Source organism: Demequina activiva (assembly GCF_016862815.1).
Lineage (GTDB): Bacteria > Actinomycetota > Actinomycetes > Actinomycetales > Demequinaceae > Demequina > Demequina activiva.
Genome location: NZ_BONR01000001.1, coordinates 222,379 through 671,934, shown reverse-complemented (window position 1 = coordinate 671,934; position 449,556 = coordinate 222,379). Strand labels below are relative to the sequence as shown.

The 449,556-nt window shown below is 70.3% G+C and carries 425 protein-coding genes, 7 tRNA genes, 1 other RNA gene, 2 pseudogenes and 1 riboswitch (2 of these 436 cut by a window edge); of the genes and pseudogenes, 258 read left to right on the top strand and 177 right to left on the bottom strand.

The window, feature by feature from the left end:
• Nucleotides 1-76, bottom strand: the 5' end (the start) of a protein-coding gene (locus Dac01nite_RS03225) for a hypothetical protein (RefSeq protein WP_203653333.1). Its footprint begins 119 nt before the window's first position; the window shows 76 of its 195 coding nt (coding positions 1-76); its start codon is at nt 74-76; its stop codon lies off the left edge, out of view.
• Between the two features lie 10 nt (nt 77-86).
• A complete protein-coding gene (locus Dac01nite_RS03220) occupies nt 87-1,082 on the bottom strand; it encodes a helix-turn-helix transcriptional regulator (protein ID WP_203653331.1) in 996 nt (331 codons plus the stop codon).
• A gap of 119 nt (nt 1,083-1,201) precedes the next feature.
• Here Dac01nite_RS03220 and Dac01nite_RS03215 point away from each other — a divergent pair, with 119 nt between their 5' ends.
• The gene (locus Dac01nite_RS03215; protein ID WP_203653330.1) at nt 1,202-2,140 is read left to right on the top strand and encodes an alpha/beta fold hydrolase; all 939 of its coding nucleotides are present in this window, start codon (nt 1,202-1,204) and stop codon (nt 2,138-2,140) included.
• A gap of 81 nt (nt 2,141-2,221) precedes the next feature.
• On the opposite strand, the gene Dac01nite_RS03210 is transcribed toward Dac01nite_RS03215, so the two are convergent.
• Nucleotides 2,222-2,920, bottom strand: coding sequence for a fasciclin domain-containing protein (locus Dac01nite_RS03210; protein ID WP_203653328.1), 699 nt, complete (start codon nt 2,918-2,920; stop codon nt 2,222-2,224).
• A gap of 325 nt (nt 2,921-3,245) precedes the next feature.
• Between Dac01nite_RS03210 and Dac01nite_RS03205 the strand changes: the two genes are divergently transcribed.
• Nucleotides 3,246-5,033 (top strand): cytochrome c biogenesis protein DipZ, encoded by a 1,788-nt coding sequence (locus Dac01nite_RS03205; protein WP_203653326.1) that lies wholly within the window; start codon nt 3,246-3,248, stop codon nt 5,031-5,033.
• Nucleotides 5,034-5,090: 57 nt separating this feature from the next.
• Entirely contained in the window at nt 5,091-5,270 is a 180-nt protein-coding gene (locus Dac01nite_RS03200) for a hypothetical protein (RefSeq protein WP_203653324.1), read from the top strand.
• Here the strand turns inward: Dac01nite_RS03200 and Dac01nite_RS03195 are convergent.
• Nucleotides 5,267-6,223: a helix-turn-helix transcriptional regulator gene (locus Dac01nite_RS03195; RefSeq protein WP_203653322.1), complete on the bottom strand. Its 957-nt coding sequence runs from the start codon at nt 6,221-6,223 to the stop codon at nt 5,267-5,269. The two genes, Dac01nite_RS03200 and Dac01nite_RS03195, sit on opposite strands and share 4 nt — an antisense overlap.
• Before the next feature lie 104 nt (nt 6,224-6,327).
• On the opposite strand from Dac01nite_RS03195, the gene Dac01nite_RS03190 reads away from it, so the two are divergent.
• On the top strand, nt 6,328-6,750 hold the full coding sequence (locus Dac01nite_RS03190) for a VOC family protein (RefSeq protein ID WP_203653321.1): 423 nt from the start codon (nt 6,328-6,330) through the stop codon (nt 6,748-6,750).
• A gap of 24 nt (nt 6,751-6,774) precedes the next feature.
• On the opposite strand, the gene Dac01nite_RS03185 is transcribed toward Dac01nite_RS03190, so the two are convergent.
• From Dac01nite_RS03185 to Dac01nite_RS03160, 7 genes are all read right to left on the bottom strand, one after another.
• Nucleotides 6,775-7,311 carry a VanZ family protein gene (locus Dac01nite_RS03185; RefSeq protein ID WP_203653320.1) on the bottom strand — a complete coding sequence of 179 codons (537 nt, stop codon included), beginning with the start codon at nt 7,309-7,311 and terminating at the stop codon, nt 6,775-6,777.
• 60 nt (nt 7,312-7,371) lie between these two features.
• A complete protein-coding gene (locus Dac01nite_RS12175) occupies nt 7,372-7,506 on the bottom strand; it encodes a hypothetical protein (RefSeq protein ID WP_275404506.1) in 135 nt (44 codons plus the stop codon).
• 47 nt (nt 7,507-7,553) lie between these two features.
• A complete protein-coding gene (locus Dac01nite_RS03180; RefSeq protein ID WP_203653319.1) occupies nt 7,554-7,892 on the bottom strand; it encodes a DUF6054 family protein in 339 nt (112 codons plus the stop codon).
• Between the two features lie 31 nt (nt 7,893-7,923).
• Nucleotides 7,924-7,996: transfer RNA gene (locus Dac01nite_RS03175), tRNA-Lys, on the bottom strand.
• 66 nt (nt 7,997-8,062) lie between these two features.
• Entirely contained in the window at nt 8,063-8,395 is a 333-nt protein-coding gene (locus Dac01nite_RS03170) for a DUF202 domain-containing protein (protein WP_203653318.1), read from the bottom strand.
• Nucleotides 8,392-8,751 carry a YidH family protein gene (locus Dac01nite_RS03165; RefSeq protein WP_203653317.1) on the bottom strand — a complete coding sequence of 120 codons (360 nt, stop codon included), beginning with the start codon at nt 8,749-8,751 and terminating at the stop codon, nt 8,392-8,394. The genes Dac01nite_RS03170 and Dac01nite_RS03165 overlap by 4 nt, the downstream gene beginning before the upstream one ends.
• Nucleotides 8,748-9,692, bottom strand: a complete 945-nt coding sequence (locus Dac01nite_RS03160; protein ID WP_203653316.1) for a phosphotransferase — start codon at nt 9,690-9,692, stop codon at nt 8,748-8,750. The genes Dac01nite_RS03165 and Dac01nite_RS03160 overlap by 4 nt, the downstream gene beginning before the upstream one ends.
• A gap of 121 nt (nt 9,693-9,813) precedes the next feature.
• Between Dac01nite_RS03160 and Dac01nite_RS03155 the strand changes: the two genes are divergently transcribed.
• The gene (locus Dac01nite_RS03155; RefSeq protein WP_203653315.1) at nt 9,814-10,095 is read left to right on the top strand and encodes a hypothetical protein; all 282 of its coding nucleotides are present in this window, start codon (nt 9,814-9,816) and stop codon (nt 10,093-10,095) included.
• Here Dac01nite_RS03155 and Dac01nite_RS03150 read toward each other — a convergent pair.
• The gene (locus Dac01nite_RS03150; protein ID WP_203653313.1) at nt 10,092-11,324 is read right to left on the bottom strand and encodes an RNA polymerase sigma factor; all 1,233 of its coding nucleotides are present in this window, start codon (nt 11,322-11,324) and stop codon (nt 10,092-10,094) included. The two genes, Dac01nite_RS03155 and Dac01nite_RS03150, sit on opposite strands and share 4 nt — an antisense overlap.
• 129 nt (nt 11,325-11,453) lie before the next feature.
• Complete coding sequence (locus tag Dac01nite_RS03145) at nt 11,454-11,804, bottom strand: YciI family protein (RefSeq protein WP_203653311.1); 351 nt, start codon at nt 11,802-11,804, stop codon at nt 11,454-11,456.
• A 116-nt stretch (nt 11,805-11,920) separates the two neighbouring features.
• Between Dac01nite_RS03145 and Dac01nite_RS03140 the strand changes: the two genes are divergently transcribed.
• On the top strand, nt 11,921-12,502 hold the full coding sequence (locus Dac01nite_RS03140) for a DUF1349 domain-containing protein (protein WP_203653309.1): 582 nt from the start codon (nt 11,921-11,923) through the stop codon (nt 12,500-12,502).
• Nucleotides 12,503-12,521: 19 nt separating this feature from the next.
• Here Dac01nite_RS03140 and Dac01nite_RS03135 read toward each other — a convergent pair whose 3' ends face one another.
• The 9 genes from Dac01nite_RS03135 to Dac01nite_RS03095 form a co-directional block, all read right to left on the bottom strand.
• Nucleotides 12,522-13,202, bottom strand: coding sequence for an NAD(P)H-dependent oxidoreductase (locus Dac01nite_RS03135; RefSeq protein ID WP_203653308.1), 681 nt, complete (start codon nt 13,200-13,202; stop codon nt 12,522-12,524).
• Nucleotides 13,199-13,639, bottom strand: a complete 441-nt coding sequence (locus Dac01nite_RS03130) for a MarR family winged helix-turn-helix transcriptional regulator (protein WP_203653306.1) — start codon at nt 13,637-13,639, stop codon at nt 13,199-13,201. The genes Dac01nite_RS03135 and Dac01nite_RS03130 overlap by 4 nt, the downstream gene beginning before the upstream one ends.
• Before the next feature lie 85 nt (nt 13,640-13,724).
• Nucleotides 13,725-14,042, bottom strand: coding sequence for an AzlD domain-containing protein (locus Dac01nite_RS03125; RefSeq protein WP_203653304.1), 318 nt, complete (start codon nt 14,040-14,042; stop codon nt 13,725-13,727).
• Nucleotides 14,039-14,806, bottom strand: a complete 768-nt coding sequence (locus Dac01nite_RS03120) for an AzlC family ABC transporter permease (RefSeq protein WP_203653302.1) — start codon at nt 14,804-14,806, stop codon at nt 14,039-14,041. The genes Dac01nite_RS03125 and Dac01nite_RS03120 overlap by 4 nt, the downstream gene beginning before the upstream one ends.
• Nucleotides 14,807-14,877: 71 nt before the next feature.
• Complete coding sequence (locus tag Dac01nite_RS03115) at nt 14,878-15,168, bottom strand: DUF1540 domain-containing protein (RefSeq protein WP_203653301.1); 291 nt, start codon at nt 15,166-15,168, stop codon at nt 14,878-14,880.
• A 258-nt stretch (nt 15,169-15,426) separates the two neighbouring features.
• The gene (locus Dac01nite_RS03110) at nt 15,427-16,185 is read right to left on the bottom strand and encodes an iron ABC transporter ATP-binding protein (protein ID WP_203653300.1); all 759 of its coding nucleotides are present in this window, start codon (nt 16,183-16,185) and stop codon (nt 15,427-15,429) included.
• Nucleotides 16,182-17,249, bottom strand: a complete 1,068-nt coding sequence (locus Dac01nite_RS03105) for an iron chelate uptake ABC transporter family permease subunit (RefSeq protein WP_239066473.1) — start codon at nt 17,247-17,249, stop codon at nt 16,182-16,184. Before Dac01nite_RS03105 ends, Dac01nite_RS03110 begins: the two co-directional genes overlap by 4 nt.
• On the bottom strand, nt 17,236-18,222 hold the full coding sequence (locus Dac01nite_RS03100; RefSeq protein WP_203653299.1) for an ABC transporter permease: 987 nt from the start codon (nt 18,220-18,222) through the stop codon (nt 17,236-17,238). Before Dac01nite_RS03100 ends, Dac01nite_RS03105 begins: the two co-directional genes overlap by 14 nt.
• A gap of 15 nt (nt 18,223-18,237) precedes the next feature.
• Nucleotides 18,238-19,254 (bottom strand): siderophore ABC transporter substrate-binding protein, encoded by a 1,017-nt coding sequence (locus Dac01nite_RS03095; protein ID WP_203653298.1) that lies wholly within the window; start codon nt 19,252-19,254, stop codon nt 18,238-18,240.
• 474 nt (nt 19,255-19,728) lie between these two features.
• Between Dac01nite_RS03095 and msrB the strand changes: the two genes are divergently transcribed.
• Together msrB and Dac01nite_RS03085 are read left to right on the top strand one after the other, a co-directional pair.
• Entirely contained in the window at nt 19,729-20,184 is a 456-nt protein-coding gene (gene msrB, locus Dac01nite_RS03090; protein ID WP_203653297.1) for a peptide-methionine (R)-S-oxide reductase MsrB, read from the top strand.
• A 7-nt stretch (nt 20,185-20,191) separates the two neighbouring features.
• Nucleotides 20,192-20,815 carry a hypothetical protein gene (locus tag Dac01nite_RS03085; protein ID WP_308438274.1) on the top strand — a complete coding sequence of 208 codons (624 nt, stop codon included), beginning with the start codon at nt 20,192-20,194 and terminating at the stop codon, nt 20,813-20,815.
• 490 nt (nt 20,816-21,305) lie between these two features.
• Here Dac01nite_RS03085 and Dac01nite_RS03080 read toward each other — a convergent pair whose 3' ends face one another.
• Nucleotides 21,306-22,274: an NUDIX hydrolase gene (locus tag Dac01nite_RS03080; protein ID WP_203653296.1), complete on the bottom strand. Its 969-nt coding sequence runs from the start codon at nt 22,272-22,274 to the stop codon at nt 21,306-21,308.
• Complete coding sequence (locus Dac01nite_RS03075; RefSeq protein ID WP_203653295.1) at nt 22,271-24,550, bottom strand: RNA degradosome polyphosphate kinase; 2,280 nt, start codon at nt 24,548-24,550, stop codon at nt 22,271-22,273. The genes Dac01nite_RS03080 and Dac01nite_RS03075 overlap by 4 nt, the downstream gene beginning before the upstream one ends.
• 101 nt (nt 24,551-24,651) lie before the next feature.
• On the opposite strand from Dac01nite_RS03075, the gene Dac01nite_RS03070 reads away from it, so the two are divergent.
• From Dac01nite_RS03070 to Dac01nite_RS03055, 4 genes are read left to right on the top strand one after another with little or no spacing between them, the layout of a single operon-like run.
• The gene (locus Dac01nite_RS03070; RefSeq protein ID WP_203653294.1) at nt 24,652-25,122 is read left to right on the top strand and encodes a GbsR/MarR family transcriptional regulator; all 471 of its coding nucleotides are present in this window, start codon (nt 24,652-24,654) and stop codon (nt 25,120-25,122) included.
• Nucleotides 25,119-26,084 (top strand): ABC transporter ATP-binding protein, encoded by a 966-nt coding sequence (locus tag Dac01nite_RS03065; protein ID WP_203653293.1) that lies wholly within the window; start codon nt 25,119-25,121, stop codon nt 26,082-26,084. The genes Dac01nite_RS03070 and Dac01nite_RS03065 overlap by 4 nt, the downstream gene beginning before the upstream one ends.
• Nucleotides 26,084-27,739, top strand: coding sequence for an efflux permease Rv1217c-related protein (locus tag Dac01nite_RS03060; RefSeq protein WP_239066514.1), 1,656 nt, complete (start codon nt 26,084-26,086; stop codon nt 27,737-27,739). The genes Dac01nite_RS03065 and Dac01nite_RS03060 overlap by 1 nt, the downstream gene beginning before the upstream one ends.
• A gap of 37 nt (nt 27,740-27,776) precedes the next feature.
• Complete coding sequence (locus tag Dac01nite_RS03055; RefSeq protein WP_203653291.1) at nt 27,777-28,505, top strand: phosphatase PAP2 family protein; 729 nt, start codon at nt 27,777-27,779, stop codon at nt 28,503-28,505.
• Here Dac01nite_RS03055 and Dac01nite_RS03050 read toward each other — a convergent pair.
• The gene (locus Dac01nite_RS03050; protein ID WP_203653290.1) at nt 28,458-29,888 is read right to left on the bottom strand and encodes a GNAT family N-acetyltransferase; all 1,431 of its coding nucleotides are present in this window, start codon (nt 29,886-29,888) and stop codon (nt 28,458-28,460) included. The two genes, Dac01nite_RS03055 and Dac01nite_RS03050, sit on opposite strands and share 48 nt — an antisense overlap.
• Before the next feature lie 20 nt (nt 29,889-29,908).
• On the bottom strand, nt 29,909-30,316 hold the full coding sequence (locus tag Dac01nite_RS03045; RefSeq protein WP_203653289.1) for a plastocyanin/azurin family copper-binding protein: 408 nt from the start codon (nt 30,314-30,316) through the stop codon (nt 29,909-29,911).
• Nucleotides 30,317-30,414: 98 nt separating this feature from the next.
• Between Dac01nite_RS03045 and Dac01nite_RS03040 the strand changes: the two genes are divergently transcribed.
• A complete protein-coding gene (locus Dac01nite_RS03040) occupies nt 30,415-30,699 on the top strand; it encodes a hypothetical protein (protein WP_203653288.1) in 285 nt (94 codons plus the stop codon).
• A gap of 300 nt (nt 30,700-30,999) precedes the next feature.
• Here the strand turns inward: Dac01nite_RS03040 and Dac01nite_RS03035 are convergent, their stop codons facing one another.
• The 4 genes from Dac01nite_RS03035 to Dac01nite_RS03020 form a co-directional block, all read right to left on the bottom strand.
• The gene (locus Dac01nite_RS03035) at nt 31,000-33,330 is read right to left on the bottom strand and encodes an ABC transporter permease (RefSeq protein ID WP_203653287.1); all 2,331 of its coding nucleotides are present in this window, start codon (nt 33,328-33,330) and stop codon (nt 31,000-31,002) included.
• Between the two features lie 5 nt (nt 33,331-33,335).
• Nucleotides 33,336-34,064 (bottom strand): ABC transporter ATP-binding protein, encoded by a 729-nt coding sequence (locus Dac01nite_RS03030; RefSeq protein ID WP_203653286.1) that lies wholly within the window; start codon nt 34,062-34,064, stop codon nt 33,336-33,338.
• Entirely contained in the window at nt 34,061-34,675 is a 615-nt protein-coding gene (locus tag Dac01nite_RS03025; protein WP_203653285.1) for a TetR/AcrR family transcriptional regulator, read from the bottom strand. The genes Dac01nite_RS03030 and Dac01nite_RS03025 overlap by 4 nt, the downstream gene beginning before the upstream one ends.
• A 71-nt stretch (nt 34,676-34,746) precedes the next feature.
• Nucleotides 34,747-36,138 carry an FAD-dependent oxidoreductase gene (locus tag Dac01nite_RS03020; RefSeq protein WP_203653284.1) on the bottom strand — a complete coding sequence of 464 codons (1,392 nt, stop codon included), beginning with the start codon at nt 36,136-36,138 and terminating at the stop codon, nt 34,747-34,749.
• Between the two features lie 177 nt (nt 36,139-36,315).
• On the opposite strand from Dac01nite_RS03020, the gene Dac01nite_RS03015 reads away from it, so the two are divergent.
• Genes Dac01nite_RS03015 through Dac01nite_RS03005 form a run of 3 tightly spaced genes read left to right on the top strand, consistent with a single transcriptional unit; the run spans nt 36,316 to nt 40,037 of the window.
• Nucleotides 36,316-37,368 carry an extracellular solute-binding protein gene (locus tag Dac01nite_RS03015; RefSeq protein WP_203653283.1) on the top strand — a complete coding sequence of 351 codons (1,053 nt, stop codon included), beginning with the start codon at nt 36,316-36,318 and terminating at the stop codon, nt 37,366-37,368.
• 9 nt (nt 37,369-37,377) lie between these two features.
• On the top strand, nt 37,378-38,970 hold the full coding sequence (locus tag Dac01nite_RS03010; protein ID WP_203653282.1) for an ABC transporter permease: 1,593 nt from the start codon (nt 37,378-37,380) through the stop codon (nt 38,968-38,970).
• The gene (locus Dac01nite_RS03005; RefSeq protein WP_203653281.1) at nt 38,967-40,037 is read left to right on the top strand and encodes an ABC transporter ATP-binding protein; all 1,071 of its coding nucleotides are present in this window, start codon (nt 38,967-38,969) and stop codon (nt 40,035-40,037) included. The genes Dac01nite_RS03010 and Dac01nite_RS03005 overlap by 4 nt, the downstream gene beginning before the upstream one ends.
• On the opposite strand, the gene acs is transcribed toward Dac01nite_RS03005, so the two are convergent.
• The 11 genes from acs to Dac01nite_RS02950 form a co-directional block, all read right to left on the bottom strand.
• A complete protein-coding gene (gene acs, locus Dac01nite_RS03000) occupies nt 40,034-42,010 on the bottom strand; it encodes an acetate--CoA ligase (RefSeq protein ID WP_239066472.1) in 1,977 nt (658 codons plus the stop codon). The two genes, Dac01nite_RS03005 and acs, sit on opposite strands and share 4 nt — an antisense overlap.
• A gap of 141 nt (nt 42,011-42,151) precedes the next feature.
• Nucleotides 42,152-42,526 (bottom strand): hypothetical protein, encoded by a 375-nt coding sequence (locus tag Dac01nite_RS02995; protein ID WP_203653279.1) that lies wholly within the window; start codon nt 42,524-42,526, stop codon nt 42,152-42,154.
• A gap of 1 nt (nt 42,527) precedes the next feature.
• On the bottom strand, nt 42,528-42,749 hold the full coding sequence (locus tag Dac01nite_RS02990) for a hypothetical protein (RefSeq protein ID WP_203653278.1): 222 nt from the start codon (nt 42,747-42,749) through the stop codon (nt 42,528-42,530).
• Nucleotides 42,746-45,409: a hypothetical protein gene (locus tag Dac01nite_RS02985; protein WP_203653277.1), complete on the bottom strand. Its 2,664-nt coding sequence runs from the start codon at nt 45,407-45,409 to the stop codon at nt 42,746-42,748. The genes Dac01nite_RS02990 and Dac01nite_RS02985 overlap by 4 nt, the downstream gene beginning before the upstream one ends.
• Before the next feature lie 9 nt (nt 45,410-45,418).
• Nucleotides 45,419-45,709: a WXG100 family type VII secretion target gene (locus tag Dac01nite_RS02980; RefSeq protein WP_203653276.1), complete on the bottom strand. Its 291-nt coding sequence runs from the start codon at nt 45,707-45,709 to the stop codon at nt 45,419-45,421.
• A 1-nt stretch (nt 45,710) separates the two neighbouring features.
• Nucleotides 45,711-46,073 carry a WXG100 family type VII secretion target gene (locus Dac01nite_RS02975; RefSeq protein ID WP_203653275.1) on the bottom strand — a complete coding sequence of 121 codons (363 nt, stop codon included), beginning with the start codon at nt 46,071-46,073 and terminating at the stop codon, nt 45,711-45,713.
• A gap of 52 nt (nt 46,074-46,125) precedes the next feature.
• On the bottom strand, nt 46,126-46,419 hold the full coding sequence (locus Dac01nite_RS02970; protein ID WP_084038767.1) for a WXG100 family type VII secretion target: 294 nt from the start codon (nt 46,417-46,419) through the stop codon (nt 46,126-46,128).
• Nucleotides 46,420-46,542: 123 nt separating this feature from the next.
• Nucleotides 46,543-47,496 carry a hypothetical protein gene (locus Dac01nite_RS02965; protein WP_203653274.1) on the bottom strand — a complete coding sequence of 318 codons (954 nt, stop codon included), beginning with the start codon at nt 47,494-47,496 and terminating at the stop codon, nt 46,543-46,545.
• A 150-nt stretch (nt 47,497-47,646) separates the two neighbouring features.
• Nucleotides 47,647-48,273: a hypothetical protein gene (locus tag Dac01nite_RS02960; RefSeq protein WP_203653273.1), complete on the bottom strand. Its 627-nt coding sequence runs from the start codon at nt 48,271-48,273 to the stop codon at nt 47,647-47,649.
• Nucleotides 48,274-48,435: 162 nt separating this feature from the next.
• Entirely contained in the window at nt 48,436-48,906 is a 471-nt protein-coding gene (locus tag Dac01nite_RS02955) for an anthrone oxygenase family protein (RefSeq protein ID WP_203653272.1), read from the bottom strand.
• A complete protein-coding gene (locus Dac01nite_RS02950) occupies nt 48,903-49,772 on the bottom strand; it encodes a Rossmann-fold NAD(P)-binding domain-containing protein (RefSeq protein ID WP_203653271.1) in 870 nt (289 codons plus the stop codon). The genes Dac01nite_RS02955 and Dac01nite_RS02950 overlap by 4 nt, the downstream gene beginning before the upstream one ends.
• A 130-nt stretch (nt 49,773-49,902) precedes the next feature.
• Here Dac01nite_RS02950 and Dac01nite_RS02945 point away from each other — a divergent pair, with 130 nt between their 5' ends.
• From Dac01nite_RS02945 to Dac01nite_RS02935, 3 genes are all read left to right on the top strand, one after another.
• Nucleotides 49,903-50,838 (top strand): AraC family transcriptional regulator, encoded by a 936-nt coding sequence (locus tag Dac01nite_RS02945; RefSeq protein WP_203653270.1) that lies wholly within the window; start codon nt 49,903-49,905, stop codon nt 50,836-50,838.
• A gap of 107 nt (nt 50,839-50,945) precedes the next feature.
• Nucleotides 50,946-51,104 carry a hypothetical protein gene (locus Dac01nite_RS02940; protein WP_203653269.1) on the top strand — a complete coding sequence of 53 codons (159 nt, stop codon included), beginning with the start codon at nt 50,946-50,948 and terminating at the stop codon, nt 51,102-51,104.
• A 48-nt stretch (nt 51,105-51,152) separates the two neighbouring features.
• On the top strand, nt 51,153-51,425 hold the full coding sequence (locus tag Dac01nite_RS02935; RefSeq protein WP_203653268.1) for a hypothetical protein: 273 nt from the start codon (nt 51,153-51,155) through the stop codon (nt 51,423-51,425).
• A 60-nt stretch (nt 51,426-51,485) separates the two neighbouring features.
• On the opposite strand, the gene Dac01nite_RS02930 is transcribed toward Dac01nite_RS02935, so the two are convergent.
• The 8 genes from Dac01nite_RS02930 to Dac01nite_RS02895 all read right to left on the bottom strand — a co-directional run bounded on the left by Dac01nite_RS02930 (nt 51,486) and on the right by Dac01nite_RS02895 (nt 58,036).
• Nucleotides 51,486-52,430 carry a hypothetical protein gene (locus Dac01nite_RS02930; protein WP_203653267.1) on the bottom strand — a complete coding sequence of 315 codons (945 nt, stop codon included), beginning with the start codon at nt 52,428-52,430 and terminating at the stop codon, nt 51,486-51,488.
• 151 nt (nt 52,431-52,581) lie between these two features.
• Complete coding sequence (locus Dac01nite_RS02925; protein ID WP_203653266.1) at nt 52,582-52,728, bottom strand: hypothetical protein; 147 nt, start codon at nt 52,726-52,728, stop codon at nt 52,582-52,584.
• Nucleotides 52,729-52,805: 77 nt separating this feature from the next.
• The gene (locus tag Dac01nite_RS02920) at nt 52,806-54,305 is read right to left on the bottom strand and encodes a hypothetical protein (RefSeq protein WP_203653265.1); all 1,500 of its coding nucleotides are present in this window, start codon (nt 54,303-54,305) and stop codon (nt 52,806-52,808) included.
• A complete protein-coding gene (locus Dac01nite_RS02915; protein ID WP_203653264.1) occupies nt 54,298-54,921 on the bottom strand; it encodes a sigma factor-like helix-turn-helix DNA-binding protein in 624 nt (207 codons plus the stop codon). Before Dac01nite_RS02915 ends, Dac01nite_RS02920 begins: the two co-directional genes overlap by 8 nt.
• 108 nt (nt 54,922-55,029) lie before the next feature.
• Nucleotides 55,030-55,989 carry a hypothetical protein gene (locus Dac01nite_RS02910; RefSeq protein ID WP_203653263.1) on the bottom strand — a complete coding sequence of 320 codons (960 nt, stop codon included), beginning with the start codon at nt 55,987-55,989 and terminating at the stop codon, nt 55,030-55,032.
• On the bottom strand, nt 55,907-56,560 hold the full coding sequence (locus Dac01nite_RS02905; RefSeq protein ID WP_203653262.1) for a hypothetical protein: 654 nt from the start codon (nt 56,558-56,560) through the stop codon (nt 55,907-55,909). Before Dac01nite_RS02905 ends, Dac01nite_RS02910 begins: the two co-directional genes overlap by 83 nt.
• On the bottom strand, nt 56,557-57,207 hold the full coding sequence (locus Dac01nite_RS02900; RefSeq protein WP_203653261.1) for an RNA polymerase sigma factor: 651 nt from the start codon (nt 57,205-57,207) through the stop codon (nt 56,557-56,559). Before Dac01nite_RS02900 ends, Dac01nite_RS02905 begins: the two co-directional genes overlap by 4 nt.
• Before the next feature lie 28 nt (nt 57,208-57,235).
• Entirely contained in the window at nt 57,236-58,036 is an 801-nt protein-coding gene (locus Dac01nite_RS02895; protein ID WP_203653260.1) for an HAD family hydrolase, read from the bottom strand.
• A 147-nt stretch (nt 58,037-58,183) separates the two neighbouring features.
• On the opposite strand from Dac01nite_RS02895, the gene Dac01nite_RS02890 reads away from it, so the two are divergent.
• From Dac01nite_RS02890 to Dac01nite_RS02875, 4 genes are all read left to right on the top strand, one after another.
• Nucleotides 58,184-59,185 carry a TadA family conjugal transfer-associated ATPase gene (locus Dac01nite_RS02890; protein ID WP_239066471.1) on the top strand — a complete coding sequence of 334 codons (1,002 nt, stop codon included), beginning with the start codon at nt 58,184-58,186 and terminating at the stop codon, nt 59,183-59,185.
• Entirely contained in the window at nt 59,173-60,168 is a 996-nt protein-coding gene (locus Dac01nite_RS02885; RefSeq protein WP_203653258.1) for a type II secretion system F family protein, read from the top strand. Before Dac01nite_RS02890 ends, Dac01nite_RS02885 begins: the two co-directional genes overlap by 13 nt.
• A gap of 134 nt (nt 60,169-60,302) precedes the next feature.
• Nucleotides 60,303-60,473, top strand: a complete 171-nt coding sequence (locus Dac01nite_RS02880) for a DUF4244 domain-containing protein (protein ID WP_203653257.1) — start codon at nt 60,303-60,305, stop codon at nt 60,471-60,473.
• Nucleotides 60,470-60,805, top strand: a complete 336-nt coding sequence (locus Dac01nite_RS02875) for a pilus assembly protein TadE (protein WP_203653256.1) — start codon at nt 60,470-60,472, stop codon at nt 60,803-60,805. Before Dac01nite_RS02880 ends, Dac01nite_RS02875 begins: the two co-directional genes overlap by 4 nt.
• A gap of 17 nt (nt 60,806-60,822) precedes the next feature.
• On the opposite strand, the gene Dac01nite_RS02870 is transcribed toward Dac01nite_RS02875, so the two are convergent.
• Nucleotides 60,823-62,154, bottom strand: a complete 1,332-nt coding sequence (locus Dac01nite_RS02870) for a hypothetical protein (protein ID WP_203653255.1) — start codon at nt 62,152-62,154, stop codon at nt 60,823-60,825.
• Between the two features lie 89 nt (nt 62,155-62,243).
• Between Dac01nite_RS02870 and Dac01nite_RS02865 the strand changes: the two genes are divergently transcribed.
• Nucleotides 62,244-62,642 carry a hypothetical protein gene (locus Dac01nite_RS02865; protein ID WP_203653254.1) on the top strand — a complete coding sequence of 133 codons (399 nt, stop codon included), beginning with the start codon at nt 62,244-62,246 and terminating at the stop codon, nt 62,640-62,642.
• A gap of 206 nt (nt 62,643-62,848) precedes the next feature.
• On the opposite strand, the gene Dac01nite_RS02860 is transcribed toward Dac01nite_RS02865, so the two are convergent.
• Entirely contained in the window at nt 62,849-64,735 is a 1,887-nt protein-coding gene (locus Dac01nite_RS02860) for a hypothetical protein (protein WP_203653253.1), read from the bottom strand.
• Nucleotides 64,732-65,292 carry a sigma-70 family RNA polymerase sigma factor gene (locus tag Dac01nite_RS02855; protein ID WP_203653252.1) on the bottom strand — a complete coding sequence of 187 codons (561 nt, stop codon included), beginning with the start codon at nt 65,290-65,292 and terminating at the stop codon, nt 64,732-64,734. The genes Dac01nite_RS02860 and Dac01nite_RS02855 overlap by 4 nt, the downstream gene beginning before the upstream one ends.
• 181 nt (nt 65,293-65,473) lie before the next feature.
• On the opposite strand from Dac01nite_RS02855, the gene Dac01nite_RS02850 reads away from it, so the two are divergent.
• From Dac01nite_RS02850 to Dac01nite_RS02830, 5 genes are all read left to right on the top strand, one after another.
• Nucleotides 65,474-67,810, top strand: a complete 2,337-nt coding sequence (locus Dac01nite_RS02850) for a sodium-translocating pyrophosphatase (RefSeq protein ID WP_203653251.1) — start codon at nt 65,474-65,476, stop codon at nt 67,808-67,810.
• Nucleotides 67,811-67,880: 70 nt separating this feature from the next.
• Nucleotides 67,881-69,434 carry an MFS transporter gene (locus Dac01nite_RS02845; protein ID WP_203653250.1) on the top strand — a complete coding sequence of 518 codons (1,554 nt, stop codon included), beginning with the start codon at nt 67,881-67,883 and terminating at the stop codon, nt 69,432-69,434.
• Nucleotides 69,431-70,840: a M20/M25/M40 family metallo-hydrolase gene (locus Dac01nite_RS02840; protein WP_203653249.1), complete on the top strand. Its 1,410-nt coding sequence runs from the start codon at nt 69,431-69,433 to the stop codon at nt 70,838-70,840. Before Dac01nite_RS02845 ends, Dac01nite_RS02840 begins: the two co-directional genes overlap by 4 nt.
• 10 nt (nt 70,841-70,850) lie before the next feature.
• Entirely contained in the window at nt 70,851-72,440 is a 1,590-nt protein-coding gene (locus Dac01nite_RS02835; protein WP_203653248.1) for a DUF7059 domain-containing protein, read from the top strand.
• A gap of 211 nt (nt 72,441-72,651) precedes the next feature.
• A complete protein-coding gene (locus Dac01nite_RS02830; RefSeq protein WP_203653247.1) occupies nt 72,652-73,356 on the top strand; it encodes a hypothetical protein in 705 nt (234 codons plus the stop codon).
• An 81-nt stretch (nt 73,357-73,437) separates the two neighbouring features.
• On the opposite strand, the gene Dac01nite_RS02825 is transcribed toward Dac01nite_RS02830, so the two are convergent.
• A complete protein-coding gene (locus tag Dac01nite_RS02825) occupies nt 73,438-74,271 on the bottom strand; it encodes an inositol monophosphatase family protein (RefSeq protein WP_203653246.1) in 834 nt (277 codons plus the stop codon).
• A gap of 211 nt (nt 74,272-74,482) precedes the next feature.
• Here Dac01nite_RS02825 and topA point away from each other — a divergent pair, with 211 nt between their 5' ends.
• The 7 genes from topA to Dac01nite_RS02790 all read left to right on the top strand — a co-directional run bounded on the left by topA (nt 74,483) and on the right by Dac01nite_RS02790 (nt 83,149).
• The gene (gene topA, locus Dac01nite_RS02820) at nt 74,483-77,137 is read left to right on the top strand and encodes a type I DNA topoisomerase (protein WP_203653245.1); all 2,655 of its coding nucleotides are present in this window, start codon (nt 74,483-74,485) and stop codon (nt 77,135-77,137) included.
• A 46-nt stretch (nt 77,138-77,183) separates the two neighbouring features.
• On the top strand, nt 77,184-77,672 hold the full coding sequence (locus tag Dac01nite_RS02815; protein WP_203653244.1) for a sigma-70 RNA polymerase sigma factor region 4 domain-containing protein: 489 nt from the start codon (nt 77,184-77,186) through the stop codon (nt 77,670-77,672).
• Nucleotides 77,669-79,153, top strand: coding sequence for a hypothetical protein (locus Dac01nite_RS02810; protein ID WP_203653243.1), 1,485 nt, complete (start codon nt 77,669-77,671; stop codon nt 79,151-79,153). The genes Dac01nite_RS02815 and Dac01nite_RS02810 overlap by 4 nt, the downstream gene beginning before the upstream one ends.
• Before the next feature lie 71 nt (nt 79,154-79,224).
• Complete coding sequence (locus Dac01nite_RS02805; RefSeq protein ID WP_203653242.1) at nt 79,225-79,758, top strand: sigma-70 family RNA polymerase sigma factor; 534 nt, start codon at nt 79,225-79,227, stop codon at nt 79,756-79,758.
• A complete protein-coding gene (locus tag Dac01nite_RS02800; RefSeq protein ID WP_203653241.1) occupies nt 79,755-81,119 on the top strand; it encodes a hypothetical protein in 1,365 nt (454 codons plus the stop codon). The genes Dac01nite_RS02805 and Dac01nite_RS02800 overlap by 4 nt, the downstream gene beginning before the upstream one ends.
• Before the next feature lie 90 nt (nt 81,120-81,209).
• Entirely contained in the window at nt 81,210-81,746 is a 537-nt protein-coding gene (locus Dac01nite_RS02795; protein WP_203653240.1) for a sigma-70 family RNA polymerase sigma factor, read from the top strand.
• Nucleotides 81,743-83,149 carry a hypothetical protein gene (locus Dac01nite_RS02790; RefSeq protein ID WP_203653239.1) on the top strand — a complete coding sequence of 469 codons (1,407 nt, stop codon included), beginning with the start codon at nt 81,743-81,745 and terminating at the stop codon, nt 83,147-83,149. Before Dac01nite_RS02795 ends, Dac01nite_RS02790 begins: the two co-directional genes overlap by 4 nt.
• On the opposite strand, the gene Dac01nite_RS02785 is transcribed toward Dac01nite_RS02790, so the two are convergent.
• Nucleotides 83,137-83,814 carry a DUF998 domain-containing protein gene (locus Dac01nite_RS02785; protein ID WP_203653238.1) on the bottom strand — a complete coding sequence of 226 codons (678 nt, stop codon included), beginning with the start codon at nt 83,812-83,814 and terminating at the stop codon, nt 83,137-83,139. The genes Dac01nite_RS02790 and Dac01nite_RS02785 overlap by 13 nt on opposite strands.
• A gap of 36 nt (nt 83,815-83,850) precedes the next feature.
• A complete protein-coding gene (locus Dac01nite_RS02780) occupies nt 83,851-84,492 on the bottom strand; it encodes a DUF998 domain-containing protein (protein ID WP_203653237.1) in 642 nt (213 codons plus the stop codon).
• A gap of 114 nt (nt 84,493-84,606) precedes the next feature.
• Here Dac01nite_RS02780 and Dac01nite_RS02775 point away from each other — a divergent pair, with 114 nt between their 5' ends.
• From Dac01nite_RS02775 to Dac01nite_RS02760, 4 genes are all read left to right on the top strand, one after another.
• Nucleotides 84,607-85,146: an RNA polymerase sigma factor gene (locus Dac01nite_RS02775; RefSeq protein ID WP_203653236.1), complete on the top strand. Its 540-nt coding sequence runs from the start codon at nt 84,607-84,609 to the stop codon at nt 85,144-85,146.
• Nucleotides 85,146-86,057: a hypothetical protein gene (locus Dac01nite_RS02770; protein ID WP_203653235.1), complete on the top strand. Its 912-nt coding sequence runs from the start codon at nt 85,146-85,148 to the stop codon at nt 86,055-86,057. Before Dac01nite_RS02775 ends, Dac01nite_RS02770 begins: the two co-directional genes overlap by 1 nt.
• On the top strand, nt 86,054-87,115 hold the full coding sequence (locus tag Dac01nite_RS02765; RefSeq protein WP_239066470.1) for a Gfo/Idh/MocA family protein: 1,062 nt from the start codon (nt 86,054-86,056) through the stop codon (nt 87,113-87,115). The genes Dac01nite_RS02770 and Dac01nite_RS02765 overlap by 4 nt, the downstream gene beginning before the upstream one ends.
• A 119-nt stretch (nt 87,116-87,234) precedes the next feature.
• Nucleotides 87,235-88,230 carry a Gfo/Idh/MocA family protein gene (locus tag Dac01nite_RS02760; RefSeq protein WP_203653233.1) on the top strand — a complete coding sequence of 332 codons (996 nt, stop codon included), beginning with the start codon at nt 87,235-87,237 and terminating at the stop codon, nt 88,228-88,230.
• Nucleotides 88,231-88,252: 22 nt separating this feature from the next.
• Here the strand turns inward: Dac01nite_RS02760 and Dac01nite_RS02755 are convergent, their stop codons facing one another.
• Nucleotides 88,253-88,879, bottom strand: coding sequence for an SGNH/GDSL hydrolase family protein (locus tag Dac01nite_RS02755; RefSeq protein WP_203653232.1), 627 nt, complete (start codon nt 88,877-88,879; stop codon nt 88,253-88,255).
• Nucleotides 88,880-89,005: 126 nt separating this feature from the next.
• Between Dac01nite_RS02755 and tmk the strand changes: the two genes are divergently transcribed.
• The 4 genes from tmk to Dac01nite_RS02735 all read left to right on the top strand — a co-directional run bounded on the left by tmk (nt 89,006) and on the right by Dac01nite_RS02735 (nt 92,521).
• Nucleotides 89,006-89,701 (top strand): dTMP kinase, encoded by a 696-nt coding sequence (gene tmk / locus Dac01nite_RS02750; RefSeq protein WP_203653231.1) that lies wholly within the window; start codon nt 89,006-89,008, stop codon nt 89,699-89,701.
• Nucleotides 89,698-90,840 (top strand): DNA polymerase III subunit delta', encoded by a 1,143-nt coding sequence (locus Dac01nite_RS02745; RefSeq protein ID WP_203653230.1) that lies wholly within the window; start codon nt 89,698-89,700, stop codon nt 90,838-90,840. Before tmk ends, Dac01nite_RS02745 begins: the two co-directional genes overlap by 4 nt.
• A gap of 9 nt (nt 90,841-90,849) precedes the next feature.
• Nucleotides 90,850-92,406, top strand: coding sequence for an alpha/beta hydrolase (locus tag Dac01nite_RS02740; protein WP_203653229.1), 1,557 nt, complete (start codon nt 90,850-90,852; stop codon nt 92,404-92,406).
• A 39-nt stretch (nt 92,407-92,445) separates the two neighbouring features.
• Nucleotides 92,446-92,521 (top strand) — tRNA-Thr (locus tag Dac01nite_RS02735).
• 135 nt (nt 92,522-92,656) lie between these two features.
• Here the strand turns inward: Dac01nite_RS02735 and Dac01nite_RS02730 are convergent.
• Nucleotides 92,657-94,120: an NAD-dependent succinate-semialdehyde dehydrogenase gene (locus Dac01nite_RS02730; RefSeq protein ID WP_203653228.1), complete on the bottom strand. Its 1,464-nt coding sequence runs from the start codon at nt 94,118-94,120 to the stop codon at nt 92,657-92,659.
• Nucleotides 94,121-94,261: 141 nt separating this feature from the next.
• On the opposite strand from Dac01nite_RS02730, the gene Dac01nite_RS02725 reads away from it, so the two are divergent.
• Nucleotides 94,262-95,110, top strand: a complete 849-nt coding sequence (locus Dac01nite_RS02725; protein ID WP_203653227.1) for a L,D-transpeptidase — start codon at nt 94,262-94,264, stop codon at nt 95,108-95,110.
• Nucleotides 95,111-95,271: 161 nt separating this feature from the next.
• Here the strand turns inward: Dac01nite_RS02725 and Dac01nite_RS02720 are convergent, their stop codons facing one another.
• Entirely contained in the window at nt 95,272-97,836 is a 2,565-nt protein-coding gene (locus tag Dac01nite_RS02720) for a hypothetical protein (protein ID WP_203653226.1), read from the bottom strand.
• A 351-nt stretch (nt 97,837-98,187) separates the two neighbouring features.
• On the opposite strand from Dac01nite_RS02720, the gene Dac01nite_RS02715 reads away from it, so the two are divergent.
• From Dac01nite_RS02715 to Dac01nite_RS02695, 5 genes are all read left to right on the top strand, one after another.
• On the top strand, nt 98,188-98,856 hold the full coding sequence (locus Dac01nite_RS02715) for an arsenate reductase/protein-tyrosine-phosphatase family protein (protein WP_239066469.1): 669 nt from the start codon (nt 98,188-98,190) through the stop codon (nt 98,854-98,856).
• Nucleotides 98,853-99,539 (top strand): arsenate reductase ArsC, encoded by a 687-nt coding sequence (locus tag Dac01nite_RS02710; protein ID WP_203653224.1) that lies wholly within the window; start codon nt 98,853-98,855, stop codon nt 99,537-99,539. The genes Dac01nite_RS02715 and Dac01nite_RS02710 overlap by 4 nt, the downstream gene beginning before the upstream one ends.
• A gap of 99 nt (nt 99,540-99,638) precedes the next feature.
• Nucleotides 99,639-102,518, top strand: coding sequence for an FAD-binding and (Fe-S)-binding domain-containing protein (locus Dac01nite_RS02705; RefSeq protein WP_203653223.1), 2,880 nt, complete (start codon nt 99,639-99,641; stop codon nt 102,516-102,518).
• A 5-nt stretch (nt 102,519-102,523) separates the two neighbouring features.
• Nucleotides 102,524-103,075 (top strand): ElyC/SanA/YdcF family protein, encoded by a 552-nt coding sequence (locus Dac01nite_RS02700; RefSeq protein WP_203653222.1) that lies wholly within the window; start codon nt 102,524-102,526, stop codon nt 103,073-103,075.
• Nucleotides 103,076-103,095: 20 nt separating this feature from the next.
• On the top strand, nt 103,096-103,821 hold the full coding sequence (locus Dac01nite_RS02695) for a CAP domain-containing protein (RefSeq protein ID WP_203653221.1): 726 nt from the start codon (nt 103,096-103,098) through the stop codon (nt 103,819-103,821).
• 128 nt (nt 103,822-103,949) lie between these two features.
• On the opposite strand, the gene Dac01nite_RS02690 is transcribed toward Dac01nite_RS02695, so the two are convergent.
• Both Dac01nite_RS02690 and Dac01nite_RS02685 read right to left on the bottom strand, forming a co-directional pair.
• Nucleotides 103,950-105,122 (bottom strand): polysaccharide pyruvyl transferase family protein, encoded by a 1,173-nt coding sequence (locus tag Dac01nite_RS02690; RefSeq protein ID WP_203653220.1) that lies wholly within the window; start codon nt 105,120-105,122, stop codon nt 103,950-103,952.
• A 104-nt stretch (nt 105,123-105,226) separates the two neighbouring features.
• Nucleotides 105,227-106,738: an HNH endonuclease signature motif containing protein gene (locus Dac01nite_RS02685; RefSeq protein WP_203653219.1), complete on the bottom strand. Its 1,512-nt coding sequence runs from the start codon at nt 106,736-106,738 to the stop codon at nt 105,227-105,229.
• Between the two features lie 140 nt (nt 106,739-106,878).
• Here Dac01nite_RS02685 and Dac01nite_RS02680 point away from each other — a divergent pair, with 140 nt between their 5' ends.
• Both Dac01nite_RS02680 and Dac01nite_RS02675 read left to right on the top strand, forming a co-directional pair.
• Nucleotides 106,879-107,385, top strand: a complete 507-nt coding sequence (locus tag Dac01nite_RS02680) for a CAP domain-containing protein (RefSeq protein ID WP_203653218.1) — start codon at nt 106,879-106,881, stop codon at nt 107,383-107,385.
• Nucleotides 107,382-107,909: a CAP domain-containing protein gene (locus Dac01nite_RS02675; RefSeq protein ID WP_203653217.1), complete on the top strand. Its 528-nt coding sequence runs from the start codon at nt 107,382-107,384 to the stop codon at nt 107,907-107,909. The genes Dac01nite_RS02680 and Dac01nite_RS02675 overlap by 4 nt, the downstream gene beginning before the upstream one ends.
• Before the next feature lie 13 nt (nt 107,910-107,922).
• Here Dac01nite_RS02675 and Dac01nite_RS02670 read toward each other — a convergent pair whose 3' ends face one another.
• A complete protein-coding gene (locus tag Dac01nite_RS02670; RefSeq protein WP_203653216.1) occupies nt 107,923-108,465 on the bottom strand; it encodes an arsenate reductase/protein-tyrosine-phosphatase family protein in 543 nt (180 codons plus the stop codon).
• 55 nt (nt 108,466-108,520) lie between these two features.
• On the opposite strand from Dac01nite_RS02670, the gene Dac01nite_RS02665 reads away from it, so the two are divergent.
• From Dac01nite_RS02665 to Dac01nite_RS02655, 3 genes are all read left to right on the top strand, one after another.
• Nucleotides 108,521-110,287 (top strand): DUF4012 domain-containing protein, encoded by a 1,767-nt coding sequence (locus Dac01nite_RS02665; RefSeq protein WP_203653215.1) that lies wholly within the window; start codon nt 108,521-108,523, stop codon nt 110,285-110,287.
• Between the two features lie 80 nt (nt 110,288-110,367).
• Nucleotides 110,368-110,853 (top strand): hypothetical protein, encoded by a 486-nt coding sequence (locus Dac01nite_RS02660; protein WP_203653214.1) that lies wholly within the window; start codon nt 110,368-110,370, stop codon nt 110,851-110,853.
• A gap of 42 nt (nt 110,854-110,895) precedes the next feature.
• A complete protein-coding gene (locus tag Dac01nite_RS02655; protein WP_203653213.1) occupies nt 110,896-112,383 on the top strand; it encodes a sugar transferase in 1,488 nt (495 codons plus the stop codon).
• A gap of 56 nt (nt 112,384-112,439) precedes the next feature.
• Here Dac01nite_RS02655 and Dac01nite_RS02650 read toward each other — a convergent pair whose 3' ends face one another.
• From Dac01nite_RS02650 to Dac01nite_RS02640, 3 genes are all read right to left on the bottom strand, one after another.
• Nucleotides 112,440-113,324, bottom strand: coding sequence for a beta-1,6-N-acetylglucosaminyltransferase (locus tag Dac01nite_RS02650; RefSeq protein ID WP_203653212.1), 885 nt, complete (start codon nt 113,322-113,324; stop codon nt 112,440-112,442).
• Nucleotides 113,321-113,737, bottom strand: coding sequence for an acyltransferase (locus Dac01nite_RS12210; protein ID WP_373307233.1), 417 nt, complete (start codon nt 113,735-113,737; stop codon nt 113,321-113,323). Before Dac01nite_RS12210 ends, Dac01nite_RS02650 begins: the two co-directional genes overlap by 4 nt.
• An 83-nt stretch (nt 113,738-113,820) precedes the next feature.
• A complete protein-coding gene (locus Dac01nite_RS02640) occupies nt 113,821-115,059 on the bottom strand; it encodes a glycosyltransferase family 4 protein (protein ID WP_203653210.1) in 1,239 nt (412 codons plus the stop codon).
• 41 nt (nt 115,060-115,100) lie between these two features.
• Between Dac01nite_RS02640 and Dac01nite_RS02635 the strand changes: the two genes are divergently transcribed.
• From Dac01nite_RS02635 to Dac01nite_RS02615, 5 genes are read left to right on the top strand one after another with little or no spacing between them, the layout of a single operon-like run.
• Nucleotides 115,101-115,691, top strand: a complete 591-nt coding sequence (locus Dac01nite_RS02635) for an LbetaH domain-containing protein (RefSeq protein WP_203653209.1) — start codon at nt 115,101-115,103, stop codon at nt 115,689-115,691.
• Nucleotides 115,688-116,524 carry a glycosyltransferase family 2 protein gene (locus Dac01nite_RS02630; RefSeq protein WP_203653208.1) on the top strand — a complete coding sequence of 279 codons (837 nt, stop codon included), beginning with the start codon at nt 115,688-115,690 and terminating at the stop codon, nt 116,522-116,524. The genes Dac01nite_RS02635 and Dac01nite_RS02630 overlap by 4 nt, the downstream gene beginning before the upstream one ends.
• A gap of 2 nt (nt 116,525-116,526) precedes the next feature.
• The gene (locus Dac01nite_RS02625) at nt 116,527-117,642 is read left to right on the top strand and encodes a glycosyltransferase (RefSeq protein ID WP_203653207.1); all 1,116 of its coding nucleotides are present in this window, start codon (nt 116,527-116,529) and stop codon (nt 117,640-117,642) included.
• On the top strand, nt 117,639-118,718 hold the full coding sequence (locus Dac01nite_RS02620) for a glycosyltransferase family 4 protein (protein WP_203653206.1): 1,080 nt from the start codon (nt 117,639-117,641) through the stop codon (nt 118,716-118,718). Before Dac01nite_RS02625 ends, Dac01nite_RS02620 begins: the two co-directional genes overlap by 4 nt.
• Entirely contained in the window at nt 118,715-120,190 is a 1,476-nt protein-coding gene (locus Dac01nite_RS02615) for an O-antigen ligase family protein (protein ID WP_203653205.1), read from the top strand. The genes Dac01nite_RS02620 and Dac01nite_RS02615 overlap by 4 nt, the downstream gene beginning before the upstream one ends.
• Before the next feature lie 693 nt (nt 120,191-120,883).
• On the opposite strand, the gene Dac01nite_RS02610 is transcribed toward Dac01nite_RS02615, so the two are convergent.
• Nucleotides 120,884-122,122, bottom strand: coding sequence for a lipopolysaccharide biosynthesis protein (locus tag Dac01nite_RS02610; RefSeq protein ID WP_203653204.1), 1,239 nt, complete (start codon nt 122,120-122,122; stop codon nt 120,884-120,886).
• Nucleotides 122,123-122,209: 87 nt separating this feature from the next.
• Here Dac01nite_RS02610 and Dac01nite_RS02605 point away from each other — a divergent pair, with 87 nt between their 5' ends.
• Entirely contained in the window at nt 122,210-123,145 is a 936-nt protein-coding gene (locus tag Dac01nite_RS02605; protein ID WP_203653203.1) for a nucleotidyltransferase family protein, read from the top strand.
• Between the two features lie 72 nt (nt 123,146-123,217).
• Here Dac01nite_RS02605 and cysC read toward each other — a convergent pair whose 3' ends face one another.
• Genes cysC through Dac01nite_RS02580 form a run of 5 tightly spaced genes read right to left on the bottom strand, consistent with a single transcriptional unit; the run spans nt 123,218 to nt 128,195 of the window.
• Complete coding sequence (gene cysC, locus Dac01nite_RS02600; RefSeq protein ID WP_203653202.1) at nt 123,218-124,333, bottom strand: adenylyl-sulfate kinase; 1,116 nt, start codon at nt 124,331-124,333, stop codon at nt 123,218-123,220.
• Entirely contained in the window at nt 124,330-125,265 is a 936-nt protein-coding gene (locus Dac01nite_RS02595; protein ID WP_203653201.1) for a sulfite exporter TauE/SafE family protein, read from the bottom strand. Before Dac01nite_RS02595 ends, cysC begins: the two co-directional genes overlap by 4 nt.
• Nucleotides 125,266-125,281: 16 nt before the next feature.
• Nucleotides 125,282-126,529 carry a sulfate adenylyltransferase subunit 1 gene (locus tag Dac01nite_RS02590; RefSeq protein ID WP_203653200.1) on the bottom strand — a complete coding sequence of 416 codons (1,248 nt, stop codon included), beginning with the start codon at nt 126,527-126,529 and terminating at the stop codon, nt 125,282-125,284.
• Entirely contained in the window at nt 126,529-127,437 is a 909-nt protein-coding gene (cysD, locus tag Dac01nite_RS02585) for a sulfate adenylyltransferase subunit CysD (protein WP_203653199.1), read from the bottom strand. Before cysD ends, Dac01nite_RS02590 begins: the two co-directional genes overlap by 1 nt.
• A complete protein-coding gene (locus Dac01nite_RS02580) occupies nt 127,434-128,195 on the bottom strand; it encodes a 3'(2'),5'-bisphosphate nucleotidase CysQ (RefSeq protein WP_203653198.1) in 762 nt (253 codons plus the stop codon). The genes cysD and Dac01nite_RS02580 overlap by 4 nt, the downstream gene beginning before the upstream one ends.
• Before the next feature lie 96 nt (nt 128,196-128,291).
• On the opposite strand from Dac01nite_RS02580, the gene Dac01nite_RS02575 reads away from it, so the two are divergent.
• The 4 genes from Dac01nite_RS02575 to Dac01nite_RS02560 all read left to right on the top strand — a co-directional run bounded on the left by Dac01nite_RS02575 (nt 128,292) and on the right by Dac01nite_RS02560 (nt 131,376).
• Nucleotides 128,292-128,984: a hypothetical protein gene (locus Dac01nite_RS02575; RefSeq protein WP_203653197.1), complete on the top strand. Its 693-nt coding sequence runs from the start codon at nt 128,292-128,294 to the stop codon at nt 128,982-128,984.
• Nucleotides 128,981-129,271, top strand: a complete 291-nt coding sequence (locus tag Dac01nite_RS02570) for a PqqD family protein (RefSeq protein ID WP_203653196.1) — start codon at nt 128,981-128,983, stop codon at nt 129,269-129,271. Before Dac01nite_RS02575 ends, Dac01nite_RS02570 begins: the two co-directional genes overlap by 4 nt.
• Nucleotides 129,272-129,355: 84 nt before the next feature.
• Nucleotides 129,356-130,381, top strand: a complete 1,026-nt coding sequence (gene gmd / locus Dac01nite_RS02565) for a GDP-mannose 4,6-dehydratase (protein ID WP_203653195.1) — start codon at nt 129,356-129,358, stop codon at nt 130,379-130,381.
• Nucleotides 130,378-131,376: a GDP-L-fucose synthase family protein gene (locus Dac01nite_RS02560; RefSeq protein WP_275404503.1), complete on the top strand. Its 999-nt coding sequence runs from the start codon at nt 130,378-130,380 to the stop codon at nt 131,374-131,376. The genes gmd and Dac01nite_RS02560 overlap by 4 nt, the downstream gene beginning before the upstream one ends.
• A gap of 10 nt (nt 131,377-131,386) precedes the next feature.
• On the opposite strand, the gene Dac01nite_RS02555 is transcribed toward Dac01nite_RS02560, so the two are convergent.
• Nucleotides 131,387-132,043: a hypothetical protein gene (locus tag Dac01nite_RS02555; protein ID WP_203653194.1), complete on the bottom strand. Its 657-nt coding sequence runs from the start codon at nt 132,041-132,043 to the stop codon at nt 131,387-131,389.
• A gap of 142 nt (nt 132,044-132,185) precedes the next feature.
• Between Dac01nite_RS02555 and Dac01nite_RS02550 the strand changes: the two genes are divergently transcribed.
• From Dac01nite_RS02550 to Dac01nite_RS02520, 7 genes are all read left to right on the top strand, one after another.
• A complete protein-coding gene (locus tag Dac01nite_RS02550; RefSeq protein ID WP_203653193.1) occupies nt 132,186-133,625 on the top strand; it encodes a tyrosine-protein kinase domain-containing protein in 1,440 nt (479 codons plus the stop codon).
• Nucleotides 133,626-133,627: 2 nt separating this feature from the next.
• Nucleotides 133,628-135,082, top strand: coding sequence for an arsenate reductase/protein-tyrosine-phosphatase family protein (locus tag Dac01nite_RS02545; RefSeq protein ID WP_203653192.1), 1,455 nt, complete (start codon nt 133,628-133,630; stop codon nt 135,080-135,082).
• Nucleotides 135,079-135,402, top strand: coding sequence for a hypothetical protein (locus tag Dac01nite_RS02540; RefSeq protein ID WP_203653191.1), 324 nt, complete (start codon nt 135,079-135,081; stop codon nt 135,400-135,402). The genes Dac01nite_RS02545 and Dac01nite_RS02540 overlap by 4 nt, the downstream gene beginning before the upstream one ends.
• Before the next feature lie 383 nt (nt 135,403-135,785).
• A complete protein-coding gene (locus tag Dac01nite_RS02535; protein ID WP_203653190.1) occupies nt 135,786-136,052 on the top strand; it encodes a hypothetical protein in 267 nt (88 codons plus the stop codon).
• Between the two features lie 198 nt (nt 136,053-136,250).
• Nucleotides 136,251-136,808, top strand: coding sequence for a hypothetical protein (locus tag Dac01nite_RS02530; protein WP_203653189.1), 558 nt, complete (start codon nt 136,251-136,253; stop codon nt 136,806-136,808).
• A 144-nt stretch (nt 136,809-136,952) separates the two neighbouring features.
• Entirely contained in the window at nt 136,953-137,396 is a 444-nt protein-coding gene (locus tag Dac01nite_RS02525) for a hypothetical protein (RefSeq protein ID WP_203653188.1), read from the top strand.
• A 61-nt stretch (nt 137,397-137,457) separates the two neighbouring features.
• Nucleotides 137,458-138,024, top strand: coding sequence for a hypothetical protein (locus Dac01nite_RS02520; RefSeq protein ID WP_203653187.1), 567 nt, complete (start codon nt 137,458-137,460; stop codon nt 138,022-138,024).
• A gap of 37 nt (nt 138,025-138,061) precedes the next feature.
• On the opposite strand, the gene metX is transcribed toward Dac01nite_RS02520, so the two are convergent.
• A complete protein-coding gene (metX, locus tag Dac01nite_RS02515) occupies nt 138,062-139,258 on the bottom strand; it encodes a homoserine O-acetyltransferase MetX (RefSeq protein WP_203653186.1) in 1,197 nt (398 codons plus the stop codon).
• A gap of 160 nt (nt 139,259-139,418) precedes the next feature.
• Here metX and Dac01nite_RS02510 point away from each other — a divergent pair, with 160 nt between their 5' ends.
• The 3 genes from Dac01nite_RS02510 (at nt 139,419) to Dac01nite_RS02500 (ending at nt 146,695) form a co-directional block, all read left to right on the top strand.
• Entirely contained in the window at nt 139,419-140,918 is a 1,500-nt protein-coding gene (locus tag Dac01nite_RS02510) for a C40 family peptidase (RefSeq protein WP_203653185.1), read from the top strand.
• Between the two features lie 304 nt (nt 140,919-141,222).
• Nucleotides 141,223-141,774 (top strand): hypothetical protein, encoded by a 552-nt coding sequence (locus tag Dac01nite_RS02505; RefSeq protein ID WP_203653184.1) that lies wholly within the window; start codon nt 141,223-141,225, stop codon nt 141,772-141,774.
• A gap of 241 nt (nt 141,775-142,015) precedes the next feature.
• Complete coding sequence (locus Dac01nite_RS02500; protein ID WP_203653183.1) at nt 142,016-146,695, top strand: S-layer homology domain-containing protein; 4,680 nt, start codon at nt 142,016-142,018, stop codon at nt 146,693-146,695.
• 94 nt (nt 146,696-146,789) lie between these two features.
• On the opposite strand, the gene Dac01nite_RS02495 is transcribed toward Dac01nite_RS02500, so the two are convergent.
• Nucleotides 146,790-147,314: an inorganic diphosphatase gene (locus Dac01nite_RS02495; RefSeq protein WP_203653182.1), complete on the bottom strand. Its 525-nt coding sequence runs from the start codon at nt 147,312-147,314 to the stop codon at nt 146,790-146,792.
• Between the two features lie 63 nt (nt 147,315-147,377).
• Here Dac01nite_RS02495 and Dac01nite_RS02490 point away from each other — a divergent pair, with 63 nt between their 5' ends.
• The 16 genes and pseudogenes from Dac01nite_RS02490 to Dac01nite_RS02420 all read left to right on the top strand — a co-directional run bounded on the left by Dac01nite_RS02490 (nt 147,378) and on the right by Dac01nite_RS02420 (nt 163,739).
• Complete coding sequence (locus tag Dac01nite_RS02490) at nt 147,378-148,793, top strand: D-alanyl-D-alanine carboxypeptidase/D-alanyl-D-alanine-endopeptidase (protein ID WP_203653181.1); 1,416 nt, start codon at nt 147,378-147,380, stop codon at nt 148,791-148,793.
• A 51-nt stretch (nt 148,794-148,844) separates the two neighbouring features.
• Complete coding sequence (gene tilS / locus Dac01nite_RS02485) at nt 148,845-149,846, top strand: tRNA lysidine(34) synthetase TilS (protein WP_203653180.1); 1,002 nt, start codon at nt 148,845-148,847, stop codon at nt 149,844-149,846.
• Between the two features lie 27 nt (nt 149,847-149,873).
• Nucleotides 149,874-150,410, top strand: a complete 537-nt coding sequence (gene hpt / locus Dac01nite_RS02480; RefSeq protein ID WP_203653749.1) for a hypoxanthine phosphoribosyltransferase — start codon at nt 149,874-149,876, stop codon at nt 150,408-150,410.
• Between the two features lie 81 nt (nt 150,411-150,491).
• Nucleotides 150,492-150,803: pseudogene (locus tag Dac01nite_RS12205) on the top strand (type IV toxin-antitoxin system AbiEi family antitoxin domain-containing protein); the annotation flags it as partial.
• Nucleotides 150,804-150,818: 15 nt separating this feature from the next.
• A complete protein-coding gene (locus Dac01nite_RS02475) occupies nt 150,819-151,559 on the top strand; it encodes a DUF559 domain-containing protein (RefSeq protein WP_239066467.1) in 741 nt (246 codons plus the stop codon).
• A 112-nt stretch (nt 151,560-151,671) separates the two neighbouring features.
• Nucleotides 151,672-153,747, top strand: a complete 2,076-nt coding sequence (gene ftsH, locus Dac01nite_RS02470; RefSeq protein ID WP_203653178.1) for an ATP-dependent zinc metalloprotease FtsH — start codon at nt 151,672-151,674, stop codon at nt 153,745-153,747.
• 10 nt (nt 153,748-153,757) lie between these two features.
• Complete coding sequence (gene folE, locus Dac01nite_RS02465; protein WP_203653177.1) at nt 153,758-154,402, top strand: GTP cyclohydrolase I FolE; 645 nt, start codon at nt 153,758-153,760, stop codon at nt 154,400-154,402.
• Between the two features lie 2 nt (nt 154,403-154,404).
• Nucleotides 154,405-155,223, top strand: a complete 819-nt coding sequence (gene folP, locus Dac01nite_RS02460; protein WP_203653176.1) for a dihydropteroate synthase — start codon at nt 154,405-154,407, stop codon at nt 155,221-155,223.
• Between the two features lie 4 nt (nt 155,224-155,227).
• Nucleotides 155,228-156,877, top strand: a complete 1,650-nt coding sequence (folK, locus tag Dac01nite_RS02455; RefSeq protein ID WP_203653175.1) for a 2-amino-4-hydroxy-6-hydroxymethyldihydropteridine diphosphokinase — start codon at nt 155,228-155,230, stop codon at nt 156,875-156,877.
• 9 nt (nt 156,878-156,886) lie between these two features.
• Complete coding sequence (locus Dac01nite_RS02450; RefSeq protein ID WP_203653174.1) at nt 156,887-157,363, top strand: DUF3180 domain-containing protein; 477 nt, start codon at nt 156,887-156,889, stop codon at nt 157,361-157,363.
• Nucleotides 157,364-157,529: 166 nt separating this feature from the next.
• Nucleotides 157,530-158,009 (top strand): PH domain-containing protein, encoded by a 480-nt coding sequence (locus Dac01nite_RS02445; protein ID WP_203653173.1) that lies wholly within the window; start codon nt 157,530-157,532, stop codon nt 158,007-158,009.
• The gene (locus Dac01nite_RS02440; protein ID WP_239066466.1) at nt 158,006-159,673 is read left to right on the top strand and encodes a PH domain-containing protein; all 1,668 of its coding nucleotides are present in this window, start codon (nt 158,006-158,008) and stop codon (nt 159,671-159,673) included. The genes Dac01nite_RS02445 and Dac01nite_RS02440 overlap by 4 nt, the downstream gene beginning before the upstream one ends.
• Nucleotides 159,666-160,550, top strand: coding sequence for a Rossmann-like and DUF2520 domain-containing protein (locus tag Dac01nite_RS02435; protein ID WP_203653172.1), 885 nt, complete (start codon nt 159,666-159,668; stop codon nt 160,548-160,550). The genes Dac01nite_RS02440 and Dac01nite_RS02435 overlap by 8 nt, the downstream gene beginning before the upstream one ends.
• On the top strand, nt 160,547-161,404 hold the full coding sequence (gene panC, locus Dac01nite_RS02430; protein ID WP_373307225.1) for a pantoate--beta-alanine ligase: 858 nt from the start codon (nt 160,547-160,549) through the stop codon (nt 161,402-161,404). The genes Dac01nite_RS02435 and panC overlap by 4 nt, the downstream gene beginning before the upstream one ends.
• 3 nt (nt 161,405-161,407) lie before the next feature.
• Complete coding sequence (gene panD / locus Dac01nite_RS02425) at nt 161,408-161,869, top strand: aspartate 1-decarboxylase (RefSeq protein ID WP_239066465.1); 462 nt, start codon at nt 161,408-161,410, stop codon at nt 161,867-161,869.
• Between the two features lie 175 nt (nt 161,870-162,044).
• On the top strand, nt 162,045-163,739 hold the full coding sequence (locus Dac01nite_RS02420; RefSeq protein WP_203653171.1) for an L-aspartate oxidase: 1,695 nt from the start codon (nt 162,045-162,047) through the stop codon (nt 163,737-163,739).
• A 75-nt stretch (nt 163,740-163,814) separates the two neighbouring features.
• Here Dac01nite_RS02420 and Dac01nite_RS02415 read toward each other — a convergent pair whose 3' ends face one another.
• Nucleotides 163,815-164,255 carry a hypothetical protein gene (locus Dac01nite_RS02415; RefSeq protein WP_203653170.1) on the bottom strand — a complete coding sequence of 147 codons (441 nt, stop codon included), beginning with the start codon at nt 164,253-164,255 and terminating at the stop codon, nt 163,815-163,817.
• 98 nt (nt 164,256-164,353) lie between these two features.
• On the opposite strand from Dac01nite_RS02415, the gene nadC reads away from it, so the two are divergent.
• From nadC to Dac01nite_RS02385, 6 genes are all read left to right on the top strand, one after another.
• Nucleotides 164,354-165,253, top strand: coding sequence for a carboxylating nicotinate-nucleotide diphosphorylase (nadC, locus tag Dac01nite_RS02410; RefSeq protein ID WP_203653745.1), 900 nt, complete (start codon nt 164,354-164,356; stop codon nt 165,251-165,253).
• 207 nt (nt 165,254-165,460) lie between these two features.
• Nucleotides 165,461-166,924: a lysine--tRNA ligase gene (gene lysS / locus Dac01nite_RS02405; protein ID WP_203653744.1), complete on the top strand. Its 1,464-nt coding sequence runs from the start codon at nt 165,461-165,463 to the stop codon at nt 166,922-166,924.
• Between the two features lies 1 nt (nt 166,925).
• Entirely contained in the window at nt 166,926-167,159 is a 234-nt protein-coding gene (locus Dac01nite_RS02400) for a hypothetical protein (RefSeq protein ID WP_203653169.1), read from the top strand.
• 125 nt (nt 167,160-167,284) lie between these two features.
• A complete protein-coding gene (locus Dac01nite_RS02395) occupies nt 167,285-167,599 on the top strand; it encodes a histone-like nucleoid-structuring protein Lsr2 (RefSeq protein WP_203653168.1) in 315 nt (104 codons plus the stop codon).
• Nucleotides 167,600-167,661: 62 nt separating this feature from the next.
• On the top strand, nt 167,662-168,771 hold the full coding sequence (locus tag Dac01nite_RS02390; protein WP_203653167.1) for a lactonase family protein: 1,110 nt from the start codon (nt 167,662-167,664) through the stop codon (nt 168,769-168,771).
• Between the two features lie 52 nt (nt 168,772-168,823).
• Complete coding sequence (locus Dac01nite_RS02385; RefSeq protein WP_203653166.1) at nt 168,824-169,567, top strand: phosphoglyceromutase; 744 nt, start codon at nt 168,824-168,826, stop codon at nt 169,565-169,567.
• A gap of 98 nt (nt 169,568-169,665) precedes the next feature.
• Here the strand turns inward: Dac01nite_RS02385 and Dac01nite_RS02380 are convergent, their stop codons facing one another.
• Both Dac01nite_RS02380 and phoU read right to left on the bottom strand, forming a co-directional pair.
• Nucleotides 169,666-170,559 (bottom strand): SDR family oxidoreductase, encoded by an 894-nt coding sequence (locus tag Dac01nite_RS02380; protein WP_203653165.1) that lies wholly within the window; start codon nt 170,557-170,559, stop codon nt 169,666-169,668.
• 176 nt (nt 170,560-170,735) lie between these two features.
• Entirely contained in the window at nt 170,736-171,395 is a 660-nt protein-coding gene (gene phoU, locus Dac01nite_RS02375; RefSeq protein ID WP_203653164.1) for a phosphate signaling complex protein PhoU, read from the bottom strand.
• Between the two features lie 143 nt (nt 171,396-171,538).
• Between phoU and Dac01nite_RS02370 the strand changes: the two genes are divergently transcribed.
• From Dac01nite_RS02370 to pstB, 6 genes are all read left to right on the top strand, one after another.
• Complete coding sequence (locus Dac01nite_RS02370) at nt 171,539-172,696, top strand: sensor histidine kinase (protein WP_203653163.1); 1,158 nt, start codon at nt 171,539-171,541, stop codon at nt 172,694-172,696.
• On the top strand, nt 172,693-173,388 hold the full coding sequence (locus Dac01nite_RS02365) for a response regulator transcription factor (RefSeq protein ID WP_203653162.1): 696 nt from the start codon (nt 172,693-172,695) through the stop codon (nt 173,386-173,388). Before Dac01nite_RS02370 ends, Dac01nite_RS02365 begins: the two co-directional genes overlap by 4 nt.
• A gap of 156 nt (nt 173,389-173,544) precedes the next feature.
• The gene (locus Dac01nite_RS02360) at nt 173,545-174,675 is read left to right on the top strand and encodes a phosphate ABC transporter substrate-binding protein PstS (RefSeq protein ID WP_203653161.1); all 1,131 of its coding nucleotides are present in this window, start codon (nt 173,545-173,547) and stop codon (nt 174,673-174,675) included.
• Nucleotides 174,676-174,756: 81 nt separating this feature from the next.
• Nucleotides 174,757-175,761 carry a phosphate ABC transporter permease subunit PstC gene (gene pstC, locus Dac01nite_RS02355; protein WP_239066464.1) on the top strand — a complete coding sequence of 335 codons (1,005 nt, stop codon included), beginning with the start codon at nt 174,757-174,759 and terminating at the stop codon, nt 175,759-175,761.
• Nucleotides 175,761-176,726, top strand: coding sequence for a phosphate ABC transporter permease PstA (gene pstA, locus Dac01nite_RS02350; RefSeq protein WP_203653159.1), 966 nt, complete (start codon nt 175,761-175,763; stop codon nt 176,724-176,726). The genes pstC and pstA overlap by 1 nt, the downstream gene beginning before the upstream one ends.
• Nucleotides 176,727-176,748: 22 nt before the next feature.
• Complete coding sequence (gene pstB / locus Dac01nite_RS02345; RefSeq protein ID WP_203653158.1) at nt 176,749-177,528, top strand: phosphate ABC transporter ATP-binding protein PstB; 780 nt, start codon at nt 176,749-176,751, stop codon at nt 177,526-177,528.
• A 237-nt stretch (nt 177,529-177,765) separates the two neighbouring features.
• On the opposite strand, the gene Dac01nite_RS02340 is transcribed toward pstB, so the two are convergent.
• On the bottom strand, nt 177,766-178,233 hold the full coding sequence (locus Dac01nite_RS02340; RefSeq protein WP_203653157.1) for a hypothetical protein: 468 nt from the start codon (nt 178,231-178,233) through the stop codon (nt 177,766-177,768).
• A 162-nt stretch (nt 178,234-178,395) separates the two neighbouring features.
• Here Dac01nite_RS02340 and Dac01nite_RS02335 point away from each other — a divergent pair, with 162 nt between their 5' ends.
• From Dac01nite_RS02335 to rlmB, 5 genes are all read left to right on the top strand, one after another.
• Nucleotides 178,396-178,878: a CarD family transcriptional regulator gene (locus Dac01nite_RS02335; RefSeq protein WP_203653156.1), complete on the top strand. Its 483-nt coding sequence runs from the start codon at nt 178,396-178,398 to the stop codon at nt 178,876-178,878.
• Complete coding sequence (gene ispD, locus Dac01nite_RS02330; protein WP_239066463.1) at nt 178,875-179,546, top strand: 2-C-methyl-D-erythritol 4-phosphate cytidylyltransferase; 672 nt, start codon at nt 178,875-178,877, stop codon at nt 179,544-179,546. The genes Dac01nite_RS02335 and ispD overlap by 4 nt, the downstream gene beginning before the upstream one ends.
• Nucleotides 179,543-180,028, top strand: a complete 486-nt coding sequence (gene ispF, locus Dac01nite_RS02325; protein WP_203653154.1) for a 2-C-methyl-D-erythritol 2,4-cyclodiphosphate synthase — start codon at nt 179,543-179,545, stop codon at nt 180,026-180,028. Before ispD ends, ispF begins: the two co-directional genes overlap by 4 nt.
• 10 nt (nt 180,029-180,038) lie before the next feature.
• Complete coding sequence (gene cysS / locus Dac01nite_RS02320) at nt 180,039-181,460, top strand: cysteine--tRNA ligase (protein ID WP_203653153.1); 1,422 nt, start codon at nt 180,039-180,041, stop codon at nt 181,458-181,460.
• 203 nt (nt 181,461-181,663) lie between these two features.
• On the top strand, nt 181,664-182,638 hold the full coding sequence (gene rlmB, locus Dac01nite_RS02315) for a 23S rRNA (guanosine(2251)-2'-O)-methyltransferase RlmB (RefSeq protein WP_203653152.1): 975 nt from the start codon (nt 181,664-181,666) through the stop codon (nt 182,636-182,638).
• A 6-nt stretch (nt 182,639-182,644) separates the two neighbouring features.
• Here the strand turns inward: rlmB and Dac01nite_RS02310 are convergent, their stop codons facing one another.
• Both Dac01nite_RS02310 and Dac01nite_RS02305 read right to left on the bottom strand, forming a co-directional pair.
• On the bottom strand, nt 182,645-184,105 hold the full coding sequence (locus Dac01nite_RS02310; protein ID WP_203653151.1) for a DUF4032 domain-containing protein: 1,461 nt from the start codon (nt 184,103-184,105) through the stop codon (nt 182,645-182,647).
• A gap of 169 nt (nt 184,106-184,274) precedes the next feature.
• Entirely contained in the window at nt 184,275-185,432 is a 1,158-nt protein-coding gene (locus tag Dac01nite_RS02305; RefSeq protein WP_203653150.1) for an ABC transporter ATP-binding protein, read from the bottom strand.
• 161 nt (nt 185,433-185,593) lie between these two features.
• On the opposite strand from Dac01nite_RS02305, the gene Dac01nite_RS02300 reads away from it, so the two are divergent.
• From Dac01nite_RS02300 to Dac01nite_RS02285, 4 genes are all read left to right on the top strand, one after another.
• Nucleotides 185,594-187,222 carry a serine/threonine-protein kinase gene (locus Dac01nite_RS02300; protein WP_203653149.1) on the top strand — a complete coding sequence of 543 codons (1,629 nt, stop codon included), beginning with the start codon at nt 185,594-185,596 and terminating at the stop codon, nt 187,220-187,222.
• A gap of 153 nt (nt 187,223-187,375) precedes the next feature.
• Complete coding sequence (locus Dac01nite_RS02295; protein ID WP_203653148.1) at nt 187,376-187,888, top strand: MauE/DoxX family redox-associated membrane protein; 513 nt, start codon at nt 187,376-187,378, stop codon at nt 187,886-187,888.
• A gap of 4 nt (nt 187,889-187,892) precedes the next feature.
• Complete coding sequence (locus Dac01nite_RS02290; RefSeq protein WP_203653147.1) at nt 187,893-188,684, top strand: DsbA family protein; 792 nt, start codon at nt 187,893-187,895, stop codon at nt 188,682-188,684.
• Between the two features lie 89 nt (nt 188,685-188,773).
• A tRNA-Thr gene (locus tag Dac01nite_RS02285) sits at nt 188,774-188,846 on the top strand.
• A gap of 52 nt (nt 188,847-188,898) precedes the next feature.
• Here Dac01nite_RS02285 and Dac01nite_RS02280 read toward each other — a convergent pair.
• On the bottom strand, nt 188,899-189,570 hold the full coding sequence (locus tag Dac01nite_RS02280; protein WP_203653146.1) for a uracil-DNA glycosylase: 672 nt from the start codon (nt 189,568-189,570) through the stop codon (nt 188,899-188,901).
• Between the two features lie 175 nt (nt 189,571-189,745).
• Between Dac01nite_RS02280 and Dac01nite_RS02275 the strand changes: the two genes are divergently transcribed.
• The 3 genes from Dac01nite_RS02275 to groL all read left to right on the top strand — a co-directional run bounded on the left by Dac01nite_RS02275 (nt 189,746) and on the right by groL (nt 192,550).
• Nucleotides 189,746-190,042: a DUF3263 domain-containing protein gene (locus Dac01nite_RS02275; RefSeq protein ID WP_203653145.1), complete on the top strand. Its 297-nt coding sequence runs from the start codon at nt 189,746-189,748 to the stop codon at nt 190,040-190,042.
• Nucleotides 190,043-190,052: 10 nt separating this feature from the next.
• Nucleotides 190,053-190,676, top strand: a complete 624-nt coding sequence (locus Dac01nite_RS02270; RefSeq protein WP_203653144.1) for a LytR C-terminal domain-containing protein — start codon at nt 190,053-190,055, stop codon at nt 190,674-190,676.
• A gap of 248 nt (nt 190,677-190,924) precedes the next feature.
• A complete protein-coding gene (gene groL, locus Dac01nite_RS02265) occupies nt 190,925-192,550 on the top strand; it encodes a chaperonin GroEL (RefSeq protein WP_203653143.1) in 1,626 nt (541 codons plus the stop codon).
• A gap of 148 nt (nt 192,551-192,698) precedes the next feature.
• Here the strand turns inward: groL and Dac01nite_RS02260 are convergent, their stop codons facing one another.
• From Dac01nite_RS02260 to Dac01nite_RS02250, 3 genes are all read right to left on the bottom strand, one after another.
• Nucleotides 192,699-192,974, bottom strand: a complete 276-nt coding sequence (locus tag Dac01nite_RS02260) for a DUF4031 domain-containing protein (RefSeq protein WP_203653142.1) — start codon at nt 192,972-192,974, stop codon at nt 192,699-192,701.
• Nucleotides 192,975-193,026: 52 nt separating this feature from the next.
• A complete protein-coding gene (locus tag Dac01nite_RS02255; RefSeq protein ID WP_203653141.1) occupies nt 193,027-193,320 on the bottom strand; it encodes a WXG100 family type VII secretion target in 294 nt (97 codons plus the stop codon).
• 97 nt (nt 193,321-193,417) lie between these two features.
• Nucleotides 193,418-194,131 carry an HD domain-containing protein gene (locus tag Dac01nite_RS02250; RefSeq protein WP_203653140.1) on the bottom strand — a complete coding sequence of 238 codons (714 nt, stop codon included), beginning with the start codon at nt 194,129-194,131 and terminating at the stop codon, nt 193,418-193,420.
• Between the two features lie 182 nt (nt 194,132-194,313).
• Between Dac01nite_RS02250 and Dac01nite_RS02245 the strand changes: the two genes are divergently transcribed.
• Nucleotides 194,314-194,697, top strand: coding sequence for a cold-shock protein (locus Dac01nite_RS02245; protein WP_203653139.1), 384 nt, complete (start codon nt 194,314-194,316; stop codon nt 194,695-194,697).
• 6 nt (nt 194,698-194,703) lie between these two features.
• Complete coding sequence (locus Dac01nite_RS02240) at nt 194,704-195,705, top strand: DUF3027 domain-containing protein (RefSeq protein ID WP_203653138.1); 1,002 nt, start codon at nt 194,704-194,706, stop codon at nt 195,703-195,705.
• Nucleotides 195,706-195,767: 62 nt separating this feature from the next.
• Here Dac01nite_RS02240 and Dac01nite_RS02235 read toward each other — a convergent pair whose 3' ends face one another.
• Both Dac01nite_RS02235 and serC read right to left on the bottom strand, forming a co-directional pair.
• A complete protein-coding gene (locus Dac01nite_RS02235) occupies nt 195,768-196,652 on the bottom strand; it encodes a CAP domain-containing protein (RefSeq protein WP_203653137.1) in 885 nt (294 codons plus the stop codon).
• A complete protein-coding gene (gene serC, locus Dac01nite_RS02230) occupies nt 196,649-197,773 on the bottom strand; it encodes a phosphoserine transaminase (protein WP_203653136.1) in 1,125 nt (374 codons plus the stop codon). Before serC ends, Dac01nite_RS02235 begins: the two co-directional genes overlap by 4 nt.
• A gap of 41 nt (nt 197,774-197,814) precedes the next feature.
• Here serC and manA point away from each other — a divergent pair, with 41 nt between their 5' ends.
• From manA to Dac01nite_RS02195, 7 genes are all read left to right on the top strand, one after another.
• A complete protein-coding gene (gene manA / locus Dac01nite_RS02225) occupies nt 197,815-198,963 on the top strand; it encodes a mannose-6-phosphate isomerase, class I (protein WP_203653135.1) in 1,149 nt (382 codons plus the stop codon).
• A 29-nt stretch (nt 198,964-198,992) separates the two neighbouring features.
• The gene (locus Dac01nite_RS02220; RefSeq protein WP_203653134.1) at nt 198,993-200,327 is read left to right on the top strand and encodes a UDP-glucose dehydrogenase family protein; all 1,335 of its coding nucleotides are present in this window, start codon (nt 198,993-198,995) and stop codon (nt 200,325-200,327) included.
• The gene (locus Dac01nite_RS12170; protein ID WP_203653133.1) at nt 200,324-201,043 is read left to right on the top strand and encodes a metal-dependent transcriptional regulator; all 720 of its coding nucleotides are present in this window, start codon (nt 200,324-200,326) and stop codon (nt 201,041-201,043) included. Before Dac01nite_RS02220 ends, Dac01nite_RS12170 begins: the two co-directional genes overlap by 4 nt.
• 133 nt (nt 201,044-201,176) lie before the next feature.
• The gene (locus Dac01nite_RS12165) at nt 201,177-201,908 is read left to right on the top strand and encodes a C40 family peptidase (RefSeq protein ID WP_203653132.1); all 732 of its coding nucleotides are present in this window, start codon (nt 201,177-201,179) and stop codon (nt 201,906-201,908) included.
• A 135-nt stretch (nt 201,909-202,043) separates the two neighbouring features.
• Entirely contained in the window at nt 202,044-203,024 is a 981-nt protein-coding gene (locus Dac01nite_RS02205) for an aldo/keto reductase (RefSeq protein WP_203653131.1), read from the top strand.
• Between the two features lie 65 nt (nt 203,025-203,089).
• Nucleotides 203,090-203,162 (top strand) — tRNA-Arg (locus tag Dac01nite_RS02200).
• A gap of 171 nt (nt 203,163-203,333) precedes the next feature.
• Nucleotides 203,334-207,410 carry a PDDEXK-like endonuclease domain-containing protein gene (locus tag Dac01nite_RS02195; protein WP_203653130.1) on the top strand — a complete coding sequence of 1,359 codons (4,077 nt, stop codon included), beginning with the start codon at nt 203,334-203,336 and terminating at the stop codon, nt 207,408-207,410.
• 29 nt (nt 207,411-207,439) lie between these two features.
• Here Dac01nite_RS02195 and Dac01nite_RS02190 read toward each other — a convergent pair.
• Both Dac01nite_RS02190 and Dac01nite_RS02185 read right to left on the bottom strand, forming a co-directional pair.
• Nucleotides 207,440-207,628: pseudogene (locus tag Dac01nite_RS02190) on the bottom strand (FmdB family zinc ribbon protein); the annotation flags it as partial.
• A 9-nt stretch (nt 207,629-207,637) separates the two neighbouring features.
• Entirely contained in the window at nt 207,638-208,264 is a 627-nt protein-coding gene (locus Dac01nite_RS02185) for a 5-formyltetrahydrofolate cyclo-ligase (protein WP_203653128.1), read from the bottom strand.
• Between the two features lie 100 nt (nt 208,265-208,364).
• Between Dac01nite_RS02185 and Dac01nite_RS02180 the strand changes: the two genes are divergently transcribed.
• Genes Dac01nite_RS02180 through Dac01nite_RS02170 form a run of 3 tightly spaced genes read left to right on the top strand, consistent with a single transcriptional unit; the run spans nt 208,365 to nt 211,225 of the window.
• Nucleotides 208,365-209,591, top strand: coding sequence for a molybdopterin molybdotransferase MoeA (locus tag Dac01nite_RS02180; protein WP_203653127.1), 1,227 nt, complete (start codon nt 208,365-208,367; stop codon nt 209,589-209,591).
• Between the two features lie 4 nt (nt 209,592-209,595).
• Nucleotides 209,596-210,171 (top strand): GNAT family N-acetyltransferase, encoded by a 576-nt coding sequence (locus tag Dac01nite_RS02175; RefSeq protein ID WP_239066462.1) that lies wholly within the window; start codon nt 209,596-209,598, stop codon nt 210,169-210,171.
• 52 nt (nt 210,172-210,223) lie between these two features.
• On the top strand, nt 210,224-211,225 hold the full coding sequence (locus Dac01nite_RS02170; protein WP_203653125.1) for a hypothetical protein: 1,002 nt from the start codon (nt 210,224-210,226) through the stop codon (nt 211,223-211,225).
• 33 nt (nt 211,226-211,258) lie between these two features.
• Here Dac01nite_RS02170 and Dac01nite_RS02165 read toward each other — a convergent pair whose 3' ends face one another.
• The 4 genes from Dac01nite_RS02165 to Dac01nite_RS02150 form a co-directional block, all read right to left on the bottom strand.
• Nucleotides 211,259-212,566 carry a glycosyltransferase gene (locus Dac01nite_RS02165; protein WP_203653124.1) on the bottom strand — a complete coding sequence of 436 codons (1,308 nt, stop codon included), beginning with the start codon at nt 212,564-212,566 and terminating at the stop codon, nt 211,259-211,261.
• Nucleotides 212,563-214,875, bottom strand: coding sequence for a glycoside hydrolase domain-containing protein (locus tag Dac01nite_RS02160; protein ID WP_203653123.1), 2,313 nt, complete (start codon nt 214,873-214,875; stop codon nt 212,563-212,565). The genes Dac01nite_RS02165 and Dac01nite_RS02160 overlap by 4 nt, the downstream gene beginning before the upstream one ends.
• Before the next feature lie 178 nt (nt 214,876-215,053).
• The gene (locus Dac01nite_RS02155) at nt 215,054-215,935 is read right to left on the bottom strand and encodes a TolB family protein (RefSeq protein WP_203653122.1); all 882 of its coding nucleotides are present in this window, start codon (nt 215,933-215,935) and stop codon (nt 215,054-215,056) included.
• A 1-nt stretch (nt 215,936) separates the two neighbouring features.
• Nucleotides 215,937-216,563 (bottom strand): HdeD family acid-resistance protein, encoded by a 627-nt coding sequence (locus Dac01nite_RS02150; protein ID WP_203653121.1) that lies wholly within the window; start codon nt 216,561-216,563, stop codon nt 215,937-215,939.
• 106 nt (nt 216,564-216,669) lie between these two features.
• Here Dac01nite_RS02150 and Dac01nite_RS02145 point away from each other — a divergent pair.
• Both Dac01nite_RS02145 and Dac01nite_RS02140 read left to right on the top strand, forming a co-directional pair.
• Nucleotides 216,670-216,745: transfer RNA gene (locus tag Dac01nite_RS02145), tRNA-Ala, on the top strand.
• Nucleotides 216,746-216,845: 100 nt separating this feature from the next.
• Nucleotides 216,846-217,181, top strand: a complete 336-nt coding sequence (locus tag Dac01nite_RS02140) for a hypothetical protein (RefSeq protein ID WP_203653120.1) — start codon at nt 216,846-216,848, stop codon at nt 217,179-217,181.
• 5 nt (nt 217,182-217,186) lie between these two features.
• Here the strand turns inward: Dac01nite_RS02140 and Dac01nite_RS02135 are convergent, their stop codons facing one another.
• The gene (locus Dac01nite_RS02135; RefSeq protein ID WP_239066511.1) at nt 217,187-218,278 is read right to left on the bottom strand and encodes a UDP-N-acetylglucosamine 2-epimerase; all 1,092 of its coding nucleotides are present in this window, start codon (nt 218,276-218,278) and stop codon (nt 217,187-217,189) included.
• A complete protein-coding gene (locus tag Dac01nite_RS02130; protein ID WP_203653118.1) occupies nt 218,275-219,201 on the bottom strand; it encodes a sulfotransferase in 927 nt (308 codons plus the stop codon). The genes Dac01nite_RS02135 and Dac01nite_RS02130 overlap by 4 nt, the downstream gene beginning before the upstream one ends.
• A gap of 23 nt (nt 219,202-219,224) precedes the next feature.
• Here Dac01nite_RS02130 and Dac01nite_RS02125 point away from each other — a divergent pair, with 23 nt between their 5' ends.
• On the top strand, nt 219,225-220,223 hold the full coding sequence (locus Dac01nite_RS02125) for a lysylphosphatidylglycerol synthase domain-containing protein (RefSeq protein WP_203653117.1): 999 nt from the start codon (nt 219,225-219,227) through the stop codon (nt 220,221-220,223).
• A 154-nt stretch (nt 220,224-220,377) separates the two neighbouring features.
• Here Dac01nite_RS02125 and ocd read toward each other — a convergent pair whose 3' ends face one another.
• Nucleotides 220,378-221,409 carry an ornithine cyclodeaminase gene (gene ocd, locus Dac01nite_RS02120; protein WP_203653116.1) on the bottom strand — a complete coding sequence of 344 codons (1,032 nt, stop codon included), beginning with the start codon at nt 221,407-221,409 and terminating at the stop codon, nt 220,378-220,380.
• Between the two features lie 162 nt (nt 221,410-221,571).
• Between ocd and Dac01nite_RS02115 the strand changes: the two genes are divergently transcribed.
• Nucleotides 221,572-222,018, top strand: a complete 447-nt coding sequence (locus tag Dac01nite_RS02115; RefSeq protein ID WP_203653115.1) for an Lrp/AsnC family transcriptional regulator — start codon at nt 221,572-221,574, stop codon at nt 222,016-222,018.
• 147 nt (nt 222,019-222,165) lie between these two features.
• Nucleotides 222,166-223,176: an FKBP-type peptidyl-prolyl cis-trans isomerase gene (locus Dac01nite_RS02110; protein ID WP_203653114.1), complete on the top strand. Its 1,011-nt coding sequence runs from the start codon at nt 222,166-222,168 to the stop codon at nt 223,174-223,176.
• A 125-nt stretch (nt 223,177-223,301) separates the two neighbouring features.
• On the opposite strand, the gene Dac01nite_RS02105 is transcribed toward Dac01nite_RS02110, so the two are convergent.
• Nucleotides 223,302-224,519 carry an AI-2E family transporter gene (locus Dac01nite_RS02105; RefSeq protein ID WP_203653113.1) on the bottom strand — a complete coding sequence of 406 codons (1,218 nt, stop codon included), beginning with the start codon at nt 224,517-224,519 and terminating at the stop codon, nt 223,302-223,304.
• Nucleotides 224,520-224,616: 97 nt separating this feature from the next.
• Between Dac01nite_RS02105 and Dac01nite_RS02100 the strand changes: the two genes are divergently transcribed.
• A complete protein-coding gene (locus Dac01nite_RS02100) occupies nt 224,617-225,408 on the top strand; it encodes a transglutaminase-like domain-containing protein (protein WP_203653112.1) in 792 nt (263 codons plus the stop codon).
• A 24-nt stretch (nt 225,409-225,432) separates the two neighbouring features.
• Here the strand turns inward: Dac01nite_RS02100 and Dac01nite_RS02095 are convergent, their stop codons facing one another.
• Together Dac01nite_RS02095 and ddaH are read right to left on the bottom strand one after the other, a co-directional pair.
• Nucleotides 225,433-226,947 (bottom strand): dolichyl-phosphate-mannose--protein mannosyltransferase, encoded by a 1,515-nt coding sequence (locus Dac01nite_RS02095; RefSeq protein WP_203653111.1) that lies wholly within the window; start codon nt 226,945-226,947, stop codon nt 225,433-225,435.
• Between the two features lie 122 nt (nt 226,948-227,069).
• Nucleotides 227,070-227,930, bottom strand: a complete 861-nt coding sequence (gene ddaH, locus Dac01nite_RS02090; RefSeq protein ID WP_203653110.1) for a dimethylargininase — start codon at nt 227,928-227,930, stop codon at nt 227,070-227,072.
• Nucleotides 227,931-228,103: 173 nt separating this feature from the next.
• Here ddaH and rsmI point away from each other — a divergent pair, with 173 nt between their 5' ends.
• The 7 genes from rsmI to Dac01nite_RS02055 all read left to right on the top strand — a co-directional run bounded on the left by rsmI (nt 228,104) and on the right by Dac01nite_RS02055 (nt 235,209).
• Complete coding sequence (gene rsmI, locus Dac01nite_RS02085) at nt 228,104-228,982, top strand: 16S rRNA (cytidine(1402)-2'-O)-methyltransferase (protein WP_203653109.1); 879 nt, start codon at nt 228,104-228,106, stop codon at nt 228,980-228,982.
• Entirely contained in the window at nt 228,975-229,799 is an 825-nt protein-coding gene (locus Dac01nite_RS02080; RefSeq protein ID WP_203653108.1) for a M15 family metallopeptidase, read from the top strand. Before rsmI ends, Dac01nite_RS02080 begins: the two co-directional genes overlap by 8 nt.
• Nucleotides 229,800-229,852: 53 nt before the next feature.
• Nucleotides 229,853-231,649, top strand: coding sequence for a methionine--tRNA ligase (metG, locus tag Dac01nite_RS02075; protein ID WP_203653107.1), 1,797 nt, complete (start codon nt 229,853-229,855; stop codon nt 231,647-231,649).
• Nucleotides 231,646-232,482, top strand: coding sequence for a TatD family hydrolase (locus Dac01nite_RS02070; RefSeq protein WP_203653106.1), 837 nt, complete (start codon nt 231,646-231,648; stop codon nt 232,480-232,482). Before metG ends, Dac01nite_RS02070 begins: the two co-directional genes overlap by 4 nt.
• A gap of 124 nt (nt 232,483-232,606) precedes the next feature.
• Nucleotides 232,607-233,404: a G5 domain-containing protein gene (locus Dac01nite_RS02065; protein ID WP_203653105.1), complete on the top strand. Its 798-nt coding sequence runs from the start codon at nt 232,607-232,609 to the stop codon at nt 233,402-233,404.
• Nucleotides 233,405-233,410: 6 nt separating this feature from the next.
• Nucleotides 233,411-234,283, top strand: a complete 873-nt coding sequence (gene rsmA / locus Dac01nite_RS02060; RefSeq protein ID WP_203653104.1) for a 16S rRNA (adenine(1518)-N(6)/adenine(1519)-N(6))-dimethyltransferase RsmA — start codon at nt 233,411-233,413, stop codon at nt 234,281-234,283.
• A complete protein-coding gene (locus Dac01nite_RS02055; RefSeq protein ID WP_203653103.1) occupies nt 234,280-235,209 on the top strand; it encodes a 4-(cytidine 5'-diphospho)-2-C-methyl-D-erythritol kinase in 930 nt (309 codons plus the stop codon). The genes rsmA and Dac01nite_RS02055 overlap by 4 nt, the downstream gene beginning before the upstream one ends.
• A gap of 2 nt (nt 235,210-235,211) precedes the next feature.
• Here the strand turns inward: Dac01nite_RS02055 and mscL are convergent, their stop codons facing one another.
• A complete protein-coding gene (mscL, locus tag Dac01nite_RS02050) occupies nt 235,212-235,607 on the bottom strand; it encodes a large conductance mechanosensitive channel protein MscL (protein WP_203653102.1) in 396 nt (131 codons plus the stop codon).
• Between the two features lie 81 nt (nt 235,608-235,688).
• A complete protein-coding gene (locus Dac01nite_RS02045; RefSeq protein WP_203653743.1) occupies nt 235,689-236,309 on the bottom strand; it encodes a TetR/AcrR family transcriptional regulator in 621 nt (206 codons plus the stop codon).
• A gap of 95 nt (nt 236,310-236,404) precedes the next feature.
• On the opposite strand from Dac01nite_RS02045, the gene Dac01nite_RS02040 reads away from it, so the two are divergent.
• Nucleotides 236,405-236,476 (top strand) — tRNA-Gln (locus tag Dac01nite_RS02040).
• A gap of 18 nt (nt 236,477-236,494) precedes the next feature.
• Here Dac01nite_RS02040 and Dac01nite_RS02035 read toward each other — a convergent pair.
• Nucleotides 236,495-237,724: an S-layer homology domain-containing protein gene (locus Dac01nite_RS02035; RefSeq protein WP_203653101.1), complete on the bottom strand. Its 1,230-nt coding sequence runs from the start codon at nt 237,722-237,724 to the stop codon at nt 236,495-236,497.
• A 200-nt stretch (nt 237,725-237,924) separates the two neighbouring features.
• On the opposite strand from Dac01nite_RS02035, the gene glmU reads away from it, so the two are divergent.
• Both glmU and Dac01nite_RS02025 read left to right on the top strand, forming a co-directional pair.
• A complete protein-coding gene (gene glmU / locus Dac01nite_RS02030) occupies nt 237,925-239,487 on the top strand; it encodes a bifunctional UDP-N-acetylglucosamine diphosphorylase/glucosamine-1-phosphate N-acetyltransferase GlmU (protein WP_203653100.1) in 1,563 nt (520 codons plus the stop codon).
• Nucleotides 239,484-240,464, top strand: coding sequence for a ribose-phosphate diphosphokinase (locus Dac01nite_RS02025; RefSeq protein WP_203653099.1), 981 nt, complete (start codon nt 239,484-239,486; stop codon nt 240,462-240,464). Before glmU ends, Dac01nite_RS02025 begins: the two co-directional genes overlap by 4 nt.
• A 3-nt stretch (nt 240,465-240,467) precedes the next feature.
• Here the strand turns inward: Dac01nite_RS02025 and Dac01nite_RS02020 are convergent, their stop codons facing one another.
• Nucleotides 240,468-241,160 (bottom strand): phosphatase PAP2 family protein, encoded by a 693-nt coding sequence (locus tag Dac01nite_RS02020; protein WP_239066461.1) that lies wholly within the window; start codon nt 241,158-241,160, stop codon nt 240,468-240,470.
• A 61-nt stretch (nt 241,161-241,221) separates the two neighbouring features.
• Nucleotides 241,222-241,992: a DUF1206 domain-containing protein gene (locus Dac01nite_RS02015; protein ID WP_203653097.1), complete on the bottom strand. Its 771-nt coding sequence runs from the start codon at nt 241,990-241,992 to the stop codon at nt 241,222-241,224.
• 247 nt (nt 241,993-242,239) lie between these two features.
• On the opposite strand from Dac01nite_RS02015, the gene Dac01nite_RS02010 reads away from it, so the two are divergent.
• The 4 genes from Dac01nite_RS02010 to Dac01nite_RS01995 all read left to right on the top strand — a co-directional run bounded on the left by Dac01nite_RS02010 (nt 242,240) and on the right by Dac01nite_RS01995 (nt 246,979).
• A complete protein-coding gene (locus Dac01nite_RS02010; RefSeq protein WP_203653096.1) occupies nt 242,240-242,866 on the top strand; it encodes a 50S ribosomal protein L25/general stress protein Ctc in 627 nt (208 codons plus the stop codon).
• A gap of 81 nt (nt 242,867-242,947) precedes the next feature.
• Nucleotides 242,948-243,520: an aminoacyl-tRNA hydrolase gene (gene pth / locus Dac01nite_RS02005; protein ID WP_203653742.1), complete on the top strand. Its 573-nt coding sequence runs from the start codon at nt 242,948-242,950 to the stop codon at nt 243,518-243,520.
• Between the two features lie 148 nt (nt 243,521-243,668).
• Complete coding sequence (locus tag Dac01nite_RS02000) at nt 243,669-244,421, top strand: HAD family hydrolase (protein ID WP_275404502.1); 753 nt, start codon at nt 243,669-243,671, stop codon at nt 244,419-244,421.
• Entirely contained in the window at nt 244,418-246,979 is a 2,562-nt protein-coding gene (locus Dac01nite_RS01995; protein ID WP_203653095.1) for a glycoside hydrolase family 65 protein, read from the top strand. The genes Dac01nite_RS02000 and Dac01nite_RS01995 overlap by 4 nt, the downstream gene beginning before the upstream one ends.
• Before the next feature lie 59 nt (nt 246,980-247,038).
• Here the strand turns inward: Dac01nite_RS01995 and Dac01nite_RS01990 are convergent, their stop codons facing one another.
• The 6 genes from Dac01nite_RS01990 to Dac01nite_RS01965 all read right to left on the bottom strand — a co-directional run bounded on the left by Dac01nite_RS01990 (nt 247,039) and on the right by Dac01nite_RS01965 (nt 252,849).
• Nucleotides 247,039-247,773, bottom strand: a complete 735-nt coding sequence (locus tag Dac01nite_RS01990; RefSeq protein ID WP_203653094.1) for an amino acid ABC transporter ATP-binding protein — start codon at nt 247,771-247,773, stop codon at nt 247,039-247,041.
• Nucleotides 247,770-248,630: an amino acid ABC transporter permease gene (locus Dac01nite_RS01985; protein WP_239066460.1), complete on the bottom strand. Its 861-nt coding sequence runs from the start codon at nt 248,628-248,630 to the stop codon at nt 247,770-247,772. Before Dac01nite_RS01985 ends, Dac01nite_RS01990 begins: the two co-directional genes overlap by 4 nt.
• A gap of 68 nt (nt 248,631-248,698) precedes the next feature.
• Complete coding sequence (locus tag Dac01nite_RS01980; RefSeq protein ID WP_203653092.1) at nt 248,699-249,571, bottom strand: ABC transporter substrate-binding protein; 873 nt, start codon at nt 249,569-249,571, stop codon at nt 248,699-248,701.
• 64 nt (nt 249,572-249,635) lie between these two features.
• Entirely contained in the window at nt 249,636-250,079 is a 444-nt protein-coding gene (locus Dac01nite_RS01975; protein ID WP_203653091.1) for a cupin domain-containing protein, read from the bottom strand.
• Entirely contained in the window at nt 250,076-251,389 is a 1,314-nt protein-coding gene (locus Dac01nite_RS01970; RefSeq protein ID WP_203653090.1) for an amidohydrolase family protein, read from the bottom strand. The genes Dac01nite_RS01975 and Dac01nite_RS01970 overlap by 4 nt, the downstream gene beginning before the upstream one ends.
• The gene (locus Dac01nite_RS01965) at nt 251,386-252,849 is read right to left on the bottom strand and encodes an adenosylhomocysteinase (protein WP_203653089.1); all 1,464 of its coding nucleotides are present in this window, start codon (nt 252,847-252,849) and stop codon (nt 251,386-251,388) included. Before Dac01nite_RS01965 ends, Dac01nite_RS01970 begins: the two co-directional genes overlap by 4 nt.
• A 119-nt stretch (nt 252,850-252,968) precedes the next feature.
• On the opposite strand from Dac01nite_RS01965, the gene Dac01nite_RS12160 reads away from it, so the two are divergent.
• The 13 genes from Dac01nite_RS12160 to Dac01nite_RS01900 all read left to right on the top strand — a co-directional run bounded on the left by Dac01nite_RS12160 (nt 252,969) and on the right by Dac01nite_RS01900 (nt 266,575).
• A complete protein-coding gene (locus tag Dac01nite_RS12160; protein ID WP_203653088.1) occupies nt 252,969-253,568 on the top strand; it encodes a sugar O-acetyltransferase in 600 nt (199 codons plus the stop codon).
• 86 nt (nt 253,569-253,654) lie between these two features.
• On the top strand, nt 253,655-257,134 hold the full coding sequence (gene mfd, locus Dac01nite_RS01955) for a transcription-repair coupling factor (RefSeq protein ID WP_239066459.1): 3,480 nt from the start codon (nt 253,655-253,657) through the stop codon (nt 257,132-257,134).
• Nucleotides 257,135-257,139: 5 nt separating this feature from the next.
• Nucleotides 257,140-257,760, top strand: a complete 621-nt coding sequence (locus Dac01nite_RS01950) for a hypothetical protein (protein WP_203653087.1) — start codon at nt 257,140-257,142, stop codon at nt 257,758-257,760.
• The gene (locus Dac01nite_RS01945) at nt 257,753-258,406 is read left to right on the top strand and encodes a nucleoside triphosphate pyrophosphohydrolase (protein WP_239066458.1); all 654 of its coding nucleotides are present in this window, start codon (nt 257,753-257,755) and stop codon (nt 258,404-258,406) included. Before Dac01nite_RS01950 ends, Dac01nite_RS01945 begins: the two co-directional genes overlap by 8 nt.
• Before the next feature lie 70 nt (nt 258,407-258,476).
• On the top strand, nt 258,477-259,757 hold the full coding sequence (gene eno / locus Dac01nite_RS01940; RefSeq protein WP_203653086.1) for a phosphopyruvate hydratase: 1,281 nt from the start codon (nt 258,477-258,479) through the stop codon (nt 259,755-259,757).
• Between the two features lie 307 nt (nt 259,758-260,064).
• Nucleotides 260,065-260,769: an FtsB family cell division protein gene (locus Dac01nite_RS01935; protein ID WP_239066457.1), complete on the top strand. Its 705-nt coding sequence runs from the start codon at nt 260,065-260,067 to the stop codon at nt 260,767-260,769.
• A complete protein-coding gene (locus tag Dac01nite_RS01930; protein WP_203653085.1) occupies nt 260,766-261,326 on the top strand; it encodes a DUF501 domain-containing protein in 561 nt (186 codons plus the stop codon). The genes Dac01nite_RS01935 and Dac01nite_RS01930 overlap by 4 nt, the downstream gene beginning before the upstream one ends.
• Nucleotides 261,326-262,282: a Ppx/GppA phosphatase family protein gene (locus Dac01nite_RS01925; RefSeq protein WP_203653084.1), complete on the top strand. Its 957-nt coding sequence runs from the start codon at nt 261,326-261,328 to the stop codon at nt 262,280-262,282. The genes Dac01nite_RS01930 and Dac01nite_RS01925 overlap by 1 nt, the downstream gene beginning before the upstream one ends.
• A 133-nt stretch (nt 262,283-262,415) precedes the next feature.
• Nucleotides 262,416-262,489: transfer RNA gene (locus Dac01nite_RS01920), tRNA-Leu, on the top strand.
• Between the two features lie 47 nt (nt 262,490-262,536).
• A complete protein-coding gene (locus tag Dac01nite_RS01915) occupies nt 262,537-263,979 on the top strand; it encodes an MDR family MFS transporter (protein ID WP_239066456.1) in 1,443 nt (480 codons plus the stop codon).
• Between the two features lie 193 nt (nt 263,980-264,172).
• Nucleotides 264,173-264,967, top strand: a complete 795-nt coding sequence (locus tag Dac01nite_RS01910; protein WP_203653083.1) for a Bax inhibitor-1/YccA family protein — start codon at nt 264,173-264,175, stop codon at nt 264,965-264,967.
• 5 nt (nt 264,968-264,972) lie between these two features.
• Nucleotides 264,973-265,578 carry a hypothetical protein gene (locus tag Dac01nite_RS01905; RefSeq protein WP_203653082.1) on the top strand — a complete coding sequence of 202 codons (606 nt, stop codon included), beginning with the start codon at nt 264,973-264,975 and terminating at the stop codon, nt 265,576-265,578.
• Between the two features lie 4 nt (nt 265,579-265,582).
• Nucleotides 265,583-266,575, top strand: coding sequence for an acetylxylan esterase (locus Dac01nite_RS01900; RefSeq protein WP_203653081.1), 993 nt, complete (start codon nt 265,583-265,585; stop codon nt 266,573-266,575).
• Between the two features lie 72 nt (nt 266,576-266,647).
• Here the strand turns inward: Dac01nite_RS01900 and msrA are convergent, their stop codons facing one another.
• Entirely contained in the window at nt 266,648-267,298 is a 651-nt protein-coding gene (gene msrA / locus Dac01nite_RS01895; protein ID WP_203653080.1) for a peptide-methionine (S)-S-oxide reductase MsrA, read from the bottom strand.
• 94 nt (nt 267,299-267,392) lie between these two features.
• On the opposite strand from msrA, the gene Dac01nite_RS01890 reads away from it, so the two are divergent.
• On the top strand, nt 267,393-268,754 hold the full coding sequence (locus Dac01nite_RS01890) for an AI-2E family transporter (protein ID WP_203653079.1): 1,362 nt from the start codon (nt 267,393-267,395) through the stop codon (nt 268,752-268,754).
• 8 nt (nt 268,755-268,762) lie between these two features.
• Nucleotides 268,763-269,908 carry a 23S rRNA (uracil(747)-C(5))-methyltransferase RlmC gene (gene rlmC / locus Dac01nite_RS01885; protein ID WP_203653078.1) on the top strand — a complete coding sequence of 382 codons (1,146 nt, stop codon included), beginning with the start codon at nt 268,763-268,765 and terminating at the stop codon, nt 269,906-269,908.
• Here rlmC and greA read toward each other — a convergent pair.
• Entirely contained in the window at nt 269,905-270,387 is a 483-nt protein-coding gene (gene greA, locus Dac01nite_RS01880; RefSeq protein WP_239066455.1) for a transcription elongation factor GreA, read from the bottom strand. The two genes, rlmC and greA, sit on opposite strands and share 4 nt — an antisense overlap.
• A 118-nt stretch (nt 270,388-270,505) precedes the next feature.
• Entirely contained in the window at nt 270,506-270,904 is a 399-nt protein-coding gene (locus Dac01nite_RS01875) for a DUF4307 domain-containing protein (protein WP_203653076.1), read from the bottom strand.
• A 39-nt stretch (nt 270,905-270,943) separates the two neighbouring features.
• On the opposite strand from Dac01nite_RS01875, the gene Dac01nite_RS01870 reads away from it, so the two are divergent.
• Complete coding sequence (locus tag Dac01nite_RS01870; RefSeq protein ID WP_203653075.1) at nt 270,944-271,195, top strand: hypothetical protein; 252 nt, start codon at nt 270,944-270,946, stop codon at nt 271,193-271,195.
• Nucleotides 271,196-271,220: 25 nt separating this feature from the next.
• On the opposite strand, the gene trhA is transcribed toward Dac01nite_RS01870, so the two are convergent.
• Nucleotides 271,221-271,880 (bottom strand): PAQR family membrane homeostasis protein TrhA, encoded by a 660-nt coding sequence (trhA, locus tag Dac01nite_RS01865; RefSeq protein WP_203653074.1) that lies wholly within the window; start codon nt 271,878-271,880, stop codon nt 271,221-271,223.
• A gap of 73 nt (nt 271,881-271,953) precedes the next feature.
• Between trhA and Dac01nite_RS01860 the strand changes: the two genes are divergently transcribed.
• Complete coding sequence (locus tag Dac01nite_RS01860; RefSeq protein ID WP_203653073.1) at nt 271,954-272,718, top strand: isoprenyl transferase; 765 nt, start codon at nt 271,954-271,956, stop codon at nt 272,716-272,718.
• 247 nt (nt 272,719-272,965) lie between these two features.
• Nucleotides 272,966-274,324 carry an RNA 5'-3' helicase PhoH2 gene (phoH2, locus tag Dac01nite_RS01855; RefSeq protein ID WP_203653736.1) on the top strand — a complete coding sequence of 453 codons (1,359 nt, stop codon included), beginning with the start codon at nt 272,966-272,968 and terminating at the stop codon, nt 274,322-274,324.
• A gap of 84 nt (nt 274,325-274,408) precedes the next feature.
• On the opposite strand, the gene Dac01nite_RS01850 is transcribed toward phoH2, so the two are convergent.
• The 9 genes from Dac01nite_RS01850 to Dac01nite_RS01810 form a co-directional block, all read right to left on the bottom strand.
• Nucleotides 274,409-274,630 (bottom strand): hypothetical protein, encoded by a 222-nt coding sequence (locus tag Dac01nite_RS01850; protein WP_203653072.1) that lies wholly within the window; start codon nt 274,628-274,630, stop codon nt 274,409-274,411.
• Nucleotides 274,624-275,436 (bottom strand): hypothetical protein, encoded by an 813-nt coding sequence (locus tag Dac01nite_RS01845; RefSeq protein ID WP_203653071.1) that lies wholly within the window; start codon nt 275,434-275,436, stop codon nt 274,624-274,626. The genes Dac01nite_RS01850 and Dac01nite_RS01845 overlap by 7 nt, the downstream gene beginning before the upstream one ends.
• A 598-nt stretch (nt 275,437-276,034) precedes the next feature.
• Nucleotides 276,035-276,874 (bottom strand): siderophore-interacting protein, encoded by an 840-nt coding sequence (locus Dac01nite_RS01840; RefSeq protein WP_203653070.1) that lies wholly within the window; start codon nt 276,872-276,874, stop codon nt 276,035-276,037.
• A gap of 87 nt (nt 276,875-276,961) precedes the next feature.
• A complete protein-coding gene (locus Dac01nite_RS01835) occupies nt 276,962-278,065 on the bottom strand; it encodes an ABC transporter substrate-binding protein (protein WP_203653069.1) in 1,104 nt (367 codons plus the stop codon).
• Nucleotides 278,066-278,108: 43 nt separating this feature from the next.
• Nucleotides 278,109-278,681: a hypothetical protein gene (locus tag Dac01nite_RS01830; RefSeq protein WP_203653068.1), complete on the bottom strand. Its 573-nt coding sequence runs from the start codon at nt 278,679-278,681 to the stop codon at nt 278,109-278,111.
• Nucleotides 278,678-279,472, bottom strand: coding sequence for an ABC transporter ATP-binding protein (locus Dac01nite_RS01825; RefSeq protein ID WP_203653067.1), 795 nt, complete (start codon nt 279,470-279,472; stop codon nt 278,678-278,680). The genes Dac01nite_RS01830 and Dac01nite_RS01825 overlap by 4 nt, the downstream gene beginning before the upstream one ends.
• Nucleotides 279,469-280,500, bottom strand: coding sequence for a FecCD family ABC transporter permease (locus Dac01nite_RS01820; RefSeq protein ID WP_203653066.1), 1,032 nt, complete (start codon nt 280,498-280,500; stop codon nt 279,469-279,471). The genes Dac01nite_RS01825 and Dac01nite_RS01820 overlap by 4 nt, the downstream gene beginning before the upstream one ends.
• Nucleotides 280,497-281,492 (bottom strand): FecCD family ABC transporter permease, encoded by a 996-nt coding sequence (locus Dac01nite_RS01815; protein WP_203653065.1) that lies wholly within the window; start codon nt 281,490-281,492, stop codon nt 280,497-280,499. The genes Dac01nite_RS01820 and Dac01nite_RS01815 overlap by 4 nt, the downstream gene beginning before the upstream one ends.
• A gap of 407 nt (nt 281,493-281,899) precedes the next feature.
• Nucleotides 281,900-283,222: a glutamyl-tRNA reductase gene (locus tag Dac01nite_RS01810; protein ID WP_239066509.1), complete on the bottom strand. Its 1,323-nt coding sequence runs from the start codon at nt 283,220-283,222 to the stop codon at nt 281,900-281,902.
• A gap of 52 nt (nt 283,223-283,274) precedes the next feature.
• On the opposite strand from Dac01nite_RS01810, the gene hemE reads away from it, so the two are divergent.
• Together hemE and Dac01nite_RS01800 are read left to right on the top strand one after the other, a co-directional pair.
• Nucleotides 283,275-284,366: a uroporphyrinogen decarboxylase gene (gene hemE, locus Dac01nite_RS01805; RefSeq protein ID WP_203653063.1), complete on the top strand. Its 1,092-nt coding sequence runs from the start codon at nt 283,275-283,277 to the stop codon at nt 284,364-284,366.
• Nucleotides 284,359-285,663 (top strand): protoporphyrinogen/coproporphyrinogen oxidase, encoded by a 1,305-nt coding sequence (locus Dac01nite_RS01800; protein WP_239066454.1) that lies wholly within the window; start codon nt 284,359-284,361, stop codon nt 285,661-285,663. Before hemE ends, Dac01nite_RS01800 begins: the two co-directional genes overlap by 8 nt.
• Before the next feature lie 125 nt (nt 285,664-285,788).
• Here the strand turns inward: Dac01nite_RS01800 and Dac01nite_RS01795 are convergent, their stop codons facing one another.
• Nucleotides 285,789-286,178 carry a nuclear transport factor 2 family protein gene (locus tag Dac01nite_RS01795; protein WP_203653061.1) on the bottom strand — a complete coding sequence of 130 codons (390 nt, stop codon included), beginning with the start codon at nt 286,176-286,178 and terminating at the stop codon, nt 285,789-285,791.
• Between the two features lie 116 nt (nt 286,179-286,294).
• Between Dac01nite_RS01795 and hemQ the strand changes: the two genes are divergently transcribed.
• Together hemQ and Dac01nite_RS01785 are read left to right on the top strand one after the other, a co-directional pair.
• Nucleotides 286,295-286,969, top strand: coding sequence for a hydrogen peroxide-dependent heme synthase (hemQ, locus tag Dac01nite_RS01790; RefSeq protein ID WP_203653060.1), 675 nt, complete (start codon nt 286,295-286,297; stop codon nt 286,967-286,969).
• Nucleotides 286,966-288,150: a ferrochelatase gene (locus Dac01nite_RS01785; protein ID WP_239066453.1), complete on the top strand. Its 1,185-nt coding sequence runs from the start codon at nt 286,966-286,968 to the stop codon at nt 288,148-288,150. Before hemQ ends, Dac01nite_RS01785 begins: the two co-directional genes overlap by 4 nt.
• Nucleotides 288,151-288,249: 99 nt before the next feature.
• On the opposite strand, the gene Dac01nite_RS01780 is transcribed toward Dac01nite_RS01785, so the two are convergent.
• Nucleotides 288,250-289,920, bottom strand: coding sequence for an FAD-dependent oxidoreductase (locus tag Dac01nite_RS01780; RefSeq protein WP_203653059.1), 1,671 nt, complete (start codon nt 289,918-289,920; stop codon nt 288,250-288,252).
• Nucleotides 289,921-290,031: 111 nt separating this feature from the next.
• Between Dac01nite_RS01780 and Dac01nite_RS01775 the strand changes: the two genes are divergently transcribed.
• The 3 genes from Dac01nite_RS01775 (at nt 290,032) to Dac01nite_RS01765 (ending at nt 291,059) form a co-directional block, all read left to right on the top strand.
• Nucleotides 290,032-290,190: a DUF8730 family Cys-rich protein gene (locus tag Dac01nite_RS01775; RefSeq protein ID WP_203653058.1), complete on the top strand. Its 159-nt coding sequence runs from the start codon at nt 290,032-290,034 to the stop codon at nt 290,188-290,190.
• Between the two features lie 5 nt (nt 290,191-290,195).
• A complete protein-coding gene (locus tag Dac01nite_RS01770) occupies nt 290,196-290,483 on the top strand; it encodes a metal-sensitive transcriptional regulator (RefSeq protein ID WP_373307232.1) in 288 nt (95 codons plus the stop codon).
• Nucleotides 290,484-290,573: 90 nt separating this feature from the next.
• Nucleotides 290,574-291,059, top strand: a complete 486-nt coding sequence (locus tag Dac01nite_RS01765; RefSeq protein WP_203653057.1) for a hypothetical protein — start codon at nt 290,574-290,576, stop codon at nt 291,057-291,059.
• Between the two features lie 21 nt (nt 291,060-291,080).
• Here Dac01nite_RS01765 and Dac01nite_RS01760 read toward each other — a convergent pair whose 3' ends face one another.
• Nucleotides 291,081-292,391: an NAD(P)/FAD-dependent oxidoreductase gene (locus Dac01nite_RS01760; RefSeq protein WP_203653056.1), complete on the bottom strand. Its 1,311-nt coding sequence runs from the start codon at nt 292,389-292,391 to the stop codon at nt 291,081-291,083.
• Between the two features lie 231 nt (nt 292,392-292,622).
• Between Dac01nite_RS01760 and Dac01nite_RS01755 the strand changes: the two genes are divergently transcribed.
• Entirely contained in the window at nt 292,623-301,424 is an 8,802-nt protein-coding gene (locus Dac01nite_RS01755) for a family 43 glycosylhydrolase (protein WP_203653055.1), read from the top strand.
• A gap of 123 nt (nt 301,425-301,547) precedes the next feature.
• Here Dac01nite_RS01755 and Dac01nite_RS01750 read toward each other — a convergent pair whose 3' ends face one another.
• Complete coding sequence (locus Dac01nite_RS01750) at nt 301,548-302,960, bottom strand: class II fumarate hydratase (RefSeq protein ID WP_203653054.1); 1,413 nt, start codon at nt 302,958-302,960, stop codon at nt 301,548-301,550.
• Nucleotides 302,961-303,091: 131 nt separating this feature from the next.
• On the opposite strand from Dac01nite_RS01750, the gene Dac01nite_RS01745 reads away from it, so the two are divergent.
• Nucleotides 303,092-303,442, top strand: a complete 351-nt coding sequence (locus Dac01nite_RS01745; protein ID WP_203653053.1) for a hypothetical protein — start codon at nt 303,092-303,094, stop codon at nt 303,440-303,442.
• A gap of 55 nt (nt 303,443-303,497) precedes the next feature.
• Here the strand turns inward: Dac01nite_RS01745 and Dac01nite_RS01740 are convergent, their stop codons facing one another.
• Both Dac01nite_RS01740 and Dac01nite_RS01735 read right to left on the bottom strand, forming a co-directional pair.
• Nucleotides 303,498-304,421: a carbohydrate kinase family protein gene (locus Dac01nite_RS01740; protein WP_203653052.1), complete on the bottom strand. Its 924-nt coding sequence runs from the start codon at nt 304,419-304,421 to the stop codon at nt 303,498-303,500.
• On the bottom strand, nt 304,418-304,699 hold the full coding sequence (locus Dac01nite_RS01735) for an exodeoxyribonuclease VII small subunit (protein ID WP_203653051.1): 282 nt from the start codon (nt 304,697-304,699) through the stop codon (nt 304,418-304,420). The genes Dac01nite_RS01740 and Dac01nite_RS01735 overlap by 4 nt, the downstream gene beginning before the upstream one ends.
• Nucleotides 304,700-304,789: 90 nt before the next feature.
• Here Dac01nite_RS01735 and Dac01nite_RS01730 point away from each other — a divergent pair, with 90 nt between their 5' ends.
• Nucleotides 304,790-305,230 carry a hypothetical protein gene (locus Dac01nite_RS01730; RefSeq protein ID WP_203653050.1) on the top strand — a complete coding sequence of 147 codons (441 nt, stop codon included), beginning with the start codon at nt 304,790-304,792 and terminating at the stop codon, nt 305,228-305,230.
• Nucleotides 305,231-305,339: 109 nt separating this feature from the next.
• On the opposite strand, the gene xseA is transcribed toward Dac01nite_RS01730, so the two are convergent.
• Complete coding sequence (xseA, locus tag Dac01nite_RS01725; protein WP_239066452.1) at nt 305,340-306,647, bottom strand: exodeoxyribonuclease VII large subunit; 1,308 nt, start codon at nt 306,645-306,647, stop codon at nt 305,340-305,342.
• Nucleotides 306,648-306,669: 22 nt separating this feature from the next.
• On the opposite strand from xseA, the gene Dac01nite_RS01720 reads away from it, so the two are divergent.
• Nucleotides 306,670-307,647 carry a 4-hydroxy-3-methylbut-2-enyl diphosphate reductase gene (locus Dac01nite_RS01720; protein WP_203653048.1) on the top strand — a complete coding sequence of 326 codons (978 nt, stop codon included), beginning with the start codon at nt 306,670-306,672 and terminating at the stop codon, nt 307,645-307,647.
• Between the two features lie 73 nt (nt 307,648-307,720).
• On the opposite strand, the gene Dac01nite_RS01715 is transcribed toward Dac01nite_RS01720, so the two are convergent.
• Entirely contained in the window at nt 307,721-309,040 is a 1,320-nt protein-coding gene (locus tag Dac01nite_RS01715; RefSeq protein WP_203653047.1) for a DNA recombination protein RmuC, read from the bottom strand.
• Nucleotides 309,041-309,322: 282 nt separating this feature from the next.
• Between Dac01nite_RS01715 and Dac01nite_RS01710 the strand changes: the two genes are divergently transcribed.
• The 4 genes from Dac01nite_RS01710 (at nt 309,323) to Dac01nite_RS01695 (ending at nt 314,805) form a co-directional block, all read left to right on the top strand.
• Nucleotides 309,323-310,969 (top strand): peptide ABC transporter substrate-binding protein, encoded by a 1,647-nt coding sequence (locus tag Dac01nite_RS01710; protein WP_203653046.1) that lies wholly within the window; start codon nt 309,323-309,325, stop codon nt 310,967-310,969.
• A gap of 224 nt (nt 310,970-311,193) precedes the next feature.
• Entirely contained in the window at nt 311,194-312,120 is a 927-nt protein-coding gene (locus Dac01nite_RS01705) for an ABC transporter permease (protein ID WP_203653045.1), read from the top strand.
• Complete coding sequence (locus Dac01nite_RS01700; protein ID WP_203653044.1) at nt 312,113-313,060, top strand: ABC transporter permease; 948 nt, start codon at nt 312,113-312,115, stop codon at nt 313,058-313,060. The genes Dac01nite_RS01705 and Dac01nite_RS01700 overlap by 8 nt, the downstream gene beginning before the upstream one ends.
• Nucleotides 313,057-314,805, top strand: a complete 1,749-nt coding sequence (locus Dac01nite_RS01695) for an ABC transporter ATP-binding protein (protein WP_203653043.1) — start codon at nt 313,057-313,059, stop codon at nt 314,803-314,805. Before Dac01nite_RS01700 ends, Dac01nite_RS01695 begins: the two co-directional genes overlap by 4 nt.
• An 84-nt stretch (nt 314,806-314,889) precedes the next feature.
• Here Dac01nite_RS01695 and Dac01nite_RS01690 read toward each other — a convergent pair whose 3' ends face one another.
• Nucleotides 314,890-315,138: a hypothetical protein gene (locus Dac01nite_RS01690; protein WP_203653042.1), complete on the bottom strand. Its 249-nt coding sequence runs from the start codon at nt 315,136-315,138 to the stop codon at nt 314,890-314,892.
• A 208-nt stretch (nt 315,139-315,346) separates the two neighbouring features.
• On the opposite strand from Dac01nite_RS01690, the gene ychF reads away from it, so the two are divergent.
• Nucleotides 315,347-316,432, top strand: a complete 1,086-nt coding sequence (ychF, locus tag Dac01nite_RS01685; protein WP_203653041.1) for a redox-regulated ATPase YchF — start codon at nt 315,347-315,349, stop codon at nt 316,430-316,432.
• A gap of 160 nt (nt 316,433-316,592) precedes the next feature.
• Nucleotides 316,593-317,459 (top strand): AraC family transcriptional regulator, encoded by an 867-nt coding sequence (locus tag Dac01nite_RS01680; protein ID WP_203653733.1) that lies wholly within the window; start codon nt 316,593-316,595, stop codon nt 317,457-317,459.
• 1,275 nt (nt 317,460-318,734) lie between these two features.
• Here Dac01nite_RS01680 and Dac01nite_RS01675 read toward each other — a convergent pair.
• The 5 genes from Dac01nite_RS01675 to Dac01nite_RS01655 all read right to left on the bottom strand — a co-directional run bounded on the left by Dac01nite_RS01675 (nt 318,735) and on the right by Dac01nite_RS01655 (nt 324,794).
• Nucleotides 318,735-319,571: a trimeric intracellular cation channel family protein gene (locus Dac01nite_RS01675; protein WP_203653040.1), complete on the bottom strand. Its 837-nt coding sequence runs from the start codon at nt 319,569-319,571 to the stop codon at nt 318,735-318,737.
• A gap of 73 nt (nt 319,572-319,644) precedes the next feature.
• The gene (locus tag Dac01nite_RS01670) at nt 319,645-320,385 is read right to left on the bottom strand and encodes an alpha/beta fold hydrolase (RefSeq protein WP_203653039.1); all 741 of its coding nucleotides are present in this window, start codon (nt 320,383-320,385) and stop codon (nt 319,645-319,647) included.
• An 88-nt stretch (nt 320,386-320,473) separates the two neighbouring features.
• Nucleotides 320,474-320,824 carry a nuclear transport factor 2 family protein gene (locus tag Dac01nite_RS01665; protein WP_203653038.1) on the bottom strand — a complete coding sequence of 117 codons (351 nt, stop codon included), beginning with the start codon at nt 320,822-320,824 and terminating at the stop codon, nt 320,474-320,476.
• Nucleotides 320,825-320,907: 83 nt separating this feature from the next.
• Complete coding sequence (locus Dac01nite_RS01660) at nt 320,908-321,732, bottom strand: alpha/beta fold hydrolase (protein ID WP_203653732.1); 825 nt, start codon at nt 321,730-321,732, stop codon at nt 320,908-320,910.
• A 284-nt stretch (nt 321,733-322,016) separates the two neighbouring features.
• Nucleotides 322,017-324,794, bottom strand: a complete 2,778-nt coding sequence (locus tag Dac01nite_RS01655; RefSeq protein ID WP_203653037.1) for an AAA family ATPase — start codon at nt 324,792-324,794, stop codon at nt 322,017-322,019.
• Nucleotides 324,795-324,970: 176 nt separating this feature from the next.
• Here Dac01nite_RS01655 and Dac01nite_RS12155 point away from each other — a divergent pair, with 176 nt between their 5' ends.
• Nucleotides 324,971-325,093 (top strand): hypothetical protein, encoded by a 123-nt coding sequence (locus Dac01nite_RS12155; protein WP_275404501.1) that lies wholly within the window; start codon nt 324,971-324,973, stop codon nt 325,091-325,093.
• Nucleotides 325,094-325,293: 200 nt separating this feature from the next.
• Here Dac01nite_RS12155 and Dac01nite_RS01650 read toward each other — a convergent pair whose 3' ends face one another.
• Nucleotides 325,294-326,214 (bottom strand): pseudouridine synthase, encoded by a 921-nt coding sequence (locus Dac01nite_RS01650; RefSeq protein WP_203653036.1) that lies wholly within the window; start codon nt 326,212-326,214, stop codon nt 325,294-325,296.
• A 148-nt stretch (nt 326,215-326,362) separates the two neighbouring features.
• On the opposite strand from Dac01nite_RS01650, the gene Dac01nite_RS01645 reads away from it, so the two are divergent.
• Both Dac01nite_RS01645 and Dac01nite_RS01640 read left to right on the top strand, forming a co-directional pair.
• Entirely contained in the window at nt 326,363-326,821 is a 459-nt protein-coding gene (locus Dac01nite_RS01645; protein WP_239066451.1) for an SRPBCC family protein, read from the top strand.
• Between the two features lie 105 nt (nt 326,822-326,926).
• Nucleotides 326,927-328,012 carry a magnesium and cobalt transport protein CorA gene (locus Dac01nite_RS01640; protein ID WP_203653731.1) on the top strand — a complete coding sequence of 362 codons (1,086 nt, stop codon included), beginning with the start codon at nt 326,927-326,929 and terminating at the stop codon, nt 328,010-328,012.
• A gap of 19 nt (nt 328,013-328,031) precedes the next feature.
• Here Dac01nite_RS01640 and Dac01nite_RS01635 read toward each other — a convergent pair whose 3' ends face one another.
• The 4 genes from Dac01nite_RS01635 to Dac01nite_RS01620 are packed head-to-tail and all read right to left on the bottom strand — an operon-like array spanning nt 328,032 to nt 329,630.
• A complete protein-coding gene (locus tag Dac01nite_RS01635) occupies nt 328,032-328,253 on the bottom strand; it encodes an SCO4848 family membrane protein (RefSeq protein ID WP_203653034.1) in 222 nt (73 codons plus the stop codon).
• A 9-nt stretch (nt 328,254-328,262) separates the two neighbouring features.
• Entirely contained in the window at nt 328,263-328,688 is a 426-nt protein-coding gene (locus tag Dac01nite_RS01630) for an iron chaperone (RefSeq protein WP_203653033.1), read from the bottom strand.
• A gap of 55 nt (nt 328,689-328,743) precedes the next feature.
• On the bottom strand, nt 328,744-329,094 hold the full coding sequence (locus Dac01nite_RS01625) for a DUF952 domain-containing protein (RefSeq protein ID WP_203653032.1): 351 nt from the start codon (nt 329,092-329,094) through the stop codon (nt 328,744-328,746).
• Entirely contained in the window at nt 329,091-329,630 is a 540-nt protein-coding gene (locus tag Dac01nite_RS01620; protein ID WP_203653031.1) for a CGNR zinc finger domain-containing protein, read from the bottom strand. The genes Dac01nite_RS01625 and Dac01nite_RS01620 overlap by 4 nt, the downstream gene beginning before the upstream one ends.
• 38 nt (nt 329,631-329,668) lie before the next feature.
• Between Dac01nite_RS01620 and Dac01nite_RS01615 the strand changes: the two genes are divergently transcribed.
• Nucleotides 329,669-330,700: an EamA family transporter gene (locus tag Dac01nite_RS01615; protein ID WP_203653030.1), complete on the top strand. Its 1,032-nt coding sequence runs from the start codon at nt 329,669-329,671 to the stop codon at nt 330,698-330,700.
• Nucleotides 330,701-330,876: 176 nt separating this feature from the next.
• Here the strand turns inward: Dac01nite_RS01615 and Dac01nite_RS01610 are convergent, their stop codons facing one another.
• Nucleotides 330,877-331,374: an SRPBCC family protein gene (locus tag Dac01nite_RS01610; protein ID WP_203653029.1), complete on the bottom strand. Its 498-nt coding sequence runs from the start codon at nt 331,372-331,374 to the stop codon at nt 330,877-330,879.
• A gap of 526 nt (nt 331,375-331,900) precedes the next feature.
• Here Dac01nite_RS01610 and Dac01nite_RS01605 point away from each other — a divergent pair.
• A complete protein-coding gene (locus tag Dac01nite_RS01605; protein WP_203653028.1) occupies nt 331,901-340,249 on the top strand; it encodes a CshA/CshB family fibrillar adhesin-related protein in 8,349 nt (2,782 codons plus the stop codon).
• A gap of 30 nt (nt 340,250-340,279) precedes the next feature.
• Here the strand turns inward: Dac01nite_RS01605 and Dac01nite_RS01600 are convergent, their stop codons facing one another.
• Nucleotides 340,280-340,813, bottom strand: a complete 534-nt coding sequence (locus Dac01nite_RS01600) for a hypothetical protein (protein WP_203653027.1) — start codon at nt 340,811-340,813, stop codon at nt 340,280-340,282.
• A 123-nt stretch (nt 340,814-340,936) separates the two neighbouring features.
• Here Dac01nite_RS01600 and typA point away from each other — a divergent pair, with 123 nt between their 5' ends.
• The 7 genes from typA (at nt 340,937) to Dac01nite_RS01565 (ending at nt 349,102) form a co-directional block, all read left to right on the top strand.
• Nucleotides 340,937-342,838, top strand: coding sequence for a translational GTPase TypA (typA, locus tag Dac01nite_RS01595; RefSeq protein ID WP_203653026.1), 1,902 nt, complete (start codon nt 340,937-340,939; stop codon nt 342,836-342,838).
• A 118-nt stretch (nt 342,839-342,956) separates the two neighbouring features.
• Nucleotides 342,957-343,307, top strand: a complete 351-nt coding sequence (locus Dac01nite_RS01590; RefSeq protein WP_203653025.1) for a hypothetical protein — start codon at nt 342,957-342,959, stop codon at nt 343,305-343,307.
• Nucleotides 343,294-345,729, top strand: a complete 2,436-nt coding sequence (locus Dac01nite_RS12150) for a VanW family protein (protein ID WP_203653024.1) — start codon at nt 343,294-343,296, stop codon at nt 345,727-345,729. The genes Dac01nite_RS01590 and Dac01nite_RS12150 overlap by 14 nt, the downstream gene beginning before the upstream one ends.
• 79 nt (nt 345,730-345,808) lie before the next feature.
• Entirely contained in the window at nt 345,809-346,126 is a 318-nt protein-coding gene (gene fdxA / locus Dac01nite_RS01580) for a ferredoxin (protein ID WP_203653023.1), read from the top strand.
• 18 nt (nt 346,127-346,144) lie between these two features.
• Nucleotides 346,145-347,266, top strand: coding sequence for a succinyldiaminopimelate transaminase (gene dapC, locus Dac01nite_RS01575; protein WP_203653022.1), 1,122 nt, complete (start codon nt 346,145-346,147; stop codon nt 347,264-347,266).
• 55 nt (nt 347,267-347,321) lie between these two features.
• The gene (locus Dac01nite_RS01570; RefSeq protein ID WP_203653021.1) at nt 347,322-348,611 is read left to right on the top strand and encodes a citrate synthase; all 1,290 of its coding nucleotides are present in this window, start codon (nt 347,322-347,324) and stop codon (nt 348,609-348,611) included.
• A complete protein-coding gene (locus tag Dac01nite_RS01565) occupies nt 348,608-349,102 on the top strand; it encodes a hypothetical protein (protein WP_203653020.1) in 495 nt (164 codons plus the stop codon). The genes Dac01nite_RS01570 and Dac01nite_RS01565 overlap by 4 nt, the downstream gene beginning before the upstream one ends.
• A gap of 239 nt (nt 349,103-349,341) precedes the next feature.
• Here Dac01nite_RS01565 and Dac01nite_RS01560 read toward each other — a convergent pair whose 3' ends face one another.
• The gene (locus Dac01nite_RS01560; protein ID WP_203653019.1) at nt 349,342-350,193 is read right to left on the bottom strand and encodes a hypothetical protein; all 852 of its coding nucleotides are present in this window, start codon (nt 350,191-350,193) and stop codon (nt 349,342-349,344) included.
• A 2-nt stretch (nt 350,194-350,195) separates the two neighbouring features.
• Nucleotides 350,196-351,143 carry a 2,3,4,5-tetrahydropyridine-2,6-dicarboxylate N-succinyltransferase gene (gene dapD / locus Dac01nite_RS01555; RefSeq protein WP_203653018.1) on the bottom strand — a complete coding sequence of 316 codons (948 nt, stop codon included), beginning with the start codon at nt 351,141-351,143 and terminating at the stop codon, nt 350,196-350,198.
• 89 nt (nt 351,144-351,232) lie between these two features.
• Between dapD and dapE the strand changes: the two genes are divergently transcribed.
• The 3 genes from dapE (at nt 351,233) to Dac01nite_RS01540 (ending at nt 353,418) form a co-directional block, all read left to right on the top strand.
• Nucleotides 351,233-352,327, top strand: coding sequence for a succinyl-diaminopimelate desuccinylase (dapE, locus tag Dac01nite_RS01550; RefSeq protein WP_203653017.1), 1,095 nt, complete (start codon nt 351,233-351,235; stop codon nt 352,325-352,327).
• A 52-nt stretch (nt 352,328-352,379) separates the two neighbouring features.
• Complete coding sequence (locus Dac01nite_RS01545) at nt 352,380-353,156, top strand: LOG family protein (RefSeq protein WP_203653016.1); 777 nt, start codon at nt 352,380-352,382, stop codon at nt 353,154-353,156.
• Nucleotides 353,157-353,250: 94 nt separating this feature from the next.
• Entirely contained in the window at nt 353,251-353,418 is a 168-nt protein-coding gene (locus tag Dac01nite_RS01540) for a DUF3117 domain-containing protein (RefSeq protein ID WP_203653015.1), read from the top strand.
• A gap of 39 nt (nt 353,419-353,457) precedes the next feature.
• Here the strand turns inward: Dac01nite_RS01540 and Dac01nite_RS01535 are convergent, their stop codons facing one another.
• A complete protein-coding gene (locus tag Dac01nite_RS01535; protein WP_203653014.1) occupies nt 353,458-354,090 on the bottom strand; it encodes an O-methyltransferase in 633 nt (210 codons plus the stop codon).
• 125 nt (nt 354,091-354,215) lie between these two features.
• Here Dac01nite_RS01535 and sigE point away from each other — a divergent pair, with 125 nt between their 5' ends.
• From sigE to Dac01nite_RS01500, 7 genes are all read left to right on the top strand, one after another.
• Nucleotides 354,216-354,818, top strand: a complete 603-nt coding sequence (gene sigE / locus Dac01nite_RS01530; protein ID WP_203653013.1) for an RNA polymerase sigma factor SigE — start codon at nt 354,216-354,218, stop codon at nt 354,816-354,818.
• On the top strand, nt 354,815-355,654 hold the full coding sequence (locus tag Dac01nite_RS01525; RefSeq protein ID WP_203653012.1) for an anti-sigma factor: 840 nt from the start codon (nt 354,815-354,817) through the stop codon (nt 355,652-355,654). The genes sigE and Dac01nite_RS01525 overlap by 4 nt, the downstream gene beginning before the upstream one ends.
• A gap of 19 nt (nt 355,655-355,673) precedes the next feature.
• Nucleotides 355,674-357,059 (top strand): S1C family serine protease, encoded by a 1,386-nt coding sequence (locus tag Dac01nite_RS01520; protein ID WP_203653011.1) that lies wholly within the window; start codon nt 355,674-355,676, stop codon nt 357,057-357,059.
• Between the two features lie 5 nt (nt 357,060-357,064).
• Nucleotides 357,065-357,391 carry a twin-arginine translocase TatA/TatE family subunit gene (locus Dac01nite_RS01515; protein WP_203653010.1) on the top strand — a complete coding sequence of 109 codons (327 nt, stop codon included), beginning with the start codon at nt 357,065-357,067 and terminating at the stop codon, nt 357,389-357,391.
• A gap of 86 nt (nt 357,392-357,477) precedes the next feature.
• The gene (gene trpS, locus Dac01nite_RS01510; RefSeq protein ID WP_373307223.1) at nt 357,478-358,491 is read left to right on the top strand and encodes a tryptophan--tRNA ligase; all 1,014 of its coding nucleotides are present in this window, start codon (nt 357,478-357,480) and stop codon (nt 358,489-358,491) included.
• A 5-nt stretch (nt 358,492-358,496) separates the two neighbouring features.
• Entirely contained in the window at nt 358,497-359,963 is a 1,467-nt protein-coding gene (locus Dac01nite_RS01505) for a YihY/virulence factor BrkB family protein (protein ID WP_203653008.1), read from the top strand.
• A 142-nt stretch (nt 359,964-360,105) separates the two neighbouring features.
• Nucleotides 360,106-360,822: a DUF4190 domain-containing protein gene (locus Dac01nite_RS01500; RefSeq protein WP_203653007.1), complete on the top strand. Its 717-nt coding sequence runs from the start codon at nt 360,106-360,108 to the stop codon at nt 360,820-360,822.
• A gap of 40 nt (nt 360,823-360,862) precedes the next feature.
• Here the strand turns inward: Dac01nite_RS01500 and Dac01nite_RS01495 are convergent, their stop codons facing one another.
• From Dac01nite_RS01495 to sdhC, 4 genes are read right to left on the bottom strand one after another with little or no spacing between them, the layout of a single operon-like run.
• The gene (locus Dac01nite_RS01495; protein ID WP_203653006.1) at nt 360,863-361,630 is read right to left on the bottom strand and encodes a succinate dehydrogenase iron-sulfur subunit; all 768 of its coding nucleotides are present in this window, start codon (nt 361,628-361,630) and stop codon (nt 360,863-360,865) included.
• A 14-nt stretch (nt 361,631-361,644) separates the two neighbouring features.
• Entirely contained in the window at nt 361,645-363,414 is a 1,770-nt protein-coding gene (gene sdhA, locus Dac01nite_RS01490; RefSeq protein WP_203653005.1) for a succinate dehydrogenase flavoprotein subunit, read from the bottom strand.
• Nucleotides 363,411-363,869, bottom strand: a complete 459-nt coding sequence (gene sdhD, locus Dac01nite_RS01485; RefSeq protein ID WP_203653004.1) for a succinate dehydrogenase, hydrophobic membrane anchor protein — start codon at nt 363,867-363,869, stop codon at nt 363,411-363,413. Before sdhD ends, sdhA begins: the two co-directional genes overlap by 4 nt.
• Entirely contained in the window at nt 363,869-364,243 is a 375-nt protein-coding gene (sdhC, locus tag Dac01nite_RS01480; protein ID WP_275404500.1) for a succinate dehydrogenase, cytochrome b556 subunit, read from the bottom strand. The genes sdhD and sdhC overlap by 1 nt, the downstream gene beginning before the upstream one ends.
• A gap of 53 nt (nt 364,244-364,296) precedes the next feature.
• Between sdhC and Dac01nite_RS01475 the strand changes: the two genes are divergently transcribed.
• The 9 genes from Dac01nite_RS01475 (at nt 364,297) to Dac01nite_RS01435 (ending at nt 374,711) form a co-directional block, all read left to right on the top strand.
• The gene (locus Dac01nite_RS01475; protein ID WP_308438265.1) at nt 364,297-365,382 is read left to right on the top strand and encodes a mannose-1-phosphate guanylyltransferase; all 1,086 of its coding nucleotides are present in this window, start codon (nt 364,297-364,299) and stop codon (nt 365,380-365,382) included.
• Nucleotides 365,383-365,555: 173 nt separating this feature from the next.
• Nucleotides 365,556-366,632 carry a BMP family lipoprotein gene (locus tag Dac01nite_RS01470; RefSeq protein WP_203653003.1) on the top strand — a complete coding sequence of 359 codons (1,077 nt, stop codon included), beginning with the start codon at nt 365,556-365,558 and terminating at the stop codon, nt 366,630-366,632.
• A 128-nt stretch (nt 366,633-366,760) separates the two neighbouring features.
• Complete coding sequence (locus Dac01nite_RS01465; RefSeq protein ID WP_203653002.1) at nt 366,761-368,284, top strand: ABC transporter ATP-binding protein; 1,524 nt, start codon at nt 366,761-366,763, stop codon at nt 368,282-368,284.
• The gene (locus Dac01nite_RS01460; protein WP_239066449.1) at nt 368,281-369,546 is read left to right on the top strand and encodes an ABC transporter permease; all 1,266 of its coding nucleotides are present in this window, start codon (nt 368,281-368,283) and stop codon (nt 369,544-369,546) included. The genes Dac01nite_RS01465 and Dac01nite_RS01460 overlap by 4 nt, the downstream gene beginning before the upstream one ends.
• Complete coding sequence (locus Dac01nite_RS01455; RefSeq protein ID WP_203653001.1) at nt 369,543-370,838, top strand: ABC transporter permease; 1,296 nt, start codon at nt 369,543-369,545, stop codon at nt 370,836-370,838. The genes Dac01nite_RS01460 and Dac01nite_RS01455 overlap by 4 nt, the downstream gene beginning before the upstream one ends.
• A 10-nt stretch (nt 370,839-370,848) precedes the next feature.
• On the top strand, nt 370,849-371,250 hold the full coding sequence (locus tag Dac01nite_RS01450; protein WP_203653000.1) for a cytidine deaminase: 402 nt from the start codon (nt 370,849-370,851) through the stop codon (nt 371,248-371,250).
• Nucleotides 371,247-372,554: a thymidine phosphorylase gene (locus tag Dac01nite_RS01445; protein ID WP_203652999.1), complete on the top strand. Its 1,308-nt coding sequence runs from the start codon at nt 371,247-371,249 to the stop codon at nt 372,552-372,554. The genes Dac01nite_RS01450 and Dac01nite_RS01445 overlap by 4 nt, the downstream gene beginning before the upstream one ends.
• A 13-nt stretch (nt 372,555-372,567) precedes the next feature.
• Complete coding sequence (locus tag Dac01nite_RS01440) at nt 372,568-373,587, top strand: hypothetical protein (protein WP_203652998.1); 1,020 nt, start codon at nt 372,568-372,570, stop codon at nt 373,585-373,587.
• A gap of 56 nt (nt 373,588-373,643) precedes the next feature.
• A complete protein-coding gene (locus Dac01nite_RS01435) occupies nt 373,644-374,711 on the top strand; it encodes an adenosine deaminase (protein WP_203652997.1) in 1,068 nt (355 codons plus the stop codon).
• 33 nt (nt 374,712-374,744) lie between these two features.
• On the opposite strand, the gene Dac01nite_RS01430 is transcribed toward Dac01nite_RS01435, so the two are convergent.
• Nucleotides 374,745-375,059, bottom strand: a complete 315-nt coding sequence (locus Dac01nite_RS01430; RefSeq protein ID WP_203652996.1) for a DMT family transporter — start codon at nt 375,057-375,059, stop codon at nt 374,745-374,747.
• Between the two features lie 11 nt (nt 375,060-375,070).
• A riboswitch (guanidine-III (ykkC-III) riboswitch) is annotated at nt 375,071-375,133 on the bottom strand.
• A 100-nt stretch (nt 375,134-375,233) separates the two neighbouring features.
• Here Dac01nite_RS01430 and deoC point away from each other — a divergent pair.
• From deoC to Dac01nite_RS01400, 6 genes are all read left to right on the top strand, one after another.
• The gene (gene deoC / locus Dac01nite_RS01425; RefSeq protein ID WP_203652995.1) at nt 375,234-375,905 is read left to right on the top strand and encodes a deoxyribose-phosphate aldolase; all 672 of its coding nucleotides are present in this window, start codon (nt 375,234-375,236) and stop codon (nt 375,903-375,905) included.
• Between the two features lie 129 nt (nt 375,906-376,034).
• Nucleotides 376,035-376,664, top strand: a complete 630-nt coding sequence (locus Dac01nite_RS01420) for a hypothetical protein (protein ID WP_203652994.1) — start codon at nt 376,035-376,037, stop codon at nt 376,662-376,664.
• A complete protein-coding gene (locus tag Dac01nite_RS01415; RefSeq protein ID WP_239066448.1) occupies nt 376,661-377,179 on the top strand; it encodes an RNA polymerase sigma factor in 519 nt (172 codons plus the stop codon). Before Dac01nite_RS01420 ends, Dac01nite_RS01415 begins: the two co-directional genes overlap by 4 nt.
• A gap of 4 nt (nt 377,180-377,183) precedes the next feature.
• The gene (locus Dac01nite_RS01410) at nt 377,184-377,639 is read left to right on the top strand and encodes a helix-turn-helix transcriptional regulator (RefSeq protein WP_203652993.1); all 456 of its coding nucleotides are present in this window, start codon (nt 377,184-377,186) and stop codon (nt 377,637-377,639) included.
• Between the two features lie 10 nt (nt 377,640-377,649).
• Entirely contained in the window at nt 377,650-378,054 is a 405-nt protein-coding gene (locus tag Dac01nite_RS01405; protein WP_203652992.1) for a VOC family protein, read from the top strand.
• Between the two features lie 70 nt (nt 378,055-378,124).
• Entirely contained in the window at nt 378,125-380,482 is a 2,358-nt protein-coding gene (locus tag Dac01nite_RS01400; RefSeq protein WP_203652991.1) for an ATP-binding cassette domain-containing protein, read from the top strand.
• 84 nt (nt 380,483-380,566) lie between these two features.
• Here Dac01nite_RS01400 and Dac01nite_RS01395 read toward each other — a convergent pair whose 3' ends face one another.
• Nucleotides 380,567-382,282, bottom strand: a complete 1,716-nt coding sequence (locus Dac01nite_RS01395; protein WP_203652990.1) for a phospho-sugar mutase — start codon at nt 382,280-382,282, stop codon at nt 380,567-380,569.
• Nucleotides 382,279-383,079 (bottom strand): purine-nucleoside phosphorylase, encoded by an 801-nt coding sequence (locus Dac01nite_RS01390; RefSeq protein ID WP_203652989.1) that lies wholly within the window; start codon nt 383,077-383,079, stop codon nt 382,279-382,281. The genes Dac01nite_RS01395 and Dac01nite_RS01390 overlap by 4 nt, the downstream gene beginning before the upstream one ends.
• A 112-nt stretch (nt 383,080-383,191) precedes the next feature.
• Here Dac01nite_RS01390 and Dac01nite_RS01385 point away from each other — a divergent pair, with 112 nt between their 5' ends.
• Nucleotides 383,192-384,592 (top strand): NAD(P)H-quinone dehydrogenase, encoded by a 1,401-nt coding sequence (locus tag Dac01nite_RS01385; RefSeq protein ID WP_203652988.1) that lies wholly within the window; start codon nt 383,192-383,194, stop codon nt 384,590-384,592.
• A gap of 3 nt (nt 384,593-384,595) precedes the next feature.
• On the opposite strand, the gene Dac01nite_RS01380 is transcribed toward Dac01nite_RS01385, so the two are convergent.
• The 4 genes from Dac01nite_RS01380 to Dac01nite_RS01365 form a co-directional block, all read right to left on the bottom strand.
• Entirely contained in the window at nt 384,596-386,644 is a 2,049-nt protein-coding gene (locus Dac01nite_RS01380) for an endonuclease/exonuclease/phosphatase family protein (RefSeq protein WP_203652987.1), read from the bottom strand.
• A gap of 20 nt (nt 386,645-386,664) precedes the next feature.
• A complete protein-coding gene (locus Dac01nite_RS01375) occupies nt 386,665-388,452 on the bottom strand; it encodes an acetyl/propionyl/methylcrotonyl-CoA carboxylase subunit alpha (RefSeq protein WP_203652986.1) in 1,788 nt (595 codons plus the stop codon).
• Between the two features lie 180 nt (nt 388,453-388,632).
• Nucleotides 388,633-389,301 (bottom strand): Maf family protein, encoded by a 669-nt coding sequence (locus Dac01nite_RS01370; RefSeq protein WP_203652985.1) that lies wholly within the window; start codon nt 389,299-389,301, stop codon nt 388,633-388,635.
• 126 nt (nt 389,302-389,427) lie between these two features.
• Nucleotides 389,428-389,943, bottom strand: a complete 516-nt coding sequence (locus Dac01nite_RS01365; protein ID WP_203652984.1) for a MarR family winged helix-turn-helix transcriptional regulator — start codon at nt 389,941-389,943, stop codon at nt 389,428-389,430.
• A gap of 91 nt (nt 389,944-390,034) precedes the next feature.
• Between Dac01nite_RS01365 and Dac01nite_RS01360 the strand changes: the two genes are divergently transcribed.
• Nucleotides 390,035-390,397 (top strand): DoxX family protein, encoded by a 363-nt coding sequence (locus Dac01nite_RS01360; protein ID WP_203652983.1) that lies wholly within the window; start codon nt 390,035-390,037, stop codon nt 390,395-390,397.
• A gap of 95 nt (nt 390,398-390,492) precedes the next feature.
• A complete protein-coding gene (locus tag Dac01nite_RS01355) occupies nt 390,493-392,127 on the top strand; it encodes a GH39 family glycosyl hydrolase (protein ID WP_203652982.1) in 1,635 nt (544 codons plus the stop codon).
• On the opposite strand, the gene Dac01nite_RS01350 is transcribed toward Dac01nite_RS01355, so the two are convergent.
• Genes Dac01nite_RS01350 through Dac01nite_RS01340 form a run of 3 tightly spaced genes read right to left on the bottom strand, consistent with a single transcriptional unit; the run spans nt 392,124 to nt 394,535 of the window.
• On the bottom strand, nt 392,124-392,705 hold the full coding sequence (locus Dac01nite_RS01350) for a SanA/YdcF family protein (protein WP_203652981.1): 582 nt from the start codon (nt 392,703-392,705) through the stop codon (nt 392,124-392,126). The two genes, Dac01nite_RS01355 and Dac01nite_RS01350, sit on opposite strands and share 4 nt — an antisense overlap.
• Nucleotides 392,702-392,941, bottom strand: coding sequence for an acyl-CoA carboxylase epsilon subunit (locus Dac01nite_RS01345; protein ID WP_239066447.1), 240 nt, complete (start codon nt 392,939-392,941; stop codon nt 392,702-392,704). Before Dac01nite_RS01345 ends, Dac01nite_RS01350 begins: the two co-directional genes overlap by 4 nt.
• Nucleotides 392,942-392,954: 13 nt before the next feature.
• Nucleotides 392,955-394,535: an acyl-CoA carboxylase subunit beta gene (locus tag Dac01nite_RS01340; protein WP_373307230.1), complete on the bottom strand. Its 1,581-nt coding sequence runs from the start codon at nt 394,533-394,535 to the stop codon at nt 392,955-392,957.
• Nucleotides 394,536-394,582: 47 nt separating this feature from the next.
• Between Dac01nite_RS01340 and Dac01nite_RS01335 the strand changes: the two genes are divergently transcribed.
• Nucleotides 394,583-395,440 (top strand): biotin--[acetyl-CoA-carboxylase] ligase, encoded by an 858-nt coding sequence (locus Dac01nite_RS01335; protein ID WP_239066446.1) that lies wholly within the window; start codon nt 394,583-394,585, stop codon nt 395,438-395,440.
• Between the two features lie 15 nt (nt 395,441-395,455).
• On the opposite strand, the gene ptsP is transcribed toward Dac01nite_RS01335, so the two are convergent.
• From ptsP to Dac01nite_RS01300, 9 genes are all read right to left on the bottom strand, one after another.
• Nucleotides 395,456-397,120: a phosphoenolpyruvate--protein phosphotransferase gene (ptsP, locus tag Dac01nite_RS01330; RefSeq protein ID WP_203652979.1), complete on the bottom strand. Its 1,665-nt coding sequence runs from the start codon at nt 397,118-397,120 to the stop codon at nt 395,456-395,458.
• Nucleotides 397,117-397,395, bottom strand: a complete 279-nt coding sequence (locus Dac01nite_RS01325; protein ID WP_203652978.1) for an HPr family phosphocarrier protein — start codon at nt 397,393-397,395, stop codon at nt 397,117-397,119. Before Dac01nite_RS01325 ends, ptsP begins: the two co-directional genes overlap by 4 nt.
• 34 nt (nt 397,396-397,429) lie before the next feature.
• Nucleotides 397,430-398,380 carry a 1-phosphofructokinase gene (gene pfkB, locus Dac01nite_RS01320; protein WP_203652977.1) on the bottom strand — a complete coding sequence of 317 codons (951 nt, stop codon included), beginning with the start codon at nt 398,378-398,380 and terminating at the stop codon, nt 397,430-397,432.
• Nucleotides 398,377-399,138 (bottom strand): DeoR/GlpR family DNA-binding transcription regulator, encoded by a 762-nt coding sequence (locus Dac01nite_RS01315; protein ID WP_203652976.1) that lies wholly within the window; start codon nt 399,136-399,138, stop codon nt 398,377-398,379. Before Dac01nite_RS01315 ends, pfkB begins: the two co-directional genes overlap by 4 nt.
• Before the next feature lie 43 nt (nt 399,139-399,181).
• Nucleotides 399,182-400,222, bottom strand: coding sequence for a zinc-dependent dehydrogenase (locus tag Dac01nite_RS01310; protein ID WP_203652975.1), 1,041 nt, complete (start codon nt 400,220-400,222; stop codon nt 399,182-399,184).
• 6 nt (nt 400,223-400,228) lie between these two features.
• Complete coding sequence (locus Dac01nite_RS12030; protein ID WP_239066445.1) at nt 400,229-400,678, bottom strand: PTS mannitol transporter subunit IIA; 450 nt, start codon at nt 400,676-400,678, stop codon at nt 400,229-400,231.
• Nucleotides 400,668-400,967, bottom strand: a complete 300-nt coding sequence (locus Dac01nite_RS12025) for a PTS lactose transporter subunit IIB (RefSeq protein ID WP_239066444.1) — start codon at nt 400,965-400,967, stop codon at nt 400,668-400,670. The genes Dac01nite_RS12030 and Dac01nite_RS12025 overlap by 11 nt, the downstream gene beginning before the upstream one ends.
• Nucleotides 400,968-401,018: 51 nt before the next feature.
• Nucleotides 401,019-402,218 carry a PTS transporter subunit EIIC gene (locus Dac01nite_RS12020; RefSeq protein ID WP_239066443.1) on the bottom strand — a complete coding sequence of 400 codons (1,200 nt, stop codon included), beginning with the start codon at nt 402,216-402,218 and terminating at the stop codon, nt 401,019-401,021.
• Between the two features lie 170 nt (nt 402,219-402,388).
• Entirely contained in the window at nt 402,389-403,084 is a 696-nt protein-coding gene (locus tag Dac01nite_RS01300; protein ID WP_203652974.1) for an SOS response-associated peptidase, read from the bottom strand.
• A 104-nt stretch (nt 403,085-403,188) separates the two neighbouring features.
• Between Dac01nite_RS01300 and Dac01nite_RS01295 the strand changes: the two genes are divergently transcribed.
• The 7 genes from Dac01nite_RS01295 to Dac01nite_RS01265 are packed head-to-tail and all read left to right on the top strand — an operon-like array spanning nt 403,189 to nt 407,754.
• Nucleotides 403,189-404,433: a TadA family conjugal transfer-associated ATPase gene (locus tag Dac01nite_RS01295; protein ID WP_203652973.1), complete on the top strand. Its 1,245-nt coding sequence runs from the start codon at nt 403,189-403,191 to the stop codon at nt 404,431-404,433.
• A gap of 1 nt (nt 404,434) precedes the next feature.
• The gene (locus Dac01nite_RS01290) at nt 404,435-405,295 is read left to right on the top strand and encodes a type II secretion system F family protein (protein ID WP_203652972.1); all 861 of its coding nucleotides are present in this window, start codon (nt 404,435-404,437) and stop codon (nt 405,293-405,295) included.
• Entirely contained in the window at nt 405,292-406,212 is a 921-nt protein-coding gene (locus Dac01nite_RS01285) for a type II secretion system F family protein (protein ID WP_203652971.1), read from the top strand. Before Dac01nite_RS01290 ends, Dac01nite_RS01285 begins: the two co-directional genes overlap by 4 nt.
• Nucleotides 406,213-406,258: 46 nt before the next feature.
• Nucleotides 406,259-406,444, top strand: coding sequence for a hypothetical protein (locus Dac01nite_RS01280; RefSeq protein ID WP_203652970.1), 186 nt, complete (start codon nt 406,259-406,261; stop codon nt 406,442-406,444).
• A gap of 25 nt (nt 406,445-406,469) precedes the next feature.
• Nucleotides 406,470-406,814: a TadE/TadG family type IV pilus assembly protein gene (locus tag Dac01nite_RS01275; RefSeq protein ID WP_239066442.1), complete on the top strand. Its 345-nt coding sequence runs from the start codon at nt 406,470-406,472 to the stop codon at nt 406,812-406,814.
• The gene (locus tag Dac01nite_RS01270; protein WP_203652968.1) at nt 406,811-407,311 is read left to right on the top strand and encodes a pilus assembly protein; all 501 of its coding nucleotides are present in this window, start codon (nt 406,811-406,813) and stop codon (nt 407,309-407,311) included. The genes Dac01nite_RS01275 and Dac01nite_RS01270 overlap by 4 nt, the downstream gene beginning before the upstream one ends.
• The gene (locus Dac01nite_RS01265; RefSeq protein ID WP_203652967.1) at nt 407,308-407,754 is read left to right on the top strand and encodes a pilus assembly protein TadG-related protein; all 447 of its coding nucleotides are present in this window, start codon (nt 407,308-407,310) and stop codon (nt 407,752-407,754) included. Before Dac01nite_RS01270 ends, Dac01nite_RS01265 begins: the two co-directional genes overlap by 4 nt.
• Nucleotides 407,755-408,046: 292 nt before the next feature.
• Here Dac01nite_RS01265 and Dac01nite_RS01260 read toward each other — a convergent pair whose 3' ends face one another.
• The 4 genes from Dac01nite_RS01260 to Dac01nite_RS01245 all read right to left on the bottom strand — a co-directional run bounded on the left by Dac01nite_RS01260 (nt 408,047) and on the right by Dac01nite_RS01245 (nt 414,234).
• Complete coding sequence (locus Dac01nite_RS01260) at nt 408,047-408,988, bottom strand: carbohydrate ABC transporter permease (RefSeq protein WP_203652966.1); 942 nt, start codon at nt 408,986-408,988, stop codon at nt 408,047-408,049.
• Nucleotides 408,985-410,043, bottom strand: a complete 1,059-nt coding sequence (locus Dac01nite_RS01255) for a carbohydrate ABC transporter permease (RefSeq protein WP_203652965.1) — start codon at nt 410,041-410,043, stop codon at nt 408,985-408,987. Before Dac01nite_RS01255 ends, Dac01nite_RS01260 begins: the two co-directional genes overlap by 4 nt.
• 114 nt (nt 410,044-410,157) lie before the next feature.
• Nucleotides 410,158-411,513, bottom strand: a complete 1,356-nt coding sequence (locus tag Dac01nite_RS01250; RefSeq protein ID WP_203652964.1) for an ABC transporter substrate-binding protein — start codon at nt 411,511-411,513, stop codon at nt 410,158-410,160.
• Nucleotides 411,514-411,729: 216 nt separating this feature from the next.
• A complete protein-coding gene (locus Dac01nite_RS01245; RefSeq protein WP_203652963.1) occupies nt 411,730-414,234 on the bottom strand; it encodes a glycoside hydrolase family 2 protein in 2,505 nt (834 codons plus the stop codon).
• A 180-nt stretch (nt 414,235-414,414) separates the two neighbouring features.
• On the opposite strand from Dac01nite_RS01245, the gene pflB reads away from it, so the two are divergent.
• The 6 genes from pflB to Dac01nite_RS01220 all read left to right on the top strand — a co-directional run bounded on the left by pflB (nt 414,415) and on the right by Dac01nite_RS01220 (nt 422,673).
• Nucleotides 414,415-416,700: a formate C-acetyltransferase gene (pflB, locus tag Dac01nite_RS01240; RefSeq protein ID WP_203652962.1), complete on the top strand. Its 2,286-nt coding sequence runs from the start codon at nt 414,415-414,417 to the stop codon at nt 416,698-416,700.
• Between the two features lie 12 nt (nt 416,701-416,712).
• The gene (pflA, locus tag Dac01nite_RS01235; protein ID WP_203652961.1) at nt 416,713-417,528 is read left to right on the top strand and encodes a pyruvate formate-lyase-activating protein; all 816 of its coding nucleotides are present in this window, start codon (nt 416,713-416,715) and stop codon (nt 417,526-417,528) included.
• 354 nt (nt 417,529-417,882) lie between these two features.
• Entirely contained in the window at nt 417,883-419,265 is a 1,383-nt protein-coding gene (locus Dac01nite_RS01230; RefSeq protein ID WP_203652960.1) for an L-lactate MFS transporter, read from the top strand.
• Nucleotides 419,266-419,270: 5 nt separating this feature from the next.
• Complete coding sequence (locus Dac01nite_RS12145) at nt 419,271-419,399, top strand: MFS transporter small subunit (RefSeq protein WP_275404499.1); 129 nt, start codon at nt 419,271-419,273, stop codon at nt 419,397-419,399.
• Between the two features lie 122 nt (nt 419,400-419,521).
• Entirely contained in the window at nt 419,522-422,245 is a 2,724-nt protein-coding gene (gene adhE / locus Dac01nite_RS01225) for a bifunctional acetaldehyde-CoA/alcohol dehydrogenase (RefSeq protein ID WP_203652959.1), read from the top strand.
• Nucleotides 422,246-422,460: 215 nt separating this feature from the next.
• Nucleotides 422,461-422,673 (top strand): hypothetical protein, encoded by a 213-nt coding sequence (locus Dac01nite_RS01220; protein WP_203652958.1) that lies wholly within the window; start codon nt 422,461-422,463, stop codon nt 422,671-422,673.
• Here the strand turns inward: Dac01nite_RS01220 and Dac01nite_RS01215 are convergent, their stop codons facing one another.
• Nucleotides 422,674-424,041, bottom strand: a complete 1,368-nt coding sequence (locus Dac01nite_RS01215) for an ion channel protein (RefSeq protein WP_239066441.1) — start codon at nt 424,039-424,041, stop codon at nt 422,674-422,676.
• Nucleotides 424,042-424,119: 78 nt separating this feature from the next.
• Here Dac01nite_RS01215 and prfB point away from each other — a divergent pair, with 78 nt between their 5' ends.
• The 5 genes from prfB to smpB all read left to right on the top strand — a co-directional run bounded on the left by prfB (nt 424,120) and on the right by smpB (nt 429,018).
• A complete protein-coding gene (gene prfB, locus Dac01nite_RS01210) occupies nt 424,120-425,235 on the top strand; it encodes a peptide chain release factor 2 (protein ID WP_203652957.1) in 1,116 nt (371 codons plus the stop codon).
• Between the two features lie 267 nt (nt 425,236-425,502).
• Entirely contained in the window at nt 425,503-426,195 is a 693-nt protein-coding gene (gene ftsE / locus Dac01nite_RS01205) for a cell division ATP-binding protein FtsE (RefSeq protein WP_203652956.1), read from the top strand.
• Nucleotides 426,195-427,106: a permease-like cell division protein FtsX gene (gene ftsX / locus Dac01nite_RS01200; protein WP_203652955.1), complete on the top strand. Its 912-nt coding sequence runs from the start codon at nt 426,195-426,197 to the stop codon at nt 427,104-427,106. Before ftsE ends, ftsX begins: the two co-directional genes overlap by 1 nt.
• Complete coding sequence (locus Dac01nite_RS01195; RefSeq protein ID WP_203652954.1) at nt 427,103-428,485, top strand: M23 family metallopeptidase; 1,383 nt, start codon at nt 427,103-427,105, stop codon at nt 428,483-428,485. The genes ftsX and Dac01nite_RS01195 overlap by 4 nt, the downstream gene beginning before the upstream one ends.
• A gap of 71 nt (nt 428,486-428,556) precedes the next feature.
• Nucleotides 428,557-429,018 (top strand): SsrA-binding protein SmpB, encoded by a 462-nt coding sequence (gene smpB / locus Dac01nite_RS01190; protein ID WP_203652953.1) that lies wholly within the window; start codon nt 428,557-428,559, stop codon nt 429,016-429,018.
• Between the two features lie 59 nt (nt 429,019-429,077).
• Here smpB and Dac01nite_RS01185 read toward each other — a convergent pair whose 3' ends face one another.
• The 3 genes from Dac01nite_RS01185 to Dac01nite_RS01175 form a co-directional block, all read right to left on the bottom strand.
• On the bottom strand, nt 429,078-430,733 hold the full coding sequence (locus Dac01nite_RS01185; RefSeq protein WP_239066506.1) for an HNH endonuclease: 1,656 nt from the start codon (nt 430,731-430,733) through the stop codon (nt 429,078-429,080).
• A gap of 231 nt (nt 430,734-430,964) precedes the next feature.
• A complete protein-coding gene (locus Dac01nite_RS01180; protein ID WP_203652951.1) occupies nt 430,965-431,927 on the bottom strand; it encodes a serine hydrolase domain-containing protein in 963 nt (320 codons plus the stop codon).
• Between the two features lie 22 nt (nt 431,928-431,949).
• Complete coding sequence (locus Dac01nite_RS01175) at nt 431,950-434,532, bottom strand: MMPL family transporter (RefSeq protein WP_203652950.1); 2,583 nt, start codon at nt 434,530-434,532, stop codon at nt 431,950-431,952.
• 135 nt (nt 434,533-434,667) lie between these two features.
• Between Dac01nite_RS01175 and Dac01nite_RS01170 the strand changes: the two genes are divergently transcribed.
• From Dac01nite_RS01170 to Dac01nite_RS01145, 6 genes are all read left to right on the top strand, one after another.
• On the top strand, nt 434,668-435,219 hold the full coding sequence (locus Dac01nite_RS01170) for a TetR/AcrR family transcriptional regulator (protein ID WP_203652949.1): 552 nt from the start codon (nt 434,668-434,670) through the stop codon (nt 435,217-435,219).
• 23 nt (nt 435,220-435,242) lie between these two features.
• Nucleotides 435,243-435,821 carry an NADPH-dependent FMN reductase gene (locus Dac01nite_RS01165; protein WP_203652948.1) on the top strand — a complete coding sequence of 193 codons (579 nt, stop codon included), beginning with the start codon at nt 435,243-435,245 and terminating at the stop codon, nt 435,819-435,821.
• A 128-nt stretch (nt 435,822-435,949) separates the two neighbouring features.
• Nucleotides 435,950-436,723, top strand: coding sequence for a nucleoside phosphorylase (locus tag Dac01nite_RS01160; protein WP_203652947.1), 774 nt, complete (start codon nt 435,950-435,952; stop codon nt 436,721-436,723).
• A gap of 78 nt (nt 436,724-436,801) precedes the next feature.
• Nucleotides 436,802-437,169: a transfer-messenger RNA gene (ssrA, locus tag Dac01nite_RS01155) on the top strand.
• Between the two features lie 309 nt (nt 437,170-437,478).
• Nucleotides 437,479-439,308 (top strand): bifunctional metallophosphatase/5'-nucleotidase, encoded by a 1,830-nt coding sequence (locus Dac01nite_RS01150; protein ID WP_203652946.1) that lies wholly within the window; start codon nt 437,479-437,481, stop codon nt 439,306-439,308.
• A gap of 127 nt (nt 439,309-439,435) precedes the next feature.
• Entirely contained in the window at nt 439,436-440,392 is a 957-nt protein-coding gene (locus tag Dac01nite_RS01145; RefSeq protein ID WP_308438263.1) for an aldo/keto reductase, read from the top strand.
• A 9-nt stretch (nt 440,393-440,401) separates the two neighbouring features.
• Here the strand turns inward: Dac01nite_RS01145 and Dac01nite_RS01140 are convergent, their stop codons facing one another.
• Nucleotides 440,402-441,475 (bottom strand): fatty acid desaturase family protein, encoded by a 1,074-nt coding sequence (locus Dac01nite_RS01140; protein WP_203652944.1) that lies wholly within the window; start codon nt 441,473-441,475, stop codon nt 440,402-440,404.
• A gap of 253 nt (nt 441,476-441,728) precedes the next feature.
• On the opposite strand from Dac01nite_RS01140, the gene Dac01nite_RS01135 reads away from it, so the two are divergent.
• The 11 genes from Dac01nite_RS01135 to Dac01nite_RS01085 all read left to right on the top strand — a co-directional run.
• Nucleotides 441,729-442,694, top strand: a complete 966-nt coding sequence (locus Dac01nite_RS01135; protein WP_203652943.1) for a calcium/sodium antiporter — start codon at nt 441,729-441,731, stop codon at nt 442,692-442,694.
• Between the two features lie 81 nt (nt 442,695-442,775).
• On the top strand, nt 442,776-443,552 hold the full coding sequence (locus tag Dac01nite_RS01130) for an ABC transporter ATP-binding protein (RefSeq protein ID WP_203652942.1): 777 nt from the start codon (nt 442,776-442,778) through the stop codon (nt 443,550-443,552).
• A complete protein-coding gene (locus Dac01nite_RS01125; protein ID WP_203652941.1) occupies nt 443,534-445,135 on the top strand; it encodes a hypothetical protein in 1,602 nt (533 codons plus the stop codon). The genes Dac01nite_RS01130 and Dac01nite_RS01125 overlap by 19 nt, the downstream gene beginning before the upstream one ends.
• Before the next feature lie 105 nt (nt 445,136-445,240).
• Nucleotides 445,241-445,531, top strand: coding sequence for a DUF3039 domain-containing protein (locus tag Dac01nite_RS01120; RefSeq protein WP_203652940.1), 291 nt, complete (start codon nt 445,241-445,243; stop codon nt 445,529-445,531).
• Between the two features lie 50 nt (nt 445,532-445,581).
• Nucleotides 445,582-445,866, top strand: coding sequence for an ATP-dependent Clp protease adapter ClpS (clpS, locus tag Dac01nite_RS01115; protein ID WP_239066440.1), 285 nt, complete (start codon nt 445,582-445,584; stop codon nt 445,864-445,866).
• Nucleotides 445,863-446,513 carry a DUF2017 family protein gene (locus Dac01nite_RS01110; protein ID WP_203652939.1) on the top strand — a complete coding sequence of 217 codons (651 nt, stop codon included), beginning with the start codon at nt 445,863-445,865 and terminating at the stop codon, nt 446,511-446,513. The genes clpS and Dac01nite_RS01110 overlap by 4 nt, the downstream gene beginning before the upstream one ends.
• A complete protein-coding gene (gene murI / locus Dac01nite_RS01105; RefSeq protein ID WP_203652938.1) occupies nt 446,506-447,306 on the top strand; it encodes a glutamate racemase in 801 nt (266 codons plus the stop codon). Before Dac01nite_RS01110 ends, murI begins: the two co-directional genes overlap by 8 nt.
• A gap of 2 nt (nt 447,307-447,308) precedes the next feature.
• The gene (locus tag Dac01nite_RS01100; RefSeq protein WP_239066505.1) at nt 447,309-448,079 is read left to right on the top strand and encodes an MBL fold metallo-hydrolase; all 771 of its coding nucleotides are present in this window, start codon (nt 447,309-447,311) and stop codon (nt 448,077-448,079) included.
• A gap of 49 nt (nt 448,080-448,128) precedes the next feature.
• On the top strand, nt 448,129-448,863 hold the full coding sequence (rph, locus tag Dac01nite_RS01095; protein WP_203652936.1) for a ribonuclease PH: 735 nt from the start codon (nt 448,129-448,131) through the stop codon (nt 448,861-448,863).
• Entirely contained in the window at nt 448,860-449,486 is a 627-nt protein-coding gene (rdgB, locus tag Dac01nite_RS01090) for an RdgB/HAM1 family non-canonical purine NTP pyrophosphatase (protein WP_203653722.1), read from the top strand. Before rph ends, rdgB begins: the two co-directional genes overlap by 4 nt.
• A gap of 31 nt (nt 449,487-449,517) precedes the next feature.
• Nucleotides 449,518-449,556: the 5' end (the start) of a mismatch-specific DNA-glycosylase gene (locus tag Dac01nite_RS01085; RefSeq protein ID WP_203652935.1), read on the top strand. It continues 486 nt past the right edge of the window; only the first 39 of its 525 coding nucleotides appear in the window; the start codon lies at nt 449,518-449,520; its stop codon lies beyond the right edge, outside the window.

Sequence of the window (449,556 nt, the reverse complement as noted above, 5' to 3'; positions counted from 1 at the left end):
CCATGAGCACGCTGAACTCGATCTCCTCGCGGGGGTCGCTCCACTCGAGGGTGGTCGCCGTCTGCTCGCTGGGCATGCCTCTCACTCTAGTTCTGACGTGCGGTGGCCGCACGCGGCGGTGGGGGTCCCGCGAGGCGTGCGCCGAGCTCGCGGACGGCGTCGTGCAGCTCGACGGGACTCTCGACCGTGACCGGGGCGACGAGCGCGATCCGCGCGACCACCCACGTCAGCCAGGGGAGATCGTCTCCCCGAATCTCGACGCGACAGCCGCTCGCGCCAGGCTCCAGCACGGTGTGGTCCGCCCAGCGCAGCGCGTCGGCGAGGGCCTCGGGCGATGCGGCGATGGAGAGGATGCCTGCGTGTGGCCGTGGCATCGAGGCCAGCGCGCCGGCGACGAACGCGCCGGCATCTCCGCCGGGAATCTCGCGAGGTGCGAAGCGGCCGCCTACTGGGCGGGGTGCGCGGATGCGGTCCAGGCGGAACGTGCGCCAGTCGGCGCGCTGCTGGTCCCACGCCACCAGGTACCAGCGGCCATCCGTGGAGACCAGCTGGTGAGGGTCGACCAGGCGCCGCGAGTCCATCCCGTCGCCGCGGCGGTAGTCGAACCGGATGCTCTCGCCGTCACGACATGCGGCGGCGAGGACGCTCAGCGTGCCGGGATCCACCGCACCGGCGGCCGACACGGCGTCCAGGATCGCAACGTGGGCGTGCACAGCGGAGACGCGGCGCCGCAAGCGGTGCGGGAGCAGTCGCTCGATCGTGGCGAGAGCGCGCAGCGAGGTCTCCTCCATGCCGCTGATCGCGGCCTTGGTCGCGAGGCTGAGCCCGATGGCGACGGCGACGGCCTCGTCATCGTCGAGCACGAGCGGGGGCAGGTGCGCTCCCGCCTGGAGACGGTAGCCGCCGTGCTTGCCCGAGGTGGCGTCCACGGGATATCCCAGCTCTCTGAGCCTGTCCACGTCACGACGCACGGTCCGTTCGGTGGTGTCCAGCCGGTCGGCGAGCTCGGTGCTGCTCCAGAGCCTGTGGGTCTGCAGCAGTGACAGAAGCGCCAGCGCGCGAGCGGTGGGATCCTTGCGCATCTTCCGACTCTGCCATGACTTGCGGACAGATTCTGTCCGCAAAGGTCCCTAACGTCGCCGTGGCCGAACGTCGAGGACCCGCGATCGGTCGATTCAGAAGGGTCCGCAAAGGAGTCACCATGACCAATCAGAGCGAGTTCTCTCAGCCGTCCAGGATCGCCGTCAACGGCGTCGAGCTCGAGGTGTTCGAGGCCGGACGCGAGAACGCCGGCAACCCCATGGTCCTGTGCCACGGCTGGCCGGACCATGCCTTGACCTGGCGTCGTCAGGTGCCAGCACTGGTGGAGGCCGGATACCACGTGATCGCTCCCAACCAGCGAGGATTCGGAGGCTCGTCGCGGCCCACGGAGGTCGAGGCCTATGACGTCGAGCACCTCACCGGAGACCTCGCCGCGCTCCTCGATCACTTCGGCTACGAGAGCGCCGCGTTCGTGGGGCACGACTGGGGCGCGACGGTGAGCTGGTGGCTGACCGCGCTGCGGCCCGAGCGCGTGAGCAGGGTCATCGCCCTCAGCGTCCCCTACCTGGCTCGGGGCGACATGCCCTGGGTGCCGTTCCTCGAGGCGATCCTGGGCGCGGACTACTACATGGTCCACTTCAACCGGCAGCCCGGCGTCGCGGACGCTGTGCTCGACCAGCACACCCGGCAGTTCCTGCGCAATCTCTATCGCATGAACCTGCCGGCTCCCACGCCCGCGCCCGGCAACGCGATGATCAACCTCGCGCTGGCGCAGGAGGCGCTGGGCGATCCGATCCTCAGCGACGGCGAGCTCGACGAGCTGGTCGCGGCCTTCGAGGAATCGGGCTTCGCGCCCGGCATCAACTGGTATCGCAACCTGGATCGCAACTGGGAGCTGCTGGGAGAGGTGGACCCCGTGATCCACCAGCCCGCTCTGATGATCTACGGCGACCGGGATCCGGTCGCACGCGCGGAGGGCCTGCAGGAGCTCGTCCCGAACGTGGAGGAGGTCAGCCTCGACTGCGGTCACTGGATCCAGCAGGAGCGGCCCGAGGAGACCACGCAGCTCATCGTCGACTGGCTCGCCCGGGGGCGGTGAGCCGAGAGCACGACGACGGCCGCCGACCCGTGGGGGAGAGGGTCGACGGCCGTCGTGGCTGTGCTGGGCCGAGCGCGCTGCTTACTCGGCGGCCGGGGGCATCAGCACCGTGTCGATCAGGTACACGGTCGCATTGGCGGTCTGGACTCCACCGCACAGGACCATGGACTCGCCGTTGACGGTGAGGTCGTCGCCGGAGCCGGTGACCTCGAGGTCCGCGCCGTTGACGGTGGTCCAGGTGCCAGCGATCTCCGCAGGCTCCACCTGGCCGGGGACCACGTGGTAGGTGAGGATCGAGGACAGCAGGTCCGCGTCGTCCTGCAGGGTCGCGATGGTGTTCTCGTCGATCTTCGCGAAGGCGTCGTCCACGGGAGCGAACACCGTGAACTCGTCACCGTTGAGGGTGTCGACCAGGTTGACGCTGGGGTTCAGCTCGCCGCTCACGGCGGAGACGAGGGTGGTGAGCATGGGGTTGTTGGACGCGGCGACCGCGACCGGGTCCTGGGACATGCCCTGGATCGAGCCCGCGCCGTCCGGGACGGCGGCGTCGTAGTCCATGCAGGCAGGGCCCACGAGGTTGGCGTAGGCGTCCATCTCCATGGCGTCCTCCTCCATGGCGTCCTCCGTCATGGCCGGGTCTGCCTCCTCGGTCATCTCCGGGGTGTCGGACATCGCCGGGTCCTCCATGTCGCCGTCCGAGGCGCTGCAGGCGGACAGGGCGAACGTGCCGGCGACGGCCAGTGCGAGCCCGGTCGAGAACTTCGTCTTCTTGGTAAGCATGGCTTCCTCCGTATGTCTGGGTCCGGGGGTACGGGCCCACTGTGCTGCGCTGAGTGTCAGCGCCCGCCGCGACTGCAGCGACACCACCGGTTCGCCCGGTCGCGAGGGGCGGATTGGTGAGACTTCTCGGCGTCGACTCCGACCGCTCAGCACACGGGTGAGGCGGTAGTGACGCCAGGGGCCCGAGCGACGTCACACCCGGCTCTCGTCTCCCACCAGTCACGCCTGTGTGGTGAGCGGTCGGCGACCGGTGCATCGGCCGTGCGCGCCAATCCGCGCCACGCCGCCACCCGAACCTGCCGCAACACCTACGGAGGCAACGGACATGGAACTCGTCATCATCGGGCTGCTGGGCGGGCTCATCACAGGGATATCGCCGTGCATCCTGCCGGTGCTTCCGGTCATCTTCCTCACGGGCGGCGTCCAGTCCTCCCGGATCCAGCAGTTCGACGCGCTCGGCACGGGCACGGTGGGCAACGTGGGCGGCGGTGCGGCCGTGGCGACCAAGACGGCCGATGCCCCAGTCGCCACCGTCTCGAAGTGGCGCCCGTACCTGGTGATCGCCGGCCTGGTCACCAGCTTCACGCTGGTCACCCTGGTGGGCTCGATCGCGCTGACGGCGCTCAACCTGCCGCAGGACGTGATCCGGTGGGTCGCGATGGCGGTGCTGGTCTCGATCGGCATCGGCCTCATCGTGCCGCGCTTCGAGCACCTCCTGGAGCGCGCCTTCGCCTGGGTGCCCACCCGCAAGGTCGACAACAACAAGAACGGGTTCGGAGTGGGGCTCGCGCTGGGCGCCGTGTTCGTTCCATGCGCCGGGCCGGTGCTGGCGGCGATCATCGTGGCCGGCTCCACGGGTCAGATCGGCTGGGACACGGTCCTGCTCACGGTTGCCTTCGCGGTCGGTGTCGCAGTGCCGCTGCTGTTCTTCGCGCTCGCGGGACGCGGGCTGTCCGAGCGCGTCAAGGCCTTCCGCAAGCGCGAGCGCGGCCTTCGCATCACGGCCGGCGTCGCGATGATCGCGCTCGCGATCGGACTCGCGTTCAACCTGCCGCAGGTGCTCCAGCGCGCGCTGCCGGACTACACCGCCGGCATTCAGGAGGACCTCACGGACAACGAGGCCGCACGCGAGGCGCTCGCGCTCGGCGGGCTGGTCAACGACGAGAACAAGGACCTCGACCAGTGCAGCAACGGCGCCACGGAGCTCGAGAGCTGCGGCACGGCGCCGTCCATCAAGGGCATCGAGGCCTGGTTCAACACCCCCGACGAGCAGCCCATCGAGCTCGCGGACCTGCGCGGCGAGGTGGTGCTCATCGACTTCTGGGCCTACTCCTGCATCAACTGCCAGCGCTCGATCCCTCACTCGGTCGCCTGGGATGAGACGTACGGCGACCTGGGCCTGAACGTGATCGGCATCCACTCGCCCGAGTACGCGTTCGAGAAGGACGAGGGCAACGTGCGCGCCGGCGCTGAGGACTTTGGCATCACCTACCCGGTGGCGCTCGACAACAACCTCGCGACCTGGACCAACTACCGCAATCGCTACTGGCCCGCGCACTACCTGATCGATGCCGAGGGCACTGTGCGCCACATCTCGTTCGGCGAGGGCAACTACGAGGCCACCGAGGAGATGATCCGCGAGCTCCTGAAGGACGCGGACCCGTCCGTCGAGCTGCCCGGCGAGACCGACGTGGACGACGTCACCCCGGACGTGGGCTCGACCACGCAGGAGACCTTCCTCGGCACCTCGAAGGACGTGAACTTTGGCGGCGGCGTTCGCTACGCGCCCGGCGAGGGAACGTACGAGTTCCCCGAGGATCAGGCCGCTGACTCGTTCGCGCTGGACGGCGACTGGCAGCTGGAGACGCAGTACGCGACTCCCGCGGGGGCCGATGCGCGGATGAGGCTGGGCTTCCACGCCACCGAGGTGCGGATGGTCCTGGCAGGCTCCGGCACCGTCACCGTGAGGCTGGACGGGGGCGAGTCGCGGACCATCGAGGTGGACGGCACGCCGCGGTCGTATCAGCTCGCCGACGGCGTCGGCGAAGGCCAGCACGTGATCGATGTCGAGGTCAGTCAGGGCGTGGAGGCGTACTCGTTCACCTTCGGATGAGCGGGCCGCAGCGGCCGCTGTGCGGAATAGCAGGGACCTTCGGAGTGTCTACTGGGCATGAAGATCTTCCTGATCATCCTGCTCATCGCCGCCGTCGCGCTCGGAGTCCTCGGCTTCATCATCGAGGCGCTGTTCTGGCTGGCCGTCATCGGTTTGGTGCTGTTCCTCGTGACGGCGGGCTACTGGTGGTTCAAGTTCCGCTCGTCCCGCAGCAAGGACGTCGACACCGCGCGCTAGACCGCTCCGGCTGCTGCCGACGCCGTCCGTCCTAGGCGCGCGAACGCCTCCCGGAGCGGCGCAGGCTCCACATCGGTGAGGGCCGCGTCGAAGCGCAGCAGCAGTGCAGCGAGACCCGCCCACGACCACGAGCCCAGCGTCACCCGCGTGAGTCCAGCCCCCGCATCGGCCGCATGCCCATCGCCCACGAAGGGGGCGACCTCGCGGAGCGCGAGCGCCACGGTCGCCGCGCCGGTGCATGGCCAGGCCGTCCCGCTGTCCGCGCCGCGGAAGCGCGCGGCAAGGAACGCCTCCACATCGTCACCCGGAAGATCACGCCTGGTGAAGCGCCTGCCGGTGGCCATCATCGGCGTGAGCCTGTCCAGGCGGAACACGCGCCAATCCTCGCGGTCCAGGTCCCAGGCGACCAGGTACCAACGCCCGGAGACGAGCGCGACATGGTGCGGCTCCGCGCGGCGAGGAGGCGTGGGTGCGCCGTCGTCGTGGCCATAGCGGAAGCGCAGGACCTCGCTGGCGTGCACGGCTGCCGTCACCGCCAGCAGAGCGTCTGGCGCGACTGTTGCTGCCGCAGGGGCGACGGTCACGCCCAGCGCATCGACGCGATGCCGCAAGCGCGCGGGCAGCACCTGTCGCACCGTGGTGAGGGCTTGGGCAGAGGCCTCCGCCACGTCGACACCGGAGGCGGCCAATGCCCGCAGGGCGACCGCGAGCGCGATGGCTTGGGCGTCGTCGAACAGCAGCGGTGGCAGCTCCGCGCCGGCCTCCAGGCGGTATCCGCCGTCAGGGCCCTTGACGGCCCGGATGGTGTAGCCCATCTCGCGCAGCCGTTCCACATCGCGACGCACGGTGCGCGGGGTGATGTCCAGGCGCTCAGCCAGCACTCTCCCGGGCCAGTCACGGCGCGACTGCAGCAGCGACAGCAGTCGCAGCAGGCGCGTGGTCGGCGTGGCCATGCGTCGACCCTAGGCCCTATAGCGGACCGATTCTGACCTCTACCGGTGACAGCGTGGCGCCTGAGCTCGCCACCGTGGCGGGCCGTCCCACACAGGAGAACCCCATGAGCATCGCCACCACCACCCACCTCAACTTCCGCGGCACCGCGCGCGCCGCGCTCGAGCACTACCAGTCCGTGTTCGGCGGTGACCTCGCCGTCGTGACCTACGAGCAGGCGGGTGCGCTCACGGACGGCGCCGAGCCGGAGCAGATTATGTGGGGCCAGGTCGCCTCGCCCGAGGGCTTCCGCGTGATGGCCTACGACGTTCCCGCGGAGCGCCCGTGGGAGCCTGGCGTGGCACCGTTCTTCGTGTCGGTGCGAGGCGCCACCTTCGAGGAGGTCGAGGCGTACTGGACACGACTTGCGGAAGGTGCGACGGTCCTGGTGCCCTTCGCGGCATCCGCGTGGAGCCCGGGCTACGGGATGCTCGTCGATCCTTTCGGAGTGACCTGGGTGCTCGACGTCGCGGTGGCGTACGAGGGTTGACCCGTCGCGCGCGGCGGCGGAACCCTACTGGGGACGCCGTCGCGCGCGCAGGACCACGACGGAGATCAGCGCACCGAGCACACCGCCGGCCAGTGCGCCAGTCGTGTTGAGGATGATGTCGTCGATGTCCGCCACACGGCCCAGCGAGTACTGAGCCGCCTCGATCCCGGTGGAGAGCAGCCCGCCCACGAGCATCGCGATGCACGTCCTCGCCCAGAAGCCGCCGCGCGCAAGGCAAGCGACCGCGAAGCCCAGTGGGACGAACATCGCGACGTTGCCCACCACGTTGAGCCACGAGGCCGTCCCGCGATTGTTGAAGCCGCGGTCGATCTCCGTGAACGGCTCCAGGTTGACGCCCTGAGCACCGGTGAAGCCGCTGTCCAGGGCTGAGCCCAGGGTGAGCGCGCCGATGGCCGCGAGGCTCAGCAGCAGGCAGGTCCACAGCGCGGGCCGCACGCCACGTCCCAGCACCAGTGCGAGGGACACGACGACGATCGCGAGGACCGCGAAGCCCAGCAGGGGCACGGCGACAGGCACGCCGCTGACGGCGATGTTCGGCATGGTCCCTCCTGGCTCAACTCTCCCGAGCAACGGCTGAGCCGATGCGTGGGTTCCTCGACGTCAGGAGTCCTCTCCCTCGCGTGCGTCCCTGATGCCGTCACGCACCGCGATGCGGATGACGTAATAGAGCACGTACAGGAACGTCGCCCCGAACAGAATCCCGAGGATGAGGAAGAGCGGGGGGATGGTGTCCATGCGGGCCATTGTGGCCGTGGGACGCGGCTCCCGGCAACGGCCGCAGCTCAGCCCCCGTGGAACCCGTCGATCGCCTCGATCGCCTTGTCCATGAAAGCAGCCTCGCCGAAGGTGTTGATCTTGAAGAACAGCGCCTCGCTGCCGCCCGAGGTCGTCAGCGACACCTCCATCTGCGCTCCCACCGCGAGAATGCTCAACGAGAGCGTGACACGGTTGCTGCCGGTCATGCTGTACCGCTCGTAGGTCCGCAGGATCATGCGCGCCTCGCCGAGGGACAGCGTGTCCTGGTGCTCGAGCGTCGCGGAGGCGCTGCCGCGAGTGATGGCAGCGTCCATGTGCTGGGCGAGGGCGGTGGCCGAGCCCGTCAGAGACCTCGTCTCGTGCATCGATTCCCCCTCCACTTCTCGCGATCCGACGTGGGCCCCGTGGGGCTCGAACCCACGACCTACGGATTAAAAGTCCGCTGCTCTACCAACTGAGCTAGAGGCCCGCCACAGAATCCTACGCGGCACGCACCCGCGCCAGGTCGAGCAGGACAGGAGGCGCGCATCGGCCGTCAGTAGGCCGCGACCACGAACGCCAGACCTCCTGCGCCCAGCAGCAGGCACGCCCCCGCGAGGGCGGCCACTGGCACTCCAGGGGAGGGCGCGAGGCCTGACCCATGGACCATCTCCACCACGGCCCGTCCATACGCCCGATGCGCCACCAGGTACGCCACCAGTGCCACCGCCACGACCGCCAGCCCTATCGCGTAGGACACCGGCCCCACCTGATCGGACAGCACTCGTGCACCCACGGCGCCGCCGCCGGCGATCGCCAACGCCGTGCGACGCCAGGACAGCAGCGTGCGCTCGGGCTGGAGCCCGTCGTCGTACCGGGGGACGCTCACACCAGCCACCCGATGAGCAGCAGCAGGGCAGCGGTGAACACGCCCGCCACGATCACCGCGCCCAGGCCAGGCCCCGGCATCGGCCTGTGCAGCCGCATGGCCTTCTCCGTGCGCCACCAGCCCAGCCAGGCCTGTGCGGCCGCGAGCAGGCCCAGCACAGCGAACACCGTCGCCGCCGCCGCTCGCAGACCCGGCTGCACGGGGAGCTCGAGTGCCTCGACCGCGACGCCGGCGGCGATCAGTGCCAGTGCCGTGCGCACCCACGCCAGGAACGTCCGCTCATTGGCCATCGAGAAGCGCGGGTCCGGCTCCTCGCCCACGCCGTAGACGGCACGGGGAAACCGACGGTCAGTCATGAGTCCTCCCGAGGGTCGATGACGCTTAGCTCGTGCAGCCCTCGCCACGCCATCGCGAGGTTGAGCGGCCGGTCCAGGGTGGCCCACAGCACGCACTTCGACAGCCCGATTCCAGTGAGGCGGTCCTCGAGCCCGGGATCCTCGACACCGGTGGCCTCGCGATAGGCGGCGACCGCCGCCATGACGCCGGCGTGCGGCATCACCGTGTACAGGAAGCCCAGGTCCACCGCGCGATCACAGCCGGCCATCTTGCCCCAGTCGATGATTCCCGCGAAGGCTCCATTCGCGGAGAGCACATTCGAGCCGTGCAGGTCCGCATGGGACCACACCACGTCTCGACCGGCGGGCGCGTCCAGTGCCGCCTTCCACAGCGCGTCGATGCGCTGTACGTCCAGGCGCTCACCCGCCGGTCCACGTGCGTCGGCCAGCTGGTCCAGCGCCCAGGCGAGGTCCGCGCCCCGCGCCGCCATGGGGAGGGACTGCTCGGGGTTGTAGGGGGCGTCCGCATCGGCGCGGCAGTGGATCTGCGCGATCGCCCGTCCCATGCTCGGGCCAGCGGCCGCCGTGAGAGGCACCTTGTCCGCGGTCGCCGATGGCACCCAGCTGACGATCGCCCACGGCCACGGGTAGCCGTGACCGGGCAGACCGCTGCGGACCACGCGAGGGAACGGGAAGTCCCACGCATCGGACAGTCGCGGCACGAACCTGGTCTCCGCGATGAGCGAGTCCACGGCGGCCTCGACACGGGGCAGGCGCACCGCCAGGTCATCGCCCAGCCGGTACATCGCCATGTCCCAGCCATCGAAGCGCTCGCCCAGCTCGAGCTCGTGGAAGTCGGGGTCCTGGTCATCGACCAGCCCGCGGACGGTCTCCGGCGTGATCGATGGATGAGCGCGAGGCGGCCCGGTGTCGAGGGGCGTATGCGCATCTCGCTGGGTCATGGTCGCGACGCTAGCACCGGCGGTGCCGCGGCGCGGCCCGCGGGTGCGCGTGGTGCGCATGGATGGATCCGAGGGCGGCTGGCGTTGACCCGAGGGAAGGAACTCGAGGAGAGGAAAGATCATGACCGACCACGAGAACCACCCGAAGGACAAGCCCCGCGACCCGGCGAGCGAGACGGACCAGGACAAGCCGATCGCGGTCGACAACGCAGCGAGCCACCGTCCGGAGGCCGCTGACGGGCCCAACTTCCAGTCGCCGTCGAAGGACCCGGTGTCCGCGGAGGGCCGCGTCGCCAAGGGCGGCAATCAGAACCCGGACGTGAAGCAGCCGCCGGACTCTCAGATGCACAAGCAGCAGCGCAGCCAGGGCATGAACCACTCCGGCTGGGAGGGCAAGGGCTAGGCGCCCGCCTTCCCCCGGAGGAAGGTTCGCTCCGCCGGGTTCTCTGTCAGCTCGGCGGCCGTCGCGAAGGCGGCGCGCGCCTCCTCCAGGCGGCCCAGCCGCTCCAGGAATGTCGCCCTGGTGGCGTGCCACAGGTGATAGCGCTCGAGCGGCAGCCCGTCCACCAGCGCGAGGGCGGCGGCCGGACCGCGCACCTCGGCGAGCGCGACGGCTCGGTTGAGCTCGACCACCGCCGTGGGTGTGAAGGCGAACAGCTGGTCGTACAGCGCGAGGATCTGCGGCCAGTCCGTGTCCTCGAAGCGCCGCGCGTCGCCGTGCACTGCCGCGATGGCCGCCTGCACCTGATACGGCCCTGGCTGGCCTGCCTCGATGCAGTCGAGCACCAGCCGCTGGCCCTGCTCGATCAACGCTCGGTCCCACAGCGACCGGTTCTGATCGGCGAGCAGCACCACATCGCCGCTGGCGTTGAAGCGGGCGGGCCGGCGTGACTCCGTCAGCAGCATCAGTGCGAGCAGACCGGTGGTCTCCGGGTGGTCCGGCAGCAACGCGCGCACCTCGCGCGTGAGTCGGATCGCCTCGCGCGCCAGGTCCGGCCGGGTCGCGTCGGTGGTGCCGCTGTAGCCCTCGTTGAACACCAGGTACAGCACGGCGAGCACCGCGCCCATGCGCTCCGGCAGCTCCTCGCGTGACGGCACGCGGTAAGGAATCCGAGCGGCGGCGATCTTGCGCTTGGCGCGCGTGATGCGCTGCGCCATCGTGCTCTCCGGCACCAGGAAGGCGCGCGCGATGTCCCGCGTCTCGAGGCCCCCGATGAGGCGCAGCGTCAGCGCGACCCTGGCCTCCATGCCCAGCGCCGGGTGGCAGCAGGTGAACATCAGCCGCAGCTGATCGTCCCGCACCGGCTCGTCGAGCGCGTCCGCGATGGCCTGTGCTGGATCCGCTTGCGTGCCGTCCTCGCCCTCCATGACGGCGCGGCCGCGGTAGCGGTCCTCGCGGGTGCGCTCGCGCCGCACCACGTCGATCGCGCGATGCTTGGCGGTGGTGACGATCCATGCCGCGGGGCTCGGCGGGACGCCGTCGCGCGGCCACACCTCGAGCGCTCGCACGAAGGCGTCCTGCACGGCCTCCTGCGCGGAGTCGATGTCGCCCAGCATGCGCACCAGGGTCGCGACGGCCTTGCCTGACTCATGCCGGAACACCGCCGCGACCTCGGCAGAGGCATCGGCCATGGTCAGGCCCCGGCGGCGAGGTGTTCCGCATGCAGCGCCCCCACGCGCCGCCCGAACTCCTCCATCCGCTCCGGTGTGGGCGGCGGCGAGTCGAGCCCGTCATGGACGCTCAGCATGTACCGCGCCACGTCACTCTCCCTGGAAGGGGCGCACCTCGACGGGGCTCTGGCATGCGGCGGAGGCCTTCGCCGCCCACGTCAGTGCCGTGTCCAGGTCGGGCAGCTCCAGCACCCAGAATCCGCCGATGCGCTCGCGGGCCTCCGCGAAGGGGCCGTCCGTGGTGAGGGTCTCGCCCTCGCGCACGTGGACGGTGGTGGCGGTGTCGGGGGCCTCGAGGCCGCCGGCGAACACGTAGATCCCCGCTGCCTGAGCCTCGTCGTTGAAGGCTGCGGTGTCACGGAACATCGCCTCGACGTCCGCGTCATCGTCGAACAGCGGCTTCGAGTAGTCGTGGTGGACGCTGAACAGGTACTCGGTCATGGTGCTCTCCTTGTCTGGCCGGGCCACGCGCCCCGCCTCACCCACTCCACGAATGGGCCATGCCGGTTTCGACACTAGGTCCCCGGCCGCCCTGCTGCACGCCCTAGCCTGGGGTCATGTCGCTGGAGGAGCTGTTGCGCGATGGCGCCTGGACCACCGAGCCCGTGCGGGCGGCCATCGATGACGGCGTGCTCCGCGTCGAGGCTCGCGAGGGCTCCGATGCCTGGCGCGTCACGTCCTATGACTTCATCCATGACGACGCGCATGCGTTGCTGGCGCCGCTCGCCGCTCGCGAGGCTGTCGAGGTGTCCTTCCTGCTCGACTACTCCGAGCAGTTCGACCAGGCAGGAGTCATGATCCGGGTCGACGAGCGCACCTGGATCAAGGCCGGCGTCGAGGTCTCCGACGGCGCGCCTCAGGTAGGCGCGGTGGTGACGCGCGGAGTGTCCGACTGGTCCGTGGCGCCTGTGCCCGAGTGGGTGGGGCGCGAGGTCACCGTGCGGGCCTCGAGAGCCGGCGATGCGGTCACCGTTCGCGCTCGGGTCGAGGACGAGCCGTGGCGGCTGGTCCGTGTGGCGCCCCTGGACCCCACGGCCGATGCGCGGGCCGGGCTGTTCTGCTGCGCGCCCTCCCGGTCGGGGCTGACGGTCACCTTCACCGATCACCGGCGCGGCGAGGCGGACGGCTCGCTTCACTGACGCGGCGCGGCCCGTCCCGTCAGGCCGATGCGCGGGCCGGCTCCCGCCTTCCGGCGGCCGTGTCGCGCGGGGTGCGGAGTGCATCGGCCGTGCCGTGCTTGGCGGCGCGCGCGATGGCTCGCTCGAGCCTCGCGGTGGACGCGTGCCGCACCTCGGGGACGCGGGTGACACCCACCGTCCTGATGCCGCAGTACCAGAGCGTCGAGTTCTTGAGGGCGATGGGTGCGGCGTCGCGGTAGAACCAGCGGTTCCACCACGCGGGGGAGTCCATGGTCATCACGAGTCGCGCCGTGCGCCCGGCGAGGTGCTTGTCCCAGCCCCGGCCCTGGGCTCGGTAGCTGAAGGCGGTGCCGGACAGCAGCACGCGATCGATCCACGCTTTGAGCGCAGCGGGATAGGTGCCCCACCACTGGGGGAACAGCATCACGAGGTGGTCCGCGGCGTCGACGAGCTCGATGTATCGGGCGACGTCGGGGTCGAGGGGAAGGTCGTCATCGTGGTCCTCGCGGGGCGCGCGCAGGTGGCCGCGGGCGCGAGGGTGATCCGGGATGGGGTCGCGGGCGAGGTCGATCACGTCGACACGGGCGCCGGCGGCGCGTGCGGCGTCCACGTACGCGCCGGCAAGGGCGTGGTTGAGGCTGTCCGCGAGCGGCGTGCCGATGACGACGAGGATGCCGGGTGGGCGAGTGAGGGTGGTCATGCGCGGGGTCCCTTCTGACGGAAGATCGCGGTGAGGGTGTTGAGGTGATCGTTGAGAGCGCTCAGGTCGATCCCGCTCGCGTCCGGGTGGTCCACGAGCGCCGCGAACTGCTCGTCGAGGTCCCGTCCGGCGCGCTCGACGAGGTCGCGCGCGCTGTCCGTGAGCTCGAGCAGCACGCGCCTGCCCTGGCCCGGCGGGTGGGTGGTCGTCACCCACCCGGCCTTGACGAGGCTCGGGACGCGCTTGCTCACCGCGGCCTTGGTCACGCCCAGGCAGCGGGCGAGGTCGGTGATGTCCGTGGGCTCCACGTCCGCGAGTGTGGCGAGCGCGATGAACTGGCTGCCGGTGATGCCGTGACGGGCCTTGAGGAGCTCGTCGGCCTGTGCGTCGAGCTCGGAGACGAGCTCGTGGAGAGTGAAGGTGATCTTGTCGGACATGACATCGAGTCAACCAGTTGACTCGATGTGTGTCAACAGGTTGACTTCGATATCGTGCGAGGAGACCGCGGGCGCGGACGGTGGGCTACAGGCCCGCCAGCAGCAGCGCCGCGAAGGCCACCACGCCCGCCAGCAGCGTCCAGCCCATCGAGCGCTTCCACAGGGCGACGAGCGCGGCCACCAGCGCTGCCAGGTGCCAGGCGCCGAACCCGCGCCACTGCCCCTGGTCCAGGAACAGCGCATTCGCGATGATCGCCGCCATCGCGGCCGGCGCCACCAGCGACAGCATCTTCCGCACGCGCGGCGGGAGCTCGCGATCGCCGCCCAGCAGCAGGATCCCGGAGATGCGGATCAGGTACGTGCCGATCGCGGCGATGGTGAAGACGACGAAGGCGGTGATCACTGCGCCTCCTCGAGCGGCTCGACATCCCGGGGCTGCCGTCGTGACGGCACCAGCGCACCCAGGCCGATTCCGGCCAGCGCGCCCACGAGCACGTTCAGCCCGTACGGCAGGTCCTTGAGGATCAGCACCACCGCCGTGGAGATCGCGGCTGCGGCCACTGCGGGCCATGTGGTCAGAGCAGGAACCATCACCGCGATGAACATCAGCGGCACGATGAACCCGATCTGCCACGCGTCGGGGATCACGGGCCCCAGCACCACGCCGGCCGCGGTGCCGAGGATCCACACCAGCACGAACGGACCGGAGACGCCCAGGATGAACCAGCGTCGTCGCACGGGGTCGGGCCACTGATCGGCGCGCAGCACGGACACGGCCGCGGACTGGTCCGTCATCAGGTACGCCAACCCCAGCTGCCAGCGCCGCGGGAACGCGGAGAACACCGGAGCGAGAGCCGCGGAGTACAGGGCCAGACGCGCGTTGATCACCAGCGCCGTGAGGATCGCGATCACCGCCGGAGCGTCCTGGCGCAGCGCCTCGACGATCGCGATCTGGCTCGCCCCGGCGGTGACGGTGGCGCTCGCGTACGGCGCGAGCCAGGCGGGCAGGCCCACCACGTCGACGAGCGCTCCGAAGGCCAGGCCGAACAGCACCGAGCCCGGCATGAGCGGCGCGATCGACGCCGTGCCCTTCCAGAAGTCCCGCCACTGCTGAGGACCGATGCGCAGGAACGCTCCGCGCGCGGGCGGCGGCGGGGCGGGGGTCACCGCGCCAGTCTCGCACGGCGTCACGGGGCCAGTGCGGCAGCGGCTGGCCCGCGGCTGCCGTCCGAGTGCGGCTAGGCGCGAGCCTCGTAGGTGAGGCAGTCGGCGGTGTCGAAGGAGGCGCCTACCTCGATGGCCTCAGCGGTGCAGGCCATGTCCGCGTTGTAGGTGCAGTCGGTGCGGGTGCACGCGCCTACCCCCGCGTGGTCCGAGTGGCCGCCCTTGGCGTCCGAGTCGACGAAGGTCGCGCAATGCGCGTGGTCGCCGGAGACGTTGATGGCGCCGGCGCGGCAGCCGTCGTGGTTGAAGCCGCACGCCTCGACCGAGCAGGACGAGACGATGGGAAGGCTGATCATCGTGGCCATGGTTCCTCCTTGGTTGGTCCGATGCCGCCAAGAATACGCTGTAAATGCCCTGCCGTCGCGTTTTGAAATAAAGATACAAAGCGATCATCAAAACAATATTGAAACGCCATTGTTTCTGAAAGGGCGATCTTAGTTCGCTTCTACCAGGGAGGATGTACGGGGCGCGGGCACGCGTCAGGATTCCTGCGCGTCGGCATCAGGGCGGCGCGCTGCCGCGATCGAGGATCTCTCGCGACCATGAGCCAGTGGACGTGCCGATCAGCGGAAGTAGGCGGCCATCCGGTCGCCGTCGAGCTCATGCACGTGGAATGCCATGCCGTAGACCGACTCGAGCGCTTCGGGCGTCATCACCCTCGCCGGCGGGCCGTCCTGCACCACTGCCCCATCGCGCATCGCGATGATGCGGTCGGAGTACACCGACGCGTAGTTGATGTCGTGCAGCACCAGCACCACGGACTTGCCGTGCGTGTCCGCGAGACCACGCAGCAGCCGCATCAGGCCGGTGGCGTGGACCATGTCGAGGTTGTTCAGCGGCTCGTCCAGCAGCACATAGCGGGTGTCCTGCGCGAGCACCATCGCGACGTACGCGCGTTGGCGCTGGCCACCGGAGAGCTGGTGGATGGGTCTTTCGGTGAGATCACCCAGGTCGCAGTAGTCGATGGCCGATGCGACGGCGGCGCGGCATTCGGGCGTGAGCCGACCGTGGGAGTGCGGATAGCGGCCGAACTCCACGAGCTCGCCCACGGTGATCCGCGCAGAGGTGTGCTGGTCCTGACGCAGGATCGACAGCTTCTTCGCCACGTCCTTCGAGGGCGAGCGGAACACGTCCAGACCCTCGACTGCGACCGTTCCTGCATCGGCTCCCAGGATTCTGGACACGATCGACAGCAGCGTCGACTTGCCCGCCCCGTTAGGGCCGATGATCGAGGTCACCCCCGCGTCGGGCAGATTCAGGAAGACGCCGTCCACCACGGTGGCCTCGCCGTAGGACTTGGTGATGTCCTGGATGGTGATCATGCGCGAGCCTCCTTGAGCAGCAGGGCGATGAAGTACACGCCGCCCACGACGTTGATGATCGAGCTGAGCGTGCCCTGGAAGTGCAGCACGTGGGCGAGCAGGGCCTGGCCCAGCACCAGCGCCACGATCGCGAGCAGCCCGGCCGCGGTCAGGTTGACGACGTGGCGGTGCGTGCGGGTGAGCTGATACGCGAGGTTGGCGACCAGCAGCCCCAGGAAGGTGATGGGGCCCACGAGCGCCGTGGACACCGACACGAGCCCCGCGACTGCGAGCAGCAGCGCCGTCACCGTGCGGTCGTAGTCCAGTCCCAGCGTGATCGCGCGCTCGCGGCCCAGCGTCAGCACGTCCAGGCGCGGCGCCATCCGGTAGGCGACCAGGATCCCAGCGCCCAGCAGCACCGCGGAGATGCCCAACAGCTCTGTGTCGATCGCGTTGAAGGACGCGAACAGCTGGTCCATCAGGCGATCGAACTCGTTGGGATCCATCACCCGGAACATGAACGACGTGAGCGAGCCAAAGAACGTGCCGGCGATCACTCCCACCAGCACCATCGTGTATAGCCCGCGGGTGCCGTCGCCCAGGACCGCCTTGAACAGCAGCGTCGCGGCTCCCATCATCAGCCCGGCGTTGACGCCGAACATGAGCAGCGGGTCGATCGACTCGGCCACCGTGGACCCCAGCACGAAGACCAGCGTGGTCGCCAGCAGCACGTACAGCGCATCGAAGCCCATGATCGACGGCGTCAGGATGCGGTTCTGGGTGAGGGTCTGGAAGATGACGGTCGACACCGCGATCGCGACGCCGACGATCGCCAGCGCCGCCACCTGCTCCAGGCGTCGCGGCAGCGCGAAGTCCCAGTGGCCGTCGACGCCCCAGGTGAGGTAGAGCGCCAGAGAGCCAGTCAGGAGCGCCCCGAGTGACACGAACACGAGCACCAGTCGCCGCTCGAGCGGGCGCCCGGCCGATGCGCGGGCAGGCTCTGCCTGGTCCGTCACCTGGGCGACGGACGCGCCCGGCGTGACGGGTGCATCGGCGATGCGTGCGGCGGCCTTAGGCGGTCGCATAGCGATTGCTCCTTCGCAGGACCAGCACCAGGAAGATCGCGGAGCCGACCACACCCACGATGGTGCCCACCGCGATCTCGTACGGGTGGATGAGCCAGCGGCCCAGGATGTCGCACAGCACCACGAGCGCCGCACCGGCGAGCGCCGTGGTGGGGAGCACCCGGCGCAGGTTGTCGCCCAGCATGAGGGTAACGATGTTGGGCACGATCAGTCCCAGGAAGGGAATCGCGCCCACGGTCACGACCACGACGGCGGTCACCATCGCGGCGATGGTGAGGCCGGCGCTCATCCACAGGCGGTAGTCGACGCCGATGTTCGTTGCGAATTCCCGTCCCATGCCGGCTGCGGTGAAGCGGTTCGCGAAGAGGTAGGCCACCAGCACGACGGCGCCAGCGAGCCAGAGGGTCTCGTAGCGGCCTTGGATCACGCCGGAGAAGTCGCCGTTCATCCACACGCTCATGGTCTGGGTGAGGTTGTGGCGGTACGCGAAGAACTCGGCGATCGCGCTGAACACGCCGCCCAGCAGCAGCCCCACCAGCGGCACCAGGATCACGTCCTTGAACTGGATGCGCTGAATGATGCCGATGAACAGCGCAGTGCCGGCGAGCGCGAACACCATCGCGATGGTGATCTTGGTCATGATCGAGGCGCCGGCGAACAGCACTGTCGCGGTCAGCAGCCCCAGGCCGGCGGCGTCGATGGTCCCGGCCGTGGTCGGTGCCACGAAGCGGTTGCGGGCGAGGTGTTGCATGATCAAACCCGCGACGGCGAGCGCGGAGCCCGCGAGCAGCAGCGCCGCGGTGCGCGGCACCCGGCTGAGCGCGAACACCTCGCGCGCCTCGGGGTCGGTGAGCAGAGACCCGAGGTTCACGTCCGCGACTCCGACGAACAGCGACACCACGGCGAGCACGAGCACGGCAGCGGCCGCCACCCAGGGGGCGGCGGCCGCTACGGTGCTGCGGGGAGTGCTCATGGACTCAGAGGCAGGTCAGGAGACCAGCGAGCCGACCTCGTCGAGGATGGTGTTGACGGAAGTGAGCCCGCCGAAGGACAGGTACCACTTCTCGGTGTCGACATAGAGGACGTTATCGTTCGCCACGGCGGTGGTGCTGTTGACGAGCTCGTTGTCGAGCACGGCCTGGGCGGCCTCGCCCTCCTCGCCGATGGCGGCGTCGCGGTCGAGCACGATCAGCAGCGACGGGTCCACCTCGGCGATGAACTCGAACGAGATCGCGTCGCCGTGATCGTCGATCGCGACCTGGTCGATCGCCGGTTCGACGCCCAGCAGGTTGTAGACGAAGTCGAAGCGGCCCTCCTCGGACGGCCCGTACGCGGAGACCTCGCCGGCGCTGGTCATGAGCACCAGGCCTGGGCCCTCGTCCGCGGCGTCGGCGGCGACGGCCTGAGCGCCTGCGGTGACCTCGGCGAGTGCTGCGGCGGCCTCGTCCTCGGCGCCGAAGATCTGGCCCAACGCGGTGGTGTTGGTCTCGAAGGTGGTCATGAACGCCTCGGAGCCCCAGCCGAAGGACAGGTCGATGGTGGGCGCGATGGCCTCCATCGCCGGCAGCGTCGCGGCCGAACGCCCGCCCACGATGATGAGGTCCGGCTCCGCGGCGTTGATGGCCTCGTAGTCGGGCTCGAACAGAGTGCCGGTGTTCTCGGTGGACGTGGTGTAGTCCGCGAGGTAGCTGGGGACGGCGTGGTGGGGGATGCCCACCACGGATTCGCCCGCGCCCAGGTAGTCGATGGTGTCGAGGATGCCGTGCTCGACCACGATCACGCGCTGGGGCCGGAACGGCACGGTGGCCTCGCCCTGCGCGGTGGTGATGGTGACCTCGGTGGGGGTCTCCTCGGCGGGCTCGGTGGTCTCCTCGACCGCCGCGTCGACGTCCTGGCCAGCGGGATCCGCGCTGTCGTCGGGGTCAGAGTCGGTGGCGCACGCGGCGAGAGCGAGAGCAGCGGCCGCGAGCATGGCGGGCATGCGCACGGAAGTGGCGACAGGCATGGTTTCTCCGTTGTCAGATGGTGGATTCATGGACGTCGACGTCGCGTGCGGTTCGCCCTTGGCTGAACCGGCGGGAATTACGCTAGCGGTAAGTTGCGAAAAAGCCAACCCTTCGGAGCAATATCGTCCGATGTGCTGCTCTACCTGCCCCAATGGTCCGTCACTCGCGCCCCAGCGTCCCGCCTCGCCCACGCATCGGCCGCCTCCGCGATTCCCTCGAATGGGCGTCTCTGAGTGCTGAGGCGCCGCGCAGCGGTCGGATGCTCCGATACACCTGCGGGGCAGGCGTGCGCCGGCGACGGAGCGGGAACAAATCCGGGCCCGCCCGCGTCTGACTCTATGAACCTGTCACGGCGAGATGCCGCTCAGGCTCTCCCCGTGAGAGCACGTGGCGCCCGGTCCATCCCCCCTCAGCGGACCGGGCGTCACGTGCGCTCGGGACGCGTAGTCTGAAGGCTGACGGAAGGAGCCGCGATGATCCCCCGCATCGAGAAGACCGATGAGCAGTGGCGAGCCGAGCTGAGCCCCGACGAGTTCCACGTGCTGCGCGAGGCAGGCACCGAGCGCCCCTGGACCGGCGAGCTGCTCGACAACAAGCGCGATGGCGTCTACCGCTGCCGCGCGTGCGGAGCCGAGCTGTTCCGCTCCGACACCAAGTTCGACAGCCACTGCGGCTGGCCGTCCTTCTTCACCGCCGAGAACGACGCTGTCACCCTGAGCGAGGACATGTCGCTGGGCATGATCCGCACCGAGGTGCGTTGCGCCACGTGCGACTCTCACCTGGGCCACGTGTTCCCCGACGCCCCGCAGACGCCCACGGGCGACCGCTTCTGCATCAACTCCGTCTCCCTGACCTTCGAAGAAGGCGCCACCCCGGCCGATGCGCGCACCACCTTGGGCGCGGGGGCCGAGACGTCCGAGGACGCCTGAGTTGGCAGTGCCCCGCTTCCGGCGTCCAGCCATGCTCGACATGGAGGAGGCCGAGCAGATCGAGGGGGACATCGACCCCGCCGATCGCGGACTGATCGCTCACGAGACCGCCCTCGCGCTGGTCTCCCAGGCTCGCGCGTCTCACGACCCCGAGCTCACCGAGCGCCTGGTGAGGCTCGTGGACGAGGAGGGCATCGACACCGTCGCGATGATGTGGTCCAAGGCTGGCGCGCACACCCTGCCCGGAGCCTTGTGGCGCATCTACATGCTGCGCGAGTGGGTCAAGTTCGACTCGGTGGCGGTCGCGCGGTCGTATCACCACGGGGTCCACGCGGCGCACGTGCGTCATGCGATCGCAGGAGTGGAGGACCCCCCGGGGCCTGCTGAGGTGCGCTCGCTCGCGGACTCGGTGCTGTCCGGCGTGTTCTCCGGCGACCTGGCCGTGGCGCTCGAGCGGGCCGGGGCGTTCTGCCGGGTGGTCGCGACCGGCGCGGCCTTCGAAGCCGAGTCCGACGACGGTCACAACGACCGTCGCGCCCACCAGACCTCGCTCAGGGCCGCCCAGCTCTTGCGCACCGGCGAGGACCTCGAGCGCTGCGCCGCGATGTGGCGCGAGGACCGTCTGGATTGAGCCGGCGCATCGGCCGCCTTCCAGTCAGCCCCAGCTCTCCCAGAATTTGGCACCACTTTCATCGCCCAAGGGCGTTGGTGAGGAAGATACCTCCACGCTGGGTGCGGGATCCCGCCGATGCGCACCTGATCCCACGGACGCCGGTCGGGTCACCGTGTGGTGACCCGCGCATCGGCCCCTCCCACTCGGGTGGAGGCGTCTTCCTCGTCGGACGGCCAAGGCGAGGAAAGTGGTGCCAAATTCCGGGAGGGGAGAGGCGCGAGGTACGGGGGTGTTGAGTCCCCGCGCGAGGGGCGTACAGTGGTGAGTGACATCGGACTGCGGCAGCCCCGGGCTCCAACACCAGCCGCCACGAGCGGCCTTCGCGCCGACTGGCGCTCCCAGTCCGATGTCGCTTCATGTGCTCCGCCGCCGCGAGCCGTCCGAGATGGGCGGTGAGCCCTTCTTCTGCGAGTGTCACTGGGGTAGAAGCGCCCACCTCGCGGTTTCTCTACGGATGCACCTGCAGCAGGTGCGTCTCGATCGCGGTCACCCGCGCCCCGGAGTCCGTGTCCAGCACATGCGCCACCAGCACCCCACCCGCGGGCAGGTACGGGTTCTTGCGCGGCAGCGCCCCGCGAGTGAACCAGCGGGTGGAGGCGCGGATCATCTCGACGATGGTTGGCAGCGTGGGACGGTGGGCGCACACGACCCGCCCTGATGGCTTCTCCAGCAGCTTCACGAAGGTGTTGGCCGTTGCGAGCGGCTTGGAGGCGTGGCCGGGCTCGGTGAGCGATCGGTGAGTGTTGACCTTCAACCCTGCGGCGTCCGCGTACGGCTCCACCGTGGAGACACAGCGGCGCGCGGGCGATGACTCGACGTGCCTGGCTCCAAAGGCCGCGAACAGCGGCACCAGCTGGCGTGCCCTCTCCGCGCCGGCCTTGGTGATGGGCCGGTCCATGTCCTCGCCGGACCACGCCTTGCGGCGCTTGGCACGTGCGTGGCGGACCAGGACGAACGCGCGTGTGTCGAGACGGTCGTTCTCGTACGCGTCCACCAGCACCTCGAGAGGCCTGAGGTCGTCGCGAAAGGTGATGCGCTTGCGCGCCTCCTCCACGGTGAGCCAGCGGGTCTTGTCGATCTCGTGCTTGGAGGCATCCTTCACCGGCGGGCGAGCCTTGACGGTGGAGCCGCCGCTCACCACCTGCGCGGCCCAGTACTTGACCACCTTGGTCTTGCCGCCGGTGGGATAGCGCAGCGTGGGCAGGGGCTGCCCGAGCACCACCTGCTTGCCGGTCTCCTCGGCGACCTCACGGATCGCGCAGGCCGGCAGCGTCTCGCCCACGTTGAGCTTGCCCTTGGGCCACGACCAGTCGTCGTATCTGGGGCGGTGAACCGCGAGCACCTGCAGCTGGTCGTTCTTCACGCGCCACACGAGCGCGCCGGCCGCGATCACCGTGCCGGGCGGGTAGCGCCTCACTTGCGCTTGGCCCTCCGCTTGGGCTGGCGCTTGATGTAGGTGGCCTGGACGTCCTTGAGGCGGGTGCCGTCGACGGCCTCGTCCTGACGCACCCACGCGCCATCGGAGCCCAGCTCCCACGCGATGAAGTCGTCGGACATGATCATCGCGATGTTGTCCAGCAGGAACTCCTTCTGCTGGTCCGCGACGATGGTGATGAGCGCCTCGATGCGGCGGTCCAGGTTGCGGTGCATGAGGTCTGCCGAGCCGATGAACACCTCCGGATCGCCGTCGTTCGCGAACGCGAACACGCGGGAGTGCTCGAGGAACCGGCCCAGCACGGAGCGCACCCGGATGTTCTCCGAGAGCCCAGGCACGCCTGGCCGCAGCGCGCAGATGCCGCGCACCACCAGGTCCACGTCCACGCCGGCCTGCGAGGCGCGGTAGAGAGCATCGATGGTCTTCTCGTCGACGATCGAGTTGACCTTGATGCGGACCCACGCCTCCTTGCCGTCGCGGGCGCGCGCCGCCTCCTTCTCGATGCGGTCGATGAGGCCCAGTCGCACGCCCGTGGGCGCGACGATGAGGCGACGGAACTTGGCCTTGGGGGCGTATCCGGACAGCTGGTTGAACAGCTTGGTGAGATCCGCGCCCACCTCGGAGTCGCGCGTGAGCAGGCCGTAGTCCTCGTAGAGCCGCGCAGTCTTGGGGTGGTAGTTGCCGGTGCCCACGTGGCAGTAGCGCACCAGGCCCTCGTCCTCCTGGCGCACCACGAGGGACAGCTTGCAGTGGGTCTTGAGCCCCACCAGCCCGTACACGACGTGAACGCCGGCCTTCTCGAGCTTGCGGGCCCAGCCGATGTTCTGCTGCTCATCGAACCGTGCCTTGATCTCCACCAGCGCCAGTACCTGCTTGCCGTTTCGCGCTGCTTCGATGAGGGCGTCGACGATGGGGCTGTCGCCGGAGGTGCGGTAGAGCGTCTGCTTGATGGCGAGCACCTTGGGATCCGTCGCGGCCTGCGCGAGGAAGGCCTGCACGGACGTCGAGAACGAGTCGTACGGGTGATGCAGCAGGATGTCGCCGCGGCGGATCGCGTCGAACACGTTCTGCTCGTCCGCGGTCTCCACGGGTGCCAGCTGGTGGTGCGTGGTGGGCCTGAAGGCGGGGAACTGGAGCTTGGGACGGTCGAGGTCCGCGATGACGTTCAGGCCGGTGAGGTCCAGGGGCGCGGGCAGGTGGAACACGTCGTGCTCGGTGATGCCCAGCTCGCGCACCAGCAGGTCGCGGATGTGGGGCGGCAGGTCCTGAGCGACCTCGAGCCGGACGGCGGGGCCGAACCGTCGACGCAGCAGCTCGCGCTCCATCGCCTTGAGGAGGTTCTCCGCGTCGTCCTCCTCGACCTCGACGTCCTCGTTGCGGGTCACGCGGAACGTGAAGCTCGAGATCACGTCCATGCCGGGGAACAGGTAGTCGAGGTGCTCGGCGATGACGTCCTCGAGTGGCACGAAGCTGCGGGGCTCATCGGACAGCGCGGAGGCATCGGTCACCTGGGCGGCCTGGCCCGCCGAGTCGACGCTGAGGAACCGCGGCAGGGTCTCCGGCACCTTCACGCGGGCGAAGAACTGCTTGCCCGAGTCCGGATCCTTGAGCTCGACAGCGAGGTTGAGGGACAGGCCGGAGATGTAGGGGAAGGGGTGCGCGGGGTCCACGGCCAGCGGCGTCAGCACCGGGAAGATGTCCGAGCGGAACAGCTTGCGCAGCCGCTCGCGCTCCGCCTCCTCGAGGGTCTCGATGTGGACCAGGTGGATGCCCTGCTCCTGGAGCTGCGGCAGCACCCGGTCCTCGAACACGTCAGCGTGACGGTCCATGAGCTGATGCGCGCGCTCGGTGAGGGCCTCGACCAGGCGGGTGGGGCTCATGCCGGTCGCGGACGGCACGGCGAAGCCGGCGGCGATGCGGCGCTTGAGGCCCGCGACCCGCACCATGAAGAACTCGTCGAGGTTGGACGCGAAGATCGCGAGGAAGCGGGCACGCTCCAGCAGCGGCGTGTCCTCGTCCTCGGCGAGCTCCAGCACCCGCTCGTTGAACGCCAGCCAGGAGAGCTCGCGGTCCAGGTAGCGGTCCGCGGGCAGCTCCGCGTCGGGGTCGATCTCCTCGCGTTGCGGCTCGGGGTCCGCAGGAGTCTGCGCGGTCAGCTCCTCGACCGCGGGGCTGGCCTCGGAGGGCAGGGGCGCGGGCTCCGAGCGGTCGAGACCGTCGGTCGCCGTCGCGCTCGGGGAGGGGGTGCCGTCGTGCATGTGCCCATCGTGGCACGCCCGCGCGTGCGCGACCACCCCCGGAGGGCCCGGTTGCCTGCCGTTCACTTGCGTGTTTCATTGAGTTCAGATACAACTGAAACATGAGCGAGGGGACAGCCGATGCGCGTGCCGAGTACGTACGCCGCGTTGCCGCGTACTGGGAGAACGGCGGCCTCACCCACGCCGCCGGACTCATCCTGGGCCACCTGATGGTGTGCGAGCCAGCGGAGCAGACTCAGGCGGAGCTGGCAGACGCCCTGGACCTGTCCATGGGCTCCGTGTCCACGCAGCTGCGCACGCTCACCGCGGCCGGCATGGTCGAGCGCACGCGCCAGCCCGGCTCCCGCGCCGCCGTCTACCAGGTCCCGCAGGACATGTGGATCCGCATCCTCGGCACCGAGACCACCCGCATCGCGGGCCTGCGCGCGCTTGCCGACGCCGGACTGGCCGTCGCGCCCCCTAGCCGACGCGACCGCATCGGCTCCCTGGACCAGATGGTGCGGTTCTTCGAGCACGAATGGCCGCTGCTCGAGCAGCGGCTCGACGAGTTCCTCAGAAAGGAGGGGTCATGACCGAGACCCCCGTCATCGAGGTCGATCGCCTCACCAAGAGGTACGGCTCCTTCACCGCGGTCGAGGACGTGAGCTTCGAGATCCATCGCGGCGAGATCTTCGGGTTCCTGGGGCCCAACGGCGCAGGCAAGTCCACCACCATCAGGTCGATCCTGGACCTGATCCGCCCCACCTCCGGGCACTGCCGGGTGCTGGGCCTGGACTCGCGGCGAGACGCCGTCGAGATCCATCGGCGCATCGGCTTCCTGCCGTCCGACCTCGCTCTCTACCCGAACCTCACCGGCCGCCAGACGCTCGAGTACCTGGGCAACCTGCGCGGCGGAGTGGACTGGACGCGCGTCGACGAGCTCACCGAGCGGCTGGCCGCGGACCTGTCGAAGAAGGTGCGGGAGTACTCCTCCGGCAACCGCCAGAAGCTGGGCATCATCCAGGCGTTGATGCACCGGCCCGAGGCCGTGATCCTCGACGAGCCCATCACCGGGCTGGACCCGCTGGTGCAGCTCGAGTTCCACAGCATGCTCCGCGAGATGGCCGATGCGGGCGGCACCGTGTTCCTGTCCTCTCACACGATCTCGGAGGTCGAGCGCGTCGCGGACCGGGTGGCGTTCATCAGGCGAGGGCACCTCATCGCGGTGGAGCGCATGAGCGAGCTGCAGGACAAGGCGCTGCGCCGGATCAAGCTCGAGTTTGCGGCGCCGGTGCCGGCGTCCGCCTTCGACGGGGTGGATGGGGTGCACGAGGTGAGCGTCGACGGCCCCACCGTCACGGCGCAGTTCGAGGGTTCCATGGCGCCGCTGCTGACCATCGCGACGGCGCACGACGTGCTGTCGGTGTCCTCGGCGAGCGTCGACCTCGACGAGATCTTCCTCGAGTTCTACCGCGACGAGGTGGTCGCCGCGGGCGACGACCCCGACGAGCCGGGCGAGCGCGGCGCGCGCGCCGGCGCCCCGGAGACCGCGTGATGCTGCGCACCGTCTATCTCAAGTCGCTGCGGGACCGGTGGCTGGGCGCGAGCATCGGGGTCGCGTCGCTGTTCGCGATCGCATGGATGGGGATGTGGGCCTACGCCGGCATGGGTGACGAGGCCACCGACTTCATCGCCTCGATGCCGGAGGCGTACCTGTCGCTGCTGGGCATCACCCCGGACGGCGGGGTGGCGGGACTGATGCTGAGCAACATGTTCAACTTCCTGGGTCCGTTCGTGATCGCCGGAATCGGCGTCTCGATCGCCGCGGCCGCGATCGCCGGCGAGGAGGCCAACGGCACCATGAACGTGCTGGGCGCCATGCCGCGCTCGCGGTCACGGCTGCTGGGGTCGAAGACCCTCGCGCTGGCGACCGTTCTGGTGGGCGCTGGCGCGCTGGGATCGCTGTCCTACGTCGCGGCGGCCTCTCTGGCAGGAACGCCGCTGGGGTCGCTCGACCTTGCCGCGGCCACCGTGCACATGCTCGCGGTGTGCCTCGTGTTCGCGGCTGTCGCGCTCGCTCTTGGCGCGTGGACGGGCAACCGCGGTCTCGCCTCCGGTGCCGCGGTGGCGCTGATCGTCGTCTCATTCCTGATGTCCGGCCTGCTGCCGCTGTTCGAGGGTCTGGAGGACTGGGCGAAGGCCTCCCCCTGGTACTGGATCTCCGGGCCTCAGCCCATGGTGAATGGCGTGGACTGGCCAGCCGTGGCGGTGCTCCTCCTCGTGACGCTCGCGCTCGGCACCCTCGCGTGGTGGGGCCTGAACAGGCGCGACCTTGGCTCTGGCGCGGTGCGGACCCCGCTCGTGGAGCGCCTCAAGGGCGACCCGCGCATCGGCCGGGCGGTGTCGCTTCTCGCCGGCAGGGGCTCCACGCGCGGCATCGCCGCGAAGGCGCTCTCTGACCTGAGGCCCGTGCTCCTCATCGCGGCCGGCTTCCTCGCATTCCAGGCGACGGTGCTGGGACCGATGTTCAGCGCGATCTCCGGGGACATCGGCGGCGTCGTAGACGCCATGCCGGAGGCGATCCTCGCGATGGTGGGCTTCGCGGACTTCTCGACGCCGGAGGGCTGGTACTACGGCGAGGTGATGTCGATCGTGGGCCCGGTGGCGGTGGCCGTGGTGGCGATCAACGCGGGCGCCGCGCTGGCGCGCGAGGAGAGGTCGCGGACGGCCAGCGTGCTGCTGACGCTGCCGGTGTCGCGCACGGCGGTCGCACTGCGCATGTCCGTCGCGATCGTGGCGGGATCCTTGATCGTGGGGGTCGCGCTGGTCGCCGGGATCGCAGCCGGCAACGCGATCGCGGGCCTGGGCATGGACGTGGGCCACATCGCGGCGGCGGCGCTGCTGCTGGCGGGGCTCGGGACGCTGCTCGGCGCCGTCGCGTTCGTGGCAGGCGGGCTCACCGGCCGTCACGACGTCGCGGTGGGCGCCGGCACCGGCGTGGCGATCCTGGGGTGGGGCATCAATAGCTTCGTGCCGGTGAACCCCGACCTCGCGGACTGGGCGCGCGTCTCGCCCTTCTACTACTACTCGACCCCCAACCCCCTCGTCGACGGCATGACGTGGTGGCACCTGGGCCTGCTGGTGGGTGTGGGTGCGCTGCTCGTGGCGGTGGGCGTCGTGGCGTACCGGGCACGCGACCTGCGCGGATAGGTCGGGGCGCCGTGTGCGCGCGATCTAGCATGGATGGATGATTCGTGACGCATGGATGAGACTCCCGGGCATGGTGCGCGTGCTGCTCCCGGGCCTGCTCGTGAGCGGGCTCGCGCTCTGGGCCTTCGCCGAGATCCTCGAGGAGGTGCTCGAGCGCGAGGCGTTCGAGGGCATCGACGAACCGCTCATCGCATGGTTCGCGGAGAACCGCTCCGAGGGCGTCACCACCGCGATGGAGTGGATCACCCATGCGTTCGGGCCTGTGGTGCTGCCCATCATCATCGCGATCGGCTGCGGGATCTGGGGCTGGCGCACCAAGTCCTGGCGCGACCCCGTGATGGTGGTCAGCGCGATGATCTTCTCCACGGTGACCTCGATGGTCGTCAAGATGATCGTCGAGCGGCCACGCCCCGCTGACGAGCTCCAGGTCATCCCCGGGTTCGAGACGTCCTTCTCCTTCCCGTCAGGCCACACCACTGGAGCCGCGACCCTGGTGCTCGTCACGGGCTACCTGCTGTGGCGCCATGAGCGGCGCACGCGGGTGCTCGTGGTGTGGTTCCTGTCCTCGTTGGCGATCATCGCCCTGGTGGCCACCACGCGGATGTATCTCGGCTACCACTTCCTGTCCGACGTGATCGCGGGCGCCTGCCTGGGCTTGTTCACGCTGGGGCTGGTCATCTGCGCGGACAGGTGGCTGGACCGTCGCGCGACCTTGCCCTCAGACCAGGCCTGGGGTGATGTGACGGAGCCAGTCGACCGCGGGTAGCGCCCGGGCTCGCTGGAACAGGCGCAATCCCGGAAGGGCCGGTAGCTCGGGCTGGGCACTCGACACGGTGAGGTACCCGGCGATCCCGGCCACCACGGACCGCTCCGCCTCCGGCGACACGGACGTGGCGAGAGGGTGCGCGCGGAACATGGTGTGCGCGGGCCCGGCGCCGGTCATCGCCATCGACGGCATGAGCGCCGCCAGGTCGAACCACGGGGCACCCACGCACGCGTACGGCCAGTCCACGAGCCACACGCGGTCAGCGCTCACCAGGACGTTGTCGGCGCGCAGGTCCCCGTGGACCAGACGGTCGCCGGCGGTGTGCTCGAGCGCTGGTTCCTCGAGCGCGACCAAGCTGTCGAGATGGCGCTCGACCCATGCGCGGAGCGACCCCAGGCCCGCGAGCACTCTCTCGCGCTCTGGCGTGACCAGCTCCGCGAGCGACCTCCACGAGCGCAGCATGTCGCCGGCGCTGTCGGCGAAGGTGGGCAGGGAGGTACCCGTGCCGGGTCGAACCGCGGCCAGCTCCAGGAGGGCGTCGAACACGGCGCTGCGGTCCACGGGCGAATCCGCGAGGTTCGGCTGGCGACCGTCGATGGCGCGAAAGGCCAGGACCGCCCAGTCGCCGTCGTCCATCGACCACTGCAGGGGTGGCGCAGGGACCCCGTCAGGCAACGAGCGAACCCGGGTGGCCTCGTTGCGCACCAGGTCGACTGACCACGGGTCGCGGCGCGCGCTGATCGCCTTGAGGAACAGCCGCTCGCCTGACTCGAACGTTGCGCGCCCAGCGAAGCCGGGGCTGAAGCCCGCGGGCGCGGCCACGACGGACACAACGCGCGCTCGCACGCGGTCCTCGATCCGTGCCACCACGTCGGCCGAGACGTCCGTCCACGACATGCGGGCCGGGTTGCCTGGCTGGGGCGAGACCACGGGGCGGGCATAGAACCGGGAGTGAGGGTCCGGCACGTAGCCGCCGAAGGGTGGGCACTCGTGAAAGCCGTGCCGTTCATAGAGCCGATGCGCGGGTGCGAAGGGCTCCTGGGATCCCGTCTCGAGGCTCACCCTGACGTAGCCACGCGCGCTTGCCTCGCCCAGCAGATGCGTGAGGATCGCCGCACCGATGCCGCGGCCGCGCTCGCGCTCGACGGTGCGCATCGACTTGAGCTCACCGTGGGTGGGGTCGAGCTCGGCCAGTGCGCCGATGCCCAGCAGCCGGCCATCCTCCTCGCGTGCGGTCCACGCGCGCACGCGCGGAGCGCGCAAGGATTCGAGGGGGAGAGCGTGCACCGAGCAGGCGGGGGACGTCGCACGCATCTGAGCGAGGTGCTCATCGAGCAGCCTGTGCACGTCGGCAGCATCCAGGTCTGCCGGCTCGATGCGCATGCAGCGATTGTGCCAGCCGCCTACTCCACCGTGAAGGTGACCTCCATGCCCTGCGAGCGATGGCCCGCGACGGAGCAGTACAGCGTGTACTCGCCTGGCTCGAGCGTCACCGTGAAGCTGTCCGTGTCGCCAGGGGCGATCACGGCGGTGGAGCCCGAGGCTTCGCCGCCCTCGATCACGAGGTCGTGCTGCATGGCGCCATCGTTCGTCAGCTCGAACGTGTAAGTGCCCGCCGCGGTGGGAGCGTCGAGGTCATAGCCGAACTCGAAGCCGGACACCGCGACAGGGGTCCCCGAGTCCGCGCCGTCGCCTCCGGAGTCGGGGGACGGCTCGTCGCCGCCGCTCGAGCTGCAGGCGCTGAGCGCGAGCGAGAGCAGGAGAGCGGCGACGGCGGCGGTGAATCTACGCACAAGGGTCGAATCGGACATGTCTCGATGCTAGGGGTGTTCCGATGATCGCGCGCGCTGTGGAACGGCGTTCGGAGAGGTGCCGACGCCAGCGGCCCCACTGCAGTAGCGTCCGTGGAATGAGGGCAGCAGGTTTGACCGTGATCGGAGCGGGGTCGCTGGTCGGATTCGCCGTGATCGCCTACGCGTTCCTGGGCGCGGAGTTCGTGGACGGCCCAGAGTCGAGCGCGATCGGCGATCACGTGCGCATGGTGCTCGTGGGCGTCGCGATCATCGCGGTGGGGCTGACGCTGGGCCTCGCCCTGCGCCATGGCCACCGGTGGGCCACGTATGTGTTCCTGCTGCTGGGCGCGCTGCTGGCGCTGGCCGCGATCTGGTGGGCGGCCAAGGAGCTCCTGGGCTGATCACCGCCTCTCAGAATTTGGCACCATTTTCACCGCCTAAGGCCCGGCGCGATTAAGAATGCTCCACTCTGAGGCACACCACGACGCTCGGCGGACCGGGCGGCGGCCGGGCTTGGCTGCTCCGGCGCTCCGGCTGGCAACAGGCCTTTCACTCCCCCGGCGCCCCGCGCATCGGCCGCAGTCCGCCGCCGCCGTGGACGTTTCTTCCTCAAAGACGCCGTGAGGCGATGAAAATGGTGCCAGATTCTAGGGCGGGGGTCGGGGGACGGGGACCGCGAGAAGGGAGAGGGGCGCCCGGGGTCAGGCGGCTCGCTCCCTGACCACCGTGGCGATGTCGACCGTGCGGATCTGCCGCGACGCGGGCCATTGGGAAACCAGCGCCGCGAGCAGCACGCCCAGCGCCGCGGCAGGCAGCGTCCACCAGGCCCACCGCAGCTCGAGGGTGAACAGATCGTCGTTGAACGTCTGCAGGAACGCCGCCGCGGACCACACGCCCAGGAGCAGTCCGAGCGGGATCGCCGCCAGCGTTGCCAGCATGTTCTCCGTCGCGATCGCGCCCGCCACGCGTCGCAGCGGCACCCCGGCGGCGCGCAGGGTCGCCAGCTCTCCCGTGCGCTCCACGACGTTGACAGCCATGGTCACGTACATGACTGCGAGCGCGAGCACGGTGCCGAGGACGATCATCACGCCGATGAACACCCAGAACAGGCCCAGGTAGTCGTCGACGGTCGCGATGATCGCTCGCGAGTCCTGGTACGCGACTACGCCGTCGATCTGGGTGACCGTCTGGCGCAGCTCGTCCCGATCGGCACCGTCCTGAAACGCGAGGGCGAAGGACTCCGTGTCGCCGCCGGGCAGCAAGGACGCAGCGACCTCGTTGCTCGCATAGACAGACGTGCCGATGGGCTCATCGAGGAACGCCTCGATCACCACCGCCGAGTCGCCGGCGTCGGTGTGCAGCGTGATCGTGTCGCCCTCGACCACGTCCAGCAGCTCACTGATGCTGTGGCCCGCCAGCACTCCGCCCGACGGCAGCGCGACCGCTTCGCCGTCCCTGCCCACGAACCCGTGCATCTGCGTGTCCGGCTGGAAGCCGTGCAGCGCCGTCACGTACGAATCGTCATCACCCACGACGGTGACCTGTCCCAGGTGCGTCGTCTCCACAGCGGCGACGCCGTCCACCGCAGCCAGCGCATCGGCCGTCACCGTGCCGGCCTGCGTGACCACCGTGCCGTCCTCGAGGTTGATGTCCTCGTACTGGATCGAGATGGCCTGCATGATCGAGGTCATCATGCCCACGGAGGTGAGGATCATCACGAGCGCCAGCACTGTGCCCACCATGGTCGCGAAGGTGCGCCGCTTGGAGCGGACCAGGTCACGCAGCGCCATGCGGGCGCTCACCGGCAGCCAGGACTGGCGCGCCACGAAGCGGCTCCATGCACCAGGCGCCGATGCGCCGGCCTGTGTCCGCATGGCGGCCGCGGGTGACGTACGGCTCGCAGTCACGGCAGGGCCCAGCGCGCCGAGCACGCCCACCACGGCGCCGAAGGCGAGCCCCGCGACGAGCATCCACGGGTAGTTCATGATCACGGTGTCGGGCACCCCGATGAACCCGGTGTACGCCGTGGTGATCGCGCTGTTCGCGACCACGCCCAGGCCCACGCCGAGCACCGAGCCGATCGTGCCGATCCACAGGCCCTGCCTCAAGTAGTGCCGCAGCACCCGGCCGCGACGCGCGCCCGCCGCCATCAGCGTCCCGATCACGGGCTTCTCCTGCAGGATCCGGCGCGTGAGCAGCACCCACGCGGCGACGCCGGCGGCGATGAGGAACAGTGCGGGGAACGCCACCGACATCTGGTCGAAGCCCTGGAGGTCCTCGGACAGGGTCGCGTTGGACGGCTGGTCCTCCTGCGTCATGACGGAGGATGCTCCGGCCGCTGTCATCGCGTCGGTGACGTCGTCCTCCAACGCCGCGCTCGCATCGGCCGGCAGCAGGGCGAGCGTCTGGTTGGGCGGGACATCGAACCATCGCGCCACCGCATCCTCCTGCGCGAACACCACAGCGAACGAGTACGGATCGCTCAGGATGTCCTGCCGGGACCGCGCGGGCCACAGGTACTCGGGTGAGTCCACGACGCCGGCCACGGTGACCTCCACCCAGCCCTGGGCACCGAAGACCTGGAGCGTGTCGCCCGGACCCAGCCCGAACGTGTCGGCGGCGTGGCTCTCGAGCAGGACGTCGCCGGAAGCGTCCGCGGCCGGGTAGGACCCGTCCGTGACGTCGACATCGTCGATGGTGGGGTGCTCGCCAGCCGGGATCGAGATCACGCGGCCCAGCAGCTTGGTGTCCTCGATGAGCAGCGGCGGATCCACCTGGGTGCGGGTGGTGGCGGAGCTCGCGCCCGCCTCCACTGCGGCCCGCGCGACGTCGTCGACATCGCCGCCGGTGGCGACCAGGTCCGCGAAGGCGAGCCGTTCGTAGGTGGCGTCGTAGGAGGCGTTGAGGTTCTGGAAAGCGCCCGCCGTCGCGATGTACATCGCGACGCCCAAGGCGATCGTGATGGCGACGGCGATCACCTGCGACCGCTGGCGCAGCAGGTCGCGGGCGGTCTTGCGGCTGGAGACGCGCACGGGCCTCACCATGTCACGTCTGCGGCGCGTGCCGGCGCCTCGTTGGTGACCGATGACTCGACGCGGCCGTCGACGATGGTCACCACGCGGTGCGCGATCTGAGCGACGGAGGCGTTGTGCGTGACGATGATGACGGTGCGACCCTGCGCGTTGAGGTCCTGCAGCAGCTCCAGGATCTGCCGCCCCGTGGGGAGGTCGAGCGCGCCCGTCGGCTCGTCCGCGAACAGGATGTCCGGGTCCGTGGCGAGCGCGCGGGCCACGGCGACGCGCTGCTGCTGTCCACCGCTCAGCTGCGCCGGGAAGTTGTCCATGCGGTCGCCCAGGCCCACAGCCTCGAGCAGCTCAGCGATGCGGCCCTTGTCTCCGCGACCGGTCATCTCCACGATCATCTCGACGTTCTCGCGTGCCGTGAGGGTGGGGATGAGGTTAAAGAACTGGAAGATGAACCCCACGTGGTCGCGCCGGAAGTCGCTCAGGCGCCCAGGGGCCTCACGGGAGATGTCGACGCCTGCGACCTCGACCGTTCCCGCCGTGGCGCCGTCGATGCCGCCGATGATGTTGCACAGCGTGGTCTTGCCGGATCCGGACGGACCCAGGATCACGACGAGCTCACCCGACGCGATGTCGAGGTCGATCCCCTTGAGGGCCTCGACGGCCCCCTCGCCTTCGCCGAAGACCTTGGTCAGGCCGCTGGTGCGTACGGAGCGCTCGGTGTCGATCGCGGTGGGTGTCATGGTGTCTCCTCGGTGGGGATGAAGATGCCGTGGGTGTAGGCGTCGACGGCGCCCGCGGCCCAGCGCGCCGCGCCGTCGGGCTCGAGCGGGTCCGTGCCGATCGCGCTCGCGATGTGCTCATGGAGCAGGATCATCGCGAGGTCATTGACCATCAGGAACGCCGCCCTGGCCTCGGGATCGGCCGATGCGCGGGCGGCTCCGGCTGCCGTCATGCCCTCGAGCAGGGACGTGCTGAGCGTGTACCACCGCTGGAAGAGAGCACGGCCGGCGGGGTCGCCTGACAGCAGCAGGCGTCGCAGGTACGCGGGGATGGGGGAGCCTGGCGGCAACTGTTGGAGCAGCATCCCGGCGAAGCCATCGGCGACGTGTGCGGCGGGTCCGCTGGTGGCCGCGAGGGCGGGGTCGGTCATGCCGTCGAACAACCCGATCACCTGGGCGTCGACCTCGCGACGCAGCCCGTCCTTGGAGCCGAAGTGGTGAGCGATCAGCCCCACGGACACGTTCGCCGCCGCAGCGATGTCTCGGACGGACACGGCGTCGTGACCTCGCTCGGCGAACAGGCGCAGCGCGGCGTCGACGATGCGTTCTCTCCCCGCTGGCGTCGTGGACATGCGACCACCATACTGAACAATCGTTCAGTATGCGAGACGGCGTGGAGCACGCCAGGCGTGCGCCGTCAGCGTCACGGACGGGAGTCTGGCTCGGCGACGCCGTAGATGGTGGGCAGGAACTCGGCGACCGTGGGGTGGATGGCCAGCCATGTTCCAAGTGCCGATGCAGGCCCGTCCACGTGCATGAGCATGGACAGGGCGTGGACCACCTCGTCGCCGTGGAGGCCGAGCACCGCCGCGCCCACCAGGCGGTCCCGGTCCGCGTCGATGACGAGGCGCACCCTGCCGGGGGTCACCCCGTCGAGTGCCGCGCGAGTGACGCTGGCCATCTCGTAGTCGGCCACCGACAGGTTCAGGCCCGCCTCGCGCGCCTGGCCAAGCGTCATGCCCACGCGGCCCAGTGGCGGGTCCGTGAACACCGCGTAGGTGGGGATGCGGTCAGCGGCGGACCGGGCGCCTCCCGCGAGGTGGTCTGCCAGAATCTCGTGATCCTGGTAGCTGGTGTGCGTGAACGCACCGCGACCATTGACGTCGCCGAGCGCGTAGATGCCGGGCGCCGACGTGAGGAAGTGCTCATCCGTCTCGATGTAGCCGCGCGCGTTCGTCGTCACTCCCACGGTGTCGAGTCCCAGGTCATCGCTGTTGGGGATGCGGCCGGCGGCGACGAGCACGCGGTCGCCCTCGATGCGCTCGCCGTCCGCGAGCGTGAGCAGCGCGCCCGTCCCCGCGGGCTCAGCACGCGTGATCGTCACCCCGGTGCGCACCTCGATGCCCTCGTCGCGCAGGAACTGCGCGGCCGCATCGGCGATGTCCGGGTCCTCGCGCGGCATGACGTGCTCGCCGGACTGCAGGATGGTCACCTCCGATCCGAACCGGGACCAGATCTGTCCGAGCTCCAGGCCGATGTAGCTGCCGCCGATCACCAGCAGCCGCTCGGGCGCCTCCTTGAGGTCGAGCAAGGTGTGGTGATCGAGGAAGTCGACCCGCTCCAGGCCGTCGATCGCAGGCGGGACGGAGCGCGCCCCGGGGTTGAGCACGATGCGCGGCGCCGTCACCACTCGGCCATCGAACTCGACTCGGTAGAGGTCGCCGTCCTTGCCGGCGAGGCGGGCGCGGGCGTTGACGTAGCTGATGGACTCGTGGCCCTCGTAGTACTCGGAGCCGCTCTGGCGCCAGCCGTCGATGAGACGGTCCTTGCGCTCCACCGCCTGGGCGACGTTCACGGTGACGCCCTCGACGTGGACGCCGTACGCATCGGCCGTCCGGGCCGCACGAGCGGCGTGCGCCGAGGCGCGCAGCGCCTTGGTGGGGCGGCACCCGTCGTTGAGGCAGGTGCCCCCGAACGCGCTCTGCTGGAACACGGCGACCCTCTCGCCGCGCGCGTCCAGCTTCGAGGCGAGACCGGGACCGGCCTGGCCGCCGCCGATGATGATGGTGTCGAACTGCTCGTGGTGAAGGGCCATGGCTCATTGTGACCCGCGAGTCGACCAGCGCGCAGGGTAAGGCGACTGGACTCAGGTGGGTATGATTTGGCAACGTAATCATTGCGTAAATGGCGCCTTGGCCGCTACGCTCGCCACCAGCCCCGCGGTGCGCTGGGCGTTCCCGCCGGCACCGCAGCCCATCACCGAAAGGTCACCATGCGTTCCACCACCGTGCTCACCGGAATCGTCGTCGCGTCCCTGTCCCTCGCCGCCTGCACCTCGAGCGGTGAAGCCGACGCGGAGCCCACCGCCACGGCCGCAGCCGAGCCCGTCTCGGACGGCGAGCTGGTGGTCTACTCAGGCCGCAGCGAGGATCTGGTCCAGCCGCTCATCGACGACTTCCAGGAGGCCTCGGGCGTCGCGGTCGAGGTGCGCTATGCGGACACCACGGAGCTGGCCGCGCTGCTGCAGGAGGAGGGCGACGCCACCCCGGCGGACGTCTACTTCGCACAGGACGCCGGCGCGCTGGGCGCCGTCGCGAAGGCCGGACTGGTCGCCACCCTGCCGGAGGACATCTCCAGCGCGGTCGACGCAGGCCACACCTCCACCGACGGCTCGTGGGTGGGCGTCACCGGGCGCGCCCGCGTGTTCGTGATCGACTCCGAGCAGGTGGACCAGGCCTCCGCCCCGACCACCGCCGCCGAGCTCACCGACCCCGAGTGGTCCGGCCAGGTGGGCATCGCGCCCACCAACGCCTCGTTCCAGTCCTTCGTGACGGCGCTCAGGGTGCTCGAGGGCGAGGACGCCGCACGCGCGTGGCTCGAGGACATGGTCGCCAATGACGTGCAGATCTACTCCAACAACACCGCCATCCTCGAGGCGGCGCAGGCTGGCGAGATCCAGGTGGGCCTCATCAACCACTACTACTGGTACCGCCTCGAGTCCGAGCTGGGTACGGACGCGATGCGCGCGCAGCTGGTGTTCCCGGAGTCGGGCGATGCCGCCGGAATCGTCAACGTCGCCGGCGCGGCGCTCATGGCAGGCGCGGCCGAGGACGCCGATGCGATCGCGTTCCTCGAGTACTTGGTGTCCGAGGACGGCCAGCAGTACTTCGTCGAGGCCACCTACGAGTACCCGCTGGTGTCGGGAGTCGAGGCGCCCGACGGCTTGCCCGAGATCGGTTCCCTGACCAACACGGATCTCGATCTGTCCGACCTCGACAGCCTGTCCGAGACCACGGCGCTGCTCGCTGAGGTGGGCCTGCTCTAGAGTCGCCCCATGCGTGCGCCCCGCCTCCTGGATCCGGTGGCGGCGAGCGCGCGTCCGCGGAGGTTCGCCTGGGGTCGCGCGACCCTGGCGGCCTCGGCCGTCGTGGCCGCCGCGCTGGCCTCGATACCGCTGGTGTACCTGGTGGTCCGCGTCGCGGGGGCCGAGTCGGGTGCCGTCGCTGAGACGCTGCTGCGTCCGCGCACCGCTCAGCTCGCCGCCAACACCGTGGGACTCGTGGCGGCGGTGTCGGTGGCGTGCCTGGTGCTCGGAGTCGCCACCGCGTGGGTGCTCGCGCGCACGGACCTGCCGCTGCGGCGGACGTGGACCGTGCTGGCAGCGCTGCCGCTGGCGATCCCGTCCTACGTCGCGGCCTTCGGCTGGGTGGCGTTGACGCCGGTGCGCGGGTTCTGGGGATCGCTGATCGTCCTGACGCTGTGCAACGTCCCGCTGGTGACCCTGCCGACGCTGGCGGCGCTGCGCCAGGCGGACCGCGCGCAGGAGGACGTCGCTCGCACCCTCGGTCGCTCCCGCACGCGCGCGTTCGCGGAGGTCACGTGGCCGCAGGTGAGGCCGGCGGCGCTCGCGGGGGTGCTACTGGTGGCTCTCTACGTCCTCAGCGACTTCGGCGCAGTCGCGCTCATGCGCTTCCAGGCGTTCACCTGGGCGATCCATGCGGCCTACACCTCGAGCTTCGACCCCACGCTGGCTGCCGTGATGGCCACCGTTCTCGCCGCCATGGGAGTCGCTCTCGTGGTCGCGGAGCGCGCGATGCGTGGCCGCCAGACGCGGTTCGGCTCCACGGTGGCTGCCCGCGGAACGGTGCAGCCGGTCGTGCTCGGACCCTGGAGAGTTCCCGTGCAGGTGGCGCTGGCGGCCATCGCGGCGCTGTCGCTCGGCGTGCCGCTGGGCGCGCTCCTGCGCTACCTGGGCTCGCAGCCCTCGAGCGGCACCGTCGTGTCCGCAGGCGACGTGGCCGCCGATGCGCTGACCACCGTGGGCCTCGCGGCCGCCGGTGCGCTCATCGCCCTCGCGCTCGCGCTGCCGATCGGCATCCTCGCGGCCCGGCATCCGTCGCGGCTGGCCACGGGCGCCGAGTCCGCGAGCTACGTGGGCCTGGCGCTGCCGGGGATCGTCGTGGGCCTGTCTCTGGTCTACTTCTCGCTGCAGGTCGTCCCCGCCCTCTACCAGTCGGTGTGGATCCTCGCCTTCGCGTACGGGGTGCTGTTCCTGCCCAAGGCGGTGGGCGCCGTGCGCTCCAGCATCGAACGCGTCGAGCCGGGCCTCGAGGACGTGGCGCGCACGCTGGGCTCCGGGGTCGCCGGGACCTGGATGCGAGTGACCGCGAGGATCGCTGCGCCGGGCATCGGCGCCGGTGCGCTGCTGGTGGCCCTCACGGCGATGAAGGAGCTGCCCGCGACGCTGCTGCTGCGCCCCACCACGACGGATACCCTGGCCACGTCGCTGTGGAGGCTGACGGACATCTCGGCCTATGCGGCGGCCGCTCCGTATGCCCTCGCCCTCGTGGTGGTCGCCGCCGTCCCGGTGGTGCTGCTGACGCGTGAGGCCGTGGCCGGTGCGACCCGAGTCGAGGAGTTCGAGTGAGCGAGCTGCAGGTGCGCAAGATCGTGGCGGCCTACGACGGCTCGCCCGTCCTCCATGGAGTGAGCTTCGTGGTCCCCAGCGGCGCGTTCGCTGCCGTGCTCGGACCGTCCGGCTCGGGCAAGTCCACGCTGCTGCGAGTGATCGCCGGGCTGCATCGGCCGCTCGAGGGCGCGATCGTGGCGGCCGGCCGCGTGCTCGCGGGACCCCGCGTCGACGTGCCGCCGCAGCGCAGGCGCATCGGCTTGGTGCCGCAGGACGCCGCTCTGTTCCCGCATCTGGACGTGCGCGCCAACATCGCCTACGGGCTGCCACGGCGCGAACGCGACTCTGCCCGCGTGAGCGAGCTGCTGGACCTCGTGGGGCTGAGGGGGCTGGAGCATCGCATGCCGGGAGAGCTCTCCGGTGGCCAGCGCCACCGCGTCGCCCTGGGCCGGGCGCTCGCCCCCGAGCCGAATCTGGTGCTGCTGGACGAGCCGTTCTCCGCTCTCGATGCCTCGCTGCGCGGCGAGGTGCGCGCGCAGGTCAGTCAGGTGCTGCGCAGCACTCGCACCACAGCAGTGCTCGTGACGCACGATCAGGACGAGGCGCTGTCGATGGCGGACCGTGTGATCGTGCTCGCGGACGGGCGCCTGGAGCAGGACGGCAGCCCCTCCGAGGTGTACTCACAGCCGCGCTCCCCCTGGGTGGCACGGTTCGTGGGAGGAGCCGTGACCCTGCACGGGACGTGGCGCGACGGCGTCGCGGAGTGCGCGCTCGGCACCATCGCGGCGCGCATGGCCGTGGGTCACAGCGCCCGCAACGGTGACGCGGTGGAGCTGGTGGTGCGTCCCGAGCACCTCGAGCTGGGAGGTCCGCACGGGACGCCGGCGCTGGTGCGGCGGGTCCAGTACTTCGGGCACGATGCCGTGGTGACGCTCGACCTGCCGGGCCTCGAGGCGCCCATCGACGCCCGCGTGATCGGCGGCGCGGACGTGCGACCGGACGCAGAGGTGGCGGTGCGCCCCCGCCAGCCGGCGCTCGCGTTCAGCCGGTCGCCCGGGCCCGCGAGCGAGGCCCCGCGGGACTAGTCCGTGTCCGCCTTGCCGGACTCCAGCCCCTGCGAGATCGCGTCCATCACCGACGAGTCCGCGAGCGTGGTCACGTCGCCCACGTGACGGTGCTCGGCGACGTCGCGCAGCAGTCGCCTCATGATCTTGCCCGATCGCGTCTTGGGCACCTCGGAGACCACCAGGATGGTCCGCGGCTTGGCGAGCGCGCCGATCTCCTTGCGGACCTGCTCGCGCAGCGCGACCGCGACCTCGTGTCCTGAGGCGACCGCGCCCGCGCCGTCGGACTTCACCACGACGAACGCCACGACCGCCTGGCCGGTGGTCTCGTCCGCGGCACCCACGACGGCGGCCTCGGCGACCCACGGATGCGACACCAGCGCGTTCTCGATCTCGGTGGTCGACAGCCGGTGGCCGGAGACGTTCATGACGTCGTCCACGCGCCCCAGCAGCCAGATGTCGCCGTCCGCGTCGCGCTTGGCGCCATCACCCGCGAAGTACTTGCCGGGGAAGCGATCCCAGTACGTCTCCTGGTAGCGCTCGGGGTCGCCCCAGATGCCGCGCAGCATGGACGGCCACGGCTCGGATGCCACCAGGTAGCCGCCCTCCTCGACGCCCACGGGCTGGCCCTCGTCGTCCACGACCTCGATCGACACGCCGGGCAGCGGCACCTGAGTGGAGCCGGGCTTGGTCTCCGTGACGCCCGGCAGCGGCGACATCATGATCGAGCCCGTCTCCGTCTGCCACCACGTGTCCACGATGGGGCAGCGGTCGCTGCCGATCACGCGGCGGTACCAGAGCCACGCGGCGGGGTTGATGGGCTCGCCGACGGAGCCCAGCAAGCGCAGCGAGCTCAGATCGAACTTCGCCGGGATCGCCTCGCCCCACTTCATGAACGTGCGGATCGCGGTGGGAGCGGTGTAGAAGATCGTCACCTTGTACTTCTCGATGATCTCCCACCAGCGGCCCTCGTGCGGGGCGTTCGGGACTCCCTCGTAGAGCACCTGCGTAGCGCCGTTGATCATGGGCCCGTACACGATGTAGCTGTGACCGGTGATCCAGCCCACGTCCGCGGAGCACCAGTAGACGTCCGTCTCCGGCTTGATGTCGAACACCACGCGGTGCGAGTACGACGCGCCCGTGAGGTAGCCGCCGGTGGTGTGGAACAGGCCCTTGGGCTTGCCGGTGGTGCCTGAGGTGTAGAGGATGAACAGCGGGTGCTCGGCCTCCACCATCACGGGCTGGTGCTGCTCCGATGCAGGATCGACCACGTCGTGCCACCAGACGTCGCGGCCCTCCTCCCATGCGGTGTCCTGGCCGGTGCGCTTGACGGTCAGCACGTGCTCGACGGACCCGGCCGGCGTGGGGTTGGCGTCCGACGGCGCCAGTGCGGCGTCCACGAGCGGCTTGAGCGCCAGGTGCGCGCCGCGCCGGTTGCCGCCGTCCGCCGTGATGACCAGCTTGGCCCGGGCGTCGTCGATGCGCTGGCGCAGGCTCTCCGCGCTGAAGCCGCCGAACACCACCGAGTGGACGGCGCCGACGCGCGCGCAGGCGAGCATCGCGACCACGGCCTCGGGGATCTGGGGCAGGTAGATCGCGACGCGGTCGCCCTTGGTGATGCCGAGCGACTCGAGCCCGTTGGCGGCCTTGGACACCTCGCGCTGCATGTCTGCGTAGGTGACGGTGCGGGTGTCGCCGGGCTCGCCCTCGAAGTGGAAGGCGACGCGGTCGCCTCGACCCTCGCGCACGTGGCGGTCGACGGCGTTGTCACAGGCGTTGAGCGTGCCGTCTGCGAACCAGCGTGCGACAGGCGCTCCGGACCAGTCGAGCGTCTCGGTGAAGGGGGTGTCCCAGTCCAGGCGGCGGGCTTGCTCGGCCCAGAACTCGAGCCGGTCCTCCGAAGCCTGTGAGTAGAGATCTGCCTGGGCATTCGCCTGGGCGGCGAAGTCCTCGGTCGGGGGGAAGGTGGACTGGGTGAGGGCGTCTTCGACCATGGGCGCCAGACTAGGTGGAAACGGGCGCATCGCCAACCATTTGTAAGGCTGCCTGGTAGACAGCCGATGCGCGGGTGGAGCGAGGTCCGCGTGCCTCCGCAGCCTCGGTGGACAGGCTCGGTGTGCTGGCCCCAGGGGATGTCACTCGGGCGTCGACTCGGCGCGCAGTGCGGCGAGTCGCTGAGGCGAGAAGGCGCAGGAGGCGCGGCCGGTATCAGCCACGATGCCCCATCCGGGCGCGATCATGCCGATGGCCCCAGCGCCGGTGGTCTCGATGGCGAACGACGCGATCTTGCCGGCGGACTCCAGCGCCGCGCTCGACGTGGCGACCATGACGTGCGGTACGCCATCGAGCTCCGTGGTCAGGGGCGTCATGCCCTCGGGGCCGCTGGGATCGGTGCTGCTGGGAACCGCGACGGTGAGGCGAGCGAACAGCCGCCCCAGTGCCTCAGCGACGCCCGGATCGTCCACGGGCTCGTTCACCAGCGAGTTGAACACATCGTTGTCAGTGGGCACGTCACGCCTCCTTCTCGATCTGCGCGAGCAACGCCTGTGCATCGTCGTTCTCGAGCACGAACAGCCGGTCGCTGAGGTCCCACTTGAACCACGTCCCGCACGTGTCGCACTGGTAGATGCGTATCGCCATCGGCACGGACTCTGCCACGAGCGCGATGTGAGTGAGAGGCCGCGTGTAGAGGTCCAGGCGGCACACCTCGCAGCCCCAGTCGACTGCTGTCACCGAATGATCCCTACGTACGTCCAGCCATTGTCCGTCAGCTGCATGATCATGGTCCCCGGAGGCATGGGGCTGCCGCCGGTCACCACGAACTCCTGGATGTCCATGATGGTCGTGGTGCCGGAAGCGGGATCGACATTGGCGGTGTATCCGCCCTCGAGGAAGTGAGGGTTGGTGCCAGCGGACGCAGCAGTGGGCACCGTCGGATCGAGATGGTCGATCGGTGTGAAGAGCGCCACCAGCGGTTCACCGCTCGCCGCCGCAGTGGCGACAGACTCTGCTTGGCCGGTGGCGAGGGCCGCGTCGTCCAGCGAGGTGATCTTCATCGCATCAGAAGGGCTCATGAGCCAGGCCTGGCCTCCAGGAGGGCCAAGGGTGGCGTGAGGATTGCCTGCGATGAACGCGTCGAAGGATGACTGGCTCATGAACGTGACGCCGTAGTCACCCGCACCCAGGTCGGTGCGTGCGCTCCCCGGCTCCCGGTAGAGGCCTTCATTGTGCAGGTACTCGACAGCACGATCGGACTCGACGGTCGCCATTCCCAGCGGAGAGGTGTTCGCCTCGGTGGGGATCTCCGGATCCCGCGGCGGGGGAGTGGCGCCCGCCACGAGGTGGTCCGCGTTCTCCGCTGAGGGTGTCGCGACGGGGCCGTCAGGTGAGGCAGCCTCCGATGTGTCAGGCGCAGCATCCGTCGTCTCGACTGGGACATCGACGCCGCCATCGACAGGCGCTTCTGCATCCAGACCGCCGTCGCCAGCGGGCTGGGACGGTCCGTCAAGGGGGGTGCCAGGCAGTGCTTGCGTGCCGTCGACGGCGGGGGCTTCGCCAAAGTCGAGCGGCGTGGAGTCTGCCGACGTCGACGTCGACGTCGGCACCGGCTCCGGGGCCGGAGCGTCGTTCACGGGAGTCGGAGCAGCAGACGGCTCAGGCGTGGCGGTGTCTCCGACGGGCGCGCTCGGCGCATCAGACGTCGCGACAGGCCCATCGGTCACACTGACCTCGGGCGCGCTGACGTCAGGAGCACTGCCCTGGGGTGCCGCAGGCCCGGCGTCGCCGCCGGTCGCAACGGGAGCGTCGCCCTGGGGGACCGGTGTTCCGCCTCCGGTGGGCGCCGCCGGTGCCGCGTCGGACGCGCCCACGGTGGGGGCGTCCCCGGACTCGATGTGCACGGGAGCGTCCGCACCTGCGGCAGAGCCCGGATCCGAGGCCCCTGTCTGGGGGCCGTCGAAGTCAGGTCGCGGACCGGAAGGACCACCGACCGCCGGGGTCGAGGCCGCAGGTCCGCTCACCGTGGGCACCGTGGTGCTGGCGGGTGTGGTGGGGCCCGATGCCGAGGTGTCGGTCGAACTGTTCTGGTTGACGCCCAGGCGGTCGTCGACCTTGCGCGTCATGCCTCCTGCCACGCCGCCGGCGGCGCTGCTGAGGGCCACCGACTGCACGAACCCGTTCCAGGTGAGCTGGTCGCCCTCCATGAGCGACTCCAGCGGGTACGCGAGGCTGCCCCCGATCGCGCCCTTGAGGAGATGCTCACTGCGTCCGACTCCCGGCACGAACTTCGCGACATCGCTGAAGGCTCCACCGACACCGCCCGCCACGAAGGAGGTGAACAGGGCAGGCGGCGCCTGCCCGCCCTCCAGGCCGGTCGCGGTGCGGAACCCGTGCGCCAGTTGGACGGCGGCGACCTCCTGAAGGCCCTCGGCGCCCACGCGCACGGAGATGGCGGTGATGCGGCTGAGAGCACGGCTCGCCGTGACCATACGCTGCATCGCCTGGGCGAACTGGATCGCCTTGGTCACCAGTGCTCCGATGCGGGGCGCGATGCGCGCGACGACCACGGCGATGCGGGTGGCGATGACCGCGGCGCCGCCGGCGGCCCCGATGCCGAAGGTGACCACGCTGAGCGCGGCGCTGACGGCGATGGTGGCGGCGATCTCGATCACGAGGTCGCGCAGGAGGATGAGAGCCTCTTCGCGCACCTCGTCGACCTGGTCGGCATAGGCGCGGCAGGCATGCGCCAGCGAGTCGTCACCGCCGGAGGCGATCCCGGCCAGCGTCTCGATGTCGGTGGCGAGATCGGCGAGCTGGGTCTCGATGGTCCTGCGCTCGGGAGAGTCGACGCCCGCGAGCATGCCTGCGAGGGCACGAACCCGCGACGCGCTCGCCTCCAGGTCGCCGGAGAGGCCGTCCCAGCCTCCGGCGGCGTCGCGCAGGAGGCCCGTCTGCGCGTTGGGCCACGCGTAGCCCAGAGTGTCGATGATGAGGTCGAGACCCGGCACCGAGGAGGGATCACCGCCGGAGGCGCTCGGCGGGCGGCTCTGCATGCACCCCTGTGGCCCCGGGGGGAGCTCGAGCCCAGTGGCGGGGCCGCTCAAGCCTCGTACGGAGCGGTCGGCAGCGGAGTGGATCTGGGCGATCGCCATCAAGGCGCCGGACCACTGATCCACGGCGTCGGCCACGCCGTAGGACTGGGTGACGACGGCCTCGGCGGCGTCGTCATAGGCTGCCGCGAAGCTCTCGCCGCCGTTGTCGGTGCCGGCCATGTTGAAGCAGCGGCTCAGCACGGAGAAGCTCTGGCCTACGCCGCGGCGCAGTGTGTCCGCATCGCGACCGGCGGTGTCGGATGCGCGTGCGTAGTCGAGGGGCTCTACGGTGACAGCGACCATGATGTCCGGCTAGGAGCCGACCACCCCCTTGGCTTGCTCGACAGCGGTGTCGTAGGTGGCCTCGGCTCCATGCGCCCACTCGGCCAGGACGCTCGCTCGCTGCTGAAGAGCGGTCGCGCCGGCCGCCCAGACGGCGACCTCCGCGATGAACTCCTGGGAGGCTCGACCGGACCACGAGCTGAGGAGTGCCTGGCCGTGGCTGTTCGTCTGGCTCTGGAAGCGCTCGAGGAACGCGGCGAGGTCGTCGAGCTCACGGGCGAGCGAGCGAAGCTCTGCAGTGTCAAAGGCGTGTTCAGCCACGTCAGCGAGCCTCCGCTGTGGCGGCGCCACCTCGGTTGGCCGAGGAGCCACCCGAGCGCATCGCGGCGGCACCCGACTGTGCGGCCGAGGTGTTGGACGCTTCGGTGCTCTCATAGGTGGCCTCCGCGCCGCCCATGCGCTGGACGATCGACGCGAGTGCCGCGCGGGTCGCGGCGGCGTCGATCAGGAACGAGCTCCAGCTCTCACCGAACGTATCGGAGGCGGCGCCGTTCCAGGACGCTCCCACGACACCGGTCACGGCACCGTTGGCCGCGTCGACGTGCTGGTCGAACTCCGCGAGCAGTCCGCTCAACGCTGCCGCGCTGCCCGCGATCGACCCTGTCGAGACAGAGAAATGTGCCACGAGGACTCCTCACCTCAGGCGCTCCCGCAGTGCGGGGGCGAGGGGACGAGGGTCAGCCGCGGAACGAGTTCGCGATGTTGCTCTCGGACTCCTCGTACGCCAGCGCCGTCTTCGACAGCTGGTCCGAGATGCCCACCAGGGACTCCTTGAGCTGGATGCCGGCAGTGTCCCACTGCTCGAACAGATCCAGGAAGCTCTGGGAGGCGGCACCGCCCCAGTCGCCGGCCACGAGGCCGTTCACGAGCGACTTCAGGTTCGCCAGCTGGGACTCGATCTGGGTGGCCCCAGACGACAGCTGGTTCGCGACGCTCGACAGTGATTCCGAAGTGACCTTGATCTCGGCCATTACCCCTCCTAGGACGTGTGCGGTGCCATCGCGGGGCCTACGCTACCGCACGCGCCCACGACCCGTCACTAGCCAGCCCTGTGGCGTTGCTCACGAGCGCGAGCTGCATGCCGCCGGCGCCTCTCAGCGGCGCCCTCGGGACCCGTCGGCGGCCTGCTGGATGCGCGCGAGGGAGATCTCCGTCTCCTCCGCACCGCTGTACGGCTGGACGTCACCGATCCGCTTGCGCAGGTGCTCGAACACGTCCTCGGCGATCCTCAGGCGCACGCCCTGGTGCGGCGCGGACGCCTGAAGGAGGTCCTGGCCGATTCGAATGAAGTCTGCCCTGCCGCCGGGCAGTGCGACGTCGTAGGCGCCCAGGTAGGTGCTGGGAATCTGCTGGTCCTCACGCCCCGGCTTGAACGCAGCGACCCGCACGTGGTTGACGCCGAACAGCGCCTTCGCCAGCAGGCCCGAGATCGGAGGGTAGCGGCCCTCGCGTCCGTCGATCAGGATGAGGTCGATGCGGTCCCACGGAAGCAGCTCGGAGCCATCGAGTCGCAGGCCGGACTGCGAGATCTCGATGGCCGCCCCGCGGCGCAGCCGGGCACGCACTGCGAAGCCACGCCAGACGAATACCACCACAGGGAAGAGGAGGACCGCCAGGAGGGCGATGGTCCACCATTGGAGGAAGCGGTCGTTCGCGATCGACACCGACACCATCCACGCGGCGAATGCCAGCATCACAGCCGCCGTCACGAAGCAGGCTGCCGCGAGTCGTCCAGCCGCGCTCGGGTCGTAGTCGTAGACGATCGCATCGCCGCGCACCGTGCGGCTGCCTCCAGCCTCAGGAGCGGCAGCACCGCTCGCGGCCTTGGAGAGGTCGATGACGAGCCGGACCACGAGACCCACGAGCCCGACGATCGCGAACACCAAGGGGATGCCGATCAGTCGTGTGCGCATGGTGGAGGGCTCAGAGCTGAAGAACCAGATCAGGAGGCCCACGACCACCACGACGGCGATGCCCAGCTCGATCAGGCGGCGCCGCAGCACCGGTCCCCACCCTTGCCGCGGGGTGCTCTCAGGTGCGTCGCTCATGCGTGCCTCTCTCTCAGTCGCGGCCGGCGTGCATCCTCCACCTTGCCGGGCTCAGGCATGCGCCGGTAGCCCTGCCACAGAAGGTACATTCTGCCCACCCCGCGGGGGCAAGCCTTCCATAGGCGCGCGTCCGGCACCTCTCCGCCACCATCAGATCTGCTGGGCGGCGGGGATGCCGAGCTCCTCGGCGACCCACGGCCGGCCGGCGGCCAGCACCGTCATGGGGATGCCGCGCTCGCTCGCGGCAGCGTGAACCAGTCGCGCGATCTCGTAGAACTCCTTGTCGCGGCCCTCCAGGTCGCTCTCGAAGGCCATCGCCACCGAGCGTGCCATCTCCACCTGAGGCGCCTGCGCATCGTCCTTGCGGGTGAGCACCACGCGCAGATCGCGGTCCTTGCTCATGGCGCCGCCGACCACGGACCGCCAGCTGGCGCTGCGGTCGCCGGAGAACACCTGGATCTTCTCGACGCTCTCCCACGGTGTGAGGCCCACGCCGGGCGCGCGAACGCCCTGGCGGGACACGGCGACGGCGAGCTTGCCCTCGTCGGTGGTCATCCCGATCCCCGTGGTCAGCATGCCCAGGCCCTTGAACAGCGGGATGGCCATGATGAGCGCGAAGATCACGCGACCCACCACGGGAAGGTCGTCCGACCAGAAGATCATGATGGCGATCACGCCCAGTCCGAGCGCCGCCATCACGACGCCCTTCAGGATGGTGCGCGCCGCAGCGCTGCGGCTGTTCCAGTACTGAACCTCGTCGTCAGGAAGTGCTGTCACCGGTGTCTCCAGTCGTGGGGTGAGGCCGTGGTGCTCCGTGATCCAAGCGTGCCACCGCGCCGAACGTCACACCCGTCATGAGCGCCGCGGCGACGATCGCACCGGTGGTCAGCACCATCCCTCCAGCGCCAGCTTGACGATCACCGACCCCGATTCCCCGCGCTACCCGCCGGAGGCGTGCAGCGCGATCGCGAACAGTCCGCACGCGAGCGCGCCCGCCGCCGTCCGGAGGTGGTTCCACGCGAGCCATGGCCGCACGAACCGACCCCACATCTCGACTGGCTCCGCCGCACGAGCGAGCCTCTCGTTCAACGGCACGTTGCCCACGGCCGTCACGCCCAGCACGCCGGCCACGGTGACGGCGGCCCCTGCGACAGCCCAGCCGCGCCCGGGCTCGACGCCAACCACGGCGGCGAGGGCGGTAGCCGCTGGGACGGCCAGGGTCGCCAGGAGGAGGAGGCCTAGACGCCAGCGCTGTGCATGACGGTTGATGGCCTGCATGGTCGCTGCAGCCGCGGATGCTGGCTGCTCGCTGATGCCCGCCATGACGAACGCGGAGAACGCGTAGAGCACGCCGGCCGCCATGCCGGTCACCACGATCGCGGCCACCACCAGGGCCTGGTACGCACTCATGCCTGCGGCTCCACGCGCCAGGCACCTGCCGCGCGGTCGACGTAGTCGTGGAAGTCCGTCGCCTCGCGGCCCAACGCTCGGCGCACCCCATCGGAGGGGGTCGCGTTGCGCCCGTCGAGCACCTCGGTGAAGAGGTACTCGAGCAGCCCCACCTCGGCGTCGTCCATGCCAGAGGCGCGCAGCCCATCGGCGAACTGCCCCATGGTGAGCGGGACGTACTGAATCGAGCGATCCGCGGCCGCGCCGATGGCCGCGACAGCCTTCGCGAACGTCAGTGCCCGGGGGCCGGTGAGCTCGTAGACCTGGCCAGCGTGCGCATCGGACGTGAGGGCCGCGACGGCGACCTCGGCGACGTCCTCGAGGTCCACGAACGGCTCGGTGACGTCACTGACCGGCAACGCCAGCGTGCCCTCGAGCAACGGCTGCAGCAGGAAGCTCTCGTCGAAGTTCTGGGCGAAGAACGCGCACCGCACGACGGTGCGGGCGGGGAACGCCTCGGCGACCATCGCCTCCGCGCGCTGCGCCTCCACCTCCCCGCGGCCGGACAGCAGCACGAGTCGCGTGACGCCCAGGTGAGAGGCGAGCGTGGCGAGCCGGGTCACCCTGTCCGGGGCGCCGGGGATGGCCAAGTCCGGCACGTACGCGACGTAGGCAGCGGTGGCGCCGTCGAGCACCGGCGCCCACGTGGACTCGTCTCCCCAGTCGAAGCGGGGGGTGGAGCCGCGGGATGCGCGCCGCACGGGAACGCCGAGCGCGTCGAGTCTGGCGGCGACCCTCCGGCCCGTCTTGCCGGTGGCGCCCAGCACGACGGTGGGCCCACCGGGATCGATGGCGGGCGTGGACGTGGCGAGCGACTGCTGGGACATGGTTGCCTCCTCAGGGTGATGGGTGAACGCCTCTGAGTCTCGTCGCGGTGGGTGAGACGATCCATGGCCGATGCGCTCGCTTCCATATGCATGCGTCTCACCGAGCGGCATTCGCGCCTACGCTCAGACCATGGACGTGGTCACCGGCCTGCTCGACGGCCCTCGTGCGCGGGGGGCCTTCCTGCTGCGCAGCCACCTGCGTGCGCCGTGGGGCATGCGCATCGAGGACGAGGCGCCGCTGACCGTGGTCCCGGTCCTGCGTGGACGAGCGTGGGTGGGTCCGGCGACGAACGACGGCGATCCCGGGGAGTTCCTGGAGACCGGCGACGTGGTGCTGTTGCGCGGTCCCGAGCACTACGTGGTCGCGGACCGCCCGCAGACCGCGCCCACGGTGGTCGTGGGTCCCACCGATCAGTGCCGCGCCATCGACGGCGGTCCGTCCCCCATGCAGGTGTTCGGCGTGCGTTCCTGGGGCAACGACCTCGAGGGCGAGACGGTCATCATCACCGGCACCTACCCTCTGGATGGAGCGGTGGGCAGGCGGATCCTGCGCGCTCTGCCGCACCGGCTGGTGCTGCGACGCGGCGACGTCGACGCCACCCTGGTCGAGCTGCTGGCCCGGGAGGTGGTCCACGACCTCCCTGGTCAGGAGGCGGTGCTCGACCGGTTGCTGGACCTGCTGCTCATCACGTGCCTGCGAGCCTGGCTCGACCGCGCCGACGCGCCCGGCTGGTACCGCGCGGACGCGGACCCGGCAGTGGGAGCCGCGCTGCGACTCATCCACCACGACCCTGCCCGCGGGTGGACCGTGGAGATGCTCGCACGGGAGGCCGGTCTGTCCCGTGCCGCGTTCGCGCGCCGCTTCACCGCCCTGGTGGGGGACGCGCCCATGGCGTATCTGACCGGCTGGCGATTGGATCTGGCCGCGGACATGCTGCTGGCGGATGATGCGACCATCGCGTCCGTCGCACGCGCCGTGGGGTACTCGTCGCCGTTCGCGCTGAGCGCGGCGTTCAAGCGGGTGCGCGGCGTGAGCCCGGCCGAGCATCGACGACGCGTCGCCTGAGGAGGGGACGCAGCTCCCGCCAGCTCACGCATCGTCTGCATCATTCCCGTGTCCGCGACCCGCGAAATCTACTCGCCAGCGGCCCCCTCGGGTGCGACCATGAACTCATGAGCACCGACAAGCGCGACGTCACCAAGCCCTCGAGCGGCACCACCGAGCCCGAGGACACCCATCCCGCGCAGAAGGAGGCCTCGGTGCGGCCCACGCCGCATGGCGATGGCGAGCCGCGCGAGAAGGATGGCGAGGAGTCGCCCAGCGAGGACTGACGGAGCGCCCAACGCGCGCATCCGCGGCAAAGGTGTGACGATGGCACCATGTCTGGAGCCGAAGGTTTCGATTACCGCACCCGCACCAACGGAGAGGTCGCGATCTTCCATCACGGGAAGATGGCGAAGATGATGCGCGACCAGGAGGCTCAGGACTTCCTCGCCGCGATCAAGGACGGTGACAGGCAGGAGGTCATGTCCCGCTTCGTGGGCAATGACGGCCAGATGTCCCGCCCGGGCGTGCAGGCGACCGCGAGCACCGGCCTGCACGGCAACGGCGAGGCGCACGCCGTGAAGGACTTCCGCCGCAAGACCGGCTGAGCTCGGCGGCCTCGTTCGCGAGACGGCCGATGCGCGGGTGCTTCCGCGCCGGATCCGCGCCTACTCGATGGTGAAGGTCGCGGCCTCGGAGATGGCCACGGCGGGCGTCGCCTCGATCACGTAGTGCTCGGGCACGTCGCGCTGCAGCAGCGTCGCCAGCACGTCCTGCGGGACGTCGCACAGCAGCTCGGTCGAGCCGTCAGGGGTCGGCGACTCCTCGCAGTACTGCTCGATCTCCGCAGAGTCGGCCAGCGGCGAGTATCCGGCCGTGTACTGCAGGTACGCGAGGTCGGTGAAGCCCTCCTCGATCAGCGCGCGAGCGGCGGCAGCGGAGTTGCCGAGGATCACGGGCGTCCACGCGTAGACCTTGTACTCGCCTGCGGGAAGGTCGCGGTTGTCGTTCTCGAACGCCTCGGCCTGAGCCTGTCGCGCGGCGATCTCCTCGTCGGTCGCGTTCTCCCAGTCGAAGTCATCCCACATCGCGGACAGCTCGGCGGCCACGTCGCACAGCGATGCCCCGGAGAACTCGATCGTGGACGAGCTCGTCGAGGGCCCTTCGGGGGATGCGACGCGGTACTCGGGGACGAACTCGCTGCCCCAGTCCGGGGTCACGACCACGCCATCGCGGGTGACGATGATCTGGCCCTCCTGAGCCAGGAATGCGAGGGCCTGCTCCTCGGTGGTCACGAAGCTGACGTTCGCGGTCGCCCCGGTGGCGTCGTTGGTCACCGAGACCTCGGGCACCACGCCGTTGGCGGGCTGCGCCGGGGAGGACCACTCCTCGCCGCATGCCGGCGGGGTGAACAGACCGGCGGCCTCGGACTCGATGTGCTGCGCGTCGAAGGTGACGGGGATGGTGGCCGCGGCGTCCTCGGTGGGGGTGACGGCGGGCTCCGCGCCGGCCTGCGCATCGGGCTCGACCAGCAGCTTGACGCCGTACCACCCGATCGCCGCGGAGGCTCCTGCGATGGCCAGTGCGCCCACGGCCATGAGCCCCTTGTTCATTGCGACGTCGTGTCCCTCCGGCGCACGCTCGCGCCACGGTAGATCCGGCTTGTTGAGGCTCAAGCGTACGTCCTCGAATGGGACGAATCGATAGTCCTGCGGTATGACATTGCACCGTGCCTGGTCAGGGGCATCCCCTGTGGGAAATGCCTCACGAACCGACGCTCTCGACGGGCGTCCGCGCGCCCAGGTCCGCAGCGCCGGACGAGGGCTGCCACTGCTGCGCCGTCCACCCCACTCCGATGCCCAGCAGCAGGGCGATCAGCCCCGCCCCGGCGGTGATCGCGATGCGTGCCATGTCTTCCCCCGAAGTCTGCGGCGGTGCGGTGGTCTCAGTAGTTCAACGCACGGCGGGGGGCGAAACGTTGTGTGCGGTCAGTCGATCCGCACCAGCTCGAACGTGCGCGCCTCGTCGTCGAGCTCGACGGTGTGCGGTGCGAGGATCGAGTACGTCAGCGCCGCCGCGCTCACCGAGGGCGGGCCGTCGCACCACTGAACGGCGCTCACGTCGATGGTGACGGAGGTGGGGCCCTCGTAGCGGTCGATCGCGATGCGCTCCGGGAGCGTGACCTCGACCCGGCCCACGACCTCGTGGAGCGTGTACCCGTAGGAGCCGCCATCGTTGAGCGCGGCACGCCGCTGCTCGCGCTGCGTGATCCACAGGGGTGCGGTCGCCGGGAGCGTCACCGCCGCCTGGGTCCAGTCGAAGCCCTGCACCCACGCCTCGACCTCCGTGGTCGACCCGAACTCGAGATCGTCGAACGGAACCGTGAGGCTCAACCGCAGGTCGCTGCCGTCGAGGGCGCCGTAGCTGTCGCCGCACTGCATGGGCTCTCCAGGCTCGTGCGGGGGATTCTGCGCCTCGATGACGTCGCGTGGGTCCGACGGCGCCGGCGCGATCGTGAGCGGCACGGTCTGCGAGACGAGCGTCACGTCCACCTCGCGGCCCAGCGCGTCCTCGTCATACGGGAACGTCACCCTGCCCGCGTCGAGATCGATCTCCGTGCCCGGCACCGCGCCGGGATCGCACGTGATGGGCACGGTGCCGCTCCAGCCCTGGAGGCGCTCGCACTCGTAGGACCCCTCGCGGTATGCCGCGAGCACCGCGGTGGGCGGGATGGCGAACCCTCGCTGGGCCAGGTCCGCCTTGGCGTTCGCGGTCTCGCTCGAGTGCACGCGCGTCATCCATGCGACCTCGTAGTCCCCGGGCTCGAGCTGCGTGGCCGGCTGGTCGGGAGACTGGCGGCATGCGATCGCGATGCCACCCAGGCCGTCCCATGTCTGGGTGGACGGGTAGCCGCGCACGAAGATGTTGACGCCCCGCTGGGCGCTGGGCGGCAGCCAGCCCACCACCAGTCCGTCCCGTCCCACCAGTCCGGTCATGGGATCGACGATCACCGGGAACTCGTCGTAGCGCCCGTAGCGGATGGTCACGCTCGCCTCCACGATGGTGCGATACGCATCCCGCTGCATCGTGACCGCCGTCGGGATCTCGTGCGTGGCGCTGAAGCCGTCACGGGCCGCGAGCGACTGCGGCATCGGGGTGCCGCACTGCGGAGGACCCGCCGAAGCGGGGTCGTCGAGCCAGTCCGTCGCCTCGTCGAAGCTCACGGTCGCATCCACGTACACCGGCGGGTCGATCGCGGGCAGCGCTGCGGTGGCCGCCGGATCGGGTTCGTCCTGAGCCAGCAGCGCGGGCAGCGCGGAGGCGGCGATCGCCACGATGCCCACGGCCGCGGCGGCGGACCACAGCCCTGCCCGCGTGCGGCGCGAGCGCGCGATGTCCCGTCGCAGGCTCGGTGGTGGCGTCGAGGCTGCGTGCTCGGACCGCAGGCCCTCACGCAGCGCCCGAAGCTCGGGCCCGAGGTCAGCCACGGGTGCGCCTGCGCTCGGGCTCAGTGGTGACCGTCAGCTCGATGCCCGCGAGAGCATCGTCGTGGGTGGCTTGAGCGACCGTCACGCCCGCTCGGGTGCTCAGCTCCGATCCCGCAGCGGCGAGTCGCGCGCTGATCTCGTCCTCCCGCATCCCCGTCAGCTCCGCGATTCGCCGTACCGCATGGCCGTCGTGGTGGTGCAGGATCACGACGGCGCGACTGCGGGGGTCGAGGGCCGCGAGCGCGTCCCGCAGCGGCTCGGCCCCGGGAGGCTCGTCGTGGGAGGGCTCACTCGGCTCGCTGGCATCCGTCGAGCCGGGCGCCGTCGGCGGCACGAACGCTGATGGATCCGGCTCGGTCTGCTGCTCGGTGACGGACGCGGGAGGTGCGGTGCGGGGCGCAGCGTCGATGACCGCGCGGACCATCTCTGTCCGTACCCGCGTCTCGACCTCATCGATGCTGGTGAAGTCGCGCCCCCGCAGCACCACCGACAGCAGCGCCTGCTGCACTCGGGACTCGGCGACCTCCACGTCGTCCTCGAACAGCAAGGCGTAGGAGATCAGGTCGGGATAGCGCTCGCCGGTGAGCGCGTCGTAGGTGTCCTGCCAGCGCGGCACGTGTCCCTCTCCCTCGTCTGCTCTGAGACTACGTCCGCGCATGCGCTGCGCAGGCGCGGTCTCGATGGGTGTTCGACCGGCCAGGGGCGCCGGATGGCTCGAGCGCGTTCACCACGGCTGGTCCGACCAGACCTGCATGGCCTCGACGACCTCGCGGGCGGTGCCCGACCCGTCGGACTCCTGGTGCGGGTCGACGATCACGCCGTACGGCGGGCGCTCGCGCGCGGGGGGCGACCCACCGCACCATTCGACTGCGCCGAGCGCGATGTCGAGCTCGGTGGGGCCGTCATAGCGGACCATCTCGATCTGCGCCGGCAGGTCGACGTCCACCCACCCCGCGATCGTGTCGACGGAGGTGCCCACCTGACTGCCGTCCTCCATCTCATAGAACACGTCCTCGCTGGTGAGGAGCCAGATCCGGGTGCTTTCGGGAAAGGACACGCTCACGGTGGACCAGTCCGGCATCCAGCGCCACGCGGATCCGGCGACGACGGAGCCCGAGACGAGCTGGTCCCAGGTGACATCCCAGGCGAGCATGACGCCGTCGCTCGAGGCCCTGATCTGGTCACCGCAGGCCAGTGGCGTGCCCGGCTCGTAGGGAGGGTGGCTCTCCTCGAACTGGGTCCACCAGTCCATGCCCGTGTCACCCTCGAGGGTCATGGTCTGCGGCTGGGACACGAACGTCGCATCCACGTCGCGCTCGTACGCGCTCGCGCGGTACGGGAACGTCACCGTGCCCGCCTCGAGGTCGATCTCCGTGCCGAACAGCGCACCGGGGTCGCACGTGAGTGGCACGGCGCTGTCGTAGCTCATCATCTGCATGCAGTCGTAGGAGCCTTCGCGAAAGAGCTCCAGCGTCGAGGAGTGGGGCACCGAGTAGCCCTCGTTCGCGAGAGCGACCTGCGCGTTCGCCTCCTGCGAGGCGTGCACCCTCAGCGTCCACGCCACCTGGTACTCGCCGGACTCCAAGGCGTGGTCCGCGATGTCACCGTCGACGGGGCACGCCGCGGCCCACGAGTGCGAGTCCCAGGTGTGGCGGACGGACCCGCCTGGGTGCCAGGTGCGCATGCCCCCGACGTCGTAGCTGGTGCTGTAGCCCACGACCACGCCATCGCGCGCGAAGAGCGCCATCATCAGCGTCGCTGATCGCAGGCAGGTCCTCGGACCCGCCGTAGGCCACCTCGACCGTGGCGACCGAGAGCTGCTCCGATGCATCGAGCGCGATCGTGTCCCGGTCCGGCAGTGCGAAGGTGGCCGCGAACTCGCCCGAGGAGGCCTCCGGGCCCGGCAGCGGACCTCCGCAGGCCTCCGCACCGGTGACCTCCGTGGGAGCGAGCCAGTCCTCGCCGGTGGAGTCCTCGAAGGCGACGGTCGCGTGGTCCACCACCGTGTCAGTGACGGACAGGGTGGGCGCCGGCTCGGGAGCTGCATCCGACGCGAAGGCGTCCATCACGGACGGAGCGGCTGCTGCGCCCACGAGACCGAGGCCCGCGACCGCTCCCGCGGCCCAGAGGCCGCCTCGCACGGATCGCCGGCGTCGCACCGCCGCGGCTGTCGACGGCGCGGCCTCGAGCCCTTCGCGCGCTCGCGCGCCCTCGTGCGCGAGATCCCGCAGCCCGTTGCCCAGATCGCCCGTCACGTGCGCCCCGCAGGGGAGACGGTCACCGCGATCTCGATGTGGTCGCCCTCGGCGTACGCCGCAGGTCGCGTGGTGAGTCCCGTCTCGCGACCCATCTCGAGATCGGCGGCGGCCAGCCGCGTCCGCACCTCCTCCGCGTCGTGGCCCAGGGTCCGGGCGATGCTCGCAGGTGACAGGCGCTCGACATGATGAAGGAGCACGATCGCTCGCTCGAGCGCTGGAAGCGACGCGAGCGACTCACCGATGGCGACGGGCTGGGTGCGCGGAGGTGGCTCCTGCGCCGGGGCCTGCTCAGGGTCACCGCTCACCGGCTCCAAGGCACGTGGTCCCGGCGGGGCGAACGCCGAGGGATGCGGCTCGGGCTCAGCGACGGGCGCGGGCACCTCCATGCGGTGCTCCCTCGACCGAACCCCCGGGGCGCGCTCACCGTCGCGGCGCACGAACTCGCGGGCGACGCGCGCACGCACCGCCTCCTCGACCTCGGAGGAGCGGACGCGGCCGCGGATCCGGGACAGCTCGGCGACCAGCGCCTCATCCACCAGCGCGCGGGCGGCCGCATCGTCGCCGGTGAGAAGAGCCGCGAAGGAGACCAGGTGCGGGTAGCGCTCGCGAGCGAGCGCGTCGTGAGCGTCTCGCCACCGCGCCATCGCCCCCTGCTCCCTCGACTGCGCTGCGCTAGTCGTCCTCGGCCCGGCCGGCCCGTGCGAGCAGGATGATGCCGGCGACCACGGCTGCGGCCACGAGCACCGTCGCCACGGTGGACCGCGTCGACGGCCCGGAATGCAGGCCCACCGGCTTCTTGAAGCGCAGTGCGCCCCAGCCGTGGTGCGCGGCCGCGGCGCGCAGCTGCCGGTCAGGATTGATCACGAAGCCGTGGCCCACCGCGTCCAGCATGGGAGTGTCGGTGATCGAGTCGGAGTAGGCGAAGGAGCGGCTCAGGTCGTAGCCCTTGTCCTCGGCGAGGGCTCGCACCGCGTCCGCCTTCGCCTCGCCGTACGCGTAGAACGTGATCTCGCCGGTGTAGAAGCCCTTCTTCACCTCGAGCTCGGACGCCACCACGGCATCGGCCCCCAGCAGTTGGGCGATGGGCTCGACCACGTCTCGCGCGGAGGCGGACACGATGACCACGTCACGGCCGTTCTGCTGGTGGCGGCGGATCAGCGCGAGCGCCTCGTCGTACACCACCGGGTCGATGTGCTCATGCACGGTCTCCTGCACGATCTGCCTGACCTTGGCGACCTCCCAACCCTTGATGAGGTCGCTGAGAGAGTCGCGCAGACGCGTGGTCTGGCGCTCGTCCGCGCCGCCCACGAGGAACAGGAACTGCGCGTAGGCCGTGCGCAGCGCGTGCGAGCGCGTGATGAGACCGCCGTCGTAGAAGGGGCGCGAGAAGGCCATCGACGAGCTGGTCGCGATGATGGTCTTGTCCAGGTCGAAGAACGCGGCCGAGCGGCCGCCGCGGTTGCGGATGGGCATGGGCACCTCCCTTACGGCGCCACCCTAGTCGTCCAAGGTGACATGGCGCATCGGCCCACCGTCCACAGCACGCAGCGATGCTCGAGTGTCCACAGAACGCCAGGTTCGCGGGTGCGCATTCCGGCCGATGCGCGCCACGGTCTCCCCGTGACGGACGGTGATCGGGAGACCTGGGCGGGACCGCTCGCGCCGTGGCTCGGCGCCCCCGGCGTGACGGATGTGCTGGTGCACGCGCCAGGCGAGGCATGGATCGACCGCGGCGGCCGGCTCGAGCGCGTGGTGGTGGCCCTGGACACGGCCGACGCGGTGCGCGCGCTCGCCGTCCGCCTCGCCTCCGCAGGAGGCCGCCGGCTCGACGACGCGAGCCCTGTCGCGGACGCGCGCCTCCCCGACGGCACGCGCATGCATGCGGTGCTGCCGCCCGTCGTGCCCGACTGCGCCGCGATCTCGCTGCGGATGGTGCGCGAGCAGGCGCTCACCCTCGACGATCTGTCCGCCTCCGGGGCCATCGACAGCCTGTCCCGCCGCGTGCTCGAGGGCCTCGTGCGTGCGCGCGCGTCGCTGCTCGTGACGGGCTCCACCGGCAGCGGCAAGACCACCCTCGTGGCGGCGCTGCTGTCGTTGGTGGATCCGCACGAGCGCATCGTGGTCATCGAGGAGGCGGGGGAGATCGCCCCGTCGCATCCCCATCTGGTCCGCCTGGTCGAGCGCCGCCCCAACGTCGAGGGCGCGGGCGCCGTGAGCCTCGCGCAGCTCGTGAGGGAGGCACTGCGCATGCGACCGGACCGGGTGGTGCTGGGGGAGTGCCGCGGCGTCGAGATCCGCGACGTGCTGTCCGCGTTCAACACGGGTCATCCAGGCTCGATGACCACGCTTCACGCGAACTCGAGCGCTGATGTGCCCACCCGGCTGTCGACGCTGGGTGCGCTCGCGGGCATCCCCGAGCCCGCCGTCGCAGCGCAGGCCGCCGCGGCATTCGACGCCGTGCTGCACGTCGAGCGGACCGGCGCCGGCCGCAGGCTCGCGGAGGTGGCCGTGCCCGCGATGCGCGGGGGCTCGCTGGCGATGGCGCCGGCGTTGTCCCGCGGCAGCTCCGGCCGGTTCGTTCCGGGGCCTGCGGCGGATGCCTTGGCGCGGTGGACAGCATGACGGGCGACGCCTCCGCGGTGCTGGCGGACGTCACCGCCTTGCTGCACGCAGGGCTGTCGCCCGATCGCGCGTGGCTCACCGCTGGCGTGCCGGTCGACCAGGAGGGACTGCCGGACCCGAGTCCGCAGGGCTTCGCGGGCGACGCGACCGCAGCACGGTGCGCACGCGCCGCCGCCATCCTTGCGCGCGACACGGGCGCGCCGCTGGTCCGTGTGCTGGACGCGATCGACGAGGCGCTTGCGCGCGTGCGCGACGCGCGGGACGCGACGGAGGCTGCTCTGGCAGGCCCGCGCATGAGCGCGCGCATCCTGCGGTGGCTGCCGCTCGTCGGGATGGGTCTGGCGGCCATGGTGGACCCCGGCGCGCTCTCCATGCTGGTGACCGAGCCCGCCGGGTGGGCGCTGCTCGCGACGGCGCTGGCGCTGACGTGGGCGGGAACGCGCTGGATGACGCGCATGGTGGCCGCAGCGCAGGGGCCGCCGCGCAGGCACAGCCGGCCTCGAGCGCGACGCGTCGCTGACAGGGCGGGCCCGCTCCCCGTCCCGGTGGTGCTCGCGCTCGTGGATGCCGCGCTCGCCTCCGGTCTGCCTGTCGCGACCGCGTGCCACCGCGTCGCCCGGGTGGCCGACCGCGAGACGGCCGAAGCGCTGGGCGCGCTCGCCCGTGCGTGCGAGACGGGACAGTGGGACGTGGGCTCGCACGCAGTCGCTCAGGCCCTCGCCCGGCCGCTCGCGCTCGCGGTGGCGTCCGGGGCGCCCCCGCGATACGGCATCCGCTCCGCCATGGTGCGGCTGGATCGCGACGAGCGGCGCCACGCGCTCCGGGCCGCTGGAGAGCTCGGCGTGCGCCTCACGCTGCCGTTGGCCGCATGCCTGCTGCCAGCCTTCGCGCTGGCAGGCGTGCTCCCGCTCGTGATAGCGGTCGTGGCCGGGGCTGGGATCGGCGGTGCGGGCGACGTGCTCGGCGATGTGAGCGCGCCGTGACGTCCGTCCACAGCCCAGGGCCGTGCATCGGCCGTCCCCAGACCTCGCCGTCCGCGCGTGCGGCCGTCGCGATCCGCGACGCAGTCTGGCTGCGCTCCTCGGCGACAGGCGCCGGGAAGTGGAGAGGAGACACCATGACCCAGTTCCGGCGGTGGGACCTGCGGGAGGACGACGGCATGGCGACCACCGAGTACGCGCTCGTGACGGTGGCCGCGGCGGCGTTCGCAGGCGTGCTCATCGCGCTGATCCGCTCGGACGAGGTGCGCGGGATGCTCACGGACATCCTGCACTCGGCGTTCGGATGAGCCGGGCGCGACGCGACCGCGGGTCGGTGACCGTCGAGCTCGCGGCGGCACTGCCCGCGGTCGTGCTCGTGCTCGGCATGGTGCTGTCCGCCGTCGCCTGGGCGCGCGCCGGGGTGGTCGCGGCCGATGCGGCCGCGATGGGCGCTCGCATCGCGGCGGTAGAAGGGGCTGACGCTGCGGTGCTCGCGGTCCTCGCGGTGGCACCGGACGCGACGGTGACCGTGGACCACGGCCAGCAGGGCGGCGCGACGGTCAGCGTCGGCATCGCGGCCGCAGTCTGGCTCCCAGTCGCCTCCGCCACCTCGACCTCGCTCGCGGGCGCAGGGTGGTGAGCGCCGTGGGCGCGCGGTCAGGAATCGGCGAGGCGTGCCGTCAGCGTCGCTGCGGTCGGGCTGCCGCGCTCCGCGAGCCGCTCGATGGGCGCCACGAACTCCTCCAGGAGCCGCCACGTCCCGAACCGCAGCGCCAGCGTCGACTCGAGATCCCCCATGTCCTCGGGGTAGGTCGCCGCGTGCGCGCGAGCCAGGACGGCCTCGGCGTCGACGTCCCGTCCCAGTCGTTCGAGCAGCGATGCCTGGACGATCGGGTACAGGGGATTGTCCGGATCGGCCGCGGCCGCGGCCTCGATTCTGGGCAGGCTCGCGTGCGGCGACGCGGTGTCCCGCGTCACGTAGTACCCGTAGAAGTGTGCGTAGGCCACGGCGAGCGGCGGCCACGCGTCAGGGTCGACCCGATCGCAGACGGCGGCCTGCTCGTCCGGCGGGAGCAGATCCTCCGGGCGGGTGAGAGGTGTGCCGCTCAGCGCGGTCGCCATCCGCGCGAACACGCTGTCGGACGCGACGATGCGCGGCATGCGCGACATGAGGACCATCTCGGCCAGCGCGAGCGGAAGACCCTGGAGCTCCCCCGGCAGCAGGTCGAGCGCTACCTGGCCGCCGTGGCGACGGGCCAGCGTCTCGAGCACGTCCCGCTCCTGGCCGAACAGCAGGGGCGTGAGCCCCTCAGCGCGCAGCTGCTGCGCGAGCGCATCGACCACCGGGTAGGGCACCGCCTTGCGGGTGTGGATGAAGTGCCGGCGGTTGCGGCCAAAGACGATGTCGCCCCCACGGACGTGCAGCGCCGACCACGTGGGCTCCACATCGATCGCATCGGCCGCGGCGACCGCAGTGGCGAAGGCGGGCGCGAACTCGACCTCGTCGAACTCGCGCCGGAAGGGTCCCGCAGCCTCCCGGTCCGTCACCCAGGTGTCCAGCAGGGCGAGCGGCATGGCCCATGCCTCACGCGCATCGAGCCTGCTGCGCAGGTCCTTCAGGCTCACTTCCTCAGCCGGGAGGCGGCGCGTGCGACGACCGTCGTGCGGAGCGTCGGCGTGCTCCGCGAGGAACCGCGGGGAGAACACCTGCTCCGCCGGTGGGATCGTCATCCCGAATCCGAGCCCGTGATCGGCGGGCCAGATCAAGCGCAGCGGGACGCCGAGCAGCCGTGCCAGGCGCATCCCGTTGAGCAGCGCGGCAAGCCTCCCGCCCACACCGTCCGAGCGCGAGGCGAGGAGGATCACGCGGTGAGAGGCGTCGGGATCGAGGGATGGCTCCGACGTGCTGCGTGCCTGATCTCGAGATTCCTGCGGTGGCTCGTCGACGCCGGTGTCGCGCCGCCGCCAGCGTGCGCGCCATCCGGTCATGGGGCGATGCTAGTCGACGCTCTGCCGTGTGGCTCAGGCCGGCGCGGCTGCCGGGAGCGGCAGCGCGGCAGGGGTCGACAGACGGCTCCGTGCCGGGACCCACGGAGGGCATGGTGAGCGCCGTGCGCGACCGTGGGGCCGCCAGCGCGATCGCCCTGGCGCTCGTGCTCGCGACGGTGCTGCTGGGCGTCGCGGTGGTCGCGGGAGCCGGTCACGCGCGCTCACGCATCGAGGCCCAGCACGGTGCGGATGCCGCCGCGCTCGCTGGCGCATACGCGGCGAGGGCCGCTGCGGCACAGGGGCACGATGGTCACCGTGCGGGCTGCCAGAGCGCACGCGAGGCAGCAGCGCTGGTCGGAGTGCGCGTGTCGCTCTGCGCCGTCCAGGGATCGGTGGTGTCCGTGGCGGTGACGTGGGGCCGCGACGCACAGATCGCGGTGGCGGTGGCAGGGCCTGCGCACGCCGTGCCGAGCGGTAGGGGGAGGTGAACCCGGAGGCGGCGCGGCTGAGGGGGTCACGCCGCCCCCGGGAGCTGGCGAGCCGAGGTCTGTGCGAATGCCACCCCGCTCTTGGCGACATCCTGCCACAGACGGGGGCCGTGCGGAATGGACAACGCCAAACTCGCACCGCACGGACGCTGTGGTCCGCGCACAGCGGCAGCGTCCGTGCGGGCCTCAGCCCGCCACTGCACCGGTCAGCGAACGCTGATGGTGCCCAGCGACGTGTAGACCTGCAGCTCCAGCCAGTCGTACTCCATGTCGGGAGCCGGAGCGATCGCCGGCTCCACCATGTCTGCGGAGCCGCTCGCCGAGCCAGACCCGAAGCCGGACTCCTCAGCACCGGACTCCGGCACGTCGATGGCTGGTTCGGGGAGCAGGATGCCGGGCTCCGCGCCGCCGCCGATGCTGCCCTCGTCCCCCTCGCTGTACATGACCACCTGTCCCTCGTTGCTCAGGCTGATGGACTGCGCCGCCAGGACCGTGTAGGAGCCCGCAGCGATCTGCCCGCCCGTGCCGCAGGCGGTCACGTCCCGCCACAGGTAGCGGCCGCTCAGCTGGGCGCCAGGTGCGAGCGTGCCGCCCGTCTCCGGCGCGATCGTCAGTGCCATGTCATCCGCGTCGTCCACGACGGCGCGGTCGCGAGCGATGGCCGCCATCTGGTCGTCGAGACCGAGGGGGTAGGCCTCCGCCACCACCACGCCATCGCGGACCAGGAACAGCTGCGGGCTGGGCCCGCTCCAGAACCCGGGGATCGTGTACTCCGAGGCGTTCCTGACAGTCGAGTTCATCAGCGGATTGCCGTCCACCACGAATCCGTAGCTCACCGAGATGCTCGACGGCACCGAGACGGACACGTCGAGCAGGTCGAGCTCCGCGGATCGCTCCGGGAAGCCGCCGTCCACCGAGTCGTCCCAGACGCAGCCGTAGAAGTTCGCCTGCCAGTCGCCATCCGGGTTGTCCGAACGAGAGTCGCTGACCTTGACCACCCGCTGGGTGCCAGCGGCCATCTCCCACGAGCCGTCGACGCGGTTCGCCTCGAACAGCTCCCGCGCGATGTCCGGCGTGAGGTAGCCGTCGGGAAGCGGCTGCGGCTCGATGGGCTCTGGGAGCGGCACCGGCTCGCCCGGCTGGTCCCCGCCCAGGTACGCGCCGAACGGATCGTCGACGGGCTCGCCGTCGATCGTCAGCGTCACGGGGCCGGCCGCGACGCGGAACCACAGCGCTGCGTCCTCGGCGCCGGGAAGTGCGGCCGCGTCGGCGCCCTCCTCGACGGGCATGTCCGTGACGTCGGGCGACGCGGCCGGCGACGGCTCGGTCGGGGCCTCGCCCGACTCGCCCCCGGGCGCGGTGTCCGCGGCGTACGCCAGCGTCCACGCGGAGTGCACCTCGTAGTCTCCGGCCGGCAGCGGCGAGCCATCCCAGCAGTTCACCGCGTCGAGCGTGACCCACTGCTCGAGCTGGGGGAAGTCGGACTCGGGGTCGAGCCGCTCGTAGGGTCCGTCCTGCGGCGCCAGCATCTCGTCGGCCGGACCGTAGACCACCGGATCCGGCGAGATCATGCGGCCCACGACGATCCCGTCCCACACCACGACGTAGTCCGGCGAGCCCACCAGGTCCACCGGGCGCAGCGCGGTGAGCGTCTGCGGCAGAGACCACGTCTGGCCGTCCTGCTCGGGGGCTCGTGCCTCGAACTCCACCCCGCTCGTGTCGCCCCACGACCACCCGCTGGTCTCGGGGTCGAAGGTCGAGCCGCACATCCACGGCTCGGCGAGCCGGGTGTCGCCTGCGGAGGAGTCCTCCTCGGCCATCGCGGGAGCGCCCATCTCGCCGTCCATGGCGGACTCGACGTTCGCGTCACCGCCCGCGAGGCTGTCCTGCGCGTCGTCGCCGGACAGCGGGCCCAGCTGCCCGATCGCGCCGAACGCGAGCACCGCGACGGCGCCGGCACCCACCAGGCCCGTCGATCCAGCGCGCACGGCGCGGCGACGGCGCACGCGACCGGTCGCGGCGTCGACGGAGATGGTCGCATCATCCACCGGAGCGCGGTCGGCCGCGCCCCTCAGAGCGTCCGAGAGCTTCATGATCCGTTCCTTCCCTGTGAGCGAGGCGAGTCCACCCGGACCTCGTCCTCACCTGCAACACCTGCGTCCTCGAGCGGCCCCAACGCCAGCTCCAGCTGCCCCAGCCCGTCGCTGAGGTAGCGCTTGACGGTGCCCTCGGCGATGCCGAGGGTCCGCGCGATCTGCGGAACCGTGAGGTCGTCGAAGTACCTCAGCACCACGCACGCCCGCACCCGAGGCGGCAACGTGGCCAGCGCATCGGCCACATCCGATCCCGCCTCGACCTGACCCATCCGGTCCGGAGCGATCGCCTCCGACTGGAACAGGTGCTGGACTCGCTGCCACCGCTGGCGGCGGCGGTACAGATCGACATAGGAGGTGGTGATGGCGCGCCTCACGTAGCCCTCGGCCTTGACCGAGGTGAGACCCTTGCGCTCCCTCGAGAAGGTGCGCACCAGGGCGTCCTGGACCAGGTCCTGAGCCTGGACCGGGTCGCCGCACACCAGGTAGGCGTAGGAGAGCAGTGCGCGCTCGCGCGTCCGCACCAGCTGCTCCATCGTGTCCTGCCAGCGAGCCATGTCCCCTCCGGTCGTCGGTGATCGGGTGCTGCGTTGTGGTTCCTGTCGCAGTGTCGACGCACAGGTGGAGCGAAACGTTGGGTCGCGTGTCGCTCCGGTCCTCATCGTCCCCTAGAGTGACCCGCATAGCCGTGAGCGCGACAAGGACGTCGTGCCAGGAGCGTCTCGTCAAGGAGGACGAATGACATCCGCAGTCACGACCAGCATCGAGGTGGGCGGTTCGAGCCTCACGATCGTCGCCGTCATCGGCGCCATCGCGGCCGCCGCCCTGATCTTCTCCTTCATCCTTCGTCAGCAGGTGCTCAAGGCCGCGGACGGCACCCCCAAGATGCAGGAGATCGCGGGAGCGGTGCAGGAGGGCGCATCGGCGTACCTCAACCGCCAGTTCCGCACCCTCGTGCTGTTCGCCGTGATCGTGTTCGCGCTGCTGTTCCTGCTGCCGGGCGACGCCGGCGTGCGGGTGGGGCGCTCAATCTTCTTCCTCCTGGGCGCCGGCTTCTCCGCGGCGATCGGCTACATGGGCATGTGGCTCGCGGTGCGCGCCAACGTTCGCGTCGCCTACGCGTCCACGCAGAAGGACGGCCGCGCCACGGGCGCGCGCATCGCGTTCCGCACCGGCGGCGCGGTGGGCATGTCGGTGGTGGGCCTGGGCCTGCTGGGAGCAGCCGCGGTGGTGTTCCTGTACCGCGGCGACGCCGCCGCCGTCCTCGAGGGATTCGGGTTCGGCGCGGCGCTGCTCGCGATGTTCATGCGCGTCGGAGGAGGAATCTTCACCAAGGCGGCCGATGTGGGGGCGGACCTGGTGGGCAAGGTCGAGCAGCACATCCCGGAGGACGACCCCCGCAACGCCGCGACCATCGCGGACAACGTGGGCGACAACGTGGGCGACTGCGCCGGCATGGCCGCGGACCTGTTCGAGTCCTACGCCGTGACGCTGGTCGCTGCGCTGATCCTGGGCAAGGCGGCGATGGGTGAGCAGGGACTCGTGTTCCCGCTGATCGTCACCGCCATCGGCGCAGTGGTGGCGGCCGTGGGCGTCTTCATCACGCGAGTCCGCGGCGCGGAGTCCGGCCTGGCCGCCATCAATCGCGGGTTCTACGTCTCCGCGGCCATCGGCGCCGTGCTGGCGGCGATCGCGGCGTTCGTCTACCTGCCCAGCTCGTTCGCGGACATCGGCACCGAGCGCATCGCGGACGCCTCCGGCGACCCGCGCATCATGGCCACCGTCGCGGTGTTCGTGGGCATCGGGCTCGCGGGCCTGATCCTGTGGCTCACCGGCTACTTCACCGATGTGGGCTCCAAGCCCACCAAGCGCGTCGCGCAGACGTCGCGCACGGGCGCGGCCACGGTGGTGCTGTCCGGCATCGGCGTGGGCCTCGAGTCCGCCGTCTACACCGCGACCGTGATCGCGGGCGCCGTCGTGGTGCTGTACTTCGTGGCGGGTGGCTCGATCGCCCTGGCGCTGTTCCTGGTGGCGCTCGCAGGCTGCGGGCTCCTCACCACGGTGGGCGTGATCGTGGCGATGGACACGTTCGGACCCGTCTCCGACAACGCCCAGGGCATCGCCGAGATGTCCGGTGAGGTCGATGAGGAGGCGGCGCAGATCCTCACCGACCTCGACGCGGTGGGAAACACCACCAAGGCCGTCACCAAGGGCATCGCGATCGCGACGGCCGTGCTGGCCGCGGCCGCGCTGTTCGGCTCGTACTCGGACGCGGTGATCACCGCGATCGACGAGGCATCGGCCTCGCTCGACGACTTCTCCTACGAGATCATCAACCCGCTCACGCTGGTGGGCGTGATCATCGGCGGCGCGACCGTCTTCCTGTTCTCCGGTCTCCTGATCGACGCGGTCACCCGTGCCGCCGGCGCCATCGTCTTCGAGGTGCGACGCCAGTTCCGTGACAACCCCGGCATCATGACCGGCGAGGTGCGTCCCCAGTACGGCCGCGTGGTGGACATCTGCACTCGTGACTCGCTGCGCGAGCTCGCCACCCCCGGGCTGCTGGCCGCGATGGCACCCATCTTCGTGGGCTTCGCGCTGGGCGTGGGCGCGCTCGCCGGATTCCTCGCCGGAGCGATCGGCACGGGCGTGCTGATGGCCGTGTTCCTCGCCAACTCGGGCGGCTCGTGGGACAACGCGAAGAAGATCGTCGAGGACGGCCACCATGGCGGCAAGAACTCGCCGGCGCACGAGGCGACCATCATCGGCGACACCGTGGGCGACCCGTTCAAGGACACGGCCGGCCCCGCGATCAACCCGCTCCTCAAGGTGATGAACCTCGTGGCACTGCTGATCGCGCCGGCCGTGGTGATGCTCAGCTACGGCGACGACGCGAACCCCGCCGTGCGGTGGACCATCGCCGGCATCGCCGCGCTGATCGCCATCCTGGCCGTGGCAGGCGCGTCGCGGCGCTCCCACGCCCCGGGCGTCGAGGACGCCGCGGACGAGGCCGTGGTCAGCGAGGCCGAGGCGGACCCGTCCCCCGGCGACGAGGTGGACGCCAGCCGTCCGTGATCGACGAGCGGCACCCTCGCGCGCATCGGCCCGTCACGATCCCGGCACCCCGGGGTGAAAGGATGCGCCCATGGTGAACCGCAAGCGCACGGCCCTGGCCGGCGGCGTCGTGGGCGCGCTGGTCGTGGTCGAGGGCACGTCCGGCGTGCTGCAGGGCTACTACACGCCGCTGTTCACGGACATCGCCCGTAACCTCGGCATCACGGACGCGGACATCAACTGGTTCGAGGCGGCACAGCTGCTGCTCAGCTCGATCGTGGTGCCGGTGCTCGCGCGCCTGGGCGACATGTTCGGCCACCGCCGCATCCTGATCGCCTCGCTGATCGTCACCATGATCGCGAGCTTCGGCATCGCGTTCGCGCCCACCTTTCCGTGGTTCGTGGCCGCGTGGGCGCTGCAGGGCTTCTACGTGGTGTGGCTGCCGCTGAACGTGGCGATCATCTTCTCGCGGGCTCGGAACGAGCCCGACGGCGCTGCGCTCACCCGTAAGGGTGCCGGCGTCATCGTGGTGGCGCTGCAGGCGGGCGCGATCGCAGGTGCGCTCGCGGGCGGGCAGCTGGGCGGCATGCTGCCGCTGTGGCTCACGCTGTGCGTGCCGGCGGCGCTGGTGACGATCGCGCTGATCGTGGTGCTGCTCAAGGTCCCGGACCCGGGCGTGCGCGGTGGCGGCACCATCGACACCCGCGGCACGAGCCTGCTGACCATCGCCCTGCTGGCGATCATGGGCGGACTGTCGCTGGTGCGCGTCGATGGCATCACGGTGTGGGTGGTGGGCATGGTGATGATCGGCGTCGCGCTGCTGTGGGCCTTCGTGAAGGTCGAGGAGCGCACCGAGCACCCGCTCGTGGACATCGGCATGCTGCGCAGTCCGGCGCTGTGGCCGGTGATCGCCACCGCCGCGCTGTTCGGCGTCAGCGTGCTGGGCGCCCAGGGGCCGCTGTCGACGTTCGCCCGCACGGATCCCGACGAGGTGGGCTACGGGCTGGGTCTGACCTCCGCCACCGCGTCCTACGTGATCGGCGCGTACGTGATGTCGCTGCTCGTGGGAGCCGGCGTGTTCTCCAAGGTGTCCGCGATGCTCACGCCGCGGCTGGTGCTGATCGGTGCCTCGGCGCTGGTGGCGCTGGGCTATCTGGCGCTCATCCCGTTCCATGGCGACGTGGTGCAGGTGGTCGCGTGCATGGTGGTCGCCGGCCTGGGCTCCGGCGCGCTGGTGGCGGCGCTGCCGGCTGCCGCGGCCGCCGCCGCCCCGCCGGAGCACACGGGCGTCGCGACCGGGCTGACCAACACCACCAAGACCATCGGCGGCGCGTTCGCCTCCGCCGCCTTCGCGATCGCCCTGGCCTCCGGCGCGACCGCAGCGCTCGACGGCGGCGAGACGGACGCGGGATCGCTGTCCGGCTACATCACCGTGTGGGCGATCTGCGGCGGCACGGCACTGGTGGCGATGGTCTTCCTGTTCGCCGTCCCCAAGGTCGCCTTCACGTCGAGCGCCGATGCGCTGGTGGCCGAGGCGGGCGTCCCCGGCTCTGGCGTCCCGATCCCGGGCGCTCTGGTGGACGAGGCTCCTCCGATGGGCGACGGCACGCCAGGCGACCCCGTGCCCGAGGAGGGCGAGCGATGAGACTGCGGCGCGCATCGGCCGGTCGCGACGGCGGCCCCTCGCCGGACCCCGTGGCGCTCGCCGCCGCCGAGCACCTCTCCCAGGCTGTTCGGATCGCCACCGTGACCCCGCCGCCGGGGCCGTTGAGCGACGGCGATGCCGCCACCTTCGGGCTGCTGCGCACCTTCCTGGAGCAGACGTACCCGTGCACGTTCGGCGCGGCCGAGCTCGACGTGGTGGGCCGCGCCGGCCTCCTGCTGCGCATCCCGGGCGCGTCCGCCGTGCGGCCGGTGCTGCTGATGGCGCATCAGGACGTGGTGCCCGTGCCCGCGGACTGGGAGGCCGAGGGCTGGGAGCACCCGCCCTTCGACGGAGTGATCGCGGACGGTCGCGTCCACGGGCGAGGGACGCTGGACGACAAGGGCGCGCTGATCGTGCTGCTCGAGGCGCTCGAGGCTCTGCTGCGCGAGGGCTGGACGCCGGCGCGCGACCTGTACCTGCTGTTCGGCGCGGACGAGGAGTCCCACGGGCCGTCCGCCCTCGCGGCCGTCGAGCTGCTCGAGACGCGCGGCATCGAGCCGTGGCTCGTGGTGGACGAGGGCGGGGCGGTCGCGACCGGGGCCTTCCCGGGGCTGTCGACGCCGATGGCGGCGATCGGCGCCTCGGAGAAGGGCATCGTGACGCTCGAGCTCACGGTCGAGTCCCTGGGCGGGCATGCGTCGACGCCCCCGCGCCGTTCGGCGCCCGGACTGCTGGCGAAGGCGCTGGTGGCGCTCGAGGACAGCCCGTTCCCCACCTCGCTGCACGACGTGTCCGTCGAGATGTTCGAAGGCGTGGCGCCGCATCTGACCGGACCGATGCGTGCCGTGCTGGGCCGGGCGGGTTCGCTGCGCGGCCCGCTCGCGCGGCTGCTGCCGCGGCTGGGACCGGAGCTCGCGGCCATGGTGCGCACCACGGCCGCGGTGACGATGCTCGAGGGCAGCCCGGCTCAGAACGTGCTCGCGACGCGAGCGACGGCGACGGTGAACCTGCGCGTCGCGGTGGGGTCGACCGTGCAGGACACGCTCGATCACGTGCGGCGCGCGGTGGGCGAGAGCGTCGAGCTGACCGTGGTGGAGGCGTCCGAGCCTTCTCCGGTGTCGCCCACGGGCGACGATGAGCGCTGGCGCGCGCTGGTGTCCGCCGTGAGGACGTCCTACCCCGATGCCGTGACGGTCCCCTACGTGATGATGGCCGCATCCGACGCGCGGCACGTGGCCCGGATCGCTCCGGCCGTGTACCGCTTCAGCCCGCTCGCGATGGACAAGGCGCAGCGCGAAGCCATCCACGGGCCCGGCGAGAACGTCGAGATCGCCGCCCTGGGGGCCGGCGTGGCGTTCTATCGAGCGCTGCTGACGGGGACCGCCCTGGGTCCGGCCGCGCGCTAGCCTGCGGAGTGTGAGCCCCGCCCTCGACGCCCCTTCGGCCGCAGCCCTGCGAGCCGACCTCGACGGCTGGACCGTCGACGCCGTTCACGACCTCCTGGGTGAGCGCGCCGCGGCGGCGCTCGGCCGCGAGCAGGTCATCCCGGGCCGGGTGGTGACACGCGCGAGCGACGAGCCCGCGGCGACCCTCACCCGGCTGTTCACGCTCGGAAACGAGCTGCCGCGCGCGGCCGTCGATGCGGCGATGCCTCGCCTCGGAGCCTCGGGAGCGGTGCGCGCCGGGCTGGTCGAGGCCGCGGGCGAGGCGCCGGATGACACGGTCAGATCGCGCGTGGACATGCGGCCGTACGCCGCCACCACCGACGCCGGTCAGGTCGACTGGTGGATCGCGTCGGACCAGGGCGAGTCCGTCACCGGCCGCGCCGTGGGGGAGCAGCACGTGCTGGGAGTGGGCGGGGCATCGAGCATGCTGGCCTCCGTCACCATGCGGGGCCCGCGCCGGCGCGTGCTCGACCTGGGCACCGGATGCGGGATCCAGGCTCTGCACGCCTCGCTGCACGCGGACCAGGTGGTCGCCACGGACATCTCTGCCCGCGCCCTGCGCTACGCGCGCTTCAACGAGCTCCTGAACGCTCCGGCGCTCGGCGCTGAGGCCGCCGATGCGGAAAGCCCCGCCGCCGCGCACCGGCCGTGGGAGCTGCGGGAGGGGTCGATGCTGGAGCCGGTGGCGGGCGAGACCTTCGACCTCATCGTCTCCAATCCGCCGTTCGTGATCACGCCTCCTGGGGCACCGGCCTTCGAGTACCGCGACGGCGGCATCGAGCGCGACGGCGTGGTCCGCACCCTCATCTCCGGTGTGGGGGCCGCGCTCGAGCCGGGCGGAGCAGCGCAGTTCCTGGGCAACTGGGAGATCCACGGCGACTGGCGCGACCGCCTCGAGCAGTGGCTGGACGCCGCGGAGATCCCCCTCGATGCGTGGATCGTGCAGCGTGACGCTCTGGATGCCGCGGAGTATGCGGAGACCTGGCTGCGGGACGCCGGGATCACTGCGGATCGCGATCCGAGCGGCTACCGGAGCGCGTACGAGGCCTACCTGCGGGCGTTCGACGCCGCCGGTGCGGACGCGATCGGCTTCGGGATCGTGACGCTGCGGCGTCCGCTGTCCGGCGCTCCCACGCTGCGCCGCCTGGAGGCGCACGAGGGCGCACTGCAGTCCCCGCTGGGCCCGCACCTCGCCCACACGCTCGCGGCGCACGACTGGCTCGCGGCCACCACTGACGCAGCGCTGCTCGATACCCCCTTGACGGTCGCCCCCGACGTCACCAAGGAGACGTACGGCCCTCCCGTGCAGCACGACCCCGAGCACATCCTGATTCGCCAGGGCGGCGGGTTCGGGCGGTCCATCAAGGCGGACACCGCGCTCGCGGGCCTGGTGGGCGCATGCGACGGCGAGCTCACGGTGGGGCAGATCGCCCATGCGCTCGCTGCTCTGCTGGAGGTGCCGTCCGGCGCGATGATCGGCGGCCTGGTGCCTGCGGTGCGCGACCTGGTGCGAGACGGTCTTCTCCTCCGCCCCTCGGCGCAGTCCGTGGAATATCCCTGAGAAATGTCCAGGACCTAGGTCCTGACATTGGCTGTTCAATGCCGATGGGCCGTCCCCCTCGGCCACGGATCTGATCGTATTCGTCGCGCATCATCCCTGTTCAGAGGCCACTGAGGCGCGGGCTAGGCCTATGGTCCCGAGGTCCTTCTCCCGCAGTCCGCAAGGCTGGGGTCAGCCGGAAAGCCAAACCCCGGAGTGGAAGGAAAAGATCATGAACGCACGTGTCAAGGTGCTGGGAATCGTCCTGGCAGTCATCGGTCTCGGTTTCATCGGCGTGGGCGCCTTCGCGTACACCCAGGTGGCCGCCGGCCAGAACTCGCTTCAGAAGTTCTCGGAGGCACAGAACGTCGAACTGTCCTACAACGAGGACGGCGTGCTCGTGGACCGCGGCGAGGTCGCCGGTGCCGAGGGCATCGTGTCCCTGGTCGAGGACGACTGGGGCTACCAGCTCAAGGCCTCCGAGATGGACCCCAACGACCCGCTGGTGAACACCGGCTCCGAGTACATGTACCAGATGGGCCTCATTGCGTACCACACGCTGAACGGCACCACCACGGTGGTCCTGGACGAGGACGTCGAGTACAACGGCGAGACCTTCGAGGCCGGCACCTATGAGGTCGCGACCGACGGACGCTACTGGGCCGACTTCGACCGCATGCACCCGCTCGAGGGTCCGGCTCGCGCCGAGGCCTGGACCGGCGTCGCTCACGCCCTCATGGGCGAGCTGGGCGTCGGCTCGGTCACCGCGAACGTGCTGACCATGGGCCTGGGTGTCGCGGCGATCGCCACCGGACTGGGCTTCACCCTCATCCTCGCCGGCCTGGGCATCATCTGGGCCGCCGCGGGCGACAAGAAGGACGGGGCGCTCAAGCAGGCCCCGGCCATCGAGACGATCGACGAGCCCGTCAAGGCCTGATCGCTTCTCACGGAAGGGCCCCTCGCTGGCGAGGGGCCCTTCTGGCGTTCCCGTGATGGGCGCCGCGCGTGCCCGGACCGCCTAGAGCGCGTCGCCCGCTCGAGCGCGGATCGCCTCCGCCAACGCGTCCCACTCCTGCGCTCGAGCCGCGAGGAAGGGCCGGCCGGGATCTCCGGGACGGTACTCGGCGCCGTCGAGGTGACGCACCGCGAACCCGGCCGCCCTGAGGATGGCCGCACCAGGAGCGTGGTCCCACGGCTTGGCTCGGAAGTACATCACGAAGTCCAGATGACCACTCAGCACGTCCCAGTAGTCCCACCCAGCGCACATGCGCGGCGGCGTGATCTCCGCGACGTCCTCGGTCATGCCAGCCAGGCACTCCGCGACGGGTCCAGGCGCGAAGGTGAGCGTCATCATGCCGCGCAGCTGCGACAGCGGCCGTGCCGGCGCATCGGCCACCGAGGCGACCGCACGCACGTCTCCCGCCGCCGTGCGCACGGTGGCGGGCGCGTCGGTCGCGCCGTGGAGGAGGTCGCCGGTCTCGGGGTGAAGGATCCATCCGGCCTGCGCGGCGCCGTCCTGCACCCTCGCCACCATGACGGCGTACTCGACGGAGCCGTGGGCGAAGTTCCAGGTGCCGTCCACCGGATCGACGGTCCACGCGGCCTGCGCGGTGCCCAGCACCTCTGGCAGCGTCGGGTCCTGCTCCGTCGCCTCCTCTCCCACCACCGGGATGTCCTCGATCGCCGCCAGCAGGGGTGTGAGCACTCGCTCCGCCTCGACGTCCGCGACGGTCACGAGGTCGTTCGGGCCGCTCTTGGCGGTGATGTCCCCGTCCTTGAGGGCACGGAAGCGGGGGCGGATCTCGCGGTCCGCGACGTCCCGCATGGCCTGGTCTACTGCATCGATGTTCACGGCTCCATGGTGACAGGTGCGCATGGCGGCCCGGTGAACGGCTGGCTCCGCGCATGAGCGGCCAGCATCCCTCGTACACGCCGCCACAGCGGCCACCCGCCCTACGGGCGTCCCCAGGGCCCGTTCGACAGCGCGGCGCGCCTATGTATTCTGTGAGCGTCTCGCCCCCCGGAACCTGAGCCGAGACGCCACCCATCGAAAGCAGGAATCCATGTCGCGCAAGCTCGTGATCGTCGAGTCCCCCACCAAGGCTGGGACCATCGGCGGCTACCTCGGCGACGACTACGAGGTGGTGTCGAGCGTGGGTCACATCCGCGACATCCCGGAGCCCAAGGAGATGCCGGCCGAGGTCAAGAAGGGTCCGTTCGGCAAGTACGGCGTGGACATCGACGGCGGCTTCGAGCCGTACTACCAGGTGTCCGTGCGCTCCAAGAAGATCGTGACCGAGATCAAGCGTCGTCTCAAGGAGGCGGACGAGCTCTACCTCGCCACTGATGAGGACCGCGAGGGAGAGGCCATCGCGTGGCACCTGCTGGAGGTGCTCAAGCCCAAGGTCCCCGTCAAGCGCCTGGCGTTCCACGAGATCACCCGTGAGGGCATCGAGCGGGCGCTCGCCGCTCCCCGCGAGATCGACATGGAGCTCGTGGAGGCGCAGGAGACGCGCCGCATCCTCGACCGCCTGTATGGCTGGGACATGTCCGACGTGATGCGTCGCAAGGTGGGGCAGGGGTCCTCCGCCGGCCGCGTGCAGTCCGTCGCGCTGCGACTGGTGGTGGACCGCGAGCGCGAGCGCATGGCGTTCCAGGCGGCCGAGTACTGGGACCTCACCGCCGCCTTCGCCGCCAAGCAGGGGCCCGATGCGGGCGTGTCCTTCACCGCGCGCCTCACCAAGGTGGACGGCAAGCGCGTCGCCTCCGGCAAGGACTTCGACGACCGCGGCCAGCTGGTGGGGGACAAGGCCCACCACGTGACCGCCGGCGAGGCCGCGTCGCTCGTGTCCGGACTGGCGCACGCGGACTTCTCCGTGGTGGACGTCAGTTCGCGGCCCTACAAGAAGCGTCCCGCCGCCCCCTTCATCACCTCCTCGCTCATCCAGGAGGCCAGCCGCAAGCTGGGCCTGGGCGCGCGCCAGGCGATGGGCGTGGCGCAGGGCCTGTACCAGCAGGGCTACATCACCTACATGCGGTCCGATTCGCCGTCGTTGTCCGGGGAGGCCATCCGCGCCGCTCGCAAGCAGGCCATCGACCTGTTCGGACCCGATGCCGTCCCGAGCTCGCCGCGCGTCTACGCCTCCGCGGACACGAACGCGCAGGAGGCCCACGAGGCGATCCGCCCCGCCGGCGACACCTTCCGCACCCCGGACTCGCTGCGCACCCGACTGCGCGGCGACGAGTTCCGCATGTACGAGATGATCTGGAAGCGCACCCTGGCCTCGCAGATGGCCGATGCTGTGGGCACCACCTCGACCATCACCGTGGGCGCGACGACGGCCGGCGGGCACGCGGTGGAGTTCGCCAAGTCCGGCACCATCTTGACGGCTCCCGGCTTCCGCGCCCTGTACATCGAGTCCAAGGAGGCGGCGCGCTACGAGGACGAGGACGGCAAGCAGCCCAGCGATGACGAGTCGCGCCTGCCGCAGGTGTCCGAGGGCGACCCCATGGACGCATCGGCCCTCGAGCCGCTGACGCACTCCACGAACCCGCCGCCGCGCTACACGCAGGGCGCGATGATCAAGGAGCTCGAGGACCGCAAGCTGGGCCGCCCGTCCACCTACGCCTCGACCGTCGACGTGATCATCAACCGCGACTACGTGCGGGTCGACAAGAAGGCGCTGGTGCCCAACTGGATCGCCTTCTCCATCGTGGGCCTGCTCGAGGAGCACTTCCCGTCGCTGGTGGACTACGGCTTCACCGCGGAGATGGAGGCCGGCCTGGACCGCATCGCCTCCGGTGAGCGCTCGATGAAGGACTGGCTGCAGGAGTTCTACTTCGGCGGCGAGGCCGCCGCGCAGGAGGGCCTGCGCGAGCTCCTGGACAACCTGCCGGAGATCGACGCCAGGGCCGTCAACACCTTCCCGATCGGTGCAGATATCTACGCGCGCAACGGCCGCTACGGGCCATACATCGAGCGGGACAAGGACGGCGAGCAGCAGCGTGCCTCCATCCCGGAGGATCTCGCGCCGGACGAGCTGACCGTCGCGAAGGCAGAGGAGCTGTTCGAGAACCAGGGCGGCGACGAGCGCGTGCTGGGCGAGCACCCGGAGACCGGCAACCAGGTGGTCGCCAAGGGCGGCCGCTACGGCCCCTACGTCACCGAGGTGCTGCCGGAGGACTCGAAGGCCAAGCCCAAGACGGCGTCGCTGTTCAAGGACATGTCGCTCGAGACCGTGACGCTGGCCGACGCGCTGACGCTCATGAGCCTGCCGCGCGTGGTGGGCGAGGACCCGGAGTCCGGCGAGGCGATCACGGCGCAGAACGGCCGCTACGGCCCGTACCTGAAGAAGGGCACGGACTCGCGGTCGCTGGAGTCCGAGTCGCAGCTGCTGACCATCACGCTCGAGGAGGCGCTGGCGGTCTACGCGCAGCCCAAGCGTGGACGCGGCCGCCAGGCGGCGCCGCCGCTCAAGGAGCTGGGGGTGGATCCCGTCTCCGAGAAGCCCATCGTCATCAAGGCCGGCCGCTTTGGCGAGTACATCACCGATGGCGAGACCAACGTCACCATCCCCCGCGGCGAGACCGTGGACGAGATGACGCCGGAGCGAGCCGTCGAGCTGCTGGCGGACAAGCGCGCGAAGGGCCCGGCCAAGAAGAAGCCGGCCGCGCGCAAGGCCCCTGCCAAGAAGAAGGCGGCGCCCAAGAAGAAGTAGGGCGCGGCTTCCGCGACGCCGGGAGCGGGACGTCGAGGGAGACGCCATGGCGAGCATCGAGCACACGGCAGGCGCGCTGTACGGCGACCGTGCCCTGGCCGCGTACGGCTTCGTGCTCTCCGGCTCCGTCGAGGGCGGTGAGGCGCTGGTGCGGTCCGCCGTCGCCCACGTGCTCGCCCGCCGCTGGCGTCGCGGCCGGCTCGCGGACCGGGTGCGCGAGCGCATGCTCGCCGCGCAGTGCGCGGCGCTTCGCAGCGAGTCCGGGAGCACCGCCAGTGCGGCCGATGCGCGGGTCGAGGCAGGCGCGCTGGACGACGTGGACCTGGCGGTCGCCCAGCTGGACCCGTGGGTGCGCGTCGCGATGGTGCTGCGCTACCGGGACGAGCGCGATGTCGCCGATGTCGCCGCGGCACTGCGTCTGAGGCCCGCAGAGGTCGAGGCGCTGCTCGCCGCAGGCCGCGAGCATCTCGCGACGCGGCTGGGGGTGTCTGCGGCGCCGGTGACCCGCATGGCCGTCGTGGGCGGCGGACGGTGAAGGACGCCTTCGACGTGATGGGCGCGGCGGGTGCCAGCGCCGCCCCGCCGGTGGTCGAGCGGCTCGCGGACAGCGACGCGATCGCGGCGGACGCCGCCCGGGTGCGGGCCGCCCGACGGCGCAGGCTCGGGGCGGGAGTCGGGGCGGGAGTCGGGGCGGTGCTCGTGGGCGTGGGCGTGACCTGGGTGGCGTGGCCCTCGGACGCCGCCGCAGTGGATGTCGCCTCCGCTCGCGTCGCACAGGTGCCCGTCTTCGACGCCCGCGCGGACCGCAGCAGCTGCGTGCCCAGCACCACCCCGGAGCCCTACCTGCCGTGGGCGCAGCCGGGCGTGACGGTCGCGGCGGCGCCGGTGCGCGACAGCACGATCGACGTGCAGGCCATCGCGCTCGTGAACGAGGATGCCGGTGGCACGCTCCGGCGCGTCGACCCTGGCGCTGCGGTGGACGTCCCCGGCTCGCCGTCCGAGGGTGGCGCGCTCACCGTGGACTTCGATGTGACGTGGGCAGGGGACGCCCTGTACACCGTGGAGGCCGCCGCGTTCCTGGTGGCGAGCGGCCGCGTCCTCAGCCCGGCGGTGGGCTGGTACGGGGACGCCGAGGATCGCGAGGTGTCCGGCGGCGGCTCAGCGGTGCCGCTCTACGACCCGGACGCGGACACGAGCTCGATCAGCATCGTGTCTCCCGTCCAGCCCACCTGCCTGGCCGCGACGCAGTCGAGCTCGTGGTCGTTCGGCGCGCCCGTGGAGGCCGCCGAGCTGCACACCGTGGTCCAGGTGCGCGACGAATCGGGCGCGCCGCTGGCGACCTTCGTCGACGGTGCCGGCCTGGACGGGACCACGGTCGCGTACCCGGGCTTCCTCGCCGCCGGCGCGATCGGCGCGACCACGACCCAGCCCACGCCCACCGAGGTGGCCGCGGTGCGGGCCGCACGGCAGCAGGGGGAGGCGGCCACCCCGTCTCCCGCCGCGCTCGTGCGCGACGCCGTCGCGCAGGAGGGAGTGCCGTTGTCTCAGGCGGGAGCGGGCATCGCCATGTCAGGCAGATGCGACGTGCTCGAGGCGCAGGTGGAGCGCGACGGCCTGGAGCTGCCGGTGGTGGCTGTCCAGGATGATCGTCTGCAGGACTTCCCTGACCAGCTGCCTGCGGAGACCCTGCGCGGCTCGCGGTCCGTCGACATCCCGCACAACCCTGGCATCAACCCGCTGCGTGGGGACTACACGTTGCTGCTGCTCGACATCGACGACGGAGCGGTGGAGGCGTCCATCCCGCTCAGGCTGTTCAGCGAGGTGAGCGGCGGTCCCGCCACCGCGCTCGCGGGTGCGAGCACGTCCTGCACGGACCGGGAGGCGGCTCCTGGCCGCTACCAGGCGGTCATGCTGGACGCGGACGATCGCTCGGACGAGGCCCTCGATCTCGCGGAGGCGCTCCAGCCCGTCACGGCTCGGTGGTATGACCTCGGGCTCGTGACGGTGCTGCCGTGACCAACCCCGTGCTCGTCCCCCACAACCTCCGGCGGGCCTGAGCCGTTCATGTGTCGACGAGAGGGGCACACGTGACCGACGATGACCTGCTGGGCGAGCTGCTGGGACGCGCATCGACGCGGCTGGCCGCCTACGGGTACCTGCTGACCGGCTCGCAGCACGCCGGCGAGGACCTGGTCCAAGACGCCATCGTCAAGGTCTTCGTGCGCAAGCGACGCATCCCCAATGCCGCGGCGGCCGAGGGCTACGTGCGGGCCGCCATGCGGTCGCTCCACGTGGACCGGATGCGTCGCGAGACGGTGTGGCGTCGCCTCGCTCCCGGGCAGGTCGTTCGCGACGAGGTGCCGGACCAGACCGAGCGCATCGCGACGGCCGATGCGGTGGGCAGGGCGCTCGCCACGCTCAGCCCGCGCCAGCGCACCGCAGTGGTGCTGCGCTACTACGACGACCTCACGGTCGCGGACGTCGCGCACCAGATGCGGCTGGCGACCGGCACGGTCAAGCGCTACCTCTCGGATGCCCTCGACCGGCTCGCGGTCGAGGTGGGCGCAGACGTGTTCGATGCCGAGCGCATCGCGGTGGTGGAAACGGAGGGCCGGTCATGAATCTTCACGACGAGCTGGGACGGCATGGAGCCGATGCGGCGGCGGAGTCCGCGCGATCGCTCGGGTCCGTCGACGTGCGGGATGCGTTGGGGGCGCGCGTGCGCCGGGGACGTCGCCGCCGCGCTGCTGGTGGCGCTGGGGTGGTGGCCGCCGTCGCGCTGGTGGCGGTGGGCGTGTGGTCGGTGCTGCCCGGGGTGCCGATGGATGCGCATCCGGTGGCGACGCCCTCGGCTTCAACGCCCCCGGACCCTCGCAGCGCGGATGGGGCCGGTCTGGTCATCGACGAGGAGACGGCGATCAGTGACGACGCTGCGCTCGATGTCACGGCTCTGCGATGTGGAGACGCCACGGGTCTTGTCAGCGGGGTCACGGCTCATGACGAGCGTGCCGTGGGACTCCAGGCGACTGCGCAACTCGGGAAGAGGGCCGATGACGGCACCATCGTCGAGCGTCCTGACTCAGTGTGGGCCGGCTACGAGGTGCTGTACTTCGATACGACCCTGACGTGGGGCGCTGACGAGGATCTCACCGTGACGCTGGTGCCCTTGCTGCTAGACCAGGACGACGTGGTCGCAGTGGGCGAGCCGGTTGACGCCCGCTCGCCCTTCTCCTGGGACCGCATCCACATGCCGCTGCCGGGGGACTGTGCCACGGGCGCCGCGGCGGCCGGGGACGGGGAGTACATCGCGGCGCTCGCCGTCGCTACGGACCTTCCGAATGGCGATCCAGCGGCGAGGTTCGTCTTCAGCGCCGGTCCCGTGGAGTACACGGGTTTGGACGTGACAGTGGGTGAGCCGGAGCCGATCGACCCTGCCAACCCGCCGGAGCTCGGCTCGAGCGGCTACCTCGCGGCCACGGCCGTGACCCAGCTGACCGGCGACCTCAGCTGCACGGGGAGTCTCGCGGCCGCCGAGGTGCCCGAGCCCGACTACTCCGGCGAGGCATCGAACCCCGTGCCCGTGCCCCTGCCGCGCTGGATCGAGACCGGTCGCCTCTACGGCTACGGTGACGACGCGCTGATCGGTGGCTACCCGATTCCACTCGGCACGGATGCGGCGGCGCTGGTCGATCAGTACGGCAAGGGCCCGGCTCGCCTGGTGCTGAGCTCGGATGCGGGCGACGCCTGGGTGTTCGACGTCTCGTGGTCGGAGCGCGACGACCTCCCGCACGATGCTCCGGGCTGGTTCGTCGAGCTGAACCAGGTGTGGGACTGCGGTGGTGCGGGCATCATCGAGCCTGGTGACTACCAGGCACGGTTGGTGCACTCGGATGTGGAACCCGGCCAGCCAGGAACCGCCGTCCTGACGCCCGTCACGATCGTCTCCGGAGTGCCGTCGATCCCCGAGCTCGACGAGGGGTGACCGCACCGCTCCAGCCGGCTTGCGCATCGGCCGTCTGAACCCGCACCCCACCCTCGAGGCGCCCCCAACCGTCTCTACAGTGTGGGAGGGATGAGTGTGCCGGACGTCGAGCAGGTGATCGCGGAGGTCTACCGCGAGGCCGGGTCGCGCCTGGCCGCGTACGGGTACGTCCTCACAGGCTCGCGGCACGGGGCCGAGGAGCTGGTGCAGGCTGCCGTGGTGAAGACCTTCGTCAAGCGTCGCCGGCTGCACGATGCGCGCTCGGCCGAGGGCTACATTCGCGCGACGATGCGCACGCTTCACGTGGACGCGATCCGGCGCGACCGCATATGGGCGCGCCTGGTGCCCAGAGTCGCCCCACGCACCCACGCCGAGCACGCGGGGGACGTCGAGGATCACGACGAGATCAGCCGCGCGCTCGCGGCCCTGCCACCTCGCGTGCGCACCGCCGTCGCGCTGCGCTTCTACGACGACCTCACGGTCGCGGACATCGCCCACGTGATGCGGCTGAGCGACGGCACCGTCAAGAAGTACCTGCAGGAGGGCCGGGAACGGCTCGCGCCGCTGCTGGGCGTCAGCGTCACCGAGCCCGAGCGCCTGCCCGTGGTCGAGAGGAGACAGCGATGAGCGACTTCCACGATGCGCTGCACCGCGCGGCACAGCCTCACGGCGAGGCCGTGGGCAAGGACCTGACGGCCGATGCGGTGGTGGCGTCGAGCGTTCGGAGCGTGAGCGAGGGCCGGCGGAGGAGGGCTGCCATGCAGGCCGTCGCGAGTGTGGCTGCCGTGGGAGCGGTCGTCGCGGGCGCATGGCTGGTGCTGCCGCTGGGCGCCGGTGATCAGGAGCCGGCAGGCGCCGATCCCGTGCATGCAGGGCCGTTCCGCTACGAGGTCGGTGACGATCCCGATGCGGTCCCCGTCGAGGAGCCCGCCCTGCTGCTGCGTGGCGAGGATGCGGTGATGTGCGGTGACGAGCTGTCGCTCGAGCCCGGCGTCTCCGTGCACAGCGACGAGGCGTTCGGCCGGGGGCTGTCGCTGGCCGCCGAGCTGAAGACCTTGGGCGACATCATGGAGGGGACGCCTCCGGCGACGCCGCAGCCTCTCTTCTCCGACATGCCCGACGGACCCACCGACGGGTGGGACCCCGCCTCCCCGCAGTGGGAGGTGGTGGCGAGCGGCGCGCTCCGCACCCACACCGTGTCGACACTGCTCCTGGACGGCTCGACAGTGGTCGGGCTGCAAGAGTCCCTGAGCGGGTCGGGACAAGAGGAAGGCATCGCGCACTACGGCGGCGGCTCCGGCATCCCGGCCGAGGGCCAGTGCGGCGACGTCGAGACCCGCGAGGACCTGGTCGAGCTCTGGGATCGGGGACCGGGGGACCCGTTCACGTCGGTGCTGGTCGCGCAGTTCTGGGGCGGAGACGCGGCTGGTTCCACACTGCTGGCGACCATCGTCATCGATCCGAACGAGCCCGCGAACACCGATCAGGAGCCCACTGCGGTGTTCGACCAGCCAGCGCCCGCGGAGCTCGAGGCGCCGGACGGCGCGATGCATCAGTCGTTCATCGTGCCCAGGCCCATCGCCGGCTGCGCGCCGCTCGCCGAGCTCCGTGAGGGTGGGACGCCCACCGTCGACATGGAGGGCCCGCCGGTCGAGGTGCCGGGAGCGATGGGGGACCTGTCCGGTGAGCTGTGGGGCGCCGAGCCGGTGCTGACGGTGCCTGCCGGGGACGAGCCGTGGTTCGTGGAGCGGGACGCGTGGCTGGTCGCGGACATCGTCAGCGCCGGGATCGAGGACCCGCACCTGGACTGGACGTCGCTGAGCAGCGCGCAGGCCTGGGCGCTGGCGCTCGGAGGAGAGGACCCCCTGCGCGACCCGGAGTGCGTGTATGCGCTGCCCATCCCCGAGGTGTTCGGAGCGGTCTTCCTGGTGGTCGACGGCGTCGCGCCGGAGGTCGAGGCGAACTGGGGCGATGCCACCGTGCTGCCGGAGGAGATGCAGACCTGGATCTACCTGGGTCAGGCGGAGTAGGTCCTGGCGGTGCGCTCCAGGCGCCACCCGAGCAGCGCCAGCCATGCAGGCATCAGCACCATGGTGAGCGCCCGCTGCCACCAGCCGAAGCCGTCGCCGATGGTCTCTACCCAGATCGAGAAGGTCAGCACGAGAGCGAGCGTCGCCAAGCCCAGCATCAGGTGGGGGACGGCGAGCGACTTCCAGTCAGGCGAGCGGCGCATCGCGCTGGCGGCCACGAGCCCGTAGACGATGAGCCCACCGAAGGCCAGGAGGCTTCCCACGGTGTGGACCACGTGCTCTGCGGAGGGGCCATCGGTGCCACCCAGGTCATCCGTGCGGAACATGCCGGACAGCAGCAGTCCCAGCCCGGCGACCAGGAGCGCACCGCGCATCAGCGCCGCACCGCGCACGCCATGCAGCGCCCGCGCCACCGCGATCCCCGCCGCCATCCACCCGAAGCCGAACACCACGAACGCGGCCTGCATGAGCCACTCGTAGTCGCCGCGCGCGTAGTTGCTGACGGAGGAGCAGCACGGGTCCAGGTCCGAACGGATCCAGTGGAAGGCCAGGGAGACCAGCACCCAGAAGCCCGCCGCCATCATCGCGGCGAAGCCCAGAGCGCCAGCGGACAGCGGTGTGCGCCCGGTGAGTCGCGGCTGCGGTGTCGCGCTGGTCTCGGTCATGACTGCCCCCTCGAGAGGTGCCCTCATCCCTGCTTCTCACCGTACTCCTGGCCCGGATCCCCTGCCTGAGACGAGGCCGGTGCCCACGGCCGCCAGCGCACCCGGAATCGTGGCCCACGCGAGCGCTCGCTGCCACCACCCGAAGCCGTCATCGGCCACCACTGGCCACGCGACATAGGTGATGAGCAGCGTCGCCGCGACCACCCCGTACGCGAGCGACGGCACCGCCCAGCCGCGCCACGCATCGGCCGTGCGCGCAGCGCGCCACCCGGCGAAGCCGGCCAGCGTGAGCGTGACGAACGCGACGGCCGCCGCGCGCCCATGGATGGTCGCCTCGAGCGAGTGCGTGGCGCTGCCCAGCGGGTCCGCACGGAAGGCGCCGGCGACGATGATCGCCGCACCGCCGGTCACGGTCAGCGCCGTGAGCCACGAGCGTGCGCGCGTCGCGGGCAGTGCGCGCCGCAGGCCCAGCCCCGCCGCGATCCAGCCGGCGCCGTTGACCGCGAACGCGAGCCGCATCACCCACGCCCAGTCGCCGCGCGCATAGTTGCTGATGTACGCGTTGCCGGGATCGAGGTCGGGGCGGATCGCGTGGAAGGCCGCGATGGTGATCACCCAGACTGCGGCGCCGGTGAGCGCCACGACGCCGAGCACGCGGGTCAGACGGGGGGAGGCCATGGTCGAGGTTCGCACGCCGCGGCCCTGCGGTTGGGCCACCGTCACCAACTACCCTGGAACCTCATCACAACGTTTCGTGTGAGCACGGCGTTCTCAGGTCGACAAGGGGGTGGCATGAGCGAGCTGCATGCGGTGCTCGAGCGCGTGATGCGCCACGCCGGCAGCCGCCTCGCCGCCTATGGGTTCGTCCTGACTGGCTCGCAGTCGGACGCCGAGGAGCTGGTGCAGGAGGCGATCGTGAAGACCTTCGTGCGCCGCCCCCGCCTCCTGGATCCCGCGAGCGCGGAGCAGTACGTCCGCCTCGCGATGAAGACGCTCACCATCGACCGGGCGCGCAAGGACGCACGCTTCCGGCGAGAGGCGCCCGCGCAGGCGGCCGGGCCAGCGCTGCCCGACATCGTCCACGCCATCTCCACCCGCGTCGCAGTGCAGGAGGCGCTCCAGCAGCTCACGGCCCAGCAGCGCGTGGCCGTCGCACTGCGCTACTGGGACGACCTCACCGTGCCCGAGATCGCGAACCAGATGAAGGTGCGGCCCGGCACCGTCAAGCGCTACCTGTACGACGCATCGGCCGCTCTGCGCCCCCTGCTGGGGGAGCACGACGACGACGGCGACGAGGGCCTGCGCGTGATCACCGCGAGCGGGGGTGCGTGATGAGTCGCATGCTCGACGGGCTCGGCGACGCCGCTCGCGCCGCCGGCGACAGCGCCGCTGACACCCTCACCGCCACCGTCACCATCGATGCGCTCGAGAGCCGCGTACGGCGTGGCGTGCGCAGGCGGCGTCAGCGCCTGGGCGCGCTCGCAGCGGTCGCGCTGGTCGTGGTGGGTGCGGGCGCCGTGGTCGCCCCGCGCCTGCTGACCGATGCGCCCCTGCCCTCCGGCCCCATCGAGCCCGCCGGCCCGGAGCTGGTGCGCAGCGACGGCGCTCTCACGGTGTACGCGGACGGCACCATGTCCGTGCTCACCGACAGCGGGCGTATCGTCGACCTGCCCGCGCCGGGCCCTGACGCACCTCCCTACGTCGCGCCTACCTCGGAGACGCTGTGCGCGGTCGACACCGCGGCGCTCGAGCCCGGCTGGGTCTACGCCAGCGGCGAGGCGCAGCAGCTCCTGGGCCATGGCCGCCCGCAGTACATCGACGACGCCTACTCGCGTCAGACGCTCGTCCAGGGTCAGCAGCTCGCTCCTGACCGCTCCAACGGCTTCCAGCCGCTGGCCTTCGAGCTCGAGGCGGAGCCTGCTCTGGCGAGCAACATCGCGTTCCGCGCGGCCACGGTCGCGACCTGGGAGGGCCTGGCCGTGGGCGTCCTGTCGCAGCTCGACGCCGGCCCCGCGACCTGGACTGCCGGTGAGGGCACCGCGCAGGAGACGGCGGTCATCCAGATGCGGGCCCTGGCCGAGCACAGCTACAGCCACTGCGCAGACGCAGCGCACCTGACCGACAAGCACGGCCAGTACCTCCAGCGCTACCTCATCGTCGACGTGTTCGCGATCGATCACTCCGGCAGCTCCACGCTGCTGGCCACTCACACCTCATGGACCGGAACGGAGTTCGCCCAGTGACCGTCACCGCACAGGCACCTGCTGCAGCCACCTCTCATCGACTCGCCGCTCCCGACACCGCGCCGGGCCTGCGCTGGGGCGTGCTGGGCGCCGGCTGGATCGCGGACGTGTTCGCGCGCTCCACGCTGGGACACACCCGCTCGATCCTCCAGTCCGTCGCGAGCCGCGACTCCCACCGCGGCAACCTGTACGCCAAGAAGTACGGCGTCGACACGGTGCGGTCCGGCGACGGCGCGTACCAGCGTCTGGTCGAGGACCCCGAGGTGGATGCGATCTACATCGCCACTCCGCACGCGCTGCACCGCGACCATGCCCTGCTCGCGATCGCCGCCGGCAAGCCGGTGCTGGTGGAGAAGGCCTTCACGCGCAACGCCAGCGAGGCGCGCGAGGTCATCGACGCCGCCCGCGCTGCCGGGGTGTTCGTCATGGAGGCCATGTGGACGCGGTTCCTTCCCCACATGGCCGAGGCGCGGCGGCTGGTCGCGGACGGCGCCATCGGCCGGGTGGTGCACGTCAGCGCCGACTTCGGCGGAAGCCCCGAGTACGACCCGCAGCACCGCAACTTCAACCCGGACCTCGCCGGCGGCGCGCTGCTGGACCTGGGCGTCTACCCGGTCAACATGGTTCACGACTTCCTGGGAGCGCCGGAGGCGGTGCGGGCGATCGGCGCCCTCGCCCCCACCGGGGTGGACCTGCGCGAGACCGTGATCATGGACTACCCCACGCGTCGCGCGCAGGGCACCGCGCTGTCGACCTTCGAGGTGGACACGGCGCGCCTGGCGAGCATCTCCGGCACCGAGGGACGCATCGACTTTGGCCGCGAGTACTACGCGCCCACCACGTTCACCCTCACCCGCGCGGGACGGCGTCAGCTGGACTTCACGGCCGATGTCCCGCTGGGCTGGCAGTACCAGGTCGCCGAGGTCGCGCGGTGCGTGCGCGCCGGCGCCACCGAGTCCGCGATCATGCCGCACGCCGCGACGCTCGAGGTGATGGACGTCCTCGACGAGGCCCGCCGACAGCTGGGCGTGACCTACCCCGGCGAAGAGGCCGCCTGAGCCCCCATCTTCCTGACCCAGCAGCGCCCCGGCAGCCGTTCCCCTTCGGCGACCGGGGCGCTGCACTGTCTGCAGGCGCAGGTGACAGGCACCGATCCGCCTCCTACTAGGCTGAAAGCATGACGACTCCAGAGCCGAAGTCCGCGCCCGCCATCCGCTGGGGAATCCTCGGCGCCGGCGGCATCGCCCACAAGATGGCGGACGCCATCATCCACCACACCGCCGGGGAGCTCGTCGCCGTCGGTTCGCGCACGCCCGGCAAGGCGGAGACGTTCGTGGCCGAGGTGGGCGCCGGCACGCCGTATGGCTCCTACGAGGAGGTCGTCAACGACCCGAGCGTGGATGCCGTCTATGTCGCGACCACGCACAACGACCACCATGAGCCCGCGCTGCTGGCGATCGAGGCCGGCAAGCACGTGCTCGTGGAGAAGGCCTTCACGCAGAACGTCGCGCAGGCCGAGCGGGTCATCGCCGCGGCGCGCGCCAAGGGTGTGTACGTGCAGGAGGCCATGTGGTCGCGCTTCCTCCCGCACCAGGCGGAGATCCGCGCGATCATCGAGCGCGGCGACATCGGCCAGGTCATCTCCGTGCAGGCGGACCACGGCCAGCACCTCACGCATGTGGAGCGCATGGTGCGCCCCGAGCTCGCGGGCGGCGCGCTACTGGACCTGGGCGTGTACCCCATCGCGTTCGCGCACGACATCCTCGGCGTGCCCGAGTCCATCACCGCCGTGGGCCAGCTGCGCGACACCGGCGTCGATGGCCAGGTGTCGATGGTGTTCCAGTACGACGGCGCCCAGGCGACGCTGCACACCACCATGGAGGCCGTCACCGGCGTCACGGCGGTGATCGCCGGAACCGAGGGCCGCATCGAGATCGACTCGATGTTCTACACGCCCACCACGTTCACCGTGAAGCGCAACGACGGCACGTCCTGGACCTACGACGGCCGCGTCCCCAACGGCTTCCAGTACGAGGCGGCCGAGCTCGCCCGCAACGTGGCCGCTGGGCGCACCGAGTCCGAGATCCTGCCGCTCGACCAGACCCTCGAGATCATGCGTCTCATGGACGAGGTCCGCGACCAGATCGGCCTGGTCTACCCCAACGAGAAGTAGCGCCGATGCGCGCGCCGGGCTGCTACGTGCCGTCGATGACGTGCGAGGTCAGCTCGGCGATCACCGCGTGGCCCTCGGCATTGGGGCTGCCGTCGACGGCGAGCAGCTCGGGACGACCGGCGAGCGGGTCGCCCAGGTCCACGTAGATCGCATCCACCTTGGCCGACTGCGTCTCGACGATGCGGTTGAGGTCCGCGACCGAGTGCACGCTGCGGCGGTCCGTGCCCACCGCGCCTACGGCGTAGATGGTGGCGTCGGGAAAGGTGTCGCGCAGGGTCACGAACGTCGCCTGCACGGCGGCCTCGATCTGGCCCAGATCCGCCCCCAGGTCGCTGACGCCCCCGGAGACCACGATCACGTCGGGGTCCTCCTCGAGCAGCCGGTCCACGCGCTCGCGGTAGGTGGTCGAGCAGCCGGGGCCCATCTGGGTGTAGCCCGAGCCATCGCAGCCGGCGTTGACCTCGCGCCAGCCGAAGTGCTGGGACACGAGGGTGGGCCAGCGGCTCTCGATCTGGTCGACGGGGAGAGCGACGCCCGCGGTGTCCGAGTCGCCCAGGAAGATGGCCGTGGGTGGGGCATCGGGCGCGCAGGCCATCAGCGGTGCGGTCAGAACCGCCACCGCCGCCATCAGACCCCAGCGCACCCTCATGCTTGCTCCCTCGGGCTTAGGTCTACTCCTGCGGCGTGCCCGAATCCAGCCCTGTGTGGCGTGTTGCACGTCTCGGGCACGCACTTGGGCGCCAGAGGTGTCCGCCGCCGCCGGTAGGTTGGTGCCATGACCGGATTCTTCGTGGTGGTCGAGGGCGGCGACGGCGTGGGCAAGACCACCCAGATCGACCTCCTGGCGGGGCTGCTGCGCGCGCCCGCAGGGGGTGGATTCGAGGTCGTCACCACGCGCGAGCCGGGCGGCACGCCCTTGGGTCAGGAGCTGCGCCAGGCGGTCATGCACGGCGATCACGTGGCGCCCCGCGCGGAGGCCCTGCTGTACGCCGCGGACCGCGCCCACCACATCCACACCAAGGTGCGGCCCGCCCTCGAGCGCGGCGCCGTGGTGCTGCAGGACCGCTACGTGGACTCCTCGATCGTCTACCAGGGAGGCGCCCGCGGGCTGGGCGAGGAGGTCGAGCGCATCTCGCGCTGGGCCACGGAGGGTCTGCTGCCGGACCTGACCATCGTGCTGGACATGGAGCCGGGCCCGGGGCGGCTGGACCGCGAGCTCGACCGGGTCGAGCGCGAGACCGCCGAGTACGCCGCGCTGATCCGCCAGGCCTTCCTGGACCTCGCGGCGCGTGAACCCGAGCGCTACGCCGTCATCGACGCCGCGCGCTCCGTCGAGGAGGTCGCGGAGGACGTCGCCAAGGCCACGGCCGATGCGATGGCGAGGGCCGGCGTGGGACCGGCCGATGCGCGGACTGCGCACGGCGGCTCTGCCTCCGGTGGCCTGGAGACCGAGCCGTGGGGCACCCCGTGAGCGTGTGGGACCAGGTCGTGGGCCAGGAGGCCGCGATCGCGCCGCTGCAGGCGGCGGTGGCTCAGCCAGCGGCGATGACGCATGCGTGGATCATCACCGGGCCGCCCGGTTCCGGACGCTCGCATGCGGCGCGTGCCTTCGCGGCGGCGCTGCAATGCCTCGAGGGAGGGTGCGGCACCTGCCGGGCCTGCACCACGGCGATCAGCGGCGCCCACGCGGACGTGACGGTGCTGGCCACGGAGAAGGTGACCATCTCGATCGACGAGGTGCGCGACCTGATCTCGACCGCGCAGAGCTCGCCCAGCGAGGGGCGGTGGCGCGTCATCATCGTCGAGGACGCGGACCGCATGACCGAACGCACGTCCAACGTGCTGCTCAAGTCCATCGAGGAGCCGCCTCCGCGCACCGTGTGGGTGCTGTGCGCGCCCTCCGGCGAGGACATCGCGGTGACCATCCGGTCGCGCTCGCGCAAGGTCAGCCTGCGCATGCCGGACCCGGAGGTGGTGGCACGGCTGCTGATCGAGCGCGACGGCGTGGAGCCAGAGCTCGCGCGTCAGTGCGCCTACGCAGCGCAGAGCCACATCGGCGTCGCACGGCGGTTGGCGCGCGATCCCGCCGCGCGGGCACGGAGGGACCAGGTGCTGGCGCTCGCGACGGACATCCGCGGCGTCGGGGACGCCGTGCTCGCCGCCGCAGACCTGGTGGCGGTCGCGGAGGAGGACGCCAAGGCCGCGACCGAGGAGCGCGACGTCGAGGAGCGCAACGCGCTGCTGCGCACCCTGGGCGCAGACGACGGCGGGCGCCTGCCCCCCGCGCTGCGCAGCCAGGTCAAGCAGCTCGAGGACGACCAGAAGCGCCGCGCCACCCGGCACAAGCGCGATGTGATGGACCGCGCGATCGTGGACCTCATGTCGCTGTACCGCGACGTCGCAGCGGTGCACGTGGGTGCGGCGCAGCCGCTCATCAACGAGTCCCATCGCGGCCACATCGAGGCGCTCGCGGCACGCACCGAGCTCGCGGACACCATGAGGTGCCTCGACGCGCTGTCGACCACGCGCGACAGGCTCGCCTCCAACGTGGCCCCGCTGCTCGCTCTCGAGGCGATGGCGCTTGCGCTGCGGCCCCGAGTGGCCGCGTAGGGTTTTCCCATGACGCCTCGCCTTGGCCGGTCCCTCGCTGTCGCCGCAGTCGCCGCGCTGCTCGTCGCCGGGTGCACCCCGGACAAGACGCAGATCTCGCCGGAGGACGGCGGCGAGGCCCAGCCCGGCCCCAGCCAGAGCGACGGCGGCGCGCCCGGCGACCCCAACGCATCGGCCGTCTACGACCAGGACGTCGACTGGAGCAGCTGCGGCGAGGACCTCGAGTGCGCGACGATCCAGGTCCCGCTGGACTGGTCCGAGCCGGACGGCGAGACCATCGACCTCGCGATCAATCGGGCACCCGCGCAGGACCCGGACGCGCGCATCGGCTCGCTACTCATCAACCCTGGTGGGCCGGGTGGCTCCGGCCTTGACTTCACCGAGTCCTTCGTCGTGTCCGCGGGCGAGGACCTGCTTGATGCGTACGACGTGGTGGGCTTCGACCCGCGCGGCGTGGGCGAGTCGACGCCGGTGATGTGCGGCAGCGACGAGGAGGTCGACGCCTACTACATCCCTGACCGCCCCATCCGTTCGCAGGCCGACGTCGACGAGTGGAACGAGCTCAACGCGAGCTTCGCGGCGCTGTGCCAGGCGGACTCGGGCGCGGTGGCCGCCAACGTCGACACCGTGAGCGTGGCGCGCGACATGGATGTGATCCGTGCCGTCCTGGGAGACGAGAAGCTGCAGTACCTGGGCTTCTCCTACGGCACGCAGCTGGGCGCGACCTACGCCGAGATCTACCCGGAGAACGTGGGGCGACTCGTGCTCGACGGCGCCGTGGACTTCCTGCTGCCGGAGGAGGAGATCGGGGCCGGCCAGGCGGAGGGCTTCGAGAACGCGCTCACCAACTTCCTGCGCTGGTGCACCAGCCGCGACGAATGCGCGCTGGGCGATGACGTCGACGAGGCGCGCGACGCCATCCAGGACCTCCTGGCCCAGGCGCTCGCGGACCCGCTTCCCACCGGCACCAAGTGGGACCTCAACGGCAACCTCATGGTCTACGGGATCGTGGTGACGCTCTACGACGAGGCGTCCTGGCAGTACCTGGACCTGGGGCTGGACGAGGCCGTGAACAGCGGCACCGGTTCCGTGCTCTACCAGCTGGCGAACTTCTACCTCGACCGCGACGGCGATTCCGGGGAGTACCTCGCGAACTCCACCTGGGCGTTCACGGCCATCAACTGCCTGGACGCCCTCCCGGACGAGCCGTGGACCTTCGAGGACATCGAGGAGTACCGCGCGCTCATGGAGGAGGCGTCGCCCACGTTCGGCTGGTGGTTCGCGTCCTCGACGGGCTGCGACAACTGGCCGTGGACCGCGGACGAGCACATCGAGTCGCTCGAGGCGGCGGCGACCGCCGAGCAGATGCTGGTGATCGGCACCACCAACGATCCGGCGACGCCGTACGCATGGTCGGTGTCGCTCGCGGAGCGCCTCGGCGCCGAGGTGCTGACCTACGACGGCGAGGGTCACACCGCCTACGGACGGTCCAACCAGTGCATCGTCGACGCGGTGGACGGCTTCCTCGTGGACGGTGAGATGCCGGATTCGGGAACTGAGTGCTGACCCGCTACTATGGTTCCTCGCACCGCGTATGCGATGCACGCCGCCTTAGCTCAGTCGGCAGAGCGATTCACTCGTAATGAATAGGTCAAGGGTTCGATTCCCTTAGGCGGCTCCACGAGGCCCGGTCCCCAGCGTTGGGGGCCGGGCCTTTCCCGTGGGTGCGCCACTGAGTGACCGATAGGGCGCAGCGAGGCGGCGGAACCGACACTCACGGACCGATGGGGCGCTCAGTTGGGGAGGGGGCGGCAGGCTAGGCCGGGGTCATCGTGTACTTGGTCTGCAGGTACTCATGGATGCCCTCCGCGCCGCCCTCGCGGCCCAGGCCGGACATCTTGACGCCGCCGAACGGCGCGGACGCATTCGAGATCACGCCCATGTTCAGTCCCAGCATCCCGGTCTCGAGCGCGTCGATCATGCGCTGTCCGCGCGCGAGCGACTCCGTGTAGGCGTAGGCCACCAGCCCGAACTGCGTGTCGTTGGCCATCGCCACCGCCTCCTCCTCGCTCGTGAAGGTCTGGATGGCCAGCACGGGGCCAAAGATCTCCTCCTCGAGTAGGTCGGCGTCGTCTGGCACGTCCGTGAGCACCGTGGGCGCATAGAACGCGCCGTCGCCGTCCACCGCGGCGCCGCCCGCGAGCAGCGTCGCCCCCTTGGCCACCGCATCGTCCACGAGGCGCGAGACCTTCTCCAGCGCATCGGCGTCGATGAGGGGGCCGATCTCCACGTCCTGCTCGGTGCCGCGGCCCACCTGCATGCTGGCCACGCGTTCGGTGACGCGGCGCGCGAAGTCGTCGGCCACGTCGCGGTGCACGATGAACCGGTTCGCGGCGGTGCACGCCTGGCCGATGTTGCGGAACTTGGCCTGGATGGCGCCGTCCACCGCCGCGTCGAGGTCCGCGTCCTCGAACACGACGAAGGGTGCGTTGCCACCCAGCTCCATCGACGTGCGCAGGATGCCAGGCGCGGACTGCTCGAGCAGCGAGGCGCCCACCGCAGTGGAACCAGTGAAGGACAGCTTGCGCAACCGTGGGTCGCGAACGATGGGCTCGGACACCTCGCTCGAGTGGGCCGAGGGGATCACGTTCACCACCCCGGCGGGCACTCCGGCCTCCTCCAGGAGCGACGCGACCATCATCGTGGTGAGCGGGGTCGAGGACGCAGGCTTCACCACCACGGTGCAGCCCGCCGCCAGTGCGGGCGCGATCTTGCGGGTGGCCATCGCGAGCGGGAAGTTCCACGGGGTGATGAGGAAGCACGGTCCCACGGGGTGCTGGGACACGATGGTGCGGCCGGTGCCCTCCGGGTTGGCCCCGTAGCGGCCGCTGATGCGCGCCGCCTCCTCGCTGAACCACCGCAGGAACTCGGCGCCGTAGGTGACCTCGCCCTGCGAGCCGGACAGCGGCTTTCCCATCTCCAGCGTCATGAGGAGCGCGAGATCATCGGCGCGCTCGGTGACGAGGTCGAAGGCCCGCCGCAGGATCTCGCCGCGGTCGCGCGCCGGCGTCGCGGCCCAGGCGGGGAACGCCTCGTGCGCGGCGTCGAGAGCGGCGATGCCGTCCGCCGCACCGGCCGAGGCGATGGTCCGCAGGGTGTCGCCGGTGGCCGGGTCCGTGACGTCGAGGGTGGCGCCGTCCGAGGCGGAGCGCCATTGCCCTCCGATGAACAGCCCCTCGGGCACGGCCTTCAGCACTGCATTCTCGTGATCGGCGGTCATGGTGGCTCCTTCGCGTAGGTTCACGAGGGTCAACGCGGCTCATCGATGGATCCATCCACGCCGCGCGGGCGCGCGAAGCGGCGTGTGCGCCGCGTGGGCGCCGGTCTAGAATCGGCATGCGTCCAAGGCTGGGGAGGGCCGATGCGTCACGGAGTTCACGGCGGTGCCGCTCGAGCGGCGGCGCGCGCCATCGCGGCCGCGGCCGCGGGCGCCCTCGTCCTCGTCCTCGCGGGATGCAGCGGGGGAGGCGAGGAGCCCACCGAGATCATCGCGAGCGGCACCCCCGTCCCCGAGGTGAGCGCGCCGGACCCCTCGGGCTCGCCCGACGGCGCGCGCGTGCCGTCCGTGGGCAATCCGCTCACCGCGATGATCGCGACGGCCAGCAGCGCAAGCGTGGACGTCTACGACGCCCCGGACGGCGCGCTGCAGCAGACCGTCGATGCGGAGGATGTGCTGACGGTCCCTGACCAGACGCCGTTGACGTTCCTGGTCGACTCCCAGCAGGGCGACTGGGTCAAGGTGCATCTGCCGGTGCGTCCCAACGGGATGATGGGCTGGATCCGCGCCGAGGACGTCGATCTCATCTCCACGGACATGCGCGTCGAGATCGCTCTGGATCGCTTCGAGCTGACGGTGTTCAAGGGCGCTGAGGAGGTGCTGACGTCCGCGATCGGAGTGGGACGCGCGGACCGCCCCACTCCCGGCGGCACCTACTACATCAGGGAGCTGCTGCAGCAGCCGGATCCGGGCGGCGTCTACGGGCCGTACGCCTACGGACTGTCCGGGTACTCCCCGGTGCTGGAGAGCTTCAACGGCGGCGACGCGGTGATCGGCATCCACGGCACCAACGAGCCGGACTCGATCGGCACGCTCGCCTCGAGCGGCTGCATTCGACTCCCCAATGAAGTGATCTCGCAGCTGGTGACGGAGGTGGGGCTGCCGCTGGGCGCCCCGGTCTACATCAGCGACGCGGACGCCGTCGCCACGTAGGCGACCCGGGCTCCACCACCTGAGCGTCCCATCGGTCCCTGAGGGTCGACGAGGGCTCCGGCGCGCGTCCTGGCGGTCACTCAGGGAAGCCCCCTGCCCAGCACAACGCCCGCCCCACCAGGAAGGTGGGACGGGCGCTGCGTGGACGCGAACTGAGGGGGTCAGCCCGCGTACGAGGCGACTGCCTGGACCGGCACTGCGGGCCGGGCCTCGGGCAGCGGCGGAGCGCCGGCGACCACGGTGAACTCGTCCGGCGGCACGGCCGCGCACTCAGGCGTGGCAGGCGGGTAGTTCACCGTGACGGTGGTCTCCGGGTTGACCTCCACGAGGATCTGGACGCCGTTGCGGGTCCAGCCGAAGTCCTCCTGCGGGTCGGTGACCTCGAGCCACTCGCCCAGCTCGTTCTGGACCCAGCCGGGCCAGTCGGTGGGCACGAAGGTGGCGGCGTCGAACGGGTCGATGTCCGCCTCCGTCAGGCCCTCGGCGGGAGCGACGGCGGCTCCGGGCCACAGGATGCGACCGGTGCCGAGTGGGTACGTGTCCGGCAGCGTGTAGTTGTCGCCGTCCGGGTTCACGAAGGTGATGGTGGCCATGGGCTCCTCACCCTCCTCGACGCCCTCGAGCGGGAGGCCATCGGGGTTGTTGACCACGATGCTGTAGTCCAGCCAGGGAGCGTCCGCGAGGCAGGTGCCGCCGATGAAGGATCCGGTGAGCGTGGGCTCGGCCGGCTCCTCGCAGCCACCGTTGAACTCCGCCTCCGCGTTCCAGAGCTTGTCGACCTCCGGGTTGAAGGTGGCCTCCATGATCTCCAGCGGCTGCCAGCCCTCCTGACCCTCGAAGCAGATCTCGATGGGCGTGCACTCGAGGCCGTTGACCCACACGATCGACCCGTCGGGAGCGATCCCGTGGTACGTCACGGGCTGCGGGCCCTGGTCGCCGTACTCGCAGTAGTGGTCGGAGGGCGGCTCGCAGTCACCGCTGGCGGTCGGGTAGGTCACGCCGGTGATGGTGGTCTCCGGGTTCAGCTCGATCGTGATGGTCGCCCCATCGCGAGTCCAGCCGTAGTTGTCGTTGCCCACGTTCTGGAGCACGCCGTCGATGTACTCCCAGCCGGGCCATGAGACCGGCACGCCGGAGCCGTCCTCGACGTAGCCGGGCCAGTCAGCGGTCCCGGTCCACAGCGGATAGTCGTTGGGGTCGATCGGGATGGTCCTGACCCACGGCGTGAACCCGTCCTTCGAGAACGTGATGGTGATCTCGGTGAGATCGTTCAGCTCGTCGGGGAGCTTGCCGTTGGGGTCGTTGAGATCCACGGTCCAGTCGAAGACGGGCACGCCGTCCACGCACTGGGCGACCACCTCGGACTCGTCGATGTCGTAGCAGTCCTCGCCCACGAGCTTGATGAAGCCGTGCGCCTTGTACAGCGGGCCGTCGTCGGGGCCGCCGCGCTGCGGGACCCACACGATGCCGTCGACGCGCAGGCGCTCGATCAGGTCATCGTCGAGGTAGCTGTCGACCTGGTAGCGGTCGATCTGGATCCACACCTCCTCCTCGCATGGAGGGACGTAGCCGCAGTCGTTCGCGGCGAGCTCCTCCCAGGAGTCGGCGGTGCCCAGGTGCGTCTGCGGGAAGGCGTTGGGTCCGGTCTGCGGGACCAGCGGGTAGTCGTCGCCGGTGCTGAACTGGGTGGACAGCACCTTTGCGCCGGTGGTCACGTCCGTGGGCACCAGCCAGCAGTCGTAGACGATGTAGTAGCAGTCGCCGTTCTCCTTGACGCTCCAGCCCTCAGGCACGGCGGTCAGGGGCGCGCCCTGCGCGTCCACACCGCCCAGGTTGGGGCAGAACTCCTCGACAGGACCGCAGTCGATGCCGTCGTACCACTCGGGCTCGTTCGCGTTGCCCTCAGTCTTGACGACCTTGTCCGAGGTCTGGGTCTGCTCGTTCCACACGCACACGTACTCCTTGGGCTGCCCGCAGTCCGTGTTCGGGTAGATGTCGGTCTCCGCGGCCTGCACGAAGATGATGCGGAAGTGCGTCCAGCCCAGCCAGTTCGGGTGCGACGCGAAGGTCTCGGTGTGGACCAGGTCGCCGTAGTCGGGGTGGTTGGTGTCGTAGTGCCAGCTCAGCTCGAGCGTGTCGCCGAACGGCTCGCCGTCGTCGTCCAGCTGCTTGAAGTGGATGTTGATGTGGTGGCCGTCGTAGAGGAACGGGTACTTCGCGGTCACCGACTCACAGGTGGGCTGGATCACGGGGTCGCCGCAGCTCGACGGGTCGAACTCCGGGTACTGGCCGATGCGGGGGTCTCCTGCCGGCACCTCGACCTGCGTGCCGTCGATGCACAGCGCGACCGGCTCGGGCGTGGCGCCCTTGCAGACGATCCAGTGGGAGATGGCCTTGTTCTCCGGAGCGGTGTAGGCGGTGCCCGCCGTGGGAAGCTCGTAAACCTTGTGAGGATCGGCAACGGAGGACAGGGAGCCGGCCTTCACGATGAGCACCTCCCAGCGGTCACCTGGCCAGTTCGCGTTGTACGGCTTAAGGGTCACGGTCTTCTTGTCCGCGCTGACCTTGCCGTGCGCGTTGTTGGCGGTGTCGCCGTACTTGTAGCAGGCAACAGCGTTCTCGTACTGAGCCTCCCAGTACTCGACCTTGTTCTTGTCACTGTCGCTCTGATCGGCGACGGCGGCCGGTACGGCCCAACCCACCAAGGCGAGCGCAGTGGCGCTCACCGTCGCAGCAATTCTTGTCCTCAGCTTCATCGCAGCCTCCCCAGCCTGTGGGGGCAGGTTGCCTACTTGGCCACCCCTCAGCGCCCCCTTCAGCCTCACGTTAGTGAGATTTCTCACACTGTCAACGTGGACGTGTTGCAGGAGTGACGCATGTGACACGGGTAGTGGCGTGTGACAAAACTCACACCGTTATCGGCGCAGCGCAGGGACGCTCCCAGAGCTGGGAGCGCCACGGCCTCGATGCTAGCGACCGTCGCCCCAGCGTCAGGCGCAATTCGGGCATACCGGGCGTGTCACCCACCGGCGGCGACGAGGGCAGTATCTCAATCAGAATTGAGGTACTATCACAGCGTGACGGATCGCCTCACCCTCCTGTCCGCCCTCGCGGATCCGCAGCGCCTGCGCATCGTCGACGCGCTCGCGCTGGGGGACACCTCGCCCACCGCGCTGAGCCGGGACCTCGACCTGCCGTCGAACCTCCTCGCCCACCACATCGGCGTGCTCACGGAGGCCGGCGTGGTGCGCCGCCGCCGCTCGGACGGCGACGGGAGACGCTCCTACCTGGCGCTCGACTGGGAGACGCCGCTGGTCGCCGCCACGGTGACGGGCTCGCCAGCCCTGGGCGCCTGCCGCGTGGTCTTCGTCTGCACCGCGAACGCTGCGCGATCGCAGTTCGCCGCCAGCCTCTTCGCGCGGCAGAGCGACGTGCCCGTCGCATCGGCCGGGACCCACCCCGCGGACCAGATCAACCCGTACGCCCTCGCCGAGCTCGACCGTCACGGACTCGGCCCCCTGGACTCGCGCCCGCGCGCGCTCGAGGACGCCGCCCGCGAGGGCGACCTCATCGTCGCCGTGTGCGACAACGCCTACGAGGATCTGGAGGGCCGCGCCCAATTGCACTGGTCCGTCCCCGACCCCGCCGCGACGGACGCCCCCGAGGCGTTCGCCGACTCCTTCGCCCAGATCGAGCCCCGCGTGCAGCGTCTCGCTGCCGCCCTCACCCCAGGAGCATCGTCATGACCGACCCCCTGCACCGCTTCCGCAGCCTCAGCATCGACCAGTCCTACGCCCTCGAGATCGCCGCCAAGCAGCTCGAGTCCGAGTTCGTGGGCACCTTCAACCGGGAGACCATCGAGCAGTTCCTGCGCAGCTCGTATGACGAGTTCGCCTCCCGCGCGACCGTGCCGAACTACCTGCCGCTGCTGGCCGAGCGCTTCGCCCGTCAGCGCCTGCACGCGCTCAGCCGCGTCGAGGCCGAGCACCACGACGGCACCCCCGTGGTGCTGTTCCTGTGCGTCCACAATGCAGGCAAGTCGCAGATGGCGCTGGGCTTCTTCGAGGCGATGGCGGGCACGCGCGCCATCGGCTGGTCCGGCGGCTCCGAGCCCGGCACGGCGCTGAACGAGCACTCGGTGGCGGCCATGCGCGAGGTCGGCATCGACATCTCCGGGGAGTTCCCCAAGCCCTGGACGGAGGAGACGCTCAAGGCGGCCGATGTGGTGGTCACCATGGGCTGTGGCGACGCCTGCCCCGTGTACCCGGGCAAGCGCTACCTCGACTGGGAGTTCGATGCGCTGCCCGGCACCTCGATCGAGAACGTGCGCCCGGTGCGCGACGAGATCGAGCGTCGGGTGGCGGCGCTGCTGGCCGAGCTGGGCGTGGAGCCGGCGGCGCTGCCGGGACGGGACCGCGCATCGGCGTGACGCGCTCGCCGGCGTTCCCGCGCGGCCCCTGAGCACACGGGCGTGACGGGCGTCGCCGGTGCGCAGCGATGCGGAACCAGCCAGGCGGCGCGTGGAACAATGACGCTCGTGACCACCACCGCCCCCGCGCCCCGCACCAGCGACGTCGCGGCGGCCCTGCGCGAGGCCATGGACGGTGAGGTCGACGCGGGCGCCCGCCGCCGCGCCGAATACTCCACGGACGCCTCCAACTACCGTGTGCCGCCCGCCGTGGTGGTGTTCCCACGGGACGCGAGCGACCTGATGGCGGCCTTGGACGCGGCGCGCGAGAGCGGTGCGAGCGTCACCATGCGCGGTGGCGGCACCTCGGTGGCCGGCAACTCCATCGGCCCCGGCGTGGTGATCGACACCAGCCGTCATATGAACCGCATCCTCGAGGTCGACCCGCAGGCGCGCACCGCTCGTGTGCAGCCCGGCGTCGTGCTGTCCGAGCTCCAGAAGGTCGCCGCACCGCATCAGCTGCGCTTTGGCCCGGACCCGTCGACCACCAACCGCGCGACGCTGGGCGGGATGATCGGCAACAACGCCTGCGGCCCTCACGCCGTCGCCCACGGCAAGACCGCCCAGAACGTGCACAGCCTGGACGTGGTCACCGGCGCCGGACAGCGCGTGACGGCGGGACCCGGCACGGCCGATGCCGTGGCGGGCCTGGCGGAGCTGGTGCGCGCGAACCTGGCGCTGGTGCGCACGGAGTTCGGCCGGTTCGACCGCCAGGTCAGCGGCTACTCGCTCGAGCATCTGCTGCCGGAGAGCGGCGCTGACCTCGCACGCTTCCTGGTGGGCACGGAGGGCACGCTGGCCACCACGCTCGAGGCGACCGTGCGGCTGGTGCCCATCGCTCCGGTGCGCATCACCCTCGCCCTGGGGTACGCGGACATGCCGGCGGCGGCCGATGCGGTGGTGCCGATCATGGCGCACGGCCCCCACGCGGTCGAGGGGCTGGACGCGCGGCTCGTGGAGCGCATCCGGCTCGCCAAGGGTGCGGATGCGATCCCGGACCTGCCTCCCGGGGCCGGGTGGCTGTTCGTCGAGGTGGGCGCGGACACCGAGGACGAGGCGCGGGACATCCTGGCGCGCGTCACCCGGGACGCGGGCACGCAGAGCGTGCGCGTGCTCGAGGATCCGCGCGAGGCCGCACGGCTGTGGGCCATCCGCGCGGACGGCGCGGGACTGGCCGGCCGCAGCTCGGAGAACAAGGAGTGCTGGCCCGGCTGGGAGGACGCCGCCGTCCCGCCGGAGCGCCTGGGTCAGTACCTGCGGGACTTCGACGACCTCATGGACAGCCATGGGGTGACGGGCCAGCCGTTCGGTCACTTCGGGGACGGCTGCATCCACGTGCGCCTGGACATCCCGTTGACCGAGTCCGGCCGCCCCCTGCGCGCGTTCATGGAGGACGCGGCCGCGCTGGTGGCGAGCCACGGCGGGTCGCTGTCCGGCGAGCACGGCGACGGTCGCGCTCGCGGCGAGCTGCTGAGCGCGATGTACTCGCCGGAGGCGGTCGCACTGTTCGGGCAGGTCAAGGCGCTGTTCGACCCGGCCGGTTCGCTCAACCCGGGTGTGATCGTGGACCCCGCGCCGCTGGACGCAGACCTGCGCCGGCCGGCCGCGCCGCGCACGCCGCGCAGCAGCGGGCTCGCGTTCGCGCACGATCACGGCGACCTCACCGAGGCCGTCCACCGGTGCACGGGCGTGGGCAAGTGCCGGGCCGATGCGATCGGCAGCGGGAGCGGCTTCATGTGCCCCTCGTACGCGGCCACGGGGGATGAGAAGGACGTGACGCGCGGGCGCGCCCGCGTGCTGCAGGACGCGATCAACGGCACGCTCGTGGGGGGCCTGACCGCGCCCGAGGTGCGGGAGAGCCTGGACCTGTGCCTGAGCTGCAAGGCGTGCAGCTCGGACTGCCCTTCCGGCGTGGACATGGCGGCGTACAAGGCCGAGGTGCTGCACCGGACCTACAAGAACAAAGCCAGGCCCCTGACTCACTACAGCATCGGGTGGCTGCCGCGGTGGCTCCGCGTGGTGGGAGTCGCCCCTCGCCTGGTCAACGCCCTGCTGCGCCCCGCGTGGATCCAGCGCGTCGCGGTGGGCGCCGCCGGGATGGACACGCGCCGCCGGCTGCCGGAGTTCGCCGCCACGCCCTTCAGGCGCAGCCAGGAGGCCAAGGCGAGGCGGGCATCGGCCGGGCGCGGTGGCCGCTCGACGCCCGTGCAGAGGACCCGGCGCCGCGTGGTGCTGTGGACGGACAGCTTCACGGACGGGCTGGACCCGGAGATCTCGCAGGCGTTCCTCACGGTGCTGGAGGACGCCGGCTTCGAGGTGATCGTGCCGGATGCCCAGGCGTGCTGCGGCGTCACCTGGATCTCCACGGGCCAGCTCGACGCGGCGCGGCGCCGGCTGCAGGACCTGCTGCAGATCCTGGGCCCCTACGCGATCAACGGCATCCCGATCATCGGCGTGGAGCCCTCCTGCACCGCGACGCTGCGCAGCGACCTGACGGAGCTGCTGCCCGAGGACCCGCGCGCTGCCGCCGTCGCCACGGGCACCTACACGCTGGCGGAGGTTCTGACGGGTCGCGCCCCGGTGCAGCCGCGCCGCGACTGGCAGCCGCCGCGGCTCGACGGCGTCGATCTGGTGGTCCAGCCTCACTGCCACCAGTACAGCGTCACCGGGTTTGGCGCGGACCGTGAGCTGCTGGCCAGCCTGGGCGCGACGGTCACCGAGACCTCCGGCTGCTGCGGGCTGGCCGGAAACTGGGGCACCGAGAAGGGCCACTACGACGTCTCCGTGCAGGTCGCGGAGAACTCGTTGCTGCCGGCGCTGCGCGAGGCGCCGCAGCACTCGGTCTACCTGGCGGACGGCGTCAGCTGCCGCACGCAGGCGGATGAGCTTGCCGGCGTCCAGGGCCGCCACCTCGCCCAGCTGCTGGCGGAGCGGCTCTGAGTCCCGTGCGCCGCTGGCTGGTGGGCGCGGGCGTCGCTGCGGTGGCGATCGCCCTGGCCGGCATCCCGGTGTATGTGCTGCCCGCCACCGACGAGCCCGGCCTCGTAGACGTGATCTTCGTGATTGGACCCCCTACGGACGCGCGCATGGACGTCGCTCTCGGAATGGCCGAGCAGGGCCACTCGGATGCGCTGATGGTGAGCCTCGACCCTGCGGAGAGCGACGAGTACCCGCAGGCGGCGCGCGTGTGCGCGGGGGACTGGGGCGACGCTCTGCCGGCGGACGCCACGGTGCTGTGCATGAAGCCAGACCCCTTCACCACGCGGGGTGAGGCACGCGACCTGGACGCGGCGATGGCGGCACAGGGCTGGGAAAGCGCGGCCGTCGTCACGCTCACCCCGCACGTGAGCCGGGCCCGCATGATCATGGAGCGCTGTGACACCGGCGAGGTGTCGATGATCGACTCCGGGGAGGCGCTCGCGCCGTGGTACTGGGTGTACCACTACGCGTACCAGAGCGCCGGCTACGCGAAGGCATTCGTTCTGCAGGGTTGCTGATCCAATGCGACAGTAGGTGGATGCGCGCAGTCAGAGGTGACGGGCCGCGTGGGGGCGCGGCGAGGATGTCGCGCGCCCTCGTGATCGCCGGCGCGACCGCCGTGCTGGTGGCCGGCTGCGCGTCCACCGAGGCTGGAGTCGACGCGACCGGCAGCCCTCTGCCCACGGGTACCACGCTGCCGGAGAAGCAGGTTCCCCTGGTCGCGCCGTCCGGCGAGGCGACGGCCGATGCGCAGGAGGGGTCGAGCGTGCAGGCGAACCCGTCCGCGTCCCCCGAGGTGGCGGGGGTGCAGGACGGTGCGGACGCGGGCGCCGCGGAGGAGAACCAGGACGAGCGCAGCCTGGACGAGCGGGCGGAGGCCATCGCGCGCGACATCTTCGACCTGGCGAACGCGGCTCGCGCCACCGAGGACGAGGCCGCTCTCGAGTGGACGGACTGCGCGGCGGACCAAGCCGTGGAGCGGGCGGAGGAGGCCTTGACCAAGGATGAGCTCGAGCACGAGAAGCTCGAGTTCGACTGCACTGCGAGCGTGGTGGGCGAGAACCTGGTGCGCGGCGACGGCCCGGCGCGGGCTCTGCACCAGCTGTGGATCGACTCCGAGAGCCACCGCGAGAACATCATGAATGACGACTTCGAGAAGCTGGGGGTGGGCTGCGTCGCTCACGCGGTGGGCGACCGCACCGAGCCGGCCGCCGATGCCGCGAGCATCGGCGGCTGGGTCTGCTCCCAGATGTTCTACGGATAGACGCGCGGCGCCTGTGGCGCCGCACGAGCCGGGGGAGGCGGCTTCGGTTCCCCTTCGTGGGCAGGGCCCACGCGGGGAGCTGGAGCCGTCCCGGCCCGGGCGCGCAGGGGGCCATGCCGCGCCGGCGGCTACAGCGACAGCGACTCGCGCAGGAACGCGATGGAGCCTGCGCGTGCTGCGTCCACCTCGCGCCCCACCGCATCCCAGTCGATGGGCTGGGACAGGCGGGACTCGAGGAACTCCGCACCGCCCTCCGCGACCTGGTCGAGCTCCACGAAGTGCGGCGCGAGCGAGGGCAGCTGCGCGAGCGACGCGAAGCGGTCCGCGCCGCGGGACCAGTTGACGATCGCCACGAATGGCCGGCGATGCACCAGCGACAGCACCGTGCCGTGGAAGGAGTCCGTGACCACGCGCCGGCCGTGCGCGAAGCCTCGCAGCCAGTCCGTCACGTGCGCCACCGAGTACGCGGCCGGGTCCCGGCGGTACTCCTCCACGCTGCGGGGCGCGGGCAGCGGCAGTCGCACGCTAGGGACGGACGATGCCGCGGCCAGGCCGTCCAACGCCTGAGCGATCGCGGGCGAGCCGTCCAGCACGTATGCGTAGTCGAACACGGCGGCGCCTTCGCGCTGGCGCTCGAGCTCGGGATGCTCGAACGCACGCCCGGGGGCGAGCGCTGCGTAGTCCGCCGGGTCGAGCAGCATCACGGGGTCGAGGTTGTGGGCCGCCTCGAGACCCCAGGTTGCGGCGATCTGCTCCACGGCGGCGGTCTCGCGCACGCCGATGGCGTCGAACAGTCGCAGCTGCCTGCCGGCCAGCGCGAGGTCCGCGGCCGAGTACTCGGCGCGGGGATCCGTGCCGAAGGAGGCGGCATACGCGACTCGGGGACGGGCATCGGCCGCGTCGAGGAAGTCGAGGTAGAAGGAGCCCAGCTGGCTGTACGGCTTGCGCCACACCTGGTCGCTGCCCACCACGAACGCCTGCGCGTCCTCGATCACGGAGCGGCGCGGGCGGGACAGCCCGTCGTACAGCGACACCAGGTCCACGTGCTCGTTCAGGAAGCGCGAGACCACGGGGCGGTAGCGGGCGCGGCTGACCTCGACCATCATCTGCGGGCGCGGCTGGAGGCGGCTCTTGACGCGGCGCGCGTGGTGCTTGGCGAGCTGCTGGGGCGTGCGCCAGCATGTCGCGTCGGTCCGTGGACTCGCCCCCAGCTGCTTCATCACAGTCTGGAGCGCGAATGCTTGCAGCATGCCCCCGTAGTTTCCGCGGTCCAGCGGCAGGGTCCTGATGAGAACGCGCATCGTCGCTCCCCCCGGTTCGACCATCGATGCGTCGCGCTCAGAGTAGAGGCCGATTTGTCCGTTTCGCTAGGGCGTGGCGCCGCGACGCCGGTTTCTTGCGTGGGCTACGTGATGCTTGCGGCTGCCGCGGACATTCTCTCCGCACCGACGTCGGGCCGCTCGCCAGGCGCCGGTCCTGGTCGCGCGAGCATCTCGCGTTCGTTCGCGGTGAGCCCGAATCGTGCGCGACCGCCCTGCCGTGGTTGCCGTTGGGGATCGACGCTCGCGGGCGGCACGAACCACACCTCGGTGGCGCTCGCGCGTATCTCCCACGCTGCCCCGTGCACCGTGTGGTGGCATGCCACGCACAGCATCACGCCGTTGCTGAGGTCGGAACGTCCCGCGTCCCGGTTCCACCAGCGAATGTGGTGCGCCTCGCAGTGGCTGGGCGGCGCGCCGCACATCGCGCAGCCGCCGTCGCGCTCGACGAGTGCGACGCGCTGTGCGGGCGTGAACTGGCGCTTGGCGCGGCCCACGTCGAGTGACTCGCTCGCGCCTCCCAGCACCACCGGCAGGTACTGCGCGTCCACCGCGAGCTGGCGCAGCTCGCCTGCGGACAGCACGCCGCCGGCGCCGTCGATCTCTGCCGCTCCTGCGCCGCGTCGCAGGTCCTCGAGTCCCATGCGCACCACGACGGTGGTGGTCGCGTGAGCGATGGGGGCGGCGTCGCACCCCAGGAAGTGCCGTGCCATGGTGGCGAGGGCATCGGCCCTCATCTGCCCTGCCGTCCGCGTGTCCACGGCGAGCGCGTTTCCGTCACGCTGCTGGCGGAAGCCCTCCTTCACGAGCGCGTCGAGCACAGTCCGTAGGGGCGCAGCGCTGCGCGGATCGAGCTTCGCGCGAATCTCGACCATGCCCTGGGCATCCTCCGTCACCGTCACGTAGCGCTCCTGCGCCATGCGCTGCTGGCGTGCCTGCGCCGCCTCCGCCCGCAGCCAGCTGAGATGGCGGCGCACCACGTCCTGGAAGCGCTCGGCGGACAGGCCGGGGGCCTTGCTCACCAGCAGTCGCTCGACCTCCGCCAGGCGGTCGCGAGCGTACAGAGCGCTGACCGAGTCGAGCATCCGGGTGATGGTGCTCGCCGCATCGACCCCGATGCTTCCCCGTGCGAGGGCGGCGGCGACGGCGGGGTAGACGGGATCGGGTGCCTGGGGGGCAGGGCGGCCCTGCGCGGCGGCCTCCCGCTCGCGCCTGGCCTGCTCGTTCGCCTCGGCCATCGCCCGGCCCGCCTCGATGAGCGTGCGCGCCTCGCGCCGTGACCCGCCGGTCTCCTGCGCGATCATCGCGGCCGGGTCCCGGAAGCCGTTCTGGCGCGACAGGCCACCCACGCCGTCCTGGGGCCGCGACCGGCGCCCGATCTCCCCGCTTGCGGCCGCACGCACGAGGTTGAGGGCGGTCTGCGATCGAGTGAGCGAGCGCTGGACCTCCATGAGCGCACCGTCGCCCAGTCCTTGGAGCGTCCCCTTCGCCACGGGCTCCCGCAGCCGTTCGAGCAGCGCGCACACGTGCTCGAGCGCATCGCGCAGCTCAAGCGACCCGCTCTCAGCGGGCCGCTCGACGAGGGTGGGGCTGCTCATGAATCCACCCAACCAGAGCCCTCTGACATTCCATCGTGCCTGGCAGATATCTGTGGACAAGCATTGCTGAGCCGCGTCCTGTGGACAACCACCGGCCCGGGCGAGAACCCATCGCCACCCCGCCTCGTTACCCTGGACCGGTGACGCACCTGACCCGTACCGCCGCCCTGCTCGCCGCATCGGCGGTCCTCGCCCTCGTCACGGCGGGCTGCGCGATGCGCGAGCCTGTGGACCTGCCCGCCCCGGCGGAGTTCGAGGAGCAGCTGCTGGACCAGATCAACGCGCTGCGGATCGAGGAGGGCGTCGAGCGTGTGGTGGCGAGCAGCTGCATGGCGGATCACGCGCGCGAGCGGGCTGCGCGCCTGCCCGGGGCGGAGGAGGTGCCGCGCGACGAGCTGCCGGCGGACTGCGGCGACTTCGACTACGCCGGTGAGAACGTGTCGCGATCCGACCAGCCGGCGCACGAGGTGGTCACCACGTGGGCTGAGGACGAGCTGCAGTATCCGAACCTCGTGGACCCGCTGTTCGTGGAGGCGGGCGTGGGTTGCGTGGGCGTCGCGTTCGACGACACCAACCGCCCCGCGGAGGGCGACGAGGAGATCGCTGGCATGGCGTGCTCGGTGATCTTCCAGGGCTACGCGGAATGACGGCCGATGCTCGGGTGCGGCGCCGCACGGCGGCGGCGCTCGCGCTGGCGGTCGCCGCGTTCGCGGGGTGCTCGAGCCCGGCCGATGCGCCCGTCGCCTTGCCGGACGCCGTCGAGTATGCGCAGGAGGTGTTCGAGGGCACCAATGCGGAGCGCGCGCAGGCGGGCCTGGAGCCGCTCGAGTGGTCCGAGTGCCTGTTGCCGGTGGCCCAGGAGCGGGTCCACGTGGTGGCGGTGACGGGCGAGCTGCAGCACGCACCGCTGGCCGCGACGTGCAACGACGGCGCCACCGCGGGCGAGAACCTGTCCCGCGCCGCCGAGCAGCCGCAGCAGATCGTGGACCGGTGGATGGCATCGCCGGGTCACGAGGCGAACGTCCTCAACCCGGCGTTCCGGACCGTGGCCGTGGCGTGTGTCGCGTCCGACGATGAAGGCGGGCCCATGACGTGCTCGTGGGTGGCCGAGGGGCTCCCTCCGGACCACCCTGACTACGAGGAGTACGACGACGGACCTGTGGTGGGGTAGAGGTCGCGCCTCTTCATGCGCGGATCCAGCTCCTGAGATCCTCGATCGACGACGCGATGGCCTCGAACACTTCCTCGTACAGAGCGGAGGAGCCGCCATAGGGGTCCGGGATGTCGCGGACGTCTCGCACAGCGAGCTGCGGGCGGAAGCGTTGGATCGCGTGCGGAACGTCGGCAAGACGAGCCCGCGGAGTCTCCCCGGCGAGCTCCATCTGTGCGCGTGCGGCGAGCGCGAGCTCGTCGAGCAGGAACGTGCGCCGCAGCACCCCCGGGGTCTGGCGGACGATGTCGATGCGCTGCGGGGCGGTCATGGCGATCACGATGTCGTGCTCGCGGGCGATGGCGGGTGTGAGCATCTGCGCGACGTGATGGCTGCCGTCGATGCCGGCACCCGCGAGGCACTCGCGCATGGACGTGGGTATCCCGTGCCCCACAAGCGCGTGGGTGCCGGCGCTCGCGGTCGTGACCAGCTCCCCCAGGTAGTGTTCCAGGAGCAAGGCGGCGGCTGGGGAGCGGCAGATGTTGCCGGTGCACACCGTCAGGACTCGTGTCACCATTCGCCCCAGTCGTTCGTTGCCTTCGTGCCCCGAGACCGGATGAGGAGCCTCGCAGATGCCCACCGTACCGCCGCAGCGACCGCGCGCGCCGCGCCGACGGATCGCGCGCTGGATCCTGCTGGGCTTCGTCGTGCTGGTGGCGATGTTCGGTGCGGCGTTGGCGTGGGACCTGTGGAGCCTCAGGAGCGCCGCCAGCGACCTCACCCAGCATGCGCGCTCCGCCCAAGCGGCGGTGACGGCGCGCGACGCTGACGCGCTCGCGTCGGAGGTGGTGCTCCTGCAGGACGCGGCGGACCAGTTCTCATCGCATTCCTCCGGCCCGCATTGGACCGTGGCGTCGTGGCTGCCGTGGCTGCAGAACCAGACAGTGCCTCTTCAGCAGGCGGGAGCCTCCGTGCACGCCGTCGCGCACGACGCACTCGAACCGCTTGCGGAGGGGGGCAGCCTGAGTGCCCTCGAGTCGCCCCCCATCGCGGACGGCCGCATCGACCCGTCCGTGCTCGAACCGTTTCGCGCTCGCCTGGAGCAAGCGGCGAGAGTTCTCAGCGAGCAATCAAGGGCGCTGTCCACCGTCGACCTCAGCGGATCGATGTCCTTGGTGCAGGACAACTACGGCGATCTCGAATCGCAGGTGGGCGAGCTGCGAGCGCTTGTTCAGGGGGCGCACGTCGCGGCTGAGCTCTTGCCACCGATGCTCGGCGCGGAAGGCCCACGCACCTATCTCGTGATGGTCCAGAACAACGCCGAGCCCCGCACCACCGGGGGAATCCCCGGAGCAGTGCTCGAGGTCGAGGTCCAGGACGGCCGTTTCGCGCTCGTCGGCTACTCCGCTGCGGGCGCGATGGCGAATCCCTCCGGCGTGGACGTGGACCTGACCGACGACGAGCATCGTCTGTTCACCGAGCGCATGGCCATCTATCCCCAGGACGTCAACTTCACGCCGGAGTACCCTCGCAGCGCCGAGTTGATGGCGGCCTTCTGGCGCGAGACCTACGGCGACGACGTCGACGGCGTGCTCTCCCTGGACCCGGTCGCGCTGGGGTTCATGCTGGAGGGGATGCCCGCCACGGAGATCGCCGGCGTCACCGTCACCAGCGACAACCTCGCCGAGGTGATGATGCGTGACTCGTACGTGCTCTTTCCCGAGCCCGAGCAGTCTGACGCGTTCTTCGCTCGTGCTGCGCACTCGCTGTTCGGCGTCCTCCTCTCGGGCACGACCAACACGGTTGCCGGCGTCGAGCGATCCATCGAGGCCGGTCGCTTCGCGCTGTGGTCCGCCGACGAGTCGGAGCAGGAGCTCTTGGCCACGACCGACGTCTCCGGCGCGTTCCTCCAGCACACGGACGCGCTCGGGATCTTCATCAACGACGGTTCCGGCTCCAAGATCGGCTACTACATCGACACCCGGGTATCCGTCGCGGACCACGCGTGCGGTGCCTCCGCCTTGGGCGGCCAGACGGTCACCGTTACACTGGCCCACACCTACGACGGCGCGGTGAGCGATCTGCCGGAGTACGTCGCGGGCGGGTGGTTGGAGCCTGCAGGCGAGTTCCACGCGAACGTGCTGCTCTACCCGGCCGTCGGCACCGGTGTGCAGGGGGCCAGCCTCGAAGGCGCGCCGGCACAGATGTTCACGTCGACGCACGACGGCCGGCCCTTCACCAGCGTACGCGTGGCCCTGTCGCCGGGAGACGAGGTCATCCTCGAGTACGATCTCGCAGCCAATGCCGCCGGGGTCGACCCACCGACCACCATCATCACCCCTGGACCACGCGATGGTGACGTTGATCACATTCGTGGAGTCGCGTGGTCCAACTGCTAGAGTTGCAGCCACACTTACGGACGCGCATCCGCGCGGGTGGCCCGGGAGGAACACACATGATTCGCCGTCTTGCTACAGCTGTGGCCACAGCAGCTCTCGTGATTGCTGCGGGAGCGGGCCAGGCGATGGCTGCTCCGCCCTATCCCGCCAGTGACTACAGCGTCACCTGCTCCACCCAGCAGGTTCCGGTCACCAACTCCTTCGAGTGCGAGGTCCGTGGCCCCGACGGCGCGCAGGCGCAGCTGCAGACCACCTTTGCTGGCGAGGACGCGGACATCGTCGCGGGCACCGTGACCTCGAGCGCGAAGGAGATCGCCGGTGGCCTCGCGCAGTTCACCGTGCTCGCCCCCAGCGTTGAGGGACCCATCGACATCGTCGGCATCGTCGACGGCGAGGTCGTTCCGGGCGGCGAGATCGTCGTGCTCGCTGTGGACACCCTCGCTACCACCGGATTCGACAGCTGGAACCTGGTGATCGTCGCCGCCAGCCTCGTGGTGGTCGGCGGAGCCGTCGTGATCATCGCGGTGCGACGGCGCGAGTCCAAGAACGTCGAACAGCACGCGTAGAGCTCGGGCGCTTCCCGTGCGTGTCGGGGACGTCGCGGATTCGTGAGCGACGACGGCTTCGTCCCCGACAGCAGCGTCTCCTCTGGGCGACGGATGTACGGCTCACGCGGGTGGGCACGCCAGCTCGAGATCCGACTCTTCTTCTCTGACGCAGTCACGGTCGCATTGGTGATGGTGACCGCGCACGCAGTGCGCTTTGGCTGGGACCCCCTGAGCAGAGTCGCAGGCTCTTCGACTCCCGCCTACTGGTTCGTCACTGTCGCCATCAGTGCGCTGTGGCTGCTGCAACTCTCGTGGTCTCGGTCACGGGAGGCGCGCATTCTCGGGCACGGCACGCAGGAGTTCCAACGGGTCCTCACTGCGAGCTGGAGGACGTTCGCCGTGATCGCGATCGTGGGCTTCCTGACTCAGTGGCAGATCAGCCGCGGCTATCTGCTGTTCGCGCTCCCGGTGGGCACTATCGCACTGATGGGCACGCGCGCACTATGGCGCCAGTGGATGCATCGCCAGCGGGACCGCGGCGCCCTCCAGGCGCAGGTGATCGTCGCGGGTCCGTTCCGTACGAGCGTGGAGACCATGCGCCGTCTGGATCGAGCGAAGCGCGCAGGCTTCCGAGTCGTGGGCGTCTGTCTCCCACCCTCCAGCAGCGGAGAGCTGCCCGCAGACATCGCGCATGTTCCGGTTCTCGGATCGATTCACGACGCTGCACACCACGCGACGCGCATCGGCGCCGAGTTCGTCCTCATCTCGGGGACTGACGAGATGTCTCTCGCCGAGTCTCGTCACATCTCCTGGGCTCTCGAAGGCACCGGTGTGGGCCTGATCGTCGCTCCGTCGCTCGTCGACGTTGCCGGTCCTCGCGTGTCGATGAGTCCGGTGGAGGGCCTTCCACTGCTCCATGTGGAAGGGCCGCGCTTCGAGGGCGCGAAGTATGCGTTGAAGAGTGCAGTCGACCGCGCCACCGCTGCAGTGATGCTGGTGGTGCTCGCGCTGCCTCTCGCCGTCATCGCGCTCGCCGTGAGGGTGTCGAGCCCGGGCCCGGTCATCTTCAGGCAGGTGCGAGTCGGGCTGGATCACCGACTGTTCTCGATGCTCAAGTTCCGGTCGATGTATGAGGACGCGGACGAGCGCCTGGAGGCCTTGCAGGAGAGCGCCGAAGGCAACGGCGTGCTCTTCAAGATGAAGAGGGATCCGCGGGTGACGAGGGTCGGTCGCACGATCCGGCGCTGGTCGCTCGACGAGCTGCCGCAGCTCTGGAACGTGCTGGTGGGTGACATGGCGCTCGTGGGGCCGCGGCCGCCACTGCCCAGCGAGGTCGAGATGTGGAATCCGGACGAGGGCATGGCACGGCGCCAGATGGTGAAGCCCGGCATCACGGGGTTGTGGCAGGTGAGCGGTCGATCCGACCTGTCATGGGATGAGAGCGTGCGGCTCGATCTGTACTACACGGAGAACTGGAGTCTGGGCGGCGATGCCGTGATCATCCTCAGGACGCTGATGGCCATCATCACCCGGCGTGGAGCCTATTGACACGAAGCCCACGCTCCTGCGTCCGGGAGGGGTGCGGGTGTGCGCACGGCGGGTCGTCACGGAGCGCGGGGTGAACCCGCTTCCCGATCGAGCGCGGTGAGCAGTTCGCCGCTGTCAGCCGTGGTGATCTTGCGAGCGAAGAACTTCCGCGAGCCCAGGATGAGAGGGAGATCACTGAGGACCAGCGGCCGCAGGCCCGGATCGACGTAGTGAAAGTTGGTGTAGCGAAAGTTCCCCGGTCCCTCGAATGTGACCGGGCTGCCGTCGAAGATCTCCTCGGCGAACGGCCCAGCGGGCACCAGGGAATGAAAGACCTTCTCGTCCGGCGCGAAGGAGCGGCGGAAGTACCGTGCGGTCGCCTCGTCCAGGCGCTCGTAGGCCTCGAGCGCGCACTCTCGAGTCATCACCCAATGCGTCTGCCCGTGGCAGACGTCGAGCCCTGGCGGCGGTGGTGGCGCCGGGTGCGCAGCGACGAGCAGCAGCATGCGGTAGAGCAGTGCCCGCGCCGTGCGGGGGAGCTGTGGCGGCAAGTCCAGGAAATGCCGTCGCGATACCTGGCGTCGGTACTTGTCGCCGCCATCGGCCACCTTGAAGCTGCGGATGAACTGTGTACGGGGGTGCTGGTGGAGAAAGTCGACGAACTCTGGCACCGGGCGCACGGGATAGTCCTGACCGGACAGCACCGCGAGGTGCTCGTGAGGGTCGCCATCTCGCGCGTGGTCGAGGAGCACCCCCATGGCCTCCACTTGCGAGTAGTCCGCCCAGTACACCGGCACCCGTGTCGATGTGAACTCGACGTGCGCGGGGGCGCTGTCAAGGAAGGGCTCGAGGCGCGACTTCGCGTCGATATGAGCAATCACGCGGTGTGGCGCGAGCCTTCGGACAAGACGACCGAACATCTCAGGGTCGGTGTGCGCGTAGATCAGGAACGTGACGCTCACGGAGACTCCGTAGGCAGGTCTCGAATCCGACGCGCCGGAACCCCCGCGTAGAGACCGTCGTCGGCAGTGGGTTCGGTCACCACTGCGCCAGCCGCCACCACACAGCCAGTGGCGATGTCTGCACCCGGGAGCACCGTGGCGCCAGATCCGATCCAGGCCCCGTGACCGATGGTCAGCGGCGCCGCCGTGAGCGGCCCAGCTCGTTGTTCCCGGTCGCCAGGGCGGTGCGTCGATGTCAACAGCCTCACGTGATCCGCGATGCGCACGCGTTCCCCGATGGTGACCGATGCCTGGGAGTCAACGTAGACGCCCTCGTTGATGAAGGCGCCGACGCCGATCCGCACCTGTCGCGCATCTGAGATGCGGATCCCCGCGCGAAGGTGCGCTCCGGCTCCGACCTGGGCGCCAGCCATGCGCAGCACGCGTGGACGGATCCGATGCGGCGTCACGGTCGCTGCGGCGAGAGCCAACAGCATGTCGGAGCCGTATCGGCGCATCACAGGCGGTCACCACCTGGTCTGGCAGCCTCGCGCAACAGCCGGGCCCATTCCTCGAGCGACGCCCCGGGCGACATGGCCGCTGCCCAATGGGAGATCGCGGCCCCTGCGAGTCGTTCTCGCGCCGCTTCGTCCATGCGAAGTCGCTCCACCGCCTGAGCCAGATCGAGAGGGCGCGCCGAGGGCACGATGATGCCGGCGGACGCTTGGTCGACGATGGACGCGACGATGCCATCAGGGTCGACGGCCGCGATCACCGGGCGTCCTGCGGCGAAGTAGCTGGTCATCTTGCTTGGCACGGCCATCTCGCTCACGCCGGCAAGCTCGTTGACCAGAAGGACGTCCGCGGCGGCAAGAGCTGTGCTGAAGTCCGCGCGGCCGACCGGGTCGAGAAAGCGGATGCACTCCATTCCCAGCGACGACTCTTCGAGGCGCGCTCGCTCGGAGCCGTCGCCCATCAAGACGAAGCGGGTGGGCGTATCGCGACCCTCGAGCGCACCCGCTGCCTCCACGACGTTCTCCAGGCCTTGCTTGCGGCCCATGTTCCCCGCGTGGAGGACCACGAACTCGTCACGGCTCCACCCCAGTGCCGTCCGAGCCTCGTCACGGGTGAGAGGCGACGCTGTGAGATGCGACCAGTTCGCGATCACGCTGACGCGACCTGCAGGGACACGGAGGTCCGTCACGATGCGAGCAGCCATGGCGGCGTGGATCGCGACCACCCTCGAGGCCCGGCGCAAGGTCCACCCCTCGATCGCGGCACTCGCGCGCCGGGCCAATCGACCACCCTCGCCGGTCTCTGCCATGCCCTGGGAGTACAGGTCCTGTACCCACACGACTCGCGGGGTTCGCAGGAGCACCGCACGCGCCATCGCCATTGCGGTCGCGAACAGGGCGGGGGAGACCAGGACGATCGCATCGGGACTGCGCCATCCAGCGGTGACGCCACGCAGCCCGAAGGTGATCTCCGAGACCAACCTCCGCCAGCCTCGTGGTGGCCGCGGTATGAGGTGGGAGACGCGATGAACGTCGACGTCGGCGTCCCGTTCCCAGCTTGACCATCCTCCGTAGCCCTCGAACCGTCGCCAAGCCGGGTAGTGCGGGTGCGCCGTCACCACCGTCACGCTGTCGCCTTGCTGTGCAAGGTACTCGGCCAGACCAGCGGTGTAGAGCGCTATGCCTGTCGGCTCGGGCGAGTAGTTCAGCCCTAGGATGGTGACTCGTAGACCGGCTAGCACGGTATGAGCCTACCGATGCGAGGCAATCGGGAAAGGTGATCATGCGTGGCGAGAGCGGAGAACGCGGCGACGTCCCGGTGGTGCCGCTCGCAGCGGCTCCGGGCGAGCGCGAGTCATGGGGACGCCCCGCAGCGGTGGTGTATCTGTGGGGCGTCGTCGAGTGGCTCGTGGTCACCAATCCACTGCAGATCTCGTCACGACTCCGAGTGAAAGCGCTGAGGTGCTTCGGCGCGACCATCGGCGAGGGTGTCATCTTCCGTCCGCGCACGCGCGTGCGATTCCCGTGGAAGCTGTCCATCGGCGACAACTGCTGGATTGGCGAGGGCGTCTGGATCCACAACCAGGCCCCGGTGACCCTGGGTCACGACGTCGTCGTCTCTCAAGGCACGATGGTCACGACCGGAAGCCACGCTCATCGCCGCGACATGGCGCTGGTGACACGCGCCGTGCACATCGAGAGCGGCGCCTGGGTGACTGCACGCTGCATGGTCCTCGGAGGATCCGTGGTGGGTCGCTCAGCTCTGGTGGCGCCCTTGAGCGTGGTCCACGGCGACATTCCTCCGGGGGCCGTCGCCCGCGGAAACCCGGCGGTGGTGGTCGGCGAACGATTCGCACCGGGGAACGAGTCGTGAGCGGGCAGCTCCCGATCTCCGCGATCGTGCTCACCAAGGACGAGGCTCCCGGCATCGTGCGATGCGTGGAGCGCCTCGCTGACTTCGACGATGTCATCGTGGTCGACTCGTTGAGCACGGACGGCACGCCGCAGTTGGCCGAGGCCGCAGGAGCGCGGGTCGTCGACTTCGTCTGGAACGGCGCCTACCCCAAGAAGAAGCAATGGTCTCTTGACCATGCCGGGGCCCGTCACGACTGGGTGCTGCTGTTGGATGCGGACGAGGCACCGACGGCGGCTCTCGTGACGGAGCTTCGCACGTTGCTGCCGGAGCTCCGCGCACGGTCACGAGGCGCGTATGACATCAGGCTCCGCTACAAGTTCGCCGGGCGCTTCCTGGATCACGGACACACGGTGGTCAAGCGTTCCCTCGTGGACCGGACCGCGGCCCGGTTCCCCGAGATCGATGATCTCGATGCGCCTGGAATCCGGGAGGTCGAGGGGCACTATCAGCCCCAGACGGAGCGAGGCATCGGCCGCGTGAAGGGGCGAATCGAGCACGATGATGTCGACCCCATCGCGTCGTGGTTCGAGCGCCACAACCGGTACTCGGGCTGGGAGGCGCATCTGCGCGCCCGGGGGGACGCTCGGCGTGAGGTGGCCAGTCGGCGGTCAGCGAAGGGGCGCCTCTTTGATCGCGTGCCCTTCAAGCCGCTGAGCTTCTTCGCCTACAGCTACCTCCTGAAGGCCGGCTTCCTCGACGGTCGTGCCGGTTTCGACTACGCCGTCGCGCTGTCCACCTACTACTGGCAGATCGGCGTCAAGTACCGCGAGCTGCGCCGTCAGGAGCGGTGACCATGCGTGTGGTGCATGTCGCGCCCAGTTACTGTCGTCGCGATGGCGGGCCCTCCGAGGTGCTGCGTGGTCTGCTGCCCCAGCTTGAGGCGAAGGGCCTCGATGTCGCGCTCGTCACCACGGACAAGGGCCTCAGCGAGACCGAGCGCGCCGACCCGCCTGTGCGTGCGACCGTGGTTCGCCCGCATCGAGGGCCGTACTCCCTGTCGTATGCGCGCGGCTTGCGACGAGCGGTCAGAACCGCTGTCGAGGGAGCGGACGTGGTTCACGTCCACGGCGTCGACAACTACGCGAGCGTCGTGGGGATGCGCGAGGCTGCGCGAGCCGGCGTGCCGTTCGTGCTCCAGCCGCACGGCGCGTGGAACGCCTATCACCGCGCGCAAGGACGCGCGAAGAAGTGGCTGTGGGGCCGGATCTGGCAGGACCGCGCCGTGACACGTGCCGCTGCCGTCATCGTGAGCTCGTCCATCGAGCAGCGAGATGCGCGAGCCGTCGTGGGCCCGGGGCACGTGCTCGTCACCGCTCCGCTCGGCGTGGACGAGGAGCTCTTCGCCATCGACACGCCGTGGGACGAGCGGGACGGCTTGCTGTTCCTCGGGCGTGTCGCTCAGAAGAAGCGGCTAGACACGGTGCTTCTCGCGCTCCAGGTGGCGCGTGAGAGCCGCGGTCTTCGATCGACCTTGACGGTGGCCGGCCCCGTGGACACGGACCTCGGCTATGACCCTGGCGCTCTGGTGGGGATGCACGGTCTCACAGGTGCCGTGCGCTTCGTGGGCCACGTGGGCCGAGAAGACCGGCGGCGGCTCCTGGCCTCGCACCGGTGCTTCGTCCTGATGAGCGATGACGAGAGCTTTGGCATGGCGGCTGCGGAAGCAGCCGCAGCCGGGCTCGCGGTCGTCGCGAGTCCTGGAGTCGGGGCGATCGCCGACGCACAGGCGGACGGCGTCGGACACGTGGTGGAGGGGGATGCAGACCAACTCGCCGTCGCGTTGGGCGCAGCGACCGTGGATGCGGCGCCAGGCTCCGTCGCGGCACTGCGCGAGTACGCTCGCGCGCACTGGACGTGGGATGCCTCGAGCTCCCGCGTGCTCGATGCGTACCTGGGGGCCGTGTCATGAAGGTCGTCGTGACGCAGCCATATGTGCCCGAGTATCGTCAGCCGCTGTTCGCACGCATCGCGGAGCTCATGCGCACGAGCGGCCATGACTTCACCGTGCTGGCCGGACGCCCGTCGGCCGAGCAGGCCGCTCGCGGTGACGGCGTCGACGCGCCGTGGCTCACGCGTGTCCACTCGACCACCGTCGCGCCCGGTGGTGTCGAGTGGACGCGCCGAGCGCTCCCCGAGGCGGCACGGGGCGCGGACGTGCTCGTGACGGAGCTCGACGTGAAGAACGCACTCGCATGGACGCGAGGCATTCATGGGGCGCGCAGAGTAGTCCTGTGGGGCCATGGGATGCCCTACGTCACACGCCGTCGCGCGGTGGTCGAGAGCGCGAAACGCCGCCTCATCGCGCGTGCCGATCACGTGATGACCTACACCGACGGAGGCCGTGCCTACCTCGTTCACGATCTACGCTGCCGGCCGGATGCGGTCACGGCGATCGGCAACTCCACTGACACTGCCCCGCTGGTGGCGGCGCGGGACGCCGCCGCGGCCACCGGGCGGGCCCGTGAACTCATCGCCGAGCACGGTGGCGGTCCGCACGCGTTGTACGTGGGCGGCCTCGACTCGTCCAAGGGGATCCCGTTTCTTCTCGATGCCGCACGTGCCCTGCACGGCGCGCACCCCAACTCTGTGCTGCTGGTCTGCGGCGACGGGTCCGAGCGCAGAGCTGTCGAGCACGCCCAGGTCTCATCGGGTGCCGTCCGCTCCCTCGGGCGGGTGGACCGCGCGCGACTCGGGGAGCTCTCGGCGGCGTCGGCAGCGATATGGATGCCGGGTCGAGTGGGCCTCGTTGCAGTCGACGCTCTCGCCGTGGGCTTGCCGGTGCTCACCACCGCTCGTCACAGGAACGCGCCTGAAGCGGAGTATCTCTCTGCCGAGGGCCTCCGCGAACTTCCGCCGCGACCAGCCGCCTTTGCGGAGGCGGCGTTCGCCATCATGAGCGACCCTCCCGCGCGTGATCTCCTGGGCAACGCGCCCTCCCTCGACCAGGTCGCGGCGCGATTCGTCGACGTGGTGCTCTCGGCATGAGCAGTTCGCGGGAGGTCATTCGTGAGGACGCGGCGGCACCGCGCGGGTTCGACGCCCTGACCGTCCTGGTCACCCTGGGGATCGTCGCCTCACCGTGGACAGGGGTGAAGGTGATCGGCCTGCCGGCCTCTGATGTCGCATTCGTCCTCGCCGCAGTGGTGCTGTTCGTGAAGGTGATGACGGGCGATCGAGCCGTCTCGCTCCGGCTCTGGAGCTTCGCCCCAGTCATCGCGTCGTTCGTGATCGTCGCCATCGACGTCTTCAGCAACCGAGCAGCGCTCTCGACATCGTTCGGTGCGACGGGGAACATCGAAGGCGATGCGGTGTTCCTGGGCCAGGGCGGCGCGGTGCTGTTCCTGCTGCGCACCGCCATCGCGACCACCCTGGTGTTCATGCTGGTGGACGCCGAGACGCGCCGCTGGGGTCGTGTGGCGCCCGTACGAGCCCTCACCGCCTTCGTGGTCGGCACGCTCGTCAGCGTCGCCGTCGCGGGGGCCCGCGACCTGACAGGTCTCACGATCCTCGAGCAGTCCGTCACGACGGTGGGAGATCGATCCGCGGGGCTGGCGTTCCACCCTAACTCTCTGGGCCAGTCGGTCGCCCTGGCCATCCCTGCGCTCGCGCTCGCGGCAAGTCAGCACCGCGCCCGTCCTGTCCGGACCCTGGCCGTGGCGGGGGCGTATGTACTCCTGACCTGGGGCCTTCTGCTCGCTGACTCGCGGGGCGCGCTCATCGTGAGCGGTCTCGTCGGGATCATGGTGGTCCTGGCCGCGCTGTCGAGATGGCGGCAGGGTAGGTGGGTGGTTCCGGCGGGCATCGCCGTGGGACTCGTGTCCATGTACGCCGTTCCTGCGCTCATCTCGGGGACTCGCTTGGCTGCTGGTGGCCCCTTGGGCATCGCGGACGAGGATGTGGGCCGCGAGCAGCTGCTGGCGCAGGCGTGGGACGCCTTCTCCTCTAGCCCGTTCGTCGGCGTGGGCCTCGATGCGGGCTCAGGCGTGATGGTCGCCGCGTTTCTGGCTTCGTCGGGCGGCATCGTGCTGCTCGCAGGCTTCACGATCTTCGTGGCGCGCGCATTCGCGCTCCAATGGACCCGCGAGTCGCCCCTCCCACGGAGCTACGGCAGCATCGCCATTCTGGCGCTCGTGCTCATGGGTCTGCCCAACAACAGCGTCAACGAGCGATTCGACTACATCGCTGTTGCCGCCGTCGCTGCATGTGCACTGAACCTGGGGGCCGCACGTGACAGGCGCACCAGGCGGTCGCGATTCTCGTCGCGACGACGCCGCGAGCCTCCGGCGTTCGCATCGCCGGCGTTCCTGGCACCGTTCGCCGCTAGCGGCGCAGGCGCTGAGCGAACTCCTCGAACCGCTCGGGCGACGACTCGAACACCGCTGCGTGCGGACGGTACGGATCTCCCCCCGGCTGAACAAGCATCGGGGCACCGTCGAAGAAGGCGCCCCACGCGCTGAAGGTCGAGCGGCTCCCGAGGATTCCCGCGGACCACGCCAAGACCATCATGTCGTCGAGCGCGTTGCGCGCCGGGGCCCGGAAGGTTCGATCGAGCCTGAGGAGCGGAGCGAGCTCGGCGTCCGTTCCGTCCGAGCAGATGACGACATCCAACTCGGGTGCGACGGCGCGGACCGCGCTCGTCCACCTCACGAACCACTCGAGCGGAGTGCTCGTATTGTTGCTCTCCAGCCTCTCCGACGGCGTCGCCGGTTGAAAGTCGCCCAGACGGACGTGCGCCGCGAGGTACGGGCGCTCGCGGCGAGCAGAGATCACGCCTGGACGCACGGAGGAGCGCACGAAGCCGGCGTGCCACTCAGGATCGAGCTCGAAGCTCGCGAAGTAGTCGCGCATCCCCCTGACCGGCAGCACCTCACCAGCAAAGTCCCGCCACGACTCCGGCTCCTCAATGCCACGCGCCGCGCGAAGCGCGCGCCGTCTCTGCCACATCGTCCCGGCACTGGCTCGGGCGAACAGGCGCCCGTAGTTGCGCTTGTCAGGCTCTCGACGGAGGTAGGGGCCTACCCGAACACGCTGCCACTGCGGTGGCAGGAGCTCACGGCCGGACAGGTGTGCGATCTCCGCAGAACGGAGCCATGGAAAGAGGTAGTTGCCCAGGCCCGCCCTGTTCAGATCGGCTACGACGACTCCTGCACTCATTGGCGTGGCTCCGCGCGTCTGGCAGTGCGCGTGATCCCTCGGCGGGTGAGGAAGAAGAAGAGCAGGTCGCGGCCCAGAGCGCCCAGCGCCGCCCCCACGGCTCCGAAGGCGAACGCGAGAATCACCATGAGCGTCACGCTGGCCACGGCTGTCGTCAGCCAGATGCGCGTGATCTCGCGCGCTTCGCCGAGCCCCGTCAGGTGCTGCATCTGCACCCCGCCGATGACGGAGAACACTCCAGCCGCCAAGCAGATGCGGAGGGGTGTCACATCATCAAGGGTGACTCTGAACAGCACCTCGACAAGTGGCGAGGGGAACAGCATGAAGGGGAGCGCGATGGCGCCGTAGAGGGCCAGGGTGACAGTGGCAGTGGTCGAGAAGACAGAGTCCGCTTGGCGAGACCTGCCGGCGCGCGCGACATGGACGAGCAGCGCGCCAGCCGGGATCATCGCGACGGTGGTCAGGGCGTTCTGCGTCTGGCTCGCGACGGCGTAGACCCCGAGTCCTGTCGCGGTCAGGCCCCAGGCGAGCACCACGGTGTCGGAGCGGTTCATGATCGTGTTCGCCACTGCGCCTATCCCGTAGCGCCAGGTGTTGCGGGGCCACAGGACACGGGGGCTCTGTGCGAGCTCACGGGAGTCGCGGGCAACGGCGTACTGCACGCCGGCAATCACCAGTTCCCCGACGGCGAGCACTACGATGAGCGCGTACCCGGACCATCCGGCGAGGGCGGCGGCGACGAGCATCGGCACGGTGGACAACCGAATGACAGCGTTGACGACGGCCGTCGCACGGAATCTGAACTGCCCATAGGCGAGCCCAGTCATGGAGGAAGCCAGGTGGTACGCCACGCCGTAGATGACCTGGGCCAGCAGCCATGGAACCGGATCCTCGGGTGCCGCTCCCCACCACACGAACAGGCAGAAGGCCGCGCTCTGCGCCGGTACGTGGATAGCGACGCGCCACGCCAGGGGCCGGACCACCGCCGATCGTCCGGCGATCTCCCCACGCGCTGCGAGGCGCCCGATCTGCGGGGTGAGGCCGGCATCGATGATCGAAGAGATGAGAAGTGCAGTGGAGGTCACCAGGACGACGAGGCCGGTACCTTCGATCCCACCGACCGCACCGGCCGCGCCCAGGAGCACAAGCGCCTGGATCTTGCCTCCGGCGGATGCTGCCGCGGTCCAGATGCCATCGAGCACCCCCGCCTCGCGCAACCGTGCAATAGCTCTCACGCGGTCTGACTCTAGCGCGCTGTCACTTCGCTCCAGCCGCGCGAGTGGTCGTAGCGTCATCGACGATCACGCGGGAGACTTGACGCTGTGACGACCGATGACCCGCAGCCGGCTTCCCGAGGCCTGCTCCAGGTTCATGCCACGGAGCTGGCGATGACGGTGGTCGCAACGCGCGCGCGCCGCTTGGGGGTGCGCGCGCTCGTCATCAAAGGGGCCGTCGCGGATCACCATCGCCTGCGTCCGGAGCGGGTGAGCGCTGACGTGGACGTCCTCGTCGAGCCGCTCGAGGCGGGCGAGTTCGTCCACTCTCTGGAAGGGGCTGGCTGGTCAGGCAGGCCCGAGACCAGCATCGCGACAGAGGCGTCTGCTCATTCGGTCACGATGGTGCACCCCCATTGGCCGTGTGACATCGATGTGCATCACGAGTTTCCGGGCATGCTGGCGGGGCCGCACGACGCCTTCGACGCCTTGTGGGACGAGCGGTCGGGCATGAGCGCGGCTGGCATCGATGTGGACGTGGCCGGCCCGCTCGGTTCCATCCTGATCTCCGCGCTGCACTCGCTACGTCATGACACGACGGTGGCCCGCTACGCGGCAGAGTTGGTGTCGACGTCCATCGCCGTACGCGAGCTTGCGCCACGCGACAGGGACGCACTCGGCGCGCTCGCTGTCGCGACCGGAGCGGCGGGGCCCCTCCGAGAGTGGCTGAGGGCAGAGGGCATCGATGTCGCCGTGGCCTCTACCCCGTCTCTCGTGGACTGGGAGACGCGCCGCCACAGCGGCGATACGTTCGCCGGACAGTTCGTGGCGACCTTCGCTCGGGCGCCGTGGCGGGAACGCCCGCGTCTGCTGGTGGAGGGGATATGGCCTGATGCCGCCGAGATGCGAGCGACGCACCCCGAGATCGGACCTCACCGTCGTGACCTGCTGCGAGCACGGCTCTCGCGTGTAGGTCGAGGTCTCAGAGACGCCCCGAGGGCCCTGCGGTCGCTCGCTACCGCCCGCTCGAGATCGCGCCGCTGAGCGATACCCGCGAGGGCCCGCAGCACCCGCGCTGGGCCGGCGACGGTGCCAGCACAGAGGCTGTGGCGTGCTTCAGATCATGTAGGCCGCGTCCGCGGCGCCCGTCACATGCGCGACCACGGCGTCAGCGGCCGATGCGGCGTCCTGGCCGTCCGCGCCCACCACCACGTCCGCATCGAGCGGCTCGTCGTAGGGGTCGGAGATCCCGGTGAACTCCGTGATCTCCCCGGCGCGCGCCTTGGCGTACAGGCCCTTGCGATCGCGGGCCTCGCACTCCTCGAGCGGAGTCGCCACGTGGACCAGCACGAAGCGGCCCACGCGTTCGGCCATCTCGCGAACCTCCGCCCGTATGGAGGCGTACGGCGCGATGGGCGCGCAGATGGCGATGCCGCCGTTGGCGCTGATCTGCGCCGCGACCCAGCCGATGCGCCTCACGTTCAGCTCGCGGTCGGCGCGCGAGAAGCCCAGGCCGCTGGACAGCATCGCCCGTACTTCGTCGCCGTCCAGCAGCGTGACGCGCTGGCTCGACTCCGCGCGCAGCCGTCGCGTGACCTGGCGGGCGATGGTGGACTTGCCGGACCCGGACAGTCCGGTGAACAGCACCACCACGCCGTCGCCGGGCGCCTTCTGCTCCCCTCTGATCACCGTGACGGTGGACGCGACCACCACGGAGGCCAGGCGCTCCAGGAGCTCGCTGCGCCCGGCGGCTGGCACGTGGGCCGCTGCGGGCTCCGGGAGCACGCGGACGGAGAGCCCATCCGTGCGCAGGCCGCGCACGGTCTGGGCGAGCGCGTGCGCGTCCCCGCCGTCCACCACGATGACCGTGCCGTCGAGGCTCCCGCTGCGACGCCCCAGCAGCAGCGTCGCGTCGCTCACCGGTTCCGGCAGCGCCGCGGGCCGCAGCTCCGCGAACGCCGGTGCAGAAGGCTCCCGCAGCACCTCCACCAGTCCGCCTACCCAGGTGCCCCGCGCATCGGCCGTCGTCTCCAGGACGCGTACTCGCGCCACGGGCGTCGCCTCGGTGTCCAGCAGCGTCACGGAGCGGCCGGGAACCGCGGTGGTCAGCAGCAGCGACGCGTGGTGGCCGCCCTTGGACGGCAGCTCGTAGCGCAGCGCGTGCCCGTAGGCGCCTGCGCGCATGAGCTCCAGCTCGTTGAGCTGCAGGGCTGAGAGGCGGAACTCCGTCATGATGCCTCCATCCTCTCAGCGCGCCGCTCCTGGAACGTGAAGAAGTGGAATCCCATGGAGTGTCGGATCCAGCCCCACGCGACGGTGCTGACGACGATGAGCACCCCCAGCGAGATGAACACCCACTGGCCGGACACTCCCAGCAGCGCGAGGCCGGCGACGAACAGGATGATGCCGAGCGCGCGCCGCACCAGCCCGCCGCCGATGCGCGAGGACAGCTGCGCACCCAGGTATGCCCCGGGCACCGAGCCCAGGATGATGGGGATGGCCACGGACCAGTCCACGTCCCCGAACATCAGGTGCGCGATGGCAGCGGCGATCACCAGAGGAACGGCCTGCACCAGGTCCGTGCCCACCAGCTGCGAGGCCTTGAGCGCTGGGTACAACGCCATGAGCGCGATGATGATGAGCGAGCCGGAGCCCACGGACGTGAGCCCCACCATGAGCCCGCCCAGGACGCCCACGATGATGGTGGGCACCGGGCGTGCCACCACCTCGGGGCGATCGCGAGGCAAGGGCGCGGCGCGGCCGTCACGGGCCATGGCGCGCTCACGCAGGCGCAGGTACGCGCGCACGCCCAGGCCGAGGGACGCGATGATCAGCACCACGCCCAGCGCGTGCTTGACAAAGGACTGCACCTCCGGGCCAGGCCCCATCCAATGCGCCACCAGAACGCCGCCGAACGCCGCCGGCACCGAGCCGTAGACCAGCAGCCGCACCAGCTTCCAGTTCACGGTGCCGTTGCGCATGTGGACCCAGGAGCCGGCCGGCTTCATGGCGGCGGACGCGACAACGTCGCTGGACACGGCCGTGAGCGGGGGGACGCCGAAGAACAGCACGAGCGTGGGCGTCATCAACGCACCGCCACCCATGCCGGTGAGGCCCACGACCACGCCGATTCCCACGGCGACGGCCAGGAGCCCCAGGTCCATCAGAACCGCGCGATCGTCACGAGCCGCGGACCACGCCCGCGCCGACGGTGCGGTTGGTGGCCTCGTCGATGAGGATGAAGGATCCGGTGGTGCGGTTGTCGTCGTAGTCGTCCACCAGCAGGGGAGTCGTGACGCGCAGCTTGACGCGACCGATGGAGTTCAGGTTCAGCTGGTTGTTGTCCGTGTCCCGATGGAGCGTGTTGACGTTGAGCTCGTACGGAATGTCCTTGACCACCGCGCGAGCCATCCTTGTGGTGTGGAGGATGCCCAGCTTGCGGCCAATGGTCAGGGCGTCCTGATCCATCCAGCACACCATGGCCTCGACGTCCTGGGTGGGCGCGGGGTGGTTGCCCGTGCGGCACAGCATGTCACCGCGCGCGATGTCGATCTCGTCCTCGAGCCGGACGGTCACGGACATGGGAGGGTACGCCTCGGTGAGCGGGCCGCCGGGCCCGTCGATCGCGGCCACCGTGGTGGTCAGGCCGCTGTGCAGGGCCATGACCTCGTCGCCCACCTTGAGGATGCCTGAGGCGATGGTGCCGGCGAAGCCGCGGTAGTCGCGAGCGTTGGACTGCTGGGGGCGAATCACGTACTGCACCGGGAAGCGCACGTCCTGCAGGTTGCGGTCACTCGCGATGTGCACGTGCTCCAGGTGGTGCAGCAGGCTCGTGCCGCCGTACCAGGGCATGTTGGCGGAGCGCTCGACCACGTTGTCGCCCAGCAGCGCGCTGACGGGGATGGCGGTCAGGTCCGGGATGTCGAGCTTGGCGGAGAAGGCGGAGAACTCCTGGTAGATCTCCTCGAAGCGCTCCTCTGACCAGTCCACCAGGTCCATCTTGTTCACGGCCAGCACCACGTGCGGGACGCGCAGCAGTGAGGAGATGGTGGCGTGGCGGCGCGACTGCTCGGTGAGGCCCTTGCGAGCGTCGACCAGGATGATCGCCAGGTCCGCCGTGGAGGCGCCGGTCACCATGTTCCGGGTGTACTGCTGATGGCCCGGGGTGTCCGCGATGATGAACTTGCGGCGCGGCGTGGCGAAGTACCGGTACGCGACGTCGATGGTGATGCCCTGCTCGCGTTCGGCACGCAGGCCGTCCGTGAGCAGCGACAGGTCCGTGTACTCGTTGCCGCGGTTCCTGGACGCGGTCTCCACGGACTCGAGCTGGTCCTCGAAGATGGACTTCGAGTCGAACAGCAGGCGTCCGATGAGCGTGGACTTGCCGTCGTCCACTGATCCCGCGGTGGCGAATCGCAGAAGGTCCATTAGAAGTACCCCTCCTTCTTCCGGTCCTCCATGGCGGCCTCGCTCACGCGGTCGTCGCCACGAGTGGCGCCGCGCTCGGTGAGGCGCGTCGCGGCGGTCTCCTCGATGATCTTGTCGATGGTGTCGGCGTCGGACTCGACGGCCGCGGTGAGCGTCGCGTCGCCCACGGTGCGGTAGCGCACCTTCTTGGTCACCACCTCGTCCCCGTCGCCGGGCACCGCGAACTCGTTGGCGGCCATCCACATGCCGTCGCGCAGGAACACCTCGCGCTCGTGCGCGTAGTAGATCGAGGGCACCTCGACCTCGCGGGAGCGGATGTAGTCCCAGATGTCGAGCTCGGTCCAGTTGGACAGCGGGAACACGCGGATGGACTCGCCGGGGTGCACCTTGCCGTTGTACAGGCTCCACAGCTCGGGACGCTGGTTGCGCGGATCCCACTGACCAAAGTCGTCGCGGAAGGAGAACACGCGCTCCTTCGCGCGGGCCTTCTCCTCATCGCGCCGGGCGCCGCCCATGCACGCGTCGAACCTGTTCTTCTCGATGGTGTCCAGCAGCACGGGCGTCTGGATGCGGTTGCGCGAGCCGTTGGGCTCCTCGCGCACCGTGCCGGCGTCGATGGCGTCCTGCACGGAGCCCACCACCAGGTTGAGGCCGTAGCGCTCGACGATCATGTCCCTGAACGCGATCACCTCGGGGAAGTTCTGCCCGGTGTCGATGTGGACCACGGGCATGGGGACGGCCGCGGGCGCGAAGGCCTTGATCGCGACGTGCAGCAGGCAGATCGAGTCCTTGCCGCCGGAGAACAGCAGTGCGGGACGCTCCATCTGGGCCACCACCTCGCGCACGATGTGGATGGCCTCGGCCTCGAGCGCGTCGAGCTGGCTCAGCGCAGTTCCTGGTTGAGTCATGAAGTCTCTCCGTGGTCCGTGGCGTGGGCGATCAGGTCGAGGAGCCTCGACGCGAGCTCTGGGCGGCACACCACCAGATCGGGCAGGTACGGGTCCGCGCCATTGTAGAGGAGGGGCGAGCCGTCGATCCTCGAGGCATGCAGGCCGGCGGCGCGCGCTACGGCGACCGGTGCAGCGGAGTCCCACTGGTACTGACCCCCGGCGTGCACGTAGGCGTCCACCTGGCCACGCACCACGGCCGCGATCTTGACGCCGGCGGAGCCCATGGGCACCAGCTCCGCGCCCAGGCCGGCCCGGACGGGCTCGGTGATCGCCGGAGGGCGCGAGCGGCTCACGGCGAGTCTGACCGGGGACACGGCCGATGCGGGGGCCGGGGTGACGGACGAGGTGTCCAGCACGAGTCCCTCACCCGGGATGGCGACCGCAGCAGCAGTCAGGTCGCCGCGCTCCCACAGTGCCACGTGCACCGCCCAATCGGCGCGTCCCTCCGAGTACTCGCGCGTCCCATCGAGGGGATCGATGATCCATACGCGATCCGCGCTGAGGCGGGCATCGGTGTCCGTCGCCTCCTCGCTCAGCACGTCGTCGCCGGGGAAGCGCTCGGCCAGCAGCTGCGCGATGCGGGCCTGGGCCGCGGCGTCGCCACGCTTGCCGCGCTCCTGCGGTTCGACGTCCACGGCGAAGGCTGCACGCACGGCGAGCAGCACCTCACCGGCCTCGCGCGCGATGCTCGCGGCCGCGTGCGCGTCCTGGCTCATGGATCTCCCCTTGGTGTCTCCCAGCGCCGCGAGCGTAGCAGTTGCATATGTCACGCCCATGTCCGCTTTGTGCGCTCCAGGGGCTACCGTGGCCCCGTGACTCCCTCGCGTCCGCTCGCACTTCTCGACGCGGTCGAACTCTCCTACGCGCTGGCGGCCACTGTCGCGGCCGAGCAACGCGTGCGTGCCCTGGCGACCGCGGGTCCTGTCCACGCCCACCATGGTCTCCTGCCGCAGTGCGTGAGCACGGACGTGGACCTCTGGGTGGAGACTGGCTCGATTGACGCCTACCTCGCCGCGCTGCGTACCGCGGGCTGGGATGAGCGCGCCGCGTCTGAGAGCTTCCGCGAACGGGGCCAGCCCTCGACCACCGTCATCCACCAGCATTGGCCGTGCGAGGTCGAGGTGCATCGCAGTCTCCCAGGTTTCCTGGCTTCCGAGCGGGAGGTGTTCGATGTGCTGTGGGAGCGTCGAGAGAGCCTGGTGATCGCGGGAGTGAAGGTGCCCATCGTCGACCGCGTGGCAGCGATCCTCATCGCAGTGGTGCGCGCGCTGCGCAGTTCGGTCCGAGTCGGCCAGCACACCGAGGAGATCACCCGCCTGGCGACGGAGGTGCTGCCTGCACTGGACGGCGCGCAGGCGCGAGAGCTGCGCGATCTCGCGACGGCGACCGGCGCGATCGACACGGTCAGGCCGCTGATGGAGCACAGAGGTCGGGGATCAGGGACTGCGACCGGCTGGCCGCGTGGCATCACGGACGATTCAATGCTGCGAGGTGACGACTCATGAACCGGCGCCTGACACGCACGCCCGGACTCGCGGAGGTGGTGCGCGAGGACCGTGCAGTGGTGCTGAACCTGCCCCAGCTCGAGGAGCAGCAGTCCCCCTACGTGTTCGAAGGCCCGGCGTTCGAGATCTGGCGTCGCATCGACGGCTCCCGGTCGCAGAGGCTCATCGTGTCCGAGCTGGCGGCCGCCTTCGAGGTGGACGAGGACGTGATGGAGCAGGATGTGCGCGGCTTCGTTGCAACGATCGCCGAATTGGGACTGATCGACTACGGCCAACCCGACGCCTGATCGGCGCCCTCGGAAGTCCGTGCTCCAGTGGTACTTTCGTGGGGTCCTGGGCGCCGCGCGCGCTCCCTTCCGGCGAGGAGAAGCATGACCAAGAAGGCCTTCATCACCGGGATCACGGGCCAGGACGGCTCGTACCTCGCGGAGCTGCTGCTGCGGAAGGGCTACGAGGTCCACGGCCTCATTCGACGCGCGTCGACGTTCAACACCTCACGCATCGACCACCTGTATGTGGACTCCCACAACCCTGACGCGCGGCTGTTCCTGCACTACGGCGACCTGAGCGACGGCGCGCGACTGGTGTCGCTGCTGGCCGGGATCAGGCCTGACGAGGTCTACAACCTCGCGGCGCAGTCCCACGTGCGTGTGAGCTTCGACGAGCCCGAGCACACCGGCGACACCACGGGCGTGGGATCGATCCGCATGCTCGAAGCCGTGCGCATGGCGGGCGTGGACTGCCGCTTCTACCAGGCGTCGAGCTCCGAGATGTTCGGCGCCACCCCTCCTCCCCAGGACGAGGAGACGCCGTTCTACCCTCGCAGCCCTTACGGGGCCGCGAAGGTCTACTCGTACTGGGTGACCAAGAACTACCGCGAGGCGTACGGGATGTTCGCCGTCAACGGCATCCTCTTCAACCACGAGTCCCCTCGCCGTGGCGAGACGTTCGTGACGCGCAAGATCACTCGTGCAGTCGCAGCGATCAAGGCCGGCGTGCAGGACGACCTGTGGCTGGGCAACCTCGATGCCGTCCGCGACTGGGGCTACGCAGCGGAGTACGTCGAGGGCATGTGGCGCATGCTGCAGGCGGATGAGCCGGACGACTACGTGCTCGCCACCGGCACCGGCATCTCCGTGCGGGACTTCCTGGAGGCGTCCTTCGAGCACGTGGGCCTGAACTGGCAGGACCACGTCAAGTTCGACGAGCGCTACCTGCGACCCACCGAGGTGGATGCGCTGATCGGCGACGCCTCCAAGGCCAAGCGCCATCTGGACTGGGAGGCGACGGTGGACGGTACGGCCCTGGCGCGCCTGATGGTCGATGCCGACGTCCAGGCGCTCACTCACGCGGGACGGCCGTGGATCGACGCTGTGTCCTTGGAGTCCTGGTCGTGACGGAGACGGACGGTCCCCGCGTCACAGACGAGGTCGACTACACGCCTGGGCCGCTGAACCGCGATGCTCGGGTGTATGTGGCCGGCCACCGCGGTCTGGTGGGATCCGCGATCTGGCGCAAGCTCGAAGGCGAGGGCTTCAGGGATCTTCTTGGCCGCACCTCGAGCGAGCTGGACCTGACGGACCGCGAGGCCGTGTTCGCGTTCTTCCGCGAGACCAGGCCGCAGCACGTGGTGCTCGCCGCCGCCAAGGTGGGCGGCATCATGGCGAACAACACCTACCCGGTGGAGTTCCTCTCGGAGAACGTGCGGATCCAGACCAACGTGATCGACGCGGCGCTCGAGACGGACGTGGAGCGCCTCCTGTTCCTGGGCTCGAGCTGCATCTACCCCAAGATGGCGCCGCAGCCCATCACCGAGGACGCCCTCCACACCGGCTACCTGGAGCACACCAACGACGCGTACGCGATCGCCAAGATCGCCGGCATCATGCACATCCAGGCTGCGCGCCGCGAGTACGGCAAGGCATGGATCTCCGCGATGCCCACCAACCTCTACGGCCCTGGAGACAACTTCTCGCCCACCGGCAGCCATGTGCTGCCCGCGCTCATCCGCCGCTATCACGAGGCAGTGCAGGACGGCGCGACCACGGTCACGAACTGGGGCACCGGCACGCCGCGCCGCGAGTTCCTGCACGTCGACGACATGGCCGACGCGTGCCTGCACCTGCTCGAGCACTACGACGGGCCGCAGCAGGTCAACGTGGGCACCGGCTCAGACGTGACCATCCGCGACATCGCCCACGCCATCGCCACCGTCACCGGCTACGAGGGCGCCACCGAGTGGGACACCTCGAAGCCCGACGGCACTCCTCAGAAGCTCCTCGACGTCTCCAAGCTCGCGCACGCTGGCTGGACCGCGCGCATCGGACTGGAGGAGGGGCTGCGCAGCACCTACGCCTGGTTCCTCGACCACGCGGACTCCGTGCGGCAGTAGGCGGACCACCCTAGGGGCGCACCTGCCAGTCTGGCAGCGACGCCACCAGCTCGCGCATCGGCGCATACGTCTCGAGCAGCGCCGGCGGAGCCTGGTCCACGCTCGTCGAGCGCTCACGCCTCTGCGGCAGCGTGACCGGCAGTCCCGCGAAGTCGCTGATGCGATCGGCGTGTTCCCACAATGCCTCGTACCGCACGAAGGCGATGGGACCGAGCTCGCCGTCGAGCCACGAGCGCAGGTGCTCCTCGATGCGGAGGGCGTCCCGACCGATCAGGTCCTCGGGCGCGCATCGCGGCACGCCCAGGTGCTCGCAGTGCAGCGCCATCCACTCCGCAGAGTCGCTGCCGCGCTTGATGACTGACAGCGTGGACGCCACCGGGTCCCCGAACACGTAGAGCATGCGCGCACCGCGAGGCATCCGCGTGGGCGGGCGGTCATGCGACTTGTAGACCCGGCCCGAGCCCACCCGCAGGCCCTCGAGGCGCCATGCCTGGGCGCCGTAGTCCCTGCTGGGCGGCGCGACTCTCAGCACCGGCTTCGAGGCGCTGTTGCGGATCGCCATGAACAGCACCGTGGAGCCGCTGCGGCCGTAGCTGTTCACGATCACGGGACGGCCGATGCGCGAGGTGGCCTTCACGGCGACGGTGCGCAGGGCTTGGGGGACCATCGACTCGGCTCCTTCATCGCGGAATCGCCACGAGCCTACGCGAAGGACGTCGAGCGCGACGCGACCGCAGTGACCCGCCGGTGTCGGACCCGTCTCTGCCGTGAAGTAGCCTGAGTCCAGGCTGAGCAGTAGGAGACCCACGATGGAGCTGCAGGACTACGCGAAGGTGCTGCGCGCGCACTGGATCGCGATCGTGGCCTTCACGCTCGCCGGCGCTGTGCTCGCCTTCGCCTGGACGCTGACGCAGCCCAGGGTCTACACGGCGAACTCCTCGGCCATCATCACCACCGGCGTGAGCCAGGACCTGGGCCAGGCCCTCGTGGGCGACAACTACGCCAAGTCGCGAGTGAAGTCCTACGAGGACATCGCCACGTCCCGTCGCGTCGCGGAGTTCGCGGCCGAGGACCTGGGCCTGGAAGCCTCACCGCAGTCGCTCGTCTCCCGAGTCTCGGTGACCAACCCGCTCGACACCGCAGTGCTGCGCATCAGCGCCGATGCGTCCACGCCTGAGGAGGCCAAGGATCTGGCCGAGTCGTGGATCGAGGGCATGGTGGTCGCGGTCCAATTGCTCGAGAACAATGCCGACTCCGTCGAGCAGCTCCCTGACGAGGCGACGTCAGTGGTCGAGCTGCAGACCCTCGACTCCGCGGTTCTGCCCGGCGCCCCCTCCTCGCCGAATGTGCGCCTCGCGGTCGCGCTGGGCTTGATGGTGGGGCTCGCGTTGGGTGTCGCCTACGCCCTCGTTCGCGGAGCTGTGGACCGCCGCCTGCGCACCCCGGCGGACATCGAGAAGGAGTTCGACCTGCCGGTGCTGGGCGCACTCCCGTTCGACAAGCAGATCTCAGACACGGGTGCCGCCGCGCGCTCGACCGACTTCGCGACCACGGAGTCGGTGCGTGAGCTGCGCACCAACCTCCAGTTCATGGACGTGGACAATCCTCCGCGCATCATCGTGGTGACCTCCTCGCTGCCCGGCGACGGCAAGTCCACGGTGACGATCAAACTTGCGGAGGCCATCGCGGAGTCCGGCCAGCCCGTGGTGCTGGTCGACGCGGACCTCCGGCGCCCCCGGATCGCCGAGTACCTGGGCCTGGTGCCCGGGGCAGGGCTCACGGACGTGCTGGTGGGTCGTGCAACGTTGGATGAGGTGCTCCAGGAATACGGCCCCACCGGGCGGTTCCACGTGCTCGGGGCGGGCACCGTCCCTCCCAACCCTTCCGAGCTGCTGGGCAGCTCGACCATGCGCGAGACGCTGGACGCTCTCGACAGCAGCGCGCTCGTGCTGATCGACACCCCGCCCCTCATCCCGGTCACGGACGCCGCGATCCTCACCGCTCGCACGGATGGCGCCCTCATCGTGGTGCGCTCCGGCAAGACCACCATCGACCTCCTGGACCGCGCGCTGGTGAGCCTGGACAAGGTCAAGGGACGGGCGCTGGGGGTCATCGTCGACGGCATGGCGCGCAAGGGTCCCGACAGCCACTACTACGGCTACGCCTACGAGTACAGCGAGCGCGGTAAGGAATCGCCGACGACGCACCGGCGCCATCGCAGTGCCCCGATGGGTGGAGGCGGGAACTAGCAATGTCCACGATGCCCCCGGAGCCTTTCCGCGTGCTGATCGTGGACGTCGAGGGGGTGGGCCGTGCCCCCGCAGGCGAGAGGCTCCTCCGGCACGAACTCGCCTCGCGAGGGATCGGAGAGCACCTGATCCAGGTCGGCTCCGCAGGGTTGGACGCCGCTGACGGCGAGCCCATGCACCCTCGCACCGCGAAGGCGATCGAGGACCGCGGTGTGGACGCGTCCGGATACGTGCAGCGCACCCTCACTCCTGCCATGGTCGCGGACGCGGACATGATCATCTGCGGCCGCGGCGAGGACCGTGACGAGGTGGTGCGGCGCATCCCGCGAGCCAGGCGCAAGGCGTTCTCGCTCTCCGAGATCTTCTACCTGTACGAGCTGGTGGTGGCGATCGCGCCGCTTCGGGAGCACCCTGCCCTGCTGAGCTCGCGGGTGGCGGACGCGAACCTGTCCAACGACTTCGACCTTCCACCGTTGACGGACGATCCGGACGCCTCCGAGGCGCGCGTGGAGATGCTCGCGGACCACATCCAACGTGCCGCCTTCTGGATGGCAACCATCTGGGAGTCCATGCTTCCGGAGAACATCGCCTCCAGGCCATCGCCCTCGGCCGGCGACATGTTCGTGGACATCGATGCGCTGGGCGTGAAGGTCCGCGTGGTGTGCCATGGCGACGCGCCCTTCACGTTCTCGACGCTCGTGGAGCGCACCTGGCTATGGCTGCTCGCCCCGACCGCGCACGAGGAGCCCGACGTGACCATCTCCGTCGCCGTGTTCGAGGAGGAGTCGCGCCGGCTCGAGGCCCGGTCCCAGGGCTGGCTCACGTATCACTCCCTGGACCAGGCCATGCACTTCCTGTCCTCAACCGTCACGGTGCGGGCGATCGACGCACGTGCCGGCGAACTGGTGATGCTGCATGCCGCAGGCATCGCGACAGACACTGGCGAGGTGGTGGGCTTCATCGCCCCGTCCGGCACCGGCAAGACCACGCTGGCGCGCACGTTGGGCCGGCACTACGGGTATGTGACGGACGAGAGTCTCGCCGTGACATTCGACGGCACGGTGCTGCCGTATCCCAAGCCGTTGTCCGTGATCACGGATCGAGTGGCCCGGCTCAAGGAGCAGATGCCCGCCCATGATCTGGGCCTGCTGCCGGCACCGGAGAACCTCCGGCTCGCACGGGTGGTGCTGCTGGACAGACGGGACGATGCGCCGGAACAGCCCACCCTCGAACCCGTCTCGCTCTTGCTTGGCATGGCGGAGATCGCCGAGCAGACCAGCTACCTGCCGCGCCTGCCCGCACAGCTGCATACCCTCGCCCACGTGATCGAGGACGCCGGCGGAATCTGGCGGCTGTCCTATCGAGAGTGCGAGCAGCTGGTGCCGCTGCTTCCTGCACTCGCGAGCGGTCAGGACCTTGGCGCTCATCCAGAGGTAGTCGAAGGCGGAGCCGCGTGAGCCTGCCTGGGTTCCCGGACCCCGTCGATGCGAAGGACACTGACCGCGTGATCGCTCACGTGGACAGTGTGCTCGAACGCGACGGAGAGATGCTGGTGCTGCGGGGGAGCGACCTCACCCTCCTGTCGCCGCTGGCCTCGGCGCTGGTGGCGACAGTGCGAGCACGCGAGTACTCCGTCGGTCAGCTTGCCGCGCGCCTCTCTGCGCAGTTCGGGCGTCCCGAGGGCATGGACCCCGGGGTTGCGGTCCGCCAGGTCCTCGGAGCGCTCCAGGAACGCGGCCTCATCGAGGTGCGACCGCCGCGCGAGCGCCCCAAATGACCACTCTCGTCCCCTTTGCCTGGCACCGTGTCGAAAAGTTTCGTGTGACACACGTCATAGAGCGTGTCTTGGCCTGTCCCATCCCTTAGCATGACCGTGCGCGCATGTGGGGGCGGAACCCCATGGCGCAATGCAGTGAGAGGGACACATCGATGGCATCGAATGTTGTAGACCAAACTGCGCCGGGCGAGATGTCGCGCCGGCGTGTGCTGATCGGGACAGCGTGGGCGACGCCCGCCGTGGTGGTAGGGCTCGCCGCACCGCCGGCAGCAGCTTCAGGGGGGACTCCGCCAGCGGATCCCCTGTCGGACACCACCGTGACGCTCCTGTCCAGCAATGGACAGGCCGACGTCCTGCGGGCGAGTATCGTGCTTCCAGCCGGTGTGACGCTCTCGGGCGTCACGGTACTGGTGACGTGGACCAAGTCCACGGCGAATGGGCCTAACCCGTACGTGTGGATCCCGGCCTGGAGCACCCCCCAGCGCTCGACTGGCTCCGACTCCTTCACGCGCGCCTCGCTCGCCACAGGAGACTTGTTCGACATTGAGTTCTTCAAGGCCGCGCCAAACTCCGGCTACACGGTGACCATCACGGGCACCACGTCGGGTGGCCAGCAGGTCTCGCGCGCGTTCCCGGGGATTCTTCCCTAGGCGAGCGGGAACACTGCTCGGCCCCTCTTCGTTCTCAGTACTGAGAAGGATGAAGCACGTCACACTGCGTGTCGTCGGCCCTCTCATTCATTAGCATGCGAGTACGGCAATCCGCTCCCGCCCGAGGCGCGAACTCGGAACACGGTGTCCGCAAGGACATCTGGGCGAGTTGCCAAGACAAGTTGAGTAGGTAGGACGATGGCACAGAAGGAAGCAGCGCCCGCGCGCGTCAAACACGACGTTTCGAGGCGCCGCATCATCGCCGGCGCGGCGTGGGCAACCCCCGCGATCATCGTGGGCCTGTCCGCGCCACCGGCGGCTGCGTCAGTGAGCGAACCCAGTCCCAACGATGGGACCGTCACCATCGGCGCCGGAGTCACACAGATCGGTAGCAACAGTGGTCAGCCGATCTATGACATCCAGTACCGACCCCTCAGCTTCGCGGGCAGCGCGGGCGTCTACCCCGTGGCTCTCGAAGTGCGGGCGAGCTTCCCCGCATCCGCCGTCGCGTCCCCGATCGTGATCGGAAACCTCCCCGGGCCCTACGGCTGGCTGATCTCCGCGCAGACCACTGGATCCAACGTCGATCTTGTCTTCACGAAGGATCCGCAGGTGAGCTTCCAATACTCGATCCCCGGCCTGCAGGGCTGGATCCGAGCCAAGTCACCCGCCGTGAGCCTGTCCACCATGGTCGTGGTCTCGGGTGCGACCAACGCTGGCGGCACCGTCACCGGATCATCCGTCTTCACGTTCTAGCGCGACCGTCTCAAGCGCCGGCGGGGCTGGCGGCAGGAGCCCTTGGCGGTACGCTGGTTCGAGCATCAGCAGACCGGTGGCGAGGGAGGCTCTTCGATGGTCCGTGGTGACGGTCCCCACGTCCCCCTCTCGCGGCGGCGGATCATGGTCGGCACAGCGTGGGCCACGCCGGCCATCATCCTGGGCGTCGCAGTGCCGCGGGCCGCCGCGTCCACCACTGCGGGCATCATCGACATCGTGGTAACCCCGAGCGGCAACGAGGACGAGATCGATGCGACGGTGGTCATACCGGACGGTGAGTCGATCACGGACATCCTCGTGACCGTCACGTGGAGCAGCCAGCCTGCGGGTTCCGGGGTCAGCGTTGGCCCTGACTTGGGATGGCAGCCGTCGGCGACATCCGACGAGGTGCCGGTCGCGACCTTCTCGAGCAACGCCGTCGTCGACAGCAGCGGCGTTCTGGTCATCTCGATCGTGAAGGGTCAGTCGGTTGCCGGCGACGACAATGACTTCACCATCAGGATCGACGCGACGCACGTCCAGACCGGAACTCGAGTGTTCTCCGAGGCATCCGGGGACTACACGTAGCGCGCAGTTGTCTGATTCTGTGACGGACCTTTACCCTGGCCGTAGACCCGGAGGAGGAGCTGTGACCGATCGCCGACGTCGCCCTGAACTCTCCCGCCGCCGCATTCTGACAGGCGCCGCCTGGTCCGCTCCGGCCGTGGTGATCGCAACCTCCGTGCCCGCGCGGGCCTCGTCCACTGCGGTGACGGCGACGGGAAGCTGGCTGGTGGTGACGAGCGCCACGCTGACGCCGCAGTCGAGTGGCTTCCTTGTCGAGGCGCGGTTCGACGCCGCATTCAACATCTACAACGACACGGGCGCGTTCGTGGGCACCAGCACGTCCCCCGAGCAGGCACTGCAGGACGTGGACTTCTTGAGTTGGCCCGTGGCCTGGGTGGCAACGCTCCGTGATGCTGGAGGCAATGCCGTCGATGCGGCATCGGGCACCGGAGTCATTGCAGTGGACCCGGCCTCCGGGGGAAGCGTCCAGGTCGGGTTCGGACCTGTGATCGTCGACGCGGGAGGCCCCGGCAGCTTTGTGCTCGACGTCGTACTGTCTTCCTCGCAGGTCGCCACAGTAGACGCCACAGGTGACTCGTTCGGCGTCGCCGATGCCGAGCGGTTCAGTCCGCCCGCGACACTCCCCTGAGGCGAGTACCTCGCCGTCGACGGACGATCCACCTCCGCTACAGTCCGGCCTCGAACTCCGCCATGAAGGCGTTGAGCTGGCCGGACTCCACCAGGAACCCGTCGTGACCCACAGGGGAGTGGACCACCTTCACACCGGCGGATCCTGAGAGCGCGGCGTCGAGGCGCTGCGAGTTCTTGAGCGGGTAGAGCCGGTCCGAGTCCACCGCCACCACCAGCGCGGGGTCGGTGTAGCGGGCGAGTGCCGTCTCGACGCCTCCGCGACCCCTGCCCACGTCGTGACTCTGGATCGCTTGCGCGAGGCGGAGGTACGTGTTCGCGTCGAAGCGCCGCGCGAGCTTGCGGGCGTGATGCTGCAGGTAGGACTGGATGGCGAACATGCCGCCCTTGCCCAGCGGGTCACCGCCGCCCTGATACGTGCGCCCAAAGCGCTCCGCGAGCTCGCCCTCGGAGCGGTACGTGGTGTGCGCGATCATGCGCGCGATGCCTAGGCCCGTGTGGGGTCCCTCGCCGTCGGCAGCGTCGTAGTAGTCGCCGCCGCGGAAGTTCGGGTCGGCCTGGATCGCCGCGAGCTGCGTGGTCGACCACGCGATCTGGTCCGCGGTGACGGCGGCCGTCGAGCCCACGGGAGCGATCGCGCCTACGCGCCCCGGCGCCATGACCGTCCACTCGATCGCTCGCATGCCGCCCATGGACGGCCCGGCGATGAGCCGCCAACGCTCGATGCCCAGAGCATCGGCCAGGCGGATCTCTGCGCTCACCATGTCGCGCATGGTCACGTAGGGGAAGCGCGAGCCCCACGGCTTGCCGTCCTCGGGATGAGCGCTGGCTGGGCCGGTGGTGCCTTGGCAGCCGCCCACGACGTTCGCCGAGACGATGAAGTGGCGAGCGGGATCGATGGGCTTGCCCGGTCCCACCATCGCGTTCCACCACCCGCCGGTGTGGTGGCCGGGCTCGGCGGGGCCCCACACGTGCATGTCGCCCGTGAGCGCGTGCGCGATGTACACGGCGTTGTCCTTGGCGGCGTTGAGCTCGCCCCAGGTCTCGTATGCCAGCGTGACGTCGGGCAGGGTGCCGAGCGGGTCCGCCTCGAGCGGGAGGTCGCCGATGGGCATGAAGACACGGCGCCCTGGGTGGTCGCCCTCTCGCCATGCGGCCGATGCGGGGATGGGCGCTCCTGCGCCCGGACCCTCGTCGGCGGCCCAGGCGTCCGTCTCGATGCCGTCGTCGTCCATGCCGCCACCCTAGGGCACGCGCGCAGGGGGGCGGTCGTGTCCTGTTTGCCACCGAGGGGTAGCCGATCCGCGCGTTTGCGTTTACTATCTGACAGGTGAGTCGCATGTGACAGATGTGACAACAGTGACGACAGTGACGAGAGAATCGGCGAGGGGCACGATGGCGCAGCGACTGCTGGATGGCCGCATGTCCGTGCGCGTCCTGGTGCTGGGTCTGGTGGGCGCGCTCACCTTCACCGGCCTGGTGGCGTTCCCCGTCGCGCCCGCCGCTGCCGCCGACTACCCCGGCCAGGATGAGATCGCCGCCGCGCGAGCTGCCGCGGCGGACGCCGCCGCCGGAGTGTCCCAGCTGGACGCCGCGATCGCGCAGCTCGAGGACGCCCTGCACGAGGCAGACGTGGCCGCCCGCCTCGCGGACGTGGACTACCACGAGGCCCAGGAGGCCAACGTGGCCGCCCAGCGCAGCCTCTACGCCGCCAACGCCCAAGCCGAGGAGGCCGAGCAGGCCCTCGCGCAGGCCAAGACCGGGCTCGCGAGCGTGGCCATGGCCGCCTACCGCAACGCCGGCAGCTTCGACGAGTTCGAGGCCCTGGTGAAGTCCGATGGCTTCGACGAGGTGATCCAGCGATCGGAGTCGCTCGACCGCGCCTCCGCGGATGCCGATGCGACGGTCCAGGAGGTGCGCGCCGCGGAGATCGTCGCGGAGACCACTCGCGAGTACGCAGAGGAGGCCGCGGTGACCGCCGATGCCGCTGCCGCCGCCGCCGAGGACGCTCTCGCCACCGCCCAGTCCGCACGCGAGGGCGCGCAGCAGGCCGTGTCCGATGCCGCATCCGCCCGCGACGCCGCCATCGCCCGCGCTGCCGCGCTGCGCGGTGTGAGCGCCGAGCTCGAGCGCGAGCGCCAGGACGGCCTCGCCGCCGAGCGTCAGGCCCGTCAGCAGGCCCAGTTCCAGGAGGAGCAGAAGCGCCTCGAGGAGGCCGCTGCGGCCGAGCAGGAGCGAGAGAACGCTTCCTCCGGTGGATCGAGCTCCGGCTCCGGCGGCTCGCAGACCGGTAACAACACGGGTGGATCGAACTCGGGTGGATCGAACTCGGGTGGGTCCGGCTCGGGTGGTTCCAGCTCCGGTGGGTCCAACTCTGGTGGTTCCAGCTCGGGTGGATCGAGCGGCGGCGGTTCGACCCCCGCTCCTCAGCCGACCGAGACCAATCAGCCCGAACCCGTCGAGACCACCCCGCCGCCCGCACCGGAGCCAGAGCCCGAGCCGAGCAACAGCTGGCGCTCGAGCGCGAGCCAAGGCGCGACCGCTGCCGCGCATTCGCTGACGCTCCAGGGAGCGCCGTACGCCTACGGCGGCAACGGCCCGGCGTACGACTGCTCCGGGCTCACCTCCGCCTCGTGGCGCCAGGCCGGCATCTCGATCCCGCGATCCTCGCGCACGCAGTACGCAGGAGTGTCGCTGCTGCCCTACAGCCAGCTGCGCAAGGGAGACCTGGTGTTCTGGGGCTCCGGCAAGAACGCATCGGCCATCTACCACGTCGCCATCTACGTGGGCGGCGGCCAGGTCATGGAGGCCACCACGCCCGGCAACACCGCCAAGGTGCGCAACATGTACAACTGGGCCGTGGGCGACATGATGCCGTACATCGGCCGCCCGTAGCCCCGCGCCCGTAGCCCTCGCGTCCGTCGCCCCGCAGGCCCCGCCGTTCCTGCCGCTCCCGCCGTCCATCACACGGACGTGGCGCGTGAGGTGGATGCGGCGCGTGTGAATACTCGTGCGTCTCAGGTCTCGCTCCCGTCACAGATGTGTGTTGGCGGGCCGGCGAATCCCACGCTGCCCCCACGCGACACGCCGGTTCGTTTAGATATGGCGATGATCACAGATCTGCGGATTGCCGTCATTGGCAGGGCTGATACCGGTCCCATAGTGCGACCGTTCCGCTGTCCCTGAGGAGCACCGCACCATGCACTCGACCACAGGCGCCCAGCCCTACGAGCCCGTCGGAGCCGCATGGCGCCAGCAAGCACTCCGTGTGGTGCATCGCGCACCTGAGGCCGCGCTGTCCACCCTCCCCACGGGCCACGCGGCCCTGCTGCCGGGCCGCACCTTTGCGCAGCATGGACTCCTGGGCGAGCCGGACGCCCTGGTGGTCGCGTTCGCCGTCGAGAACCGTGGCCGCGGCGTCGCTCCCCTCGCGGAGCTGTCCGTGTCCTTCTCGGTGCCCGGCGTGCTGTTCGCGGAGGACGGCTCGGTGCAGGCGGGGTGGCAGGAAGGCGAGGAAGGGTGGTCCGCCACTGCCGGGCGCATCGGTGACGAGGCGCAGGTGGGTCTGTCCCATCGCGGGACCGTGCTCGACGGTGCGACCGTGGGGGGCGCGTTCCGGATTCTGCTGCGACCCGACGCGGATCTGTCGCGCACCCGGATCGAGGTGACCGCCACGGGCTTCGCGCAGATCCCCGAGCGACCCGTGATGCCGTCCGCGCTCGCCGTTGCCGTGGATCGGCTCGAATTCTAAAGGCCGCTTCGGAGGCTCTTTACTGAACATTTGGTGACGGCAGGACTGCGCCCCACGTTCGTTTCGCGACTCGCGCTGTGCGTTGCTGTGCGTGGAGCGCGCGGCGGCACCTCGTGCTTTCTTTCACCCCTGGAAAACTGTCCGTTTTGCACTCTGGACAGCACCGTCCGGTTCCCGTATGTTCTCGTCAACAGCAATGCCGTACGTCTGCGTCATTGTGGTGTATTCCGTAGGGGGAATAGTGACGATCGTGCTCTCGCGCGCCTGGAAGTCCAGCATTGCCACAGCGACCATGGCGGCGTGGACCGCGGGCGCGATCACTGCAACGGCGGGAGCCGCCGCTGCCGTCGAGACCGGGAGCATCTCCGGCACCGTCACGTTGCCGGCGGGCGCGCCCGCCGAGTGGCTCGCTGGAGTCGCCGTCGAGATCACGTCGGTGGACGGCGCGTACTACGACATGGTCTCCGTCGAGCCCGACGGATCGTATGCGTTCGATAGCTCGGCCGATCACGACTACTTTGTACGGGCGCAGGTCGATTCGTATTGGGATGGTGCCTGGGAAGAGTTGGTGCAGCCCAATCTCCTGAGCGAGTACCACGACGGCACATGGTTCGAGTCGGAGGCATCCACCGTCACCGTTGCGGGCGCGGCCGTCGACAATGTCGACTTCGAGCTCGACATGGGACAGGTGCTCTCAGGCACCGTGAGTGTCGCGGAAGGGGCGTCAGCAGAGGTGCTCGCTGGCGAAGTGCGCATCGCGGCGGAGCTCGATCACTGGACGGGATGGCACATCAGTTCGACCTACGTCTCGCTCGAGGACGGTGCCTACGAATTGGTCGGGATGTACCCGTTGAATTACACGGTGTACTTCTCCGGTTCAGGGTTTGGAGAGACTCACACCAATGTGGTCGCCGAGTACTACGACGACGCGACGGACTGGGACAGTGCAGATCGCGTCAACCTGGCTGGCGGTGACGTCTCCGGCGTCGACGCTGTCCTTGAGGAAGGGCGTTCGCTCTCCGGCATTGTCTCGCTTCCGGAAGGCGCGCCACTGGAGTGGCTGCGAGGTGTGCGAGTAGAGGTCCTCGATGCGTCTGGAAACTACGTCACGTACGCGGATGTCGACTCTGAGACCGGGGCCTACGCTGCGGTAGGCCTTCCAGCGCAAGAACTTGCGGTTCAGGTGAGCGCCGGGTGGTACTGGAACGATGAAGACGAGCAGGTGGTCCCCAACCTTCTCTCGGAGTACTACCTGGACGCCTACGACCTCGACGACGCCACGCTGGTGGACCTGACCGCGGGCGCTGCGGACCAGATCAACGTCACTCTCGACTACGGCCGCTCCATCAGTGGCACCGTCTCGCTCGAGACAGGAGCCGAGACTTCGCTGGCGGAGCAGCAGGTATCTGTGTCCGCAAGCTTCTACTACGGCGACGACCTTGGCTGGGATCAAGCCGGCGAGCCTGTGTATGTGGATGCTGAGACCGGCCACTACGAGATCACCGGTCTTGAGCCGGGCAACTACCGCCTCACCTTCGGGTCCAGCCCGGCGCCGGAGGTGGCGGTCGCTGCGATGCGCGAGCACTATGACGATGCGTCGATCTTCGACCAGGCAACGGATGTCGACGTCTCCGCCGAGTCCGCGACTGGCATCGACGCCGAGCTTTCGATGGGCAGCACGCTGTCTGGGCAGCTCACTCTTCCCGACGGCGTGGCCGCATGGTGGATGGAGTACGTCAACGTGTTTCTGGAGGGCGACGGCAACGATGTGTACCTCGACGCCTATCCCGCGGCTGACGGAACCTGGTCAGTGCGCGGCGTGCCTGACGGCGACTACCGCCTTCTCTTCATGGTCGGGGATGTGAACTGGGAGTCGAGCGGCATTTTGAGCGAGTACTACGACAACGCGCTCTCCTACGACGACGCCCAGATCATCACGGTCAGCGGCTCGCACATCACGGGCCTCGACGCCTCTCTCGAGCTGGGCAACAGCATCACCGGCGCCGTGACCATCCCCGAGTCGGTTCCTGACGCCGCACTGCGTGAGATCGCCGTCTCCGTCGAGGGCCTGGGCGAGGACTACTTCTGGGGCAGCACCTACGTGCGTGCAGATGGCACGTACGAGGTCGCCGGCCTGCCCGACGGCGACTACAACGTGTACTTCGAGCCCAACGACTACTGGGACGAGGACACCGAGGACTACATCAACCCCGGCCTGCTGGGCGAGTACTACGACAACACGTACTCGTGGGACGAGGCAGCGGTGCTGACCGTCGACGGCACGGACGTCACGGGCATCGATGCCCACCTCGACCTTGGCACCAGCATCTCCGGCACGGTGACTCTCGCGGAGGGTGCGGACCCGTCGCTGCTCGAGCAGGGTGTGATCGCCCAGGCTGAGAGCGCCGACTGGGACAGCGCCATCTGGGACTCGGGCTATGCCGAGGTGGACCCGGAGACCGGCGACTTCACCATCGCCGGGCTTCTCCCGGACCAGTACGTTGTTCAGTTCGTCGGGATGGAGACGTGGGACGAGGAGAGCGACACCTACTCCACCACCAACATCTCGCCTGAGTACTTCGACGACGTCACCGGCCGTGACGACGCCACGTGGGTGGATGTGCGGGACGAGGCCGCGACGGGGATCGACGCCGAGCTCGAGGAGGGCGGCTCCATCTCCGGAACCGTCACTCTCGACGCGGGCGCTGACCCCACGCTCATCGCGCAGGGCATCGACGTGGCCGTCGAGACCCTGCAGGGCACCTTCTACGCCGACTCCCGGGTCGACCCGGACACGGGAACGTACACGGTGAGCGGGCTGCCGCACTCGGACTACACCGTGTACTTCTCCGGCGGCTGGAACTGGGAGACGGAGACCGAGACCCGCACCAACGTGGTCAGCGAGTTCTACGACAACGCGTACACCTGGGAGGACGCCACACCGGTGACCGTCGACGGCGCCGCGTCGGGCATCGACATCTCGCTCGCCGAGGGGCGCACGATCTCCGGCACCGTCTCCGTCGACTCTGAGGGTGATCCGGCGGCGCTGGCGGGCGTGTGGGTGTACGTGGAGGACATGGAGACGGGAGCCTCTGAGGGAGCCTCCGTCAACCCCGAGACAGGGGCCTACAGCATCGCGGGCCTGGGGTCGGGTTCATACATCGTCGCCTTCCAGGCAGACGGGTACTGGGACAGCGAGACCGACGAGTACATCAACTCCAACCTGCGTTCGGAGTACTACGACGACGCGTTCAGCCGTGAGGATGCCGATGCCGTGGTGGTCGGAGCCTCCGACATCAGCGGCATCGACGCCGAGCTGTCGAGCTTCCAGACCGGTTCGCTCGAGGTCGACCTCTCGTACCCTGGCGACGCTCCTTATGGAGGCACGATGTGCCTGCAGGTGGAGACAGCGAGCACGGGCGAATGGCTCGACTCGCAGTGCATCGACACCACGATCGATCTGCCGCTCACCTTTGAGGGCCTGCCCACGGACAAAGCGGTTGTGGTCAGCGCGATGGACGATGAGGGCTCGTGGCTGGCTTCGCAGTACCTGGGCGGCAGCAACCTCCCCGGTACGGGCACCGAGATCGCGCTCGTCGCCGACGACACTGTGTCGGTGACGCTGGCGGTGCAGCCCGTTGGCACGATCTCCGGAACGGTCGTGTACGAGGACCTGGCCGAGGTGGTTGGCGACGGCTACGCGGACGTCCTCATCTACACCGAGCGCGCGCTCGGCGAGTGGGTGCAGGTGGCGTGCTCCGAGTGTGGAGGCGACGTCGACCCGCTCGCTTCCACGGTGACGGACGAGGCGGGCGCGTTCACGGCGGTCGGTCTCGTGGCGGGGGACTACAAGGTGGGCTTCCGTCCTGACGCCGCCGAGAGCGCCTACATCGACGGCGAGATCGGTGCACCTACGGTGTTCTACGGCGGCGAGGACCTCGCATCTGCCACGGTGGTGACGCTGACCGCGGGTGGCGCCCGCACCGGCATCGACGCGGTGCTGCCGCTCGCGGACGGCTCGGATCCTGATCCGACGTTTGCGGTGTCGGGGTCGGTGTCGTTGCCGTCGGGTGCGAGCTCGGCGTTGCTGGGTTCGGTGCAGGTCAAGCTGTACTCGGGTGCGTCGGTGGTGGCGTCCACGAGCGTGTCGGGTGCTGGCTCGTGGAGCATCGGTGGAGTGGCCGCTGGCGACTACAAGGTGAAGTTCGACTACACCGGCAGCGATGGTGCGTTGATCGACGAGTTCTATGACGACGCGTCCACGCTGGCGGGAGCCAGCGTGGTGTCGGTGACCGATGAGAATGTGACGGGCATCGACGCGCTGCTGGCGGTCAAGGCGGTGGACCCCAAGCCTGAGCCGGAGCCGACGTATGGTTCGTCGTTCCCGGATGTGCCGAAGTCGAACTCGTTCTACAAGCACGTGTCGTGGTTGTCGGAGTCGGGGATCACGTCGGGCTATTCGAACGGGTCGTTTGGGCCGACGGATCCGGTGACGCGTGGTCAGATGGCGGCGTTCCTGTACAAGCTGGCGGGGTCGCCGGCGTATACGCCGCCCAAGGTGTCGCCGTTTGCGGATGTGTCGACGTCGAACGTGTTCTACAAGCACATCACGTGGTTGGCGGATGAGGGCATCACGTCTGGTGTGGGTGATGGTTCGAAGTTCGCGCCGTCGTCCGAGGTGACGCGTGGTCAGATGGCGGCGTTCTTGTACAAGCTGGCTGACTCGCCCAGCTTCAAGGCTCCGTCGAAGGCGTCCTTCCCTGATGTGCCCACGTCCCACACGTTCTTCAAGCATGTGGAGTGGCTGGCGGACACGGGGATCACATCCGGGTATGGGTCGGGCAAGTTCGGGCCTGGTGACGACGTGACCCGCGGCCAGATGGCCGTGTTCCTCTACAAGTACGACCGCCTCGACTTCTGACGAGACCCGGCCCGCGCATCGGCCGGGCTGGCCGTGGGCAGACGAAAGGCCCGGACGCTCTCCAGCGTCCGGGCCTCTCGCGTACGTGTGCGACCTAGTGACCCGGCGGCGGGATCAGCGGGTTCATGTGCTCGAACGGCGTGCCCTTGGCCCGCTCGAACGAACGGCGGATCTCCTCCTCGGCCCGCTCGCGCCCCTCCCAGTGGGCACCCTCGACGGACTTGCCGGGCTCGAGGTCCTTGTAGACCTCGAAGAAGTGCTGCACCTCGAGACGGTGGAAGTCGGAGATGTCCGTCAGCTCCTGGCGCCACGCCTGACGCTGGTCGCCCATGGGCACGCACAGCACCTTGTCGTCGCCGCCGGCCTCGTCGCGCATGCGGAACATGCCCAGCGCGCGGCAGCGGATCTGGCAGCCGGGGAACGTGGGCTCCTCCAGCAGCACCAGCGCGTCCAGCGGGTCGCCGTCCTCGCCCAGCGTGCCGTCGATGAAGCCGTAGTCGTCCGGGTAGCGGGTCGACGTGAACAGCATGCGGTCCAGCTTGATGCGGCCGGTCTCGTGATCCACCTCGTACTTGTTGCGCGAGCCCTTGGGGATCTCGATGGTCACGTCGAATTCCATGACAGTCCTTGTGTCGGTGAACGGTTGCTGGGTACTAGTGTGGCCTAAGTCCGGAGGTGGCGCGTGCGCGGCAAGGTGCTGGCGGGAATTCTTGTCCCCGCAGTGGTGATCGTGGGCGCAGGAGGCTACGCGTGGGCGGACGCCCAGGACATCGTGCCCGGCTGGATCACCGCCGCACCCGTACCCGTCGCCCCTGCTCCGTTCCTCACCGCGGTGCCCGTCGAGCCGTCCCCCGCCCCCGCATCGGCTGTATCCCTGGTGACGGCCGATGCGCCCGTGCCGTCCGCGTCCGTGGTGCAGTCGCTCGCGGCGGAGGTTCGCGCGGACGAGCGCACCGGCGAGTCCACCAACGTGTCCGTGGTGGACGCCCTGACGGGTGAGGTCTACGCGGACGTCGACGCCGCTGAGGTCCAGGTGCCCGCGTCGACCACGAAGGTGCTGACCGCCGTGGGTGCCGTCGCGGACCTGGGCCCCGATCACCGCATGACCACCGCCGTCACCTGGGATCCCAGCGGGCGAGTCCTCACCCTCGTCGCCGGTGGCGACATGCTGCTGGCGGCCGATGCCGGACACGGCGGGGCGGGCGAGGACGCCAACGGCTGGGCCGGGATGGGCGACCTCGCGCGCGACGTCGTGGAGACGCTGGGCGATGGCGTCTCCGGCGAGGTCGAGCTGCGCGTGGACGACTCGGCCTTCGCGGGGCCGGCCGTCAACCCGGACTGGCCGCAGTACGCGCTCGACCTGGGATACGTGGCGCCCGCCTCCGGCCTGGCGGTGAACATCGCACGCATGACGGACGAGCACTACGCCCAGCGCTTCGACGACCCCTCCCTGGCGGCGGGCGACGTGCTCGCGTCCCGGCTCTCGGAGGCGGGCCTCAGCGTGGGCGAACCCGAGCGCGGCGTCTCCCCGGCATCGGCCGTCGAGGTGGCCGCTGTCCAGGGCGCGCCGCTGTCCGAGGTCGCGTACCTGCTGCTGCGTGACTCGGACAACACCATCGCGGAGATCGTGGGACGCGTGCACGCCCTCGAGACGGGCCGCGCCACCACTCCCACAGGCGCCGCCGCGGCGACCATCGCGGGACTGGCGTCCATCGGGGCGCCGGTGGACGGACTGGTGCTCAACGACGGTGCCGGGTTCTCCGAGGACAACCGCATCGCGCCCGCGCACCTCACCGGAGCGATCGTCGCGGGCCTGGCCGCAGAGCCCACCGAGGATCTGCTGGACTGGCTTCCCGTGGGCGGGCTCGAGGGCACCGTGGCGAGCCGCTACGCGGACACCGACGCGGCGGGCGCGCTGAGGGCGAAGACCGGCTCGCTCACCGGAGTCACCGCGCTCGCCGGAACGGTGCAGACGGCCGATGGACGGCTGCTCGCGTTCGCCGTTCTCGCGGATGGCATGCCCTACGGACAGGAGCGACCTCGCGCCGCGATGGACGAGCTCGTGCTGGCTTTGGCAGGATGTGGCTGTGAGGGTTAGCCGAGTGCTCGGGCGCGGCCGCAGCTGCATCGCGGGGATCGCGGTGACCACGTGACGGGCCCGCACCCCTCCGTCGCCGCGGTTCGCAACGCCGTCCGGGAGGCGCTCGACGGCTGCGACATCGGCACCCGCGTCTGGGTCGCATGCTCCGGCGGGCCGGACTCGTTGGCGCTGGCGGCCGCCACCGGGTACGTCGGTCGCAAGGAGGGCTACCTCACCGGTGCGATCATCGTCGACCACGGCCTGCAGGCGGACTCCGGGGTGGTGGCCGAGCGCGCCGCCGCCGAGGTGCGCCGCGCAGGCATCCACACCGTCTTCATCGAGAAGGTGGTCGTGGGACGCGAGGGCGGCCTCGAGGCGGCCGCGCGCAACGCCCGATACATGGCCCTCAACAACCGCATCGACGCGGAGGGCGGGCTCAACCCGCACCTCCTCACCGGCCACACCATGGACGATCAGGCGGAGACGGTGCTTCTGGCGCTCGCGCGCGGCTCCGGTGCTCGCGCCCTGTCCGGCATCCCCGCCAGGCGCGGGCGCATCGTCCGTCCCCTGCTGTCTCTGCGGCGCAAGGACACCGTGGCGGCTTGCCAGGCTCTCGGACTGAACCCGTGGCACGACCCCACCAACCTTCACCCCGACGGCCCCAAGCGCTCACAGCTGCGCACCAAGGTGATGCCCGCGCTCGTGGACGTCCTGGGCCCCGGCGTCGTGTCCGGGCTCGCGCGCTCCGCCGCACTCCTGCAGGCCGATGCGGACGAGCTGGAGCGCCAGGCGCGCTCCGCGATGAGCACCTCCGCCTCCGCGGTGCGCGGCGAGGAGTGGCGCTGCGACATGCTGGCCGCGCTTCCGGATGCCATCCGCTCGCGCATGATCAAGATGCTCGCGGAGAACAAGGGCGCCGGGCCTCTGACAGCGGCCCACGTGACGGCGATCGACCAGCTCATCACCGACTTCCGCGGCCAGGGCGCAGTGTCCCTGCCAGGGGGCTTCGAGGCCCGCAGGGAGTATGGAAGGCTGGTCATCATCGATCCCCACAAGAAACCGTCCCCCTAGGAGCAGCGCGTGGATCCCCAGTTCGACATGGACGACTTCACCAAGGTGATCGTCAGCGAGAACGACATCGCCCGGAAGCTGGACGCGCTGTCCGAGCAGATCCGTGCGGACTACGAGGGCAAGGACCTGCTGCTCGTGGGAGTGCTCAAGGGCGCCGTGATGGTGATGGCGGACCTCGCGCGCCGCATGCCGCCCACCGTGCAGATGGACTGGATGGCGGTGTCGTCCTACGGCTCCGGCACCAAGTCCAGCGGCGTGGTGCGCATCCTCAAGGACCTCGACGCGGACCTCTCCGGCCGGCACGTGCTGATCGTCGAGGACATCATCGACACCGGCATCACGCTCCACTGGCTGCTGGGCAACCTGCGCTCGCGCGGCGCCGCCTCCGTCGAGGTGGCCGCGCTGCTGCGCAAGCCGGACGCCGTGCAGGTCGAGGTGCCGGTGCGCTACCTCGGGTTCGACATCCCCAACGAGTTCGTGGTGGGCTACGGCCTCGACTACGCAGAGTCCTACCGGACGCTGCCCTTCGTGGCGATCCTCAAGCCCAGCGTCTACGGCGAGTAGGGGCCTCCGGGTCGAGCGGCCCCCGGCACCCGGGACCTGCTGAGGCCCCAGCTGCCGACAGTTCGAACCAATCCGGGCGGCGTGCACTGCGTGTCGGAACCTCCGGGGGCGACCTCAGCGGTGTGTCGGTGCCTTCGAGGTTCACTCTGTCGGCGAGCCGGGCCACTCACTCTCCACACGCGCTGGACAGAGCGCACCTCTCCACAGTTCGGACGCGATCCAGGTGCCGCCATCGCTGCGGCGATCCAGGGTCGCCATGTGGACCCCATTACGGCGCTTCGACTCCATCGTGGCGTCGCGCGGTGGACGGAGCTGCAACGTGCCGGGGTCGCTCGCTCCACTCTTCTCGAGGCCTGCGGCAACGGTCAGATCACGCGGCCGCACCGGGGCGTCTTTGCTCTGCCGCGAGTGCCACGCGATGAGGTGCTGGCTCACGTCTTCCGGGCGCAACTGACCTGTGTCAGCTGGTGCGCGCGGGCCGACCTTCCGGTCTACCCGACGCCTGGAGCCACGCACCTCTCGGTGCCGCAGAGCCGCGGCATGGGGCTCCCGCGCGCTCGGCCGGTGGATGAGGTGCTCGTCCACCGTGTACGAGACTCGCCACGGTCGGCTGCCGACCATGTGGACCTGGCCTGTCTGTGTATCCCTCCCCGCGAGCAGCTCGCCGTCGTGGATGCGGCAATGCGGCGGGGCCTGCTGTCTCGCGAGCAGCTGGAAGCGTTCTCGCAGGGTTCGTCTGCTCGTCGGCGTTGGCTGGACCAGATGGCCGATGCGCGCAGCGAGTCGCTCTCGGAGACGTGTGCGCGAATCGAGCTCATCGAGGCTGGGCTCAGCGTGGAGCCGCAGTGCGAGCTTCCCGCCGTTGGTCGCGTCGACTTCCTCGTCGAAGGCGCCGTGGTGGTCGAGATCGACTCCGAGGCGCACCACGCGGGCGAGAAGGCGCGTGCTCGCGATGGGAGGCGCGACCGCGCGGCCATCACCCAGGGCTTCTCGCCACTGCGCTACATGTTCCACGACGCGCTTGAACGACCGGGCGAGATCGTCGCCGACGTCGTCGCGACGTTGATGCGGATGGGGCGCCTGACCCCGACAGTTCGAACCAAACTGGATCAGGCAGCGCGCGTGTCGGGTTGGCGAAGCCTCCGGTAGTCGGGGTGTCGGGGAAGAATTGGTTCAAACTGTCTCGCCGGGCGGGACGGACCCACGCCGTCAGCGAAACCATTCCGGCGCGCACCCGCACTCGCGTAGGCTCTAGACCACCATGAAGAAGGTCCTCAACTTCCGCTTCCTGATCCTCCTCGTCCTGGCAGCGGTGCTGATCGGGTGGCTCGTGCCCAGCCTGTTCTCGCCGCGCGTCGAGCGGATCGACACGTCCACGGGCTTGGAGATCCTCGACACGGGGCTGGTCGACAGCGCGAAGATCGTCGACATCGACCAGCGAGTCGAGCTCGGCCTGACCGAGGACTGGGCCGCCGACCTGCCCGAGGACGCGCCCGAGGACTGGGCCGAGTACCCGGGCAAGGTCGAGTTCCTCTACGTCGCGCCGCAGGGCGAGCAGATCGTGGACGCGATCGTCGCCGCGGACCTGCCCCAGGGCTACGACTCGGATGTGAACCGAGGCTCCGTGTGGAGCACGCTGCTGTTCACCTTCCTGCCCATCCTGCTGCTCGTGGGCCTGTTCTGGTTCCTGATGTCGAGCATGCAGGGCGGCGGCGGGCGCCTCATGAGCTTCGGCAAGTCCAAGGCCTCGCTGGTCACTCCTGACACCCCCACCGTGAAGTTCGACGACGTGGCCGGTGTGGAGGAGGCGGTCGAGGAGCTCAAGGAGATCGAGGAGTTCCTCGAGAACCCCGCCAAGTTCCAGGCGGTGGGCGCCAAGATCCCCAAGGGTGTGCTGCTCTACGGCCCTCCTGGGACGGGAAAGACCCTGCTGGCACGCGCCGTCGCTGGTGAGGCTGGCGTGCCGTTCTTCCACATCTCCGGCTCCGACTTCGTCGAGATGTTCGTGGGCGTGGGCGCGAGCCGCGTGCGCGACCTGTTCGATCAGGCCAAGAAGAACGCCCCGGCGATCATCTTCGTGGACGAGATCGATGCGGTGGGACGTCACCGCGGCGCCGGCATGGGTGGCGGGCATGACGAGCGCGAGCAGACCCTCAACCAGATGCTGGTCGAGATGGACGGCTTCGACATCAACACCAACGTGATCATGATCGCGGCGACCAACCGTCCCGACATCCTCGACCCCGCGCTGCTGCGCCCGGGCCGCTTCGACCGCCAGGTGGGCGTCGAGGCCCCCGACCTCAAGGGCCGGCAGAAGGTGCTCGAGGTGCACGCGAAGGGCAAGCCCATCTCGCCCGAGGTGGACCTGGACGCGATGGCACGCCGCACGCCCGGCTTCACGGGCGCGGACCTGGCGAACGTCCTCAACGAGGCCGCACTGCTCACGGCTCGTCGCGACCAGCAGCTGATCGGACCCCACGAGCTCGACGAGGCCATCGACCGCGTGATCGCCGGCCCGCAGAAGCGCACCCGCATCATGAACGAGCATGACCGCTCGGTGACCGCGTATCACGAGGGCGGACACGCACTGGTGGCCGCGGCGATGAACCACACGGACCCCGTCACGAAGGTGACGATCCTGCCGCGCGGTCGCGCCCTGGGCTACACGATGGTGATGCCGCAGGAGGACCGCTACTCCAAGACCCGCAACCAGCTGCTCGACAACCTGGCGTACGCCATGGGTGGGCGCATGGCGGAGGAGATCGTGTTCGGCGACCCGTCCACGGGCGCGAGCAACGACATCTCGCAGGCCACCGAGATCGCCAAGCAGATGGTCACGGAGTTCGGCATGTCCGCGGACGTGGGCTCGGTGCGCCTCGCCGGCAGCTCGGGCGAGGTGTTCCTGGGCCGCGACATGGGCCACGGCCGCGACTACTCCGAGGACCTCGCGGCGACGGTGGACCGTGAGGTCCGCGCCCTCATGGACAGCGCGATGGAGGAGGCGGCCAAGGCGCTGCAGTCCAACCGCGCGCTGCTGGACTCCCTCGCCGAGCAGCTGCTCGAGAAGGAGACCCTCAACGAGACCGAGCTCGCGGAGATCTTCGCCAAGGTGAAGAAGGCGCCGCGCCGCAAGCACTGGGTGAGCGGCGACTGGGCGCCCAAGTCCGCCCCTCGCAAGAAGCCCGTGACTGCGCCGCCGCCTCCCAAGGAGGAGCCCTCGGACACCCTCCCCACGGAGCCCACGGACGTGGGCACGGGCGGGACGGGCACGGCCGATGCGCGCGCTGAGCAGGCGGACGGCTCCAGCGATCCTGGCACCAGGTCCGACGCCGAGTAGCGTGGGTCGCATGAGCGAGGACACCACGCAGGGGCACGTCCCGGGCCCCGTGGATGCCGAGCCCGCGCGGCCGGCGGCCGGCGCATCGGCCGGCATCGATCAGCGCCGAGCCCAGGCTGCGGTGCGCGAGCTGCTGCTCGCCATGGGAGAGGACCCCGACCGTGACGGGCTGAAGGACACCCCGGCCCGTGTCGCCCGTGCCTACGAGGAGTTCTTCTCCGGCCTGGCCCAGAGCCCCGAGGATGTGCTGAGCGCGGTCTTCGAGCTGGGGCACGAGGAGATGATCCTGGTCAAGGACATCGAGCTGTACTCGATGTGCGAGCACCACCTGGTCCCGTTCCATGGCGTCGCGCACGTGGCCTACATCCCGGGCGAGGACGGCCGCATCACCGGACTGAGCAAGTTGGCTCGCTTGGTCGAGGTCTACGCTCGCCGCCCGCAGGTGCAGGAGCGCCTCACTACGCAGGTCGCGGACGCGCTCGTCGAGCACCTGGGCGCCCGCGGCGTGATCGTGGTGGTCGAGGCCGAGCACCTGTGCATGTCGATGCGCGGAGTGCGCAAGCCCGGCTCGCGCACGGTCACCAGCGCGGTGCGGGGAGTGATGCGCGACGGCGCCACCCGCGCGGAGGCCATGAGCCTCATCCTGGGGAAGTAGCCATGACGCTCGTCATGGGCATCCTCAACGTCACCCCGGACAGCTTCAGCGACGGCGGGAGGTTCCTGACGGCCGATGCCGCGATCGCCCAGGGCCTCGAGCTCGCCCGGCAGGGCGCGGACATCATCGACGTGGGCGGCGAGTCCACGCGCCCCGGCGCTGAGCGCGTCGAGCCCGGCGAGGAGGTCGAGCGCGTGCTGCCGGTGGTCGAGGCCCTCGCGGCCGAGGGGTTGACGGTCAGCATCGACACGATGCGGGCCCGCACGGCCCGGGCGGCCGTGGACGCGGGCGCGCGGCTCGTCAACGACGTCTCGGGTGGGCTGGCTGACCCTGACATGGCCCGCATCGTCGGGGAGCTGGAGTGCGAGTACGTCGCGATGCACTGGCGCGCCCACAGCCCCCAGATGGATGCGACGGATGCCTACCGCGATGTGGTCGCCGAGGTCCGCGACGAGCTCGCCGCCCGCGTGGACGCCCTGGTGAGCGCCGGCGTCAGGCCCGAGCGCATCGTCCTGGATCCGGGGCTGGGCTTCTCCAAGGTGACGGACTCCAACTGGCCGCTGCTGGCGCGCATGCGCGACTGGGCCGGCGACCACCGCGTCCTGGTGGGAGCCTCGCGCAAGCGGTTCCTCGGGGCAGCGATCGCGCGTGACGGCGTGGATGCGGCGGACCCCGCGGCTCGCGAGCATGCCACGACGGCGATCACCGCCCTGTGTGCGGACCGCGACGTCTGGGCGGTGCGCGTCCACGATGCTCGCGCGGCCAGGGACGCCGTCCAGGTCGTGTCCGCTTGGCAGAACGCCCTCGACCCGGAACTATGAGGCTATGACCATCACTGCGCGTCCCTATGTCAAAGACGGCATCGAGCTCGACCAGATCGCGGTCGAGGGGATCCGCGTCAGCGGGTACCACGGTGTCAATGCGAACGAGCGGGAGGACGGCCAGCTGTTCCTCGCGGACGTGGTGGCCCACGTCAACACGCGTGCGGCAGGCGGCGGCGACGACCTGTCCAAGACGGTGAACTACTCGGACCTGGCGGACAAGGCCGCAGAGGTGCTCGCCGGCAGCCCCTTCAAGCTCATCGAGGCGGTCGCGGACCACATCGCCCGCGAGCTGCTCGACTTCGAGGGCATCCAGTGCGTGGACGTCACGGTGCACAAGCCCCAGGCGCCGCTGCACGTCGAGTTCAAGGACGTCACCGTCACGATTCGTCGCGACCTGCGCGACGGCGGGCTCTGGGCCGCGAAGCGCATCGGCTCGTCTGCGGGCTTCTCCGACGACCCCAACTCGCCTGAGGGCAGCCACGCCCCGCGCGACATCATGGACGAGCGCCCCGCGCAGCCGGTGGGCGCGATCATCGCGATGGGCGGCAACCTGGGCGAGGTCGAGCCCACGTTCCGCGAGGCGCTGTCCGAGCTGCACCGTGTCAACGGCGTGACCGTCGTGAACGTCTCGCCGCTCGTGCGCTCCACGCCCGAGGGCGGCGCGCAGCAGCCCGACTACCTCAACGCCGTGGCCCGCATCGAGACGTCGCTGGCGCCGCGGGAGCTGCTGGCAGCGCTCCACGGCATCGAGATGGTGCACGGTCGCGACCGCACCGTCGCAGGAGCCGCGCGCACCCTCGACCTCGACATCGTCACGGTGGACGGCGTCGTCGGCGAGACCGAGGACCTCACGCTGCCGCACCCGCGCGCCCACCAGCGCGGGTTCGTGGTGCTGCCGTGGGTGGCCATGGAGCGCGATGCCGTGCTCGAGCCGCACGGATCCGTCGCTGACCTGGCGCGCCAGGCGCAGTTCGACGGCGTGACCCTCGTGAGCGCCGAGTGGCCCCGCGTGCCGGCACCGGAGGCGTCGCCCCAGACCGCGGAGACGCCTCGGGTCGCCCCGGCAGACGAGGCACCGGCCGATGCGCCGGCCGACGCGCAGGCCGAGCCGCCGGCCGATGCCCCCGCCGCGTTCAGCGCGCCCGTCGAGGACGCCTCGGCGCAGTCCGCTCCGCAGCCGCAGTCCGTGCAGGACGCGCCCGTGACGCCGTACTCCGCGCCCAGCGCCCAGCCCTCCGCGCCCGAGGCGCCCCAGCAGCCCAGTGCGCCCCCGGCCCAGCCGAGCGTTCCCACCTTCCAGCCGTCCGCATCGGCGCCCTCGGCGCCCGCGCCGGCGCCCAGCGCTCCCAGCTACCAGCCGCCGGCGACGTTCACGCCGGCTCCCGCATCGGCCCCCGAGCCGAGCGTGCCGTCGTTCGACTCCGCGATCGTGGGCGACGATCAGCCCGTGTCGCCCTACGACGCACCGTCGGTGCCGGCGGGCCAGTGGGCGCCGGTGAGCGAGGAGTCCGCACCTGCCGAGCCGTCGGCGCCGCAGGCCCCCAGCGCTCCGCAGCCGCCCACCACGGGGACGGTGCCCACGCGCCAGTCGTTCGGCGTGGCGCGTCAGAGCCCGCCGCCCGCGGAGGGCAGCGCCGACGGCAACTCGTAGGACGCCACGGTGCAGCATCTGACCTGGCGCCCGCTGACGACGGTAGGTCTGGCGTCCGCCGTGCTCGCCTGGCTGCTCACCGGGCTGATGGTGCGTGGCGGCGCGACGCCCCTGATGGTGCCGTGGAGCTTCGATGTGATGTGCGTGGCGGCGGGCGCGGCGACCCTGGGATTCGGATGGCAGGTGCGCCAGTACCTGCACGGCAACCGGCCCAGCCTGGACGGCCTGCGCGCGGCCCGCATCGCCGTGCTGGCGCAGGCGACCGCGTACGTGGGCGTCATCATCATGGGCGCCAGCCTGGGCTACGGCCTGGGGCTTGTCGATGACTGGGGTCACGGTCCGCGACGCGACGTGATCATCAGCGCCCTCGTCGCGGCCGGTGCGGCTCTCATCATGACCATCGCCGGCATCGTCGCGGAGCGCTGGTGCCGCCACGGCGGTGGTGCGGACGATGCGCCGGAGGGCTCCGCCGCCGAGCCGGCTTGAGCTCGCGCCGGCAGCCTGGACCCGGCCGCTCACCACACGGCTGTGGCCACGGTGACTCGTGGGGCGCGGGAGCAGGCGCAGCAGTCTCACCAGCCCCATCGGTCACACCCGTGTGGTGAGAGGCGAGCGGCCAGCCACGCGTCGCGCTGCCTGGCACACTGGAGCCATGACCTGGTTCGAACCTGACGAAGCCTCGTGGCAGTACGTCTCGCGCAAGCTCATCCCCGCCCGGCTGATCCCGCTGTGGATCACCCTGGTGCTGATCATGGCGGGCCTCGTGGTGCTGGGCGCGCTCACCAGCGCGTGGGTGTGGATCGCCCCGGCCGTGCTGATGCTCGTGGGCCTGTGGCTCACCTGGATCATCGTCCGTCAGGTCACTGCGCACGCGTGGAGCGAGCGTGAGGACGACCTGGTGGTGAAGAAGGGCCGCATGTGGCGCTCGGTCACGGTGGTCCCGTACGGCCGCATGCAGTACGTCGAGGTCGAGGCTGGTCCGCTCGCGCGCGCCCTGGGCATCGCCCGCGTCCAGCTCCACACGGCCTCCCCGGGCACGGACGCGAACATCGCCGGCGTTCCGGAGGCGGAGGCGGCACGGCTGCGTGACCGCCTGTCCTCCCGTGGCGAGGCGCAGCTGGCGGGGCTGTGAACGACCCCATCCCGAGCCTGCCCGCCCGCGGTCCGATGGTCGTCTACCGGGCGCCGCGCGAGTGGACGCGCCTGCACCCGATCTCCCCGCTGCTGGGAGGGTGGGCCGTCATCGGTGTCGCGATCTCGATCGCGCTGTACAACGTCGCGCCGTCATGGACGGGACCCGACGAGGACATCCAGGAGCTCGCGCACCTCGTGACGCAGTCCATCCTGTGGTTCGCCATCGGCGTGGTCGTGATCCTCGCGCTCACCATCGGGCTGGGCTACCTGCAGTGGCGCTTCAACGAGTACCGGCTGGGCGACGAGGCCATCCACCACCGCAAGGGCGTGCTGTTCAAGCAGCAGCGGCAGGCGCGGCTGGACCGCCTCCAGGCCGTGGACGTGGTGCAGCCGCTGCTGGCTCGGATCTTCGGGTTCGCCTCGCTGAGGATCGAGGTCGCCGGCGGCGAGAACTCCGGCATCGCGCTCGAGTACATGCGCCTGGGCGACGCGGAGGCGATGCGCAACGAGCTCCTGACGATCGCCGCCGGAGTGAAGAGGGCGAAGGAGACGGGGGCCGATGCGTCGGTGGACGCGGTCGCTCAGGCTCTCGCCACCGGCGGCGAGGCACCGGCCGATGCGGGTGCCGGCACAGGCGCCGACGGCGCGGTGGCCGCGGAACCGGCGGCCGGTTCCGCCCCGCACTCCGGGAGCGGATCGCTGCGCGATGTGACGGCGATGCCCGCCGGCGTTCCGGAGACCCCGGCCGCCGAGGAGCGCCTGGTGTACAAGGTGCCGCTGGGAAGGCTGCTCCTGTCCATCGTGCTGTCCGGCCCGTTCGTGTGGATCGTCTCGGTCGCGGTCGCCTTCGGTGTCGCCGTGCTGGTGTCGAGCATCGACCTGGGCCGTGTCTTCGCGACGGTGTTCGGGGCGAGCCTGTTCACGATGCTGCCCGCCCTCCTGGGTCTGCTCGGCTTCTTCTGGGCGCGGCTCAGCGGGGGCTTCGGCTTCGCGGCCGGCCTCGCCGAGGACGGCATCCGGCTGCGCCACGGCCTCACCGAGACGCGCCGCCAGACGGTCCCTCCCGGCCGTGTCCAGGCGGCGCGGCTCGAGCAGAGCCTGCTGTGGCGCCACCAGGACTGGTGGCGGGTCACCATCAACGTCGCGGGCTATCAGGACGATCAGGCCGCGGTGTCGACGCTGCTGCCCGTGGGCACTCGCCAGGAGGCCTTGACCGCCCTGTGGCTGGTGCTCCCCGACCTGGGCGATCCCGACCCTGCCGGGACGGTCTCGCTCGCGATGTCGGGCACCGGCGCGGAGGGCGGCTTCACGCCCGCCAGCAAGCGCGCTCGACTGTTCGACCCCTTCCAGTGGCGGCACCGCGGCGTGCGCGCGACGGACCGGGCGCTGATGATCCGGCGCGGCCGGCTGGACCGTGAGGTCTTCGTGGTGCCGCACGAGCGCACGCAGTCGCTGGGCCTCACGCAGGGCCCGCTGCAGCGACGCCGTGGCGTGGCGAACTTCACGGTGCACTCGACCAACGGGCCCGTCAAGCCTGTGGCGGCTCACCTGGACCTCGAGGACGCGCTGGCGCTCCTCGAATCGCAGGCTCAGCGCGCCAAGGAGGGCCGCGCGCGACAGACCCCCGAACAGTGGATGAGCGCGGTGGGCATTCGTGACTAGGCCCGGCCGTCTGAGCGTTGGCGTCGTCGGCGCCGGGCGCGTGGGTGCGGTGCTCGGGGCCGCGCTCGCGCGCGCTGGACACGACGTGGTCGCGGCCTCAGGGATCTCCGAGGCCTCGCGCACCCGCATCGAGGCGCTGCTGCCGGACGCTCGCCACGTCGAGCCCGAGGAGGTGGTGCGCTCCGCGGACCTGATCCTGCTCACGGTGCCGGATGACTCGATCCACGCCGTCGCCGCCGGGCTTGCCTCGCTGGGCGCGTGGCGTCCCGGGCAGATCGCCGTGCACGCCTCCGGGCGGTACGGGACCGAGGCGCTCGCGGACGCCGCGGCAGCCGGGGCGCTCCCGCTGGCGATCCACCCGGCGATGACGTTCTCCGGCACGTCGATCGATCTGGACCGGCTCACGGATGCGACGTTCGCGGTCTCCGCGCCGGCCGGCGTGCTGCCCATCGCGCAGGCCCTCGCCGTCGAGATGGGCGGCGAGCCCATCGTGCTGGAGGATGCGGACCGGCCGGCGTATCACGCCGCGCTGGTGCACGGCGCGAACCACGTGGTGACCGCGGTGACGCAGGCGGCCGCGGCGCTCTCGCGCATCGGCGTCGAGGAGCCCGGGCGGCTGCTGCGCCCCTTGGTGCATGCCTCGGTCGACGGCGCGCTGGCGGATGCTCCGGGAGCGGTGGCGACCCTGACGGGTCCCGTAGTGCGTGGCGACGCCGGCACCATCGCCGCGCACCTGGCCTCGCTCCAGGACCAGCCGGAGACGCTGCACGCGTACCGGGCGATGGCGCGTGCCACGGCGGACCTGGCGCTGTCCGGCGGGCGCATCGGCCCGGCAGCATACGCGGACATCATCGCGACCCTGGGGGTGGATCCGTGATCCTCGCCTCGACGGCCGCGGAGCTCGCGGCGCACGCCCCGGCTGCGGGCCAGCGCCGCGCCGTCGTCATGACCATGGGCGCCCTCCACGAGGGCCACCTGTCGCTGGTCCGCCGCGCGCGCGAGCTCGCGGACCAGGTGGTCGTGACCATCTTCGTCAACCCCCTCCAGTTCACCGATGCCGCCGATCTCGAGCGCTACCCGCGCACGCTCGACGCGGACAGCGCGCTCCTCGAGGCCGAGGGCGCGGACGTGGTCTTCGCGCCGTCCGTCGAGGAGATGTATCCGGGCGGGGACCCCATCGTCACCGTCAGCGCGGGCGACATCGGCGAGGTCTTCGAGGGCGAGCACCGGCCCGGCCACTTCGACGGCGTGCTCACGGTCGTGCTCAAGCTGCTGCACCTCACCCGGCCCGACGTCGCGCTGTTCGGCGCCAAGGACGCGCAGCAGGTGATCGCCATCCGTCGCATGGTGCACGACCTCGCGGTGCCGGTGGAGATCGAGGCGGTGCCCACCGTGCGCGACGCGGACGGGCTCGCGCTCAGCTCGCGCAACGTGCACCTCAGTGCGAGCGAGCGGGAGACCTCTCTCGCCTTGTCCCGTGCCCTGTTCGCCGCGCGCGACGCGGCACGGAATGGCGCCTCGGCCGCTGCTGTTGTCGACAGTGGGCGGGCCGTCCTGGACTCGGCGACTCGCGCATCGGCCGTGCTGTCGGTGGACTACCTGGCGGCGCTCGACCCCTCGTCCTCGCAGCCCGTCCCGGACGACTACCGTGGAGACGCGGTGATAGCCGTCGCCGCCCGCGTGGGCGCGACCCGGCTGATCGACAACGTGACCGTGAGGATCGGTGAATAGACCATGAGCAGCCTGCAGCGACCCATGATGATCGCGAAGATCCACCGGGCCACCGTGACCCAGGCGGACCTGCACTACGTGGGCTCGATCACCATCGACGCGCACCTCATGGAGCACGCGGACATCCTGCCCGGCCAGCAGGTGGACATCGTGGACGTCACCAACGGGGCGCGGCTCACCACCTACGCGATCCCCGGCGAGCCCGGCAGCGGCCAGATCTGCATCAACGGCGCCGCCGCGCACCTGGTCAACCCCGGCGACCTCGTGATCGTGATCGCGTACGGGATGCTCGCGGATGACGAGGCGCGCACGTTCGAGCCCAAGGTGGTGTTCGTGGACGGCGACAACCGCATCCTCCAGGAGTGCGACGACCCCGGCTCCGTGCCGGACGGCTACGGCCTCGAGCGCTCCGGCGTGCCCGTGCACGAGTTCCACGAGCGCGGCTGGGACGCCTTCAAGAGTTGAGGCCGCTGCCCTGGGCGCCGCGACAGCTCGAACCACCGCGGGCTCGACACGCCGGTGCGCGCGGCCGATGCGCCCGCACGGCTCAGCGCGTCGCGTCGGGAGTGGTTCGAACTGTCGGGGGGTTCGAGCGGGCTCAGGTGGAAGCGAGGCTCGACAGCGCAGGTAGGTTGAGGCCATGACCCGTTTCGCGCGCTCTCTGGCAGCGCCCGCGCCCGGCTGGACCATCCATGCCGACGTCATCGTGGTGGGCTCCGGCATCGCCGGCCTCACCGCCGCCCTTGAACTGCGCTCCAAGGTGGACCGCGTGCTCGTGGTGACCAAGGGCCAGCTCAGCAGTGGCAGCACCGTGTGGGCTCAGGGCGGCATCGCGGCCGCCCTCCATCCCGAGGACACGCCCGAGGAGCACCTCCAGGACACTCTCGTGGCCGGTGCCGGGCTGTGCTCGGAGCAGGCGGTGCGCGCGCTCGTCACCGAGGGCCCCGACCGCGTTCACGAGCTCGTGGCACGCGGCGCCAACTTCGACACCGGACCCGACGGTGACATCACGCTCACGCGCGAGGGCGGCCATCACCGCGACCGCATCGCCCACGCCGGCGGCGACGCGACGGGCGCGGAGATCTCCCGTGCTCTGGTGGCCCAGCTCGCCGCGATCCGCGACGATCCCGGGATCGAGGTCATCGAGAACGCCATGGTGGTGGACCTGCTGACGGCCGCTCCGAACGCGGACGGCGGCCCGGGGCCCGTGTGCGGTGTCACGCTCCACATCATCGGCGAGGGTTCGCGCGACGGGGTGGGCGCCGCTCTCGCGAAGTCCGTGATCATCGCCACCGGCGGGATCGGCCAGGTGTTCCGCTCCTCGACCAACCCGTCCTCCGCCACCGGCGACGGCCTCGCGGCGGCGCTTCGCGCGGGAGCGGCCATCGCGGACCTCGAGTTCGTGCAGTTCCATCCCACCGTGCTGTGGCAGGGCTCGGCGGCTCGCGGCCAGCAGCCGCTCATCTCCGAGGCGGTCCGCGGCGAAGGCGCCTACCTCCTCAACGCTGCCGGCGAGCGCTTCATGGTGGCCCGGCACGAGATGGCCGAGCTCGCGCCCCGCGACGTGGTGAGCAAGGGAATCGTCGCGATGATGGAGGAGGAGGACTCGGACAACGTGTTCCTCGACTGCCGTCACCTGGGCACGGCCTTCCTGCGCGAGCGCTTCCCGACGATCGGGGAGCGCCTCGCCGAGCGCGGGCTCGACATGGCGCGCGACCTGATCCCCGTCGCGCCCGCACAGCATTACCACTCGGGCGGCATCCTCACCGATCTGCGCGGACGCTCCACCGTCCAGGGCCTCTACGCGGTGGGCGAGGCGGCCTGCACAGGCGTTCATGGCGCGAACCGGCTGGCGTCCAACTCGCTGCTCGAGGGCCTGGTGTTCGCGAGCCGCGCCGCCGCCGACGCGGCCACCACCATCGCGGACGGCACGGTGCGACAGCTCGAGCCGGTCTCGCGTCCCGGCCCCACCGCGCTGGTGCCGGCCACGGCCCGCCCGCAGATCCAATCCGTGGCGCACCGCGGCGCCGGTCCCGTGCGCACGGAGTCCGGCCTGGTGCGAGCGGTGGACCGGCTGGGAAGCCTGCGAGCGCGCTTCCACCAGGACGTCCCCGCGCCTGCGATGCCGCAGACGGCCGAATGGGAGACCAGCAACGTGCTCACCACTGCATCGGTCCTCACCGCGGCCGCGCTCGAGCGCCAGGAGACGCGCGGCGGGCACCTGCGCGAGGACTTCCCGGAGCGGGACGATGAGCGCTGGCGCGTGCGCCTGGCGGCCGCTCTCGACGGCGACGGCGAGCTCGGGCTGCTGCGCGCACCGATCGAGCTCAGCTAGGGGTCGCCGCCCGGCCGATGCGCGGCCGGGCCAGGCGGTGTCGCGGGGAGGCCGTCGGTGCGGAGCGCTGGGCACTCAGTCGTCGAGGCCGAGCTCGCGACGCGCCCGGTCGATGCGCGCGATCTCGTCCTCGCGCTCGTGGGGCTCAAGGGTGCGCAGCCGTGCGGGATCGCCCGCCACGACGATGTCCGCGTGCGCCACCATGAGTGCCCAGGGGTTGGAGCGCACGCGACCGTAGTAGGACTCCTCCGACTCCTGCGGTGCGCGCTCCAGCGCCTCCAGGGTCTGGACCATGCGCTCGCCAGGACCGCCGCGGGTGAGATCCCCGACTCGGACCGCGCCGTGGCGCACGGCGGGCCACAGGATCGCGGCCCGGATCACCCCGTCGGGGCAGCTCGGATACAGCTCCTGGACGCAGTCCGCGACGCGGCGCTCGTCGTCGACGGCGCGCTGCGGCTTGGCGTCAGGACCCCACAGCGCGGCGCTGTCCGCCTCCTGCTGCCTGCTCTGGTCCATGGGATGAACCTACGCGACGGCTGTGACATTGGCCATGGCTGGGCCGTTCGGCGTGGCGGGCCCTTGGGGGCTTCCCACTACGCTGGTGCGTCGTGAGCATGCCAGAAGACCTTCCGCAGGACCGTCCGCTCCGAGCCTCGTGGCTCGCGTCAGCCATCGGCGAGGCGCTCGACGAGGACCTCGGCGGCGAGCCCGGCCGCGACGTCACCACGCAGGCGACCATCCCCGCATCGGCCACCGTCACCGGCGAGATCGTCATGCGCGAGGACGGCGTGATCGCGGGCATCCCCGTCATCGGCGAGGCGCTGGGCCAGGTCGCCGAGCGCCTGAGCCTGCCCATGCCCGTGATCGAGCTGCGAGCGAGCGACGGCGATCGCCTCGCCGCGGGAGCGCACGTCGCGGACCTCTCCGGTCCCGGCCACGTGGTGCTCATCGCCGAGCGCACCATCCTCAACTTCGTCTCCCGCGCATCGGGCGTCGCCACGCACACCCGGCGCTGGGCGGACGCGCTCGAGGGCACGGGCGCGCGCGTGCTCGACACCCGCAAGACCACGCCGGGCCTGCGCGAGCTCGAGAAGTACGCGGTGCGGGCCGGCGGGGGAGTGAACAAGAGGTTCGGGCTGCACGACTGCGCGATGGTCAAGGACAACCACATCCTCGCCGCCGGCTCCGTCACGGCCGCCATCGAGGCGATCGCTCAGAGGTTCCCCAGCGTGCCCGTGCAGGTGGAGGTCGAGCGCGAGGCGCAGGCCCTCGAGGCCATCGACGCGGGCGCGCGCTTCCTGATGCTCGACAACATGGGGCTCGAGGAGATGCGCGCCGTGGTGCAGACCATCCGCGCGCTCGAGCCGCAGGTGGGTCGCGTCCAGCTCGAGGCCACCGGCGGGCTCACGCTCGACAACGCTCGCGAGGTGGCCGCCACGGGCGTGGACTTCATGTCCGTGGGTGCCCTCACGCACTCGAGCCCCATCATCGATCTCGCGCTCGACCTGCACTGAGCGAGTCGCCGCCCATCGCACGCGCGTGACTGCTGTGACGGGGGAGGCGTACGGGACGGCACAGCGGCCCTACCCGTCACGTGAGCATCAGCCGTGTGGTGACGGGCTGCGTCGTCGCGGGGGAGGAGAGGCCCGGCACGGCGCGCCGGTACCCTAGAGGGCGTGACTGAAGCGCCTGACACCACCGAGATCGACGTCCCTGAGCAGATGCGCGTGCGCCGCGCCAAGCGCGACCGCATCATCGCCGAGGGCGGCCAGGCGTACCCGGTGTCGGTGCCACGCACCCACGAGATCGCGGACATCAAGCGCGAGTACGACCACCTCGAGACCGGCGAGGAGACGCAGGACGTGGTGGGCGTGGCCGGGCGCGTGGTGTTCGTGCGCAACACCGGCAAGCTGTGCTTCGCCGCCATCCAGGACGGCGCGGGGGAGCGCCTGCAGATCATGCTGAGCCTCGCCGAGGTGGGCGAGGACTCGCTCGCGGCCTTCAAGGCGGACGTGGACCTGGGCGACCACCTGTACGCGCACGGTCGCGTCATCAAGTCCCGCCGCGGAGAGGTCTCCGTGTTCGCGGACGACTGGGCGATCGCCGCCAAGGCGCTGCGGCCCCTGCCCGTGCTGCACAAGGACCTCGCGGAGGACACCCGGGTGCGCCAGCGCTACGTGGATCTCATCGCGCGCCCGCTCGCGCGCGACACCGTCCGTAACCGCGCCCACGTCATGCGCAGCCTGCGCGAGAGCCTGCATGGCCGGGGGTTCATCGAGATCGAGACCCCCATGCTCCAGACGCAGCATGGCGGCGCGGCCGCACGGCCTTTCCAGACGCACATGAATGCCTTCGACATTGACCTCTACCTGCGCATCGCCCCGGAGCTGTTCCTCAAGCGCGCGGTCGTGGGCGGGATCGACAAGGTTTTCGAGATCAATCGCAATTTCAGGAATGAGGGTGCGGATTCCTCGCACTCGCCCGAGTTCTCGATGCTCGAGGCCTATGAGGCCTACGGCGACTACGACACCATGGCCACCCTCACCCGCGAGCTCATCCAGGGCGCCGCGCGGGACGTGTTCGGCACGGAGGTCGTGACCCTGGCCAGCGGCGAGGAGTACGACCTGTCCGGCGACTGGGCGGACCTCACGATGTACGGCTCGCTGTCCGAGGCGCTGGGCGAGGAGATCACGCCCGCGACCTCGGTCGAGCGCCTGCTCGAGCTGTGCGACACGGCTGACCTGTCCGTGGACCCCCAGCGCATCAACCACGGCAAGCTGGTCGAGGAGCTGTGGGAGCACCACGTGGGCGACACGCTCAGCGCGCCCACGTTCGTGCGCGACTTCCCGGTGGAGACGAGCCCGCTGACGCGCGATCACCGCACGCAGCACGGCATCGTCGAGAAGTGGGACCTGTACGTGCGGGGATTCGAGCTCGCGACGGCGTACTCCGAGCTCGTGGATCCGGTCATCCAGCGCGAGCGCTTCGAGCAGCAGGCGCGCATGGCCGCGCTGGGAGACGACGAGGCGATGAAGCTCGACGAGGACTTCCTCACCGCGATGGAGTTCGCGATGCCCCCGGCCGGCGGCATGGGCATGGGCATGGACCGCCTGCTCATGGCGCTCACGGGCCTGGGCATCCGCGAGACCATCACGTTCCCGCTCGTCAAGCCCACGGAGGATTGACGTGGAGACCTGGCAGGCGGTGCTCATCGGCCTCATCCCCAGCATCGGCGTGGGGCTGCTCTTCTGGTTCGTGATGCGCAGCGTGATGCGCGCGGACCGCAGGGAGCGCGAGGCGCTCGCCCAGATCGATCGCGAGGAGGCTCAGGCTCGCGCCGCGGCGGCTCAGGCGTCCCCGCGCGACACGCCTGACCAGGACGAGCGGGCCACCGCGCCAGGAACTCCCGGCAGCTCCTGAGGCGGTGACGGACGTCCGTTTCTTTAAGCGGCATTTCCGCATCGATTTCCACCATGCAAGGGCCTCATATTGACGTGCTTGTTGCATTGTGTGACGCTGAGCCTGCTCTGAGAAAAGGAGAACCGATGGCACAGAAGGTTCAGGTGGTCCTGGTGGACGACCTCGATGGTGGCGAAGCAACGGAGACGATCAGCTTCTCGGTCGACAATGTCGCGTACGAGATCGATCTTTCCGCGGACAACGCCGCGAAGCTGCGCTCCGAGCTGGCCGAGTGGACCAGCAAGGCGCGTCGCGTCACGTCCTCGAAGCGCGGGTCCTCGCGACCCCGCCGCGCGGACTCGGGCAAGGTCCGCGCCTGGGCGAAGGAGAACGGGTACGACATCTCCGAGCGCGGGCGCATCTCGACGCAGATCCGTGAGGCCTACGCCGCCGCCCATTGAGCAGACAGTCATCGCGGCCCCGCCTCACGGCGGGGCCGCGATGGCGTTCAAGGAGACTTCCCATGACTGACACCCTCTGGTGGGGCACCTACCCCGAGGACGGCCTGGGTGCCCCCACCGGCACCGGCGAGGGCCTGTGGAGGCAGACCACGGCCGATGCGCACCTCGCTCTCGAGCTGCCGGCACCCTCGTTCGTGGTCGCGCACCCGTCGCTGCCGGTGCTGTACGCGATCTGCGAGACCGGTGACACCGCGGTCCAGGTGATCGACATCAGCGCGGTGGACGCCCCCACGGTGGCTGCGACGGTGGCAACGGGCGGAGACTCCGGGTGCCACCTGCTGCTGGCGGCGGACGCCAGGACCCTCTACGCCAGCCACTACATGAGCGGCGAGCTCGCGGTGATCCGCCTGGGCGAGGACGGGCTGCCGCTGTCCGATGGTCCGGATCAGGTGTTCGCCCACGAGGGCTCCGGGCCGCGCGAGGACCGCCAGGAGGGGCCGCATGCGCACTTCGCTGGCTACGCGCCGGGCGGGCGCCACGTGCTGGTGTGCGACCTGGGAACGGACCAGCTGCGTCGCTACGCGGTGGGCGAGCACGGACTGCTCGAGGCCGATGGCATCGCGGCCGCGCTGCCCGCCGGTTCCGGGCCGCGTCACTTCGCCGTGCGAGGCGACCGCATCTATGTGGCATGCGAGCTCGACCACCAGCTGCGGACGCTGCGGTGGGATGCCGCCTCCGCGACCGCGGAGGTGATCGACGAGCAGGCCTCGACCACGGCGCCGCTGCGCAGCTCGGACGTCGCGTTCGAGTCGCACGTGCTGCTCGTCGATGACGGGGTGCAGGAGCAGCTGCTGCTCGTGGGCGTGCGCGGCGCGGACGTGATCGCGATCTTCGATCTGTCTCCCGAAGGCGACCCGCGCTACCGGACGTCGTTCGACGCGGGCTCGTGGCCGCGCCACTTCGCGATCGCGCAGGACCGCCTGCACGTGGGCGCGGAGAAGGGGCACGAGGTGCGCACCTACGCACTTGCGGACGTGCTGGCCCTGCCTGCCGAGACCGAGGTGGGCGGGATCGCGCAGGTGCCGTACGCATCGGCGGCGCTGCCCAGCCCTGCGTGCGCGTGCCCGCAGCCCGACCACGCCCCCGTGATGGAGCGCTCGGGGCTCGGTTGAGCCCGGGACCACGTCCTGCAGGACGGGAGCGACCGGGCGCTAGGCTGAAACCATGACCTACACACTGATCCTGCTCCGCCACGGCGAGAGCGAATGGAACGCCAAGAACCTGTTCACCGGCTGGGTGGACGTCGAGCTCAACGAGAAGGGCTGGGGCGAGGCCGTGCGCGGCGGCGAGCTCCTCAAGGCGGAGGGCTATCTTCCCGACGTGGTGCACACGTCGCTGCTGCGCCGCGCGATCATGACCGCGAACCTCGCGCTCGACGCCGCGGACCGCCACTGGATCCCGGTCAAGCGCAACTGGCGCCTCAACGAGCGCCACTACGGCGACCTGCAGGGCAAGAACAAGGCGGAGACCCTCGAGCAGTTCGGCGAGGAGCAGTTCATGACCTGGCGCCGCAGCTACGACGTGCCGCCGCCGGAGATCAGCGCCGACAACCAGTACAGCCAGGAGGGCGACCCGCGCTACGCCGGCGAGCCCACCCCTGCGACGGAGTGCCTCAAGGACGTCCTCGAGCGCGCTCTCCCGTACTGGGAGTCCGGCGTGGTCCCTGACCTCAAGGCTGGCAAGACGGTGCTGGTCGCCGCGCACGGCAACTCGTTGCGCGCCATCATCAAGCACCTCGACGGCATCGCGGACGACGACATCGTGGGCGTCAACGTCCCCACCGGCATCCCGCTGGTCTACGAGCTGGACGAGGAGACCCTCGCGCCCGTGAAGGCCGGCGGCACCTACCTCGATGCGGACGCCGCCGCGGCCGCGATCCAGGCGGTCGCCAACCAGGGCAAGAAGTAAGGCGGTCGGTCACCCTCTCATCGCGTGGCCGAACACGACGGGGCCCCTGCCGCACCTGGCAGGGGCCCCGTCCTGTGTCCGCTGGGCGCGGGCACCCGTCACGGCACGTTCGCGCCGCCGTTGACGTTGATGACCTCGCCCACGATGAAGCTCGACTCGGGCGAGGCGAGGAACACGTACGCGGGCGCCTGCTCCACGGGCTGGCTGGTGCGACCCAGCCACGAGCTCTCGCCGAACCCGTCGAGCTTCTCCGACGGCTGTCCATCGGTCACCTGCAGCGGCGTCCACACCGGTCCGGGCGCGACGGCGTTGACCCGGATGCCGCGCGGCGCGAGATCGTGCGCGAGCGCCTTCGTGAAGCCGTTGATCGCGAACTTGGTCGATGCGTAGTTGATGATCATGGGCGACGGGTTGTAGCCCTGCACCGACGTCGAGTTGATGATGGTCGAGCCCGGCCCCAGGTGCGGCAGCGCGTCGCGGGTGATCCAGTTCATCGCGTACAGGTTGGTCTTGAAGGTGCGGTCCAGGTCCTCCTCGTCGAGCTCGTCGAAGCTCTGGTGGTACACCTGGTGCGCGGCGTTGTTGACGAGGATGTCGAGGCCGCCCAGGCCCTCGACGGCCTCCGCGACGATGCGCCGGCACACCTCGCGCTCGCGGATGTCGCCTGGCAGCAGCACGGCGGTGCGGCCCTCGGCGCGCACCAGGGCCGCGATCGCGTCCGCGTCCACCTGCTCCTCGGGCAGGTAGCTGAGCGCCACGTCCGCGCCCTCACGCGCGAACGCGATCGCCACGGCCGCGCCGATGCCGGAGTCGCCGCCCGTGATCAGGGCCTTGCGCCCGGGCAGCCGTCCCAGTCCTCGGTAGGTCTCCTCGCCGTGGTCGGCGCGGGGGTCGAGCTCGGCGTCGAGGCCGGGCAGGGGCTGCCATGAGGCATGCGGCTTGATGTGAGCGTGGCGCTCCACGGGGTTGTCGAACGTGAGCTGATCGGGCATGAGGGTCTCCTGACGTCGGTGTCCGCCGACAACGATAGCGACGTGCTCGCCCGGCCGTCCGGCAGGCGACGGCAGAGGTCACGAAACTTTCGCATCGGCCGTGCGCGCGACGGCGGAGACGCCGAGGGCCCCGACCGTCCGGTCGGGGCCCTCGGCACGCGCGCACGTGCGGCGAGTCAGATCCGCGCGCGGTCTCCGGTGTGGTCGCCCGTCACCAAGTAGACGATGCGGCGGGAGACGGCCACGGCGTGGTCGCCGAACCGCTCGAAGTAGCGGGCCAGCAGCGAGATGTCGAGCGTCTCCTGCGTGCTGCCCGTGTACTCGGAGCCCAGCAGCGTCTTGTACGCACGGGCGTGCAGCTGGTCGAGGTCGTCGTCATCCGCGACGATGCCGGCGGCGACGTTGAGGTCGCGGGTCTCGAGCAGGTCCATGATCTCGGTGGCCGCCTTCTTCGCGGCCACCGTCATGCCCTCGACGATCTCGCGGTGATCGGCAGGGATCGCGGACTCGGGGTAGGCGCGGCGAGCGGCCTCCGCGATGTGCTGCGCGAGGTCGCCCATGCGCTCGAGCGACGCGGAGATGCGCAGCGACGCGATGATGGTGCGAAGGTCCAGGCCCACGGGCTGCTGCTGCGCGATGAGCAGCACGCAGCGCTCGTCCACCGTCTCCTCCAGGTCATCGAGCTTGGAGTCGTCGGCGATGACCGCCTGTGCGAGGTCCACGTTCTGGGTCAGCAGCGCCTCCGAGGCGCGCGAGATCGCGGACTCGACGTGGCGGCTCATGGCGACGAGGTCGCCCGCGAGCTCGGACATCTCAGCAGTGAAGAGGGTGCGCATGGTTCTCCTAAGCGGTGGTGCGTCCCCCCTAGTGTGGCATCGGTCCTGGGTGCGAGGCCGTGCGAGCACCCGCTCGATGGTGAACTTTCGGTGACCTGCTTGAACATTGGGTGAACTCGCGAGCGGATGGTTACTGTGACCCCATGACCCCCGCCGCCTGGCTGATCGTGGCCGCCGCGCTCGCCGTCGGCATCGGTATCGGCGCACTCCTGCACCGGCGCAACGTGGCCCGCACGGTCGTGGGGAGCACCCTCGTGCCGCACCGCACCCGGGAGGTCCTGTCCGTGCTGCAGTCCGGTGCCGTGGTGGTCCGTCGCGACCGCCGCAGCGCGTTCTCGAACACCACCGCATCGGCCCTCGCGGTGGCCCGTCCCGACGGTGCCCTCCACCCTGGCGTCGCCGACCTCGCCGAGCGCGCGTGGCGGGCCGATGCGCCGGTCGAGGAGGACGTCGAGATCAAGCGTGGCGTGCTGGGCTCCTCGAGCATCGTGCACGTGCGCGTCACCCCGCTCAACAGCGAGCTCGCGCTCGCGGTCGCGAACGACAACACCGAGCAGCGCGCCGCCGAGGCGACGCGCCGCGAGTTCGCGGTGAACGTCTCCCACGAGCTCAAGACGCCGGTGGGCGCGCTGTCGCTGCTCGCGGAGACCATCGAGGACAACGCGGAAGACACGGAGATGGTCCGCAGCTTCGCCAAGAAGATCCGCAAGGAGACCCGCCGCCTCACGAAGCTCATCCAGGAGATCATCGAGATCTCGAGGCTGCAGGGCGGCGAGTCCGTCATGGACTACGCGCCTGTCGATCTCGCGGGCGTGGTCGCGGAGGTGATCGACAGCGTGCGGATGTCCGCGGACGCGAAGGAGATCGCCCTGGTGCCCGAGTACGCGGCGGCCCCGGAGGTGATGGGCGACCACGACCTGCTGGTGATGGCGGTGCGCAACCTCGTGGACAACGCGATCAACTACTCGGAGCCCGGCAAGCGCGTCACGGTCTCGCTCGCACGCGAGGAGGGCGTGGCCAGGCTGGCCGTCATCGACCAGGGCCTGGGCATCGCGCTGGAGGACCAGGAGCGCATCTTCGAGCGCTTCTACCGCACGGACCCCGCCCGCTCCCGCGACACCGGCGGCACGGGACTGGGCCTGTCCATCGTCAAGCACGTGGTGCTGCAGCATTCCGGCACCGTCGATCTGTGGTCGCAGCCCTCGGTGGGCTCGACGTTCACCATCCGTCTCGCCTCCGATGGCGACACGGCCGATGCGGGGGTCGCCGACGCGGCACCTGCACCTGAGGAGGAGACATGACCGAGGCACGTGTGCTGGTGGTCGAGGACGAGGAGTCGTACCGCGACTCCCTCAAGTACCTGCTGTCGCGCGAGGGCTTCGAGGTGCTGCTGGCGGAGACGGGTCCGCAGGGCGTCGAGGCGTTCCAGCGCGACGGCGCGGACGTGATCCTGCTGGACCTGATGCTGCCGGGCATGTCCGGCCAGGAGGTGTTCCGGGCGATCCGTGAGCGCTCCGACGTGCCGGTCATCATGGTCACGGCCAAGGACGACCAGGTCGACAAGATCATTGGCCTCGAGCTCGGGGCGGACGACTACGTCACCAAGCCGTACTCCGGCCGCGAGCTGGTGGCCCGCATCCGCGGCGTCCTGCGGCGCCAGTCGATGTCCGCGAACGGCATCCCCGACGAGCCGGAGCGCCTGAGCGTGGGCGGGCTGACGCTCGACCCCGAGCGGCTGTCCGTCGCTCGTGGCGAGCAGACCATGTCCCTGCCGCCCAAGGAGTTCGCGCTGCTGCACCTGCTCGCGCAGAACGCCGGCCGGGTGCTGCCGCGCCAGGTGATCATCGACCGCGTGTGGGGCGCCGACTACTTCGGCGACACCAAGACCCTCGACGTCCACATCAAGCGCCTGCGCGGACGCATCGAGGTGGATCCCTCGGAGCCCACGCTGATCCAGACCGTTCGGGGTGTGGGCTACACGTTCGAGGCGTAACGTTCTGATCACGGCACGCGTGCGGCGGCGACGCGTTCACGGAACGTTCACCCAGAGTTCAGTCTGGGCCCTCGGGGACGTTACCTGGCCTCCCTAACTTTGAGAGCGTCCGGCAGGTTGCCGGGTCCCTGATCAACCAAGTGAGGAATCACGACTGTGAAGATTGCCACTCGCACCGGAGCCGTTCTCTCGGCTGCCGCGCTGACGTTCGCCCTCGCGGCCTGCTCGCCCTCGAACGAGGAGGAGCCCACCGACTCGTCCACCGCGGGCGGAACCGAGTCTGACGCCCCCGAGGCCATGGAGCTGTCCGGCTCGCTGGTCGGCGCCGGCGCCTCCTCGCAGGAGTCCGCCATGGAGGCCTGGCGTGCAGGCTTCCAGGGCATGCACCCTGAGGTCACCGTGAGCTACGACCCGGTCGGCTCGGGCGGTGGCCGCACGCAGTTCACCGACGGCGCCACCTCCTTCGCCGGCTCCGACGCCCTCATGGACGAGGAGGAGTACGCCGCAGCCGTCGAGGCCTGCGACGGCGACATGGGCGCCATCCACCTCCCGCTGTACATCTCACCGGTTGCCGTCATCTTCAACCTCGAGGGCATCGACTCGCTGAACATGGACGCGGACACCATCGCGGGCATCTTCAACGGCGAGATCACCTCGTGGGACGACGCCGCGATCGCCGAGCAGAACCCCGACGCGGAGCTTCCCAGCACGCCGATCACGATCGTGCACCGCGCGGACGAGTCCGGCACCACCGAGAACTTCCAGGACTACCTCGTCAAGGCTGCGAGCAACTGGCCCGCCGAGGAGACCTCGGGTGACTGGCAGGGTGCGTCCGGCGAGTCCGGCCCCGGCACCTCCGCCGTGGTCCAGATCGTTCAGGACAACACCGGCGCCATCGGCTACGCAGACGCCTCGCGTGCCGGCGAGCTCGGCACCGTCGCCCTGAAGGTGGGCGAGGAGTACGTGCCGTTCTCCGCGGAGGCCGCTGCGGCCGTCGTCGATGCGTCGCCGCTGTCCACCGGCGCCAACGGTGAGAACGACCTCGCATTCGAGCTGGACCGCACCACGACCGCCTCGGGCGCCTACCCGCTCGTGCTCGTGTCCTACACGATCGTGTGCCAGCAGTACGACGACGAGGCCGAGCGCAACCTCGTGACCGAGTTCGTCAAGTACGTGGCGTCGGAGGACGGTCAGAACCAGGCCGCCTCCGCCGCCGGATCGTCGCCCATCTCGGCGTCGCTGTCCGAGCGTGTGATCGGGATCCTCGACGGGATCGCGGCGGGCTGACCACTCAACTAGACCGGTGGTGGGTTCGTCCGACAGGATGAACCCACCACCGTCATGTTCACCAACCAACGGAGAGCGCGCGTGACGACCACCCAGGAACCGCCTGCCCCCCAGGCGGACGCCCAGGAGTACTCCACCCATCCAGGCGCAGCCGCCAACCGCCTCTTCGGCGGACTGTCCGCCGGCGCCGCGACGCTGATCCTCGTGACGCTCGCTGCGGTCGCGACCTTCCTCCTCATCGAGGCGTGGCCGGCAATGACGGCCTCGTCCGCCGAGCTCTCGGACAAGGTCCACTGGCTGGGCACCGAGTCCAACGAGACGCTGCTCGCGACCATCGGCTTCCTGGTCTACGGCACGGTGCTGATCTCCGCGATCGCCCTGCTCATCGCGACCCCGCTGTCGATCGGCATCGCGCTGTTCATCTCGCACTACGCCCCGCGCCGCCTCGCGCAGGGCCTGGGCTACCTCATCGACCTGCTCGCAGCGATCCCCTCCGTGGTCTACGGCCTCTGGGGCGCGATCGTGGTGATCCCGGTGCTGCAGCCCTTCTACGAGTTCCTCGAGCGCTACCTGGGGTGGATCCCGCTGTTCGCGGCCGCCGACGACGGCTCCGTGTCCGGCACGGGCCGCGTGGCGCTGTCCGCCGGCATCGTGCTCGCGATCATGATCATCCCCATCATCACCGCGGTCACCCGCGAGGTCTTCCTGCAGACTCCCACCCTCCACGAGGAGGCGGCGCTCGCCATGGGCGCGACGCGCTGGGAGATGATCAAGATGGCAGTGTTCCCGTTCGGGCGCTCCGGCATGATCGGCGCCACCATGCTGGGCCTGGGCCGCGCGCTCGGCGAGACCATGGCGGTCTACATGATCCTCTCGCCCGGGCTCACGTTCTCGCCCTACATCCTGCAGGCCGCGCAGCACAACACGATCGCCTCCTACATCGCCCTGCAGTTCCCCGAGGCGAACCAGGACGGCGTCTCCGCGCTCATCACGATGGGCCTCGCGCTGTTCGTGATCACCCTGCTCGTGAACATGCTCGCGCGCTGGATCGTGTCCCGCCGTGCCGACTTCGATGGAGCGAACTGATGACCGACATGACGACGGAGACCACGTCGCCCCTGGGTGCGCTCACCGGCCGGCGCAAGTTCCTCAACAATTGGATGACTGCCGTGGTCTACGGCGCGTTCATCCTCGCGCTCATCCCACTGGTGTGGTTGTCCTTCACGGTCATCGACCGTGGCCTCGATCGCTTCTTCGTGGACTCGAACGGCGAGAACAACTTCAACTGGGACTTCCTCACCCAGGACATGCGCAACATCTTCGGCGGCATGCCGGAGGGCGGCATCTTCCACGCCATCTGGGGCACCGTGATGATGACCCTCGCCGCGACGGTCATCTCCGTGCCCATCGGTCTGCTCACCTCCATCTACCTGGTCGAGTACGGTCGAGGATGGCTCAAGCGCTCGGTCACGTTCTTCGTGGACGTCATGACGGGCATCCCCTCCATCGTGGCCGGTCTGTTCGCGTACGCGGTGTTCGCGATCATCGTGGGGCCGGGCACCAAGCTCGGCATCGTGGGAGCCGTCGCGCTCTCGGTCCTGATGATCCCGGTGGTGGTGCGCTCCTCCGAGGAGATGCTGCGACTGGTCCCCAACGAGCTGCGCGAGGCCTCGTATGCCCTGGGCGTGCCCAAGTGGCTGACCGTCATGAAGGTCGTGGTCCGCACCGCGATCGCCGGCATCACCACCGGAGTGACGCTCGCCATCGCGCGCGTGATCGGCGAGACGGCACCACTGCTGATCGCGGTGGGCGTCGCCGACTCGCTCAACTACAACCTGTTCGACGGCCGCATGATGAGCCTGCCCGTCTACATCGTCTCGGAGTGGCGCAAGGGCGAGCAGCCCTGCAACAACCCCGACGTGGCGTGCGTGGCCAACATCACGGAAATGCGTGCCTGGGCCGCGGCCCTGGTGCTGATCCTCATCGTGATGTCCCTCAACCTCATCGCTCGCCTGATCGCCAAGTACTTCTCCCCCAAGACCGGCCGCTGAGCCAAAGGAACCGGAGCCTCTCGTGTCCAAGCGCATCGACATCAACAACCTGAACGTCTACTACAGCAGCTTCCTGGCCGTGGAGGACGTCTCGCTGTCGATCGAGCCCAAGTCCGTCACCGCCTTCATCGGCCCGTCGGGATGCGGCAAGTCCACCTTCCTGCGCACCCTGAACCGCATGCACGAGGTCATCCCCGGCGCCCGCGTCGAGGGCGAGGTCCTCATGGACGGCGTGGATCTCTACGGCGAGGACGTGGACCCCGTCACCGTCCGCCGCCACGTGGGCATGGTGTTCCAGCGCCCCAACCCATTCCCCACGATGTCCATCGCGGAGAACGTGCTCGCAGGCATGAAGCTCAACAACAAGCGCCTGTCGAAGTCGGATGCGGACGACATCGTCGAGTCCGCGCTCAAGGGCGCGAACCTGTGGGAGGAGGTCAAGGACCGCCTCGACAAGCCGGGCTCCTCGCTGTCCGGCGGTCAGCAGCAGCGCCTGTGCATCGCACGAGCGATCGCGATCAAGCCGGACGTGATGCTCATGGACGAGCCATGCTCGGCCCTGGACCCCATCTCGACGCTCGCGATCGAGGACCTCATCGCGGATCTCAAGGACCAGTACACGATCGTGATCGTGACGCACAACATGCAGCAGGCGGCGCGGGTCTCGGACAAGACCGCGTTCTTCAACATCGCCGGCACCGGCAAGCCCGGCAAGCTCATCGAGATGAACGACACGCCCACGATGTTCTCCACCCCGTCGGAGAAGGCCACCGAGGACTACATCTCGGGTCGCTTCGGCTGAGCCCACGCCAGCCTCGCAGCGGCGCCGTTCCCCAGTGGGGCGGCGCCGCAGCGCTGTCCGGGCCCACGCATCGGCCGGGGTGCCCGCGGTGGCCCGTCACCACACGGGCGTGACACGTGGGGATGGAGCGGCGGAAGGGACGGCACGTGTCACCCGTGTGCCCCAGGAGTCACAGCCGTGTGGTGAGGTGCAGGTCAGTGGCGTCTGCAGCCGCCACGAGACCGAACGCCCGCAGCGTCAGCCGATCTCCTCGAGGACGTCCTCGTACTCGGCCAGGGTGCCATCCATGACGGGCACGGCGACCGTGAAGGTCCCGTCCACCTGCGAGGTGAACGTGACCTCGGTGAGGAGGCCGGGGAGCACCTCCGTGGTTCCCGGCACCTCCGTCGCGTCGTCGCCGGGCCCCATCTGCTGGTTCATGCCAGCGGGAACGGTCACCGTGGTGGCCGTCTCGCCGTCGAACGTCACCTGCACGTCGATGTCCTCGTCCGCACTGTTGTGGAGCGTGCCGATGAGCGTTCCCGGCTCGCCCGCGCCAGGCGAGACCACGATCAGGTTCAGCGCCTCGACCTCACCGATCTGCAGCTGCGTGCCGTCGGATGCGGCGTAGTTCTCCTGCGTCGTGATGGGGTTCACGTAGGAGCAGCCGGCCAGAGCGACAGCGGCGAGGGCGACGGCGGCACCTGCGGCGACGGGGGACTTCACGGCGACGGTTTCCTTTCGAAGGGCGAACTGCGTCAAGGATACTGGTGCCAGGCACGTGGGCTCCACCGGCGCGTCGGTGCTGGACAAGAAACGGCCGCCCTGTTAAGGGGTCCGATCGCGGTGGTAGAATGGCACTCCGCGAAGAAGGGGCTCACCTCCATCATGAATTTCGTCGTCGGCGAGACCGTCGTCTACCCGCACCACGGTGCGGCGAAGATCCAGGACATCAAGAAGCGCACCATCAAGGGCGAGGAGAAGACCTACCTCAAGCTCAAGGTGGCGCAGGGAGACCTCACCATCGAGGTCCCGGCAGAGAACGTCGACCTCGTGGGAGTCCGCGACGTCGTGGACGAGGCCGGCCTCGAGAAGGTGTTCGGCGTCCTGCGCGAGCCCTACATCGAGGAGCCCACCAACTGGTCGCGTCGCTACAAGGCTAACGTCGAGAAGCTCGCCTCCGGTGACGTGATCCGCGTCGCCGAGGTGGTGCGCGACCTGTCCCGCCGCGACACCGACAAGGGTCTGTCGGCGGGCGAGAAGCGCATGCTCCACAAGGCTCGCCAGATCCTCGTGAGCGAGCTCGCGCTGGCCGAGAAGTGCGACGAGCCCACCGCCGAGGCACGGCTGGACGAGGTCCTCGCCTCGTGACCGTCGCGGCGGTCGTCACGGCCGCCGGCTCCGGAACCCGCCTCGGGGCCGATGTGCCCAAGGCGCTGCTTCCGATCGAGGGCCGCGCGCTCGTCGCGTGGGCCCTCGACGGCGTCTGTGAGACGGCCGATGCGGTGGTCGTCACCGCCCCGGCCGCTCACCTCGACGCCTTCCGCGAGGCGGTGGATGGCCGCGCGACCGTGGTCGCCGGAGGGCAGGCGCGTCAGCAGTCCGTCGCGCTGGGCCTGGCCGCGCTCGATCTCGCGGATCACGACATCGTCCTGATCCACGACGCCGCCCGCGCGTTCCAGCCCGTCGAGACGATGCGTGCCACCGTCGCCGCCGTCGAGTCCGGAGCGGATGGCGCCATCCCCGTGCTTCCCGTGGTCGACACGCTCGTCGCGGCGCCCGCGCCGGACGGCACCCTGGGCGAGCCCGTCGATCGCGACGCCTTCCGCACCGTGCAGACCCCCCAGACGTTCCGCGCCCGGGTGGCTCTCGACGCGCACGCTCGAGGGCGCGCAGGCGCGACGGACGATGCGACCCTGGCGCGCGAGCTGGGCTACCGCATCGTCGCCGTGGACGGGCACGAGTGGGGCTTCAAGGTGACCCTCCCAGCGGACCTGCCCCTGGCCCTGCACATCGCCTCGCTCAAGGAGGACGCATGACCCCCCGCACCGGCATCGGCGTGGACGTCCACGCGTTCGGCGAGCCCAGCGACGGCGACCTGGCGCTGGCCGGCCTGACCTGGCCGGGCGAGCTGCCGCTGTCCGGGCATTCGGACGGAGACGTCGCCGCGCACGCGGCCTGCGACGCCCTCCTGAGCGCAGCAGCGCTGGGCGACCTGGGGTCGAACTTTGGCGTGGACCGGACCGAGTGGGCTGGAGCCAGCGGCGCCGCCCTGCTGGCCGAGACCGCCCGCCTGGTGCGCGAGGCCGGGTTCGAGATCGGCAACGTGGCCGTGCAGGTCCTGGGCAACCGTCCCAAGCTCGCGCCGCGGCGTGCGCAGGCCGAGGCTGCACTGTCCGAGGCCGCAGGGGCGCCCGTGAGCGTCAGCGCGACCACCACGGACGGGCTGGGCCTGACGGGGCGCGGCGAGGGCGTCGCGGCCATCGCCACCGCACTCGTCTTCCCTGCATCCGACCGGTAGCCTGACACGCGTGACTCTGAGCCTGTTCGACACCGCCACCCGCACCGAGCGCGACTTCACGCCGCTCGAGCCCGGGAAGGTGGGCATCTACCTGTGCGGTCCCACCGTGCAGGGCAGTCCCCACGTGGGTCACCTGCGCAGCGCCGTCGCGTTCGACGTGCTGCACCGCTGGCTCGAGCGCACCGGCCATGAGGTCACGATGGTGCGCAACGTCACCGACATCGACGACAAGACGCTCGCGAAGGCGGCCGATGCCGGCGTGCCGTGGTGGCAGTGGGCGCTGCGGTTCGAGCGCGAGTTCCAGGCGGCCTATGCCGCCGTGGGCGTGCGCCAGCCTGCCGCCGAGCCGCGTGCCACGGGACACATCCCGGAGATCGTCGCACTCGTGTCCGCGCTCGTGGAGTCCGGCCACGCGTACGAGGTCGAGGGCTCGGTGTACTTCGACGTGCGGTCGTTCCCGGAGTACGGGTCGCTGACGCGCCAGGCCCTGGAGGACCTCACCCCGGCGCCGGACGCTCCCGCAGAGGTCAAGCGCGACCCGCGCGACTTCGCGCTGTGGAAGGCCACCAAGGACGGCGAGCCGGAGACGGCCGCATGGGACTCGCCCTGGGGCCGCGGCCGTCCGGGCTGGCACATCGAGTGCTCGGCGATGGCGCGGCGCTACCTGGGCCGCGAGTTCGACATCCACGGCGGCGGCCTCGACCTGCGCTTCCCTCATCACGAGAACGAGCAGGCGCAGTCCCGCGCCGCCGGCGATCCGTTCGCCCGGCTCTGGCTGCACTCCGCGTGGGTCACGCAGTCCGGCGCGAAGATGTCCAAGTCCCTGGGCAACGGGCTGCTGGTGACCGAGGTGCTGTCGCGCTACCCCGCGCCTGCCCTGCGCCTCGCTCTCGCGCAGGTGCACTACCGCTCGATGCTCGAGTACTCGGACCAGACCATGGAGGACGCGGCTGCGACGTGGGCGCGGCTGGCCGGCTTCGTGACGCGCGCGACGGAGAAGGTGGGCGCGGTCGACATCGCGAGCGTGCGTGCCACCGAGCTGCCGGTGCCGTTCGTCGAGGCGATGGAGGACGACCTGGGCGTGCCGCGTGCACTGGCGCACGTCCACGAGACCGTGCGGGCCGGCAACGCCGCGCTCACGGCGGGCGATGCGGAGTCCGTCGCGACCGCGCTCGTGTCCGTGCGGGCCATGCTCGACACCCTGGGCCTCGACCCCGCATCCGACGAGTGGGCGGACGCGGACTCCGGGTCCGGTGCTGCGATGACGGCGCTCGACTCGCTGGTGAAGGCGGACATCGAGGCCCGTGCCGCCGCCCGTGCCGCGAAGGACTGGGGCACGGCGGACGAGATCCGCGACCGCCTCGCCGCCGCCGGCATCGTGATCGAGGACGCCGCCGACGGCGCGCGCTGGTCCCTCGCCGCCGACGACTGAGGCGCTCCCGCTCGGCCAGCCGCCGCATCGTCTGTCCGCACCGACAGTTCGAACCACTCGCGAGGCGACACGCGGGCGCTGCCACCTGTGCGGCCGCGGGGTTCGGGGTGTCGGCACCCGGGTTGGTTCGAACTGTCGACGGGGCAGGTGGTCCGCGAACGGCCGATGCGCGCCTCACCGTGCCGCACGACTACCCTGAGCGCATGGCTGGAAACTCGAAGCGCCGCGGCGCGACACGCAACTCGGGCTCGAAGAAGGGCGCATCCGTCGGCACCGGCGGGCACGGTCGCAAGGCGCTGGAGGGCAAGGGCCCCACGCCCCGCGCCGAGGACCGCCCCAACCACAAGGCGTACAAGGCGAAGAGGCGTGCCGAGGCGGACGCGGCCAAGCGTCCCCAGAAGGCCGGGCGGACCACGCCGCGGGACCGCACCGCGACCACCACCGACCTGGTGATCGGCCGCAACAGCGTGCTCGAGGCGCTGCGCATGGCGATGCCGGCGAACGCGCTGCACGTGTTCAACCGCATCGACGCTGACGACCGCATCACGGAGATCGTCTCGCTCGCCGTCGAGCAGGGCCTCGAGGTGCGCGAGGTGACCAAGGCCTCGCTGGACGCCCTGGCAGGCGGCAGCCCTCACCAGGGCGTCGCGCTCGAGGTTCCCCCGTATCGGTACGCGAATGCCGACGACCTGCTGGACGGCGCCGCGCCCGTGCGCATCGTCGCCCTCGACGGCATCCAGGACCCGCGCAACCTGGGTGCGGTGATGCGCTCAGCGGCGGCGTTCGGCGCGACCGGCATCGTGATCCCCGAGCGGCGCGCGGCCGGCGTGACCGTCGCCGCGTGGAAGGTCTCTGCCGGTGCGGCCTCGCGGCTTCCCGTCGCGCGGGCCACCAACCTCACCCGCCAGATCGAGGCGTACAAGAAGGCCGGCTGCTTCGTGGTGGGACTTGATGCCGGGGGAGAGGTCGCGATCGGAGACTCGCATCTGCTCGACGGTCCGCTCGTGATCGTCGCCGGCGCCGAGGGTGCCGGACTGTCACGCCTGGTGCGCGAGGCGTGCGACCAGATCGCGTCCATCCCGATCTCGAGCGACACCGAGAGCCTCAATGCGTCGGTGGCCGCGTCGATCGCCCTGTACGAGGCGCGACGCGCGCTGGAGACATCCGCCGCGCGGTGACCGCCGCTAGCTGACGGTCGGCGCCGTCGGAGGCGCCGTCGCGCCGCCGTCCCCCGCATCGGCCGTGTCGCGTCCCGGCACCGCGGGTCGATGGGTCACGGGGATCTTGGTGGACGAGCGCTGCACCTGCGGCGGCTCCGAGGCCTCCGGCTCCGGCACGCCTCCCCAGCCATGGGTGTTGTCGTTGGCGTGGGGGTCGCGGGGCTCGTACGCGTCCCCGTGCTCCGCGCTCAGGGCCGGCAGCTCGGCGGTCATTTCCGCGAGGGATAGGCCCAGGACCGCGTGCTCGTCCGCCTTGCCGGGAAGCACGTTCTTGACGTAGCTCGCCGTCGCGACCGGCATCGACACATCGTGGCCCGCGGACTCGGCCAGGTACCAACGGTGATCCAGGACCTCGTGATACACCTGCGCGGGCTCGAGCTTGCCGCGCAGCTGGCGCGGCACGGCCCTGATCGTGGGCTCGAACATCGTGGTCAGCCACTGGTGCGCCGCGTAGTGCTCGTCCGCGTTCGGGTGGTGCCAGGCCCAGTACTCGTCCATGTCGTTGAGCAGGCGCCTGGCCTGATTCTCCTGGACGTCGACGCCGGTCAGGCGCAGCAGCCGGCGCTGATGGAAGCCCGCATCCACCACCTTGGGGCGGATCGCGATCGCGGTGCCGTCCCCGGTCTCCTCCATGTCGATCTCGTCCAGGTCGAAGCCCAGGTCGTTGAGCCGGCGCACCCGCTCGGCCACGCGCATGCGGATGTTGGACGTGTGGACCGACGTCTCGGTGAGCGCGGCCCACAGCTCGCGGTAGCGCTTCTCGAGCCGCTCGCTGAAGTCGAACGGGTCCACGGACTCGTCGAGGTCCTCGGAGCCCTGCAGGTCGAGCAGCTCGCCGGTGATGTTGGTCATCGCGATCTCGAGGTCGTACTCGCGCTGCCCGTCTGTGAGAGCGGCGTGCAGGTCCCCGGTCTCCGCGTCCACCAGATAGGCCGAGAACTCGGAGGCGTCGCGTCGGAAGAGCGCGTTCGACAGCGACACGTCGCCCCAGTAGAAGCCCAGCAGGTGCAGGCGCACCATGAGCACCGACAGCGCGCCCACCAGACGCTTGAGCGTGCCCTTGCGCAGCGTGGAGCTGAAGATCGCTCGGTAGGGCAGCGAGTACGCGAGGTGCTCGGTGATGAGGGCCGCGGACAGCTCCTCGCCCGAGCGGGTGGTGCGTCCCGTCACCACGGCGACCGGGTGCACGCACGGCGCCTCGAGCCGCACCAGCTCGCGCAGCATCGAGAACTCCTTGTGCGCGATCTCCGGATTGGTCTCCTTGACGGCGAGCACGGCATCGCCGTGGCGGACGAACCGCACCACATGTCGCGACAGTCCGCGGGGCAGGGCTGCGATGTGCTCCTCGGGCCACGCGCTGAGCGGGATGTCCCAGGGAAGCTCGATCAGTGCGGCGTCGGCGGCTCCAGTGATGTGCAACGGCATTCCGCCAGACTATCTGTGCGCTCTGCCAGTCCCGGAAGGTGGAGCCGTCGTCGCCGCCTCGAGAGGGAGGCGACGACACTCGTGCCTGCCTCTCGCGACACGGCAGGGCGGGGAGGACAAGCGAAAAGGCGCGGCCCCGGCGAACCGGGACCGCGCCTTCTCGACGGACTTACTTGACCGGGGAGCCCTCGGTCTTGACCTCCGACGACAGGCGCTCGCCCGTCGCGGCGGAGAAGACGTGCTGCTCGCCCTCGCGGATCGTGACCCACACGGTGTCGCCCTTCTTGGGGACGTCGCGGGGGTCGATGCGCACGATCATCTGCGAGTCGCCGGCGCTGAAGTGCAGGTCCTGCGCCTCACCGAACTCGTTGGGAACCTCGCCGTAGACGAAGGCGTCCGAGCCCAGCTCCTCGACCACGTCGACCGCGATCGGGATCGCGCCCTCGGAGTTGGGGGCCACGCGGTCGAGCGACTCGGGGCGGAAGCCCAGCACGACGTGGTTCTTGTCCTCGGCCTTGAGGTGAGCGACGGCCTCGCGGTCGAGCTTGACCTTGCCGCGACCCACCTGCGCCTGACCGTCGTGCACCTGGTAGGTGCCGATGTTCATCGCGGGCGAGCCGATGAAGCCGGCGACGAACACATTCGCCGGGGCGTCGTACATGTCGCGGGGGGTGCCCACCTGCTGCAGCACGCCGTCCTTGAGCACCGCGATGCGGTCACCCATGGTGAGCGCCTCGACCTGGTCGTGCGTCACGTAGACGGTGGTGGTGCCGAGGCGACGCTGGAGCGCCGCGATCTGCGTACGGGTCTGGACGCGGAGCTTGGCGTCGAGGTTCGACAGCGGCTCGTCCATGAGGAACACCTGCGGCTGACGGACGATCGCGCGGCCCATGGCCACACGCTGACGCTGACCACCGGAGAGGGCCTTGGGCTTGCGGTCCAGGTACTCGGTGAGGTCCAGGATCTTCGCGGCGGCCTCGACGCGCTGGCGGATCTCCGCCTTGTCGACCTTGGCGATCTTGAGCGCGAAGCCCATGTTGTCCGCGACGGACATGTGGGGGTAGAGCGCGTAGGACTGGAACACCATGGCGATGTCGCGGTCCTTGGGCTGGACGTGGGTGACGTCGCGGTCTCCCACCCAGATGGCTCCCTGGTCGATGTCCTCGAGGCCAGCGAGCATGCGCAGCGACGTGGACTTTCCGCAACCGGAGGGTCCGACGAGGACGAGGAACTCGCCGTCCGCGATGTCGATGTTGAGGTTGTCCACCGCAGGGCGCTCCGTGCCCGGGTAGATGCGAGTGGCGTTGTCATACGTGACTGTTGCCATGATGGTTCCCTTCACTGGCAGGTACGTGCCAGACGATCCGTGGTGAAGAGTGCCGATGTGGTGTCCACAGTGACACTTCCCGCCGCATCTGCGCGGCGAGTGTCCTCATCTTGCCATACCGCAGACGCGCCTCCAAGCCCGGTCACGGTACCGTGATGGCCATGGCAGGAGTGGCGCGCGAACCAGGCGACGAGATCGGCGGCTACACCGTCGTCGGAACCTTGGGACGCGGTGGTTCGGGCGCGGTGTACAAGGTTCGCGACGGCGGTGGTGACGAGGCGGCGCTGAAGCTCGTCGACGCCCGCGCCGACGAGGTCGCCGCCCGCCGTCTCGAGCGCGAGGTGCACGCCCTGCAGTCCCTGCGCCACCCCGCGGTGCCGCGCATCCTGGACGCCGAGCTCGACGGCGACGAGACCTTCGTGGTGTTCGAGTACATCCCCGGCGTGAGCCTGTGGCAGCACGTCCAGGACCGGGGCCCGCTCGCAGGAGGCGCGCTCGGCGAGTTCGCCGCCCGCACCGCCTCCGCGCTGGAGGCCGTGCATGACGCCGGGGTGGTGCACCGCGACGTCACGCCGTCCAACATCATGATGAGTCCCGACGGCCCGGTCCTGATCGACTTCGGCCTGTCGCATCGCGAGCAGGACGCGCGCCTCACGCGTGACGGCCTGGTGTCGGGCACCGCCGGCTACGTCGCGCCCGAGGTGATCGATGGCGCCGAGCCCGGACCCATCGCGGATCGCTGGTCCTGGGCGGCGACGGTGGCCTACACGATGACGGGCAGGGCGCCGTTCGGCTCCGGCACCGGAGCGATCTCGCGCACCTTGGAGGCCGATGTCGAGCTTCCCGATGTGCCTGGGGCCGATGCGCTGCGGGCCGCGCTGGGGCGCGACATCGGCGCCCGACCGCTCCCGCGCGACGTGGTCGCCGCGCTGCGCGGCGACACCACGGTGCTGCCGCGCTCCGGGGAGGTCGCCCCGACGGTGGTCGCGCCCGGCATCGCGGCGACGGCCGTCATGACTGCCGAGGCGCCCCCGACGGATGCCGCCACGGACACGTTCTACACGCGCGCGGACGACGCACGTGCGGACGCTGACCAGACCAGCACGGGCACGCCCGCATCGGCGCCGTCTCCCCCCATCACGGGCGAGCCGATCCTGATGACGGAGGACGAGGAGCCCGCATCCACCGAGGTGCCCATCGAGCGAGCACCGCGCCACCGCCTCATGGTGGCGACATGGATGACGGCCTTCGCGGTCGCCGCCGCGCTGGCGCCCTTCGTGGCCTTCTTCGTGCTGATCGCCGGCGCGATCGTGGTGCGTGCGGTGCAGCGGCGAGCGCAGGCGCTGCACTCGGCTCGCCAGCGCCGCGGTCAGCGCCGCGGTGATGCGGCGCTCCACACCCTGGGCCTCCCGTGGCACCTGCTGCGAGCGGCGGGCGAGACCATCCCCGCCGCCATTCTCGCCGCCGCGGTGGGCGGCGGAGCGGCCGCGCTGGGATGGTGGCTCGTCAGCACCGAGCGCCTGGCGCCGGCATCGCAAGCGGGCCAGATCTGGGGCCACGCGATCGCGCTGGCCGTGGGCGGCGTGCTCGCCGCGGTCACGCTGTGGTGGGGCCCCTGGATGAGCACCACCCGCGAGGGCGGACACCGGCTGGCCGATGCGCTCGCCCCCACCCGCGGGGTGGGCGTCGCCTGGACCCTGGTGGCCGTCGCCGGCATCGCCGTCGTGGCGCTCGCCGTCTACCTGTTCGCGGAGCCGTGGTGGTGGCCCGCACCCGACCTGCCCCAGTGAGCCCCGCCCGCCGGTGAGCGGTGAGAGCGCCCATGCGCGCATCGGCCGGCCGCTCGCGGCTCCTCTCAGTCGCAGCACGCGGGAACCGAGCCGGGGTGCGGTACGTTGGCCCGGCAACGCGACCGCGCCGTGAGGCGCTCTCGGAGGAGACACATGGGGTTCAAGGACCGATTCGCCGTGGCGCAGCCATGGCTCAGCCTCGTGGTGCGCCTGGCGATGGCCGGCATCCTGTTCTTCGCGGCCGTGCCCAAGCTCCAGGACATCCAGCAGTCGATCCGCGCGGTGCGCGCCTACCGCCTGCTGCCCGAGGACATCGTGCCGTTCGTGGGCACGGTGCTGCCGTTCTTCGAGATCGCCCTGGGGCTCGTGCTGCTCATCGGCGCGTTCACCCGGGCCGCGAGCATCGTGTGGCTGCTGATGATGGCCGCCTTCACGTTCGGCGTGATCTGGGCGTGGGCCACGGGCCTCAGCATCGACTGTGGCTGCTTCGGCGGAGGCGGCGAGGTGGAGGAGGGCACCACCAACTACCCGCTCCATCTGATGGAACGTGTGGGCTTCATCGTGCTGGGCACGTACCTGGCGATCTGGCCCCGCAGCAAGTTCTCGGTCGATCAGCTGCTGCTCCCCGCCCCAGTAGAATCGACCCTGACCGACTCGAGGAAGTAGATCCATGGCCAAGAACTCCACCGCTCCTAAGAACCAGAAGGCCGCCGCCGCGCGCGCGCAGGCTCAGAAGTCGGTGAAGGCACAGGAGCGCCGCACCACGCTCGGCATCGTCATCGGCGCCCTGGTCGCGCTGGTCGTGTTCGGCGGCATCGTCTTCTACATCGTGCAGTCGTCACAGGTTCCGCCGCTCGACTCCGAGGACGCGGTGATCCCGGCGGGCTCCGACGCGGAGACCGGCGGCATCCCCGTGAGCAGCGACGGCGTGGCAGGCGGGGAGGTCCCCGCCGACGTCCCGCGCGTCGACCTGTACGAGGACTTCATGTGCCCCATCTGCGGCCAGTTCGAGGAGATCAACGCCGAGGACATCGACGCCCTCCGCGAGAGCGGCGAGATCGCGGTGTACTACCACCCGATCTCCATCCTCGACGCGACGTCGCAGGGCACGGACTTCTCCACGCGCTCGGCCAACGCGGCTGCCACGGTGGCGGACGCCGCACCCGAGCACTTCCTCGAGTTCACCGCGGCGATGTACGCGAACCAGCCTGCGGAGGGTACCACGGGTCTGTCGGACGAGGAGATCGCGCAGATCGCGATCGACGCCGGCGTTCCCGAGACCATCGCCGAGACGCTCGACGACGGGATCTTCACCAAGTGGGTCATCGCCGCGACCGAGCGCGCGTCGCAGGACGGCATGCAGGGCACGCCCACCGTCATGGTCAACCGCGAGATCCTCGAGCAGGCCGAGGTTCCGTACTTCCAGCCGGGCGCGCTGCGCACGCACCTCGAGAGCCTCTAGCACCTCACGCCTTCGACGCCCCGCCGGCATCCGACGGGGCGTCGAACGCGTTTCCGGCAAGGGTGCAGCGCTCGGTATCCTGCTGGTCTGCTGGCATGGCGCAATTGGTAGCGCACCGTACTTGTAATACGGGGGTTGCGGGTTCGAGTCCCGCTGTCAGCTCTTCGACGTCCGGCGAGCCGCTGCGTGCGCGGCCCGTGAGCGCGGCGAGCGATCAGCGCGGAGTTCCCCACCGGATGGGCGCGGCGCCCTGCTCCTCGAGCAACCGGTTCACGGCGCTGAACGGCCGTGACCCGAAGAAGCCTCGCGATGCGCTGAGCGGGCTCGGGTGCGCGCTCGCGACGTGAGGCACCTCTCCCAGCAGGGGGATGAGCGACTGCGCATCCCGGCCCCACAGGATCGCGACCAGCGGCCCGCCACGTGTCACGAGGGTGCGGATCGCATGCTCGGTGACCTGCTCCCACCCCTTGCCTCGGTGAGAGCCCGGCTGTCCGGGCGAGACCGTCAGCACGCGGTTGAGCAGCATCACTCCCTGCCGGGCCCAGTGACTGAGATCGCCGTCGGTGAGCTCCTCGCCCGTGTCCTCGCGCAGCTCGCGCGCCATGTTGCTGAGCGAACGCGGCAGCGGGTGGCCCGGCGGCACGGAGAAGCTCAGCCCCACGGGATCGCCGGGGGTGGGATAGGGGTCCTGCCCCACGATGAGCACGCGCACGTCCGCCAGGGGCGACTCGAAGGCCCGCAGGATCGCGTCCGCGGCGGGCAGGTAGCCTCGCCCGGCCGCGTTCTCGTCGCGCAGGAACGCGCCCAGCCTGGCGAGCTCAGGAGCGAGCGGGTCCAGCGCACGCTCCCAGTCGGGTGCCACGAGGGTCCGCCACGCATCGGCCATGCCGCCACCCTAGGGGGTGCGAGCGCATCGTCGCAGTGCCGTGGGCCGCGAGGCTGGAGGACAGAGGCCACCTCCGTCCACGGCCGATGCGGAGGCCGGGCTGGCGCGTCGGCGAGGACGAATGACACGCGTGTAGTTCGGCGGTAGGGTGAGGCCTGAGTCAAGGAGGGAACCCATGGGCGAAGCCATTCGCATCGATGAGCAGCAGGACGTCTTCGAGCTGTCCGATCGCGACGCCGAGGTCCTCCGATTCGAGCGCCAGTGGTGGAAGTACGCCGGCGCCAAGGAGGACGCGATCCGCGATCTGTTCTCTCTGTCGAGCACGCAGTACTACCAGGTGCTGGGGGCTCTCATCGACACGCAGGCCGCACTCGCGTTCGACCCCATGCTGGTCAAGCGACTGCGCCGCATGCGCTCCGCACGTCAGCGCGGCCGCTCCGGTCGCGCGTTCGACGTGACCTCGGTTCGCTAGAGTTCTGCCCGTGGCCCAGGACTACCCGCGCGACGAATTCGACGAGATCGCCGAGCACGGCGGTCCCGTTGGCGTCCACCGCGCGCCGCGGCCCTGGTGGACGCGCATCCTGCCGCCGCTGCTGGCGTTCCTCATCGCCGGAGCGGTCGCGTACGGGCTCGCGATGCTGCTGTGGAACAGCGGCGACTCGTCGCCCGAGCCGGCGCCCACTCCCACCGTCACGGTGTCTCCGGACGAGGAGCCCAGCGCGGAGCCGACCGAGACTTCCGAGCCGTCGGCGGAGCCCTCTGCGGAGCCGAGCCCGGAGCCGACCCCGACTCCCACGGAGACCGAGGAGCCGGAGCCGTCCATCCTCTTCGACGCCCAGGTGCACATCCGCAATGGTGCAGGGATCCAGGGGCTGGCTGGAGAGCAGCAGGAGATCCTGGTGGACTCCGGCTACACGAACACCGAGGCGAACAACATCAGCGGATCGCTGATCCCCGACGGCGCTAACGTCGTGATCTACGGCGAGGACCGCCTCGCGGACACCGCCGCGGACATCGGCGAGAAGCTGGGCATCGACCGCGTCGAGATGGGCGACACCCCCGGCGGCGCGGAGATCGAAGTCCTGCTGGCCTCCGAGCCCTCCTGACGCGCGCCGCCGCGCCCGAGACGGGTGGCGGCCTCCTCTGTGCGCCGCGAGCGAAAAGCGCACGACACGGTTTGCACTCGACGAGGGAGAGTGCCAGAATCGCACTTAGCACTCTCAATACGAGAGTGCTAACCACCGGCCAGTCGAGCCGAGGTGACCGGAGCGGACGTGAAAGGAACGTCCGCCCCCGGCATCGTCCGTCGCGGGCGGCTCGCAGCCAACACCCATCGAAAGAGGAATAGACACCCATGGCAAAGCAGATTGCCTTCGATGAGGAGGCCCGTCGCGGCATGGAGCGGGGCATGAACGCCCTCGCCGATGCCGTCAAGGTCACCCTCGGCCCCAAGGGCCGCAACGTCGTGCTCGAGAAGAAGTGGGGCGCACCCACCATCACCAACGATGGCGTGTCCATCGCCAAGGAGATCGAGCTCTCCGAGCCGTACGAGAAGATCGGCGCCGAGCTCGTCAAGGAGGTCGCCAAGAAGACGGACGACGTCGCTGGCGACGGCACCACCACCGCCACCGTGCTCGCCCAGGCGCTCGTGCGCGAGGGCCTGCGCAACGTCTCCGCCGGCGCGAACCCGATCGCCCTCAAGAAGGGCATCGAGAAGGCCGTCGAGGCGGTCACCGCTGAGCTCCTCAACTCCGCCAAGGAGATCGAGACCAAGGAGCAGATCGCTGCCACCGCCGGCATCTCCGCCGGTGACCCCGCCATCGGCGAGCTCATCGCCGAGGCGATGGACAAGGTCGGCAAGGAAGGCGTCATCACCGTCGAGGAGGCGTACCAGTTCGGACTCGAGCTGGAGCTGACCGAGGGCATGCGCTTCGACAAGGGCTACCTGAACCCGTACTTCGTCACCGACGGAGAGCGCCAGGAGGCCGTGCTCGAGGACTCCTACGTCCTGCTCGTCGAGTCGAAGATCTCGTCGCTCAAGGACCTGCTGCCCATCCTCGAGAAGATCATGCAGGCCGGCAAGCCGCTGACGATCATCGCCGAGGACGTGGACGGCGAGGCCCTCGCGGCGCTCGTGGTCAACAAGCTGCGCGGCAACCTCAAGGTCGTCGCCGTCAAGGCCCCGGGCTTTGGCGACCGCCGCAAGGCGATGCTGCAGGACATCGCGGTGCTGACCGGTGGTCAGGTCATCTCGGAGTCCGTGGGCCTGTCGCTCGAGAACGCTGGTCTGGAGCTGCTGGGCCAGGCGCGCAAGGTCGTCGTCACCAAGGACGACACGACCATCGTCGACGGCGCTGGGGACGAGGACCAGGTCGCTGGCCGCGTCAACCAGATCCGTGCCGAGATCGAGAACTCGGACTCGGACTACGACCGCGAGAAGCTCCAGGAGCGCCTCGCCAAGCTCGCTGGCGGCGTCGCCGTCATCAAGGCGGGCGCGGCCACCGAGGTCGAGCTCAAGGAGCGCAAGCACCGCATCGAGGACGCCGTTCGCAACGCGAAGGCCGCCATCGAGGAGGGCATCGTCGCCGGTGGTGGCGTCGCTCTCATCCAGGCTGGCACCAAGGCGCTCGCCGAGCTGCAGCTCGAGGGTGACGAGGCCACCGGTGCACGCATCGTGGAGCTCGCCATCACCGCGCCGCTGCGCCAGATCGCGGTCAACGCCGGCCTCGAGGGCGGCGTCGTGGTCGAGAAGGTCAAGGGCCTGCCCACCGGACACGGCCTGAACGCCGCGACCGGCGTCTACGAGGACCTGCTGGCCGCCGGCGTCAACGACCCGGTCAAGGTCACGCGCTCCGCGCTGCAGAACGCCGCGTCCATCGCGGGCCTGTTCCTCACGACCGAGGCGGTCGTGGCGGACATCCCCGAGCCCGAGCCGGCCATGCCGGCCGGCGGCGGCGACATGGGCGGCATGGGCTTCTAAGCCCAGCGCCACCGTCACACGCGAAGGCCCCCGGGAGCGATCCCGGGGGCCTTCGCGCATTCACGGCGATGGCGGAGTCATGACGCGGCTCCCGGCGTCGCGCTCGGGTGAGCCCGCCGGTCACGCGGCTCGGGGACACGGCCGCCCCTCAGCGGCGGCCGTGCCTCTGCGCGGCGGTGACGCGCAGGCCCGAGGCGCGCAGACGCCGCACGAGCTCGCGTCCGTCGACCAGCACGGCGCCGGAGGCGATCAGCTCGGGATGACGTTCGACGGGCACGTCGTAGTGGTCGCGGTCGAAGGCTCGCTCGGGCAGCCCGTGAGAGCGCGCGAAGGCATGGAGCTCGTCGAGCGAGCGGTCGGAGACCAGATGGCCCCACTGCGTGCCGTGCTTGTCCCAGAGCGGCGGGTCGATCAGCAGGGTCACCCGACCGAGAGTACGCCGCCGCGCGTCGCTGCGCGTGCTGCCAACGGGAGCCTCAGCGGGCGGAGAAGAGGCGCGCGGCGCTGTCCTCCGCGCTCTGGTACTCCTGAGCGGCGTGCGCCAGGGCGAGGGTGAGCGCATCGAGAGCCTGCTCCACCTGCATCTGCGCTGCGCGCCACTGGTCGAGAACGCCGGCGAATGCGGTCGCGGCGCCCCCCTGCCAGGAGCCCTGGAGGGCGGTCAGGTGGCCCATCATCGCGGCCACCTCCGTCCGGATCGTGTCGCTCGAACGAGCGGCAAGAGAGGAGGCCGAGGCGACCTCGGCGGCATCGACGTGATAGCGGGTCATGAGCGAGTTCCTTCCGAGCAGCGGGGCGGCGTGCGCCGCACGCGGCGGGCGCCGCGATGGACCCGACGCTAGGCGGGCTCGACTCGCGCCGGGGCCGTCACTCGGTTTCTGTGGATAACTCGTCGATGCGCGACAGCTCGCGGGTGAGCCGGGCACGCTCGGCGGTGAGGTTCTCCCTCGCCTGACGCTCCCACGTCGCACCCAGGGGGCTCGTGTACAGCCTCTCCCGAGCAAGCAGGCGCTCGACGATCGAGCGACGCGCTTCGAGGTAGTCGCGCGTGGGGATGTGGGCGTACTCCTCGCGCACCCGCTCCAGGTAGCTGCGGTAGCGCTGAGGGTCGGAGGCGAGGATGGCGAGATCCGCGTCCGACAGGACCGCCGCGTCGACGCTGTCGCTGGGAGCGCTGTGCCGTGCGAGGCCCTCGACCATCGATGCCACCGTGTCCACCGCGGCGTCGGGGACGCCGAGCGCGCGCAGGTCCGTTCGCGCGACCTCGGCGCTCGCGGTCTCGTCCTCGCCGCCACGATGGGCGTACGCGGCGCCTTCCGCGGCGTCGAACACCGCACCGTGGTACCAGGCGGCCAGCTTCACGAGGTGGAGGTTGTGGGCCTCCTGCTGGAGCTCGTCGACGTGCTGGAGCAGATCGACGAGGTGGCCGAGATCGTGATAGCGACGGACGGGTTCGGTCCACCGGTCGATGAGGCGATCGGCGGCGGCGTCGAGCTGGGTCGCCGATGCGGTCGCGCCCGCCCCGACCGCTGCACGCGCATAGGCGGGAGCGAGCCAGGCCGGGACCGTGGTCGTGGACATAGACACCTCAGCTGTCGAAGGTTCATCATGCGACGCCTCCAGTGTGCTCCCGTGCACGGCGCGTCGCCAAACGCGATCCTGTCCAGGTGAGCAAGGTCACGCCCGTGTAGCGCGTCCGCGGTGGCCGCTAGACTGGGTGAGCGCCGAATACGCGGCGCCCTGAAGACTCTCGCGAGGTAGATGTGCCCACCGGCAAAGTGAAGTGGTTCGACTCCGACAAGGGGTTCGGCTTCATCGCGAGCGATGAAGGAGCCGAGGTGTTCCTGCACGCCTCGGCTCTGCCCGCAGGGGCGCCTTCGCCCAAGCCCGGGACGCGTGTGGAGTACTCGGTGGCGGATGGCCGCCGTGGTCCCTCCGCGATGAGCGTGGCCGTGCTCGACCCGGCTCCCACCGTGTCGCAGGGCCTGCGCAAGCCCACCGAGGACATGACGGTGATCGTCGAGGACCTCATCAAGATGCTCGACGGCGTCTCGACGTCGCTTCGCAAGGGCCGGTACCCGGACCAGGCGAAGGGCCAGAAGGTCGCTGCGGTGCTGCGCGCGGTCGCGGACCAGCTGGAGGCATAGGACCCGATGGACGCAGTGCTGGAGAAGGCGGTCGATCTCGCGCGCGCCGCCGCCATCGAGGCGGCGGAGGGCGAGCAGCCCGTGGGTGCGCACCTGTCGGCGCACGAGGACGGCGACCGGCTGGTCACGCATCTGTTCGCGTGCACGCTTCCCGGCTACCGCGGCTGGGTCTGGTCGGTGACGGTCGCGCGCGCCCCGCGTGCGCGCGAGGCCACGGTGTGCGAGGCGCACCTGGTTCCGGCCGACGACGCGCTGCTGGCACCGTCCTGGGTGCCGTGGGCCGAGCGGATCCGCCCCGGCGATCTCGAGGCCTCGATGGTGCTGCCGCTCATCCAGGAGGACCCGCGCCTGGTGCCGGGCTTCGAGGAGACGGGCGACGAGGACCTCGACGAGCTCGCGATCTGGGAGCTGGGCCTGGGACGCGAGAGGGTGCTGGGACCCGAGGGTCGCGACAGTGCCGCCGAGCGGTGGATGCGCGGATCTCACGGCCCCACCGCGGCGTCCGCGATCGCCTCGACGTCCCCATGCTCGACATGTGCCTTCTTCGTCCCGCTGTCCGGCTCGATGCGCACCGCCTTCGGTGCGTGCGCGAACGAGTGGTCGCCATCCGACGGACGCGTGGTCGCGGTGGACCACGGCTGCGGGGCGCACTCGCAGACGGACGTCGAGAAGCAGAGCTCGAAGTGGCCGGCCGTGGAGCCCGTCATCGACACCGATGCCGCCGTGTCGCTCGATCTGAGCGAGACGGAGCCCGAGCCTGTGCCGGAGGCGACGACCGCTGCGGACGCGGTGCCTGAGGACGCGAGCACCGAGACGGCCGATGCGACGGTCGCCGACGCTCCAGCGCCGACCGAGAAGCCCGTGGACGCCGCCGCGCCCGAGTCGCCGGTGCCACCCGAATCACCCGAGGCGCCCGAGGCGACCGATGTCAGCGAGCCTGAGCCCGCATCGGCGTCCGGCGAGCCGCCGACCGTCGAGGACGCGGCTCCGACCGACGACCAGCGCTGACTGCGGGTCGAGAGCCTCGCCGCCAGCGGGGCTCATTCACGCTGGGGTGCGTCAGCCCCGGATCAGCGGAAGTTCGCGGTGGTGTAGACCACCTTGCCGTCCGCGGTGGACGCGGTGCCGGCTCCCATGCTCGAGTACGCCGGGTTCATGATGTTCACGCAGTGGCCGTAGGAGTACATCCAGCCGTTGTGGGCACGAGCAACCGCGCTGCCCACTGACATCCCGCCGGAGGAGCCGCTCACCGCGACGTTCTCCGCGCCGGGGCGGTTGGGGTTGTGAGCGAGCGCCCCGCCGTTGCTGGCGGTGTCCTTGCTGGCCATGGTCTGCGACCAGGAGGTCGCGGCGGAGGCGAGGCTGCCGCTCCACGACAGGGCTCCGGCGCCGATGCGCGCACGCTCCTTGTTCGCGGCCGTCAGCAGGCCCTTGGCGCTGCCGCCGGCGGCGTACGGGGAGGAAGGCGCCGAGCAGTAGGAGTCGGCGGTCTGCTGGGGAGCAGGCTTGGGGGCCGGCTCCGAGCTCGAGGAGCCGGAGGACTTGGTGGACGTCGAGCCGGACGACTTCTGCGTCGAGGAGCCCGTGGAGCCCGAGGAGCCGGAGGACTGGGACGAGCCCGACGAGCCGGACGCCTGGGGGGAGACGGGTGCGAGCTCCGGCTCCGGCTCGGGCGGCGGCGGGATGCTCACCGTGATCTGCGGGACCTCGACCTCGAGGTCGACGGCCGTCGCGCTGCCGGGTGCGATCACCGGGGCGAGGTCGGTGGAGGCAGGCTTGTCGACGGTGACGGTCGCGGGCAGCGCGACCGGGGTCTGCGCGGGCGTGGGGACGAACGCGGAGGCCGCGGCGCCGGCGGTGCCGGCCACGGCGAGCGGGATCATGCCCAGCAGGACGAGTCCGAGGGCGCGACGCTTGGGCCGGCGGGTCTCGAGGACGTCCTGCTGTTCGGTCATGTCACCAATCTCTCCACTATCCAGTCGATGCATCCCGTGAGGGCGCTGACATCGTCGGGATCCACGGCCGGGAACATCCCGACGCGGATCTGATTGCGCCCGAGCTTGCGATACGGATCGATGTCAACGACGCCGTTCGCCTTCAGGATCGAGCGGATCTCGACCGAGTCCAGCGGGTGGCGCAGGTCGACAGTAGCCACCACGGATGACCGATTTGAATGGCTTGTGACAAATGTCTCAGCATATGGAGAACCGTCCGCCCAGCGATAAACGCGGCGCGCGGACTCGCTGGTACGACCGGTGGCGAAGGACATTCCACCGTTGTCGTTGAGCCATTCGATCTGCGCGTTCATCATCACCAGCGTCGCGACCGCGGGAGTGTTGAGGGTCTGGTTCTGACGCGAGTTCTCCAGCGCAGTCGCGAGATCGAGCGTGGGCGGGATCCAGCGCCCGGAGCCGGCGATGCGCTCGATGCGCTCGATCGCGGCGGGGGAGACCAGCGCGAACCACAGCCCGCCGTCGGAGCCGAAGCTCTTCTGCGGCGAGAAGTAGTACACGTCCGCCTGGGTCGCGTCGAGTGCGAGCCCGCCGGCCGCGGATGTGCCGTCGATCACGGTGAGCGCGTCGCCGGCACCAGCGGGCCGCTGCACGGGCGCCATGGCGCCCGTCGAGGTCTCGTTGTGCGGCCACGCGTAGACGTCGATGCCCTCGTGTGCCTCCGGCACCGCGACCTCGCCGGGCTCCGCGGTGCGGATCTCGGAGGGCTCGAGGAACGGAGCGCTCGCGGTGACCGCGGCGAACTTGGATCCGAACTCGCCGAACGCGCAGTGCTGCGCGCGGGACTCCACCAGGGAGAACGCCGCCGCGTCCCAGAAGCTCGAGGCGCCACCGTTGCCGAGGATGACCTCGTACCCGTCCGGCAGCGAGTAGAACTGCGCGAGCCCTTCACGGATGGCACCGACCACATCCTTGACGGGAGCCTGCCGGTGAGAGGTGCCCAGCACCCCGGGCTGTGCCGCCATGAGCGCCTGCAGCTGCGCGTCGCGCACACGGGAGGGGCCTGAGCCGAACCGCCCGTCCTGGGGCAGCAGATGTGAGGGAATGGTGAGATCTCGCGCCATGGCCACAGCGTAGTGCGGGGCCACCTGGCAGACTGTCCGCCATGCACCTGATGAGGCCCGTGCTGAGGGACTACGCGTGGGGCACCACGCGGGACATTCCCGAGCTGCTCGGCCTGCCCTTCACCGGCCAGCCGGTGGCCGAGGCATGGTGGGGCGCGCACGACTCCGCACCGTCGCACGCGGACTCGGATCACGGCGACCTCACCCTCGATGCCCTCATCGCGGAGGACCCTGCGCAGTGCCTGGGCCAGGAGTCTGCGGACCGCTGGGGCGCCCGACTGCCCTTCCTGCTCAAGCTCCTCGCGATCCACAAGCCGCTGTCCATCCAGGTCCACCCCACGCTCGAGCAGGCGCGCGAGGGATTCGCGGCGGAGCAGCGCGGCACCGGCGGGGCGCCCCACCAGTTCCTCGATCCGTTCCACAAGCCGGAGATGGTCTACGCCCTCACCCCGATGACGGTGCTCGCCGGGGTGCGGCCGCTCGAGGCGCTGAGCGCGGACCTCGCGCTGGTGCGCACGCCCGGATCCGCGGCCCTCGCGGACGCGCTCGCGTCCGGCAACCTCGACGACTACATCACCGCGGCGCTCGCGGGAGCCGCGGATGAGCGAACGCTCGCGGCACTCGCCCGCGCAGGGGCCGATGCGCGGGAGGGGTCGAACCTCGCGGTCGCCGCCAGCGCGCTCGAGCACTTCCCCGGGGATCCCGGCGCGATGGTGGCGCTCGCACTCAATGTGGTGCATCTCGCGCCAGGCGAGGCCGTCTACACGGGGGCGGGCGTGCTCCACAGCTATCAGTCGGGCCTCGGGATCGAGGTCATGGCGAACTCGGACAACGTGGTGCGGGCTGGCCTGACCCCCAAGCGGGTCGACGTCCCGCTGCTGCTGCGGCTGGCCCACACCGAGCCATGTCCCGCCGCGCATCCGGAGGTGACCCACGCGGGTGCGGCGGTGACGCTGACGACGGAGGCGGAGGAGTTCGCCCTGACCGTCGTGACGGACGGCGCCGCGGAGGTGCCGCCGGGCCCGCGCATCGTCCTGGTCGTGCAGGGCTCCGCGCTGATCGACGCCGGAGGAGAGACGCTCGAGCTCCCTCGCGGACAGGCCGTGTTCGTGCCGCACGGTCGCGGCTCCGCACGCGTCGCCGTCGCCGGCACCGCCGTGGTCGCGCACCTGCGTCCCGCCCCTGTGTGAGGCCGGCGCGAGCCGATAGTCTGTGGCGCATGTCAGAGCGCATCGCAGTCTTCGGCACGGGCTACCTGGGCGCCACCCACGCGGCCGGCATGGCCGAGCTCGGCCACGAGGTCATCGGCGTCGACATCGACGCCGCCAAGATCGAGCGCCTCCAGCGCGGCGATGTGCCGTTCTACGAGCCCGGACTGCCGGAGCTGCTGCGCAAGCACGTCGACTCGGGACGCCTGCGCTTCACCACTGATGCCGCCGAGGCGGCGGCGTTCGCGGACGTCCACTTCATCGGTGTCGGGACCCCGCAGGTCAAGGGCGGCTACGGCGCGGACATGCGCTTCGTCGACGCCGTGATCGAGACGCTCGCGCCGCTGCTGACCCGCCCTGCCGTGATCCTGGGCAAGTCGACCGTCCCCGTGGGCACGGCGGCACGCCTGGCTGCCCGGGTGCGCGAGCTCGCGCCGGTGGGCGACCAGGCGCAGCTGGGATGGAACCCTGAGTTCCTGCGCGAGGGATTCGCGGTCCAGGACACTCTGCGCCCTGACCGGCTCGTGCTCGGCGTCGACGTGGATCACCCCGGTCGGATCGAGGAGGTCGCGCGCCGGGTCTACGCCCAGGCGCTCGAGCGCGAGACTCCGCTCGTCGTGACGGACCTCGCGACGGCCGAGCTCGTGAAGGTCTCCGCGAACGCGTTCCTGGCGACCAAGATCTCCTTCATCAACGCGGTGGCCGAGGTCTGCGAGGCCACGGGGGCGGATGTGCGCGACCTCGCGGACGCGATCGGCTACGACGAGCGCATCGGTCGCAAGTTCCTGGGCGCGGGGCTGGGTTTCGGCGGCGGCTGCCTTCCCAAGGACATTCGCGCCTTCATGGCTCGCGCGGGCGAGCTGGGCGTGGACCAGGCACTCACGTTCCTGCGCGAGGTCGACAACGTGAACATGCGCCGGCGAGAGCACGTGGTCCAGCTCGCGACCCGCGAGGTGGGTGGCAGCCTCAACGGTGCCCGCATCGCGGTGCTCGGAGCCGCCTTCAAGCCGGACAGCGACGACGTCCGCGACTCCCCGGCGCTCGATGTGGCGGGCAAGCTGCACCTGTCCGGGGCGCAGGTGCGCGTGCACGACCCGGAGGGCATGGACAACGCTGCGCGCATCTGGCCCACGCTGGACTTCGCGGGCTCGGCCGAGGAGGCCGTCGAGGAGGCGGACCTGGTGATCATCGCGACGGAGTGGCGGCAGTTCCGCGATCTCGACCCGGAGGCGGTGGGACGGCTCGTCGCCCACAAGCGCATCATCGATGGGCGCAACTGCCTGCCCGCCCAGAGCTGGATCGACGCGGGCTGGACGTACCGCGGACTGGGGCGGCATTCCGCATGAGCGACCTCATCGACACCACCGAGATGTATCTGCGGACCATCTACGAGCTCATCGAGGACGGAGTCACTCCCATGCGGGCGCGCATCGCGGAGCAGCTGGGCCACTCCGGCCCCACGGTGTCCCAGACGGTCGCGCGCATGGAGCGCGATGGGCTGGTGACTCTGGCACCCGATCGTCACCTCGAGCTCACGGACGCCGGCCGTGAGGCCGCGGTGCGCGTGATGCGCAAGCACCGGCTGGCCGAGCGGCTGCTGATCGACGTGATCGGCCTCGAGCTGCCCTACGTCCACGAGGAGGCCTGCCGTTGGGAGCACGTGATGAGCGACCGCGTGGAGCGCCGGCTGGTCGAGCTGCTCCACGAGCCGCGGGTGTCCCCGTACGGCAATCCGATCCCGGCTCTCGAGGAGCTGGGGCTCGCAGCCGACACGCCGGACGACACGCCAGTGATCTCCCTCGAAGCCGCTGCGGACAACGGTGTGGCCAAGGTCACGTTGGTGCGCATCGGCGAGAATCCTCAGGCGTCTGACGGGTTCCTGGTGGCCGCGGTCGCCGCCGGGTTGGTACCAGGCGCGACGGTGGAGGTCGCGGTGGATGGCGAGCGGGTCATGGCCAGCGCCGGCGGCGAGGGCCTGTCACTCAGTCGCGACGCCGCGCGGCACATCTTCGGACACCCTCGAGTTGGCGTTTCATCACAAATTGGTAACATGGGCGCCTAGTGACACAGAGGAGCACCACCTCGCGGGTTCGACGGAGGCGCTCGGCACAGTGCCGGGATGCCGTACGTTGGGCCAGGGAACATCGACGCATTGATGGCAATGCGGAAGGAACGAGACTTTGAGGTATGGATACATGCGCGCCAGGACGCGTGCAGTGGCGGCCACGGCCGGCGCAGCACTCGTCGTGGTGCCTCTCACGGGGGCCGCTGCGGCCGCTCTCGTCTCGCAGGACCTGACCACCGACGGCGTCAACCCCGACACCCTCGCCACCGCACCGATCGATGAGATCGCGTCGATCGAGGCCGGTGACGGCGCCGCCGCCGCCGACCTCGCTGGCGTCACCGCCTCGGTGACGGCGTCCGAGGACATCGACATCGACATCGCGACGCCGGAGATCTCCGTCAAGGAGGACCCGCCGCCGCCCCCGCCGCCAGCCGCAGCACCCGCGCCTGCGAGCACGAGCAGCAGCTCGAGCTCGTCGAGCGGAACGGGCGCTCGCCCGGTCGCGCAGTCCAGCGCCGTCGCCGCAGCCGTCTCCGGCTCCGCGATCATCGCTGAGGCAGCGAAGTACGTAGGCGCGCCCTACGTCTCCGGCGGCTCGTCGCCGGCCGGCTTCGACTGCTCGGGCTTCACGTCGTACGTGTTCGCCAAGTTCGGCATCTCGCTGCCGCGCTCGTCCGGCGCCTACTACAACGTGGGCACCCGCGTGGACTCGCCCCAGCCTGGAGACATCATCGTGTCGCCCGGCCACGTGGGCATCTACGCCGGTCCCAACCTGCAGATCGACGCGCCTCGCCCCGGCAAGACGCTGCAGTTCCGCGCGATCTGGCAGACCAACCCCACCTACGTGCGCGTGACGGGCTAGTTCCCGCAGCGCCCTCGAGAGCCGCCTTCCCTCCCTGGGAAGGCGGCTCTCGTGCTCTCCGGGAAGGTGAGGGGGCGTCGACGGGACGCCGCCCTCGCGTCGCGGACACTCCGGGCAGGGTCATAGGGTGGAGGCATGCGCACCTCCTTCGTACCGCGGCTGGGCCGCGAGATCTCGCTCATCGGACAGGGCTGCTGGCAGCTCGGCGCGGACTGGCACCACGTCGGCGACGACACCGCGCAGGAGATCCTCCGCGCGGCGGCCGATGCCGGCGTCACCTTCTTCGACACGGCGGACGTCTACGGCGACGGCCGTTCCGAGAAGGCGGTGGGGCAGTTCATCGCGGACCGTCCCGGTGAGGTGTTCGTCGCCACCAAGATGGGCCGGCGCGCGGACCCGCACGTCGCGGAGGCGTACACCCTCGACAACTACCGCCGCTGGACGGACCGCTCGCGCGAGAACCTCGGCGTCGACACCCTGGACCTGGTGCAGCTGCACTGCCCGCCGTCCGAGGTGCTCGCGGACCCTCGCACCTACGACGACCTGCGCACGCTGCGCGAGGAAGGTCGCATCGCGCACTTCGGCGTCTCCGTCGAGGAGTGCTCCGAGGCGCTCGACGCGCTGCGCGACCCCGACGTCGCCACGGTGCAGATCATCCTCAACGTGTTCCGCCGCAAGCCACTCGAGCAGGTCGTGTCGACCGCCAACGAGGCCGGCGTGGGCATCATCGCGCGTGTGCCCCTCGCGTCCGGCCTGCTGTCCGGCAAGTACGACGAGAACACCCAGTTCGCGGCGGAGGACCACCGCAACTGGAACCGCGATGGCTCCAAGATGAACATCGGCGAGACCTTCGCCGGCGTCCCGTACGAGGTGGGCGTGGACGCGGCCCGCGAGGTCGCGGCGCTCACGCCCGAGGGCTGGACCACGGCGCAGTTCGCGCTCGCCTGGATCGGAGCGGTGGGCGCTGCCACCATCATCCCCGGCGCCTCGAGCCCCGATCAGGCGCGCGCGAACGCTGGCGCGGCGGACATGCCGGAGCTCGACGAGCGCACCATGGCGGACCTCGCGGCGATCTACAACGACCGCATCAGGGAGCACGTCCACGCCAAGTGGTGACCCTCACATCGGCCGTCCTGTGCCGGTGAGAATGGCCGATGCGGGTACCCTCGTAGGTGCCCCAGGCGCCTGTAGCTCAGGGGATAGAGCACCGCTCTCCTAAAGCGGGTGTCGGCAGTTCGAATCTGCCCAGGCGCACCTTTGACGGTCGAAGTTGACGACGCCTGCCCCGAGGGTTCACAATCTCGCTGACGGTGCGTGTCGGCTGCCTAAGTCGGCGCGCACTGTTTCTGCGTTCGGGCGGCCGTGCGCCGTGCGCGGACGGCGTGGTGAGCGGGGCGCTCAGGTGCAGCCGGATACCGTAGGGGAGTGGTGGATTACATCGGGCGCGCGCTGGTCGCGGACGCCCTTCGCGAGTGGCGCGAGCAGCTGCAGGACCGTGCGACGGTCTCGCCGCTGCGCGACCTCGTCGCCACCCAGGCCAGCCTGATCGACCTGCGCTCCAGCCACCCTTCCGGACTTGCCCAGCTGTTCGCGAGCCGCCCCACCGCCATCTCCTCGCTGCTGCGCGACAGCCAGGCGCGCGAGGGCGGGCTGCACCGCGCGCGGCTCATCATCGACGAGGCGGAGCGGGTGCGCGCCGCCACCGGAGCGTGGACCCCGGCGCTGGTGATCGGCACCGTGGCGTTCACCACGGAGGACGGCCGCGTCGAGATGCCGCTGCTGATGCGTGCGGTGGGCCTCGACCGCTACCGCGCGGACGACGTCCAGGTCACGCTGCGTGACGACGTGTTCCTCAACCCCGTGTTCCTGTCCGTGGTGCGCGAGCGCGCGGTCTTCGCGGGGAAGGAGCTCACGCTTCCGCAGGTCACCGCGGGCCGCGACTTCGATCCGCGGCCGCTGTGGGAGGCGGTGCGCGGGCTCACGGAGCTGCTGGGTGACGACCTCGAGGTGCTGGACCGGCTGCTGCTGGGGGTGTTCGACGACCCCGAGCAGCGTCTGCTCGACGATCTCGACGACTGCGATCCCGTGATCGCCGCGTCCACCGTGCTGGCCGCCGCCGCCGGGGACAAGGACGCCGTCGCACTGCTCAACGAGCCGTTGCCGGCCTTCCCGCGCGGCGACCGCGACCCGTTCGCCGAGCGCGGCGTGGGCGACCTCGACGACGTCCAGTTCGCGGTGCTCGACCTGATCGCCACCGGACGCGACGTGTTCCTCCAGGCTCCCCCTGGCGCCGATGCGGTGGGCATGGCCGCCGCGGTGGCGGCGGACGGCGCCGCATCAGGCAAGACCGTGGGCGTGGTGGGCGGAGCGGACCGCACCCTGGCGGCGATCACTGACCGGCTGAGGCTGCTGGGAGCGCCCGACCTCGTGGTCGACGCGACCGTGCCGCAGTGGAACGCCGAGGCCCGGGCGCGCCTGCTCGAGTCCATCACGATGGGCACTCCCCAGGTGGACGACGCCGCGCTGCGCAGCTCGGGAGAGACGCTGCTGCGCACGCGCGCCGAGCTGCATCGCCGCTTCGACGCTCTGCACCGCTCCCACCGCCCGTGGGGGGTGAGCGTGTTCGAGGCCGTGCAGTCCATCGTGCGGCTCACCACCTCGGATCCTGCGCCCGGCACCACGATGCGGCTGTCGCGCGACGCTGGCGCCGTGGTGGCGGAGCACGGGTTCGCCTCGGTCGCGCACGCCATCTCGGCGGTGCTGCGCCCCCCGTCGGAGGACGAGCCGGAGCCCGTGGAGGAGCCCGCGGAGCCGCAGACGTCCGGCGGCGACCCCTGGTGGAAGGACGCCGTCGAGCCCGACGAGGGAGTGCGGCTGGACGAGGCGCTGTCCACGCTCCTGGGCCGGGTGATCCCCAAGCTGCGCGCCGAGGCCGCGATCGCCGCTCACGAGACCGGAGTGGACGAAGCGGGGTCGATGGACACCTGGGTGGACCAGGTGACCATGTTCGAGCAGCTCCGGGAGATTCTGGAGATCTTCTCGCCCGCGGTGTTCCACCGAGCGCTGCACGACCTGGTGGCGGCGACCGCGCCGCATGGATCACCGCGGCACGTCGACCTGCCTCGCCGCGAGCGGCGCGCCCTCATGCGTCGCGCCGTCGAGCTGCTGCGGCCCGGGCGCGGCAAGGAGTCGCTGCATGCAGACCTGGTGAGGGCCCACGAGCTCGCGCTCCAGTGGCGCCACCACTGCTCCGCCGGCGGCTGGCCCACCGTCCCCGACGACTACGACATCTTCTCCGAGCGAGTGGCCGAGGCCGTGTCGCTGTGGGGGACGCTGCGCGAGCCCGTCGAGACCGCGCTCGACGAGGCGGACCTCGCGAGCGCGCCGTGGGACGAGATGGTCGGGGTGCTGGACCGCCTGGGTCAGGGACTGCCCGGCACCCTCGAGGTGTCGAGCTCCGAGCCCTTGGGCCTCGATGTCGAGGCCGCTGGCTTCGGGCCGCTGATCGAGGACCTGCGCTCGCGCGACGCGGACGATGCCCAGGTGCGACGCGACCTGGAGTTCGCGTGGTGGGCCGCGGCATTCGACGCGATCGTCTCCTCGGACGCCGCATTGACGGAGTACGGCGCGCTGGGCGAGGCCGTGGAGCGCTTCCGCAGCGCTGACGCGGCCTTCGCCGCCTCGCGCATCGGCCCTCTGATGCGAGCCGCAGCCGAGCGGCGCCGTACGGCCATCGCCCGTCACCCCGACCTGGCGCGGGATCTCTTCGCCGCGCTCGTCGAGGGTGGGGAGGCGTCGATCAAGGAGCTGTGGCGGGACTTCGGCCCGCTGGCATCCGCGCTGCGCCCCATCGTGGTCGCCAAGGCCGAGCAGGTGTCACGGCTCGCGCCTCCCTCCCGCGTGTTCGACGTCGCCGTGGTGGTCGCCAGCGAATCCTTGGCGCTCGCGGAGCTCGTGCCCGTGCTCGCCCGCGCGAAGCAGGTGGTCGTGGTGGGCGATGCGCACGCCGCCACGCGCTCGGCGATCTCCGTGCTGGCCGCGATGCTGCCGCGCGTCACCCTGCACGCCACCCCCCAGCCCCGCGACGTGCGCGTGACTGCCGTGCTCAGCCGGGCCGCGTACGGGCGCAGCGTCGAGGCACTGCCGGCGGCCGAGCAGTCCGGCGCGTTCCAGGTGCGCCACGTCGATGGCGTGGGCGCGCCGGTCGCGGGCGCCGATGCGGTGGAGTCCACGCGCGCCGAGGTCTCCGCCGTGGTCGAGCATGCCCAGCAGTCCCACGGTTCGCTCCCGCGCCACTCGCTGATGATCATCGCGGGCAACGACCTGCACGCCGCGCGACTGCGCGAGGGTCTGCGCGAGCGCTCGTCGCGGCTGGCGGCGACCGTCCCCGTCGCGGTGCTCGGGGACGTGGCGGGCCCCGTCGTCGACGAGGTGGTGCTGTCGCTGGGGTTCGCGCGCGACTCCCGCGGCACCGCGCCACGCGGCCTGGGTGCGCTGTCCGAGTCGTGGGGCCGGGAGGCGCTGGTCCAGGCGCTGGTCGCGACGCGCGAACGCCTCACCGTGTTCTCGGCGCTGGACGCCGCACACCTGCCCGCCGACGGTGTCGAGGGAGCAGGCACCGAGGATCTGCGAGACCTGCTGCAGGCCGCCGGCGAGCAGGCGATCGCGCCCGAGCGACCGGAGCCCGCACCCAGCGACTGGCTGCTGTCCGACGTGGCTCAGCGGCTGCGCCTGGCGGGATACGCCGTGCACGTGCGCTACGGCAACGGCCCCGATGCGGTGCCCATGGTCGTGGGCGGCAAGCGCGACCGCGGCTACCGGGTGGCCGTCGTCACCGATGAGGCGGCTCCTGCGGGCTCCGCGTCGCTGCGCGACCGGATGCGCTGGCAGCGGGCGTCGCTGGAGGCGCTCGGCTGGCGCGTGGTGTCCCTGTGGACCCTCGACGTCTTCATGGATCCCGATGCGGCCGCCGACCAGGTGATGGCGGCTCTGGAGGACACCGGGCCCCAGATGGTGCAGGAAGCTCTCGAGATCGAGGTTCCTGCAGCACCCCCGAACGCGCCTGATGGCCCAGGAGAGCCCCACGCGGAGCCAGCCCCCGCACCGGTCGAGGTTCCGGGAATGCTCGAGCTCGACGAGCTCGGCCAGGAGGCTCCCGACGACGTGGAGGACGAGGCCGAACCGAGCCTGGTCGTCGCAGAGGAGCCAGTGTCGGAGGAGCCCGCAACGGAGGAGTCAGCGCCGGAGCAGTCGGCGGAGGACGCCGAGGAGCCTGGCGAGTCCGAGGAGTCCGAGGAGTCCGAGGAGTCCGACGAGCCCGCGCCTCCTGCGCCGCGCTCCGCCGGCCCGGCGCGGTCAGGCTCGGCGAAGGATCGTCTCCGCGGAGCGGACCGTCCCCTGATCCCCACGCGCGCGTCCGAGGATGTCGACGAGGGCTGGGGTGGGCGTGATCACGATGACCGCGCCGAGGAGCTCAAGAGGGAGCGTCCGCCGCACTGGTGAGCCGCTGCGGGGGCAGGACGTCAGGAGTCAGACTTGGCGGCCGCGCGGGAGTCCGTGCGGTAGAAGCCCGAGCCCTTGAACGTCACGCCCACGTTGCCGAACACGCGACGCAGCGAGCCCTCGCATGAGGGGCAGGCCTCGAGAGCGTCGTCGTGGATCGACTGGACAGCATCGAACGTGTGACCGCAGGCTCGGCAGGCGTAGGCGTACGTGGGCATGGGCGTATTCTACGCCGTCAGCGCGGTGGTTCCCTCCGGAGTGATGACGCGGTGCACGCCCACGTCGTGCGACTCGCGCGGGAGGGCCAGCTCGTCGGGCCCGCGGAACTCGGCGGCGAAGGTGAGCGCGACGATGGGCACCCGGGGATCGAGCCCCTCGAGAGCGCGGTCGTACCAGCCGCCGCCCTGGCCCAGGCGGGTGCCGGTGCTGTCCACCGCGAGGGCGGGGACCACCACCACCTGCGCGTCGCCGATCGCGTCGGGCGGCAGGAACTCGCCGGACGGCTCGGGGGGCCGGCCGGGGGCGCGCTCGATGAGGTCCTCGGCCCCCTGATACAGCGACCAGCCGCGCTGGAGGCCGTCACCCAGGCGCGGCACCAGGATGCGCACGCCTCGCTCGTGGAGGGCCTCGATGAGAGGCAGGGTGCCGGGCTCGTGGGTTCTCGACGCGTACACGGAGACGCAGTCCGCCTGGACGATCTCCGGCAGCGCGAGCACGTGGTCGCGCAGCTGCTCTGCGAGCTCGGCACGCCGTCGTTCCGAGCGATGCAGACGAGCCTTGCGGATCGAGGTCCGCAGCTGCGCCTTCGCGTCCTCGGGAGCCGGTGCGCGGGTGCCTGGGTGGTGCGTCGACATGATCCCCATTGTGGCAGTCAGGTGTGTCACGCGTGTGACGCGCGTGCCCGCGATCCGCCGTGGTTGCCCGGCGCGCGCGGGGCACGGGACAATGGGGGGCATGAGCGCACGCAGCCTTGCCGATCACCGCGATGCCGTGGCACAGGCGCTGCGTCCCGGCCTCGTCCTCGACGTGCTGCTGGCTGACGCCGTGGGTGCCACGCTGGCTGAGCACCTCGTCGCGGGCGCGGATCTGCCCCCGGCGCCCGTGGCGGAGCGCGACGGCTACGCGCTGCTCGCCGAGGACACCGCGGAGGCGGGCCCCGAGCAGCCGGTCACGCTGGCGGTGTCGCACGATGTCAGCTTCGACGCCCGCGCGCCGCGCCGGCACGTGCGCCGCGCCGCCGCGCGCATCCCCTCGGGTGCGCCGGTGCCCATGGGGGCCGATGCGGTGGTTCCGCTGACGGACACGGACGGTGGCGTGGCGAAGGTCGCGATCTTGAGGCCGGTGCGCGCGGGAGACGGCGTGCGGCCCGCGGGCTTCGACGCGACGAGCGGCGCCGTGCTGGTCTCGGAGGGCACTCGACTGGGGCCGCGTCAGATCGCTGCGGCAGCCGCGCTGGGTCGCGTGCGCGTGCGGGTGCGACCCGTGCCCCGGGTGGTGGTGATCGCGGTGGGCGACGAGCTGATCGAACCGGGCGCGAGTCGCCCCGGCGGTGGCGTCCCCGAGGCCACCACCCACATGATCGCGGCGCTGGTCCAGGAGGCCGGCGCCAAGCCCTATCGCGTGGGAGCGGTGCCGGACGACGCGCTGCAGCTGCGTGCCGCGCTCGAGGACCAGCTGGTGCGGGCGGACATGGTCATCACCACGGGTGGGCTCTCGGATGCCGCTCAGGACACGGTCGCAGAGGTGCTGAGCCGCATGGGGTCGTTCGACGTGGTCGACCTGCAGCTGCGACCGGGCCGCCGTCACGGGCTGGGCGTGATCCCTGCGGGCGAGCGCGACGTGCCGGTGGTGGCGCTGCCTGGGTCGCCTGCGGCAGCGGCCATGGGCTTCGAGGCCTACGTGCGCCGTGCGGTACGCGTCCTGTGCGGCCACCCGAACGTCGAGCGTGCTCCCTTCCGGGCCCGCTCGCGACGCCGGTGGATCGCTCCCCCGGGAGTCGTGACGGGCATGCCGGTCGTGGTGGATCGCGACGACTCCGGGCGCCTCGCCGTCACGCCGCTGGGTGCAGAGAACCTCTCGCTCGCGGATCTCGCGAGGGCCGATGCGGTGGTGTGGAGCGGGCCCGAGCCCCGGGTGGTCGACGTCGGGGACGAGGTCCAGTGCACGGTGTGGGGCGGGTGAGGCGGTGAAGCCCGTCCAGCTCGAGTCCGGACCCGTGGTGCTGCGCTGCCTCGAGCGCAGCGACGAGACCGAGTGGATGGCGGTCCGTCGCCGCCACCGCGCCTGGCTCGCGCCCTGGGAGGCGGCGTCACCGCCGGGGCGCGTCGAGCGCTCGGTGACGTTCCCACAGCTGGTGCGCCGAGAGCGGCGGCAGTGGAAGGACGAGTCGGGCTACCCCTTCGTGCTGCTCCACGACGGCGCCCTCGTGGGCCGCGTGACGGTGTCAGGGGTGCGCTGGGGCGCGGAGTGCGGCGCCTCCATCGGCTACTGGATAGCGCAGAGCCACGCGGGACGAGGGCTGATGCCCCGCGCCGTCGCGCTCGCGAGCGAGTTCGCGTTCTCGCGCGGGATCCACCGGCTCGAGATCGCGGTGCGGCCTGAGAACACGGCGAGCCTGAAGGTCGTGCACAAGCTGGGCTTCCGCGAGGAGGGGATGCGGGCCTCGTATCTGTACATCGATGGGGCGTGGCGGGACCATCGAGTGTTCGCTTTGACTCAAGGCGAGGCCAGAACGGGCCGATATTGGTCGGAGGTCTCCTGACACGCCGCGCCCCATGCGCGCCTGAGGGTCCCGACGGCCGTACCGTCGTGGCATGGTTCCAGCAGGCCTCCTCGCGATCATCGCGCTCGGACTCGTGGTCGCGTACGTCCTGCCGCAGCGGGTGAAGGAGCGCGGCGAGTACGCGCTGGTCCGGGTGGACGATCGCTACTCGTCGGACATGCGCGTCGTGAAGTCCTCGGCGACGCGCGTCGAGCGCGCCGCGAGCCGCCCCTCGACGGACTCGGGCGAGGTTCCGCTGCTCGCGACCGGCGCCCAGCGGGCATCGCGGGCGAGCGACCGTGCGGAATCCATGTCGCGTCCCGCGACGCCGCTGGACCGTGCGGCCGTCCACGCCCAGCGCGAGCGGATCGCGCTGCGTCGCGACCGCGCACGCCTCCAGGCCGAGCGCGCCGCGCAGGCTCGACGCCGCGGCGTGGTCGCGTTGGGCGCGGTCATCCTGACCACCGTCGCGTGGTCCCTGGTGATCTTCGCCAGCGCCGCAGCGATCCTGGGCGCCATCGCGACCGCGGTGCTCGTGGGAGTGGTGACGTCCAGCACGCGTGCCGCCTCCGCCCAGCGCGCTGCCGATGCGGAGCTGCTCGCCGTCTCGCGCGAGGTCGAGGCAGCCGCCACCGCCACCCAGGCCCTGCGCATCGTCTCTCGTGAGCGCGCTGCCGGTCACGAGGCGGAGCCGAGCGACGTCGCGACCCAGGCCATCCGCATCGTCACGGCAGAGGACCTCGCACCGCTGGCCGCGCCCGCCGTGGTGCCGTCGCCGGACCTGCCCGCCGTCGAGCAGGAGAGCGCGCCGTGGAAGCCGCAGGACCTCCCTGCCCCCGCCTACACGCTGAAGTCGACCGTGCGTCAGCGCGAGGCGCGCCCCATCTCCGCTGATGACTACGACGCCGCGAAGGCACGTGCCGCCCGCTGGGGCGACCTGCGCGCGGACGACGCCCCCGAGCACCCGACGGCATCGCACGAGCTCCAGGAGGCCGCTCCTACGACGGCCGCGCTCGACGCGATCCTGGCGCGCCGCCGCCGCGCGAGCGCCTGACGCCTCGGCGCTGATCGACGCGTCGCCGGAGCGTCAGTCCGGCAGGCGTGCGAACGACCGAGCTGCCTGCTGGTCCGCGACGCGGGCGAACAGCCGCTCGAACACGGGACCGCGGTCGAACTGCAACGCGTAGTCCCGTGCGCGTGAGCGGTGCGCCGCCCGTGCGGCGTCGTCCATCCCCAGCACCGCCGTGTCGATCGCGCCGGCGATGGCCTCGGGAGCGTCGACCGGCACCACGAGCGCGGTGTCTCCCACCGCCTCCGGGATCCCTCCGGTCGAGGTGGTGATGACCGGACCGCCGCCGGCGAGCATCTCCTCCACGAGCGCGATGCCGAACGTCTCCGTGAACTCGGGCCGGGGCTTGCTCGGCAACGCGTAGACGGCGCACGCGGACATCAGGTGCGGCTTCTCCTCGTCGCCCACGTCGTCGAGGAACACGATGCGGTCGCTCGCGGTGGAGTTCGCGGCATACTCGCGCAGCTCCTCCGCCTCCGGTCCGCGTCCCGCGATGACCAGCTGCAGCGAGTGGCCCGCCATCGAGGCGGCGAATCCGTCGATGAGATCGTCCACTCCCTTGGCGGCGCCCAGTCGCGAGAGGTACAGGACGTAGCCGTCGCGATCCAGGCCGCGCCGCGCGAGCACCCGCGCCGTCTCGTCGGCGTCGAGCCCCAGGTACGCGGACGTGTCGATCGCCGGGTACGAGATCGCGACGCGCTCGCGGCACTGAGGCGCGAAGCGGGTGCCGTGGCGCGCGTCGATCTCCTCCGCGGCTGCCACGATCACCTCCTTGGTGTACTCCGACACCGCCACGCAGACGTCCTGGCTCAGATAGCTCGACAGCACGTGCGCGGCCGCGCCGAACCTGCCCTGCTCGACGCACGCCCGCACCACGTCCGTGACGTCCGAGCCCACTGCCTCCGCGATGGTGACCACGTTCACGGGCAGGCCCGTCGCACGCGCCGTGCGCACCGCATCGGCCACGGCGATGGTGTGCGGCGACAGATACAGCGACATGCAGACGGTGGGGATGCCGTCCGTGAACAGCTCGACCAGCCGGCCCGTCAGCCCCGCCAGGTAGCGGCCGTCCGGGATCTTGTAGCCGCCCACCGGCTCGGGACGCTCGACGACGATGCCAGGGCTGTATGGCATGACGGTGTCGAGCGGCTTGAGCGGCAGGCCGGTCTCCTCGAGGCGATCCAGGGGCCACGTGACGATGCGCACCTCGTCGAAGCCGCGGGTGAGTGCCGCCTCCGCGAGGTTGCGGGCCTCACCGGAGTGGCCGCAGATGACGGGATCGGCGCGGACGACGATGACCAGGCGCCGGTCGGGACGTGCGTTCATGGTGCCTCCTCGGGTGCGGGACTCTCGATGGGTGGGGTGAGCGGCGGCGGCGTGGGGCCGGCCGAGGTGGGCGACGGCTGGTCCTGCGTGCTGTCTGCGGGAGGGGTGCTCTCGCCGGCAGGGCGGAACGAGGGGGGACGATGCTCACGACCCCAGTCCGAGGGCTCGGGGCCCAGCGCGATGTGGAGCCGACCGCCCTCGTGGAGATCGCCGCCGGCGATCCACGAGCGGGCCACAGGAGCGCCGTTGAAGGTGACGGCCTGCACGTACTGCACCGGCCCGCCCGGGGTGGGCTCGACGAAGCCGGACGTGTCGATGGTGAGCGTGCCCCGCGCCATCGGCATCGACGCGTAGCGGAACGCGGGTGGGTGGATCAGAAAGATGTTCTGCCCGGCCACGGGGAACAGGCCCAGCGACGCCCAGACGTACCAGCTGGACAGGCCGCCCGAGTCGTCGTTGCCGGGAAGCCCGCCGCGCCCCGTGCTGAACTGCTGGTTGACGACGGCGTGCACCACCTCAGCGGTCCGATCGGGACGCCCGGCGTAGTAGTACGCCCACGGCGCCTCCATGTCCGGCTCGTTGTTGAGGCCCTCGAAGCGACCCAGCGCATAGCCGGCGGCCATCTCCTCGGCGGATGGCCTCAGGCCCGGCTGGACCACAGCATCGGCCCCATAGCCGAAGAACTCGTCCAGCATCCGCACGAAGGCCTCGTCGCCGCCGGCCAGCTCGATGCGGCCCGCCATGTCGTGCTGCAGACGGAACGAGTAGTTGTGCCGCGTCCCCTCGTAGTACGTCGAGTCCTTGAGCAGGCCGGTGTCTCGATCGAAGGCGTTGACCCAGCGCGTGGCGAGGTCCTCGAACTCCTGCGCCAGCGCATCGTCCTCCACCACCTGTGCGACATGCCGCGTGCACCAGTACCCGAACGCGATGTCGAGCGTGTGGCTGATGGGGTGCGCGTGACCGTGCTGCAGGAAGTCCTCGCCGTAGGTGCGTCGCAGGTCCGTCGCGAGGTGCACCAGCGCCCAGTCCCAGTCGATGCCGGGAAGCCCCAGCTGGCAGATGTCGCTCAGCAGCGTGTGCGCGAGCGCGCTGCCCTGGCGGCCGAACCTGTCCGAGCCGCGCGCCATGCGATAGCCGATGGGCAGGTTGCCCTCCTCCTCGCAGATGGTCAGCAGCGCGTTGGCGAGCTCCACCGCACGCTCCGGCATGAGCGCCGTGAGCAGCGGCAGCTGGGTGCGGTAGATGTCCCACATGGTCGAGATGTCGAACACCCACGGACCCTTGGACGGCCAGAAGGGGCTCTCGTCCGCGGCGAAGGAGGGCTTGATGAGCGAGTGGTACAGCGCCGTGGCAAACACCTCGCGGCGCTGCTGCGACGGGGTCTCCACCTTGATCGCGTCGAGCACGTCGCGCCACTCCTGCGCGGTGCGGGCACGGCGGGACTCGAATGCGGGCGAGCGCTCGTCGCAGTCGCGGCGCAGGTTCTTGCGAGCCTGGTCCACTCCGCGCAGCGAGAAGCCGATGCGCAGCTCGACGGTCTGGCCGGCCATGGACGGTCCGGCCCACATGAGCCCGAAGGGTCGCAGGGTGGTGGGGCGGATGTGATCGAGGTCCAGACGCGTGCCGCCTGGCATGAGGCGGCGGTCGTACCAGAGCATCTGGCGCCAGCCGTCGACATCGCACTCCAGGTGGACCGCGAGCGGCGCGCCCTCGACCACGATCTCGCCCTGGGTGACGCCCGGCGCGACGGACTCGAGGTGGCCGCGCAGCGGCACGGTCGCGCCGTAGGGGATCGCGAGACCGCCCGCAGAGAAGTCCACCACCACTCGCGCGTCGCGGTGCTCGGGGAACGTGTAGCGGTGCACCGCGCTCTTGGGCCCCACCGTGATCTCCGCGCGCACGCCGTTGTCGAGCGTGGCGGAGTAGTAGCCCGGGCTGGCCTGCTCGTTCGTCAGCTCCCACGAGCGGCCCAGGACGTCCAGGGGCTCGAGCATGGGGCTCACGCGGAAGTAGTTGTAGTACTTGCGGATCGCGCCGGTGCCGGACTGCTGGAAGTGCGTGAAGCCCGAGGCGTGGCTGCCGTCGTGCAGCCGCGGCGGCACGCCCTCGGTCGACAGGTCGTAGGGCCCGTAACCCGTGGGGTAGCCGCCCGAGTACGCGCACGCGGACACCATGCCCAGGGGGTAGGTCGCGCCGGGGTGGGTGTTCCCCACCTGGGGCTTGGGCCACCACCAGGTCGCGGCCAGTCCTGACGGAGACGGCAGATCAGTCTCGGCCGTCCCGATGAAGGGATCCACGTGCTCGATCACCGGCGTACGCCTCCGTCCTCGTCAGGCGGTCCAGGACCCTGCACCGCGCCCGACGCTATGGGACGACGCTAGGCGGTGCGCATTCCGAGCGCATTACGAAGGTGTGACGATCTGTTGACGCTCCCGTCCATGACGCCGATGCGCGTGCCGCGCGGGAGGCCGCGACGGGGGAGGGGCGTCACCCCACGGGATAGTCGACGTACGCGAGGCGCCGGCCGTCCGGCGCCCAGCTGGGCACGTTGATGGTGCCCTGGCCGCCGAAGAGGTGGACGAGGTCGCGCACGCCCGCGCCGTCCGGCTCCGCGAGGCGAAGGATCACCTCGAGGTTCTCCGGGTGGCCCAACGTGCCGGGAGGGAAGCTCACGTACGCCATGCGCGCGCCATCGGGGCTCACGTGCGGGAACCAGTTGACGCGCTCGTCGTGCGTGAGCTGCTCGATGCCGGTCCCGTCGAGGCGCATGCGGAACAGCTGCGCATGGCCCGCCCCTGTGCCCGCCCGCTCCGAGTTGAAGTAGATCCACTGCCCGTCCGGCGAGTACTCGCAGCCGTCGTCGGGCCACGCGTCGTCGGTGAGGGAGGCGTCCTCACCGCCAGCGGAGGGCACCGTGAAGACGTTGGTGCGCGGCGCATCGGCCGTCATCTCCAGGCCGATGTACGCGAGCGTGGCGCCGTCGGGAGAGATGCCATGGAGGTAGTGGCGGAAGTGGGGACCGCGATCGTTCGAGACCCGCCGGTTCTCGCCGCCGCGATACGGGATCGCGTAGAGGTGGCCGTCGTCGGAGGAGACGTAGATGGTCGCGCCGTCGGGGCTCACCAGGTGATCGTTGTTGATGTCGGCCACCCCGGCCATGTCGATCTCCGTCAGGGCGTGCTCGGAGCCGTCTACGGCGATGCGGAACAGCCGGCCGTCGCCGTTGATCACGAGGTCGCGCCCGTCCGGCGTCCAGTTGGGCGCCTCGAACAGCAGGCTGTTCGACTCGAGCACGAGCCGGCGGTCACCGCTGTCGACGTCGAGCACCCACAGGCGCGAGGACTGGGAGTCGAGGAGTCTGCGCGGCACGTCAGGCGTCGATGGTGGTGGGGCCCTGGGGCAGGTCCTTGCCCAGCGCGAAGGCCTGGATGAGGCCGGCGACGCCGATGATCACCAGGGAGATGCCCGTGAGGATCACGAGCGCGAGTGCGCTCCACACCGGGACCACGATCACGACGATGCCGGCGATGATCGCCACGGCGCCACGCACGTAGCCCCAGGCGGATCCGGAGGCGCGGCCGGTCTGCGCCAGGGTGGCGATGCCCTCGATGATCCAGCCCACGCCGATCAGGATGACGATGAAGATGGTGAGGACCTCGGTGGCGGCCTCAAGATTCTTGAGCACCACCACGCCGCCGAACAGCAGGAACAGGCCCAGGATGATGTTGAGCACGCGGAAGCCGCTGCCCCCCTCGCGGGAGAACACGCCCACCGCGATGCGGACCACTCCGGTGAGGACGAAGAACGCGCCGGTCAGGGCGCCCAGGACGACCAGCGTCGCACCCGGCCACACCAGGAGCGCGATGCCGATCACGACGGCGATCGCGCCCAGCACGCCGATCATGGTGCGGGCCATGCTGATGGCCTGACGGCCCAGCTTGTCGGCGTCGATCGCCAGGCCGTCGATGGTGAACTCGTTGCGCTGCGCGGACGACATGCCTGCTCCTTGGTCGCGTGGATAGCTGCTGATGAACAGCCTAGCCAGGTCGAGGGCACGGATTGTGGTGGCAGCGCTGACAGATGATAATCTGTCCGAGCACTTTGGGGCTGTGGCGCAGTTGGTAGCGCGTCTCGTTCGCAATGAGAAGGTCAGGGGTTCGATTCCCCTCAGCTCCACCATCGAGGGCCGTTCCGTCAGGAGCGGCCCTTCGTCCTTCCCGTGAGAGGGCCGATGCGCGCCTCACCTGCTCCCGGGCTCGGGCGGGCTAGCGTCACCGTCATGACACGTGAAGCGGAACCCGAGGAGCGTGCATGCGAGCTCTGCGGTGCGGACGCGTCCGGCTCCGAGTGGGTCGCCCTCGAGGTCACGCGCGCGATGCGAACGATGGACGGGGACGAGGACCTGGCGTTCGTCGACGCGAACTTCTGCAGCCAGGAGCACGCCGCCCGGTGGCTGGCCCGGCCGCTGCCTGAGCCGGAAGCCCTGCCGGAGTACGTGCCGTCGTGGCGCGATCGCTGGGTGGACCTCGGCTTGGGCGCCGCCTTCGTCGTGGTGATCGGCCTCGCCTCGGTGGGGCTCGTGGCGATCGCCCGATGGGCGTGGGGGCTTGCCTAGCTCCTTCAGCGTCCGCCGAAGTGCTCGATCGCATCGACGATGATCGAGGTGGGTCGCTCCGCTGGCTGCGTCCGCTCGCGTCGATGGTGAGAGGGATCTGCCAGGAATGCATCCTCGATCACTCGATCGAACGCTCCGAGCACCGCGTTCTCGCCGATGCCGTCCTGGCGCTCCGAGGCCTCGCGCAGGATCAGCGTGGGCACCCCGAGGTATGACAGCTCCTCCTGATTGCCCCCGCCGTCCGTCATCACGAACTCGGCGCCGACGATCGTGCGTAGGAACTCCGGATACTCAAGGCGGGGCATCAGATGGATGCGCGGGTTGTCGTCGAGCCGGCGCCGCAGGCCATGAGAGTCCAGCTGGCCCCGCGTGACGGGGTGCAGCGGCATCACCACCGGGAAGGTCGCGGCGGCGCGTTCCGCGAGTTCGATGATGTGGGTGAAGCGTGCGCGATGGTAGACGTTCTCGAAACGATGAGTGCTGAGCACCGCGTAGGGCTCCCGCGGGAGCTGGACAGTGGCGCGGTCGATGCGCTCGAGTCCGTACATCAGCGTGTCGAGCTGCGTGTTCCTGCCGGTGTCGATCTTGGTGCCACGGTACTTCTGCACGTTGCCCAGCGCCCACGGGCCAGGGCACGCGTAGTACTGGCTCAACCGGAACGTGGCCAAGCGATTCAGCTCCTCGGGGAACGGATTGAGGATCGAGAAGCTGCGAAGGCCGGACTCCACGTGCATGACAGGAGTGCGAGTGAGTCTCCCGAGCAGCGCGCCGAATACCGTCGTGGTCGTGTCGCCGTGCGTGAGCACGATGTGCTCGCGACCCGTCTGGTGCGCGAGGAGGCTGCGGCTCCGGGCGAGCGAGCCCGTCATGCGCGCGGTCCAGACCGCCATCGCGCCCAGTGACTTCGCCTCCTTGTCCCACGGCACCATCACCGCATCGGCGTCGGGCAGCTCGAAGAACTCGACGGTGGACCGCATGGTCTCCTGGTGCTGAGCGGCGAAGATCCAGCGCCAGGCCAGGCCGCGGTCCTCGCACTCGCGCATGATGGGCGCCATCTTCAGCATCTGGGCCCGTGTCCCGATCACCATGTGGATCATTCGGTCCACCACTCCTTCACAAGGTCGCGGCCCACGATCGCGGACGCTTCCTCCACGTGCGGACGCAGGTGGTCACGCAAGGCCCGCGCCAGCTCCCGGTCGATCGGTGCGCGTCGCGCGGGCTCCATGAGCGCCGGCTCGACCACTCGCTTCTGCAGCGCGGTGTAGCGGCGTTGACCGAGCAATGCCTTCGTCGGCGCAGTGATGGCTCGCGAGCGAGCGACGCGATTGAGCAATCGTGAGCGCGGCTGGGTCGCCTCGTGGACCGCCCGGAACGCAGGACGGTGCGTCGAATCAGCGCCGATGTGCTGCACCACCGCGCGGTAGGTGTGCTCCGGACTGTCCCGCAACTCGGACGTCAGGACCACCAGGAGCGCATCCCGGCCAAAGGCGTCGACCCATCGCTGCAGCTGCTTGCCGTAGTGCCCGCGGGCTCGGTACTGCAGCAGCGAGGGGACCGCCGCCCTCGCCGGGACCGTGGTGCCTTGGGCGCGCGCCGGCTCGGCGGCGATGGCGCTGGCGAGGTCGCGGATGTCCTCGGTGGTCTCGTTGAGGTATTGCCGATGCAGCGATGCGATCATCTCCACGGGGTCGCGCAGCATGGCCACGATCCGCGCCTGCGGGTTGTGCCGACGCACGGTCTGCGCGGCCTCGGTCGAGTAGAGATACCAGGTGGACGCATCGCCGAGCAGCTCCGATGAGGTCGCTCCCGCGAAGCAGGCCTCGTACTCGCGCTCGTCTCGCACGGTCAGGCGCGAGGCGTCGCCGTGGACGGTGATCGACTCTGCGCGCAGGTCGGGCGCGAGGTAGCCGGGTTCCTTCGGGACGGCCATGCGGATCCCGGGATGCTCGTCGAGGAACGAGGAAAGCGCCGTGGTCCCCGACTTGGGCTGACCGACGATGAAGAAGTCGACGGGGCGCATAGCCCGCAGTCTAGGCTGGCCCGGTGACCGGCAGCCCCGAACCTCAAGGCGTTGCGCGCCCGCTGGAGCGGTCGCGGAGCGTGCGGGCGACTGCGCTGCGCTGGGTCTTCTACGCCGCGATCGTGGCCGCATTCGGATGGTTCCTCGCGACCGTCGACTGGAGCGCCCTCGACGACATCGAGGTCGGCTGGTGGTGGCTGATCGCCGCGACCGCGGTCGCGCTGGCGTTCCGGTACGTGGGCGTGGTCGTGTGGCGCGTGGTGCTCGCGCGACTGGGCGCCACGGATCTGCCGCGGTTCCGCGTGATGTCCGACATCTACGCCAAGGCGTGGCTCGCACGCTACATCCCTGGCACGGTCCCCTGGATCGCAGGCAAGATCTACCTCGCCGCGGAGCACGGGATCTCGAAGTCGCGGCTTGCGGTGTCGACGCTGGTCGAGGCTGCGGCGCAGGTGGTCGCGGTCAGCGCGGTCTCCCTCACGCTGCTCGCGATCGACCCGCGCATCGGCGAGATCTCGCCGGTGCTGCGGCTGCTGGTGGCGGCCGGGGCCGTCGCCGGGTTCGTCGCGATGGTGCCTGCGGTCTTTAACCGCCTGCTTGCGTGGGCGTTCCGGGTGGTGAGGCGCGGTGAGCCGGTCGAGGTGCGCTGGCCCGTGGTGCGCGACGCGCTTGCGCTCTACGGCGGCGGCGCTGTCGTGTCGGGCCTCGGCTACGCGCTGCTGGTGCGCTCCGTGGTCCCCGATGCGAGCGCGTCCGATGTGCTGTTCCTGGTGGGGGCGTTCGGCTTCGCCGGGGTCGTGGGGATCCTCACGCCGCTGGTCCCGAGCGGTCTCGGCACGCGCGACGCCACCCAGATGGCGCTCCTGCTCATCATCCTGCCCGCTCCTACCGCAGCCCTGGTGGTGATCGTCAGCAGGGTGTGGTCCGCGGCAGTCGACGTGCTCTTCTGGGCCATCGCCACAGGTGCGGCGCGCACGGGCCGTGCCGGTCGCGCGGCGAGCGCCCGGGGTCCCCTCAGCTGATCACCCCGGGACGCCACCGCTCCCGACAGTGCGAACCACCATGCACGCGACCTGCCGGCCCATGCGGCCTCGAGCGGCCTGCCGGCTGGCGTGTCGCCGCGAGGATGGTTCGCACTGTCGGGCCTGGAGCCGACAGTGCGTCGTGAACGGGTCGCTACAGCGCCAGCGACACGGGAGCGGCGGCCATCGAGAACAGGTCCTTCGGGTCGGACGGGTCCGCGATGATGTCGATGTCCTCGACGAACTCGGTGCCCGCCACGGCGGCGCGCACGAAGCGCAGCGCGGAGAAGTCCTCCATCGCGAAGCCCACCGAGTCGAACACGGTGACCTGAGCATCGGACGTCCGTCCCGTCGCGTCGCCGTTCAGCACATCCCACAGCGCGGTCACGGGGTGCGAGGCCTCGAGCTGCTGGATCTCGCCCTCGATGCGGGTCTGGGGCTCGAACTCCACCGCGATGAGCGCGTCGTGCAGGATCGCCGCGTCGAGCTCGGTCTTGCCGGGGCAGTCGCCACCGATCGCGTTGATGTGCATGCCGGGCTCGACCATGTCCGCGGTCAGCACGGTGGCGTTGGTCTTGTCCGCCGTGCAGGTGGTCACCACATCCGCACCGGCCACCGCGTCCGCCGCGCTGGACGCGACTCGCACGTCGAGGCCCAGGCCGTGCATGTTGCGCTCGAACTTCTCGAGCGCGGCCGGGTCCGTGTCCCACACGGCGACCTGGTCGATGCCGAGCGCGGCCTTCATGCCGAGCGCCTGGAACTCCGCCTGGCTGCCGGCGCCGATGAGCGCGAGGCGTCGCGAGCCTGGGCGGGCGAGCGCACGCGCGGCGACTCCGGACGTCGCGGCGGTGCGCAGGGCGGTGAGGATGGTCATCTCGGAAACGAGCAGGGGATAGCCGGTCGCGACGTCGGAGAGCACCCCGAAGGCGGTGACGGTCTGCAGCCCGCGAGCCGGATTCGACGGGTGACCGTTGACGTACTTGAACGCGTACTGGGCGCCGTCGGAGGTGGGCATGAGCTCGATGACGCCCACAGGGGAGTGCGAGGCGATGCGCGGGATCTTGTCGAACCGGCGCCAGTGCGTCAGGTCCTCCTGCACGGTGTCCATCAGGGACGCGATGATCGCCTCCGCTCCCAGGGTCGACACCCATCGCCGCATCTGCGGAACGCCTACGAACTGCACCATCTCGCCCTCCTCCGGTCGAACTCGGCCTGCCTCCGCCTCTGCGGGAACACTGTCCAGTCTCGCAGGCAGTTCGTGCGGGTTTCTTGACAGATGCAGGCGTTCCTTGCGTAGTGTCGTGCACCAGAGCACGAATCCTGCGGGAAATGGCTGAGGGAGAGCGTGATGAGCGTCGATGACCTGGACCGACGGATCCTGGGAATCCTCCGCGCGGACGGTCGCGCGAGCTTCGCGCAGATCGGCGACGATGTGGGCCTGTCGCCCTCCGCCGTCAAGCGCCGCGTGGATCGCATGGTCGCGGACGGCGTGATCCAGGGGTTCACCACCTTGATCGACCCCGAGATCGAGGGGCGCTCCACGGAGGCCTATGTCGAGCTCTTCTGCCGGGGCACCGTCGCGCCTGCCGAGCTCACGCGCATCCTCAGCCAGATCGCGGACGTCGACGAGGCGTTCACGGTGACGGGCAGCGCCGATGCGATCGTCAGGATTCGTGCGCAGAGCCCCCCAGCTCTCGAGGTGGCGCTGGAGAAGGTGCGGCTGGCGCCCCAGGTGGACTCGACGAGGTCCGCGATCGTGCTGTCCCGACTGTTCGGCCCCCACTCCGCGCAGTAGCGTCAGGCGCCCGCGCGGTAGGGTCACAGGACTGCATCGAACCGATGCCCGCGGGAACCTTTCGCGCGGCCCATCGGTTCACGAGGTGCCGCCGGCCGTGCATCCCTCCGCCGGCGCGCCCCCAGACGACCCGAGGAGCCCCATCCCGTGAAGAAGACACTGCCCATCGTCGCGTCCGCCGCGGCCGCCACTCTCGCGCTGGCCGGCTGCGCCAGCGGCACCGCGGAGGGCGATCCCACCACGTCGCCGACCACGAGCCCGACCGGGGGCGTCAGCGCCGTCTCCTACGACTGCGCCGCGATCGCAGAAGGAGGCGAGGGCTTCGGCTCCGACGAGGACGTAGCGGTGCTGGCCGGCCTCGAGTGGTGCGTGGGCGACGATGACTCCGCCAAGGTCCAGTCCCCGGAGCCCTCCTCTGTGAGTGCCACGGCCACCCTGGTGGTGGATGCCGGCGACGGCGAGGCCATCGAGGTGGGCAAGGCCGTGACCCTCGACTACACCATCACCTCCGGCGCCGACGGCACGGTGCTGTACTCGACCTACACCGAGGACGCGGCGGAGACGCTGATCCTCGACGAGACCACGCTCGACCCCGCGCTGCTGAGCGCGTTCACCGCGACCTCCGAGGGCGGCGAGATCGTCTTCGCGAGCCTCGACGCCACGGCGCAGGACCCCGCCGAGGCCACCGTGTACATGGCCATCCGGGTGACCGAGGTGTCCGCGCCGCTGTCCGCCGCCGAGGGCGAGGAAGTCGAGCCCGCCGCTGGTCTGCCTGTCATCACCATCGACGAGGACGGCAAGCCCCAGGTGGCGTTCGACGGGGCCGAGAAGCCGTCCGAGCTCGTGGTCCAGCCGCTCATCACGGGCGACGGCGACACCCTCGAGGAGGGCGACACCGCCGTGGTCCACTACACCGGCTGGGTGTGGGACGGCGAGCAGTTCGACTCCTCGTGGGACCGCGGAGCCCCCGCGTCCTTCCCGTTCGTGACCGGCGGTCTCATCGACGGCTGGATCCAGGGCCTGGCGGGCCAGACCGTCGGCAGCCGCGTGCTGCTGGTGATCCCGCCGGAGCTGGGCTACGGCGAGGCCGGCTCGGGAGACGCCATCCCCGGCGACTCGACTCTGGTGTTCGTGGTCGACATCCTCGCCGCGCTCTAGCAGCCCGCGAGCGCCGATGCGCCGGTTCGCTCTCCCTCGTGGGGAGGCGGGCCGGCGCTTCGTCGTCTCCGGACCTGTGCAGATGCCGCCAGCGGACGCGGTGGGCGCGCGACAGGATCCTCGCGTCAGTCCTGAGGTGCGGGTGCTCGAGTCGCGGCGGGCGCACCGTCCGTGGGCCCGGAGCCGTCGGGCAGCCCGTCCCCATCGGTGTCCTCGAGCACCTCGTAGGTGCGCCCCGTGTTCTTGCCGATCGCGGTGATGAGCGCGGCCACGGGCAGCGCCATGAACGCACCCATGGGGCCCGCGATGGCCCCTCCCGCCATGGCGCCGCCGAACGCGACGGCGCCGTTGAGCTCCATGGTCTTGGAGGACAGCCGCGGATTGAGCACGTAGTTCTCGATCTGCTGGTAGATCAGCACATAGCCCAGGAGTATCAGGGTGGGCACCCAGCCCTCGACCGCCAGCATCACGAGCGACGGGATGATCGCCCCGAGGTAGGTGCCGATGAACGGGATGAACTCGGAGACGAATCCCATGAACAGCGCCATCGGCAGCGCGTACACCAGCGGCAGGCCTGCGATCAGCATCGTGAAGAAGGCGCCCGTGCCGCAGATCAGCATCAGCAGCACGCGAGAGTAGAAGTAGCCTCCGGTCTGCTCGATCGAGGTGCGCGCCACCCAGCTCGCGACGGCCTGGCGCTCGGGGGGCATGCGACGCATGATCGCGCGCATGAGACGAGGGAAGTCGGCGGCGAAGTAGAACGTGAACGTCAGCACCGTGAAGACGTCGAACACCAGTCCCAGGCCGGAGGACAGCGCTCCGAGCACGTTGTCGCCCCACTGGGATGCGGCGTTGAGGATCGGCGAGACGGCCTCCTCGGCCGCTCCTGGCGCCACGAGCTCGGCATCGACGGCCGCGTTGAGCTGACTGATCCAGTCGCCGACACGTGTCCCCACCGTCTCCGCGAACTGGACGATGCCCGGGATGAGGAACACGACCAGCAGGATCATCGCCACCAGCGCCGCGAGGAAGATGATCCCCACAGCGGCGCCGCGCCGGATGTGGAAGCGGCTCGTCAGCGCTTCGATGGCCGGGATGATCGCGAGCGCGAAGAACAGGGAGACCACGAGGATGCCCAGCAGGTGGCGCAGCGAGAGGATGACCACGACCCCCACGGCGGCGACCGCTCCCACCACCACCAGCTTCCACAGCGACTGCCAGACGAAGCGGTGCACCCACGCCGGTGCGGCGGGCGCATCCGCTCTCACTTCGCGCCGGGCCAGAGCAGCCTCGGCGACGCCGCTGGGGACGTCGGTGGCACCAGCGCGCTTGGAATCTGCCATAGCGCCATGGTGCCAGCCGACGGCCCGTGCGGGGCTCAGCCACGCGGTGCGGTCGCCCGCAGCACGAGCCGGGCCGGGAAGATGCGACCATGGGCACATGGAACGTTCACTGCGCTCGCACCTTGCCTTCGACGTGCATGGCGATGTGCGCCTGCATCTCGCCATCCAGGTCTCGCCCTGGACGGCGGTCGCCGACGCGCTGCAGGTCGAGCTGGACGGGGTGTCGCTCGACCTCGAGGAGATCGTCGACGCGCACGGGACGCGCTGGCAGCTCGCGGACGTGCCGACGGGGCGGCTGGAGATCGACTACTCGGCGACGGTGACTGGGCGCGCCGATCCTGTGCAGGTGCTGCCCACGGATGAGCTCGACTTCACCAGGCCCAGTCGCTACTGCGAGTCCGACACTCTCCAGCCCTTCGCGTCCGCCGAGTTCGCGGGCCTCGAGGGAACGGCACTGCTCGCCGCGGTGCGAGAGTGGGTGTCGACCAGGCTCGCGTACGACCTGGGCTCGACGCAGCCCACGGACGGTGCGGTCGCGACGCTCCTGCGCGGGCGTGGGGTGTGCCGCGACTTCGCCCACCTGGTGGTCGCGCTGCTCCGTGCCCTCGACGTCCCCGCGCGGCTGGTGTCGGTGTACGCGCCCGGGCTGTCGCCCATGGACTTCCACGCGGTGGCGGAGGCGCTCATCGACGGCCAGTGGCTGGTGGTCGACGCCACCGGCCTCGCGCCGCGCCAGTCCCTGACGCGCATCGCCACGGGTCGCGACGCGGCGGACACGGCGTTCGTGTCGACGCTGAACGCACCCGTGGATCTCCTGGAGATCGAGGTGCTCGCGACGGCCGATGTGCTGCCGCGGGACGACCTCGACGCTGCCGTCGCGCTCGGCTGAGGTGGCGGGGGAGGGACCTCGCGATCAGACCCAGCTGGGCAGCCACATGTGCACCTGCCAGTACTCGAACGGGATGGGCGTCCCCCACCACAGGGGTGTGAAGAAGCCCGCGACGACGAGCACGGCGGACAGGTACACGGTCACGATGATCACGCCCGTGCGTGACCACCCGCCCTCGAGCCGCGCGGGCTGCGCGATGCGCATGAGCGCCCACACGACCAGAAGCACCAGGAAGGGCGCCATCGCGACGGTGTAGAAGGTGAAGATGGTGCGTTGCGCGTACGGCAGCCACGGCAGCCAGCCGGCGAGCAGCCCCACGGACACGGTCGCCGAGAGCAGGTCGCGATGCCGGACCATCCTCCAGATCGCGTACACCAGCGCGATGCAGCCCGCCCACCAGATGAAGGGATGCCCGATCGCGTGGATCGCGCTCACGCATCGCTCTGCTCCGCAGTCCGCGTCCGGCACGTCCTCGAACCAGAAGGCGGTGGGCCGGTACTGGAGCATCCAGGTCCACGGATTGGACTCGTAGTTGTGGGCAGAGTCCAGGGTGCGATGGAAGTCGTACATCTGCTGGTGGTAGTGGACGAGCGACCGCAGGCCCTCCGGCAGCCATGCGAGGCCCTCACCCGGGTTCTCCTCGGCCCAGCGACGTCCGTACGAGCTCTCCGAGCGGAACCACGGGATCCACGTGGCGAGATAGGTGATCGGCACCAGGATCACCGTCGCCACGAAAGCGGGGACGGCCCGCGCGAACGCCCCCAGTGCCCAGTGCTCGATGCGCGCGGCCCGGCGATCCGCCAGGTCCCAGACCACGGACAGCACCAGCAGCGCGGCCGCGAACCACAGACCTGACCACTTGACCGAGGCCGCGAGCCCGAACGTCACGATCGCCGCGAGGCGCCACCAGCGCACGCCGGTGCGCGGACCCCACCCGGGCAGTACCGCATCGGCCGCCATCCCTGCGCGCTCGCGGGCCGCATCCGCGGCTGCGAACAGCCGCCTGCGCGTGCGGGCGCGATCGACCACCAGCAGGCCGAAGGCGGCCACCACGAAGAAGGTCAGATACCCATCCAGCAAGGCGGAGCGCGACAGCACGATGTGCTCGCCCTCGACGGCGAGGAGCACCCCCGCGACGGCTCCCCAGAGCGTGGAGTGCAGTAGGTGACGAGCGATGAACGCGACCATCAGCACGGTCGCGATTCCCAGCATCGCGCCCATGAAGCGCCAGCCGAAGGGCGTGGGCCCGAACAGCTGGATGCCTACCCCGATCAGCAGCTTCCCGGTCAGCGGGTGCACCACGTAGTCGCCCTTGGTGGACAGCTGCGAGTAGTCGCCCTGCGCGAAGTCCTGGTTGTCGCCGCCCCAGTCGCCTTCGAAGCCCATCGTCAGCAGCGAGTACGCGCCGCGCGCGTAGAACACCTCGTCGAACACCAGGGCGTTCGGGTAGCCAAGCGCTCCCAAGCGCATCAGGGCCGCGAGCAGGCCCACGCCGGTGGCCATCAGCGCCACGCGCCAGCGCCAGAGGTACTCGACCATCACAGGTGAAGCCTAATCACGTCACCCCTTCGTTCCTGCACGCCGCACTGCGGACGCGAGGAGCGAGGAGATCCTTCCCTGACGCCGGTGCACGTGACGGCGTCGCCACGCGAGCGTGGGAGTCAGGCGGCGCGTTCGGCGGCCTCGCGCGGTCGCCGCACCTCGAGCGTGCAGCACTTGACCCCGCCGCCGGCCAGCAGTAGCTCGCTGAGGTCCACGCCCACCGGCACGAAGCCGCGAGCGGCGAGCTGCGCATGGAACAGGGTCGCATCCGCCGCAGTCACCACGTGGAGTCCGTCAGAGACCGCGTTGAGAGCGAACACCGCCGCGTCCTCCTCGCTCGCCTCGATCGCGTGCGGATAGCGGCCGCGCAGCACCTCGAGGCTGTCCTGGTCGAAGGCGCTGGGCAGGTACGCGATCTCCTCCTGCCCGGGGGTGGCGTCCAGCACCGCCAGCGCCGTGTCGAGGTGGTAGTAGTCGTCGCGCACGAGCGTGAGCGGCACCACCTCGCGATCCACCAGGCTGGCGAGCTCGGCGTGCGAGTCCTCGGTGGACCGGAATCCGGTGCCGGACAGGATCGCGTCCCCGACCACCAGGAAGTCTCCCTCGCCCTCGTTGACCGCGCTCGCATGGGCGACGTCGAGGCCTGCGCCAGCGAACCATTCCGCGTACGCGGGGCCCTCGGGCTGGCGCTGCGGGTGGGCGAAGCTCGCGGTGTAGGCGAGACCATCCACGACGAGTCCGCCATTGGCCGCGAACACCATGTCCGGCAGCCCGGGCAGCGGTTCAATGAGGCTCACGTCGAAGCCGAGCGACCGGTAGGTCGCCACCAGCTGCTCCCACTGACGAATCGCGCGGGCGGTGTCGGTGGGCGTCGACGGATCCATCCACGCGTTGATCGCGTAGGAGACGGTGAAGTAGGTGGGTCGGCACATCAGAACGGACAGGGGCGTGGCGGCGCGCTCAGGCAAGGGTGCGGTCATGGATCCTCCTCCAGGAACCAGAGTGCCAGCATGATCACGCAACGTTTGGGAGTTTCGCCGCAAGAATCACGCCAGAATCTGCCACTGCGCGCACGTTCCGACTGTCTGCTGTGCGCCGCGCCTGGTGTCGGGACGTCGCCAGAGTGTCCCTCGCGCTGTGGGAACCTGGGGCCATGACTGGACGGATCGTCGTGGCGGCCACGCCCATCGGCAACGCTGACGACGCGTCGGCGCGGCTGCGCGACACCCTCGCGTCCGCGGACGTGATCGCCGCAGAGGACACGCGCCGTCTTCGCGACCTCGCGCGCCGGCTCGGCGTCGAGCTGTCCGCAGAGATCATCGCGGTGCACGACCACAACGAGGGAGATCGGGCGCCCGGTCTGGTCGAGAGGGCTCGCGCCGGGGCGCAGGTGCTCGTGGTGTCCGATGCCGGCATGCCCACGGTGTCCGATCCGGGCTTCCGGGTGGTGGAGGCCGCCGTGGCCGGCGGCGTGGACGTCACCGTGCTGCCCGGCCCGAGCGCCGTGCTGACCGCGCTGGCGCTGTCCGGGCTGCCCACGGATCGCTTCTGCTTCGAGGGCTTCGTGCCGCGCAAGGCGGGCGAGCGCTCGCGCGCGCTGGCCGCCCTCGCTGCGGAGCCGCGCACGCTGGTGTTCTTCGAGGCGCCCCACCGCCTCGAGGCCACGCTCGACGACATGGCGCGCGAGCTGGGCGCTCAGCGCCAGGCGGCGGTGTGCCGCGAGCTCACCAAGACCTACGAGGAGGTCCACCGAGCGCCCCTCGCGGACCTGGCCACCTGGGCGCGCGAGACAACGCCTCGCGGCGAGATCGTGATCGTCGTGGGCGGCCGTGCTGCCGAGGCGCCGTCCGTGGAGTCGCTGGTCGCGGAGGCGCTCGCCCGCATCGCGTCTGGCGAGCGCGCCAAGGACGCCGTCGCCGACCTCGCGCAGGCCGGTGGCGTTCCTCGCCGCGACCTCTACGCCGCCGTGCTCCAGGCCCGCGACCAGGCCCGCGACCAGGCCCATCAGAGCGACGAACCCGCCGATGGCTGAGCACCGCCGCGCTCGCCGCTCCGCGCTCACGGCGATCGTCGCGGTGGCGGCCCTCGGAGTGCTGAGCGGGCTGGCTGCCGCCGCGCTCGGCGACACCCAGGCGCCGGCGACCACCGCATCGGCCGTTCCCGTCGTGACCGTCACCGCGGAGCCGGCGAACGATCCCATCACCGCGCCGTCGGTGGAGCCGTCGATCACGACCGCAGAGGTCGAGGTCTCGCCCTCCTTCGACCTCGACGCGCGCTCGATCGACGACCCCTCGTCGGCGTGGGTCGTGGTCAACAAGCACCGTCCGCTCGACCCGGCGACCTGGGCGCCTCCCGAGCTCGAGAGGATCCCCGGCGGCTCGGAGATGACCCCGGAGGCGGCGGCCGCCCTGATCACGATGCGTGACGCGGCCGCCGATGCGGGCGCGGGCTTCTCCATCGGCACGGCGTATCGCAGCCACGGCTTCCAGGCCGGCCTCTACGCGGACTACGTCGCGCAGTGGGGCCGCGAACGCGCGGACACGTTCTCCGCACGGGCGGGCCACTCCGAGCACCAGACCGGGCTCGCCGCAGACGTGTACCAGAGCTCCGCGTGCCGCCTCAAGCCGTGCTTCGGCGAGGAGCCCGCCGGCGTGTGGATCTCCGAGCACGGGCACGAGTACGGCTTCATCACGCGCTACCCGGACGGTCTCGCGGACGTCACGGGCTATCGCTACGAGCCGTGGCACGTGCGCTACGTGGGCGTCGATCTCGCGACGCACATGCACGACGAGGGCATCGCGACGCTCGAGGAGCTGTTCGGGCTCGAGCCTGCCCCCACGTACCAGTAGCGGCCGCTCCGCCCCCGCATCGGCCCCCCTGGGCTGTCACTAGGATGGGCGCCATGTCACACATCCTCTCCGCAGTCGCCTGGCCGTATGCCAACGGGCCGCGCCACATCGGCCACGTGGCCGGTTTCGGCGTGCCCTCGGACGTGTTCAGCCGGTACATGCGCATGGCGGGCGAGGACGTGCTCATGGTCTCGGGCACGGATGAGCACGGCACGCCCATCCTGGTGCAGGCCGAGGGCGAGGGAGTGAGCGCGCAGGAGCTCGCTGACCGCTACAACCGGGTGATCGTCGAGGACCTGGTGTCGCTGGGACTGTCCTACGACCTGTTCACTCGCACCACCACGGGCAACCACTACAAGGTCGCCCAGGCGATGTTCAAGGCCGTCCACTCGAACGGCTACATGATCGAGCAGACCACCCGCGGCGCCATCTCGCCGTCCACGGGCCGCACTCTGCCGGACCGCTACATCGAGGGCACCTGTCCCATCTGCGGCTCCGACGGGGCGCGCGGAGACCAGTGCGACAGCTGCGGCAACCAGCTCGACGCGGTGGACCTCAAGAACCCGGTGAGCCGCATCAACGGCGAGACTCCCCAGTTCATCGAGACCGAGCACTTCTTCCTGGACCTGCCCGCGCTGGTGGAGCCGCTGTCGCAGTGGCTGGGTGCGCGCCACGGCTGGCGCCCCAACGTCCTGAACTTCTCGCTCAACCTCCTCGGAGACGTGCGCCCGCGCGCGATGACCCGCGACATCGACTGGGGCATCCCGGTGCCGCTCGACGGCTGGTCGGACAACCCCAACAAGCGCCTGTACGTGTGGTTCGACGCCGTGATCGGCTACCTGTCCGCGTCGATCGAGTGGGCGCGGCGCGAGGGCGAGCCCGACGCGTGGCGCCAGTGGTGGAACGACCCCCAGGCCCTGTCCTACTACTTCATGGGCAAGGACAACATCACGTTCCACAGCCAGATCTGGCCCGGCGAGCTGCTCGCGGCCAACGGTCGCGGAGCCAAGGGTGGGACGCTGTCCGAGTTCGGCGACCTGCAGCTGCCCACCGAGGTGGTCTCGAGCGAGTTCCTCACCATGGAGTCCGCGAAGTTCTCGTCCTCGCGAGGACACGTGATCTACGTCCGCGACATGCTCGCCCGCTATCAGCCGGACGCGCTGCGGTACTTCATCGCCGTGGCCGGCCCGGAGAGCTCGGACGCGGACTTCACGTGGTCAGAGTTCAAGCGCCGCACCAACGACGAGCTGGTCGCGGGCTGGGGCAATCTCGTCAACCGCACGGCGTCCCTGCTGCACAAGAACGTGGGCTCGATCCCCGAGCTGACGGACCTGCAGGAGGTGGACCGCGCGGCGCTCGCGGCGTCCGAGGCGTCGTTCGCCCACGTGGGCGAGCTGATCCGCGGCCACCGCCAGCGCGCCGCGGCCAACGAGGCGATGCGGGTGGTGGGCGACGCCAACAAGTACCTGGCGGACACGGCCCCCTGGAAGCTCAAGAACGACGACCCCGAGCGCATGAAGACCGTGCTGGGCGTCGCCGCCCAGCTCGTCAACGACGCGAACACGCTGTTGGCACCCTTCCTTCCGCACAGCGCGCAGAAGGTCCACGAGGCGCTGGGCGGAGAGGGCACCTTCGCTCCCATGCCGCAGATGAACGAGGTTGAGGATCTGGACCTGCCTGACCGCCACTACCCGGTCATCCAGGGCGACTACTCCTCGCAGCACGGGACGTGGAAGCGGCGCATCGTCACCCCCGGCACCCCTGTTCCCCAGCCGGCGCCCGTGTTCGTCAAGCTCGACGACGACATCGTCGAGGCCGAGCTCGAGCGGATGCGCTCCGGAGACGAGTGACCCGGCGCGGCCAGTGGCCGGCGCCCCCAGAGGCCCTGCCGGCTCCCATCGTCGACAACCACTGTCACCTCGAGTACCCGGCGGGAGACGAGCCGCGGTCCGTGGAGGACCGGCTCGAGGAGGCCGCAAGGGCGGGCGTCGCACGCGTGGTCCAGATCGGCTGCGATCTCGAGTCCGCGCGATGGACGGCCGATGCGGTGTCGCGCTTCCCGCAGATGCTGGGCGGCGTCGCTCTGCACCCCAACGACGCAGCGGTGCTCGCCGCTCGCGGTGAGTACGACGACGCGTTCGCGGAGGTCGCGGCGCTCGCGAGAGGCGAGCGCATCCGGGTCGTGGGAGAGACGGGCCTGGACTTCTTCCGCACCGGGCCCGAGGGCCGTGACGCGCAGCTCGCCGCCTTCCGCGACCACATCGCGCTCGCGAAGGAGCTCGACCTGCCGCTCCAGATCCACGATCGCGACGCCCACGCGGAGGTGATCGAGGTGCTGCTCGCGGACGGCGCCCCGGCGCGGACGGTCTTCCACTGCTTCTCTGGCGACGCCGCGATGGCTCGGGTGTGCGCGCACGAGGGCTGGTACCTCAGCATCGCCGGCACCGTGACGTTCAAGAACGCGGACCCGCTGCGAGCCGCGGTCGCGGTCACCCCGCCCGAGCGCCTCCTGATCGAGACGGACGCCCCGTTCCTCACCCCGCACCCCCATCGAGGAGCGCCCAACGCGCCCGCGCAGGCGGCGCTGACCGTCCGCGAGGTCGCACGCATCCTCGAGCACGACCTGGAGCAGATGTGCACCCAGGTGTGGAACACCTCCCACGAGCTGTATGGCCCCTGGTAGTCACGGCAATCAGGGCGCTCGGACGCGGGCATCTGTGAGATCTCGACTGGCATTCTCAGGCACGAGTGTGAGATAACAGATCGGTTACAGGCGCCACGGCGCCTGAAGGAAAGGACCTCTTCGAGTGAGCTATCGACGCAGGGCCGCCGTCCCCGGCGGCCGCAGGGAGTCGCGCCAGCGCTCCGTTTCGCGCACCCGCACCACGCGCACGCTTGCGGGCTCTGTCGCCCTCACCGCGTTCGCGGTGGGGTCGTTTGCGTCCGTGGGCGTGAACGCCTGGGCGCAGGACGGCACGGAGTCCAGCACGTCTCTCGACCTCGCTCAGCAGGTCGCTCCCGTGAGCGCCGATGCGGCCGACCTCGAGGTCGTCACCCGCACCGAGGAGGAGTCGATCGCCCACGACTCGGTCCAGGAGAAGGACTTCGACGAGTACGAGGGCACGTCCAAGGTCGTGACCGAGGGCGAGGACGGCACCGCGCTCGTCAGCTACACCGTCACCCTCAAGGACGGCGTCGAGGTCGAGCGCGACGCGGGAATCCGCGTGGTGGTCGACGAGCCGGTGGACGAGGTCGTCGCCGTGGGCGCGCTCAAGGAGCCCGTCATCCCCAAGACCAGCAACGCCGGTGCCAACCGCGCGCTGGGCCAGCAGCTGGCCGCGAACCGCGGCTGGACCGGGACCGAGTGGGAGTGCCTCAACGCGCTGTTCACCAAGGAGTCCAACTGGCGCCACAACGCGGAGAACCGCTCGTCGGGTGCGTACGGAATCCCGCAGTCGCTGCCCGGATCCAAGATGGCGTCCGTGGGTGCGGACTGGCGCACGAACCCCGCCACCCAGATCACCTGGGGCCTGAACTACATCAGTGGCCGCTACGGCACCCCGTGCGGCGCTTGGAGCCACTCGGTCAACCGCGGCTGGTACTAGGCCGTGGTGGACCTGCTGGGTCCCACGGACATCCGGACCCTCGCTGAGTCGCTGGGCACCGCGCCCACCAAGAAGTGGGGCCAGAACTTCGTCGTCGACGCCGGCACGGTGCGACGCATCGCGCGGATCGCGGGGGTGGGTGACGGCGACCATGTGGTCGAGGTGGGTCCCGGGCTCGGTTCGCTGACGCTCGCCCTGCTCGAGACCGGCGCCGCCGTCACGGCCGTCGAGATCGACCCCATCCTCGCTCGAGCGCTGCCGGCGACCGCGGCCTCGCGCGCCTCGGCCGCGTCGGGACGCCTGAGCGTGATCCAGGCGGATGCTCTCACGGTGACCGATCTCCCGCAGCCCCCCACCGCTCTGGTGGCGAACCTCCCCTACAACGTGTCGGTGCCCGTGATCCTGCACTTCCTGGAGACCTTCCCGAGCCTTGAGCGCGTCCTCGTGATGGTCCAGGCAGAGGTGGGCGCGCGGCTCGCCGCACCCCCGGGATCCCGCACCTACGGCATCCCCTCCGCGAAGGCCGCCTGGTACAGCTCCGTGCGCCATGCGGGTGATGTGGGCCGTGCCGTGTTCTGGCCCGTGCCACGGGTCGACAGCGTGCTGGTGCTCATGGAGCGTCGCGCGCAGCCGGACACCACCGCCACTCGCGAGGAGGTGTTCGCTGTGGTCGACGCCGCCTTCGCCCAGCGTCGCAAGGGCCTGCGCGGGGCGCTGTCCGGAATCGCGGGCTCGGGAGCTGCGGCGGAGACGGCGCTGCGCTCGACGGGAATCGAGCCGCTCACCCGCGGCGAGCAGCTGGACATCGTCGCGTTCGCGCGCATCGCTGAGGCACTCGCTTCCCGCGAGCCGGACGCATCTGACACAGTGGGGTCATGACCCGCTCCGTCACCGTGCGCGCCCCGGGCAAGGTGAACCTGCAGCTGTCGGTGGGGCCGGTGCAGGAGGACGGGTATCACCCCCTCGCCACGGTGTTCCAGGCCGTGGATCTGTACGAGACGGTCACCGCGACCGTCCGCAAGGACGAGCAGATCACCGTGGACGTCGCCGCTGCCCGCGGCGCCGCCGTCGACATCGGCGCGGTTCCTCTCGACGGCAGCAACATCGCCGTGCGGGCGGCACAGGCGCTGCGCGACGCGTTCGGCGTGACGGACGGCATCGCCGTGGAGATCGTCAAGGGAGTCCCGGTCGCGGGCGGCATGGCGGGCGGGAGCGCCGATGCGGCTGCCGCCCTGCTCGCATGCGCCGAGGCCTGGGACCTGGGTGTGGGACGGTCGCAGCTCGACGAGATCGCGGCGGAGCTGGGTGCGGACGTGCCGTTCATCCTGCATGGCCACACGGCCGTGGGCCTGGGCCGCGGGGACCAGATCACGCCTGCCATGACGCGCGGCCAGTTCCACTGGGTGATCGCGACGCAGCCGCACGGGCTGTCGACCGCGGAGGTCTATGGCGAGTACGACCGCATGATCGAGTCCGGTGAACGCTCCGCCGTCGTGCCAGAGATCAGCGAGGACATCATGGTCGCGCTGCGCGCCGGCGACGCGGAGCTGCTGGGAGACGTGCTCGTCAACGACCTCCAGCCCGCCGCGCTGAGCCTCGCGCCGCACCTGCGTTCGGTCATGGAGCAGGCGCTCGAGGCGGAGGCGCTGGGCGCCATGGTGTCCGGCTCGGGCCCCACGGTGGCCGCTCTCGCGCGCTCGCGCCAGCACGCGCTCGCGATCGCGGCGCACCTCACCGTCTCCGGCACGGCCGATGCGGTGGTCACCGCCAGCGGTCCCGCGCCCGGAGCGGTGGTGGTGGGCTGACGCTACTGTGCGTCGCGCGCCCTGAGTGCGTCGCGGATCTCGGTCAGCAGCTCGATCTCGGTGGGGCTCGCCGGCTCGTCGACCGCGGGCTCACCCTTCTTGCGACGCTCGGCGAGCTTGTTGAGCGGCACCACCACGAGGAAGTAGATCGCGAGCGCGACGGTGATGAACTTGAACAGCGCGTCGAGGATCAACCCCATGGGGAAGAGGGTCTCGTTGATCGTGAAGTTGCCCAGCTCGATGAGGCTGGGCTGACCGAAGATCAGCGCGATGAGCGGATTGATGAACCCCTCCACGATCGCGGCGATCACCGCGGCGAAGGCGCCGCCGATGACGACCGCGACAGCGAGGTCGACCACGTTGCCGCGGGTGATGAAGTCCTTGAAGCCCTGAATCATTGCTCTCTCCTGAGTCGTGAGGTGACGTCACGACAGAGAATAGAGCGCATCGGCCCTGCTGTCATCGGGTGCGGGAAGATTTCACCCGGGCGACACGTCGCGGTCGCCCTGCGACGGCAGCACCGGGTCGCGCTCGAAGTCGCTGAGCCCGTTCCACGCGAGGTTCACCAGGTGGGCGGCGACCTCCTCCTTGGCGGGTTCGCGCACCTCCGCCCAGTGCTGGCCTGTCAGCGCCACCATTCCTACGAGCATCTGCGAGTAGATGGGCGCGGCGGAGGCGTCGAGCTCGCGCTTCTCGAACTGGTGGGCCAGCAGGTGCTCCACCTGTGCCGCGACGTCGCCGATGAGCGAGGAGAACGTGCCGGAGGCCTGCGCGACGGGGGAGTCGCGCACCAGCATGCGGAAGCCGTCCGGCGAGGACTCGATGTAGTCCAGCAGCGCCAGCGCCGCGCGCTCGACCAGCTGCTTGGGGTGGCCGCGCTCGGCGAGGGCGCCGGACAGCGCGGTGAGCAGTGCCTCCACCTCGCGGTCGACGATGACGGCGTAGACGCCCTCCTTGCCGCCGAAGTGCTCGTAGACCACGGGCTTGGACACGTCCGCGCGAGCCGCGATCTCCTCGACGGACGTCCCCTCGAAGCCACGCTCGGCGAACAGGGTGCGAGCCACGCCCAGCAGCTGCTCGCGCCGCTCGCGGGCGGTCATGCGAGCTCGGGGGGACTTCTTCGAGGTGTCGGTCACGTCCCTAGTGTGCCGCGAATCCTGGCAGACTGGACGACCTGTGGGGCGCGGCCCCACGTTCCGCCCTGGTGTAACGGCAGCACGCAGGCCTTTGGAGCCTTGCAGTACAGGTTCGAATCCTGTGGGCGGAGCCCGGTCCCGGCGAGTGGCTAGCTGGCGACGGTCGCGGAGAACTTGAACAGGAACACGGCCATCTGCCCACGGGTGACGAGGCCGTTCGGCTTGAAGTCTCCGTCGGCGTGGCCGCTCGTGATCCCCGTGCCTGCGAGCCACGAGATGTGCTGGTAGAACGTGTGGCTCGTGGGCACGTCAGGGAAGGGCGACACGGCCGGCGGGGTGTGCGCCGGCGCGCCTGCCAGCTTGTAGAGGAACGCCGCCATCTGGCCGCGAGTGACCTCGTCGGACGGGCCGAAGTCCCCGTTGCCGTAGCCCTGCGTGATGCCCTCGTCCGCCAGCCACGAGATGTGGGGGTAGAACACGTGCGAGGTGGGGACGTCGTCGAACGCCGAGGCGGCCGGCGCGTCGTACTCCGGGGCGCCGGCGACCTTGTAGAGGAACGTCGCCATCTGACCGCGGTTCACGTCGTTGCGCGGCGCATACCAACCACTCGCGCCGTACCCCTGGCTGATCCCGGCGGTCGCCATCCAGGAGATGTGGGTGGTGTACGGGTGATAGTAGTCGACGTCGCGGAACCAGTACCCGGGTCCAGGGGCGTTGGGCGGCTCCTCGAGCGTGAGGCCGTCGCACGGGCCGGAGAGCATGTTCTGGATCGCTGCGTGCTCGAGCGGGTCGACCGCGAGATCCCAGCGCAGCTTGACGGTGAGCCAGTCGCCCACGTACGCGCAGCTGGCGGCATCGCCCTCCGGCATCCAGGTTCCCGGGTCCGCCCCCGCCCTCGCGTCGGCTGCCTCGGTGGTCACCGCGACCAGCGTGGGGTCCCACTCGGTCTCCATCGCGTACCGCTCGCGCAGCAACGCGGACCACGTGTCCGCTCCTGACTTCCATGCCTCGTCGATGGGCACGAGGTGCACCACGCTCATGTCGGCCGCCGCAGTGCGCACCTCGCCATCCCACGGGGATGTCCACGATCCCGATGTGACGGGACAGCCGCCGTCCGTCGCCGTGGTGGACTCCGCGACGAGCACGTCGTCCAGCACGGTGCAGCCCGTGCCGTCGGGCTCGTCCCAGCGCAGGAAGGCGTCGTCGTCGGGCGACGTCGAGCTCTCGGAAGCCACGGCGAGCGTGTCGAGCACCGTCTGAGCGGACACGCCGCTCGCCGCGGTCGCGGGCGCGACTCCCAGGACCGTGACCATCATGGTGACGAGCGCGGCCGCCGCCGCGGCTCGCACGCGAGTGCGGCGCTCTCGACGATCGGTCATCATCGACATCCCCCGGAATCGATCGTGGCGTGCTGTCATTCGACGCTACCGCAGGCGCCTTGCCGCAGTCTCGGCCGATGCCAGACTGTGACGAAGTCGTGTCAGGAGCGAGGCAGGCGGCGGGCGCCCGGCTAGGTGACGCGCAGGTAAAGTGGTCTCCGAACCTGATCGAGCCCTCTGGGGCAGCAGAAGGGAGCCCGGTGAGCCGCACGCGACCCGCCGCCGTGATGATCCTCGCCGCAGGCGCGGGCACGCGGATGAAGTCCGCCACCCCCAAGGTGCTGCACCCGCTCGCCGGCCGCTCGCTCGTGGGACACGCCCTCGCCGCAGCCGCCTCGCTCGACCCGCAGCGCATCGTCGTGGTGGTCCGCCACGAGCGCGAGCAGGTCGCCGCTCACGTGAGCGACATCGCGCCGCACGCGCTGCTGGCGGACCAGGACGAGATCCCCGGCACGGGACGTGCGGTGTTCTGCGGACTGTCGACGCTGGATGCGACGGCGGTGGCGGCCCGCGTCGCGAACGGCGAGGTGGGCGACTCCGCGGTGCTGGACACCCAGCTCACGGGCGCGGTGGTGGTCACCAGCGGCGACGTGCCGCTGGTCGACGGCGAGCTGCTGGGCGCGCTGATGGACGCGCACCACGACGCGGGCTCCGCGGTCACCCTGCTGACCGCCCAGGTGGACGATCCCACCGGCTATGGCCGCATCGTCCGCGACGCCGGCACCGGCGAGGTGGTCGAGATCGTTGAGCACAAGGACGCCAGCGCGGATCAGCTCGCGATCACCGAGATCAACGCCGGCATCTACGTGTTCGACGCGACAGTGCTGCGAGGCGCTCTGGCCCAGCTGGGTCAGGACAACGCCCAGGGCGAGATGTACCTGACGGACGTGATCGCGATCGCGCGCGGCGACGGAGGCCGCGTCCAGCCGTTCGTCGCGCCCGATGCCGCCGCCACCGAGGGCGTGAACGATCGAGTCCAGCTCGCGACGGCGGGACGCCGCCTCAACGACCGCATCCTCGAGCGCTGGATGCGTGAGGGCGTCACCATCGTCGATCCGGCGACCACGTGGATCGACGCGGACGTCACGCTCGCCGCGGACGTCACGGTGCTGCCGGGAACCCAGCTGCACGGCGCCACCGAGATCGCCGGAGGGGCCACGGTGGGCCCTGACTCGACGCTGACGGACGTCAGCGTGGGAGCCGGGGCGACCGTGACGCGCACTCACGGGACCAGCGCCGTGATCGAGGCGGGGGCGACCGTGGGGCCCTTCTCCTACCTGCGGCCGGGGACCCATCTGGGGGCGGACGGCAAGATCGGCGCGTTCGTCGAGACCAAGAACGCGACCATCGGCGCCCACTCGAAGGTCCCGCACCTCAGCTACGTGGGCGACGCGACCATCGGCCAGCACAGCAACATCGGCGCCGCGACCATCTTCGTCAACTTCAATGGGGTGTCCAAGAGCCATTCCACCGTGGGCGATCACGTGCGCATCGGCTCCGACAACTCGCTGATCGCGCCGGTGAGCATCGGCGATGGCGCCTACACTGGCGCGGGCGCGATCATCCGCCGGGACGTCCCGCCCGGAGCCCTCGCGCTCTCGAACGCCCCCCAGCAGAACGTGGACGGATGGGTGCAGCGGCGCAGGCCCGGCACGGGATCCGCCGAGGCCGCCGATCGCGCTGCACAGGCAGGCGACGGCGGCGACGCACTATCGTCAGCACCACCGGCCGGCACGGCCAATGACCCTCAGGGAGAGGCATGAGCGCACTGATCTCGCACGCGAGCGAACGACGGATGGTGCTGGCGGGCGGTCGCGCGCACCCGGAGCTCTCCGAGGCGGTGGCCAAGGACCTCGACATCGAGCTCCTGCCCACGACCGCCTACACGTTCGCCAACGGAGAGCTGTACGTGCGCTTCGGTGAGAGCGTGCGCGGTGCCGATGCCTTCGTGATCCAGTCCCACGCGGCTCCCATCAACGACGCGATCATGGAGCAGCTGATCATGGTGGACGCGCTGAAGCGTGCGTCCGCCAAGCGCATCACGGCCGTCATCCCCTGCTACGGGTACGCGCGTCAGGACAAGAAGCACAAGGGCCGCGAGCCCATCTCGGCTCGCCTCATGGCGGACATGTTCAAGACGGCGGGGGCGGATCGCATCATGTCGATCGACCTCCACACGGCTCAGATCCAGGGATTCTTCGACGGACCGGTGGACCACCTGTGGGCCATGCCGCTGCTCGCACAGTACGTGCGCACGCGCGTGGCTCCGGACAACCTCACCATCGTGTCGCCGGACGCGGGCCGGGTGCGCCTCGCGGACCAGTGGTCCGATCACCTGGGTGCGCCGCTCGCGATCATCCACAAGCGCCGCGACCCGTCCGTGCCGAACCAGGTCAAGGTCCACGAGCTCGTGGGCGAGGTCGAGGGCCGCACCTGTGTGCTGGTCGACGACATGATCGACACCGGGGGAACCATCGTCCAGGCCGCGGAGGCGCTGTTCGAGAACGGCGCCAAGGACGTGATCGTGGCGTCGACCCATGGTCTCCTGTCCGGCCCGGCGATGGAGCGCCTGCGCGACTCTCAGATCTCCGAGGTGGTCATCACGGACACCCTGCCGATCGAGGACTCCAAGAAGTTCGACAAGCTCACGGTGCTGTCGATCGCCCCGCTGATCGCTCGTGCGGTCAACGAGGTGTTCGAGGACGGCTCGGTGACGAGCCTGTTCCAGGGCGGCGTCTAGGCCTCAGCGCGTGCGGCTCGCAGCGCCAGGGCCGGCCGATGCGCCTGCAGAGTCGTCGTGCGCCGTCGCGGCGATCACGCCTTCTGCGGCGTCGCGAGCGGGAAGCCAGTTCCACGCGATGAGAGCACAGGTCGCGCCGACGGCGAATCCGGCGATCACGTCGGTGGGGTGGTGCATGCCGCGGTAGACGCGAGACACCCCCACGCCGAGCGGCACGATGATGCAGATCACCTGCACCGTCACCCGCAGGCCGGTGTTCTTGATGCGAGTCGCGCACAGCGCGAAGGCCAGGTACACCGCGGTCGACGCTCCGGTGTGGCCACTCGGGAAGCTCGATGTGGGCGGCGCGTCGTCGAGCTGGTCGACGTCGGGGCGCGAGCGACCCACCACGAGCGACGAGGTGAGGAACACCAGCGCCTCGACTCCGAGCGCGAGTGCCGGCACCATCGCGAACCACCATTGGCGCGACTGCCACCAGATGAAGGCGACGATCAGCACACAGGTAGCGATCAGCACCTGGGTGTTGCCCATCTCGGACACCACGGCGGTGACCGAGTCGAGCGTGGACGTGCGCATGTCGACGAACGCTTCGCTGACGGCGCGCTCATCGAGGCCGATCACGTCGACGATGAGGAAGCCCGTTCCCACGACCGCGATCCACAGCACCGTCGCGGGGAGGAGGACGCGGCGCAGCATGGAGCGGCCGACGAGGGAGGGTGAGGGGGCAGTCGTGCCCGGTCCGTGTCCGATCATCGCGTCACATCTTCGCGTAGCGGGAGCGGACGAAGCTGTAGAGGCCGTAGGCGGCGAAGCCCACCCCCACCAGCACCACGATCACCTGGCCGCCGGGGAGGTCCAGGAGGCTCTTGATGGCCCCATCGAGGCCCTCGGCCTTGTCCGGGTCGGCCGTGACCGCCGCGTAGACGAACAGCACGCCCACGATGCCCAGGGCGATGCCCTTCGCGATGTATCCCGTCGTGCCCAGACCGCGCACCATGCGACCGGACTTGGTGGGCACGCCCATCAGGTCCCGCATGAACTTCTTCTTGGCGCCCTTGACCACGTGGAAGACGCCGGCGGCGAGGATGCCGAGTCCGATCGCGCCCACGATGAACTGGCCGCCAGGCCAGCCCAGCATCTTCGCGACGATGCCCTGGGCCTGCGAGTCGCCGCCGCCACTGGACGAACCCATCGCGATGGACGCGGAGGTGAACGCCAGCACGCCGTACACGCCGGCCTTGGCGGCCGCCTTCAGGCGGTCCTTCGTCTCGTCATGCGGCCGGATCGCGTCCGCAAGCTGCCACAGGGCGAGCGCGGCGAACGCCGCCACCGCGAACCACAGGACGACGACGCCGAAGGTGTTGTCGCTCAGGCTGGAGAGCGCCTCGCTCGAGCTGGCCTCTTCGCCACCGCCACTGAAGGCGATCTGCGCGATGAGGATCCCGAGCACGATGTGGAGGGCGCCAGAGACCGCGTAGCCGGCCCGAGCGGCCTTCTCCCACACGTCGCCGGTCGAGCCCTGTCTCATGGACGAATGCGATGCTGTCATGCCTCCCTAACGCCGTCGCGCGTCCCCACCATTCCCGCTGGCGCACGGGCCGCATGTCGCTCACCAGGGATATCGACGGTGGGCGACGCGATCGCGGGGCGTCCGGTAGACTGTCGGGGTTCCTCGGCGAGGGAGGCCTCCGGGCGCTCCGTGATCGACGCGGCAGATGTCTGACGCGCCTGCCTTGCCCTGGCCGCTCCATCTACCGCAAACCCAGGAGAACCTCATGTCCGACAAGCTCACGCTGGCCGCCACCCGCCGCACCGAGTTCGGCAAGGGCTACGCCCGTCGCATCCGCGCCAACCACCAGATCCCCGCCGTCATCTACGGCCACGGCGAGGAGCCCCAGCACGTCATCCTGCCGGGCCACGACACGATGATGGCGCTCAAGAACCCCAACGCGCTGCTCACCATCGACATCGAGGGCGAGGAGAAGCAGCTCACCGTCGCCAAGGACGTCCAGCGCGACCCCATCAAGCCGGTCATCGTCCACATCGACCTGCTGACCGTCAAGAAGGGCGAGAAGATCACCGTCGACGTGCCCGTGCACCTCGAGGGCGAGTCCGCGCCCGGCACCATCCACGTGCTCGAGAACTCCTCGCTGCAGATCCTTGCCGAGGCCACTCACCTCCCCGAGTACCTCACGCTGTCGATCGACGGCATGGAGGAGGGGGACAAGAAGGTCGCCGCAGACATCGAGCTCCCGAAGGGCTCCGAGCTCGCCGTCGACCCCGAGCTGCTCGTCGTGCACGTCACCGTGCCGCGCCAGGCCGCCGAGGAGGAGCCTGCCGCCGCCGAGGGCGAGACGGCCTCCGAGGACGCCACCGAGACCGACGAGGGCGACGACAACTAGGCTGTATCCATGCCAAGCGCCCGTCACCCCTGGTGGCGGGCGCTTCGCTATGGCGGTGGTGAGGCGAGGGCGGAGGAGACCATGAACGCGCTGGTGATCGGCCTGGGCAACCCCGGCGAGCAGTACGCGCCGACGCGGCACAACGTGGGCCAGATGGTGCTGGACGAGCTCGCCTCGCGCGGCGGCGGCGCGCTGTCCGTGCACAAGAAGACCCGTACGCGCGCGGCGACCGTGCGTCTGGCCGGCCAGCCCGTCGTGCTCGGCGCGCCCATGAGCTTCATGAACGTCAGCGGTGGCCCCGTGAGCTCGCTTGCGAAGTACCACGCGGTCGATCCCGAGGCGGTCATCGTGCTGCACGACGAGCTCGACATCCCCTTCGGGGAGGTGCGGCTCAAGCGCGGGGGCGGCTCCGGAGGCCACAACGGCTTGAAGGACATCACCAAGGCGCTCGGCACGCCCGACTACGTGCGGGTGCGCGTGGGCATCGGCCGCCCGCCGGGCCGCATGGAGCCTGCCGCCTTCGTGCTCAAGCCCTTCGGCGCCACCGAGCGCAAGGAGCTGCCGTTCCTCCTCGACGCGGCGGCCGATGCGGTGGAGGCCGTGCTCGCGGACGGCCTGGAGGCGGCGCAGCAGCGCTTCCACACGAAGTCCTGACGGCCTGCGGCCGGCTGCTGCGCATCGGCCGGCCTGAACAGCCTGGGAATGGACAGCACCCCCATCCCCATCACTACTATCGGGAGTGCTGGAGCGGGCCCACCGTCGTGCCTGCGTCACACCACGTCGACAGCACGAGGGAGGACGCGTGACCACCACCGACAACGTCTGGGAGATTCCCCAGTCAGAGGGCCGGCTCTACGCCGCTGCGCTGTTCGACCTCGACGGCGTGCTGACGCCCACGGCCGAGGTGCACATGAAGGCGTGGAACCGGATGTTCACGGACTACTTCACGGCGCACGGCATCACTCCCGAGTACACCGATGCCGACTACTTCGCCTACGTCGACGGCAAGCCCCGCTATGACGGCGTGCGCGCGTGCCTGGCCTCCCGGGGGGTCACGCTTCCCGAGGGCGACCCGTCCGACGCTGCGGGCACCCCGACCGTCTGCGGCATCGGCAACACCAAGAACGATGCGTTCGAGGCGATCCTGAACGAGGAGGGCGTGGAGCCCTACCCGGGCTCGGTCGCGCTGCTCGACCACCTGGAGTCGCTGGGCGCCGCGATGGCGGTCGTGTCCAGCTCCCGCAACGCCCCCGCGGTGCTCGCCGCCGCCGGCATCGCCCACCGCTTCGAGGTGGTCGTCGACGGCAACGTGGTCGCGAACGAGGGCGTCGCGGGCAAGCCGGCCCCCGACATGTTCGAGCTCGCCGCCCGTCGCCTGGGCATCGCGGACGCCGATGCAGTGGTGGTCGAGGACGCGCTGTCCGGCGTGGCCGCGGGTGCGGCGGGCGACTTCGGTCTGACCGTGGGAGTGGACCGTGGCGCGGGCGCCGCAGCGCTCCTGGCAGGCGGTGCGGACGTCGTGGTGGACGACCTCGAGGAGCTGATCGCACGGTGAAGGCTGCACAGCGACCTCTGGGCGACACGAGCTCGCCGGAGTACCTCGACCGGTTGCGCTTCCCGGTGGACCCGTGGCGCCTGGTCGAGACCGAGTTCTCGAAGGACGACCTGGGCGTCACGGAGACCATGTTCGCGGTGGGCAACGGCTACCTGGGACTGCGCGGCAACGTCGAGGACGGCCACGACGCGCACGCCCACGGCACCTTCATCAACGGCTTCCATGAGACCTGGAAGATCCTCCACGCCGAGGAGGCCTACGGCTTCGCGCGCACCGGGCAGACCATCGTCAACGTGCCGGACCCGAAGATCATCCGGCTCTACGTCAACGACGAGCCCTTGCTGCTGTCGATCGCGGACCTCGTGAGCTACTCACGCGTGCTCGACATGCGCGACGGCGTGCTGTCGCGCGACCTGCTGTGGCGCACGCCGTCCGGCAACCGGGTGCGCGTGCGCTCCAAGCGCATGGTGTCCTTCGCCCAGCGCCACCTCGCCGTGATGACCTTCGAGGTCACCCTGCTGGACGAGGAGGCGCCCATCGCGATCTCCTCCCAGCTGCTCAATCGCCAGGCAGGCCTGGACGAGTACCGCGCGAACCCCTCGCCGGACGTGATCGCGGACCCCCGCAAGGCGGAGAAGCTCGAGAAGCGCGTGCTCGAGCCGCGCCTGCACCACGCTGCGGACGACCGCATCGTGCTGGGGTACCAGTGCGCGGCGTCCGGCATGACGCTGGCTGCCGCGATGGAGCACTGGGTCGACTTCGAGGACGAGTACGACGTGGTGACGGAGGCGGAGGAGGACTACGCCAAGCAGGTGTTCCGAGCGCGCGCCAAGCCGGGGCAGACCTTCACGCTCACCAAGGTGCTCAGCTATCACACGTCGCGGGTGGTGCCGCCGCGCGAGCTCGCCGACCGCTGCAATCGCACGCTCGATCGCGTCCGCTCGGAGGGCATCTCGACGCAGTTCGAGGATCAGCGCACGTGGCTCGAGGACTTCTGGTCTCGCTCGGACGTCGAGATCGGCGGCGACGAAGCGGTGCAGCAGGCGGTGCGCTGGAACCTCTTCCAGCTCGCGCAGGCGGCTGCGCGCGGCGACGGCCACGGCATCGCGGCGAAGGGCGTGACGGGATCCGGCTACGGCGGCCACTACTTCTGGGACTCCGAGATCTACGCGCTGCCGTTCTTCACGTACACGTCCCCGGTGATCGCTCGCAACGCGCTGCGCTACCGCTACCGGATGCTGGGCATGGCGGAGAAGCGCGCCGGCGAGCTCGCCCAGAACGGCGCGCTCTTCCCGTGGCGCACGATCAACGGCGAGGAGGCCTCCGCGTACTACGCCGCGGGCACAGCGCAGTATCACATCGACGCGGACATCGCGTATGCGATCGACAAGTACGTGCGCGCCACGGGCGACGACGACTTCCTGGCGCGCGAGGGCATCGACATCCTGGTGCAGACCGCGCGCATGTGGGCGGACCTGGGCTTCTGGCGCAAGATCCCGGGAGATGGCGAGTCCTTCCGGATCCACGGCGTCACCGGCCCGGACGAGTACACGACCGTCGTCAACGACAACCTGTACACGAACGTGATGGCGCGGTTCAACCTGCGCTGCGCGGCTCAGAACGTGCGCAAGCTCCAGGACCGCTGGCCGGACCAGTACTCGCGGCTGACGTCGCGCCTGGGCGTGACGGACGAGGAGATCGCCGAGTGGGAGCGCGCGGCGGACGGCATGGCGATCCTGTGGGACGAGCAGCTGGGGATCCACCCGCAGGACGCGCTGTTCAACGAACGCGAGGTGTGGGATCTGGAGAACACCCCCGCGGACAAGCGCCCGCTGCTGCTGCACTTCCACCCGCTGGTGATCTACCGCTTCCAGGTCCTCAAGCAGGCCGATGTGGTGCTCGCCCTGTTCCTGCAGGGCGACGAGTTCACGCTGGAGCAGAAGAAGGCCGACTTCGACTACTACGACCCCATCACCACGGGCGACTCCACCCTGTCGGGCGTGGTCCAGTCGATCATCGCGGCGGAGGTGGGCTACCACCAGCTCGCGCAGCGCTACTTCTGGGACAGCCTCTACGTCGACCTGGGCGACCTTCACGGGAACGCCGCGGACGGCGTCCACGTCGCGTCGACCGGCGGCGTGTGGTCCGCCCTTGCCTACGGGTTCGGCGGGTTCCGCGACCAGGGCGATGTGCCCACGTTCGATCCTCGCCTGCCTGAGGGCTGGGACTCCCTGACCTTCCGCATCGCTCAGCGCGGCACCCGGGTGCGCGTGGCGGTGCGGCAGGACGAGATGACGTTCACCATCGAGGAGGGCCCTGGGCTCACCGTCGAGGTGCGCGGGCACCGCTTCTCTCTCACGCAGCTGCAGCCGCTGACGGTGCCGCTGGACGGCCAGGGACCGCGCATCGCCGGCGCGCCGGACGCCACCAAGTTCCACGGCACGGTGCGCGCGGACGGCACGGTCATCAGGCCGTCGCTGCCCACGAACGTCAACGAGGAGATTCCGCCCACCCACGAGATCCGTCTGGACGAGGTCCTGGACCACACCAACGACTAGCCCGTCGCCGCTCAACGAGGCGGCGCGCCCTCAGCAGGTCGGGAGCGGTCGCGCCACGGTCAGCGGTGCATGACGCGCGCGAGGAACTCCTGGGTCGCCTGCTCCCGCGGGGCGCCGAAGATCTGGTCCGGCGTGCCGGACTCGAGGATGCGGCCCTGGTGCATGAACACGACGCGATCGGCGACCGACCGCGCGAAGGACATCTCGTGGGTCGCCATGAGGATGGTCGATCCCGCGTCGCCCAGCTCGCGCACCAGGTCGAGGACCTCGCCCACCAGCATGGGGTCCAGCGCGGAGGTGATCTCGTCCAGCAGCAGCAGCTCGGGATCGGTGAGGATCGCGCGCACGATCGCGACGCGCTGCTGCTGGCCGCCCGACAGCCTGTCCGGGTAGTCGCTCACCTTGTCGCCCAGCCCGAACTTCCCCAGCAGCTCGGTGCCCTTGGCGACCGCGGCATCGGCCGGCATCCCGTGCACGCGCCGCGCTGCCAGCGTCACGTTGTCGATCACGCGCATGTGCGGGAACAGGTTGAAGTGCTGGAACACCACCCCGATGCGCGCCCGAGCCCTGTCGGCGTTCACCCGCGGGTCCGTGATGTCGTCGCCGCTCAGCAGGATCTGGCCGTCGTCCACCTGCTCGATGAGGTTGATGGTGCGCATCAGCGTGGACTTGCCGGAGCCGGAGGCGCCGATCACCACGACCACCTCGTGCTGATCCACCTCGAGGTCCACGCCCTTGAGGACGTGGTTGTCTCCAAAGCTCTTGTGCACCCCGTGCAGCTCGAGGACGCTCATACCGTGCCGCCCATCTGCTCGCGCTGCGCCATGCGCTTCGCGATCCAGTCGGTGAGCCGGATGAACGGCAGGCTCAGCGCGATGAACAGCAGCGCCGCGACCACGTACGGCGTGAAGTTGTAGGTGGCCGCGACGTCGATCTGCGCCGCTCGGATGGCATCGACGGCTCCGAGGATCGAGATGAGGCCCACGTCCTTCTGCATCGACACGAAGTCGTTCATCAGCGGCGGCACCACCTTGCGCAGGCCCTGGGGGATCACCACGAGGCGCAACGTCTCGCCATGCGACAGGCCCAGCGACCGGGCAGCGACCCGCTGCGACGGGTGGACCGCCTCCATGCCGGCACGCAGCACCTCGGCCACGTACGCCGAGTAGCACAGCGTGATCGCGATCGTGCCCCACACGGCTGCCGGCAGGCGCGGGAAGATGTCCAGGGCAGGGATGCCGAAGCCCACGAGGTACAGGACGATCAGCACCGGCATGCCGCGGAACATGTCCGTGTAGACGGTGGCGATCGCGCGCAGCGGGAACCACACGGGCCCGCGCAGCGAGCGCATCACGGCCAGCAGCGTGCCCAGCACGGCAACGCCGATCACCGCGAAGAACAGCGCACGGATGTTGAGCCACAGACCCTCGAGGATGTCCGGGAACGAGTCGCGTCCGATCTCGAGGTTGAAGAACGACTCCTTGACGGCCTCCCAGCCGGGGGAGTTGACCAGCGCCACCCACACCACGGCCGTGAAGACCAGCGTGGAGGCGGCGGCGATGAGGACGGAGCGCACCGAGGCGCGCTTGCGGTGGCGGCGCCGGTCGAGCTCGAGCTCGCTCGGCTCCCAGGACGAGGGCGCGCCGGGCATGCCGGCAGCTCCTCGAGTGGCCCCGGGCGCTCCGTCCGTCATCGCATCAGTCTGTCGCTGGTGCCGCGTCAGTTCAGGACGGGGACGTCGACCGAGGTCGAGAGCCACTCGGCCTCGATCTCGGCGAGCGTGCCGTCCTCGCGCAGGGCGTCCACGGCCCTGGTGACCGCGGCGGTGTTGGGCGAGTCCTTGGGGAGCACGAAGCCGAACTCGTCGCCACCCTCGGAGGTGGCGAACTGGCCCAGGATCAGGCCGCCCTCGAGCTCCACGCCGGACAGGTAGAACGCGCTCGGCAGGTCGATCACGAACGCGTCGATCTGGCCCGAGTTCAGCGCGAGCACGGTGTCCTCGGCGCTGTTGAACACGGACAGGTTGTCCTCGCCCAGCTGCTCCGCGGCGACCGTGTAGCTGGTGGTGCCGGACGGGACGCCCACGTTGAGCTCGGCCAGCTCGGCGATCGAGCCCGCGTCAGCGGCCGCGGAGCCCTCGACCGTCACCACCGCCTGCGTGGTGGTGTAGTACGGAGAGGAGAAGTCGACGGCGGTGCGGCGCTCCTCGGTGATCGAGAACTGCTGGATGTTGAGGTCCCAGTCCTTGGGCCCGGGGGCGATGGCGGACTCGAACGACGTGCGCACCCACACCACGTCCTCGGCGTCGAAGCCCAGCTCCTCGGCAAGCGCGTAGGAGACGGCGGCCTCGAAGCCCTCGCCGGTCTCCGGGACGTCGTCGATGACCCACGGGTAGTACGCGGGCTCGCCCGTGGCGATGGTGAGCGTGCCCTCGGTGATGGTCTCGAGGCTGGCGGCCTCCGCGGCGCCGGTGGCGGTGGGCTCGGCGCTGGGCTCGCTCTCAGCGTCGCCGCTCGAGCAGCCCGCGAGCGCGAGGGCGGAGACGGCGACGGCCGCGACGGATGCGCGGCGCAGTGATGCGGTGGTGATCATGGTTCTCTCCATCGAAAGGAAGGTGGAGCTGAATCGACGCTGATCGCTCGCGGACGGGCAGATTCTACGCGCCCGGCTGCGCGAGCCTCCAATCCGCGAAGTCGAAGCCAGGGGAGACCACGCAGCTCACGAGCGCCTCCTGCTCGCCGGCGAGCTCTGCTGCCTGCCATGTTCCAGCCGGCACCAGGCATTGCGCCACATCTGTGCCGGTCACGTCGGGCCCCAGCCGGACCACCCGCGCGTCGGCCTCGTCGCACGGCTCGGCTCCGTCTCCGCCCAGCCGCAGCTCGAGGACGCCGGGGCCGTGCCACAGCCAGATCTCGTCAGAGCTCACCACGTGCCACGAGCTGCGCTCGCCAGGCGTCAGCAGATAGTGGATGCAGGTGGCGGCGGGGCGCTCGCCGCCCGGCGTCGCCACGGGAGAGGACGCCGTGTAGGTGCGGCGGAACCAGCCGCCCTCGGGATGGGGCTCGAGCTGGAGCGCCGATGCGGTGGCGGGGATGGTCATGGGGCCTCCGTGGCGACGGGCTGGGGGAAGGCCCGGCTCGCGTGGCGCACGCGACCTGCGACGACGGTCGCGGCGGCCCGGCCCTCTCCGGACTCCGCCAGCGTGGTCAGCGTCTCCGTGATGCCCGTGACGGGGACGTCGAAGAATGCGAGGTCCGCCATCGCGCCCACGGCCAGGTACCCCGTGCGGCGCGGACCCTCGTCGATGCCCATCGCGTGGGCGCCTCCCAGGGTCGCGGCGCGCAGCAGGCGCTCGGCGAGATCGTCGTGGGAGTAGCCCTGCGCGCGGGCGATGCGCATCAGCTCCGCGACGTCGCCCATGGGGTCCAGCGATGGCGCGCTCGACAGCGAGTCCGTGCCCACTGCGATGGGGCTGCCCTCGCGCAGGTAGGCGGCCACGGGTGGCGCGTCCAGTCCGATCACGGCGTTGGACCGCGGGCACAGCGCCACGGTGGTGCCGCGCGCCCGCAGGATCGCGCGGTCGCGCTCGCTCATGTAGACGCCGTGCGCGATGTGGCAGTCCGGCCCCAGCACCCCCAGGTGATCCACGTAGTCCGTCGCGGACGTGCCGAACCCGGCCTGACGCAGCTCCGCGAGGCTGCCCATGCCCTTGGACTGCCACGGCTCCGCGTGGTCGTGCTCGAACTCCTGCTCGATGCCGGACTCGCCCAGGTGGATGTGAATGCGGCTGCCGCGCTCGCGGACGATGTCGGGGATCTCCAGCAGAGGCACGATCTCGAGGGAGTAGGGAGCGTGCGGGCTGAGCCCGGTGCCTGGCTGCGACGGCAGCGAGTCCAGCGCCGCCTCGACCGCCGCGCGGCCGTGCGAGCGCCAGGCCTCGTTGGTCCAGTCGATGACCTCCCAGTACGCGATGCCGGACAGTCCAGCATCGTGGAGCGCGTGCGCGGCCTCGGGATCGGTCACCACGTCCGCAGCGGCCGTGACGCCGGCGGCGATCATCTGCGCGGCGCCGGCCGCCGCATCGGCTCTCCAGTCATGCGGCTGCGCATAGACGGGGTTGAAGCCCTTCGCCCAGTCCTCGAAGCCGTGGTAGCGCCCGCGGCCCACCTCCGCCATGCCGGTGTACTGCAGGTGTGTGTGCGCGTTCACCAGGCCCGGAGTCAGCACCCCGTCCCAGTGGACGTGCTGGACTGGGACGCCGCGCTCGGCCAGCGACTGCTCGACCCACACCCGCTCGCCCACGTGCAGGATGCGCTCGCCGCGCACGGCGATGGCCCCGTCGATGATGGGCGGCGCGGTCACGGGCAGCACCAGGCTCGCGGAGTACAGGGTGACGGGGAAGCCGGTCATGCGGTCTCCTGCTCGGTGCTGATGCGGTAGCGCGGGCTGCGCCAGTGGTCGGGGGCGCCGGATGAGCGGACGGAGCGAGCCGCGAGCTGGATCCCGCGCGTGCGCGCGGCGGTCGCGGCGACGTGGTCCACGGCGGCCTCCGAGAGGGCGTGGACGCCCACGGCGGGCCGTGTCTCGACCAGCTCGCGCACGGCGGCGAGCTGGGTGGCGAAGGACAGGTCCATGATCTCGATGGGGTTGCCCTCGGCGGCGGTGACGTTGATGCAGCCGCCGCGGTCCAGGACGATGGTGCGGGCGTCCGCGAGCTGCTCGACGTGCTCGGCGATGGGCTCGAGGGCGTCGCCGAGCACCGCATGCTCGAGGTCGATCTCTCCGGGCACTCCGCCTGCGACGGCGACGGCGCGCGCCGCCCGGATCTGATGTGCCGTCACGGTGGCGGCCACCCCGGTGGCGGACACCACCAGCGCGCCCTCCGCCAGTGCATCGGCCGCGCCCACCTCGTAGCCGTCGTGCGCGGCCAGCAGGGCGCGCAGCGGGTCGATCTCCGCGACCGCGACCCGCGCGCCCAGCGCGCGCAGATGCGCCGCGACCCCCACGCCCACGGGTCCGTAGCCGATCACCAGAGCGTGCTGATCGCGCACGCTCACGTCGGCGGCATCGAGGAGGTCCGCGATCGCCAGCACGCAGGACTGCCCGGTGCCGTAGCGGTTGTCGAAGCCGGTCTTGGTGCCCGCGTCGTTGACGGCGACCACGGGCGTGGCGAGCGCGCCGTCGCGCTGCATCGCCCGGAGCGGCGTCAGTCCGGAGGTGGTCTCCTCGGTGGCGCCCAACCAGCCATCGACGAGCCCCTCCTCGTGGGCCAGGCGGGTGAGGTGGCTGCCGTCATCGATCAGCACGTCGAAGCCACGGCGGAGGAAGGCCAGAGCGGCGGCACGCTCGTCACGAGGCTCGAGCGTCGCATCCGCATCGCACGGCACGCCGCGCTCGCGCAGCGCCGCCGCGACGGCGGGGTCGGTCTCATCGGGGTGGGCGTAGACGGCGACCTCCGCGCCCGCATCCGCGAGCAGCAGCGCGAGGTTCGCCGTCTTGGGCTCGAGGGTCATCGCCACGCCGATGCGCAGGCCCCGCACCGTCCCGGCGCCCCGGAGCTCGGCGGCGAGTCCGGTGCTCACGCGCATGTGGTCGCGCGCGAAGTCGATCCGACCGGCGGCGTCGCCACGTTCTCGCAGGGGAGCGCCGCCCAGGGTGATCGCACCCGTGGCGACGTCGAAGTCCACCGTGAGTGCCGCATCGGCCGGGCTCGAGGAGGCCGCCCTGGCACCCATCGCGGCGAGCATTTGGATGAGCGCGTCGGCCACCGGGCCGTCGCCGTGCACCTCCATGGGCCGTCCGGCCACGGTCATGTTGGTCTCACGCGCGAAGCGGCGCAGGAGGCGCTCGGCCTCGCGGGTGGGATCCATGCGCACAAGTCTAGGTTTCGCGCGGGAGGGGCTCCGCCGCAGTGAGCGTTGCGGTCGCGCGGCCACGCGATGGCGCTAGGGTGATGGGAACGTTCACATCGAGGTGAGGGAGAGGTGCGGTGACCACACTGGAGGAACAGTTCCGCCACATGGCAACGGGACAGATGTACGACGACGTGACTCCCGAGCTGATCGAGGCGCGGCGCCGCGCCGTGCTCGCGACCAACGAGTACAACGCGTCCTACGGCCAGCCTGCCGAGCAGCGCGAGGAGCTGCTGCGCGCGGTGGTCGCCCACGCGGGCACGGGTGCGACCTTCGAGCCCACCTTCCGCTGCGAGTTCGGCGTCAACATCCATCTGGGCGAGAGGTTCTTCGGCAACTTCGACTGCGTGATGCTGGACTGCGCACCCATCACCATCGGCGACGACGTCCTGATCGCGCCCAAGGTGGGCCTGTACACCGCCAACCACGCGTTCGACGCGAACGAGCGCGCGGCGGGCGCCTGCTGGGCGAGGCCCATCACCATCGGCGATCGGGTGTGGATCGGCGGCGGGGTGTCGATCCTCGGCGGGGTGAGCGTGGGCGAGGGCGCGGTCGTCGGTGCCGGGAGCGTCGTGATCCGTGACGTGCCCCCGTTCACCGTCGTGGCGGGCAACCCTGCACGGGAGATCCGTGAGATCACGGAGGCGGACCGGACGGGCTACGTCGCCGCGCACTGACGGCCGCCCGTGAAGCCCGCGGGCGTGGGGGAACCTAGGATGGCTGTGCCGGAGATTCCGGTCCTCACCCATGCCCTGGAGGCGCCGTGACCCGTCCGCTGAGCGCGCTGCTCGAGGCCGTCGACCCGCCCGTCATCGACGTCGAGCACCTGGTGGCGCCCACCGCCGCCGCTCCCATGCTGGTCGCTCGCACCGCCCTCGACTCGCAGGCTCTCACCGTGGTCGTGACCGCCACCTCCGGCGACGCGGACACGTTCGCCGCCGCGCTCGGCTCGTACCTGGACCCCGCGCACGTCACGGTGCTTCCCGCGTGGGAGACGCTGCCGCACGAGCGCCTGAGCCCTCGCTCCGACACCGTGGCCCGCCGCCTCGCGACCCTGCGACGCGTCGTACACCCGGAGCTGGTGCAGCAGGAGGCCGGCCTGCCGCCGCTGCAGGTGGTCGTGGCCCCCCTGCGCGCCATCCTCCAGCCCGTGATCCCGGGGCTGGCCGACCTCGAACCCGTGGGACTGCACGTCGGGGACACCCGCGACCTGACGGACCTGACCGAGGCGCTCGCGGCCGCCGCCTACACCCGGGTGGACATGGTCGAGCGGCGCGGCGAGTTCGCCGTGCGCGGCGGCATCGTCGACGTGTTCGCGCCCACCGACCCCCACCCGGTGCGCATCGAGTTCTTCGGCGACGAGGTGGACTCCCTGCGCTCGTTCTCCGTCGCCGATCAGCGCTCGCTCGAGCCCGTGCCCCAGCTGTGGGCGCCGCCGTGCCGGGAGCTGCTGCTGACCGAGGACGTGCGCCGCACCGCCAGTTCGCTCGTCGACGATGTCCCCGCGGCTGCGGACATGCTGGGGCGCATCGCGGCCGGCGTGGCGGTCGAGGGCATGGAGAGCCTCATCCCGCTGCTCGTGGACCGGCTGGTCCCGGTCTCCGACGCGTTCCCCCGCGGCACCCGCATCGTGGCGATCGAGCCCGAGCGCCTGGCCCGGCGCGCCGAGGATCTGCAGCACACCGCGCAGGAGTTCCTCGCGGCGGCATGGGTGGGCGCCGCAGCCGGCGCCGAGGCACCGCTGGAGGCCGCCGAGGGCTCGTTCCTCTCGCTCGACCAGGTGCACGAGGCGGCGCTGGAGCGCGCCCTCGACTGGTCGACGGTGGGCCCGTTCGGAACGGCCGATGCGCGGGTCACCTCGCTCGCGGACGTCGAGGACCACCGTGGCCGTCTGCAGGCGGCGCTCGACGCCATTCGCGGCCGAGTGGCCGAGGGCTGGCGCGTGGTCATCACTGCGGCCGGGACCGGCTCCGCGCACCGCATCGCCGAGCAGTGCCGCGAGCTCGACATCGCGGCCAGGGTGATGGACGCCTACGAGCCCGTGGACGGCGTGGTCGCGATCGTGCCGCACATCACGGGCGCCGGCTTCCAGGCTCCGGATGCGCGGACCATGGTGGTGCACGAGTCCGACCTCACCGGTCGCGCCGCGAACGCGGCCGGCCCCAAGGTCAAGGTCCCCACCCGCCGCCGCAACGCCGTGGACCCGCTGCAGCTGCGCACGGGCGACTTCGTGGTGCACGAGAGTCACGGCGTGGGCCGGTTCGTCGAGCTCACCAAGCGCACGGTGCGCGGCATCGAGCGCGAGTACCTGGTGATCGAGTACGCGCCGTCCAAGCGTGGCGGGCCCGCGGACCGGCTGTCCGTGCCCACCGATCAGCTGGACCAGATCACCAAGTACGTGGGCGGTGAGACGCCCTCCGTCAACAAGATGGGCGGCTCGGACTGGGCCAAGACCAAGGGCCGTGCGCGCAAGGCCGTCAAGGAGATCGCGGCCGAGCTGATCCGCCTGTACTCCGCGCGCATGGCATCGCAGGGTCGCGAGTTCGGCCCGGACACTCCGTGGCAGCGCGAGCTCGAGGAGGCGTTCGCGTTCGTCGAGACGCCGGACCAGCTGAGCGTCATCGACGAGGTCAAGGAGGACATGGAGAAGCCGGTCCCCATGGACAGGCTCATCTGCGGCGACGTGGGCTTCGGCAAGACCGAGATCGCGGTGCGGGCGGCGTTCAAGGCCATCCAGGACGGCTCTCAGGTCGCGCTGCTGTGCCCCACGACCCTGCTCGTCAAGCAGCACGTGGACACGTTCTCCGAGCGCTTCGCGCAGTTCCCCGTGAAGGTGGCGTCGCTGTCGCGATTCCAGACGGACAAGGAGGCCAAGGAGGTCATCCAGGGGCTGTCCGACGGCACCATCGACATGGTGATCGGCACCCACCGGCTCATCACCGGGCAGGTGCGCTTCAAGCAGCTGGGACTGATCATCATCGACGAGGAGCAGCGCTTCGGAGTCGAGCACAAGGAGACGCTCAAGGCGATGCGCACGGACGTGGACGTGCTGTCGATGTCCGCGACGCCCATCCCGCGCACGCTCGAGATGGCGGTCACGGGCATCCGCGAGATGTCCACGCTCGCCACGCCGCCAGAGGAGCGCCACCCGATCCTCACCTACGTGGGACCTCACGAGAACCCGCAGGTGGCCGCCGCGATCCGCCGCGAGCTCATGCGCGATGGCCAGGTGTTCTACATCCACAACTCGGTCAAGACCATCACGAGCGCCGCACGTAGGCTCGCCGAGCTGGTGCCGGAGGCGCGCGTGGCCGTCGCGCACGGACAGATGAGCGAGAAGCAGCTCGAGCAGGTGATCGTCGACTACTACGACCGTCAGTACGACGTGCTGGTGTGCACCACGATCGTCGAGACGGGCCTGGACATCTCCAACGCGAACACGCTGATCGTCGAGCGGGCGGACACGTTCGGCCTGTCGCAGCTGCACCAGCTACGGGGTCGCGTGGGCCGCGCTCGCGAGCGCGCCTACGCCTACTTCCTGTACCCGCCGGACAGGACGCTCACCGAGACGGCGCACGACCGCCTGCAGACCATCGCGGCCAACACCGACCTGGGCGCGGGCATGGCCGTCGCCATGAAGGACCTGGAGATCCGCGGCGCCGGCAACCTGCTGGGCGCGGAGCAGTCCGGACACATCGAGGGCGTGGGCTTCGACCTGTACATCCGCATGGTGGGCGAGGCCGTCGCGGGCTTCCGGGGCGAGGGCGAGGAGGAGCGTCCCGCCATCACCATCGATCTGCCCGTCGACGCCCATATCCCCACGGAGTACATCGAGCACGAGCGGCTGCGCCTGGAGGCCTACCGCAAGATCGCCGATGCGCTCGATGGCGATGCGCTCGACGCGATCGAGGAGGAGCTGCAGGACCGCTACGGCAACCTTCCGCAGCCGGTCGAGCACCTGATGGCCGTCGCTCGACTGCGGCTGGAGGTGCGCGCGGCAGGCATCACGGACGTGGTCGCGCAGGGCAGGCTGGTGCGCTTCAGCCCGCTCGAGCTCGCGGACTCCGCGGCGATGCGCATGACGCGCCTCTACCCAGGCACGGTCATCAAGCCGGCCGTGCGGCAGGTGCTCGTGCCCGCCCCGATGACCGCACGCATCGGCGGCTCGCCCGTCGAGGGACCCGCCGTGCTGGACTGGGTGCGCGAGATCATCAAGGCCACCCGTCCGGCGACAGTAGGATGATGCCCATGCTGCACCTCCGACGTCGTGCCCTCGCGGGCGCCCTCGCCGGCACCGCGCTCCTGCTCGCCGGCTGCGCCGTGCCCGGCCAGCCCGCCTCGCCAGGCGCCGCGGCCGAGCTGGACGGGACCACCCTGACCAACGCGCACGTATCCGAGCTGTACGACGTGTGGCTCGAGGAGATCGGCGCTCCGGCCAACCGGCGCCAGGTCATCACGATCGAGCTGATGCGCCAGGCGCTGCTCGAGGAGACCGACCAGATCGACTTCACCTACGCGCGTTCGGTGTCCCGCCAGCAGGCGGAGGCGCTCCTCGAGATCAACGGCGTGAACGAGGAGCCGAGCGAGGACCTGATCGACGCGGTCGAGGGCTCTCTGCTCATCGCGGCGTTCACCGTCCTGACCGAGGACACCTCGGTGATCCAGTCCGTCGCCGAGCAGATCGAGGCGGACGCCGTGACGAGCCCGCGCACGGGCACCTTCAGTGCCGCGGCGTTCATGCAGTCCCTGTCCGTGACGGCGGAGAAGGCGACCGCGGCGGCTCAGCAGGGCCAGCCGTCCTGGTATCTCGAGTTCAACGACGTGGTGGGTCTGGTCGAGCCCGACTCGCCGTGGATCGTCAGTGAGTGACGGTCTCGACCGACTCATCCAGGTGATGGATCGCCTGCGATCCCCGGGCGGCTGCCCGTGGGACGCAGAGCAGACGCACGAGAGCCTCACGGCCTACGCGCTCGAGGAGACGTACGAGCTCATCGAGGCCATCGAGACCGGCACGCGCGCAGACCTGCGCGAGGAGCTGGGCGACGTGCTCCTCCAGGTGGTCTTCCACGCTCGCGTCGCGCAGGAGCACCCCGAGGACCCGTTCGGGATCGAGGACGTCGCCGATGCGGTGGCGGACAAGCTGATCGAGCGTCATCCGCACGTGTTCGAGGCGGACGGCGAGGTGCTGACCGCGCAGGACACGCACGCGCGCTGGGAGCGCATCAAGAAGGAGACCAAGCAGCGCGAGTCCGTCATGGATGGCGTGCCCGTCGCGCAGCCCGCGCTCGCCCGCGCGCAGAAGGTGCTCAGCCGTGCTCAGCGCGCCGGACTCGACACGCCGCTGCCGCCCGAGCCCAGCATCGGCGCGGAGCTGCTCGCCCTCGTGGCGCGCGCCCAGGAGCAGGGCATCGATGCCGAGGCCGCGCTCCGGCAGGCGACCCGCGACCTCGAGACGGCCGCCCGCGATCTCGAGCGCGCATCGGCCGTCATCAAGGATTCACCACCAAGGACCTGAGTCGCACGGCGGCCCCCAGTGGCCGCCGATAGACTCCCCGGAGAACCCCAACACAACATGAAGGAGCATCATGGCCAGCATTGAGGCTATTGGCGCGCGCGAGATCCTGGACTCTCGCGGCAACCCGACCGTCGAGGTCGAGGTCGCGCTCGAAGACGGCACGTTCGCCCGCGCCGCCGTCCCCTCCGGCGCCTCCACCGGAGCGTTCGAGGCCGTGGAGCGCCGCGACGGCGGCTCCCGCTACCTGGGCAAGGGTGTCGAGCAGGCCGTGGATGCCGTCATCGACGACATCGCGCCCGAGATCGTCGGCATCGACGCGACCGAGCAGCGCATCATCGACCAGACCATGCTCGAGCTCGACGGCACCGACAACAAGGGCAAGCTGGGCGCGAACGCGATCCTGGGCGTGTCCCTGGCCGTCGCCAAGGCCGCCGCGGACTCCGCGGACCTGGCGCTGTTCCGCTACATCGGCGGACCGAACGCGCACCTGCTGCCCGTCCCGATGATGAACATCCTCAACGGTGGCTCGCACGCGGACTCGAACGTCGACATCCAGGAGTTCATGATCGCTCCCGTGGGCGCCTCGACCTTCCGCGAGGCGTACCGCTACGGCGCCGAGGTCTACCACGCCCTCAAGTCCGTGCTCAAGGAGCGCGGCCTGGCCACCGGCCTGGGCGACGAGGGCGGCTTCGCCCCCAACCTCGAGTCGAACCGCGCTGCGCTGGACCTGATCCTGGTCGCGATCGAGAAGGCCGGCTTCAAGCCCGGCGAGGACGTCGCGCTCGCGCTCGACGTCGCCGCGACCGAGTTCTTCAAGGACGGCGCGTACCAGTTCGAGGGTGCCGCCAAGTCCGGCGAGGAGATGTCCGCGTACTACGCGCAGCTGGTCGAGGACTACCCGCTGGTGTCCATCGAGGACCCGCTGTCGGAGGACGAGTGGAGCGACTGGGCGCACCTGGTCGAGACCATCGGCGACAAGACGCAGATCGTGGGCGACGACCTGTTCGTCACCAACCCCACGCGTCTCAAGCGCGGCATCGACGAGAAGGCCGCAAACGCGCTGCTCGTGAAGCTCAACCAGATCGGCACGCTCACGGAGACCATCGACGCCGTGTCGATGGCGACCGCGGCCGGCTTCACCTCGATGGTGTCGCACCGCTCCGGCGAGACCGAGGACGTCACCATCGCGGACCTGGTCGTGGCGCTCAACACCGGCCAGATCAAGACCGGCGCGCCCGCCCGCGGCGAGCGCATCGCCAAGTACAACCAGCTGCTGCGCATCGAGGAGGAGCTGGACGACGCCGCGGCGTACGCCGGCACCGCAGCGTTCCCGCGCTCGTACTCCGCCTAAGGCTCCACGCACGTCAGGGCCGCGGCTCCCGTCAGGGGGGTCGCGGCCCTGTTGCGTGGTGGGGAGACGATGCGCGGGCGCAGCGGCGCACGAGTGTCGCGGCGCGCATCGGCCGCGGTGGGCGCGCGTCGCCCGGCCGCGTGCCACACGGCCGTCGCTGATGTGACGGGTGGTGACCCAGCGACTCCCCATCAGCCTCGCCCTTCGCTTGCGTCACAGCCGTGTGGTGAGTGGCTGACCGGCGGAACACGACGCGCCCGGCGCGCGCCTGACGGGATCGCCGTCCCGCGCTGAGACAATCGGGCACGTGAGCGCCCCCTCCCGTCCCGGCGCGCCGCGGCAGTCCCCCCGGGCTCCGCGGCGCTCGAGCGCGCGCACGCCCAGACGCGGACCCACGACGGGCCCCATCGCGAAGCCGCAGAGCCGGCCCGGCGGCCCGTCGCCGTCGCGATCGACCCCGGCGCCCGCACCCCGGCTGGATCCGTCGCGCCCCCGCGGGTCGTGGACCGCGATGCTCACCTGGCGCACGGCCGTGATCGCGGGCGTGGTTGCGCTGGCCTTCGCCGTGGTCGCGCCGTCGGTGCGGGCGTACATGGATCAGCAGGTGATGCTCGACGGCCTGCGCGCGGAGGCGGCGACCGCCCAGGCGGAGGTCGACGATCTCGAGGCGGACGTCGCGCGCTGGGACGATCCCGCGTTCGTGGTGGCGCAGGCGCGCGAGCGGCTGGCATATGTGTTCCCAGGGGAGACGCCGTACCGCGTGATCGATCCCGAGTCCGTGACCGGCCCGGTGGACGGCTCGCCCGCCGCCGAGCGCGCCCCCGACGCGCTCACCGGAGCAGCCTGGTACGACCGCCTGTGGGGATCGGTGATCGACGCTGGCGAGCGACCCGGCGACGGCGCGGCGCCTGCCGGCGCGGAGCTTCCGGAGCCGCCTGAGGTGAAGGTGTCGCCCGCGCCCGCCGCGGGCGAGGGGAGCGCGGCGGCGGCGAAAGTAGACTCGACAGGGTGAGCGACACCCCAGCGACCGAGCGAGACCTGACCGTCCTGGCCGCGCAGATCGGACGGGAGCCGCGCGGCGTCGTGGCGATCGCGGCCCGATGCGTGTGCGGCAACCCCACCGTGGTGCACACCGCGCCGCGGCTGCCGGACGGCACTCCCTTTCCCACGCAGTACTACCTCACGCATCCGGAGGCGGTCGCGGCCGTGTCGACGCTCGAAGCCCGCGGCGTGATGAAGGACCTCACCGGGCGGCTGGCCGAGGAGCCGGCGCTGGCCGAGCACTACCTTCGCGCGCACCAGACGTACCTCGAGGAGCGCTACGCGATTGAGGACGTCCCGGAGATCCACGGCATCTCCGCTGGCGGCATGCCCGATCGGGTCAAGTGTCTGCACGTGCTCGTGGGACACGCGCTCGCCGCCGGTCCCGGCGTGAACCCGCTGGGCGACGAGGCGCTCGCGATGATCCGCGGCCACTGGCGCCCTGACCGGTGCACGTGCCCTGCGATCGAGACGGATCCCGACGCTCCGCTGTCCGCCGACCCCGACGCCTACACCCAGGAGGCCTGATGCCCCGCGTCGCCGCCATCGACTGTGGCACCAACTCGATTCGCCTGCTCATCGCGGACGTCGACACCCAGGCTGGGACGCTCGCGGATGTGGTGCGCGTCATGACCGTGGTCCGGCTGGGACAGGGCGTGGACCGCACGGGCCAGTTCGCTCCGGAGGCGCTCGAGCGCACGCTGGCCGCGACGGATGACTACGCCGCGCAGTGCCGCGAGCACGGCGTGGAGGCGATCCGGTTCGTCGCCACCTCCGCCACGCGCGACGCGAGCAACCGCGACGAGTTCATCGAGGGCGTGCGGGAGCGCCTGGGCGTCGCGCCCGAGGTGATCAGCGGCGACGAGGAGGCTCGTCTGAGCTTCCGTGGCGCGCTGTCCGCGCTCGACGCCTCCCGGCCGGGCCCGTACCTCGTGGTGGACCTCGGAGGCGGCTCCACGGAGCTGGTGCTCGGCCAGCGCGAGCCGGACGCCGCGCATTCGATGGACGTGGGATGCGTGCGCATGACCGAGCGCCACCTGCACGAGGACCCGCCCACCGTCGAGCAGATCGAGCGAGCCCGTGCGGACGTGCACGCCGCTCTCGACCAGGCAGCCGCGCAGGTGCCCCTGGGACAGGCGCGCACCCTGGTGGGCCTCGCCGGCTCCATCACCACCGTGACCGCGAAGGCGCTCGACCTGCCGCGCTACGACCGCGACGCGATCAATGGCGCGGAGCTCGACATCGACGACGCCGCGCAGGCATGCATCGAGCTCCTGGACGCCTCGCGAGAGGAGCGTGCCGCGATGCCGTTCATGCACCCCGGACGCGTGGACGTGATCGGTGCCGGCGCGCTGGTGTGGCGCGAGGTCATGGAGCGCGTGCGCGCGGAGGTCGCGGCGGCCGGCGGCTCGCTCGGCACCGCGGTCACCAGCGAGCACGACATCCTCGACGGCATCGCGTTCTCCGCAGCCGAGCGGCTCTGACCGGCCGCCTTCCGACAGTCCGAACCACGGCGCGGACGGCGCCCCGAGGCGAGCGCGATCCGGGCGCCGGGCGCGCGGCGTGTCGGCTCAGGGTTGGTTCAAACTGTCCGGGCTGGGGGATGATCAGTCTCACGCCCCCGTAGCCCAACTGGCAGAGGCAGCCGGCTTAAACCCGGTCCAGTGCGGGTTCGAAACCCGCCGGGGGCACGTCCAGCCTGGGAATAGCCGATGCGCGCGCACGGTTGCGAGCAGACGTGCCGCCAACCTCCGCGACCGTCGGGCTGCGTTCCGACCGTGGTCCGATTCTGCTGTCGCTGATGCTCGCGACCGCGCTCGTGGCGCTGGACGCGACCATCATCGCCACCGCCTCCGCCACGATCGCGAGCGAGCTGGGCTCCTTCGAGAGCGTGCCGTGGCTGTTCTCCGCGTACCTCCTGGCCCAGGCGGTGAGCACCCCGCTGGCCGGACGGCTGTCCGACATCCTGGGCCGCAAGCAGCTGATCCTCGCCGGCGTGGCCCTGTTCCTGGTGGGCTCCGTGCTGTGCGGCGCGGCATGGTCGATGGGTGCGCTGATCGCCGGGCGGGTGCTGCAGGGCCTGGGCGCAGGCGCCGTGATGCCGGTGTCGCAGACCATCGCCGCGGACATCTACACGCTGGAGGAGCGGGCCAAGGTGCAGGGCTACCTCGCCTCGGTGTGGGCGATGTCCTCCGTGGTGGGACCCACGCTCGGAGGCGTGTTCTCCGAGTTCGCCTCGTGGCGGTGGATCTTCTTCATCAACATCCCGCTGTGCGTGGTCGCGGGCTGGGTCATCACCCGCCGCTACGAGGAGCCGCCCCGGGAGGGCGAGCGGGACCCGATCGACTACCGGGGCGCGGTGCTGCTGACGTTGAGCTCGACTCTGCTGCTGCTGGGCCTGCTCGAGGGTGGCACCACCTGGGCGTGGGCGTCGGTGCCGTCGTTCGCGGTGCTGGGCGGGGCAGTGGTGCTGGGCGTCGCGTTCGTGCGCCATGTCCTCAGGGCCGCGCACCCCATCGTCGACCTGCGCCTGCTGCGCCGCCGGGTGATCGGGGCCGCGACGGCAGTGTCGCTGGTAGTGGGCATCGTGGTGCTGGGCCTGGTGACGTACATCCCCATCTATGCGCAGGGCGTGCTCGGGTACGGGCCGCTCGTCGCGGGCTTCGCGCTCGCGGCGATGATGGTGGGCTGGCCCCTCGCCGCCTCCAACTCCGGCCGCCTGTACCTGCGGCTGGGATTCCGCTGGACCGCGACCATCGGATCCGCTCTGGTGATCGCGGGGGCGAGCTCCACTCTGCTCCTGGGCGAGTCCTCGCCGCTGGTGGCGGCCGCAGCCGCGACGTTCCTCGTGGGCCTGGGCATGGGCCTCACGGCGGTGCCCACGCTGATCGCCGCACAGGCATCCGTGGCGCACTCCACGCGCGGCTCCGTGACCGGCATCAACACCTTCGCGCGGTCGCTGGGCTCAGCGCTGGGCGTGGCCGTGTGCGGCGCGATCGTGAACAGCGTCGCGAGCGTGGGCCCGGACGGCACGCCTGACGGAGCGGAGCTCATGACGGCGATGCACCTGGTCTTCATCGTGGTGACGGTGGCGGCGGTGGTGCTCGCGGTCCTGTCGACGCTGATGCCGGCGGACCGCGACGCCGCCCGGGAGCGCCGCGCATCGCAAGCGGCGGCCTGACCGCTCGAAGTGAGATGGGCGTTCGTGCCCTGTTCGCCCCGGCCGAACGGGGCATCAACGCCCCTTTCATTGGGGGCAGTCACACAGCCGATACGCGGATCAGGGCCTGAGCATCGTCCGTGAGGGGGATGCCGGGAGCGGACGGCGCGCAGGTATGCTGACCGTGGACATTTCCAGTCGAGGAGGACCCACCGTGGCCAGCCCAGTCTTCAGTTCCAACAGCGCGTTCAAGCCCGGCAAGACCGTGGACGTCAACGGCAGGCCCGTGACGGCGGAGGACCTGCAGCACCAGTACGACATGCCTGCAGCCGGCCCGGTCGAGACCGGCCGCATGAGCTACGACGGCGTGATCTCCAAGACCGCGGGGATGATCATCCTGGCGTTCATCACGGCGATCCCCGGCTACATGTTCTTCAACTTCGCCGCGCTGATGGTCACCGCCATCGCCGGCATGGTGCTGGGCCTCGTGCTCGCGTTCAAGAAGATCACGACGCCGGCGCTCGCGATCGCCTACGCGGCCATCGAGGGCTACTTCCTTGGCTCGATCTCGTACTACATCGAGACCTACTTCAACGCGCCCGGCGCCGCGCTCCAGGCTCTGCTCGCGACCGCGTGCACGTTCGCGGTGTGCCTGTGGCTCTACAAGTCCGGCCGCGTGCGCTACACGCCCAAGATGCAGAAGTTCCTGATGATCGGCGGCATCTCCTACCTGCTGTTCTCCCTGGTCAACATCGGTGTCATGATCTTCACGGACGTCGGCAACGGGTTCGGCCTGCGCTCGGGCTGGATCGGCGTCGCCATCGGCGTGTTCGCCGTGATCCTTGCGTGCGTGTCGCTCGTGGGCGACTTCGACTTCATCGAGAACGGCGTCAAGAACGGCCTGCCGCAGCACTACGACTGGAAGGCCGCGTTCGGCATCGTCGTGACGCTCGTGTGGCTGTACATCGAGTTCCTGCGCATCATCGCGATCCTGCAGGGCCGCGACTAGCCAGGATGGCGAAGGACGACGACGCACGCCGCCGCGAGGACGATCCGGACGCTCTCGAGTGGCCCGATGAGAGGCTCGGCGCGCGCGACCAGGAGGCGGCCAACGAGGCCGCGCTCAACGAGAAGGCTCCGGTAGGGCGACCCCTCGCGGCGCTGATCCTCGGCATCCTCATCGTCGAGATGTTCGTGCTCGCGGTGAACGTCCCCACGGGGGACATCTCGCTGTTCCTCCAGCTGGCCGCTCCCATCGCGCTGGGTGGCGCGGTCGTGGGACTTCCCGCGGGCTACGCCCTGGACCGAGTCGTGCGCCGCATGCGCCGCGGCGTGGGCGAGATCGCCTTCGTGGTGATGGGCGGCGCGATCGGCTACGGCCTGACCTGGGCGGGCCTGACGCTGCTGAGCGACCAGTTCGGGGACGTGGGGGAGTTCACCACGTTCCGTGCCTACGCCTCGATGTTCATGCTGACGGCGACCGCAGCCGGCTTCCTGGGCGCCTACATGCTCGCGGACAAGCTGCGTCGCTACCCCAAGCAGGTGGCGATCCTGGGCACCTTCGTCGCGGTGCTCGTGGTGCTCTCCGCCACCACTCTTCTCTTCGGATCAGGAGCCTAGAAGCATGGCGATGTTCGACCTGCCCGTGACCGAGCTCGAGACGTACCGCCCCGACGTCCGTGAGCCCGCCGACTTCGACGAGTTCTGGGCGGACACCCTCGCCCAGGCGCGGCAGACGCCGATGCGCGTGGAGCGCCAGCCCGGACCGGTCACCTTGGCGCAGGTCGAGATCGAGGACGTCACCTTCCCCGGCTTCGACGGTCATCCCATCAAGGCGTGGCTGGCGACGCCGCGCGGCGCGACCGGGCCGCTGCCGTGCGTGGTCGAGATCAACGGCTACGGCGGCGGGCGCGGTCTGGCGATCGAGCGGACTCTCTGGGCCACCGCCGGCTATGCCCACCTGTACATCGACTCCCGCGGCCAGGGCGCGACGTGGGGCACCGGTGGCGACACCCCGGATCCGGTGGGCTCCACGCCCGCCGTGCCTGGCGTGATGACACGTGGCATCCAGGACCCTGCGGACTACTACTACCGCCGCATGTTCACCGACGCGGTGCGTGGCGTCGAGGCTGCGCGCTCGCTGCCCGAGGTGGACGCGCAGCGCGTGGTGTTCCTGGGCGGCTCCCAGGGCGGTGGCGTGTCGCTCGCGGTCGCCGGCCTGGTGCCCGACCTCGCGGGCTGCGTGGCCGAGGTGCCGTTCCTGTGCCACTTCGAGCGTGCGATCGACCTCACCGACGAGTTCCCGTACCAGGAGGTCGTCACCTACCTGAAGACGGTCCGTGCTCCCCGCGACAGCGTGCTCGACACGTTGTCCTACTTCGACGGCGTCAATCACGCCAAGCGCGCGCACGCGCCGCTGCTGATGTCCGTCGCCCTCATGGATCAGGTGTGCCCGCCCTCGACGGGGTATGCGGCCTACAACTGGTACGCGTCCGGCTCGGGTGCGACTCCTGCGAAGCAGATGGAGATCTACGCGTACAACGGCCACGAGGGCGGACAGGCGCATCAGCAGATGCGCCAGCTCACGTTCGTCGCGTCCGCGACGGCGCAGCCGTAGCGAGCCCCTGCGACAAGCGAACGGCCGATGCGCGGGTCACCCGCGCATCGGCCGTTCGCCGTTGGTCGAGACTCAGGCGCCCGCGTAGCTCACCTGGCAGAAGCCGTGGTTGCAGTAGCCGCCGGGGTTCTTGTGGAGGTACTGCTGGTGGTACTCCTCCGCGTAGTAGAAGTGGCCGTCGCCCGCGTCCTCGACCGGCGCGATCTGCGTGGTGATCGCGCTGTAGCCCTTGTCCGTCAGCTGGGCCTGGTAGCGCTCGCGCGAGGCCTGCGCCGCGGCGAGCTGCTCCTCCGTGGTCGTGAAGATCGCGCTGCGGTACTGGGTGCCCACGTCGTTGCCCTGACGGTTCGCGGTGGTGGGGTCGTGGTTCTCCCAGAACTCCGCGAACAGGCGGTCGAGCGACACCTTCGAGGGGTCGTAGACCACCTGGACGGCCTCGGCGTGACCCGTGCGTGCAGTGCAGGTCTCCTGGTACGTGGGGTTGCGCGTCCAGCCGCCGATGTAGCCGGCGGCGGTCGAGTAGACGCCGTCGGTCTGCCAGAAGATCCGCTCGGCGCCCCAGAAGCAGCCCATACCCACGTAGATCACCTCGTGGCCCTCGGGCCAGGGTCCTGTCAGCGGCGTGCCGAGCACCACGTGGCGGTCCGGCACCTCCATCGCGGTGTCGCGGCCCGGCAGCGCCTCGTCCGGGGTGATCATGTCGGTCTTGCTCGTTCCAAGCATCAGTGCTCCTCTCCGAGGGAGAAACGCGCGCACGGGGCCGCATGTTCCGCGCGGCAGTGCGCGCGGCGTCCGCGCGCGGCGTTAGGCTCGCGCTATGTCCGAATCCCCTGGTGAGACCAAGCCCACCTCCTCCGTGCTGTACACGGAGAAGGCGACGGTGGTGGACCGCGTCCCCGTGACGCTGCGCATCGCTGCGGCGTGGTCGTGGCGCATCGTGGTGGTGGGCATCGTGGTGTCCACGGGAGTGTGGGCGTTCACCAGTCTGACCGCGCTGTTCGTGCCGCTCATCATCGCGCTCATCATCGCGGCGCCGCTGGAGCGTCTGGTGGCGCGCATGGCGGACATCGGCATCCCCCGCGCGCTGGGCTCCATCCTCGCGATCCTGGGCCTGATCCTCACCGTGCTGGGCCTGGGCACCCTCGCGTCGACGTCCGTGGTCTCCGACTTCGATGAGCTCCGCGAGGCCGCAGTCGAGGGCTTCGAGACGTTCGTCGCCTGGCTGGTGGAAGGCCCGCTGGCCATCGAGCAGGCGCAGATCGACGAGGTCGTGGGCAACATCCAGACCTTCATCCAGGACAACGTGCTGGGCGTCGCGTCCGGCGCGCTGTCGATCGGATCTGCGGTGGGCGGGCTGTTCGCCGGCATCGTGATCGCGCTGGTCGCGCTGTTCTTCTTCATGCGCGACGGGCGCCTGATCTGGACGTGGACCGTGGGCCTGCTGCCGGACGATGCGGTGGAGCGGGCGGACCACGCTGGCACCCACGCCTGGGTCACCCTGCGTCGCTACACGCAGACCACCGTCTTCGTCGCCTTCGTCGATGCGGTCGGCATCGGGCTGGGCGCGTGGATCCTGGGCGTGCCGCTCGCGCTGCCCATCGCCATCCTGGTGTTCCTGTTCTCCTTCATCCCCCTCATCGGTGCGACGCTGTCCGGCATCATCGCGGCGCTCGTGGCGCTGGTCGATGGCGGTTGGACCACCGCGCTGTGGATGATCGCGATCGTGCTGGTGGTCCAGCAGATCGAGGGCAACGTCCTGTACCCGTGGCTGTTCGGCAAGGCGGCGTCGATCCACCCTCTCGCGGTGCTGCTGACGATCTCTGCAGGAACCCTGACCCTCGGCCTGGTCGGCGCCGTCATCGCGGTGCCCATCGTCGCGACGCTGTACGCCTTCAAGCGCGGCCTGCGACCCGAGTTCCAACCAGGTGACGACGAACGGGCGCCCATCACCTCGCAGGTGCCCGTGATGGCGGAGCGGTCGCGAGAGGCGATCCGTCGTGCGCGTTCCCGGATCACCCACACCGGCGAGATCGCCGTGCAGCGCCCGGCGACCGATGCGCCCACGCAAGAGCAGCCGACGGTCGCCGGCGACGGCGCTGTGGCAGCGGACGGTGAGCAGGCGCACGAGCCGCAGAGCGAGCAGATCCCCACGCGCCCGCCGCGCGACCGCGACTCCTGACGGCCCTGATGCGCTGCGACTACTACGCGGCCGGGCTGTGCCGTTCGTGCACGATCATCGAGCAGCCGTACGCGGAGCAGGTCGCCGACAAGCAGGCGCGTGTCGCGGACCTGCTGGGGCCGCTCGCGCCGGGACTGACGTGGCTGCCGCCCGTCACGAGTGACGAGGCCGGCTTTCGCACCAAGGCCAAGATGGTGATCGCGGGCACGGTCCAGGCGCCCACCATCGGCATCCTCGACGCCTCCGGTCGCGGACAGGACCTTCGGGACTGCCCGCTGTATCCGGTGAGCCTGTCGAGGGCCTTTCCCATGCTCGCGGACTTCGTGACGCGTGCAGGGCTCGAGCCCTATGACGTCCCTGGCCGCCGCGGAGAGCTCAAGCACGTGCTCGTCACCGTGGCGCCGGACGAGGCGCTGATGGTCCGGTGGGTGCTGCGGTCGACGGAGGCGCTCGCGCGCATCCGCAAGCATCTGCCGTGGCTGCTCGATCAGCTGCCGGACATCGCCGTCGCGTCCGTGAACGTCCAGCCCGCGCACGCCGCCGTGCTGGAGGGCGAGCGGGAGGTGGTGCTCACCGAGCGCGAGACCCTCACCATGAGGGTCAACGGCATCGACCTGCACCTGCGCCCGCAGAGCTTCTTCCAGACCAACACCGCCGTCGCATCGGCGCTGTACCGGCAGGCTGCCGCATGGATCGAGGCGAGCGCGCCGGCGAGCCTGTGGGACCTGTACTGCGGTGTGGGCGGCTTCGCGCTCCACGGCGCTGCGCCAGGACGCACCGTCACCGGTGTCGAGACGAGCGCGCAGGCGGTGGCCTCCGCTCAGCGCTCGCGCGACGAGCGGCTGTGGTCAGGGGACGGGTCGATGCGTGACGTCGCCTTCGAGACAGCCGATGCGGTGGCGTGGGCCACCGGCCAGGCCTCCTCGGCTGACGCGATCGTGGTGAACCCTCCCCGGCGCGGCCTGGGGGAGGAGCTCTCGCGGTGGCTCGATGCCTCAGGGGCGAGCACCGTCATCTACTCGAGCTGCAACCCGGACACGCTCGCGCGGGACCTGGCGTGGATGCCGTCGCTGGTCGCACGTGAGGCACGGCTGTTCGACATGTTCCCGCACACGGGGCACGGCGAGGTGGGCGTGGTGCTCGAGAGGGCCTAGCCGGAGAAGGGCTCCGCGGCGATCACCTTGACGGGGATCTCCTTGCCGTTGGGCGCCTCGTACGAGGTCTCGTCGCCCGGCTTCTTGCCGATGAGCGCAGCGCCCAGAGGCGACTGCGCGCTGAAGACGTCGAGCTCGGTGCCGCCGGCGACCTCGCGCGAGCCCACGAGGAACTTCATCTCGCGGCCCATGACCTCTGCGGTCACGACGGTGCCGGACTGGATCTCGGCGCCGGTGGCGGCCTCGCCCACGGTGGCGGTCTGCAGGATGTGGTGGAGCTGCGCGATGCGCGCCTCCTGCTTCGCCTGCTCCTCGCGCGCGGCGTGGTAGCCGCCGTTCTCCTTGAGGTCGCCCTCCTGGCGCCGCTCGTCGATCTCCTTGGCGATGCTGCTGCGGCCCTCGCCCACGAGGTGGTCGTACTCCTGCTGCAGGCGGTCGTAGGCCTCCTGGGTGAGCCAGGTACCAGTGGTCTCGGTCACGTGTCTCTCCTTGCTTGACAGGATGTGCCAGCGTATCAAGCGTGCGAGCGGGCGGGAAATCTCCCGCGCGGCGCTGGGGACGGCCGTGGTGAGGGCTCGGAGCCCGGGCTCGGCTCGGCTACGGCGTGGGCGAGCAGTAGCGCACCAGGGCCGAGTTGGCCTGCTCGACCGTGGGGATGGGCACGGTGAAGCGCTGCTGAGCGCCATCGGCGGGGTCCACCTCGATCTCGCCCACGCCCACCTCGGCGTACTGGACGTTCAGCGCATGGACGTAGCAGGTCACGGGCTGGTCGGTGTAGAGGAAGACGTCGAACGTCACGTCTGCCTCGGTGGCGGAGATGGGGTCGAAGCCCACGTCCTGCCAGCGCACCGGCTGACTGGCCTGCGCCAGTCCGAACCATGCGGCGATGGCCACCAGCACGGTCAGTCCCGCGACCACGAGGATCCAGCCTCGACGCGACAGTCGTGGGCGGGCGTCTGCGGCCTCGTCCTCGTATGCGTCGGAGGGGTTGCTCATGATGAGGCAGGATAGTTCACGACAGCGAGGAGAGATGACGTGGCGGACTTCACCGGCGGGCCCGGGTTCCTGGCCTTCGTGGCGACCTTCGTGCTCGTGGGCGGCGTGATCCTGCTGTCCCGTTCGCTGTCCAAGCACCTGCGCAAGGTGCGCACGCACCCGCCGGAGCATGAGAGGGCCGTGGCGACGGAGGCATCGGCCGCGCAGGGCGACGCCGCGGCCGCGGAGGCGACCGAGGTTCCCGAGGCTCCCTCGGCGACCCCCGACGACGAGGCGTCCAAGGAGCCTTGAGCGCGCATCGGCGCTCGTGCGCCGGCTAGGCGTCGACGGTGAAGACCACCAGCGCGATCGCTGCGTAGTGGCAGAGGAAGCCTGCGATGGTGAGCGCGTGGAAGATCTCGTGGAAGCCGAAGTACTTCATCGAGCCGCGGGGCCATTTGGTGCCGTAGATGATCGCGCCCACGGTGTAGCACAGTCCGCCGGCGATGATGAGGGCCACCACGGCCGCTCCGCCCGCCTGGTAGAACGGGCCGATGAACCCCACGGCCACCCAGCCCAGCCCCAGATAGAGCGGCACGTAGGCCCAGCGCGGGGCGCCCAGCCAGAACACGCGCAGCAGCAGGCCCACGAGTGCGCCCGACCACACCACCACGAGCACCACCGTGCGCGTGGTGCCGTCGAGCAGCATCACGGTCAGCGGCGTGTAGGTGCCGGCGATGATGAGGAAGATGTTGGCGTGGTCCATGCGGCGCAGCACCGCGTTGGTGCGAGGCGACCAGTTGCCGCGGTGGTAGACCGCGGAGGTGCCGAACAGCATCACGGCGGTCAGGGTGAAGATCGCGGTGGACACTCGCCCGGCCAGCGTGGGCGCGAACACGACGAGCACCATGCCGGCAATGAGCGCGATGGGCGCGGCACCCAGGTGGAGCCACCCGCGCATCAGCGGCTTCGCTGGGTCGGGAAGGTTCTCTGCCATGAACCTACGATACCGTAGGTTATCCGGCGCGGGTACCGTAAGAACCGAGTGAGCCGACCACGGAAGGACGTCGATGGGACTGCGCAGCCTGCTCTACGGGCCCTACGAGCGACAGCTCGCGCGCACCCTCCGGGAGCAGGGTGAGACGCCCTGCCACATCGGCGTGATCCTCGACGGCAACCGTCGCTGGGCCAAGGCGTCGGGGGAGTCCGCGGCTCATGGTCACCAGCGCGGCGCGGACAAGATCGCCGAGGTGCTGGGCTGGTCCGAGGAGACCGGCGTCTCCGTAGTGACCCTGTGGATGCTGTCCACGGACAACCTCTCGCGCGACCCCGCCGAGCTGGACGCGCTGCTCGAGATCATCTGCTCCGCGGTCGAGGCGCTGGCCGACGACGGCCGCTGGCGGCTGCAGCACGTGGGGGCGACGGAGATGCTCCCCGCCAGCGCGGTGACTCGCCTGGGCGCGGCGGTCGCCAGGACGGCCGAGGCCACCGGTATCCACGTGAACGTCGCCGTGGGATACGGCGGGCGTCACGAGATCGCCGATGCGGTCCGATCGGTGCTGCGCGAGGGCGTCTCCGCCGGGAAGTCGCTCGAGGAGCTCGCGGACACCGTCTCCGTCGAGCACATCACGGAGCATCTCTACACCAAGGGCCAGCCGGACCCGGACCTGGTGATCCGCACCTCCGGCGAGCAGCGCCTGTCCGGGTTCCTGATGTGGCAGTCCGCTCACTCCGAGTTCTACTTCTGCGACGCCTACTGGCCGGACTTCCGGCATGTGGACTTCCTGCGCGCGCTGCGCGCCTACTCCCAGCGCGAGCGGCGGCACGGGCGGTAGGCCTAACCCGCGCATCGGCGCGTCCTCCGCGCAGTTTCCGCCTTCACCACGCGGGACACACCCGAGCGCGGGGCGGAAGTTACGGTCGTGTGACTCGCGGCGTGTCGGCGGGTGCCTCCCCAACCGAGGCGTAGCGTCAGCAACGTGGTAAGCGCACATCGCCGGACCATTCCGGTCCCGGTCTGACACCGAACGCCAACGGGCGTCCGGCGCCCTGCGGCCTGATACGCGGGGAGCTCCTGTGACCATCACTCAGCCCGACACCACCCCCTCCATCAACGCGTCTGCGGCCACCGAGCTGCGCACGTTCGTGCTCGACACGTCCGTGCTGCTGTCCGACCCGCGTGCGCTCAAGCGCTTCGCGGAACACGCGGTGGTGCTGCCGGTGGTGGTGATCACGGAGCTCGAGGCCAAGCGCCATCACCCGGAGCTCGGCTACTTCGCGCGATCGGCACTGCGCACCCTCGACGAGCTTCGCGTCAAGCACGGCAAGCTCGATCAGCCCGTGCCCGCCAACGAGTTTGGCGGCTCGGTCCGTGTCGAGCTCAACCACACGGACCAGAACGTGCTGCCCAGCGGCTTCCGGCTGGGCGATAACGACACCCGCATCCTCGCGGTCGCCGCCAACTTGAAGGCCGAGGGTCTCGCCGTCACGGTGGTCTCCAAGGACCTTCCGATGCGCGTGAAGGCCTCGGCTCTGGGCATCGAGGCTGAGGAGTACAAGGCAGAGCTCGCGGTGGACTCTGGTTGGACCGGAATGCGGGAGATCCAGCTCACCGACGAGCAGATGTCCGCCCTCTATGACGCCGAGGCGCTCGCGGCGCCCGCCGCCGCTGACTGCGGCGAGGACCTCGCGACGCTGCCCGTGCACACGGGATTGGTGATCCACTCTCCCCGAGGCGGAGCGCTCGGCCGCGTCACCGACGAGGGCCAGATCAAGCTGGTCCGCGGCGACCAGGAGGTGTTCGGCGTCCACGGCCGCAGCGCCGAGCAGCGCATCGCCATTGATCTGCTGCTCGACGAGACCGTGGGCATCGTGTCGATGGGCGGCCGGGCCGGCACCGGAAAGTCCGCACTCGCGCTGTGCGCGGGCCTCGAGGCCGTGATGGAGCGTCGCCAGCACAAGAAGATCATGGTGTTCCGCCCGCTGTACGCCGTGGGCGGTCAAGACCTGGGGTACCTGCCGGGCAACGAGGCAGAGAAGATGAACCCCTGGGCGCAGGCCGTGTTCGACACGCTCGGAGCGATGGTCAGCTCCGAGGTGGTCGAGGAGGTCATGGCGCGCGGCATGCTCGAGGTGCTGCCGCTGACGCACATCCGCGGCCGCTCGCTGCACGACGCCTTCGTGATCGTGGACGAGGCGCAGTCGCTCGAGCGCAACGTGCTGCTGACCATGCTGAGCCGCATCGGCCAGGACTCGCGGGTGATCCTCACGCACGATGTCGCTCAGCGCGACAACCTGCGGGTGGGCCGCCACGACGGCATCGCCGCGGTGATCGAGGCGCTCAAGGGCCACGACCTGTTCGCGCATGTGACGCTCGAGCGCTCCGAGCGTTCGGCCGTGGCTGCGCTCGTGACGGACATGCTGGAGAGGCTCGACCTCTAGGTCAGGCCGCCCCGAAACGACGCGAGGGCCGATGCGGTGGTCACCACCGCATCGGCCCGTCCGTCTGTCAAGGGCACAGGCGCGTCAACCGACATCGGTGTCGTCGTGGTTGATCAGACGGCGTTGCTGACGTCGTGCGTACCAGCGCTGGAAGTACCAGCCGCCCATCGAGGCGGCGACCATCACGAAGAGCGGCCACTGCCAGACGACGCCGTAGATCGACCAGGACACGAAGAGTCCTGATGAGACGCCGAGGGCCAACCACCCTGCGATCTCGATGGTGGACGAGCGTTGCATCTTCAACATGAGACGACCTTCCATCGGGCTTGGGCGGCAATCGTGACAAGGGTCGGATAGTACGGGTAGGAGATCTCCACGCAACGTCCTTGAGACTTCGCGCTGTTGAACGTGTTGTCGATTGAAGTCGCAACCGCTGAGAACGCGGCAATGCAGGCTGCTGCCGTTACCTGACCGAACCTGGGGATGAACGGGCACACACCCGAAACAATCGTGCCGTACGAAGTCCAGCCGGCGATGTTCCTGGTTTCGGACCTCGAATACTTGGTGTACACCTTCCACCCGTAGGAGTAGCTCGGGTCTGCCGTGATGGGGTAAGTGTGCTGAGGGCCGTGCTCCACGTGCTGCACGAGCCGGGAGCCGTCGACCGTGTAGGAGGTGGGGACGGAGGCGCCGTCGGCGTCGATTGCCCAGGGCGCGTCGATGGTGCCGGTCACCGCGACGATGCCGTCCCCGAGCGGCTCGGTCACCTCGACGGAGCCATTCTCGAGCAACACAAGTTCGACGCCTTGTCCGAAGTCATAGGTGTACGTGGACGGTGCATCCGGACTGTCGAGAACCGTCTGGAGGCGTACGGACCCGTCGTCAAGCGCTTGGACTGCGGCGTGGGCGCCGTCGCCTGCCTCCTCGAACACGACGGTGCCATCGTCGGCGAGGACGCCGTCGCGGACGCGAAGCTCCGCCGGCAGGGAGATCTCTGTACCCGTTCCGCCCGCCTCGATCAAGAGCGGCTTGTCCGCGTCGAGCGGTACTGAGACCTCGACATCGCCGAGGTCGTACTCGGCGTCCGTCACGGGAATTGCGGTGGTGGTCATGACGCGATCCGCGTGAGGTGCGGCCCTCGCGATGGTTTCGGCGACGTCGTTTGCCGGGTCGTGGTCATCGGCAGCAACAGGAGTGGCAGTGAGGGCGACCGCGAGTGCGGTTACCCCCCGCAACCATGTGAGTGATGCGCAAGGGCTTGTCTCCTTTGAGCAGAGTTAGGTGATGTCTGGACACCGCGCCACCGTGCGACCACGGTATCCGTTCTGTCTCGGGCCTGGAATCCCCACTTGTGGGGGTGTCCAGTGAACAACTCCAAGAGACCACGCACAACGGAGGGGCCGAGTTATAGCCCCAGCTCCAGAGGGTAGGCCTCGAGTTCCATCCAGTTCGCCTCGTCGGCGTGTCACGTCCGGTGCCTGACAGTCAGGCTCCAGCTCTCGTTCGTCGTGCTCGCGGCGCTTACTGCGCCGCGATGATCTCCCACTTGCGCATGGCGGCCCCCCCGGGTCCTAGGTGCGATCAGATCGTGGATGCGAAAGGGCCGGGGCGGGCCCTCGCGACTTCGACGCTAGCGGCTCGCTGGGGCACCGGGTATCCCCATTTGTGGGGGGTGGAGGTGAACGCTCCGGCCCGCTCACCCCGTCCTCGCTAGAGCCCCAGCTCCTGGAGGTAGGGCTCGAGCTCCATCCAGTTCACCTCGTCGGGACGGGACTCGTCCCAGATCTCGGCGTAGCGAGCCTGCTGCTCGGGCGTGAGGGCGTTCCACTTGGCGAGCTGCTGCTCCTGGTCCACGTGCCAGTAGCCCACGATCCGGTACAGGCTGTGGTGACGTGGCCAGCTGGCGCGGATGAACTTGCGCGCCTTGCGGGACTGCGCGGACTCGCACGCGACCCACACGTAGGTGTCGCCCTCCGGCACGGGCAGGCGCTCCATGCAGGACACCAGCGCGGAGGGGCCTCGGCCGTTGCCCGAGACCTTCCACTCGACGGTGACGGTGGCGGGGGAGGGCAGCGCGATGGCGTCCTCGGCGTTGATGAGCTCGACCACGACCTCGAACGTCTCCTCGGGGGTCGCCTCCTCCAGGATGCGCGCGACCGCGGGCAGGCCCGTCGCATCGGCGATCAGCAGGCGGCGGGTCGAGCCGGCAGGCGCCTCGTAGTAGCCGTGGGCGTCGCTGATGGCGACCACGTCGCCGGCCTGTGCCTGCCTGGCCCACGTCGCGCCACGGCCGTGGCCATGCGTCACCACATCGATGTCGACTCTGGGGCCGGAGGGATCCCAGCGGCGGATCGTGTAGTGGCGGGCGATGTCGTGGTCGTCCTCCCAGCCCGGCGCCGGGTCCGCGTCAGGGATGTGGACGTGCACGAACTCGTCGGGCTTGCCGGTGGACTCCCACGTGCGCAGCGCGTCGCCGGCGAGCGTCACGCGGCGCAGGTGAGGGCTGATCTGCTCGGCGGCGGCCACGTGGACCAGGAACGAGTCGGTCATGATGCCTTCCAGTAGGTGGGGGGTGTCGACGGCCGATGGGGGAGGCGCCGGGCGTACCCGGCGCCTCCCGCTCGGGTCAGGAGCGCGTCAGCTCTCGCTCGAGAACTCGACGACCTCGGTGGCGGGGTCGCCGTCGAGCGCCTGCTCCAGCATCGGCACGAACGCGTCGATCGAGTAGAAGACCGAGGACGGCGAGTTCGCGAAGAACGCGCCCTCCAGGATCGGGTCGGACAGCCAGATGCTGCCGCCGGTCTCGGTGACGTTCAGCGACGGGAACAGCGGCAGACCCTCAAGGTCGCCACGCGCCTCGGGCGTGGTCGCGACCTGCCACACGATCGAGTCGAGCTCGCCCAGGACGTCGAGCTGCTCGGCGCTGATCTGGAACCATGCCTCCTCGGTGCCCTCGATCGAGGACACGTCGAGGCCCACGTTCGCGAGGAACTGGTTGCGTGTGTCGTTGGCGCTGTAGACGAACGCCTGGCCCTCGTAGAAGCCGCCCACCTGCGAGGTGAGGCCCTCCCACTCGGGGTGCGCGTCGCGGACCTCGGCGTAGGCGGCATCGATCTCTGAGATGATCTCCTCGGCCTTGTCCGTGGTGCCGGTGGCCTGTGCCAGGAGGCTCAGCTCGTCCGCGAGCGAGACGCCCCACTCGACGGTCTCGTTGCCCTGCGCGTCCGTGGCCGGACGGGTGACGACGGGAGCGATGCCGGACAGCAGGTCGAACTCCTCCTGCGTCATGGTGTGGTTGGGGTAGGTCGCCACGATGAGATCGGGCTCGAACGCCGCGATCGCCTCCGCGTCGTAGGTGGTGGTGCCCGGCTCGAAGGTCTCGGGCTCCGCGCCTGCGGCGAGACGGTCCTCCTCGGCCCACGGGCCGGTGCCGTTGTCGTAGCCCTGCCAGCTCACCGGCACCGCGACGGGCGCGACGCCCAGCGCGTACAGGTACTCGTGCTCGTGGGAGCCGAGCGTGACCACGCGCTCGGGCTGGTCCTCGATGGTGACCTCGCCCATCACGGTGTCGAGGGTGACGGGGAAGGCCTCGGTGGTGGTCTCCTCGGCAGTCTCCGTCGCGGAGTCCGTGGGCTCCTCGGTGGCGTCATCGGCGGAGCCGGACGAGCACGCGGCGAGGAGCAGCGCGGCCGCAGCGGCCATGCCTGCGACGCCTGCGCGGCGCGTGGTGGGGTTCAGCATGGTGTTCCTTTCGTGGGGTGGAGCGTCGGGTGGGTCGGGTGGGTCAGTGAGAAGGGTGGTCGGGGTCGTTCGTGATGGCGTGGCGCGCCGCGAGGTCTGGGGCCGCCTCCGCGGTGCCGGACCCGGCATCGGCCGCATGCGTGGTGCTCACCAGGTGGGCGACCAGGCAGGCCGCGCGGGCGCTGACGGCGGCCGCGTCGATCGCCGCGGGGTCCAGCGCGCCCGAGCGGTCGGCGATGCGCACCACGGACACGCCCAGCTCGTCGTCGCCGCGCACCATCGCCTGCAGGGGCGCGGGCGTGTGCCCGGACTCGCGCAGGCATGCCACCGTGCGGCGGGCTGGCAGAGGGCTCACGAACCAGCGGGCGCCGGCGTGGTGAACCAGTCCGGTCGCCGCGTCGAGGCCCTCGACGGTGAGCTCTGTCGCGGCGAGGACCTCGCCGCGAGCGTGCGCATCGCGAACGATGTCGTGGAACGCCTGGGCGCGCAGGTGGCCGTCGCCATCCGGTCCCACCTCCACGCACGTGCCGGTCGCATCGGCCAGGCGCGCCCGGAGCCCCGGAACGGCGGCCACGAGCGCTGCGGTGGAGCGCAGCTGCGGAGCGGTCAGCGTCATCGCACACCCCCCGGTCCATGCGCGGGCACCACCATGGGCGTGCCCGTGACGGGATCCTCGAGCACGCGCGCCTCGAGCGCGAACACCTGGCGAATCAGGTCCTCGGTCAGGACGTCCCTGGGGGCGCCCGCCGCCGCGACTTGGCCATCGTGCATCGCGATCACGTGGTGCGCGTAGCGCGCGGCCTGGTGAAGGTCGTGGACCACCATCACGATGGTGCGCTGCTGGCGGCTGTTCAAGCGGTGCAGCAGGTCCATGACGTCGTACTGGTGGGCGATGTCGAGGTAGGTCGTCGGCTCGTCGAGCAGCATCAGGGGAGTGTCCTGCGCGAGCGTCATCGCGATCCACGCCCGCTGGCGCTGACCGCCGGAGAGCTCGTCGACCACCGAGTCCTGGATGTCCGTCAGCGCCGTCGAGTGGAGGGCGGACAGCACCGCCGTCTCGTCCGTGTCGCTCCACGGACGCAGCAGCTTCTGGTGAGGGGTGCGGCCGCGGGCCACCAGCTCCTTGACCGTGATGCCGGCCGGAGCGATGGGCGACTGCGGGAGCAGCCCCACGCGCCGCGCGACCTCCTTGGTGTGCGTGCGGTGGATGTCCTCGCCGTCCAGCAGGACGGTGCCGGAGCGCGGCTCGAGCAGGCGCACCAGCGAGCGCAGCAGCGTGGACTTGCCGCAGCCGTTGGGGCCCACGATGGCGGTGATCTGGCCGTCCGGGATCGCGACGTCCACGCCACGCACCACCACGTGATCGCCGTAGCCCAGCACGACGTCGCGTGCTTCGAGCCTGCTCATGACTGACCTCCTCGGGAAGAGCGCCACACCAGCCACAGCAGGTAGGGGGCGCCGACGGCGGCGGTGAACACGCCAACGGGGAACTGCAGATCCGCGGGCATCAGCTGCGAGACCTGGTCCGCAGCCAGCAGCAGCAGCGCGCCCATGAGCGCCGCCGGAACGAGTGCCACGCCTGCGGAGCGGGTGGTGCGCAGTGCGAGTGCGGGCGCCACTAGGGCGATGAAGCCGATGGGCCCGGTGACGGCCACGGCGGCCGCCGCCAGCAGCACGGAGGCGACGGCGAGGATCGCGCGGCTGCGGCCCACGGACACTCCCAGCGCCTGAGCGGCGTCATCGCCCATCTCCATGGTGCGCAGCGCGCGTGCGTGTCCCAGCACCACCGGCACCAGGACCACGATCGCGATCGCGGCGAACTGCACGTGGGTCCAGGTGCGGCCGGTGGTCGAGCCCACCAGCCAGCCCAGGGCGTTCGCGGCGTCGTGGACGTCCATGCGCGCCAGCAGGTACTGCGTGGTGGCCTGGGCCACGAAGCCCACGCCGATGCCGGCGAGGATGAGGCGCAGCGGCACGATGGTGCGCTTCCAGGACAGGACCAGGATGAGTGCGGCCGTGATCAGTGCGCCGGCGGCTGCCCCGGCGGCGGTGATCCACAGCGAGGTCGCGGTGACCAGCCAGATGGTGAGCACGGCGCCCGTGCCGGCTCCCATGCTGATCCCGATGAAGTCGGGGGACGCCAGCGGGTTGCGCGTGAGCGACTGGAGGATCGCTCCGGACAGGCCGAGCATCGCGCCCACCAGGATCGCGGTGAGGGCGCGCGGGGCGCGCACCTGGCCCACGATGAAGTCCGCCGGAGCGCCCACCTGGACTCCCATGGCGGAGCGGACGGCGTCCCAGACGGTGACGTCCGCCTTGCCCGTGACCAGCGCGAACACGAACACGCTGACGAGTGCGACGAGCAGCACCAGGCCCACCGCGAAGGTGCGACGGTGCGTGGTGATGCCCAGCGGGCCGATGCGCAGAATCCTCACAGCTCCACCACCTTCATGCGGCGGGACATGAGGGCGAAGATGAAGCCGCCGATGAACGCCGTGGTGATGCCCACGCCGATCTCACCGGGAGGCGCGACCACGCGGCCGATCACGTCGCACACGAGCACGAGTGCGGCGCCGCCCAGCGCGCTGACGACGAGCAGCCACGGGAGCGAGGCTCCCACGAGGGCACGCGCCAGGTGGGGGACAGCGAGCCCGACGAACACGATGGGGCCGGCGGCTGCGGTGGCCGCGGCCGCGAGCAGCGTGACCAGGACGATCACGAGAGTGCGGATGCCGCCGATGGAGATGCCCAGGGCGCGGGCGGCGTCCTCTCCCAGCGCGACGGCCTCGAGCTGGCGGGAGACCAGCAGGGCCACGGCGATCGTGATGAGGACGATGGGGATGAGGGCGGTGACGTCCTCCGTCTGGCGACCGGTGAGCGAGCCGGCGACCCACAGTCGGTACTGCTCCAGAGTCGCGTCGTCCACCAGCAGCACCGCGTAGGTGATCGAGGTGATGAGGGCGGTCAGCGCGACGCCGGCCAAGGCCAGCCGCACGGGAGCTCCGGCCGCGGCGCCGCGCGCGCCGATCGCGTACACGATCACGGCCGCGAGCCCGGCACCGACGAAGGCGATGGGCACCTGAGCGGCGAAGCCCCCGGCGACGCCGAGCGTGAGTGCGGTGACCACGGCGAGGGAGGCGCCGGCGTTGATGCCCAGCAGGCCGGGATCCGCGAAGGGATTGCGGGTGAGGGACTGCATGAGCGCGCCGGCGACGGCGAGGGCCGCTCCCGCGAGGATGCCGATCACGGTGCGGCTGACTCGCAGCTCGCTCACGATGAGCTGCTCGGGACTGTTCGGATCGAGGTCGGTGAGCGCCTGCCACACGGTCGCGAGGTCGATCGCGCGCGAGCCGATCGCGAGCGACAGCGTGATCGCGATCAGCAGCACGACGGCTGCGGCGATCGCGATCAGGGCGCGCTGGCGCATGGCTCTCCTAGTGGGGGCGGGCGCGCACGTCCGGGTGCGCGGGTGAGGCTCGCCTAACCTAGCTCACGCAGCGCGATTAATGCAACGCGCAGGTGCGGTAAATCGATCGCGTTTCGATCACGATCCGACGGCGCGCCGCGCCCTCGCCCCTCTTCCCAGAATTTGGCACCATTTTCATCGTCCAATGGCGTTGATGAGGAAGAACGCTCCACTGGGGCCGGGTGAACGAAGCCAGGTCGGCCATGCGAGGGCGCGACGTCGGGAGTGAGGTGCGTCGCGCATCGGCCGCACTCAAGCGGCCCCAATGGAGGATCCTTCCTCACGAGGGCTCTGAGGCGATGAAAATGGTGCCAGATTCTGGGAAGGGGAGGGCCGATGCGCGGGTCGCCGCCCGCGCGAACGCAGGCTCAGTCCTGGCGCAGGTGGGCGTGCGCGGGAAGATCCAGCGGGATCTCGCCGCCCATCTCGGGTGCGGGGCATGCGTCGGCAGGCACGTCGACGTCGATGCCGTACAGCGCCCGGATCGCACCCAGGTAGCGGTCCGCCTCGCCGGCCTGGGCGTGCTCGCGGGCACGCACCGTCGGCGTGTGCAGGAGGGTCTTGGCGAAGCGGCGCAGCGCGGCCTCGATGGCGTCGGCGCGCGCGATGTCCTCCTCGGAGGCGCCCGCACCGGGCCGGATGCGCGCAGTCTCACGCTCCAGCAGTCCGAACACGTGCTCGCGCAGCGCGACCACGGCAGGGTCGAGCGCACGAGCGCTCTCTCCGTCGCCGAACCGTGCGACCGCGTGCGCCACGATCGCTCGCGCGGCCTCGATCGAGCCTACGGACTCCTCGGGCGCCTGTGCCCCCACGGACTCCAGGTTCACCACGTGCACACCGCGCAGATCCGCGACACCGGGAGCGACATCGCGATGCAGCGCCAGGTCCACGATGGTGAGCGGCGTGGTCGACTCGGCACGTGCCGCGGCGACCATGGCCGGCGTGAGCACGATCGACTCGCCGCCGGAGCAGGCCAGCACCAGGTCGACCTCGCGCAGCGCGGCGCGCAGCTGCTGCTGGTCGAGCGGCTTGAGGCTGTGACGCGCCCCGAACTCGGCTGCGCGGCCGGACGGCGAGAACACGCCCTCCACGGTGACGCCACGCGACAGCAGGGATCCCACGCCGGTCTCCGCCAGCGCTCCGGTGCCGATCACGACGGCGCGGGCGCCGGCCCAGTCGACGGTCTCGGACGCCAGGTCGAACGCGACGGACACCACCGAGCGTCCCGAGGTCCCCAGTCCGGTGGAGGAGGCGACCACGCGGGACGTGCGCAGCGCGGACTGGAACAGACGGTCCAGGAGCGGGCTCAGGTGGTTGCCGGCCTGCGCGTCGATGTGCGCGCGCCGCACCTGACCGGAGATCTCTCGCTCGCCCACGACCATCGACTCGAGGCCGGTGGAGACGGACAGCAGATGCTGGACGGCGTCGTCGCCCTCGTACGTGGCCAGTGCGGACTCGATCGCCTCGCGATCGAGGGCGGTGGTGCGTTCGAGCTCGTCGATCACCGCGGCCCGTCCGGACTCGACGTCATCCGCCTCGAGGTACACCTCGAAGCGGTTGCAGGTCGGGAGAACCACTGCACCGCGAATGGGGGAGCCTGCCGCAACGGACGAGCCAAGAGCGTCGGAGCCCACACTGAGCTGCTCCAGGACGGCGAGGTCGCGGTTGCGGTGACTGGCCACGAGAGACATCAACACCACCCCTCCATTCTGACACGCGCGCCAAACAAGGCAGAATCGACGCATGACGCCGTCCGCGCTGCCCTCCTCTCACCCCCTCGCCGATGGGCGCACGGCGACCTCTCCGCTGATCGCGGCGCTCACCGGCGGCAGGCCTGACCACCGGCCCGTGTGGTTCATGCGCCAGGCGGGCCGCTCCCTGCCGGAGTACCAGGAGGCCCGTGCCGGCACGGCGATGCTCGACGCCTGCCTCACGCCGGGCCTCGCCTCCGAGATCACCCTGCAGCCGGTGCGGCGCTACGGCGTGGACGCGGCCATCTTCTTCTCCGACATCGTGGTGCCCATGCGCATCGCCGGCGTGGAGGTCGACATCAAGCCCGGCGTGGGCCCGGTGTTCGCACGCCCCATTCGCACCATGGCGGACGTCGAGGCGCTGCCGTCGCTGGGCGTCGCGGGCGACAGGGGCACGTTCGACACAGGTCTCGACGCGGTGCGGGCCGCCGTGGAGATCACGGTCGACGAGCTCGACCGCACGCCGCTGATCGGGTTCGCGGGCGCCCCGTTCACGCTCGCCGCCTACATGGTGGACGGTCGCCCCTCGCGCGATCACCTGGGAGCGCGTGAGCTCATGCACACCGCGCCCGACGTATGGCAGGCGCTGGTGCGCTGGACCGCGAAGGCCGCCGGTCTGTTCCTGCGCGCCCAGGTGCTCGCGGGCGCATCGGCCATCCAGCTGTTCGACTCGTGGGCCGGCTCGCTGTCCGCGCGCGACTATGCCGAGCAGTGCCAGGGTGGCTCCCACACGGCCCTCATGGCGGTCGCCGACCTCGATGTCCCGCGCATCCACTTCGCCGCCAATGCCGGCCACCTGTTGATCGAGCTGGGTGCGGCCGGCGCGACGGCGCTGGGCGTCGACTACCGCACCCCACTCGACATCGCCGCGGAGATGACCGACGGCCGCTTCCCGCTGCAGGGCAACATCGACCCCGCGATGCTGGCCGCGCCGCGCGAGACCCTCGAGAGGCACGTGCTCGACGTGCTGCGGCGAGGCGAGGCCGCCCCGGGCCACGTGGTCAACCTGGGCCACGGCATGCCGCCCCACGCCAACCCGGATGTGGTCAAGCGCATCGTCGACCTGGTTCACGAGCGTGGCTGACCGGCGCACCTGGATCGTCGTCGGCGGGGGCGTGGCCGGGCTCCTCGCCGCGCGCAGGCTCGCGCGCGCCGGCCAGCACGTGACCGTCCTCGAGTCCGAGCCGCACGTGGGCGGCCGAGTGACCGGCATCACCGTGGACGGGCTCGAGCTCGACGCCGGCGCCGAGTCCTTCGCGACGCGTGGCGGGCACGTGGCCGGCCTCCTGAGCGACCTGGGCATCGCCGACCGCGTGGTGCATCCCGAGCCCCATTCCGCGTGGGTGGTCACCTCCGACGACGCCTACCCCCTGCCACGCGCAGGCTGGCTGGGAGTGCCCACGGTCTCGCTGGGTCGAGACGTGCGCCGGGCGATCGGATGGCGAGGCGCGCTGCGTGCCGCCGGCGACCGGTTCATGGATGTGGGCGACATCGACGACTCCGAGAGCCTGGGAGCGCTGGCTCGTCGCCGCCTGGGCGATGTCGCCACCGATCGCCTGGTGGCGCCGGTGGTGCAGGGGATCTTCTCCCGGCCCCTCGACGACATCACCCTGGGGGACGTCGCGCCCGGGCTTGCGCAGGACATCCGCGACCGCGGCGGACTGGTGCGCGCTGCGAGCGCTCGCCGCGCTGCGGCGCCGTCAGGATCCGCCGTGCTGGGGCTTGATGGCGGCATGCTCACGCTGGCGGACGCGCTGGAGGCCGATGCGCGCGCGGCCGGCGCACAGATTCGCACCGACACCCCGGTGGGCGCGGTCGAGCGCACGGGCTCGCGCTGGAAGGTGTGGTCCGAGGGCGAGGCCCGCACGGCCGATGCGGTGGTGCTGGCCGTGCCGCGTCCCGTGGTCGCGGCGCTGGTGCCGGACGTGGCATGGGAGGAGTCCCGGCAGGTGGCCCTGGTCACCCTCGCGCTGGATGCTCCCGAGCTCGACGGTGCGCCGCGCGGGACCGGAGTGCTCGCGGTGGGCAACGTCTCCGGCGCCAAGGCGCTCACCCACTCGACCGCGAAATGGGGCTGGCTCGCGCAGCGGGCCGAGGGCCGGCACATCGTGCGGCTGTCCTACGGCATCGACAATGCACGTGACGCCCGCACGCACGCGCTGACCGACGCATCGGCCCTCCTGGGCGTGAGCCTCAAGGACAGCCAGGTGCGCGACATCGCGCGCATCCAGTGGCACGATTCGGCTCCCGCGGCCGTCGAGGACCGTGAGCCCGTGCCGGGGCTGCACCTGGTGGGATCCGCGGCAGGCCTGAGCGGCATCGCCGCGATCGTCGCCGCGGACAAGCGCTCGAACCTGGGAACCGCTCGCCCCACGACGTAGGCACGTGACGTCCTCTCATCCGCCACCACGCGGGTGCATGAGGCACGTGACGCTCAAGCGGATGGCCGGAGGTCCCTCGCACTGCCGCACCCGCGCCCGTCACGTCGCGACGAAGGTCCAATCGTTTAGGTCGCCGGTGCCGCGTCGATCCTCGGACGAGTGCCGAGCGGAGCCTCCTGCTGGACATCCGTCCAGACCTCGGTGAGGTCGATGATCAGGCCGTCGCTCATGCGAGCGAAGCTGGCGCACGCGAAGTGCTGGCCGCCCGTGGGACCCGTGGACGTGACATGCGATCGGCACGCTGCGTGCTCGGCGCTTGCGACGAGCTCCTCGACGCGCAGGCGGTCGAAGCCCGGGTACTCGGCGTTGAAGCGGATCCACTCATCACGGCCGAAGCGCTCTCCGGTGTGCACCAGCACGCAGGTGAAGCCGGGATGCAGGTAGCCCTCGAGATCGTCCCAGCGGTGCTCGTCGATGGCTGTCATCAACCCACGCAGCGCGGCCTCGGCATCCATGCGGGCAAGCCTAGGCGAGCGCGCTGATGCGTGGACGTGCAGACGGGCACGTCCGCGGAGGGCAAGGAGCACTGGTGAGATTCGCATCGGCGGCCCGAACCACAGACAATGGACCCATGACTGATCAGCCTGAAGGCTTCACCCTGTTCTCCGTTCTCGATGGACTGCTCGACGCCCCTGACGACGAGCTCGCGGAGGTGGTCGAGCACTTCGACGCCGCCGTCGAGGAGCTCAAGGAGCATGACGTCACTCTCCGTGGCATCTACGACGTCTCCGGCCTGCGGGCGGACGGCACCGTGATGCTGTGGCTGCACGGCCCCGATCTCGCTGACCTCCAACTGGCCCTGCGCGAGCTGCGCGCCACCGAGCTGCTGGCGGACACGAAGCTCACGTGGTCCGCGGCCGGCGTGCACCGCGCCGCCGAGTTCAACAAGTCCCACGTGCCGGGCTTCCTGCGCGGCGAGCGTCCCCGCGACTGGCTCACCGTGTACCCGTTCGTGCGGTCCTACGAGTGGTACCTGCTGAGCGACGAGGAGCGCGGCCAGATGCTGCGCGAGCACGGGATCAAGGGCGCGGCGTTCAAGGGTGTGGTCGCCAACACCGTCGCCGCGTTCGCTCTGGGTGACTACGAGTGGCTGCTGCCCATGGAGGCGGACGAGGTCACAGACCTTGTCGACATGATGCGCGAGCTCCGGTACACCGAGGCTCGACGTCACGTGCGCGAGGAGGTCCCGTTCTACACCGGGCGTCGCGTCGAGACGGCCGAGGCCGTGGAGGTGCTGGCATCGTGACCGAGACCCTGCCTCCCCTGGCTGCCGCGCAGCGCACCGTGCCTGCCAAGACCTACGACTGCATCCTGCTCGCCGGGTTCGGCGGCCCCGAGGGCCAGGACGACGTGATCCCGTACCTGCGCAACGTCACGCGCGGCCGCGGGGTGCCGGACGAGCGGCTCGAAGAGGTCTCGCACCACTACCGGCACTTCGGCGGAGTGAGCCCCATCAACCAGCAGAACCGCGACCTGCAGGCGGCGCTCGAGGCGGAGATCGCCAAGCGCGGGCTCGACCTGCCGGTGTATTGGGGCAATCGCTTCTGGGCGCCGTACTTCGCCGATGCGCTCAAGGCTCTGCACGAGGACGGCCACCGCCGCGTGCTCGTGCTGGTCACCACGGCGTTCTCGTCGTACTCCGGATGCCGCGCCTACCGCGAGGACCTAGCGACGGCGCTGGAGGAGGCCGGCCTGACCGGCGAGCTGGAACTGGACAAGGTGCGCCAGTACTTCGACCACCCCGGATTCGTGGAGCCCAACGTCGACGCGGCGCGCGCGGGGCTGCGGTCGCTGGTCGAGCAGGGCAAGGGCGAGCGACCGTACGTGATGTTCGCGACGCACTCGATCCCTTCGGCCGCGGCGGACGTGTCCGGCCCGCGCGAGACGCTCCCCGACGGCACTCCGGTCGCCACGGGTGGCGGCGAGGAGTGGCACCAGGGAGGCGGCTGGTACGCCGAGCAGCAGCGAGCGGTGTCCGCGCTGATCATGGACCGTCTCGCGGACGAGTTCCCTGACGTGCCGTGGTCGCTGGTCTACCAGTCGCGCTCCGGCGACCCCTCCGTGCCGTGGCTGGAGCCCGACATCAACCTGGCGATCGAGGCGCTGCCCGCGGACGTCACCGGACTGGTGGTGTCTCCGGTGGGGTTCGTGTCCGACCACATGGAGGTCGCCTGGGACCTCGACAACGAGGCGCTCGAGACCGCGCAGGAGCGGGCCCTGACGATGGTGCGCGTGCCCACCGTGGGCATCGACCCGGCGTTCGTGTCCGGCCTCATCGATCTGGTCGAGGAGCGCCACGTGGCCGCCGAGGGCGACCAGCCACGCGACCGCGTGGCCCTCACCGGACTCGGCCCGTGGCAGGACGTGTGCCCCACGGACTGCTGCCTGGGCCGAGCCGCCAAGCCCACCATCGCCTCGGCCGGCTGACACCCCTCTACCCCTCTACCCCAGAATTTGGCACTATTTTCATCGCCCAAGCCCTTGGGCGATGAAAATGGTGCCAAATTTCGTAGAAGGAAGCGGGTGCTAGACGGCCGATGCGGCGGCCTGCTCGAGCGTGCGGATCCCGTCGCGCCAGGTGAGGTAGCCGCCGTCGAGGTTGGCCGCGTCGTAGCCCAGCTGGCGCAGCAGTCGCGTCGCGGTGTGGCCACGCTGGCCCACTTGGCAGTGCACCACGATGCGGCGATCGCGCGGGAGCTCCCCGTGGCGCTCGCGGAGATCGTCGACGGCGATGTTGACGGGTGCGTCGCCCCACGGTGGGACGACGGTGCCGCGAGCGTGCTCGGCCGCGGTGCGCACGTCCAGCACCACGGGAGCCTCGTCCCCCGCGCTCGCGAGCTCGTGCCACTGCACGCTGGGCGTGGTGCCAGCCGCGGCGTTCTCCGCGACGTATCCGAGCATGTTGATGGGGTCCTTCGCGGAGCCGTACGCGGGTGCGTAGGCGAGCTCGAGGTCCGCGAGCTCGGATGCCGTGATCCCGCCCGCGATCGCCGTCGCGATGATGTCGATGCGCTTGTCCACGCCCGCCTCGCCCACGCCCTGGGCGCCCAGGATCGCGTCCGTAGACGGGTCGACCAGGAGCTTGAGCGTCATCTGGGTCGCACCGGGGTAGTAGCCCGCGTGGTCCATCGGGTGACTGTGGATCGCGCGGTAGTCGCGACCCTCGGCGCGCAGGCGGCGCTCCGTGCGGCCGGTGACGGCCGCAGTGAGCCCGAACACTCCCACCACCGCGGTCCCGATGCTGGGGCGACCGCGACCGGGCATGCCGGCGATCACGTCCGCGACCCGACGGCCGTGGCGGTTGGCGAGGTTGGCGAGCGGGATCAAGGTGGGTCCGTCCCCGAATGCGTCGCGCTTGGCGGCGGCGTCGCCCACCGCGTAGATGCCGGGCACGGAGGTGCGCATGTCCTCGTCCACGAGGATCGCACCGCGCGGGCCGAGATCCGCGCCTGCCGCAGCGGCGAGCGTCGAGTCAGGAGTGACGCCGATGGACGCCACCACGAGGTCCGCCGGCACAGTCTGCGTCCCGGTGGGGCCTGCGACATCCGCGGTGGCCTCTCCGATCGCGGTCACCTGGGCGCTCGTGATCACGCGCACGCCGTTGCGGACGAGGCGGTCCTGCACGCGCACGGCCATCTCCGGGTCCAGAGCGCCCAGCACCTGGGGAGCGAGCTCGACCACGGTGACGTCGATGCCGCGGTGGCGCAGGTTCTCCGCGACCTCGAGCCCCACGAACCCGGCGCCGATCACGACGGCCGTGCGCGCATCGGCCGTCGCGGCGGCCATGCGATCCACGTCCGCGACATCGCGCAGCACGAGTGCTCGCTCGGCTCCCGGCACATCCGGAACGATGGGGCGGGCGCCAGGGGACAGGATCAGGTGGTCGTAGTCCTCGAGGTACTGCTCGCCGTCCGCCGTGAGCACGGTCACGGTGCGGTCGGCCGGGTCGACGTCGATGACCCGGCTGCGCACGCGGACGTCGAGATCGAAGCGCGCGTGGAGCGACTGCGGCGTCTGCAGCAGCAGAGCAGAGCGCTCCTCGATCACCCCGCCCACGTAGTACGGCAGGCCGCAGTTGGCGAAGGAGACGTGGTCGCCGGCCTCCAGCACCACGATCTGGGCGCTCTCGTCGAGACGGCGCAGGCGGGTGGCGGCGGACATGCCGGCAGCGACTGCTCCGACGATGACGACCTTCATGCGGTACCTCCACAGTGAATGGGTGTTGCGATCACTATACCCCCCGGGGTATTGTTCTGTCATCCGGACGCGCCGAGCAGCCGCGTCCACCATCGACGAAAGGACATGCTCATGTGCTCACCTGTCACCTGCCGCCAGTGCGGCAAGACCACCTGGACCGGCTGCGGCCAGCACGTCGACGCCGTCAAGGCCAAGGTTCCCACCGATCAGTGGTGCGGCGGCCACGAGCAGGCGGCAGGCCGTAGCATCTTCCCGTGGCTGCGTCGCTAGCTGCGATGCCCGGAGAGGGAGTGATCATGGCCGAACCCGAGTCCGCCCGCGCGGCGCTCAACCGCCTCAAGCGTGCCAGAGGCCAGCTCGACGCGGTGATCCGCATGGTCGAGGAGGGCCAGGACTGCGAGTCCACCGTGACCCAGCTCGCCGCAGTCTCCAAGGCGCTCGACCGGGCCGGCTTCACCCTCATCTCCTCAGGACTCCGCGAGTGCCTCGCGGATGGCGTGGACGGAGAGGCCAAGGAGGACAGCCTCAAGCGACTTGAGAAGGTGTTCCTCTCCCTGGCATAGCCGGCTCTTTTTCGCAACGAGACTATTGCGTAATAGCCCCCTCAGGGCTAGCGTGGCACCGAACGTCCGCCACGACCCTGGGAGCGCCGCATGCCGACCCCCGTCTCCACGCTCGTCCACGTCGCCGCCCTCGCCACCTCGGTGCCCCAGGTGACGTTCTCGCTCGACACCACCGGCGGCTCGACAGTGGTGATCGGCGACTTCGCCGAGGCATCCATGTGCACCCATGCATTCCGACAGGTGGTCGCCCAGTGGCCCGCGCACGGCGATCACGCTCCGTGCGTCGAGGCCATTCACGTGGAGGGTGCCATCGAGCGCGGCCCCGTGCTCGCCGATGGCGCTGCCCGATGGTTCGTGAGCGAGCTGGGCGCGCAGGCCACCATCGCGGCCATCCGCACCGCTCGTGAAGGCGGGCCCCACGTCGACACCCGCGTGCGCTTCGACAGCGTGCTCGCGGTATCGGTGGTGCGCATGGCGTCAGACTCGCTTGACTCCGACGCACTCGATGAGGCTGCCACGCTGGCCTACGCCGCATGCCTGGCCGAGCACCTGATCGACGCGGCGGCCGTCTCCTAGTCGACGGCTTGCCTCGTACCCTCAGCTCTCCGCGGCCTCCTTGAAGGCGCGACGGGGCTCGTGGATGCGCCCCATCGACACCAGGTCACGGCGGAAGAACACCGCCGTGGTCCAGTCCAGCACCACCCTCGCCTTGCGGTTGAAGGTGGGGATCTGCGCCATGTGGTACGTCCGGTGCATGAACCACGCGGGCCAGCCGCGCAACTTCACGCCTAGGACGTCCGCGACCCCCTTGTTGAGGCCCAAGGACGCCACCAGGCCCAGGTGATGGTGCTTGTAGTCCTCGAGGGCCTTGCCGTTCAGGTGACGCGCGAGGTTGTCGCCGAGGTGACGCGCCTGGCGGACCGCGTGCTGCGCGCTCGGCGCGCAGTAGGCAGGCTGCTCCTTCGTGAGATCCGGCACCTGAGCGCAGTCGCCTGCAGCCCAGGCGCCCCTGACGATCGCGCCATCGCTGTCCGTGACCTGGAGCGTCGGCGCCGCGATCACGTGGCCCTTCTCGCCCAGCGGCAGGTCCGACTTCGCGAGCACCGGCGAGGGCTTGACGCCCGCCGTCCACACGAGCGTGTCCGCCTCGAAGCGCTCGCCGTTGGAGAGCTCGATGCGTCCGTCCACGCACGACTCGAGCTTGGTCTCCAGGTAGACCTCCATCCCTCGTTCGCGAAGCTCGCCCAGCGTGTACTCGCCCATCTCGGGGCCCATCTCCGGCAGGATCCGGGGCATCATCTCGACCATCACGAAGCGGAGGTCCTCAGGCGACAGCTCGGGGTGATGCCTCAAGGCCGCGCGAGCCATGTCCTCGGTCTCCGCGAAAGCCTCGACTCCGGCGAATCCGCCTCCCACGAACACGAACGTGAGCAGGCGCCGGCGCAGCTCGGGGTCGCGCGTGGACGCCGCTCGTGAGAGCCGGCCCAGCACCCGGTTGCGCAGATTGATGGCCTCCTCGACGTACTTGAACCCCATGCCGAAATCCGCGAGCCCCGGGATGGGGAGCGTCCGAGAGACGGATCCGAGGGCCACGACGAGCTCGTCGTAGTGGATGGTGCGGTCGTCGCCCACGTCGCTCGTGATGTCGACCTCGCGCTGCTCGTGGCGGATCTCAGCGACGCGGCCCTGGACGACCTTGATGCCCTTCATCTCGGGCCGCAGCGGCACCACCGCGTGGCGCGGCTCGATCGACCCTGCGGCTGTCTCCGGCAGGAATGGCTGGTAGGTCATGTAGGGACGGCGGTCGACGACCATGATGCGCACGTCGCGGCCGGTCCTGCGGCGCAACCGCAGCGCCGTGTAGAGCCCCACGTAGCCGCCGCCGAGCACAAGAACTCGTGTGGTCATGGTGTACCTCCTGGCAGGTGCAACCGAGCGATGGACCGCGCTGTTCCATCCTGGCATCGCTCGCGCCGTGATCGAAGCCAGGGGGCGTTCGGAAGGTGAGCCGACAGCCGCGGATATGTTGACGGCTACCACAATGTTAACGTTGACATCGCATTCTGTTAACGCTAACCTCCACAACATCGTCGCTTGTCGACGAGGTCCTCGATGGCTCACGATGGAGTGAAGAGACTCATGAACGATGGCGTTCTGAAGCGTGTTGGTGCCCCTGTCAGCGCGGGAGCGGTCACGCTCCTCCTCGCGGGATCCCTCGCCACCACTGCGCACGCATCCCCGCTGGACGACACCGCGGCGCACCTCGCGCTCCACTACGACTTCGCCGATGCGATCGACGATGCACTGGTGACGGACGTCTCCGGCGGCGGGAACGACGGCACCGTCGTCGGCAGCGGCGCCAGCATCCTCGCCGAAGCGATCGAGCTGCCCGGCGACACCACCGTCGAGATCCCCGCGGAGGTGTTCGAGGGCCAGGACGAGCTCACCATCACCACGTGGCTGCGCAACGACATGGACCCCGGCAACTACGCCGCGCTCTACGTGGGCACCAGCGAGCTGCCCCCGTCGCAGTACTGGATCCTCAATCCCGCGAACCCCGCAGGACGCCTCAAGACCGCGATCACGGACGGCCTCAACACCGGCGCACCGTGGGGCACGGAGGCGGGCATCTCCCCCACGGAGGCGTCCCGCGGCATCGAGGGCCCCGTCACCGGCGACGAGCTCGCGCTGTACACGACGGTCATCACCGCCACGTCCATCACGGGCTACCTCGACGGCGAGAAGATCGGCACGGTCGAGACGTCGCGCGGCATCGGCGACTTCGGCCCGGAGCTGATCGCGCGCATCGGCACCTCGCCTTACTCCGGCTGGGGCGACCCCACCTGGCGTGGCGCGATGGCGGATCTCAAGGTCTTCACCACTGCCTTCACGGACCAGCAGGCGGCCGCACAGTACTACGAGGAGCTGGGCGACGACGCCGCGAGCCAGGGCGCCGTGGACGCGGACGCAGCCGCGCTGTCCCTTCCCGGCACCACCGTCGGAGATCTGGTGCTGCCCATCGCCGGCGCGCACGGCTCCCAGATCGAGTGGTCCAGCTCGGACGAGGGCGTCATCGGCACGGACGGCACCGTGACCGGCGCCGCCACGGACACGGACGTGACGCTCACGGCGGATCTCGCCCTTGCCGGCCGCACGGCGCAGCGCGCCTTCGTGGTCACGGTGACCGCGGACCCGAGCGCGACCCTGCTGCTCGAGTATGACTTCGCGGACGGCATCGATGACGGCGTGGTCTCGGACACCAGCGGCAACGGCAACGACGGCACCGTCGTGGGATCCGGCGCAGCGGTGGACACCGCCGCCGGCGTGCTGTCGCTGCCCGGCGGCGCGGCCGGCTCCGACGCAGCGTATGTCTCAGTGCCAGGAGACCTGTTCGAGGGGCAGAACACGCTCACCGTGTCCGTGTGGCTGCGCAACCGCAGCGGCACGGGAAACTACGCCGCGATGTTCTTCGGGAGCCCCAGCAGCCCCCCGGCGCAGTACTGGCTCCTCAACCCCGCCAACCCGGACGGCCGCATGAAGTCCGTCATCACGAACGGACTGAGCTCCGGCTCGCCGTGGACCACCGAGTCCGGGATCTCGCCCACGAACGCCGCACGCGGCATCGCGGGCCCCTCGACGGGCAACGACTGGGGGCTCTACACGACCGTGCTGACGCCCACGTCGCTCACGGGCTACTTCAACGGCGAGCTCGTGGGCACCGTGGCGACCTCGCGCACGGTCACCCAGTTCGGCTCGGACCTGGTCGCCTACCTCGGTCGCTCCTCCTACGCCGATCGGCTGTTCGAGGGCGACGTGCGCGGGCTCACCGTCCACGCAGCCGCCATTCCGGCGCAGCAGATCGCGGCGGAGTACTGGGCGGGCGCCGGCCCCGAGGCGATCGACGCCGCGCTCGCCGCGGATGCGGACGCGATCACCCTGGACGGCACCACGGTCGACGCGGACGTCGCGCTGCCCACCGAGGGCCAGAGCGGCTCTGCCATCACCTGGACCAGCTCGGACCCCAGCGTGATCGCCACCGACGGCACCGTGACTCGCCCGGCCGATGCGACGGTCACCGTCACCGTGACGGGCACCTTCGCGCTCGCGGGACGTCAGCTCGAGCGGGCGTACGACATCACCGTGATCGCGGACACTCCGGAGGCGGAGCTCGCCTTCGACGCGGACCGGTTCGACCTGGGCATCACCGCGCCCTGGGCGGACATCGTGCTCGCGGACGCCTTCGAGGACATGACGCTCAGCTGGGCCACGTCGGACCCGGCAGCCATCACCACGGAAGGGGTGGTCGAGCGCGCCGCCGCCGCGGTGCCCGTGACGCTGACGGCGACCTTCGAGCGCGGCGGGTACCAGACCGAGCGCTCGTTCGATCTCACGGTGCGGCCCCGGACGGACGGTTACCTGGGCGCATACGTGCGCTCCGGTGGCAAGGACGACACCGCGAGCGTGCACCTCGCGCTGTCCGCGGACGGCATCGCGTACTCCGCGTTGAACGACAACGCGGGAGTGCTGTTTCCCGCGGCCGCGGATGTCACCACGGACGTGAACCGCATCGTCTCGGCGCCCACCGCGTTCCACGCGCCGGACGGTGGCTACGGGCTGCTCGCCCTGCTGCCGCAGACCGCTGCGAACGTCGCCTACGTGTGGTCCACGACTGATTTCGTGACCTACGACGATCAGCGCCGCCTCACCTTCGCGCCTGCCGGCCAGGACGTCGAGCGCGTGCGGGTGTCCTACGACAACGGAGCCGGTGCGTACCGTCTGCAGTACGTGGATGCCGCGACGGACGTGGCCTACGAGGTCACCACGACGGACTTCGTCGAGGTGAGCGACCCCGTCGAGATCCCGCAGGCGCCCACCTTCCCGGCGGGCAGCTACCCCGAGGGGGCCGTCACGCCGGATGCGATCGGCATCACGGGCGACGAGTATGACCACCTCGCGACCGCGCTGGGCCTCGAGCGCGTCCGGTCGGTGTCCGTGGACGGCTTCGCCGACGTGACTGCGGTGCGCGGTGCGGGCGTGGACCTGCCTGACAGCGCCACCGTGCAGTACTCGAGCGGCGAGTCCGTCTCGATGGGTGTCGACTGGGACACCACCGGCGTCGACTTCGACGTGCCGGGCGTCTACGAGATCGACGGCACCGTCCAGGCGCCGCTGTCGACCACGGCGCTCGACCCGCTCGCATGGAAGCGTGCGGACCCGGACGTCACGATCGGCGACGACGGGATGTACTACCTCACTGGCTCGTACCCCATGTTCTACGGCTCGGACCCGGACGGCTACGACCGCGTGGTGCTGCGACGGGCACAGACCCTTGAGGGCCTGGACGCCGCGCAGGCGCAGGAGGTGACCATCTGGCTCGAGGACGACCACCCGGGATACAACGAGTACGTGTGGGCCCCCGAGCTCGCGAAGATCGGTGACGAGTGGTACATCCTGTTCACCACGTCCCGCAACTCGAACGTGTGGGACAAGGCGCCTGCGGTGCTGCGCTTCACGGGCGACGAGCTCGCCGGTGCTGCGGCGATGGACCCCAGCAACTGGGTGACGGCGGGCTACGTCGAGCCGGAGGCCTCCGACTCCACCGCCTTCAGCGGCAACTTCGCTCTCGACATGACGCACTTCGAGCACGACGGCGTGGACTACATGGTGTGGGCGGACAAGTTCGCGCTGTCGACGCTGCGCATGGCATCCATCGACGCCGGCGACCCGCTGCAGCTCACCAGCCCCTCGATCGAGCTCACTGCTCCCGAGTACGCCTGGGAGATCGAGAGCGAGTCCGGCACGCCGGTCAACGAGGGCGCTGCCGTGCTCAAGCACGGGGGACGGATCTTCATCGCGTTCTCCTCGTCCGCCGTCAACGAGTCCTACAACATCGCGTTCCTGTGGGCGGACGAGGACGCGGACCTGCTGGATCCCGCGTCGTGGCACAAGGCCCAGCACCCTTCCCTGGGCACGGGTGACGTGGCCGGCATGTACGGCATGGGTCACAACTCCTTCACCGTCGACGAGTTCGGCAATCCGGTGATCGTCTACCACGCCCGCTCGTACGAGGACACTGACGTGCCCGCCGGCACCGCGACCAACGGCGGGCTGTTCGACCCGCGTCGCAATGCCCAGGCCAAGCTGGTGCACTTCGACGCGCTCGGCATGCCCATCCTGGACATGACCGCGGACGAGGAGCTCGACCCGTCGCTCACCGCTGTCTCCATGACCGTCACCGTCGAGCCGGAGGACGGCCTCGTGGCGCACTGGCCGCTGGACGAGACCTCCGGGACCCTCGCCCAGGACCAGTCCGGCAACAGCCTGGACGGCACCTATGTGGGCGGTCCCACGCTCCAGGGCGACGCGGGCGCACGCCTGGACGGCGTGGACGATCACATCCAGCTGCCGGACGACATCCTGGCGGGCCTGGACTCGATCACCGTCAGCACCGAGGCGCTGGTACGCACCGAGCAGGCCACCCCGTACTTCATCTACGGCCTGGGAAATGCCGCCAACAGCAGCACCGGCGACGGCTACCTCTTCACCACCGGCAACCCCTACCGGGCGACCATCTCCGACTTCCACTGGGCCAACGAGCAGAACGTGAACTCCGGAGCCAACCTCGAGCGTGGCGTGTGGAAGACGCTCACGTACACGCTGGACGGCGCCACGGACACCGGCGTGCTCTACCTCGACGGCGTCGAGGTCGAGCGCTCGACCGCCATCACCCTGTCGCCCAGCGACATCGGTGACGGCGTGAGCGCGCGCAACCTCATCGGCTGGTCGAACTACGCCACCGACCGCCACCTGGCCGGATCCGTGCGCAACTTCCGCATCTACGACAGCGCACTCGACGCATCGGCCGTCGAGGCACTCGTGCCCTCCGATGAGCTGCGGGTGCAGCGCGACCGCGCCCTGCTCGCGATCGAGGACTCCTCGACCGTGACGGCGGACATCGACCTCGCGACCCAGGGCATCAACGGCTCCACGATCGCCTGGGAGTCCTCGAACTCAGCCGTGGTGACCGCGGACGGAACGGTCACCCAGCCGTCCTACGCGGACGGCGACGCCTCCGTGGACCTCACCGCGACGGTGACCCGCGGCGACGCATCGGCCACCCGCACCCTCACGGTGACGGTGCTCCCGCAGGCGGACGACCAGTCGATCGCCGATGCCGCGGCAGCCGCGATCGAGCTCGTGGACGTCGAGGACGTGCGCGGCAACATCTTCCTGCCCTCCAGCTCCCTGGACCAGGACGTCGCCTGGGCGAGCTCCGACCCCGGGATCGTCGACGCCGACGGCGTCGTGACGCGGCAGGCGGCCGATGCGCAGGTGACGCTGACGGCCACGGTCACCGTGGGCGAGGCGACCGCCACCCAGGAGTTCGTCCTGACGGTGCGTGCCGCGATCCAGCTCGAGGAGTTCGAGGGCTACGCGTTCTCGTACTTCACCGGCAACTCCCTCGAGGGCGAGAAGATCTACTTCGCGGCCTCGGATGGCAACAACGCGCTGGCCTGGGACGAGCTGAACGGCGGCGAGCCCATGTTCGAGTCCACCTACGGGACCGAGGGACTGCGCGACCCGTTCATCATCCGCTCCCCGGAGGGCGACACGTTCTACATGATCGCCACGGACCTGTCGATCGGATCCGGCACCAGCTGGGACGCCTCGCAGCGCCAGGGATCGCAGTACCTCGAGGTGTGGGAGTCCCACGACCTCGTGACCTGGTCCGAGCAGCGCCACGTGAAGGTCGCCCCTGACAACGCGGGCAACCTGTGGGCGCCGGAGGCGTACTACGACGACTCCCTGGGCGCGTTCGTGGTGTTCTGGGCCTCGAAGCTGTACGCGGAGGACGACCCCGGGCACACCGGATCGATCTACAACCAGATGCTGTACTCGGTGACCCGCGACTTCGTGAACTTCTCGGAGCCGCAGATCTGGCAGGGCGGCACCTCCCGCATCGACTCGACCGTGCTCGAGGTCGACGGAATCTATCACCGCTTCACCAAGGATGAGGGCGCCGGAACCACCGGCTGCTCGGACATCATCCAGGAGTACTCGGACATGCTCACGGCCCCGCTCGACCAGTGGGAGTTCGTGGACGGCTGCATCGGCCGCGACGCGGGCACCAGTGCCGTCGAGGGTCCGTCGATCTTCAAGGCCAACCCGGGCGACGTCAACGGCGAGAAGTTCTACCTCTTCGTCGACGAGTACGGCGGGCGCGGCTACATCCCGCTCGAGACGGAGGACATCGCCGCTCCCGAGTGGACGGTCTCCGACAACTACGACCTCCCGGCGAGCCCGCGCCACGGCACGGTCATCCCTGTGACCGCCGACGAGCTGGCGAACCTTCGCGAGCTCATCGTCGACGAGCCCACCGCGGACCCGGTCGTCGCCGATGGCCAGGGCCAGGTGCTGAGGTATGACTTCGAGACCGTGGACGGCGGCATCCTCACCGACGTCACCGGCAACGGGTACGACGGAGCCATCCAGGGAGGCGCGAACGTCACCGGCGGCGCGATGACCTTCGACGGCACCGACGACTACGTGAACCTGCCGGACAACATCATGGCGGGGCTCACGGACATCACCATCGAGGCAGAGGTGCTGCTGAGCAGCAACCTGCCCAGCAACTACTTCATCTACGGCCTGGGGAACACCACCGGCGGTGCCGGTGACGGCTACCTCTTCTCGGAGGGCAACCCGTACCGGACGTCGCTGGCGACCGGCAACTGGAGCACCGAGCAGACCGTGAGTCAGGGGTCGAACCTGCCGCGAGAGCAGTGGGTGTCGATGGTGTACACCCTGTCCGGCACCACGGCCACGCTGTACCTGGACGGCGTCCAGGTGGCCACCGCATCGGTCTCGGCTGATCCCGAGGACATCGGCAACGGCTTCACCACTGCCAACTACCTGGGCCGGTCGAACTACGACGCCGACGGCCTGTTCCGCGGCCAGTTCCGGGAGTTCGCGATCTGGAACCGGGCGCTGAGCGAGCAGGAGGTGCTCGCGGGCTCGGGACGCACCGATGCGCTCACCGAGGTGTCCCTGGCGGATCCCTCGACGCTCAAGATCGTCCCGATCGTCGACGCGGAGAACCACTCCGTGACCTTCGCGGTCGAGCCGGGAACCGACCTCACCCAGCTCGCGCCGGTCTTCACCACCGTGGGCGGCGTCGAGGCGAGCCCCGCCTCGGGCACCGTGCGCGACCTCAGCGGTCCCGTCGAGTACCTCCTCGACGACGCCGCCAGCACTGTCTGGACCATGGAGGCGGTCGAGATGCGCTCACCCGTGCTCCCCGGTCTGTACGCGGACCCGAACATCATCGCCTTTGGCGGCACGTACTACATCTACGCCACCAGCGACGGTTATCCCGGATGGGGCGGCAACGAGTTCTACGTGTGGTCCTCCACGGACCTCGTGAGCTGGGAGCGTTCGGAGCAGCCTTTCCTCACCCTCGACGGCACCGACGGCAACGTGCCGTGGGCGAGCGGCAATGCGTGGGCCCCCACCATCATCGAGCGCGACGGGAAGTTCTACTTCTACTTCTCCGGTCACAACGATGACCTGAACCGCAAGACCATCGGCGTGGCGGTGGCGGAGAGCCCCGAGGGGCCGTTCGTGGCGCAGCCGGAGGCGATGATCCTCAACAACGAGGCCGTCACCTCGGGTCAGGCCATCGACCCGCACGCCTTCCGGGACCCGGTCTCCGGCACGTACTACCTGTACTGGGGCAACGGCTCGCCCGTGATGGCGGAGCTCGCGGACGACATGACGTCCCTCGAGCCCGGCACCATCCAGGCCATGCCCGGACTCACCGGCTATCGCGAGGGCTCGTTCGTGGTCTATCGCGACGGCATCTACCACCTGACCTACTCGATCGACGACACTGGCAGCCCGAACTACCGTGTGGGCTACGCGACGTCTGACTCGCCCGAGGGGCCGTGGACGTACCGCGGCGTGATCCTCGAGAAGGACGAGTCGCTCGGCATCCTGGGCACCGGCCACAACTCGATCCTGAACGTGCCCGGCACCGACGACTGGTACATCGCGTACCACCGCTTCGCGATCCCCGGCGGCGACGGCACCCACCGCGAGACCACAATCGACCGGCTCACGTTCGATGCCGAGACGGGACTGATGGAGCCCGTGGCTCCCACCCTGAGTGCCGTTCCGGCGCAGGAGATCGTGGATCCGGAGCCGCTCACGGTGGCCATCGAAGGCGACCCGACCGCCGGCGAGCAGCTCGATGCCGTGATCGCCGACGAATGGGAGGCCGTGTCCTACCAGTGGCTGCGCGACGGATCTCCCATCGATGGAGCCACCGCCTCAGGTCTGGTGCTCGCGGACACGGACGCCGGGCACGACATCTCGGTCCGCGTCACCGCCTCGAAGCCCCTGTGGGCCGATGCGACGGTCACCTCGGCCGCCGTGGAGGTCGAGGCCGATGATTCCGGCAACGGCAACGGCAACGGCAACGGCAACGGGAACGGGAATGGGAACGGGAACGGGAACGGGAATGGGAACGGGAACGGCAACGGGAACGGCGTGGGCGGCGTCGGCCCCCTCGGCGTGAGCGCCGGCACCGTGCGTCCGGGAGACACCGTGGTGGTGAGCGGTGAGGGGTTCGCGTCCGGCGAGCAGATCCAGCTCACCATCTACTCGGAGCCCACGTCGCTCGGCACCGCCACGGCGAACGAGGACGGCGTGCTCAGCGCCACCGTCACCATCCCGCTCGACATCGAGTCAGGTCAGCACACGCTGGAAGCGGTGGGGGTCGACTCCGGTCGAACTCTGACCGCCAATGTGGTGGTGCTCGATGCGTCCGAGCTCTCGAGCACGGGTGCGAGCGACGACTGGCTGCTGACGCTGCTCATCGCTGGAGCACTGCTGGCCCTCGGCATGGTGCTCACGGTGCGAGCGCCGCGCGCGGGTGCCTGACCCGCGCACGGCGCTGCGCTCTGCCGAGCGTGGCAGCGCCGAGTGCTGGGTCACCCCACGGTGGCCCAGCACTCGCTGTCGGGGTCGCGTCGCCCGCAGGCTGGGCGCACGGATCCCCGGCGTCTAGCGGTCGCCCACCATCGTGGTCACGTCGAGGCGGGCATCGAGCTCCTCCTCCGTGATCTCGCCGCGCTCGACGAAGCCCAGCGCGATGGTCGCCTCACGGACCGTGAGGCCCTCCTTCACGGCGTACTTGGCGATCTTCGCGGCATTCTCGTAGCCGATCACGCGGTTCAGCGGCGTCACGATGGATGGGGAGGCCTCCGCGTAGCGGCGGGCGCGGTCGACGTTGGCCGTGATGCCGTCCACGGTGCGGGCCGCCAGCACCTCGGCCGCGTTGCCCAGCAGTCGCATCGACTCGAGCACGCCCAGTGCCATGACCGGGATCTGGACATTGAGCTCGAAGGTTCCCGAGGCTCCCGCCCACGCGACCGTGGCGTCATTGCCCACCACGCGCGCGCAGACCATCAGCACCGCCTCGGGCACCACCGGGTTGACCTTGCCCGGCATGATCGACGAGCCGGGCTGGAGGTCCGGCAGCGCGATCTCGGCGAGCCCCGTGTTGGGTCCGGAGCCCATCCAGCGCAGGTCGTTGCAGATCTTGGTGAGCGACACCGCGATGGTCTTGAGCGCACCGGACACCTCGACCAGGCCGTCCCGCGCGGACTGCGCCTCGAAGTGGTCCCGCGCCTCGGTGATGGGCAGCCCGGTGTCCTCGGCGAGCAGCTCGATGACGCGCTGCGGGAAGCCGTCCGGGGTGTTGATCCCGGTGCCCACCGCCGTGCCGCCCAGCGGCACCTCGGCCACACGCGGCAGTGCGGCATCGAGGCGCTCCATGCCGTGGCGGATCGCGGCCGCATAGCCGCCGAACTCCTGGCCCAAGGTCACGGGCGTGGCGTCCATCAGGTGCGTGCGTCCGGACTTGTAGACGTCCGCGAACTCGGTGGACTTGGCCTCCAGCGACTGCGCGAGGCGCTCGAGCTGCGGGAGGAGGTCGTTCACCAAGGTGGAGGTGGCTGCCACGTGCACGGAGGTGGGGAACACGTCGTTGCTGGACTGGGAGGCGTTGACGTGGTCGTTGGGGTGGACGTCCTCGCCCAGGCCGCGGGTCGCCAGGGTCGCGATCACCTCGTTGGTGTTCATGTTGGAGGACGTTCCGGACCCGGTCTGGAACACATCCACGGGGAAGTGGGCGTCATGGGCACCTGAGGCGACCTCGTCGGCGGCAGCGACCACGGCATCGGCGATGTCCTGGCTCAGCACGCCCAGCTCGGCGTTGGCGCGCGCGGCGGCCTTCTTGACGCGTGCGAGCGCCTCGATGTGGCGGCGCTCGAGCGTGATGCCGGAGATCGGGAAGTTCTCGACAGCGCGCTGGGTCTGCGCCCGGTAGAGCGCGTCGATGGGGACCCGCACCTCGCCCATGGTGTCGTGCTCGATGCGGAACTGGGGGGTGGCGTCGTTGCTCTGCTCGGTCATGCCTCACATTGTGGCAGGACTGTGGCGTCCGACCACGCCTCGAGAACGTTGGCGAAACCGCGTCATAGTGCCGTGCGCGTCCGCTCTCACCATCCGAGAACGTTCACAAAGACCCCGAAGGATCAGCAACGATGCACGAACCGCGCAAGCCTTGGACGCCGCAGTCCCGCCGCGCCCTGCGCGAGATCCTCGCTCACCCCAGCCACGAGCGTGCCGTCCAGCTCGCTGCCTCCCGCAACACCGCGGTCCGAGCGGCCCTGGCCGCAGCCCGCGAGACGCCCATCGGCGTGCTCATCCACCTGTCGACGGACCCCGAGGCCGCCGTGCGCGCTGCGGTGGCCGGCAACCAGGCGGTGGCGGTGTCGGTGTCGACCATGCGGCGGCTGGGTCGCGACGCGGATGCGAGCGTGCGTGCGGCGCTCGAGGCGAACACCTTCGTGCCGGCGGCGCTGCGCGACGCTCGCTCGAGCGTCGCTGCCTGACAGCGCGCCACTCCCGCACGGGAGCGTGTCGCGGCACGCTCCGCGCGCGAGGCTCTCAGGCCTCGCCCAGCTCCGCACTCGACGGCGGGTTCGCCCCCGGGCGTGACACGGTGATCGCGGCGATACGGGCGCAGCGGTCGAGGATTCCCTCGAGGACATCGGTGCCGATGCCATGCAGCGCGTCACGGTGGCCGGCGCCCAGCAGGCCCGCTCCCCACAGCCCGTCGATCAGACCACCCATGAAGGAGTCGCCTGCGCCCACGGTGTCCGCGACGCTCACGCTCGGCGCCGCGATCGACAGCTCACGGCCGTCCGCCATGAACGCCGTGGCGCCGTCACCGCCGCGGGTGACCACCACGAACGCCGGCCCTCGTGCGGCCCACGAGCGCGCGATGCCGTCCACGCCGGCCCCGCCGGTGAGCCACTCGATGTCCTCGTCGGAGACCTTCACCACGTCCGCGACATCGATGACGGTCTCGATGGCTGCGAGAGCGGTCGCGGGGTCGCCCATGAGCGCAGGACGCGCGTTGGGGTCGTACGTGATCGTGGACGTCGAGCGAGCGCCGGCGAGCAGGCTCACCACGTCCGCGCCGCCAGGCTCGAGCACGGCGGCGATGGAGCCCGTGTGCGCCACGAGCGGGGCAGTGACGGGTGCCGCACCCGCCGCGATCTCCCAGGTGAGGTCGAAGTCGTAGGTGGCCGCGCCCGTGGCGTCCAGCGTGGCAGTGGCCACGGACGTCCGCGGCGCTGAGGAAGAGCCGGGAGACAGCGTCACTCCTGATCCCGCCAGGTGGGCGCGCACCTGGTCGCCGTGCGCATCATCGCCCAGCCACGTCAGCAGCTCGACGTCGCGGCCCAGGCGTCCCAGCCCGATCGCCACGTTCGCGGGCGAGCCGCCAGGGTGCACCTCCACGCTCCCGTCGGTGCGGCGCACCACGTCGACCAGCGCTTCGCCGATCACCAGTGCAGTGTCGCTCATTCGTCGTCCTCCTCGGCGGGAATCACCGCGACGACGCCAGCGTCCGCTGCGGGATCGAGCTCGTCGTCACCGTCGTCCTCGCCGCGCGCCTCGGTGATGCGCTCGCGCGCGCCCTCGAGCAGCTCCTGGCAGCGGGCTCCGAGCGCTTCGCCGCGCTCCCACAGCCCGAGCGACTCGTCGAGCGTGGCACTGCCGGCCTCGAGCTTCGCGACGATGGCGATCAGCTCGTCCCGTGCCTGCTCGTAGGTCAGGTTCTGGACGTCCTCGGTGTGAGACATATGCCACACGGTATCGCGTCATAGTGAGGCCTCCGAGCACTCTCATCCAGTACAAGTGCATGAACCATCTTCACAATGGAGTGATGAGCAATGTTCAGTGAGAACTACTCGCGCCAGACGGCGCTGGCGAGCGTCCAGCAGGCGCTCGACCCCAACCTCTCGGACCACGAGCTGGCAACCCTGGCACGGTCGGAGGAGGCCAAGATTCGCGCGGCGGTCGCCGAGCGTCCTGCGATGCCTCTGACGACCCTCCTCAAGCTGGCGCAGGACCCCTCGCCGGCCGTGCGAGCCGGTGTGGCCCGCAACCCGCGTGTCGACATCCCGCTCGAGCTCCACCGCCAGCTCGCCGGCGACAAGACGCCGGAGGTGGTCTTCGCGTTGATCGAGAACCCGCAGGTGCCGGACTCGATCATCGCCAAGCTCGCTCGTCAGCTCCACAAGGAGTACGCCGGCGAGGCGCGTGCCCGGCTGGCGTCGAAGGGCGGCGCCTCCAAGGTCCTCGGCCGCTTCGGCATCGCGACGAGCCACTGAGCCGGGAGCGGACCCCGCGGCCTCACTGAGGGGTGCCGCGCTCGAGCCCTCGGGCTCGCGTTGGACGGCCGCGGGGTCCGCCCTCCCTCCTTGGCGCGCGCCGAGAGGCTCAGGCCTGCGCCGGCCGCGACTGCGTCACGACGGCGTCCAGCTCGCCCTCGGCGATGCGAATGCCCAGCGCATCGTCCGTCGACACGGCCGATGCGCGCCTCACCACGGCACCGTGTGCGTCCCTGACGATGGCGTACCCCCGGTCCAGCGTGCCCTGCGGGCTGAGGGCGCGCAGGCTTGCGGCCAGCTCGCGGGTGGTCGCATCGGCGTGGCTCAGCACGGACACGAGCGCGCGACCGGCTGCCTCGCGCGCGCGGCCCAGCTGCTCGCGATGCGGGTCGAGCATGCGCTCAGGCGCGGCGAGCACGGGACGGCTGCGGAACTGCTCGAGGCCCTGCGCCGCACGATCGAGCCTGGACTCGATGGCTGCCCGCATGTCGCGACGGGCCTGGTCGAGGTTGGCGCGCTCCTGCGCGGCATCGGGGACGATGCGCTTGCCGGCGTCGGTGGGAGTGCTGGCGCGGTAGTCGGCGACGAGGTCGAGAACGGGGGAGTCCTTCTCGTGGCCGATCGCGCTCACCAGCGGCGTCTCGATCGCTGCGGCGGCGCGCACCAGGGACTCGTCGCTGAACGCGATGAGGTCCTCGAAGGAGCCGCCGCCACGGGCGACCACGATCACGTCGACCTCGGGCAGGGCGTCGAGCTCGCGCAACGCCGCGGTCACCTCGCGCACGGCGTGGGTGCCCTGCACCGAGACGCGCCGGATCTCGAAGCGCACCGCGGGCCAGCGCTGGGTGGCGTTGACGACGACGTCGTGCTCCGCGTCGCCCTGCGTCGCGCACACGAGCCCGACGGTGCGGGGGATGAGCGGCAGAGGTCGCTTGCGTTCGGGGTCGAACAGGCCCTCCGCGGCGAGCGCCTCCTTGAGTGCCTCGATGCGCGCGAGCAGATCACCCACTCCGGCATGGCGGATCTCCGCGGCGTCGAGCTTGAGCTGGCCGCCCCGCGACCACCATCGCGGCCGGGCGTGGACCACCACGCGCGAGCCGTCGTCGAGGTCCGCTCCCATGCGGTCCAGCACCGGTGCTGGGGCGGACACGCCCAGGGTGTTGTTCTCGGAGGCGTCGCGCAGGTCGAAGAACACGAGGTTCTTCCACCGCGACGGGCGCAGCACCTGGCCCTCGACCCACACCGGCCCCATGCGGTGGACGTAGTCGCCGATCTTCGCGCTGAGGTGGTGCACGGGCCAGGGGTGGTCAGCCGTCGTGTCGGAGGCGCGCTCCGGGAGCGGAGCCGGCGCGCCGGTGCCGCGGGAAGCATCGGCCGCACCTGGTGCGTTGTCGGGGGAGTACTCGCCGTCGATCACGCCTCCAAGCGTGCCACGTAGGATGGAGACCATGCCTTCCACCACCACCAAGCGTGTCCTTCTGGCCGCCCCCCGTGGCTACTGCGCCGGCGTCGACCGCGCAGTCATCGCTGTCGAGAAGGCCCTCGAGCTCCACGGCGCCCCCATCTACGTGCGCAAGGAGATCGTCCACAACAAGTACGTGGTGGAGACGCTGTCCGAGCGCGGCGCGATCTTCGTCAACGAGACGGACGAGGTCCCCGAGGGTGCACGTGTGGTGTTCTCCGCGCATGGCGTCTCGCCCGCGGTGCGACAGAGCGCCGATGCGCGAGGCCTGCTGGCGATCGATGCCACGTGTCCCTTGGTCACCAAGGTCCACAAGGAGGCGGTCCGGTTCGCGAAGGCGGAGCAGACCATCCTGTTGATCGGCCACGACGGCCACGAGGAGGTCGAGGGCACCGCTGGCGAGGCTCCCGAGCACACGATCGTGGTGAACTCCCCCGAGGAGGCGGACCGCGTCGAGGTGCCGGATCCCGACAACGTGGTGTGGCTGTCGCAGACCACGCTGTCCGTGGACGAGACCATGGACACCGTGCGTCGGCTGCGCGAGCGCTTCCCGAATCTGCAGGATCCCCCGAGCGACGACATCTGCTACGCCACCCAGAACCGTCAAGTGGCGGTGAAGAAGCTGGCGCCCGAGTGCGATCTGGTGATCGTGGTGGGCTCGGCGAACTCCTCGAACTCGGTGCGGCTCGTGGAGGTCGCGCTCCAGGCCGGAGCCACGTCCTCCTACCGTGTGGACACGTACAAGGAGATCGACGAGTCCTGGTTCGAGGGCGTCGAGACCGTGGGCCTCACCTCTGGTGCCTCGGTGCCGGAGATCCTCGTGAAGGACGTGATCGGCTATCTCGCCGAGCGCGGCTACGAGACCGTGGAGGAGGTCCGCACGGCCACGGAGGACCTCATGTTCTCGCTGCCGCGCGAGATCCGTGCGGACATGAAGGCCCGCGCCGCCTCCTGACGCGCGTCGCGCTCACCTGAGCGCCCCATCGGTCCTTCAGTGTCGAGAGCGACGCGTCCCTGCGCGCCACCGGTCAACTCTGGGTCTGCTCCGGCGCCGTCAGCTCGGGCGCGGCCAGGGTCCGCACGTCCGTCTCGACCTGACGCGAGTCCTCGAGCTCGGCCTCGATCTGCTGCATCTGCCCGAACCTCCGTGCGCTCACGAGCACGCGCGACTCGAGCGACGCGACCGTGTCGTTGTAGGCCTTGCCTGCGGACTCGATGGCCTTGCCCACCCGCGCCAGATGGCTGCCCATGGTCGACAGCCGGTCGTAGAGCTCCTTGCCGGTCGAGAGCACCTGCTGGGCGTTCTTCGCGAGGGCGTCCTCCTTCCACGCGTGCGCGACCGTGCGCAGCATCGCGACCAGCGTGGTGGGAGTCGCGATCACCACACGCTTCGCGAACGCGTACTCCTGCAGCGCCGGATCCTGCTCGATCGCCGACTGATAGAACGCCTCCGACGGCACGAACATCACCACGAACTCGGGCGCGGAGTCGAACTGCTCCCAGTACCTCTTGCCCGCGAGATCGTCGACATGACGCTTCACGTGCCGCGCGTGGGCGAGCAGTCGCTCCGCGCGCACCGACTCGTCGTCGGTCTCGAACGCCTCGAGAAGGGCGGACAGCGCCACCTTCGAGTCCACGACGATGGTGCGGCCGCCCGCGAGCCTGACCGTCATGTCGGGGCGCAGGTTGCGGCCCTCGCCGTCGGTCACGTTCTCCTGCTCCTCGAAGTCGACGTGCTGCACCATCCCCGCGAGCTCGACCACGCGCCGCAGCTGCACCTCGCCCCAGTTGCCGCGCACGTCCGAGCGGCGCAGGGTGTTGATGAAGTCGGACGTCTTGCGGTCCAGCCGCGCGGCGGCCTCGACCATCTGCCGCACCTGCTCCGACATCGCCGCCTGGCCCGCCGCCCTCGAGCGGTCCGCCTCCGTGGTCTGACGCTGCACCTGCTCGAGCGCGGTGCGCATCGGCTCCACCAGCTGCCGCACCGCCTCCTCGCGCTTCGCGAGCTCCTCCTGACCGCTCGCCTGCGCCCGTGCGAGGCGCTCGTTCGCCACCTGGAGGAAGGCCTCCTGGTTGGCCGCCAGCGCATCGGCGCTCAGCGCCTTGAACTGCTGGAGCAGACGGTCCTGGTCCCCACGCACCTGCGCGACGTACCGCTCGTGCTCGTCCCTGAGGCGCCGCTCGCGCTCGCCGGCGGCCGCCGCCTCGAGCTCGAGGCGCTCGCGCAGCGACTCGATGCGGGCCTTCGCGGCGGCGAGCTCCGCGCCGCCAGCCGATCGCCTGCCGAGCACGAAGCCGGCGGCCAGGCCGAGCAGGAGGGCCACGATGGCGATGAGTGCTTCGATCATGCGCACCATCCTGGCGCACGGCTCCGACATGCCGCCGGATTGTCGGCGCGCACAAAGAACCGCCACGGTGCATGCTCAGAGTGTGACGTATCCCACATATGTGCCCGATTCAGTCACAATTCGGACACAACGAGGCGCTGTCTGAGCCCGCGAGACACGCCTGAAACATTCGTCGCCTTATCCTGTCGGAGTTTCCTGGCTCACCTGTCAGGTGCAAGTCGTCGGTTCGAAACCCCGAGCCGGTGCAATCCCAAGCCCGCATCACGGGCGCAAGGAGGAATAGTGAAGATCAACAAGAAGATCCTCGGGGGTGTGGCCGCGCTGAGCGCTGCGAGCCTCGTCCTCGTCGGCTGCTCGTCGGACGACGGCGGCGCAGACCCGGAGGCCTCGGGCACCGACACTCCCGCAGAGTCGAACGCTGACGCCATCATCCGCACCAACGGCTCCGAGCCGCAGAACCCGCTGATCCCGGGCAACACCAACGAGACCGGCGGCGGCAAGATCATCGACGCCATCTTCGCGGGACTCGTCTCGTACGACGCCGAGGGCGCCGCGAGCAACGAGGTCGCCGCAGACATCGTCGTCGAGGACCCGCAGAACCTCACCGTCACCCTTCAGGACGGCTGGACCTTCACGGACGGCACCCCGGTCACCGCGAACTCGTTCGTCGACGCGTGGAACTACACCGCGAACCTCGACAACGCGTACTACAACTCCTACTTCTTCGAGGACATCGAGGGCTTCTCCTGGGACGAGCCCGTCGAGGCCATGTCCGGCCTCGAGGTGGTCGATGACCTGACCTTCACGATCGCGCTCAACAAGCCTGCTGCCGACTTCGCGCAGCGCCTGGGCTACTCGGCGTTCTACCCGCTGCCCGAGGCCTTCTTCGAGGACCCCGAGACCTTCGGCCAGAACCCGATCGGCAACGGCCAGTACATGCTCGCCGGCGAGGACGCCTGGCAGAACGACGTCCAGATCGAGCTGGTCACCAACCCTGACTACGCCGGTACCCGCACCCCGCAGAACGGTGGCCTGACCATCACGTTCTACGCCACGCAGGACGCCGCGTACGCCGACCTCCTGGGCGGCAACGTCGACGTGATCGACGGCATCCCCGACTCGGCGCTCGCCGTGTACGAGGAGGAGCTCGGTGACCGTGCGGTCAACCAGCCCGCCGCGATCTTCCAGTCCTTCACCATCCCGGAGCGCCTCGAGCACTTCGGCATGGACGAGGAGGGTCAGCTGCGTCGCCAGGCGATGTCGCTCGCGATCAACCGTGAGGAGATCACCGACGTGATCTTCCAGGGCACCCGCACCCCCGCCTCCGACTTCACCTCCCCGGTGGTCGACGGCTGGACCGACTCGCTCGAGGGCGCGGACGTCCTCAGCTACGACGCCGAGCTCGCGGCCGACCTGTGGGCGCAGGCCGACGAGATCAACCCCTGGACCGGTACCTTCCAGCTGGCGTACAACGCCGACGGTGGCCACCAGGCATGGGTCGACGCGACCGTGAACTCGATCCGCTCCACGCTGGGCATCGAGGCGGAGGGCTACCCCTACGCCACGTTCGCCGAGCTCCGCGAGGACGTCACCACCGACGTCATCGAGAGCGCCTTCCGCACCGGCTGGCAGGCGGACTACCCGGGTCTGTACAACTTCCTGGGCCCGCTGTACGCCACCAACGCCGGCTCGAACGACGGTGACTACTCGAACCCCGAGTTCGACGCTCTGCTCGAGGAGGGCATCTCGACTGAGGACGGACCCACCCGCAACGACCTGCTGCAGCAGGCTCAGGAGATTCTGCTTCAGGACCTCCCCGCCATCCCGCTGTGGTACTCGAACGTGAACGGCGGCTACTCCGAGGCCGTGTCGAACGTCGTGTTCGGCTGGAACTCGGTGCCGATCTACTACGAGATCACCAAGAACTAAGCGGTACCCCGAGGGCCCGCCTCGCCACTGAGCGAGGCGGGCCCTCGTCCGTCCGCCCACCCCCACGCATCGGCGTCGCCCGATGCTCCCGTCTTCTCCAGCGCCGATCGCGCCCTGGAGCGGCTCCCGACCGTGCGCGCGCTCACGAGGCGCGTGGCTCAGGCGGAGCGCATTAGGATGGCTATCCATATGTCAACGTCACATCCCGCATCCGGGGAGGCCCGATGCTGAGGTATATCCTCCGCCGCCTGCTGCAGGCGATCCCCGTGTTCTTCGGGACCACGTTCCTCCTGTACTTCATGGTCTTCTCGATGCCGGGAGACCCCATCCTCGCGCTGTTCGGCGACCGCACGCCGAACGAGGCGGTGTACAACTCGCTGGTCGAGCAGTACAACCTCGACGAGCCGTTCATCGTGCAGTACCTGCTGTACATGCGCGATCTCTTCACCGGCAATCTCGGCGTGACCTTCTCCGGGCGCTCGGTCAACGAGGTGTTCGCCGACGCGTTCCCCGTGACCCTCATGCTCGTGACCATGGCCGTGATCTTCGAGTTCGTGCTCGCGGCGGTGCTGGGCCTCATCTCGGGCCTGCGCGCCGGCAAGCTCAGCGACCAGTTCAACCTGGTGGTCGCGCTGGTGCTGAACTCCATCCCGGCGTTCGTCGCGATGTTCTTCGCGCAGTACTTCATCGCGCTGGGGCTGGGGTGGGCGCCCGTCACCGTGGGCGCGAACGCCACGTGGTCCACCATGTGGCTGCCAGCGCTCACCATCGCGCTGACGCTGTACGTGGTGGGCATGCGACTCATGCGTGGCTCGGTGATCGAGTCGCGCGGAGCCGACTACGTCCGGACCGCGTACGCGAAGGGCCTCACCTCGCGTCGTGTGACACCCGTCCACGTGGCGCGCAACTCGCTCATCCCGGTGATCACCAACACCGCTGCGAGCTTCGGCGCGCTGATCGCCGGCACCACGGTGACCGAGGGCATCTTCAACATCCCCGGCATCGGCAAGGTGCTCTACGACGCGATCATCGGCGGCCAGGGCCCCACGATCGTGTCCTTCGTGACGATCCTCACGGTGATGTACATCATCGTGAACATCCTGGTGGACCTGCTCTACGCCGTCCTGGACCCGAGGATCCGCTATGTCTGACAAGAACCCGCACTACGTCGCTCCCATCGAGGAGTCGGACCAGACCGAGATCGACCAGGTCAAGCTCTCCGAGCGCAAGTCCACGCTGTGGCTCGACGCCTGGCGCGACCTGCGCAGGCGTCCGCTGTTCTACGTGGCGCTCGTCATCGTGATCTTCATCGTCGCGATGTCCGTGTTCCCCTCGTGGTTCACCGACATCGATCCCTACGCCACGGACTCGGCGGATCTGTCCAAGTCCAACGGACCGGCCGAACCGGGCCACCCCCTCGGCTTCACCCGCCAGGGCCAGGACATCTGGGCGCGCATCGTCTACGGCGCCTCGACGTCCCTGTCGGTGGGCCTCATCACCGTCGCGATCACGGCGATCCTCGGTGTGCCCATGGGCGCCATCGCCGGCTTCTTCGGCGGCTGGGTCGACTCGCTGCTGTCGCGGATCGGCGACATCTTCTTCTCGCTGCCGTACTTCCTGGCGGCGGTCGTGGTCATGACGGTGCTGTCCGACTATCGCAACGTCTGGGTGATCTCGGTCGCCATCGGAGGCTTCGCGTGGGCCACTCTGGCGCGCATCGTGCGTGCCGAGGTGCTCCAGGTCAAGCAGCAGGAGTACGTGCAGGCATCGACCTCGCTGGGACGGTCCCGGATGGGCACGCTGATCAACCACGTGCTGCCCAACTCGATCACTCCTGCGATCGCCTACCTGACTCTCGCGCTCGGCGCGGCGATCGTCGCGGAGGCGACGCTGAGCTTCCTCGGCATCGGCCTTCCGAACTCGATCATGTCCTGGGGCAACGAGATCTCACAGGCGAGCATCACGGTGCGCACCGATCCGCTGCCCCTCATCTACCCGTCACTTGCGCTGATCATCACCGTGCTCGCCTTCACGATCCTGGGAGAGCTGCTCAGAGATGCGCTTGACCCGAAGGCGAGGGCCCGCCGATGACCACCGACGTGATCACCACCTCGATCGACGAGCAGCCGCACGAGCTGGACCCGAACAAGCCGCTGGTCCAGGTCAAGGACCTCGAGGTCTCGTTCAGGACTCAGGGCGGCGACGTGCACGCCGTGCGCGGCGTCAACTTCGACATCTACCCGGGCGAGACCGTGGCGATCGTGGGCGAGTCCGGCTCGGGCAAGTCCACCACGGCCACCGCGCTGATGAACCTCCTGCCGGGCAACGGGCGCATCTCCGGCGGCCAGGTCCTCATCGAGGACAAGGACATCTCGAAGCTGGGCCAGAGGCAGATGGCGGCCGTGCGTGGCCACGTGATCGGCTATGTTCCCCAGGACCCGATGTCCAACCTCAACCCGGTGTGGTCCGTGGGCTTCCAGGTCCGCGAGGCCATCAAGGCGAACGGACTCGCGAAGGGCCGCAAGGAGGTCGAGGCGCGGGCCATCGAGGTGCTGCAGCAGGCGGGACTGTCCGACGCGGAGCGCCGCATGAAGCAGTTCCCGCACCAGTTCTCCGGCGGCATGCGCCAGCGCGTGCTCATCGGCATCGGGCTGGGCGCGAACCCCAAGCTGCTGATCGCGGACGAGCCCACCTCGGCGCTCGACGTGACCGTGCAGAAGACCATCCTCGACCACATCGAGAACCTCACCCGTGCCCGCAACACCGCCGTGCTGCTGATCACCCATGATCTGGGCCTCGCAGCCGAGCGGGCCTCGAAGGTCATCGTGATGCACCAGGGCAAGATCGTGGAGGCGGGGCCCAGCCGCGCCATCCTCACGGACCCGCAGCACCCGTACACCCGTCGCCTGCTCGCGGCCGCACCGTCGATCGCCTCGCAGCGCATCGGCGCCACCGTGTCGGAGGACGCCAAGGACGAGGGCGTGATCGAGCTCGCGTCGATCGCGAAGGACCGCCACGAGGAGGCCGAGGCCCACGCGGGCGGAGCGGTCGTCAAGGTCGAGGACCTCACCAAGGTGTTCTCGATTCGCCGCGGCGGCTTCAAGTCCGAGGACCTCACGGCGGTCGACAACGTGTCCTTCGAGGTCCACAAGGGCACCACGATGGCGCTCGTGGGCGAGTCCGGATCCGGCAAGACCACGGTCGCGCGGATGATCCTGGGCCTCGAGACGCCGACGAGCGGCGAGATCACGGTGGGCGGGACGCGGCTCGACAAGGCTCAGGGCAAGGAGCTGTTCGACGTGCGCCGGCGCATGCAGCCGGTGTTCCAGGACCCGTATGCGTCCCTCGACCCGCAGCGCTCCATCGGCGCGATCATCGGCGAACCGCTCAAGGTCCACAAGGTGGGTGACGCCAAGAGCCGCACCGCTCGCGTCGAGGAGCTGCTCGACCAGGTCTCGCTGCCGGGCGCGATCGCGCATCGCTATCCCAACGAGCTGTCCGGCGGGCAGCGCCAGCGCGTGGCGATCGCCCGCGCGCTCGCGCTCAAGCCGGAGGTGGTGGTGCTCGACGAGGCCGTCTCCGCGCTCGACGTGCTGGTGCAGGCGCAGGTGCTGCAGCTGCTCGCTGACCTGCAGACCGAGCTGGGACTCACCTATCTGTTCATCACTCACGACCTCGCGGTGGTGCGCGTGATCGCGGACGAGGTCGCTGTGATGGAGCAGGGGAAGATCGTCGAGGCGGGCGCTACCGACGAGGTCTTCGCCAATCCGCAGCAGGCCTATACGCAGCGCCTGCTCGACGCGATCCCCGGCTCCGGCCTGGACTGGGCGGTTTGAGCCACCCGGCGCGGCCCCGTTGACGCATCGGCCCGGCTGTCTCCGCTGAGGGAGGCGCAGGGCCGATGCGCGTTCGGGTTGGTGCTACGACGTGCGGGAGGCGTCCTCGGGGTCGGGCGCGTCCTCGAGGTCCTCGGGGCGGCGAATGGCGGGCGGCTGGGGCGGCAGTGCCCAGCCGATCGCTCCTGGGATCACCGGGATGATGGCCTCACCCTCGTCATCGAAGGGCGGGTCGGCGGCCACCGGCGCTGGCGCAGGAAGGATCTTCTCCGACTGAAGGTGCTGCGCCATCTCGGCCTCGCCGGGATTGAAGATCGATCCGAGTTCGCTCATGCCCCGACACTACGCCTGGGGGAGCGGGCCGACCAGGCCATCCGCGCATCGGTCCGGACGCGTTCGCCCCTCCCGCCGGACCGACAGCGCGAACCAACCCACGCGCGACACGCCGCTCCACGGCACCGCCTCAGGCCGCGCACCGGTGTGTCGCAGTCGATCGTGGTTCGTAGTGTCGACGGCGAAGCGCCAACTACACTTGTCGACCGTGGCTCTCACTATCGGAATCGTCGGACTGCCCAACGTGGGCAAGTCCACCCTGTTCAACGCTCTGACACGCGCGGAGGTGCTCGCCGCGAACTATCCGTTCGCGACCATCGAGCCCAACGTGGGCGTGGTCCCGCTGCCCGATGCGCGCCTGGGCAGGCTCGCCGAGGTGTTCTCCTCGGAGAAGACCGTTCCTGCGACCGTGTCCTTCGTGGACATCGCCGGCATCGTCAAGGGCGCCTCTGAGGGCGAGGGGCTGGGCAACGCGTTCCTCGCAAACATCCGTGAGGCCGATGCGATCTGCCAGGTGACGCGAGCGTTCGACGACGCGGACGTCACCCGCGTGGACGGCTCCACCGACGAGGCCGGCGATCTCGAAACCATCTCCACCGAGCTGATCCTCGCGGACCTGCAGACCATCGAGAAGGTGCTGCCGCGGCTCGAGAAGGAAGTGAAGATCAAGAAGGGCTCACCCGAGCAGCTCGCGGCCGTCGAGCAGGCCAAGGAGGTGCTCGAGGCCGGCCAGACACTGTTCGCCGGCGCCCAGGCCGCCGGGATCGACACGGACCAGCTGCGCGAGCTGAACCTGCTGACCACCAAGCCGTTCATCTACGTGTTCAACACTGACGATGCCGGTCTGCTGGACGAGGAGAAGAAGGCTCAGCTCGAGGCGCTGGTCGCCCCCGCGAAGGCCATCTTCCTCGATGCGAAGTTCGAGTCCGAGCTGATCGAGCTCGACGAGGACGAGGCACGCGAGATGCTCGAGTCCACCGGCCAGACCGAGTCCGGACTGTCGCAGCTCGCGCACATCGGCTTCGACACGCTGGGCCTGCAGACCTACCTGACCGCTGGCCCCAAGGAGTCGCGCGCCTGGACCATCCGCAAGGGATGGACGGCGCCGCAAGCCGCAGGAGTCATCCACACCGACTTCGAGAAGGGCTTCATCAAAGCCGAGGTGGTGGGGTTCGATGACCTCATGGAGCACGGCTCTATGGCCGATGCCAAGGCCGCAGGCAAGGTGCGCATGGAGGGCAAGGACTACGTCATGCACGACGGCGACGTGGTGGAGTTCCGCTTCAACGTTTAGCCTCGAGCTGCCGCCGAGACCCTGCTGCTCCGAGTGAGCGGCGGGGTCTCGCGTTTGTTGGCGAGCCGTGACCCCTGTCGTCGAGCCGACAGAATCGGACATGGATGATCGGGCGCGACAGTCGGCTGACTGGCGAAGGTGGACTCCGAAGGGGGTAGCCATGATCGAGGTGCTCAATCGGCTGGTCGACGAGATCGAACTCAGCTCGGGCGGTCAGGTCGACATCGATGTTGTCGCCGGTGGCCTCGGCACGACGGGTTATCATCTCCGGCGCATGTTCTCGTCTTTGGCGGGCATGCCCGTATCGGAGTACGTGCGCCGTCGTCGCATGACCGTTGCGGCGTCGGACGTGATCGACGGCGAGGATCTCCTCACGATCGCGGTGCGCTACGGATACTCGTCGGTCGAGGCGTTCGGTCGGGCATTTCGGTCCGTGCACGGAGCGAGCCACGGAGACGTTCGCCGCGACGGTGGTCCCCTTCGACCCCAACCCATTCTCAGGTTCCGCCTGACCGTCGAAGGGAGCTCCGCCATGGAAGCCCGAATCATCGAGAAGCCCATGTTCCGCCTCATCGGTCACGCCGCGCGCGTGCCGCTGATCCACGAGGGCGTCAACCCGCACATCCAGCAGCACATCGCCTCGCTGCCCATCGAGGCGCATGCCCGTCTCAAGGCGATGAGCAGCGGGCAGCCTCGAGGCCTGCTGCAGGTGAGCGCGGACGTGGACCCCGACTCCACCGAGGGAAGCGAGCTGACCTACCTCCATGGCGTCGCGGTCGATGCCGACTTCGAGGTGCCGACCGACCTCGACGAGATCGCGGTCGCCGCAGGGCCGTGGGTGGTGTTCCGCACCTCCGGCTCCTACCCGGCGGCGCTGCAGTCCGCCTACGCCGCATCGGCGACGGAGTGGTTCCCGTCCAACCCGTGGCGGCTGCGACCTGGGCCGTCGATCGTCGCAGTTCTCGATCGCGCGCAGGACTTCAGTACAGCGACGTGCGAGTTGTGGTTCCCCATCGAGCGCGCATGAATCACCTCCGGCCCGGTCCGTATGGTCCGGGCCGGACGGCGCTCACACGTCGTTCGGCTACGGGACGTGGTGGAGTTCAGGTTCAACGCTGAGCAGGAGTTGCGTGCGGCGACCTCCCGCCTCGCCCACGGAGCCGGGGACGAGGGCGGTGCAACGCCGGGGCGTCAGCTGCGGTCGGGCCTGTTGGCACGCGCCGGGTGCGCTAGGGCGCTAGGGCGCTAGGGCGTCTTGCGTACTGCGCGATAGACCGAGTAGCTGCACAGCGCGAGAGTTGCTCCCACCACGAACGCCATGCCCACGATGTCGGCAAGCGCTAGGCCACAATGCGGGGGCTCGCCGCTCGGCGTTGTTCTTGCGAGGCATGTGTACGCCGAGAGTCGGGTGAGAGCGGTGAACCCGCCGACAAGCGAGCCGATCGCGGCAGCAATCCATCCCCAGCGCATGATCACCCCAGTCTGTTTGAGCGTTTCGGAGCCCAGTACAACGAGACGCTAGCGACCCTGTCGGGCTTGAGCAGGCACCATGCAGTCCTGGGCGTGTCTCTGAGGGTGGAGACCCGCATCACGCTCGGGCGTATGGATTCGCGAGACGAGGAGTTGACTGCTGCTCGTCGGCTGAGCTTTGACATCATGGTGACCGCCTTGGGCGTCGAAGCACTGGTCAGCAGCCGCGTGATGCCGGCCGCAGGAGTAGATGCGATGCCTGCGCGGCCTTGCCGTTCTGTTGGCGGCGCGGTCGAGGTCTCGGTGGCGCTTGAGGACGACGACACTGCGTGGGTTTGCGTGCGCGGCCGCGGGTGGGAGTCGTGTGACCGCCAAGAATTGCGCGGTTCCCGGCTCAGCTCGGACGAGGCCCGCAGGTGGCTTGGCTGTCTCTGCGCTGGCCGCTGGGTAGTCGAGCCTCGACCACGCGGGTTCGGCGCGCTGAGGCTTCGAACTGCGGACAGCGGTCCAAACCTCAGGGTCGAGCGCGTGGCTTGACCCGCCGCAGCAGCCCAGCTGGCGGAAGGTCAGCGCGGCAAGCAGCGGGTGCCGAGAAGTTGTTCGGCTGCGGAACGTGGTGGAGCTCCGCTTCAACGTCTGACCAGGCGCGGGTAGAGGTCGCAGAGCCCTGAGTCCTCCTTGTCGGCTAGGCATGCACAGCCCATCCAGCTGCTCCACGGCGCCGGCGTTTGCCTGCGCGCTGACATGGATGGACGAGCGCGCCTGCGCGACAACTCGGACTCGTCTGCGGCCCCCGGGGAATCCTTCCTGTGCGCAGTCGCGCGCGCCGGCCTCAGCTGCCGGAATCGAGGCTGCGGCGACGGCGGGGCTCAGTGCCGTAGTGTCGCTTCCACGTGAACACGCCCCGTTGCCGGAGTTGAAGGCGACGACGAGCGCGAGTCCGAAGGGGCGGACGAGGGAACTCGCGGGGATGGTCATCCAGTTGGCCCCCTTCACCCGTGGCGCGGCGATCCCTCCGGAGTTGCGCACGGCCCAAGCTGAGGGGCCCCTGCTCCGGGAACATCCACCCCAGGTGCACGGCAGCGATCCTCAGCAGCGCCGTCGCCACGGCGGAGATCGGCCCCGCGATTCCGACCGGGACGTCGATGCGGAGGAGGAGGACGAGCATCGATGCGCCGATGCCCGCAGCGGCCGCGTTCAACGTGCCGACATGAATGATCGAGATGGGTCTGTTGGCCATGAGGTCGCGAAGGACGCCACCGCCGACGGCTGCCACCACTCCCACGAGGACTGCCCCGAGGCTCCCGGCCCCGTATGCGACGGCCTTGGACGCGCCAATCGCACCGAAGATGCCCATGACGGCCGCGTCGAGCAGCGAGATGAGCCATTCGGTCCGAGTCAGAACCGACTGCAATGCCATTCCCAGCAACGAGGCGGCCGCTGCCACCAGCAGGTACCACTCGCTCGACACCACGACCGGGAGTTGGTCGAGGACGACGTCCCTCATGAGGCTGCCGCCCAATGCCACGGTGAGGCCGATCGCGACGACTCCGAGAACGTCGATGCGGCGGTCGCGGATCCCCGCCGCGAAGAGAGCTCCTTGGATGCCCCCTGTGGCCGCCGCGACGAGCTCGATCCACAGGGGCACATGAAACAGTCCGCTTGTCACGAGTGGTCTCCTTCGCAGGGTGCTGGCTCGGCTGCCGAGCCGAGCCAGCACCCCACCGGCGTCTTCTGTAGCGTCAACGAGCGCCGACCAGCGCCTTGCTGGCGGCCGTGGCGATTACGTCCGCGACCACATCGGCCTGACTGACGTACACCGCGTGGCTGCCGGGAACCGTGGTGACCTGCGAGCCTGCCCGCTGAGCCATGTGCTGAAGCATGGCCTGGTCGAAGGCTTTGTCATCGGTGCCGATCACGGCCCAGCTGGGCTTGTCGCGCCATGCTGCGTGGCTGACGCCCGCGGAGAATGCCGACATGTTGATCGGCACCTGGGTGTCACGCAGGAACTCAGCGGTGCGGTCGTCCAGATCCGCGGCGAAGCCGCGCTTGAACTTCTCGTGGTTCAGGAATCCGAAGCCGTCGTCGCCCACGTCGATCACGAAGTCGGGGGTGGCCGCGAAGCCCTCGTACTGCTGGGCGGTGGTCTCGCCGCTATCCGGGGCGAGGGCGGCCACGTACACGAGTCCGGCCACCTTGTCATCGACTCCTGCTTCGGTAATCACCGTCCCGCCCCACGAGTGGCCCACGAGGATCGTGGGTCCGTCTTGACGAGCGAGCACTCGGTTGGTGGCAGCGACGTCGTCCTCGAAGGACGTGAGCGGGTTCTGCACGATGGTGACACGGAGTCCGCGTGCGGTCAGGTTGTCGTAGACCGACCGCCATCCCGATCCATCGGCGAAGGCGCCGTGCACCAGCACGACGTTCCTCACCTCGTCGTGCGTCTCGTGCACCGGGTGCTCGGTGCTCAGTAGTTCTGACATTGCTGAGTTCCTTTCGGTTTTGAGGCGGACGAGCCGCCTGGTTCGACACCGCAGCGGAGTGCTGCGGGACGGCGAGATGTGTCGCGGGTCATGGGCCGATGGCGAGTTCGGCGACTGCGTCTCCGTCCAGGGTGAAGCGGTAGTGGAGCTCGGCGACACCTCCCGGGAAGTCGCCCTCGAGGCGGTTCGTCGCGACCCAATGTGCGTCGTCGATGCGCTCGGCGCCGATGAGCCGCGTGGAGTAGGTGAACTCCGCTCCCGCGTCCCGAAGGAAGCGGCGGATCTCCTCGGTGCCGCGGAACGTCTGGCCCTGGTCGCTCACGACCGCCGCCGGTGCAAAGACTTGGATCGCTGCCTCCACATCGTCATTGGCGTGCGCGACGAGGTAGGCACGGATGGTCGTGGGGAGCTGATCGGGGTCGATGGTGGTGGAGGACATGTTGTGGATCCCTTCTCTTCGTTTCTTGCGCCGCGTGCGGATGCAGGGCTGCTGGCAGACGGATGGCTCGAGCGGTGATCGAGTCAGGCGCGGATGAAATCGAGCAGATCTCGGTTGATGACATCGGCGTTGACAGTGGCCATCCCGTGCGAGAAGCCCGGGTACACGGTGAGGGTGCCGTGCTCGAGGAACGTGATCGCGAGCTTGGCCGAGTCGTCGATCGGCACCACCTGGTCGTCGTCGCCGTGCATGATCAGCGTCGGCACGTTGATCTGTTGCAGATCCTCGGTGAAGTCGGTCTCTGAGAACGCCTTGATCCCGTCGTAGTGGGCCTGGGCGCCGCCCATCATGCCTTGGCGCCACCAGTTCCAGACCACCCCTTCGGAGACCTTGGCACCGGGGCGGTTGAACCCGTAGAAGGGGCCCGAGGCGATGTCGAGGTAGAACTGTGATCGGTGGGACGCGACGCCTTCGCGGAAGCCGTCGAACACCTCCATCGGCAGCCCACCTGGGTTGGCGTCGGTCTGCAGCATCAGCGGCGGCACCGCGCCAATCAGAACGGCTTTGGCGACCCGGCCGGCTCCATGACGGGCGACGTAGCGCGCGACCTCGCCTCCGCCAGTGGAGTGCCCGACGTGCACGGTGTTCTCAAGGCCGAGATGCTCGACGACGGCGGCGGCATCGGCCGCGTAGTGGTCCATGTCGTGCCCGTCCGCGGTCTGCGAGGACCGTCCATGCCCGCGGCGGTCATGGGCGACGACTCGGTAACCGTGCTGAAGGAAGAAAGTCAGCTGCGCGTCCCAGTCGTCTGAGCTCAGAGGCCAGCCGTGATGGAACATGATGGGCTGTCCAGATCCCCAGTCCTTGAAGAAGATCTCGGTACCGTCCTCGGTGCTGACTGTTGGCATGGTGTGCTCCTCGTTTTCGTGACGGCCGGGTGCCGTGCGATACCGACGAGCCTCGCGGATCACGCGGTTCACAGCGTCAGTGCAATGACTGCATTGCGGCGCGGTCTGCGATGCGGGTGCCCGTGCCTTGAGCGTTGTGAGAAGGTCCTTGCCGCTAGGCACGCTCCCTGTGCCGTCCCGAGTCGCAAGCGGTCACAGGCGGCAGCGATCCGGGCGCGCGCAGCATCAGTCAGATGACTGCAATCCGGCGGTGCAGGCGCCTCCGCGACGGCGAGGCGGCTGGGTCAGCGACGGGCGTTGCTCGCGCGGTCGTTCAAAGCATCGCGGAGTGCGGCTCGGGAGGTGATTCCGAGCTTGGGGAACACCCGGTACAGGTGGGCCGATACCGTGCGGGGCGAGAGGAAGAGCCGGGCGGCGATGTCCCGGTTGCTCAGGCCGCTGGCGGCGAGTTGCGCGACCTCCAGCTCTTGAGGTGACAGCGACGCGGTGCCACCGGGGCCCCGAGCTCGGCGTGTGGCACCTGTTGCTTCGAGCTCCGTCGACGCGCGGAGGGACCACGACCGTGCGCCGAGCATGTCGAAGGCATCGCGGGATGACTCGAGCTGGACCCTCGCGGCACGGGTGCGACGTAGCCTTCGCAATCGTTCCCCATAGGCCAACCGCACTCGTGCGACCTCGAAGGGCCAATCGTCAAGCCCTGGGAGAGCGAGCGCGATGTCGAACTCATCGGAAGCCTCGTCGTCCGGCGCGACCATTGCGAGTGCCGCAGCAACGACCAACGCCAACCGCGGTGACAGTCGAGCTGCGTCGGAAGCCCGGATCGCCTCCGCATGTGCCTGAGCCTCCTCGACCCGTCCGGTGTGCACCGCGGCTTCCACCAAGTCGAGCGCGGACCACAGCGCCTGAGGGTCGTGGGTGTGCAAGCGGCCGGGGCTTGCGATGGCGGTGGCGTGGCCATATGCCTCTTCGAAGTCACCAGCGCCGAGTGCTGCCTCCCCGAGGGCGTGGTGCGCGAAGTCGTCGAGGCGCCCGAGCTGACGGGGCGCCGCCCACGTGAGCATGGGCTCGCAGTGCGCTCGGCACGTCTCGCGATTCCCTCTGCGTGCGGCGATGAGAGCTGCTGCGTAGGCGCGACTCGAGTCGTACAGCTTGTACCCGAGTGACTCTGCCAACGCTCCCGCGTCCTCGGTGGCTCTTTCGGCAGCGTCCCATCGGCCGGCACCGAGGTCGTCGAAGGCGATCATGATCAGCGCCATCAGCGCCGAGGCTGCCGCGCCCAGATCTCGGCCTTCGTGTGCCACGCGGTCGAGCGCCGCGCGGCAGGCGCTGAGCCTGTCCGTGTAGAAGCTGGCGGTCGCGGTGTGGATGATGAGTTCGACGTCCAACGTCTCACGGAGCTGTGTGAGCTGACGGTCCAACGCGGCGAGCGTGGAGGGTGATGCGGTGACCGGGGCGGCGAACGTCTCGGTGAGGAGTACGACATCCGCTGGCGCCACCGCACCCATACGGGTGACGAGGGCGTCGTAGCCCTCCCAGTAGTCCTCTCGACCGGCGTAGTGGCACATCACGACGAGCGTGTACAAAGCCCGGGAGAGCGCATCCGTATCCTGCTCGTCCGCGACCAGCGCGGAATCGATGGCAACCGTGAGGAGCCGGTGGGCCAGCCCTGCGTCGCCGTCGCTGTTCAGCAGCGTGTACGCGGAGGCGACCGCCGCCTCGAGCGTCTCGCCGAGTGTCGCTTCTGCCCGCTTGGCATCGCGTAGCAGGCGAGTTGAACCCTCGAGCTCGCCGGCGGCGAAGGCGCCGATGAATGCCGCGTGCGCGAGGCGTCGGCTGCGATCGCCCTGGAGAGGACTGAGATCAGCTGCCCGCATCAGGCGGCTGACGGCCCCCACGACGTCGCCACGCTGAAGAGTGTGCTGGGCGCCTTGCTCCACGATGGCGGCGATTGTCTCATCGGGACCCTCTGCGGCCAGAGCGACGTGGTGGCCTCTCCGCTCAGGCTGGTCGGCGAAGATCTTGGCCAGCCGTCGGTGCGCGTCTTGGCGCTCGTCGTGGGTCGACTGCTCAACAATCACCGACGTGATCATGGGGTGCCGGAACCTCATCTCGCCGGCGCGGTCGTCGACCAAAACGAGATGGTCACGCTCGGCCGGACCAAGGTCCTCGACTCCGCCTGCATCCCTGGCCGCACTCAGGACCGCAAGTCGTCCTGACCCGTCGAGCGCCGCGAGCAGCAGCAGGCGACGTGTCTGCTGAGGCAGAGCGGTGACTCTGGACTCGAAGAGTCTGCGCACCTCGCGACTGGTGCCTGCGGTCTGTCGTGCATACGCGTCCACCCCGTCGCGGTGGCTCTCGACGGCCGCCCCGAACTCCAGCAGAGCCAGCGGGTTTCCCTGAGCGTCGTGAGCCACGTCGCGGAGCACGCGCCTCGGAAGATGGGCGAAGTGATGCGACAGCAGGTCCATCGCATCGCCCTCCTCGAGAGCGGGGACGTCGAGCTCTGACCACCCGGTGCGCTCGAAGAACCCGTCAACGCCAGGTCGAGTCGCCCCGAGCAGCCCCAGACGACTCCCGGAGAGCCGGCGGCCCATGAATCCAGCCGCCGATGCGGTGGCTCGATCCAGCCAATGCATGTCGTCGATCATCACCAGCAGGGGAGCGCGTGTGGCGGCCTGGCGAAAGAGCATGAGCGCCGCGCCGAGCACCGCCAGGCGATCAGGGGGTGGTCCGGAGCCGATGCCCAAGGCCACCTGGAGTGCCTCCCGTGACGATCGTGGAAGCTGCTGGAGCTCGTCATCGAGCGGGCCGACGAGCTGGTGCAATCCTGCGAAGCTCACATCGCTCTCGTACTCCACTCCGCCGCCGGAGATCACTCGGATGCCATCTCTAGCAGCCATCTCTGCGGTGGACTGCAGCAGCGTCGACTTGCCGACACCTGGCTCGCCCGTGAGCAGCAGGGCCGCGCCGCCAGCCGAGAGCTTCGCAAGGAAGTCGCCCAGGGCGCCGAGCTCACGCTCGCGCCCGACCAGGCGTGGTGACTGCCTAGTGCGATGCGCCATCAGTCACGCTCCACGACTCCGCACCGAGTTGCGGTGCGGCGGTTGGCTCCCGGTTATCAGCAAGGCTAGAGCCTCGAGCTGGGACGGTGCACCCCATGCCTGCTGCGTCAGGCTCAGGAAAGACCACACGCGGCCTCACGGTCGCTGCGTGGCATTGCGGTGGCCAGGGTGGCGACATGGCTCCCACTGACAGGCCCGGAAAGACGCCGGGCCTCATCGCGGCCATTCGTCCGCTCTCACCCTGGCTGCCCACGATCGTGGGGCAGACCCTCGTGTCGCTCGGGCGCATCGTCTGTTGATGAGCGTCCATCGCACCGGGGATGGCGCTGGCGGACACGCACGGCATCAGCGGCGGCGACCACTCACCGTGGGCGTGGCCCTTGGTCGCCGCGAGCGCGCTGGCCGTCCTCGCACTGGTGGCGCCGGGAGTGCGCTCGCTGCGCCGCGCGCGGGCGCGTGTCGCCGCTGCGTCCGCCCTCTCTGGCGCCTGACGCGCTCGTCAGCAGACGCGCGGCCACGCGAGTTCCCGCCGGCTCGTGTAGATGCGAGGCGTCCCGTCGACCGGGTCGGTGAACTCCAGCCGACGTGCGATCAGCTGCAGCGGCCGCGCGAAGTCCTCTTCGTGTGCCTCCAGGACCGTCGGGTACAGCGGGTCGCCCACGATCGGCAGGCCCGCATCGGCCATCTGCAGGCGCAGCTGATGCGTCTTGCCCGTGAGCGGCGTGAGCCGGTAGCGCGCCCACGCGCCCCTGACCTCGACGACCTCGACGAGCGTCTCGGCGTTCGGCTCGCCCGGCACCAGCTCGGCCTGGAGGGACCCGCGACGCTTCTCGATCCGGCCCACGAGCCGTCGGGGGAGCGGCAGCGCCGGATCGTACGGCGCCAGAGCCTCGTACGTCTTGGTCGCCCGTCGGTCCTGGAACAGAGCAGAGTAGGCGCCGCGGAACTCGCGCCGGGTGGTGAACAGCAGGATGCCGGCAGTCAGGCGGTCAAGCCGATGCGCGGGCGCCAGGTCTGGAGCGTCCAACGAGACGCGCAGTTTGACCAGCGCGGTCTCCTGGACGTGGGCTCCGCGTGGGGTCGTTGCCATGAAGTGCGGTTTGTCGACGACGACGAAGCGGTCGTTGGCCTCGAGCACCTCGATCGGGAAGGGCACGGGCGTCTCGGGAACAAGCGGGCGGTGGAACCACACGAACGCGTGCGCGCGGTACGGCTCGTCGCCGGTCCAGGACTGGCCGTTCTGGTCGACGAACTCGCCTGCGTCCAGCATCGCCTCCACTCCAGCGCGAGCTGGCAGGCGCTCATGAAGGAAGTCGCGCATCGTCTGCCACGGGGATGCTGCGCCCGGCTCCACGCGAGGCGTTCGTATCCACGCCGCGTCGAGTCCCTGGCGCTGAGGCAGCGGGGAGCGGGGAGGCATCAGGGCGATGCCTCGGAAGGGAGGGCTGGCACGCCCAGCATCGTACGTGCACCGGGTGTGCGCAGCGGCCTTGCCTGCAAGCCTCGACGGCGTCGGGTGCCGGAGGAGTCGGCACGGTGTCCGCGGGTCCACGCCTAGGATCTTGCTCGTGCCGTCCTTCACCGTCACCACTGCCGTCGCCGCGCCAGTGGCACGTGCGTTCGCGCTCAGCCTCTCGGTAGATGCGCACGCGGCCTCGCTTGCGCATTCGGGTGAGCGTGCCGTCGCAGGCGTCACGACCGGGCAGCTGGCCGAGGGTGAGTCCGTCACCTGGCGCGCCCGGCACTTCGGCGTGTGGTTCACGATGACGTCTCGCATCACGGAGCATCAGCCGCCCCATCGCTTTGTCGATGAACAGGTGGCGGGGCCCTTCCAGAGGTGGCGACACGAGCACCGGTTCGAGATGGTCCCCGAAGGCACGCTGATGGTCGATCACGTGGACTTCGCTGCTCCTCTAGGGCTGCTGGGTCGTGCGGTCGAGGCGTTGGTGCTCACCCGCTACATGGAACGGTTAATCACGCGACGCAGTGCCTGGCTCGCTCAGGCGCTCAGCGAAGAGGCCGCGTGAGGCTCACATGCGGGCCTCGCGGCGGGTGCCCGCTCGGACTACACGCGCGGCCCTGCGCGTTGGCGTGGATACGCTGACATACGACCGAAGGAGCATCACGTGGCGATGAGGCGAGGGCGGACCACCGCTCACCAGGGGGGTCCAGACGAGCCGGACCTCACGCAGGGCGGCACATGCCTGGTCCGCGTGGTCGACCATGGAGACACCGACTGCGCTCCTGTCGGGACCACGCCGCACCAGGCTCTGGAGCTCGCCGGGACCGGCCCCGATCGGATGGCTTTCCTGCTGTACCCGACCGCGCCCGCGACAGCCGTCCACGAGCTCGCCGAGGCCTGGGATCTGCACCCGGTCCTCGTGGAGGATCTCCTGCACGCTGGGCAGCGGCCCAAGCTCGAGCGCTATGGCGACGTGCTGTTCATCGTGGTCCGCTCCGCGCACTACGACGATGCGCGCGAGGAGGTGGACTTTGCCGAGTTCCACGTCCTGGCACGCCCGGGCGCTGTGGCCATCCTGTGCCAGGACGAGGTGTGGTTCGACGGCACGCCAGCACAGGCCCTCGTGGACCCCGAGGACACTGCGGGCGATCGAGCCATCAATGCCCTGCTCGACGACGAGCTCCTGACGCTCGGCCCCGAGGCGGTGGCCTACCGACTGCTCGACGCCATCGTCGACGGGTATGCGCCGGTGCTGCGCGAGGTGGGAATCGACAGGGATCAGATCGAGAGGCAGGTGTTCAGCGCGGATCCCGCGGTGGCCGAGCGCATCTACAGGCTCAGCCAGGAGGTCATCGACCTCCAGCACGCGACCACGTGGCTGGTCGAGGTCCTGCGTGGCCTGCGCGGAGGCTTCACCAAGCATGAGGTGGCCGAGGAGCTCCAGACGTACCTGCAGGACGTCGCTGACCACCTCGACCGCATCGGCGCTCAGACCGCGGAGTACCGCGAGTCCCTCACTCAGATCCTCGGGGTGAACTCGACGCTCGTGGCCCAGCGTCAGAACGAGGACATGAAGAAGATCTCCGGCTGGGCCGCGATCCTGTTCGCACCCACGCTCATCGCAGCGGTGTACGGGATGAACTTCCAGAACATGCCGGAGCTCGACTGGGCCTTCGGCTACCCCATGGCACTGCTGCTGATGGTGGGATTCTCCGTGGTGCTGTACCGGGTGTTCAAGGCCAAGAAGTGGATGTAGCGGATCCTCGAACCTAGCGCTACGCCAGCGACGCCAGGCCCGCGATGCCCGCGATGAGCGAGACCCCGGCGAGCGCGAGGGCGGCCGTGATCAGCACCGCGTGCACGCGATAGAAGCGGGTGCGTGACCCCGCTGCATCCGTGGACCGCTCGTCGGCTCCGATGCGCTTGAGGAAGCGCGGCCACACGGCGATGGCGAACAGGGCGTTGATGAGCAGGACGATGCTGAGGGTCAGGACCATCCGGCCAGGCTAGCCGTCACCGACCGCGCGCTTCACCAGGCCCGTGATCGCCTTCTCCTCGTCGGGTCCCAGCGAGACCAGCGCGAAGGACGCCGGCCACATCGCACCGTCGTCGAGCTCCGCGACGTCCTGGAAGCCGAACGTCGAGTAGCGCGACTCGAACTTGCTCGCCGCCTGGAAGAAGCACAGTACCGTGCCGCCCTTCGACCACGCTGGCATGCCGTACCACGTGCGCGGCTCGAGCTCCGGCGCGGCCTCCGTCACGAGGGTGTGGAGCCTTTCCGCCATGGTGCGTTCGCCATCCGGCATCTCGGCGACCTTGGCCATGAGGTCTGCCAGCGCATCGGCCCTCTTCTTGCCGCCCTTCTCCGCGCGCAGCTCGTCCGCGCGCTCCTTCATCGCGGCCTTCTCGGCCGCGGTCCAGCCTGAGCTCATCACAGCACCTCCGGTCCTACGTTAGTGCTGGCAGGAGGCCGATGCGCGGGCTGGCTCAGGTGGCGGGCACGGGTTCCGTGCGGGTCACCCAGGACGGTCGCAACTCCGCGTAGACGTGCGGGAAGTCCTCTCCAGCGCCGTGCGTGTCCTCGAACCGGACCTCCACGCCGTCCGCCTCGATGAGGGCGGTGTCGAGGACGAGCACGGTGAGCTCGGCGGGATCCACGTCGGCATAGTGCCGTTCGAGCACCCCGGCCAGCTGTGCGCGCGTGGCGCAGTGGACGTAGCCCTCGTCCGCGACGGTCAGGCCGCGTCCAGACACCGGATAGGGAGCTGCAGCGACGGCATCGGCGCCGTCGGATCCGAACCACTGCGATCGGAAGGCGACGTGCAGGATCTCGGTCACGGTGCCTCCTCGGCCTGGCGGGCGCGGTACGCGGCCTGGGCGGCGCGGTTGGTGCAGGTCACGGAGCAGTACTTGCGCGACCGGTTGCGGGACAGGTCCACGACCACGCCGTCGCAGTCATCCATCTCGCAGTCCCCGAAGCGCTGGAACTCGTCCGCGCGGATCACGTCGATCAGGGCCATCGCCGTCTCCACGAGGATGCGCTCCGCGAGCGGGCGGTCGTCGCTGGTGGCGTGGATGTGCCAGTCGACCCCGTCGTGGCGCACCACCTGGGGGAGGGCCTGCTGCTGCGCGAGGATCGCGTTGACGAGCGGCACGGCCTGATCCCGCGAGGCCTTGAACAGCGCGCGCACGCGTGCACGGATCGCACGGACCTGCTCGAGGTCCTGCGGCACGGGGTGGGAGCCCGAGTAGTGGAAGTCGTCGAAGAAGGCCTCGAGGTGGTCGAAGTCCGTCATCGTGTCCGGCTCGAGCTCCGAGTTCGCGAGAAACGCGGCCGCCTCCAGCGCCTCCGTCGTGTCATGTGCGAAAGCCATGTTGACACATTACCAGGCGCCCGCTACTGTCATGAGCCATGGCAGTTTTGACTCATGACGACGCGCGGGGCGGGCTGCGCACGCGCACCCCGGCCACCAGCCGCCTCACCTCCGGACTGATCTTCGCGATGGTGTCCGCAGCCTCCTTCGGCATGTCCGGAGCGCTTGCGCGCGGTCTGCTCGACGCCGGATGGACTGCCGGAGCCGCGACCATCGCGCGCGTCGCCATCGCCGCGGCCGTGCTGGCCGTACCGGGAGCCCTCGCGCTGCGCGGCCGCTGGCACCTGCTGCGACGTGGTGTCGGCGTGATCGTCGCCTACGGCGTCTTCGCCGTGGCTGGCGCCCAGCTGTGCTACTTCATCGCCGTGGGCTACCTCGACGTGTCCGTCGCCCTGTTGATCGAGTACACCGCCCCCGTCGCCGTGGTGCTGTGGATGTGGCTGCGCCACGGCAACCGGCCCACGCGCCTGACCGTCGCCGGCGCCTTCATCGCCGCTGCGGGCCTGGTGCTGCTGCTCGATGTGCTGGGAGGCGGTGCCGGCATCAACCTCGTGGGCGTGCTGTGGGCGCTCGCTGCCATGGTGGGTGCCTCCGTGTACTTCGTGATCGGCGGCGACGAGTCCAATGGCCTGCCTGGTCTCACGCTCGCGGCGGGCGGCCTGCTGGTGGCGCTGGTGGTGCTCGGCCTCGCGGCAGCCGCTGGAGTGCTGCCCATCGCCTGGTCCACCGACACCGTCCAATTCGTGCCGTTCGCCGCTCCATGGTGGGCCGTGGCGCTGGTGCTCGGCGTCGTGACGGCCGCTGCGGCATACGTCACTGGCATCGCCGCGACGCGCCGCCTGGGCGCGCGGCTCGCGTCCTTCGTGGCACTCACCGAGGTGATGATGGCGACCCTGTTCGCATGGGTGCTGCTGGGCCAGGTCCCGCTCGCAGTCCAGGTGGGCGGAGCACTGCTCGTGGTCGCGGGCGTGGTGGTCGTGAAGCTGGGGGAGCGTCCTGCGGAGAGCGTCGTCGCTTCCCTCGCAGAGCCGCCCGCCGTCAGCGACCCGCCCGCGCCGGTCCCTCTCTGACGGGACCGAGCCATTCCTGTCCCGCTGGCCGCGACACCCATGCGGCCCGGCGGGCACCCGCCGGCGGCCGATGCGCACCACCCCTCCAGCGCATCGGCCGCCGGTCACGAGCGCGGCCGGGCGCACGAACGGCGGATCCGCCTCGCGGATCCGCCGTCGCTACGTGCGGGAGAGCGTCAGATCTGAGGATCGATCGGCTCATCACCCGTGGTCGAGGTGCCTGCGTCACGGATCTCGCCGCGCCACGCGCCGTCCTCGACGCCGCGCTCCTCGATGAAGCTCTTGAAGCGCTCGAGGTCGCCACGCACGAGAGCGTCGTCGACGCCCACCGCCGCACCGGCCTTCTCCGCGAAGCCCTGCGGGTCCCAGTCGACCGTGAGGCTCACGCGAGTGGTCTGCGGGTCCAGCGACTCGAAGGAGACGCGGCCGCCCTGGTCGAGCTCGCCCACGCTGTGCCACTCCATGTGCTGGTCCGGCACCTGGTCCGTGATGTGGGCGTCGAACTCGCGCTGCACGCCGCCGATGTTCGTCACCCAGTGGGTGCGGGAATCCTCGAGCTGCGTGACCGACTCGACGCCACTCATGAAGTGGGGGAAGGTCTCCAGCTGGGTCCACTGGTTGTACGCGGTGCTGAGGGGAACGTTCACGTCGATGGTGCTCTGAGCAGTAGGCATAGCGTGCCTCCTTCGAACTCGGTTCACGGGCGCCAGGCGGCTCCCGCACCCCTGTCAACCATCCTGACGGCGCAAACAGTCCATGCCTATCGGCGCCTGAGAGACCTGAGCGCCCATTCCAGGGCATTCCCATCAGCCGTTCGCGTATCGCGGACAGCAACCCTCCTGGGGGCGAGCGAGACGGTGAAAAAGGGGGCGTTCTCGTACGAACGGTGCAGACTGCCCCGCCGTCCGAGTGGCGTTCGCCACGCGGACGTGACGAACGTCATGTGTGGTGGCGTCATGCCCTAGTCTGTGGTTCTGCGGCACGTCCCGGGCACTTCGGGACCTCGTGCCAACGATGGCTGAGGGGTCACACTTGAGAACGTCTATTTTCGCGCGCGCGCACAGCGCCGCCGCGGCACGCTATGCCTCCCTGATCACGCTGACGATGCTTGCCGTGACCGTCATGGTTCCAGGGTCTGTGCTGAGTGCCACACCGGCGGCTGCAGTGCAGTCCAGCGGAGGTGCCGCGAGCTTTCCCGCGGTGGAGTGGGTGTCTTGGGGCGCGCACGGTACGTCGTTGGTTCCCACGGCCGGCACCATCTCGCGTGTCGAGACCTTCGTCGCCGGTGGACAGACGTTCGAGACCAGGTGTGTGATCTCCAACCTGGTGCGCTTGGGTGGCACCAACCAGTCGGGCAAGGACGCGAGCGCACTGATCTCCGCGTGGCGCAGCGGCACCTGGCAGGGAGACGGCTTCGACAACCTCTATACGCTGCCCGCAGGCGCCGCCGCGGGCATCCTCAACATCCACGACGGCAACACCATCGAGTTCGACATCGACTGTGCTGTGGAATGGGTGGTGAGCGCCACGCAGCGCGTCCCCGTGCCCGGCACGAGTCTGGTGATGGCTCAGGCCGAGTCCGCGGTGACGGGAGCCGCTGGCAGCGGCACCGTCCAGGAGTACATCGGCGCCACGGCGCCGGCAGGCAGTACCTGGCGAGTGCTCGAGCGCATCCGGGGCGCGAGCTGCACTCAGCAGACCTATGCGCGACAGACGGCAGCCGGAGGCGGGACTCGCCTCGAGCTGCGCGGCGCCGCCAACGACACGTGCGAGGGCAGCACTGCCGCGCTGCGACCCAACCCCACCGTGGTCGCGCTCGCGGACGGAGCGATGTCCGCCACCGACGTGACCATTCGCGGGCGCGGCTACGAGGCGGTCGCCTTCGGCGTCGTGCTGCCCTTCGACTTTGGCGACGCCCCCGCAGGCTACGGCGTGGCGGGCGCCCTCGCCACCGCGAAGTTCAGCGGCGGCACGGTCCCCAACTACACCTCGGGGACCGGCACCGAGATGTTCGGCAGCTTCGCTCTCGCCCAGCGGGTGCAGCCGGACCGGCGCTTGGGCTCCGCTGTGACCTTCGAGCAGGCCTCTCTGCACAGTGCCACCGCAGCTGGCGACGCCAACGACGACGCGGTCGCTGCTCCGGGCACGCTCAGCGCGACCCCGGGCACCACGTACACGCTCTCGAACGTCCAGTGCCAGGCCACCGCCGGCTCCCCCGCGCATGTGGCCGGCTGGATCGACTGGCACGGCGACGGCACCTTCGATCCCGAGGACAAGTCGTCGACGGTCGCGTGCCCCACCGGCGGCGGTGCCGTCTCCCTGGACTTCGCCGTCCCCACGACGCTGCCGGCAACCACCACCGTCGCAAGCTTCCTGCGTCTGCGCACAGCGCCCACGAGTGTCGCCCTCGAGCCCACGGGCATGACCCTCGAGGGTGAGGTCGAGGACTACGCGGTGACCCTCGAGTATCCCGCGACGCCGGTGCTCGAGCTTGAGAAGACTCACACCGGCGGAGAGGTCGCCGGCGGCCAGACCCTGACGTTCTCGCTCGAGGTCACCAACAGCGGAAACGTCACCCTGACGACCGTGGCCGTGTCCGATCCGACGGCCACGGTGTCCGGCTGCTCGTGGGCGTCGCTCGCGCCGGGCGCCTCCGGCACGTGCACGGCGACCTACGCGGTGGACTCCGACGATCTCAGCGCCGGATTCGTGACCAACACCGCCACTGCCACGGCACAGGCGGGTGGCTCGTCCATCGAACCCGTCGAGGACAGCGCGACGGTCTACGCAGACCTCGTGGCCGTCGACGACGCTGCCACCACTCCCGTGAACGTCACGGTGACGCGCGATGCGGCGACCGGCGTGCTGGCCAACGACTCGGGCGCGGGCCTGACGGTCACCTCCGCGGACGCCGTTGACGCAGGCATCGGCGTCCTCACGGTCGACATCGACGGCTCGTACACGTTCGTGCCTGCCACGAACTACTCCGGCATCGTGACCGCGGACTACACCGTCGCGAGCACGAGCGGCGCGAGCGGGTCGGCGACCCTGACCATCACCGTGGTCCCCGCAGCGGCCGACGACTCAGCGTCGACGCCGTTCAACACCGCCGTGGGCATCGACGTGATCTCCAATGACTCCGGCGCCACGCTTGCCGTGATCGGCACTACGGACCCGAGCAGCGGCTCCGTTGCGGTCAATGGCGACGGCACCGTGACGTACACACCGGACACGGACTTCTCCGGCATCGACACCTTCACGTACACCGCTCGCGACGACTCGGGCCAGGAGGTGACCGCGACGGTCACCGTCGCCGTGGGACCCATCGCGGCAGACGACGCGGAGACCACGCCCGCGAACACGCCAGTCACCATCGACGCCGTGGCCAATGACAGCGGCACGGGACTCGAGATCGTCGGCGTCACCGATCCCACGAGCGGGATGGTGGTCGACAACGGCGATGGCACCTTCCTGTTCACGCCGGAGGAAGACTTCTCCGGCACCGTGACGTTCGACTACGTGGTCGAAGACGATGACGGCCAGCAGCGCACCGCGACCGTCACGGTGACCGTGACGCCGGTGGCGGTGGACGACGCGGACACGACCGTCGCGGGCGTCGCCATCACCCGCGATGCGCTCGCCGGCGTGCGCGCCAACGACGCTGGCTCCTCGCTGACCGTCGTGGCCTTCGACAGCATCGATCCCGTGGAGGGCACGCTGTCCATAGCCGCGGACGGCTCGTACGACTTCGCGCCCGCCTCCGGCTTCTCCGGCATCGTGGTCTCCGACTACACGGTCCAGGACGACGAGGACCAGCAGGCGACGGCGACCCTGACGATCACGGTCACGCCGATCGCTGCCGATGACGCGGCTTCCACCGCGGTCAACACAGCCGTCGACCTCGATGTGGTGGACAACGACACGGGAAGCACCCTTGCCGTCGTGAACGTGTCCGACCCGGCCAATGGCGAGGTCGCCATCAACGGCGACGGCACTGTGACCTACACGCCGGACGCCAACTTCTCCGGAACGGACACGTTCACGTACACCGTCGAGGACGAGGATGGTCAGGAGGCCACAGCCACGGTCGCTGTCACGGTGACGCCGCTGGCGGTCGACGACGCCGAGACCACCACCGCGAACTCCGCTGTAGCGGTCTCTGTGCTGGGCAACGACGTCGGTGCCACGCTCGACGTGCTGTCGATCACGCAGCCGACGAACGGTGCTGCGGTGATCGACCTCGACGACACCGTTCTGTATACGCCGGCCGATGGCTTCTCTGGCACGGACACGTTCACCTACACGGCCCAGGACGCGGAGGGCCAGCAGGCCACGGCCACGGTCACGATCACGGTGACGCCGCTGGCGGTCGACGACGCGGCGACCACCGCCGCCGGCACGGCAGTGGTCATCGATGCCGAGGCCAACGATGCGGGCAGCTCGCTGGACGTGATGTCGGTGACGCAGCCGACCGATGGCGTGGTCACGATCAACGGTGACGGCACAGTGGAGTACGCGCCTCACGCGGGCTTCTCCGGCACGGACACGTTCACGTACACGGTCGAGGCCGCGGATGGCCAGGAGGCCACGGCGACCGTCACGGTGACGGTGACGCCGGTGGCCACGGGCGATGCGGCGTCGACGCCGGTCAACACCGCGGTCGACATCGACGTCGTGGACAACGACCTGGGCACCACGCTCGCGGTCGTGGACGCGTCCGACCCGGCCAGGGGTGAGGTCACGGTCAACGTCGACGGCACCGTGACGTATACGCCGGACACGGACTTCTCCGGCACCGACACCTTCACCTACACAGTCGAGGACGCCGAGGGCCAGCAGACCACGGCCACGGTCACCGTCACGGTCACGCCGCTGGCGGTCGACGACGCCGAGACCACCACCGCGGACACCGCTGTCGTGGTGGACGTCCTCGCCAATGACCTTGGCGACGTCGCGGCCGTCCTGTCGATCACCCAGCCGTCCAACGGCGCCGCGGTCATCGATCTCGACGACACTGTCCTGTACACGCCCAGCGGCAGCTTCTCAGGAACCGACACCTTCACCTACACGCTCGTGGACGCCGAGGGGCAGGAGTCCGTCGCGACGGTCACGATCACGGTCACGCCTGTGGTCACCGACGATGCGGCGACCACGCCGGCAGGCACGGCGGTGGACGTCGACGTGCGTGCGAACGATGCAGGCACGTCGCTGGACGTGGTGTCGGTGACGCAGCCGACCGTTGGCGCGGTCACGATCAACGCTGACGGCACCGTGGAGTATGTGCCCGACGCAGGCTTCTCCGGGACGGACACGTTCACGTACACGGTCCGCGACGACGAGGGCCAGCAGGCGACGGCTACGGTGACGGTCACGGTGACTCCGGTGGCTGCCGACGATGCGGCGTCGACGCCGGTCAACACTGCGGTGGGCATCGACGTGATCGCCAACGACTCCGGCGCCACGCTTGCCGTGATCGGCGCCACGGACCCGAGCAACGGCTCCGCGGCGGTCAATGGCGACGGCACCGTGACGTACACGCCGGACACGGATTTCTCCGGCACCGACACCTTCACCTATACGGTCGAGGACGCCGAGGGCCAGCAGGCCACGGCCACGGTCACCGTCACTGTCTCCCCGATCGCGGTCGACGACGCCGAGACCACCACCGCGAACACCGCCGTCTCGGTGACGGTGCTGGCCAACGATGATGGCTCCGCACTGGAGCTCGTCTCGATCACCGAGCCGTCTGACGGCACGGCCGTCATCAACGTGGACGACACGGTGCTCTACACGCCGGACACGGATTTCTCCGGCACCGACACCTTCACCTATACGGTCGAGGACGCGGAGGGCCAGCAGGTCACCGCGACCGTGACCGTCACGGTCACCCCCACGGCCCTCGACGATGTCGACGCGACCGATGTGGACACGGCGGTCAGCCGTGACGCCGCGGCCGGCGTCCTGTCGAACGATGCCGGCTCCGACCTCACCGTGGTGAGCTTCTCCGCGGTCGATGCTGCATCCGGCTCGCTGGCGATCAACGGTGACGGCAGCTACACGTTCACGCCGGCGAGCGGCTTCTCCGGTGTGGTCGAGTCGACGTACGTCGCGCGCGATGGCTCGGGCCAGGAGACCACTGCCACGCTCACGATCGTCGTCGCTGCGGGCGCGGTCGACGACGCCGGCACCACTCCGGCCAACACGACCCTGACGGTCGATGACGCGGCGGGCGTGCTCGCCAACGACGTCGGCAGCGACCTCGAGGTGATCGGGTTCGGCGCTATCGACTCTGCCGAGGGATCGCTGACCATCGCGGCGGACGGTTCCTACGTCTTCGTGCCGGCCACCGGCACGTCCGGCGTGGTGAGCTCGCAGTACACGGCCCGCGACTCCTCCGGCTTCGAGGCGACTGCGACCCTGACGATCACCGTCACCCCCACGGCAGCGGACGACGCAGCGTCCACCAGTGTGGACACCCCCGTCGACATCGACGCGCGTGGGGGCGACGTCGGCACCTCGCTGGACGTGGTGTCGGTGACGCAGCCCGCCGACGGCGTGGTCACGATCAACGGTGACGGCACCGTGGAGTACGAGCCCAACCCGGGCTACTCGGGCATCGACGTGTTCACGTACACGGTGGAGGACGCCGACGGCCAGCAGGCCACCGCGACGGTGACCGTCACCGTGACTCCGGTGGCGGCCGACGACGCGGCCAGCACGCTGGCAGGCACCGCGGTGGACATCGATGTCGAGGGCAACGACGCAGGCACCACGCTCACGGTCGTGGACGTGTCGGACCCCACTGACGGATCGGTGACGGACAACGGCGACGGCACCGTGACCTACACGCCCGACGCCGGTTTCTCCGGCACGGACACGTTCACGTACACGGTCGAGGACGCGGATGGCCAGGAGGCCACGGCAACGGTCACCGTCACGGTGACGCCGGTGGCCACGGACGACGCGGCCTCCACGGCGGTGAACACCGCGGTCGACATCGATGTGGTGGACAACGACCTGGGCACCACGCTTGCGGTTGTCGACGTGTCGGACCCGGCCAACGGCGAGGTCACGCTCAACGTCGACGGCACCCTGACGTACACGGCGGACACGGACTTCTCCGGCATCGACACCTTCATCTACGCGGTCGAGGACGCCGCGGGCCAGCGGACCACCGCCACGGTCACGGTCACGGTCACCCCAGCTGCGGCCTCCGATGCGGCATCGACGCAGGTCGACGTCCCGGTCGACATCGACGTGCTCGACAACGATCGCGGCACAGCGTTGGACGTGGTGTCGGTGACGCAGCCTGCTGATGGCGTGGTCACGATCAACGGTGACGGCACCGTGGAGTACGCACCGGACGCGGGCTTCTCCGGCACCGACACCTTCACCTACACCGCCGAGGACGCTGACGGACAGCAGGTCTCGGCAGTGGTCGTCGTCAGTGTGGCGCCGACGGCTGCGGACGACGCGGCGACCACCCCGGCGGGCACGGCGGTGGACATCGTTGTCGACGGCAACGATGCGGGAACCCTGCTGGACGTGGTGTCGGTGTCGGATGCGGCCAACGGCGCGGCCACGGTCAACGGCGATGGCACGGTGACGTATACGCCTGACGCGGGCTTCTCGGGCACGGACACGTTCACGTACACGGTCCGCGACGACAAGGGCCAGGAGGTTTCGGCGACGGTGACCGTGACGGTCACACCCGTGGCGGCCAATGATGCGGCATCTACGGCGGTGAACACTGCGGTCGACATCGATGTGGTGGACAACGACCTGGGCACCACGCTTGCGGTGGTGGACGTGTCGGACCCGGCCGACGGCGAGGTCACCATCAACAGTGACGGCACCGTGACGTACACGCCGGACACGGACTTCTCCGGCGCGGACTCCTTCACGTACACCGTCCAGGACGCCGAGGGCCAGGAGGTCACCGCGACGGTGACCGTCGCGGTGACGCCGTTGGCTGCCTCCGACGCGGCCTCGACGCAGGTCGACGTCGCCGTCGACATCGACGTCCTCGACAACGACCACGGCTCCGCGCTCGAGGTGGTGGCGGTGACGCAGCCTGCCGACGGCGTGGTCACGATCACGGCTGACGGCTCGGTGGAGTACACGCCCAATCCGGGCTACTCAGGGATCGATTCCTTCACCTACACGGTCGAGGACGCCGCTGGCCAGCAGGTCTCGGCTGCGGTGGCCGTCAGGGTGACTCCGACGGCTGCCGACGACGCCAGCTTCACGACGGCTGACACCTCCGTGGACATCGAGGTGCTCGCCAACGACGTGGGCACGGATCTGACGGTGGCGTCGGTGACCGAGCCGGCCCATGGCGCGGCGGTCGTGAACAGCGATGACACGATCGCGTACACGCCCGCGGCGGGCTTCTCCGGCACGGACACGTTCACCTATACCGCAAGGGACGCCGACGGCCAGGAGGTCGCTGCCACCGTCACCGTTGTGGTGCGGCCTGTGGCCGTTGACGACGCTGCGACGGCTGTCGCCGGCGGTGACGTGACCATCCGCGTGCGTGACAACGACGCGGGGACTGGCCTGAGCGTGGTATCCGTCACGGATCCGGACGACGGTGTGGTCAGCGTGACGGCAGAGGGGCACCTGATCTACACAGCCCCGCTGACGTTCTCCGGCACCGCCACCTTCACGTACACGGTCGAGGACGCTGAGGGTCAGGAGTCGACGGCGACCGTCACGGTGACAGTTCTCCCGAGAGCCACCGACAACCGCGTGGCGACTCCCGGCGGCACCCCCCTGCGCATCGGCGCTGGCGAGGGCCTGCTTGGCAATGACGGCGGCACCGGCATCCGTGTGGTGGGCCACGCTCCGATGGATGCGCAGTACGGGACCCTCGTGCTGGACACGGACGGCTCCCTGGTGTTCACGCCGCGCCCGGGCTTCTCGGGAGAAGTCTCGGTCGAGTACACGATCATCGACGCCGCAGGACAGACCGCGACCGCCCTGCTCGTGATCGAGGTGGGGGAGGACCCGCCCCTGGTGCTGACGTCCGTCGTCGCGCAGTGCGTTGCAGAGATCCCGTACCTTTCGTGGAACGTCGCGCTGCCGGACGGCTTCCCCGAGCAGGGCACCAACCCGCTGACGGTGACATTCGTGAACCCTGAGGGCGACGACTACGTGGTCTCGGACCTGCCGCTGCAGGGCCGGATGCTGTGGCCCGGAGCGTCGGACGGCGATCCCCTCCAATGGCCGGGCTGGGAGCGCCTCTCGGACGGCACGTACGTCGAGACCGACGGCAACTTCGCGTGGACCCGTGAGGACACGGATGTGCTGTTCCAGGTGAACCCGGAAGCCGTCACGACGGTGTCCTATCCGCCGACGACGAGCGCGTGCGCGAACGCCTCAGCCACGGGATCGGCTGGCGGCGGCGACGCCGAGAGCGAGACCGACGGCAACGGCGGAAGCCTGGCTCTCACTGGCACCGACGCGGGCGCGCTGGTGCCGCTCGCTGCCGCGCTCGCGGGCCTCGGAGCACTGTTCCTGGTGGTGGCACGGCGCCGCAGGAACTGACCTTTGCGGCCGCCGGTGCGGCCCTGCCTGCTAGAGGAAGAGGCCTACGACCGCGCCGGCGACCGCGACGATCACCCACGCGATGCCGACGGGGTCCGGCCGCGTCGTGAACGAGGGACCGTCGACAGCGGATGACGTGCCGCCCCCGCGCCGCCACGCATCCCATGCGCCCTTGACCACCTCGACGGTCTCCGGCACCTCGCCCGCGGACTTCTCCGCGTGGCGCTGCCGGCTCGTCTTCGTGGGCGCACCCATCGCGCCCGCTCGCTTGCCGTCGTCGCCCACGAGCTCGAGCGACCACCGCGTCTCGATGCTGTCCAGCCGTGTGAACGGGACCGTCACCGTGGTGACCACGTTGCGCAGCTCCACGGCATCGGCGCCGATGCCGATCGAGGGCCTCAGATAGATGGCGACTCCGCTGGCAGCCAGCGCCACCCCCAGTCCCAGGCCCACGCTCGGGCGCGCGAGGTCGGCAACGGTCAGGGAGGCAAGGGCGATGGCCGCTCCGAGACCGATGGCGATCCAGCCCCAGATCTGGGACGAGCGGCTGCGATACGTCTGCATGCGTGAATGCTCTCACGGGCGTGAAGGCACCGGCGCAGGTCAAATCCTGGCAACACGGGTAGGATGGTGCGTTGGCGCGCAGTGGCGCGCCCACCCCCAACCCTTACGAAACGAGTCCCTGCCATGCCTGTGCGCTCCGACCTGCGCAATGTCGCGATCGTCGCCCACGTCGACCACGGAAAGACCACCCTCGTGGACGGCATGCTCGTCCAGGGCGGCGCCTACGGCGACCACGCCCACATCGAGGACCGCGCGATGGACTCCGGAGACCTCGAGCGCGAGAAGGGCATCACGATCCTCGCGAAGAACACCGCGATCCGCTACACCGGCGCCGCGGCGGTCGAGGGCGGCGTGACCATCAACGTGATCGACACCCCGGGCCACGCCGACTTCGGCGGCGAGGTCGAGCGCGGACTGTCCATGGTCGACGGCGTCGTGCTGCTCGTGGACGCGTCCGAGGGCCCGCTGCCCCAGACCCGGTTCGTGCTGCGCAAGGCGCTCGCGGCCAAGCTGCCCGTGATCATCGTCGTCAACAAGGTGGACCGCCCCGACTCGCGCATCAGCGCCGTGGTCGAGGAGACGCACGACCTGCTGCTCGGCCTGGCCGCGGACCTCCACGACGAGGTCCCGGATCTCGACATCGACGCCCTCCTCGAGGTGCCCGTGGTCTACGCCTCCGCGAAGGCCGGTCGGGCGTCGCTCGAGCAGCCCGCGGACGGCTCTCTGCCCGACAACGAGAACCTCGAGCCGCTGTTCCAGACCATCATGGAGCGCATCCCCGGACCGGAGTACGACGACGACGCCCCGCTGCAGGCGCACGTCACGAACCTGGACGCCAGCCCGTTCCTGGGCCGCCTCGCGCTGCTGCGCGTGTTCAACGGCACGCTGCGCAAGGGTCAGCAGGTCGCCTGGGCGCGTGCCGACGGCTCGATCACGACCGTCAAGATCACCGAGCTGCTCGAGACCAAGGGCCTGGACCGCGTCCCCGCCGAGTCCGCGAAGCAGGGCGACATCGTCGCCGTCGCCGGCATCGAGGACATCACCATCGGCGAGACCCTCACCGACATCAACGACCCTCGCCCGCTGCCGCGCATCACGGTCGACGACCCGGCCATCTCGATGACCATCGGCATCAACACGTCGCCGCTGGCCGGCCGCGTCAAGGGAGCCAAGGTCACCGCCCGTCAGGTCAAGGACCGCCTCGACAAGGAGCTCATCGGCAACGTGTCGCTGCGCGTCCTGCCCACCGACCGCCCCGACGCCTGGGAGGTGCAGGGCCGCGGCGAGCTGGCGCTCGCCATCCTCGTGGAGCAGATGCGCCGCGAGGGCTTCGAGCTCACCGTGGGCAAGCCCCAGGTGGTCACCAAGCAGATCGACGGCAAGCTCCACGAGCCCATGGAGCACATGACCATCGACGTGCCCGAGGAGCACCTGGGCGCCGTCACGCAGCTCATGGCCAGCCGTCGTGGCCGCATGGAGTCGATGGCCAACCACGGCACCGGCTGGGTCCGCATGGAGTTCATCGTGCCGGCGCGCGGCCTCATCGGCTTCCGCAGCACCTTCCTGACGGACACGCGCGGCACCGGCATCGCCTCGTCGATCTCTCACGGCTACGCGCCGTGGGCGGGCTCGATCGAGTACCGCACCAACGGCTCGCTGGTCGCGGACCGCTCCGGCGCGGTCACCACCAACGCGCTCCTGACCCTGCAGGACCGCGGCACGTTCTTCGTCAAGCCCACGCAGGAGACCTACGAGGGCATGGTCGTGGGCGAGAACTCGCGTGGCGAGGACATGGACATCAACATCACCAAGGAGAAGAAGCTCAACAACATCCGGTCCGCCACCGGTGACGAGCTCGAGCGCCTGACGCCGCCCCGCACGCTGACCCTCGAGGAGTCCCTCGAGTTCGCGCGCGAGGATGAGTGCGTCGAGGTCACTCCCCACGACATCCGCATCCGCAAGGTCATCCTGGACGCCACCGAGCGCGGCCGTGCGACGGCGCGCGCCAAGCGCCGCGACGCCTAGCGGCGACCACGCGGCAGCGTGACTGCCCGAGCCCGGCCGATGCGCGCATCGGCCGGGCTCTTGCTTGTCGACGGTGGGGCGGACGATCGTGTCCGCCCCACCGCCTATCCTGGGACGCATGAAGGACTCATTGGGCTACCTCGTGCTCGCGCTGGGCGGGATCATCACCGCGAGCGTGGGCGCCGTCGCTCATCGCGGCTACGTGCCGTACGGACTCGTCGGCTCGATCCTCATGGTGGGACTCGCGGCCTTCTTCGCGCGCGCCTGGCTGGGCTTCGCCGGCATCGGAGTCCTGGGCGGTGCCTGGGTGCTCGCCACGTTCGTGTGGTCGATGAACGGACCCGGAGGGTCCGTGCTGATCGCGCAGGACGCGCTCGGCATCGGCTGGCTCGTGGGAGGCACGCTCATGATCGTTGCCGCGTCCGTGGTTCCGACGAAGGTGCTGGTGGGGGGACATGGCTCGAGGTAAGGACGCCGCACGCCGCGAGGCCGAGCAGGAGATCGCGCGCCGCAGACACTCCGCGGCGCACCGATCCCTGCGCAAGCGTGCGCAGCGCGGAAAGGGCGCCCACGCTGCGGCGCCCCTGGGTACGGCCGATGCTCCGCCCACGTCGGCGCCCGCAGCACCCGAGCCTCACGTCGAGCGGGTGCCCACGAGCGAGCTGCGGACACCCGACTGGCTCACCGAGACGCCGCCCGAGGCGGCGTCCACCGAGCCCGAGGCGGCGTCCACCGAGCCTGAGGACGCGGCCGATGCGCTCCCCGAGTGGGCGCGCGATGAGCGGCCCGCGTATGTGCCCGAGGTGATGGCTGCGAGCACGGCTGAGGAGCCCGTCCACGAGCCGAGCCCAGGGACCGCGGACGAGGCGGAGACGGAGCCGTCCCACGACGACGGCGATGTCGCAGCCGCCCTCGGTGCAGGCGCAGGCATAGCGGGCGCGTCCGCGGCGGCCGTCACGGCCGGGCCCGAGCCGGAGCCCAAGGCGCCCTCGGAGGAGACCCGCGTGCTCGATCCCGTCGAGGCGGGCGACACGCAGGTGATGGCGCCCGTGGCCCAGACGCCTCCCCAGCCCAGCACTCCCGCCCCGAGCGCTCCCGAGCCGGCGCCGGCGCCGGTGACGACCGCATCGGCCGCTGTCGCAGACGAGCCTGCCCACGACTCGGACGTCGAGGACGCGACGGCGCACGGAGGCGCACCACCCCGCAAGCGACGCCGCGCCCTGGCGGTCGTTCCGCTCGTGATCGTCGCGCTCGCCATCCTCTACGTGGGTGCGCAGGCGCTGCTGTCAGGAACCGTGCCCCGCGACACGCAGACCATGGGCGTCGCCATCGGCGGCATGAGCACCGCGGAGGCGACCGGTGCGGTCGAAGGTCGCGCCGAGGAGGCGTCGACCGCCGACCTCGTGCTCGAGGCCGGCAACCAGAGCTACATCACGACGGCGCAGGCCGCAGGCCTCAGCATCGACTCCGAGGCCACCGTCGCGCAGGTCACCGGCTTCACGGTGATGCCGCAGCGCCTGTGGATGCATCTCACGGGCGGCGGATCGATCGAGCCCGTGACCGCTCTCGACGAGCCCGAGCTCGACGCCGCGGTCGCCGAGGCCGCCACGGTCGTGAACGGCCCTGCCACGGATGCGACCGTCGCGCTCGACGGCCAGTCCATCGAGGTGGTCCCGGGACGCCCGTCGATCACGGTCGACGAGGAGTCCTCGGCGGAGCTCATCGCCGCCGCGTGGCCCGATGCGCAGACCGTGGTGCTGGTGGCCCAGCTGCAGGAGCCTGCCATCACCGACGAGGACGCACAGGCCTTCGCCGACACGCTCAGCGCCCAGGTGCTCGCGGGACCCATCACGCTCACTGGCGAGGACGCGGAGGCGACCATCGATGTGGAGACCATCGCGGCGCACGCCACGGTCGCGGCCGGGCCCAGCGGGCTCGAGCTGGAGATCGATGGCGAGGCCCTCGCCACGCAGATGGTCGCCGACAACCCGGCGCTCAAGACGGATGGCGAGAACGCGACCGTGTCCTTCGACGAGAACCACGAGATCGTCACGGACCCTGGCACGCCCGGCATCACCATCGATGGGGCCGCGCTGGGGGACACGGTGGAGGCCGCCGCCGCCAGCCCCACCCGCTCGGCCGAGCTGCCCTACACCGCCGCCGACCCCGAGATCAGCGCGGAGGACCTGGGCATCGATGACTTCACGGAGATCGTCGCGTCCTTCGACACGCCGCTCACCGCCGAGCCGGTGCGCACGCAGAACCTGCGCACCGCCGCCGCGGACGTCGAGGGCACCATCCTCCAGCCCGGCGACCAGTTCGATCTCACCGAGGTGCTGTCGCCGATCACGCGCGAGGAGGGCTATGCCGAGGCGCACGTGATCGTCAACGGCATTCTCACCAACGGCATGGGCGGAGGGCTGTCGCAGATGGCGACCACCGTCTACAACGCGGCCTACTTCGCCGGGTACGAGCTGATCGACCACCGGCCTCACTCGGTGTGGTTCACCCGCTATCCGGCCGGCCGCGAGTCCACCATCTACACCGGCGTCATCAACGTGGTCTTCGCCAACAGCACGCCGCACTCCGCGATCGTGAACAGCTACATCGACAACGGGCGGCTGCACGTCGACATCTGGTCCACGCCGCACTTCACGGTCGAGACCTCCGCCAGCCCCAAGACCAACATCACGCAGCCCGGCGTGAAGGAGGTCAAGGCGGCCAGCTGCGAGGCCAAGGGCCCCGGCCAGCCGGGCTTCACGATCACCAACACCCGACGCGTGCTGCTCGATGACGAGCTCGTCGAGGAGACCTCTGACACGTGGACGTACCAGCCTGACGACGCCATCAGGTGCGTCTCGGAGGACGATGAGGACGACGAGGATTCGTGACCGGGCGAGTGTGACGATGCGCCGGTGCCCGGCGCTATGATGATTCGGTTCGCAAGTCTCGGAATGTGAAGGAGCAGCAGTGACGTACGTCATCGCCCTGCCTTGTGTCGATGTCAAGGACAAGGCCTGCATCGACGAGTGTCCGGTCGACTGCATCTACGAGGGCGACCGCATGCTGTACATCCACCCCGACGAGTGCGTGGACTGCGGCGCCTGCGAGCCCGTCTGCCCCGTCGAGGCGATTTACTACGAGGACGACGTCCCGGACAAGTGGGCGGAGTACTACAACGCGAACGTCGAGTTCTTCTCGGAGATCGGCTCACCCGGCGGCGCCGCCAAGATGGGCCTCATCGAGCACGACCACGACCTCATCAAGTCGCTGGCTCCCCAGGCCTAGGCGGGGTGCGGGGCACGCATGGGCCTGAGCCCGCACGCGCTTCCTGACTTCCCCTGGGACTCCCTCGTCCCGTACCGCCAGCGCGCGGCCGCGCACCCGGACGGCGTCGTGGACCTCTCCGTCGGCACACCCGTCGATCCCACGCCGGCCCTCATCCAGGACGCGCTCCGCGCGGCATCCGATGCGCCCGGCTACCCGACCACGCACGGCACCCCCGAGCTGCGCGAGGCCGCCGTGGACTGGTTCGCTCGCACCCGCGGCGTGATTGGCCTGTCACCAGACGCGGTGCTGCCCACCGTGGGCTCCAAGGAGCTGGTGGCCTGGCTGCCGGCGCTGCTCGGCCTGGGGCCGGAGGATGCCGTCGTCCACCCGGCCGCCGCCTACCCCACCTATGCCGTGGGCGCCCTCCTGGCTGGCGCATCGGCCGTCGCGGCAGACGATGTCGGGGCCTGGAGCACGCGCGACGACGTGAAGCTCGTGTGGGTCAACTCACCCTCCAACCCCACCGGCGCGGTGCTCAGCCGCGATCAGCTGCGCGCGGTGGTCGACGCGGCCCGCCGCATCGGCGCCGTGGTGGCCTCCGACGAGTGCTACGCGGCCCTGCCGTGGAGCGAGCCCTGGGTCAGCGATGGCGTGCCGTCGATCCTCGACCCGGAGGTATGCGGCGGGTCGCATGAGGGCCTGCTCGCGGTGTACTCGCTGTCCAAGCAGAGCTCGCTCGCCGGCTACCGCGCGGCCTTCGTCGCGGGTGATGGCGAGCTGATCTCGGGACTGCTCGAGACCCGCAAGCACGCGGGAATGATCATGCCCGCTCCGGTGCAGGCCGCCATGACGGTCGCGCTGCGCGACGACGCCCACGTCGCGGCGCAGCGCGAGACGTACCGAGCGCGTCGCGAGGTGGTGCTGCGCGCAGTGACGGACGCCGGGTTCGAGGTGTCCCACTCGGATGCGGGTCTCTACCTGTGGGCCTCGAGAGGCGAGGACTGCTGGAGCACCCTGGACTGGCTCGCGGACCGGGGAATCGTCGTGGCGCCCGGCGCGTTCTACGGCGATGCTGGCGCACAGCACGTGCGCATCGCACTCACCGCCACGGACGAGCGGATCGCGCACGCGGTTCACCGGCTTTCCAAAGACAGGTAAACTCGCTGCCAAGCGAACGCACAATGGCGCTGCGGCGCACTGGAGGTTCCCCCGGATGACACGAGTCGTCGACGCCCGACTGACGGTAGATGGCACCACACGCGAGCTGCCGCTCGAGCGCTCCACGGTGGGCAACGACGGCGTGTCCGTCACCACCCTGCTCAAGGACACGGGCCTGGTGACCGTGGACCCGGGGTTCATGAACACCGCGGCCTGCGAGAGCTCGATCACCTACATCGACGGCGACGCCGGCATCCTGCGCTACCGCGGCTACCCCATCGAGCAGCTCGCGGAGAAGTCGACGTTCCTCGAGGTCGCGTACCTGCTCATCCACGGCGAGCTCCCCAGCGACGAGCTGCTGAACGCACTCAACAATCGCGTCGCCCGCCACATGCACGTGCACGAGGGCATCAAGTCCTTCCTCGAGGCCTTCCCCCGCGACGCGCACCCCATGGCCGTGCTCGCCGGCGCCACCAGCGCGCTGTCGACCTTCTACCCCGAGTCGGTGGGCCGCGACGAGCCCGAGATCGAGCTCGCGACCGTCCAGCTCCTGGCCAAGACCGCCACCGTCATCGCCTACCTCCAGCGTCGCGTCACGGGCGGCGAGCTGATCGAGCCGCGCAAGGGCGGCGCCTACGTCGACGAGTTCATGCGCATCGGCTTCTCGGGAGCCGACGGCGAGCTCGACATCGACCCCACCATCCGCCGCGCCCTCGACCTCCTGCTGATCCTGCACGCGGACCACGAGCAGAACTGCTCGACCTCCACCGTCCGCATCGTGGGCTCCTCGCAGGCCAACATCTACGCGGCCGTGTCCGCCGGCATCGGCGCGCTGTCCGGGCCGCTCCATGGCGGCGCCAACGAGGCCGCGCTGTCCATGTTCGACAAGATCAAGGCGGACGGCGACACCGTCGAGCAGTTCGTCGCCAAGGTCAAGGACAAGGCGGAGGGCGCTCGCCTGATGGGCTTCGGCCACCGCGTCTACAAGTCCTATGACCCCCGCGGCGCGGTGGTCAAGAACGTCGCGAACTCGGTCCTCAGCGAGCTGGGCGGGAACGACGAGACCTTCCAGATGGCGCAGGAGCTCGAGGAGATCGCGCTGTCCGACGAGTACTTCATCGAGCGCAAGCTCTACCCGAACGTGGACTTCTACACCGGCCTGCTGTACTCGGCGATGGGCTTCCCGCGCCAGATGTTCACGCCGCTGTTCGCGCTGGGCCGCATGCCCGGCTGGATCGCCCACTATCGCGAGATGATGGACGACCCCCGCACCAAGATCGGCCGCCCGCGCCAGATCTACACGGGCGAGGTCGAGCGCGACTACGTGGCCATCGACCAGCGTTGACCTCACCGGGCGCTGACCTGACGCCCACCGCTGGCGACGGCTCGTCAGCGGTGGTGCTGCGTCACAAGGACGCGACTCGTCAGTCCGTCCTCTATGGCGTCTTCGCGCTGCTGCTGCCGGCCATCGTCGCGGGCGTCATCTGGCTCGAGTTCCCCGGGCGGTACTGGTCGCTGATCTTCCTCCCCATCGCGCTGTTCCTGGGTTACTCCGCGGCGCGACTCGCCACGCTCCAGGTGCGTCTCGACGCTCAGGGGATCTGGGAGCCCAACCCCTTCCGGCTCACGTATGTCACTCCGTGGAGCGACGTCAAGCGCGTGGACAAGGCGCTCAAGCCGGGCCGGGTGCAGTTCCTGACGGTGCGCATCACCCACCGCGACGGCGACACTCACGACGTCGTGGCGCTCAACATGCAGGCCAGGGCCGCGTACGCGGAGCCCACCGTCGAGGGCTGGGTGCAGTCGATCCGCGACGCCAAGAAGCGCTGGGCCTGACCCGCTCTTCGCGCCCCACCCGATCGAGGCAACTCATGTACGGAATGCGTGGCGATCAGCGCGTCATGAGGCACCTGATGTCCTCGCGGCAGCCCGGGACACCCGTCGTCGACTCGCGCGCTCGTGGATCCAACATGACCATCACCTGCCTCATCACCACGCGAATGGCTCACGCCGTGACCACCACGTGCCTACGTCGAGGTGGGGCGGCGTAGGGCGACGTGGGCGACGTGCGACGGTCAGGGGGTGTGCACGCTGATCTGCGTGGCGTCGCTGGGGGCGGCAACGGCGGCGTCCTCGTCGCGCTGCCACGCTGCGTCGCCGTCCACGGACGCCACCACACCCTCGGCGTCCGCGACCGCTACCGCCCATCGCTGGATCGCTGCGTCGAGGGTGGCGTCGCCTGCGGTCGCCGTCAGCGTGGTGGTCTCGGTGCTCATCTCACCCACCAGCAGCTCGTACGCGCCCTCGCCGAAGTCCGCCGCGATGCGGTCGCTGAACGCGCGAGCGGTCATGGCGCCCGCGTCGCCCAGGTCGCACGTGACGTCGCCGCCATTGCCGGTGAGCGCGGACGCCCAGAGCCGGCCCTCCTCCTCGTGATCTGCGTAGGCGTCCGGGAACGCGGAACGCTGCACCGCCTGCGCCGCCACCGTGATCTCGAGCTCGGTCCAGTTCGCGATCTTCTCGAGGCCCTCGTAGAACTTGTCGGTCGAGTAGTACGGGTCCATGATCTGCTCGACAGTGCCCCAGCCCTGCGACGGCCGCTGCTGGAACAGGCCCACCGAGTCGCGGTCGCCGTAGTCGATGTTGCGCAGCGAGGACTCCTGCAAGGCCGTCGCGACAGCGATCGATGCGGCGCGGGCCGGCAGCCCGTTGCGGATCGAGCCGGCGACGATGATCGCGATGTTGTTCGCCTGCTCAGCGGTCTTGGTGTCCGTGCGATCGCCCAGCGTGACGGTGCACTGCCCCGAGGGAAGCACCTCGTCGCCGTAGCGCGACCACAGCGACGGCCCCCACAGGATGGCAGCCGCGCCTGCCCCCGCGAGCACCAGCAGCGCGGCGACGCCGCCTCCACGACGGCGTTGCGCCATGGTCAGTTCGCGTGGAGCGCGGCGTTGAGCTCGACACCCTGGCCCTGACGCGCCACGACCTCCAGGGCCCCGGACACCGAGTTGCGGCGGAACAGCAGACCGTCGCGCCCCGCGAGCTCCTTGGCCTTGACCACCACCGGCTTGCCGTCATCGTCGGTCTGGCCCACCAGCAGCACCTTGGAGCCGGCGGTGACGTAGAGGCCGGCCTCGACGATGCAGTCGTCGCCCAGCGGGATGCCCAGGCCGGAGTTGGCACCCAGCAGGGAGCGCTCGCCGATCGAGATGACCTCCTTGCCGCCACCGGACAGCGTGCCCATGATGGACGCGCCGCCGCCCACGTCGGAGCCGTCGCCCACGACCACGCCGGCGGAGATGCGGCCCTCGACCATCGAGTGACCCAGCGTGCCGGCGTTGAAGTTCACGAAGCCCTCGTGCATGACAGTGGTGCCCTCGGCGAGGTGCGCACCCAGGCGCACGCGGTCAGCGTCCGCGATCCGCACCCCGGACGGCACCACATAGTCGACCAGGCGCGGGAACTTGTCGATCCCGTAGACGGTCAGCTGCTGACCGGCGCCGCGGAAGCGCAGGCGCACGTCCTCGAACCCGGTGATCGCGCACGGTCCCGCAGAAGTCCAGACCACGTTGGTGAGCGCCCCGAACAGGCCCTCGAGGTTCACTCCGTGCGGCTGGACCAGTCGGTGCGAGAGCAGGTGCAGGCGCAGGTAGGCATCCTCGACGGAGGCGGGCGCGGAGTCCAGGTCGATCACGGTGCGCACGGCGCGGACCTCGACGCTGCGCAGAGCATCGGTGCGCTCGGCGTCGACGAGCGCATCCGGGATCTGCTGCCCGGCCGGCGCCTCGCCCAGCCGTGGCGACGGGTACCAGGTGTCCAGCACCACCCCGCTCGCATCGAAGGTGGCCAGTCCGAATCCGTACGCGGGTCGAGTCATGGCACCAGGGTAGTAGAGGGCAGCGAGCCGGCCGATGCGCCGCTCGAGCCGTCGCTGACGGGCCGCACCGCGCCGGATAGGCTGACGCCATGGCCCGCCTCGACCTGTCCGCGCCCGTCGAGGACCTCGCCGCACAGCTCATCGACATCCCCTCGGTGAGCGGCGGCGAGCATGCGATCGCCGACGCCGTCGAGCAGGCCCTGACGTCCCAGGCGCCGCACCTCACCCTCACGCGGGACGGCGACGCGATCGTCGCCCGCACGGAGACGGGCGCCGCGCAGCGCGTCATCATCGCCGGCCACCTGGACACCGTGCCCATCAAGGACAACGTGCCGTCGCGCTGGGATGACGACGGCGCGACCCTGTGGGGCCGCGGCAGCGTCGACATGAAGGCAGGCGTGGCGGTGATGCTGTCGCTCGCCGCTCAGCTCGACCGGCCGATGCGCGACGTCACCTGGGTGCTGTACGACCACGAGGAGGTCGAGGAGTCCAAGAACGGCCTGGGCAGGCTCAGTCGCAAGCATCCCGAGCTGCTTGAGGCCCAGTTCGCGGTGCTCTGCGAGCCCACCAGCGCCGCCATCGAGGGCGGGTGCAACGGCACCCTGCGCGCGGATGTGACCATTCCGGGCGTCGCGGCGCACAGCGCTCGGGCCTGGAAGGGCGTCAACGCGATCCACCGGGCCGCGCCGCTGCTGGCCGCGCTCGACGCCTACGCGCCTGCGACGGTCACGGTGGACGGGCTCGACTATCGCGAAGGGCTCAACGCCGTCGGCATCCGCGGCGGCATCGCCGGCAACGTCATCCCGGACGCCGCGGTCATCACCCTCAACTACCGCTTCGCGCCCGACAAGACGCTCGAGCAGGCACAGGCCCACGTGGTGGAGGTGATCGCTCGCTCCGGCGTCGAGCACACTCTTGCCTGGACGGACCTGGCCGCCGCGTGCCGGCCCGGCCTCGACGCGCCGCTGGCGCGCAGCTTCGCCGATGCGGTGGCCGCCCACGGCGGCGGCGCGCCGCGCGCCAAGGTGGGCTGGACGGACGTGGCGCGCCTGGGCGCGCTCGGCATCCCCGCCGTCAACTACGGCCCCGGCGACCCGGAGCTCGCCCATGCGGACCACGAGGCGTGCCCCGTGGCGGACATCCGTGCCTGCCGAGCCGGCCTGGAGGCGTGGCTGACGGCCTGATCCAGCTCGCGCATCGGCCGGGCTCACCTGACCCCTACCTGAGGAGGCATCCATGAAAGCCGAGTACCGCAAGGGTCCTGTGCTGCTGCGCGGCCGCAACGTTCCCACGTCGTCCACGTCAGGGCGCCTGCTGGGCGGCCAGGACGAGCCCGACTGGCTCCATGGCGATCCGTGGCGCGTGATGCGGATCCAGAGCGAGTTCGTGGAGGGGTTCGGCGCGCTCGCCGAGCTGGGGCCCGCGATCTCCGTGTTCGGCTCGGCGCGGTCCGAGCCTGGCGCCCCCGACTACGAGCAGGGCATCACCGCGGGCCGTCGCCTGGTCGAGGAAGGCTTCGCCGTCATCACCGGTGGTGGCCCCGGAGTGATGGAGGCGGCCAACAAGGGCGCGCAGGAGGCCGGGGGAGTCTCCGTGGGCCTGGGCATCGAGCTGCCCTTCGAGCAGGGCGTCAACGAGTTCGTGAACCTCGGCATCAACTTCCGCTACTTCTTTGTCCGCAAGACGATGTTCGTGAAGTACGCGCAGGGCTTCATCGTGCTGCCCGGCGGGTTCGGCACCATGGACGAGCTGTTCGAGTCGCTCACCCTGGTGCAGACGCGCACCATCACGCGCTTCCCGATCGTGCTGGTGGGCCACGCGTACTGGGACGGACTGGTGACGTGGCTGCGCGACGCGGTGGTCGCGGACGGCAAAGCGTCCGCGACCGACCTCGACCTGTTCCACGTGACGGATGACATCGAGGAGGCCGTCCGGATCGTCGCCGACCATGCTCGCGGCGAGGGCACCGGACCCGTCGAGCCGGCTGGGGGAGCCATGCAGGAGTCCATGTGAGGGGCGTGGTTCGAGGCCTCTGCGGCGTCGGCGTAGAATAGTCGCCGATGCCGCAGGTGCGCGGCGCGCACGACATCTCGAGGAGAACCACACTATGGCTGCGATGAAGCCCCGTACCGGTGACGGCCCCATGGAGGTCGTGAAGGAGGGTCGCGGCTATGTGATGCGCGTCCCGCTCGAGGGTGGCGGCCGCCTGGTCGTGGAGATCAACGCGGACGAGGTCGCCCAGCTGCGCGACGCACTGGCCGGCGCGCTGCAGTAGCGGCCATACCGGCGCCCGCAGTGGCGCCCATGCATGGGCTCAGGCCGTCTTGATGGCCACCAGCAGCCCGTCCCCGCTCGGCAGCAGCATGGGCTCGAGCACATCCGAGTCCCGGACCGCCTTGAGCGTCATCCGCACCGCGGTCGTGTTCTCGTCGCGCTGAGCCGGATCCGGCACCCGCCCGTGCCACAGGGCGTTGTCGATCGCGACGATCCCGCCGATGCGCAGCAGACGCAGCGCCTGCTCGAGATACTCGGGGTACTCGGCCTTGCGTGCGTCGATGAGGACCAGGTCGTACCCGCCGTCCGTGAGCCGCGGCAGCACGTCGAGCGCCCGCCCCGTGATCATCCGGGCGCGCTCGGGTGCGAAGCCCCCGGCTGCCAGCGTGCGCTTGGCGGCCTTGTGATGCTCGGGCTCGACATCGATGGTGGTGATCACCCCTGATGCGCCCATGCCGCGCAGGATGTAGGTGGTGGACACGCCGGCTCCGGTGCCGATCTCGACCGCGGATCGCACTCCTGCCAGGCGTGTCGTGAGCTGCAGCACGCGGCCGGCACCAGGGTGGACCGGCACGCAGCCCAGCTGGTCCGCGACGTCGCGCGCCGCGAGCAGGACGTCGTCCTCGGGGACGAAGTCCTCGCAGTACGCCCAATTGGCGGAATCGGTGCTCATCAGGTGGCCTCCCTACGGGAATGGTATAGGTCACACAGGACCATGAGCCGATGCCGCGCAGCGTCAGACGTGGGAACATAGAGGGGTCGGCAACCGTTGTGAGACACGTGAAGGAGGGAGAGCAGATGACGCACATCGTCACACCTGAGACCGTTGAGTCGACCCCCTTCACTTCCGAGACCCTTCCGCAGGAGCTGACCTGGGAACGGATCGTCGAGGAGCACTCCGGACGGGTCTACCGACTCGCCTATCACCTCACGGGCAACCAGCATGACGCCGAGGACCTGACGCAGGACGTGTTCGTCCGTGTGTTCAACTCGCTGTCGCAGTACAAGCCCGGCACGTTCGAGGGCTGGCTGCACCGCATCACCACGAACCTCTTCCTGGACCGCATGCGTCGCAAGAAGAGGATCCGCTTCGACTTCATGGCGGACGACGATGCTGCGGTGGCCACGTCTGACAGCTTCGATCGCCACGAGCGGTCGGGTCAGCCCGAGGATGCCTTCGACATGTCCCACCTGGGCGACGACATCGTCGCCGCGCTCGCGGACCTCCAGCCCGAGTACCGGGCCGCGGTGGTGCTGAGCGACATCGAGGGCCTGTCGTACGAGGAGATCGCCGCCACGCTCGGCATCAAGATGGGCACTGTCCGCTCCCGACTTTCTCGCGCCCGCGCGAAGCTCCGTGAGTCTCTGGCTCACCGCGCGCCGGTGCGAGGTGGCGTGTGAGCGAACAGCACCTCGGAGACGATCTTCACGACCTGCTCGACAACAGGCTGAGCCCTGCGCGCTGCGCGGCGGCCATGGCGCACCTCGAGGCATGCGACGAGTGCCGGTCCAAGTGGGATGACCTCCGTGCCGCGCGCGACGCCCTCAAGACCTCGACCGCCGGCATCGACATGCGCTTCACGGAGCAGCTCCTCGATCGCGACCGCATCGCGGAGATCGCGAAGGGCGAGTCCAAGCACCAGGTGCGTGCTGCCCGGCCCCCGGACCGTCGCCCGCTGCTCGTGGCGGCGCTCGCATGCGCTCTCGCCGGTCTCGTGGTGATCAGCGCGTACGTGGTGGGGGAGCCCGAGGAGGTCTCGCTCGAGTTCGCCGAGAGCGACGACGTCTCCGGAACCGCCGTGGTGCGCATGGGCGCGCAGACGATGCGCACCGGTGACCAGCTGCGCAGCTGGGTGCACCCCGACTGGGAGGCCACCGGCCTGGTTCCTGTCGAGGCGACCGTGGTGCGCGCTCGATCCGGAGAGAACGTGCTCGTGGCATCGATGCTCGCGCAGGTCGAGCCGATCGTCATCACCGAGCAGCACGGCCGGCTGTCACCGCTGGTGACCGAGTACTACACGCCCGTCGACCTGGGTCACACCTCGGCGTACCTGGTGAGCGACCACCCTCGGCAGTTGGTCTGGCAGACAGGTGACGTCGTGATCTCCGTGACCTGCACCTGCGCGCCCGCGCTGCTCGAGGAGGCCGCGCTGGCCTTCCCCGCCCACGGAGACCTGACCGTCGTCGACCGCGTCCTCGACGGCCTCCGCGAGATCTCCGACGCTGTGACCCCCTGAACCGTGAGGAGCACCCCTGATGTCTGACAATTCCTTCGCGCCCCCGGGCTCGTCTCCCGCGCGCCCATCGAGCGACCCGTACGCGCCGCCGCAGGACGGTGGGGCGGTGATGACCGGCCAGCAGGACACGCTGCCGCTGCCCACGCAGCCCGCGCAGCCCGCCCAGCAGTCGCAGCCGCCCCTGACGCCCGGCCCCGACGGCGTGATGTACACCGGCGAGCCCGCGCACGACGCCTCCGGGTACGAGCCGCCGGCGGCGCCCGCGACCACCCCGGACGCGAAGCCCCCGGTGGGTCGGGTGCGCAAGCGCACGGTCGCGCTCATCGCGTGCGGCTCGCTCGTGCTGGGCGTCGGCGGCGGGATCGCCGGCGCGTGGGCGTACGACGAGTTCATGCCCTCCGGCGCCAGCATCCAGGTCGCCAGCGGTGAGCCCGTCGAGCGTGCCGAGGGCTCCGTCGCTGCCGTGGCTGCCGCGGTGATGCCGTCGGTCGTGTCGATCGAGGCCGCCGTGGGCGGCGTGGGCGCCTCCACCGGCTCCGGATTCATCATCCGCGAGGACGGCTACATCCTCACCAACAACCACGTCATCGAAGGCGCGGACGAGATCACCGTGGTGATGTCGGACGGCTCGGAGATGGCCGCTGACCTGGTGGGCGCGACGTCCGACTACGACCTCGCCGTGCTGCAGATCGACGTCGACGGACTGACGCCGGTGACCTTCGCGGACTCGAGCGAGGTGGTCGTGGGCGACGAGACGATCGCGGTGGGCTCGCCGCTGGGCCTGGAGTCCACGGTCACCACTGGCATCGTCTCCGCGCTGCACCGTCCCGTGACGGCTGGCGGCGCCGAGGGCGCCCCGGCATTCATCGACGCGATCCAGACCGATGCCGCCATCAACCCGGGCAACTCGGGCGGACCGCTGCTCAACGCCAATGGCGAGGTGATCGGCGTCAACTCCGCCGTCGCCGCGCTGCCGGGAGCCACGCAGTCGACCGGAGCGGGCTCGGTGGGCCTGGGCTTCGCGATCCCGTCGAACCAGGCGCAGCGCACGGCCGAGCAGATCATCGAGACCGGCGAGGCGACCTATCCGGTGATCGGCGTGCAGCTGGACGAGCGCTACACGGGCGAGGGCGTCAAGGTGGTCGACGATGCCAGCGGCGTGGTCGATGGCGGTCCCGCGGACGTCGCAGGCATCGAGCCCGGCGACATCATCACGGCGATCGACGGACGCCCCATCACGCAGACCGACGAGCTCGTGGTCGCCATCCGCGCCATGGCCCCCGGCGACGAGGTCGTGTTCACCGTGCAGAGCGGTGGAGGGGAGCGGGATGTGCCCATCACGCTCACCTCGAGCGACAACGTCGACTTCGAGACTGGCGACCAGGCTCCCGACGGGCAAGAATAGGCGGCATGTTCGGCATCAACGGGGGCGAGCTCCTCGTCCTCATCGTGATCGCCATCCTGGTGGTGGGTCCCGAACGCATGCCGGAGTACGCGGCCCAGTTGCGCGAGTGGGTGGTCACCCTGCGTGACCTCGTCACTCGCAACAAGGATCAGCTGAAGACCGAGCTGGGCGACGGCGTCGACTGGAAGCAGTACGATCCGCGCCAGTACGACCCGCGCCGTATCGTCCGCGACGCCCTGTACGAGCCTGCTCCCAAGCCCGCTGCGGCCGCCCCTGCGGCCGCGGCGGCGCCCGTGCCTCAGCCGGCGCCGTACGACGCGGACGCCACCTGATCCGCTGAGCCCCCGCATCGGCCGTGCGCTCCGCCCGGCCGATGCGCGGGTTGGGTCACGCGCGCGGGTACGGAACAATGGGGGCCATGAAGCCCCGCGTGTTCTCCGCCATGCAGCCCACCTCCGACTCCCTGCACCTGGGCAACTACCTGGGCGCGCTGGTCCAGTGGGTGAAGCTGCAGGACACCCACGATGCGATCTACGGCGTCGTCGACCTGCATGCGCTGACCGTGGCTCCTGACCCGTCGGAGCTCGAACGTCGCACGCGGCGCACCGCCGCTCAGTTCCTCGCGGCAGGGGTGGATCCCGAGCGCTCGATCGTGTTCGTGCAGTCGCACGTTCCTGAGCACGCCCAGCTCGCGTGGCTGCTGAGCACGTTCACCGGGATGGGCGAGGCCGGGCGCATGACGCAGTTCAAGGACAAGTCCGCGAAGGTGGGCGAGTCCGGCACCAACGTGGGCCTGTTCACGTACCCGATCCTCATGGCGGCGGACATCCTGCTGTACGACACGAACCTGGTTCCCGTGGGCGAGGACCAGCGCCAGCACCTCGAGCTGTCGCGGGATCTCGCCGAGCGCCTCAACACCCGCCTGGGGGAGGGCTCGGCCGTGGTGCCGGAGGCCTACATCGTCAAGGAGACGGCGAAGATCTACGACCTGCAGGAGCCCACCAAGAAGATGTCGAAGTCCGCGTCCAACGGCAAGGGGCTCATCGAGATCCTGGAGGATCCGAAGAAGGTGGCGAAGGCCATCAAGTCCGCCGTTACGGACACGGGCTCCGAGATCCGCTTCGATCGCGAGGCCAAGCCGGGCGTGTCCAGCCTGCTGAGCATCTACTCGGCCATCGACGGGCGCTCGATCGAGCAGCTGGTGGCCGACTACGAGGGCAAGATGTACGGCCACCTCAAGGTGGACCTGGCGGACGCCGTGGTCGAGTACCTGACGCCGGTGCGGGACGCCGCGATGGAATGGATCGGGTCCCCGGACAGGTTGGACTCGGTACTGGCCGATGGCGCGGACAAGGCCCGCGGCATCGCCCAGGAGACGCTCGCGCGGCTGTACGACCGCGTGGGTCTGGTGCCCGCGACAACGAGGAGGTAGCACCTGTGGCGGACCGCAAGGAGGACTCGCTCGTCGCGCGCGGCAAGGGCCTGGTCGCGGACGCGAAGACCCTCAAGGAGCGGTTCGATCTCACCCACCCCGGTCGCACCCTGGAGCGCTACTCGGACCGCAACGGCAGCGTGATCGCGGGCGGCATCGCCTTCTTCTCGCTGACCTCGATCGCCGCCGGCGTGCTGATCGCGGTGACGCTCGCGAGCTGGTTCATCGCGGGGGACGAGGAGCTGTCGAGCCAGATCTTCGACTTCGTCGACCAGGCCGTCCCCGGCGTGGTGAAGGACGGCCCCGACGATGCCGGCCTCGTGGACCCGAGCACCCTGCAGCCCACGGCCGTCACCGGGGTGGTGGGATTCTTCGCGTTCCTCATCCTCTTCAACACCGCCTCCCGCTACGTGAGCGGCATGCGCATGGGGGTGTGGGCCATGCTGGAGGCGGATGACCGATCGCCGCTGCAGGGCAAGCTGCGCGACTTCGCCGCACTGGTGGGCATCGCGCTCATGGTCGTGCTGGGTGCCGGCCTGCAGGTCGCCACCTCGGTGATCGCGGACCAGGTCTCCCAGCTGCTCTTCGACACCGCCCCGCAGGAGTGGGCGGTGCGGCTGTCCGGAGCGGCCGTGATGTTCCTGGTCGACATGGCCTTCGCGGCGATCGTGCTGGTCTACCTGGGCGGTGTGCGCCTGTCCCGACGCTCCATCCTCGTCACCCTGATGGTCGCCGCGTTCGGGATGGGCGTGCTGCGGCAGGTGATGTCGCTCATCATCTCTGGGGTGTCCAACAACGCCGTGCTCGCGCCTTTCGCGGCCATCGTCACCCTGCTGCTGTTCACCAACTACACGGCACGCATCATGCTGTACTCGGCCGCGTTCCTTGGCACCTATCGTCAGCTCGGGCCCCTCACGCGGGACGAGCTCGCCGAGCCCTTCCTCGACTGGGCGGTCCACCAGGCGGGAGCGCAGGTGGAGGGCACGGATCCCGGCGTCCTGCGCATCGATCCCGGTCCTGAGCACGTTGCGATCGAGATGCAGCGCAGCACGGACGGTGACATCACGGTGGCGCGGGCTGCGGCGACCGGGGATCCGTGGCCAGCGATGCGGACGCGGTCCACCCGAGTCGCCCAACGCCACGCCGTGTTCGCTCTCGCGGCGGTGGCGCGCAAGCGTGCCGGGATCGACCGCTCGCTGCTGGTCCGCAGCGCTCGTGACGCCCGGCTGCCGGACGTGACGCTGTCCTCGACGCAGGACGAGCGCTTCCCCTTCGCCGTCGACTTCGGGGGCGAGGAGCTCGCGAGGTTCGCTCGCGCCTCGGACGCCCGCGAGGCGACGCTGTACCTCGCGGCCACCATCGAGGAGGTCGTGGCCTCGGTCATGGAGCCGGACGGCGGCGTGTTGTTCGGCATCCCCGAGGGCGAGAGCCCGCGCCTGGGCGACCGCGTGCGCGCCTGGCTTCGCCGCTAGGGCCCACGCGACCGCTGATTCGACTGTCGGGGCGTTTCCCCACACAAGCCTTCCGCTGAGGCCGCGACATGCGCTAGCGTCTGCCCCTGGAAGAGGACCGCGCCGTCATGCGCGCGCCCCACAGACGCGGAAGGACCGTTCAGTGAGCACCCAGGACCCGTTCTCGACAACTCCCTCGCAGCAGGGCTCGGAGCAGGGCTCGGAGCAGACGGGCGACGCCGCGGCGTGGCAGCCGGCTCCGATGCCTGCGCAGCCCGAGCCCGAGGTGCGCACGTACGACTACGGTGCGACGGGCTACGCGCCGCCGCAGCCCTCCGCTCCCGGCTTCTCCGGAGGCGCCCCGACCCCGACCTACGGCACTCCGACTCCGTACTACGGGGCGCCGACGCCCACGTCCACGGGCACCGATGGCGTGTCGATCGCCGCGCTCGTCGTGGGCATCCTGGGAGGAAGCGTCATCGCGATCATCCTGGGTGCGATCGGTCTGCGGCGCACTGCCGGGGGCATCCGTGGCGGCAGGGGCCTGGCGTGGGCCGGCCTGATCCTCGGAATCCTGGGGACCATCGCGTGGGCGATCACCGTGGTCTTCCTCGTCGCGTTCGTCCAGAGCGACGAGTTCCAGACCGGGTTCCAGAGCGGGATCGAGTCCGATTTCGAGAACGACCCGTTCTTCTCCGACGCTCAGACGTACGGCGACAACGCCGAGCTGGACGCGCTGTGGGACCAGTGCGCGGCGGGCGACGACGGCGCGTGCGACGAGCTCTACAACGCGTCGCCCATCGGCTCGGAGTACGAGGAGTTCGGCGACACCTGCGGCGAGCGTGGACGCCCCGTGGACCAGCTGTGGTGCGAGCAGTGACGCGCCGGGCGGCGCCGGCCTCGCGCTGATCGAACGGTGACTAGACCTCGCCGGTGGTGAGCGCTCGCTTGACCTCGGAGATGGCCTTGGTCACCTCGATGCCACGCGGGCACGCCTCGGTGCAGTTGAAGGCCGTGCGGCACTTCCACACGCCGGCCTTGTCGTTGAGGATCTCGAGACGGTCCCACTCGCCCTCGTCGCGCGAGTCGAAGATGAACCGGTGCGCGCCCACGATGGCCTGCGGGCCAAAGTACTGACCATCGGTCCAGAACACCGGGCACGCGGTGGTGCACGCGGCGCACAGGATGCACTTGGTGGTGTCGTCGAACTTGGCGCGGTCCTCCGGCGACTGCAGGCGCTCGCGCTCCGGCGCAGGGCCGGAGGTCACCAGGAAGGGCATGATCTCGCGGTAGGAGGCGAAGAACGGCTCCATGTCCACGATGAGGTCCTTCTCCGCAGGCAGGCCGCGAATCGGCTCGACCGTGATGGGGCGGGACGGGTTGAGATCCTTCAGCAGCGTCTTGCATGCCAGACGGTTCTTCGCGTTGATCCGCATCGCGTCCGAGCCGCACACGCCGTGCGCGCACGAGCGGCGGAAGGCGAGCGTGCCGTCCTGCTCCCACTTGATCTTGTGCAGGGCGTCGAGCACGCGGTCCGTGGCGTGGGCCTCGACCGTGAACTCCTCCCAGTACTCCTCGCCCGCGGGGTGGCCGGCAAGGCCGTCCGGATCGGTGCGGGCGATGCGCAGGGTGACGGTGAAGGACGCGACGGCGCCCACCTCGTCGGTCTTCTCGGCAGTGGCAGTCATCTCTCGCTCCCGGCCTAGTACTTGCGTTCCATGGGCTGGTACTTGGTCACCACGACGGGCTTCCAGTCCATCCGTAGCCCGTCAGGCGTCGCGTACACCATCGTGTGCTGCATGTAGTTCTCGTCGTCGCGGGTGGGGTAGTCCTCGCGGTAGTGGCCGCCCCGGCTCTCCTTGCGGCCGTCCGCCCCGCGGATGACGACCTCGGCGAGCTCGAGCAGGAAGCCCAGCTCGACCGCCTCCAGCAGATCCGTGTTGAAGCGCTGGCCACGGTCATGGATCGCGATGGACTCGTACCGCTCGCGCAGGTCCTTGACCACCGCCGCGGCCTCCGCGAGGGAGTCCTCGGTGCGGAACACCTGGACGTTCAGGTCCATGGTCTCCTGCAGCTCCTTGCGGATCTGCGCGACGCGCTCGGTGCCCTCGCCGCCCACGGTCTCCCGAAGCTTGGCGACCATCGACTCGACCCGTGCCGCCGCATCGTCCGGCAGCGTGGGCATCGCCTCGACGGCGTTGGCGTGGTCCGCGGCAGCGATGCCCGCGCGCTTGCCGAACACGTTGATGTCGAGCAGCGAGTTGGTGCCCAGACGGTTCGCGCCGTGGACGGACACGCAGGCGACCTCGCCCGCGGCGTAGAGGCCCTTCACGACGTCCGTGTTGTTGCGCAGCACCTCAGCATTGACGTTCGTGGGCACGCCGCCCATCGCGTAGTGCGCCGTGGGGAACACCGGAACCGGCTCGGTGTACGGCTCCACTCCCAGGTAGGTGCGGGCGAACTCCGTGATGTCCGGGAGCTTCTCGTCGATGTGCGCGGGCTCCAGGTGCGTCAGGTCGAGCAGCACGTAGTCCTTGTTCGGACCGCAGCCGCGGCCCTCGCGCACCTCGTTGGCCATCGCGCGCGCCACCATGTCGCGGGGCGCGAGGTCCTTGATGGTCGGGGCGTAGCGCTCCATGAACCGCTCGCCCTCGGAGTTGCGCAGGATGCCGCCCTCGCCTCGAGCCGCCTCGGACAGCAGGATGCCCAGGCCGGCCAGGCCCGTGGGATGGAACTGGAAGAACTCCATGTCCTCCAGCGGGATGCCTGCCCTCAGCGCGATGCCCATGCCGTCGCCCGTGAGGGTGTGAGCGTTGGAGGTGGTCTTGTAGACCTTGCCGGCGCCACCCGTGGCGAACACCACGGACTTGGCGCGGAACGTGTGCACCTCGCCCGTGGACAGCTGGTACGCGACCACTCCGGACACGGAGACGTCCTCGCCGTCCGCGGCGGTCTGCGGGTCGCCATCGAGGATCAGGTCGAGCACGTAGAACTCGTTGAAGAACTCGACCTCCTGCTTGATGCACTGCTGGTACAGCGTCTGGAGGATCATGTGGCCGGTACGGTCCGCGGCGTAGCAGGATCGACGCACCGCGGCCTCGCCGTGATTGCGGGTGTGGCCGCCGAACCGGCGCTGGTCGACCTTGCCGGCGGTGGTGCGGTTGAACGGCAGGCCCATCTTCTCGAGGTCCAGGACCGCGTCGATGGCCTCCTTGCACAGGATCTCCGCCGCGTCCTGGTCAACCAGGTAGTCGCCGCCCTTGACGGTGTCGAAGGTGTGCCACTCCGCGTTGTCGTCCTCGACGTTCGCGAGCGCCGCAGCCATGCCGCCCTGCGCGGCGCCGGTGTGCGAGCGGGTGGGGTAGAGCTTGGTGAGCACCGCGGTCTTGGCGCGCTGCGAGGACTCCAGGGCCGCGCGCATGCCGGCGCCGCCGGCACCCACGATCACGACGTCGAACTCGTGCTCGGTCATCGGACATCCTCACAGAAGGTCGGGACGCCTTCGAGGAGTGCTCCTGAGGCGTCGACGGGGCAGGGGTCGAAGGTCCAGATCACGAGCGAGCCGAGCACGATGATGACCACCATCGCGATGCGCAGCGCCCACTGGAAGGTCTGACGCAGGAACGGCCGCGTCGCGTAGTCGTTCACGATGATCCGCATGCCGTTGGTGCCGTGCACCATGGCCAGCACCAGCATGGTGAAGTCCCACCACTGCCACAGCGGCGAGGCCCACTTGCCCGCCACGAACGCGAAGTCGATCTGGCTCACGCCGTCGCCGGTGAGCAGGTTGACGAACAGGTGGGTGAAGATCAGCACGATGAGGATCACGCCGGAGACGCGCTGGAAGATCCAGCCCCACTTCTCCACGTTGCCTCGCGTGCGCAGGTTCATGGGCTGGCGAGGAGCCTTGAGCTCAGGGGCGCTCATCACTCACCTCCGAACACGTGCGACAGGTGGGTGGGCAGGAAGCCCGCCATCAGCACCGCGAAGATGCCCCACACGACCCACACGAGCAGTCGCTGGTGGCGCAGCGCCCAGGTCCATCGGTCCACGGCGATGATGCGCAGCCCGTTGAACGCGTGCAGGATGATCGCCGCGACCAGGCCCGCCTCGACGATGCCGTAGATGGGGGTCTTGTAGGAGCCGATCACCTCGTTGTAGGCCTCGGGGGACACCCGCACGAGCGCGGTGTCGAGCACGTGGACCAGGAGGAAGAAGAAGATCGCGACGCCGGTCGTGCGATGCACGACCCACATCCACATGCCTTCTCGGCCTCGATACAGCGTGGGGGCGGGCGACACAGAATCTCCTTTGAGTGGCGCTTCTCAGGTCTCACCATCCTAATGTGGTCTTCGTGAGCGACATTCCCACGCGAGACATGACCATACCCGGCTTCATCCCCGTGGTGCCCGCCGGCGGCGTGGGCTCGCGCCTGTGGCCGCTGTCGAGGCCGGAGCGGCCCAAGTTCCTCATCGATCTCCTGGGCACGGGCGCGACGCTCATCCAGGCCACGGTGAGCCGGCTCGCGCCGCTGGGCACGGAGCTGCTGATCGTCACCGGCGAGCGTCACGCTCCTGCCGTGTCGCAGCAGCTGCCGGACGTGCCCGCCGCGAACATCGTCACCGAGCCCAGCCCGCGGGACTCGATGGCCGCGATCGCGCTCGCGGCCGCTCTCATCGAGCAGCGTCATGGCGAGCGGATCATGGGCTCGTTCGCGGCCGACCACGTGATCCCCGACGCGGACGCCTTCCGTGCGGTGGTCGCGACAGCGGCCGAGGCCGCGCGTACCGGCAAGGTCGTGACCATCGGGATCGCGCCCACCGAGCCGTCGAGCGCGTTCGGCTACATCCACGCCGGCGCGCCGCTCGCGGACGCGCCCGGAGCGTTCGAGGTGCAGGCGTTCACCGAGAAGCCGGACACGGAGACGGCGGCGAGCATGCTCGCGGCGGGAGGCTACTCGTGGAACGCCGGCATGTTCGTGGTGTCGACCTCGGTGCTGCTGGGCCACCTCGCTCGCCTGCAGCCCGCGCTCGAGTCCGGCGTGCGGCAGATCGCCGCGGCGTGGGACGGGCCCGAGCGCGCAGAGGTGCTGGCCCGAGTGTGGCCCACCCTCACCACGATCGCGATCGATCATGCGATCGCGGAGCCGGTGGCGGCCGAGGGCGGAGTCGCCATGGTGCCCGCGTCCTTCGCCTGGGACGACGTGGGCGACTTCGACTCCCTCGCCGGTCTGCTGCGGCCGGGACCGGATGGCGCGGTGCGCATCGGCCGGGATGCTCCGATCTCCCTGGTCGACGCACCCGGCGCAGTCGTGGTGGGAGGCACCAAGCCGGTGGCGGTGGTGGGCATCGCCGATGCGGTGGTGGTCGAGACGGACGAGGCGATCCTCGTGCTGGGCCGCGCCTCCGCTCAGCGCGTCAAGGACGTCGAGCTCCCCTGAGGCGGCGACGCGCCTTGCGATCGCTGCAAGGCGCCCCGGAGGGCGGATTGTTGCCGAACCGTTGCTCTCGCGCAACAAGCCAGCGCGAACGTGAAACATTTCCTGCGTAGCATGGGCACCAACGCAACCGCCTGGCGTACCCAACAGGCACGATCAATGTGAGGAAACCACTCATGAGGAACACGATTCGCTATGGCGCGCTGGTCGCCGCGGGCGCGCTCGCGCTCGCCGCGTGCTCGTCTGCACCCGAGGACGAGCCGGACTCGACCGCCACCGGCACCGAGACCGAGACCGAGGCGCCCGTGGAGGACGTCGACTACATGGCGTGCATGGTCTCCGACGCTGGCGGCTTCGACGACGCCTCGTTCAACGAGTCGGCCTACGAGGGCCTGACCCGTGCTGAGGAGGAGCTGGGCATCCAGATCGCCGAGGCGGAGTCCACCGCCGAGTCCGACTACGGCCCGAACCTCGAGGCGCAGGTCGCCGCGGGCTGCGACCTGATCATCACGGTCGGCTTCCTGCTCGGAGACGCGACCGCTGAGGCCGCCGCCGCCAACCCCGACGTGAACTTCGCGATCGTGGACTTCGGCTACGAGGAGCCCATCGAGAACGTCAAGCCCCTGTTCTTCGAGACGGACGAGGCGGCGTTCCTCGCCGGCTACGCCGCGGCGGGCACCAGCTCGACCGGCACCATCTCGACCTTCGGCGGCATCAACATCCCCACGGTGTCGATCTTCATGGACGGCTTCCTCGCGGGCGCCAACTACTACAACGAGGAGACCGGCGGCGACGTCACCGTCCTCGGCTGGGACGGCACCGACGGCTCGTTCACGGGCGACTTCGACAACCAGACCAACGGCCAGAACACGGCCCAGGGCTTCCTCGACCAGGGTGCGGACATCGTGATGCCCGTGGCCGGTCCCGTGGGCCTCGGCGCGGCGCAGGCCGTGCAGTCGGCGGGCGACGCCTGGCTGATCGGCGTGGACTCCGACTGGACCCAGTCGGCTCCCGACTACGCGGACGTCGTGCTGACGTCCGTGCTGAAGAACATCGGCAACTCCGTGTTCGACACCATCGAGGCATCGATCACCGAGTTCTCGAACGAGCCCTACGTGGGCACGCTCGAGAACGAGGGTGTGGGCATCGCCGACTTCCCCGAGGGCATCGTCCCCGAGGACGTCGCGGGAGCCCTCGACGGCCTTCGTGAGGGCATCATCTCCGGCGAGATCGAGCCCTCGACCGCCGGTTAAGCAGGAGTGAAGGGCGGGGACGAGCTCCCCGCACCGCCGAGGGGCGTGCCGCGTGGACGCGGCACGCCCCTCGTGCTTGACTTGAACAGATCGCCGTGGATGGCCCGGCGCTGAGGAAGGACGATGGCGTGAGGCTCGAGCTCAGAGAGATCACCAAGAGGTTCGGCGACTTCACCGCCAACGACGCGATCGACCTGGTGGTCGAGCCCGGCACCGTGCATGCGCTGCTGGGCGAGAACGGCGCCGGGAAGTCGACGCTCATGAACGTACTGTTCGGCCTGTACGACGCGGACGGCGGCGAGATCCTTCTCGACGGCGAGCGACGCGTCTTCACGGGACCGGGTGACGCGATGGCCGCCGGCATCGGCATGGTGCATCAGCACTTCATGCTGGTGCCGGTCTTCACTGTCGCGGAGAACGTGATGCTGGGGCACGAGCAGGTCCGCGGGCCCGCCAAGCTTCTCGATCTCGACGCTGCGCGCGCGAAGGTCACGGAGATCTCGGACCGGTTCGGATTCCACGTGGATCCCGACGCGCTGGTCGAGGATCTCTCCGTGGGCGCACAGCAGCGCGTCGAGATCATCAAGGCGCTCTCGCGCGACGCCAAGGTGCTGATCCTCGACGAGCCCACCGCCGTGCTGACCCCGCAGGAGACCGACGAGCTGCTCGAGATCGTGGGCCAGCTGCGCGACTCCGGCACCGCCGTGGTGCTCATCACCCACAAGCTGCGCGAGGTGCAGGCCATCGCGGACACCATCACCGTGATCCGTCGCGGCACGGTGGTGGGGACCGCAGAGCCCACCGCCACGCAGGAGGAGCTCGCCTCGATGATGGTGGGGCGCGACGTGTCCATGACCGTCGACAAGGACCCCGCCGATCCCGGCGAGCCCATGCTCGAGATCTCGAATCTCACGGTCATCGACCCCGCCACCCAGCTCACGGTCCTGGACTCCGTCTCGCTCGAGGTGCGGCGGGGCGAGATCCTGGCCGTCGCGGGCGTCCAGGGAAACGGCCAGACGGAGCTCGCGGAGGCGATCCTGGGGCTCGCGGAGATCACCTCGGGCGACGTCTCCCTCGACGGCGAGCCGCTCGCGGGCCGCAGCATCCGCGAGAACCTCGATGCAGGCATCGGATTCGTGCCGGAGGACCGCACCGAGGACGGCGTGGTCGCGGCATTCACCATCGCCAACAACCTGATCCTCGACCTCTACGACCGCGAGCCGTACTCCAAGCGGGGCGCGATCGATCCCTCCGCGGTCGCCGACCACGCCGATGAGCAGGTCGAGCGCTTCGACGTGCGCACCACGTCGAGCCAGGCGCTCACCGGATCGCTGTCGGGCGGCAACCAGCAGAAGGTCGTGCTCGCCCGCGAGCTGGCACGCGACCTCAAGCTGCTCATCGCGTCGCAGCCCACCCGCGGTCTCGACGTGGGGTCCATCGAGTTCGTGCACAAGCGGATCATCGAGGAGCGCGACAAGGGTGTGGCGGTGATCATCGTCAGCTCCGAGCTCGACGAGGTCTACGCGCTCGCTGACCGCATCGCGGTGATGTACCACGGGCGCATCGTGGACATCGTGAGCCCCGACACCGACCGCGACACCATGGGACTGATGATGGCCGGCGCGCACGGCGACCAGGAGGAGGCGGCGTGAGCGACGGCAAGCAGGACGAGACCCCGGTGGACTCCACCCCACGCGAGCCCGAGGGCGCGGCGGGCGAGCCCGACGCTGGCAGCGACCAGCCGTCGCGCGCGCAGTCGGTGCTGCGGGAGATCCTCGAGAGCTCCACTCTCGTGGTCATCATGGCGATCGTCGCGTCGCTCGCGATCGGCGGCCTGCTGATCCTGTTCGCGGACGAGGAGGTGCGGGAGGCCGCCACGTACTTCTTCTCGCGTCCGAGCGACACGTTCCAGGCCATGGGCGACGCTCTGGGCGGCGCGTACGCGGCCATGTTCAACGGCGCCGTGCTGAACCTCAACGCGAACGACTTCGCAGGCCTGATCAAGCCGTTCACGCAGACGTTGACCATGGCCACGCCGCTCATCTTCGCGGGTCTGGGCCTCGGCATCGGCTTCCGTGCCGGCCTGTTCAACATCGGCGCCCAGGGTCAGTTGCTCATCGGCGCGACGCTCGGCGCCTACGTGGGCTTCGCGTGGCACCTGCCGTGGGGCATCCACCTCTTGGTGGCGGTGCTGGGCTGCGCTCTCGGCGGCGCGGTCTGGGGCTTCATCCCCGGCGTCCTCAAGGCCAAGACCGGCGCTCACGAGGTGATCGTCACGATCATGCTCAACTACATCGCGCTCAACCTGGTCGCGTGGCTGCTGACCCTCGACACCTTCCAGCGCCCTGACAGCAACAACCCGATCAGCCCCATCGTGGACGAGACGGCGCAGTACCCGCTCATCCTGGGCTCCGAGTTCAACCTCCACCTCGGGTTCCTGCTCGCTCTCGCCTGCGCGTGGGGCGTCTGGTGGCTGATGGAGCGCTCGACCCTGGGCTTCGAGTTCAGGGCCGTGGGTGCGAACCCACGCGCGGCACGCACGGCAGGCATGAACGTGTCGAAGGCGTACATCCTCGTGATGACCATCGCCGGTGCGCTGGCAGGGCTCGCGGGCTCAGCGCAGGTGCTGGGCACGGAGAAGGTGCTGACCACCGCCACCGCCGGATCGCTGGGCTTCGATGCGATCACCGTCGCGCTGCTGGGTCGCTCGCGCCCCGTCGGGACCGTCATGGCGGCAATCCTGTTCGGAGGCCTGCGCGCCGCGGGCCCCACGCTGCAGGTGCAGGCGGGCCTGCCCGTGGACATCGTGTTCGTGATCCAGGCCCTCATCGTGCTGTTCATCGCCGCTCCGCCGCTGGTGAGGTCGATCTTCCGCCTGCCTGCGCCAGCCCACGAGAAGGAGGTGGCGGCATGAGCACCACCGCCGTCGACACCGCGACCGCGCCCGGCTCGGGCTCCGACGCGGTTCCGCGCACCAAGTCCTGGCGCGCCACGATCGGCCTGGGCATCGTCGCCGCGCTGTCGCTGCTGGTCTTCGGGCTCGGCACCCCGGCGGGGGTGCAGACCACCTTCACCGTCTCCTCGAGCACGGACTTCATCACGCTGCCCAGCATCACCGTGCCCGCCAAGGCTGCGGCGGTGACGCTGTCCATCATCGCGCTGCTGCTGGTCGGATGGGTCGCGTATCGCGCCAACCAGTACCGCAAGGTGGGGATCTGGCTCCCGATCGTGTTCGGCATGGTCGTGATGGGGGCGCTGCTGACGTGGGCAGGGGCGGACCGCTCCGGCACCACCATCCAGCTCACCGGGCTGCTGACGTCCGCATTGTTCCTCGCGGTGCCGCTCGTGTTCGGCGCCCTGGCAGGAACGCTGTGCGAGCGCTCGGGCATCATCAACATCGCCATCGAGGGGCAGCTGCTCGCGGGCGCCTTCCTCGCAGCGCTCGTCGCGTCCGCGGTGGGCAACGCCTACGTGGGCCTCATCGCCGCACCCATCGCAGGCGGGATCGTGGGCTGGCTGCTGGCGGTGTTCTCCACGAAGTACTGGGTGAACCAGATCGTGGTGGGCGTGGTGCTCAACCTGCTGGTGCTGGGGCTCACCAGCTTCTTCTTCAGCACCGTGATGAGCGACAACCCCGAGCTCAACCAGCCGCTCAACATGCCGGACCTCGCGATCCCGCTGCTGTCAGGGATCCCCGTCATCGGGCCCGTCCTGTTCGATCAGAACCTGCTCGTGTACATCATGTACGCCGCGGTGATCGTCATCCAGATCATGCTGTTCCGCTCTCGCTGGGGCCTGCGGGTGCGGGCCGTGGGCGAGCACCCCAAGGCCGCGGACACCGTGGGCATCAAGGTCAACCGCACGCGCGTGCGCAACACGGTTCTGGGCGGGGCGGTCGCAGGCCTGGGAGGCGCGTTCTTCACGGTGGCGTCCGGGCTCGCGTTCGGCAAGGAGATGACGGCCGGCAAGGGCTACATCGCGCTGGCCGCGATGATCCTGGGCCGCTGGAGCCCCAAGGGAGCGCTGGCCGCGGCGCTGCTGTTCGGCTTCGCGGATGCGCTGCGGGTCCAGCTGGGCATCATCGGCTCCGACATCCCGTCGCAGTTCCTGGCCATGACGCCCTACCTCGCCACCATCTTCGCCGTCGCCGGTCTCGTGGGCCACTCGCGCCCGCCGGCCGCCGAGGGCATCCCGTACAAGAAGTAGGGAGGTCCCGATGACCCAGATCGACTGGGAGAGCCTGCGCGCCCACGCACGGGACGTCACTGCCCGCGCCTATGTGCCGTACTCCAAGTTCCCCGTGGGCGCGGCGGCGCTCACCGAGTCCGGCGAGGTGGTGGTGGGAGCGAACGTCGAGAACGCCAGCTACGGGCTCACGCTGTGCGCCGAGTGCGCGCTGGTGTCCAAGCTGCACGTCGACCACGGCGGAGCGCGCCTGGTCGCTTTCACGTGCGTCGACGCCCATGGCGCGCTGCTTGCACCGTGCGGCCGGTGCCGTCAGCTGCTCTTCGAGCACGGCGGGCGCGCACTGCTGGTCGACACCGCGGACGGGGTCGTGACCATGGACGAGTTCCTGCCCGGCGCGTTCGGGCCCGACGATCTGGGGAGGGTGTCATGACCGAGCGCCACGATGCCGTGGACGTGATCCGCACCAAGCGCGACGGCAAGACCCTGAGCGACGACCAGATCGACTGGGTGGTCGACGCGTACACCCGCGGCGTGGTCGCGGACGAGCAGATGAGCTCTCTCGCGATGGCCATCCTGCAGCGCGGCATGGGCCGCGAGGAGATCGCCCGCTGGACGGCCGCGATGATCGCCACGGGAGAGCGCCTCGACTTCTCCGACCTGGGCCGCCCCACCGCGGACAAGCACTCGACGGGCGGCGTCGGCGACAAGATCACGCTGCCGCTGGCTCCGCTGGTGGCCGCTCACGGCGTCGCCGTGCCGCAGCTGTCCGGCCGCGGGCTCGGCCACACCGGCGGCACGCTCGACAAGCTCGAGTCGATCCCCGGATGGCGTGCGTCGATGTCGAACGAGGAGATGCACGCGCAGCTGAAGGACGTCGGCGCGGTGATCTGCGCCGCCGGCTCCGGCCTGGCGCCAGCCGACAAGAAGCTCTATGCGCTGCGGGACGTCACAGGAACCGTCGAGTCCATCCCGCTCATCGCCTCCTCCATCATGTCCAAGAAGATCGCCGAGGGCACCGGCTGCCTGGTGCTGGACGTCAAGGTGGGCTCCGGTGCCTTCATGAAGGACCTCGACCAGGCGCTGGAGCTTGCGCGCACGATGGTCGCGCTGGGAACCGATGCGGGCGTCACCACGTCCGCGCTGCTCACTGACATGTCGACTCCGCTGGGCCTGGCGATCGGCAACGGCCTCGAGGTGACCGAGTCCATCGAGGTCCTCGCCGGTGGCGGTCCCGCGGACGTGGTCGAGCTCACGGTGGCGCTGGCGCGCGAGATGCTCGCCGGTGCCGGCGTCACCGACGTCGACCCCGCCGATGCGCTTGCCGACGGGCGGGCCATGGACGCCTGGCGGCGGATGATCTCCGCTCAGGGAGGCGACCCGGATGCATCGATGCCGGACGCTCCCCATGTGGAGGAGGTGCGGGCACAGTCCGACGGCATCATCACCCGGATCGATGCGCTGGGCGTGGGAGTCGCCGCCTGGCGCCTCGGGGCGGGGCGCGCGCGCAAGGAGGATCCCGTCCAGGTCTCCGCCGGCGTCACCCTGCACCGCACCCTGGGGGAGAAGGTGTCCAAGGGAGACGTCATCATGACGCTGCACACGGAGACCGAGGGCCGCATGCCGCGCGGATTGGCGGCGCTCGCCGAGGCATGCGACGGCGCCGGAGCCGTCGAGATCGGCGACGCCGCAGTGGAGCGCGAGATCATCCTGGACCGGGTGGGCACGTCCACATGACCGGCGCGCCCGCGTGACCGGCTGGACGGTCACCTCCTCCGCGGCCCGCCTGGGCCGCCTGGTGGGGCTGCGCGGGCGCTGGACCACCCCCTACGCCGCCGCCCACGCGGCGGGCCGAGCGCAGCGCGGCGGTGGCGGACACGGCGACACCGTGTTCGCCCGGGCGTACGCACGGCGCCTGGCCCGCGCATCGGCCGCTGACGCGAAGGCGCTCGCGACGGCGCTGTCCGAGGTGGGCGAGGACGCGGACGTCATCCGACGGGCAGCCGCGTCCGGAGCTCCCATCGCCGCGATCGCGGCGCTCGCCGCCGGCTGGGCGAACCTGCCGTCGACTGCGCGGGCCGTCATCCGCGAGCCCGCCGGCAGCGGCATGGGCGCGCTGCGCTACGGCGGAGTCCGCGCGAGGCAGGTCGACCGGACCACGTGCGGCGCGGCGGTGATGGCCGTGATGCTGATGACCGGCGACCCGCTGGTCGCGGCGTGGCTCATGACGGGCCGGCACTGTGGCGACTACCTGCCGCCCGAGGTGCTGCGCATCGTCGTGTCGGAGCGTCCCTCGCGGACCATCGAGGAGCGCTGGAGCGCTCTGCAATCCGTGCTCCATGACCAGGTGCGCGCCCGGGGGCTGGCGGTGCTGCCGTGGCCCCGCAGGTTCGGGACGCCGCCGTGGCGGGTGGACGAGGAGACGCGCTTCGCCGGCGTCGCGTTCCGCGGCGCGATCCTGGACGACACCAGCACCGACGTGGTCGCGGCCGCGGTCGCGCACGCCTCCGCCGCCCTGCGCGACGGGATCCCGGTGCCGATGTTCACCGGCGGCGACTCCTCGGGCGGGCTGTCCCAGGTGATGCCCCGGCATGTGGTGCTCCTCGTGGGGCGCACGTCCCACGGCTTCGCCGTCTACGAGCCGGGGACGGGCCGGGTGGTGCCGCTGACCGAGGCGCGACTCTACGGTCCTGGCCCCCAGGAGCCGGCCTACGGGCACTGGACCCGGGCGTGCTGGATGGTGCTCCCTCAGCGCAAGAGCGAGGCCTGAGGGCGCATCGCGCGCGGCGGTGCGCGGGTCCCGCGCAGCGCGGCTAGCCTGGTGTCATGACCCTCACTCACGACGAGATCGTCGCCCTGCCCAAGGTACTGCTGCACGACCACCTCGACGGCGGACTGCGCCCAGAGACCCTCATCGAGCTCGCCGCCGAGATCGGCCACGAGCTGCCCACGACGAACCCGGAGGAGCTCGCGCGCACGTTCGCGGAGAATGCGAACTCCGGCGACCTCGTGCGCTACCTCGAGGCCTTCGCCCACACCACCGCCGTGATGCAGTCCGAGGCCAACCTGCGTCGTGTCGCGCGTGAGGCCGTCGTGGACCTCGCCGCCGACGGCGTGATCTACGCCGAGCTGCGCTACGCACCCGAGCAGCACGTCTCCGGCGGTCTGGATCTCCAGGAGGTGGTCGAGGCCGTGCAGGCCGGCATCGAGGAGGGCATCGCCGAGGCCGCCGAGGCGGGCCACGGCATCCGCGCCGCAGCGCTGCTGGACGCGATGCGCCACCTGGACCGCTCCGCCGAGATCGCTGCGCTCGCGATCGTCAACCGCGACAGGTGCTGCGTGGGCTTCGACATCGCCGGGCCCGAGCTGGGCTTCCCGGCATCGAACCACGCCCCGGCCTTCGCTGCCCTGCGTGCGGCGCACATGCCCGTGACCATCCACGCCGGCGAGGCCGATGGTGTGGACTCGGTGAGCGACGCGCTGTTCCACGGCGCGCGCCGCCTGGGTCATGGCGTGCGCATCCATGAGGACATCGACGGCTTCGACGGCGACGAGCCCGTGCTGGGCGTCGTGGCTCGTCACGCTCTCGACCAGCAGATCCCGCTCGAGTGCTGCCCCACAAGCAACGTGCAGACCGCGGCCGCGCCGTCCATCGAGGACCACCCCATGCACGCGCTGCGCGACCTGGGCTTCGCCGTCACCGTCAACACCGACAACCGCCTCGTGTCGGGGGTGTCGATGTCCGGCGAGTTCGGCGTGCTGGTCGAGGCAGGCTGGACCAAGGAGGACCTGCTCGAGGCGACGCTGGCCGCCGCCTGGGGCGCGTTCCTGCCCTACGAGGAGCGCGGCGACCTCGCCGAGCTGATCCTCGAGGGCTTCGGGATCGAGCTCTAGCACGGTGCCCTCGGGGGCTGCGTCGCGGCGCCGTCAGTGCGCGAGCTTGAGGCCCACGACGCAGCCCACGATCCCGAGGATCAGGAGTGCCTTCACGACGGAGAAGGACTCGGCGCCCGTGGCCATCGCGTAGATGACGGTCAGTGCTGTGCCGATGCCCACCCAGATCGCGTACCCCGTGCCCACGGGGATGGTGCGCAGCGCGTATGCGAGTCCGCCCATGGATGCGACGAGCGCGACGCCGAACACGACCGACGGCCACAGGCGCGTGAAGCCGTCGGTACGGCTGAGCGCGGTGGCCCAGACGGCTTCGAGGACACCAGAGACGATGAGGACGATCCACGACATGACGTGCTCCCGATGAGACGTCTTGTCGTGCTGCCGGGTACGTCACCTCGTCCGGGAGCCGGGGTGGGCTCTGCCGGAAGGTTCTCACGCGGCCGATGCGCGGGCAACCTCGGGTGATGAAGGTCACCACCGCGTAGGCTGGAGCCAGACCATCTGACCCTTGAGGAGCCTCTCATGACCCTGTCCCGCACCCAGCTCGCCCAGTTCGTCGACCACACCCTGTTGAAGCCCGAGGCGACTCCGGCGGATGTCGAGGCACTCATCGCCGAGGCCGCCGATCTGGGGGTGTTCTCGGTGTGCGTCTCACCGTCGATGCTGCCGGTGACGGTTCCGGAGGGTCTCGCGGTCGCGGTCGTCTGTGGGTTCCCGTCGGGCAAGCACCACTCATCCATCAAGGCCGCGGAGGCCGCGATGTCGATCGCCCAGGGAGCAGACGAGGTCGACATGGTGATCGACATCGCCGCAGCGAGAGAAGGCCGCTTCGACGAGGTTCAGGCGGACGTCGCTGCGGTGCGCAAGGCCGTGCCGGAGGGTGCGATCCTCAAGGTCATCATCGAGTCCGCCGCACTGTCCGACGAGGGGATCGTGGGCGCATGCCAGGCTGCGGAAGCCGCCGGTGCAGACTTCGTCAAGACGTCCACGGGGTTCCACCCCGCTGGCGGCGCGACGGTCGAAGCCGTGCGGCTGATGCGGGAGACGGTGGGCGACCGGCTGGGCGTCAAGGCCTCCGGCGGCATCCGCACGGCAGAGGACGCACTGGCGATGATCGATGCTGGCGCCACACGCCTGGGCCTGTCTGGTACGAGAGCCGTGCTGGACGGGACGGGGTCCACCGACTCCTACTGACTGCGGCTTCAGGGCCCCAGCGGTCCGTGAGTGTCGCTTCCCAGGTGCCAGCGCGTCCTGGCGGTCAGCATCGTCGTTCCCCGTCCTTCCGGACATGTACCGGGTGGAGGCGAACACCGGGAGGACGACATGACCCACACCCTTGACGAGCGACTGGACAGCTCGGCGCCTGCGACCACCGCGCCCACCGCCGATCGCGCCGAGGCACTGCGGCATCTGATCAGCGCCACGGGGCCGCGGCGGCGCACCCGGCTCCGCGCCGGGGCAGCGGTGGCCGGTGGGCTCGCGCTGCTCGGCGTCGGGTCAGTGGCCGCGGCCGATGCGTGGGGCTGGACGTCCTGGTGGGCGGACGACGCGGTCAGCGAGGTGACGTACACGCTGCCCAGCGGCGCCGTGTGCGAGGGGATCCTCGGCAACTTCCGCGGCGCCGCGGAAGAGGTGCAAGCAGCCGAGGAGTTCATGGCGCAGCCCGACCTCCTCGACCGTGTCGACGTCGAGACGCACTACGCCGATGCCCGTGCCGCGAACTACGTCGCCATTCTCGACGACGGCATCGAGGTGGACGCCGGCCCGGGCACGCCGTACTGGTCGGCGGACGATCGCTACGCCCAAGCGGTGGGCCTCGCCACCTCGGATGCGCTCCATGACCATCTCAGGGACGTGGGCGTGCTCGAACGCCTGAGCTACGAGGCGGAGAGCCGCTGTCCGGGCCTCGTCCCCGCCGAGCTGCGATCACGCGAGATCCGGAGCGACTGGTGAGCAGCGCAACCGAGCGCCTCGAGCCGGCCCTGCGCTCGAACGCCGACGCCCTCCTCGCCTACCTCGAGCGGCGCATCGGCCCGGATGACGCTCCAGACGCGCTCGCCGAGGTCATGACGGTCGCGTGGCGCCGCGAGCGCGACCTCCCCGCTGAGTCGGATCAGGCGCGCATGTGGCTCTACGGCATCGCCCGGAACGTGCTCGCGAACGCGCATCGGAGCCGTGTTCGCCGCCACCGCCTCGCACACCGGCTCCGCATCCTCGCGAGCGCCGCGCCCTCGGCAGCGGCCGACGACGGCGCAGAGGTCCGCAGTGCCATCGCCGCGCTCGATCCAGGACTCGCGGAGATCGTGCGGCTCCGCCACTGGGAGGGCTTCAGCCTGGCCGAGATCGCGCAGATCCTGGACGAGCCGGCGTCCACCGTGCGCAGCCGGTACTCGAGGGCCCGGGAACAGCTCGCCGCCGCGCTGGGGGAGCCCACCGAGGCGGCGTCCAGCAGCCGGGTGCGATCATGAAGGGGTGAGCCCCGCATCGGCCCTCCCGCGCGACCCGGCCGCACGCCTGCAGGACCTCGCTCGCCTGAGGCGGGTGCGCGACCGCATCGACCGCGAGCACGCGCAACCGCTGGACGTCGAGGCGCTCGCTGCGGCGGAGCACATGTCCGCCGGGCACCTGAGCCGGCAGTTCAAGGAGGCGTTCGGCGAGAGCCCCTACTCGTATCTCATGACACGGCGCGTCGAGCGAGCCATGACGCTGCTGCGGCGCGGCGATGTGTCCGTGACGGAGGCGTGCTTCTCCGTGGGATTCGGATCGCTGGGGACCTTCTCCACGCGCTTCGGCGAGCTGGTGGGGATGCCGCCCCGTGAGTACCGGGAACGCGCGGCAGCGTCGCCCATCGACCTGCCCACACTGATCGTCAAGCACGCCACCCGACCCGTCAGGAATCGAGAAGCGCCGCCGCCCCTGCGCGCGTAGCGTGAGCGCCATGGACATCTCGATACAGCACACGTTCATCCCGCACACCGACCCCGAGGCGTCTCTCGCGTTCTACCGCGACAGCCTGGGCTTCGAGGTTCGTCAGGACGTCGGCTCCGGCGCGATGCGCTGGATCACGGTGGCCCCCGCGGGCTCGACCACGTCCATCGTGCTCACGCCACCTGCCGTAGACCCGGGCGTCACCGACGGCGAGAAGCAGACCATCGCCGAGCTCATGGCCAAGGGCGCGTATGCCGCGCTGGTGCTCGCCACCCTGGACGTGGACGCCGCCTTCGCGACGATCGAGGCCACCGGCGCCGAGGTGGTGCAGGAGCCGCAGGACCAGCCGTACGGCGTGCGTGACTGCGCGTTCCGCGACCCCGCTGGCGCGATGGTGCGCCTCCAGCAGCGCTGAGCCCGCGCATCGGCCGCACGGACGCGGCCCTGCTGGCAGAATCTCCTCACGCCCACGTCCAAGGAGCCTCATGACCGAGCACGCCGCCGACGCCCATGACCTCATCCGGGTCGAGGGCGCACGTGAGAACAACCTCAAGGACATCTCCGTCACCCTGCCCAAGCGGAGGCTGACGGTCTTCACCGGAGTCTCGGGCTCGGGCAAGTCGTCGCTCGTGTTCGAGACCATCGCGGCAGAGTCCAGGCGCATGATCAACGAGACCTACAGCTCGTTCATCCAGGGCTTCATGCCGTCGCAGTCCCGCCCGGACGTGGACGTGCTTCAGGGCCTCACGACGGCGATCATCGTGGACCAGGAGCCCATGGGCGCGAACGTGCGCTCGACCGTGGGCACCGCGACGGACGTGCACGCGATGCTGCGGATCCTGTACTCGCGGCTGGGCTCCCCGCAGATCGGGCCGCCGCAGGCATTCAGCTTCAACGTGGCGACGACGAGTGGCTCCGGCTCGGCGACCGTCACCCGCAAGGACGGCTCGACCGTGCGTGAGCACCGCGAGTACAGCGTGACCGGCGGGATGTGCGTGCGCTGTGAGGGCACGGGCCGGGTGAGCGAGCTCGACATGTCGCAGATCATCGACGAGTCGAAGTCGCTGGCGGAGGGCGCGCTGACGATTCCCGGCTACACCGCTGACGGCTGGATGGTCCGCATCTTCACCGAGTCCGGCTTCCTCGACCCGGACAAGCCGGTGGGCTCGTACTCGAAGCGCGAGCGCGACGACCTGCTCTACAAGGAGCCCACCAAGGTCAGGCTCGCGGGGATCAACATGACCTACGAGGGCCTGATCCCCAAGATCACCAAGTCCATGCTGTCCAAGGACCCGGACGCGATGCAGCCCCACATCCGCGCCTTCGTGGACCGCGCGGTGACCTTCGCGAGCTGCCCCGACTGCGACGGCACCCGCCTGAGCGAGCTCGCACGGTCCGTCACGGTGAACGGCAAGGGCATCCACGAGCTCGCCGCGATGCAGATCAGCGACCTGGCCGCGTGGATGAGCGAGCTCGACGAGCCGTCGGTGGCGCCGCTGCTGGCCGCGCTGCGCGACACGCTCGACTCTTTCGTGGAGATCGGGCTCGGGTACCTGTCGCTCGACCGCGCGGCCGGCACGCTGTCAGGCGGCGAGGCGCAGCGCACCAAGATGATCCGCCACCTCGGGAGCGCACTGACCGACATCACCTACGTGTTCGACGAGCCCACGGTGGGACTGCATCCGCACGACATCGCGCGCATGAACAGCCTGCTGCTGCGACTGCGCGACAAGGGCAACACCGTGCTGGTGGTGGAGCACAAGCCCGAGGCGATCCAGATCGCGGACCACGTGGTCGACCTGGGACCCAGAGCCGGGCGCGAGGGCGGCGAGATCTGCTTCGAGGGCACCGTGGAGGGGCTGCGCGGCTCCGGCACCCTGACCGGCCGTCACCTCGGATACCGGGCCACCCTCAAGGACGCGGTGCGGACGGCGACGGGTGCGATCGAGATTCGGGGTGCGTCCCGGCACAACCTCAGGGACGTCGACGTGGACGTGCCGCTGGGCGTGCTGACGGTCGTCACAGGCGTCGCGGGCTCCGGCAAGAGCAGCCTGATCCACGGTGGGATCAGGGCCGATGCTGGGGTCGTCACGGTGGATCAGGCACCCATTCGGGGGTCGCGGCGCTCGAACCCGGCGACCTACACGGGAGCGTTGGAGCCCATCCGCAAGGCGTTCGCGAAGGCCAACGGCGTGAAGCCGGCGCTGTTCAGCGCGAACTCCGAGGGCGCATGCCCCGTGTGCAAGGGGGCGGGCCTGATCTTCACCGAGCTGGGCGTCATGGAGACCGTGTCGAGCACGTGCGAGGCCTGCGAGGGCCGGCGCTTCAACGCGGAGGTCCTGGAGTACACGCTCGCCGGCCAGTCGATCGCGGACGTCCTGGAGATGCCCGTCGAGCGCGCCCACGCGTACTTCTCCGGGGCCGAGGCCGCGAACCCGGCGGCGGCGAAGATGCTGGGGCACATGGTCGACGTGGGCCTCGGGTATCTCGCTTTGGGCCAGCCGCTCACGTCCCTGTCCGGCGGAGAGCGCCAGCGCCTGAAGCTCGCGACCCACATGGGGGACAAGGGCGGCGTCTACGTGCTCGACGAGCCCACGACCGGCCTGCACCTGGCGGACGTCGAGCAGCTGCTGGCGCTGCTGGACCGGCTCGTGGACGACGGTAAGACGGTGATCGTGATCGAGCATCACCAGGCCGTGATGGCGCACGCGGACTGGATCGTCGACCTGGGGCCCGGCGCGGGCCACGACGGCGGGCGCGTCGTGTTCGAGGGCACGCCGGCACAGCTGGTCGCTGATGCCTCAACGCTCACGGGAGAGCACCTGCGCGCGTACGTGAGCTGACCCCCAGGGCGCACGGAGAGCCCGGATTCGACACTGACGGACCGCTGGCGCGCTCAGGCGGGGGCGAGGGCAGGGGCGGGGGCGCTAGGGGAGGAGCGCCTTGACGTCCGCCTCCAGCGCCTGCATGGCCTCCTCGGCCGCCGCGCGGGCCAGAGCGACGTCCGTGACGCCCTCCCCCACCGGTGCGATGACCTCGAGGTACGCCTTGACCTTGGGCTCGGTGCCCGAGGGTCGGATGATCACGCGCGCGCCCGACTCGGTCGCGAGGTGCAGCCCGTTGGTGGGGGGCAGGCCCAGGAAGCCCTCGTTCATGTCGTCGGTCGCGGACACCGGTGAGCCGGCGAGCGTCGATGGCGGCGAGTCCAGCAGGCGCTGCATCAGGTCCGGGATCAGGGCGACGTCAGCGAAACGAGCGGAGACCTGGCGGGTGAGGTAGACGCCGTGCTTGCGGGCGAGGTCGTCGACCGCGTCGGCGAGCGTGCGGCCCTCGGCCTTGAGGTCCGCGACCAGGTCCGCGACCAGCACCGCCGCGCTGATGCCGTCCTTGTCACGCACCAGGTCAGGCGCGACGCAGTAGCCCAGCGCCTCCTCGTAGCCGAACAGCAGGTGAGGCTCGCGCCCGATCCACTTGAAGCCGGTCAGCGTCGACTCGTGGGTGAGGCCGTACGAGTGCGCGATCTGCGCGAGCAGCTGCGAGGACACGATCGAGTTGGCGAGGACCGAGCCCTGGCGGACGTCGGCGGTCGCGGCGATGCGCTCGCCCAGCACGCAGCCCACCACGTCGCCGTGGAGCATGCGCCACTCGCCGTCCACGATGGTCGCGACAGCGCAGCGGTCGGCATCGGGGTCGTTCGCGATCACCACGTCCGCGTCCACCGACCGTGCGAGCTCCAGCGACAGGTCGATCGCGCCGGCCTCCTCCGGGTTGGGGAAGGCGACGGTCGGGAAGTCGGGATCCGGCTCGGCCTGCTCGGGGACCGTGTGCAGGTCCGTGAAGCCCGCCTGCTTGAGGGCGGCCTCGACCGTGTCGCCGCCCACGCCGTGCAGCGGCGTGAGGACGATGCGCACCTTGGCCCGCGCATCGGCCGTCGCGTCGTCCACGTCACCGCCTACCGCGCTCACGGCGCCGATGTACTGATCGATGACGTCGTCGCCCAGCGTGGTCCAGCCGGTCTCGGCGCGGGGAACCTCGGCCACGGACGAGACCGCGGCGATGCGCGAGGCGATCTCCGCGTCGAACGGCGGCACGATCTGCGCGCCCTGGCCCTCGTCCGTGACCACGCGACCGCCCAGGTAGACCTTGTAGCCGTTGTCCTGAGGGGGGTTGTGCGACGCGGTCACCATGACGCCCGCGTCCGCGTCGAGCGAGCGCGTGGCGTAGGCCAGCACGGGCGTGGGCAGGGTGCGGGGGAGCAGCAGGGCCTCGTGGCCGGCCGCTGTCATCACGGCGGCGGTGTCGACCGCGAACTGACGCGAGCCGTGACGGGCGTCGTACCCGATCGCCACGCGCGCCGGTCCCTCGATGCCGTGCTCCGCGAGCGCGTCCGTCAGGTAGCGCGCGAGGCCCGCGGCGGCGCGGATCACGACCGCGCGGTTCATGCGGTTCGGGCCCGCGCCGATCGCGCCGCGCAGCCCCGCGGTGCCGAACTCGAGGGTGCCGCGGAAGCGGTCCTCGAGGTCAGCCGTCGCGTCGGCGGAGCCGTCGCGGTGGGCCGCCAGCACGGCGGCGAGCTCCTCGCGCGTGGCGGGGTCGGGATCGTCCGCGATCCACGCGGCGGCGAGGCCGGCGACGTCCGTCATCGCATGCCCTCCACGATGTCCGCGAGCAGGCGGGAGATGCGCGGACCGGAGGAGGCGCCCACGTCGAGCACCTCTGAGTGGTCCAGCGTCTCGCCGCCGATGCCGGCCGCGAGGTTGGTCACGAGCGACAGCCCGAGGACCTCCATGCCGGCCTGGCGGGCCGCCAGCACCTCCAACGCCGTGGACATGCCCACGAGGTTCGCGCCCAGGATCGAGGCCATGCGGACCTCTGCCGGAGTCTCGTACTGCGGCCCCGTGAACTGCATGTAGACCCCGTCCGGAAGGTCCGCGTCGATGGACCGTGCGAGCTCGCGCAGCCGCGGCGAGTACGCCTGCGACATGTCGACGAAGCTCGCCCCCTCGAGCGGCGTCGCGCCCGTGAAGTTGATGTGGTCCGCGAGCAGCACCACGGAGCCCGGTCCCACCTCGGGGCGGGTCGAGCCGCAGCCGTTGGTGATCACCAGCTGCGTCGCGCCGGCGGCGGCGGCCATCCGCACGCCGTGGGCGACCTTGCCGGCGTCCCGCACCTGGTAGAAGTGCTGGCGCGAGCCCAGGACCAGCACGTGGCGGCCGTCCTCCGTGCGCAGCGCCCGCATCATCGAGCTGTGTCCCGCGACCGCGTGAGCGTCGAACCCGGGGATCTCGGCGGCCTCGATCGAGCCCACCTCCTCGCCGATGAGGTCGGCCGCGCCGCCCCATCCCGAGCCCAGCACCAGGGCGATGTCGAAGGATTCCACGCCGGTCGCGGCGCGGAGGGTCTGGGCGGCCTCGGCCGCTCGAGAGGTCGCATCGGTCATATGCCGAGACTATCCCCGTTGACGGCCGCTCACCTGCCGTGACGCCGGGGCGTGCCCGGCCTGTGCGCGGGTGCGTGACGCGTGCGGCCGCCGCCTGGGGGACAATGGAGCAATGGCAACGCGCATCGTGATCATCGGCGGCGGACCGGGAGGCTACGAGGCGGCACTGGTGGCCGTCAAGGAAGGCGCGGAGGTCACCCTCATCGAGCGCCAGGGTCTGGGCGGCAACGCCGTGCTCACGGACGTGGTCCCGTCCAAGACCATCATCGCCACCGCGGAGTGGCGCACCATCGCTGACCGCGCCCCGCAGCTGGGCATCCGGGACACCGACGGCTCGGACTCCGCGGAGTTCTCCGAGCACATCGTGGACATGGCGGCCGTGAACGCGCGCATCCGCAAGCTGGTGCTCAAGCAGTCGCACGACATCGCGACGCGCATGGCCCAGAACGACATCCGCGTGATCGACGCCCGCGCGCGGCTGGTCAGTCCCACGCAGGTGGAGGCCGACGGCGAGATCATCGAGGCGGACGCGATCCTCATCGCGACGGGCGCCCGCCCTCGCCTGCTGCCCAGCGCTCAGCCGGACGGCGAGCGCATCCTCACATGGACCCAGCTGTACGACCTCACCGGTCTTCCGGAGCACCTCATCGTGGTGGGCTCAGGCGTCACGGGCGCCGAGTTCGCGGGCGCATACCGACTGCTCGGATCCGAGGTCACGCTGATCTCCAGCGGGGAGCGCGTGCTCGCCGGTCAGGATCCGGAGGCCGCTCAGCTGGTACAGGAGGTGTTCGCGTCCCGCGGCATGAACGTGGTGGGCGGCGCACGAGCTCAGGCGGTCGAGAGCACCGGCGACGGCGTGCGCGTGACGCTCGCGGACGGCCGCGTGGTCGAGGGTTCTCACTGCCTCATGGCCGTGGGCTCCGTCCCGAACACCCAGGACATGGGACTGGAGGAGGCGGGCATCGAGGTCGACGATCGCGGATACATCCGCGTGGACCGCGTCTCCCGCACCAGCGCGCGCGGCGTCTACGCGGCGGGCGACTGCACGGGCGTGTTCCCGCTCGCCTCGGTGGCCGCGACCCAGGGCCGCATCGCGATGGCGCACGCGCTGGGCGACGCCGTCCAGCCCATCGAGCTGCGCCACGTGTCCTCCAACGTGTTCACCACGCCCGAGATCGCATCCGTGGGCTCGACCGAGGCGGAGCTGATCGAGCGCGGCATCTTCTACGAGGTGTCGAAGCTCGAGCTGGCGCGCAACCCGCGCGCGAAGATGCTGGGCATCGACACGGGCTTCGTGAAGATCTTCGGTCACACCGTCACCGGCCAGATCCTGGGCGCCGTCATCACGGGCTCGCGCGCCAGCGAGCACATCTTCCCGCTGTCGCTGGCCGTGGCGCACCACCTCACGGTGGATGACGTCGCCAGCGCGTTCACGGTGTACCCGTCGCTGTCCGGCACCACCTCCGAGGTCGCGCGGCGCCTGCACCACATGCAGGATCCGCAGGGCAGGTAGGGGCTACTCGGAGTCCGTGCTGGGGGAGGCCGTCGCGCTCGTCGACGGCGACGGGCTGGTGCCCGCCTCGGGCTGGATCTCGTTGAGGTCCTCGCCGGCCTCGGTGGGCGCGGTCGCTCCGGTGGCGACGCGCGCCAGCAGCGGCAGGTGGTCCGACCACGGCACGCCGAGCGTCTCGATGTCGCGGAACTCGACGCCTCGGCCCATGAGGTAGTCGAGCGTCAAGGCCTCGCCTCCCGCCGGGTCCGTGCCCAGGTAGGTGACGCCGGAGGTGCCGGCGACGTCCTGAGCGCTCGCGAAGCCCGCATCGGACAGCACCGCCAGCACCGCGGAGGACGGGACATCGCCCAGGTCGCCTCCGATCACCAGCGGCTGGGGCACGTCGAGCCAGTCGATCAGGGCCTCGGCCTGAGCCTCGCCCCCGCCGATCTGACGGGGATCCAGGCGCGTGGAGGCGAAGGTCGCGCCCATGAAGTCCACTGCGACGGCGCTGCGTGCGTGCGGACCGTCCCCTGCGGGCAGGGTGATGCTGCGGGGGTTGGCGTGCTCGCGAGACGTGAGGATCGCATTGCCGAACTGCGGCCCGTCCGCGCCGGCGTAGGCGTACGGCAGCTGCAGCTCGCCAGCCAGGTACTCCAGCACATCGGCGCCACCGCCGGCGAGCCAGCCGCGGCTGACCTCCTGGAGCATCACCACGTCCGCTGCAGAGCCGCGGATGGTGGCGGCGACCTCGTCGAGGCGCACGTCGGGCCCGCCCGTGACCTCCGGCTGCACGCCGTGGTTGACGCTCCACGTCATGGCGGTGGGGGCCGGCAGGAAGTTCTCGGACAGCGCGCGAGGCGTCTCGTAGGTGGTGAAGGTCCACGCCGCGAGGGCACCGGCCACGACGAAGCCGAGCGTCGCGCGCAGCAGCACCCCAGGAGCGATCCACGGTGCACGCGCGCGGTCGGGCGTCGCGCGGGTGGCGCCGTCCCCGACGTCGGCGCCGGCGCTGCTCGCCTCCGGCCGCGGCGCGGCCGTCCACGCCCTCCACACCGCCCCCACGATCACCGCGGCACCGGCCACCACCATCACGACGGCCGCCGTGCCCGGCAGGGTGACCTGCGCGTCGAGCTGGACCAGCAGCATCGGCACCACCACGGCCAGTCCCAGCACCGTGGCGGCGCCCAGACGGCGGCCCGGTGCGCTCGGGGTGGAGCGCATGACGCTGGCGGCGGCAAGGCTGAGCACGGAGACGGCCACCGGCAGCGCGATCGCCGCGGCGAGGCCTGGCCGCAGCATCAGGACGCTCAGCGCGCCCAGCCCCACGGCCCCCAGCACCGTCACGGTGACGCGCGACGTGACCGTGGCCTGGCCAGCGAGCAGGGCCGCCGTGCTCAGCGACGCGATGGCCAGCAGCGCGGTGGCCGACATGCGCAGTCCCGTCTGGGCGTTCAGCCATGAGACGTTCGCGAAGGCGAGCACCATCAGGGACCACAGCAGGCCGTAGGCCCACCACCCGCGTGACGATGCGCTGGGCTCCAGCCGCATGGTCCGCCATCCGCTCGCGAGGGCGAGCAGGGCGACGCCGGCGATCGCGACCCAGCCCAGCAGGTCGCCGCGCCACACGGCATCCCACGTGCGCAGCACCGTCTGCTCGGCCACCGCGGCGGCGGCGCCCAGCGCCGTGCCGGCCAGCAGCGTCGGGGAGCCGCCGTTGCCCATGGCGACCCGCGCGGCCAGCACCACCACAGCCAGGCTGAGCGCCGTCAGGTACAGAGCCGCGGATACCAGCCATGCGCCGCCCAGGAGCGGCAGGCCCAGGCGGGCGAGAGCGACCACTCCGAGGAGGAAGAGCACCACCACGCCGTGTCCGAAGTGACGTCCGGCCAGCGCCGCGATCCACGCGAGCACGCCGCCGGAGGCGAAGGTGAGGAGCGCCGCCCCCACGGCGAAGGCGGCGCCAGAGTCGGCGAGGCTGGACAGGAGCGGGCCGGCGGCGCGGATGGCGTCGATGAGAATCCATGACGCCACGGCCACGAGGCCGAGCACGCGACGCTGAGCGATGTCCATGCGGGACACGCTACCCGTGCTCAGGAGGCGTCGGCGATGTCGCAGATGAGAGTGCCGGAGCTCACGGACGCGCCCACGGCGTGCGCGAGACCGGTGACGGTGCCGGCCTTGTGGGCCAGCAGGGGCTGCTCCATCTTCATGGCCTCGAGCACCACGATGAGGTCGCCCTCGGCCACCTCGGCTCCGTCCTCGACGGCGATCTTCACGATGGTTCCCTGCATGGGCGAGGTCAGCGACGTGCCCGACGCCGCGCGCGCTCCGCCTCCGCCGCTCTTGCGGGACGAGCGCTTGGCGGGGGCACCGCGACGGGCGTTGGCGCGTCCGGCCTGGGCGAGGGACGCGGGAAGCACCACCTCGAGGCGCTTGCCTCCCACCTCGACGACCACCCGCTCCGTGGCCTCGGCCTCGGGGGCCATGTCCGCCCCGGCGCCGGCTCCGCCGAGCTCGGCGAGCGTCTCCGCGAACTCGGACTCGATCCAGGTCGTGTAGACGCCGAAGTGGCCGTGCGACGCGGTGAACTCCGGCGCCTCGAGCACGGCGCGGTGGAACGGCAGGACCGTAGGGATGCCCTCCACTGCCATCTCCGCGAGGGCGCGGCGGGAGCGTTCGATCGCCTGCTCGCGGGTGGCGCCGGTGACGATCACCTTGGCGATCATCGAGTCGAAGTTGCCGGACACGGTGTCGCCCTCGCGCACGCCGGCGTCGATGCGCACCCCGGGACCCGTGGGGAAGCGCAGCGTGCGAATGGTGCCGGGGGCGGGCATGAAGTTGAGGGCGGGGTTCTCGCCGTTGATGCGGAACTCGATCGAGTGGCCGCGCGTGACCGGCTCCAGGACGGAGATGGGCTCTCCGGCAGCGATGCGGAACTGCTCGCGCACGAGGTCCACGCCGCTGACCTCCTCGGTCACGGGGTGCTCGACCTGGAGGCGGGTGTTCACCTCGAGGAAGGAGATGGTGCCATCGACGCCCACGAGATACTCGCACGTGCCGGCGCCCTCGTAGCCGGCCTCGCGCAGGATCGCCTGGCTGGCCTCGACCAGACGACGGTTCTGGTCATCGGTGAGGAAGGGCGCAGGCGCCTCCTCGACCAGCTTCTGGTGGCGGCGCTGCAGCGAGCAGTCGCGCGTGGACACGACCACGACATTGCCATGGCGGTCCGCGAGGCACTGGGTCTCGACGTGGCGCGGGCGATCGAGGAAGCGCTCGACGAAGCACTCGCCGCGGCCGAATGCGGCGACGGCCTCGCGGGTCGCGGAGTCGAACAGCTCGGGGATCTCCTCGCGGGTGCGGGCGACCTTGAGGCCGCGGCCGCCGCCTCCGAACGCCGCCTTGATCGCCACGGGAAGCCCGTGCTCGTCCGTGAAGGCGAGCACCTCATCGGCGTTCGCGACGGGGTCCTTGGTGCCGGGCACCAGAGGAGCGCCGGCGCGCTGCGCGATGTGGCGCGCGCTCACCTTGTCTCCCAGGGCGTCGATCGCGGCCGGGGAGGGCCCGATCCACGTGAGGCCGGCATCGATCACGGCCTGAGCGAACGCCGAGTTCTCCGCGAGGAACCCGTAGCCCGGGTGCACGGCCTGCGCGCCGGAGCGGCGAGCCACGTCGATGATCTTCGCGATGTCGAGGTAGGTCTCCCCGGCGGTCGAGCCGCCCAGCGCGTACGCCTCGTCCGCGAGGTGCACGTGAGGGGCATCGCGGTCCGGCTCGGCGTAGACGGCGACGGAGCGCAGTCCGGCGTCCGCGCACGCACGGATCACTCGAACTGCGATCTCGCCGCGGTTGGCGATCAGGACGGAGGAGAAGGCAGACACGCGGCTACGGTAGCGCGGAGAGCTTGCTGCGCTCGTGCCGTGGCGAGCGCGCGCAGGAACTTTGGACCGCGCGCTCACGTATTCACGACGGTTTTGGAGGTTTCGCACAACCGACTTGGTGAATCCTTGGGCTACGGGCGCGTAGGTTGTGGCGGTCCCACAAATCGGGGCCCTGGGGCGTCAGGGACGCAGCTCATGGAAGTCGACGCCGAGCGTCCGCAGCAGGCGGCGCACCAGCGGCAGGCTCACGCCCACCACGCCGTGGTAGTCGCCCTCGATGCTCTCGACGTAGGGCCCGCCCAGGCCGTCCACGGTGAAGGCCCCGGCGACCGTGAGCGGCTCGCCCGTCGCGACATAGGCGTCGATCTCGGCGTCCGTCAGCTCCGCGAAGTGGACCACCGTCGACGACGTGTCTGCGGCGAGCGTGGGTGCACCCGTGGCCTCGCGTCGGGACAGCCGGTTGTCGACCAGGGCGTGGCCACTGTGCAGCACGCCGGTGCCGCCGCGCATCGCGCGCCAGCGCTCGCGAGCCACGTCCGCGTCGTGCGGCTTGCCCAGGATCTCACCCTCGAACTCGAGCATCGAGTCGCAGCCCAGCACGATCGCATCGGGATCGTGGCGCCCCACCACGTCCTCCGCCTTGGCGCGAGCCAGCAGCTGCGGGTGGTCGGCGAGCTCGAGGGCGAATCCGATGCCGGCGGCTGCCTGCTGGGCGCATGCCGCGCGGGCCTCGGCCAGCAGCGCGTCCTCGTCGACCTCGCTCACGATCACCTGCGGCTCGACGCCGGCGGCGCGCAGGGTCGACAGGCGGGCGGGGGACTGGGAGGCGAGCACGAAGGGGACCGGCATGCACGCGAGCCTACCGATCACGCAGGCGCCCGCGAGGACGCCGATGCGATGGGGTGCCTCGAGCGCGACCGGTCGGGGTCGAGGCACAGACGGCACGCTCCTGCAGGGGCGTGAGCGGCGCGCGTCCTAGGAGCCGGGCTCCAGATCTGCGTCGAGGCCGTCGCACTGCTCGGCGACGTCAGCGGGCAGCAGCGACGTCAGCAGTGCCGTGAACGCGGGCCGGTGCTCGGCAGGCACGCGATCCAGGAGCGTCTCGCGCACGATCCGCACGTACTCGTCGCGCGAGTCCTCCACGACCCGCGCACCCTCGTCGGTGAGCACGGCCCAGCTCGCGCGGCGGTCGTGGTCGCACGTGGCGCGCTCGACCAGCCCCGCCGCCTCGAGCCGGGTGATGGAGTGCGACAGTCGTGACAGCGATGCGTCGTTCGCGCGTGCGATCTGCGCGAGCTGGAGCCGCCCGCCCGGCTGGTGCGAGAGCGCGTCGAGCACGGTGTACTGGAAGTAGTTGAGTCCCGTGGTCCCCCGCATGCGCTCGTCGAGGAGCGCTGGCACGGAGCCCAGCACTGCGGAGAAGCGACGCCACAGCAGCTCCTCGGAGGCGGTCAGCTCCGTGGAGGTGCGGGCGATGGGCGCAGTGGTCACGTCGAAATCATAACAACTTGACGGTTCAACGGGCAGGTACTACCTTTCTGATTGTTGAAAATTCAACTGAAACTCTGAATCGAGGGATCCCATGACCATCGCCTACTGGATCGTCGCCAGCGTCGCCGCACTCGCCTTCGTCTTCGCCGGAGGCATGAAGATCGCGGGACCCGAGTCCGCCCTGCGAGACAAGGGCGTGCTGCCCGAGCGTCGCACCATGGCGCGCGAGCGCGCCATCGGCGCGGTGGAGGTCGTGGGCGCGCTGGGCCTCATCCTGCCTCCCCTCACCGGCATCGCCCCCGTGCTCGCGCCCATCGCCGCCACGGGCCTCGTGATCGTGATGGTGCTCGCCGTCGTCAACCACCGCTCGCACGGCGAACCGATCAACGGAACCCTCGTCCCCGGCGCGCTCGCCCTCGTGACGGCGGTGCTGGGATTCATCGTCTGGATCTAGCGGGGGAGCAGCGTCTGGCACGATGAGCGTGCGGCGCGGTCCGAGCACGACCGCGAAGCTCCGCACCGATCGCCCGAACGGAGAGCGCTCCACTGATGCCTGCGTCCCAGCCTTCCCCCGTCATCGACGCCGCGAGCGCGGCCGCAACTCCCCTGCGCCACGTATGGAACGAGTGCGTGGGAGCGGGCCGCGCGAACGAGGGTCTGCGGGCCGACTGGCAGCGCCAGCTCGCCCAGGCGGTCGACCGCATCGGCTTCCGGTACCTGCGCTTCCACGGACTGTTCCACGACGACATGTTCGTCCACCGCTCGAGCTACGGCAGCGGCTTCGGGCCCGACACCGTGCTCGACCAGCCCGTGCACACCTTCAGCTACGTCGACAGCCTCTTCGACGCGATCCTGGACCTGGGCGTGAAGCCCTTCGTGGAGCTGGGGTTCATGCCGTCCGGCCTCGCGACGCAGCACCGCACCGTGTTCTGGTGGGGCGCCCACTGCTCACCGCCGAACGACATGGACGGGTGGGTCGCGCTGGTCGACGCGACCGTGCGCCACTGGGTCGAGCGCTACGGCATCGACGAGGTCCGCACCTGGCGCTTCGAGGTGTGGAACGAGCCCAACCTGGTGCCGCACTTCTGGACGGGCACCCGCACCGAGTACTTCGAGCTGTACGAGCACACGGTGCGCGCGATCAAGGCCGTCGACCCCGGGCTGCTGGTGGGAGGGCCGTCGACCTCGGTGTTCGTGCCGGACGATCGCTACGCGGGCGAGGTCGAGGACCGCTCCGTGGAGGCCGCGACGGCCGATGCGCCGGACCCGGATGCGTTGGACTGGCGCCCCGTCTGGATCCAGGAGCTGCTCGACTTCTGCGCGCAGCGCGAGCTGCCCGTCGACTTCGTCTCGACGCACCTGTATCCCACGGACTTCGCCTTCGCGGCCAACGACGAGCTGGTCCACATCACCCGCCACGCGGACGCGACGCGCGACGACCTTCGCCGCCTGCACGCCATCCTGGACGCCAGCCCCTACGCAGGGGCGGAGGTGCACATCACCGAGTGGTCCAGCTCGCCGTCGAGCCGCGACCGCATCCACGACACGGTCTTCGGCGCCGCGTACATCACCCGCGCGTACCTGCGCTGCGCGGACCTCGCGGACTCGATCTCGTACTGGACGTTCACCGACATCTTCGAGGAGGGCGGCGCCGGGATGGGCCCCTTCCACGGAGGCTTCGGCATCGTCACGGAGCGCGGCATCCACAAGCCCACGTTCCACGCCTTCGAGATGCTGGCCCGCCTGGGCGACGAGCTCCTCCAGGCGATGGACCACGGCGTGATCACCCGGTCGAGCGCCACCGGCGAGGTCGCGGCCGTGCTCGTCAACTATCCCGCGGACATGAACGGCGCCTCGGTGCGGGCCTGCGACTCCTACGCCGAGGCGGCGGCCTACGAGAGCAGGGGCCCGGCGATCCAGGTCAGCCACCGCATCGCGGGCCTCGAGCCGGGCTCCGCGTACGAGGTGGTTCGCGTGGACCTCGATCACGGCAACGTGGCGCGAGCGTGGCACCGGATGGGGGAGCCGCTCAACCTCACCCGCGAGCAGGAGCGAGAGCTGCATGCGGTCGCGGACGACCTCGCGCGCGACACGCTCACCGTCGATGAGGACGGCGTGCTCGACATGTCGCTGACGCTGCCCCCGTGGGCGGTGGCGAGCATCGCGCCCGCGCGGGCCGACTAGACCCGGTCGCGCAGGATCTCGAGCGCGGCCTTCCACGTCGCGGGCAGCTCGCGCGCGTAACCCATCAGCGTGTGCTCCTTGGCGAGCACCGGAGGGAAGGCCCCCTGCGCGTCGAGGCCCACGCTGCGGCACAGCCACATCGCGCGCGGCAGGTGGAACTCCTGCGAGCACACGATCACGCTGGACACACCCGCGCGGTCGCGCGCATTGAGCGCCGATGCGCGGGTGTCGTGGCCGTCGGGGTCACGCGTGAGCGCGTGCTCGGGAACCCCCAGCTCCACTGCCGTGCGCCACATGGCCTCCGTCTCGTCGAGCCCCTCGCGATTGGCGCCCGCGCCCGTCAGGATCAGCCGCGGCACGAGGCCGCGCTCGTACAGCGTGACGCCGGCCTCGACGCGCTGACGCAGGAAGAGGCTGGGCCGTCCGTCCGCCCACACCCGCGCGCCCAGCACCAGTGCCGCATCGGCCGGTCTCAGGTCGCCGGAGGCGGCCGATGCGCGCTCGCCGCGGGTGGTGACGCGCGCGTAGACCTGAGGCGCCGCCACGGCGGCGGCGAGCAGGGCGAGGTCGCGCCTCATCGCAGCGAGTGACGCCAGGCGGCGTCGCCGCGGCCCAGCGGGAGCATGAGCCGCCGCCCGCGCATGGTGCGGGTGCGGTCCATCCACGCTGACGTGGGCGCGCCGGGCGTCTCCTCGTCTGCGGCCGCCGTGGACACGGCGACCACGCCCGCCACCAGCGCGGCGAGCTCCGCGTCATCTGGTGATCCCCTCACGATGCGCATGCCGGCGGCAGCCTCGACGGAGTCCTCGGTCACTGGTCGCCCTCCATCACAGCGGGATGTTCCCGTGCTTCTTGGGCGGCAGCGCGGCGCGCTTGGTGCGCAGCGCTCGCAGCGCGCGGACGATGTGCGCGCGGGTCTCGGATGGCTCGATCACGGCGTCCACGTAGCCGCGGTCGGCGGCGTCGTACGGGTTGACGATCTGGTCCTCGTACTCCTGCGTGAGGCGTGCCCGCTCGGCCTCGACGTCGCCGCCGTCCTCCGCGACCTTCGCGAGCGCGCGGCGCTGCAGGATGTTGACCGCGCCGCCCGCACCCATGACCGCGATCTGCGCGGTGGGCCACGCGAGGTTGACGTCCGCGCCCAGCTGCTTGGAGGCCATCACGATGTACGCGCCGCCGTAGGCCTTGCGGGTGATGACGGTCACCAGCGGCACCGTCGCCTCCGCGTACGCGAAGATGAGCTTGGCGCCACGGCGGATGATGCCCTGGTGCTCCTGGTCCACGCCCGGCAGGAAGCCCGGGACGTCCACGAAGGTGAGCACCGGGATGTTGAAGCCGTCGCAGGTGCGCACGAAGCGCGCGGCCTTCTCGGACGCGTTGATGTCGAGCGTGCCGGCCATGGACTGCGGCTGGTTGGCGACGATTCCCACCGACTGGCCCTCGACGTGGCCGAAGCCCACGAGGACGTTGGGGGCGAACAGCGGCTGGATCTCGAAAAACTCGCCGTCGTCCAGCACCGTCTCGATGACCGTGCGCATGTCGTAGGGCTGGTTGTCCGAGTCCGGGACGATCGTGTTGAGCGCCTCGTCCTCCTCGGTGGCAGCGAGGTCCGCCTCGTGCTCCCATGCCGGGGGATCCGAGAGGTTGTTCTGCGGCAGGAACTGCAGCAGGTGCTGGACGTACTCGATCGCGTCGTCCTCGTCGCTGGCCAGGTAGTGCGCCACGCCGGACTTGGTGTTGTGCGCCTGGCCTCCGCCCAGCTCCTCGAACGTGACGTTCTCGCCGGTGACGGACTTGATGACGTCCGGGCCGGTGATGAACATCTGCGACGTGCCGTCCGCCATGACGATGAAGTCCGTCAGGGCCGGCGAGTAGACCGCACCGCCAGCGCTGGGTCCCAGGATGATCGAGATCTGCGGGATCACGCTCGAGGCGGCCACGTTGCGGCGGAACATCTCCGCGAACTGGGTGAGCGCCGCGACGCCCTCCTGGATACGGGCCCCACCGCCGTCGGAGATGCCGATCAGCGGGACACCGGTGCGCAGGGCGAAGTCCTGGATCTTGGTGATCTTCTGCCCGTGCACCTCACCCAGCGAGCCGCCGAAGACGGTGAAGTCCTGCGAGAACACCGCGACCTGACGGCCATCCACCGTGCCGTAGCCGGTGATGACGCCGTCGCCGTGGGGCCGGTTGCTCTCGAGGCCGAAGTTGCGGCTGCGGTGGCGGCTCAAGGCGTCGAACTCGACGAACGAGCCCTCGTCGAGCAGCATCTCGACGCGCTCGCGGGCGGACTTCTTGCCGCGTGCGTGCTGCTTGTCCTGCGCGACGGCCTCGTGCTGCGTGACGGCCTCGTCGACCTTGCCGCGCAGCTGCTCGAGCGCGCCTGCGGTGGACTTGGTGGGCTTGATGTCGGACACGTTCCTCCCTTGAGAAGTCTGCCCGTTAGCCTAGCCGGGTGATCTCCCCGTCGCCCGCAGCCGTGGCCGCCTCCCGCGAGCCGCTGCGCGCGGCGTCCCTGGAGCCCATCGTGGGACCCTCGCGCCAGCTGTCGCGCCTCGACGTCGTGGCCGCGTCGCCGTCCACCAACACCGCGCTCATGCGCTCGGTCACCGAGGACCCCGATGCCTGGCCGCACCTGAGCGCCTTGGTGGCGGACCACCAGACCGCTGGCCGTGGCCGTGCCGGCCGGTCGTGGGCGACTCCAGCCGGAGCGGCGCTGACAGTGAGCGTGGTGCTGCGTCCGCAGGGGATCGCCCCCGCCGGCTACGGGTGGGCTCCGCTGATCGCGGGCCTCGCTACCGTGCGCGCGCTGCGCGACGTGGGCCTGGGGGCGTATCTCAAGTGGCCCAACGACGTGGTGGTCGAGGCCGGCGCCAAGGACATCCCCGGCTGGGGCCGTTGGCGCAAGGTCGTGGGCATCCTGTGCGAGGCGGTGCCGGGCCAGCGCGCCGTGATCGCCGGCATCGGCATCAACGTCTCCCAGTCCGCCGCGGAGCTGCCGGTGCCTCATGCGGCGTCGCTCGCGACGCTCGGCGCGACGGAGCTCGACCGCGTGCGGCTGCTGCGCCGCCTCGCGGCCCACCTGCGCGACGGCGTCGCGGCCTGGGAGGGTCAGTCCGACGACTACTCGGTGCGCCCCGAGGTCGAGAAGGTGTGCGCGACCATCGGGTGGGAGGTCGCGGTGGACGTTCCCGGCGGCGATCCGGTCACGGGCCGCGCGGTGGGCATCGGCGCCTCCGGTGGCCTGCTGGTGGAGGCCGATGCGGGGGTCTCCGAGGTGCTCGCCGGCGACGTGCGCGTGCGGCGCGCCTGAACGCGCACGCACGCGTCACAGGATCGCGGCGAGGTCCGGGGCGCACTCCGCGAGCACCGCGGCCCGTGCATCGGCAGGGGTGCGGGCGCTGCGCGCGAGATGGGCGAGGCGGACGCACTGCGCGAACGTGTGTCGCGACAGCGCGAAGCGCACCATCGCCACACGTGACGGCGCCATCGACAGGCTGGAGCAGCCCAGGCCCGCGAGCACCAGCGCCATGAGCGGGTCGCCTGCGGACTCTCCGCACACGCCCATGGGCTTGCCGTTGCGTCCCGCGCCCTCGGCCGCGCTCGCCACCACGTCCAGCACCGCGGGCTGCCACGGGTCGAGCAGCTCGGCGAGCTCGCCCTGCATGCGGTCCGCGGCCATCGTGTACTGAGCCAGGTCGTTGGTGCCGAGCGAGCCGAAGTCCACCTCCGCCATCACGTGGCCGGCACGCAGCGCGGCGGCGGGGATCTCGATCATCACGCCCACGGTGGGCAGGCCGTTCTCGCGGACCCGCCGCGCGAACCACGCGGCCTCCTGCGCATCGGCCACCATCGGTGCCATCACCCACACGTCGGCCCCCGTCTGCCCGGCCGCGACGGACAGGGCCTCGAGCTGGGCGTCGAGCAGGTCGGGGCGCTCGGCGGACAGTCGCAGACCACGACGTCCCAGTGCCGGGTTCTCCTCCGCGCCCAGGTCCGCGAACGCCAGGGGCTTGTCCGCGCCCGCATCGAGCGTGCGCACCACCACGCGGCGACCCTCGAAGGGCTCGAACACCTGGCGGTAGATCTCCGCCTGGTCGTCGACGGTCGGAGCCGTGGGGGAGGACAGGAACACGAACTCGGTGCGGAACAGCCCCACGCCCTCCACGTCCGCGGCGCCCGCGGCCACCGCATCGTCCACGCCGCCGATGTTCGCGAGCAGCTTGACCTGCTTGCCGTCGAGGGTGCTGCCCGGCCCCGTGGCGTGCTCGAGCGCACGGGCTCGGCGAGCGCCGCGCTCGCGGTGCTCCGTGACCGTCGCGGGGCTCGGGTCGAGGTGGACGGCGCCGGCATCGCCATCGATCATCACGATCCTGCCATCGGCGAGCTCGGAGGCCTCGGGGAGCTTGACGACCGCGGGGATCGCCATCTGCGCGGCGAGGATGGCCGTGTGGCTGGTGCGGCCGCCGGCCTCGGTGATGATGCCCAGCACCTTGGTGCGGTCCAGGGTCGCCGTCTCCGCGGGTGCGAGGTCGTGAGCGACCAGGATGCACGGCTCCTCCAGAGCGGGAACGCCGGGAGCCGGCGCGCCCATCACCGCCGCGATCGCCCGGTCGCCCACGTCGCGCAGGTCCGTGGCACGCTCCGCGAAGTAGCCGCCCAGAGCAGCGAACTGGTCCATGAACTCGCGCGTCGCCCCATCGATCGCGGTCGCGGGCCCGGCCCCGCTGGCCGCCCGCGCGATCGCGCCGTCGATGAGGCTCGGGTCGCGGGCCAGCATCGCCGTCGCGGTGAGGATGGATGCAGCGGTGTCCTCGACCAGGGCCACGCGCGCCTCGAGGTCGCTCGCGACGGACTCGAACGCCTCTCGGATCCGCGGCTCCGCGTCATCCGCGGCCGGCTCGTTGTCCGGGGGGCGCACCGCGCGTCCCACGCGCACCACGGCGCCGAATGCGATGCCGGCGGAGACGCCGATGCCCTGGACGACCGTCACGACGCGGGCTCCGCGTCGAGATCACGCTCCAGCAGCTCCGCGAGTGAGTCCAGCACCTCCTCCGCACCCTCGCCCTCGGCGGCCAGGGTGACCCGGTCGCCGTGCTTCGCCCCGAGCGCCATGATGGCGATCATGCTGTTCGCGGGCACGGGGCTGCCGCCCTCCTTCGCGATGGTGACCGGGAGGCCCGCGTCGCCTGCGGCCTTGACGAAGAGCGCGGCCGGGCGGGCGTGCAGCCCCACGCTCGAGCCGATCGCGACGGTGCGAGTGGACATGTCATCTCCTTCGATGAGCGCTGACGCGGGTGCGTCAGTCGTGGGTCATGGTCAGCTGAGTATCGAGGGCCGGCGAGAGCGTGGCGGTGACGGACTCGGACTGCGCCGGGCCCGGCACCTGGCTGCCGGGCAGCTCGACTGCCGCCGTGCCCCAGCGCACCGCCGTGGCGAGCGCCTCGTCGCGCCCGGCTCCATGGGCGACGGCGTGGAGCCACCCTGCGAGCAGGCAGTCCCCGGCTGCGACGGTCGAGCGTGGCTGCGATGCGACCGCGATCGCATGCGAGACCCCGTCGCGCGTGACCGCCATCGCTCCCTGAGCGCCCATGCTCACGAGGACCGTCGTGACGCCGGCGTCGAGGACCTCGTGGGCCGCGCGGAGCACGTCCTCGAGATGGGGCAGCGGCCGGCCGGCGTGCTCGGCGAGCTCGTGGACGTTGGGCTTGACCAGGTCCGGCGCGGCGGCGATCGCCGCCGACAGCGCCTGCCCGGAGGTGTCGATGGCGACGCGCACGCCCAGTGCGTGAGCACGGCGCACCAGGTCCGCGTAGAGGGTGCCGTCGAGCCCTGGAGGCAGAGAGCCGCATCCCACCACCCACGAGGCGCCCCTCAGCGGCGCCTCGAGGGCGTCGAGCATGGTGGCGGCGTCCGCCGCCGTGGACTCGCGGCCGGGCTCGTTGATCTTGGTGGTGGTGCCGTCCGCCTCCGCGAGCGTCACGTTGGTGCGCAGCGCTCCCGGCAGGTCGACGAGCGTGAAGTCGACGCCCGCCTCCTCGAGCAGCGCGGAGAACGTGCGAGCCGCCTCGATCCCCACGGGCAGCACCGCGAGCGTGTCCGTGCCGTGCGCGGCAAGCGCCCGTGACACGTTGACGCCCTTGCCGCCAGGATCGTCGCGCAGCGCGATGGCGCGGTGGACCTGACCGCGCTGGAGACGGTCGAGCGAGATGGTGCGGTCCAGGCTCGGGTTGGGGGTGAAGGTGACGATCACGTGCGCGCCACCTCCACGCCCACGTCCTCGAAGTCCTGCACCGTGTCGTCGTCCAGGTCCGAGTCGCTGATGATGAGCGCCAGCTCCTCGGTCGCGGCGAACCGGTGCAGGTGGACCTGGCCCGCCTTCGAGGCGTCCGTCACGCAGATCACCCGGCGCGCGGCGGCGGCCATGGCTCGCTTGGCGGCGGATTCGGCCTGGTCCGGCGTGGTGAGACCGTGCTCGACGGTGAAGCCGTTGGTGCCCAGGAACGCGACGTCGACGGTGACCTCCGCGAGCGAGGCCGCGAGCCATTCGCCCACCGCGGCGCCGGTGCGCCGGCGCACCCGCCCGCCCAGCACCATCAGCTCGGTGCGCTCGCGCTCGGACAGCCGTGAGGCGACCGCGACAGAGTTGGTCACCACGGTGAGGCGCAGCTCCGGCGGCAGCGCGTCCACGATGGCCAGCGTGGTGGTCCCGGCGTCCAGGAGCACGGCGTCGCCATCGTGAAGCTCCATCGCGGCGCGCGCGCCGATGCGTCTCTTGGCCTCCGCGTACTGCGTCTGCCGGGACTGCAGCGACGGCTCGAGCGTGAGCCGCTCGACGGGGAGGGCCCCACCATGCACGCGGCGCAGGACGCCCAGCCGCTCGAGAGCGGTGAGGTCGCGGCGCACGGTCTCGACCGTGACGCCGAGCTCCTCCGCGAGCGATCCGACCTCGACACGGCCGCGTGCGCGCGCGGTGGCGAGGATGGACTGCTGGCGTTCCTGGGCGTACATGGTGGGGAAGCTCCTCGTGATCAGTGGCGGCTGTGGATGGGGCTCACGGCTCGACAGTGACCTTGATCGCCTCGCCGCGCTTGACGATACCGAAGGCGTCGAGCACGTCGGCGAGCGGGATGCGCTCGGTGATCAGGTCCTTCACCGGCACCTCGCCGGAGGCGATGCGGCGCAGCGCCTCCTTGTTGTGGTGCGGGGCGGAGCCGTTCGCGCCGAAGATCCGCAGCTGGCGGTAGTGCACGAGGTTGGAGTCGCACGTGATCGTGGGGTTGGTCTTGGGCAGCCCTCCGAAGAAGGAGATGCGCCCGTTGCGGGCGGCCATCTCGATCGCCTGCTCCTGCGCGACGTTCGCGGCGGTGGCGGTGATGATGCAGTCCGCGCCGCGGCCGTCGGTGAGCTCCTTGACGCGCTCGACGACGTCGACCGTGGAGCCGTCGATGACCTCCTCGGGATGCACCGCATCGGCCGCCATCTGCAGTCGCTCGGCGTTGACGTCGATGAGGAACACGCGCCCCGCGCCGTTGGCGCGCGCGAGGCGGATGTGCATCGCCCCGATGGGGCCCGCGCCGAACACCACCACCGTGTCGCCCTCCTCGATCCCGAGGATCGACTGCGCGTTGATCGCGCACGCGAGCGGCTCGGCGGCGGACGCCTCGTCGAAGCCCACGCCGTCGGGGATGCGGTTGAGGCCGTCGACCTTCATGACCTCGCGCGGCACGATCATGTACTCCGCGAAGCCGCCCGAGTACTGGTATCCCATCGAGGTCTGGTTCTGGCACACCTCCATCCACCCGCGGGAGCACTCGTAGCAGTCGCCGCACGGCACCGCTGCGATGACCTGCACGCGATCGCCGTGGGCCCAGCCCTCGACGCCGTCGCCGATGTCGACGATCTCGCCGGCGATCTCGTGGCCGATGATCCGCGGCGGCGACAGGTTCTGGTGGCCGTTGTGGAAGATCTTGACGTCGGTGCCGCACGTCGAGCAGTTGCGGACGCGGATCTTCACCTCGCCGGGCCCGACCTCCGGCTCAGGGACGTCCTCGATGCGGACGTCCTCGGGGGCGTAGAAGACCAGTGCTTTCATGGGGTTTCACTCCTGGGGGGTCGAGGGGGACAGCAGGGCGAGCACGTCGTCCACCGACTGCGCCTCGCGCAGCGTCGCGGCCTTGGCGGGGTCCATGAGGACCTGCGCCAGCGCGGACAGGATGTCGACGTGCTCCTCGGACTTGGACGCGATGGCGACGCAGACGTGGACCGTCTCGCCGTTCCAGTCGACGCCGTCCGGAAACTGGAGGTACGCGAGTGCGGCGCGCTCGATGTGCTCGCGCGACTCGTTGGTGCCGTGGGGGATCGCGACGCCCTCGCCCACGTACGTGGAGACGGACAGCTCGCGCTCGTGGAGAGCATCGGCATACCCGGCGCTCGCGGCGCCGATCTCGACCAGCACCTCCCCGCACTGACGCAGCGCGTCCGCCTTGTCCTCGGCCGTGAGGCCAAGGCGGACGGCGCTGGCGTCCAGCAGGGGTCGGTCAGGACTCAAGGGTCTCGCCGTTCTTGATGGCGTTCTCGACCTTGGTGAAGGCGGGGTCGCCGATGAAGATCGAGAACGGCACCACCACCGCGTGGGGCGCGGTGGACGTGGCACGGGCGGCCAGGCCCGCGTGGCACATCACCACCGTGGCGTCCGCGGGGATCTCGCTCACCGGGGTGTGCACCACCTCGACGCCCTGAGAGGCGAGCTTGGAGCGCAGGGTGCTGGCGACCATCACCGAGCTGCCCATTCCGGCGTCGCACGCGATCACCAGCTTCTTGACGTCTGATCCGTTCACGCTTGGCATGGATCCTCCTTCTGGTCCTTCGATTGTCCCGAGGTCGCGCGACTACTGCGCGGCGACGGGGGTGGGTGCAGGCTGCTCGGCCTCGGCCGGGTCCTGAGGTGCGTCCTCGCGCTTGGCCTCACGTCCGAACCCGAGCAGGAACGATGCGACGGCGAAGGACACGATCGCGGCGAGAGCGACCTGGAGGATCATCGCCACGTAGCCGCCGGGAGGCGTGAACGTGATGTACGCGAAGATCGATCCGGGCGAGGGGGGAGCCACCAGGCCGCCGTTGAGCAGCACGCCGGTGAAGACGCCGGTCATGCCGCCCAGGATCGCTGCGGCGATGAGCTTGGGCTTGGCGAGCACGAACGGGAAGTAGACCTCGTGGATGCCACCGAAGAAGTGGATCACCGCGGCGCCGGGGGCTGCAGCCTTCAGCATGCGCGGCCCGAAGAACAGGAACGCCAGCAGGATGCCCAGGCCGGGTCCGGGGTTGGACTCGATCATGAACAGCAGCGACTTGCCGGTCTCCGCCGCCTCGTCCGCTCCCAGCGGCGTAAACACGCCGTGGTTGATCGCGTTATTGAGGAACAGGACCTTGGCGGGCTCGACGAGGATGGACGTGAGCGGCAGCAACGAGTTGTCGACCAGGAAGTCGACGCCCTCGCCCGCCCACTCGACCAGCTGGCTGACGATGGGGCCGATGAGCAGCTGGCCAAGCACCGCGAGCGCGGCGCCCAGGATGCCCAGCGAGAAGTTGTCCACGAGCATCTCGAAGCCAGGCTTGATCTTGCCGGTCCACAGCGCCTCGAGCTTCTTGAGGCACCAGGCGGCGAACGGACCCATGGCCATGGCGCCCAGGAACATCGGGACGTCGGAGCCGACGATCACGCCGGTGGTGGCGACAGCGCCGATCACGCCTCCGCGCTGGTCGTAGATCATGCGTCCGCCGGTGTAGCCGATGATGAGCGGGAGCAGGTACGTGATCATGGGGCCCACGAGTCCGGCACCGTCGAACTCGCCCCAGCCGCCGATGCGGGCGATCCAGCTGTCGGCCGCCACACCGCCGTCCCCGCCCCAGTTGAGCCAGCCGGTCTCGATGAAGAGAGCAGTCACGAGGCCCCACGCCACGAAGGCGCCGATGTTGGGCATGATCATGCCCGAGAGAAACCGTCCAAATCGCTGCACGTGGGCGCCGATTCCCGGCCCCGTGCGGTTCTTGTTCGCCTGGCTCTTCGCCTGAGCGTCGCTGAAGGACATCAGTGTCCTACCCTTCCCCTCCGCATCTTTGCGGAGGCCTGCCATGAAGTATGCCCGTTTAGGCCCGTTCCTGTGGAACTACTTCCGCACGCTAGCGTCGCGAAGCGGGCATGTCAAGACAGAAACGGCGGCAAACGGGCATCGGCCGGCAAGGCACAGCGAACGATGCCCTATCCAGCCGGCTCGATGTTCTCCGGACCGTTGTTCTTGGGGCTGCCCACGGCCTTGCGCACCTCATGCCAGGTCAGCTCGGGCGCCGGCATCCCGATGACGTCCAGCAGCGTGCCCTGGTCCGCGTCGCGATCCAGCCAGGCCTCCAGGGCATCGGCCTGCATCATCACCGGCTGGCGATCATGGATGTCGCGCATGTCCCCGCGCGCGGCCGTCGTCACGATGGTCGTGGTCACGAGCCACTGCGCGTCCTCGCCGTCTGCCTTGTCCTTCCAGAACTCGTACAGCCCCGCGAAGGCCAGCGGCGCATCGTCCACGCGGTGGATCCAGTGCGGGGTCTTCACCCCGCCCTCCGTGCGCCACTCGAAGTACCCGCTCGCCGGCACCGCGCATCGGCGCTTCGCGAAGGCCGTCCGGAACGAGGGCTTCTCCGCGATGGTCTCCGAGCGCGCGTTGATCATGCGCGACCCGATGGACGGGTCCTTCGCCCACGAAGGCACCAGGCCCCACCGTGCGGCCTCCAGGCGATTGCCGCCATCCGCGGCGTCCTTGGGCGGCACCACGATCGCCACCTGCTGCGTGGGCGACACGTTCCAGTTCGGGGGCAGCAGGCGTGCGTCATCCGCCATGGTCGCGATCGCGAAGTGGTCGATGAGGTCCTGCTCGGCAAGGAAGTTCGCATAGCGTCCGCACATACTCGCCATGGTGCCACCGAGGGGTGACGGCCGCATCGGCGCAGCGCACCGTTCTCCACAGCACCCCTGGTCAAAGCGTCCGTTTGTCTCTACTCTCAAGGGCCATGACGTCGGGGGCCGTTGTAGACATCACCGGGGAGATCGAGGGGCAGGTGCGGGAGCGCATCCGCTCCACCGGCACCGACCCGCGCCGCGACGTCGACCAGGTTCGAGTGTTCGTCGAGGAGGCGCTGACGCGCTGGGAGCACCGATCCCTCACCGGTGCGGTCCCACCCATCACGGACGTGCCGGGCGCGACCAAGGCCGTCATGGACGCCGTCGCCGGCTTCGGGCCGCTCCAGCAGTACCTGGATGATCCCGAGGTCGAGGAGATCTGGATCAACAACCCCGAGCAGGTGTTCGTGGCGCGCAGCGGCGTCGCGGAGCTCACTACCACGATCCTCACGGCCGACGCGGTGCGCGACCTGGTCGAGCAGATGCTCAAGCTGTCCGGACGGCGCCTGGACCTGAGCTCGCCGTTCGTGGATGCGACGCTGCCGGGCGGTGAACGCCTGCACGTGGTGATCCCGGACATCACCCGGCGCCACTGGGCCGTCAACATCCGCAAGTACGTCGCGCGCGCCCGCGGGCTGGGCGACATGGTCCGGCTGGGCTCGCTGCCCGCGCAGGCCGCCGAGTTCCTCGACGCGGCCGTCGACAGCGGGCTCAACGTGCTGGTCTCAGGCGCCACGCAGTCGGGCAAGACCACCATGCTGGGAGCGCTCGCGGGGTCGATCCCGCCCCGCGAGCGCGTCATCACCTGCGAGGAGGTCTTCGAGCTCGCGCTTCCCAACCGGGACGCGGTCGCGCTCCAGTGCCGCCAGCCGTCGCTCGAGGGCACCGGGGAGATCCCGCTGCGCCGGCTCGTCAAGGAGGCGCTGCGCATGCGCCCGGACCGCATCATCGTGGGCGAGGTGCGCGAGGCCGAGGCGCTCGACATGCTGATCGCGCTGAACGCGGGGATCCCCGGCATGTGCACCGTCCACGCGAACTCGGCACGCGACGCGATCACCAAGATGTGCACGCTGCCGTTGCTGGCCGGGGACAACGTCTCGGACCGGTTCGTGGTCCCCACCGTCGCATCGGCGATCGACGTGGTGGTCCACCTGGACCTCGATCCGCGCTCGGGTGCGCGGCGCGTGCGCGAGATCGCGGCCGTCGGCGGGCGCGTGGAGGGCGGCATCGTCGAGCTCTCCTCGCTCTTCGAGCGCCGGGCCGATGCCCTGGTGAGGTCGGGCGGCCACCCTCCCCACGATGACCGCTTCCGTGCGCGCGGACACGACCTGTCCGCGCTGCTGAGGAGCGTGTGACGTGGACGCGTGGTGGGGGCTGGTGCTCGGCATCGGCGCCTTCCTGGTGTGGTGGTCCTTCTGGCCGCAACCCGAGCGGCGCGAGCGCTCGCGCCAGGGCTGGACCGCGCGGACGCAGGACCAGCTGGTCAAGGCGGGAGCTCCCGCCGTCACGCCAGCGGCGCTCGTGCTGACCTCGGTGGGGGTGGGCGTCGTCACCTGGATCGTCGCGGCCGGACTGACGGGGTCCGCGGTGCTGGGACTGTGCTTCGCGGTGATCGCCGCCAGGGGGCCGTCCGCTCTGGTGTCGATGCGTGCCCGAGCACGGACCGCAGCGACGCGAGACCTGTGGCCGGAGCTGGTCGACAGCCTCGCCTCCGGCATTCGCGCCGGACTGTCGCTGCCGGAGGCCGTGGGGCAGCTCGCCGAGCGCGGCCCGCGCGCCCTCCAGGAGCCCTTCGCGCGGTTCGCGGAGGACTATCGTGCGTCCGGGCGCTTCCACGACTGCCTCGACGCGCTCAAGGAACGGCTCGCGGACCCGGTGGCGGACCGCATCGTCGAGACGCTGCGGATCACCCGTGATGTGGGCGGATCTGACGTCGGCCGCGTGCTGCGCACGCTCGCCGAGTTCCTCAGGGACGATGCGCGGCTGCGCGGCGAGCTCGAGGCGCGCCAAAGCTGGACCGTCAACGGAGCGCGGCTGGCTGCTGCGGCACCGTGGCTCGTGCTGGCACTGCTCGCCACCCAGTCCTCGACCATGGAGGCCTACGACTCCGCTGCGGGCGTCGCGGTGCTCGCCCTGGGCGGAGTGAGCACCGTGGTCGCCTATCGGCTCATGATGCGCGTGGGCCGGCTTCCGCAGGAGAGCAGGGTGCTCCGATGACATGGCTGACGCTTGCGCTGGGCTTGAGCTTGGGGCTGGGAATGGCGCTCATCGCGTCATGGTGGAGTGCACGCAAGCCGTCCCTCGAAGCGCGGGTGGCTCCGTTCGTGCGCTCCACCCTGGCGGACGAGGTCCGCCGCCGCGACATCGCGGTGACACCCTTTCCCACGCTCGAGAGGCTGATCGCTCCCGTGCTTCGCGACGCAGCACGTCTGCTCGAGCACTGGGGGATGCAGGCGGACCTGGAGCGCCGGCTGCGCCGCGCGGGAGCGTCCACCACGCCGGAGCAGTTCCGGGCGCAGCAGGTGGCGTGGTGCGCGGGAGGACTCGCCGTAGGGTGCGCGCTCGCGCTCGTCCTGGCCGCCACCCGCGGAACGGGTGTCGTGCCGGCGGCGGTGCTCGTGCTGGTGCTCGCAGCCGCCGGCGCGGTGGGGCGCGATGTCGCGCTGACGGCCAACGTGCGGCGCCGCTCGCGACGACTGATGCTCGAACTGCCCACGGTGGCGGAGCTGCTCGCCCTAGCGGTTGCGGCGGGAGAGTCCGCCCAGTCGGCGCTGGAGCGCGTCGCGTCCTCGACCAGCGGAGAGCTCTCCCGCGAGCTCACCGACGCCCTTGCTCGGGTGCGTGCGGGCGCGCGCCTGCCCGCTGCGCTGACGAGCATGGCCGACGCCAACGAGCTGCCCGCGTTGCGGCGGTTCGCCGACGGCGTCTCCACCGCCATCGAGAGAGGGACTCCGCTTGCCGAGGTGTTGCGTGCACAGGCGCAGGACGTCCGTGCGGCTGGGCAGCAGGAGCTGATGGAGGAGGGCGGCCGGCGCGAGATCGCGATGATGGTCCCCGTCGTGTTCCTCATCCTGCCCGTCACCGTCGTGTTCGCAGTGTTTCCGGGCCTGGTCGCCATCGACCTGGGCGGATGAGACCGAGGTCGACGGAGAGCGGCCACGGACAGAGAAGGGGGAGGACATGAGGCGGTACTTCGACAGGCTGCGCGCAGCGACGAGGGGGGTACAGAGCGACCGCGGTGACGTGCCAGGCTGGGTGCTCATCACGCTGATGACGGCAGGGCTGGTCGCCGTGATCTGGGCGCTCGCGGGACCCGCGCTGGGTGACGTGTTCACCGATGCGATCGACTCGGTCACCGGTCCCTGAGCCTCGCGATCGCGGCTCCGCGACCGTGGAGTTCGTGCTGGTGGGCTCGCTGGTGGTGCTGCTGGGACTCGCGCTCGTCCAGCTCGTGCTCGCGCTTCACGTGCGCAACACGCTGACGTCGAGCGCGTACGAGGGCGCGCGACACGCGGCGCAGGCGGACCGCTCGCTCGTGGACGGGGAGGCTCGTGCCGAGTCCTTGGCGGCCGATGCGCTGGGAGGGCTCAAGGTCGAGGCGGCAGCCAGCGAAGGCATGGCTGGCGGTGCTGCGGTCGTGACGATCGAGGTGAGCGCGCCGCTGCCCGTGGTGGGTGTGTGGGGTCCGGGGACGCTGCGCGTGGAGGCGCGCGCCTTCGACGAGGACGTGCCGTGAGGGGCGGCGCGGCGATCCGCAGTGCGGCGAGGCGTGCGCGGGCGCACCCGGACGCCGGCGGGGCCATCGTCGAGTTCCTGGGCGTCACGGTGCTGCTGATGGTGCCCCTGGTCTATGGCGTGATGGCGATCGCGCAGGTGCAGGCCGCGAGCTACGCGGCCGAGGGCGCCAGTCGCGCTGCCGCCCGTGGTGCAGCGGCGGCGGCGCTCGACGCGTGGGAGGCCGGCCAGACCGATGCGGAGGCATCGGCGGCTGCCCAGGCGAGGGCGCTGGCCGTGGTCGACCTGGCACTCGAGGACTTCGGCGTCGCTGGCACCGGCACCGTGGAGATCGCGTGCGACCCGGGCTGCTCAGGCCCAGGCGCCGGGGTGCTCGCCCGCGTCCAGGTCACCGTGCCGCTGCCAGGGATGCCTGGCAGCATCGATGCCGCTGTGCCGCTGCACGTGACCGTCGACGCCACCGGCCACGCCGCGGTGGACACGTGGGAGGCTCCATGAGCGTCCGGACCGCCCGGAGGGTGGCGTCAGACGCGGATGACGGCTCCGTCTCGGTCTTCGCGCTCGGATGGATCGTCGTGGCGCTCATGGCCGTCGCTGTGCTGGTGGGCGCGTCTCAGGTGCATCTGGATCGCATGCGGCTGGTGTCGCTCGCGGACGAGCTCGCCTCGGCAGCAGCCGCGGAGGCCGCGCGCGAGGCCTACACGACAGGTGCCGATCAGCTCGACCGCGCGCACGCCGAGGCGGCGGTCGCGGCGGCCCTGGCGGACGGGTCCCGCGAGTGGCGCGACGAGGTGGTCGTGACCGCTGTCGGCACGGAGCCGGACGGCACCGTGACCGTCGCGTTGGCCCGCCACACCGTGCCGCTCGAGGGCGGCTGGTCGTGGCTGCCTGAGGCCGCCGGGGTGACCGTCACGGCGCAGGGGAGCGCGCGCGTCGGCTGAAGCCGCGCATCGGCCGCGACGCGGGGAGCTGCCAGCTCGGCCATCGGCCGCTCACCACATGACCGCTCACCACACGACCGCCCAACACACGGGGGTGACCCGTGGGGCCAGAGGGGGCGGTGGTGAGCACCACGCGGCTCATGCGTCGCATCAGTCACGGGTGTGTGGTGCAGTGCCGGGCGCAGGCCAGCCTGCCGGGCCCAGGCGACAGGGGCCGGCGCGTGAGGCCCGCACATGACAACGGCCGGCCCACCGTGAGGTGAGCCGGCCGTGTCCGTGACCGTGGACTCGATCAGGCCTTGACCGCGCCCTCCATGATGCCGCGCACGATCTGGCGGCCGGCGACGGCCAGCAGCACGATCAGCGGCAGGGAGGCGAGGAACGATCCCGTCAGAACGATCGAGTTCTTGGGGGTGTTGCCCACGCGGAGGTTGTGCAGCGCCGGTCCGATGGTCTGCGCATCCGAGCCGCCGACGGCGATGAGCGCCCACTGGTACTCGTTCCACGCGTTGACCGCGGTGATGAGGCCCAGCACGCCCAGCGCCGGTCGCACGGTGGGGACCACGATCTCCCAGAACACGCGGAAGGTCGAGGCGCCATCCACACGTGCGGACTCGATGATCTCGTCGGGGATCGCGTCCTCGATGAACTGGCGCATGTAGAACACGCCGAACGCGGATACCAGCGCGGGGACCGTGACCGCCAGCAAGGTGTCGACCCAGCCCAGCGTGTCCATGATCTGGTACGCGCCCACGATGCCCAGCTGCGCGGGGATCGTGAGGGTCAGCACCACGAAGTAGAACAGCGGGTCACGACCGCGGAAGCGCAGCTTGGCGAACGCGAACCCTGCCAGCGAGCAGAAGAACAGCGTCGCCGCGACCACGACCGCGACCACGATGAGCGAGTTGACGAAGGACTGCACGAACCGGACGTTGTCGTACGGCGGGTATCCGGGCTCCCGGATGTTCACCGTCATGATGTCCCAGTTGAACTTGAAGAACGGACCAGGGGTGACCTGCGGCGCACCCGCCTGGTAGATCTTGTCGTCCTTCCAGGTCGACATGATGCCGGCCCAGTAGATGGGCCACGCGCCCAGGAACAGCACGATGGACAGCAGGAGGTAGTTGAACCAGCCGGCAGGGGTGTCCTGCGGGCTGCGGCCCAGCAGTGCCGCCTTCTGCTTCTTGGGAGGCTCAGGCTGAGCCTGAGGCGCCTTCTCAGCGGTCGCGGTCACTTGCGGCCTCCGATCTTGTTCGAGATGAACGCGTTGAACGCGGCGAGCGCCACCACGACCACGAACAGCAGCCACGACATCGCGCCGGCCAGTCCGAAGTCATTGGGGTCGCCCCAGCCCGTGTACCAGATCAGCTGGGCGACGGTACGCCACAGGTGGCGCAGGCCACCGCCCTCGCCGGAGCTCGGATCCTCGTCGAACAGGACGGGCTCGGCGAACAGCTGCAGGGAGCCGATGGTCGACAGCACCACGGTGAAGATCACCATGGGGCGGATCATGGGAACCGTGATGGACCACAGCTGGCGCCACGCGCCGGCGCCGTCGAGCGCAGCGGCCTCGTAGACGTCCTTGGGGATGGACTGCATGGCCGCCAGGTACAGCAGCGCGTTGTAGCCGGTCCACTTCCAGTTGATCATGATCACGAGCGCGAGCCACGCGGACCAGCGCTCGGCACGCCAGTCGATGCCCGGGTACTCCTGGGCAGCGGCTCCGACGCCGGAGGTGTGCTCGACTCCGAACAGTCCCAGCACCCAGTTGGCCTGGCCGTACTGCTCGGAGAAGAAGGTGGTGAACACCAGCGTCGAGGCGACGATGGGGGTGATGTACGGGATCAGGATGCCGATGCGGAACAGCGACTGCGCCCGGAGGCGGCGGTTCAGCAGTGAGGCGAGGACCAGTGCGAAGAACAGCTGCGGGATCGCGGAGACGATGAACAGTCCCAGCGTGTTGAGCAGCGCCTGCGTGAAGTCCCAGTTGGTGAGGACACGCTGGTAGTTCTCCAGCCCCACCCAGCGCTCGGTGTACAGGTTGACCGAGTTGCCACTCGGGTACACCGGCTGCTCGGCGCGGTAGGTCTGGAAGGAGACCAGCGCGCTGTAGACGATGGGGAAGATGCCGAAAGCGATGAAGAGAATGAAGAAGGGCGAGACGAGGATGTAAGGGACCACGACGTGGTCGAACCGAGCCCAGATGGAGCTCTTGGGTCCCTTGTGCTTCCCGCCGCGGTCCGTGCCGGTGGCGCCGGCCGAGTCAGCCGTCACGCTGCTGGCGGACATTGATACCTCCGATGGTCAAGAACGCTCGTGATGGGGAGTCTAGGCGCGGACGGTGAAACGGGGAGTGAGCCTCGCAGGGCTCACCCCCCGTTTCATCCGTGCATGTTGCGCTGCTTACGCGGCGTCGGCAGCCTCAGCGGCGGCCACGGCCTCGTCCCACGCGTCCTCGGCCGCGATGGTGCCGGCCTGGACCTCGTTCAGCACCGTCTCCACCGCAGAGCGGATGGCGGCGTTGTTCGGGGCGTAGTAGATCGCGCCGGGGATCTCCTCGGCGGTCTTCGAGAAGATCTGGCCACCGGGAGCGCCGTTGAAGAAGGCGTTCACCTCCGCCTGCGCGGGGTGCTCCGGGTCCTGGATCGCCTCGTCCGAGTACAGCGAGCTCTGCGAAGGCAGGTTGCCGGTCTCCGCGAAGATGGCGAGCTGCTGCTCGGGCTGGATGACCCACTCGATGAAGTTGTAGGCCTCCTGAGTGGTGTTCTCGTCGAACTGGGCGGGGATCGTGTAGAACGAACCGCCCCAGTTGCCACCGGGTCCGGGGATGTCGGCGATGTCCCAGGTGCCCGCGGGGGCGCCGGAGTCGATGATGTTCGCACGCATCCACGCGGGGCAGGGCAGCGTGGCGAAGTCGCCGTTGGCGAAGCCGGTGTTCCACTCCGGACCCCACGGGGCGATGTTCGCCGAGAGGCCCTCGGTGATGACCTGGAGCGCGACGTCGAAGGCAGGCTTGCTGGCTTCCATGTCGAGCTCGTTGTTGCGGTTGTAGTAGGCGTAGCCCGTGCCGAGCTGCGTCTGCGCCGCGTTCATGATCTGGCTGACGTTGTCGACGAAGGCCGCGTCGGTCGCGCCGACGTACTCCTTGCCGAGCTCGATGTAGTCGCCCCAGCCCTCGCCCCATGCGGCGGAGACGTCCTCGCGAGCGTCCGGCAGGCCGGCCTCAGCGAAGAGGTCGTGGCGGTAGCACATCGCGAGTCCACCGACGTCGGAGCCGAGGCCGATGACGTACGAGCCGTCAGCGGAGGCCGCCTGGCCCCACTTCCAGTCGAGGTACTCCTCCTCGTACTTGCCGGCGCCCAGGTCGAGCAGGTTGACGAAGTTCTCCTGCTGCGCGAGGAAGCTAGCCATGTAGCCCTCGTCGATCGCGGAGACCTCGGATGCGCCCGAGCCGGCGATGAGCGCCTGCGTGAGCTTGTCGTGCTGCGCGCCGTACTCGCCGGAGTCGAGGTTGATGGTGACGTGCGGGTTGTCAGCGGTGTACTGCTCGGCCAGGGACTCCAGGCCGAAGGTGCCCCAGTAGGACACGTTCAGGGTGACGGGCTCCGCCTCAGCGGGCTCCTCGGTCTCCTCGGCAGTCTCGGGAGCGTCCGTGGGCTCCTCGGTGCCGTCGTCCCCGCTCGAGCAGGCGGTCAGCAGCATTGCCGAAGCCGCGCCGATGGCGAGAGCGCTCGCCGTCCGGGATCGAGTCCACTTCATGTTCATTCCCCTTTAGGTGAATTCGCGCGCCCCCTCGTTGGGACGCATTGCCACCCTAGCCCCCTGCGAAACCTTTCGACAGACTCGCTGATTACGATTTGGTGACGATCGCGAATCGTTTCGAACGCGATCGTCGTCCAGCGCTCCACGCGGCCCCTGAACGCGCCACCGCCCGGCGTCCGCGCGTCGCGGAGGCCGGGCGGCGGCGGGTGAGAATCACCCCACCAGAGAGTTCACGCTCACCAGCACACGGTCCGCCAGGAAGGCCTCGGGGTCGACCTCTGCCTCGCACGAGATGCGGAACACGTGGGACTGCTCGGCCACCAGGGTGACCAGCGCATCGTCCGCCTGGGCGTCGGGGTGCACCTTGTCCGCGAGCACGGTCAGGTCGCGCACGAGGCCGTGGGCGGCGACCGTCACCTCGTAGCCGCCGGGGGCTCGCACGGCCGATGCGCGGTACGGCGCCCGCTCGTACGCGACGTCCTTGTCCTCCGCGAACACGTGCAGCCCGCGCACGTGGTCATCGTCCCCGGGGTACCCGGCGTCTGCCACCAGCACCTCGGCGCTCGCATCGGCCGTCTCCAGGACGTGCCCGGGCACGGCGAGCGTCGCCGTCGAGCGCGGCTCGACCGCCAGGTGAGCGGTCGCGACCGCCAGCTCCGTGCCGTCGAGCGACATGCGCGTGAAGGTCAGGGTCTCGGACCATGCCTGATCGGTGTCGTTGACGGCCACCAGGTGCGTGGCGCCCTCGGGGTCGAGGCCGCCGTCCGCGCCGCGCGGCTGGAAGGTCAGCAGGCGAGGGGCGAACACGTGCTTGAGGGCGTACCACAGCGGCTTGGGCCGCTCGTCGCCGTCCACCGCGGCCCACGACGTGACGGGCCAGCAGTCGTTGAGCTGCCACACGATCGCGCCCGCCGTCTGCGGCCACCACGAGCGGTAGTGCGCGATGCCGAACTCGATCGCGCGCGCCTGGTTCAGGGAGGTGGCCCAGTGCCACTCCTCGAAGTCGCGGCCCGCAGGCAGGTGGGCGGCCAGCCCGCCATTGAGCTTGTCGTTGCCGTGGTCCGCCTTCTGGTGCAGCAGCCAGCCCTCGGAGTCCTGGCGGCGCTGGTCCTCGGGTAGCGACCGGGTCACCGTGGCCCACGTCGCGGGGCCCTGGAAGCCGAACTCGGACATGAACCGCGGCACGTAGCTGCGGTAGTGCGTGTAGTCGAGGCGGTTCCACACCTCCCACTCGTGCGAGGTTCCCCACGCCTTGTCGTTGGGATGGACCTCCTCATGGGTGTGGAACGGGCTGTAGGGGGAGGAGGGCGTGTAGAAGCGGGTGGGGTCCAGCTCCGCGACGATCTCCGGGAGGATCTCCTCGTAGTACTTCAGTCCCCAGGTGCCGTCCCCGCCCACCTTCTCCGGCCATCCCCAGTCGCACCAGCCCCAGATGTTCTCGTTCGAGCCGTTGTACATGACGAGCGACGCGTGGGGGGTGAGCCGTGCGACGTTCTCGCGAGCCTCGGCACGCACCTCCTCCACGATCGGGGAGCCCTCCGCGTACGCGGCGCAGGCGAAGGGGAAGTCCTGCCACACCATCACGCCGCGCTCGTCGCAGAGGTCGTAGAAGTCCTCCGTCTCGTAGATGCCGCCGCCCCAGATGCGGATCAGGTTCATGTTCGCGTCCACGGCCTGGCCGATGCGACGGGCGAGCCGCTCCTTGGTGATGCGGGTCATGAGGTGATCGTCCGGGATCCAGTTGGCGCCCTTGACGAACACGGCCTGGCCGTTCACCACGTAGGTGAAGCCCGCGCCGTCGCCCTCGTTCTCGACCACCACCTCCACGGACCGGAAGCCGATGCGCCTCGCGTAGCTGTCGAGCAGCTCGTCCGAGGAGTGCAGGTCCACCGTGAGGTCGTACAGGCGTGCCTCGCCGTAGCCGTGGGGCCACCACCGCTCGACGTCAGGGATCTCGAGGGTGACCACGCCGGCGGTCTCGCCGGCGGGGATGGCGACGCTGGCCTCGATGCCGGCCGCGCTGGCGTGGACCGTGAGCGGCTCGCTCGAAGCGCGCTCGACGTCGACATGGATCTGGACGGTGCCCTGCGTGCCGTCGACCGTCACCAGGGGACGCACGGCATCGAGGCGCGCGGTGCGCCATCGCTCGATGCGCACGCCCTTCCAGATGCCGGCGGTCTGCAGGTCCGGACCCCAGTCCCATCCGAACGAGCACGCCATCTTGCGGATGGCGTGGTACGGGTGCGGGTACGGGCTGGGGCGGAAGCCCACCTCGTCCTGCACGCCGTTGGCGTACTCGAGCGCGGACGCGAAGTCGACCTCGAGGGCGTTCGCGCCGCCGCGGATGAGCTCCCGCACGTCGAAGCGGTAGGAGCGGTGCATGTTCTTGGTGCGCGCGACCTCGGTGCCGTTGAGCCGCACGGTCGCCACGGTGTCGAGACCGTCGAACACCAGGTCCACCCGCTCGCCGTCCGTCGCGGGCGTCGCGGCGAACTCGGTCGCGTAGCGCCACGAGCACGTCCACATCCACTCAAGGGCCTTCTCGTTGCGGTCGAGGTAGGGGTCGGGGATGAGCCCGGCACGCAGCAGATCCACATGGGTCGAGCCAGGAACCTCCGCCGGGACGGTCGCTCCCGCGACCTCCTGAGGGGCGTCGCCGCCAAGGTGGGTGAGGGACCAGCCCTCGTGCAGCGGGTTGGCGACGAGCGTGACGGCCATGGCACTCCTCTGTGGATCGTGTCGAAACGTTACGGAACAGCGCGTCCAGTGTGCCAGAACGGGCGAGGGCCGAAGGTCCCGGAACCGGCCATGGTGGCGGACGTACGGTCGCAGTATCGACGGTGACCGCTCCACCCGAGCGGCATCGCCGCCTCAAGCCCTACCGGGAGGAGCCCCATCATGACCGTCACCGACACCACCGCACAGGCCGCAGGAGACACCGCGGACCAGGCCGCTCACGCGAGCGAGTGGCGTGGCTTCTCGCGCGGCCCGTGGGCGGACGCGATCGACGTCCGCGGCTTCATCCAGACCAACTACCAGCCGTACGAGGGCGACGCGTCGTTCCTCGCCGGGCCCACCGAGCGCACCATCCGCGCCTGGGAGTCGATCACGGCGCTGTTCCCGCAGGAGCGCGCCGAGGGCGTCTACGACATCGACGCCACCACGCCCTCGTCCATCACGTCGCACGCGCCCGGATACGTCCGTGAGGGCGAGGACGTGATCGTGGGCCTGCAGACTGACGCGCCACTCAAGCGCGCGATCATGCCGTTCGGGGGCTGGCGCATGGTCGCGAACGCCCTGGAGACCTACGGCTATCCCGTGGACCCGCAGCTCGAGAAGACCTTCACTGACTACCGCAAGACCCACAACGCCGGCGTGTTCGACGTGTACCCGCCGAACGTGCGCGCCGCGCGCCGCTCCCACATCGTCACCGGACTGCCGGACGCGTATGGCCGCGGACGGATCATCGGCGACTACCGCCGCGTGGCCCTGTACGGGGTGGACGCGCTCATCGCCGCCAAGAAGGCTGAGCGCGCGCTGCTCGACATGGAGCGCTCCACGGAGGACGTGATCCGCGACCGCGAGGAGACCGCCGAGCAGATCCGCGCCCTCCAGGAGCTCAAGGCGATGGCGGCCAGCTACGGCCACGACATCTCTGGTCCCGCCGCGACCTTCCGCGAGGCGGTCCAGTGGCTCTACTTCGCGTACCTGGGAGCGGTCAAGGAGCAGAACGGCGCCGCGATGTCCCTGGGCCGCACGTCGACGTTCCTGGACATCTACGCCGCACGCGACCTCGCCGCAGGGGAGATCACGGAGGAGCAGGCGCAGGAGATCATCGACGACTTCGTCATCAAGCTGCGCATCGTCCGCTTCCTGCGGACGCCCGAGTACGACGCGCTGTTCTCCGGCGACCCCACCTGGGTGACCGAGTCCATCGGCGGCATCGGGGACGACGGGCGTCCGCTCGTGACCCGCACCTCGTTCCGCTTCCTGCAGACCCTGTACAACCTGGGCGCGGCGCCCGAGCCCAACCTCACGGTGCTCTGGTCGGAGGGCCTCCCGCAGGGCTTCAAGGAGTTCTGTGCGCAGGTGTCGATCGACACCTCGTCGATCCAGTACGAGTCGGACGAGCTGATCCGCTCCCAGTGCGGCGACGATGCGGCGATCGCCTGCTGCGTGTCCGCGATGGCGGTCGGCAAGCAGATGCAGTTCTTCGGCGCCCGCGTCAACCTCGCGAAGGCGCTGCTGTATGCGATCAACGGCGGCCGCGACGAGCTCTCCGGAGCGCAGGTCGCACCCGTCAGCACGCCTCTCACGGCGGAGGTGCTCGACTACGACGAGACGCTCGCCGCCTACGACCGGCTGCTGGACTGGCTGGCCGAGACCTACGTGGACGCCCTCAACTGCATCCACTACATGCACGACAAGTACGCATACGAGCGCCTCGAGATGGCGCTTCACGACAAGGAGATCCTGCGCACCATGGCGTGCGGCATCGCCGGACTGTCGGTCGCCGCGGACTCGCTCAGCGCGATCAGGTTCGCCACCGTCCGCCCTGTGCGCGACGAGACGGGACTGGCCGTGGACTACGAGGTGGAGGGCGAGTACCCGACCTTCGGCAATGACGACGACCGTGTGGACGACATCGCGGTCGAGCTGGTGCACCGGTTCATGGACAAGGTGCGCGCCCAGCCCACCTATCGGGGCGCAAAGCACACGCAGTCCGTGCTGACCATCACCTCGAACGTCGTCTACGGCAAGCACACGGGCCACACGCCCGACGGCCGCCGCTCGGGCGAGCCGTTCGCGCCGGGAGCGAACCCCATGAACGGGCGTGACCGACACGGCATCGTCGCCTCGGCCCTGTCCGTCGCCAAGCTGCCGTACGAGGACGCTCAGGACGGCATCTCGCTGACCACCACGGTGGTGCCAGCAGGGCTGGGCCGCGACAAGGCGGAGCAGGTGCGCAACCTCGTGGGAGTGCTGGACGCGTACACCGTCTCCCACGGCTTCCACATGAACGTCAACGTGCTGAACCGCGAGACGCTCGAGGACGCCATGGAGCACCCCGAGAACTACCCCCAGCTGACCATCCGGGTCTCCGGATACGCCGTGAACTTCGTGCGGCTCACCAGGGAGCAGCAGCTCGACGTCCTGTCCCGCACGTTCCACGGCAGCCTGTAGGAGGCGGCGATCATGTCAGTCCCCACTGCCACGTCCCCGGGCGCCACCCCCGACATCGACTGCGCGGACCAGGAGCTGCGTGCCAGCCTGCGCAACCCAGGTGAGACCGGGTCCATCCACTCCTGGGAGCTCGTCACCGCGGTCGACGGCCCGGGCACCCGTCTCACCTACTTCCTGGCCGGCTGCCCCCTGCGCTGCCTGTACTGCCAGAACCCGGACACGTGGCAGATGCGCAGGGGAGAGCGCCAGAGCGTCGAGCAGGTCGCCAGGCGCATCGAGCGATACGCCCACGTGCTGCGCACCACGGGTGGCGGGGTCACCCTCTCCGGCGGGGAGCCGCTGCTGCAGGCCCCGTTCGTGGAGGCCATCTTCGAGGAGTGCAAGCGGATGGGCGTCCACACCGCGCTCGACACCTCCGGCTTCCTGGGGGCGCGCGCCTCCAACAGGCTGCTGGCGAACACGGACCTGGTGCTGCTGGACGTGAAGTCCGGCGACCCGGAGACGTACCGCAAGGTCACCGGCCGGCCGCTGCAGCCCACCCTCGACTTCGGTGAGCGGCTCAGCGCGCAGGGCATCCCGATCTGGATGCGCTACGTGCTGGTGCCGGGGCTCACTGACGATGAGCAGTCCATCCAGAAGGTGGTCGAGTACGCGCGGTCGCTGTCCTCGCTGGAGCGCGTCGAGGTGCTGCCGTTCCATCAGATGGGGCGCGAGAAGTGGCGGGCCCTGAACGAGCCGTACGCCCTCGAGGACACCGAGCCGCCCAGCCCCCAGCTGGTGGCGCGAGTGCGCCGGCAGTTCGCTCGCGCGGGGCTCGCCGTCTACTGAAGGACCGATGCGGGGAGGCGGCGTAGCGGGCAGGCGCTGCGGTCGCTCCTCGACGGCTCCCACTCGCCTCGGGGCTGACGGTGAGCCGTTCGCCGTCACGGATCATCCGCGCGCGCCGCTCGACGCGGCGCCGCCAGCGCCGGTCCTCTCGACCGTCAGGAACGCGACCATCCTGGCCGAGCGGAGAGTTCCGTCGCGAGGTCCGTCGCGAGGTCCGTCGCGAGGCGAGGTTCCGCGTGGCGGGCGCCTGTCCTGGACCGGGCAGGTCGATGGGCCCTTGGTCCCGCCGCGAGGGCCAGCGGGCGCACCACGATGGTGGGAACACGCGAGACGCGTCCCGAATGGAGAACAACGATGTCCCTCTTGTCACGAGAACGAACGGTCGCGCCGGCCGGATACAACCGATGGCTGGTCCCGCCGGCCGCGCTGGCGGTCCACCTGAGCATCGGCCAGGTCTACGCGTTCAGCGTCTTCAAGGACGCCCTCATCGAGCGCTTCGACGCGTCGCACACCCAGATCGGCATGATCTTCTCCATCGGGATCGTGATGCTCGGCCTGTCCGCGGCCTTCGGGGGCCGGTGGATGGAGCGCACCGGTCCGCGCGCCACCATGGTGGTGGCGGCCTTCGCGTGGGGAGGAGGCTTCGCGCTCGCCTCCCTGGGCATCTCGGTGGGCCAGCTGTGGCTGGTCTACCTGGGCTACGGAGTGCTGGGCGGCATCGGCCTGGGACTGGGATACATCTCGCCCGTGTCGACGCTCATCAAGTGGTTCCCGGACCGGCCCGGCCTGGCGACGGGGCTGGCGATCATGGGGTTCGGCGGCGGCGCCATGCTGGCCGCGCCGCTGTCGCAGTTCCTGCTGGGTGCGTACGCGGACACCGAGGCCGAGGCCCTGGTGCCCGCCTTCCTGACACTCGGAGCCCTGTACTTCTCCTTGATGCTGCTGGGCGCGGCCGTGGTGCGCGTTCCCCCCAAGGGCTGGCTTCCCGAGGGCTGGGAGCCCGCGCAGCACCGCACACGGCTGTCCTCCGGCGGCCAGGTCAGCGCGCGCAACGCCATCAAGACGGTGCCGTTCTGGCTGCTGTGGATCGTGCTGTTCACCAACGTCACCGCGGGCATCGGCATCCTCGAGAACGCCAAGCCCATGATCGAGGACTACTTCCCCCAGATCACCGCCGCGGCGGCCGCCGGGTTCGTGGGACTGCTGTCGCTCGCCAACATGGCAGGGCGCATCGGCTGGTCCAGCCTGTCCGACGTGATCGGACGCAAGCTCACGTACGTGATGTACCTGGGCGTCGGCGCGCTCGCCTACACGGCCGTCGCGCTGTTCGGACCCACGTCGATCGTGCTGTTCGTGCCGCTCGTGGTCCTCATCATCAGCTTCTACGGGGGCGGCTTCGCGACCATCCCGGCGTACCTCAAGGACGTGTTCGGCGAGTTCGAGGTGGGCGCGATCCATGGTCGCCTGCTGACGGCCTGGTCCGCCGCCGGCGTCGCTGGGCCCCTGATCATCAACTCGGTGCTGGACGCGCTCGAGGGACAAGGGCTCGAGGGTGCGGATCTCTACCGGCCGTCGCTGCTCGTGATGGTGGGAATCCTCGCCGTCGGGTTCGTCGCCAACATCCTGGTGCGGCCCGTCGCCGCCCGCTGGCACGAGCACGCCGACGCCGTGCCCGATCACGAGCGCCACCACGCACAGGACGAGCCGGCCGCAGCGCTGGCCGGAACGAAGGGATGACACCCATGAGCAACCAGACCCCCCGGCGCACCGGCAACCCCCTCGCGATCGTCCTGTGGGTGATCGTGGGAGCGGGCCTCGTCTACGGCGTCAGCCAGACCGTCATCAAGGCATCCGCCCTGTTCACGGGCTGATACGCCACCCAACCGGGACCGAAGTCCCCGGGACCTACGCCCCGCGAGACGGGCATCGGCCGGGCCTACCGTCGGAAGTAGTCAGGGCGCGCCCGGTGCCCTCCCTCGGAAAGGTTCTCGACATGACCGCCACCGCCCCCTCAGCGACCACCCCCACCGTGGCCGAGGAGATCGACCGCCTGGTCGCCAACGGCCTCACGGCGCTCGACGCGTACTCCGCGTTCACCCAGGACGACGTCAACCTCATCGTCAAGAAGGCCTCCGTGGCCGCCCTGAACCAGCACGGCGACCTCGCCGTGCTCGCGGTCGAGGAGACCGGTCGCGGCGTGTTCGAGGACAAGGCCGTCAAGAACATCTTCGCGTGCGAGCACGTCACCCACTCGATGGCTCCCATGAAGACCGTGGGCGTCATCAACGAGGACCCGCTGCTGGGCATCACCGAGATCGCCGAGCCCGTGGGCGTCGTGTGCGGAGTGACCCCCGTCACCAACCCCACGTCGACCGCGATCTTCAAGGCGCTGGTCGCCCTGAAGACCCGCAACCCCATCGTGTTCGCGTTCCACCCGAGCGCGCAGAGGTCCTCCGTGGCGGCGGCCCGCGTGGTGCGCGACGCCGCGATCAAGGCAGGGGCGCCCGAGCACTGCATCCAGTGGGTCGAGAACCCGTCCATCGAGGCCACCAACGCGCTCATGAAGCACGACGGCATCGCGCTGATCCTCGCCACTGGCGGCAACGCGATGGTCAAGGCGGCCTACAGCTGCGGCAAGCCCGCCCTGGGCGTGGGCGCCGGCAACGTCCCGGCGTACGTCCACGAGTCCGCCAACCTCAAGCGCGCGGTCAACGACATCGTCATCTCCAAGGCCTTCGACAACGGCATGGTGTGCGCATCCGAGCAGGCCGTGATCCTCGACGCCTCGATCCGCGAGGAGGCGCTCACGCTGTTCGAGCGCCTGCACGCCTACCGGGTCGACGCGGCTCAGAAGAAGCAGCTCGAGGAGTTCATCTTCGGCGTCGCCGCGAACGGCGAGAACTGCGCGGGCGCCAAGCTCAACCCCGCGGTCGTGGGCAAGTCGCCCCAGTGGATCGCGCAGCAGGCAGGCTTCGAGGTGCCCGAGGAGACCTCGATCATCCTCGCCGACGTGGCCGAGGTGGGCGTGAGCGAGCCGCTGACGCGCGAGAAGCTGTGCCCCGTGCTCGCGGTCCTCACCGCTGACTCCACCGAGCAGGGCCTGCTGTACGCCGAGCAGATGGTCGAGTTCCACGGGCTGGGCCACTCGGCCGCGATCCACGCGACCGACGAGGCGCTCATCCGTGAGTTCGGCACCCGCGTCAAGGCCATCCGCGTGATCACCAACTCGCCCTCCAGCCAGGGCGGCATCGGCGACATCTACAACGCGTTCCTGCCGTCGCTGACGCTGGGCTGCGGCTCCTACGGCCACAACTCGGTGAGCAACAACGTCACCGCGGTGAACCTCATCAACGTCAAGCGCATCGGCCGGAGGAACAACAACATGCAGTGGTTCAAGGTGCCGTCCAAGACGTACTTCGAGCCCAACGCGATCCAGTACCTGCGCGACATGGAGGGCGTCGAGCGCGTCACCATCATCACGGACGCGACCATGACGCGCATCGGCATCGTCGACAAGGTCCTGGACGTGCTGAACCGCCGCGCCAACCACATCTCCGTGCAGATCATCGACGACGTCGAGCCGGAGCCGTCCGTGACCACGGTCAAGAAGGGCGCTGAGGTGCTGCGGGCGTTCAAGCCGGACACCCTCATCGCCGTGGGCGGTGGATCCCCCATGGACGCCGCCAAGGTGATGTGGCTGCTGTACGAGCACCCCGAGGTCGACTTCTCCGACCTCAAGGAGAAGTTCTTCGACGTGCGCAAGCGCGCCTTCACGTTCCCCAAGCTGGGCGAGCTCGCGAAGCTGGTGTGCATCCCCACCACCTCCGGCACCGGCTCCGAGGTCACCCCGTTCGCCGTCATCACGGACACGGAGACCGGCCGCAAGTACCCGCTCGCGGACTACGCGCTGACGCCCACCGTGGCCATCACGGACCCGGTGCTCACCGCCCAGCTGCCCGCCCGCGTGGCCGCTGACTCCGGCTTCGACGCCCTCACGCACGCCACCGAGGCGTACGTGTCCGTCTACGCCAACGACTTCACCGACGGCATGGCCCTGCAGGCCATCCGCCTCGTGTTCGAGAACATCGAGGAGTCGGTGACGGTGGGTGGCAGCGCTGAGAAGGCCCGCGAGAAGATGCACAACGCCGCGACCATCGCCGGCATGGCGTTCGGCAACGCCTTCCTGGGGCTGGTCCACGCGATGAGCCACGTGACCGGATCGATGTTCCACGTCGCCCACGGCCGCACCAACGCCATCTACCTGCCGCACGTGATCCGGTACAACGGCCAGGTCCCCACCAAGCCCACCTCGTGGCCCAAGCAGGAGTCCTACGTGGCCCCGGAGCGCTTCCAGGAGATCGCGAAGATGCTGGGCCTGCCGTGCTCCACCCCGGACGAGGCCGTCGAGGCCTACGCCACCGCCGTCGAGGAGCTGCGGGACAAGGTGGGCATCGAGAGGTCCTTCCAGCAGGTGGGCGTGGACGAGGGCGACTTCATCGCGTCGCTCGACACCCTCGCGATGAACGCCTACGAGGACCAGTGCGCCCCCGCCAACCCGCGCCTGCCCATGCTGGCGGACATGAAGGTGATGATGGAGGCCGCCTACTACGGCGTGCGGTACCAGGACATCAAGAACCGCGCCGTCACGGCCACCTCCGCCACCGCGAAGGCCGCCGCTCCCACCAAGAGGTCGCGAGCCTCCAAGGCTGCGAAGTAGGGCGCGCGCGGGGCGTGTGATCCACGCCGCCCGCCTCGCCCGCCGTCGCCGGTCCGGACACAGCCGGCACGTCCGAGGCCCCGGTGCTCACCGCACCGGGGCCTTCGCGCGTCCGTGCGCACGAGGCGGCCGGGCGGCAGGTGCCCGGACGATGCGATGGAATGCCAGGCGCGGGACGTCGGTTGGGATGGGTGAACCGACCAGAGGAGACAGAGATGAACGCCATGCGCAAGAAGGCTGCCGCCCTGCTGGGTGCCGGAGTGCTGACCCTGGGCCTCGCCGCCTGTGGAGACGCGGACGCCGGTGACGTGGTCGACGAGGCGACGGCAGAGGTCAGCGAGGCCGCAGACGAGGCAGAGGACGCCATCGACGACGCGGTGGACGAGCTCGACGAGCAGCACGACGAGAACGCCGACGACGGCGAGTAGTCAGCCAGCCTTCACGTCGTGAGGGTCGACCTCGTCCTCGGGGTCATGGACGAGCATCTCGGGGCTCGCGGTCACGATGAGCCAGACGGGCAGCATGATCAGGCACAGCGCCGGCAGCAGCTCGATCTCCCCGGACACCGCCACCGCGATGAACAGCGCGAGCCAGCCGTCGCGGCCGATCGCGAGGACGGCTCCCAGCACGCCGCACGCGACCGCGATCAGCACCGGCAGGTCGGGGACGAGCGACTGCACCACGAGCCCGGCGGCGGCGCCGATGAACACGGCCGGGAAGATCCGGCCGCCTCGGAAGCCCGCCGCCGCCGCGATCACGAGCGCGACGGTCTTGATCACGGCGAGCAGAACGAGGTGCCACGTGGACATCTCGTCCGCCGTCTGCACCAGCTGGCTGGTCTGCGCCGCTCCCTTGAAGAGCGTGATGGGGCCGCCGATCGCTCCCAGGATCCCGAGGACGAGGCCGCCCAGCGTCGCGTAGAGCACGGGGCTGCGGAGGGTGCGCAGCAGTCGCCACAGGCGGGGCATGGCCCACGCTCCCGCGATGCCCAGCGCCGCGGCTGCGAGCGCCGCGACAGCGCCCCACAGCAGCTGCACGAGGGTGACCTGCTCGAAGCCCTGCCCCTCGGTGGCGTCGAGCGCCACGCCCAGCAGATCCGCCGTCAGCGCGGCTGCAGCCGCCGCTGCGACGGGCGCGAACAGTCGGTCCCACAGCAGCCCGCCGCGCTTGGCGCCTGCGACCACCTCGGTGAGCAGCAGGGCGGCCGCCACGGGAGATCCGAACATCGCGCCCAGCATTCCGGCAGCCGCCATCATCAGCGCCATCTCGACGGTGACGTGCTTGGCGAAGCGTCGCGTGAACCACACGGAGATCGCGATCGCGATGGCGATGATGGGGCTCTCCGGTCCCAGGCTGACGCCGCCGGCGAGGCCCAGGATGAGCGCGAGGGCGACGCCCGGCAGCGCGGACAGCGGCAGCGGCGGAGCGATGAGCTCGACCTTCGCGGGATCGTGGCCACCGTGACCGGGCGCGTAGCGCAGCACGAGCCCCACGGCCGCGCCGGTCGCCGTGAGCACGCCGATGATCCACCATGCGGCATCCGGCGCGACGCCGATCCATTCGGGGAGGCGCTCCCAGAGCGCATGGTCGAGGACCTCCGCGAGCTCGTCGATGGCCCACAGCAGCACGCCTGTCATCACGCCGATCAGCAGCGCGGGCAGCGTGAGCGCCATCAGCACGCGCTGCACGGAGCGGCTCGGGGCCTGCGTGGCCGATGCGAGGGTGCCTGCGGGTTGCGAGGCTGCGCCGTCGCCGTCCGCGCTGGACGCCGCGCCGGAACCGTCTGCTGAGGCCATGGGAGTGAGCATACGAGCATCGCCCCAGGCTCGGCGGGTGCCGAGCCCGTGGTGCTCCGACGGCTAGACTCGACTGTCGTGGATACTGACTTTCCGGCCGAGATCGCAGCGCTGCGCGCCACCTTCGAGCAGATCGAGGCCGTATCCGACCCCGAGCGGCTGCGAGCGCGCGTCGAGGACCTCGAGCAGCAGGCCTCCGCGCCGGACCTCTGGGATGACCAGGACAACGCGCAGGCCGTGACCCAGCAGCTCAGCGTCGCGAACGGCGAGCTCGAGCGCCTCGCGTCCTTCCGCAGCCGGATCGACGACCTCGAGGTGCTGGTCGAGATGGCCGTCGAGGGCGACGACGCGGACACTCTCGCGGAGGCCGATGCGGAGCTCGTGAAGCTGCGCACGGACCTGTCCGCGATGGAGGTCCGCACCCTGATGACGGGGGAGTGGGACGAACGCAACGCGGTCGTCACGATCCGTTCGGGAGCGGGCGGCGACGACGCCACGGACTTCGCGGAGATGCTGCTGCGCATGTACCTCAGGTGGGCCGAGCGTCATGGCTACGCCACCAAGGTGCTGGACACGTCCTACGCCGAGGGCGCCGGCATCAAGTCCGCCACCTTCGAGATCAACGCGCCCTACGCCTTCGGCATCCTGTCCGTCGAGGCCGGGACGCATCGCCTGGCCCGCATCAGCCCGTTCGGCTCCGCGGACAAGCGCCAGACCAGCTTCGCGGCGGTCGAGGTCATCCCGCTCATCGAGTCGACGGACCACGTCGAGGTGCCGGAGACGGACATCAAGGTCGACGTGTTCCGCTCCTCCGGTCCCGGTGGCCAGTCCGTCAACACCACGGACTCCGCGGTGCGCATCACCCACCTCCCCTCCGGGATCGTGGTGTCGATGCAGGACGAGAAGTCGCAGATCCAGAACCGCGCCGCGGCGATGCGCGTGCTCCAGTCACGGCTGCTCCTGCTCAAGAAGGAGGAGGAGGCCGCGCAGAAGAAGGAGCTCGCGGGCGACATCAAGGCGAGCTGGGGGGACCAGATGCGCTCGTACTTCCTCTACGGCCAGCAGCTCGTCAAGGACCTTCGCACCGGCCATGAGGTGGGCAACCCGCAGATCGTCTTCGACGGCGACCTCGACGGATTCATCGACGCCGGGATCCGCTGGCGCCGTCAGCAGCAGGCTCAGAGCGCCCAGTAGGTCGCCCCGGGGACGGCTGTCCTGGCGATTCCTCACCCCGGAGCGGCACCCAGCGCCGATGCGCGGGGGGCCGCCGCACCTGACTCGCCTGGCACATCGGCGGTGCGCTCGCCGCGCGGCTCTGCCGGCGAGGCATGCCTCCTCTGATGCCCGCGTCGAGCATGTGACCCATCTCGCACCGTTGCCCCGGCGCGCCTCCGGGATGGGGCGTGCGGGCCTTCTTAGTCTGCTGAGGGAGCGCGAGTCCGTCCCCTCGCGCCTGGAAGCATGATTCGACTCGATACCGTCAGCAAGGTCTACACCCGTGGTGCACGGCCTGCGCTCGACAACGTCTCGGTGGAGATCGAGCGTGGCGACTTCGTGTTCCTCGTGGGCTCCTCCGGCTCCGGCAAGTCCACCTTCCTCAAGCTGATCCTGCGCGAGGAGCGCCCCACCGCGGGCGACGTGTACGTGGCCGGACGCCACCTCAACCGGCTCTCCAGCTGGCGCGTGCCCCACCTGCGCCGCGAGATCGGCGCGGTGTTCCAGGACTTCCGGCTGCTGCCCAACAAGACCGTGTACCAGAACGTGGCCTTCGCGCTGCAGGTGATCGGCAAGTCCAAGCGTGAGATCCACCAGAACGTCCCCGAGATGCTCGAGCTCGTGGGCCTGGCGGGCAAGGAGCGGCGGCTGCCGCACGAGCTCTCCGGTGGCGAGCAGCAGCGCGTCGCGATCGCGCGCGCCTTCGTCAACCACCCACCCATCCTGCTGTGCGACGAGCCCACCGGAAACCTCGACCCCGGCACGTCCGTGGGCATCATGCGCCTGCTGGACCGCATCAACCGCACCGGAACCACGGTGCTGATGGCCACGCACGACGACGAGATCGTGGACCAGATGCGCAAGCGCGTGATCGAGCTCAAGGGCGGACATCTGGTGCGCGACCAGGATCGCGGCGTGTACGGGCTGGAGACGGTCTGATGCGCCTGAGGTTCATCATGGGCGAGGTCTGGACGGGACTGCGCCGCAACTCCACCATGGCGCTGTCGGTGGTGCTGGTGACGTTCGTGTCGCTGACCTTCGTGGGCGCGGCCGCGCTCACCCAGATGCAGGTGCAGCAGCTCAAGGACGCCTGGTACGGCAAGGTCGAGGTGTCGATCTTCCTGTGCCCCGAGAACTCGCTCTTCGAGCAGTGCGCGGGCGGCGCCGTCACGACGGTCCAGGAGGATGAGATCCGCGCCGTCCTCGAGGAGGGCTCTGTGTCCGACCTCGTGGACGAGGTCTACTACGAGACCCGCGAAGAGGTGTTCGAGAACATCGTGGCCGCCGATTCCACGGGCGTGTACTCGCAGCTGGACGCCGCGGACCTGGGTCCGGTGTTCCGCGTGAAGCTCGCGGACCCCGAGCAGTTCCAGGTGGTCGCGGACGCGACCTCCGGGCTGGCCGGCGTCGAGGAGGTCAAGGACCAGCGCGAGGTGTTCGACCAACTGTTCACCTTCCTCAACGCCGCGACCTTCGTGGCCGCAGGCCTCGCCGCCGTGATGATGCTCGCCGCCGTGCTGCTGATCACCACCACGATCCGCCTGAGCGCGCTCAGCCGCCGCCGGGAGACCACGATCATGCGGATGGTGGGCTCCTCGAAGAGCCTGATCCAGATGCCCTTCATGCTCGAGGGCGCCGTCGCGGCGACGGCCGGCGCGGTGCTCGCGATCGGCGGGCTGTGGCTCGGCACGCGCTACCTGGTCGAGGACTGGCTCACCGGCTCCATCGCGTGGGTCGACTACGTGGGCCGTGAGGACGTCTGGACCGTGGCCCCGTGGCTGGTCGCGATCGCCGTGGGGCTGGCGGCGCTCGCCTCGCTCGTGACCCTCGGAAGGTACACGCGCGCATGACCCACACCCGCCGCCTCGCCGCCATCGTGGCAGCGATCCTCGTGGTCGCTGTCATGGGCGGCTACGCCGTGGGCACCGCGGCCGCGCTCGGCGACGCATCGCTGCCCGGATCGGTGCGCGCCGACGACATCGACGACCTCGGCGACGAGATCGACGGCTATCAGGACCAGATCGACCAGACTCAGGCCGAGCGTGACGCCGCGCAGCGGCGGGCCGACGAGCTCTCGCATGCGCTCGAGAACACCGACGCGAGGATCGTCGAGGCTGATGCCAAGCTCAGAGACCTCAACGAGCAGCTGCCGGCGCTTCAGGAGGCGCTCGAGATCGCCAACCAGAAGGTCGAGGCGGCGGTGGTCCAGCAGGGCATCGTCGCGGACAAGCTGGCGGCGGCCGAGGCGCAGGACCAGGCCATCTCCGACCAGATCGCCGCCGACGAGGAGCGCACCGCCGATCTCGAGGCCCTGGTCGCCGCGATCGCGCGGGAGACCTACAAGGGCGACGACGCCACGGCGAGTCTCGACATCGTCTTCGGAGCCACCGATGCGCGCTCGTTCGTGGACGAGTACACCGCGCAGCAGAGCGCCTCGCGCGTGCAGTCCAACACCCTCGCGGAGCTGGACGAGATCGCGGCGGTCAACCGCAACCGCGGCACCCGCCAGGAGGCGGTGCGGGAGTACATCGCGGAGCTCAAGATCGAGGCAGACGCGCTCGTGGTCGAGCTCGAGGGGCTGCGGGACATCGCGCAGGAGAAGAAGGACGACGTCCAGGCGCTGCTCGACCGGCAGGAGGAGCTGCGCCAGTACCTCGAGTCGCAGCGCGCCACCTTCCTGGCGCAGCAGGAGGAGAACGAGCGGCTCCAGCAGCAGCTGCGCAACCGCGTGCTCGACCTCGTCCAGAAGAAGGCGGACTCGGAGGAGGCGCTGAAGGCGGCTCGCGAGGCTGCGGCCCAGCAGGGCGGCAAGCTCAACGATGGCTACCTCTCCTTCCCGACGAAGGTGCCGTACAAGACGTCCTCGTTCGGGATGCGGGTGCACCCGATCTACGGCTACGCGCGCCTGCACGCCGGAACGGACCTGCGTGCGTATTGCGGCACGCCCATCTATGCGTCCGCCAGCGGCACCGTGCAGTGGGCGACGTGGCAGGCGGGCTACGGCAACCAGGTGCTGATCGACCACGGCTATGTGGGCGGCAAGTCGCTCATCACCAACTACAACCACCTGTCGCGGTTCGCGGTGAGCTCCGGGCAGACAGTCGCGCGCGGGGACCTCGTGGGGTACTCGGGCAACACCGGGTCCTCGACGGCGTGCCACCTTCACTTCGAGGTGTACGTCAACGGCAACGTGGTCGACCCGGAGAGCCTGCTTCCGTCCTTCCCGTGACCCGGCCGCAGCGGGCCATCGCCTAGACTCGTACCTCGTGTCCAGCCACACGTGAGTCGAGGAGGTGAGTGATGGCAGACGAGATCAAGGTGATCGCGACCAACAGGTCTGCGCGTCACGACTACTTCATCGATCAGACGTATGAGGCCGGCATGGTGCTGCAGGGCACCGAGGTGAAGGCGCTGCGCATGGGCCGGGCGTCCATTGGCGACGGCTACATCCACATCGACCGTGGCGAGGCGTGGATCGAGAACATCCACATCCCGGAGTACGTCCAGGGCACGTGGACCAACCACACGCCCCGCCGCAAGCGCAAGCTGCTGCTGCATCACGCCCAGATCGACGAGCTGATGATCAAGACCCGTGAGAAGGGCTTCACGATCGTCCCGCTCAAGCTGTACTTCGTGAAGGGCCGCGTCAAGATCGAGATCGGCATCGGCCGCGGCAAGAAGCTGTACGACAAGCGCCAGACGCTGCGCCAGAAACAGGACGATCGCGAGGCCCAACGCGCCATGAGCCTGCGCAAGGTGTAGTAGGCGCGGCCTGCCCTCGAGCGCTGCGTGCTGAGCGCTGCGTACTGAGCACCGAGCTGCTAGCCGGCTCGCGCGGGAGTACGGGCGCGGCTCAGCGCGCGTTCCACCGGCGAGGCGCACCGCCCCCGGGCCCAGACCCGGGCGGTGGCGCCAGCAAGGACCTGAGTGCCCGACGACGCTGGGACGGCCGCGTCCCGCGGATCCCCGGCGCGACGGGCTGTGCCCGGCTGCCGCGCGGCCTGGTATCGCTCCGCTCGATGAGCCGTGGCCGTCGATGCTCGTTCACGCTCCGTGACCGACGTCGGTCCACGCACCGTCAGCGAGCCCGGTGGCTCCGGTGGCACAGGTGCGTCGAGGGGATCGACGAGATCCTGCAGCTGCGCCGGCCCGACGGCGACCGGTTCGGGTGCGGTCATGGCGCATCGTGCTCCGGTGTCGTGTCCCGGCGGCGCCGGCGGTGCCGGCGGGGTGGTGGTGTCGTCGGGTGGCGGGAGGCTGTCGAAGAGTTGGCGGCCGCCGGGTCGCCGTCGGCGTTCAGGGTCCACCGTGGCTGGCGGCGTGAACCACACCTCGGTGGTGGTGGCATCGATGATCCAGTGGTCGCGATGGATGTCGTGGTGACATCGCACGCACAGCAACACACCGTTGTCCATGTCCGACCGGCCGCCTTGCGACCAGGGAACGATGTGGTGAGCATCGCACCAGCTCGGCGGCGCACCGCACATCGCGCAGCCGCCGTCGCGCTCGACCAACGCGAGCCTCTGGGCGTGGGTGAACTGGCGATGGCGACGACCGTGGTCGAGCACCACCGACGGACCATCCATGACCTGTGGGAGTATTCCGGCCGCGGCAGCCATCCTGCGCAACGTCCCGGCGTCGACTCCTGCAGCGAGCCCGTCCACGGACGCTCCTGCGAGCCCGGTGCGAAGGTCCTCGACCTCCGCGCGGAGGACGAGCGTGACCCCAGAACGCGGAAGCACGTCCACCTCGCAACCGGCGAGGTGGCGGGCGAAGTCGCCCATCGCATCGGCACGCACCTGCTCAGGGGTGCGCTCGTCGACCACGACCGCGTGACCGGCCTTCCGTGCGTCCTGCATCTGCGTGCGGGTCCGGAAGCTCTGGGTCACCATCGCCTGCATCACCGCGATCAGCGGCGCACCGTTCTCAGGATCGAGTTGCCCACGCACGAACACCATCCCATCCGGGGTCTCCCCGATCCGCAGGAAACGCCGTTCACGACGGCTACGCGCCAACTCTTCACGATGGGCGGCATCCAGACGTTCCTCGGTGCGGGTGATCAGACCCGCCAGGCGTTCGATCCGCATGAACCGGGCCGCCTCCACCAGCTCCCGTTCGGCCCGCGACAACGCCTCAGGCTCGACTCGGTCGCTGATGCGGCGCAGCATCCGCAGGATCATCGACGCGGCCTCCGCGCTGAGCCGTCCAGCATTCACGGCAGCCGCTACCACCGGAAACACCACCGCAGGCTTGGGATCCTCAGCCGTACGCGACGCCGCCGCATTGTCGCCACCGGCACGCTCGGCGTCCCGCAGCGCCTCACCGAGCTCGATCAGCCGTCCGGCCTCCGCCGTCGATCCACCTGTCTGCGCCGACACCAATGCCCGCTCATCCCCGCCTCCGCGGCGCCGCGCCAGCCCCACCTCACGGGCCGTGGCACGGGACCGTGCCGCCTGCTCGGCAGCCACGACCGCCATCATCCGATCCACGTCCCGACGCACCGCCCCGATGGCGGCACCCACAGCGACCAGGTCATCATCCGACAGCGAGCTCACACGCCCATGCGTCACCTCACGACCCGTCACCAGAGCACCCCGCACGCGCGCCTCCCACGACCCACCACCCACGGCGTGGGACACAGGAAGCGGAGCGGCTGCCTCGGTCATGAACCCATCACACCAGAGGGGCCTGACATCGCCCACGGTGGTCTACGGCGAGAGCGCCTCCAGCGACCGGAACCCGGCGTCATCGACGCTCATCGCGGTGGCGGAGACGATCGCCACGGCGGTCTCACGGGCACGGTCGACGCCCACCCAAGACGCGAAGCCCCCGGTGCGGCCGTTGTGCCAGACCACCTCGCGTCCCCGCACGGAGGTGGTCAACCAGGCCGCGCCGATGCGTGAGCCGCCCGTCGCATCGGCCCTCGCCTCGAGCGCGCCGATGCCCGGCGCGCTCCGCTCGACGAGCCCGTCGAGCAGCGCCGCGAGGTCCGCTGCCGTGCAGCGCACGCCGCCCGCGGGTCCGATGGCGTCGCCCACCCACGCGGCGTGAGGGCGCCCGCCCCGCGAGCGGCCGGTGAGCGACTCGGGCCTCAGGTCCGCCTCGCGCACCGGGACGTGCGCGCGGGTCATCCCCAGTGGCTCGAGCACCCGCTCGCGCAGCACGCCCGGGAAGCAGTCGCCCGCCGCTCGCGCGAGCGCTGCCCCCAGCAGTTCGAACCCGAGGTTCGAGTAGACGAACCGGTCTCGCCCGATGCGGGCATCGGCCGCCTGGTCCAACAGGTCCGCGACGCTGTCGCCGTAGGGATTCTCGCCGTGGCGCCACATGCGCCAGGTGCGCCGGGCGAGCGAGCGCTCGCCGGGCATCGGTGGCTGGGACGGCAGCCCCGAACGATGCGACGCGACCGCGCCCAGGGTCAGCGGCGCATAGGACGCCTCGGGGCGTCCCAGCGCCCCGCCCAGCGTGGTCCCGAGCGACACCTCGGCGCGGTCGATCGCCTCGTGCAGCAGCAGGCCGGTGAGGCCCTTCGAGACCGAGCCGATCTCCGCATCGGCCGTGTCCGGTACCCCATACGCGGCCCACGACGTCGACCCACCGGCGCGAGCCGCGACCAGCACTCGATCATGCCTCCGGTGGAGGCGGGCGCGGATCGCATCGAGATCGGGGCTCATGCGACCACGCTAGGCACGCGCGTCAGGCCTTGGCGTCCTCCTCGCGGACGGTTTCCGCGGGGACCGGGTGCTCGCGCTCCAGCGCCGCGCCCTCGACGTCCACATTGGGGACGATGCGGTCGAGCCAGCGCGGCAGCCACCATGCCTTCTCGCCCATGAGGTGCATCAGGGCAGGCACGATCAGCATGCGCACCACGAAGGCGTCGAGCAGGACGCCCACCGCGAGCCCGAAGCCCATGGGTCGGATGGTCGAGATGTGGGAGAAGATGAACCCGCCGAACACGGAGGCCATGATGATCGCGGCGGCGGTCACGACCGCACGGCCGTGACGCATCCCCAGCACCACGGACGTGCGCGCGTCGTTGCCGTGCACGAAGGCCTCGCGCATGCCGGAGGTCAGGAACAGCTGGTAGTCCATGGCGAGGCCGAACAGGATTCCGGTGAGCATGATGGGCAGGAAGCTCAGGATCGGGCCCGGGTCATGCACGCCGAACAGGTCTCCCAGCCAGCCCCACTGGAACACCGCGGTGGTGGCACCGAAGGCCGCGAAGAGCGACAGCACGAAGCCGCCGGTGGCGACCAGCGGCACCAGCAGTGAGCGGAACACGATGATGAGGATGATCAAGGACAGGCCCACGACCACCGCGAGGTACACCGGGAGGGCCTCGGACAGCTTCTCCGAGATGTCGATGTTGCCGCTGGCGGAGCCCGCGACACCGAGCTCGGCGCCGTCGATCAGCGCGTCGTCGGACTCGAGGGGCGACTGATCGCGCAGCGTGTGGACCAGCACCTCGGTGGACTCGCTCGAGGGGCCCTCGGCGGGGATCACCTGGAACGCGAGGAAGTCGCCGTCCTCGGAGACTCCGGCGGGGGCCGCGGCGACCACGTCCTCCTGCTCCATGAACGCCGAGGTCAGGGCGGCCTGGGCCGCGAGCTGCTCCTCCTCGGCGACTGCCTGAGGCAGGCGGGCGGTGACCAGCAGCGTCCCGTTGACGCCCTCGCCGAACTTGTCGTCGACGGTGGTGTACGCCTGGTACTGCGTCGAGTCCTCGGCCTCCTGGGTGCCGTCGGGCAGCCCCAGGCGCATGGAGAAGAAGGGGATCGAGACGATCGCGAGCGCGCCTGCGGCCACCGCGAAGCGCACCACCGCACGCCACGTCTTCATGGGCTGCGCGGGCTTCTCGGCGTGGTCGGGAGAGCCGATGCTCGCTCGAGCCTTCTTGCCGAGCACCTTGGTGCCGGTGAGGCCCAGCACGGCGGGAGTGAGCGTGATGGCCACGAGCACGGCGACGAACACGCAGAACGCGGCCACGGAACCCATGACCGAGATGAAGGGGATGCCGGAGATGTTGAGCGCCAGCAGCGCGATGAGCACCGTCGCGCCGGCGAACACCACCGCGTTGCCGGAGGTGCCGTTCGCGAGGCCGATGGACTCGTGCACGTCCATCCCTGCGCGCACCTGCGTGCGGTGGCGGTTGATGATGAAGAGCGAGTAGTCGATGCCGACGGCGAGCGCGAGCATGACGCCCAGCACCGGCGTGACGGAGGACATCTCGAAGCTTCCGGACAGCGACAGCGAGGCGGCCACGCCCACGCTCACGCCCACGAGCGACGTGATGATGGGCTGGATGGCCGGCATGAAGGCTCGCATCATGACGATCAGCACGATGAGCGCGATCGCCACGCCCACGATCTCGCCCACGCCGAGGATCCCGTCCACCGAGGTGGCGAGGTCCGCGGAGAAGTAGACCTCGACGCCGTCCAGCGGCATCGCGGAGACCTCGTCGATGACGCCGTCCTTGCTGGACTGAGGGAGGTCGAGCGCGCCCACGTCGAACTGCACGATGCCCAGGGCGGCGGAGCCGTCCTCGGACACCGTTCTGAGGGCTGAGGCGTTCGTGGCGAGCTCCTGACCCAGCGCGAGCTGCTCGCTCTGGGCGGCGAGCTCCGCCTCGCCCGCGTCGAGCTCCGCTGCGCCAGCGTCGAGCTCAGCCTGCTGCTCGGCGAGCTGGGCGCGGCCCTGGTCGATCTGCTCCTGCTGGGCCTCGAACTGGCTCGCGGCGGCGTCGAAGGTCCCGGCGTCCTGGGCCTGCGCGATCGCGGCGTCCAGCTGTGCCTGTCCCTCGTCGAGCTCAGCGGCGGCCTGGTCCAGCTGGTCCTGGCCCGCGGCGAGCTGTTCGCGTCCCGCCTCGATCTCTGCGGCGGCGCCGTCGACCTGCGCCTGACCGTCGGTGAGCTGCTGCTCCTGCGCCTCGCGGTCGGCCTGGGTGGCGAAGGGGTCCACCACGGCGGTGACGTGCTCGACGTCGAGCGCGGCGGCGAGCGCCGAGGAGACCTGCTCCTCCTGCTCCGCGGTGAAGGCGGAGCCGTCCTGAGTCTCGAACACCACGCGAGCGTTGGCGCCGGACGCGGCGGGGACCTCGTCAGAGAGCTCGGCGGCGACGCGGTCCGTCTCGGTGCCTGGAATCGAGAAGCTGTCGGTGAGGGTTCCGCCGAAGGCGAGGAACGATCCGGCAGCGAGGCCCAGCGCGAGCGCCCACGCAAGGATCACGCGGATGGGGTGGAGCGCGGACGAGCGACCGAGCCGGAACAGGAAGTGGGCCACGTCAGAGCCTTTCTCAGGGGTGGGGACGAGTGAGCGGCGACGATGCCTGGCGTCAGTGTATCCCGCGAGAGCGAGATATTCGACAGTTGTTGGTTAACAGTTGCCCACGGGCAGTTGCGCGGGCACACTGAGCGCATGGACGCCCGCATCGTTCGCACTCGACGCAGCCTGCAGCAGGCGCTGTTCGACCTCGCTCGCGAGAAGGGGATCGACCACGTGGCCGTCGGCGAGATCGCGGAGCGCGCCGGGGTCAACCGGTCCACCTTCTACCAGCACTACTCCGACAAGGAGACGCTGCTCGCCGACGCGTTCGACCTGGTGGCGGAGGAGGCCGGTGCGCAGCTCGAGGGCATCGACGAGCAGTCCGCGGATCCGCCCCGCGCCCTGGTGGACTTCCTCGCCCACATCGACACGCACGCAGACCTGTACCGGCGGGTGTTCCTCGAGCCCGGCTATGGCGTGGTGCTCGCTCGGCTGCGCGAGCACATCCATCGCGCCGTGCACGGCGCCGCGCAGGAGAGCGCGCGCAAGGATCCCGAGGTCCCGCTCGACGTGCTCGCCGCGGGCGTGGCGGGCTCGATCATCGGCGTGATCGGCGCATGGCTGGGGCGGGAGCCGCACGCCAGCGTCGACGAGGCCGCGCTGTGGGTGTGGCGCGTCCTCCTGGGGCCGGCCGACGCCACCTGAGGCGCACCGGGTAGCGTGGCGGCGTGGATTCCCTGAACCTTCCTGTGGTCTCGTGCAGCCTCGACCCAGCCAGCCTCAGCCGAGACCTGGCCCAGCGGGCGACGGAGGCCATCGTTCGTGCAGGGCACCGTTCCACCTTGGTGGACCTGGCCGACGTCGCGCTGCCGCACTTCGACAATCACGGGGTGTTCGAGGACGATGCCTTCGCCGCGCTGTACGGGCTCATCGATGATGCCGATGGGATCGTGCTGGCCTTCCCCATCTACAACTGGGCCCCGTCCGCCGTCGCCAAGTCCCTCGTCGAGTCCACGGGGGCGACGGGCGACGGGCGGCGATCCGCGTGGTTCGACAAGGTCGTGACGTTCGTGTGCGCGGCGGGCCTGCCGCACAGCTACATGGCCACCGGCGCCCTGGCGAGCTCCCTGATGATGGACTTCAAGTGCGTGGTGAATCCGTACGTCGCGTACGTCTCCGGCCGCGACTGGGACGAGGACATGCTGGGCGCCGATCGCGCCGCGCGACTGGAGAAGACCATCAGCGTGCACATCGAGCTCGCTCAGCTCCTGAGTGCCAGGACCTACACGTCGGACTGGGAGGTCTGATCGCGCGCCGCCATGACGACGGACGCAGGTCACACGGACGAAACCTCGGCTCGCTAGCATCGGCCCCACGCAGGCCCTTCGCTAGGGGAGCGCCGCTCCCCTCGGGTCCTGCCCCGGAAGGTCTCACGATGTCCGAGTCCACCATCGTCGACAAGTCCACCGCAGGGCGCGACGCCCGCCAGTACCACATCGGCATCGCGCCCGGCGAGGTCGGCACCGTCGCCCTCATGCCGGGCGATCCGTTCCGTGTGCCGTTCGTGGCCGAGTTCCTCACCGAGGTGCGGGAGGTCGCCCACAACCGCGAGCATCGCACCATGACCGGGATGTACAAGGGGCGTCTCATCACCGCCACGAGCACCGGGATGGGATGCCCGTCCACCGCCATCGCCGTCGAGGAGCTCGCCCGCGTGGGGGTGACGTCATTCATCCGCGTCGGCTCCTCCGCAGGCCTGCAGCCGGGCGTCGCACCCGGCGACCTCCTGGTGAGCGAGGGGTCGCTGCGCAACGACGGCACGACGGCCGCGTACGTGCATCCGGGCTATCCCGCAGTGCCCGACCTTGCGATCACCTCCGAGCTCGAGCGCGTGGCTCGAGAGCTGAGCGAGGTAACGGGGCGCTCCGTCCACGCCGGCCTGAGCGCGTCGGATGACGCGTTCTATGCGGAGGGCCCGGAGTGGATCTCCCAGCTGAGCGAGATGGGGATCCTCAACGTCGAGATGGAGGCCTCCGCCATGTACGTGGTGGCGCGCCTGCGGGGCCTGCGGGCGGGGATGATCTGCGCGTGCTCCTCCAACCTGGTGGCGGGGGAGAGCCTGTACGACGAGGGCAACGCGCGGCTCAAGGACGGCTGGATGGCGAGCATCGAGGTGGCGCTCGACGCCGCCGTGAACCTGGAGCTCTAGCGCGGCTTCGCGCAGGGCGTACGGGGCGCCGTTGAGTCGTGTCGTGCCTGCGACGTACACTGGAGTCACAACTGCACAGGGGATGATCGGTTTCGACGTGTGTGCTTTCCTCAGGGGAAGCGGGCCGAGAACGCTGAGTTATCTCGTTAACGTCCTCAGCAAACCAATAGGTGCCGATTCCAAGCGCACCGACTTCGCCCTCGCTGCCTAAGCGAGCCTCGAAGTCCGTCAGCCCAGGCTAGTTCCCGACCTGGTCCCTGGCGTCATCTAGGGAACTTGCTCCACCCTCTCGTCACCGGGGGGTGGGGGACTTCACGGTGACTGGGGCTATCGCACAGCTTGTCTGGAGGTCGTGCGGGTCCGAGACACTGCTCATTCAGACTGCGCCCGGAGAATACCTGTCGTCGTACATGCGGACGCGGGTTCGATTCCCGCCATCTCCACGCTTTCATCCCTGTAGGTGACCGAGAGGCCGCCGCACCGAGCGATCGGTGCGGCGGCCTCTCGTGTGCCCGGGGCGCGTCGCCGGGACCATCCCCGGAGCGAGATTCTGAGACCGCGACGCCCCCGCGTGGGCCGAGCGCTCCGTGCTCAGCGCTGCGCATGTCGAGGGCGTGAACGCGCCCTGAACCTTCGCGCTCAGCGATGGCGTCTGAGACCGACCGCATGTACGTTTCGTCATGTATGCGGCATTTCGCCGCAGGCAGCGGTGCCCGCGCCCGCGGGCACGTCGACGACGACGAGGAGATCACCCCATGAACCGCACGTCTCGGAGGGCCACGCGACTCGTGGCCGCGGCTGCAGCCGTCGCAGCGCTCGCGCTGGCGGCACCTGGCGCCGCAGTCGCCGCCAAGGACGACCATCGCCCCTCGGGGCCGGCCGGGTGGCACGGCAGCAGCGACGGCTACGGCCATGGGCACGGGCCCGGCAAGGGCCACGGCCCCGGCAAGGGTCACGGCCCCGGCAAGGGCTCGGGTCCGGTCCAGGACGTCCAGATCCTGTCCTTCAACGACTACCACGGCCACATCGAGTCGCCGGAGAGCGACGAGTTCTACGGGACCGAGGATGTGGGCGGCGGCGAGTACCTCGCCTCGATGCTGGACGAGCTGCGCGAGGACGCGCCCAAGGGCCGGTCCCTCACGGTCGCGGCCGGCGACCTCATCGGCGGCTCGCCCTTCCTGTCCGGACTCTTCCACGATGAGCCCTCGGTCGAGTCCCTCGAGGCGATGGGCCTGGACGTGTCCGGCGTGGGCAACCACGAGTTCGACGAGGGCACCGAGGAGCTGCTGCGCATGCAGTACGGCGGCTGCCACCCCGTGGACGGCTGCTACTTCCCGGACGCGCCCTACGACGGCGCGGACTTCCCGTGGCTCGCGGCGAACGTGGTCAACAAGGACGGCTCCGGAACGCTGCTGCCCGGGACGACCATCGAGAAGGTCGCAGGCATGAGGATCGGCTTCATCGGCATGACCCTGGAGGACACCCCGACGCTGGTGAGCCCCGCAGGCGTGGCATCCGTCGACTTCCTCGACGAGGTCGAGACGGCGAACGCGGAGGCGGCCAAGCTGCAGGCCCGCGGAGTCGAGGCGATCGTGGTGCTGCTGCACGAGGGCGGCATCCCGGTCGACGGCGGCGTCAGCCAGTGCGACGGGGTCTCCGATCCCATCGAGACCATCGCGACGAACATGGACGCTGCGATCGACCTGGTCGTGACGGGCCACACGCATCAGCCCTACGTGTGCGAGTTCGACGATCCGGACGGCAACCCCCGTCTGGTCACCTCCGCGGCGTCGTACGGCATGGTCGTGACCGAGACGACTCTCGCGATCGATCGCCGCACCGGCGATGTGGTCCGTGACCGCAGCAGCGCTCAGAACCACATCGTCGCGGGCGTCGAGGCCCACCCGGAGATCACCGCCATCGTCGAGAAGTGGGACGCGCTGTCCGGACCCATCGCCGCGCGCGTGGTCGGCTCCGTCACGGAGGACATCACGGGCGACTCCAGCGGCAACCGCGGCATCGAGACGCCCATGGCGGACCTCGTCGCGGACGCCATCCTGTGGGGCACGGACGGTGCCGACGAGGGAGGGGCCCAGATCGCCTTCATGAACGTGGGCGGTGTGCGTGCAAGCCTGACGCTCGCACCCAAGTACGATGAGGCCTCCGGCGAGGTCACCTACGCGGAGGCGTACGACGTCAACCCGTTCGGCAACCTCATCGTGACCGTCGACATGACGGGCGCGGACATCAAGGCGGCGCTCGAGCAGCAGTACGTGCCCACGCGCAGCCGTCAGTACCTCGCCCTGGGCGTCTCGGAGGGCTTCTCCTACACCTGGGACGACTCGCAGCCCCAGGGCAGCAAGGTGGTCGCAGGAACGATGGCGCTGAACGGCGAGCCGATCGATCCCGCCCAGACCTACCGCGTCGCGCTGTACAACTTCCTGGCCGACGGCGGCGACAGCTTTGGCGCCTTCACCCAGGGCACGAACCGCCTGGGCGGTCCCGAGGACCTCGCGAACTTCGTGGACTACCTCGAGTCCAACCCGGGGCTCACGGCTCCCGCGGACCGCGTCGACGGTCTGTGATCGGCGGTCTGTGATCTCCTGACCTGAGGGCGAGCGGCGCCGGGCATCTGCTCGGCGCCGTTCGCGCGTCCGGGCCCTTCGCGAGGCACGGAGCGGGGCGGGCGGCGCGGCAGGTAGCGTGGCGGGCGTGGAACAGCGTCGCCTGGGATCAGCACCGTTCACCGTCTCCGCCGTCGGCTTGGGCTGCAACAACTTTGGCCGCACCGGTGCCGCGTCCGCCTCGCAGGAGGGAACGGATGCGGTGATCGCCGCAGCGCTCGACGCTGGCGTGACCTTCTTCGACACCGCGGACCTCTACGGCGGCGAGTGGGGAGTGTCGGAGACGCTCATGGGCAACGCCTGGAAGGGCAGGCGCGACGAGGCGATCGTCGCGACCAAGTTCGGGTTCACCGAGGTCGACACCCCGCTCGACCGGCTGGGCGCCAAGGGCTCGCGCGCCTACCTGCGCGCCGCGTGCGCGGCGTCGCTCGAACGCCTGCAGACAGACCGCATCGACCTCTTCCAGCAGCACCAGCCGGATCCCGCCACGCCCATCGGGGAGACCGTGGCCGCGCTCCAGGAGCTCGTGGAGGAGGGGAAGATCCGTGCGTTCGGCGTCTCCCAGTTCAGGTCGACTCAGCTGGACGCGGCCGCTGCGGCGGCCACGGCGGCAGGCGCCTCCGGCATCGCGTCGAGCCAGGACGAGCTGAGCCTGATCGCGCGTGCGGTGGAGCGTGACGGGCGCCTGGCCGCGGCCGAGCGCATCGGCGCGGGCTTCCTGCCGTTCTTCCCGCTCGCGAACGGCCTCTTCACGGGCAAGTTCTCGCGTGACGACATGCCTGCGGACTCCCGCATCGCGCGCCAGCGCCCGCACATCGCGCAGGACGCGGACTGGGACGCGATGGAGGCGTACGCGGCGCTGTGCGAGCAGTGGGGCGTCACGATGCTGGAGGCGACGCTGGGCTGGTTCCTGTCGCGCGCGGTGGTGTCGTCAGTGATCGCCGGCGCCACCCGGCCCGAGCAGGTGACCCAGAACGCCGCTTCAGCCACGTGGCGGCCCACGTCGGATCAGGTCGTGCAGATCGACGCCCTGTTCCCTGGCTGAGACCTGCGGCTAGCGCCCCATCGCGACGCGCTCGGGGCAGTCGAACGGATCGCGGGCGGCGAGGCCCACGCGGTTGAGGTAGGCGATCACGATCGCGTACGACTCGACGAGCGTGGTCTCGGTGTACGGGACCTCGTGAGCCTCGCAGTACTCGCGGACGATCTCGCGGGTGCGGCCCAGGTGCGGGCGCGCCATGTTGGGGAACAGGTGGTGCTCGATCTGGTAGTTGAGCCCGCCCATGAGGATGCTCATCGCCCAGCCGCCGGAGACGTTGCGGCTCGTGAGGACCTGCTTGGACAGGAAGTCCATCTTGGTGTCCGCGTCGACGATCATCATGCCCTTGTGGTTGGGGGCGAAGGACGCTCCCATGTAGACGCCGAACACGGCCATCTGCACGCCGATGAACGCGAACGCCATGCCCAGCGGCAGGAACAGGAAGAGCGGCACCAGGTACAGGCCGAAGTGGAGGGCGATCATGGGCAGCTCGGTCCAGCGCTGCTTGCGGGTGCCCTGGGTCACGAGCGAGGCGACCGAGCGGTAGTGGAGGTTGAAGCCCTCCATCGTCAGCAGCGGGAAGAACAGCCATCCCTGGCGCTGGTTGATCCAGCGGATCACGCCGGTGGTCTTCGCGGCGTCCTCCTCGACGAACGTGATGGTGTCCTGCTCGATGTCGGGGTCGGCGCCGCGCTTGTTGGGGTTCGCGTGGTGGCGGGAGTGCTTGTTCATCCACCACTGGTGGCTGATGCCCACCACCAGCGCGCTCAGGATGCGGCCCAGGCGATCGTTCGCGGGGCCGGAGACGAAGATGGTGCGGTGAGAGGCCTCGTGGCCCAGGAACGCGACCTGCGTGAGCACGATGCCGAGCGCAGCGGCCATGAGCAGCTGGAACCACGAGTCGCCCAGGAGGATCATGCCGGTGATGACTCCGCCGAGCGCGAGCACCAGCGCAGCGCCAAAGATCGCGTAGAAGGTGTACGAGCGCCGCAGCAGCCCGGTGTCCCGCACGGTCGCAGCCAGCTCGGTGAAGCGGTGCGTGATGGGGTTGGACGGGTAGCGCGGGGCCGTGGCCGGGGTGTTGGTCATGCGTCTCCAGAATTCGGGGGCGTCCGACTTCCCAGCCGTTGCCAAGCGTGCACCGTCGATGGTGCGGATGTGACAACCCTACGCGAGCGTAGGTTGGTTGTCACACCCCCTTGCGGGGGATTTCTCACAGCGCCGGTGCGAAGGTCCGCGTCCAGGCGGCGCCCTCTCGCGCGTGCCGCGCGCGCACGAGCGCCATGCTCCCGAGGCGCGAGGGACGGGCGCAAGGGACGCCTCCGCCGCTACGCTCGTGCCCATGCTGGTCCCCATCCTCGCCACGCTCGGCGGCCTCGTCGCCCTCGCATGGAGCGCCGACAAGTTTGTCATGGGCGCCGCGACCGTCGCCCGCTATCTCGGCATGGCGCCGCTGCTGATCGGCATGATCGTCATCGGCTTCGGCACCTCCGCGCCGGAGATGGTCGTGTCCGCCTTCGCGGCGGCGGACGGCGCTCCGGAGATCGCGCTGGGAAACGCGTTCGGCTCGAACATCGCGAACATCGGACTCATCCTCGGAGTCTCCGCGATCCTGCTGCCGATCATCGTCAAGCGCGGCATCCTGCACAAGGAGCTGCCGCTGCTGGTCGTGGTCACCGGCATCGCGTGGATGCTGATGAGCGACGGCGAGCTCTCGACCGGGGACGCAGGGGTGCTAGTGCTCCTGCTCGCGGTCCTGCTCACCTGGCAGATCATGAGCGCCCGCCAGCACCAGGGGGACGATCTCGAGAAGGACGTCGAGCGCTCCACGGGCGACCGCGCCATGTCCAAGCGCGCCGCCTGGACATGGCTGGTGGTGGGCGTGGTGCTGCTGGTGCTGTCCTCCCGGCTGCTGGTGTGGGGCGCGGTCGAGATCGCGGAGTCGCTGGGGTGGTCGGACCTGGTGATCGGCCTCACCGTGGTGGCGATCGGCACGTCCGCTCCCGAGCTGGCCTCCGCGATCGCCGCCGTGCGCAAGGGTGAGAACGACCTCGCGCTGGGCAACGTCATCGGCTCCAACCTGTTCAACACGCTGGGCGTGGTGGGAATCGCCGGGCTCATCGCTCCCGCCGTGGTCAGCGACGAGCTGCTGACGCGGGACCTGCCCATGGTGATGGGCATGACCCTGCTGGTGGTGATCTTCGGGTTCCGCTGGAGGCGTGACGGACGCATCAACCGCGTCGAGGGCGTGGCGCTGCTCGTGCTCTGGATCGCCTACACCGCGTACTTGGTGCTCAACCCGTCCTGACGCGGCCGCGCCCTGCGCGCGCCCTGTGACGTTGCCCGCACGGAGGGCGACCACCGGCGGGCGCGGCCGTAGGCTGGCCGCATGCCGTCCCCTCCTCCGGCCCCTGCATCGGCCCTGTCCCTGCGCGGCCTGCACAAGAGGTTCGGTGCGACCGTCGCGGTGGCCGGAATCGACCTCGAGATCCCCACGCACAGCTTCTATGGCGTCGTGGGCCCCAACGGCGCCGGCAAGACCACCACGCTGTCGATGGCCACCGGCCTGCTGGAGCCGGATGCGGGCGGAGTGCTGGTGCACGGCGTCGACCTGTGGCGCGAGCCTGCCGCCGCCAAGCCGATGCTCGGGGTCCTGCCCGACGGCCTCCATACCTTCGACCGCCTCACCGGCGCGGAGCTCATCAGCTATGCCGGGCTGCTGCGCGGCATGGATCGCGACGTGGTGCGCGAGCGCCGCGACGATCTGCTGGCGGCGCTGGACCTGCGCCAGGCCGGCTCGACGCTGGTCACCGACTTCTCTGCGGGGATGACCAAGAAGATCGCTCTGGCCTGCGCGCTCGTGCATGCGCCGCGAGTGCTGGTGCTCGACGAGCCGTTCGAGGCGGTGGACCCGGTGAGCGCGGGGGCGATCCGCCGCATCCTGCAGTCCTTCGTGGCCTCGGGCGGCACGGTGGTGCTGTCCTCGCACGTCATGGCGCTGGTGGAGCGGCTGTGCGATCACGTGGCGGTGGTGGGCGGCGGCCGGGTGCTCGCGGCGGGAGCCATCGACGAGGTGCGGGCCGGCCAGGACCTCGAGGACCGCTTCGTGGGGCTCGTCGGGGATGTCGCGGACTCCAGGGATCTCGCGTGGTTGCGACAGTCCTGACGCTGAAGTACCGCGTGGTGCGCCATCAGCTGATGCGCGAGTGGTGGCGCGCGCTGCTGCTCGTGGGCGGAGCGGTGTGGTCGCTGTCGCTCATCCCGGCCGCGTTCTGGATGCAGCGGATGCTGTCGCTCGAGGTCGCGGACGTGCGCTCCCAGATCCTGGTGGGCGCGGCCGCCGTCTGCATCCTGGGGTGGATCGTGGTGCCGCTGCTGGTGACCGGGCTCGAGGACACGCTCGACCCGGGACGCTTCGCGATCTTCGGCGTGTCGGCGCGCTCCATCATGCCCGGCCTCACCATCGCCGCCGCGCTCACCGTCCCCGCGCTCTTCTTCATCGCGGTGTTCATGATCCTGGCCGGGTCGTGGCGCTACGACGGCAGCGGTGTCGTGGCGCTCGCCGTGGTGGGGTCGCTGCTCACGGTCGCCCTGATGGCCCTCGGCGCCCGGGTCGCGGTCGCGTGGAGCACGCGTGCCCTGCGCTCCCGACGCACACGCGCGATCGCGCTCGTCACGGTGGTCGCATCGCTCGGTGCCGTGGCTCCCGCGGGGTTCATCGTGCTGCGCGCGGGCATCGAGTCCGCGGCCTCCTACGAGCTGCCGGTGGTGCTCGAGTGGCTGGGCCGCACTCCGGTGGGCGCCGGGATGGTCGCTCCGGAGGCGCTCGCCAGCGGCGACGCCTGGGGCGCGGCGTGGCGCGTCGCGATGATGGTCGCGGCCGTCTGGATCCTGCACCGGGCGTGGCAGGACAACGTCGCGTACACGCTGGTCCACCCCCTGCATCGCGGCGGCGGCGCCCAGCGCCGGTCCGATGCGGTGCTCGCCGGAGCGGCGCGAAGGACCCTGTGGGGACCGCTCGGCTCCGACTCCGCCACCCGCGCGGTGCGCGCCAGGGCGCTGCTGTACTGGGCCACCGATCCGCGCTACCTGGTGGGCTCGGTGGGAGTGGTCGCGCTGCCGCTGGTGTTCTTCGGTCTCGTGGTGCCCATGCTCGACCTCGATCCGCGGTGGGCGTTCGGTGCCCCCGTGATCCTCGCCGCATCCATCGGCTGGGGCCGTCACAACGACGTCGCGTACGACTCGAGCGCGCTGTGGATGGACGTGGTGGCCGGGCGCATCGGCAGGCAGGTGATGGCCGCGCGCACCCAGGCGGTGCTGGTGTGGGCGCTGCCGGCAGTGGGGCTCGCGGCCCTGGCGATCCTCGCGTGGTCCCGGCTGTGGGAGGTGGCTCCCGGCCTGATCGGCGCATGCGTGGGCGCGCTGGGGGCGACGCTCGGCATCTCTGCGGTGACGTCCGTGGTGCTGCCGTACCGAGCCCCGGGGCCCGGGGAGAACCCGTTCGGCGCGGAGGTGGGCTCGGTGGGAGCGAGCCTGGTCGCGCAGCTGATCTCCGGAGCGGCGATGTTCGCGATCCTGCCGCTGGTCACGGCGCCGTTCGTGCTGGCGCTCGCGGTCGATGCTCGTTGGGGCTGGGTGGCGTTGGTGACCGGCGTGGTGCTGGGCGTCGCGGCGTGCGTGGCGGGGGTCCGGGTGGCGGGCTCGTGGTACGACCGTCGCTCGGGACGCCTCCTGGCGGGCGTGTCCTGAGTCCCTCGCGGCCTCCGAGCGCGGCCTGCCGTCCCCGTCCCCAGGGCCAGGACCGGGTCGCCGATGCCTGATGCCGGACGCGGGAGTGCGTCGTACACTGGCCGCATGAGCGAGACCCTCGAGCCACAGCCCCAGACCGGAGCTCCCCAGGGCGGCACCGCGACCATCGAGCGCGTCGAGCAGCGCGAGCTCGCGGAGCCCGGCGATGCCGAGCGCTTCGCGCACTACGTGAAGAAGGACAAGATCATGGAGTCGGCGCTGTCCGGCGACCCCGTGATCGCCCTGTGCGGCAAGGTGTGGGTCCCCGGCCGCGACCCGAACAAGTTCCCGGTGTGCCCGCAGTGCAAGGAGATCCTCGACGCGGCCTTCGGCAACGACGGCAACGGGGACGACTAGGCGAGCCCAGCCTCCCCACCCGTCGCGCGCATCGGCCGTAGGCTAGACGCGTGACCCAGGAGGAGCTCGAGCGCGAGGGCGCCGTCGCGACACGCACGGCCGATGCGTGGGTCACCATCGTGTGGAACGACCCCGTCAACCTCATGAGCTACGTGACGCACGTGTTCCAGACCTACTTCGGACTCAGCCGCCACGACGCCGAGGCCCGCATGCGCGAGGTGCACGAGCACGGCCGCTCCGTCCTGAGCACCGGCGGCCGCGAGAAGATGGAGGTCGATGTGCAGGCGATGCACGGGTACGGCCTGTGGGCCACCCTCCAACGGAGCGGCGAATGAGGGGCTTCCAGGCGCGCGGCGCGGCGGCGGTGGCCGAGCTCGACGACGAGGAGCGCATGGTCGTGGCGCGCATCGTCGCAGACGTGGGGCTGCTGCTGGGTGGCGAGCAGTTCGGGATGGCGGACCCGGGGGCGCAGCACGCTCGCGACGCCGACGACGAGATGGATGGCATCTTCGCGCACCTGAAGGGCCTCGAGGAGTCCCTGGCGGAGCCCGACGACCCCGCCGTGCTGCGCCTGCTGCCCTCTGCCAGTCGCGACGATCGCGACGTCGCGGACGAGTTCCGTCGCCTCACGGAGGGCGACCTGCGCGACCTCAAGGTCGCCCGCCTGCGGACCATGTGGGAGCAGCTGAGCGAGGACGGCCCCGAGTGGGAGATCGATGCCGCCGAGGCGATGCCCACGGCTGCAGCGCTCACCGACGTGCGCCTGGTGCTGGCCAGCCGGCTCAGCCTCGACACGGATGAGGACGCCGACCGCCTCCACGGCGAGATCGAGCTGGCGACCCACGCCCTCGACACGGATGCGGACGACGACCTGGGGATCGACCCCGAGCGCGTGTGGCTCGGCATGCTCTATCAGGCGCTCACCTGGCTGCAGGAGTCCCTGGTGCAGTACGCGATGACGGCGGAGGACGCGGATGAGTGACGCCCCCATCGGGGTCTTCGACTCCGGCGTGGGGGGCCTGACGGTCGCCCGCGCGATCATGGACCAGCTGCCCCACGAGTCCATCCACTATGTAGGTGACACCGAGTACGGGCCCTACGGACCGCTGCCCATCAGCGACGTGCGCCGCCACGCGCTCGCGATCATGGACGCGCTGGTCGAGGACGGCGTGAAGATGCTGGTGATCGCGTGCAACACCGCCTCCGCGGCGGTGCTGCGCGACGCTCGCGAGCGCTTCTCGCGCGAGCGCGGCGTGCCGGTGGTCGAGGTGATCGTCCCCGCGGTGCGTCGCGCCGCAGCGCTCACCAAGTCCGGCCGCGTGGGCGTGATCGGCACCACGGCGACCATCACCTCTGGCGCCTACGACGACGCTCTCGCGGCCGCGCCGGACATCACGGTGCACTCGCAGGCGTGCCCGCGATTCGTGTCGCTGGTCGAGGACGGCATCACGTCCGGCCCCGCAGTGATCGACATCGCCAGGGAGTACCTCGCTCCGCTGCAGGAGGCGGACGTGGACACCCTCATCCTGGGCTGCACGCACTACCCGATGCTGCAGGGCGCGATCGGCTACGTCATGGGGGAGAACGTGACTCTCGTGGACTCCGCGACGGAGACCGCGATCGACGTCTACCGCGCGCTCACCGCCAACGGCCTGGAGCGCTCGCCGGACTCCGTGGCCCGGCATCGCTTCAGCGCCACGGGCGAGCGCGGGCGCTTCGAGGCCCTGGCGCAGCGCTTCCTGGGCCCCGTGGTGTCCGAGGTGGTGCCCCTGTGAGCATGGAGCTCACCATCGTGGGATCCGCGGGCTCGACCGCCGGACCCGACAGCGCCGCCTCCTGCTACCTGCTACGGCACACGGACGATGCAGGACGCACCTGGCGGCTGGTGCTCGACCTGGGCTCAGGTGCCGTGGGTCCTCTGCAGCGGTACTGCGAGCCGGCGCGCGTGCACGGCGTCCTGATCTCCCACGGCCACCCGGACCACTGCGCGGATGTGGGCGCGCTGAGCGTGCTGCGTCGCTACGGTCCCACGAAGGACGAGGGCCTGCCGCGGATCCCACTCCTGGGCCCTCCGGGGATCGACCGGCGGGTGCGCGAGGTCGCCGGCGATCCTGATGGCGCGGACATGGACCCCTTCGACTACCGTCCGCTCGAGCCCGGCGACATCGCGAGCATCGGTCCGTTCACGATCGAGACCGCGCGGGCGTCTCACCCGGTGCCGGCGCTCGCCTCCCTGATCTCGGCGGGGGAGTCGACGCTGCTCTACACGGGCGACACCGACCGGTGCGCGGAGGTGGACGCGCTCGCCGCGCGGCCCGGCGTGAGCGCGATCCTGGGCGAGGCCGGCTGGGCCCACCGAGAGGTCAATCCTCCCGGCGTGCACATGAACGGCGATCAGGTGGGCCGCATGGCGGCCGAGGCAGGCGTGGAGCGACTGATCGTCACCCACATCGCCTCGTGGGTGGAGCCGGAGGCCACGATGGCGGCCGTGCGCGAGCACGTCCCGAGTGCCGTGCTCGCTCGACCGGGCGAGGTCCACACGTTCTGACGGCGAGCATCGGCCGGGCGCGCCGCGCCGTCGCCGTTAGGCTCGGACCATGACCTCCCCCACCCGCGCGGACGGCCGCGCCCTCGACCAGCTCCGCCCCGTGACCTTCGAGCGCTCATGGCTCGACTCCGCCGAAGGCTCGTGCCTCGTGACCTTCGGCGGCACCCGCGTGCTGTGCGCCGCGTCCTTCACGCCCGGCGTCCCGCGCTGGAAGAAGGGCTCCGGCGAGGGCTGGGTCACCGCCGAGTACGCGATGCTGCCGCGCAGCACCAACACCCGCAACGACCGCGAGTCCGTGCGCGGCAAGATCGGCGGCCGCACGCACGAGATCAGCCGCCTGATCGGCCGCTCGCTGCGCGCCGTGATCGACGTCAAGGCCCTGGGCGAGAACACCATCGTGCTCGACTGCGACGTGCTCCAGGCCGACGGCGGCACGCGGACCGCAGCGATCACCGGCGCCTACGTGGCGCTGGCCGACGCGATCGCCTGGGGCCGCGCCAACGGCGCCATCAAGCGCGACGCCTCCCCGCTGACGGATTCGGTGTCCGCGATCTCGGTGGGCATCATCGACGGCACGCCCATGCTGGACCTGCCGTACGTCGAGGACGTGCGCGCTGAGACGGACATGAACGTGGTGATGACCGGCTCCGGCGGATTCGTGGAGGTCCAGGGCACCGCGGAGGGTGCGCCGTTCAGCAAGGCCGAGCTCGACGAGCTCCTCGCGCTCGCCACCGCAGGCAACGCCGAGCTGGCCCGCCTGCAGGCCGAGGCGCTGGGAGCCTGACCGTGGCCGTCCTCGCGATCGCGACCCGCAACGCGCACAAGGTGGACGAGATCTGGGCGATCCTGTCGCCGCTGCTGCCGCACGTGCACCGGGAGGAGGTCGCCTCCGCGCTCGACCTGGACGCCCCCTCGCCCGTCGAGGATGGCGTGACCTTCGAGGCCAACGCGCTGATCAAGGCGCGCGCGCTCGCTGCCTCGACGGGGCTGCCAGCGCTCGCGGACGACTCCGGCATCGCCGTGGAGGTGCTGGGCGGATCGCCGGGGGTGTTCTCCGCGCTCTGGGCGGGCGCCCATGGCGACGACGACGCCAACCTGCGTCTCCTGCTCGCCCAGCTCGCGGACGTTCCGGACCAGCACCGCGGCGCGGCGTTCGTGTGCGCCGCCGCGCTGGTGCTTCCGGACGGCCGGGAGTACGTGGAGGTGGGTCGCATGGAGGGGCGCATCGTGCGCGAGGCGCACGGCGACGGAGGGTTCGGCTACGACCCCATCTTCGTGGCGACGGGCCAGGAGGTCTCCAACGCTCAGCTGAGCGCGCAGGCCAAGAACGAGATCTCGCACCGGGGCGCCGCCTTCCGCGCCATGGCGCCCCACGTCGCCGCCGTGCTCGCCGAGCCGGGGCGCTGAGCGGGCCAGCGCATCGGCCGTCCTGGGTGACATGACCGTCCTGCCCGACCACCTCGCGCCAGGGCTGCGC

Excerpts from the sequence above, each read along its gene's own strand:
- manA (WP_203653135.1), top strand. The coding sequence starts at position 197,815 with ATGCACCTGATGAGGCCCGTGCTGAGGGACTACGCGTGGGGCACCACG.
- Dac01nite_RS02925 (WP_203653266.1), bottom strand. The coding sequence starts at position 52,728 with ATGGCACGCATCGCGATCACCGCCGGGGCGGGGCTGATCGCCCTGCTG.
- Dac01nite_RS02815 (WP_203653244.1), top strand. The coding sequence starts at position 77,184 with ATGGCGAGCATCGAGCACACGGCAGGCGCGCTGTACGGCGACCGTGCC.
- Dac01nite_RS02130 (WP_203653118.1), bottom strand. The coding sequence starts at position 219,201 with ATGCGCCCCGTCGACTTCTTCATCGTCGGTCAGCCCAAGTCGGGGACC.
- Dac01nite_RS03195 (WP_203653322.1), bottom strand. The coding sequence starts at position 6,223 with ATGGCCACGCCGACCACGCGCCTGCTGCGACTGCTGTCGCTGCTGCAG.
- Dac01nite_RS01665 (WP_203653038.1), bottom strand. The coding sequence starts at position 320,824 with ATGTCCTCCACCACCATCGACCCCGATCAGCTCCCCACGACCATCCGT.
- Dac01nite_RS02590 (WP_203653200.1), bottom strand. The coding sequence starts at position 126,529 with ATGGACCTTCTGCGATTCGCCACCGCGGGATCAGTGGACGACGGCAAG.
- Dac01nite_RS02985 (WP_203653277.1), bottom strand. The coding sequence starts at position 45,409 with ATGGTCGCTGTCACCGTAGAGCCCCTCGACTACGCACGCGCATCCGAC.
- Dac01nite_RS01660 (WP_203653732.1), bottom strand. The coding sequence starts at position 321,732 with ATGCCAACAGTCAGCACCGAGGACGGTACCGAGATCTTCTTCAAGGAC.
- Dac01nite_RS03045 (WP_203653289.1), bottom strand. The coding sequence starts at position 30,316 with ATGTCCGATTCGACCCTTGTGCGTAGATTCACCGCCGCCGTCGCCGCT.
- Dac01nite_RS02695 (WP_203653221.1), top strand. The coding sequence starts at position 103,096 with ATGCGCGCAGTCAGAGGTGACGGGCCGCGTGGGGGCGCGGCGAGGATG.
- Dac01nite_RS02055 (WP_203653103.1), top strand. The coding sequence starts at position 234,280 with ATGACCCGCTCCGTCACCGTGCGCGCCCCGGGCAAGGTGAACCTGCAG.
- msrA (WP_203653080.1), bottom strand. The coding sequence starts at position 267,298 with ATGCTTGGAACGAGCAAGACCGACATGATCACCCCGGACGAGGCGCTG.
- Dac01nite_RS01680 (WP_203653733.1), top strand. The coding sequence starts at position 316,593 with ATGATCGAGGTGCTCAATCGGCTGGTCGACGAGATCGAACTCAGCTCG.
- Dac01nite_RS01315 (WP_203652976.1), bottom strand. The coding sequence starts at position 399,138 with ATGTACGCCCAGGAACGCCAGCAGTCCATCCTCGCCACCGCGCGCGCA.
- Dac01nite_RS01450 (WP_203653000.1), top strand. The coding sequence starts at position 370,849 with ATGACCCAGATCGACTGGGAGAGCCTGCGCGCCCACGCACGGGACGTC.
- Dac01nite_RS02170 (WP_203653125.1), top strand. The coding sequence starts at position 210,224 with ATGGTTCCAGCAGGCCTCCTCGCGATCATCGCGCTCGGACTCGTGGTC.
- Dac01nite_RS02015 (WP_203653097.1), bottom strand. The coding sequence starts at position 241,992 with ATGAGACAGGGCTCGACCGGCGACGTGTGGGAGAAGGCCGCTCGGGCC.
- Dac01nite_RS01900 (WP_203653081.1), top strand. The coding sequence starts at position 265,583 with ATGGCGATGTTCGACCTGCCCGTGACCGAGCTCGAGACGTACCGCCCC.
- Dac01nite_RS01430 (WP_203652996.1), bottom strand. The coding sequence starts at position 375,059 with ATGTCGTGGATCGTCCTCATCGTCTCTGGTGTCCTCGAAGCCGTCTGG.
- Dac01nite_RS01100 (WP_239066505.1), top strand. The coding sequence starts at position 447,309 with ATGGAGCTCACCATCGTGGGATCCGCGGGCTCGACCGCCGGACCCGAC.
- Dac01nite_RS02505 (WP_203653184.1), top strand. The coding sequence starts at position 141,223 with ATGCACTCGACCACAGGCGCCCAGCCCTACGAGCCCGTCGGAGCCGCA.
- trhA (WP_203653074.1), bottom strand. The coding sequence starts at position 271,880 with ATGGCAGAGAACCTTCCCGACCCAGCGAAGCCGCTGATGCGCGGGTGG.
- Dac01nite_RS02705 (WP_203653223.1), top strand. The coding sequence starts at position 99,639 with ATGACGCTCGTGACCACCACCGCCCCCGCGCCCCGCACCAGCGACGTC.
- Dac01nite_RS01280 (WP_203652970.1), top strand. The coding sequence starts at position 406,259 with ATGAGGCGGTACTTCGACAGGCTGCGCGCAGCGACGAGGGGGGTACAG.
- deoC (WP_203652995.1), top strand. The coding sequence starts at position 375,234 with ATGACCCTGTCCCGCACCCAGCTCGCCCAGTTCGTCGACCACACCCTG.
- Dac01nite_RS01380 (WP_203652987.1), bottom strand. The coding sequence starts at position 386,644 with ATGGACATCGCTCAGCGTCGCGTGCTCGGCCTCGTGGCCGTGGCGTCA.
- metG (WP_203653107.1), top strand. The coding sequence starts at position 229,853 with ATGTCACACATCCTCTCCGCAGTCGCCTGGCCGTATGCCAACGGGCCG.
- Dac01nite_RS01715 (WP_203653047.1), bottom strand. The coding sequence starts at position 309,040 with ATGATCGAAGCACTCATCGCCATCGTGGCCCTCCTGCTCGGCCTGGCC.
- Dac01nite_RS02205 (WP_203653131.1), top strand. The coding sequence starts at position 202,044 with ATGCGCACCTCCTTCGTACCGCGGCTGGGCCGCGAGATCTCGCTCATC.
- Dac01nite_RS01470 (WP_203653003.1), top strand. The coding sequence starts at position 365,556 with ATGAGGAACACGATTCGCTATGGCGCGCTGGTCGCCGCGGGCGCGCTC.
- Dac01nite_RS02785 (WP_203653238.1), bottom strand. The coding sequence starts at position 83,814 with ATGACCGAGACCAGCGCGACACCGCAGCCGCGACTCACCGGGCGCACA.
- ddaH (WP_203653110.1), bottom strand. The coding sequence starts at position 227,930 with ATGACCGCACCCTTGCCTGAGCGCGCCGCCACGCCCCTGTCCGTTCTG.
- ispF (WP_203653154.1), top strand. The coding sequence starts at position 179,543 with ATGACCCCCCGCACCGGCATCGGCGTGGACGTCCACGCGTTCGGCGAG.
- Dac01nite_RS02115 (WP_203653115.1), top strand. The coding sequence starts at position 221,572 with ATGAGCGTCGATGACCTGGACCGACGGATCCTGGGAATCCTCCGCGCG.
- hemQ (WP_203653060.1), top strand. The coding sequence starts at position 286,295 with ATGACTGATCAGCCTGAAGGCTTCACCCTGTTCTCCGTTCTCGATGGA.
- Dac01nite_RS02415 (WP_203653170.1), bottom strand. The coding sequence starts at position 164,255 with ATGGACCAGAGCAGGCAGCAGGAGGCGGACAGCGCCGCGCTGTGGGGT.
- Dac01nite_RS12165 (WP_203653132.1), top strand. The coding sequence starts at position 201,177 with ATGCGCGCCAGGACGCGTGCAGTGGCGGCCACGGCCGGCGCAGCACTC.
- Dac01nite_RS01395 (WP_203652990.1), bottom strand. The coding sequence starts at position 382,282 with ATGACGGACGTCGCCGGCCTCGCCGCCGCGTGGATCGCGGACGATCCC.
- Dac01nite_RS01350 (WP_203652981.1), bottom strand. The coding sequence starts at position 392,705 with ATGAGGCGCGACCTCGCCCTGCTCGCCGCCGCCGTGGCGGCGCCTCAG.
- Dac01nite_RS02250 (WP_203653140.1), bottom strand. The coding sequence starts at position 194,131 with ATGTCCACGACCACGGTCCCGGCCTGGCTCGCTCCCGCCTATGCGCGT.
- Dac01nite_RS03020 (WP_203653284.1), bottom strand. The coding sequence starts at position 36,138 with ATGGCCCTTCACCACGAGCAGTTCGACACCATCATCATCGGCGGCGGC.
- Dac01nite_RS03215 (WP_203653330.1), top strand. The coding sequence starts at position 1,202 with ATGACCAATCAGAGCGAGTTCTCTCAGCCGTCCAGGATCGCCGTCAAC.
- Dac01nite_RS03100 (WP_203653299.1), bottom strand. The coding sequence starts at position 18,222 with ATGAGCACTCCCCGCAGCACCGTAGCGGCCGCCGCCCCCTGGGTGGCG.
- Dac01nite_RS03060 (WP_239066514.1), top strand. The coding sequence starts at position 26,084 with ATGCTGCGCACCGTCTATCTCAAGTCGCTGCGGGACCGGTGGCTGGGC.
- Dac01nite_RS02935 (WP_203653268.1), top strand. The coding sequence starts at position 51,153 with ATGTCTGGAGCCGAAGGTTTCGATTACCGCACCCGCACCAACGGAGAG.
- Dac01nite_RS01135 (WP_203652943.1), top strand. The coding sequence starts at position 441,729 with ATGCTGGTCCCCATCCTCGCCACGCTCGGCGGCCTCGTCGCCCTCGCA.
- Dac01nite_RS01285 (WP_203652971.1), top strand. The coding sequence starts at position 405,292 with ATGACATGGCTGACGCTTGCGCTGGGCTTGAGCTTGGGGCTGGGAATG.
- Dac01nite_RS02555 (WP_203653194.1), bottom strand. The coding sequence starts at position 132,043 with ATGGTCCCCCAAGCCCTGCGCACCGTCGCCGTGAAGGCCACCTCGCGC.
- Dac01nite_RS01775 (WP_203653058.1), top strand. The coding sequence starts at position 290,032 with ATGTGCTCACCTGTCACCTGCCGCCAGTGCGGCAAGACCACCTGGACC.
- dapD (WP_203653018.1), bottom strand. The coding sequence starts at position 351,143 with ATGACTCGACCCGCGTACGGATTCGGACTGGCCACCTTCGATGCGAGC.
- serC (WP_203653136.1), bottom strand. The coding sequence starts at position 197,773 with ATGGCGCGAGATCTCACCATTCCCTCACATCTGCTGCCCCAGGACGGG.
- Dac01nite_RS01540 (WP_203653015.1), top strand. The coding sequence starts at position 353,251 with ATGGCTGCGATGAAGCCCCGTACCGGTGACGGCCCCATGGAGGTCGTG.
- Dac01nite_RS12020 (WP_239066443.1), bottom strand. The coding sequence starts at position 402,218 with ATGTCCTTCAGCGACGCTCAGGCGAAGAGCCAGGCGAACAAGAACCGC.
- Dac01nite_RS12170 (WP_203653133.1), top strand. The coding sequence starts at position 200,324 with ATGAGCGACCTCATCGACACCACCGAGATGTATCTGCGGACCATCTAC.
- Dac01nite_RS01985 (WP_239066460.1), bottom strand. The coding sequence starts at position 248,630 with ATGCCCGGCGCGCCCTCGTCCTGGGAGCCGAGCGAGCTCGAGCTCGAC.
- Dac01nite_RS01520 (WP_203653011.1), top strand. The coding sequence starts at position 355,674 with ATGTCTGACAATTCCTTCGCGCCCCCGGGCTCGTCTCCCGCGCGCCCA.
- groL (WP_203653143.1), top strand. The coding sequence starts at position 190,925 with ATGGCAAAGCAGATTGCCTTCGATGAGGAGGCCCGTCGCGGCATGGAG.
- Dac01nite_RS02105 (WP_203653113.1), bottom strand. The coding sequence starts at position 224,519 with ATGGCAGATTCCAAGCGCGCTGGTGCCACCGACGTCCCCAGCGGCGTC.
- Dac01nite_RS03155 (WP_203653315.1), top strand. The coding sequence starts at position 9,814 with ATGACCGACCACGAGAACCACCCGAAGGACAAGCCCCGCGACCCGGCG.
- Dac01nite_RS02940 (WP_203653269.1), top strand. The coding sequence starts at position 50,946 with ATGAGCACCGACAAGCGCGACGTCACCAAGCCCTCGAGCGGCACCACC.
- pstA (WP_203653159.1), top strand. The coding sequence starts at position 175,761 with ATGACCGACATGACGACGGAGACCACGTCGCCCCTGGGTGCGCTCACC.
- Dac01nite_RS01245 (WP_203652963.1), bottom strand. The coding sequence starts at position 414,234 with ATGGCCGTCACGCTCGTCGCCAACCCGCTGCACGAGGGCTGGTCCCTC.
- Dac01nite_RS01405 (WP_203652992.1), top strand. The coding sequence starts at position 377,650 with ATGGACATCTCGATACAGCACACGTTCATCCCGCACACCGACCCCGAG.
- Dac01nite_RS02955 (WP_203653272.1), bottom strand. The coding sequence starts at position 48,906 with ATGAGTGCGTACCAGGCCCTGGTGGTGGCCGCGATCGTGGTGACCGGC.
- Dac01nite_RS01220 (WP_203652958.1), top strand. The coding sequence starts at position 422,461 with ATGAACGCCATGCGCAAGAAGGCTGCCGCCCTGCTGGGTGCCGGAGTG.
- Dac01nite_RS01845 (WP_203653071.1), bottom strand. The coding sequence starts at position 275,436 with ATGACCACCACCGCAATTCCCGTGACGGACGCCGAGTACGACCTCGGC.
- dapC (WP_203653022.1), top strand. The coding sequence starts at position 346,145 with ATGGGCCTGAGCCCGCACGCGCTTCCTGACTTCCCCTGGGACTCCCTC.
- Dac01nite_RS01815 (WP_203653065.1), bottom strand. The coding sequence starts at position 281,492 with ATGCGCCAGCGCGCCCTGATCGCGATCGCCGCAGCCGTCGTGCTGCTG.
- Dac01nite_RS01160 (WP_203652947.1), top strand. The coding sequence starts at position 435,950 with ATGTCCGAGTCCACCATCGTCGACAAGTCCACCGCAGGGCGCGACGCC.
- Dac01nite_RS03145 (WP_203653311.1), bottom strand. The coding sequence starts at position 11,804 with ATGACCGAGTACCTGTTCAGCGTCCACCACGACTACTCGAAGCCGCTG.
- Dac01nite_RS01300 (WP_203652974.1), bottom strand. The coding sequence starts at position 403,084 with ATGTGCGGACGCTATGCGAACTTCCTTGCCGAGCAGGACCTCATCGAC.
- Dac01nite_RS03010 (WP_203653282.1), top strand. The coding sequence starts at position 37,378 with ATGCGTGCGCCCCGCCTCCTGGATCCGGTGGCGGCGAGCGCGCGTCCG.
- Dac01nite_RS02675 (WP_203653217.1), top strand. The coding sequence starts at position 107,382 with ATGACGGCCGATGCTCGGGTGCGGCGCCGCACGGCGGCGGCGCTCGCG.
- Dac01nite_RS03105 (WP_239066473.1), bottom strand. The coding sequence starts at position 17,249 with ATGCGACCGCCTAAGGCCGCCGCACGCATCGCCGATGCACCCGTCACG.
- Dac01nite_RS02625 (WP_203653207.1), top strand. The coding sequence starts at position 116,527 with ATGCGTGTGGTGCATGTCGCGCCCAGTTACTGTCGTCGCGATGGCGGG.
- Dac01nite_RS02595 (WP_203653201.1), bottom strand. The coding sequence starts at position 125,265 with ATGGACCTGGGGCTCCTGGCCGTCGCCGTGGGAATCGGCGTGGTCGTG.
- Dac01nite_RS12175 (WP_275404506.1), bottom strand. The coding sequence starts at position 7,506 with ATGGACACCATCCCCCCGCTCTTCCTCATCCTCGGGATTCTGTTCGGG.
- Dac01nite_RS01535 (WP_203653014.1), bottom strand. The coding sequence starts at position 354,090 with ATGAGCACCGATTCCGCCAATTGGGCGTACTGCGAGGACTTCGTCCCC.
- Dac01nite_RS01860 (WP_203653073.1), top strand. The coding sequence starts at position 271,954 with ATGGGACTGCGCAGCCTGCTCTACGGGCCCTACGAGCGACAGCTCGCG.
- Dac01nite_RS01705 (WP_203653045.1), top strand. The coding sequence starts at position 311,194 with ATGCTGAGGTATATCCTCCGCCGCCTGCTGCAGGCGATCCCCGTGTTC.
- Dac01nite_RS03065 (WP_203653293.1), top strand. The coding sequence starts at position 25,119 with ATGACCGAGACCCCCGTCATCGAGGTCGATCGCCTCACCAAGAGGTAC.
- Dac01nite_RS02280 (WP_203653146.1), bottom strand. The coding sequence starts at position 189,570 with ATGGCCGATGCGTGGCGGACCCTCGTGGCACCCGACTGGGAGCGTGCG.
- eno (WP_203653086.1), top strand. The coding sequence starts at position 258,477 with ATGGCCAGCATTGAGGCTATTGGCGCGCGCGAGATCCTGGACTCTCGC.
- Dac01nite_RS03055 (WP_203653291.1), top strand. The coding sequence starts at position 27,777 with ATGATTCGTGACGCATGGATGAGACTCCCGGGCATGGTGCGCGTGCTG.
- Dac01nite_RS01515 (WP_203653010.1), top strand. The coding sequence starts at position 357,065 with ATGTTCGGCATCAACGGGGGCGAGCTCCTCGTCCTCATCGTGATCGCC.
- Dac01nite_RS01195 (WP_203652954.1), top strand. The coding sequence starts at position 427,103 with ATGACCCACACCCGCCGCCTCGCCGCCATCGTGGCAGCGATCCTCGTG.
- Dac01nite_RS01835 (WP_203653069.1), bottom strand. The coding sequence starts at position 278,065 with ATGCTGAACCCCACCACGCGCCGCGCAGGCGTCGCAGGCATGGCCGCT.
- sdhD (WP_203653004.1), bottom strand. The coding sequence starts at position 363,869 with ATGAGCGCCCCTGAGCTCAAGGCTCCTCGCCAGCCCATGAACCTGCGC.
- Dac01nite_RS01840 (WP_203653070.1), bottom strand. The coding sequence starts at position 276,874 with ATGACCGACTCGTTCCTGGTCCACGTGGCCGCCGCCGAGCAGATCAGC.
- Dac01nite_RS01750 (WP_203653054.1), bottom strand. The coding sequence starts at position 302,960 with ATGACCGAGCAGAGCAACGACGCCACCCCCCAGTTCCGCATCGAGCAC.
- Dac01nite_RS02965 (WP_203653274.1), bottom strand. The coding sequence starts at position 47,496 with ATGAGCGACGCACCTGAGAGCACCCCGCGGCAAGGGTGGGGACCGGTG.
- gmd (WP_203653195.1), top strand. The coding sequence starts at position 129,356 with ATGACCAAGAAGGCCTTCATCACCGGGATCACGGGCCAGGACGGCTCG.
- Dac01nite_RS02795 (WP_203653240.1), top strand. The coding sequence starts at position 81,210 with ATGAGTGTGCCGGACGTCGAGCAGGTGATCGCGGAGGTCTACCGCGAG.
- Dac01nite_RS02335 (WP_203653156.1), top strand. The coding sequence starts at position 178,396 with ATGAATTTCGTCGTCGGCGAGACCGTCGTCTACCCGCACCACGGTGCG.
- Dac01nite_RS03220 (WP_203653331.1), bottom strand. The coding sequence starts at position 1,082 with ATGCGCAAGGATCCCACCGCTCGCGCGCTGGCGCTTCTGTCACTGCTG.
- Dac01nite_RS01360 (WP_203652983.1), top strand. The coding sequence starts at position 390,035 with ATGACCATCGCCTACTGGATCGTCGCCAGCGTCGCCGCACTCGCCTTC.
- Dac01nite_RS01120 (WP_203652940.1), top strand. The coding sequence starts at position 445,241 with ATGAGCGAGACCCTCGAGCCACAGCCCCAGACCGGAGCTCCCCAGGGC.
- Dac01nite_RS01545 (WP_203653016.1), top strand. The coding sequence starts at position 352,380 with ATGAAAGCCGAGTACCGCAAGGGTCCTGTGCTGCTGCGCGGCCGCAAC.
- Dac01nite_RS02860 (WP_203653253.1), bottom strand. The coding sequence starts at position 64,735 with ATGAAGCTCTCGGACGCTCTGAGGGGCGCGGCCGACCGCGCTCCGGTG.
- Dac01nite_RS02830 (WP_203653247.1), top strand. The coding sequence starts at position 72,652 with ATGAACGCACGTGTCAAGGTGCTGGGAATCGTCCTGGCAGTCATCGGT.
- folE (WP_203653177.1), top strand. The coding sequence starts at position 153,758 with ATGAGCGAGGACACCACGCAGGGGCACGTCCCGGGCCCCGTGGATGCC.
- Dac01nite_RS01140 (WP_203652944.1), bottom strand. The coding sequence starts at position 441,475 with ATGACCAACACCCCGGCCACGGCCCCGCGCTACCCGTCCAACCCCATC.
- Dac01nite_RS01150 (WP_203652946.1), top strand. The coding sequence starts at position 437,479 with ATGAACCGCACGTCTCGGAGGGCCACGCGACTCGTGGCCGCGGCTGCA.
- Dac01nite_RS02395 (WP_203653168.1), top strand. The coding sequence starts at position 167,285 with ATGGCACAGAAGGTTCAGGTGGTCCTGGTGGACGACCTCGATGGTGGC.
- Dac01nite_RS01755 (WP_203653055.1), top strand. The coding sequence starts at position 292,623 with ATGAACGATGGCGTTCTGAAGCGTGTTGGTGCCCCTGTCAGCGCGGGA.
- Dac01nite_RS01700 (WP_203653044.1), top strand. The coding sequence starts at position 312,113 with ATGTCTGACAAGAACCCGCACTACGTCGCTCCCATCGAGGAGTCGGAC.
- Dac01nite_RS02445 (WP_203653173.1), top strand. The coding sequence starts at position 157,530 with ATGACCTGGTTCGAACCTGACGAAGCCTCGTGGCAGTACGTCTCGCGC.
- Dac01nite_RS01695 (WP_203653043.1), top strand. The coding sequence starts at position 313,057 with ATGACCACCGACGTGATCACCACCTCGATCGACGAGCAGCCGCACGAG.
- Dac01nite_RS01965 (WP_203653089.1), bottom strand. The coding sequence starts at position 252,849 with ATGGATCCCACCCGCGAGGCCGAGCGCCTCCTGCGCCGCTTCGCGCGT.
- Dac01nite_RS03185 (WP_203653320.1), bottom strand. The coding sequence starts at position 7,311 with ATGCCGAACATCGCCGTCAGCGGCGTGCCTGTCGCCGTGCCCCTGCTG.
- Dac01nite_RS03180 (WP_203653319.1), bottom strand. The coding sequence starts at position 7,892 with ATGCACGAGACGAGGTCTCTGACGGGCTCGGCCACCGCCCTCGCCCAG.
- ocd (WP_203653116.1), bottom strand. The coding sequence starts at position 221,409 with ATGGTGCAGTTCGTAGGCGTTCCGCAGATGCGGCGATGGGTGTCGACC.
- Dac01nite_RS02135 (WP_239066511.1), bottom strand. The coding sequence starts at position 218,278 with ATGATCCACATGGTGATCGGGACACGGGCCCAGATGCTGAAGATGGCG.
- Dac01nite_RS02800 (WP_203653241.1), top strand. The coding sequence starts at position 79,755 with ATGAATCTTCACGACGAGCTGGGACGGCATGGAGCCGATGCGGCGGCG.
- Dac01nite_RS02385 (WP_203653166.1), top strand. The coding sequence starts at position 168,824 with ATGACCTACACACTGATCCTGCTCCGCCACGGCGAGAGCGAATGGAAC.
- Dac01nite_RS02255 (WP_203653141.1), bottom strand. The coding sequence starts at position 193,320 with ATGACCCGCTATCACGTCGATGCCGCCGAGGTCGCCTCGGCCTCCTCT.
- Dac01nite_RS01795 (WP_203653061.1), bottom strand. The coding sequence starts at position 286,178 with ATGGATGCCGAGGCCGCGCTGCGTGGGTTGATGACAGCCATCGACGAG.
- topA (WP_203653245.1), top strand. The coding sequence starts at position 74,483 with ATGTCGCGCAAGCTCGTGATCGTCGAGTCCCCCACCAAGGCTGGGACC.
- Dac01nite_RS03210 (WP_203653328.1), bottom strand. The coding sequence starts at position 2,920 with ATGCTTACCAAGAAGACGAAGTTCTCGACCGGGCTCGCACTGGCCGTC.
- hemE (WP_203653063.1), top strand. The coding sequence starts at position 283,275 with ATGACGCCGTCCGCGCTGCCCTCCTCTCACCCCCTCGCCGATGGGCGC.
- Dac01nite_RS01620 (WP_203653031.1), bottom strand. The coding sequence starts at position 329,630 with ATGGCTTTCGCACATGACACGACGGAGGCGCTGGAGGCGGCCGCGTTT.
- sigE (WP_203653013.1), top strand. The coding sequence starts at position 354,216 with ATGACGCACATCGTCACACCTGAGACCGTTGAGTCGACCCCCTTCACT.
- Dac01nite_RS03040 (WP_203653288.1), top strand. The coding sequence starts at position 30,415 with ATGAGGGCAGCAGGTTTGACCGTGATCGGAGCGGGGTCGCTGGTCGGA.
- Dac01nite_RS02870 (WP_203653255.1), bottom strand. The coding sequence starts at position 62,154 with ATGACCGGATGGCGCGCACGCTGGCGGCGGCGCGACACCGGCGTCGAC.
- folK (WP_203653175.1), top strand. The coding sequence starts at position 155,228 with ATGACCATCACTGCGCGTCCCTATGTCAAAGACGGCATCGAGCTCGAC.
- Dac01nite_RS01690 (WP_203653042.1), bottom strand. The coding sequence starts at position 315,138 with ATGAGCGAACTCGGATCGATCTTCAATCCCGGCGAGGCCGAGATGGCG.
- Dac01nite_RS02235 (WP_203653137.1), bottom strand. The coding sequence starts at position 196,652 with ATGACCGAACAGCAGGACGTCCTCGAGACCCGCCGGCCCAAGCGTCGC.
- Dac01nite_RS02620 (WP_203653206.1), top strand. The coding sequence starts at position 117,639 with ATGAAGGTCGTCGTGACGCAGCCATATGTGCCCGAGTATCGTCAGCCG.
- Dac01nite_RS02165 (WP_203653124.1), bottom strand. The coding sequence starts at position 212,566 with ATGAACGCACGTCCCGACCGGCGCCTGGTCATCGTCGTCCGCGCCGAT.
- hpt (WP_203653749.1), top strand. The coding sequence starts at position 149,874 with ATGGACGACTTCACCAAGGTGATCGTCAGCGAGAACGACATCGCCCGG.
- Dac01nite_RS02710 (WP_203653224.1), top strand. The coding sequence starts at position 98,853 with ATGACCGACCCCCTGCACCGCTTCCGCAGCCTCAGCATCGACCAGTCC.
- Dac01nite_RS01640 (WP_203653731.1), top strand. The coding sequence starts at position 326,927 with ATGAGGCGAGGGCGGACCACCGCTCACCAGGGGGGTCCAGACGAGCCG.
- Dac01nite_RS02775 (WP_203653236.1), top strand. The coding sequence starts at position 84,607 with ATGAGCGAGCTGCATGCGGTGCTCGAGCGCGTGATGCGCCACGCCGGC.
- rsmI (WP_203653109.1), top strand. The coding sequence starts at position 228,104 with ATGACTGGACGGATCGTCGTGGCGGCCACGCCCATCGGCAACGCTGAC.
- Dac01nite_RS02510 (WP_203653185.1), top strand. The coding sequence starts at position 139,419 with ATGGCGCAGCGACTGCTGGATGGCCGCATGTCCGTGCGCGTCCTGGTG.
- Dac01nite_RS02550 (WP_203653193.1), top strand. The coding sequence starts at position 132,186 with ATGGAGCTGCAGGACTACGCGAAGGTGCTGCGCGCGCACTGGATCGCG.
- ftsH (WP_203653178.1), top strand. The coding sequence starts at position 151,672 with ATGAAGAAGGTCCTCAACTTCCGCTTCCTGATCCTCCTCGTCCTGGCA.
- Dac01nite_RS02580 (WP_203653198.1), bottom strand. The coding sequence starts at position 128,195 with ATGAGCCAGGACGCGCACGCGGCCGCGAGCATCGCGCGCGAGGCCGGT.
- Dac01nite_RS02295 (WP_203653148.1), top strand. The coding sequence starts at position 187,376 with ATGGGGTTCAAGGACCGATTCGCCGTGGCGCAGCCATGGCTCAGCCTC.
- Dac01nite_RS02305 (WP_203653150.1), bottom strand. The coding sequence starts at position 185,432 with ATGGCAACAGTCACGTATGACAACGCCACTCGCATCTACCCGGGCACG.
- Dac01nite_RS01655 (WP_203653037.1), bottom strand. The coding sequence starts at position 324,794 with ATGGCGCATCGCACTAGGCAGTCACCACGCCTGGTCGGGCGCGAGCGT.
- adhE (WP_203652959.1), top strand. The coding sequence starts at position 419,522 with ATGACCGCCACCGCCCCCTCAGCGACCACCCCCACCGTGGCCGAGGAG.
- Dac01nite_RS01925 (WP_203653084.1), top strand. The coding sequence starts at position 261,326 with ATGCCCCGCGTCGCCGCCATCGACTGTGGCACCAACTCGATTCGCCTG.
- ftsE (WP_203652956.1), top strand. The coding sequence starts at position 425,503 with ATGATTCGACTCGATACCGTCAGCAAGGTCTACACCCGTGGTGCACGG.
- Dac01nite_RS01295 (WP_203652973.1), top strand. The coding sequence starts at position 403,189 with ATGACGTCGGGGGCCGTTGTAGACATCACCGGGGAGATCGAGGGGCAG.
- lysS (WP_203653744.1), top strand. The coding sequence starts at position 165,461 with ATGCGCGTGCGCCGCGCCAAGCGCGACCGCATCATCGCCGAGGGCGGC.
- Dac01nite_RS02300 (WP_203653149.1), top strand. The coding sequence starts at position 185,594 with ATGGCAGGAGTGGCGCGCGAACCAGGCGACGAGATCGGCGGCTACACC.
- sdhA (WP_203653005.1), bottom strand. The coding sequence starts at position 363,414 with ATGACCGAGCACGAGTTCGACGTCGTGATCGTGGGTGCCGGCGGCGCC.
- Dac01nite_RS02370 (WP_203653163.1), top strand. The coding sequence starts at position 171,539 with ATGACCCCCGCCGCCTGGCTGATCGTGGCCGCCGCGCTCGCCGTCGGC.
- Dac01nite_RS02945 (WP_203653270.1), top strand. The coding sequence starts at position 49,903 with ATGGACGTGGTCACCGGCCTGCTCGACGGCCCTCGTGCGCGGGGGGCC.
- acs (WP_239066472.1), bottom strand. The coding sequence starts at position 42,010 with ATGGTCGAAGACGCCCTCACCCAGTCCACCTTCCCCCCGACCGAGGAC.
- Dac01nite_RS01455 (WP_203653001.1), top strand. The coding sequence starts at position 369,543 with ATGAGCACCACCGCCGTCGACACCGCGACCGCGCCCGGCTCGGGCTCC.
- Dac01nite_RS01810 (WP_239066509.1), bottom strand. The coding sequence starts at position 283,222 with ATGTCTCTCGTGGCCAGTCACCGCAACCGCGACCTCGCCGTCCTGGAG.
- Dac01nite_RS03140 (WP_203653309.1), top strand. The coding sequence starts at position 11,921 with ATGTCGCTGGAGGAGCTGTTGCGCGATGGCGCCTGGACCACCGAGCCC.
- Dac01nite_RS01560 (WP_203653019.1), bottom strand. The coding sequence starts at position 350,193 with ATGGCGCAACGCCGTCGTGGAGGCGGCGTCGCCGCGCTGCTGGTGCTC.
- Dac01nite_RS01720 (WP_203653048.1), top strand. The coding sequence starts at position 306,670 with ATGGAGACCATGCCTTCCACCACCACCAAGCGTGTCCTTCTGGCCGCC.
- Dac01nite_RS01830 (WP_203653068.1), bottom strand. The coding sequence starts at position 278,681 with ATGACGCTGACCGCTCCGCAGCTGCGCTCCACCGCAGCGCTCGTGGCC.
- Dac01nite_RS03025 (WP_203653285.1), bottom strand. The coding sequence starts at position 34,675 with ATGTCCACGACGCCAGCGGGGAGAGAACGCATCGTCGACGCCGCGCTG.
- Dac01nite_RS02930 (WP_203653267.1), bottom strand. The coding sequence starts at position 52,430 with ATGAACAAGGGGCTCATGGCCGTGGGCGCACTGGCCATCGCAGGAGCC.
- Dac01nite_RS02780 (WP_203653237.1), bottom strand. The coding sequence starts at position 84,492 with ATGGCCTCCCCCCGTCTGACCCGCGTGCTCGGCGTCGTGGCGCTCACC.
- Dac01nite_RS02380 (WP_203653165.1), bottom strand. The coding sequence starts at position 170,559 with ATGCCCGATCAGCTCACGTTCGACAACCCCGTGGAGCGCCACGCTCAC.
- Dac01nite_RS02910 (WP_203653263.1), bottom strand. The coding sequence starts at position 55,989 with ATGCGCACCTGGCACCCAGGCGGGTCCGTCCGCCACACCTGGGACTCG.
- Dac01nite_RS01670 (WP_203653039.1), bottom strand. The coding sequence starts at position 320,385 with ATGTCAGAACTACTGAGCACCGAGCACCCGGTGCACGAGACGCACGAC.
- Dac01nite_RS03190 (WP_203653321.1), top strand. The coding sequence starts at position 6,328 with ATGAGCATCGCCACCACCACCCACCTCAACTTCCGCGGCACCGCGCGC.
- Dac01nite_RS02950 (WP_203653271.1), bottom strand. The coding sequence starts at position 49,772 with ATGTCCCAGCAGTCGCTCGCCACGTCCACGCCCGCCATCGATCCCGGT.
- Dac01nite_RS12155 (WP_275404501.1), top strand. The coding sequence starts at position 324,971 with ATGGCTCCCACTGACAGGCCCGGAAAGACGCCGGGCCTCATCGCGGCC.
- Dac01nite_RS01130 (WP_203652942.1), top strand. The coding sequence starts at position 442,776 with ATGCCGTCCCCTCCTCCGGCCCCTGCATCGGCCCTGTCCCTGCGCGGC.
- Dac01nite_RS02875 (WP_203653256.1), top strand. The coding sequence starts at position 60,470 with ATGAGCCGGGCGCGACGCGACCGCGGGTCGGTGACCGTCGAGCTCGCG.
- Dac01nite_RS01370 (WP_203652985.1), bottom strand. The coding sequence starts at position 389,301 with ATGCCGGTCCCCTTCGTGCTCGCCTCCCAGTCCCCCGCCCGCCTGTCG.
- Dac01nite_RS01170 (WP_203652949.1), top strand. The coding sequence starts at position 434,668 with ATGGACGCCCGCATCGTTCGCACTCGACGCAGCCTGCAGCAGGCGCTG.
- Dac01nite_RS01770 (WP_373307232.1), top strand. The coding sequence starts at position 290,196 with ATGCCCGGAGAGGGAGTGATCATGGCCGAACCCGAGTCCGCCCGCGCG.
- Dac01nite_RS02570 (WP_203653196.1), top strand. The coding sequence starts at position 128,981 with ATGAACCGGCGCCTGACACGCACGCCCGGACTCGCGGAGGTGGTGCGC.
- Dac01nite_RS02840 (WP_203653249.1), top strand. The coding sequence starts at position 69,431 with ATGAGACTGCGGCGCGCATCGGCCGGTCGCGACGGCGGCCCCTCGCCG.
- Dac01nite_RS02635 (WP_203653209.1), top strand. The coding sequence starts at position 115,101 with ATGCGTGGCGAGAGCGGAGAACGCGGCGACGTCCCGGTGGTGCCGCTC.
- Dac01nite_RS02495 (WP_203653182.1), bottom strand. The coding sequence starts at position 147,314 with ATGGAATTCGACGTGACCATCGAGATCCCCAAGGGCTCGCGCAACAAG.
- Dac01nite_RS01740 (WP_203653052.1), bottom strand. The coding sequence starts at position 304,421 with ATGAGCGACACTGCACTGGTGATCGGCGAAGCGCTGGTCGACGTGGTG.
- Dac01nite_RS01875 (WP_203653076.1), bottom strand. The coding sequence starts at position 270,904 with ATGAGCAACCCCTCCGACGCATACGAGGACGAGGCCGCAGACGCCCGC.
- Dac01nite_RS02220 (WP_203653134.1), top strand. The coding sequence starts at position 198,993 with ATGTCAGAGCGCATCGCAGTCTTCGGCACGGGCTACCTGGGCGCCACC.
- phoU (WP_203653164.1), bottom strand. The coding sequence starts at position 171,395 with ATGCGCACCCTCTTCACTGCTGAGATGTCCGAGCTCGCGGGCGACCTC.
- Dac01nite_RS02010 (WP_203653096.1), top strand. The coding sequence starts at position 242,240 with ATGTCCGACAAGCTCACGCTGGCCGCCACCCGCCGCACCGAGTTCGGC.
- Dac01nite_RS01850 (WP_203653072.1), bottom strand. The coding sequence starts at position 274,630 with ATGTTGAAGATGCAACGCTCGTCCACCATCGAGATCGCAGGGTGGTTG.
- Dac01nite_RS01980 (WP_203653092.1), bottom strand. The coding sequence starts at position 249,571 with ATGATCACCACCGCATCACTGCGCCGCGCATCCGTCGCGGCCGTCGCC.
- Dac01nite_RS02685 (WP_203653219.1), bottom strand. The coding sequence starts at position 106,738 with ATGAGCAGCCCCACCCTCGTCGAGCGGCCCGCTGAGAGCGGGTCGCTT.
- Dac01nite_RS01610 (WP_203653029.1), bottom strand. The coding sequence starts at position 331,374 with ATGCCTACTGCTCAGAGCACCATCGACGTGAACGTTCCCCTCAGCACC.
- Dac01nite_RS02740 (WP_203653229.1), top strand. The coding sequence starts at position 90,850 with ATGACGCCTCGCCTTGGCCGGTCCCTCGCTGTCGCCGCAGTCGCCGCG.
- rlmC (WP_203653078.1), top strand. The coding sequence starts at position 268,763 with ATGCGCTGCGACTACTACGCGGCCGGGCTGTGCCGTTCGTGCACGATC.
- Dac01nite_RS02665 (WP_203653215.1), top strand. The coding sequence starts at position 108,521 with ATGCCCACCGTACCGCCGCAGCGACCGCGCGCGCCGCGCCGACGGATC.
- Dac01nite_RS01745 (WP_203653053.1), top strand. The coding sequence starts at position 303,092 with ATGCACGAACCGCGCAAGCCTTGGACGCCGCAGTCCCGCCGCGCCCTG.
- Dac01nite_RS01730 (WP_203653050.1), top strand. The coding sequence starts at position 304,790 with ATGTTCAGTGAGAACTACTCGCGCCAGACGGCGCTGGCGAGCGTCCAG.
- Dac01nite_RS02895 (WP_203653260.1), bottom strand. The coding sequence starts at position 58,036 with ATGCCCATCCGCAACCGCGGCGGCCGCTCGGCCGCGTTCTTCGACCTG.
- Dac01nite_RS01355 (WP_203652982.1), top strand. The coding sequence starts at position 390,493 with ATGCCTGCGTCCCAGCCTTCCCCCGTCATCGACGCCGCGAGCGCGGCC.
- dapE (WP_203653017.1), top strand. The coding sequence starts at position 351,233 with ATGGCCCGCCTCGACCTGTCCGCGCCCGTCGAGGACCTCGCCGCACAG.
- Dac01nite_RS03110 (WP_203653300.1), bottom strand. The coding sequence starts at position 16,185 with ATGATCACCATCCAGGACATCACCAAGTCCTACGGCGAGGCCACCGTG.
- Dac01nite_RS02390 (WP_203653167.1), top strand. The coding sequence starts at position 167,662 with ATGACTGACACCCTCTGGTGGGGCACCTACCCCGAGGACGGCCTGGGT.
- Dac01nite_RS01630 (WP_203653033.1), bottom strand. The coding sequence starts at position 328,688 with ATGAGCTCAGGCTGGACCGCGGCCGAGAAGGCCGCGATGAAGGAGCGC.
- Dac01nite_RS01590 (WP_203653025.1), top strand. The coding sequence starts at position 342,957 with ATGAAGGACTCATTGGGCTACCTCGTGCTCGCGCTGGGCGGGATCATC.
- Dac01nite_RS02530 (WP_203653189.1), top strand. The coding sequence starts at position 136,251 with ATGGCACAGAAGGAAGCAGCGCCCGCGCGCGTCAAACACGACGTTTCG.
- Dac01nite_RS01760 (WP_203653056.1), bottom strand. The coding sequence starts at position 292,391 with ATGACCACACGAGTTCTTGTGCTCGGCGGCGGCTACGTGGGGCTCTAC.
- Dac01nite_RS02725 (WP_203653227.1), top strand. The coding sequence starts at position 94,262 with ATGCGTCACGGAGTTCACGGCGGTGCCGCTCGAGCGGCGGCGCGCGCC.
- Dac01nite_RS03095 (WP_203653298.1), bottom strand. The coding sequence starts at position 19,254 with ATGCCTGTCGCCACTTCCGTGCGCATGCCCGCCATGCTCGCGGCCGCT.
- Dac01nite_RS12150 (WP_203653024.1), top strand. The coding sequence starts at position 343,294 with ATGGCTCGAGGTAAGGACGCCGCACGCCGCGAGGCCGAGCAGGAGATC.
- Dac01nite_RS02290 (WP_203653147.1), top strand. The coding sequence starts at position 187,893 with ATGGCCAAGAACTCCACCGCTCCTAAGAACCAGAAGGCCGCCGCCGCG.
- panD (WP_239066465.1), top strand. The coding sequence starts at position 161,408 with ATGAGCAGCCTGCAGCGACCCATGATGATCGCGAAGATCCACCGGGCC.
- Dac01nite_RS01780 (WP_203653059.1), bottom strand. The coding sequence starts at position 289,920 with ATGAAGGTCGTCATCGTCGGAGCAGTCGCTGCCGGCATGTCCGCCGCC.
- Dac01nite_RS03070 (WP_203653294.1), top strand. The coding sequence starts at position 24,652 with ATGAGCGAGGGGACAGCCGATGCGCGTGCCGAGTACGTACGCCGCGTT.
- Dac01nite_RS02275 (WP_203653145.1), top strand. The coding sequence starts at position 189,746 with ATGGGCGAAGCCATTCGCATCGATGAGCAGCAGGACGTCTTCGAGCTG.
- rph (WP_203652936.1), top strand. The coding sequence starts at position 448,129 with ATGACCTCCCCCACCCGCGCGGACGGCCGCGCCCTCGACCAGCTCCGC.
- Dac01nite_RS02240 (WP_203653138.1), top strand. The coding sequence starts at position 194,704 with ATGGACGCAGTGCTGGAGAAGGCGGTCGATCTCGCGCGCGCCGCCGCC.
- Dac01nite_RS01420 (WP_203652994.1), top strand. The coding sequence starts at position 376,035 with ATGACCCACACCCTTGACGAGCGACTGGACAGCTCGGCGCCTGCGACC.
- Dac01nite_RS02020 (WP_239066461.1), bottom strand. The coding sequence starts at position 241,160 with ATGCTGCGCCGCGTCCTCCTCCCCGCGACGGTGCTGTGGATCGCGGTC.
- pth (WP_203653742.1), top strand. The coding sequence starts at position 242,948 with ATGAACGCGCTGGTGATCGGCCTGGGCAACCCCGGCGAGCAGTACGCG.
- Dac01nite_RS03205 (WP_203653326.1), top strand. The coding sequence starts at position 3,246 with ATGGAACTCGTCATCATCGGGCTGCTGGGCGGGCTCATCACAGGGATA.
- Dac01nite_RS02025 (WP_203653099.1), top strand. The coding sequence starts at position 239,484 with ATGAGCGCACTGATCTCGCACGCGAGCGAACGACGGATGGTGCTGGCG.
- Dac01nite_RS03150 (WP_203653313.1), bottom strand. The coding sequence starts at position 11,324 with ATGGCCGATGCCTCTGCCGAGGTCGCGGCGGTGTTCCGGCATGAGTCA.
- Dac01nite_RS03075 (WP_203653295.1), bottom strand. The coding sequence starts at position 24,550 with ATGCACGACGGCACCCCCTCCCCGAGCGCGACGGCGACCGACGGTCTC.
- Dac01nite_RS01950 (WP_203653087.1), top strand. The coding sequence starts at position 257,140 with ATGCTGCACCTCCGACGTCGTGCCCTCGCGGGCGCCCTCGCCGGCACC.
- Dac01nite_RS03165 (WP_203653317.1), bottom strand. The coding sequence starts at position 8,751 with ATGACTGACCGTCGGTTTCCCCGTGCCGTCTACGGCGTGGGCGAGGAG.
- Dac01nite_RS02080 (WP_203653108.1), top strand. The coding sequence starts at position 228,975 with ATGGCTGAGCACCGCCGCGCTCGCCGCTCCGCGCTCACGGCGATCGTC.
- Dac01nite_RS01735 (WP_203653051.1), bottom strand. The coding sequence starts at position 304,699 with ATGTCTCACACCGAGGACGTCCAGAACCTGACCTACGAGCAGGCACGG.
- metX (WP_203653186.1), bottom strand. The coding sequence starts at position 139,258 with ATGGACGACGACGGCATCGAGACGGACGCCTGGGCCGCCGACGAGGGT.
- Dac01nite_RS01435 (WP_203652997.1), top strand. The coding sequence starts at position 373,644 with ATGACCCTCACTCACGACGAGATCGTCGCCCTGCCCAAGGTACTGCTG.
- Dac01nite_RS02790 (WP_203653239.1), top strand. The coding sequence starts at position 81,743 with ATGAGCGACTTCCACGATGCGCTGCACCGCGCGGCACAGCCTCACGGC.
- Dac01nite_RS01970 (WP_203653090.1), bottom strand. The coding sequence starts at position 251,389 with ATGACCGGCTTCCCCGTCACCCTGTACTCCGCGAGCCTGGTGCTGCCC.
- Dac01nite_RS02900 (WP_203653261.1), bottom strand. The coding sequence starts at position 57,207 with ATGGCGCGGTGGCGAGACGCTCACGACGCGCTCGCTCGCGAGCGCTAC.
- Dac01nite_RS01400 (WP_203652991.1), top strand. The coding sequence starts at position 378,125 with ATGACCGAGCACGCCGCCGACGCCCATGACCTCATCCGGGTCGAGGGC.
- Dac01nite_RS01215 (WP_239066441.1), bottom strand. The coding sequence starts at position 424,041 with ATGGCCTCAGCAGACGGTTCCGGCGCGGCGTCCAGCGCGGACGGCGAC.
- Dac01nite_RS01110 (WP_203652939.1), top strand. The coding sequence starts at position 445,863 with ATGAGGGGCTTCCAGGCGCGCGGCGCGGCGGCGGTGGCCGAGCTCGAC.
- Dac01nite_RS02185 (WP_203653128.1), bottom strand. The coding sequence starts at position 208,264 with ATGTCGACGCACCACCCAGGCACCCGCGCACCGGCTCCCGAGGACGCG.
- Dac01nite_RS02150 (WP_203653121.1), bottom strand. The coding sequence starts at position 216,563 with ATGTCGTCCGCGCAGCGCAACGAGTTCACCATCGACGGCCTGGCGATC.
- cysC (WP_203653202.1), bottom strand. The coding sequence starts at position 124,333 with ATGACGGAGTTCCGCCTCTCAGCCCTGCAGCTCAACGAGCTGGAGCTC.
- Dac01nite_RS02035 (WP_203653101.1), bottom strand. The coding sequence starts at position 237,724 with ATGACCGATCGTCGAGAGCGCCGCACTCGCGTGCGAGCCGCGGCGGCG.
- Dac01nite_RS03030 (WP_203653286.1), bottom strand. The coding sequence starts at position 34,064 with ATGACACCCACCGCGATCGACACCGAGCGCTCCGTACGCACCAGCGGC.
- Dac01nite_RS01390 (WP_203652989.1), bottom strand. The coding sequence starts at position 383,079 with ATGACCGATGCGACCTCTCGAGCGGCCGAGGCCGCCCAGACCCTCCGC.
- cysD (WP_203653199.1), bottom strand. The coding sequence starts at position 127,437 with ATGACTCAACCAGGAACTGCGCTGAGCCAGCTCGACGCGCTCGAGGCC.
- Dac01nite_RS02970 (WP_084038767.1), bottom strand. The coding sequence starts at position 46,419 with ATGGCCGAGATCAAGGTCACTTCGGAATCACTGTCGAGCGTCGCGAAC.
- Dac01nite_RS03115 (WP_203653301.1), bottom strand. The coding sequence starts at position 15,168 with ATGGCCACGATGATCAGCCTTCCCATCGTCTCGTCCTGCTCGGTCGAG.
- Dac01nite_RS03130 (WP_203653306.1), bottom strand. The coding sequence starts at position 13,639 with ATGTCCGACAAGATCACCTTCACTCTCCACGAGCTCGTCTCCGAGCTC.
- nadC (WP_203653745.1), top strand. The coding sequence starts at position 164,354 with ATGCCAGAAGACCTTCCGCAGGACCGTCCGCTCCGAGCCTCGTGGCTC.
- Dac01nite_RS01230 (WP_203652960.1), top strand. The coding sequence starts at position 417,883 with ATGTCCCTCTTGTCACGAGAACGAACGGTCGCGCCGGCCGGATACAAC.
- Dac01nite_RS01385 (WP_203652988.1), top strand. The coding sequence starts at position 383,192 with ATGGCAACGCGCATCGTGATCATCGGCGGCGGACCGGGAGGCTACGAG.
- Dac01nite_RS01325 (WP_203652978.1), bottom strand. The coding sequence starts at position 397,395 with ATGTCCACTCGCACCGTCGCGATCGGCTCGAGCGTGGGGCTGCACGCC.
- Dac01nite_RS02770 (WP_203653235.1), top strand. The coding sequence starts at position 85,146 with ATGAGTCGCATGCTCGACGGGCTCGGCGACGCCGCTCGCGCCGCCGGC.
- Dac01nite_RS01185 (WP_239066506.1), bottom strand. The coding sequence starts at position 430,733 with ATGGCGGTCGTGGCTGCCGAGCAGGCGGCACGGTCCCGTGCCACGGCC.
- trpS (WP_373307223.1), top strand. The coding sequence starts at position 357,478 with ATGAAGCCCCGCGTGTTCTCCGCCATGCAGCCCACCTCCGACTCCCTG.
- Dac01nite_RS01615 (WP_203653030.1), top strand. The coding sequence starts at position 329,669 with ATGGCAGTTTTGACTCATGACGACGCGCGGGGCGGGCTGCGCACGCGC.
- Dac01nite_RS02045 (WP_203653743.1), bottom strand. The coding sequence starts at position 236,309 with ATGACCGCCCGCGAGCGGCGCGAGCAGCTGCTGGGCGTGGCTCGCACC.
- Dac01nite_RS01975 (WP_203653091.1), bottom strand. The coding sequence starts at position 250,079 with ATGACCATCCCCGCCACCGCATCGGCGCTCCAGCTCGAGCCCCATCCC.
- Dac01nite_RS02730 (WP_203653228.1), bottom strand. The coding sequence starts at position 94,120 with ATGACCGCCGATCACGAGAATGCAGTGCTGAAGGCCGTGCCCGAGGGG.
- murI (WP_203652938.1), top strand. The coding sequence starts at position 446,506 with ATGAGTGACGCCCCCATCGGGGTCTTCGACTCCGGCGTGGGGGGCCTG.
- msrB (WP_203653297.1), top strand. The coding sequence starts at position 19,729 with ATGATCCCCCGCATCGAGAAGACCGATGAGCAGTGGCGAGCCGAGCTG.
- Dac01nite_RS02845 (WP_203653250.1), top strand. The coding sequence starts at position 67,881 with ATGGTGAACCGCAAGCGCACGGCCCTGGCCGGCGGCGTCGTGGGCGCG.
- rlmB (WP_203653152.1), top strand. The coding sequence starts at position 181,664 with ATGGCTGGAAACTCGAAGCGCCGCGGCGCGACACGCAACTCGGGCTCG.
- Dac01nite_RS01495 (WP_203653006.1), bottom strand. The coding sequence starts at position 361,630 with ATGACTGCCACTGCCGAGAAGACCGACGAGGTGGGCGCCGTCGCGTCC.
- tmk (WP_203653231.1), top strand. The coding sequence starts at position 89,006 with ATGACCGGATTCTTCGTGGTGGTCGAGGGCGGCGACGGCGTGGGCAAG.
- Dac01nite_RS03135 (WP_203653308.1), bottom strand. The coding sequence starts at position 13,202 with ATGACCACCCTCACTCGCCCACCCGGCATCCTCGTCGTCATCGGCACG.
- Dac01nite_RS02180 (WP_203653127.1), top strand. The coding sequence starts at position 208,365 with ATGAGCGCACGCAGCCTTGCCGATCACCGCGATGCCGTGGCACAGGCG.
- Dac01nite_RS01905 (WP_203653082.1), top strand. The coding sequence starts at position 264,973 with ATGGCGAAGGACGACGACGCACGCCGCCGCGAGGACGATCCGGACGCT.
- Dac01nite_RS02525 (WP_203653188.1), top strand. The coding sequence starts at position 136,953 with ATGGTCGGCACAGCGTGGGCCACGCCGGCCATCATCCTGGGCGTCGCA.
- Dac01nite_RS02420 (WP_203653171.1), top strand. The coding sequence starts at position 162,045 with ATGACCCGTTTCGCGCGCTCTCTGGCAGCGCCCGCGCCCGGCTGGACC.
- Dac01nite_RS02310 (WP_203653151.1), bottom strand. The coding sequence starts at position 184,105 with ATGCCGTTGCACATCACTGGAGCCGCCGACGCCGCACTGATCGAGCTT.
- Dac01nite_RS02545 (WP_203653192.1), top strand. The coding sequence starts at position 133,628 with ATGTCCACGATGCCCCCGGAGCCTTTCCGCGTGCTGATCGTGGACGTC.
- Dac01nite_RS01250 (WP_203652964.1), bottom strand. The coding sequence starts at position 411,513 with ATGAAGTGGACTCGATCCCGGACGGCGAGCGCTCTCGCCATCGGCGCG.
- pflB (WP_203652962.1), top strand. The coding sequence starts at position 414,415 with ATGACCGTCACCGACACCACCGCACAGGCCGCAGGAGACACCGCGGAC.
- pflA (WP_203652961.1), top strand. The coding sequence starts at position 416,713 with ATGTCAGTCCCCACTGCCACGTCCCCGGGCGCCACCCCCGACATCGAC.
- Dac01nite_RS02855 (WP_203653252.1), bottom strand. The coding sequence starts at position 65,292 with ATGGCTCGCTGGCAGGACACGATGGAGCAGCTGGTGCGGACGCGCGAG.
- Dac01nite_RS03160 (WP_203653316.1), bottom strand. The coding sequence starts at position 9,692 with ATGACCCAGCGAGATGCGCATACGCCCCTCGACACCGGGCCGCCTCGC.
- Dac01nite_RS02670 (WP_203653216.1), bottom strand. The coding sequence starts at position 108,465 with ATGGTGACACGAGTCCTGACGGTGTGCACCGGCAACATCTGCCGCTCC.
- Dac01nite_RS01180 (WP_203652951.1), bottom strand. The coding sequence starts at position 431,927 with ATGAGCCCCGATCTCGATGCGATCCGCGCCCGCCTCCACCGGAGGCAT.
- Dac01nite_RS02690 (WP_203653220.1), bottom strand. The coding sequence starts at position 105,122 with ATGCGCGTTCTCATCAGGACCCTGCCGCTGGACCGCGGAAACTACGGG.
- Dac01nite_RS02615 (WP_203653205.1), top strand. The coding sequence starts at position 118,715 with ATGAGCAGTTCGCGGGAGGTCATTCGTGAGGACGCGGCGGCACCGCGC.
- Dac01nite_RS12145 (WP_275404499.1), top strand. The coding sequence starts at position 419,271 with ATGAGCAACCAGACCCCCCGGCGCACCGGCAACCCCCTCGCGATCGTC.
- Dac01nite_RS01650 (WP_203653036.1), bottom strand. The coding sequence starts at position 326,214 with ATGCCTCCCCGCTCCCCGCTGCCTCAGCGCCAGGGACTCGACGCGGCG.
- Dac01nite_RS02140 (WP_203653120.1), top strand. The coding sequence starts at position 216,846 with ATGACACGTGAAGCGGAACCCGAGGAGCGTGCATGCGAGCTCTGCGGT.
- Dac01nite_RS02760 (WP_203653233.1), top strand. The coding sequence starts at position 87,235 with ATGACGACTCCAGAGCCGAAGTCCGCGCCCGCCATCCGCTGGGGAATC.
- Dac01nite_RS01990 (WP_203653094.1), bottom strand. The coding sequence starts at position 247,773 with ATGAGCGTCCTCGAGCTGCACGGGGTGCACAAGAGCTTTGGAGACAAC.
- Dac01nite_RS03200 (WP_203653324.1), top strand. The coding sequence starts at position 5,091 with ATGAAGATCTTCCTGATCATCCTGCTCATCGCCGCCGTCGCGCTCGGA.
- Dac01nite_RS03050 (WP_203653290.1), bottom strand. The coding sequence starts at position 29,888 with ATGCGCATCGAGCCGGCAGACCTGGATGCTGCCGACGTGCACAGGCTG.
- typA (WP_203653026.1), top strand. The coding sequence starts at position 340,937 with ATGCCTGTGCGCTCCGACCTGCGCAATGTCGCGATCGTCGCCCACGTC.
- Dac01nite_RS01890 (WP_203653079.1), top strand. The coding sequence starts at position 267,393 with ATGTCCGAATCCCCTGGTGAGACCAAGCCCACCTCCTCCGTGCTGTAC.
- Dac01nite_RS12210 (WP_373307233.1), bottom strand. The coding sequence starts at position 113,737 with ATGGCTGGCGCCCAGGTCGGAGCCGGAGCGCACCTTCGCGCGGGGATC.
- Dac01nite_RS02100 (WP_203653112.1), top strand. The coding sequence starts at position 224,617 with ATGGAACGTTCACTGCGCTCGCACCTTGCCTTCGACGTGCATGGCGAT.
- Dac01nite_RS02755 (WP_203653232.1), bottom strand. The coding sequence starts at position 88,879 with ATGAGGGTGCGCTGGGGTCTGATGGCGGCGGTGGCGGTTCTGACCGCA.
- Dac01nite_RS01310 (WP_203652975.1), bottom strand. The coding sequence starts at position 400,222 with ATGAAAGCACTGGTCTTCTACGCCCCCGAGGACGTCCGCATCGAGGAC.
- Dac01nite_RS02095 (WP_203653111.1), bottom strand. The coding sequence starts at position 226,947 with ATGGTCGAGTACCTCTGGCGCTGGCGCGTGGCGCTGATGGCCACCGGC.
- Dac01nite_RS01600 (WP_203653027.1), bottom strand. The coding sequence starts at position 340,813 with ATGCAGACGTATCGCAGCCGCTCGTCCCAGATCTGGGGCTGGATCGCC.
- Dac01nite_RS01265 (WP_203652967.1), top strand. The coding sequence starts at position 407,308 with ATGAGCGTCCGGACCGCCCGGAGGGTGGCGTCAGACGCGGATGACGGC.
- Dac01nite_RS02850 (WP_203653251.1), top strand. The coding sequence starts at position 65,474 with ATGACATCCGCAGTCACGACCAGCATCGAGGTGGGCGGTTCGAGCCTC.
- mscL (WP_203653102.1), bottom strand. The coding sequence starts at position 235,607 with ATGATTCAGGGCTTCAAGGACTTCATCACCCGCGGCAACGTGGTCGAC.
- Dac01nite_RS01825 (WP_203653067.1), bottom strand. The coding sequence starts at position 279,472 with ATGAGCAGGCTCGAAGCACGCGACGTCGTGCTGGGCTACGGCGATCAC.
- folP (WP_203653176.1), top strand. The coding sequence starts at position 154,405 with ATGACGCTCGTCATGGGCATCCTCAACGTCACCCCGGACAGCTTCAGC.
- Dac01nite_RS01765 (WP_203653057.1), top strand. The coding sequence starts at position 290,574 with ATGCCGACCCCCGTCTCCACGCTCGTCCACGTCGCCGCCCTCGCCACC.
- Dac01nite_RS02880 (WP_203653257.1), top strand. The coding sequence starts at position 60,303 with ATGACCCAGTTCCGGCGGTGGGACCTGCGGGAGGACGACGGCATGGCG.
- Dac01nite_RS01635 (WP_203653034.1), bottom strand. The coding sequence starts at position 328,253 with ATGGTCCTGACCCTCAGCATCGTCCTGCTCATCAACGCCCTGTTCGCC.
- smpB (WP_203652953.1), top strand. The coding sequence starts at position 428,557 with ATGGCAGACGAGATCAAGGTGATCGCGACCAACAGGTCTGCGCGTCAC.
- Dac01nite_RS03015 (WP_203653283.1), top strand. The coding sequence starts at position 36,316 with ATGCGTTCCACCACCGTGCTCACCGGAATCGTCGTCGCGTCCCTGTCC.
- Dac01nite_RS01445 (WP_203652999.1), top strand. The coding sequence starts at position 371,247 with ATGACCGAGCGCCACGATGCCGTGGACGTGATCCGCACCAAGCGCGAC.
- ftsX (WP_203652955.1), top strand. The coding sequence starts at position 426,195 with ATGCGCCTGAGGTTCATCATGGGCGAGGTCTGGACGGGACTGCGCCGC.
- Dac01nite_RS01570 (WP_203653021.1), top strand. The coding sequence starts at position 347,322 with ATGACACGAGTCGTCGACGCCCGACTGACGGTAGATGGCACCACACGC.
- Dac01nite_RS02365 (WP_203653162.1), top strand. The coding sequence starts at position 172,693 with ATGACCGAGGCACGTGTGCTGGTGGTCGAGGACGAGGAGTCGTACCGC.
- Dac01nite_RS01255 (WP_203652965.1), bottom strand. The coding sequence starts at position 410,043 with ATGTCCGCCAGCAGCGTGACGGCTGACTCGGCCGGCGCCACCGGCACG.